Raw genomic sequence first — 456719 nt, 5'->3', positions numbered from 1 at the left:
CGCAGGCATAAACGATTTTTCCCGTCGGCCCGGCGTCCGGGACATAGAAGGTGATCAGGCAGCTCACGCCAAACGGAATGGCAAACCACAGCAGCCAGGGGCGAAAACGACCGTGCCGCGTTTGCGTGCGGTCGACGAGCGCACCAATGCACGGGTCGACAAACGCATCGACCACGCGCACCACTAAAAACATGGTGCCCATTATCGCGGCGGGCAATCCAAAAACGTCGGTATAGAAGTAAGCAAGAAATAACGTTGCCGTTTGCCAGACCAGCGCGCTGGCCATATCACCTAAGCCATAGCCTATTTTATCTTTGGTACGCAATACAGAGGAGATTGTCATTGTTATTTGCCTTTTTATCAGGTTAAAACGTATTTCAACCAGTTGCGCATCATTGGTAGGGAATTGCGCAGTAAGGCTCAAGTATTAGCAACGCTTTGCGCGCTAACAATTGTCTAAATTAACAGTCAAATTATGATATTTGGTTTTTTACTTTATTTGTGATGGGGAGCATATTCGGGTGGAAATAAAAAAGGCGAGGAGATATCTCCTCGCCTTTATCCGTTTTTAAGCGGTTACTTGTTCAGTTCCGCCAGGCTCAGCCAGGTTTGCACCACGGTGTCCGGGTTCAGGGACAGGCTATCAATCCCCTCTTCCATCAGCCATGCGGCAAAGTCTTCATGGTCGGATGGACCCTGACCACAAATCCCGACGTATTTACCCTGCTTCTTCGCCGCGCGGATGGACATGGAGAGCAGCGCTTTCACCGCCTCGTTACGCTCGTCGAACAGCTCAGAGACCACGCCGGAGTCACGGTCCAGACCCAGCGTCAGCTGCGTCATGTCATTCGAGCCGATAGAGAAGCCGTCGAAGTGCTCGAGGAACTGCTCGGCCAGCAGAGCGTTGGACGGAATTTCACACATCATGATGATCTTCAGCCCGTTCTCGCCGCGCTTCAGCCCCTGACGCGCCAGCTCGTCTACCACGGCTTTCGCCTGGTCCACGGTACGCACGAACGGGATCATAATCTCCACGTTGGTCAGCCCCATGTCGTTGCGCACGCGTTTCACCGCGTCACACTCCAGCGCGAAGCAGTCGCGGAAGCTGTCGGACACGTAGCGTCCGGCCCCGCGGAAGCCCAGCATCGGGTTCTCTTCTTCCGGCTCGTAGCGCTCGCCGCCCACCAGGTTAGCGTATTCATTAGACTTAAAGTCCGACAGGCGCACGATCACGCGTTTCGGATAGAACGCCGCGCCCAGCGTCGCGATCCCTTCGGTCAGACGGCCGACGTAGAACTCTCTTGGAGAGTCGTAGCCTTTCATCATCTCGCGGATTTCGTTCTGCAGCTTCGGCTCCTGGTCGTCAAACTCCAGCAGCGCGCGCGGGTGAACGCCAATCATACGGTTGATGATGAATTCCAGACGCGCCAGGCCAACGCCTTCGTTCGGCAGGCACGCGAAGTCAAAGGCGCGGTCCGGGTTGCCGACGTTCATCATGATCTTCAGCGGCAGGTCCGGCATGGTATCTACGCTGGAGCTCTTCACGCTGAAGTCGAGGATATCGGCGTAGACGTAGCCGGTATCGCCTTCGGCACAGGAGACGGTTACGTTCTGGCCGTCCTTCATGCGCTCGGTGGCGTCACCGCAGCCGACAACTGCAGGAATACCCAGCTCGCGCGCGATGATGGCGGCGTGACAGGTACGGCCACCGCGGTTGGTGACGATAGCCGCGGCCTTCTTCATGATCGGTTCCCAGTCCGGGTCGGTCATGTCGGTTACCAGCACGTCGCCGGGCTCTATGCGGTTCATCTCGCTAATGTCGTGGATCACTTTCACCGGTCCGGCACCGATGCGGTGACCGATGGCGCGACCTTCCGCCACGATTTTGCCCTGCGCGTGCAGCGTGTAACGCTCCATCACCTGACCACGTGAACGGACGGTTTCCGGACGCGCCTGCACGATGAACAGCTTGCCGGTGTTACCGTCCTTCGCCCATTCGATATCCATCGGACGGCCGTAGTGTTTTTCGATCTGCACCGCCTGCTTCGCCAGCTCTTCTACTTCGGCGTCGGTCAGGGAGAAGCGGTCGCGCTGCTCCTGCGGCACATCTTCAATTTTCACCTGCTTGCCATGCTCCTGGGTCGGGGCATAGATCATGCGGATTTTTTTCGAGCCCATGGTGCGACGCACCACCGCCGGGCGGTTAGCCGCAAGCGTAGGCTTGTGAACGTAGAATTCGTCAGGGTTAACCGCACCCTGGACCACCATCTCACCCAGACCCCACGCAGAGGTGATAAACACCACCTGGTCAAAGCCGGATTCGGTATCGATGGAGAACATTACGCCGGATGAGCCTACGTCCGAGCGAACCATACGCTGAACGCCAGCGGAAAGCGCTACGCCGCGATGGTCATAGCCCTGATGCACGCGATAGGAGATGGCGCGGTCGTTAAACAGGGACGCAAAGACGTGCTTCACCGCCACCAGCACGGCATCGTAACCCTGGACGTTCAGGAAGGTTTCCTGCTGTCCGGCAAACGAGGCGTCCGGCATATCTTCTGCGGTTGCAGAGGAGCGCACGGCAAAGGAGGCCTGCGCATCGTCAGCGGAGAGCTGGTTGTACGCGTCGTGAATGGCTTTTTCCAGTTCCGGCTGGAAAGGTGTGTCGATGATCCACTGGCGGATCTGCGCCCCGGCTTTGGCAAGCTCGGTGACGTCATCAATATCCGTTTTATCCAGCAGGTCGTAAATGCGCTGGTTAACACCGCTCTGGTCTAAAAACAGGTTAAAGGCATCGGCGGTGGTGGCAAACCCGTTCGGTACGGAGACACCCATACCCGACAGATTTGTAATCATTTCACCCAGGGAGGCATTTTTGCCCCCAACTCTGTCTACATCATTCATGCCGAGTTGGTTATACCAAAGCACCAGCGGTGACGAGCCATTGTTGGACATCGAAACAATCCTTTTGTGATATTTGATCGGAGTAAGAAACACCTGACTACGTATTTATACTGGCATAATTATTTCCGCTAAAAAAACGGTGAATCGTGTAAGCAATTTAAATTTTCAACTTTTCGGATACTTTCCCACCAGTCAATAACCCGATGATTCCTATATATTCAGGCAGAAACCACAAAAACAAAGTCGCTATTTGAAAAATGAAATCTGCTTTTCAGGAAAATCAAAAACACCGTTTCATTTATAATTAGGACAAGTTCTTTGCTGTGTAATTAACTTTTTTAATTTATGCTTTCAGACAATTAGGTCTGATATTCAGGGTGAGTAAAATGGATAGTGCTGTCGATCGCCACGTTTTTTATATTTCTGATGGTACGGCGATCACCGCCGAGGTGCTGGGCCACGCGGTGATGTCACAATTTCCCGTTTCGATTAACAGCATCACGCTGCCGTTTGTCGAAAATGAGAGCCGCGCCAGGGCGGTGAAGGACCAGATTGACGCTATCTTCCAGCAGACCGGCGTGCGCCCGCTGGTGTTCTACTCTATCGTCATCCCCGAGATTCGCTCCATCATCCTGCAAAGTGAAGGCTTCTGTCAGGATATCGTGCAGGCGCTGGTGGCGCCGCTGCAAAGCGAGCTTAAGCTCGACCCGACCCCTATCGCCCACCGTACCCACGGGCTTAACCCCGGCAACCTGATTAAGTACGATGCCCGTATCGCCGCCATTGACTACACCCTGGCGCACGACGACGGTATCTCAATGCGAAATCTCGACCAGGCGCAGGTGATTTTGCTTGGCGTATCGCGCTGCGGCAAAACCCCGACCAGCCTCTATCTGGCGATGCAGTTCGGCATTCGCGCCGCGAACTACCCGTTTATCGCTGACGACATGGATAACCTGGTGCTGCCCGCCGCCCTGAAGCCGCTGCAGCATAAGCTGTTCGGCCTGACGATTAACCCGGAACGCCTCGCCGCCATCCGCGAAGAGCGCCGCGAAAACAGCCGCTACGCCTCCATGCGCCAGTGCCGAATGGAGGTCTCAGAAGTGGAAGCCCTGTACCGCAAAAACCAGATCCCGTGGCTGAACAGCACCAACTATTCCGTTGAAGAGATTGCCACCAAAATTCTCGACATCATGGGGCTTAACCGCCGCATGTACTAATATGCTAGTACATTAACTCAGATTCAGGTATCATCATCGGCAACAACGGGGCGGTGTCGCCCCGAACTTGAAATCAGCAGGGATTGGTTTAAGGTGATGCCCATCACTTCCCGGTAGTCTGCCGATGAAGCAAAAATTTTCTGAGACATTCCATGAATAAAACCGATGAACTCCGCACTGCGCGCATTGACAGCCTGGTTACGCCGGCTGAACTGGCACAGCGGCACCCTGTTTCCGCCGCCGTCGCGGAACATGTGACGGCCTCCCGCCGACGCATTGAAAAAATCCTTAATGGTGAAGACAAACGTCTTCTGGTGGTGATTGGGCCTTGCTCCATCCACGATCTGGATGCCGCGATGGATTATGCAAAACGGCTCCAGGGGCTGCGGGACAAGTACCAGCATCGCCTTGAGATCGTGATGCGTACCTACTTTGAAAAGCCGCGGACCGTGGTGGGCTGGAAAGGGCTGATTTCCGACCCTGACCTCAACGGCAGCTATCGCGTGAATCACGGGATTGAGCTGGCGCGGAAACTGCTTTTACAGGTCAACGAGCTGGGCGTGCCGACGGCGACCGAGTTTCTCGATATGGTGACCGGACAGTTTATCGCCGATCTGATCAGCTGGGGCGCAATTGGCGCACGCACCACCGAAAGCCAAATCCACCGCGAAATGGCCTCCGCCCTCTCCTGCCCGGTCGGCTTTAAAAACGGGACGGACGGCAACACCCGCATCGCGGTTGATGCGATCCGCGCTGCCCGCGCCAGCCATATGTTCCTGTCGCCGGACAAGAGCGGCCACATGACCATCTACCAGACCAGCGGTAACCCGTACGGGCACATCATTATGCGCGGCGGGAAGAAACCCAATTACCATGCAGAAGATATTGCGGCGGCCTGTGAAACGCTGGCCGAGTTCGACCTGCCGGAGCATCTGGTGGTGGACTTCAGCCACGGTAACTGTCAGAAGCAGCATCGCCGCCAGCTGGACGTCTGCGATGAGGTTTGCCAGCAGATCCGCAGCGGTTCAAGCGCCATCGCGGGCATTATGGCCGAAAGTTTCATCAAGGAAGGGACGCAGAAAATCGTTGCCGGGCAGCAGATGGTCTACGGCCAGTCGATCACCGACCCGTGCCTTAGCTGGGAAGACAGCGAACTGCTGCTGGATAAGCTGGCAGCTGCGGTTGATTCTCGCTTCTAAAATCCAGCCCTTCTCCCTCTCCCTGTGGGAGAGGGTCGGGGTGAGGGCATCTGACCGCACTTCACCCCCAAATTTGATCCCCTCACCCTTTTTTCACAAAAACGCTTGCCGTGAATTTGCAGTTTATTGATAATGATTATCATTGTTACATTGATTGTTATTTATAAACATTATGTCACGTACGGATAACAGCGCGGCAACGCCAGCAAAAACACACACAGCGCCAGCCCCCACCGAGCGTCGGATTGACAGTAAAGCCCTGCTCGGCGATGAGGGGCGGGTCATTATCGAGCATGACGGCCAGCGCTATCTTCTGCGCCAGACCCATGCCGGAAAACTGATCCTCACGAAATAAACCTAAAAAATACGCCAGCCACCCAGGTGACCCCCAGGCAGCCAGCGCTTTTCAATTCTTATGGAGAGTTGCTATGCCACACCTGCCTTCCGCGTCTTTACGCCCGTCACTTCTGGCGCTGTCGATTGTCAGCGCCCTGCCGGGCATCGCGTTTGCTGCCACAGACGATATTACCGTGACCGCCACGGGCAACGCCCGCAGCGCCTTTGAAGCCCCCATGATGGTGAACGTGATTGACGCCAGCGCGCCGGAGAAACAGACCGCCAGCTCGGCGGCCGACCTGCTGCGCAACGTCCCCGGCCTGACGCTGGACGGCACCGGGCGTACCAATGGCCAGGACGTGAACCTGCGCGGCTATGACCGTCGCGGCGTGCTGGTGCTGGTTGACGGCGTGCGCCAGGGAACCGATACCGGCCACCTGAACAGCACCTTCCTCGACCCGGCGCTAATTAAACGTATCGAAGTGGTGCGGGGCCCGTCGGCCCTGCTGTACGGCAGCGGCGCGCTGGGCGGCGTGATTTCGTATGACACCGTCGATGCAAAAGACCTGCTGGATCCGGGTAAAAACAGCGGTTACCGCGTGTTTGGTACCGGCGCGACGGGCGATCGTAGCCTTGGCATGGGGGCCAGCGCCTACGGCCGCACCGATACGCTGGACGGTCTGGTCTCCTGGTCCAGCCGGGATCGCGGTGATATCCGCCAGAGCGACGGTGCCTCCGCGCCTAACGACGAATCCATTAATAACATGCTGGCGAAAGGCAGCTGGAAGATTGACCCGGCCCAGACACTGAGCGGCTCCCTGCGCTACTACAACAACGACGCCCAGGAGCCGAAAAACCCGCAAACCTCCGGGGCGGACAGCAGTAACCCGATGACCGATCGCTCCACCATTCAGCGTGACGCGCAGCTGGGCTACGCCATCGCCCCGGCCGGAAACGACTGGCTGAACGCCGACGCGAAGGTCTACTGGTCCGAAGCGCGCATTAACGCCCAGAACATCGACGGCAGCGGTGAGTTTCGCAAGCAGACGACCAAAGGCGGCAAGGTGGAAAACCGCACCCGCCTGTTCACCGACACCTTTGCAGCACACCTTCTGACCTACGGCGGGGAATACTACCGTCAGGAACAACGCCCCGGCGGCGCGACCACCGGCTTCCCGGAGGCGAAGATCGACTTCAGCTCAGGCTGGCTGCAGGATGAAATTACCCTGCGCGACCTTCCCGTCACCCTTCTTGGCGGCACGCGCTACGACAACTATCGCGGCAGCAGCAACGGCTACGACGATGTGGATGCCGATAAGTGGTCATCCCGCGCCGGGTTAACCGTCAGCCCGACCGACTGGCTGATGCTGTTTGGCTCTTACGCGCAGGCGTTCCGCGCGCCCACCATGGGCGAGATGTATAACGATGCCAAACACTTCTCCATCGGCAGCTTCTATACCAACTACTGGGTGCCAAACCCGAACCTGCGCCCTGAAACCAACGAAACGCAGGAGTTTGGGTTTGGCCTGCGCTTTGACGATCTGATGCTTGCCAACGATGCGCTGGAGTTTAAAGCCAGCTATTTCGACACCAAAGCCAAAGACTATATCTCCACCACCGTCGATTTTGCGGCGGCGACCACCATGTCCTATAACGTCCCTAACGCCAAAATCTGGGGCTGGGACATGATGGCGAAATACTCTGCCGACCTCTTCAACCTCGACCTGGCCTATAACCGCACGCGCGGGAAAGACACCGATACGGGCGAGTATATCTCCAGCATCAACCCGGATACCGTTACCAGCAAGCTGGACGTTCCGGTGGCGCAAAGCGGTTTTTCCGTCGGCTGGATTGGCACCTTTGTCGATCGCTCAACGCACATCAGCAGCAGCTACAGCAAGCAGCCGGGCTATGCGGTCAACGACTTCTACGTCAGCTATAAGGGCCAGGAGAAGCTGAAAGGCGTGACCACCACGCTGGTGCTCGGCAACGCCTTTGACAAAGAGTACTGGTCCCCTCAGGGCATTCCGCAGGACGGCCGTAACGGCAAGATTTTCGTAAGCTATCAGTGGTAATTCCCGTCGGGGCAACTATTCAGAAGGATGAAAACAATGAATCACTACACGCGCTGGCTTAAGCTAAAAGAAGACAATCCCGGTAAGTACGCGCGCGACATCGCCGGCTTAATGAACATCAGCGAAGCAGAGCTGGCCTTTGCCCGCGTGGGTCACGACGCCTGGCGACTGCGCGGCGACATCCGCGAGATCCTGAGCGCGCTGGAAGCGGTGGGCGAAACCAAATGTATCTGCCGCAACGAATACGCCGTGCACGAGCAGGTAGGGAGCTTCACCAACCAGCACCTGAACGGCCACGCCGGGCTGGTGCTGAACCCGCGCGCGCTGGATCTGCGCCTGTTCCTCAACCAGTGGGCAAGCGCGTTTCACATCAGTGAAGCCACCGCCCGCGGCGAGCGGCAGAGCATTCAGTTCTTCGACCACCAGGGCGATGCCCTGCTGAAGGTCTACGCCACGGATAATACCGACGTTTCCGCCTGGGGCGACGTGCTGACCCGCTTTATCTTTGCCGATAATCCACCGCTGGCGCTGAAGGTGGCCGATGTCCCGGCTCACGCAGAAAACGCGCAGGCCGCGATCGTGGACGCAGAGTGGCGCGCCATGACCGACGTCCACCAGTTCTTCGGCCTGCTGAAGCGCCACAATCTCAGCCGCCAGCAGGCGTTTCGCCTGGTGGGTGACGATCTGGCCTGCCGGGTCGATAACGCCGCACTGGCGCAGCTGCTGGAAGCGGCCCGCCGGGACGGAAACGAAATCATGGTCTTCGTCGGCAACCGCGGCTGCGTGCAGATCTTCACCGGCGCGGTGGAAAAGCTGGTGCCGATGAAAGGCTGGCTGAATATCTTTAACCCAACCTTTACCCTGCATCTGCTTGAAGGATCCATTGCGGAAACGTGGGTTACGCGCAAGCCGACGGCTGACGGGCACGTCACCAGCCTGGAGCTGTTTGCCGCCGACGGGACGCAAATCGCCCAGCTGTACGGCCAGCGTACCGAAGGCGAGCCGGAGCAGAGCCAGTGGCGCAGCCAGATTGACGCCTTAACGGCGAAAGGGCTGGCCGCATGAAGCGGTGGCTTGCCCTGCTCAGCGCCCTGCCCCTGCTGGCGTTTGCAGCGCCGCAGGAGAAAATCGTCACGCTCGGCGGCGACGTCACCGAGATTGTCTACGCCCTCGGCGCGGCGTCTTCGCTGGTGGCGCGCGACAGTACCAGCCAGTGGCCGCCGGCGGCGAACGCGCTGCCGGACGTAGGGTATCTGCGCCAGCTCAATGCGGAAGGGATCTTATCCATGCGCCCCACGCTGGTGCTGGCCAGCGCCCAGGCGCAGCCGTCTCTGGCGCTAAAGCAGGTTGAGCAAAGCCACGTCAGGGTGATCGCCATTCCCGCCGGAAACGACCTGAGCGTCATTGACGAAAAGGTGCGGATCGTCGCTGAAGCGACGCACCGCGAGGCCGAGGGGGAAGTTCTGCGCAACACGCTGCGTCAGGCGCTGTCGGCGCTTCCCGCGTCGCCGCTCAACAAGCGAGTGCTGTTTATTCTCAACCACGGCGGGATGACCGCCATGGCAGCTGGACAGCAGACCGGCGCGGATGCGGCCATCCGTGCGGCGGGCCTGCAGAACGCGATGCAGGGGTTCACCCGCTATAAGCCGCTGTCGCAGGAGGGCACGATCGCCAGCCGGCCTGACCTTGTGGTGATTTCGCAGGACGGAATCAACGCCCTGGGCGGTGAAGCGAATCTGTGGAAGCTGCCCGGCCTGGCGCAAACCCCGGCAGGACGGAACAGGCAGGTGCTGGCGATTGACGATATGGCGCTGCTGGGCTTTAGCGTGCGAACGCCACAGGCCATCCAGCAGCTGCGCAGCAAAGCGGAGCAGCTGCCCTGATGTCCCGACGGATTGCCTTATCGTTATGGATGCTGACCGCGATCCTGACCGTCATGACGCTCGCCGCGACCGGGGTTGGGGCATTACGCCTGCCGGCCAGCCTGCTGTGGGACGACAGCGACGAGGTGCTGCGTCAGATCTGGCTGACGATCCGCCTGCCTCGCGTGCTGCTGGCGCTGGCAATTGGCGGTTCACTGGCGCTGGCGGGCTGCGTGATGCAGGGGCTGTTCCGCAACCCGCTGGCGGACCCGGGCCTGCTGGGCATCAGCAGCGGCGCGGCACTTGCCGTCGCGCTGTGGGTGGTGCTTCCGCTCTCGCTGCCTGCGCTGGTGATGCTGTATGCCCCAATGCTGGCGGCGTTTCTCGGCGCGCTGGCCGCCACCCTCGTGATTTTCCTGCTCAGCCGACAGCGTGACGCTTCCCTGTCGCGCCTGCTGCTGGTCGGCATTGCCATCAACGCCCTGTGCGGCGCGGCCGTCGGCGTGCTGTCATGGCTCAGCAACGATGCCCAGCTTCGCCAGCTTTCGCTCTGGGGAATGGGCAGCCTCGGCCAGGCGCAGTGGTCAACGCTGCTGGCCGTCGCGTCGCTGATGGTGCCTACCGCACTGGTTATCTGGCGTCTGGCAGGCGCCCTCAATTTGCTGCAGCTGGGCGAAGAAGAGGCACACTACCTCGGCGTGGACGTCGCTACCGTGCAGCGGATCCTTTTACTGTGCAGCGCCCTGCTGGTGGCCGCCGCCGTGGCGGTCAGCGGCGTTATCGGCTTTGTCGGCCTGGTGGTGCCGCACCTGGTACGCATGTGGCTGGGGGCCGACCACCGCGCCGCGATCCCCGGCTCGGTGCTGGCCGGCGCGTTGCTCCTGCTGGTTGCCGATACGCTGGCGCGCAGCCTGGTTGCCCCGGCGGAAATGCCGGTTGGCTTATTGACCAGCCTTCTCGGCGCGCCGGGTTTCCTGTGGCTTATCTTTCGTCGCGGAGGTGCGCATGGCTGAACGCTATGGTGCAGAAAACCTTGTTTTTCGCGCCGGGCAGCGGACGCTGATTAACGACGTGTCGCTGACCTTGTCTCAGGGCGAGCTGGTAGCGTTGATTGGCCCCAACGGCGCCGGGAAATCAACGCTATTGCGGCTGCTTACCGGCTATCTTAAACCGGCAGCGGGACGGTGCAGCCTGGCGGGCACGCCGCTTGCGGCCTGGCAGCCGGATGCGCTCTCCCGCTACCGGGCAGTGATGCGCCAGAACACGCAGCTCGGATTCGACTGGCCGGTTGAGGCGGTCGTCGGTATGGGTCGCGCGCCCTGGACCCGCACGCCTGAAGCGTCAATTATTGAGGAGGTCATGGCCGTTACCGGCTGTTTACCGCTGGCGGGCAGGCGGTTTGCGGCGCTTTCCGGCGGCGAGCAGCAGCGCATCCAGCTCGCCCGCGCGCTGGCTCAGCTCTGGTGCGACGGCGCGCCGCGCGGCTGGCTGTTCCTTGATGAACCCACCTCCGCGCTGGATCTCTACCACCAGCAGCATCTGCTGCGCCTGCTGAAATCCCTGACCCGTCGGGGACATCTGCACGTGTGCGCGGTGCTGCACGACCTCAATCTGGCGGCGCTGTGGGCGGATCGCATCCTGCTGCTGCACGGCGGGAAAATCGTGTCCCAGGGGGAACCGGACACCGTTTTACAGGCCGATACGCTGGCGCGCTGGTACGGTGCGCAGGTTTACGTCGGCAGACATCCGGCTCACGCCGCGCCGCAGGTGTTTCTCGCCCCCTGACCGGGCTGGTAAAAATCCTTCAGCGTTTCCAGCAGGACATGGGCCGCTTTAGAGAGCTGCATGTGCCCCGGGTGGATCACTCCGATACACTTTTCAATGGGCGGGCTGTCCAGCGGAATACAAACCGCCCCCAGCGACGCCATCTGGGTCTCGCACAGCGCCGGCACGGCGCTGCCGCCCAGCCCGCTTGCGACCATTCGCCCAACCGTCACCAGCTGATGGCTCTCCAGCGCGACGTCCAGCCTTCTGCCGCTTCGCGCCAGCTCCTCTTCCATCATCAGACGCACCGCTGAAGGGCGCTGCAGGGTAATAAAATCCAGCGTCAGCAGCTCTTCCCATGCCAGGCGCTTCTTGCCCGCAAGCGGGGAATCTTTTGGCACAACGGCAACAAACCTGTCGAGGCCCAGCGGGGTAAACAGCAGGTTGTGCGTTGGCGCAGGCTCAAACGCGATGCCCATCTCCACGCGCCCCTCCCGCACCATCTCGATGACCTGCTCGTTAATGACGTCATGCACGGTGACGTTGATCCCCGCGTGACGGTCGCGAAACGCTTTTAGCACCTCGGGTAAGACATTCGCGGCAAACGACGGCATGGCCGCAACCGAGATTTTGCCGCGCTGCAGGGTAAAGCACTGGTGCATCGCCTCTTCGACATTATCCCAGTCGGCAAGCAGCTGCCGCGCCATCGGCAAAAAGGTCTCGCCCTCCTGCGTCAGCGCCACCTTGCGCGTGCTGCGCTGCAGCAGCGGCCCGCCGAGAGCATCCTCCAGCGCTTTTATCGTCAGGCTGAGTGCCGGCTGAGAGAGATTCAGCCGTTCGCTGGCGTGCGCGAAGTTCAGAGTGTGAGCTACCGCTAAAAACGCGCGTAACTGTTTGACACTCATTCTCATTTTTCATCCTGTTAACTAATTGAAAAAATTTAGTTAACAGGAAATTAATAAAAAAACCAAATGAGTGGGTCACAAATTCAAAATTAACAAATGAGTCGCCACCCCTAATGATACCGGCACGGCTAACGGGAGGGGTAACTATGGCAGGACTGGATAAGCGCGTCGGCAGCTATGCGCAGGCGCTGGATGGGCTGACGGACGGGATGACCTTGCTGGCGGGCGGCTTCGGCCTGTGCGGTATTCCTGAGAACCTGATTGCCGAAGTCAGACGCCGTCAGGTGCAGGCTCTGACGGTGGTCTCTAACAACTGCGGCGTGGATGGCTTCGGCCTCGGGATCCTGCTTGAGACCCGGCAGGTCCGTAAGGTGGTGGCCTCTTACGTCGGCGAGAACGCGCTGTTCGAGCAGCAGGTGCTGAGCGGCGAGCTGGAGGTTGAACTCACGCCTCAGGGGACGCTGGCCGAAAAGGTGCGCGCGGGCGGCGCCGGGATCCCCGCCTTTTACACCGCGACCGGCTACGGGACGCCCGTGGCCGCGGGCAAAGAGGTGCGCCAGTTTGCGGGTAAACATTACGTCCTCGAAGAGGCCATTACGGGGGATTTTGCGCTCATCAAAGGCTGGAAGGCGGACTGGTACGGCAACGTTATCTACCGACATACCGCGCAAAACTTTAACCCGCTGATGGCAACGGCGGGCCGGATAACGGTTGTGGAAGTAGAAGAGATTGTTCCGCCGGGGGAGCTGCCCCCGTCGGCCATTCATACCCCGGGAATTTACGTCGACAGGCTGATCGTCGGCCAGTTTGAAAAACGCATTGAGCAGCGCACGCTGCGCGCGGAAGGAGTGTGACGATGTTAACCCGTGAACAGATGGCCATGCGCGTCGCCCGGGAGCTACGCGACGGTTACTACGTCAACCTGGGGATCGGCATCCCTACCCTGGTGGCGAATTATATTCCGCCAGGGATGGACGTGATGCTCCAGTCGGAAAACGGTCTGCTGGGGATGGGCGCGTTTCCCGATGAGCAGAGCCTCGACGCTGACATGATTAATGCCGGTAAACAGACCGTGACCGCCCGGACAGGCGCCGCCATTTTCGACTCGGCCCAGTCGTTTGCCATGATCCGCGGCGGCCATGTCGACCTGACCGTGCTCGGCGCCTTTGAAGTGGACGTCGAGGGCAGCATCGCGTCGTGGATGATCCCCGGAAAAATGGTGAAAGGGATGGGTGGCGCGATGGATCTCGTCGCCGGAGCGCAGAACATCATCGTGGTGATGACCCACGCCTCAAAAAGCGGTGAGTCAAAGCTGCTCCCGCGCTGCACGCTGCCGCTCACGGGCGTGAGCTGCATCCGCCGGGTGTTAACCGACCTGGCGCTGCTCGAGATCGAGGACGGCGCGTTCATCCTGCGGGAATACGCCCCCGGCGTCAGCATCGACGACATCGTGGCAAAAACGGCCGGGAAAATCATTGTGGCGGACGACGTTCGCGAAATGCGCTTCAGCTGAGGGCTCTGCATGAAACAGGTCATGATTGTCGGGGCAACGCGTACCCCTGTCGGCAGTTTTCGCGGATCGCTCGCGCCTCTCTCTGCGGCTGAGCTGGGTGCCGCAGCGGTCCGTCGCCTGCTTGAGAACAGCGGTCTTAGCGCTGAGAAGATTGACGAGGTGATTTTCGGTCAGGTGCTGACGGCGGGATGCGGGCAAAACCCGGCGCGCCAGACGGCTATCGCCGCCGGATTACCCGTCACCACGCCGGCGACAACGGTCAATCTGGTGTGCGGCGCGGGCTTAAAAGCGGTGCAGCTCGCCGCGCAGGCGATCCGCTGCGGTGACGCCGACGTGGTTATCGCAGGCGGTCAGGAGAGCATGAGCAACGCCCCCTATCTGCTGGACGGGGCGCGAGCAGGATTACGTTTTGGGCATACGGGCCTGCAGGACAGCATGATTACGGACGGTCTGTGGGACGCGTTCAACGATTACCACATGGGCATCACCGCTGAAAACGTTGCCCGACAGTACGGTATTTCTCGCGAGCAGCAGGACGCCTTCGCCGCCCGATCGCAGCAAAAAGCGGCGTCCGCCATTGAGTCCGGTCGGTTTGACGCCGAGATAGCGCCGGTGACGGTGAAGCAGGGCAAAAAGCCGCCGCAGGTTGTCAGCTGTGATGAACAGCCCCGGCCAGGGACCACCGCCGGGCAGCTTGCGCAGCTGCGCCCCGCTTTTTTGCACGAGGAAGGCACGGTCACAGCAGGCAACGCCTCGACGCTCAACGACGGTGCCGCTGCGGTGCTGCTGATGAGCGAGGAACGCGCCCGGGAGAGCGGGCTGCCGATCCTCGGACGCATCGTGAGTTATGCCGTGACGGGCGTTGACCCGTCGGTGATGGGCATCGGTCCGGTCAGCGCCTGCCGGACGGCGCTGGCGCGGGCGGGCTGGACGCTGGATGACGTGGACCTTATTGAAGCCAATGAAGCCTTTGCCGCACAGGCGCTGGCGGTGGGCCAGCAGCTCGGCTGGGATGAGCGCAAGGTGAATGTCAACGGCGGGGCAATCGCTCTCGGTCATCCGATTGGCGCATCCGGCTGCCGCATCCTCGTGACGCTGCTGCACGAAATGCAGCGCCGTGACGTCAAAAAAGGGCTCGTCACCCTGTGCGTAGGCGGCGGGCAAGGCATCGCCCTGACCGTCGAGCGTTAAACATCTCGTTAGTACCCGAATATAACAAGAGTAAGGAGTCGTAATGAGTGTGTTAATTGCCCTGGGGGCGCTGGCTCTGCTGATGCTGGCGGCCTATCGCGGATATAGCGTGATTTTGTTTGCGCCGATTGCGGCGCTCGGCGCCGTGCTGCTGACCGACCCGGGCGCCGTCGGCCCGACGTTCACCGGCCTGTTTATGGAAAAAATGGTGGGCTTCGTCAAGCTCTACTTCCCGGTATTCCTGCTGGGCGCAGTGTTTGGCAAGCTGATTGAACTCTCCGGTTTCTCACGGTCCATCGTCGCCGCGGCGATTCAGATCCTCGGCCGTCGCCACGCGATCCCGGTGATTGTCCTCGTGTGCGCGCTGTTAACCTACGGCGGCGTGTCGCTGTTTGTGGTGGCGTTTGCGGTGTATCCGTTTGCCGCCGAGCTGTTCCGCCAGAGCGGCATCCCTAAACGGCTGATCCCGGCCACCGTGGCGCTCGGAGCATTCTCGTTTACCATGGACGCCCTGCCCGGCACGCCGCAGATCCAGAACATTATCCCCACCAGCTTCTTCGGCACTAACGCCTGGGCCGCGCCGTGGCTGGGGCTCATCGGCTCGCTGTTTATTATCTGTTTTGGCCTGCTGTGGCTCGAGCGCCAGCGTCGTAAGGCGCTCAATAACAACGAGGGTTACGGCACGGATCTGAAAAATGAACCGGAAACGCCGGACAACATTAACCTGCCTCACCCGCTGATTGCCATCTCCCCTCTGCTGCTGGTGGGGATCCTCAACCTGCTGTTTACCCGCTGGATCCCCGGCTGGTACGGCACAAGCCACGAGCTTACCCTGCCCGGACTGGCGAAGCCGATTGTGACCGAGGTCAGCAAGATCACCGCCATCTGGGCGGTGGAAGCGGCGCTGATCTCCGGTATCGTGCTGGTGCTGATTTTTGGCTTTCGCAATATCCGCGGACGCCTGGCAGAAGGCAGCCGCACCGCGGTCAGCGGTGCCATTCTGGCCGCAATGAACACCGCTTCGGAATACGGTTTTGGCGCGGTTATCGCCGCCCTGCCCGGTTTTCTGGTGTTATCCAAAGCGCTGGCGGCGATCCCGAATCCGCTGCTTAATGAGGCCATCAGCGTGACCGTTCTGGCGGGGATCACCGGCTCGGCATCCGGCGGGATGAGCATTGCTCTGGCGGCCATGGCCGACACGTTTGTCGCTGCCGCCCACGCAGCCAATATCCCTCTTGAGGTGCTGCACCGCGTGGCCTCCATGGCAAGCGGGGGGATGGATACCCTTCCCCATAACGGCGCGGTGATTACCCTGCTGGCGATCACCGGCCTGAGCCATCGTCAGGCCTACGGCGGCATTTTCGCTATCACAATCATTAAAAGTCTGGCAGTGCTTTTTGTCATTGCCGTGTTCTATCTGACCGGCATTGTGTAAGGAGAAAAAAATGAATCTGAACGGTAAAACCGCACTGGTGACCGGCTCAACGAGCGGTATTGGCCTGGGGATCGCCCGCGTGCTGGCGAAAGCCGGGGCACAGGTGATCCTTAACGGTTTCGGCGACAGCGAATTGGCGCGCGCTGAGATTGCGCAGCTGGGCAAAAAGCCGGGCTATCACGATGCGGATCTGCGCGATGTCCTGCAGATTGAAGCCCTGATGCGCTACGCCGATACGCAGTTCGGCGGCGTGGACATCCTGGTCAACAACGCGGGCATACAGCACGTGGCCCCGGTTGATGCATTTCCGGTAGAGAAGTGGAACGACATTATCGCCATTAACCTTTCAGCGGTATTTCACACCAGCCGGCTGGCGCTGCCTGCCATGCGGGAGAAAAACTGGGGGCGCATTATCAATATCGCCTCGGTTCACGGGCTGGTGGCCTCAAAAGAGAAGTCAGCTTACGTGGCCGCCAAGCATGGCGTGGTGGGCTTTACCAAGTCGCTGGCGCTGGAAACCGCCCGCACCGGTATTACCGCAAATGCGCTCTGCCCCGGCTGGGTACTGACGCCGCTGGTGCAACAGCAAATCGACAAACGCATTGCGGATGGCGTCGCGCCGGATCTGGCGCGCGACCAGCTTCTGGGGGAGAAACAGCCTTCCGGGGAATTTGTCACCCCGGAACAGCTGGGCGAACTGACGCTGTTTTTGTGCAGCAACAGCGCCGTGAACGTACGCGGCGCCGCGTGGAATATGGATGGCGGCTGGGTTGCGCAGTGATTTGTCGGCCGGGTAAGCGAAGCCGCCACCCGACAAACAGGGTTAGCTCGAGCAGCTGACCTCCAGCCGCTTGCCCCAGTCAGGCGGGCGGCTGACGTAGTCATCATCCCGGTCGGCAAACGGCGTGCGTAACGCCACGTGCAGGCGGTGCAATTCGTCGTATTCGCCCTGCTCTGCCTGCTCAATCGCCCGCTGCGCCAGCCAGTTGCGCAATACCATCGCCGGGTTAGTGGCGTTCATCTGCGTCTGGCGGGTAGCGTCATCCACTTGCTCCTGCTGCAGCCGCGCGCGGTACTGAGCAAACCAGTCGTCAAACGCCTGCCTGTCAATAAACTCGTCGCGCAGCGGCGAGGCCGCGCTGTGCTGCTCCGTCTGGCCCAGCATTCGGAAGGTTCGGGTGTAATCGCTGCCCTCACGCGCCATCAGAGCAAACAGGCCGTTGAGGATATCGTTATCGCCCCTCTCCTGCGTCACCAGCCCGAGCTTGTTGCGCATCAGCGTGCCATATTCCCGCAGCAAAATGTCCTGATAGCCGTCGAGGGCATCGTTCAGGGCATCCACGTCGATAAACGGCGACAGGGTTTGCGCAAGTCGCTGCAGGTTCCACAGGCCGACCGCCGGCTGGTTGTCAAAGCTGTAACGCCCCTGGTAGTCGGAGTGGTTGCAGATGTACCCAGGCTGATAATCATCGAGGAAGCCAAACGGACCGTAGTCAAAGGTCAGCCCGAGGATCGACATATTGTCCGTATTCATGACGCCATGGGCAAAGCCTACCGTTTGCCAGCGGGCAATCAGGGTGGCGGTACGGGCCACTACGTCCCTGAACCAGAGAACGTATTTATCCGCCTCGTCTTGCAAATGTGCCCAGTGGTGACGAATGGCAAAGTCCGCAAGCTGGCGAACCTTGTCCGGCTCGCGGCGATAGTAAAAGTGCTCGAAATGACCGAAGCGCAAATGGCTTTGCGCAATGCGCATCAGCATTGCCCCTTTTTCCATCGTTTCGCGCGCAACCGGCGTATCGCTGGTAACAATCGACAGCGTGCGGGTGGTGGGGATACCCAGCGCATGCATCGCTTCAGATCCCAGGCATTCGCGAATGGTTGAACGCAGTACCGCACGCCCGTCGCCCATTCGCGAATAGGGGGTAAGACCTGCGCCTTTCAGGTGCCAGTCAACCGTCTCCCCGTTGGAAAGCTGCTGTTCGCCGAGCAGGATCCCCCTGCCGTCGCCCAGTTGCCCCGCCCAGACGCCAAACTGATGTCCGCTATAGACCTGCGCCAGAGGTTGCATACCGGCGAGCAGCGTTTCGCCTCCCCAGACGCCTGCGCCCGCTGAAGGCTGAAACAGCTCAGGCGGAATAGCCAGCTCATCTGCCAGCCGGTCGTTATGCCATATAAGGCGTGAATTTTGTAACGGTGTTGGTTTGAGTGCGGTGTAAAAGCCAGGCAACTCGTCATGCCAGTGAGCAGTAAAAGACAGGGTCATAAGTCCTCCTGCTTTTAGTGTAGAGGGTTTACCCGGACTTAAACACGGGCGAAAGCAAGGGTTATCGCTGCTGAACCAGCGTAGTGACGTGTTCGGCAGAGACGGCAGGCCAGAGCGCCCCCTGCATTGCGCCAAAATTGAAGGACAGGACGCGCTGCAACAGGCCGTGGTCGTCAATGCCGGAGACGATCACCGACTGGCAGTGCGGCGTGATTTGCCAGAGGATGGCGCGCATAAATGGCTCAAAAGAGAGCTCCGGGGCACGCTGCTGAATGAAACCTTTATCGAGAATGACCCGTTTAAATAATCCGTCATAGACCGCTTTGAGCGATGCAGCGCCTGCGCCAAAGTTTGCCAGAACCAACGGGAAATGGATCGCCATTCTCGCCAGCTGCAGATCGTCCTTTCCGTTATTTAAACCTGGATAGTTCTCATTAACAGTAAACTCAAGAAACGGATAACGCTCAAGGATTGAAACAGCGTTCCCATTACTTAATAAAAACTCAACAATTACGGGTGTAATATTGATCCATGCAATTAACTGATGCTGAATAAAAAACAGTTTGCAGGTATCAAGCAATTGCAGTTTTTCGTTAAACAGTTCTAACTCTTCGGCTGCTGAAAGCCTTGGGATAACGAGCTCAGTGGGGATCCTCACATCGCTGCCGACGCCAGTAAAGTTAACCAGAATTTCTAAACCTTTAAGCTCACCTGCACTATTACGGGCAGGCAGAAGCAGCAGTTCAGACTGGTAAGCATTATCTAGCGTAATAATCATTGCACTCGCCCCGCATTAAAAATGAGAGAGGACATCCTGGAGCAATTGCCGACACAATTCCACTGTCTTGATTTTAATAAGATTAATTTCATTAGTTCCGTATTAATTTTCAGATTTATCCCTGAATCTAAAATAGATCTTATCCTGGTTACAGAATAATAGCCAGTTTTAGATAAAACAGTCACATGCGGACTTCGCTAATTTAGGTAAATTTAACTTTAATCATCTTATTTGAGAAAACGGCATGATTTATTAGTTACCATGCCGTCATAAGAGATGTGTCCGACGCAGACTATATACGTCGTGCCTGCCAGAAATTTTTACGCCAGTAAACATTATCAAGAGAAGAGCGCATCACGCCGCGGCTGGTTGAGGCATGAATAAACTGATTATCTGTATCATATATCCCCACATGAAGACCGCTTTCACCCGATCCGGTTTTAAAGAAAACCAGGTCCCCTGGCAGAAGTTCGTCTTTATCAATTTCAGTGCCGATTTCAGCCTGCTTGCGCGTTTCGCGCGGAAGCTGTAAATCAAACTTGTCGCGAAATGTCATCAGAACAAAGCCGGAGCAATCCACACCACCCCGGCTCATGCCGCCGTAGCGATAGGGCGTACCGCGCCAGTTGCTCAGCTGATCGTTCAGGCTGGCGATGACGGTAATCGAATCTGAAAGCCGTGGGTTAGGCGGCGGGGCACGATGGCTGCTGCATCCCGCAAGAAAGAGTGCTGCCATCAGGAGAAACCAGAATCGCATTTCAGACGAATCCTCTGCTTTTTTTGTTCTTTTCGTAATTTAGCGTGCAATCGCGCTCACAGGCAAGAAACGGTTACTCTTGGCCGGTAGAAATCAGCATCTTATGTCCCTCTATATCCAGCCTGCGGAACGACATATTGTACGCGCGGGCAAGATTGGGCGGCGTAAGAACCCGATCCCGCGTGCCGCTGGCGATCATCTTTCCACGCGAAAGTAGCCACACCCGGTGAGCATGACGCAAGGTATGATTGAGGTCATGACTGCTCATCACCACCGCGATGCCTTTTCGGCTCAGGGCGCTTAACAGCGTATCCAGCGCCGCCTGCTGCGCCACGTCCAGGCCGCTCATGGGTTCATCGAGAAGCAGCAGCCGCCCGTGAGGGTTACCGGCCGGGTGGATCTGAACGATGACTGCCGCCAGACGCACCCGCTGCCACTCTCCCCCGGAAAGCTGGCTGACATGCCGGGACAGTTTATCTTCCAGCCCCAGGGCCGCAGCCACGTCCGTCAGCAGTGCCGTATGTTGTTTGTCGTGCAAATGCAGCATCAGATAGTGCCAGACAGGCATGGCAAAGGGAGGCACCTGCTGCTGCACGAGGTAACTGCGCCGATGCGCCAGCGAGACCGGCGACCAGTCAGCAAGCGTATGCTCCAGCAACGTTATCTTCCCTGCTCCGCCGGTCAGGCCTGCCATCCGAGCAAGCAGCGTGCTTTTCCCTGCGCCGTTCGGCCCGACAAGATGCAGGATTTCTCCCGCATTGAGGGTACCGGTTATCGGCTCCAGACGTCCCTTCTCGGCAACGTCCGTGAGCTGCATCAGCAACGACATTATTTCGCCAGCGCCAGCTTGATAGATTCCATGACGATCGGATCTTCAGGCGTCATATCCGGGGAAAAACGCTGTACGACCTGGCCATCACGACCAATCAGGAATTTTTCGAAGTTCCACAGAATATCGTCCGGATAGAGCGGCGCGCGGCCTTTGCTTGCCATGCGTTCATAAAAACCGCTTCCTTCCGGCGCAACGGCTTTCGGTGCGGCAGCGATGAGCTTCGCATACAGCGGGTGGCGATCGTCACCGTTGACGTCAATTTTGCTGAACAGCGGGAACGTGACGCCGTAGGTGGTGCTACAGAACGTTTTGATCTCCTCTTCGCTGCCCGGCTCCTGGCCCAGGAACTGGTTGCACGGGAAACCCAGCACGGTGAAACCGTCTTTCTCCCAGGCCTTCTGAATGTTTTCCAGTTGCTCGTACTGCGGTGTCAGGCCACATTTGGATGCCACGTTGACGATGAGCAGCACGTTGCCTTTGTAGCCTTCAAGCGTGGTGTTATCGCCATCAATGGTGGTCACTTTCGTATTCAGGATATCTGACTGCATAGTATTTCCTCAGATTGTCGATTTAACGTCCAGCTTTTAATAGTAGCCAGATAAAGACCGGCGCGCCCAGCGTGGCGGTCACTACGCCAATGGGCAGCTCGGCGGCTGTCAGGGCAAGCCGGGCGATGATATCGGCCACCAGCAGCGTGACGGCACCGGCAACAGCCGAGGCCGGAAGTAAGGTTCGATGGTCCGTGAGGCCACACAGACGCAGCATGTGCGGAATAACCAGCCCGATAAAGCCAATCGCCCCCGCCAGAGCGACGCTGACGCCGACCAGCCAGCCAATGGCGATGACCAGCACATTACGCCAGAACCCTATCGGCATGCCGAGCTGGCGGGCAGAGGTTTCACCCAACGCGAGCATATTCAGCGGCTGCGCCTGCAGGGTAGCCCACGCGATAACCGGCACCAGCAGCGCCATTAGCCAGCCCTGGTGCCAGTCAACGCCGCCAAAGCCGCCCATCATCCAGTACATGAGCTGGCGCAAGTCAAAGGAGGTCGAAAAGTAGACCGCCCAGGTCATCAGCGCGCTGCAGATAATCCCAAGCGCCACGCCCGCAAGGAGCAGACGGCTGGTGGATAAGTGCCGTCTGGCGAAGCGAAGAAGGATCGCGGTTATCAGCAATGCGCCAAGAATTGCGCTCAGGCTAATTCCCCATCCGGAGAGTTCTCCCCCGCCCAGCATCACCGCCGCAATTAGCCCCACGCCTGCGCCATTCGACACGCCGAGTAGCCCGGGCTCCGCCAGCGGGTTATCAAACAACGCCTGCATAATGGTGCCGCACAGCGCCAGCGCGGCGCCTACCAGAATCACCGCGACGGTGCGCGGCAGACGAATTTGCCAGACGAAGAGCTGCCCGTCAGGCCCCCACCAGCTTTCTGGCCCTATCCATCTGTCGCCGGCGCAGAGGCTCACACCCGCGGCGACAATGAGCAACAGCACCAGCAAAAGCAGGCGACGTCGATCGGAACGGTGCTGGTGATGGGCATAATCAAGCATGTGTATGGTTATTAGTAGCGTGAGATGTAATTGATTTTACGGCGGGTTTGCCAGAGAGCGCAAAGAAAAAAGGCCGCGTGGGCGGCCTTTTTGGTTAGTTCATATTACTCTGCTTTGGGCGTTGCGTTTTCGACACGGCTTTTTAACTTCTGGCCGGGTCTGAAGGTCACCACGCGGCGGGCTGTAATGGGAATATCTTCCCCCGTCTTCGGGTTACGGCCCGGACGTTGGTTTTTGTCTCGCAAATCAAAATTACCAAAACCGGAGAGTTTTACCTGCTCACCATTTTCCAGAGCACGACGGATCTCTTCGAAAAACAGCTCTACCAGCTCTTTGGCATCCCGTTTGCTAAGCCCAAGCTTATCAAACAGATATTCTGACATTTCAGCTTTTGTAAGCGCCATAGGTTCAATCCCTCAATGATGCCTGGAATCGCTCTTTTAATGCCTCTACACATTTGGCGACGGTAGCGGCAATCTCCTCTTCTTCGAGTGTACGGCTGGTATCCTGAAGGATAAGGCTAATAGCGAGGCTCTTGAAACCTTCTGCTACGCCCTTGCCGCGGTACACGTCAAATAAGTTTACGCCAACTACCTGATTTACGCCAACTTTCTTACATTCGGCCAAAATATCTGCTGCGGGCACATTTTCCGCGACCACAACTGCGATATCACGGCGGTTTGCCGGGAAGCGGGAGACGTCCTGAGCCTGAGGAATCACGCGGTCTGCCACCAGGTTCCATTCCAGCTCGAACACGATGGTACGGCCGTTCAGGTCCAGTTTACGCTCCAGCTCAGGGTGAACAACCCCAATGAAACCAACGCGTTTGCCGTCTAAATAGATGGCCGCGCTCTGGCCCGGATGCAGGGCCGGGATGGCTTCCGCGCGGAATTCAATTTCAGATAATTTACCGGTCAGATCCAGAATCGCTTCCAGATCGCCCTTCATATCGTAGAAATCAACCGTGCCTTTTGCCAGGTCCCAGTGCTCTTCGTAGCGGTTACCGCTGATGGCGCCAGCCAGCATGAGATCCTGACGGATGCCTAAATTTGCCTGATTATCCGGCACAAAGCGCAAACCGCTTTCGAAAATTCGCACGCGGTTTTGCTGGCGATTCTGGTTATAAACGATAGTGCCCAGCAGGCCCGTCCACAGGGACAGACGCATTGCAGACATTTCGCTGGAGATTGGGCTTGGCAGGATCAGCGCTTCCTCGCCCGGGTGGATCAGCTGCTGCAGTTTTGGATCAACAAAGCTGTAGGTGATCACTTCCTGGTAGCCTTTGTCGTTCAGCATGGTTTTCACACGCTTCAGGGACAGGTCGGCTTCACGGTGGGAACCCATCACCAGACCGGCCTGGACAGGCTCGTCAGGGATGTTGTTGTAGCCGTATACGCGGGCCACTTCTTCCACCAGATCTTCTTCGATTTCCATGTCGAAACGCCAGGATGGCGCAACGGCTTTCCACTCGTCCTGGCCTTCGGTCACGTCGCAGCCCAGACGCTTCAGGATATCGGTCACCTGCGCATCGGCAACGTGGTGGCCAATCAAACGATCCAGCTTGCTGCGACGCAGGGTGATGGTCGCGCGCTTCGGCAGAGTCTCTTCACTGGTGACGTCAATAACCGGGCCCGCTTCGCCGCCGCAGATGTCGATCAGCAGACGGGTGGCACGCTCCATCGCTTTATACTGCAGAGCCGGGTCAACGCCGCGCTCGTAGCGGTGTGAGGCATCGGTGTGCAGGCCGTGACGACGTGCGCGACCGGTGATGGAAAGCGGGCTGAAGAACGCACATTCCAGCAGCACGTTTTGCGTCTCATCGTTCACGCCTGAGTGTTCACCGCCGAAGATACCGCCCATTGCCAGCGCTTTGCTGTGGTCGGCAATCACCAGCGTGTCAGCGTTCAGTTTCGCTTCGCTGCCGTCCAGCAGAACCAGGATTTCGCCCTCTTTCGCCATACGCACCACAATACCGCCTTCGATACGATCTTTGTCGAAAGCGTGCATTGGCTGGCCCAGCTCCAGCAGGACGTAGTTAGTCACGTCAACTACCGCATCGATAGAACGGATACCGCAACGACGCAGCTTCTCTTTCATCCACAGCGGGGTTGGCGCTTTAACGTTGATGCCTTTCACCACGCGACCAAGGTAGCGAGGACATGCATCCGCAGCGTCAACCTGAATAGGCAGTACGTCGCTGATGGTCGCTTCAACCGGCGCGATCTCCGGCGCGTTCAGCTCGGTCTGGTTCAGCACGGCAACGTCGCGCGCTACGCCGATGATACCTAAGCAGTCAGCGCGGTTTGGCGTGACGCTGATTTCGATGGTGTTGTCATCAAGCTTCAGATATTCGCGGATATCGGTACCGATTGGCGCATCCAGCGGAAGCTCAATGATGCCGTTGTGATCGTCGGAAATACCCAGCTCGGAGAACGAGCACAGCATGCCTTCAGACGGCTCGCCGCGAAGCTTAGCGGCTTTAATTTTGAAATCGCCCGGCAGCACCGCTCCCACGGTCGCCACGGCCACTTTCAGGCCCTGGCGGCAGTTTGGCGCACCGCAGACGATATCCAGCAGACGGTCACCGCCTACGTTCACTTTTGTCACGCGCAGTTTGTCAGCGTTAGGGTGCTGGCCGCACTCTACCACTTCGCCGACGACCACGCCGTTGAAGGCACCGGAAACCGGCTCAACGCCGTCCACTTCCAGACCCGCCATGGTGATCTGGTTAGAAAGCGCGTCGCTGTCCAGCGTGGTGTTCACCCATTCGCGTAACCACAGTTCACTGAATTTCATTGTTCTGTCCTGCCCTTATTTAAACTGTTTGAGGAAACGCAGATCGTTTTCGAAGAATGCACGTAAGTCGGTCACGCCGTAGCGCAGCATGGTCAGACGTTCCATGCCCATACCGAACGCAAAGCCGGAGTACACTTCCGGATCGATACCCACGTTGCGCAGCACGTTTGGATGCACCATCCCGCAGCCCAGCACTTCCAGCCATTTGCCGTTCTTACCCATCACGTCAACTTCCGCGGACGGTTCAGTGAACGGGAAGTAGGACGGACGGAAACGAACCTGCAGATCTTCCTCAAAGAAGTTGTTCAGGAAATCATGCAGCGTGCCCTTCAGATTGGTGAAGCTGATGTTTTTATCAACGATCAGACCTTCCATCTGGTGGAACATTGGGGTGTGGGTCTGATCGTAGTCGTTACGATAGACGCGGCCCGGCGCGATAATGCGGATTGGCGGTTCCTGATCCTTCATGGTGCGGATCTGAACGCCTGAAGTCTGGGTACGCAGCAGACGCGTAGCGTCGAACCAGAAAGTGTCGTGGTCAGCGCGTGCCGGATGATGGCCAGGAATGTTCAGGGCATCGAAGTTGTGGTAATCATCTTCAATTTCCGGGCCAGTCGCCACGGTAAAGCCGAGCTCACCGAAGAAACTTTCAATGCGGTCAATCGTACGGGTGACCGGATGCAGACCGCCGTTTTCAATGCGACGGCCCGGCAGAGAAACGTCAATCGTCTCTGCGGCCAGACGCGCATTCAGCACCGCGCTTTCCAGCTCGGCTTTACGCGCGTTCAGCGCCTGCTGAACCTGCTCTTTGGCCTCGTTAATCACCGCACCCGCTGCCGGGCGTTCTTCTGGCGGCAGTTCACGCAGGGTTGTCATTTGAAGGGTCAAATGCCCTTTTTTACCAAGATATTCGACGCGGACATTGTCTAACGCGGCAACATCTGAGGCCTGATTAATGGCGGCTGTTGCACTGGCAACCAGCTCTGCGAGATGTGACATGATTTTCCTCATTATGTCGGTGCAGACACCGATTTGGTGGAGTTATTCTCTCAAATTCAGGCACAAAAAAAGCCTCCATCGGGAGGCTTATCTGGCGCTGTTTTTCGTTTCATCTTTCACGCGCTAGCCTCCTGAATTCAGGTGCTAAAGTAAAAGAAGAAGCGGAAAATAGCAGCATTCATGCTTGCGTTACCTTGTAGGGTAAAAACCGTTAAGACCTTATTGAAAAGCCTGGACGGGTAAAAGTCAATGTTCTGATGATGTTAAAACAAAAGAGGGAGCAAAGCTCCCTCTCTCAACTGGCTTATGCCAGTGCTGCTTTCGCTTTTTCGACCAGAGCGGTGAACGCTACTTTGTCGAATACTGCGATGTCAGCCAGGATCTTACGGTCGATTTCAACAGAGGCTTTTTTCAGGCCGTTGATGAATTTGCTGTAAGAAATACCGTTCTGACGTGCTGCTGCGTTGATACGCGCAATCCACAGTTGACGGAACTGACGCTTACGCTGACGACGGTCACGGTAAGCGTACTGACCTGCTTTGATAACAGCCTGGAAGGCAACGCGGTAAACGCGTGAACGCGCACCGTAGTAGCCTTTAGCTTGTTTCAAAATTTTCTTGTGACGTGCACGTGCAATTACACCACGTTTTACGCGAGCCATATGTGCTCTCCTGTATCTATATTCTTAGTAAAAAAATTAAACGTTAACGGCTTATGCGTACGGCAGGCACGCGATAACCAGACCCAGATCGCCTTTAGAAACAAGGCCTTTTGGACGCAGGTGACGTTTACGCTTAGTAGATTTTTTGGTCAGAATATGACGCAGGTTTGCGTGCTTACGCTTAAATCCACCACCACCGGTTTTTTTGAAGCGCTTAGCAGCACCGCGTACGGTCTTAATTTTTGGCATCTTAATAACTTCCACTTCGCATTGTTAAATAAACGAAACATAGGCGAACAAAACCTATGAAACCCGAAGGCTCCACAGATTTTGCTGCTTGAAGGCCTTACTGTTTCTTCTTAGGAGCGAGCACCATGATCATCTGGCGGCCTTCGATCTTCGTAGGGAAGGATTCGACTACTGCCAGTTCACTCAGATCGTCACGGACGCGGTTAAGCACTTCCATACCGATCTGTTGGTGGGCCATCTCACGACCGCGGAAACGCAGTGTGATCTTGGCCTTATCGCCATCTTCCAGAAAGCGAATCAGGCTGCGGAGTTTTACCTGATAATCGCCATCGTCGGTACCAGGACGGAATTTAATTTCCTTAACCTGGATAACTTTTTGCTTCTTCTTCTGTTCCTTAGAAGACTTACTCTTTTCATAAAGGAACTTGCCGTAGTCCATGATACGACAAACTGGCGGTTCGGCGTTAGGGCTGATTTCAACTAAATCTACTCCAGCTTCTTCAGCTTTTTCGATCGCTTCTCTCAGACTCACAATCCCCAGTGGTTCACCTTCAAGATCTGTTAAGCGAACTTCCTGGGCGCGAATCTCGCCATTGATACGATTCGGACGTGCCGTTTGAACTCGTTTTCCGCCTTTAATACCTTATTCCTCCAGTTGTTGAAGACTGCGGCTGCGAATCTCTTGTTGCAGCTTCTCAATCACTTCACTTACGTCCAGGCTGCCCAGGTCTTTACCACGGCGGGTGCGAACGGCAACTTTGCCTGCTTCCACCTCTTTATCACCACAGACCAACATATATGGGACACGACGTAAAGTGTGCTCGCGGATTTTAAAGCCAATCTTCTCATTTCTCAAGTCTGCTTTTACGCGAATGCCCGCATTTTGTAGTTTCTGCGTCAATTCTTTAACGTAATCTGCCTGAGAATCGGTAATGTTCATCACCACGACCTGCACTGGCGCAAGCCAGGTTGGGAAGAAGCCTGCAAACTCTTCGGTCAGGATGCCGATGAAGCGCTCCAGAGAACCGAGAATTGCGCGGTGAATCATTACCGGCACCTGACGCTCGTTGTCTTCGCCAACATAAGAGGCGCTAAGACGCTGAGGCAGGGAGAAGTCCAGCTGTACAGTACCGCACTGCCATGCGCGATCGAGGCAGTCATACAGGGTAAATTCAATTTTCGGACCGTAGAATGCGCCCTCACCCAGCTGGTATTCGAACGGAATACCGTTCTCTTCCAGCGCGACGGCGAGATCCGCTTCTGCACGATCCCAGGTCTCATCGCTACCGATACGTTTTTCCGGACGCGTTGAGAGTTTGACCACGATCTTCTCGAAGCCAAAGGTGCTGTACATATCGTAGACCATACGAATACAGGCGTTAACTTCATCACGTACCTGATCTTCCGTACAGAAGATATGTGCATCATCCTGAGTAAAGCCACGAACGCGCATCAGACCGTGTAAGGCACCTGATGGCTCGTTACGATGGCAGCTACCGAACTCCGCCATACGCAGCGGCAGGTCGCGGTAGGATTTCAGACCCTGGTTGAAGATCTGAACGTGACCCGGGCAGTTCATTGGCTTAATGCAGTATTCACGGTTCTCAGAAGAGGTGGTGAACATCGCATCTTTGTAGTTGTCCCAGTGGCCGGTTTTTTCCCACAGCACACGGTCCATCATGAACGGACCTTTCACTTCCTGATACTGGTACTCTTTCAGCTTGGAGCGTACGAAGGTTTCCAGTTCACGGAAGATGGTCCAGCCATCGTTATGCCAGAACACCATACCCGGCGCTTCTTCCTGCATGTGGTACAGGTCAAGCTGCTTACCGATTTTACGGTGGTCACGCTTCGCGGCCTCTTCCAGGCGCAGCAGGTACGCGTTCAGGGCTTTTTTATCGGCCCACGCGGTACCATAAATACGCTGCAACATCTTGTTGTTGCTGTCGCCACGCCAGTAGGCGCCCGCGATCTTCATCAGCTTAAAGTGATGACAGAAGCGCATGTTCGGCACGTGCGGTCCACGGCACATGTCGACGTATTCTTCGTGATGGTACAAGCCAGGCTTGTCATCATGGGAAATATTTTCGTCAAGAATAGAGACCTTATAGCTCTCGCCGCGCTTCACGAAGGTTTCACGCGCTTCGTGCCAGCTGACTTTCTTCTTGATGACGTCATAGTTCGTTTCGGCGAGCTCGTGCATACGTTTTTCGAGCGCGTCGATATCTTCCTGAGTCAGGGTGTGGTCAAGGTCAACGTCGTAGTAGAAACCGTTGTCAATAACCGGACCGATCGCCATTTTGGTGTTTGGCCACAGCTGTTTGATGGCATGGCCTAGCAGATGCGCGCAGGAGTGACGAATGATCTCCAGACCTTCTTCGTCTTTCGCGGTGATGATTGCAAGCGTCGCATCATTTTCGATGAGATCGGAAGCATCCACCAGCTCACCGTTAACACGGCCGGCGATAGTCGCCTTCGCGAGACCAGGACCGATGTCCAGGGCAACATCCATTGGGCTAACAGCGTGGTCGAAATGGCGTTGGCTGCCATCAGGAAGAGTAATTACAGGCATTTTATATCCTTATTTGCAGTGATGCCCCACACATAAGAGCATATACAAAGAAAATAATCGTGATTTGACAATAGATTACGACACCATCTGACCAACAATCGTCAAATTGGTTCGTCATCATTCACCTGCTGAAATCAGACAACGTCGGATTTACAGTAAGCCTTGCAATGTTAACACTAACAAAAGGGAGATTGCACCCTCTGCCGGCAGATTGATGCGCTGGCACTTTCGCATGAATTTGCAGGTTGCATATTCCCGGTGCTCGCATTCCAGAAATGCTGGGCTACTCTTGAACAGGTCTTTAAACCCAAAGGTGCATACCATGAACGTATCAAGTAGAACGGTTGTGATATTGAACATCCTTTCAGCCACAGGTTTATTGTTGATTCTCGCCGAACGATTCCACTGGTTCTGAGCCTGACCCTACGCTGGCATAACCCAATCGATCCTGAGAAGGGGCATATTTCCGCCCTGTTTGGTAGAATGTGGGTATCAACGAACAAGGATTAGGTTATGCCAACAAAACGATTTGCCGTAAAACACTGGAAAATGGTGCTGGTGCTGATTGCCATCTGCGGCGCAATGCTGCTACTTCGTTGGGCAGCAATGATTTGGGGCTAGAAGTGAATATCGGTAATCAGATGAAACATCAAAAGGTCAGGAGAAACGGGCCGACATCATCATCGGCCCGCCATCATTACATTTTATAACCCAGTGAAATCGTGGTTCTGCGATCGGTATGATCCGGCGCAGTTTCTGGTGGTGAAGAGTTCCAGGTCACGTTGTAGGCTACTTTCAGACCAAAGTGTTCGTTGATAGCCACGTTCAGCGCCGTCTCAGAGTTCAGCGTCGTATCGTCGGCACCAAATACAGAAACACCCTGGGTGAATTTGGTGTTGTCAGTCATCTGCCAGGCATAGGTACCGGAAGCGTAACCGAGCGGTTGGGTTTTGGTATCGCCATCGGTGTACTCGTCATAACGCACACCCGGACCGAATTCAAAGCGGAAGCTGTGCACCGGACCGTTCAGGAACTGGCGTCCATAACCGGCGGTAAACACATCGCGCTGACGATAGCCGTTGTAACGGTCGGTTAACCAGCTTGCCTGACCAAACAGGTAGTCATAGTCAGTCATGTTGTAACGGCTACGTCCGCCTACCGCATATTTCTCGGAAGAGCGTTCGTCATTGGCGGACGTATTGCTGGCATTACCCCACAGAGACCAGGCGGTGGTGTTACCGTACCAGGTGAGCGTACTGTCCGCCGTCAGAGAGGAGCTTTTCGTGTTACCGGATTGTGCCAGATACCCTGCGTTCAGGTTACCTTCAAAAGGTTTTTTCGCGGTGGTGGGATCGTCCATGACAGTAAAAACGGTATCATCGGCGGCTGCGTTCATAGCTGCAAACACGCCACCCGCCAGCATCAGTGCAGCGGGAACTGTCTTTAAAAGCTTCATTTTATTAAGGAGTCCGTACAACAAAAAAAGAGACCACACGGTCCCGGAATCTTTCTTGAGGATCAATGACAAGGCGTCCAGAGAAAGGTAACAAATTATAAAAAGCCGCAAATAACATAGCAATGATTTCTTATTTCATTTTTTGAATAAGAACGATCCCAAAAAGCGTTTTATTTTATATAAGCCGCACCGCATTTTTCGTCATTATTCATATTTAAAATCATACTGTTATTTACATTGCCTTCCTGCTAAATGGTGCCAGGCTATTAAGAACCCATGCTAAAAGGAGGTAATGATGGTTTCTATCTACACCCTGACGCTCTCCCCTTCCCTTGATTCCGCAACCCTGACGCCGCAGATTTACCCGGAAGGTAAATTGCGCTGTAGCGCCCCGGTCTTTGAGCCCGGCGGCGGTGGTATCAACGTGGCGCGCGCCATTACGCACCTCGGCGGCAAAGCGACGGCAATCTTCCCCGTCGGCGGTGCCACTGGCGAACACCTGGTCTCTCTGCTGGCAGATGAACAGGTGGCCGCAGAGACCGTCGAGGCCAAAGACTGGACGCGGCAAAACCTGCATGTCCACGTGGAATCAAGCGGCGAACAGTACCGTTTTGTCATGCCAGGCGCGAAACTCAGTGACGATGAGTTTCGCCAGCTTGAAGAGAAAGTGCTGACGATAGAAAGCGGCGCGCTGCTGGTCGTAAGCGGCAGCCTGCCGCCCGGCGTCAGCACGGAAAAATTAACCGCATTAATTCAGGCCGCGCAGCAGCGCGGGATCCGCTGCATTGTCGACAGCAGCGGCGAGGCCCTGCAGGCGGCCCTGGTGCCGGGCAATCTTGAGCTGGTCAAACCCAACCAGAAAGAGCTAAGCGCACTGGTCAACCGCGAGCTGACGCAGCCTGACGATGTTCGCACCGCCGCGCAGGAGCTGGTACGCAGCGGCAAAGCACGACGCGTCGTGGTTTCCCTTGGCCCTCAGGGGGCGCTGGCCGTCGATGAAACGTCGTCCGTTCAGGTTGTCCCGCCGCCGATGAAAAGTCAGAGCACGGTAGGCGCTGGGGATAGCATGGTGGGTGCCATGACGCTGAAACTGGCGCAGGGCGCGTCGCTGCTGGAAATGACGCGTTACGGCGTGGCGGCAGGTAGTGCCGCAACCATCAACAAAGGCACGCGTCTTTGTTCGCTGTCCGATACGCAAAAAATTGTCGATTACCTGTCCCAAAATTAACCCCTGTTCCCCTTCATCGTTATGAAGGGGAATGTCATCCCCGAGTCGCCAAACGCAAACTATCGACTATGCTAAGAAAACTTCCATGATAACAATGAGGTGAATTATGAGCAGTGGTGACATCACCCGCTACGTCGTGACCATCAACCTTCATGCAGCATCGCTGACCGAGCTGAATGAGCTCAACAATGCCTTCACCCGGGCTAATTTTCTCCTCACGCTCACGGATGACGAGGGCAATGTTCATGATTTAGGCACGCTGACATTCGGCCTGATCAGCCCACTGAGCCAGGAAGAGGTTCATGCGCTGAGCGCCAGTCTGGTGGAAAGCGTGACCGACAAGCCAGCCGAAATTGACGTGGAAACCTGGGAAAGCTGGCATAAAAAAGAACAATAAGTGCCCTGCATGAATTTAAACCGCTCAGGTGTGCGTTAGTTCGTATTTTTTTACCGCAATTATGCGCTAACTTTATGATCTGGCAGACAACATGGGAGAGACAACATGTGGCAGGCTATCAGTCATCTTTTAAGTGAGCAACTGGGTGAAGGTGAAATCGAACTGCGTAACGAACTGCCAGGCGGAGAGATCCATGCCGCGTGGCATTTACGCTACGCAGGACGCGATCTTTTCGTTAAATGCGACGAGCGAGAGCTGCTCCCGATATTTACCGCCGAAGCCGATCAGCTGGAGCTATTGTCGCGCAGTAAAACGGTGACCGTCCCGCAGGTCCTGGCCGTGGGTAGCGACCGCGACTACAGTTTCCTGGTCATGGAATATCTCCCTGCCCGTCCGCTGGATGCCCACAATGCTTTCATTCTTGGTCAACAGCTCGCGCGCCTGCATCAATGGAGCGACCAGCCGCAGTTTGGCCTCGATTTTGACAACGACCTCTCCACCACGCCCCAGCCCAACGCCTGGCAGCGCCGCTGGTCGACGTTTTTTGCCGAGCAGCGCATTGGCTGGCAGCTTGAGCTGGCCGCTGAGAAAGGGCTGGAATTTGGCAATATCGATGCCATCGTTGAGCACGTTCAACAGCGTCTGGCATCCCACCAGCCTCAGGCGTCTCTGCTTCACGGGGATTTGTGGTCCGATAACTGCGCGCTGGGTCCCAACGGCCCCTACATCTTCGACCCGGCCTGCTACTGGGGTGACAGAGAGTGCGATCTTGCCATGCTGCCGCTGCACCCTGAACAGCCGCCGCAAATTTACGACGGGTACCAGTCTGTTTCCCCTCTGCCGCCCGGTTTTCTCGATCGTCAGCCTGTGTATCAGCTTTATACGCTGATGAACCGTGCCATTCTTTTTGGTGGTGAACACCTCGTTAACGCACAGCGCGCGCTCGAACGCATGCTTGCCGCCTGAGAAGATAACGGGTGGCCTTACCGCCACCCTTATCGGTTACAGAAAGCCGAGCAGTGAGAAGAAGAAATACCCCGCCACAATGATGAGCACGGGAAGGATATAGAGCGGGAAAATCTGCAGGAAAATGGTATGACGCGGAACAACAATGCGGGATTCAATCTGCTCCCGACTCATCCCTTCCGGGCCTTTGGCCTGCTCCAGAATAAGCTGGTCCTCAACGCCTTCGCGTAAAAAGCGCGTCTGGCGGCTCATTCGCGCGCCAGAGGCCTGCAGGGCCAGGGCGACGAAGATCAGGGCGTAGATTATCCAGAAGCCGATATTCAGCTGATGCTGAAAATCCGGAGTGGGCGAGTTGAACCAGAAGACATTCAAAAATGGCGTATTAAAACGCATCATCTCAATCATGACATGAGCGAAATCAAGCATTACCGCATTGATACCCGGCTGTTTTTCGCTGTGATCGTACATAAATTTGAGCACGGAAATCAGCGTAGAAATGACGGCGGGAATAAAAATCACCCAACCCGCAATACGTTTTAAGACCGCGATGCGTCCAGCTTGTTGATACGTCATCAGTTCCTCTTCATAAAGACGCGTTATTTGTGCCTAAGTCTACCTGCTGGTCATCAATTTCGCCCGCTCTTTAAAAGCAATATGCTAAATTGCAGAGTGTGCTTAGCACTTATCGTCTGTCGAACACCCTGGATAAGGAGACGTTGTGATGTCGACACCGCGCCAAATACTTGCCGCAATTTTTGACATGGATGGATTACTGATCGATTCCGAACCGTTGTGGGATCGCGCCGAACTGGACGTCATGGCTAGCCTTGGCGTTGATATCAACCGCCGTAATGAACTCCCTGATACGCTGGGGCTACGCATCGATATGGTGGTTGATCTGTGGTTTGCCCAACAGCCGTGGATTGGACCCGATCGCGATGAAGTGACCGCACGCATAATCAGCCGCGCCATTTCGCTGGTCGAAGAGAACAGGCCGCTGCTGCCCGGCGTGCGTGACGCCGTCGCGCTGTGTAAAGCTCAGGGGCTGAAGGTCGGTCTGGCATCGGCTTCACCGCTGCATATGCTGGAAAAAGTGCTCACCATGTTTGAGCTGCGTGACAGCTTCGACGCCCTGGCGTCCGCTGAAAAGCTGCCTTACAGCAAACCACACCCGCAGGTTTATCTGGACTGTGCCGCTAAGCTGGGACTTGATCCCCTCAACTGCGTTGCGCTGGAAGATTCCGTTAATGGTATGGTGGCGTCGAAGGCCGCGCGGATGCGCTCCATTGTGGTGCCCGCTGAAGAAGGCCGCCACGACCCCCGGTTTGCCCTTGCCGATGTGAAGCTCACTTCACTGACAGAGCTCACCGCACGGCACCTGCAGGGCGGTTAACGCTTCCCGCCGGTTTGTGACAAACAGTTACACCGTCACCTCTTCCGCCTACTGTATAAAAACCCTATACTGTATGAATTGACAGTTTCGTGGGTTTTATCATGACGGCGGAAGGCCACCTGCTTTTTTCAATTGCGTGCGCAGTATTTGCCAAAAACGCTGAACTCACTCCCGTGCTGGCGCAGGGGGACTGGTGGCATATTGTCCCTTCCGCCGTACTGACCTGTCTGCTGCCCGATATTGACCACCCGAAATCCTTCCTCGGGCAGCGCCTGAAATGGGTGTCGAAACCCATCGCCCGCGCGTTCGGCCACCGGGGGTTTACGCACAGCCTGCTGGCCGTGTTTGGCCTGCTGACGCTTTTCTATTTAAAAGTGCCCGAAAGCTGGATTGTCCCTGCCGATGCCATTCAGGGGATGGTGCTGGGTTATTTAAGCCATATCCTCGCCGATATGCTTACGCCTGCGGGCGTGCCGCTGCTGTGGCCCTGCCGCTGGCGCTTTCGTTTTCCCATCCTTACCCCGCAGAAAGGTAACCAGCTAGAGCGCGCCCTGTGCATGGCGCTGTTTGCTTACGCGGTCTGGATGCCGCAAACATTGCCCGAAAACAGTGCAGTCCGCTGGTCTTCCCAAATGATTAATTCGCTGCAATTTCAGTTCAATCGCTTTATTCATCACCAGATTGAACAGTAAACCAACAAAATCATTCCGTTTGTCATAAACCATTCCATTTGGATATAAGCGCTACATCACACTTCTGCTAACCTTCCGCCAACAGGATCGGTAAAAACCGACCCGATAATAAATCAGGAGAACGGGGATGAATTTTCCACTCATCGCGAACGTCGTTGTGTTCGTTGTATTGCTATTGCTTCTCGCGCAGGCGCGCCACAAACAGTGGAGCCTGGCGAAAAAGGTGCTGGTTGGTCTGGCCATGGGTGTCGTATTTGGTCTGGCACTACAGGCGATTTATGGCTCCGATAATCCAGTTCTGAAAGATTCTATTCAGTGGTTCAACATTGTCGGTAACGGCTATGTCCAGCTGCTGCAGATGATCGTTATGCCGCTGGTATTCGCCTCTATTCTGAGCGCCGTTGCGCGCCTGCATAACGCAACCCAGTTGGGCAAGATCAGCTTCCTGACCATTGGTACCCTGCTGTTTACCACGCTGATTGCCGCGCTGGTGGGTGTGCTGGTGACCAACCTGTTTGGCCTGACCGCCGAAGGTCTGGTTCAGGGTAGCGCTGAAACGGCGCGTCTGACCGCGATTCAAACCAACTACGTGGGTAAAGTGGCTGACCTGACCGTGCCGCAGATGGTGCTCTCCTTCATTCCGAAGAACCCGTTTGCTGACCTGACCGGCGCGAGCCCAACCTCCATCATCAGCGTGGTCATTTTCGCCGCGTTCCTCGGCGTGGCGGCGCTGAAGCTGCTGAAAGACGACGCGCCAAAAGGTGAGCGCGTGCTGGTTGCTATTGATACCCTGCAAAGCTGGGTGATGAAGCTGGTTCGTCTGGTGATGCAGTTAACCCCCTACGGCGTTCTGGCGCTGATGACCAAAGTGGTTGCCGGCTCTAACCTGCAGGACATCATTAAGCTGGGTAGCTTCGTCATCGCCTCTTATCTGGGTCTGGGCATTATGTTCGTGGTGCACGGTATCCTGCTGGGCGTGAACGGCGTCAGCCCGCTGAAGTACTTCCGTAAAGTCTGGCCGGTGCTGACCTTTGCCTTCACCAGCCGCTCCAGCGCCGCGTCTATTCCGCTGAACGTTGAAGCGCAAACCCGTCGTCTGGGCGTGCCTGAATCCATCGCCAGCTTCTCCGCCTCCTTCGGTGCGACTATTGGTCAGAACGGCTGTGCGGGTCTTTACCCGGCCATGCTGGCGGTGATGGTTGCCCCGACGGTGGGTATCAACCCGCTGGATCCGGTGTGGATCGCTACGCTGGTCGGGATTGTTACCGTGAGTTCCGCAGGCGTTGCGGGCGTTGGCGGCGGTGCAACCTTCGCCGCGCTGATTGTTCTGCCTGCGCTGGGTCTGCCGGTCACGCTGGTCGCCCTGCTGATCTCCGTTGAACCACTGATCGACATGGGCCGTACCGCGCTGAACGTCAGCGGCTCCATGACCGCCGGTACGCTAACCAGCCAGTGGCTGAAGCAGACCGACAAAGCGATTCTGGACAGTGAAGACGACGCCGAGCTGGCGCACCGTTAATTACTGTTGAAATAAAAAAACCGCCTGATGGCGGTTTTTTTATGGCTGTTATTCTTCAACCTCTTCATCCTGGCGGATCTGCATCGCCCACCGCTGCGCTGACTCCGGCACCGTAAACGTGGGAGAGCGACGGAAATGTTCGCCGATCAGCACAAAGGCCACGTATTTACCCCTCAGTTGCCAGACATCACGGTACCCCTCCACTTTCAGGGCATGGTCAGGCGGCGCGGGCTCAACGCGGGGCACATAGCTAATAACCTGGCGGTTTTGTTGACGAAGAGGTTTCATAAGCGACGGGTTCACTAAAGCAAATTCTTGAAGCAGGAAAATTCTATGATAGCCGATTCTGCTACCTTCCGTCGCGCCCCGCGTGGGCGAGAAGGCTCCTTTCGTTAATGGCGGCATGTGAAAACTCTTAGTTCGCGAGCCATTTCACGACATTGTTCTATCCTTAATAGGGTTTTTAGCAATGAATCAAGGAGAATCGTGCAATGTCGAACAAAGATAAAACACATCAGTCACCCATTCATGGCACTGAAGAATCTCAACCGGGCATGGACTCTCTCGCCCCTTCTGACGGCTCTCACCGCCCCTCCCCTGGCCCTTCTGCCCCAGGCGAACAGCCTACCGCACCGGGCAGTATGAAATCCCCGGACACCGGGAACGAGAAGCTGAAATCGCTTGAGCCACACCGGAAAGGTGGCGAAGGTTTTGCGCTGACAACCAATCAGGGCGTACGCATCGCCGATGACCAGAACTCCCTGCGCGCCGGGACGCGCGGGCCAACCCTGCTGGAAGACTTTATTCTGCGGGAAAAAATCACCCATTTTGACCACGAACGGATACCGGAACGCATCGTCCACGCGCGCGGTTCCGCTGCGCACGGCTACTTCCAGCCTTATAAGAGCCTGAAAGCGATCACCAAAGCGGATTTCCTCTCCGACCCGGATAAGATCACCCCGGTGTTCGTGCGCTTCTCCACCGTGCAGGGTGGCGCGGGGTCGGCCGACACGGTGCGCGATATCCGCGGCTTTGCCACCAAGTTTTATACCGAAGAGGGTATTTTCGATCTGGTCGGCAACAACACCCCGGTGTTTTTCATTCAGGATGCGCATAAATTTCCTGACTTTGTCCATGCGGTAAAACCTGAGCCCCACTGGGCCATACCGCAGGGCCAAAGCGCGCACGACACCTTCTGGGACTATGTCTCCCTGCAGCCTGAAACCTTGCACAACGTGATGTGGGCGATGTCAGACCGGGGTATTCCGCGCAGTTATCGCACGATGGAGGGATTCGGTATTCATACCTTCCGTCTGATCAACGCCGAGGGAAAAGCCACGTTTGTCCGTTTCCACTGGAAGCCGGTTGCGGGTAAAGCCTCCCTGGTGTGGGATGAGGCGCAGAAGCTGACCGGGCGCGATCCGGATTTCCATCGCCGCGAGCTGTGGGAGTCCATTGAAGCGGGTGACTTCCCGGAGTATGAACTGGGCCTGCAGCTCATTCCGGAGGAGGACGAATTTAAGTTCGATTTCGATCTCCTTGACCCAACCAAGCTGATCCCGGAAGAGCTGGTCCCGGTTCAACTGGTGGGTAAAATGGTGCTCAACCGCAACCCGGATAACTTCTTTGCCGAAAACGAGCAGGCCGCGTTCCATCCGGGGCATATCGTGCCGGGGCTGGACTTCACCAACGACCCGCTGTTACAGGGACGTTTGTTCTCATATACCGATACCCAGATCAGCCGCCTTGGCGGGCCGAACTTCCACGAAATTCCGATTAACCGGCCAACCTGCCCGTACCACAATTTCCAGCGCGACGGGATGCACCGTCAGGATATTGATACCAACCCGGCCAACTATGAACCGAACTCCATCAACGATAACTGGCCGCGTGAAACCCCTCCCGCGCCGAAACGCGGTGGATTCGAATCGTATCAGGAGCGTATCGACGGCAACAAAATTCGCGAGCGCAGCCCGTCGTTCGGCGAGTATTACGCCCACCCGCGCCTGTTCTGGAACAGCCAGACGCCGATTGAGCAGCAGCACATTATCGGCGGCTTCAGCTTTGAGCTCAGCAAAGTGGTGCGCACCTACATCCGCGAGCGTGTGGTCGATCAGCTAGCGCATATTGATATTCAGCTTGCCCAGAGCGTGGCGGATAACCTGGGCATCACCCTGACCGACGAGCAGCGCAACCTGGCGCCGCCAAAAGAGGTTAACGGCGTGAAGAAAGATCCGTCGCTGAGCCTGTATGCGGTGCCGGGCGGCTCGATTAAAGGCCGCGTGGTCGCCATCCTGCTGAACGACAAAACCCGCGCCAGCGACGTGCTGGGGATCATGCAGGCGCTGAAAACCCAGGGCGTGCACGCCAAACTGCTCTATTCGCGCATGGGTGAAGTGACCGCCGATGACGGCTCCGTGCTGCCGGTGGCAGCGACCTTTGCCGGTGCGCCGTCGCTAACCGTCGATGCGGTGATTGTGCCGTGCGGGGATATTGCCAGCCTGCTGAACAACGGTGATGCCGTTTATTACCTGCTGGAAGCCTATAAGCACCTTAAGCCGATCGCGCTGTCCGGCGATGCGCGACAGTTTAAAGCGCAGCTGAAGGTGTCCGAGCAAGGTGAGGACGGCATTGTTGAAGGCGATAACGTTGACGACGCGTTTATGACGAAGCTGTTTGATCTGCTTGCCGCGCACAGGGTGTGGTCGCGCAGCAGCAAGATTGACCAGATACCGGCGTAAAAAAAGCCGGGTGGCGCTTGCGCTTCCCCGGCCTACATTTCGACTGGTTTTGTAGGCCCGGTAAGGCGAAGCCGCCACCGGGCTTTGTCTTAAAGATCCCTGAACGTCCCCAACCGATACCCGCGCTCGGCAATCGCGTATTTCAGCGAAGCCGACGTCAGCACGTCCAGCTCCGCCAGACGCGGCCAGCAGTAGGCACTCTTACGCACGGTATGATCGACAAACGCCGGGTGCGCCATCACTTCCACCGACGTTTCACCGCGGGCAGCGGAATAATCCAGCACCTTCAGGAACAGCGCTTCGTCGATCTCCTCGCCATAAAACGCGCTGCTGAACCCCTGCGTTGTGGCAACAGTGACGTCCGGCAAGCCGCGCACCTCGCGATCCACGCGCATCGCGACGCCCTTGCGCCGGGCAAACGCTGCGACAATCGGGAAAATCGCCGGGATCATATGCACGTGGTGATGGCTGTCGATGTGCGTCGGCGCCTGACCAAACACGTCAACAAAGCGGTTGAACTGACACTCCAGCTCGCGGGCAATCTCTTCAAGCGGCAGAGCGCCCTGCTCCGCCAGTTCCCAAATCCACTTGCCCAGCTGTCCGTCGCGCGTAAGGCCAGGCATCGGCGAAAGCGGCATGCCGAGCGTCAGCACAAAATGCATGCCGACGCCCAGCGCTGGTACTTCGCGGCTCAGCTGCGCCGCGTGTTCCACCGCTTCACCATTGACCATCGCCGTTGTCGAGGTCACAACGCCCCCGCGACAGGCTTCAATAATGCCGTAGTTCTGACCTTTCGAGAGGCCAAAGTCATCAGCATTAACGATCAGCAGGTTTTCCATTGTGCATCCTCTTATTGCTGTTTGAACTTCAGCTTCTCGATCGTGGCGGCAAAGTTTGGCAACCATTTCTCATGCGCCAGAATCATCTCGCTGGCCAGCTGCTCCGCATCGCGGTCGGAATGCACCAGCGGACTGAGGTTCAGCGCCAGCAGCACGTCATTGAGTTCGCCGCTCAGCGCCGCGTTGCTGGCAGCCACTTCAAAGCCTTTAATCGTGTGGATCAGCCCCATGACCTTATCATCAAAATGGGTAATGCGTGGATGGGGTTTTGCGCCGTCGCGCCCCAGGATGCAGGTCATCTCAACGGCCCAGTCGGCAGGGAGGTTGTCGATGTGACCGTGATGCGGCACGTTAACGTAGTGCTCCGCCTGCTTGTCATTGTAAATGGCGTTGATGACTTCACACGCGGCATCGGAATAGTAGGCCCCGCCGCGCTGCTCCAGCTCTTTCGGTTTAACGTTCAGATTCGGATCTTTGTACAAATCAAACAGCTGCTTCTCAACTTTCTGCACGACCTGAGCGCGCGCGCCGCCCTTATAGTACTCGCCCATTTCGATGGCCAGCATCTCTTTCTGCTTGAAGTAGTACAGCAGATAGGAGCACGGCAGCAGATTCAGCGAACGAATCAGCCCTTCGCTGAACGGCAGATCGAAGATGTTTTTCACCGACGCCGCCGTCAGGCGACCGGAGGCCACGCCGTCGAGCAGTTCGGCAAAGCGCGATTTTCCGTTCACGATGACATCTTTAATAAACACCATGTGATTCAGGCCGAACAGATCGATGGAGAGATCGTCGCTGTCGCTCAGCTCCAGCACGTCACGGATAAACATCTTCATGCCAATCGGAATATTGCAGACGCCGATAAAGCGTTTGAAGCCGGTGTGACGATACACCGCCTCGGTGACCATCCCGGCCGGGTTGGTGAAGTTAATCACCCACGCGTTCGGGCAGATCTCCTCCACGTCTTTGATGATGTCGAAAATCACGGGAATGGTACGCAGACCTTTAAACAGGCCGCCCGCGCCGTTAGTCTCCTGCCCGAGATAGCCGTGGCTCAGCGGAATCCGCTCGTCCAGCTCGCGCGCTTTGAGCTGGCCCACGCGCAGCTGGGTGGTGACAAAGTCTGCATCCTTCAGCGCCAGACGACGATCGAGGGTTTTGTGTACGGTCAGAGGCACGCCGGCTTTCTCAACCATACGCTTACACAGGTCAAAAATGATATTCAGCTTTTCCTGACCTTCCTCAACGTCAACCAGCCATAATTCGCTGACCGGCAATTCGTGATAACGTTTCAGGAAACCTTCCAGTAATTCCGGGGTATAGCTGCTGCCGCCACCAATGGTTACGACTTTTAATTTATTCTGCATAATATCTCCCTTTGCGTATCAGGTTAACCGCCTGCAAGGTATAGCGTACTCTTCCCGCTAAATGGGCAAGCAATTAATTCAATATTTGTGGCGGATAATCCGCCGAAGGTTAATTAATTACCGTTAAATTCTTCCGGTAACTGTTCGGTGTAAATGACGTAAATTTCTTAAAGGTTTTAATAAACAGGCTGGGGCTGCTGTATCCTGACTCATAGGCAATATCGGTGACAGAGTAGTTGGTAATTTCCAGCTGTTTTTTGGCAAAGTTAATGCGGATTTCATTAATAATCTGCACGGGCGTTTTACGATAATACCGCTGCGTCGCGCGGGTCAGATATTCCTGGGATTTACCCGACAGGGAGACCATATTTTCCAGCGCATTTTCGCTGAACTGGCCCTTATCGTGCATCAGTTCAACGGTGCTGCGCAGCCACTGCGGAATATCATCCGTCACCTGCTGCTCTTCACGATGATGGCGCAGTCGGTTCATCACGTAAAAGGTTACCGTTTCAATAAACTCATCAAATTCATTGTCGCGGAAGTTAAGCGAGGCGATAACCGTTTCAATCCAGGTCATAAACTCGTTTTTGACCCGATAGACCTGTGATGCCACAAAGCAGAACGGCACCAGCGGCAGGTAGTGCTTCTCAAAGAAGCGTCTGCTGACGCCCACGTTCAGAATGCGGGTCGCACCAAATTCGTAAAAGCTCTGGTGGTGGGAGCCCATCGGCAGAAAGACAAAATCCCCTCGCTCGAGCAGAACGCGCTTGCCGTTGATCTCCTGGTAGTAGCGGCCGGTCAGAACAATCGTGAACTCGTAGTAGTCATGCTGGTGCAGACCGCTCGCGCTCTCCGTTTTGTTGTAGATAACCACGTGAAAATTCTTGCCATTAAACAGCTGCTGCTCAAGTGCGGTTTTAATTTCCATCGTGCTGACCTCCTGCTACTCAGTCTGACTTACTGCATCTTCTCGTGAAGCTCGATTAACTCCGCCACCAGCTCGCGCGCCAGCATTGACGTCATCAGGTGATCCTGCGCGTGGACCAGCACCAGGCTGACCTTCATTTTTCCTTCGCCCTGGTCACCTTCAATCAGCTTTGTCTGCACCAGGTGCGCTTCATTCAGCGCCGTACGGGACTGGTCCATCATGGTTTTTGCGGCGGCGAAATCCCCCTGCTTGGCCTGCTTGAGTGCGGCATATGCCAGGCTGCGGGCCTGCCCGGAGTTGATGATGAGCCCCATCACCACTTCTTCGAGATCGTTCTCTGCGGTTTCTTCTGCAACAATACTGTCCAAATCTAACATCTTTAAGCTCCTTGTGGCTGGCGCGGGTTGCCCCGCGCCGGTCAATCTTAGAATTTCAGTGAGAGGGCAATATCCTCTTCGCTCTCTTCTTCATCGATGATGGTGGCGGCTTTGTTTGCAATCGCCACAAACGGCATGTAAAGCAGGGTTGCAATCCCGAGGTTGAATATCGCCAGCAGGAAGGCCGCAACGCTACCGTTGGTGTTGAAGAAGGCACCCAGACCCGCCGGCATGGTCCACGGCGCAATGTTGGTGACCGGTGGAATGATGCCCATGTAATACGCCGTCAGGGTAATAGCGGCCAGCAGCGGCTGAACCAGGATGAACGGGATGAACATCACCGGGTTCATGATGATTGGCAGACCGAACAGAATCGGTTCGTTAATCTGGAAGATGCCTGACGGCAGCGCCAGTTTAGCCACCTGACGGTAGTCAGCGCGACGAGAGACAATAAAGACCGCGATGATCAGACCCAAGGTCGCCCCGGTACCACCCAGGAAGATATAGGAGTCAAGCATCGGCTTCGCCCACACATGGAAGGTTTTACCCGCTGCCAGCGCCGCGTCAACGGAGCCGTACTGCTGGTAAAGCGCAACGTTTTCCAGTGCCCATGGGGTCATAATCCCGCTGTCCAGCGCGGCCAGTGCCAGTGAACCATGCACGCCGAAGAACCACAGCAGAGAGGTGAAAATCACATACGCCCAACCGACCACGCCACCCATCGCCGCCAGCGGCGTAGAGATAGAGTCCATGATGATCTGGTGGAAGTTCGTGCCCCAGTGAGAAAGCGCCCAGGCAATAATCCCCATAATGGAGAGAATAATGAAGCCTGGAATCAACGCGGAAAATGAACGAGAAACGGAAGCCGGTACGCTATCCGGCAGGCGGATAACCCAGTTTCGACGGATAATAAAGGTGAACATCTCCGCCACCACCAGACCGATAACAATACCGGAGATGATGTTAGCCCCACCCAGCCAGTTGGCGCCCACGGCATAGGCTTCACCGACGCTATAAGGGGTTACGGTCATAAAGGCAGCAACGGATAATAACCCGGCAGCCAGTGGATCCACTTTCCGCTCTTCTGCCAGCGCCATCCCAATAAAGAAAGGCGCCATCAGCGACATAATTCCCAACGTACCGTTATAGACGTTGCCGCCGATGGCTTTTAAACCGTTAAGGGTTTCAATAGTGGACGCGTCTAACCGAATTCCTAATGAATAAAAGAAGGAACCTTCACCAAAGCTCAGAAAAACGTTGTTAATTAAAACGAACATGGCCCCGGCCAGCGTCAACGGCATTAACTTAATAAAGCCGTTTTTGATGGCATTAACGTGAGGCTGCTTTCCTATTTTAACAGCAAAAGGAAGGAGTACCTTTTCAAGTGAAGCGATGACTTTACTCATAGGAAAATACCCTTAAATGCCGCAACAGAGGTTACGGCGTAATTGTGTGTGAAATAACTCTTTGACGGGAAAAATAAAAATTAATTAGCAGCTTTTTTAATGGCTGCCACAGCAGCTTTCAGTACACCTAAACCATCAATCTTGCCGTACAGCCCCGAGTCGATCACCTCGACCGGTTTATTGGGTAACAGTCGTTGAATTTCGGGCAACATATAGGCAATTTGCGGCCCCAGTAAAACAACGTCGGCGGTCGGGCCTTTTTCGCCCGCCAGCGTCTCTGGAAACGCTTCAATCACCACAGGAACTTCATACTTTTCAGCCTGCGCACGCATCTTTGACACCAGAAGTGAGGTTGACATGCCCGCTGAGCAGAACAGGTAGATATGTTTCTTTTCCATCGTAATTTCCCTCTTGTATGACTACCTGCCATCGCGCTATCACTCGACTCGCTGTCCCGGCAGACAGGTAGCTTGCGTACTGTTGTTTATCGTTGGAGTGAGTATACGCAATGGTACAGACAGGGGATAATTCTGGATAGACTCAAATTGTCTCTCATTGACCTGGCTTGTTGACTACCTTCACATTTCGGGCAAATAATTCGCGCAAAGAAATAAGATTTACGTATGCATAAAAAAACCGGCCCATGGGCCGGTTTGTTAACATACTCAGGTAAGCAGCGTTACTGCGCCTTAGGTGCCTGCGGGTCGGTGTCGTATTCAGCACAGGTCTGATAGCCGGAGTTAATCACATGACCGGTATCATCCAGGGCGACAAAGTAGGTTTCTGCCTTACCATCACGTTGACCCAGGATATAGGTCTGGCAGGTCCCTTTCGCATGAATCATCGTCACTTCAGAAGAAGGTTTACCGGCAATCGCCGCCACCTGCGAACGGGTCATCCCTTTTTTGACGTCTTTCACTACGGGCTGCGTAAACTGATCCTTGGTGCGATCGTAAGCCGTACACCCTGCCAGCATAGTCAGTACCGCCGCTGCGCTAAGAATTCCTGCTACGTTCTTGTTCATATTCCGTCCTCTTGTTTATCAGCGTGTTATCTAAGCATGGGATAAAAAGTACTATTGTTCAACTTTGTGAATTGCGCCAGACGAATTTCGGAAAATTCTAATAAAACAACGATAACCTGCTAAAACGGCGCAAATTAGCGCACTCGAAACTGTGATCCTTGTCGTTTCTCGCCCAAAGGGTTAGTTTTAACAGTTAACACATTCCGTTTATGTACTGCATATGGAGGGCGTGATGGCTCTGCAACAAGAGATTATTCAGGCACTGGGCGCGAAGCCCACGGTAGATGCAAACGAAGAGATCCGCCGCAGCGTGGATTTTTTAAAATCGTACTTAAAAAAGAACGCTTTCCTGAAGTCCCTGGTGCTGGGCATCAGCGGGGGTCAGGACTCTACCCTGACCGGTAAACTCTGCCAGATGGCGATTTCAGAGCTGCGCGACGAGACGGGCGATGAGACGCTGCAGTTTATCGCGGTACGTCTTCCTTATGGCGTACAGGCGGATGAGCAGGATTGCCAGGACGCCATTGCCTTCATCCAGCCTGACCGCGTGCTTACCGTGAATATTAAAGGTTCGGTGCTGGCAAGCGAGCAGGCGCTGCGCGAAGCGGGCATTGAGCTGAGCGATTTTGTTCGCGGCAACGAAAAAGCCCGCGAGCGCATGAAAGCGCAGTACAGCATCGCCGGAATGACCAAAGGCGTCGTCGTCGGCACCGATCATGCGGCGGAAGCGATCACCGGTTTCTTCACCAAATACGGCGACGGCGGCACCGACATCAACCCGATCTTCCGCCTCAACAAGCGTCAGGGCAAGCAGCTGCTTGCCGCGCTGGGCTGCCCTGAGCACCTGTATAAGAAAGCACCGACAGCGGATCTGGAGGACGATCGTCCCTCCCTGCCGGATGAAGCAGCCCTTGGCGTCACCTATGACAACATTGATGATTATCTGGAAGGCAAAAAGCTGGATGACGGTACCGCGAAGATTATCGAAGGCTGGTATCTGAAAACCGAGCACAAGCGTCATACGCCGATTACGGTGTTTGACGATTTCTGGAAGAAATAGCCAACATTTTTGCCCAGCGGCGCTTCGCTTGCTGGGCCTACGGTTTCGCGCTGTTGTAGGTCGGGTAAGCGCAGCGCCACCCGGCTCTTTTTTAACCACCACACACCTGCTACACTGTATACCTGAACAGTATATGGAGCAGTATGTGAGCAGGCGTCAATCCGCCCCGCGTCTTGAGTTTGAAGCGGCGGCTATCTACGAATATCCCGAGCACCTTCGCCCCTGGCTTGAGGCCTTACCTAAACAGCCGGGCGTGTACATCTTTCACGGCGAAAGCGACACTCTGCCGCTCTATATTGGCAAAAGCGTCAATATTCGCAGCCGGGTGTTATCTCATCTGCGTACGCCGGACGAGGCCGCCATGCTGCGCCAGTCGCGACGCATCACCTGGTTCCAGACGGCGGGAGAAATGGGCGCGCTATTACTGGAAGCGCGTTTGATCAAAGAACAACAACCGCTGTTCAACAAGCGCCTGCGTCGCAATCGTCAGCTCTGCTCCCTGCAGATAACCGCCGGCAAACCGCAGGTTGTCTACGCGCGCGAGGTCGATTTTTCGCATGCCCCAAATCTCTATGGGCTGTTCGCGAATAAACGCGCGGCACTTCAGGCGCTGCAAACTCTGGCGGACGATCTACAGCTTTGCTACAGCCTTTTAGGCCTGGAGGCGACCACCCGCGGGCGCGCCTGTTTCCGCTCCGCGCTGAAGCGCTGTGCTGGCGCCTGCTGCGGGAAAGAGAGCGTCGAGGCGCATCACGCCCGGCTCCTCGCAGGTCTGGCGACCATCAGCGTTAACTGCTGGCCCTGGGAAGGCGCCGTTGCGCTAAAAGAAGTGGGTGAAGCGATGACCCAGTACCACATCGTCAACAACTGGTTCTGGCTGGGCGCCGTCGACGATATCAACGACGCGGCAACCCTGTTGCGCACGCCCGCCGGATTTGACCACGATGGCTACAAAATTCTCTGTAAACCTGTTTTAGCCGGTAAGTTTGAGGTCATTGAGCTCAATGGCCCGGCAGCCATGTGATTTCGCTGAACAACAGGGTGCCCTGGGGCTCCAGCAGACGCAAAGTATGGCTCCCCTCCTCCCAGCTGGCGCCCTGATCGGCTGTCAGCAATTTATCGCCCAGCTGCCACGCACCGCTTAACACGAAAACCACGCCCCCGCGTGAGCCAAAGGTGGTAAAGGTACGGTCGGCAACGCGCACCTTCGCCTGACAGCAGTCGCGACGGGTCATGATGTTGAAGTCCATCGCCATCTTTCCATCCGAAAGCAGCGCCTTTACCGGCAGGTCGCCGGCAAAGCTGTAGGGCTGATGGTGCTTGAGGGTATGAAAGAACGCCTGACCGGCATCGAGCGTCACCTCCCCTCCTTCCAGCAAGGTAATCACCCGATCGACGCCGGGAAAAGAGGAGAATTCGCCGTTGCTGGCGATAGTCGCGATACTGGCACGCCAGTGAAAATCGCGAGTTGCGGGAGGGAAACAACAAATCTCGCGCGTTTCGCCAGCACCATTGCGCCAGAGGCTGACCGGCATCTTACGGATATCAAAGAACTCCATCACCACTCCTGAATGGCACAACCCGTGCCAGGGCAAGGATATCGCTATCGTTGCTGTCTTGTTTGTTATCGTTGGGTATTTACAGACACAGTATCGGCAGCAGAGCGGACAGGCCTTAGCAGAACGTTAATAAAAATTCTAACACCATGACTCTACAAACATTCTCTGACGCGACTACAGGAGAATACCGCGCTGGCGGCGGCAGACAAGAGGGCTGGAAAGAAAAACCGCCGGTCCTGTCCACAGCGGTTGCGCTTTTGTGGACAGGATCCCGGCGGTCTTAAGAGAGTGAACCGATTATTCGGTTGGTGCTGGCATTTTACCTTCCATCGCCGGACGTTCTGTCAGACGCTTCTCAAAATTCGCATTAAATTGTTTTTTCTGTTCCGGGGTCAGAATGTTGTAGATCTTGTTCTGGGTTTCCATGTGGGCCAGCATGCGGGCTTTGTGCTGCTCGGCCATTTTGTCGATCTGCGCTTCGGCTTTTGCCTTATCGAAGCTGTCGCTGGCGATGATGTCATGCATCGCACGACGTTCTTCAAGCGGAGGACGTTTCATCTCGTCGCGCTCGCCTTTCCTGATGTCGCGGATCTGCTGCTTCTGCGCATCCGTCAGGTTGAGATCCTTAAACATCATCATCTCGTTGTGCATACCCGGCTTGCCTTTATGATGCATCATCATTTTGCCTTCAGCAGGCGCGGCAGTGGTGGTCGCGGTATCTGCGGCGAACGCCATGCTGGTAGCGCCCAGAGCCAGGGTAGAAGCAACAAACAGTGCAGTAAACTTACGCATAATTTATTTCCTTTCTTTCAGTTATTCTTCGGCGCTGTGCCGTGTTGACGAGATTAACTTTACGGGGTTTATCGTCAATTAGTCAGAGCAACGGTAAAACAATGAAAGTGTAAAAAACAAATTTTCGCCAAATGTGGAGGAAATAAGGATAAAGCGTGGAGAGTTGCAACAAAAAATATTCAATGCGATGATTTTAAAGAAATTTAGCAGAAGTATAGCGAAGTGAAGATTAATAATAAAGCAATTCACCAGGAATATTCCGCAAAAGAAGGGTGAGCGCTTTAATCGTTAAGAAAAGAGGTTGTATTTCCCCTCCCGGATGACGAGAGGGGAAACGTTCAGGATATTTTTTCCAGCATCAATCCTGCCCGCAGGCCAAACGCCACGGTGGGGTTAGGGAATAATACATACTCGGTTGTTTTGTGAACCTCGTAACGCTCTTCGCCATCTTCCGCCAGCAGCACCCCTTTGCGGAACGGCGTGAAGTTCAGGGTGTGCGCGGCCATATGAAGCAGGAAGGCGTCGCTGCGGCGCGTGATCTGCTGTACGACCCGATACCGCTCAACGGGCTGATGCGCGTGCTCGGGCGCCGTCCCGCCCAGCAGCGCCCGAAGGGCAAGGTGCGTTGGCGCAAAGCGGGACAGATCGTTCTGGCCGAACGGCAGCGCTTTTCCCAGCTCCAGCGTGCAGGCCAGCGCGCCGAAATTTTCACAGGTAAAGTGGGTAAACGTCCCGCCCGGCGACTGATGAAATACCAGCGCCTCCAGCCCGGCGTCACCCAGCCAGCTCAGGAACGCTTCATCCCACGGCTGATTGCGCTGCGGCAGGACGCCAAAGCGGACGTGGTAAGAGGCGCGGATCGCCGTATGCAGATCGAGATGCCAGCGCGCGGGCCCCGCCTCGGCAAAAAACGCGGTCACAACGTTCTCCAGCCACTGTGCCCGCGCCGTTTCGTCACTCTGCGGAAACTGCGACCAGCGCCCGCCGAACATGCGGTTAATGTCGCTCACCAGATACCGCTTGTTTTGCGCCAGCGCAGGCGGATTACCGAGCACCACCAGCACGCGGCACTTGAGCGCGATCTCACCCCGATACAGCGCGCGCAGCAGCAGGTCAACAATCTCAACGGGCGCCGTTTCGTTCCCGTGAATGCCCGTTGAAAGCAGCAGCGACAGCGCGCTTTTTGCGTCCGGCGTCAGCTCAAGCACCCCGCGCCCCAGCCAGCGCCAGCGAAATGAGGGGCCCTTCCCCTCGCGCTGCTCCGGCGTTTCGTCGGCCAGGGTCAGCGCCAGTAAATTTTCCATACCCACTCCTTAGCGCTGGAACGGATAAACCGATCCCAGCTGCAGGATTGATGTTAACGCGTCCAGCGCCTCGCGCCCTTCGCGCAGCAGCTGCGGGTCGACCAGGTCGGCCTGCGTAAGCCGGTCGCGATAGTAGCGTTCGACCCAGTCATTCAGCCGCGTAAAGAGCGTATCGTTCATCATGACCGCCGGGTTCACCGCCTGCATTTCGTCCTGGGTTAACACCACGCGCAGACGTAAACAGGCCGGACCGCCGCCGTTGGCCATGCTTTCTCGCAGGTCAAACACGCGCAACTCGTCAATCGGGTTATCGGCTTTCACCAGCTCCGTCAGGTATCGCCACACCCCTTTATGATCCTGCGACTCCTGCGGCAGGACCAGCATCATGCTGCCGTCGTCGCGGCTCAGCAGCTGGCTATTGAACAGATACGTTTCGACCGCATCCTGCACGCTGACCGCCCGCGTTGGCACCTGAATCGGCATAAAGCCGGGCACGCGTTCATGCAGCGTGGCGAGCAGCTTATCCTGATGGGCAAACGCCTGCTCGTGGCAGAACAGCACCTGCCGGTTAGAGACGGCAATCACGTCGTTATGGAACACGCCCTGGTCGATCACCTGCGGGTTCTGCTGGGCAAAAATCACCTGTGAAGGATTGACCTGATTCAGGCGGGCGACCGCCTGGCTGGCCGCCAGCGTCTGGCGGGCGGGATAGCGAACAGGAGCGGAATGACCGCCCTCCTCGCGTCCGTAGATAAACAACTGCACCCCGGGATCGCCGTAATCGCCACCCAGACGGTTATGGTTGGCCGCGCCTTCGTCGCCAAACATCGCCACCTGCGGCAGAGCCTGATGCACCTCAAAGTGGGCGTCATGCTTGAAAATGGCGCGCAGTACGCGCTCGGTGGTTTCCGCTTCGGTGGCGCGGTGGAATTTATTGTTCAGGTTCGCCACCGTCAGATGGACTTTGCCATCCAGCGTATCGGCTGACGGTGCGACGGTCGCGGCGTTTGCGACCCACATCGAGGAGGCGGAGCTTGCCGCAGAGAGCAGGTGCGGCGTCTGCGTACCCGCTTTTTCGACCACCTGCTCATCGCTGCCGGTGAAGCCGAGCTGGCGTAACACCGCCACGTTCGGGCGTTCCTGCGGCGGTATCACCGCCTGCGGGAAACCGGCATCCGCCAGCGCCTTCATTTTCAGCAGCCCCTGCTTCGCCGCCAGCTTCGGGTTGGAGACCTGAAAGCGGTGCTTCGTCGAGGCTTCATTACCAAAGGAGAGACCGGCATAGTGGTGCGTCAGCCCCACCAGCCCGTCAAAATTGACTTCACGCGCTTTCATGACGATCCCCTCCGGTAAAGTCCAGACCCGGGTTGAGCGTTTCCGGCAGCGTCAGCGCCGGGGTTTCCAGGCTCGCCATTGGCCATGCGCAGTAATCCGCGGCATACCACGCGCTGGCGCGATGGTTGCCCGACGCGCCCACGCCGCCGAACGGCGCGGTGCTCGCCGCACCGGTAAGCGGCTTGTTCCAGTTCACAATCCCGGCGCGCGCTTCCAGCAGCAGCTGTTCAAACTTCTCGCGATGCGGTGAAATCAGCCCGCTCGACAGACCGTAGCGGGTGTTATTGGCCATCGCAATCGCCGCATCAAAATCGTCGTAGCGCCAGACGCACAGCAGCGGGCCAAAGACCTCTTCATCCGGCACCTTGCTCGCCCCGCTTATCTCAACGATGCCCGGCGTCAGCAACGAGGTGCCCGGCTGAGCCTGCTTCGGCTCGAGCAAGGTTTTCGCCCCGCGCGCGACGTGGTCCTGCCAGGCCTTCAGCACGTTCAGCGCGGCCTGCTCGGAAATCAGCCCACCGATAAACGGCTGCGGGTCGGCGTCCCACGCGGCTGGCACCAGACGCGCGCTCACCTCGACCAGGCGTTTCAGGAAAGCATCCCCCTGCGCGCCTCTTTTCACCAGCAGACGGCGGGCACAGGTGCAGCGCTGTCCGGCGGTAATAAAGGCGGACTGAATCGTCAGGTGCACCGCGGCGTCGATATCGTCAGGGTCTTCCACTATCAGCGGGTTGTTGCCGCCCATCTCCAGCGCCAGGATTTTCTCAGGCTGCCCTGCCAGCTGGCGGTGCAGCTGATAGCCCGTACCGGCGCTGCCGGTAAACAGCAGGCCGTCGATATCGCTCAGCGCGCTCAGCGACTGACCGGTTTCGCGCCCGCCCTGCACCAGATTCAGCACGCCCGGCGGCAGGCCAGCCTGTTCCCACAGCTTCACCACCGCCTCGCCGGTAAGCGGCGTTAGCTCACTCGGTTTGAAGATAACGGTATTGCCCGCCAGCAGCGCGGGCACAATGTGGCCATTCGGCAGATGCCCCGGGAAGTTGTACGGACCAAACACCGCTAGCACGCCGTGCGGACGGTGGCGCAGCGTGGCCGCACCGTCCGGCATGTCGGTGTGCTGTTCGCCGGTGCGGGTGTGGTACGCCTTCACCGAAATGGCGATTTTATTGATCATCGCCGTCACTTCCGTTGCCGCTTCCCAGCGCGGCTTGCTGGTTTCTGACGCGATGATGCGCGTCAGTTCGGCTTTGTTCGCTTCCAGTAGCCCGGCAAATTTTTCAACCATCGCCTGGCGCACGGCGAAGGGCTGTTTTGCCCACGCCGGAAACGCGCGGCGAGCGGCATGGCAGGCCTGTTCAACCTGCGCGGCGCTGGCGTCATGCCCTTTCCAGAGCACCTCTTTTCCTACCGGATTGGTCTTTACGCGCTGCTCGCCTTCGCCCGTGACCCAGTCACCGTTAATCCATAATGTCATGCCGTTTTCTCCTCAGGGCAGAGACGCACCAGGCGAACCGTGTCGCCGGCGTTACATTTCAGGGCATCCAGTTCTGCAGCCGTCAGCACCAGACGTTCACATTTCGGGTTGGTACGCACCAGCATGGCGCGGAAGTTGGCGTAATTTTCGTTCGACACCAGGCATGCCGGCCAGTCGCCCGGCGCGGGCTGACCTTCAGCTACCTCAACCAGCCGGCTTTTACGGATGGCGCGTACGCGGTCGATATCGCATTCAAGCGTTGGCCCACCGTCAAAGATGTCGACGTAGTTACGGTAGCGGAAGCCCTCTTTCTCCAGCACCGCGCGGGCAGGCGCGGTTTGCGGATGCACTTCTCCGATCACCGCCTGTGCTTCCGGCGTTAAGAAATGGGTATAGATAGGATGCTTCGGCATCAGCTCCGCGATAAACGCTTTCTGACCGGTGCCGCAGAGATAGTCCGCGCGGCTGAACTCCATCGAGAAGAAGCGCTCGCCCAGGCTCTCCCAGAACGGCGAGTAGCCTGTATCGTCGATCACGCCGCGCATCTCAGCGACCACTTTTTCGTTAAAGCGATCGCGGAAGGCGGCCATAAACATAAAGCGCGATTTGGAGAGCAGATAGCCGTTGCCCTCTTTGCGCCACGCCGGGTCGAGGAACAGCGTGCAGAGCTCGCTGGCGCCCGTATGGTCATTGCTGAGAAACAGCGTGGGCAGCGCGTTATAGACGTTCAGCTCTTTCGAGGCGTGAACCATGGTGCCGACACGGTAGTTGTACCACGGGTCGTTAAGCCCGACGGCCACTTCGATGGCGCAGATCCCGGCCACGGTCCCCGTATCGGTGTCTTCCAGCACGAACACATACCCCTGTTCGCTTTTTGGCAACATCCCCTGCCAGGTTTGCAGGGCGCGCTCGATGCGCGCCGACAGCGTTTTTTCATCGGCAGGAAGCGAGGTCAGCCCGCCTCCCGTCTTACCGGCAAGCTGCATGAGCCCGGCAATATCGCCGCGCTCAACGGGACGGATGACCATCATGATGACACCCCGGACTTCACCTGTTCACACGCCAGCGCAAAACGATCCAGACCGGTTTGCACCTCTTCCTCGCTGACAATCAGCGCAGGAGCAAAACGCACCACGTTGGCACCGGCAATCAGTACCATCACACCCATTTTTGCCGCTTCCTGAGAAATAAGTTTAGCTTTCCCGGCAAACTCAGGAGTGAGCTCGCAGCCAATTAACAGCCCCAGCCCGCGAATTTCTTTAAACATTCCCGTTTTGCCGTTGATGGCATTCAGGCGTTCAACAAACCAGTCGTGACGCTGCTTAACGCCCTTCAACACTTCAGGGGTGTTAATGATGTCGAGAACCTGTCCGGCAACGGCGGTTGCCAGCGGGTTGCCGCCGTAGGTGGTGCCATGGGTGCCCACGGTCATCACGCTGGCGAATTTATCGGTAGTCAGCATCGCCCCAATCGGGAAGCCGCCGCCCAGCGCCTTGGCGGTAGACAGGACGTCCGGCGTGACGCCGTAGTGCATATAGGCATACAGCTCGCCGGTGCGGCCCACGCCGGTCTGCACTTCATCGAAAATCAGCACCGCATTGTGGCGATCGCACAGCTCGCGCAGCCCCTGCAGGAACGCTTTTTGCGCCGGAATGACACCGCCCTCACCCTGCATCGGCTCAACGATTACCGCGCAGGTGGTGTCGTTAATCAGCTCGCCGGCGGACTGCAGATCGTTATAGACGCCGTGACGAATATCCGGCGGCAGCGGTGCGAAATCCTGCGAGTAGGAAGGCTGGCCGCCTGCGCTCACGGTAAACAGCGTGCGTCCGTGAAACGCATTTTTAAACGCCACAATCCCGCTCTTGTGCGTGCCAAACTTGTCGTGCGCATATTTGCGCGCCAGCTTCAGCGCCGCTTCGTTGGCTTCCGCCCCCGAGTTACAGAAGAAGACTTTTTCGGCAAACGTCGCGTCGATCAGCTTTTTCGCCAGGCGCAGCGCGGGTTCGTTGGTAAAGCCGTTGCCGGTATGCCAGAACTTCGCCGCCTGGTCGTTCAGTGCCTGACGCAGCGCCGGGTGCGCATGACCCAGCGCGTTCACCGCAATCCCACCTGCAAAGTCGATATACTCTTTACCCTGCTGATCCCACAGGCGCGAGCCTTCCCCACGAACCGGAATAAAAGCCGCCGGAGCGTAAACCGGCATCATCCATTCATCGAAATTTTCACGCGTAATTGACAGAGACATAGCGACCTCATCCGGTAAATAAAAAGTTATTTGAATGTTAAATAATTGAGTGTTTGCACTGTGAATGTAGATTGCAGCCTTCGTGCCAGCCAGCGATAAAAATGCATAAACGGGTTGGGGCAACAGAATATCAATGAGTTACAACATGGAGTTATTCACTGTTATTGCATAAAAAGTGAATATTTTTACGACAAGCGGCGCTTTGCCGCATGAAAATCAGAAAGAGTATGCACAGGCCAAATATAATTCTGGAATTGTGATCGCTCGCGAAATTTATCGGTCATTTACGCCCTGTTTGGGGGCGAAGCGCGTCAGAATGGTGCAAATATTGCACCACCGGCATTATCTGTCGCAGTTATTGGTCGATCCCCGTAACAGTTGACGCAAATTCTGCTACCATCCTTGCACTATTCACCTTGCACTGGCAGCGACTATGAAATTTGTCTCTTTTAATATCAACGGCCTGCGTGCCCGCCCTCATCAGCTTGAAGCTATCGTTGAGCAACATCAGCCAGATGTGATCGGCCTGCAGGAGACCAAGGTTCACGACGATATGTTCCCCCTCGAAGAGGTGGCGAAACTCGGTTACAACGTCTTTTATCACGGTCAGAAAGGACACTATGGCGTCGCGCTGCTCACCAAAGCGCCGCCGGTTTCCGTGCGTCGCGGCTTCCCCGGCGACGGTGAAGAGGCACAGCGCCGCATCATCATGGCGGAAGTGCCTTCCGCGCTGGGGAATATCACGGTCATTAACGGCTATTTCCCGCAGGGTGAGAGCCGTGACCATGAGACCAAATTCCCGGCCAAGGCGAAGTTTTATCAGGACCTGCAGGACTTCCTGACAACCGAGCTCAAAAAAGAGAATCCGGTGCTGATCATGGGCGATATGAATATTAGCCCGACGGATCTGGATATCGGTATTGGCGAAGAGAACCGCAAACGCTGGTTGCGTACCGGCAAATGCTCCTTCCTGCCGGAAGAGCGCGAGTGGATGGAGCGCCTGCTGGGCTGGGGCCTGGTGGATACCTTCCGCAATGCCAACCCGGAAACGCAGGACCGCTTCTCGTGGTTTGACTACCGTTCAAAAGGCTTCGACGACAACCGCGGTCTGCGTATCGATCTCCTGCTGGCCAGCTCGCCGCTGGCGGAGCGCTGCATTGAAACCGGGATCGACTACGATATCCGCAGCATGGAAAAACCGTCTGACCACGCGCCGGTGTGGGCTAAATTCAAGCTGTAATAACGCGTGAACAGTCGAAAAATCCTTTTCCTGTGCGCCCTTGTGGGCGCATTTATTCTGACGTTTAGCCTGCTTCCCCCAGGCACCCTCTCTCTGGAAGGGATTAAAACTCACCAGCAGGCGTTACTCTCCCACGTCGACCGCGCGCCATTACAAAGCGCGCTGATCTTTTTTGCGCTCTATGTGCTGGTCTCCGCCCTGTCGATACCCGGCGCGGCGATCCTGACCCTGCTGGGCGGCGTACTGTTTACCCTGTGGGAAGGCACCGTGCTGGTCTCGTTTGCCTCGACGCTCGGGGCCACGCTTGCGATGCTGGCCAGCCGTTATCTGCTGCGGGACTGGGTGCAGCGCCGGTTCGCCCAGCAGATGAAAACGGTGAACGCCGGCATGGCGCATGACGGTGCGGGCTATCTTTTTGCCCTGCGCCTGATGCCGCTGTTTCCGTTTTTCCTGGTGAATTTGCTGATGGGGCTGACCCGCATTACGGTGAGGCGCTACTGGTGGGTCAGCCAGGTCGCCATGCTGCCCGCCACGGTTATCTTTCTGAACGCCGGGCGCGAGCTGGGAAAAGTGTCCTCGCTCCGCGATATTTTATCGCCGGGCATGATATTCGCCTTTACACTACTGGGGTTATTACCGCTGGTCACTCGCCGGCTGTTTTCCCGTAACCCCTCTTCGTTAAAAAAGTGAGGCATTATGCGCCGTGTGCGTTTTTGCGCGTTTCTGACCGGTCTGCTGCTGGCAGCCCCCCTCTGTGCCGCCGACGGCTGGCAGGCTATCCAACAGCAGGCCAAAGGCCAGACCGTCTGGTTTAACGCCTGGGGCGGCGATCCGGCGGTCAACCGCTACCTGGAGTGGGTCAGCGGTGAGATGCAAACCCACTATGCCATTACCCTCAAAATCGTCCCGCTGGCGGACGCTGCCGATGCGGTAAAACGGATCCAGACGGAGGCCGCCGCAGGGCGTAAGACCCACGGCTCAGTCAACCTGCTGTGGGTCAACGGGGAAAACTTCCGCACGTTAAAAGAGGCTAACCTGCTGCAGGCCGGATGGGCACAGACGCTGCCCAACTGGCGCTATGTCGATACCCGTAAACCCGTAACGGAAGATTTTGCTATTCCCACCGACGGGGCGGAATCGCCGTGGGGCGGCGCGCAGCTGACCTTTATCGCCCGCAAAGCCAGCATGCCGACCCCGCCGGCGGATGCTCAGGCGCTGCTGGCTTACGCTCGGCAGCACCCGGGCAAGGTCAGCTATCCTCGCCCACCCGATTTTACCGGCACGGCATTTCTCGAGCAGCTGCTTCTGACGCTCACTACGCACCCGCAGGCGCTGCAAAAGGCACCCGATAACACCTTTGCCGAAGTGACGGCACCGCTCTGGGATTACCTGGACAAACTCCACCCGCTGCTGTGGCGAGGGGGAAAAGACTTTCCCCCATCACCCGCGCGTATGGATGCCCTGCTTACCAGCGGCAGTCTGAACCTGTCGCTGACCTTTAACCCGGCGCATGCGCAGCAAAAAGTCGCCCGCGGCGAACTGCCCGCCGACAGCTACAGCTTTGGTTTCCACGGCGGAACGATTGGCAACGTCCATTTTGTGGCGATTCCGGCGAATGCCAGCGCGAGCGCAGGCGCAAAGGTGGTCGCCAATTTCCTGCTTTCACCGCAGGCGCAGATCCGCAAAGCCGACCCGGCCGTCTGGGGAGACCCGAGCGTGCTGGATGCCAGCACATTGCCCGAAGATGAAGCAAAACAGCTGATGGCCCACACGCCACAGGGCCTGCCGAAGATGCTTGCAGAGCCGCAGTCCGCCTGGGTAAACGCGCTGGAGCAGGAATGGCTGCGTCGTTACGGCACCCGCTAAGCGGGCTTGTCTGGCTGGCGATGGCGGTTATCTATCTGCCAATCCTGCCCGCCGGCGCCATGCTGCTGGCACCCGCGTTTTCCGTGACAAACTGGCAACTGCTGATCAACGACCCGCAGTTGCCTCAGGCAACCGTCGCCACGCTGGTATCCACGCTCATCGCCACGCTGGGTGCCTTGCTGATTGCCCTTCTTCTCGTCAGCCTTTTCTGGCCCGGCAAGCGCTGGCGACGCCTCACCACGCGCCTGCCGTGGCTGCTGGCAATCCCCCACGTGGCGTTCGCCACCAGCGCGTTACTGCTGTTTGCCGAGGGCGGTCTGTTTTATCAGATTTGTACCGTCTGTACGGCTCCGTTTGACCGCTACGGCGTAGGGCTGGGCGTAACGCTTGCCGTCAAAGAGAGCGCGTTTGTGCTGTGGGCGATTTACGCCGTGCTGCCGGAAAAAAGGCTCGCACAGCAAAAGATCGTCCTGCAGACCTTCGGTTACGGACGGTTTCAGATACTTAACTGGCTGCTCCTTCCTGCGATCGCCCCTGTCCTCGGGGCGGTGATGCTGGCGGTACTGGCCTGGTCGCTGTCGGTCGTGGATGTGGCGATCGTTCTCGGCCCCGGAAACCCGCCTACCCTGGCCGTGCTGGCCTGGCAGTGGCTGAGCCAGGGCGACGCGCAGCAGCAGGCAAAAGGGACGCTGCTGTGCCTGCTTATCCTTTTGCTGCTCGCCGCGCTGGCCGCCCTGGGGTACGGCCTGTGGAAGGCATGGCGCCGAACGGTTCCGGACCTCAGCGGGACGCGCCGCAGGTCTCAGCGCGTTCTGCCTGAACGTGCACTCAGCGGCTTTCTGCCCGCGTGCGGCGCAGCGTGCGCCGCGGTGCTGTTCATGCTGGCGCAGCGGGACGACGTGGGCCCCGTGGGGACCAGCCTTTCCTTCGGCCTGCTTTCAAGCCTGATCGCCCTGGTCGTCTGCGTTCTCTGGCTGGAGTGGGGGCCGCAGCGCGGCGCGGCGTGGGTGTGGCTGCCGCTCGCCCTTCCGGCACTGCCGCTCGTCACCGGCCAGTACGCGATGGCGTTGCGTCTGGGACTCGACGGGCACTACGCCGCCGTGCTCTGGAGCCATCTCCTGTGGGTGCTACCGTGGATGCTGCTGGTGCTGCAGCCCGCCTGGCGCCGGATCGATCCCCGGCTTATCCTTACCGCCAGAACGCTCGGCTGGCGGCGGGCAAAAATCTTCTGCCTGCTGAAATGCCCGCTGCTGCTGCGCCCTGCGCTGCTGGCCTTTGCCACCGGTTTTTCCGTCAGCATGGCGCAATACATGCCGACGCTGTGGCTGGGCGCGGGGCGTTTCGCCACGCTGACCACCGAGACCGTCGCGCTCAGCAGCGGGGGCAGCATCCCGGTTCTGGCGAACCGGGCGCTGGGGTTACTGCTGGTCACGGGCGCGGTGTTTGGCCTTGCCGCACTGCTATCCCGGCTCGCGGGCCGCTACCGACAAGGATTACGTTAATGCTGAAGGTAAACCATCTCACCATCGAACCGCTTTTCCGCGAGGTCAATTTTTGCGTTCCTCGCGGGGAGATTGTCACCCTGATGGGCCCCTCCGGCAGCGGGAAATCAACCCTTTTTGCCTGGATGGTCGGCGCGCTGTCGGACGATTTTCAGGCTCGGGGCGAACTGTGGCTCGACGCGCGCCGCTGCGACAGTCTTCCCGTGGAGTCTCGCGGGCTGGGCATTCTCTTTCAGGACGCGCTGCTCTTTGACCCTTTCAGCGTCGGGCAAAATTTGCTGCTGGCGTTGCCTGAGCGGATCGTCGGTCGCGCGCGTCGGGAAGCGGTCGAGCAGGCGCTGGATTCCGCCGGGCTTGGCGACCGTTACGCCAGCGATCCGGCTACCCTTTCCGGCGGGGAACGCGCCCGGGTCAGCCTGCTGCGTGCCCTGCTCGCTGAGCCGCAGGCGCTGCTGCTGGATGAACCGTTCAGCCGCCTCGATAAAACGTTGCGGGCGTCATTTCGGACATGGGTATTTGACGCCGTCCGCGCGCGCAATATCCCGGTGGTGCTGGTCACGCACGATGAAGACGATATTCCGCCCGGCGGCGAGCTGATTGAGATTTCTCGCTGGCAATAATGTGCTAACGCAATGTTTTCCGTTTCGGGAGAGACGACAATGCCCCCCTCTTTAATTGACGTCAGGTTATTCGATGAAACGTGTTTCTCAACTGACCGCGCTGGCCCTGCTCTGCGGCCTCGCTTCTTTTTCCTCTCAGGCGGCTGATATGCCCAACGCGATGACGCTGTCTCAGCTTCAGACACGGCACGGCACGCCCGTCGACACCCGCGCCAGCGCGTTCTATAACGGCTGGCCGCAAACGCTCAGCGGCCCCTCCGGGCATGAACCTGCCGCACTCAACCTGGCAGCCGCCTGGCTGGACGCGATGAGCGACGAGCAGATTGCGCTCTGGGCCAAACAGCACCAGCTCACACCTGCGACGGCCATCGCGCTGTACGGCGACGAGCGCGATAACCAGGCGGTGAAAGCCCGTCTGGAGAAAGCCGGATTCCATTCTGTTTCGCTTCTGAGCGATGCCCTGCAGACGCCCGACCGCCTTCAGCGCCTGCCTCATTTTGAACAGCTCGTCTACCCGCAGTGGATCCATCGGCTCCAGCAGGGTAAACCCATAACCGCCGCGCCGGCGGGCGACTGGAAAGTGATTGAGGCCGCCTGGGGCGCACCGAAGTTTTATCTGCTGAGTCATATACCCGGCGCGGGCTACATCGACACCAACGAGGTGGAAAGCGAGCCGCTGTGGAATAAAGTCGCCGACGATAAGCTGAAAGCGATGCTGGCGAAGCACGGGATCCGCCACGACACCACCGTCGTGCTGTATGGCCGTGACGTTTACGCCGCCGCGCGCGTGGCGCAGATTATGCTGTATGCGGGCGTGAAGGATGTGCGCATTCTCGATGGCGGCTGGAAGGCGTGGTCGGATGCCGGACTGCCGGTTGAGCGCGGTACGCCCGCGAAAGTCACGCCAGCCCCTGATTTTGGCGCGCCGATCCCCGGCCAGCCGCAGCTGATGGTCGATATGGAACAGGCGCGCGGGATGCTGCACCGCCAGGATGCCTCCCTGGTCAGCATTCGCTCGTGGCCGGAGTTCATCGGCGAAACCAGCGGCTACAGCTACATCAAGCCAAAAGGTGAAATTGCCGGTGCCCGCTGGGGCCACGCGGGCAGCGATGCCACCCACATGGAGGACTTCCATAACCCGGATGGCACCATGCGCAGCGCTGACGATATTGCCGCCATGTGGAAGCGCTGGAATATTCTGCCGGAGCAGCGCGTCGCGTTTTACTGCGGCACCGGCTGGCGGGCGTCAGAAACCTTTATGTACGCCCGGGCGATGGGCTGGAAGAACGTCGCCGTTTATGACGGCGGCTGGTACGAATGGAGCAGCCACCCGCAGAACCCGGTCTCCACCGGCGAGCGCGGGCCCGAAAGCGCCCTCTAAGCGCGACGTGACTTCAGCGTCACATAGCCGCTCCAGATGCGCGTTGTGGTGGTCATCCAGCACAGCGCGCCAAATACCCACGCAAACAGCGCAAAGTGCGCCGGAAACAGGCAGCTCAGCACAAACAGCGCGATGGTCTCCGTCCCTTCCGTTAACCCACCGATGTAATAAAACGACTTGTGCGCATAGCCGGGGTTGTCGATGTCGTGCTTCGCGGCCAGCGCCGCAAATGCCAGAAAGCTGCTGCCGGTGCCGATAAACGCAAAAAGCAGCCAGGCGGCAGGCAGCGCATTCTCAGCCGGTGCAGCCAGCGCAAAGCCAAACGGCACCAGGGCGTAGAACAAGAAATCGAGCGCGATATCGAGAAATCCCCCCGCATCCGTCAGCCCTCTCCGGCGCGCCAGCGCGCCGTCCAGACCATCCAGCAAGCGGTTAAGCACGATGGCGACAAGCGCGGCCGGGTACCAGCCGAGGGCCAGAAACGGCAGCGCCAGCACGCCGACGGCAAACCCGGTCAGGGTTAATCCGTCGGGCGTAATGCCCGGCCTATCCAGCACGGACACCAGACGATTAAGTGCCGGTTTTATCCGCGGGTGCAGGTGGCGATCAAGCATGGGGAGTCTCTTTAAACGTGGCGCACAGGCCCTGAGCGGGAATGTCCAGGGCGGCGTTAAAGCGGGCCGAGAGATTCTGAAACGCAATGAGCGCCGTCATCTCGGTGATGGCATCATCCGTGAAGTGGCGTTTCAGCGCCGTTCTGATTGCCTCATCCGCCCGGGGCGGCGTGGCGGTCACCGCCTCGGCGTAGGCCAGCGCCGCGCGCTCTTGCTCAGTGAATAAGGCCGAATCATGCCAGTTCCCCACGGCCTGAACTTTATCCAGCGCACCGCAGCGCTCGGCCAGCCGCAGGCTGTTGGCATCAATACAAAACGCGCAGTGACAGAGTTGCGACACTCGCGTCATGAGGAGTGAACGCAGCACGGGCGTCAGGCGCGCGCGGCGACGCTCCAGAAACCCGACAAACAGCGCCACCAGCCAGAAAAGACGGGGCATGCGCCCCCACCAGCGCGTGGGGTTAAGCACGGCGCCAAAGTGTTTTTTCTGCATGGCGGCAATCGGTTTTAAACTCGCCGGAAGGGCTGGAATGGGCTCGACCCAGGTGGACGTCTCTTTCACCGGATTCTCCTGATGGCTGGACTCTGACAAAGGGCACGATAATATGGTGTTTTACGTTATCAAGTATTGACGCCCATGCTAAAAACAATCGATGTCGTTGCGGCCATCATCGAAAAAGACGACAAAATTTTACTGGCGCAGCGCCCTGCCCACGCTGACCAACCCGGAATGTGGGAATTCGCAGGCGGAAAAGTGGAAGCCGGGGAGACGCAGCCCGAGGCGCTTGTTCGCGAACTGTGGGAAGAACTCGGCATTAGGGCGCAGCCGGGGCGGTACGTGGCAAGCCACCAGCGGGAAGTCTCGCAGCGGATAATCAACCTGCATGCCTGGCACGTGCCCGCTTTTAGCGGCGAGCTCACGGCGCACTACCACAGCGCGCTGGTGTGGTGTACGCCTGACGACGCGCTCGGCTACGCCTTAGCCCCCGCGGATATTCCGCTGCTCGAAGCCTTTATGGTTTTACGCGACGCCAGACCAGCGGGTTCGTGCTGATGGCGCGCTCGTCGCGCTGGCACTGCAGCAGAATGCCGTCCGCTTTCACAACGGCCCCTTCCGAGTAGTTCTGGTTCTGATAGATGCAGCACTGATTGCAGGGCTGCACCGTTTGGTTCTGGCCGCTGGAGCTAAAAACCTCCGGCGGCACGTTCACTTCCACATCCGGGCGAATGCGGTCAGCCTGCGCGCCTGCGGTAAAGATCAAGCATAGCGCGGTGAGTACATAACGGTTCATAGACACATCTTCCTGTTGTTCCTTGATAATGACTATAACGGTAAACCCGAGCGGAACCTTTAATTTATCTTTTCATCGCTTTTAGTTATGACCAGGCCCGGGTCATTAATTTCCCTTTCGGCATGAATTTCTGCTTGCTTCACAAAGCGGTGCGGGTGATATAGTCAAAAAAACAACACAAATCGCATAAGCAATATACATAAATGACTATAAGAGGTTCTTATATCTATGGATCAGACACGCTCTCTGGAAAGTTTCCTTGCCCATGTTCAGCAGCGCGACCCGCACCAAAGCGAGTTCGCCCAGGCCGTTCGTGAAGTGATGACCACCCTGTGGCCCTTCCTTGAAGAAAATCCGCGCTATCGTCAGATGTCGCTGCTTGAACGCCTGGTAGAGCCAGAGCGCGTGATCCAGTTCCGCGTGACCTGGGTGGACGATCGGAATCAGGTTCAGGTTAACCGCGCGTGGCGCGTGCAGTTTAACTCCGCCATCGGCCCGTTTAAGGGAGGGATGCGCTTCCACCCTTCCGTGAACCTGTCGATTTTAAAATTCCTCGGCTTCGAGCAGACGTTTAAAAACGCGCTGACCACGCTGCCGATGGGCGGCGGTAAAGGCGGAAGTGATTTCGATTCCAAAGGCAAAAGCGAAGGCGAAGTCATGCGTTTCTGCCAGGCGCTGATGACCGAACTCTATCGCCACCTGGGCCCGGATACCGACGTACCGGCGGGTGATATCGGCGTGGGTGCCCGTGAAGTGGGCTTTATGGCCGGGATGATGAAAAAGCTCTCCAACAACAGCGCCTGCGTCTTCACCGGTAAAGGGTTGTCCTTTGGCGGCAGCCTGATCCGCCCGGAAGCCACGGGCTACGGCCTGGTCTATTTCACCGAGGCCATGCTCAAGCGTCACGGCTTAGGCTTTGAAGGCATGCGCGTGGCGGTGTCCGGCTCCGGTAACGTGGCGCAGTACGCTATCGAAAAAGCGATGCAGTTTGGCGCTCGCGTGGTGACCGCTTCAGACTCCAGAGGCACGGTGGTGGATGAAGCCGGATTTACGGCGGAGAAGCTGGCGCGCCTGTGCGAAATTAAAGCCAGCCGCGATGGCCGTCTTTCAGACTATGCCGCGGAGTTGGATCTGACGTATCTGGAAGGCAAACAGCCGTGGAGCGTGCCGGTGGATATTGCCCTGCCGTGCGCCACGCAGAATGAACTGGACGTGGATGCCGCGCGTACCCTGATTACCAACGGCGTGAAGGCGGTGGCCGAAGGAGCAAATATGCCGACCACCATCGAAGCGACCAATCTGTTCCTGGACGCGGGCGTGCTGTTTGCGCCGGGCAAGGCCGCCAACGCGGGCGGCGTGGCGACCTCCGGCCTGGAGATGGCGCAAAACGCCGCGCGTCTCGGCTGGAAGGCGGAGAAAGTGGATGCACGCCTGCACCATATCATGCTGGATATTCACCATGCGTGCGTGGAGTACGGCGGTGAAGCGTCGCAAACCAACTACGTGCGCGGCGCGAATATCGCTGGGTTCGTGAAGGTGGCGGATGCGATGATTGGGCAGGGTGTGATTTAAGTTTTCGCTGCGTTCTCGCCCTGTAGGCCCGGTAAGGCGTAGCCGCCACCGGGCTTTTTTCAGGCCGCAGAGCTGTCTTTCGCCGGGTGGCGGCTACGCCTTACCCGGCCTACGGTTAAGAGGCTGCCGCGCTCTTTTTCTTTTTAAACGGTTTCTTCGCACCGCCACCCGGTGCAACCATCCCTCTGAACCGCTTCACCGGCGTGCTGCGCGCCTGGTCGATCAGCTGGTAAAGCGTCCCTACCAGCGGCTGCATAAAGTCCTGGTAGCGGCACTGCTTTTCGCTGATCTGCGTCAGCACCGATTCCCAGTGCGCCGTCATGTCCGGCCTGGCGGCCAGCTCCGGCAGCGAATGAATCAGCGCGCGTCCCGGCTCTGTCGAATGGATATAGCGTCCTTTTTTCTCGAGAAAACCGCGCTTAAAGAGTAGCTCGATGATCCCCGCGCGGGTTGCTTCCGTGCCGAGGCCGTCGGTGGCGCGCAGGATCTTCTTCAGATCTTTATCCTGCACGAACCGGGCGATCCCGGTCATGGCCGACAGCAGCGTCGCATCGGTGAAATGGCGCGGCGGCTGGGTCTGACGCTCCACCACTTCCCCTTTCTCGCACAGCAGCTCATCGTCTTTGGCGACGACCGGCAGCGGCGTACCGTCGTTCTCCTCGTCACGCTCTTTGTTGCCCAGCAGCGTGCGCCAGCCGGCTTCCGCGAGGAAGCGCGCTTTGGCGATAAACTTCCCTTTCGCGATTTCCAGCTCGATCACGCACTTGCGGAACACGGCGTCCGGGCAGAACTGCATCAGGTACTGACGGGCGACCAGGTTATAGACTTTCGCTTCGTTCTCGGTCAGGTTGACGCTGCTGGCGCGGGCCGTCGGGATAATCGCGTGGTGGGCATCCACCTTTTTGTCATCCCAACAGCGGTTATGGGTGTCCGGATTGACGGCTGGCTGCGGGAGCAGATCCGGCGCGTGGACGCCGATGGCGTTCATCACCGAATGACGACCGGCAAAGTGCTCTTCCGGCAGATAGCGGCTATCGGAACGCGGGTAGGTGATGAGCTTATGGGTTTCGTAGAGCTTCTGGCAGATATCCAGTACGTTCTGCGCGCTCAAGCCAAACCTTTTTGCCGCCTCAATCTGAAGTGCAGACAGCGAGAACGGCAGCGGCGCGGGTTCTGATTCCCGTTTATCGTTATAGCTGGTCACGATAGCGGGCTGACCGGTAATGCGGTTAACCACGTGCTCCGCCAGCGGACGGTGCAGCAGGCGCCCCTCTTCGTCCTGATACGATTCGCAGGCGTCGCTCGGCTGCCAGACCGCGGTAAAGCGTTCGTCTTTCGGGGTGACGATATGCGCTTTCACTTCAAAGAAATCTTTGGCGACGAAGTTCTCAATCTCTTCGTCGCGACGCACCACCAGCCCCAGCACCGGCGTCTGCACGCGCCCCACTGAAAGTACGCCCTGATAGCCCGCGTTACGCCCGAGAATGGTGTAGGCGCGGGTCATGTTGATACCGTACAGCCAGTCGGCGCGGGCGCGGGCTAAAGCCGAGACGCACAGCGGGATAAACTCGCTGTTGGCGCGCAGGCGCGAGATCGCACGTTCAACGGCCTGCGGGTTGAGGTCGTTGATCAGGCAGCGCTGAACCTGCTGGCGCTTTTCCGGCGCCAGCTCGAGATAGTCCAGCACTTCATCCACCAGCAGCTGTCCTTCCCTGTCCGGGTCACCCGCGTGAACGATTTCAGCGGCTTCATGCAGGAAGCGCTTGATCACGTTCAGCTGTTTGGTAACCGAAGGTCGGGGCTGCAGGCGCCATTTTTCAGGCACGATGGGCAGATCGTTCAAATTCCAGCGGGCATAGCGGCTGTCATAGACATCCGGCTGCGCCTGCTCAAGCAAGTGACCAATACACCAGGTGACCACCTGCCCGTTACCGCACTCGATAAAGCCGTCGCCCTTGCGATGCGGTTTAGGCAGCACGTCGGCGATGGCGCGGGCCAGGCTCGGCTTTTCGGCAATAAACAACCGCATCGAATTAACGGATCTCAATCATCGGTCGGCCACCGCGGGCGGTGACCAGCTCGCCGATCGCCGTCAGGGTAATGCCAAACTCGGCAGCCGTTGCCTGAACCTCGGCTTCGGACTCCGGCGTGACCGCCAGCAGCAGGCCGCCGGAGGTTTGCGGATCGCACAGCAGGTTGCGCCATTCTTCCGGCATCTCGCCCATCAGGTGACCGTAGCTGGCGAAGTTGCGCTGGGTACCGCCCGGGACCGCGCCCTGAGCAATATACTCTTCCACGCCCGGCAGCTTCGGCACGTCCTGATACCAGATTTGCGCCTGCACGCCTGCGCCCTGACACACTTCGGAGAGATGCCCCAGCAGGCCAAAACCGGTCACGTCGGTCATCGCCTTCACGCCGTCGATATTGGCGAAAGCGGCACCCGCGAGGTTCATCTGGCACATAACCTCTGTCGCCAAACCTTTGTGTTCCGGTTTCAGCAGGGATTTTTTCTCAGCGGTGGTCAGCACGCCAATGCCCAGCGGCTTGGTAAGGAACAGCTTGCAGCCCGCCTGCGCGGTACTGTTGCGCTTCACGCGTTCGGTCGGCACCACGCCGGTGACGGCCAGGCCGAAGATAGGTTCCGGCGCATCGATAGAGTGACCGCCGGCCAGCGCAATCCCCGCCTGCTGGCAGGCGAAACGCCCGCCATCAATCACCTCGCGGGCCACTTCCGGCGGGATGGTGTTGATCGGCCAGCCCAGAATAGCGATGGCCATAATCGGTTTGCCGCCCATGGCGAAGATATCGCTGATGGCGTTGGTGGCCGCAATGCGCCCGAAGTCGAACGGGTTGTCGACAATCGGCATAAAGAAGTCGGTGGTACTGATAATGCTGGTGCCGTTACCTAAGTCATAAACTGCAGCATCGTCACGCGTTTCGTTGCCGACAAGCAGGTTCGGGTCGACAAACTTCGCCTGTTCACTGTGCAGGATGGTCTCCAGCACCTTCGGGGAAATTTTACAACCGCAACCGGCTCCGTGGCTGTATTGCGTTAAACGAATGGTTTGCTCGCTCATGGACGTCTCCTGTCATCTCAATCGCGCTATGGTAGCGCTCATTCCATAAAGAGGTAAGTATGACTGTCTGAATTCTGCGGCAGATGCTCAGAATCCAGACAGTTTAGCGCGGGTTATCAGAAACGGCTGACGAAAGGCGTGGTGTCCGGCACGCTGATGGTGCTGGAGGCTTTAAGCTGCGGGGTACCGAGATAGAGGAAACCGACAATTTTGTCATGCTCGCCGCAGCCAAAACCGTCACGGACTACCGGGCTTTCGGTCAGCGGACCGGTGCGCCAGATACCGTTAAAGCCTTGTGCAACGGCGGCCATTTGCATCGCCATCACGGCACAGCCTGCGGACATTTCCTGTTCCCAGACCGGCACCTTATGGTCAGCCTGGCATTTTGCCACGACGGTGACGATCATCGGGGCGCGGAACGGGGCATTGCGCGCCTTGTCGATCCCCTTCTCATCTTGCCCTGCGGCAACCGCGCCCTGCTCCAGCAGCTGGCTGAAACGATCGCGCCCTTCGCCTTCAATCACAAAGAAGTGCCACGGCTGCAGCGTGCCGTGATCGGGGGCACGCATACCGGCACGCAGAATGTTCTCCATCTGCTCGCCTGCCGGGGCGGGTTCGGCCAGGCGGGAAGCGCTACGGCGGTTAACAAGCAGTTCAAGTGCGTCCATTGGTTAACTCCTTTCTTGAGATTTACTCACAAAATTAACACGACGGCAGATTTTGTTACAGCCTGGCAGGCGATTCCTGCTGACAAGTGGCGGTTGGGTCATTACGATAACCCAACATTACCGTCCTGTGGCGACGGAAACAGTCATTTTCTGGTTAGGGAGAATACATGCGAACCCTTTGGCGAATCATTGCCGGTTTCTTTAAATGGACGTGGAGACTGCTCAACTTCGTCCGCAACCTGGTGATGAATATCTTCTTCATCTTCCTGGTTCTGGTTTGCGCGGGCATCTGGATGCACATCAGCAGTGCAAATCAGGCGCAGCATTCAACGCGCGGCGCGCTATTACTCGATATCACCGGCGTGATTGTTGATAAGCCGTCCACCAGCAGTCGCCTGAGCGTGATTGGTCGCCAGCTGTTTGGCGCAACCTCAGACCGCCTGCAGGAAAACTCCCTGTTCGATATCGTCGATACGATCCGCCAGGCCAAAGACGACCGGAACATCACCGGGATCGTGCTGGATCTGAAAGATTTTGCCGGAGGCGATCAGCCTTCAATGCAGTACATCGGTAAAGCGCTGCGCGAATTCCGCGACAGCGGCAAGCCGGTGATTGCCGTGGGCGACAGCTACAGCCAGGGGCAATATTACCTGGCGAGCTTTGCCAATAAAATCTGGCTCTCCCCGCAGGGCACGGTCGATCTGCACGGCTTTGCCACCAACGGTCTGTACTACAAGTCTCTGCTCGACAAGCTGAAGGTCACCACCCACGTCTTCCGCGTCGGGACCTATAAGTCTGCGGTTGAGCCGTTTATCCGCGATGACATGTCCCCTGCCGCCCGTGAAGCGGACAGCCGCTGGATTGGCGAACTGTGGCAGAACTATCTGGGCACCGTTGCCGCTAACCGCCAGATTACGACCGAACAGGTGTTCCCTGGCGCACAGGGCGTGCTGGACGGTCTGCGCAAGGTTGACGGTGATACCGCGAAATATGCGCTCGATAACAAACTGGTTGATGCCCTGGGCACCAGCGCCGAGATTGAAAAATCCCTGAGCAAACAGTTTGGCTGGAGCAAAGAGGACAAAAATTACAGCGCCATCAGCATGTATGATTACTCGACGAAAAAACCGAATGAGAATGGTGACAGCGTTGCGGTCGTCTTTGCCAACGGTGCCATCATGGACGGTCAGGAGACCCCGGGTAACGTGGGCGGCGATACTACCGCGTCACAAATCCGCGATGCTCGCCTCGATCCGAAAGTGAAAGCGATTGTCCTGCGGGTAAACAGCCCTGGCGGCAGCGTCAGCGCCTCTGAGGTGATCCGCGCTGAACTGGCTGCGGCGCGTGCCGCCGGCAAGCCGGTAGTCGTATCCATGGGCGGAATGGCCGCCTCCGGGGGTTACTGGATCTCAACGCCAGCCAACTACATCGTGGCCAACCCAAGCACGCTGACCGGCTCGATTGGCATCTTCGGGGTCATCAACACCGTAGAAAACAGCCTGGATTCTCTGGGCGTGCATACCGATGGCGTTGCGACTTCCCCGCTGGCGGATGTGTCGGTGACAAAATCCCTGCCGCCGGAAGTCTCTGAGATGATGCAGCTCAGCATTGAGAATGGCTATAAACGCTTTATCACCCTCGTGGCGGACTCGCGTAAAAAGACGCCTGAGCAGATCGACCAGATTGCACAGGGCCACGTCTGGACCGGCCAGGATGCGAAGAGCAACGGTCTGGTTGACAGCCTGGGCGACTTCGATGACGCGGTGAAGAAAGCCGCCGAGCTGGCGAAGCTCAAGCAGTGGCATATCGAGTATTACCAGGACGAGCCGTCGTTCTTCGATATGGTCATGGACAGCATGTCCGGCTCGGTACGCGCCATGCTGCCGGAGGCAATGCAGGCTTACCTGCCTGCGCCGGTTGCCACGGCGGCAAAAGCGATGAAGGCAGAAAGCGATAAGCTCGCGGCCTTTAACGATCCACAGAGTCGTTACGCGTTTTGCCTGACCTGCGCTAACGTCCGTTAAAAACCGTCCCCTCTTCCCGCGAAGAGGGGATTTTTTTCTTTTGAAGAACAAGAACTCACTACCATGCAGAAGAAATCGATTTATGTAGCCTACACTGGCGGTACCATCGGTATGCAGCGCTCTGAAAACGGCTATATCCCTGTCTCCGGCCATCTTCAGCGTCAGCTTGCGCTGATGCCAGAATTCCACCGTCCGGAAATGCCTGACTTTACTATCCACGAGTACGAGCCGCTGATGGACTCCTCCGACATGACGCCGGAAGACTGGCAGCACATCGCGGATGACATTAAAGCCCATTACGACCAGTACGACGGCTTCGTGATCCTGCACGGCACAGACACCATGGCCTTTACCGCCTCGGCGCTCTCCTTCATGCTGGAGAACCTGAGCAAGCCGGTTATCGTGACGGGCTCGCAAATCCCGCTGGCGGAGCTGCGCTCGGACGGGCAGATCAACCTGCTTAACTCCCTGTACGTTGCGGCGAATTACCCGATTAACGAAGTGTCGCTGTTCTTTAACAACCGCCTCTATCGCGGGAACCGCACCACCAAAGCCCATGCCGACGGTTTTGACGCCTTCGCCTCGCCAAACCTACAGCCTCTGCTGGAGGCGGGCATTCATATCCGTCGTCTGGGAACGCCGCCTGCGCCGAACACCGCCGGCGAGCTGATTGTGCATCCGATCACGCCGCAACCGATTGGCGTAGTGACCATCTACCCGGGTATCTCGGCGGACGTGGTGCGTAACTTCCTGCGCCAGCCGGTGAAAGCGCTGATTTTGCGCTCCTATGGCGTGGGCAATGCGCCGCAGAACGGCGAATTCCTGAAAGAGCTTCAGGAAGCCAGCGAGCGCGGAATTGTGGTGGTGAATCTGACGCAGTGTATGTCCGGTAAAGTCAACATGGGCGGCTATGCCACCGGCAACGCGCTGGCGCATGCAGGGGTGATCAGCGGCTTCGATATGACCGTTGAGGCAACGCTGACTAAACTTCACTATTTACTGAGTCAGGATCTGGATATTCAGTCCATTCGCAGCGCGATGATGCAAAACCTGCGCGGCGAACTGACGCCTGACGAATAAGGAGGTCTCATGAAGCAACGCGCCCTGCTCCTGGTCGATTTGCAAAATGATTTCTGCGCGGGCGGTGCGCTGGCCGTCGCCGAAGGTGACAGCACCGTTGACGTGGCAAACACGCTGATTGACTGGTGCAAAGCCCGCGGTGAAGCGGTTGTCGCAAGCCAGGACTGGCACCCGGCTAACCACGGCAGCTTTGCCAGCCAGCACCGCGTTGAGCCTTTCACTCAGGGTGAACTCGACGGATTGGCGCAAACCTTCTGGCCGGATCACTGCGTACAGCAGACGGAAGGCGCGGAACTGCATCCGCTCCTGAACCATAAAGCCATCGACGCGGTGTTCCATAAAGGTGAAAACCCGTCTATCGACAGCTATAGCGCGTTTTTTGATAACGGGCATCGCCAGAAAACCGCGCTGGACGCGTGGTTACGTCACCACGAAATCACGGAGCTGATTGTGCTGGGCCTGGCAACGGATTACTGCGTGAAGTTTACCGTGCTGGACGCGCTCCAGCTCGGCTATACCGTCAGCGTCATCACCGACGGCTGCCGCGGGGTGAACATTCAGCCGCAGGACAGCGCCCAGGCGTTTATGGATATGGCAGCGGAAGGCGCTACGCTGTATACGCTCGAAGACTGGCTCGAGACGCAGGCGTAAGCCTTTTTAGCCGGTTGGCGCTGCGCTTACCCGGCCTACAAAGCCACAGAAAGTAGGCCGGGTAAGGCGAAGCCGCCACCCGGCATTTCTTCCCCAATCCCCATAAAGTGAACTCCCTCGCATCCTCAGCGCAGCGGCAATGCTATTCTCGTCAGGCTGTTTTTTCGCCACGCCTTTTCCGTGGCGTGGTTAATTTTATTATGTCAAAGAGGAACTTGTATGAAACGTATGCCTTTGCTGGCAGCATTGCCCCTGCTGTGCGCTTCCGTTGCTTCTGCCAGTACCCTGATGTCCGTTGGCTACTTTAACGGCGGAGGTGACGTCACCGCCGGACCGGGTGGCGATATCAATAAGCTGGACGTCCGCCAGATTACCCACCTGAACTACTCGTTTGGTCTGGTCTATAACGATGAAAAAGACGAAACCAACGCCGCGCTGAAAGATCCGGCGAAACTGCATCAGATCTGGCTGTCACCCAAAGTCGCCTCCGACCTCGCATTAATCCCGACCCTGCGTAAGCAAAATCCAAATCTCAAAGTCCTGCTTTCCGTTGGCGGCTGGGGAGCCCGTGGCTTCTCCGGCGCGGCGGCCACCACAGAGAGTCGCGCGGTGTTTATCCGATCCGCGCAGGAGATTGTCGACAAATACGGCCTGGACGGGATCGATCTCGACTGGGAGTACCCGGTGAACGGTGCCTGGGGGTTGGTCGCAAGCCAGCCCGCCGATCGGGATAACTTCACCGCCCTGCTGAAAGAGATGCGCGCCGCCTTTGGGCACAAAAAGCTGGTGACCATAGCGGTGGGCGCCAATGCGGAAAGTCCGAAAAGCTGGGTGGATGTGAAAGCCATCGCTCCCCTGCTCGACTACATCAACCTGATGACCTACGACATGGCGTACGGTACGCAGTACTTCAACGCCAACCTGTATGACTCCAGCGCCTGGCCGACGGTGGCCGCCGCGGACAAATACAGCGTGGATTTTGTGGTGAACAACTATCTGGCCGCCGGGCTGAAGCCGCAGCAGATGAACCTCGGGATCGGTTTCTATGGCCGCGTGCCAAAACGTGCGGTGGAGCCGGGCATTGACTGGACCAAACCCGACGCGCAAAAAAATCCGGTCACCCAGCCCTACTTCGGTTCCCAGGAGATTGAGTTGTTCAGATCGCTCGGCTATGACCTGACCAAAGATACCTACGTGAAGTACAACGATATCGTGAAGAAGCTGCTGAACGATCCGCAGAAGCGTTTTACCGAGCACTGGGATGAACAGGCGAAAGTCCCGTGGCTGTCGGTGAAAGGTGCCGACGGCAACGCGCTGTTTGCGATTTCGTATGAGAACCCGCGTTCCGTTGCGATCAAAGCGGACTACATCAAAGAGAAAGGTCTCGCCGGAGCAATGTTCTGGGAGTATGGCGCCGATGACGAAAACCGGCTAGCGAAGCAGCTGGCGGAGTCGCTCGGGATCCCGCACAAGTAGTGAAGCAATCAAACCCTCTCCCTGTGGGAGAGGGTTTGATGAGGCCATCAACCCGCGCCGTTATTGCATTTTTATCGTCGCAATCGGCTTCGGCGTGATGCCGAAGTCCTCTTTCAGCTCGCGCTTGCTCTTCATCACCATCTGGCCCTGGGTGTCGATCGTCATGTGCTGCGCGTCGGTATTATTGCGCGCCTGCCACAGCATCACCAGCTGCAGGCTGTTCTCTTTTTGCTCCGGCGTCAGCGCAACGCCATCGGGCCATTTTCCCAGCTCGACGGCGGTCACCAGACGCTGATAAATCTCCGGCGTCATGCCGCTAATCATGTCATCAATATTCACAATCGCGCCCTTTCAAAGGAATAATTTGCTGAATCGTTTTTTCAACCCTTAACCTGATCACCGTTTTCGTCGTCAGTGAAGCTCATTGAGGCCGAATTGACGCAGAAGCGCTCACCCGTTGGCTGAGGGCCATCCGGGAAGACGTGTCCAAGGTGCGCATCGCAGTTACCGCAGCGAATTTCCGTGCGCACCATACCGTGCGACGAGTCGGTCAGGTAGCGGATTGCCTCATCGCTCACCGGCTCGTAAAAGCTCGGCCAGCCGCAGCCAGAATCAAATTTCGTTTGTGAATTGAACAGGGGGGCATCACAGACCAGGCAGTGGTAGACGCCGTCTCGCTTGTTGTGCAGTAAACGCCCAGTGAACGGCGGCTCCGTTCCGTGATTCTGCGTCACGTAAAACTGCATTTCTGTGAGGTTTTTTTTCAAATCGTCAGGGTTACGTTGGTTCGACATATGCTTACATCTCGCTGTAGAAACAGACATCTTTTAACCCGGATTCTAACAAAACATTAACACCCTTGCGTGCACTTTTGTTCTAAACTTATGTGTCGCGAAAAGGCGGTCAGGCAATTGTGATCATGTTCACATTTTTATCCTGCGAGGACTTTAAAATTCCGGGCGCAGCCCCCATGTGGTTGCAAGCTCAAAGGGAAAGTGAGGCGAGTCAGTCGCACAAACGTTAGTCACAGGATTGATTTGTCGCAATGATTGACACGATTCCGCTTGACGCTGCGTAAGGTTTTTGTAATTTTACAGGCAACCTTTTATTCACTAACAAATAGCTGGTGGAATATATGACTATCAAAGTAGGTATCAACGGTTTTGGCCGTATCGGCCGTATTGTTTTCCGTGCTGCTCAGAAACGTTCTGACATCGAAATCGTTGGTATCAACGATCTCCTGGACGCTGAATACATGGCGTACATGCTGAAGTACGACTCAACTCACGGTCGTTTCGACGGCACCGTTGAAGTGAAAGACGGCCACCTGGTTGTTAACGGCAAAACCATCCGCGTTACTGCTGAGAAAGACCCAGCTAACCTGAAATGGAACGAAATCGGTGTTGACGTTGTAGCTGAAGCTACCGGTATCTTCCTGACCGACGAAACCGCGCGTAAACACATCACCGCGGGTGCGAAAAAAGTTGTTCTGACTGGTCCTTCCAAAGACAACACCCCAATGTTCGTTCGCGGTGCAAACTTCGAAACCTACGCTGGCCAGGACATCGTTTCCAACGCATCCTGCACCACCAACTGCCTGGCACCGCTGGCTAAAGTTATCAACGACAACTTCGGCATCGTTGAAGGTCTGATGACTACCGTTCACGCGACCACCGCTACTCAGAAAACCGTTGATGGCCCGTCTCACAAAGACTGGCGCGGCGGCCGTGGCGCGGCTCAGAACATCATCCCATCCTCTACCGGTGCTGCTAAAGCAGTAGGTAAAGTACTGCCAGAACTGAATGGCAAACTGACTGGTATGGCGTTCCGCGTTCCAACTCCTAACGTATCCGTTGTTGACCTGACCGTTCGTCTGGAAAAAGCTGCTTCTTATGAAGAAATTAAGAAAGCAATCAAAGCTGCTTCCGAAGGCGCAATGAAAGGCGTTCTGGGCTACACCGAAGACGACGTTGTATCTACCGATTTCAACGGCGAAGTGTGCACTTCCGTGTTCGATGCTAAAGCAGGTATCGCACTGAACGACAACTTCGTTAAACTGGTATCCTGGTACGACAACGAAACCGGCTACTCTAACAAAGTACTGGACCTGATCGCTCACATCTCCAAATAAGTTGAGATGAGTGTTTGATCCAAAAAGGCGACTTCGGTCGCCTTTTTTATTGTTTTTAGACAGAGGATTGCTTAATGATTAATAAAATTTTTGCACTTCCGGTAGTCGAACAACTTACCCCTGTGCTCTCCCGCCGTCAGATTGACGGTGCCGACGTTATCGTCGTTGACCATCCGCGCGTGAAAGCCTCCGTGGCGCTGAACGGCGCTCACCTGCTCTCCTGGAAACCGGAAGGTGAAGCCGAAGGTTTGTGGCTGAGCGATGCGACCTCTTTCAAAAAAGGGGCGGCGATCCGCGGTGGCGTACCGATCTGCTGGCCGTGGTTCGGCCCTTCCGCACAGCAGGGTTTGCCTTCTCACGGGTTTGCCCGTAACCAGCAGTGGACCCTGAAAGCGCATAATGAAGATGAAAACGGCGCAGTGCTGACCTTTGAGCTGCAGGCAAATGACGAAACCCGCGCCCTCTGGCCACACGATTTCACCCTGTACGCCCGCTTTAAGCTGAGCAAAACCTGCGAAATCGAACTGGAAGCCCACGGTGAGTTCGAAACTACTGCTGCCCTGCACACCTACTTCAACGTGGGTGATATCAGCGCAGTGAAGGTGAGCGGCCTTGGCGATACCTTTATCGACAAAGTGGATAACGCTAAAGAAGGTAAGCTGAGCGACGGGGTACAAACGTTCCCTGACCGTACCGATCGAGTCTATCTGCACCCTGAAGCCTGCAGCGTGATCCACGACGGTGCCCTGAACCGTGGAATTGAAGTGGTTCATCATCATCACAGCGACGTGGTGGGCTGGAACCCGGGTCCGGCACTTTCTGTCAGCATGGCCGACATGACGGATGAGGGTTATAAAACGTTTGTCTGCGTGGAAACCGCCTGCGTGAGTACCCCGCAAAAAGCGAGCGACGAAAAACCGTCTCGTTTAGGACAGACGATTAAAATTGTGAAGCGCTGAGGCATTTCGCCTCCCCTGCTTCACTGCACCATACCAAAGCAAACGGGGCGCAAGCGCCCCGTTTTGATGCACTGAGTGCACGATTTAAGTGCGCAATCAGAACTTGTAGGTCACACCGACAGAGAAAATGCCTGCCCAGGATTTATCGACCATCGGGCTGTCTTTCACTTCATCGCTCAGGCGCTCATAGCGACCGGTACCGTATACGCTCCAGTCACCGAGGAAGTTGTAGCTCGCGGTCAGCTCAAGGTAGGGATCCCAGCCGTCATCAGCGCTATAGCTTTTCAGACCACTGCGGCGAGACTCGTTTTTAGACACACCGTAATAGTAGTCGTTGTAGTTCTCGCTGTTGTACTGCACACCGATACCTGGCGTCAGGGTCAATGCACCGTTGGTGTAGCGATATAACCACGCCAAATCCCAGATAAAGCCGTTGCTGTTATCCAGCGTATCACCCGCAAGGGCCGTACGCAGGAAGCCATACTGAGTGTTATGCACATATGAGAGACCGGCCATCATGGTGCTTTTACGCTTGTCGAGCTGGCGAAGCGCGTGGCTGTCGCTGTCTCCCGGCTTGAAGTGCGTTGGGTCGTAGTAGGCCATGATGGAGAGCTTATCGGCCGTATCGTTCCAGAGATAGTAGCCGCCGCCTAAGCCGCGGAACCAGAAGTTATCGCCTTCATAGGTGACAACCGGAACGGGATAAACATCACGGTCATACTGCTTGTACGGGCTGTTGATCACACCAGCGCCCGCGCCAACCGTCCACTGACTTTCCGCCTGTGCGGTGCTCACTGCGGTCGCGGCAAGGATGCCCAATGCCAGAAGTTTGAGTTTGGTCACAATCCATTCTTTCCTGTAGTCAAATAATCAGCGGATGAAGTGTAACCGCCATTCCCGTACATCCCAAAATTTTTTGCCTGCTAATCAGTCTGATTAACCCCTTATCTTTAACTTTTCAGATGACAGCCCGCTTTCATTTATATGACCACCGCATGAAAAAGGGGCTTTTGTCTTAGAACCACAGTGGAAATTTTTGGATGAGTTATTGATATGTCATTGAAAGTAGATTTTATCGGCATGCAAGTTTTGCAAATGCCATCTACGCTTTAATTTAAGAAGAGTTTTCCTGAACACCCTGCGGTTCTTAGCGTCTGACCTGGCACACAGGTTGCTGCTCTGGCAGTGAGGTGCGAGAGATTCTCTTCCGGGAGCCTCCACTACTCATACGAACGGCTCTTATCCTGTGCTAAAAAACGAAAGGACGGCATGCCATGAATATATTCGATCACTATCGCCAGCGCTATGAAGCTGCCAAGGACGAAGAGTTCACACTGCAGGAGTTTCTTACCATCTGTCGGCAAGATCGCAGTGCCTATGCCAATGCGGCAGAACGGCTATTGATGGCTATTGGTGAGCCAAACATGGTTGATACTGCCCTGGAACCCCGGCTTTCCCGTCTCTTTTCGAATCGGGTAGTCGCCCGATACCCGGCGTTTGAAGAGTTCTATGGTATGGAAGATGCCATTGAACAGATAGTCTCCTATCTGAAGCATGCCGCTCAGGGTCTGGAAGAGAAGAAACAGATCCTCTATTTACTCGGCCCGGTGGGTGGCGGTAAATCGTCTCTGGCTGAACGCCTGAAGTCGCTGATGCAGCGCGTCCCTATCTATGTGCTGAGCGCTAACGGCGAGCGCAGCCCGGTGAACGACCATCCGCTGTGCCTGTTTAATCCGCAGGAAGATGCGCAAATTCTGGATAAAGAGTATGGCATCCCGCGTCGCTATCTCGGCACCATCATGTCACCGTGGGCGGCGAAACGCCTGCACGAGTTTGGTGGCGACATCACCAAGTTCCGCGTTGTGAAAGTCTGGCCATCCATTCTCGAACAGATCGCCATCGCCAAAACCGAACCCGGTGATGAGAACAACCAGGACATCTCGGCTCTGGTGGGTAAAGTCGACATCCGTAAGCTGGAAAACTTCGCGCAGAATGACCCGGATGCCTACGGTTACTCCGGCGCGCTGTGCCGCGCTAACCAGGGGATTATGGAATTCGTCGAGATGTTTAAAGCACCAATCAAAGTGCTACATCCCCTGCTGACGGCGACCCAGGAAGGCAACTACAACGGGACGGAAGGTATCTCCGCCCTGCCGTTTAACGGAATTATTCTCGCTCACTCGAATGAATCCGAATGGGTGACCTTCCGTAATAACAAAAACAATGAGGCCTTCCTTGACCGTGTTTACATCGTCAAAGTGCCTTATTGCCTGCGGATCTCCGAAGAGATCAAAATTTACGAGAAACTGCTTAACCACAGTGAGCTGGTGCATGCTCCGTGCGCGCCGGGCACCCTGGAAACGCTGTCCCGCTTCTCCATCCTTTCGCGTCTGAAAGAGCCGGAAAACTCCAGCATCTACTCGAAAATGCGCGTCTATGACGGTGAGAGCCTGAAGGACACCGACCCGAAAGCGAAGTCGTATCAGGAATATCGCGACTACGCCGGGGTCGATGAAGGGATGAACGGCCTGTCCACGCGTTTCGCGTTTAAGATCCTCTCCCGGGTCTTTAACTTCGACCACGCGGAAGTGGCGGCCAACCCGGTTCACCTGTTCTACGTGCTGGAGCAACAAATCGAACGCGAGCAGTTCCCGCAGGAGCAGGCTGAACGCTACCTTGAGTTCCTGAAAGGTTACCTGATCCCGAAATACGCCGAGTTCATTGGCAAAGAGATCCAGACGGCCTACCTTGAATCCTATTCAGAATACGGGCAGAACATTTTCGACCGTTACGTCACCTATGCTGACTTCTGGATCCAGGATCAGGAGTACCGCGACCCGGATACCGGCCAGCTGTTTGACCGTGAATCCCTGAACGCCGAGCTGGAGAAAATCGAGAAGCCTGCCGGGATCAGCAACCCGAAAGACTTCCGTAACGAGATTGTGAACTTTGTCCTGCGCGCCAGAGCGCACAACAACGGGCGCAATCCAAACTGGACCAGCTACGAGAAGCTGCGCACGGTCATTGAGAAAAAAATGTTCTCCAATACCGAAGAGCTGTTGCCGGTGATTTCGTTTAACACCAAAACCTCAACCGATGAACAGAAAAAGCACGACGATTTTGTCGACCGTATGATGGAAAAAGGCTACACCCGCAAGCAGGTTCGCCTGCTCTGCGAATGGTATCTGCGCGTGCGTAAATCGTCTTAAAACAAGTGCCCGACAGCGTTTAGCACCTGCCGGGCCTACAAAATGCAAGTTGGCAAATGCAGTACGGGGGGTATATGACCTGGTTTATTGACCGGCGTCTTAACGGCAAAAACAAGAGCACGGTGAACCGCCAGCGCTTCTTGCGTCGTTATAAAGCGCAAATTAAACAGTCTATCTCCGAGGCCATCAACAAACGCTCGGTGACCGACGTCGACAGCGGCGAATCTGTCTCCATCCCCACCGATGACATCAGCGAACCGATGTTTCATCAGGGGCGAGGCGGCCTTCGCCATCGCGTACATCCAGGTAATGACCACTTCGTTCAGAACGACAGAATTGAGCGTCCTCAGGGCGGCGGCGGTGGTTCAGGAAGCGGTCAGGGACAGGCCAGCCAGGACGGTGAGGGCCAGGACGAATTTGTCTTCCAGATCTCGAAAGACGAATATCTCGACCTGCTGTTTGAAGATCTGGCGCTGCCGAATCTGAAAAAGAATCAGCATCGCCAGCTTAATGAATATAAAACCCACCGCGCGGGCTATACCGCCAACGGCGTGCCCGCCAATATCAGCGTCGTGCGTTCGTTGCAGAATTCGCTGGCGCGGCGCACGGCCATGACGGCAGGGAAACGTCGTGAACTGCGCGAGCTGGAGAGCAATCTGAAGGTCGTGGAAAACACGGAGCCGGCGCAACTGCTGGAAGAGGAGCGCCTGCGTAAGGAGATCGCGGAGCTGCGGGCGAAGATTGAACGGGTCCCGTTTATCGACACCTTCGACCTGCGCTACAAGAACTACGAAAAACGTCCGGAACCCTCCAGCCAGGCGGTGATGTTCTGCCTGATGGACGTCTCCGGCTCAATGGACCAGGCCACCAAAGACATGGCGAAGCGTTTTTATATTCTGCTCTATCTGTTCCTGAGCAGAACCTATAAGAACGTCGAGGTGGTCTATATTCGCCACCATACGCAGGCTAAAGAGGTGGATGAACACGAGTTCTTCTACTCGCAGGAGACCGGGGGCACCATCGTCTCCAGCGCGCTGAAGCTGATGGATGAAGTGGTAAAAGAGCGTTACGACCCGGCGCAGTGGAACATTTATGCCGCGCAGGCGTCGGATGGCGACAACTGGGCTGATGACTCACCGCTGTGTCACGACATTCTGGCGAAGAAAATTCTGCCGGTGGTGCGTTACTACAGCTATATCGAAATCACCCGCCGCGCGCACCAGACCCTGTGGCGGGAGTATGAACATCTGCAGTCGATGTTTGATAATTTTGCCATGCAGCATATCCGTGACCAGGATGATATTTATCCCGTCTTCAGGGAGCTGTTCCACAAGCAGTCTGCGACCAGCAACGCATAATCCAACAGCCAGCGAACTCGCTGGCTGTTCTCTTTCGACCCCGTTCATCCCGTGGTAATGTAGAACGCTGCATACTGGATTATCACCGGGAAAATCGTTATGACTGATGACGTTATTGGGGCGGGAACCCACCAGCAACTGATCGCCTTACTCACCGAGCAGGGCGCGCGTTTTCGCGTCATGGAGCACGAGGCGGTCGGGAAATGTGAAGCGGTAAGCGAAATTCGCGGAACCGATCTGAGGCAAGGCGCAAAAGCCCTGGTCTGCAAGGTGAAGGGAAATGGCGTAAAAAAACACGTGCTGGCGATCCTGGCCGCCGATCTGCAGGCCGATCTCAGCCAGCTTGCCGGTCATTTTGGCGGCCTAAAAGCCTCACTCGCCAGCCCGGCCGAAGTCGATGCCCTGACCGCCTGCGTTTTCGGCGCTATCCCGCCCTTTAGCTTCCATCCTGATTTGGCGCTGGTCGCCGACCCGCTGCTGTTCGAGCGTTTTGACGAAATCGCGTTTAACGCCGGCCTGCTGGAAAAATCCGTGATTATGGATACCCAGGACTACCTGCGCATTGCCCGTCCTGAACTGGTGACGTTCCATAAAGGATAGTCATAACGGCTGGCAAAACGGTCAGCCATTTTTTTCCAGAAAAAGCACCGACGCGATAAGAATTACGGCTATCGTCAAAAATGATGAAGAGATAATCAGCGTTTCAATAAACATTTGATCGTTCATGATGCGATCCCTTTTACCCCGTTTAGCCTTTTTTACCCCCTTAGGATGACAATAAAATGACAGCTACGGGTCAGAAAGGTGAATACGGCGAGGCTGAAACGATTCGTATGAAATAAATATCACCGCTGCAAAAATAGCTTTCATTCTCACCATTATGTTACCGGTATCACGAAAAGGTGTTTCCGTAACGTCATTGCCAAATCTCGCAATTGTTAACGACCGTGGCGTGGTTAAACATGCTAATCAGCACGTCTCATAAATAAGCCTTACACGAGCCAGGTGATTAACATGACCGATAAGATTACCCGCAAAGAAAAAATCAGCTATGGGCTGGGAGATATGGCCAGCCATATTGGGCTGGATAACGTCATTATATTTTTAACGTTTTATTATACGGACGTTGTGGGATTACCGGCAGCATTTGTGGGGACGATGTTCCTGCTGGCCCGAACCGCGGACGCGATTATCGACCCGGCGATGGGCTATATTGCCGACCGCACCCGCACGCGCTGGGGAAAATTCCGACCGTGGATGCTGTGGCTGGCGCTGCCGTTTGGCGCAAGCTGCCTGCTCACCTACGCCGTGCCGGAATATCTCGATCTGCACGGTAAGATGATCTTCGCCACCGTCAGCTACACGTTGATGATGATCATGTACACCGCAATCAATATTCCCTACTGCTCAATGGGCGCGGTAATAACCCCTGATAACGACGCGCGTATTTCCCTGCAGTCATATCGTTTTTTCCTGGCGACGCTCGGCGGCGCGCTCTCGACGTTCTTCATGATGCCGCTGGCAGAGTTTTTAGGGGGTGACGATAAATTACTGGGCTACCGCTGGGCAATGGCGATTATGGCTACGGTCGCCGTGATTATGTTCTGGATCTGTTTTGCCAATACCCGGGAGCGAATTAAAGCCCCCGCCACGCATAATAATTATCTGGCGGAGCTACGGGATTTATTACGGAATGACCAGTGGCGCGTTGTCGCGGTGCTGGTATTAACCAATATTGGTTTTGGGGTTATTCGACTCGGCGCAATGATGTATTTCGTCACCTATTATCTCGGCAGCGCCAGCTATTTTATGTGGATGCTGGGAGCGCATATTCTGGGAAAAGCCGCCGGCAGCGCGCTGGCAAAACGTCTTACGCACAGTTACAGCAAAGTGCAGATGTTTGGCTACTGCTCCGTCCTGGCGGGCGTGCTCAGCATTGCGCTGTTCTTCGCGCCGAAATCTGTCTTCCTTCTGGTTCCCCTGACCTTCATCGTCTCCACGCTCTATCAGGCCACCACCACGCTAATGTGGGTGATGATGGCGGACGTCGCCGACTACGGCGAATGGAAGCAGGGTAAACGCATGGACGGCGTGATCTTCTCGACGTTCCTGGCCGTGCTCAAGCTGGGCATGGCGATCAGCGGGGCCATTGTTGGCTGGACGCTGGGATCCAGCGGCTATGTGCCAAACGCCCCGGAGCAAACGGCTACCGCGATGTACTGCATTATCGCCCTCTTTACCATCGTTCCTGGCGCGCTGTCGCTCTGCGCGTTCGCCACACTGCGCTGGTACAAACTCGATGACAGCACGATGAAATCCATCCATCTTGCCAAACACAGTGTTTAAAAGGACGCCCTATCCATGAGTGAGCTGATTCAACATTCCAACAGTATTGAATGGCGTTTTGAACGCCAGATCCTGCGCATCGAACCCTGGGGACAAAACAGCCTGCGCGTCCGGGCGACCTGCTCTCCGGCGTTAAGTGACGCACAGCACGCGCTGCTGTCTGCGGCCCCCTGCTCTGCCGACATTACTGCTGAAGCCGAAAGCCTGACGCTTCGCAACGGCAACATCACCGCGACGCTGAACCTTAAGGGCCAACTGGCATTCTACAACCAGCGCGGCGAACTGCTGCTGGAGGAGATGTGGCGGCAGCGGTCAACGGTAGGCATCGGTGCCAGTGAAAAAAGTCAGGATAAGTACGTCAGCGCCCTGAAGCTGGATGGGCGAGAATTCAAGCCGCTGGCGGGCGGGAAATATCAACTCACGGTGCGTTTTGAATCACGCCCCGACGAACGCCTTTACGGCATGGGTCAGTATCAACAGCCGTGGCTGGATCTGAAAGGCTGCACGCTGGAGCTGGCGCAGCGTAACTCTCAGGCCAGCGTGCCCTTCGTGCAGTCCAGCCTTGGCTACGGCCTACTGTGGAACAACCCGGCGATCGGCGAGGCCAGCTTTGCCAAAAACCAGACCGAATGGCGCGCCCGCGTCACGGGTGAGATGGATTACTGGATCACCGCAGCCGACACGATTGCCGATATTACCCGTCAGTACGTCAAGGCGACGGGGACCCCACCACAGGCTCCGGCCTTTATCAGCGGACTGTGGCAGTGCAAATTGCGCTACCGCACGCAGCAGGAAGTGCTGGAGGTGGCCCGGGAGTATCGCCGCCGCAGCCTGCCGCTTTCGGTGATGGTCATTGACTTCTTCCACTGGCCGAATCAGGGCACCTGGTGCTTTGATCCTGTCGACTGGCCCAACCCTAAAGCCATGGTTGACGAGCTACGCGAGCTGGGTATTGCGCTGATGGTGTCCGTCTGGCCTACGGTTGAGGCGCGCAGCCCGCTCTATCCGGTGATGAAGGCCAAAGGGTGGCTGGTCAGCAGCGAGCGCGGGGTGCAGGTCAACCTCGACTTCATGGGCAATACTACCTTCTTTGACGCCACGCATCCCGAGGCCCGGCAGTTTGTCTGGGATACGGTGAAGAAAAATTACTACGACCTGGGGATCAAACTGTTCTGGCTGGACGAGGCGGAGCCCGAATACCGCGCCTACGACTTCGATAATTACCGCTACTACGCTGGCCCGGTCCTGGAAGTGGGAAACCGCTACCCGCGCGATTTTGCACAGGGGTTTTATGATGGGCTGCAGGCCAGCGGCGAAACCGAGATCGTGAACCTGGTTCGCTGCGCCTGGGCAGGCAGCCAGCGCTACGGCGTATTGGCCTGGTCGGGGGACGTCCACTCCTCCTTCCACGCGTTTCGCAACCAGCTCGCCGCCGGGCTAAACATGGGGCTGGCGGGGATCCCCTGGTGGACCACCGATATCGGCGGTTTCCAGGGCGGGAACGTCAACGATCCGGCGTTCCACGAGCTGCTGATCCGCTGGTTCCAGTGGGCGGTGTTTACCCCCGTACTGCGCATGCACGGCTATCGTGAACCGCAGATCCAGCCGCCGGAGCGCTATCGCGACGGTATACCGCAGTGTAACAGCGGTTCACCTAATGAACTGTGGAGCTATGGAGAAGCCAACTTCGCTATCATGCAGCGCTGGCTCTCCGTACGCGAGAAGCTGCGTCCCTATATTGATGCGCTATACGAGAATGCCCACCGGCAGGGCGACCCGCTTATGCGCCCCCTGTTCTGGCATTACCCACAGGAAACGCAAAGCTGGGAAACGGAAGATCAGTATCTGTTTGGCGAAGATTTGCTGGTTGCGCCGGTCATGCATGCCGGCCAGCGCGAGCGCGAGGTCTGGCTCCCGGCAGGGAACGGCTGGCTGGCGCTTAACGGCGAGCGCTACGCGGGGGGCGAGCGCATTACGGTACCGGCAGCGCTGGAAACCATTCCGGTCTTTATTCGCGAAGGCAGTCCACTGGTGCAAACGCTGCTGAGCTGACGATGGGCAAGTGCCCAAAAAAAGAGGTTTTTTTTGACAAAGGCCTGTTTGCTCACGCATTTGCGCGTACAGTAAGCAGGCTTACTTTTTTTGGCAAGGACCTCTGCATGTTTGACCCTACTCTGCTTATTCTCCTGGCGCTCGCCGCGCTCGGCTTTGTCAGCCATAACACCACCGTCGCCATCTCAATTCTGGTGCTGATTATTGTGCGCGTGACCCCGTTAAATACCTTTTTCCCGTGGATAGAAAAACAGGGCCTGACCATTGGGATAATCATTTTAACCATTGGGGTGATGGCGCCCATCGCCAGCGGTACGCTTCCCGCCTCAACGCTGCTGCACTCGTTTGTAAACTGGAAATCACTGGTGGCGATTGCGGTGGGGATTTTCGTCTCGTGGCTGGGCGGACGCGGCGTCACGCTGATGAGCAGCCAGCCCTCGCTGGTGGCGGGCCTGCTGGTGGGCACCGTGCTGGGTGTGGCGCTCTTTCGCGGCGTTCCGGTGGGCCCGCTGATTGCAGCAGGCCTGGTCTCGCTGTTTATTGGGAAGTCGTAGTCAGGCTGGCCATATAACGCGCCGGCGTCTGACCCAGTCCCTTCTTGAACATGGTGATAAACGCGGTGGTCGAGTCATAGCCCAGTGACTGTGCCACCTGCTGTACCGATTTCCCGCCTATCAAATGCTGTAACGCCACAATCAGCTGCAGCTGGTGACGCCATCGGCGAAAGCTTAAGCCGGTCTCTTTCACTACCAGCCGCGCCAGGTTGCGTTCGCTCATGGCAAAGTGGCTCGCCCACTGCGCCAGCGTCTGCCAGGCCGCGGGCTCTTCCGCCATCTTCTCGCTCATCAGCCGGATTTTTGGATGGGGCGAGACGGGCAGCTGCAGATGCTCCTGACGCTGGAGCGGCAGCTCGTCAAACAGGACGTCCACCAGACGCGAGGTGGCCGCAAGCTGCAGCTGTTCACGCGATTTTTCCGCGAGCGATAAAATCAGCTCCCGCACCAGCGGGGAGATTTTCAGGGTGCAACAGCGCTCCGGCAAGCTTGCTGCCCCCGGTTCAATGAACAAAAAGCAGAGCTGCGCCCCCGGCGTGGCCCTGTTGCTGTGCGGCATCTGGCCGGGGATCCAGACGGCGTACTGGGGCGGTACCATCAGCATGGCATTTTCCACTTCGCAGGTGATCGCGCCGCCGAGGGCCAGAATCATCTGTCCCTTACGGTGATGATGAAGCGGAATATATTGTTCCTCAGCCACTACGCGAATGCGAAATGCGACGGCCGCATCGTGCTGGCTATCAGGATCGTAGCCGTCCAGTCCCAGACCAATCATCAGGTTGTCCGATATGAGCGATAAACTGTCATTTTAGCCTGATTTCAACCGCTGAGAAAATCGGTATTGTGTGCGCTCGCTTGAACGTATGAGAACATAATGACTACTGCTATTCGCACTTCAGGAAAACATGGCGCGCTGCTGATCGCAGGTATCCTGATGATTGCCACCACGCTTCGCGTCACCTTCACCGGGGCAGCCCCGCTGCTCGATACTATTCGTCTTGATTATGGCTTAACCACGGCGCAAACCGGTTTGCTGACCACCCTGCCGCTGCTGGCCTTCGCCCTTGTCTCACCGCTCGCAGCCGGCGTGGCCCGGCGTATCGGCATGGAGCGCAGCCTGTTTATTGCCCTGCTGCTGATTTGCGCCGGAATTGCCCTGCGCTCCCTGCCTTCCGCCGCCCTGCTTTTCATCGGAACGGCGGTCATCGGCTGCGGGATAGCGCTGGGGAATGTGCTGTTACCCGGGTTAATTAAGCGTGACTTTCCAGGCCAGGTGGCGAAACTCACCGGGGCCTATTCCCTGACGATGGGCGTCTCGGCGGCGCTCGGCTCGGCGCTGATTGTTCCCCTGGCGCAGGGGGCGGCAGGCTGGCATGGCGCACTGCTGATGCTAATGGTGTTTCCGCTGGTGGCGCTGCTGCTCTGGCTGCCGCAGTGGCGACAGAAGCACGTCGCGACGGTAACCGGCGCTGGCGCGCTGCATAACCGCGCGATCTGGCGCTCGGCCCTCGCGTGGCAGGTAACGCTCTTTTTGGGGATTAACTCGCTGATTTACTACGTCATCATCGGCTGGCTGCCGGCAATATTGCTCAGCCACGGCTACAGCGAAGCGCAGGCCGGCTCGGTTCACGGTCTTTTACAGCTGGCCACGGCCGTTCCGGGGCTTGCCGTTCCGCTGATCCTCCACCGTCTGAAGGATCAGCGTGGGATCGCCGGCGCGGTGGCGTTGATGTGCGCGGTAAGCGCGGCGGGCCTGTGGTTTATGCCTGACATGGCGGTAATGTGGACGCTGGTGTTTGGCTTTGGCTCCGGGGCAACGATGATCCTCGGCCTGACGTTCATCGGCCTGCGCGCCAGCTCTGCACACCAGGCTGCGGCGCTGTCCGGAATGGCACAGTCGATTGGCTACCTGCTTGCCGCCTGCGGTCCCCCGCTGATGGGGAAAATTCACGATACCGCAGGAGACTGGCAAATCCCACTTCTGGTCTGCGCACTGGCCGCCGTGATAATGGCCATCTGCGGTGTGTTAGCCGGGCGAGACCGGGAGATCGCGCCCCGTTAAGCAGTGTGGCACACCAGAGTTTCGCCCGGCGGCGCTACGCTTGCACGGGCCTACACTGAATTGTGCAATCGGAATGTAGGCCGGGTAAGCGCAGCGCCACCCGGCAAGGAAAGCGACGTCGTTATGAATCGCGCGCCGCGCGCAGCATCGCCTGCACCAGCACGACCGGACGCCCTTCCAGCGCGGCACGCTCATGCTGGAATAAGGTGATCACGAAGAACGGGTGCGTAACCAGTTCTGCGGCACGAATTTCTCCCTGGTCATCCCACCCCGTAACATGCATATCACCGCTTTCCAGCGCCTGTGCAAACGCCGGCGACACGCCATAGTTGCAGTGATACCCCTCTTCAATTTCCGGCCTGCCGTAGGCTTTCGCGATCAGCGTATTATTACGCAGCTCAATGGCATCGGTTTTTTCCACCAGCGAACAGGTCAGCGGCGCAATCACCATGGTGCCTTCGGTATCCGTCTCGGCATGTGCCGCATCCGCCCAGCCCAGCACATTTCGGGCATACTCAATTAGCGCATGCTGGAACCCACCGCAGGTGCCAAGGAACGGAATGCTGTTTTCACGGGCGTAGCGCGCGGCGATAAAAGCGGCTTCCGTGTTTTTATAGGGGCTTGCAGGAACCAGCCAGATAGCATCGTAGCCCACCAGATCCTCAGGGCTTGTCAGCTCCGTGGTGGCAAGCCAGTCGTAATCGGCGGTGAGGTCAAGCACTGCGGCGGCGTCGTCAATGGCCAGCGGGATCGCCTGATGCGCGATAACATTGGGATTGTAATCGCCAACCAGCGCAATGCGCAGCGTCGTTTTAACCGGGAGGTGTTCCATGAAAGGTTCCTTATGCCAGAGAATTATCAGATAACATAAGGAACCTCAGACTACCGATCTTCTGCAATTATCACAATACCTTAAATTGGGAGGGTGGAATTATGATTCAGTGCAAACGCGTATACGAACAGGCAGGTCCGGACGACGGCTATCGGGTTCTGGTGGATAAACTGTGGCCGCGCGGCGTTAAAAAAACGGACCTCGCCTATGATGAATGGTGTAAAGCACTCACGCCTTCGAATGAATTACGCAAGGCTTTTCACAGCGAAACCATTGATTTCGCCGCCTTCAGTCAGGCCTATCGGGAAGAGCTGGCGCAGCATGCGGACGAGGGAATGCGCCTGGCGGCGCGGGCAAAAAAACAGACCGTCACCCTGCTCTTTGCTGCCAAAAACACGGAGCAAAATCACGCCCTGGTATTAGCCGACTGGCTGCGCCATCTGTAATCAGCCGATGGTCAGCGCATCCACGGTTTGCGGTGCTTCATCCGGGGTAAGCGGCATCAGATGTTCGGGGCGAACAAACGCAAAGCCGTGCTGATTGTCAAAGGCGTAAACATCACCTGTTACCAGCCAAAGCGCGCGGTCTGCGGTAGCGGGTAACTGCGTCATGACGCCGTTGACCGGGTTAACGAAACGCATTCCGGGCTGGCAAAGGCCAAACAGCTCAACAGATTTACCAATATTGCGACGGCCAGACGCCGTGCGGGCACCCACGATCATCGCCATGCTGCCCGGTTTAAGCTGAAACATACTTCTCTCACGATAACGGTAGCCAGGAAATGGCTAAGAATAATCCTAAAGAGAAGTGTATCGCAGGCAATATGACTTTGTCACCTGGTGGGTTGCGGACGATCGCGACGATAGAGCGTCCATTCATCGATCACTTCGCCACCCGGTAATTTGCACTCGGTACGGACGCCCTGCGGGCTCTGAACCGGGATCTGTTCCCCACCTTTCTCCAGGCAGTACACGGAAGCCGGGTTCGCCATACCGATAGCGTGTGGCGGTTTCGGCGCATCAGGCGGCGTTGTTTTTGTGGTGCAGGCAACTAAGGGCAAGGCCAGCGCCAGAAGCAGAAATCTCATCACTTTGATCCTTTTGACATCATTACAGGTTAAGGGTAACGGGTCAGCGCCGCTTTCTCCATGATTTCTCCATTTTAACTGCACTTTTCAACACTATAGTGTGGCATGTTCTCGATATGACCAGAGAACATCATTCCGTAATCAAGATGTCTTTGCCCCGGTCTCAACAACGGGGCCTTTTTTCTCGCCCGCTGCCCTCCCGCTGCATATATTAAATTTTCTGTATTCATGTTTTACTATGCCCGAAGTCTAAAAACTCAGCATAACATGCAGATGCAGACGTCTTCTGCCTGGGAGTCACTCTACGTCATGTCGGATATTATCCTTGCCCGTGTTTCAGAAACCCTCGCCACTGAACAATCCCTTGAAAGTCTCGTTCGTCAGCTACTGGAGATGCTGGAGATAGTGACCGACATGGAGTCGACTTATCTCACTAAGGTCGATATCAAAGCCCGGCTGCAGCATATTCTCTATGCCCGCAACAGCAAGCAGATGGAGATCCCCGAAGGGTTAAGCGTTCCCTGGGATGAAACGCTCTGCAAGCGCGCGCTGGATAGCGACACGCTGTTCAGCAACGACGTGCCCGAACGTTGGCCCGAGTGTGAAGCGGCAAAAGCGCTTGGCATTACCACCTACATGAGCATCCCCGTTCATCTTGCCGATGGTTCACTGTACGGAACGCTCTGCGCCACCAGCACGGCCAGGAAACCGCTCAGCGAGCGCGGTGAGCAGGTGCTGAGATTATTCGCCGGTTTAATTGGCCAGTACATCCAGAAAGAGTCGCTGGTCACCCAGCTTCGCGAAGCCAACGCAGCACTCATCGCGCACTCTTATACCGATGCCCTGACCGGGTTGCCCAACCGTCGCGCGCTGTTTGAGGATCTGACGACCCTGTTTTCTCTGGCGCGACATCTCAAGCGTAACGCCATTATCGCGTTTATCGATCTGGATGATTTCAAACTGATTAACGATCGCTATGGACACGAAGCGGGCGACCAGTTCCTGATTGAAGTAGGCAAGCGTTTGACGGAAGAAAAGCAGCAGGACGATATCATTGGCCGGCTGGGCGGTGATGAGTTTCTGGTGGCCTCGCTGAGCCAGTCCCACGAAGAGGGAGATAACGCGCAGGTCACCCTGCTCAGAACGCGCCTCAGCGCCTGCATTGCCGGTGAATACTGGCTGGGCAGCGTCAATCTCATTTATCCGGGTGCCAGCCTTGGCGTTATCGAAGTGGACCCAGGCGTAACCGATCCGGACACGGCGCTACGCGACGCGGATGCCGCGATGTATCAGGATAAGAAAGGAAAAAGCAAAACACGCTTTCTCGCCATGGATTAACCCCGTACACTCTATGGCGTTTTAGAAACCGAAACAGGTGATGGTATGAGAATAGGGATCCTCTTCCCGGTCGTTATTTTTATAACGGCGGTGATTTTTTTAGCATGGTTCTTTGTCGGTGGTTACGCGGCGCCAGGGGCATAAATGAGAAAAACGACCCTCATTATGCTGATAGTTGCCATTGCGGCATTTGCCGGCACGCAGCTTGGCTGGTGGTAAACCCCAATACGTAAAAAGGCCGCCATCTGGCAGCCTTTTTCAACGCTTTTAAGCCTTAGCTTTTGATCTTTCTGTAGATAAACAGAACAACCAGCGCACCGATCACCGCGACGGCGAAGCTGCCGAAGTTAAAGCCATCGACCTTGCCAAAACCGAACAGCGTACTGATCCAGCCGCCAACTACCGCGCCGACAACACCCAGTATTACGGTGACGATAAATCCACCGCCATCTTTGCCCGGCATGATCCACTTCGCCAGAATACCCGCAATAAGCCCAAAGATAATCCAGGATAAAATTCCCATAACTTTCCTCTCTGTATGGTTTTTGTCATTAAATCAACGACACAAAAAAGAATAGCACAGGATTTGAGAAAGGAAATTTGTGATAAGCATCACAACGAGAGAGTGCGTAATTATTCATCAACGAAATGAACGTTCCACATAAACTGTGGGGTTGCATCTTTTGTTGAGAAAGATTATCTTTCTCAACACTGAATAGTTGAGTGAAACGCTCAGGTATTCAGTACGACATTGCTCACATTGCTTCCAGTATTTCTTGCCCACTCTTGAGTGGGCTTTTTTTTTCGATCACACCCCAACAAATGCGTACCGGTTACGCCCGGCGCGTTTTGCCTGGTAGAGCGCTCGATCCGCGGCAATAATAATGTCCTGCTGGCTGCCTGCGATATCGACAGCACGTGCTGTTGAAATCCCAACGCTTACCGTCACCCGTCCGAATGGGCTGAAAGCATGGGTAATGTGCAGCGAGAACACATTGCGAATAATCGTCTGCGCCAGGCGAAGCGCCTCCTGAATATCCGTATCAGGTAATATCAGCGCAAACTCCTCTCCGCCATATCGCGCCACAATCTGATTATCACGGGTGAGGCTCTCCCTGAGGCTGTTTCCGAGCATTGCCAGACACCGGTCCCCTTCCGGATGACCGTAGTTATCGTTGTATTTTTTGAAGTAATCCACATCCACGATCAACATCGAAATTGGTGCATCATGTGCGGCACAGAGCGCGATTTCCGAGAGGATTCTTTCATCAAAAATGCGACGGTTGTACAGCCCGGTCAGCGCATCCTCAGAGGCGATAATCTTCAGCGCTTTGTTATCCCTTGTTTTTCGGGATAAGTCGGAATACAGGAAGTATGACGCGAAGATGAGTATCGCGGTGAAGACGAAAATGAGCACCGCCAGCTGAATCGCCTGCTTGCGCCAGGGTGCGAGGGCTTCATCAATACTAACGGCCACGGTGGTGACCAGCCCGTAGCGTTTATTTTTCTCATAGGCATAAATGCGCTCGATTTTATCAAACCGGGAGATAGAACTGGCTATCCCTGTATTTTGTACCTTGAGGTATTTCCTGAAGAGAGGTGAATCAGAAACAATCGTGCCGATATAGGTATTTTTAAAGGGATAACGAACCAGCAACACGCCTGCCTGCGTCGTTAAGCCAATCACGCCCGAGTGACCGATATTAATCTGCCCGTAGAGCGCGAGAAAGTTTTCGATACCCAGCGTCACCACCACAACGCCGTTAAATGCCCCGGTGTCGGTTTCAAGGCGCCGGCTAATGGTGATAACCCATTTACCATTGGTTCTGCTTACCACGGGCTCACCAATAAAAATCTGCTGACTTTTATTTTCCTGGTGATAGATAAAAAACTCTCTGTCCGAGCCTTTGCGGGGACCGGTAAAACTTTCATGCAATGCGGTAAAGATATCGCCCTGCGCATCGTAAACAACCACATTATTAATCTGGGTAAGAAGATTATCCTGATTATTTATCATTCGCTGAATATGGGTCGCCTGCTGCGGGGTCATGCCATAAATTTCGATTATGTCCGAAACGGTAGTAATTAACATTTCACTCTGTCGCATGATCCCCTCAGTATAGACATCAAGGGTATGGCTCAGGTTAGCGACGCTGGTATTAATTTGCTGGATTGACTGCTGTCTGGACGTGGCAATTTGGACGGCAAGCGACAGCGAGATGATCAATGAGACAATGATGACGGTAATGGTTGTTGTGTAAAAAGTATTTTTCACATGCACGAGCTATTCCACCTTATCACGCCTGACATCCCTGGCTGACAACTCTTGTCACTGTAACAAAGCTCCGGATAAGAGGAAAATGAATTGCACTTAAGCATACAACAGAAGCTCGTCTTAATTTTGTTTTACAAACTTACCGTCTCCCGAGGCTTAGATAAAATGACTTTAATAAAGTCTATATAGGAGACGGGTTTACCAAAATAATAACCCTGCAACAGGGTAATCTCATTACGGTTGAGATACTCCAGTTGCTCCTTCGTTTCTACACCTTCAGCTACAATGCGCAACGAAAGTTTTTTCGCCAGGTCTATGACGCAGTCCAGCAGGATCGTTGAATCCTTCTCCTCTGAAACCCGGTTCACAAAGCTCTTATCGATTTTAATATAGTCAATGGCAAGCGCATTAAGGCACGACAGCCCGGAATAGCCCGTGCCAAAATCATCCAGCGCGATGACAAAACCGGCGTTATGCAGCGTGTTGAGGTTTTTCACCAGATGAGGATTATCGATCAACGGTTCACGTTCGGTTACCTCAAGAACCAGCTTAACTTCTTTACCCTGAAACCCTTTTCCGAAGACGCGGCAGTCACCAATAAACGAAGGGGCATTGATGTGCCTGGCGCTGATGTTTACCCCGATATGAAACCCATCCGGTAGCTTAGGTAAAAGCGGCTTAAGCTGAGTGACCACTTTCGCCATTAACCCTTTGGTCAGCGGAATAATTAAACCGCTACGTTCGGCAATCGGAATAAAAACATCCGGCGGAATAAAGCCTGATTTTGGATGCTTCCATCTTGCAAGGACTTCAACGCCATATAACCCGCCGGTATCACCGTTCACGATCGGTTGATAATAAGGAACGATTTCCCCGTGCAAAATGGCTTTCCGCAAATCATCTTCAAATGAGGTGCTTTTCCCCTTGTAACGCTGGATCAAAATGCCCACCGTTACGGATAAAGCTAGAACAAGCAGTATCAGACTCCAACCCTGGTGCAACAGTCTGGTCAGGCTAAAAAAGGCAGGAGGTTGCCAGGCCAGGCTAAAGGGGAATTGCGTAGATGCCATTAGCGACCCTGCCCACGAGACCGCTTTCCAGGCGGTGACATCACCGTTGCGCGTAAGCATTCTTTCACCGACAACGAGCCCCAGGTCAACGCTGTTGGACGCATTTGCTATAACGTCCTGCAAATGTGCCTCACTGACGCTGACGATGACGCGCCCGCCCGCGATGGGCATCTGGAACAGGAGCACCGGAACACCGTTCACCCGTCGATTGCCGGGTAACAGCATTAATTCTTCATCAGGTAGCGTCTCCGGGTGAACAATCAATACGCCATTTCCGGGAAGGGAAGTACAGATGATTTTACCCTGCTGCTGGATCATGATGGCGCGCAAATGCGGTTTAAGCGCCGCTTCTGTCCCCAACGACAGCTGTCCGCTACTGGTACACCCTTGAGCCGCAACGCGCTTCGCCGTGTTGGCCGCACTGGTGGCTTCAGCAAGAATGTTTTCTATTTTTTGGGTGCTTACGGTGGCGGTATGAATAATATTAAGTTTCGCCATCTGCCATAGCTGCCAGTTAACGATCAGTATGCCGCTCAAAAAGAGAAACAGGGCACTAAGAATGGGGATCGTCACGTTGCGCACGATGTTTTCCTTAATAGAAAAAACAAGCATGGATGTTCTGAAAGAAGAGCCAGAGGCTAACCCGGCGTTGCTATAACAATGAAAAAAGCTTAGCTGAGATTTGTCTTAAAAAACTGATGCTTTCGTATGAGTTCATCCTGCTAAATGTACTCACCTGCCGTGACTATCAGGCTTGTACCCTGCCCTGGCTGTGTTAAGATTTGTGAAATCAGGGAGCGGACAGGATAACTGGAAAATGAAAAAACTCATTGCCGTTGCTATCGTTTCAACGCTTCTGGTCCTCCTGTCTCTTTATGCGGTCAATGCGGTTATCGTGGGTCAGCAAAAGAGCAAACAGCTCGAGATATCGCGTACTCTTTTACATTATTCAGAAGATCTGTCCCAAAGCGTGGCGCTGGCCCTTAAAAGTATTACAACCCAGGGGTGTAATAAAAGCAGCCTTGATAGCTACCGACAAATAAAGCTTAATAGCCTCTATTTCGGCGATATCGGTTTTATTGAGAAGGGGAAAATAGCCTGTACCGCTTTTTGGGGTAAACTCGCGACGCCCGTTGCACTTCCTGCAGAGCTGCATAAAACGCCGAGGGGCTTTCTCCTGGCGCAGTTTTCCAGAAAAGATTTCTTCACAGGCAATGCGGCAATTTATAATAATATTATTATCTTCACCTCCCGCTATGCTTACGATAAGTTCACTCCGGTTACGGCAAGCTATTCTCTGAGTACCACCACTAAAGACTTCGGCAGAACATTTTTTTCGACCACTCCTCAGTTAAAGCAGCAGAGCTGGCTGCATTCGAGGTTGTTTACCCTGACCCTGACGCAGTGCAGCCCCATCTGGGACCTGTGTGTCATTGTGAAGCATCACGACGCTGGGCTGGCCTCGCTCCCCCCGTTTATCTTTACGCTCCTCGCGATCATTCTCTTTTGTATCTGGGCTGCGATAACGCTATTTGTCTTCCGTATCTATGAAGACCGCTTTTCGCTTGAGCGCACGCTGATCAAGGCTGTCATTACGAATACCATCTGCGTTAACTACCAGCCAATTATTCGCATTCACGATCAAAAAATAGTCGGCGTAGAAGTTCTGTCGAGATGGCGCGATCAAAAGCACGGTGACGTTTCTCCGGAGCTTTTCATTCCGTTAATTAAGAAGATCGGTCTGTATAAAAAATATTATAGTAATATTATCGAAAAATCCCTTTCTGACATTGCCCCGCTTGCGATTAAGCATCAGCTGATTGTCTCCATCAACGTCGGGCGAAAGGAAATTGAAGATGGACAATTCATTAACGTTTTGCGCCGTGTCTGTTTAGCCCATCACCTTCCCCTTTCCCTGATAAAGGTCGAGCTTTCTGAAAAGGCCATTTCTACTGCAGATATTCTCGAGGGATTCTGTCATGAGCTAAAATCTCTTGGCGTAAAAATATCAATCGATGATTTTGGCGTACAAAATTCAAACCTCGCCAGGCTGTCACAGCTTGAATATGATGAAATCAAAATCGATAAGTCGCTGGTGGATGGCATCAATGAGCATTATAAGCAAAACATATTTGTTATCTTTAGCGATGCCCTTGCAAGATTGAATAAGACCCTGGTTTTTGAGGGAGTGGAGAATGAAATACAGTATCGCTTTATTGCTGACAGATATCCCGATGCGCTGATTCAGGGTTGGTATTTTTCTAAGTCACTCACCCGGAGCGAGCTGGCGAAGCGGCTCACCGGCGTCGCGCCGTGACCCGAAGCCCGGCGCACCCTTATTTTTTCTGCCCGGGCGTTTCTATTTTATTCGCAAAAACATATAGTCGTCACAATCAGACGGTAGATTACCCTGAAGCACACTCTTATTTGGTTAAAAACGTGAAATTATCCTTACTTTTCCCAGTGGTACTCTTTTTTCTGATCGTTATTTTTGCGCTGTTTATCGACACTCCCGCTTCGCATATTCTGCGAAAAAAATGCATGTGGTCCGATAGCGTGATGCTGAGCTGTCTGGCAAAGCATCAGCATAATGGTTTTTAAGGCAGGTTATTCGTTGCCCCATTGATTGAGGAAGTTCGCAATATCATCAATACGAGCAGCGCGGATCCCGGCCTCCGCGGCCATATCCTGCTGGGCTTCCTCGCTAATTTCCTCGTTATTCGCTAAACGTGTGAGCAGCAGCTGGAAATAATGAGCCAGCGCGTCGCGCTCTGACTCACCGACCTGCTCTGCGGCTTCCGTCGCGTACTCATCGGCAATGTCATAATATTTCAGTGGGATATCGTTGTTCATCGCAGTCTCTTCTCAAACCTGTATGGGTCAAGTCATGAGTATATCGGACGCCCTGGCTCAACCAAAGCATTGCTTCAGATGAACAACGCTAGCAGCGCTGCGAGAGCGGGTATGGCCTGCACATACAAAATTTTTCGGCTGGCGGTTACTGCGCCAAATACACCGGCAATTAACACGCAGGTCAGAAAGAAGATGGCCACCTGAATGCCCTTTTCGCCGAGCCAGAGGCTCCAGAGCAAACCTGCCGCCAAAAAACCGTTATACAGGCCCTGATTCGCAGCCAGCACGCGGGTATCGCGCGCAAAGTCGGGACGCAGATTAAAGGCCTTATGCCCGGTTTTGGTGTTCCACAGGAACATTTCCAGCACAAGGATATAGAGATGAATTAACGCAACAACCGTGATAAGAACCGTGGCTAACATCGTGCTGTCTCCCGCAGGCAGAGGCAAAAAAAACGGGAACCCTCAGGCTCCCGTTCCGGTATAACCCAGAATCTGGATTACATATTCGCGATAATCGCGTCGCCAAACTCTGAACATTTCAGCAGTTTAGCGCCTTCCATCAGACGTTCGAAGTCATAGGTTACGGTTTTTGCATTGATCGCGCCTTCCATACCTTTAACGATCAGGTCTGCGGCTTCGAACCATTCCATATGGCGCAGCATCATCTCTGCGGACAGGATGATTGAGCCTGGGTTCACTTTGTCCTGGCCTGCGTATTTTGGCGCAGTGCCATGGGTCGCTTCGAACAGCGCGCATTCGTCACCGATGTTCGCGCCAGGGGCGATACCGATACCGCCAACCTGAGCGGCCAGGGCGTCAGAGATGTAGTCACCGTTCAGGTTCATACAGGCAATGACGTCGTATTCCGCAGGACGCAGCAGGATCTGCTGCAGGAACGCATCGGCGATCACATCTTTAATGATGATCTCTTTGCCGGTGTTCGGGTTCTTAATTTTCTGCCATGGGCCGCCGTCGATCAGCTCGCCGCCGAACTCTTCGGTCGCCAACTGGTAGCCCCAGTCTTTGAACGCGCCTTCGGTGAACTTCATGATGTTGCCTTTGTGAACCAGGGTCACAGAGTCGCGGTCGTTGGTGATCGCATATTCGATCGCCGCACGCACCAGACGCTTGGTCCCTTCTTCGGAGCACGGCTTAATGCCGATGCCGCAATGTTCAGGGAAGCGAATTTTCTTCACGCCCATCTCTTCGCGCAGGAATTTAATCACTTTTTCTGCATCAGCAGAGTCAGCTTTCCATTCGATACCGGCGTAGATGTCTTCTGAGTTTTCGCGGAAGATAACCATATCGGTCAGTTCAGGGTGCTTAACCGGGCTTGGGGTGCCCTGATAGTAACGAACTGGACGCAGACACACGTACAGGTCCAGCTCCTGACGCAGTGCCACGTTCAGGGAACGGATACCGCCGCCAACTGGCGTCGTTAGTGGGCCTTTAATAGCAACGCGGTAGTCGCGGATCAGGTCCAGCGTTTCTGCTGGCAGCCAGACGTCCTGGCCATAAACTTGAGTAGATTTCTCACCGGTGTAAATTTCCATCCAGGAAATTTTACGCTCGCCTTTGTAGGCTTTCTCAACAGCGGCATCAACCACTTTCAGCATTGCCGGGGTAACGTCTACACCGATACCGTCACCTTCGATGAACGGGATAATCGGATTGTGAGGAACGTTAATCTTGCCGTTTTGCAGGGTGATCTTTTTACCTTCCGCCGGAACAACTACTTTGCTTTCCATTAACCTCTCCTTCGAGCGCTTCTGGTTGTTACTGATCTTATGTTAATAAATTGTAATGAGCCCTTCGATAGTACCTGATTGTCCTGCGCCATGAAAGGTCTTCGTTATTAGGCTATAATGCGGCAATTGATAACGCCTGAAAATACCATGAAGAAAACTTCTTTTACAAAACACCGGGTTGAGCGATTCAGCTCGCGACAAGCCACCAGAAGACCGAAAGAAACCCAGCCGACGCGGGTGATTCTGTTTAATAAACCCTACGATGTATTGCCGCAGTTCACCGATGAAGCCGGGCGCAGCACGCTGAAAGATTATATCCCCGTTCAGGGCGTTTATGCGGCCGGGCGACTGGACCGCGACAGCGAGGGACTGTTGGTCTTAACCAACGACGGTGCTTTGCAGGCGAAGCTCACGCAGCCGGGCAAACGTACCGGCAAAATATACTTTGTACAGGTTGAAGGCGAGCCGGATGAAGAGACGCTGGCTAAGCTGCGCAACGGCGTGACCTTAAACGACGGTCCAACCCTGCCGGCAGGTATTGAACGCGTGAATGAACCGGAGTGGCTGTGGCCGCGTAACCCGCCCATCCGTGAGCGCAAATCGATTCCGACAAGCTGGCTCAAAATCACCCTTTATGAAGGCCGCAACCGTCAGGTTCGGCGCATGACCGCACACGTCGGCTTCCCTACCCTGCGTCTGATTCGCTATGCCATGGGCAATTACACCCTGGAAACGCTGGCAAACGGCGAGTGGCGGGACGTTACCTCTTAAGGAGTTACTATGTTTAAACCTCATGTCACGGTAGCCTGCGTGGTCCACGCCCAGGGTAAATTCCTTGTGGTTGAAGAGAGCATTAATGGCAAAGCGCTGTGGAATCAGCCTGCCGGGCACCTTGAAGCCAATGAAACCTTGCTGCAGGCAGCGAAACGCGAACTGTGGGAAGAGACCGGGATTCACGCTGAGCCCCAGCACTTCATCCGTATGCACCAGTGGATTGCACCCGACAGCACCCCGTTCCTGCGCTTTTTATTTGCCGTTGAGCTTAGCGAAACGTGCGCCACAGCGCCGCAGGATGACGATATCGACCGCTGTCTGTGGGTCACCGCTGACGAGATCCTGAACGCGCCAAACCTGCGCTCGCCGCTGGTTGCGGAAAGCATTCGCTGCTGGCAATCTGCCGGGCGCTTACCGCTCGATGTCATCGGCGCTTTTAACTGGCCGTTTACAGAGGGTGTCAACGGTGGGGGGGCGTGATAGAATACGCCGCCTTGAAGTTCAATGTCGTGAGTATTCCATGTCAGATAACAGCCAGAAAAAAGTAATCGTCGGCATGTCCGGCGGTGTCGATTCCTCCGTTTCCGCCTACCTGTTACAGCAACAGGGCTATAAGGTGGAGGGCCTGTTCATGAAGAACTGGGAGGAAGATGATGGCGAGGAATATTGCACTGCCGCAGCGGATCTTGCCGACGCGCAGGCCGTGTGCGATAAGCTCGGCATTGAACTGCACACCGTTAACTTTGCCGCAGAATACTGGGACAATGTTTTTGAACTGTTCCTTGAAGAGTATAAAGCCGGCCGCACGCCAAACCCGGATATTCTGTGCAACAAAGAGATCAAATTTAAAGCCTTCCTGGAATTCGCCGCGGAAGATCTGGGCGCAGACTTTATTGCGACCGGTCACTACGTGCGTCGTGCAGATGTGAATGGCAAAAGCCAGCTGCTGCGCGGCCTGGACGGCAACAAAGATCAAAGCTACTTCCTCTATACGCTGAGCCACGAGCAAATCGCCCAGAGCCTTTTCCCGGTCGGCGAGCTGGAAAAGCCGCAGGTGCGTAAAATCGCCGAAGAGCTGGACCTGATCACCGCGAAGAAGAAAGACTCTACCGGTATCTGCTTCATCGGCGAACGTAAGTTCCGCGATTTCCTGGGTCGTTACCTGCCTGCACAGCCGGGTAAAATTGTTACCGTCGACGGAGAAGAGATTGGCCAGCATCAGGGACTGATGTATCACACCTTGGGCCAGCGTAAAGGCCTGGGTATCGGCGGGACCAAAGAAGGTAGCGAAGATCCGTGGTACGTCGTCGACAAAGATGTCGAAAACAATATTCTGGTTGTTGCTCAGGGTCACGACCATCCGCGTCTGATGTCCGTTGGCCTTATCGCGCAGCAGCTGCACTGGGTCGATCGTGAGCCGCTAAAAGGCACGCTGCGCTGCACGGTGAAAACACGTTACCGTCAGACTGACATTCCTTGCACCATTACCGCACTCAATGACGATCGCATTGACGTGCGTTTCGACGAGCCGGTTGCCGCCGTCACCCCGGGTCAGTCTGCTGTCTTCTACAGCGGTGAAATCTGCCTGGGCGGCGGGATCATTGAACAGCGCCTGCCGCTGCCCGCTGTTTAACACGATTGCACACATAAAGGAGACCGTGTGGCGAAGAACTACTATGACATCACCCTGGCACTGGCAGGAATTTGCCAGTCAGCCCGTCTGGTGCAACAGCTGGCACATCAGGGTCACTGCGACGCTGATGCCCTGCACGTTTCACTTAACAGCGTTATCGACCTCAACCCCGGCTCAACCCTGGGCGTGTTCGGCGGCAGTGAAACCAATCTTCGTCTCGGTCTTGAAACCCTGCTTGGCGTGCTCAACGCCAGCAGCCGTCAGGGGTTAAACGCAGAGCTGACCCGCTACACGCTAAGCCTGATGGTGCTGGAACGTAAGCTGAGCGCGGCGAAAGGCGCGCTCAACACCCTGGGCGATCGCATTGCCGGGCTACAGCGTCAACTCGACCATTTTGACCTGCAGTCCGAAACGCTGCTGAGCGCCATGGCTGGCATTTATGTTGACGTCATCAGCCCGCTGGGCCCGCGTATTCAGGTTACCGGCTCCCCTGCTGTGCTGCAAAGCCCACAGGTACAGGCAAAGGTACGCGCTTCTCTGCTGGCAGGGATCCGCGCCGCCGTGCTGTGGCATCAGGTTGGCGGTGGCCGCCTGCAGTTAATGTTTTCTCGTAATCGCCTGACTACTCAGGCAAAACAAATTCTTGCTCATTGTTAACCTCCCGGAGTTGCGAATTATGGAATTATCCTCACTGACCGCCGTATCCCCTGTCGATGGACGCTACGGCGATAAAGTCAGCGCGCTGCGCGGGATCTTCAGCGAATATGGTTTGCTGAAGTTCCGTGTTCAGGTTGAAGTACGCTGGCTGCAAAAGCTGGCCGCCCAGGCAGCAATCAAGGAAGTTCCTGCTTTTGACGCCCAGGCAAACGATTACCTCGATAAAATCGTTGCCGACTTCAACGAAGAAGAAGCTGCGCGCATTAAAACCATTGAGCGCACCACCAACCATGACGTAAAAGCGGTTGAGTATTTCCTGAAAGAGAAAGTGGAAAGCGTTCCTGCGCTGCATGCGGTGTCCGAGTTCATTCACTTCGCCTGTACCTCTGAAGACATCAACAACCTGTCGCACGCCCTGATGCTCTCCGCCGCACGCAAAGACGTGGTGCTGCCTTACTGGCGTAAAATCATCGACGCGGTGAAAGCGCTGTCCGTGGAATACCGCGATATCCCGCTGCTTTCCCGTACCCACGGTCAGCCAGCCACCCCATCCACGATGGGTAAAGAGATGGCGAACGTGGCGTACCGTATGGAGCGTCAGTACCGTCAGCTGGAGCAGGTTGAGATCCTCGGCAAAATCAACGGTGCGGTCGGTAACTATAACGCCCACATCGCCGCGTACCCGGAAGTTGACTGGCACCAGTTCAGCGAAGAGTTCGTGACCTCGCTGGGCATTCAGTGGAACCCGTACACCACCCAGATTGAGCCGCATGACTATATTGCGGAGCTGTTTGACTGCATCGCGCGCTTCAACACTATTCTGATCGACTTCGATCGTGACGTGTGGGGCTACGTCGCGCTGAACCACTTCAAACAGAAAACCATCGCCGGTGAGATCGGCTCGTCAACCATGCCGCACAAAGTGAACCCAATCGACTTCGAAAACTCCGAAGGCAACCTGGGTCTGGCAAATGCCGTGCTGCAGCATATGGCAAGCAAACTGCCGGTATCCCGCTGGCAGCGCGACCTGACCGACTCCACCGTGCTGCGTAACCTGGGCGTGGGCATTGGCTATGCGCTGATCGCTTATCAGTCCACCCTGAAAGGCGTGAGCAAACTGGAGGTGAACCGCGATCGTCTGCTGGACGAGCTGGATCACAACTGGGAAGTTCTGGCAGAGCCGATTCAGACCGTGATGCGTCGTTACGGTATCGAAAAACCGTATGAAAAACTGAAAGAGCTGACCCGCGGCAAGCGCGTTGACGCCGAAGGGATGAAACAGTTTATCGACGGTCTGGCCCTGCCAGAAGAAGAGAAAACGCGCCTGAAAGCGATGACCCCTGCGAACTACATTGGCCGTGCCATCACTATGGTCGACGAGCTGAAGTAACGTCCCCTCCCCCCTTTCCACCCGGAAAGGGGGTTGCTTTTCCCCGGTTTACTCAATGTTTATCCCCACAGCAACATAATCAGCGTTAAACTATTCATACTATTAATTCTGGGAGAAAAGATGATGCGCGTACTGGTTGTTGAGGATAACGCATTGCTACGCCATCACCTGAAGGTTCAGCTTCAGGAGATGGGACATCAGGTGGACGATGCTGAAGATGCAAAAGAAGCCGATTATTATCTCAATGAACACCTGCCGGATATCGCCATCGTCGATTTAGGGTTGCCTGATGAAGACGGCCTGTCGTTAATTCGTCGCTGGCGCAGCCATGATGTTTCCCTGCCGGTTCTGGTTCTGACCGCCCGTGAAGGCTGGCAGGATAAGGTCGAAGTGCTCAGTGCGGGTGCAGACGATTACGTCACCAAGCCGTTTCATATTGAAGAGGTGGCGGCGCGCATGCAGGCGCTGTTACGCCGCAACAGCGGGCTGGCTTCACAGGTTATTTCCATCCCACCTTTCCAGGTCGATCTCTCCCGCCGGGAATTAGCGATCAACGACGAAGTGATCAAGCTAACCGCCTTCGAATACACCATCATGGAAACGCTGATCCGTAACAGCGGCAAGGTGGTGAGCAAAGATTCCTTAATGCTCCAGCTTTATCCTGACGCCGAACTGCGCGAGAGCCATACCATCGATGTGCTGATGGGACGACTGCGTAAGAAAATTCAGGCACAGTACCCACAGGATGTGATTACCACCGTCCGTGGCCAGGGCTACCTGTTCGAATTACGCTAAATGAGACGGATTTTGCGCCATATTTTGCCCCTCTCGCTGCGGGTACGTTTTTTACTGGCAACGGCCGCCGTTGTGCTGGTGCTGTCGCTCTCGTACGGCATGGTCGCCCTGGTGGGCTACAGCGTCAGCTTTGATAAAACGACCTTTCGCCTGTTGCGTGGCGAAAGCAATTTGTTTTATACCCTGGCGAAGTGGGAAAACAACAAAATCACCGTCGAAATGCCGGAAAACCTCAACCAGCAGAGTCCTACCCTGGCCCTGATTTATGACGAAAAGGGCAAGTTGCTCTGGGCACAGCGGGATATTCCCTGGCTGGTCAAAAGCATTCGCCCGGAGTGGCTTAAAACCAACGGGTTTCACGAAATTGAAGCCGATCTCAACACCACCAGCTCGCTGATCCGTGAAGATCGCTCCCTGCTGCAAAAACTCAACGAGATCCGCGCGGATGATGCCGAAACGGAAATGACGCACTCCGTTGCGATTAACCTCTATCCGGCGACGCTGAACATGCCGCAGCTGACCATCGTGGTGATCGACACCATCCCGGTCGAGCTGAAGCATTCTTATATGGTCTGGAGCTGGTTCATTTACGTTCTGGCTGCGAATCTGCTGCTGGTGATCCCGCTGCTGTGGGTGGCGGCGTGGTGGAGCTTACGCCCCATTGAATCACTGGCGAAAGAGGTTCGCGAGCTGGAGGAACATCATCGCGAGAAGCTTAATCCGGAAACCACCCGCGAGCTCACCAGCCTGGTGCGTAACCTCAACCGCCTGTTGAAAAGCGAACGCGAGCGCTATGATAAATACCGTACAACCCTTACCGATCTTACCCACAGCCTGAAAACGCCGCTGGCCGTCATGCAGAGTACCCTGCGGTCAATGCGCAGCTCAAAGCTGAGCGTCGATGATGCCGAGCCGGTGATGCTGGAACAGATCAGCCGTATTTCCCAGCAAATTGGCTATTATCTGCACCGCGCCAGTATGCGTTCAGGCAGCGCGTTGCTGAGCCGGGAACTGCATCCGGTGGCACCGCTTCTGGATAACCTCACGTCCGCCCTCAACAAGGTGTATCAGCGTAAAGGGGTGAACATCAGCCTCGATATCTCGCCTGAGATAAGCTTTGTTGGTGAGAAAAATGATTTCATGGAAGTGATGGGTAACCTGCTGGATAACGCCTGCAAATACTGCCTGGAGTTTGTGGAAGTCTCGGCGCGTCAGACCGATAACGAACTGCATATTATCGTTGAGGATGATGGCCCGGGGATCCCGCGCAATAAACGTGATGTGGTGTTCGACCGCGGTCAACGCGCCGATACGCTGCGTCCCGGCCAGGGCGTTGGGCTCGCAGTCGCCCGGGAAATTGTCGACCAGTACGACGGAAAAATCGAAACCAGCGAAAGTTTGCTGGGCGGGGCCAGAATGGAGGTCATTTTTGCTCGTCAGCAGCCCACATCGAACGATAGTTAACCCGTTATGTGAAAAATGCGAGGATCTCGCAGCCGGGGGGCCGAGCTTCCGTTATAATCCGAGTCAGTAAGAGCCTGCGGAATAAAAAAATATGGATTATCACTTAACACTTAACTGGCCCGAGTTTATTGAACGTTACTGGCAAAAGCGCCCGGTGGTTCTTAAACGCGGGTTCAGCAATTTTGTCGACCCCATCTCGCCTGACGAACTGGCCGGTCTGGCCATGGAAAACGAAGTCGACAGCCGTCTGGTCAGCCACCAGGACGGGAAATGGCAGGTTAGCCACGGTCCTTTCGAAAGCTACGATCACCTCGGTGAAAACAACTGGTCGCTGCTGGTGCAGGCGGTCAACCACTGGCATGAGCCCACTGCCGCATTAATGCGCCCGTTCCGTTCCCTGCCCGACTGGCGCATGGACGATCTGATGATCTCCTTCTCCGTGCCGGGCGGCGGCGTAGGCCCACACCTGGACCAGTACGACGTGTTTATCATCCAGGGGACGGGCCGCCGCCGCTGGCGCGTGGGCGAAAAAGTGCCAATGAAACAGCACTGCCCGCATCCGGACCTGCTTCAGGTCGATCCTTTTGAAGGGATCATCGACGAAGAGCTGGAGCCGGGCGATATTCTCTACATTCCGCCGGGATTCCCTCACGAAGGTTACTCCCTGGAAAACTCGCTCAACTACTCCGTCGGCTTCCGCGCGCCAAGCGGCCGCGAGATGATCAGCGGATTTGCCGACTATGTTCTGCAGCGCGAGCTGGGCAGCTACCGTTATAGCGATCCGGACGTGCCTGCGCGCGAGCATCCGGCGGATATCCTGCCCGCAGAGCTGGATAAGCTGCGCGGCATGATGCTGGACCTGATCAACGAACCGGAACATTTCCGTCAGTGGTTTGGTGAGTTTATCAGCCAGTCTCGCCATGAGCTTGACGTTGCGCCACCAGAGCCGCCTTATCAGGCCGACGAGATTTATGATGCCCTTCAGCAGGGCGATAAGCTGGTACGTCTGGGCGGGTTGCGCGTGCTGCGCATTGGTGGAGAGGTCTTCGTTAACGGCGAGAAGCTGGATTCCCCGCACCGTCCGGCGCTGGAAGCCATTGCCAGCCATCTGGTGTTGACTGCCGAGACCTTTGGCGATGCGCTGGAAGACCCGTCCTTCCTCGCGATGCTGGCCGCGCTGGTCAACAGCGGGTACTGGTTCTTTGAGGACTGAGTCGTAAGCATTTGCCGGGTGGCGGCTACGCCTTACCCGGCCTACATTCAGATCGTAGGCCGGGTAAGCGCAGCGCCACCCGGCGTTTTTATCGCCGCTCACCCGCCGCAAAATCCTCGATCTCTCCGGCCCAATCGACCGGATACAACCCTTCCTGCACATCCCGATGAAACGTTGAATACGGCCAGTCGCTGACCTTACTGACATAGCCATGTTTCACCGGATTGATGTAGATGTAATCCACATGCCGACGGTAGTCCTCTTCGTTACGGACGGTGTGCTCCCAGAAGCGTGGCTGCCAGATATGGCGCATGTCGATGTTACGGCTAAATGTCTTTTTGATGTCGCGCCAGCGAGCGGAAAAATCACTGTCTCCTTCCGGCAAGGTCCAGATACAGTGCATATGTTCAGGAAGGATGACCCAGGCATTGATTGTAAAAGGCTTTGCACATTTAACCGCGGCAGTTGCGGCACGGATGCTATCGATATGACGGGTAAGCAAATCGCTCTGACGGTTTTGCAGATTAACGGTAAAAAACCAGGTGCCGCCGGGAACGTAGTGGCGACGATAGTTTGACATGGGCGCTCCTTGCCTTTGTGCCCGGTGGCGCTTCGCTTACCGGGCCTACAATTTGAACGTAGGCCGGGTAAGGCGCAGCCGCCACCCGGCTTAAAGCGGCTACCGCTTCGCAGTTAACTCCGCTATCCGCACAATCACCTTCACCGCCTTTTCCATGCCTTCCAGGGTGACGAATTCATGTTTACCATGGTAGTTATATCCCCCGGTAAACAGATTCGGGCACGGTAATCCCATGAATGAAAGCTGCGAACCGTCGGTTCCGCCGCGAATCGGTTTTAATTCCGGTTCAATGTCGCAGTCGCGCATGGCCTGCTGGGCAATATCAAGAATATGCGGATGGGCCATCACCTTCTCACGCATATTGTAATAGCTGTCTTCAATGATCAGCTCGATATAGCAGTCAGGATGTAATCCTTTGCCCACTTTCTTCGCAATTTCCATCATCTTGCGCTTACGCGCCTCAAAAGCTTTGCGATCGAAATCGCGGATGATGTAGTGCATCTGCGCACTGTCCACGGTGCCTTTAATGCTGGTCAGATGATAGAAACCTTCATACCCTTCGGTCTGTTCAGGGCTCTCTTCCGCCGGGACTTCCGCATGAATTCGCGACGCCAGCGACAAGGCGTTCACCATCACGCCTTTCGCCGAACCGGGGTGAACGTTGTTGCCGACAATTTTGATCGTGACGGACGCGGCATTGAAGTTTTCATACTCCAGTTCACCGACGCCGCCGCCGTCAACGGTATAGGCCCACTGCGCGTTGAAGGCTTCCACGTCGAAATGTTTCGCGCCTTTACCGACCTCTTCGTCCGGCGTAAACGCCACCCGGATATCCCCGTGCGGGATGTTTTTCTCTTTCAGCACCGCCAGCGCCGTCATGATTTCGGCTATACCGGCTTTGTCATCGGCACCCAGCAGCGTTTTTCCGTCGGTGGTGATCAGCGTCTGGCCCAGCAGCTGGTGCAGCACCGGGAACATCACCGGAGAGAGCACTTCGTCACCAATGCCCAGCGCAATGTCGCCGCCGCGGTAGTTTTCAACAATCTGCGGGTTCACATGCTTACCGCTAAAATCCGGAGAGGTGTCGACATGGGAGATAAAGCCAATCGCGGGAATGTCGCCCGGGACATTCGCCGGCAGCGTTGCCATCACAGTGCCTTTCTCGCTTAACGTGACGTTGACCAGCCCCATGGCGTCAAGCTGCTCTTTCAGCAGGTTTAATAGCTTCCACTGGCCTTCGGTGCTCGGCACCTGGCGAACACCCGGTTTAGATTGGGTATCCAGCGAAACGTACTGTAAAAAACGCTCAAGTAATTTATCCATGCAGTCACCCTCACTTTTTGTGACAACATTATCAATAAGCATCAAAACGCAAATATTGCGTCAGGTCACTTTTATCCCGCAAACGAGAATATTTTCCGTTTATATCGTTATACGTAAATAAATGTAGCTTATGAATCAGTGACAAGGATTGGCGATCGCGGGGGATTGCCGTAGAATGTCCGCCCTCATTACGAGTCACCAAGGTGGTTACACACAAACCCCGCTTCAGTCTGCTGCCTGAGGCGTCTATATGGGACAGCGCAAAAATTGAATACACAATCCCGTTCACGTTCGCCGCTGGTGAAACTGGAACGAATTCGTAAAAGTTTTGATGGTAAAGACGTCATTTCCGACCTCAATCTCACCATCAATGACGGTGAGTTTCTTACGCTGCTTGGCCCCTCTGGCTGCGGCAAAACAACCGTACTGCGCCTTATCGCCGGGCTGGAAAGCGTCGATAACGGCCATATCCATCTTGAAAACCAGGACATCACGCGGGTTCCCTCTGAAGATCGCCACGTCAACACCGTCTTTCAGAGCTATGCCCTGTTCCCGCACATGACCGTGTTTGAGAACGTGGCGTTTGGCCTGAGGATGCAAAAAACCCCGGCGAATGAGATCGAACCGCGCGTCACTGAAGCCCTGCGCATGGTGCAGCTTGAGACGTTTGCCCAGCGTAAACCCCATCAGCTTTCCGGCGGCCAGCAGCAGCGTGTGGCCATCGCCCGCGCCGTGGTCAACAAGCCTCGCCTGCTCTTGCTGGATGAATCCCTCTCCGCGCTGGATTACAAGCTGCGCAAGCAGATGCAGAACGAACTCAAGGCCCTGCAGCGCAAGCTCGGCATTACCTTCGTCTTCGTCACCCACGACCAGGAAGAGGCCCTGACCATGTCCGACCGCATCGTGGTGATGCGTGACGGCAAAATCGAGCAGGACGGCACGCCGCGTGAAATTTACGAAGAGCCGAAAAACCTGTTTGTGGCCAGCTTCATTGGTGAGATCAACCTCTTCAACGCCACGGTGATTGAACGCCTGGACAACCAGCGCGTGCGGGCCAATGTTGAAGGTCGCGAATGCAATATCACGGTGAATTTCCCGGTCGAAAAGGGACAAAAGCTCAACGTTCTGCTGCGCCCGGAAGATCTGCGCGTCGACGAAATTCACGGCAACACCGAGGCCGAAGGACTGATCGGCTATATTCGCGAGCGCAACTACAAAGGGATGACGCTGGAATCTGTCGTCGAGCTGGAGAACGGCAAAATGGTGATGGTCAGCGAGTTCTTTAACGAGGACGACCCTGACTTTGACCACTCTCTCGACCAGAAAATGGTTATCAACTGGGTAGAAAGCTGGGAGGTTGTGCTGGCTGATGAAGAACACAAGTAAGTTCCAGAATGTGGTGATTGCCACGATCGTCGGTTGGCTTGTGCTCTTTGTCTTTTTACCCAACCTGATGATCGTCGCCACCAGCTTCCTGACCCGCGACGATACAAACTTCGTGAAGCTGGTCTTTACGCTGGATAACTACGCACGCCTGCTCGATCCGCTCTATTTTGACGTGCTGCTGCACTCGCTCAATATGGCGCTGATTGCCACCGTTGCCTGTCTGGTGCTGGGCTACCCTTTTGCGTGGTTTCTGGCGAAACTGCCGCAGAAGGTGCGCCCGCTGCTGCTGTTTTTACTGATTGTGCCGTTCTGGACAAACTCGCTAATTCGCATCTACGGGCTGAAAATTTTCCTCAGCACCAAAGGCTATCTCAACGCGTTTCTGCTGTGGCTGGGGGTGATTGATACCCCAATACGCATCATGTTTACCCCGAGCGCGGTGATTGTGGGCCTGGTCTATATCCTGCTGCCGTTTATGGTGATGCCGCTCTACTCCAGTATTGAGAAGCTGGATAAACCGCTGCTGGAAGCGGCAAAAGATCTGGGTGCCAACAAGCTTCAGACGTTTATCCGCATTATCATCCCGCTGACCATGCCCGGCATTATCGCGGGGTGTCTGCTGGTGATGCTCCCGGCGATGGGCCTGTTCTACGTGTCTGACCTGATGGGCGGCGCGAAAAACCTGCTGATTGGGAATGTGATTAAAAGTCAGTTCCTCAACATTCGCGACTGGCCGTTCGGATCCGCGACCAGCATTACGCTGACCGTGGTGATGGGGCTGATGCTGCTGGTCTACTGGCGCGCGTCACGGCTGCTGAACAAGAAGGTGGAACTCGAATGATCGGTCGACTGCTTCGCGGCGGTTTTATGACCGCTATTTACGCTTACCTTTATATCCCGATTATCATTTTGATCGTGAACTCGTTTAACAGCTCGCGCTTCGGCATCAGCTGGCAGGGCTTTACCACCGACTGGTATAGCCTGCTGATGAACAATGATAGCCTGCTGCAGGCGGCGCAGCACTCGCTGACGATGGCGATTTTCTCCGCCACCTTCGCCACGCTGATTGGCTCACTGACCGCCGTGGCGCTGTATCGCTATCGCTTTCGCGGCAAACCGTTCGTCAGCGGCATGCTGTTTGTGGTGATGATGTCACCGGACATCGTGATGGCCATTTCGCTGCTGGTGCTGTTTATGCTGCTGGGCGTGCAGCTTGGCTTCTGGTCACTGCTGTTCTCGCATATCACCTTCTGCCTGCCGTTTGTGGTGGTGACGGTCTTTGCACGCCTGAAGGGGTTCGACGTGCGCATGCTGGAGGCGGCGAAAGATTTGGGTGCCAGCGAGATGACCATTCTGCGCAAAATCATCCTGCCGCTGGCGATGCCCGCCGTCGCGGCGGGATGGCTGCTCAGCTTCACGTTGTCGATGGATGACGTGGTGGTTTCCTCCTTCGTGACGGGACCGAGCTACGAAATACTGCCACTGAAAATTTACTCAATGGTAAAAGTCGGCGTCTCGCCTGAGGTGAACGCGCTGGCGACCATTCTGCTGGTGTTCTCGCTGGTGCTGGTCATTGCCAGCCAGCTTATTGCTCGTGATAAAACAAAATCTCAGGGGACAATGAAATGAAAAAAATGCTCGCCGCTGCGGCACTAGTACTTGGCATGGGTGCCGCACACGCCGATGACGGCAAAACGCTCTACTTCTACAACTGGACCGAGTACGTGCCGCCGGGCCTGCTGGAACAGTTCACGAAGGAGACGGGTATCAAGGTTATCTACTCGACCTACGAGTCGAATGAAACCATGTACGCCAAGCTGAAAACGTACAAAGACGGCGCGTACGATCTGGTCGTTCCTTCCACCTATTTTGTCGACAAAATGCGCAAAGAGGGGATGATTCAGAAGATCGATAAAACGAAGCTAACCCATTTTTCAAACCTCGATCCGGAGATGCTCAACAAGCCATTCGATCCCAATAACGACTACTCTATTCCGTATATCTGGGGCGCGACCGCAATTGGCGTCAACGGCGATGCCCTCGATCCGAAAACGGTGACCAGCTGGGCCGACCTGTGGAAACCGGAATACAAAGGGAGCCTGCTGTTAACCGACGACGCGCGTGAAGTGTTCCAGGTGGCGCTGCGCAAGCTGGGCTACTCAGGCAACACGACGGATCCAAAAGAGATTGAAGCGGCGTATAACGAGCTGAAAAAGCTGATGCCTAACGTGGCGGCGTTCAACTCAGATAACCCGGCAAACCCGTATATGGAAGGTGAAGTGAATCTGGGAATGGTGTGGAACGGCTCCGCGTACGTGGCCCGCCAGGCCGGCACGCCGCTTGAGGTGGTCTGGCCGAAGGAAGGCGGGATCTTCTGGATGGATAGCCTCGCCATCCCTGCCAACGCGAAAAACGTGGACGGTGCGATGAAGCTGATTAACTTCCTGCTGCGCCCGGACGTGGCGAAACAGGTTGCCGAGACGATTGGCTACCCGACGCCAAACCTGGCCGCGCGCAAGCTGCTGAAGCCGGAAGTGGCTAACGATAAATCGCTTTATCCGGATGCCCAGACCATCAGCAAAGGTGAATGGCAGAATGACGTCGGCGACGCCAGCCGACTCTACGAAGAGTATTACCAAAAATTAAAAGCGGGCCGATAAACGGTGACGCGCGCTTCCTCACGCCGCCTGGACGGCGTGAGGAAGGATTAACTGGCCGCATTCTCCCCAGCCCAGATCGTTGCCTTTCTCATCGCCTCCACCACGTCCTCATCGGACAGACCCAGCGCCTGACGGATTCGGGTTGCTTCGTCCCACTGCTGCTGTTCATAGTAACGGCAAAGGCTGATCATATCGGCTAACCGTCCCTCCTGATGGCACAGCGCGTTACTCACACTCTGCGGCACCGCAATTTGCTTCATCAGCTCTGCCATCGGCAGCTCAAGCAGGGTATCGAGCAGTGAAAACAGGCCGCACATGAATGCATTTTCAGCCAGCGTCGGTTCGTTGATGGTCTCTGCAATCAGCTCGCAGAACTTACCGCGCATCATGCTCAACGGATAAAGCTCGCTGACGGTGTCATTGCCCGCGCTTGCCAGGACCACGACGGCAACAAACCGCCTCAGCTGGTTTTCTCCGAGGTATCTGAGCACCTCACTCAGGGTTAACTTGCTGAAATTACAGGCACCGATATGCTTAAATGCGGTGTGCTTCATGTAGCGCATGATTTTCCAGGACAGCGTCAGATCGGTTTTTATCAACGACTCGATAATGCGAAAATCAGGTTTATTGCGCCCAACTTCCATTTGCAGGCGGAAAATCGCCAACTGGTTTTGCGATAGCCGTTTATATTTAATGACCTCAGGACGGCAGAAAAAATAGCCCTGAAATAGAGAAAAACCTTCTTGCCTGTATTGTTCGAATTCCTCTTTAGTCTCAATTTTTTCAGCGAGATATTTAATATGCCCGGTCAGATTATTACGTTCTTTCAGATACGCTTTAATTTGCGCTAAGGAATAATTTCTGACATCGAATTTCAGTATCGAAATATAGGGTAAAAAAGCATCCCATTCAGGTGCAAGGGTGAAATCATCAAGCGCAAACTGATAGCCGTGCGCATTCATCTCCTTGACGGCCTGCAGCAGCTCTGCCCCCGGCACCGCATCTTCAAGGATCTCAATGACCACGCTCTCTTTATCGAGCGCTTCACCACTGCGGTCGATGACCATTCTTGACGGGAAATTAATAAACGACGTATGTGTGCCTGCGATGCGCTGGGACGGCACGCATAAAAACTGGTCCGATATCATTCTGGATGTGGCATATTCCGCCGACACATCCGGAAAACGGTTTGTCATCCCATCTCTGAAAAGCAGCTCATAGGCCACCGTCTTCATCTCAGGGTTAAAAATGGGTTGTCGCGCGATAAATCCGTACATATCCCATCCTCCTCTACAACTTTATATTTATTAGCATCCTCTTTCTACACCACGATAACGAGCATTATCGAGCGCTATTTTGATTGAATGCACAAAATAAAAGCATCCACACTAATTAACGGGATTTAATATTATGGAAATTTAAATTAAATATTTCCGGCGCTCTACAGAAAGAGGACGAAATATCCGATAAGTACTGAGTGCCTGCCCGACATGCACGCCTTACGGGAGATGAGAATGAAAGACGCCATGGTCCGGAAACAAAAAATAAGAGTCAAGACGTTGATGCTATTGTCCATTTTCCTCACCGTGACGGTGGGCTTTACGGCAACGATCGGGTTTATGATGTGGCAGTGGATGGCGCAGCAGGAGGTTCTGGCCAAAAAGCATATTCGTCAAATTGCCGAGGTGCAATCCTTGCACGTCAGCAAACAGCTGGATTCTGCCCTGGCTGCCGCCCGGGATATGGGCAACAGCGCCCTGGCGCTGCGCGAGGCGGGCGTGAGCGATCGTCAGAGCCTTAATCAGCTGCTCATCCACTACCTCTCCGCTCACCCACAGTTTCTCTCCATGTCGATGGCCTTTGAGCCCAACGCGTTCGACGATAAAGATGCCACCCTGGCCGGTCAAAGCGGTGAAGATCCTGCCGGGCGTTACGCCCGCTACGTCGACCGCGACGCCACCGGCAAACCGGCATTACACCTGCTGACGGATATCGAAACGCCCGGTAGTGGAGATTACTATCTGCTGCCGAAACAACGGCATAAAGACGTGATCATCGAGCCCTATATTTACCCCTACAACGGCGTAGACGTGATGCTCACCTCGATTGCCGCCCCCATCATGCGTGACGGTCAGTTCCTGGGGTCGGTCACCTCTGACTTCTCCCTGGCTACCCTGCAATCTACGATCGGGGCGATTAAACCGTGGAACGGCACAGGCTACGCCCTGCTCCTTTCAGCCGGTAACAACGTGGTGTCCAGCCCGGACAAACGAGCGGCAGGCAAGCCTTACGCGGGCCAGATTGCGGGTCATGAGGTTATACAAGCTAACGATCCGCTGCTGAAGGAAGAGGTGTTTATCACCTGGCAGGAGATCGCCGTCGGTAACAGCCAGACGCCGTGGAAGCTCGCCATTGTCACCCCGGTCAGCGAAGTCATGGCCGAAGCGCGCGCATTTTTACTGAAAGCCATCGTCCTGATGGTGTTAAGCATCGTTGCGGTGAGTCTGGTGATGGCTCAGATCTTTACCCGCAAAGTTGACCGTCCGGTTGGAGGGGAGCCTTCGGAGGCCGCGGGGATCGCCCTGGCCGTTGCCCGGGGGGATCTGAACAACACCATCCCGGTTCGCTCCGGGGATACCCACAGCATTTTTTATGCCCTGCACACCATGCAGACGCAGCTCAAGCGCATCGTCGGCAACATCAGCGAGGCCAGCCATTCCGTGCACGGCGGCACCAGCGAAATTTCGGCGGGCAACCTTGACCTCGCCTCACGTACCGAAGAACAGGCGGCGGCAATTGTTGAAACGGCAGCCAGCATGGAGGAGATTTCGGTCACGGTTAAGAATAACGCCGACAACGCGCACAAGGCCACCACGCTGACCGATCGCGCCGCGAGCCTCGCCGGGCATGGCGAAACGCTGGTGAACGACGTGGTCGTTGTGATCGGAGAGATTGATGAGAGCGCGCGTAAGATCGGTGAGATTAACAGCATCGTCGACGGCATCGCCTTCCAGACCAATATCCTGGCGCTGAATGCTGCCGTTGAGGCGGCGCGCGCGGGCGAACAGGGGCGCGGCTTTGCGGTAGTCGCAGGGGAAGTGCGCAATCTTGCCCAGCGAAGCGCTAACGCGGCAAAAGAGATCTCTCAATTGATTGCCGAGTCCTCAGGCCGCGTCAGCAAAGGCGTTGAGCTGGTCAATGAAACCGGCGTGATGATGAAGCAGGTGATTGAGGCGGTGTCGCACGTGCATCTGGTCATCAACGATATTGTTCAGGCGCTGGACGAGCAGAATCGGGGGATTAGCCAGGTCAGCACCGCCGTGAATCAGATGGACAGCACCACCCAGCAGAACGCCTCTTTGGTTCAGCAGATCTCTGCGGCGGCGCTCTCACTGGATGAGCAGGCTAAATCGCTGGAGAAGACGCTGGCGTTCTTTCATTCATAAATAATAAGGCACCCGCAGGACGGGTGCCTTTTCACGCGATTGCCGTTACAGCCCCTTCAGGAGCTTGTCGACAAACTCCGGAACGACCGCGCTTGCCAGGCCATAGTGTTTCTCTTCAAACTCGCTGCCCACCTGACTGGGTTCGAGGTTGAGTTCTACCGTATGCGCACCGTGCAGTCGCGCTTCGTGAACAAACCCCGCAGCCGGGTAAACATGGCCGGATGTGCCAATCGCGATAAATACGTCAGCCATGGCCAGCGCGCTGTAGATCTCATCCATGCCCAGCGGCATTTCGCCAAACCAGACCACGTGCGGTCGCAGGCGCGACGGGAACTGGCAGCAGTGGCATTTATCCTCTGGCAACACATCCTCTTTCCAGTCCAGAACCTGACCGCTCCAGGCGCAGCGAACTTTGAGCACCTCGCCGTGCATATGGATGATGTTTTTGTTGCCGGCACGCTCGTGCAGGTTGTCGATATTCTGCGTCACCAGCAGAAAACGATCGCCCAGCGCCTCTTCCAGCTTCGCCAGCGCCAGATGCGCGGCATTCGGGGCAATCTCTGGCTGGAGAAGCTGGCGACGGCGGGCATTGTAGAATGCCTGCACGAGATCCGGATCGCGGGCAAAGCCCTCCGGCGTGGCGACATCCTCCACGCGGTGCTCTTCCCACAACCCGTCCGCCGCGCGGAAGGTTCGAATTCCTGACTCGGCGGAGATCCCCGCCCCGGTCAGCACCACCACTCTGGGTTTATCCATCGCTTCTGGCATCATTCTGTCTCTGAAAAAGATCCGCTGGCGCAAGCGCTCACGTAAGCGGCGTTTATTTTTGCGAAAACGGCTGAGTCGACCCTGGCGACGCGACAGCATAGAAACCTCGTAAACTAATCGGTGAGATGAAGGAATGCGGCTCCGCGCATGCCTCCTGCGTCCCCGTGTCGCGCGCGTTCAATACGCGGCACGCGGGCAACCGGCAATAAATGTCGGGGCAAACGCCCGGACAACCGTTCCGTAATCGCGGTAAAGTTTGAAAGCCCTCCCCCTATCACCAGCAGATCCGGGTCAACGATGGTGAGAATATTTCCCAGACATACCGCCAGCAGATCCAGATAGCGCTCGACGTGCTCACGCGCCTGCGCATCACCTTGCTCCCACAGGGTAATGATTTGAGGGGCCTCAAGTTTCTGATGATAGAAGTGTTCGTAAAGCCATGCAAACCCGCGGCCGGAGAGATAGTTTTCAATACAGCCGTGCTGGCCGCAGCCGCAGCGGGTCAGCGGAAAATCACGCCCGACGACGTCCAGCGCGTCCACCGGCAGGCGGATATGGCCAAACTCCCCGGTGATGTAGCTGCGCCCGGTGATGGGCTTCCCCTTGATCACAATCCCCCCGCCGACGCCGGTGCCGAGGATCAGCCCCATCACCAGCGGATAGTGACGGAATTCATCGTCCCAGGCTTCTGAGAGGGCAAAGCAGTTGGCATCGTTGTCTAAACGCACGTCGCGTTCAAGGAGGGCAGAGAGATCGGCGCGCAGCGGTTTGCCGCTGGCAGCAGGCACGTTAGCGGCATACAGCGTGCCGTCGTCGGTTTCGGGCATCCCCGGAATGCCAATGCCGACGCTGCCTTTGACGCCAAAGCGTTCATCAGCCTGCGCCACCAGCGCGGCAATGGCAGTTAAAAACTCGTCGTAGCTTTCGCGCGGCGTGGGAACGCGGGTTTCCCACTGCAGCTTAAGGTCTTTATCAAACACGCCGAGCGCAATCTTGGTGCCGCCAATATCAAATCCGTAATACATAACGCATTCCTCTTTTAACCTGGCGGCCCGAAAGCCGCTAGATCATGACGTAATTACTGGCCACTTAATACCCTCGCCGGATCAATTCGGCTTGCGCGACGCGCCGGATACCAGCTTGCCAGCAGACTCAGTAAAAGTGCTGTAACCAGCACATAAAAAACGTCCAGCCAGTGCAGTTCAGACGGCAGGAAGTCAATAAAATAGATGTCACCCGACAGGAACTGGTGGCCAATGAGCTTTTCAATGCCGTTGATAATCGGCGTCAGCTGCAGGGAAACCACCACACCAATCACCACGCCGCAGAGGCTGCCGAACAGCCCCGCCAGCAAACCGTACCAGACGAAGATGGCGCGAATAAGACCATCTTTTGCCCCAAGGGTACGCAGCACGGCAATATCACCGCTCTTGTCTTTGACCGCCATCACCAGCGTCGAGACGATATTAAAGCACGCGACGCCGATCACCAGCACCATCGCCAGATACATAATGGCGCGGATCATCTGGATATCACGGTACATATAGCCGTAAGTGCCGATCCAGCTCTTGATGTAGACGTAGTTATTGGTCACGCTGCCCGCGTCACGTACCAGTTTGTTGGCGTTAAAGACGTCGTTCACCTTGATGGCAATGCCCGTCACGCTGTCGGCCATGTCGAGATACTGGCGCGCATCCTCCATCGGCACCATCGCAAAGCTATGGTCAAGCTGACCGCTCAGCTGAAGAATACCGGTGACGTGCAGGCGCACGCGTTTAGGCTGCTGCAGTTTGTGATCGGCGCTGGCGTTGGGGATCATGATCGACACCCAGTCGCCCTGCTTTACCTTCAGCGCATCCGCGACGCCTTTACCCATGATGATTTGCTGCTCGCCGGCCTTAAAGTTCGCCCACGCGCCGTTCTGCACATATTTCGGCAGCGCGCTCAGACGTTCCTCCTGGGCGGGATTCACCCCTTTCACCTGAATGGCGCGCAGGTTTACCCCGCTCTCCACCAGCCCGGTAAAATTAATGTAGGGCGCAGCAGCGGCGATGCCCGGGACCTTTTCCACTTTGGCGAGGGCGTCGCTCCAGTTGCTCCAGGGCTGGTTAACCGGTTCGATTTCCCCGTGCGGCACCACCGCCAGAATGCGGTTATTCAGCTCTCGCTCGAAGCCGTTCATGGCGCTCAGGCCAACAATCAGCACCGCCACACCCAGCGCGATACCGATGGTCGAAATGACGGAGATCAGCGACACCATGCCGCCGCGACGGCGACCGCGGCTAAAGCGTAGCCCGATGAGTAACGATAACGGTGAAGCCATTACTCCGCTCCCATCAGAGTCAGTTCTGCATTCAGATGGCCGTCGCGCATCTCAAGCTGGCGCCCCATGCGTTTTGCCAGCTGCAGATCGTGGGTTACCACCAGAAACGCGGTGCCCTGCGAGGCGTTCAGCTCGCCCAGGAGCTGGAAAATACTGTCCGCATTGCGCGCATCCAGGTTACCGGTAGGCTCATCCGCCAGCACCAGACGCGGGTTGTTCACCAGTGCACGGGCAATCGCCACGCGCTGACGCTCGCCGCCGGAAAGCTCCGACGGACGGTGGTTACCGCGATGGCCCAGCCCTACCGCTTTCAGCATGTCGCTGGCGCGGGCGTTAATTTCTGCCGGTTTCTTTTTGCCAATCAACAGCGGCATCGCCACGTTTTCCAGCGCCGTGAAATCCGGCAGCAGGTGGTGGAACTGGTAGATAAAGCCCAGCTCGCGGTTACGCAGCTCGGCCTTCGCCGCGGAGGACATTTTGCTCATCGGCTGGCCGGAGAAAATCACGTCGCCGTTGGTTGGGGTATCCAGCCCGCCCAGCAGGTGTAATAAGGTACTTTTGCCGGAGCCAGAGCTACCGACAATCGCCATCATCTCGCCTTCGCCCACGCTGAAGCTCACATTGTGCAGCACGTCAGTCTGCACAGAGCCTTCCTGATAGCGTTTGGACAGGTTGTCGCATTGCAACAGGATCTTATTCATAACGTAAAGCCTCAGCGGGTTGGGTGGCGGCGGCGCGCCAGGAAGGATAAAGCGTAGAAAGCAGCGCAATGGCCATCGCGGCCAGCGCAATACCGACCACCTGCAGCGGCTCGATAGCCACCGGCAGCGCCGCGCCATCAAGCAGCGCGCCAATGATCGGCATTAAGTTATTAAGCTGGCTGGCAAGCAGCGCGCCCAGCGCCGCCCCGAGCAACGCCCCGATAATCCCGGCGCTCGCGCCCTGCACCATAAAGACCGCCATGATCTGGCGCGGCGTGAGCCCCTGGGTTTGCAGAATGGCGACTTCGCCCTGTTTTTCCATGACCATCAGGCCCAGCGAGGTGATGATGTTAAAGGCAGCTACGGCCACGATCAGGCTCAGCAGCAGCCCCATCATGTTTTTTTCCATGCGAACGGCCTGGAAAAGTTCGCCTTTACGCTCGCGCCAGTCCTGCCATTTCGTGCCGTCCGGCAGCTTTTGCTGGCTGAGCGTATCGACCTTCAGCGGCGCGTCGAGCCACAGGCGCCAGCCGGTGATATTCCCCGCCGGATAACGCATCAGGCGTGATGCGTCCTGGATGTTAACCAGCATCTGGTAACCATCGACTTCGCTGTTGGCAGCAAAGGTACCAATTACGGTGAACAGACGCTGGCTTGGCAGGCGCCCCATCGGCGTAAACTGGCTGGCTGAAGGCACCATCACGCGCAGCTGATCGCCACGGTTGACGCCAAGCTGGCCGGCAAGCTGTTCACCCAAAATAACGTTGTATTTTCCGGCTTCGAGATCGGTCTGCTTCACGTTAACCAGGTATGGCGTCAGCGGATCGTTTTGCGCCGGGTCGATACCCAGCATCACGCCGACCGCCACGCTGCGGGCACTTTGCAGCACCACGTCGCCGGTCGTCAACGGCGCAACGCGCGTGACGCCCTGTAACTTCGCCGCGCTTTCCGGCAGCTGCTGCGGGTTAACCGAACCGTTGGTAGATGAGAGTACGGCCTGCGGCATCAGCCCCAGGATGTTGTTTTGCAGCTCGCGCTCAAAGCCATTCATGACGGAAAGCACCGTCACCAGTGCCATCACGCCAAGCGTGATGCCAATAGTCGAAAGCCAGGAGACAAAGCGACCGAAGCGGTCCGCGGCGCGCCCACGCATGTAGCGTAAGCCTATAAAGAGTGCGACAGGTTGATACATGAAATCCGTCTGTTTGCTGATAGCAGACCCACGAGTATATAAGCGAATCCGTTAAGCGTAAATGACTGAAACCGTAAGCTTTGGTAATCATTTTTCCGAAAAATTCAGATAAATCAGGGTGCTAATAGCTGAAAGTGCACCTCGCAACCTCCACCTTTTCCGAAAAACCTCCTGATACAGACTGTTACCCATTACATCCTGGTTTCGTTTTAGAACAATTGCTCGTTCGTTTATGGCAATAAGGTAGTTGCGAACAATGAAGCAAAAAGCATTATGGATTAACCAGATAAAAGGGCTGTGCATCTGCCTGGTGGTTATCTATCATTCGGTCATCACGTTTTATCCGCATCTGATCGGGCTACAACACCCGTTCTCTGGCCTTCTCGCCAAATGCTGGGTCTATTTTAACCTCTACCTCGCACCGTTCCGTATGCCGGTCTTCTTCTTTATTTCTGGCTACTTGATCCGTCGCTATATTGACGAGGTGGGCTGGCGCGCCAGTCTCGACAAACGCATCTGGAGCATTGTCTGGGTCCTGGCGCTGTGGGGCGTCCTGCAGTGGCAGGCGCTGAGCCATCTGAACGCCTGGCTGGCACCAGAGCGTGAGCTTGCTACCTCGTCGAACGCGGCCTATGCCGACTCGTTCTCAGGATTTGTGCGCGGGATGCTCACCGCCAGCACCAGCCTGTGGTATCTGTATGCCCTGGTGGTCTACTTCACGCTGTGTAAACTGCTGAGCCGCTGGAAGCTGCCGGTACTGGGACTGCTGGCGCTGGCAAGCATCGCGATCAACTTCCTGCCGCTGCCGTGGTGGGGAATGAACAGCGTGGTACGCAACATGATCTACTACAGCCTTGGGGCGTGGTATGGCGCAGAGCTGATGGCATGGATGAAAAACGTCAACCTGCGCCGCATCTGGCTGGCGACAGCCGCTTTCGCTGCCGTCTCGGTGGTGCTGTGGTTTGCTAACGTTCCGCTGCTGCTCTCCTTGTTGTCGATTGTGCTGATCATGAAGTTGTTCTACAGCCTTGAGCAGCGCTATGCCGTTCATCCGCATAACCTGCTTAACGTGATTGGCTCAAACACTATTGCGATCTATACCACCCACCGCATCTTAATCGAGGCCTTTAGCCTGTTCCTGATTGGCGAGATGAATGCCGCATACTGGCCGGTCTGGGCTGAGCTGACTTTAATTCTGGTCTACCCGTTTGCCAGCCTGCTTATCTGTACCCTTGCCGGGCTTGGGGTGCGTAAACTCTCCACCGCACTGTTTGGGGACATTCTCTTCTCTCCTCCCTCAACGCTAAGTCTGTCACCGACCACCCGTTAATGCCCTCTCCGCCCCCGCTTCGGGGGCGTATTGCCCCGCCGTGCGGTTCCGATTTGCTTATGCAAAACGATCGAGGATAATAAAGACATTGCGTATCAGTGATATGCCCCAATACTGTTGGTATATCCATAAGAGACTCTGACATAGCCATGCCTGAACACTATCGTTATTCCTTGCCTGTCAAAGCGGGCGACCAGCGCCAGCTGGGTGAACTCACGGGCGCGGCGTGCGCCACGCTGGTGGCAGAAATCGCTGAGCGTCATCCTGGCCCGGTGATACTGGTTGCCCCGGATATGCAAAACGCCCTGCGCCTGCACGACGAAATTCGCCAGTTCACCGATAGCCTGGTGTTCAGCCTGGCCGACTGGGAAACGCTGCCGTATGACAGCTTCTCTCCGCATCAGGAGATCATCTCCTCGCGCCTGTCGACGCTCTATCAGCTGCCAACCATGCAGCGCGGCGTGCTGATTGTGCCGGTGAACACCCTGATGCAGCGCGTCTGTCCGCACAGCTACCTGCATGGCCACGCGCTGGTGATGAAAAAGGGCCAGCGCCTGTCCCGTGATGCCCTGCGCGCGCAGCTTGACGGTGCCGGCTATCGCCACGTCGATCAGGTGATGGAGCACGGGGAATACGCGACCCGCGGCGCGTTGCTCGACCTTTACCCAATGGGCAGCGACCAGCCGTATCGTCTGGACTTTTTCGATGACGAAATCGATAGCCTGCGCGTATTCGATGCCGACACGCAGCGCACGCTGGAAGAAGTGGAGTCGATCAATTTACTGCCCGCGCATGAGTTCCCGACGGACAAAACCGCTATCGAACTGTTCCGCAGCCAGTGGCGCGACAGGTTCGAGGTGAAGCGCGACGCCGAACATATTTACCAGCAGGTCAGCAAAGGCACGCTTCCTGCCGGGATCGAATACTGGCAGCCGCTGTTCTTCAACGAGCCGCTGCCGGCCCTGTTCAGCTACTTCCCGGCGAATACGCTGATTGTTAACACCGGCGATATCGACGCCAGCGCCAGCCGCTTTGAAAGCGAAACCCGCGCCCGCTTTGAAAACCGGGGCGTTGACCCGATGCGTCCGCTGCTGCCGCCGGAAGCGCTGTGGCTGCGAACCGATGAGCTCAACGCCGAGCTGAAGCGCTGGCCGCGTATGCAGCTTAAAACCGATTCGCTTGCCGATAAGGCCGCCAACACTAACCTCGCCTTCCGGACGCTGCCGGACCTCGCCGTTCAGGCACAACAGAAATCACCGCTGGATAATCTGCGCAAGTTCCTCGAATCCTTTACCGGCCCGGTAGTGTTCTCCGTTGAGAGTGAAGGCCGTCGTGAAGCGCTCGGTGAACTGCTGGGGCGCATTAAGGTTGCGCCGAAACGCATCCTGCGTCTGAGCGAGGCGACCGGAAACGGTCGTTACCTGATGATTGGCGCCGCCGAGCACGGGTTTATTGATACGCTCAACAACCTGGCGCTGATTTGCGAAAGCGACCTGCTGGGCGAGCGCGTCGCGCGTCGCCGTCAGGACAGCCGTCGAACCATCAATCCGGACACGCTGATCCGTAACCTGGCCGAACTGCATCCGGGCCAGCCGATTGTTCACCTGGAGCACGGCGTTGGCCGCTATCAGGGGATGACCACGCTGGAGGCGGGCGGCATCAAAGGTGAATACCTGATGCTGACCTACGCCAACGATGCCAAACTGTACGTTCCGGTCTCCTCACTGCATCTTATCAGCCGCTATGCGGGCGGTGCCGAAGACAATGCGCCGCTGCACAAGCTGGGCGGCGACGCCTGGGCACGCGCGCGCCAGAAAGCAGCGGAAAAAGTGCGCGACGTGGCGGCCGAGCTGCTGGATATCTACGCCCAGCGCGCGGCTAAAGAGGGCTTTGCCTTTAAGCATGATAAAGAACAGTACCAGCTGTTCTGCGACAGCTTCCCGTTTGAAACCACGCCGGATCAGGCCCAGGCCATTAACGCCGTGCTGAGCGATATGTGCCAGCCGCTGGCGATGGACCGCTTAGTCTGTGGCGACGTCGGCTTCGGTAAAACCGAAGTGGCGATGCGCGCCGCCTTCCTTGCGGTTGAAAACAACAAGCAGGTGGCGGTGCTGGTGCCAACCACCCTGCTCGCTCAGCAGCACTTTGACAACTTCCGCGACCGCTTTGCCAACTGGCCGGTACGCATCGAGATGCTGTCGCGTTTTCGCAGTACCAAAGAGCAGACCCAAATTCTGGAGCAGGCCAGCGAGGGTAAAATCGACATTCTGATCGGCACCCACAAGCTGCTGCAAAGCGACGTGAAGTGGAAAGATCTGGGGCTGCTGATCGTCGACGAAGAGCACCGCTTCGGGGTACGTCACAAAGAGCGCATCAAAGCGATGCGCGCCGACGTCGATATCCTGACCCTGACCGCGACGCCTATCCCGCGAACCCTGAATATGGCGATGAGCGGCATGCGCGATCTGTCGATTATTGCCACGCCGCCGGCGCGCCGTCTGGCGGTAAAAACCTTTGTCCGCGAGTACGATAATCTGGTGGTCCGTGAGGCCATTCTGCGTGAAGTGCTGCGCGGGGGACAGGTCTATTACCTCTACAACGATGTGGAAAATATCCAGAAAGCGGCGGACCGGCTGGCGGAGCTGGTACCGGAAGCGCGCATTGCTATCGGTCACGGGCAGATGCGCGAGCGCGAGCTGGAACGGGTAATGAACGATTTCCACCACCAGCGCTTTAACGTGCTGGTGTGCACCACCATCATTGAAACCGGTATTGATATCCCGACGGCCAATACCATCATCATCGAACGTGCGGATCACTTCGGTCTGGCGCAGCTCCATCAGCTGCGCGGCCGCGTCGGACGTTCGCACCATCAGGCCTACGCCTGGCTGCTGACGCCGCATCCGAAAGCGATGACCACCGACGCGCAAAAGCGTCTGGAAGCCATCGCCTCGCTGGAAGACCTCGGCGCAGGCTTTGCGCTGGCCACGCACGATCTCGAGATCCGCGGTGCCGGTGAACTGCTGGGTGAGGACCAGAGCGGCTCGATGGAGACCATCGGTTTCTCGCTCTATATGGAGCTGCTGGAAAATGCGGTCGATGCGCTGAAGGCCGGACGCGAGCCGTCGCTGGAAGATCTCACCAGCCAGCAGACCGAGGTCGAGCTGCGTATGCCTTCCCTGCTGCCGGACGATTTCATTCCGGATGTGAATACCCGACTGTCGTTCTACAAGCGCATCGCCAGTGCGAAGAAGGAAAACGAGCTGGAAGAGATCAAGGTTGAGCTGATCGACCGCTTTGGTCTGCTGCCCGATGCGGCGAGAAATCTGCTGGATATCGCGCGCCTGCGCCAGCAGGCACAGAAGCTGGGCATTCGTAAGCTTGAAGGCAACGAAAAAGGCGGCGTGATTGAATTCGCCGAGAAGAACCACGTCAACCCGATGTGGCTGATCGGTCTGCTGCAAAAACAGCCGCAGCATTTCCGTCTGGATGGGCCGACGCGCCTGAAATTTACCCAGGAGCTGACGGAGCGCAAAACCCGTATGGACTGGGTGCGTAACTTTATGCGTCAGCTGGAAGAGAACGCGATCGCGTAATCGTCTCCCCGGCAGCACGGCGCTCGCTGCCGGGGCATAATTTACAAACTCTTTGCACTTCCCCTGGATTTCCCGACACGCTCATTCGCCATAATTATCGTTAACTGCTTATAAAACAATAACCTTATCATTTACATGGATTATGGTGATGATGACCTCTACGCGTTTTACCCGATGGATTTGTTTTTTCGCGCTGGCCGCAGCGGTAGCGATAACCCTTCCTGCGCGCGCCAATACCTGGCCTCTTCCGCCTCCCGGCAGCAATGTGGTCGGGAAAAACCAGTTTCACGTGGTGGAAAATAACGGCGGGTCGCTGGAAGCAATTGCCAAAAAATATAACGTCGGCTTTTTGGCTTTGCTGCAGGCCAACCCCGGCGTTGACCCTTACGTGCCGCGCGCCGGTAGCGTGCTGACGATCCCTCTGCAGACCATACTCCCGGATGCGCCGCGTGAAGGGCTGGTAATAAACCTTGCCGAACTGCGTCTTTACTACTATCCCCCAGGCAAAAATGAAGTGACCGTCTACCCGATAGGCATTGGCCAGCTGGGCGGCGACACCCTAACGCCAACGATGGTCACGACCGTATCGCAGAAGCGGGCAAACCCAACCTGGACACCAACCGCCAATATTCGTGCCCGTTACAAAGCGCAGGGTATAGAGCTACCGGCAGTTGTCCCTGCGGGGCCAGACAACCCGATGGGGCATCATGCAATCCGCCTTGCCGCATACGGCGGAGTGTATTTGCTGCACGGAACCAACGCTGATTTCGGGATCGGTATGCGCGTCAGCTCCGGCTGTATCCGCCTGCGCGATGACGACATCAAGAAGCTGTACAACGTCCTGGCGCTCGGCACGAAGGTCAATATAATCAACACCCCGATTAAGGTCTCTGAAGAGCCTGGCGGCGTACGGCTGGTTGAAGTGCATCAGCCGCTGTCGAAAAATATCGGCGACGATCCGCAAACGTTGCCAATTAACCTTAATGCAGCACTGATGAGTTTTAAAACCAGTGCCAGCACGGACGAGACGGTGATGGAGTCCGCGATGACGACGCGGTCCGGCATGCCAACGGACGTCACGCGACACCACGATAACGCACAGCAGTCGATATAAAGCACTGCTCTGCTAGCGGCCCCCTCCTGCAGTAAAAGAGACAGGCATAGCGTGATTACGCCATGCCTGTCTCTGAATATGTCAGACTGACTTCCATCATGTCCTGGTACCGGAAAGCGTATTTGCATACAGGCAAAAAAAAGCGTGTAGCGTGGAACGTAAAAAAAACAGTGAACCCTTATTTCTTAGGTATATCTTATTTCTGATGAAATACTGATAGTAACAGCAGGACAATATCTTAAAACCCGATTTTTATCCTCTGGAAAATGCGTAACGCCGTTTCATATTTCAGCCATGTCAGCATGAAGAATCACTACTACAAAAATGACGACACATAAGTCCTTACACTCTATATTTAATAGCATTTAATTCCACAAATCCAGTTAAAACCATTTCATTTGTGATTATTTCCTAAAACGGGAGAATTAGCTCAAGGCATAATAATCATTGTATTCGACAGCAAGCCTTGCAATAAGTCGAAATTAATTTTCAGCACTTTGGTTATAAATACTCAAATGCCTTCTTCTTTCAATTAAATAATTGCATACGATTGTTCGTCGTAACGGATAGTATATGAAAAGATTTAAACTAAGCACTACTGCGGTGTTAATCAGTAGCTTATTGTTCGTGAACAATGCTATTGCGCAAATCGAAGAAATCAATAATGCCAACGGCGTTATTTCCGGAAGCGGCGTGATTGCCAACGGTGGCGTTTACAAGGTTATCGGTACCGCAGGTGAAAATAGCGTCATTTCAGTTGCGGATAACGGCAGCGTTACCGTGAATCACAACGGCGGCTCTCCGCTGATCATGGGCTGGGGTGAGTTCGAGAATGGCGATCTTCTGATCACCAGCGGCAGCGTTATCGTCGCCAACAGCGGGACAATCAACTTAGGGAGTGGTTCGACTATTAATACCACGTATGGCGATCTGATCGAGGGCACGGTTCCCAACCGACCTGATCTTCCTCTGGATAAAGATTACCAGTTTGTGTTTGCCTTAGGCGTCACTACGACGGGCGCAATCAGCGCGGCTAACCTTGCTAAAGAAGGGAAAATCGTTGCCGACGACCTGACAATCAATATGAGCCACCAGCGTGACGATAAGTTTGTCGTTGGGATCCATGGTGAAAAGGCGAATGCGAACATTGATTTGACGGGGTTAACCACCGTTAATACTACGGCACTCGGTAACGAAAGCCTGGCGCTGGGTATTTATGCCAAAAACGGCACGCGGGTTACCGCTGACGATTTGCGCCTGACCAGCACGGGACAGATGTATGCTGTGGGGCTTTCTTCACAGTCCGTTGAAGAAAACGCTCGCTCCCTCATCACCTATAACAATGCGGTGATTACATCCGTGGCCGATGATTTTGCCGATGGTATCAGCACCGCTGGCGGTCACATCGTCGCTCAGGGCGATACGCAGATCGACATCACCGTCAATAAGACCGGCGCGATAACCTCGGGGATCTGGGTATCAGACGGACTCGACGATATCGATTTAGACTCCTACTTCACCAGCCACGGTAAAATAGCGCTCGCCCTGAACGCCGGTGCGGACGGTACGGAACTTCGCGGGGCGGAATCCGTTGGCTCGTCGGAACTGACCACCCAGGATCTGGCCATCTCGATGAATACGAACGGGCATCAACAGACCAAAGGCACGGGCTTGTTTGCCTCAAAAGATAGCGCGCAGACGCCGGGGAACCTCGTCGTTAATGGCAAACTGAACGTTGACGTTGCGGATACGACCCGCAGCGGCACATGGCACTACATCCACGCGGATAAAGGCGGCAGCATTGCGCTAAACGGCGAGGCGAGCCTGGGCGTGAACTACAACGATCCGGATACCATTGCCATTCTGGCGGAGAACGCCGATTCTCGCGTGTCGGCGGCTGGGCAGAACATGCAAGTCGTGGGTACCGTTGAAGCGAAAGATGCAGGGCTGGTCGATCTCAGCGCCGTCAGGGCGTCCCGTTTCGACGGCGGCTTCCTGACCAGCACTGGCGGGACTAACAACCTGTCGCTGGCAGAAGACTCGGTCTGGAATATGACCAAAGATTCTCAGCTGACTAACCTGACGCTGAATGAATCGACGCTGAATTTTATGCATACCTCCGCGCGGACGCAGCGACAGACGCGTGACGCTGCCACGTTCAAAACCCTGACGGTGGACGGTGATTACGCGGGCAGCAACGGCAACCTGGTGATGAATACGGCGCTTGGCGATGACAACTCCCCTACCGACCGCATGATTGTCAACGGTAATACAAGCGGCACCACCAACGTGATGGTGCTGAACGCAGGCGGGACAGGCGGCCTGACGACGAACGGGATTGAGCTGATCGCCGTTAACGGTAACTCTGCCGGTGAGTTTAAACAGAATGGCCGTATTGTTGCCGGGGCGTATGACTATACCCTGCAGCGCGGCGCGGGTCAGAACGCCGCAAACTGGTACCTGAGCAGCGCGCTGACGCCTGAAATACCAGAAACGCCAGAACCTCCAGCACCGCCGGAACCGACAGAACCAACAGAACCTCCGGTGAAGCCTGAGCCACCAGCGCCGGTCAATCCGCCCGATCCGGTGACGCCAGCCTCTCCGACACCGTTACCGGCTGTTGAACACGCGGTGCGTCCAGAAGCAGGTCTGTATGGTGTTAACCTGGCTGCGGCTAACACGCTGTTCAACACCCGTTTACATGACCGTCTGGGTGAAGCCCACTACGTTGATGCCCTGACCGGTGAAGCACGCGCGACCAGCATGTGGCTGCGTAACGTGGGCGGACATACCCGCCAGCACGACAGCAGCGGCCAGCTGAGCATGCAAAGTAACCGCTATGTAATGCAGCTTGGCGGTGACGTGGCGCAGTGGAGCAGCAATAACGCGGACCGCTACCATCTGGGCGTGATGGGCGGCTATGCCAACCAGAAGAGCCGTGCAGAAAACCAGCGTAACGGTAACCGTGCTACCAGCAGCATCGACGGATACAGCGTCGGCGTCTACGGTACCTGGCTGCAGGACAACGAAAGTAAAGAAGGCGCGTATGTTGATACCTGGATGCAGTACAACTGGTTCAACAACACCCTTTCTGGTGATGACGTTGCTACGGAGACGTACAAATCAAAAGGCTTCACCGCTTCTGTGGAATCTGGCTACACCTGGAAAATGGCGGATCTCAGCGAGCGTAGCGCGCTGTATATCCAGCCGAAAGCGCAGATAACCTGGATGGGCGTGAAGGCGGACTCGCACAAAGAAGTCAACGGTACCCGTGTAGAAGGTAACGGCGACGGCAATATTCAAAGCCGCGTTGGCGTGCGTCTGTACGGCCATGCTCACAACAAGCTGGACGATGGCAACGACCGTAACTTCCAGCCGTTCGTGGAAGCCAACTGGATCCACAATACTAAAGACTTTGGCGCATCGCTTAATGGTGAAAAAGTGAATCTGGCGGGCAACCGCAACATCGGTGAACTGAAAGCGGGTGTTGAAGGTCAGCTGTCGAAGAATGTCTCTCTGTGGGGCAACGTAGCTCAGCAGGTAGGTACCAAGGGATACAGCGATACGCAAGGTATGCTGGGTATAAAATACAGCTGGTAAGCAGTATGAATAAAAAAACGCCCTGCTCATGCAGGGCGTTTTTTATTGCAGTGGCATAAATGAGGGTTTATGCGTGGCTTATTTGTAGATTACAGCCGTGCCGTGCAGCGTGTTAGGGCCGGTCACAGAGGTAATACGGAAAGATTTCGCCCCCATCTCATCAGCTTTTTGCGCCAGCTGGCTTTCCAGTGAACCCAGGTTAGTGCCGGCAGATGCGGAGATAGTCCCGACTTTATGCTGGTCAGCAGGTGTGGATTGCACTTCAACGGCGGCAAAGCTTGCGAAAGAAAGTGAGCTCAGAACGGCGGCAGCGATGAGGGTTTTTACGTTTTTCATGATTTTTACCTTTAGGCAGATGATTGTTTAGGTCGTTAGTTATTTACTTAACGATCGATAGGTAAATCATAAATGTGATCCAGGTCACGCGTCAACATAATTTTATAATGAGCGTTAACTTAATTTTAAAGTCGTTATTTTTCATACTCATATGATTAATTTATTTTTAAGCATTCAGCGCTGGTGGTGGCTTGCGTTTATTTTTATAATGATTATTCAACAAACCAACAGAGGACCAACGGCAAATGACAACCGATGTCACGAGTTGTGCGAAGAAAAGCCGTGGCCGACCAAAAGTGTTCGACAGGGATGCAGCGCTTGATAAGGCCATGACTCTCTTCTGGCAACATGGGTATGAAGCAACCTCGCTTTCCGATCTGGTAGAAGCCACCGGAGCCAAAGCGCCGACGCTGTATGCTGAATTTACCAATAAAGAGGGGCTGTTCCGGGCGGTGCTCGACAGGTACATTTCGCGCTTTGCGGCGAAACACGAAGCCCAGCTATTTTGTGAAGAAAAAAGCGTTGAGCAGGCACTGAGAGATTATTTCACCGCCGTTGCCACCTGCTTTACCAGTAAAGACACGCCTGCGGGCTGCTTTATGATTAACACCTCTGCCACCCTTGCGGCATCGTCTAAAGAGATCGCCAATACGGTGAAATCGCGTCACGCCATGCAGGAGGATACGCTGAGCGCGTTTTTGGCTCAGCGCCAGCAGCGCGGTGAAATCCCCGCGCACTGCAACCCTCAGGTGCTGGCGCAGTATCTGAGCTGTATTTTGCAGGGGATGTCGATCAGCGCCCGCGAAGGGGCTTCACTGGAAAAACTGCAGACTATTAGCGACACCACGCTGCGGCTGTGGCCTGAGCTGCTCAAAATCTGACGCAAAAAAAAGCTCCTCAGCCTGAGCGCATGAGGAGCTAAGTTCAGAGAACATCTTTTTTACACTTTGTTATTCAGAACCAGCTGGCCATTACCGTCCAGAGGGATTTGCGTGCCTGGGTCTTTATCCATGCGGATTTTGCCCTGCTGATCGCCAATTTTGTACGTCACGTCATAACCCAGCATTTTCTCCGACTTGTCATAGACGGTTTTGCAGCGCTGCTGAGTTGTGGTGTAGGTATCGTTATCCTGCATCGCGCCCTGCACCTGGTTACCGGCATAGCCACCGCCCAGCGCGCCGACCACGGTCGCCACATCTTTACCGCGGCCACCGCCAAACTGATGACCAATGACCCCACCGGCTACCGCACCCAAAACAGAGCCGGCAATACGGTTTTCATCCTGAACAGGACGACGGTGAGTCACGGAGACGTTGCGGCACTCCTGACGAGGGGTTTTCACGGTTTCTTTAATCGGAGTAGCAGAAACCACCTGTGCATACTGCGGGCCGCGATCTAATACGTTCAGACTGGCAACGGCAGCCACACCTAACGCAGCCGCGACGCCAATCCCTATACCCGCCAACATTGATTTATTCACGGGACTTCCTCCTTTGTTGCTATTGGTAACAATTTTGCAATGGAGGCACGGCTTCGCCAATCAGATAAAGGATCAAAAAAGAGGCGTTGAGGGGGGATATATTCTATTTAGGAGAACTCTTAAGCACGCATTCTGTGATCTGCAGCACGATATGCTAAAAACTCCCTCCAGAAGGCCCGGAGGGAGTGAAAGATTAGTGCAGCTTCAGACGCGGACGGATCACGCGGTTGATTCTGCCCACCAGCATCATCAGCCCGGTTTTGAAGTAGCCGTGCAGCGCAATCTGGTGCATGCGGTACAGGGAGATATACACGAAGCGTGCAATGCGCCCTTCTACCATCATCGAGCCACGCATCAGGTTGCCCATCAGGCTGCCGACGGTTGAGAAGTTAGACAGCGATACCAGAGAACCGTGGTCTTTGTAGACATAGGCTTTCATTGGCTTACCTTTGGTCTGCGCCAGAATGTTGTGCAGTACCAGGCTCGCCATCTGATGCGCCGCCTGGGCGCGCGGCGGTACGAAGCCGCCTTCAGGACGCGCGCAGGAAGCGCAGTCGCCGATAGCAAAGATGTCAGGGTCGCGGGTAGTTTGCAGCGTCGGCTCAGTCACCAGCTGGTTGATGCGGTTCGTTTCCAGGCCACCGATCTCTTTCATAAAGTCAGGCGCTTTGATACCTGCCGCCCAGACCATCAGATCCGCTTTGATGTACTCGCCGTCTTTCGTGTGCAGGCCACCTTCGTCGGCGCTGGTCACCATGGTCTGCGTCAGCACCCGCACGCCCAGTTTGGTGAGTTCATTGTGCGCCGCACCGGAAATACGCGGCGGCAGCGCAGGCAGAATACGTTCACCGGCTTCGACCAGCGTCACGTTCAGCGCTTCGTTGGTTAACCCTTTGTAGCCGTAGCTGTGCAGCTGCTTCACCGCATTGTGCAGCTCAGCGGACAGCTCAACGCCCGTCGCACCGCCACCAACAATGGCGATATTCACCTTACCGTTCGCACCCATATTGTTGGTGTACTTCAGGAACAGGTTCAGCATTTCCTGATGGAAACGACGCGCCTGATGCGGGTTATCGAGGAAGATACAGTGCTCTTTCACGCCAGGCGTGTTGAAGTCATTGGAGGTACTGCCCAGCGCCATGACCAGCGTGTCATACGCCAGTTTGCGCTCAGGGACCAGAAGCTCCCCTTTTTCATCACGCAGCTCTGCCAGGGTAATGGTTTTGCTTTCACGGTTGATGTCCACCACCGAGCCCAGCTGGAACTGGAAATGGTGGTTGCGCGCGTGCGCCAGATAGCTAAGCGCGTCCACGCCCTCGTCCAGAGAACCGGTCGCCACTTCGTGCAGCAGCGGTTTCCACAGGTGACTGTGGTTACGATCCACCAGCGTAATTTTGGCTTTTTTACCGCGGCCCAGCTTCTTGCCCAACTGTGTCGCCAGCTCCAGCCCGCCTGCTCCACCGCCTACAATCACTATCTTTTTCAATGGCGTAGTCAACGTGACCCCCTCAAATTATTAACCAATTGTTAATTAAAAGTTATAAAAATAACCCTTAATTAACAACAGGTTACAGCACTGAAACCATTCAGGTGCATTGAGAATAACACGTCAGGCGCATTGGTCATACCAAAATTGATATGCATCAAGTTTTGATGGCTTAAAAGTAGACAATTCTGGTCAAAAAGAAAGCCCGGCACGCTTTCGCGTCCGGGCTTCTGGACCTGCTTCAGGGGCTTAACCCAGCGTTTTAAAGGCTTTGATACGCTGCAGGTGCGGAGAGATGTTCTTGAACTTGTGGGTCTGCTCTTCGTCCCAGACGATCTCATAGTAATGATGCAGCAGTTCTGCAGCCCGATGGCTGTTAAGCGCCTCATCGTTACGCGACAGGATCACCAGACAGCGGTCGCGGTTTTTCTCCCGAAAATTGCTGACGCACTTGGTCGCAATGTCGACGTACTCTTCCGGGCGGTCAATTTTGCCTTCCATGTTCTCGTTCGGGAACAGGTTAGGATTGAACACCACCTGGCGGATGTCGCACAGGAAGCCAATCCGCTCCGCCCAGTAGCCGCCCAGCCCCACGCCGCAAATCAACGGGCGATCGTCGACGTTGAGCTGCAGCATCTTGTCCACTTCTTTGAGCAGATGCTGCATATCATGCTTCGGGTGGCGCGTGCTGTAGCTGATCAACCGGACATCCGGATCGATAAACTGCAGCTGCAGCACCTTCTCATGATTACCAGGACTGTTAGAGTCAAAACCGTGTAAATAGATGATCATCGTCTTCTCACCACGCTACGCCTTCCGGGAGGGTTTACAGGCTGGCTTTATGTGCCTGCCAGCGCTCATTCAGGTCTTCAAGCCGGGCGTTGACCGTCTTCCAGCGCGCCGAATCCATCAGCTCCTGACGGCTAAATGAACCTTTATGATACAATTGTGTAACACGCTCTGCATTGATCGGCGACAGGTTATCCAGCACGCTAACGGCACCTTTACGATTATTGCAGACCAGGATCATATCGCAACCTGCGTCCAGCGATGCCTGACCGCGTTCTGCGTAGCTGCCCATAATCGCCGCCCCTTCCATCGATAAATCGTCGGAGAAAATCACGCCATTGAAGCCCAGCTCCTGGCGCAGAACGGTTTTCAGCCAGTGCGGAGAGCCGCTGGCAGGACGTGGGTCAACGTCGCTGTAAATCACGTGCGCAGGCATAATGGCATCCAGCTTGTTATCGGTGATAAGCGACTGGAAAACCGACATATCTTTGGCGCGAATTTCCGCTTCCGGGCGCGGATCGCGCGGCGTCTCTTTGTGGGAATCCGCCGTCACCGCCCCGTGGCCCGGGAAGTGTTTGCCGGTGGTCTTCATCCCGGCATCATGCATGCCGTCGATAAACCGGGTCGCCATTGCCAGCGCAATACGTGGATCTTCATGGTATGAACGCTCGCCAATAGCGGCGCTGATATGCCCCACGTCCAGAACCGGGGCAAAACTGATGTCGATATCCATGGCGATCATTTCGCTGGCCATCAGCCAGCCGGCGTCCTGCGCCAGTTTTCCACCCTCTTCCGTGCCCAACAGCGCGGCAAAAGACTGGGCTGCCGGCAGACGGGTAAACCCTTCGCGAAAACGCTGCACGCGTCCGCCTTCCTGATCGACGGCCACCACCAGATGATTGCGCGACGCGGCGCGGATCTGACGCACCAGCTCACGCAATTGCGCCGGATCGTGATAGTTGCGGGTAAACAGGATCAGGCCACCCACCAGCGGATGCGCCAGAATTTCACGCTCCTCCGCATCCAGCTCAAACCCTTCTACATCCAACATGACTGGACCCACATCCACCTCTCTTATCCTTTAGTTTGTAACTGACGCCAGGCATCGTCTGCCAGCGCAATAAATTGTTTGTCTCTGGACTGCTGGTAGCGCATTTCAAACCAGCCGGCCATTAACATGATGACCCAGGGACGCCAGCGCCTGACCTGCCGCGTCAGCGCGTCGACGTCAATTTTTGCCGCGTGGGCATAGTCGCTGATGAGCGCCCGCCGCGCGGCGTCACTCTCCGTCCAGACCGCCGCCAGATCCAGCGCCACATCGCCGTCTCCGGCATATTCCCAGTCGATAAGCCGGATACCCGCTGACGTATGCACAATATTTCCGGCATGAACATCCATGTGCAACGGCGAGAGCCGGATCGGCTGTGGCTCACCCGCTTTACGCAACCGTTTGAGATATGCCAGCCACGTTAGGGTGCGTCTGTCAGGCAGGGCTTGCTGCCAGTAGTGTTCAAGCAGCGGGAATAGCGTGATTCGCCATCCCAGACGTGGCTGCCGGTGCAAATGATACAGCATCGCCGCAAGCGCTGAAGTGTCCGGCAGCGCGCTTTTAACTTCCCCTTCCAGATACTCGACGGCCATCCAGCCCTGTCTGAAAAATCGGGGTTCAGGCACGAGATCTGACGCAAGACGTCTCAGGGCTCGAAACTGACGACGGAAATGGAAAGCAGGCGCGAAGGGATCGTGATTCTGCCGCAAGACCAGACGATGCTCGCCCTGCGCTATAATGCAACTCGCGCCGCCAAGCCCGGAGTGGGCCTGCGGCGCGATAAGGCGATATTGAGGAAAATAGCGTGTCAGAATCTCTTCACGCGTGCTGTCATTGTTGCGTAACCGCACCTTTACCTGACCAGATAATTTCGCCTGTCTGAACCAGCATCAGCTGCATCTGCAGGGCTGGCGTATTCACGTTACCGGTGGCGTTAGAGTACAGCACATACTGTGCGCCAACGTTTCGGGCAATACCGATCGCCTTGCTGCGTGAGCCGAGGCTATCCTGCGGCGACAGGCCCAGCTGCTGTTTCGCGACCGCGAGCTGTTGAGCCGAAACCAGCGTAAACTTACCGTTGTTTGCCAGGGCATTGCGCAGGGTTTCCGTCGCTTCGCCCGCGTTCAGCGAACCGTTGGTACGGTTGTTCACGCTATCGACCAGCAACACGCTGCCTGCCGTCACGCCCTGAGCCTGCAGCATTTTACCGACCATCGGCTGCATTGCGCCGTTCCAGTCGTAATGGCGCACGCGCGGCGTGGGCTGCGACGTTTGGTCCGGATGCTCAATTGGACCCGGCTGTTCCGGAATAGACGGCACAGATGGCACGGTTGGCTGCGGCTGCGCGGGCTGCGTCGGCTGTTCAGTACCCGGTTTAGCCTCTTCCACAGGCGCTGGCTGTTCAGTACGCGTCACACACCCTGCCAGAAACAGAGCGAAAGCTGTCACGAGCGCATAGCGGCTCAAATTTTTAATCAAGATTCACCCCTTAGAGATAAAGATAAAGTCTCACCTTATGCGCACCCAGATAGTTGGCGCTGCCATAGAGCGTTACCGACGATCTTGCCGGAATGGTGACGCTTCGCGGCGCTTCCAGCGGATGCATTTCAAGACCTCTTACGTCATACCAGAAAAAGCGGTAGTGGACCGTCACTGGTTCATGTCTTTCATTGAAGAGCGTAGAGGAGGCAGACGAATTGATTTCACTGATGGTCAACGCGGGTTGCTGCGCCGTGATGCCTGCGGCAAGTACGGAGGATTCCATCACCAGCGTCTGTTCATCATTCACGGGGATCGCCGGGCGCGAGCTGCATCCTGCGATCATCATCGTCACTACCAGCGCTGCAATACGCCCTTTAAGCATGTTAAAGACCTTTGTGTGCCAGCATCGGTCCCAAAGGACGCCCGCCCAGCAGATGCATGTGAATGTGATAAACTTCCTGCCCGCCATGACGGTTGCAGTTCATGATCAGACGGTAGCCGTCTTCCGCAATGCCTTCCTGCTCAGCAATTTTCGCGGCCACCGTCAGCATACGACCTAACGCCACTTCGTGCTCGGTTTTTACGTCGTTTACGGTAGGAATCAGAATATTAGGAATGATAAGGATGTGCGTCGGGGCCTGAGGGGAAATGTCCCGGAAAGCCGTCACCAGTTCATCCTGATAGACGATATCCGAAGGGATTTCGCGACGGATAATTTTACTGAAAATCGTTTCTTCAGCCATGACCTTTTCCTTTTTTGTTTAGTCTGGTGCGATGCGTCCGCTGTTGACACACTCTCTGGATGAGCGCGTGACACAATTCAAGAGTATGAGCGAGTTTCTCCTGTCCTTTCAACCTCCTCCCCCGATTTCTTTCCTGAATGTTTATCAGCTGGATGAAGAGTGACCGCTCCTGCGTCCTGGTGATGTTTTTTAAGACATAAAACCGCACCAATAAAAAAGGCAGCCATTCGGCTGCCTTAGTCTCCCCAGGTCACAACTTAGTTGCTGCGGATGTACTCATCCATTTCGGTTTTCAGGTTATCGGATTTAGTACCGAAGATTGCCTGTACACCCGAACCTGCAACAACAACACCTGCTGCGCCCAGTTTTTTCAGACCCGGCTGGTCTACTTTCGCTACATCGGCAACGCTCACACGCAGACGGGTGATGCACGCGTCCAGGTTAGTGATGTTCTCTTTACCACCGAACGCTGCGACCAGTGCTGGCGCCATTTCGCTGGTTGCGCCTGCTTTGCTGTCTTCTGTCGCATCTTCACGACCTGGGGTTTTCAGGTCCAGTGCTTTAATCAGCACGCGGAAGATGGTGTAGTACGCAACCGCATAGCACGCACCAACGATTGGGAACAGCCACAGCTTGCTGCTGTTACCGGACAGAACGATGAAGTCGATCAGACCGTGAGAGAAGGACGTACCGTCACGCATACCCAGCAGAATACAGATTGGGAACGCCAGGCCCGCCAGAACCGCGTGAATAATGTACAGGATCGGCGCAACGAACATGAAGGAGAACTCGATCGGCTCGGTGATACCGGTCAGGAACGAGGTCAACGCTGCGGAGATCATGATACCGCCCACTTTTGCACGGTTCTCTGGCTTAGCAGAGTGCCAGATAGCAATCGCCGCAGCTGGCAGACCGTACATTTTGAACAGGAAGCCACCAGACAGTTTACCTGCAGTTGGGTCGCCCGCCATGTAACGTGGGATATCACCGTGGAATACCTGACCTGCTGCGTTGGTGAATTCACCAATCTGCATCTGGAATGGAACGTTCCAGATGTGGTGCAGACCGAATGGTACCAGGCAACGCTCGATGAAGCCGTAGATACCAAACGCCACAACTGGGTTCTGGTAAGCAGCCCACTGGGAGAAGGTCTGGATAGCGGAACCGATCGGTGGCCAGATGAAGGACAGGATCACGCCAGTGAAAATCGCTGCCAGACCAGAGATGATCGGAACGAAACGCTTGCCCGCGAAGAAGCCCAGATACTCAGGCAGCTTGATGCGATAGAAGCGGTTAAACATGTACGCTGCAATCGCACCGGAGATGATACCGCCCAGCACACCGGTGTCCGCCAGGTGTTTCGCAGCGATCTCTTCTGCCGGTAAATGCAGAACCAGCGGCGCAACCACAGCCATGGTTTTCACCATGATGCCGTAAGCAACCACTGCAGCCAGCGCAGAAACGCCGTCGTTGTTGGTGAAGCCCAGAGCCACACCGATCGCGAAGATCAGTGGCATGTTAGCAAAGACTGAACCGCCTGCTTCGGCCATCACGTGTGAAACTACGGCTGGCAGCCAGCTGAAGTTAGCAGAACCGACACCCAGCAGGATACCTGCGATAGGCAGTACGGATACTGGCAGCATCAGCGATTTACCGACCTTTTGCAGGTTAGCAAATGCATTCTTAAACATAATTGAGAGTGCTCCTGAGTATTTGTGCTTTTTTTACGCTTTCACGCATTGGCCCGGGGGGAGTACCGTGCCGTGGACAGGACATCTAAGCGCCCTTTATTTATTACACAGAGTAAAATAATTCCCTCTGAGTTTGTTTGACGGCTATCACGTTTCAGCTTAAGGCGGTCGAAAAACTTTCAGTTATTTACAAAAAGCATGTCCGGATGTGTCTAAAAACACCCTCACCGCCCCAAATGAGGCGGTGAACTTTACTCGTTTTACTTATTAATTACGAGCCTAAAAAAAACAGGTGTATCAAACAGATTGCAGGCGGGCGGGGTCGATATGGAACAGCGTAGAGAAGTTTTCCGTCGTGACGCGGGCCAGTTCTTCGATACTGACACCTTTAAGCACGGCCATGTACTCCGCAACGTCTCTCGTCATGGCCGGCTGGTTCTCTTTACCGCGATGCGGTACCGGTGCCAGATAAGGAGAGTCTGTTTCCACCAGGATGCGATCGATCGGAACATAGCGTGCAGCATCACGAAGCTGCTCTGCGTTACGGAACGTCACGATCCCAGAAAACGAAATATAAAACCCTAAATCAAGCAGTTTACCCGCCGTTTCTCTGTCTTCTGTGAAACAGTGTAGTACGCCACCGCAATCCGTCACATTTTCTTCCCGTAGGATCGCCAGCGTATCGGCACGCGCATCGCGGGTATGAACAATGACCGGCTTGTTAAGCTCGCGGCCAATGCGGATATGATGGCGGAAGGACTCCTGCTGGCGCGGTTTGGTTTCCGGCGTGTAGAAATAGTCCAGCCCGGTTTCCCCCATTGCCACCACGCCCTCTTCCGCTGCCAGTCGGCGCAGCTCCTCAACGTCGTACGCCTCGTCCTGATTCAACGGGTGCACGCCGCAGGAGAACACCACGTTATCGCGAACGCCCACCAGCTCGCGCATCGTGCGATAGCCCGGCAGCGTCGTCGCCACCGCAAGGCAGAATTTCACATCGCGGGCAGCGGCTTTTGCCAGCACGTCATCCACGTTTTTATGCAGGGATTGATAATCCAGGCCATCAAGATGGCAGTGTGAGTCGACTAAAAACATAATGTCTCTCTCAGAGATGGGAAACAGGCGGCTTAACGCCTGGTTGCAGGTAGTGTTCAATACGCAGTAGCTGGTCGGTCAGTAAAAGCTCGCGATTAAGACCAGTCACGGTTAAAAGCTGTTCGCGGCTCTGGCAAATGTCATGAAGCATCGCGTGTAGAACCGCCCCTGAGAGGCGGTTCGCCAGCGTATTCACCAGTGGCCATACGTCCGGGTTAGTCAGCAGCGTTGCTCCTTGCTGGAGTTTGAGCGCATCCAACAGCAAGGAGGCCAGCCAGTGCAGACGCTCATCGGCCGGATCGCCGTTCAGTGCCGGCAGCAAACTTAGCCAGTCCTGGCTATTGAGTGAAGATTCGACGGCACGGCAGAGCGTTTCTCGCTGTGACCAGACGTCAGGTTGCAGTAGTGTCAGTGCCGCCGCGGGCGCACCGCTGCTCAGACGCAATGCGGACAACGCACTTTCAGGTGACGTTGTCACCTCTCGTTCAAGCCAGCTCAGCGCCCACGATTCCTGAGGCACCGCTAGGTGATGAAGACGGCAGCGGCTGCGCAACGTTGCCAGTAATCGTCCCGGATCGCGGCAGGAGAGGAAAAACCACGTTTTTTCCGGCGGCTCTTCCAGGGTCTTAAGCAGGGCGTTAGCCGCCGCCTCGGTAAGCAGCGTGGCGTCTTTGAGCCAGACCACTTTAGCGCCGCCCAGGCGCGCGTGTTCGTACAATTTTTCACTGACTTCACGAACGGCATCAATACCGAGCGCGCTTTTGCCCTTCTCCGGCTCAAGCGTGTAGTAGTCAGGATGTGTGCCCGCCTGCATCAGCTGGCAGCCGCGGCATTTGCCGCAGCTTTTGTGCCCTTCGGGCTGCTGACACATCAGAAAACGGGTGATGGCATAAATCAATGCATCCTCACCCATCCCTGGCAATGCCTGAATCAGTAACGCATGATGCCCCCGCCCCGCCTGATAGCTGCCGATCAGCTGTTCAAAGTGCGGACGCAGCCATGGATACCATTTCATGCCTGTTGCTCCTGTACCCACTGCGTAACGGTCTGCTGAATGTCGCGCGTGACGTCTTCCAGGGATTTCGTCGCATCAATGGTGCGAATAGAGCTGTCCTGTGCGGCCAGTTCAAGATAGCGCGCACGGGTGCGGTTAAAGAAATCAAAGGACTCTTGTTCAATGCGGTCCAGCTCGCCGCGCGCACGCGCACGCCTGAGGCCCACTTCCGGGGTAACATCCAGATAGAGGGTCAGGTCGGGGCGAAAATCACCCAATACGGCATTACGCAGCGTTGCCAGCATCGTCTGGTCAATACCGCGACCTCCACCCTGATACGCCTGAGTAGACAGATCGTGACGGTCGCCGATAACCCATTTGCCGTCGGCCAGAGCGGGCTTGATCACCGTCTCAACCAGCTGTACGCGCGCCGCGTAGAACATCAGCACTTCCGCTTTGTCAGTGATAACTTCGTCGCCAACGGATTTAATATCCAGCACCAGGCTGCGCAGCTTCTCGGCCAGCTGTGTGCCGCCCGGCTCGCGGGTAAATACCATATCCGCCACGCCAAGCGCGTTGAGCGTATCCACCACCACGTTGCGGGCGGTGGTTTTACCCGCCCCTTCGAGTCCCTCAATGACAATGTATTTACTGCGCATTTTTTTCCTTAAGTGCCTTCAGATAGTCCTGAACAGAGCGATTGTGGCTGGCAAGGTTGGTGTTAAAGGTATGCCCCCCTTTTCCATCAGCCACAAAATAGAGATACGGTGTTTTAGCCGGATGCGCGGCTGCCTTGAGCGAAGCCTCGCTCGGCGTGGCTATTGGGCCTGGCGGTAAACCGCTAATCACGTAGGTATTATACGCCGTTGGCGTCTCCAGATCTTTCCTGGAGATCTTACCGACATAGCTTTCGCCCATGCCGTAGATGACGGTAGGGTCGGTTTGCAGGCGCATGCCGATGCGCAGCCGGTTGATAAACACCGATGCCACGCGATCGCGCTCAGCGGCGACGGCCGTCTCTTTCTCAATGATTGAGGCCATCGTCACAAACTGGTTCCGATCGCTGTATGGCAGCCCTTCCATTCGCCCTTCCCAGGCGGAATCCACTGCGGCAACCATTTTTTTGTGCGCCCGCTTCAGAATCGCCACATCGGTCGTCCCCGCCGTGTACATCCAGGTATCTGGCCAGAACCAGCCTTCTACCCAGTCTGGATGTTCAAGCTTCAGCACCTCGGCCACCGTCTGATAGCTATCGTCTTTTAACGTGTGTTTGATATACGGCGCGTCACGCAGCTGTTTGAGGTAATCGCTCAGGCGCATCCCTTCCACAAACCGCAGAGGGAACTGCGCTTCTTTGCCGCTTTCCAGCAGCTGCAACATCTCTCTGACGGTCATTCCCGGCGTAAAGCGATAGGTACCGGCTTTAAAATGGGACAGTTCAGGTTCCACGCGCAATAGCCACTGGAATACGCGGGGACGATTGATAATCTTGTCGCCATAGAGCTGTTCCCCAAGCGCATGGCGGCCGGTTCCCGCTTTCAGGGTAAAGATCGTCTCGTCTTTAATCAGGATCTTACTGTTCGCCAGCTGACGAACTTTCCATACGCCTGCTCCGCCAGCGACGCCCAGCGCAACGATGAGGATAAGGACAAAGCGCAACATTTTTTTCATGACTATCTGGTTTGCTCACATATCGGGGCTAAAAACTGAAACAGCTCGCGCGAAGACCAGCGGTGTTGGCCATACGCACGGACGGGTATAACAGGCATCAGCGCGTTACAAATGACGACTTCATCTGCGGTCTGCAGCGCCGCTTCGCCTGCGCTTACTTCGACAACGCGAAAGCCAGAGCGTGCCAGCTGCTCCAGACAAAACTGACGCATTATCCCGTTAACGCCAGCCTGATCCAGCGACGGAGTAAACACCTCACTCCCCTGCCGCCAGAGTAAATTAGCCGCACAGCATTCCGTAATGAACCCTTCGCTGTCAAGAACCAGCGCCTCATCGGCGTCCGTCTGTTCAAGATGAGTACGAATGAGCACCTGCTCCAGGCGATTGAGATGCTTAATGCCGGCCAGCATAGGGTTTCGTCCCAGACGGATCGGGCTCAGCGTCAGCGTAACACCCTCATCTCGCCAGCGAGAGTAATGCGCAGGACAGGCAGACACGGAGAGGATACGCGTTGGGCTAAGACACGATGCGGCGCTATAACCCCGCCCACCGCTGCCGCGGGTGATGATGACTTTGAGTACGCCGCTCTGCTTCCCGGATGCCAGCTTGCACATTTCCTGATGCAATGTGTCCCAGTGCGTAAATGGGATCATTAGCGTTTCACAGCCATGCCGCAGGCGTCGAATATGCGCCTCCAGCAGGCAGACATTGCCGTCCAGAATGCGCGCGGTCGTAAAGCACCCATCGCCGAACTGTATCGCCCTGTCGCTGGCAGGTATGGTGTCCTGCTCAAGGCCATTGATTAAAAACATGGTGGCTCCTATGCGTAGGCGTTTAGTCTGGCAGGATGTCCTGCAGCCAACAAGAAGAGTAGACGTAATAAAAAAGGTCCGGCAAGCGGACCTTTCTTAAGTGCTATCGGGACTTCAGGATCAGATCTTTTTGAAGATCAGAGAACCATTCGTGCCGCCGAAGCCAAAGGAGTTACACAGGGTGTACTCCATACCGCTAACCTGGCGCGCTTCGTGAGGAACGAAGTCCAGATCGCAACCTTCATCCGGGTTATCCAGGTTGATGGTTGGCGGAACAGCCTGATCGCGCAGCGCAAGGATAGAGTAGATAGATTCTACTGCACCCGCCGCACCCAGCAGATGACCGGTCATGGATTTCGTGGAGCTTACCATTACGCGGCTGGCAGACTCGCCGAAGATAGACTTAACTGCCTGAGCTTCTGCTTTATCGCCAGCTGGTGTAGAAGTACCGTGCGCGTTGACGTAGCCAATCTGAGCTGGGGTAATACCCGCATCACGGATTGCGTTTGCCATCGCCAGCGCAGCACCCGCGCCGTTCTCCGGAGGAGACGTCATGTGGTAAGCATCGCTGCTCATACCAAAGCCAACGACTTCAGCATAAATTTTCGCACCACGTTTTTTCGCGTGTTCGTACTCTTCCAGCACGATCATGCCCGCACCGTCGCCCAGCACGAAGCCATCACGATCTTTATCCCACGGACGGCTTGCCGCCTGAGGATTGTCGTTGCGGGTAGAGAGCGCACGAGCCGCGCCGAAACCACCGACACCCAGAGGAGTACTGGCTTTTTCTGCACCGCCCGCCACCATAGCATCTGCATCGCCGTACGCAATAATGCGCGCGGCCTGGCCGATGTTATGCACGCCAGACGTACAAGCGGTCGCGATAGAAATGCTTGGCCCACGCAGGCCGAACATGATGGTCAGGTGACCCGCCACCATGTTAACAATCGTGGACGGAACGAAGAACGGGCTGATCTTACGCGGGCCACCATTCATCAGGGATGTATGGTTTTCCTCGATCAGGCCAAGACCGCCAATCCCGGAGCCGATAGCGGCGCCGATACGGGATGCGTTCTCTTCCGTAATTTCAAGGCCAGAATCCTGCATGGCCTGAACGCCAGCGACAATTCCATATTGAATGAAGGCATCCATCTTGCGCTGTTCTTTGCGCGAGATGATCTCTTCACAGTTAAAATCCTTTACTAAGCCAGCAAATTTCGTTGCATAGGCGCTAGTATCGAAATGGTCGATTAGGCTGATGCCGCTCTGACCGGCAAGGAGAGCTTTCCAGGTGGACTCTACGGTATTGCCGACAGGAGACAACATGCCAAGTCCGGTCACAACTACACGACGCTTAGACACGTTTGTCCTCCAGGGAGGGATAAAAAAAGAGATTCGTGGGACTAAAAAAGATAAAACTCAGGCGGTCGAATGACCGCCTGGAGATGTTCACTTACGCCTGGTGACCGTTGATGTAATCAATGGCAGCCTGAACGGTGGTGATCTTCTCAGCTTCTTCGTCCGGAATCTCAGTATCAAACTCTTCTTCCAGAGCCATTACCAGCTCAACGGTGTCAAGAGAATCTGCGCCCAGGTCTTCAACGAAGGAAGCGGAGTTCACAACTTCTTCCTGCTTAACGCCCAGCTGTTCGCCGATAATTTTCTTAACGCGTTCTTCGATAGTGCTCATACTCTTAAATTTCCTATCAAAACTCGCTTTCGCGATGGTTTTCGTAGTGTATAAAATGTTGAAAAATTTGCAACTAAATCCCGGCAGTTCGTACCACGATTTTACGTTATTTTGAGGCCATTCGCCCTAATAACGCAAATATTTTTCATCGTGGTTAAACCATATACATCCCGCCGTTGACGTGGAGGGTCTCACCAGTAATGTAACCCGCTTCGTCAGAGGCTAAAAATGCAACCGCACTGGCAATTTCTTTCGGGTCGCCTAAGCGGCCCGCAGGAACAGCTGCCAGCGTACCCGCACGCTGATCATCAGTCAGCGCACGCGTCATGTCCGTTTCAATAAAGCCCGGAGCAACAACGTTTACAGTAATACCGCGGGACGCGACTTCACGCGCCAGCGACTTACTGAAACCAATCAGACCTGCTTTCGCCGCAGCGTAGTTAGCCTGACCAGCATTTCCCATGGTACCAACCACAGAACCGACAGTGATAATACGACCATGACGCTTTTTCATCATAGCGCGCATTACCGCTTTTGACAGACGGAATACAGATGACAGGTTGGTTTCGATGATATCGTTCCACTCGTCGTCTTTCATTCGCATTAACAGGTTATCGCGAGTGATCCCGGCATTGTTTACCAGAATATCCACTTCCCCAAACTCTGCGCGAATATTTTCCAGAACAGATTCGATAGATGCAGGTTCGGTCACATTCAGTACCAGACCTTTACCATTTGCACCCAGATATTCGCTGATGGCCTGAGCGCCATTCTCGCTGGTTGCTGTACCAATCACCTTCGCGCCGCGCGCAACCAGTGTTTCAGCAATTGCACGCCCGATACCGCGGCTTGCGCCAGTCACCAGGGCAATTTTTCCTTCAAAACTCATGGTATTCCTCTTTTATTGCGAGAGTGCCGCTGACATCGCTTCCGGCTCGTTAATCGCCGAGGCTGTCAGGGTGTCAACAATACGTTTTGTCAGACCGGTGAGGACTTTCCCTGGGCCGACTTCATACAGATGCTCAACGCCCTCCGCTGCCATAAACTCAACGGTTTTGGTCCACTGTACCGGGCTGTAGAGCTGGCGAACCAGCGCGTCACGGATAGCTTCCGGCGTGGTTTCGCATTTCACATCGACGTTGTTCACAACGGAAATCGTCGGTGTGTTAAACGTAATTTTTTCCAGCTCAACCGCCAGTTTCTCGGCAGCAGGCTTCATCAGCGCACAGTGAGACGGCACGCTAACAGGCAGTGGCAGTGCACGTTTAGCACCCGCCGCTTTACAGGCAGCACCGGCACGTTCAACCGCTTCTTTATGCCCGGCGATAACCACCTGGCCCGGCGAGTTAAAGTTCACCGGAGAAACAACCTGACCTTCAGCGGATTCTTCACACGCTTTTGCAATCGCGGCGTCATCCAGACCGATGATCGCAGACATGCCACCCGTACCTTCCGGCACCGCTTCCTGCATGAATTTTCCGCGCAGCTCTACCAGACGTACCGCGTCAGCAAACGCGATCACACCGGCACAGACCAGCGCAGAGTATTCACCCAGGCTATGGCCCGCGAGCAGCGCTGGCGCTTTACCGCCCTGCTGCTGCCAGACACGCCACAGCGCAACGGACGCGGTCAGCAGCGCTGGCTGGGTCTGCCAGGTTTTGTTCAGTTCTTCGGCCGGACCCTGCTGGGTCAGCGCCCATAAATCATAACCCAGTGCATCGGAAGCTTCACGGAAAGTCTCTTCAATGACCGGATAGTTTGCTGCCATTTCAGACAACATCCCAACGGTTTGAGAACCCTGACCCGGGAACACAAAAGCAAATTGCGTCATTTTTTATTCCTTATCCTAGAAACGAACCAGCGCGGAACCCCAGGTGAACCCGCCACCGAAGGCTTCAAGCAAGACCAGCTGGCCCCGTTTGATTCGCCCGTCGCGTACCGCTTCATCAAATGCGCACGGTACTGACGCCGCAGAGGTGTTGCCGTGGCGATCCAGCGTCACCACAACGTTATCCATCGACATGCCCAGCTTTTTAGCGGTCGCGCTGATGATACGCAGGTTCGCCTGATGCGGCACCAGCCAGTCGAGTGCGGTGCGTTCAAGGTTATTGGCTTCCAGCGTCTCATCGACAATGTGCGCAAGCTCAGTCACCGCCACTTTGAATACTTCATTACCTGCCATGGTGAGGTAAATGGAGTTATCAGGATTAACGCGATCGGCGTTAGGCAGCGTCAGCAGCTCACCGTAGCTTCCATCGGCATGCAAATGCGTGGAGATGATACCCGGCTCTTCAGACTGCCCCAGCAGCACTGCACCCGCACCATCACCAAAAATAATGATCGTTCCGCGATCGGTCGGATCGCAGGTACGCGCCAGCACGTCAGCACCGATCACCAGCGCATATTTGACGGCACCGGATTTAACATACTGATCGGCAACGCTCAGTGCATAGGTGAAACCTGCACACGCGGCAGCGACGTCAAACGCCGGACAGCCCTTAATGCCGAGCATGTTTTGCACCTGGCACGCCGCGCTTGGGAAAGCGTGCGTGGCAGAAGTCGTGGCGACCACGATCAAACCAATCTGTTCTTTATCAATGCCCGCCATGTCGATAGCACGCAGTGCGGCTTCGTAACCCATGGTCGACACGGTTTCGTCTGGCGCGGCAATACGACGTTCACGGATACCTGTGCGCGTGACAATCCACTCGTCAGACGTATCTACCATTTTTTCCAGATCGGCGTTGGTACGCACTTGTTTTGGCAGGTAGCTGCCGGTACCTATAATCTTCGTATACATGTACGCTCAGTCACTTTTAGCTAATACAGATTCCAGGCGAGCGGCAATCCGCTGAGGGACTTGTCGCTGCACCGCCTGCACTGCCTGTTCAATCGCGACAGCAAATGCTCGCTGATTGGCAGCACCATGACTCTTAATCACGATGCCGCGCAATCCTAACAGACAGGCGCCATTATACTGGTCGGGGTTGAGGTGACTGAATCGCCGCGTCAGGCTTTTTTGTAACCAACGCTTTAATAAAATCAGCCACCAGGCGCTTTTTTTACCCTCTCCCTGCGATTTCAGCAGAGAAAGAAACATGCGCACAACCCCTTCCATGGTCTTCAACGTCACGTTTCCGGTGAAGCCATCGCACACCAGAACATCCGTTTTACCCGTCAACAACTCATTGGCTTCGAGATAACCAATATAGTTGATGGAGGGAACCTGTTTGAGCAATTCAGCGGCTTCGCGAATGCTGTCCAGGCCTTTGGTCTCTTCTTCACCAATGTTCAGTAACGCAACACGGGGATTGTTGATCCCGACCACTTCTTCCGCCAGCACCGATCCCATCACGGCAAACTGAGCCAGCATTGTACTATCACAATCGACGTTAGCGCCCAAATCGAGCACCACCGTCTTACCCTTTTGTTGGTGCGGTAACACCGTCACCAGCGCCGGGCGCTCAATACCGTCAATCGGCTTGAGCAACAATTTCGACAGCCCCATCAGCGCGCCGGTATTTCCCGCACTGACGCAGGCCTGAGCGCGCCCTTCTTTCACCAGCTCCAGCGCTATTCGCATAGAACTGCCGCGGCTATTACGAATAGCCTGCGAGGGTCGGGCATCACTGGCAATAACTGACTGCGCAGGAATAATCTGCAGACGTGAACGTTGTTCAAAGTCAGCTTTTGCAAGTAATGGCGTGATTGTGTCGGGATTGCCGACTAATAGAAGAGTGAGTTGCGAATTAGAATTCAGTGCCTGCAATGCTGCAGGCACTGTCACGGAAGGGCCGAAATCTCCCCCCATGACATCTAACGCCAGGGTTAGACGTGTCAAGGTATCGTCGCAGCCTGGTTCGGTAAATTCCCCGTTTGCACGGGGAAATCCTCACTAAGCCTAATCACGCTGACGCGTGATTACTTAGTGATAACCTTGCGGCCGCGGTAGAAACCGTCAGCGGTGATGTGGTGACGCAGGTGTTTCTCACCAGAAGTCTTGTCTACAGACAGGCTGGTAACTGCAGTCAGCGCGTCATGGGAACGACGCATGCCACGTTTGGAACGGGTTGGTTTATTCTGTTGTACGGCCATGGACCTTACTCCTCAATTACTTACGCTTTAAGCTGGCTAATACGGCAAATGGGTTTGGTTTTTGCGCTTCATCAGGCAGTTCCCCAAAGACCATGTCCGCCTCGGACACTTCACAGTGTTCAGAATCATGCACCGGAACGACTGGCAAGGTGAGGATGATTTCATCTTCAACCAGAGCCAGAAGATCGATTTCACCGAATTCGTTAACCTCAATCGGCTCATACGCTTCCGGGAGTGCTTCAGCCTGTTCGTCAGAACGAACCGGACTGAAACAATACGTTGTGTGAACATGCTGTACAAACGGTTTCCCGCAACGCTGACACTCGAGCGTTACCGTCACCTTTGCATCACCGGTTAAAACGGCGAGACGCTGGTTGTCGATAGCGAACGACATGGAGCATTCTACATCACTGTCCACACTGACTACGGATTCGGCAATACGCTCAGCCTGATCGGAAGTATAGATACCTTCGTAATCGAGGCGTTTTTGAGCCGTACGAACCGGATCAAGAGTCAGGGGTAATTTTACCTTTTGCATAGGGCGCGCATATTAACTTTGTAACGTCATAGAGTCAAAGAAAAAGGCAACCTGAGCTGCCTTTTGCCAATTATTCGCACACATTGCGGCCTGTAGTTTAAAATGGCTGGCATCGATACGCTATATCTGGTGATAAAAATATGCCAAATCTCGTTCTCGCCTCCACGTCCCCCTACCGCCGAATGCTATTGGAAAAACTCGGAATCCCGTTTGAATGTGCCGCGCCAGAGGTTGATGAGACGCCACAACCGGGCGAGTCACCGCGTCATCTGGTGACGCGTCTTGCTAAAGAGAAAGCACAATCGCTGGCAGCACGCTACCCTTCGCATTTGATTATAGGCTCCGATCAGGTTTGTGTACTGGATGGAGAAATCACCGGCAAACCCCATACGGAAGAGAACGCCTGCCAGCAGCTTTTGCGTGCGCGAGGCAGTATCGTCACCTTTTATACGGGTCTGGCGCTCTATAACTCCGCTTCTGGCCACCTGCAAACGGAATGCGAACCCTTCGACGTCCACTTCCGCCATCTCAGTGAGCAAGAGATTGTGGATTACGTGCGCCGTGAGCGTCCGCTGAACTGCGCGGGGAGCTTTAAAAGTGAAGGCCTGGGGATTGCGCTGTTTGACAAGCTGGACGGGCGAGACCCGAACACGCTGGTGGGACTGCCGCTGATTGCGCTGTGCCAGATGTTAAGGCGAGAAGAGTGTAATCCGTTGACGGTGTGAGCTTTGCGGCCTGATGCCCTCACCCCGCCCCTCTCCCATCCGGAGAGGGTGCAAACATTTAAAACGGCAACTTCGTTGCCGTTTTACTTTTACCTTAGCCGCGCAGAACCCTAAGACAGCGTTTCAACTGCTCGTCGAGCGGCGCTTCAATACGGATGATTTCACCCGTATTAGGATGGGTGAACTTCAGCGCTGCCGCATGCAGGAAGAGACGCGACAGCCCGGTGCCCGCCAGCTGCTTATCAAATTCCCTGTCGCCATAGCGGTCATCAAACGCGATAGGATGCCCTGCAAACTGCGTATGCACGCGGATCTGGTGGGTACGACCGGTGACGGGGCTACAGCGCACCAGCGTGGCAAATTCATACCGCTCTTCAACTTTAAAGCGCGTTTCGGACGGTTTCCCTTCCTGATTGACGCGCACAATGCGCTCGCCGCTTTGCAGAATATTTTTCAACAGCGGCGCCTGCACCACCTTCACGTGAGACTGCCACTGTCCGCGAACCAGCGCCAGATAATCCTTCTGCATCCCTTTTTCGCGAAGCTGCTCGTGCAAGGAACGCAGTGCAGAACGTTTTTTCGCCACCAGCAGCACGCCGGAGGTGTCACGGTCCAGACGGTGCACCAGCTCCAGGAAGCGGGCTTCCGGGCGCAGCGCACGCAGCCCTTCAATCACGCCAAAGCTCAGACCGCTGCCGCCGTGTACGGCTGTACCTGACGGCTTATTCAGCACAAGGATATAGTCATCCTCATAAAGGATGACGTCACTCAGCGCGGCCACTTTTTGCAGCTTAGGGGAAACCACTTCTTCTTCACGTTCAGCCACGCGCACCGGTGGAATACGCACTTCGTCACCGGCTTCGAGCTTATACTCAGGCTTGACGCGTTTTTTGTTCACCCGCACCTCGCCCTTACGCAAGATGCGATAAATCATGCTCTTTGGCACACCCTTCAGTTGGGTGCGCAAGAAGTTATCGATGCGTTGCCCCGCGTAGTCATCCGCGATAGCAACCATTTTTACGGCTGGAGTCTCTGTTTTCATGGTTGGCGATTCTAAATATCGTCAGCCATTAGCGCCACTCATTTTTCTATGCTTATATTTACTTTTATCCGGCCTGTCCCCCGTTTCGCGCAATCGATTTGGTGGTTATTAAACCAATCACCACCTTGAAGTGAAGAAACTGTGAGTAACCGGGTGATAATTGGTAAAAGTCATCTTGCTATAACCCGGCGAGCAGTGGAATAATGAAGCCGTTTTCCGTGTTTAATCCAGGTTTTGTAAGGATGTTGACGGAATGACCAATTTTGTCTGACCGATCATCCACGCAGCAATGGCGTAAGACGTATTGATCTTTCAGGCAGTTAGCGGGCTGCGGGTTGCAGTACTTCCCGGTATAAGGATTGTTCTCTGGAGAGTTCTTCCCAGGCAATTCCCCTGATAATTGCGCTGTGTTTCCGTATGAAGCACAGGCAACCGACACTCTGCGCCTCTTAAGCGAGCGACAACCGTGAGGTTGGCGACGTGAATAGACACGAGGCCATCGGTTCATACCCCGGAAAGCGTCACCTTGCCCGCAGCTTTGTCGTCAATGTAAGAATAACGAGTAAGTTACGATGAAAAGAATGTTAATCAACGCAACTCAGCAAGAAGAGTTGCGTGTCGCCCTTGTGGATGGGCAGCGCCTGTACGATCTGGATATCGAAAGTCCTGGACACGAACAGAAAAAAGCGAACATTTACAAAGGTAAAATCACCCGCATTGAACCAAGCCTTGAAGCTGCATTTGTCGATTACGGTGCTGAGCGTCATGGTTTCCTCCCTCTGAAAGAAATCGCCCGCGAATATTTCCCTGCAAACTACAACGCCCATGGCCGCCCAAACATCAAAGATGTTCTGCGTGAAGGTCAGGAAGTTATCGTTCAGATTGATAAAGAAGAGCGTGGCAATAAAGGCGCCGCACTGACTACCTTTATCAGCCTGGCGGGGAGCTATCTGGTTCTGATGCCTAACAACCCGCGTGCGGGTGGTATCTCTCGCCGTATCGAAGGCGATGACCGTACCGAGCTGAAAGAAGCGCTGGCGAGCCTCGAACTGCCTGATGGCATGGGGCTTATCGTGCGTACCGCAGGTGTGGGCAAATCAGCCGAAGCGCTGCAATGGGACCTGAGCTTCCGCCTGAAGCACTGGGAAGCTATCCAGAAAGCGGCGGAAAGCCGCCCTGCTCCGTTCCTGATCCACCAGGAAAGCAACGTTATCGTACGTGCCTTCCGTGATTACCTGCGTCAGGACATCGGTGAGATTCTGATCGATAACCCGAAAGTGCTTGAGCTGGCTCGCCAGCACATCGCCGCGCTGGGTCGTCCGGACTTCACCAGCAAAATTAAACTGTACACCGGTGAAATCCCGCTGTTCAGCCACTATCAGATCGAATCCCAGATTGAGTCCGCCTTCCAGCGTGAAGTGCGTCTGCCGTCCGGCGGTTCTATCGTTATTGATACCACCGAAGCGCTGACCGCTATCGACATCAACTCCGCGCGTGCAACGCGCGGTGGCGATATCGAAGAGACCGCCTACAACACTAACCTCGAAGCCGCTGATGAAATCGCCCGCCAGCTCCGCCTGCGCGACCTGGGTGGTCTGATTGTTATCGACTTCATCGACATGACCCCTGTACGCCACCAGCGTGCGGTTGAAAACCGCCTGCGCGAGGCGGTGCGTCAGGACAGAGCGCGTATCCAGATTAGCCATATCTCACGCTTCGGCCTGCTGGAGATGTCACGTCAGCGTCTGAGCCCGTCGCTCGGTGAGTCCAGCCATCACGTTTGTCCGCGCTGCTCCGGCACCGGTACCGTGCGTGATAACGAATCTCTGTCCCTCTCTATTCTGCGTCTGATTGAAGAAGAAGCGCTGAAAGAGAACACCAAAGAGGTTCACGCCATTGTGCCGGTGCCCGTTGCCTCTTACCTGCTTAACGAAAAACGTGCGGCGGTAAGTGCCATTGAAGCGCGTCAGGGTGGCGTTCGCTGCATCATCGTGCCAAACGATCAGATGCAGACCCCGCACTATCACGTGCTGCGTGTGCGTAAAGGCGAAGAGACGACCACCCTCAGCTACCTGCTGCCGAAGCTGCATGAAGAAGAGATGGCTCTGCCATCCGATGAAGAGCCTGCCGAGCGCAAACTGCCAGAGCAGCCTGCATTAGCGACCTTCATCATGCCAGAAGCACCGCCGGAAGCAGCTCTGGAAAAACCTGCTGCAAAACCTGTGGCACAGAAACCAGAAGCCAGGGTGGCGAAAGCCGAGCCAGAGCAACCGGGTCTGCTGAGTCGCTTCTTTGGCGCGCTGAAGAAAATGTTTGCCGGCGAGGAAGTTCAGCCAGAGCAACCGAAAGAAGAGCCAAAAGCGGCCAAACCTGAGCGTCAACAGGACCGCCGTAAGCGTCAGAACAACCGTCGCGATCGTAATGACCGCAGCGACCGTAATGACCGCAGCGAGCGTCGCGACAACCGTGACAACCGTGACAACCGCTCTGAGAATAACGAAGGCCGCGAGCAACGCGAAGACAACCGTCGCAACCGTCGCGAGAAACAACAGCAGAACGTTAATGTTGAAGATCGTGAAATTCGCCAGCAGGCGGGCGATGAGTCTGAGAAGAGCAAACAGCGTGACGACCAGCAGCCACGCCGCGAACGTAGCCGTCGTCGTAACGACGAGAAGCGTCAGGCGCAGCAGGAAGTCAAAAACCTGAACCGCGAAGAGCCTGCTGAACAGCAGGACGGCGAGCAGGAAGAACGTACTCAGGTTATGCCGCGTCGTAAGCAGCGTCAGCTTGCTCAGAAAGTACGCTTCGCCTCCGAAGCAACCGAAGAGTCAACCATTGTCGCCGCTGAAACAAACGAGAGCGCAACCGGTACACAGCTGGCAAAAGTCGACCTGCCAGCGGTCGTTGAAAACAGCGCTGAACAGGATGAAAACGGTGAAAACCGTGATAACGCCGGCATGCCGCGCCGTTCACGTCGTTCTCCACGTCATCTGCGCGTCAGCGGCCAGCGCCGTCGTCGCTATCGTGACGAGCGTTACCCGACTCAGTCGCCAATGCCGCTGACCATTGCCTGTGCTTCGCCAGAAATGGCCTCCGGCAAAGTCTGGATCCGCTACCCGGTTGCTCGCCCGGAGCAGGTAGTTGAAGAACAGCCGGTGACCGAAGAGGTGCTTGCACCTGTTGCTGTCGCTGAAGAGGTCGTGACTGAAGCCGCTACCGTGGTTGAACCGCAGGCCGTTGAGGTTGAAGAAACCCCACACGCGATAGAAGTGGAAACCACGCACCCAGAAGTGATTGCCGCGCCGGTTGATGCCGCACCGCAGCTTATTGCTGAAGAAGATACCGTAGTGGCTGAGGAAATTGCTGAAGAGGCAGAACCTGTAGCAGCAGTGGAAGAGACAGCTGAAGTTATCGTTGAAACGACGACTGAAGAAGTTGTTCAGGACGTTGAGATTGCCGTCGAACCTGTTCGTGAAGCCGAAGAAGCGAAAGCGCCTGAAGTGAAGCCAGCGCCGGTTGTTTCTGCACCAGCCGCTGCCCACGTGGCGACCGCACCTATGACGCGCGCTCCGGCGCCGGAGTACGTGCCTGAAGCCCCGCGTCACAGCGACTGGGTACGCCCGGAGTTCAACTTCGAAGGTAAAGGCGCTGCAGGCGGCCACAGTGCAACGCATCAGGCGACTGCACCGGCGACGCGTCCGCAGTCTGTCGAATAACGACACAGAAAGTAAAAAGCCGACCTTCGGGTCGGCTTTTTTTATGGCTGCTGCACGGGCTTTCTCATCCCGGTGACCTCCGGCATTATCTGCCGCATCAGCTCCAGAAAACGCCGCAAGCGCGCCGGATAATAACGGGACCAGGGGTAAACCAGATGCACCGGTAACGCCGCTGGCTGCCACTCTGGCAGTAAATGCACCAGCCGTCCTTGCTGAATATCATCCTGTACCGTCCAGCTGGATACAACCGCCACGCCAAGCCCGGTGAGCGCCGTATTGCGTGCAACATACAGGCTATCGGTGCTGAGCCGTGGGGTAATAGCCACTCGCGCGGGAGCGGGTGATGCATCGTGAAAAAGCTCCACATGGCGCTGGTAGAAAGAGCTGATGGCAATCCAGGGGAACTGCTGCAAATCCTCTGGGGCGTTAACCGCCGGGAAGCGGGCCAGCAGTGCCGGAGAAGCCACCACCGAACGCGGCACTTCGGCCAGCAGCACGGATACGGTCGCCGGATCGACTTCCACGCCCACCCGAATCGCGCAGTCAAGGTTGTCGCCGAGGAAATCCGCCGAGCGATCGTTAAGCATCCACTCAATCGAAAGCTGCGGGTAGCGCTGCAAAAATTCGGTTAACGGTTTCAGAAGCTGGTCCTGACCAAACGCGTGCGGCGCCCGCACCCGCAATACGCCTACTGGCTCATCTTCCGTCTGCCCCACCTCATCTTCCAGCGCCAGCCAGCTGTCAATCACCCGACGGGCGTGCTGATAGCAGCGCTCACCGTCATCCGTTAGCCGCGTCGTGTGGGTAGTGCGTAACATCAGACGCACCCCCAGCATTGTCTCAAGCGACTGTAACCGTCGGCTCACCGTGGCCTGGGTTGTTGCCAGCTGCCGTGCCGCCGCAGAGAGTGACCCCGCCTCAACAATCCGGACAAACGTCCGCATGAGCTCTACCCTGTCTATACGCTCAGCTCTTTTCATCGCATTTTCACTTATACGTCCAACGTATAAGCGTTTTACCACCGGGCCCGCTACCGTCGCAAGGCGTACTGATAAAAAATAGCCTCACACGACGAATGAGGAACAACGTATGAACACAACAACTACTCCCCACGCTGCAAGCCGCTGGGTGATTTTTATGCTGGCCCTGGGGGCTGGTTTCAGCGTGGCATCAATCTACTACGCGCAGCCCCTTCTGCCGCTGATGGGCGCCGATCTTCATCTGAGCATTGAAGGCATGGGGCTGGTGCCCACCTTGACTCAGGCAGGCTACGCGCTCGGCATCCTGTTCCTGCTACCGCTCGGCGATCGCCACGACCGCAGGACGTTAATCCTGATTAAAAGTGCCGCGCTGGCGCTGTTTCTTCTCGGCTGTAGCCTGACCGGACAGCTCCATTCTCTGCTGCTGGCAAGCCTGCTCATCGGCATGGCCGCCACCATGGCACAGGATATCGTCCCCGCCGCGGCAATCCTTTCCCCGGAAGGCAAACAGGGGAAAACCGTGGGCACGGTAATGACCGGGCTGCTGCTGGGTATCTTATTATCAAGAACCGTGAGCGGCGTGGTGGGCGAGGCATTTGGCTGGCGCGTCATGTACCAGCTGGCGGCGGCGAGCATTGCGTTCATCGGGGTGATGATGTGGTTTGTGCTTCCCCGCTTTGCCATTCACTCCACGCTGAGCTATCCGGCGCTGCTGCGCTCAATGGAACATCTGTGGCGTCGTTACCCGGCCCTGCGCCGCGCGGCGCTGGCTCAGGGTTTTCTGTCGATTGCCTTCAGCGCCTTCTGGTCTACCCTTGCGGTCATGCTGCTGGAACGCTATCACCTTGGTAGTGCCGTCGCGGGGGGCTTTGGTATTGCAGGTGCCGCCGGTGCGCTAGCTGCTCCGCTGGCGGGGGGGCTGGCGGACAAACTGGGTGCGGGAAAAGTCACGCAGCTTGGTGCAGTCCTGGTAACCGTCTCCTTCGCCCTGATGTTCCTGATGCCCGCGCTGGGGGTCCATGGACAGCTGATTCTGATCGCCCTCTCCGCCGTCGGGTTCGATCTGGGCCTGCAGTCCAGCCTGGTCGCGCATCAGAACCTGGTATACAGCCTTGAGCCGCAGGCGCGCGGTCGCCTGAATGCCCTGCTCTTTACGGTGGTGTTTATCGGGATGGCGCTGGGTTCAGCGTTAGGCAGCAATATCTACTCGCTGGCTGGCTGGACGGGCGTGGTCGCGCTGGCAACGGCCTGTGGCGTCATTGCGCTGGCCATCCGTCTGATTGAAAGCGCGCGCGTTGCCTCCGCACCGGCAGAAGCCGCATAAAAAAAATGCCCAATCCAGACGGATTGGGCAGTAAAACATGCCCAGTTTCAAGACATGTTCTAAGAGGTCAAGATGTTATTTGTTCAGCTGGAACAGGGACATGCCCTGCATATCGCTAAACGCTTTATAAGAGGCCTGCAGGGCCGCCTGCTGCATGATGTAAGACGAAATCGCGCTGTTCCAGTCAACATCGATCAGGTCGCTCATCTGCTGGGTCTGCCCCAACGCGCGGTCGTCACCCAGGTTATCGAGTTTTTCCAGTTCATTCATCTTGGTACCCACATCCGCCACAACGGTAAGGACATTATTCTGGGTATTGGTAATGCCGACCTGCGCATCAGAAATAGCTTTATTCTGCACTTCAGCCGCGGCGGAGTCGTTATCAACTGGAACCTTGAGGGCGGAAATTGCCGTGTCGAGGATCTTGAACATATTCGTCTCACCATAACCGCCGCCAGGAAGTTCTTTAGCATTACTGGTAATACTTTCAAAGATCTGCTGACCGGTATGGCTAATAACCATATTACGGGCGGTATCAACCTGCTGAGAAATGGCCTGCGTCCCCCCATTGTAATCACCGGTAGCGGCATCAAAGGGCGGTGCTTCGGTCTTATAGCCAGCAAAAATATAACGGCCATTACCATCCGCCGAGTTTGCCAGGTTCATGAGCTGGTCGCGGATACCCTGCAAGTCACTCGCCAGAGACAGGCGGTCGTCATCACTTAGCGTTCCATTTCCCGCATTGACGAGCTTCTCTTTCGCACTGGTTATCGCAGCGTTAACCTGACTCAGCACGTTATCTTCCAAAGAAACTTTTTGCGAGGCGAACGTTCTCGCCAACGCAAACTGGCTATTCTGGGATTGCGATTGTGACAGAACTACAGCCTGCGATGCCGCGATAGGATCGTCAGACGGGCGATTGACGCGTTTTCCGGTAGACATTTGTTCACCGTAGCTCAGCCACTTGCCCTGAGAATCGGTGATACCCCGCATGTTCTGATCGTACATCATCTGGGTGCTAATACGCATTCTTCACCTCAGCCTTAGCGGATATTGATAATTGCATCGAAGAGTGCACTGGCCGTTTGTAATACCTGCGCATTGGCAAGGTAATACTGCTGATAGCGCTGCAAATTGCCATACTCTTCGTCGAGGTTGACCCCGGAAATGGACTGCTGCTGTTTGGTTAACTGCGTCGCCACATTCGCTTTTGTTTCGCTACTGGTTTTCAGTGCTGCCGTTGAGCTCCCGACCGTGCTGACAAGAGAAGCATACGCATCGTTGAACGTTTTATTTCCGCCAACCACCTTGCTGTTTTGCAGATCCAACAGCTTTTGACCGTTGCGGTTGTCGCTTTCACCGCCATTGCTTGCCGAAGCCATTGCCAGCTTTGATTCATCCTTGAACTTAAGTTCCATATTGACGATGACGTCAGAAACAGGCTTCAGGATGAAACTGTCTTTTGTGTTTGCAGTACCGCTCACGTTGACATTCAGGCCATCAAAGGACAGATTGCCGCTCGCGTCCGGAGCCATGGTGAAGCTGGTTTTGTCCGAACGCGTAATGGTCCAGTCCGTTCCGTTAAACTGCAATTTGTAATCGGTCGCCTGCACTTTCGTGCTGTCTGCCACCGAGGCCGTCATTACGGCCGTACCGGTATTGCGGCTGTTGGTCACAACGGACGGCGAGCCAAAGTCGAACAGCTTACCGCCGGCATCACCATTGGCATCAAATCCGGCTTCGTGCTGCTTATTCATCGCATCCGCAAAGGCCAGCGCCAGCTGGTTCAGGTTATTACGCGCTTTATCCAGATCTTCAGAGCGGAACGTTAATAATCCGCCCAGAGAGCCGGTGGTGACCATTTTCTCAGGAATTTCGATATTGCCGGACACCTCATCGCTGAAGGCAATCGTCGTCCGGCTCGGATCGGCACTCGATTTCACCGCCGCCAGCTGGTTCGCTTTGCTGCCCTGCACCAGGCTGTAACCGTTGCCAAAGGAGACGTTATAGGTGCCGCCATCCTGGACTGCAACTTCAACTCCCACGATTTTGTTCAGTTCGCTAACCAGTTGATCGCGCTGATCGAGCAGGTCGTTTGGTGATGAACCCGCCCCTACGCCGGTCAAACGGGAGATCTGATCGTTCAGATTCGCAATCTGTTTTGCGTAGTTGTTAATTTGCTCAACGCTTGACGCTATTGCGGTATTGACCTGAGAATCCTGGTCGCGAAGATACTGGTCGTTCGTTTTGAACTGATTGACCAGACCATCCGCTTTACCGAGCACCGTCTGACGCGCAGCCGGATCTTCAGCGTTGCTGACCAGCGTTTGCATACTTTTGAAGAAATCCTGCAGCGTGGTCGACAATGAATTGGTGGAGTCAGAGAGCACATCGTCGATTTTTGACATCTGCTGATAGCGCGTCGTCAGACCGCTGCTCTGCGTCTGTGCGGCACGCAGCTGGTTGGTAATGAAAGCGTCATACTCACGCTGGACACCGGAGACATACACCCCGTTACCCACCCAGCCGCCGCCGGTCAGCGTGCTGTTAGAGGCACCCAGCACGGTCGTCTGGCGGGTGTAACCTGCCACGTTGTAGCTTGAAATATTATTACTGACGGTATTGAGTGCCGACTGCGCAGCACTGAGGCCACTCATGGCGCTGTTAATCAAACTGGACATGGGGGTTCCTTTTATACGTTCAGACACGAGTCCTGATGAAGGTTATCGGCAACCTCCACCGGGACTTGAGAACTTTCAGAACAGATTTTCAATATCTGTGCTATAGGCTTTGCTGACCTTCTCGCCCATGGATTTCAGCTGCTGGATCATGCTGGTGAGCTTGCGCGCATAGTTCGGGTCGGTCGCGTAGCCCGCATTTTGCAGAGCCTGCGCCCCCTGCTCCGCCGTCGCCGCCTGCGTAACGGCGGTATAGCGCGGATTGCGGCTCAGCAGGCCCACATAATCGGACAACGCTTCCAGATAAGAGCTGTAGACGCGGAATTTTGCTTTGACCTTCACCGCCGCACCGTTCTCGTACTCGGTGGTGGTGATCTCCGTCGTCGGCCCTTTCCAGCTGGAAGTGGCTTTCACGCCGAAGATGTTGAAGCTCGGCTCACCGTTTTCCTTGCGGATCTGGCGCTGACCCCAGCCCGACTCCAGCGCGGCCTGCGCCAGAATCAGGTGATGCGGCACGCCGCTCTGCTGGCTGGCAAGGCGCGCAGGCAGAGAAAGCTGCGCCAGGAAGTCTTTGCTGTCACCCGAGAGCGGCTCATCGCCACTGTCCGTCGCTTTAGGTATGGCTTTACGCACCATTTGCGTCAGGGCCTGGTTCTGATAACTGGTCACCGTTTCCAGGTCGAACTTCATCGGCACCTGCTCCGGCCGATCCTGAGGCTGAATACCCTGCGCGGCTTCGGTCTGTTTCACAATCATGTCAGCCAGACCGAGGCCTTTCCCGGCGGTCATCTGCTGCGCAATCTGCTGGTCATACATGCTGGTGTAGAGACGCGTTGAATCACTGCTGAACATCCCGTCTTTCGGCAGGGTTTCACGCATGCTCTTCAGCATCATCTGTACAAACATCCCCTCCACCTGGCTGGCGACCGGGCGGATATTCGCCGCCGGGTCTTTGCCTGCTTTGGTTTTCAGTTCGTTGAGCGACTGGGCATCCCAGGCTGCACTGGTCAACAGTTTGCTATCGGTCAGCATTAGATGATTTCCAGTTTGGCGCGCAGGCAGCCCGCGCTTTGCATGGATTGCAGGATGGACATCAGGTCCATCGGCGTTGCCCCCAGAGCGTTCAGGGCGCGCACCACGCTGTTCAGGTTGGCGCTGGAGCGAACGCTCTGCAGTGAGCCGCCGCTCTGGCGCATATCAATCTGCGTTTGCGGTGTCACTACGGTCTGACCGCCACCAAATGGCGTGTTAGGCTGGCTCACGTTCGCAGAGCGGTTTACCGTCACGGAGAGGTTACCCTGCGCGACGGCACAGCTGTCCAGCGACACTTCCCGGTTCATCACGACCGAGCCGGTACGGGAGTTGATGATCACCTTGGCGTCCTGTACCGGAACGTTCACTTCCATATTCTGGATATCTGCCAGCATGCGCACCTGGTTGCTGCTGCCCGTGGAGGTACGGATCTGCACGGTGCGCGCATCCAGCGCCGTTGCATTACCGTAGCCGCGGCTGCGGTTGATGGTATCGGCAATTTGCTGGGCCATCGTGAAGTCTTCATTGTTGAGCTGCAGGTTAATGGTATTGCCCGCGCCAAACTGGGTAGGCAGTTCACGCTCAATGATCGCACCGTTGGTGATACGTCCACCGTTAAGCTGGTTCACCTGCACGCTGCTTCCGCCTGCGGATGCACCCGCACCGCCGACCAGAATGTTACCCTGCGCCAGCGCATACACCTGGCTGTCGACGCCCTTCAGCGGGGTCATCAGCAGCGTACCGCCGCGCAGGCTTTTGGCGTTACCCATTGAGGAAACCACCACGTCAATGGTCTGCCCCTGACGCGCGAACGCCGGGTAGGACGCGGTGACCATCACCGCGGCCACGTTTTTCAGCTGCATGTTGGTTCCCGCCGGCACGGTAATGCCGAGCTGGGAGAGCATGTTGTTCAGGCTTTGGGTCGTGAAGGGCGTCTGGGTCGTCTGGTCACCGGTACCATCCAGCCCCACCACCAGGCCATAGCCAATCAGCGAGTTCTCACGTACGCCCTGGACGCTGGTGAGATCGCGAATACGGTCAGCCTGGGCAAACGTTGCCACCAGCGCGAGCGCCACGGCGAAGATCGATTTAAACATGGGTCACCTCGCTTACATCGGCGATAAATTAAGGAAGAAGCGCTGCAGCCAACCCATATTTTGCGCTTCATTGATATAGCCGTTACCGACGTACTCAATGCGCGCATCCGCCACCTGAGTGGACGGAACGGTGTTGGTGCCGCTGATGGTGCGAGGGTTAACCACGCCCGAGAAACGAATGAATTCAGTGCCCTGGTTGATGGCGATCTGTTTTTCACCCACAACGTGTAAGTTGCCGTTAACCAGCACCTGGTCAACCGTGACCGTCAGCGTGCCGCTGAAGGTATTGCTGGCGTTCGCGCCGCCTTTACCATTGAAGGTGTTGCCGCCAGAGGCATCGACATCAGCACGCGCATTGCCGAACAGGCCCTGCAGATAGCGCGGTACGGTATCGAAGCCAAAATTCGTTTTGCCATCGCGGCTGGCATTCGCCGACGAGCTTTTGCTCGCGCTGACGTTTTCCTGCAGCACAATGGTCAATGTATCGCCGACATTACGCGGGCGGCGATCTTCAAACAGCGGCTGATAGCCGTAATTAATCGGCTGCGCGGTCTGGAAAATGGAGCCGTTTACCACTGGCGCGGGGCCAGGAACGGGTTGGGCAGTCGTCGCACCCTGGACCAATGGTTTAGACGGGATCAAAGCACACCCGCTGAGGGTGACAGCCAGAACAGTCAGTATCGGATAACGAAACGCCGCGTTTTTTTGCATTGCCTTCATCTTCGAAAACAGGGAGCCGGTGCGGCGTTTACCGCACCGGACTACACCTTAGAGTTGCGTCAGTTTCTGCAGCATCTGATCGGTCGTCGACACTGCTTTACTGTTAATTTCATACGCGCGCTGGACCTGGATCATATTCACCAGCTCTTCCGCGACGTTTACGTTGGAGGTTTCAACATAGCCCTGATACAGCAGGCCCGCGCCGTTCAGGCCCGGGGTGCTCTCATTTGGCGTACCGGAGGATTGCGTTTCGGTGTAGAGGTTCTCACCAATGCTTTCCAGACCGGTATCGTTCATGAAGGTGGTCAGGTTGAGCTGTCCAACCTGAACCGGCGCGGCCTGTCCCTGCTGAGTCACGCTGACCACGCCGTCACGTCCAATGGTAATGCTCAGGGCATTCGCCGGAATGGTGATCGCAGGTTGAACCTGGAAGCCGCCCGCCGTTACCAGCTGGCCGTTCTGATCGACCTGGAACGAGCCGTCGCGGGTATAGGCAGAGGTCCCGTCAGGCAGCTGCACCTGGAAGAAGCCCTGGCCTTTGATCGCCACGTCTTTGCTGTTGTTGGTCTGAGACAGGTTCCCCTGGCTGTGCAGACGCTCGGTGGCGACCGGACGAACGCCGGTACCGATCTGCAGGCCTGACGGCAGCGTCGTCTGTTCAGAAGACTGCGCACCCGGCTGGCGGATGGTTTGATAAAGCAAATCTTCGAAAACGGCGCGCTGACGCTTGAAACCATTGGTACTCACGTTTGCCAGGTTGTTGGCAATTACGTCCATATTGGTTTGCTGGGCGTCCAGGCCAGTTTTCGCGATCCATAAAGAACTGATCATAAGGAGTCCTGTTAACTCATAGCCAGAAGTTGGTTAGCCTTGCCCGCGTTTTCATCCACGCTGCTGATGATTTTCATCTGCATTTCAAAACGGCGGGCGCTGGCGATCATGTCGCTCATGGCGGCTACCGGCTTAACGTTGCTGCCTTCCAGCACGCCCGACATCACGCGAATGCTCGGATCGGCCTGTAGCGTGGCACCACGCGTCGCCTGAGCCGCCTGGGTCAGACGGAACATGCCGTCGTCACCACGCTGTACGTCTTTACCTTCCGCTTTAACCAGCTTCAGACGTCCGACGGGCGCAACGGTATTGGCCGGATCGCCCGGGTTCAGCGCCGAAATGGTGCCGTCCGCGGCGATAGTCAGCTCCGAGCCTTCCGGCACGGTCAGCGGACCCGCTTCACCCATTACCGGGTGACCCTGAATCGTTAACTGGCCCGTCGCGCTCACCTGGATATTCCCGTTACGGGTATAGCCTTCGCTGCCGTCCGCCGTCTGCACCGCCAGCCAGCCGTCCTGCTGCAGAGCAACGTCCAGCGGGCGTGAGGTGTAATCCATCTGCCCTGGCGTCATATCTGCGCCAGGGGTCGATGCGGTGACCAGCGTACGGGTCGGCAAGGAGAGCCCTTCCACCGGGACCGCGCGCAGCGCATTAAGCTGCGCGCGAAAGCCCGGCGTAGAGGCGTTTGCCAGGTTGCTGGCGGTAACGGCCTGCTGATTGAGCGTCTGGCTTGCCGCGCCCATCGCGGTATAGATTGCGTGATCCATTGCGCTTTCCTGTTAGCCGCTTAACGCAGGTTAACCAGCGTGTTGAGGATCTGGTCCTGGGTTTTGATGGTCTGCGCGTTCGACTGATAGTTACGCTGCGCGACGATCATGTTCACCAGTTCTTTACTCATATCCACGTTGGAAGCCTCCAGCGCGCCGTTGGTCAGCTTGCCGAAGTTACCGGTGCCCGCTGTACCTAACAGCGCCACGCCGGATGACTGGGTGGCAGACCAGACGTTATCGCCTTCCGATTTCAGGCCTTCGTTGTTGGCGAAGTTTGCCAGCACGATCTGACCGAGAACCTGAGACTGTTCGTTGGAGTAGTTTCCTACCACGGTGCCATCGTCGTTGATCTCGTAGCTCACCAGATCGCCAGGCTTGTAGCCATTCTGCGTGGTATTCACAACGCTGTTCGCGCCGGTGTTCTGCTGCATGGAATTCTGGAAGCTGAGGGAGAAGGTCGCCGCCGTCGCACCGCCGACAGAGCCGGTGGTGATGTTAATGGCCGGCGTGGCGTTTGGCGTTGCGCTCAGTACACCCGCAGCGTTGTAGTTGTAAACGCCCGCCAGGTTACCGTTCGCATCGAAGTTCATCTGCGCCGCTTTCGTCGCGGTAGAACCAGCTACGCTGCCGTCCTGCGTGTAAAGATCCCATTTATTGTCAGCTGTCTTCACGTAGTAGACATACATATTGTGGGCGTTACCCTGGCTGTCGAAGACGGTCACGGTACCTTTTTTGTTATAGGTATCCGAGTTGGTCGCATCGAACGGGGCAGTTTGCACAGGATCGGTTGAGTTCAGGTTGATCTGCTGCGCCGCGGTAGTAGTGGCTTTCGCCGACATCAGCGTATTCGGAATGGTGATAGCCTGAGGGTTCGCACCGGTCTGAATCGTCGGAGGGGTGCCTGCTGCCGGATAGCCTGTGACCTGCATACCCTGCATGTTCACCAGCGTACGGTTTTCGTCCAGCTTGAACTGGCCGTTACGGCTGTAGAATACAGAACCGTTGGAATCGACCATACGGAAGAAACCGTTCTGGCTAATGGCAACGTCCAGACCGCGACCGGTATTGGTAGTAGTACCGTCGGTGAAGTCCTGAGTGATACCTGCGACCTTCACGCCGAGGCCGACTTTGGAACCGGCAAACATGTCTGCAAAGGAAGCAGAACCGGATTTAAAACCATAGGTCGCGGAGTTGGCAATGTTGTTGCCAATGACGTCCAGGTTGGTGGCCGCAGCATTCAGGCCGCTGACCGCTTGAGAAAAGGCCATGACTTACTCCTGATAAGTGTTAGGGCTTAGATAATCTGCCGAACTTCGTCGAGTGTGGTGGTACCAGAGGTACCCAAATCCAGTTTGTTGCCGTCGCTACCTTTAATTACGCCCTGGACCAGCGCGAACTGCAGCGGCTGTGCCACCAGTTGGGTGGTCCCTTTGCTGGCGCTGATTGCCACTTTGTAGGAACCGTTCGGCGCTTTGGTGCCGTCGGTCAGGGTGCCATCCCAGGTAAAGGTGTGAACGCCTGCCTTCAGTTCACCAATTTCGATGGTGCGAACCACCGCGCCGGTTGAGTCGGTGATCGTCGCGGTCACTTTGTCAGCCGGCTGCTGCAGTTCAACGCCAAACGGCGTGGTGGTCGTGGTGGCGTTGCCATCGGTGGTGCTGGTGCCCGCCAGGATCGTGGTACCCGGGATCATCACCCCGTGACCAATCAGGCTTGCCGCCTGCAGAGACTGGGCGCTGTTAATCTGGCCAGAGACGGAACCGAGGGTGGTGTTCAGTTTCTCAATGCCGCTCACGGTACTGATCTGCGCAAGCTGCGTGGTCAGTTCGTTGTTCTGCATTGGGTTAGTCGGGTCCTGGTTCTTAAGCTGAGCCACCAGCAGCGTCAGAAAGCTGCCCTGAAGGTCGGCGGCGTTACTCCCCGTCAGGGAGTTAGAACCTGTCGAACTGCTCGTGTTATTAACACCCGAGTTCGTAGGATCATTCACATTTACGGCGATGGACATGCATGTCTCCTTTACTGGCCGAGAGTGAGTGTTTTGAGCATCATGCTCTTCACGGTATTAAGCACTTCGACGTTGGCCTGGTAGCTGCGGGAAGCCGACATGGAGTTCACCATCTCACCCACCACATCCACGTTCGGCATTTTCACGTATCCGCTGGCATCCGCGAGCGGGTTACCTGGCTCATACACCAGCCGGTCCGGTGCCTGGCTCTCTACCACATCCGAAACCTTCACGCCGCCCGTCGCCGCGCCTGGCGCAGCATCGACCTGAAAGACAACCTGTTTGGCACGGTAAGGCTGCCCGTCAGGTCCGGTCACGCTGTCGGCGTTAGCCAGGTTACTGGCGGCCACGTTCAGACGTTTGGATTGAGCGGTTAACGCCGAACCGGCGATATCAAAAATATTCAGCAAGGCCATCTATCAGTTGCCCCCCTGCAGGACGTTCATCATGCCTTTGATTTGTCCGCCGAGTACGGTCAGGCCCGTCTGGTATTTCAGGCTGTTATCGGCAAACTGTGTACGCTCCCGGTCCATATCCACGGTGTTACCGTCGAGTGAGGGCTGATCGGGAATGCGATAAAGTAAATCGGTCGCTGGCACGGTCATCGCCTGAGCAGGAATATGGCGAGAGGATGTCATGGCGAGTGCAACACCCGTTCCTTCGGCACGTCCACGCTCCATCACCTTTTTGAGCTCACTGGAAAAATCAATATCGCGCGCCTGATACCCCGGCGTATCGGCGTTAGCGATATTGGCGGCTAAAATCTCCTGCCGCTGGGCGCGTAAATTGAGCGCTTCCTGCTGAAAACGTAACGCGGCGTCGAGTTTATCGAGCATGTCTCCTCCGCTGATGGCAAAATTTCAGTTCACAGCTTAAATCTCACCCGGTCTCCCCTATCGACGGAATAAGCGCAAAATGCGTCGCTATTTATTCCGTTGATGCAAAACCACTGCAGGTAGAATTCACTCAACTCTGGAAACGGTGGAACTTGCGATGCAAACGTTAAAACGTGGCCTGGTGGCGACTTTCTTGCTGTTTAGCCCTCTGGTGCAGGCTGAGGGTTTACAGGAGCAGTTAACGACCTTTTTTGCTGAAAAACTGGCAGGCTTTAGCGATGACGTTACCGTTAGCGTGCGCACGCCACCGAATCTGTACCCGACGTGTGACCAGCCGTCATTCAGCGTGGTGGGGTTCACCAAGCTGTGGGGAAATGTGAACGTGCTGGCACGCTGCGCCAATGAAAAACGCTATTTACAGGTTGCAGTTCAGGCGACGGGCAATTATGTTGTCGCCGCCGTGCCCATTGCGCGCGGCAGCGTGCTGCAGGCAAACAGCGTGACGCTGAAACGCGGGCGTCTGGATCAGTTGCCTCCACGAACCATGCTCGAAATAAATCAGGCACAGGATGCCGTCAGCCTGCGCGATGTCGCGCCCGGCCAGCCGATACAGCTCTCAATGCTGCGTCAGGCATGGCGGGTAAAAGCGGGCCAGCAGGTGATGGTCGTGGCCAACGGAGAGGGCTTTAGCATCAACAGTGAAGGGAAAGCATTAAACAATGCCGCGGTGGCGCAAAACGCCCGCGTCAGAATGTCTTCAGGCCAGGTGGTGAGCGGAACCGTCGATGCTGATGGGAATATTCTGATTAACCTATAATCTTTTTAAAGATTTCGCGGCGCTTGCCGATAAATATTCAACTAATGATGATGTCAGGCGCAAACGCCGCGAACCCTCGATGAGGACAACACTATGAGCATTGATCGTACATCAGCCCTGAAGCCGGTAAGCGCTGTACAGCCTCGCGAAACGAATGACGCTGCCCCGCAAAAAGCGCGTCTGGAAAAACCGTCAACGGCCAACAGCACCAGCGTGACCCTGAGCGACGCTCAGGCAAAACTGATGCAGCCAGGCAGCAACGATATCAACATGGAACGTGTTGAAGCGCTGAAAACGGCTATTCGTAACGGTGAACTGAAAATGGATACCAGCAAGATCGCTGATGCCCTGATTCAGGAAGCACAGAGTTTCTTACAGAGTAACTAAGCGTATGAGTCGACTGTCAGAAATACTGGATCAAATGACGGTTGTCCTGAACGACCTGAAAACGGTAATGGACGCTGAACAGCAGCATCTCTCTTCCGGTCACATCAACGGCAGCGCGCTGCAGCGTATTACTGAAGACAAAAGTTCGCTTCTGGCGACGCTGGATTATCTGGAGCAGCAGCGCCGCGCTGAGCAAGATCCTAAGCGTAGCGCCAATGACGATATTATTGAGCGCTGGCAGACCATTACTGAAAAAACACAGCACCTGCGCGATCTTAACCAGCACAACGGCTGGCTACTGGAAGGTCAGATTGAACGTAATCAGCAGGCGCTTGAGGTGTTGAAACCGCATAAAGAAACCGGACTGTACGGTGCGGATGGTCAGACAGCGACTGCGCGCATTGCGGGTGTTAAAAAGATTTCGATTTGAAGCATAACCGACAAATCATGCAGCGGGGAGCACCATAAGGTGAACTCCCCTTTTGGCGTTTATGCCGTACGGCGGGCAAACTCTTTCACCTTGAAGCCCAATACGGCGAGCGTGGCAAAGTAAGCCACCACCCCAACCCCCACCACGGCCATCAGGCGCATCAGACGGTAGGGCATGGTGCCCAGGGACCACTCAGGCATCACGTACAGCATCCCAAGTAACGCGGCAGACATCACCAGTACCGCAACGATGAGACGCACGAGGAAGCTCCCCCAGCCCGGCTGCGGCGTGAAAATATCCTGCTTGCGCAGCTGCCAGTACAGCAGCCCGGCGTTCAGACAGGCCGCCAGACCAATCGATAATGACAGACCTGCATGCTTCAGCGGGCCAATAAACGCGAGGTTCATCAGCTGCGTCATAATCAGCGTCACAATGGCAATTTTCACCGGCGTTTTAATGTCCTGACGCGAATAGAAGCCCGGTGCCAGCACCTTGACGACGATCAGCCCCATCAACCCGACCGAGTAGGCAATCAGCGCGCGCTGCGTCATGGCAGCATCAAACGCGGTGAATTTCCCGTACTGGAAAAGCGACACCGTCAGCGGTTTGGCCAGAATCCCTAGCGCCACTGCGCTTGGCAGGGCCAGCAGGAAGCAGAGACGTAACCCCCAGTCCATCAGGCGGCAATATTCGTCGTGATTGCCGCTGGCAAAACTTTTCGACAACGACGGCAGCAGGATGGTCCCCAGCGCCACGCCCAGCACCCCGGACGGAAACTCCATCAGACGGTCTGCGTAGTACATCCAGGAAACCGAGCCGGACACGAGGAATGAGGCAAAGATGGTGTTGATGATAAGCGAGATCTGGCTGACGGAGACGCCAAGAATGGCGGGCCCCATCTGCTTAATAACGCGCATCGCCCCGGCATCTTTTAAATTAATGCGCGGCAGCACCAGCATGCCAATTTTTTTCAGATGCGGCAGCTGATAGGCCAGCTGCAGCACCCCGCCCACGGTGACCGCCCAGGCCAGCGCCAGCACCGGCGGGTTGAAGTGCGGCGCGGCGAACAGGGCAAAACCGATCATGCTGACGTTGAGAAACGTCGGCGCAAACGCCGGGACAGAGAAGCGGTTCCAGGTGTTCAGGATGGCTCCCACCAGCGAGGCCAGCGAGATCAGCAAAATATAGGGAAAGGTAATACGCAGCAGCTGCGAGGTCAGGGCAAATTTATCTGCCGTATCGGCAAAACCGGGCGCGGTCACCATTATTACCCAGGGCGCGGCCAGCATCCCGATGACGGTTACCACGGCCAGGGCCAGCGTCAGCAACCCGGAGACATACGAAACAAATATGCGCGTCGCGTCTTCACCCTGCTTGCTTTTATATTCCGCAAGGATAGGAACGAACGCCTGGGAAAACGCCCCTTCAGCAAAAATACGGCGCAGGAGGTTCGGCAATTTAAACGCGACGAAAAAGGCGTCCGTTGCCATCCCTGCACCAAAGACCCTTGCCACAATGGCATCACGCGCAAAACCAAGCACGCGGGAGAACATGGTCATCGAGCTGACGGCTGCCAGCGATTTTAATAAGTTCATTAACGTGAATTTCCAGAACCATACGGATTTGTAGGCCAGGTAAGCGAAAGCGCCACCCGGCAAAGCCAACAAGCGGCGCTTAGTCTAACCCGATTTCAACGAATTACTATCCGCAGATGTTACAGCGAGTTATTCACTCATGGCTTCGCGCCAGAGCCGTTCCACAATGCGCTGCGCCATAATGGCCTGCTCGCCGGACGTTTCAGGAACCGTCTGATTTTGCACGCAGGTAATAAAGTGGCGGGCGCATCCTGCGAAACCGCGCTGCTCCAGGGTACTCTGCCAGCCGGGCGCCGGGAGCGTCACCACGCCATTCCCCTTCTCCTCGCGCCACGCCCGCATGTCGGTAATGTCGTACAGCGCGCCGTCAGTGACGGCCTGAACGCATTCGCGCTGGCTGCCCGCGCGACGATGCATGCTGGTCGTTACCTGCAGATGGTCAATTGCGAAGTGATGTTCGGCATAGACCATCTCGCCCTGTTCGTTCGTCAGGAGCGTCCCGCTTTGCAGATGCGCATTGCCGCCGGCGAGCCACAGCGCCGTATCCACAACGTGCAGATAGTCATCCAGCAGCGTGAAGCGCAGATCGTTTGGGCCAATGCTGTCGGTACGGTGCTTATCCATCCGCAGCGAGGCAAGCGTGCCGGACTCCGCCTTCAGCTGCTGGTAAAGCGGCGCGAAGCGGCGGTTGAAACCGACCATCAGCGTCAGGTTTTTACGTGCCGCCAGCTCAATCAGCCGTTCCGCGTCCTGAACATTTTCAGCCAGCGGTTTATCCACGCAGACGTGGACACCCGCATTAAGCAGCTCGCTCACCACCTGATAGTGGGTTGCCGTTGAGGTATGCACAAAGACCGCATCGCACTCGCGGGCCAGATCCTGCAGAGAGGCGGCATACGGGATGCGCCAGGTTTCGCAGATGCGCTCGGCCTTCTCGCGCGTGGGCGACCATGCCCCCTGAAGCGTCCAGTCCGTCGCCGCACCTAATACCGGTAGCCAGGCTTTTTGCGCGATCCCGCCCAGCCCCACTACGCCTACACGTAATTTTTTCACCGTTAGTCTCCCAGGTGTGCCAGCAACGCATCCAGACGCTGTTTCAGCCCGGCGACCTCTTCTTCCAGCGCGTCCACGCGGGCAGCCAAATCGTCATTTCCATCAGTAACATCGGTGATAATGGAATTAACTGAAATATCAATTTCGCCGCTGAAGAGATGCATATAGCGGCTTTCACGCTTGCCCGGCTCGCGCGCCAGACGCGCCACGTAAGGGCCGTCTTCACGTGTGGCCAGCCCTTCCAGGACCTGTTCAACTTCCTGCATATCCGCGAACTCGTGCATGCGGGAGGCTCGCGTGCGCAGCTCGCCCGGTGTTTGTGCCCCACGCAGCAACAGCGTGGTGATGACCGCCACTTCCGCACTGCTCAGCTTCAGGTCGCCAAATTCGGAATTACAAAACCGCTGTTCGTATTTGGTGACGCGGTTGCCGAAGCCGCTCACGGTGCGCAGATAGTGGCGTTTTACCAGCGCATCCAGCACGTCCTGAACGTCATCCTCGCTAAGGTTCATGACCGGCTCGCGGTTGGTCTTCTGGTTGCAGGCCATGGTCACGGCGTTGACGGAGAGCGGATACTGCTCCGGCGTGGTGACCTGTTTTTCAAGTAAGCACCCAATCACGCGCGCTTCTGTACCGTTTAGCTGATACTTCATCTTTTCTCCTTAACGACCTGCAGTCCAGTCCCGGGTGGTTAATGCTGTCAGAACGTGGTCGCGCCACTCTCCGTCTATCAGCAGATAGTCTTTGGCATAACCCTCTTTCTCGAACCCTAAACGCGCCAGCAAATTCCCGCTGCGCTGATTATGCGGCATATAGTTCGCCATAATACGATGGATATGTTGCGTGCGTTGCATGTAGCGGATCGCCACCGTCAGCGCCTCATACATTAGCCCCTGCCCCTGCCATTTCTGACCAATGGAGTAGCCCAGGTAACAGGCGTGAAACGATCCGCGCACCACGTTTGAAAAATTGGCGATCCCGATAATCTCTTTCTCTTCAGGATCGAGCAGCGCGAAATAAAACGCGCTGCCCTGCTTGTGAAATTCCGTAATCATGCTGAGGCGCGCCTGCCAGCCGGAAGGGTAACAATGGCTCTCATCCCGAACGGGTTCCCAGGGTTTTAAAAACTGGCGATTCTCGGCGTAATAATCCGCCAGACGCCAGGCATCACGCTCATGCACCAGACGAACGACCAGCCTGTCCGTTGTCAGACGCACTTTTGGCACATTACTGCGATAGCCAAACATCGATACCACTCCTTCCCGTCACTTCTGCTTACCCATTAGCTTTACTATACCTGCGCCTGTGCCGTCTGTGAAAACAGTGACATACCATTTTGCCCGCTTTTCACATTTTTCGATGAGAACTCTCTATCAAAGCGCGCTTTTGATAAAAAAATATTGTCACGTGCAGGGGTGGGAAAAAACGCAGCGACACCGCAGAATGTTAGCGTGCTCACCATCCTATTTTCCCTGGAGGGAAAATGTCCCGCGTATCACAGGCCAGGAGCCTGGGTAAATATTTCCTGCTGGTCGATAACATGCTGGTCGTACTCGGCTTTTTCGTCGTGTTTCCTCTCATCTCGATTCGCTTCGTCGATCAAATGGGCTGGGCGGCGCTGATGGTCGGTATCGCGCTAGGGTTGCGTCAGTTTGTTCAGCAAGGCCTGGGCGTATTTGGCGGTGCCATCGCCGACCGCTTTGGTGCTAAACCGATGATCGTCACCGGCATGCTGCTCCGCGCGGCAGGCTTTGCCACGATGGCGATTGCCCAGGAGCCCTGGCTGCTCTGGTTCTCCTGCTTCCTCTCCGGTATAGGAGGCACCCTGTTCGATCCGCCGCGCACCGCGCTGGTGGTGAAGTTGATTCGCCCGCAGCATCGCGGCCGTTTCTTCTCGATCCTGATGATGCAGGACAGTGCCGGGGCGGTTATCGGCGCGCTGTTGGGAAGCTGGCTGCTGCAGTATGACTTCCGCCTGGTCTGTGCGGCTGGCGCGGTGCTCTTTATCCTGTGCGCGCTGTTTAACGGCATGTTCCTGCCGGCGTGGAAACTGTCGACCGTTAAAGCACCGGTCCGGGAAGGACTTGGCCGCGTCCTGCGCGACAGGCGTTTTGTCACCTATGTACTGACCCTGACGGGGTATTACATGCTTGCTGTGCAGGTCATGCTGATGCTGCCGATCATGGTCAACGACATTGCAGGTACCCCTGCTGCCGTTAAGTGGATGTACGCCATTGAAGCCGCACTTTCCCTGACGCTGCTCTATCCGATTGCCCGCTGGAGCGAACGGCGTTTTCGTCTCGAGCATCGCCTGATGGCTGGCCTGTTCCTGATGACGCTGAGCATGATGCCGATCGGCCTGGTGAACTCACTTCAGCAGCTGTTTACGCTGATTTGCACGTTCTATATCGGCTCCATCATCGCCGAACCGGCCCGTGAAACGCTGAGCGCCTCGCTCGCGGATGCACGCGCCCGCGGCAGCTATATGGGGTTCAGCCGGCTGGGGCTGGCCCTCGGTGGCGCATTAGGTTACGCCGGCGGCGGCTGGTTGTTTGATGCCGGCAAAGCGTTACATCAACCCGAGCTCCCCTGGATGATGCTCGGCGCGGTGGGCTTTATGACGCTCCTTGCCCTGTGGTGGCAGTTCAGCCCGAAACGCAGCGCGAGCGGTATGCTCGAACCCGGCGCATAGCCTTTTCCTCGGGCGGGAATCTCTCCCGCCCCACTTCTCAGTTTTTTCTGCTGGTTTCTGCTATTTCACACTGACATACTGGCGTAACAGGACAGAAGCGCCGATTTTTCGTTGAGGAACACTATGAAGAAAATTGTCTTTGCTGCTGCATTAATTGTCAGCGGTCTGCTGGTTGGCTGTAACCAGCTCACGCAATATACCGTCAGTGAGCAGGAAATTAATCAGGCGCTGGAAAAACATAACAATTTTTCTAAAGACATTGGCGTACCGGGGCTTGCGGACGCGCATATCGTGCTCACGAATCTGACCAGCCAGATTGGGCGGGAAGAGCCAAACAAAGTCACCCTGGCCGGTGATGCGGACCTCGATATGTCATCCCTCTTTGGTAATCAGAAAGCCAACATCAAGCTCAAGCTGAAGGCCCTGCCCGTTTTCAATAAAGAGAAAGGGGCCATTTTCCTGCAGGAAATGGAAGTCGTCGATGCGCAGGTTTCTCCGGACAAGATGGCGCCGGTTCTGCAAACCCTGATGCCCTATCTGAACCAGTCGCTGCGTAACTATTTTAACCAGCAGCCCGCGTACGTCTTAAGTGAAGACAAAAGCAAGGGTGAAGCTCTGGCGAAAAAATATGCAAAAGGCATAGAGGTGAAACCGGGAGAAATTATCATTCCTTTCACCGATTAACCTGAAGGGCGCTGCGGCGCCCTTTTTTTTACGGAAAAGTGTGCAAACGAAAACGTTTCCGCTTATGATTTGTGTCCGGCAAAAACAGCCATCCTTATGACTGATTCCTGACAAGCCGGAGCTTCCATGACTGCACAACCCCAGGTTCTTAAAATCCGCCGCCCTGACGACTGGCATATCCATCTGCGTGATGGCGATATGCTGAAAACCGTCGTGCCTTATACCAGCGAAATTTATGGCCGCGCGATTGTTATGCCTAACCTGGTTCCGCCAGTCACCACCGTCGATGCCGCGATTGCCTACCGCCAGCGCATCCTTGATGCCATTCCCGAGGGGCATGATTTTACCCCGCTGATGACCTGCTATCTGACCGATTCACTGGATCCGAACGAAGTGGAGCGCGGTTTTAACGAAGGCGTATTCACGGCGGCGAAACTCTACCCGGCGAATGCTACCACCAACTCCAGCCACGGCGTCACCAGCATTGATGCCATCATGCCGGTTCTGGAACGCATGCAGAAACTGGGCATGCCGCTGCTGGTCCATGGTGAAGTGACGCATGCCGAGATTGACATCTTCGACCGTGAAGCGCGTTTTATCGAAACCGTGATGGAGCCTCTGCGCCAGCGTCTGCCAGCGCTTAAGGTGGTCTTTGAGCATATCACCACCAAAGACGCAGCAGAGTATGTACGTGACGGCAATGAACTTATCGCCGCCACCATTACGCCACAGCACCTGATGTTTAACCGTAACCACATGCTGGTGGGCGGGGTGCGCCCTCACCTGTACTGCCTGCCCATCCTCAAGCGCAACATCCACCAGCAGGCGCTGCGCGAGCTGGTTGCCAGCGGGTTCTCCCGCGCCTTCCTTGGCACCGATTCCGCGCCTCACGCCCGCCATCGTAAAGAGGCGAGCTGCGGCTGTGCAGGCTGTTTTAACGCCCCAACGGCACTTGCCAGCTACGCGACCGTATTTGAAGAGATGAACGCCCTGGAACATTTCGAAGCGTTCTGCTCCCTCAACGGCCCGCGCTTCTACGGCCTGCCGGTCAATGACTCCTTCATTGAACTGGAGCGTAAAGCGAGCCACGTTGAGGAGTCCATTGCGCTGACGGATGACACGCTGATCCCATTCCTGGCCGGTGAAACCGTAAACTGGACGGTAAAACGTTAAAAAACCGAAGCCCCTTGTTGTCAAACCCATAATATACCTGTATAAATAAACAGTATATTACACAGGGGGCATTTATGCGTATTGAAGTCACCATAGCCAAAACTACCGTTCTGCCTGCCGGCGCGCTTGATGCCCTGGCAGGCGAACTATCCCGTCGTATTAACAACACTTTTCCCGACAACGCGGGTGCCGTAACGGTGCGTTACGCCGCGGCAAACAACCTGTCCGTCATTGGCGCTGCGAAAGAAGATAAAGATCGCATCAGCGAGATCCTGCAGGAAACGTGGGAAAGCGCAGACGACTGGTTCATCACTGATTAACACTGCTCCCTCATTGTGTTTTTTGCCGGGTCGCCCCGGCTTTTTTTCGTCTGAACATTCTGGAAGTTCAAATTAATTCGGTATCTTCTTTAAGAATCGTGAACAAGATGGTGTTTTATTGCTCGAACAATCCTAAAAAGCAGAAAAATGTGTTGCCAGCTGTTTATTTTTCCCTTCGGAACCCTTATTACTTGATATACTGAAGATGCTTTCAGAAAAACATGCATTGAACCTCAGAGCCGTTGTCTTCTAACACGCATTAAGGGGGTTATAATGGAAAAGAATAGTGAAGTGATCCAGACCCATCCACTTGTTGGCTGGGATATCAGTACCGTAGATAGCTACGATGCGCTGATGCTGCGTTTGCACTACCAGACCCCGAATCAACTCAACCGTGAAGAAGCGGAAGTTGGACAGACGCTGTGGCTAACAACAGACGTCGCCCGTCAGTTTATTTCTATTTTAGAAGCAGGTATTGCAAAAATAGAATCTGGCGACTATCAGGAAAATGAGTATAAGCGGCACTAACCGTATGCCCACTTTTCACTCAACAGGCACCCTCGCGGTGCCTTATTTATTTCTCCCTTGTCTAACCCCGCGTTGTTAATTACTCTGCTAACAAAACGTAAGTTTACGAGACGCATATGAGATACGACTTAATCATTATTGGTAGCGGCTCCGTGGGTTCCGCCGCAGGTTATTACGCGACACAGGCAGGTCTGAACGTCCTGATGATTGACGCCCATCGTCCTCCCCATGCGGAGGGTAGCCATCATGGCGACACCCGCCTCATACGCCATGCGTATGGTGAAGGCGAGCGCTATGTGCCGCTGGTGCTTCGCGCCCAGACGCTGTGGGACGAGCTGGCGAAACAGACCGAAGAGCGTATTTTCGACCGTACTGGGGTTATCAATCTTGGCCCGGCTCATTCGGAATTTCTCGCCGGCGTCGAACGCAGCGCGACTGCCTTTAATCTAGAGGTTGAAAAGCTTGACGCGGCGGGCATTACGGCGCGCTGGCCTGAAATTACCGTCCCGGACGATTATATTGGCCTCTTTGAAGCCAACTCCGGCGTGCTGCATTGTGAAACGGCGATCAAAACCTGGATCGACCTCGCCGCAAACGCCGGCTGCGCGCAGCTGTTCAACTGTCCGGTGGATGCCATCACGCATGACGCTGATGGCGTTACGGTGACCACCCTTGACGGCGAATACTCAGCGTCCCGCCTGCTGGTCAGTGCAGGAACCTGGGTCACGCGCCTGCTGCCGGACCTGCCGATCCAGCCGGTGCGCAAGGTCTTCTCCTGGTTCCAGTCGGACGGTCGTTACAGCGCGCAGAATAAATTCCCGGCCTTCACCGGGGAATTACCGAATGGCGATCAGTTCTACGGTTTCCCGTCCGAGAAAGACGCGTTGAAAATCGGTAAACACAACGGTGGCCAGGTTATCTCCTCTCCTGAAGAGCGTAAACCCTTCGGCGCCTTCCCACAGGATGGCTCAGAAGCCTTCTCGTTCCTGCGTAATATTCTTCCAGGCGTCGGTGGCTTACTGTATGGCGCGGCCTGTACCTATGACAATACGCCGGATGAAGACTTTATCATTGATACGCTGCCAGGACATGACAACACCCTGCTGATTACCGGGCTTAGCGGCCACGGCTTTAAGTTTGCTTCCGTGCTGGGTGAAATCGCCGCGCAGTTTGCCCAGGGTATCACGCCGCAGTTTGATCTGGCGCCCTTCTCCCTCTCGCGTTTTAACGGATAATCTCAAACGGGCTCCGGACATCGGGGCCCGTTTCATTCACACTGCTATTGCGGAGCGTTATGCGCAGGATCGTTAACTTTCTGATGAATAATATTCGCGAGCATTTTATGCTCTATCTCTTATTGTGGGCGCTGCTGGCGATTATTGATTTTGTTTACATTGTATTTTATTGAAAAGCCACATTGACAATAATTGACATTAACTTAGCTTTATTGAAACTCTCAATTTCATCTTGCACGAAGACATTGAATTACCTTTATCGATCCTATTCAAAAGCACTGAAATAAATAAAATAAAAATCAATATACATTTATTTCAGTTGCAATATCACGCCTTCCCGTTCATTTTTACCCTTCGGTTAATGTGAAAATGGACATTCTAATGCAATTGCGTAACTCCTCTCGGCGCTACGGAATAATATCCATAAGTTTGCACTGGATATTTGCTATTGCCGTCTACGGTATGTTTGGACTTGGGCTCTGGATGGTCACGCTCAGCTATTACGATGGCTGGTATCACCAGGCGCCGGAGTTACATAAAAGCATCGGTGTCCTGCTGATGCTGGGGCTGGTTTTTCGCGTGGTCTGGCGACATATTTCCCCGCCGCCCGCCGCGCCGAAAACCCACGGTAAAATGACCCGCCTGAGTGCCGTTGCGGCGCATATCGCGCTCTATGCGCTGCTCTTCGCCATCCTGATTAGCGGCTACCTCATCTCGACGGCCGACGGTAAGCCGATTAGCGTCTTTGGTTTATTTGACGTCCCGGCAACGCTCAGCGATGCGGGCGTGCAGGCCGACACCGCCGGGGTTGTTCACCTCTGGCTTGCCTGGAGCGTCGTGATCCTGTCCGTGCTGCACGGGCTGGCCGCCCTCAAACACCACTTTATTGATAAAGACGATACGCTAAAGCGCATGCTTGGCCGCTCGTCCGTTGACTCTGGAGTATAAAATGAAAAAACACCTGCTGGGTATCGCACTGGGTTCTCTGTTATTTACCACCGGTTCCGCGGTGGCGGCTGATTATAAAATTGATAAAGAGGGCCAGCACGCTTTCGTCAATTTCCGTATTCAGCATCTGGGCTATAGCTGGCTATACGGGACCTTTAAAGATTTTGACGGCACGTTCAGCTTTGACGATAAAAACCCTGCCGCCGATAAAGTCAATGTGACTATTAATACTAACAGCGTCGACACGAACCATGCTGAACGCGATAAGCACTTGCGCAGCGCGGAATTCCTGAATGTGTCGAAATTCCCGCAGGCCACCTTTACCTCTACGGACGTGAAGAAAGACGGTGATAAGCTCAATATTACCGGAAACCTGACGCTTAACGGCGTAACTAAACCGGTCACCCTTGATGCTAAATTAATTGGTCAGGGGGACGATCCCTGGGGCGGGAAACGTGCAGGTTTTGAAGCCGCAGGTAAAATTCACCTGAAAGATTTCAATATCACAACGGATTTAGGCCCGGCGTCGCAGGACGTTGAGCTGGTTATTTCGGTCGAAGGGGTTCAGCAGAAGTAATCATTGCGCCCGGCAGGCATTCACCATGCCGGGCGTTATTATTATTCCGGGTCGGGGATACCCAGTTTGGTATTCAGACGGCCGCGTGATTTATTGAAAATCTTATTGCCGTTTTCACGTCCCGCGCGACGACGACGCTGCTCTTCTTCCGGCAGGATGCTCTCTTCACTGCACAGCTCGCTACAGCAGCCGTTAAACTTCTCGGCACAGGCCGGGCACTGAATGAACAGCAGATGACAACCGTCGTTTTTACAGTTGGTATGGGTATCGCACGGCGCGCCACACTGGTGGCACTGGGCAATGACGTCTTCGGAAATACGCTCCCCCATACGCTCGTCAAAGACAAAGTTTTTGCCGATAAAGCGTACCGGTAAACCCTGCTCGCGGGCGCGGCGGGCATACTCAATAATGCCGCCTTCAATGTGCCAGACCTTATTAAAGCCGTTGTGCTTCATCCACGCGCTGGCTTTCTCACAACGGATACCGCCGGTGCAGTACATAACGATTTTTTTATCTTTATGTTCCTGCATCATCTCAACCGCTTTCGGCAGTTGCTCGCGGAAGGTGTCGGCCGGGATTTCCATCGCGTTCTCGAAGTGCCCCACTTCATACTCGTAGTGGTTACGCATATCAATGAACACGGCATCCGGGTCGTCCAGCATCGCATTAACTTCCGCAGCTTTCAGATATTCACCGACGTCCGCCGGGTTAAACTCAGGGTCGTCAATGCCATCCGCCACGATGCGCTCACGCACCTTCATGCGCAGCACCCAGAAGGATTTCCCATCATCATCCAGCGCAATGTTTAGGCGCAAGCCGTTTAGCGCCGGGTCGAACTGATAAAGACAGTCGCGGAAGGCGCTCACTTTGCTTTCCGGTACGCTAATCTGCGCGTTAATGCCTTCGCGGGCAAGATAGACGCGGCCGAAGACGTTAAGCGCCGTGAATGCCTGATAAAGCGCATCGCGGGTCGCCTGCGGATCGTCGATAGTGAAATATTTGTAGAATGAGATGGTGGTGCGCGGTTCGGTTTCAGCCAACATACGCGCTCTTAACATCTCATTCGATACGCGGTTGTGTAACACTGGCATGGTGTACAGTCCTGGAATCGTTAGAGAGAATGAAAAAACGGTCGGCATCATATAGCAAACAAAACCAATTTACATCCACACAATTTACGCTACATTTCACACACCCTGATTAATCAGGCATAACAATTGCTGTATTCGTGCACGTTTCGAAAGCAGATATTTTGGCTATGTCTCAAAAAATGAGACACTAGCAAAACAGGACGTTTGAACACAGGAAAGACATGACCCAGTTACCAAAATTTACTGCTGCGCTTTTGCATCCCCGCTATTGGTTGACCTGGCTTGGCATTGGCTTTTTATGGCTACTGGTACAGCTTCCCTACCCCGTTATTTTCCGGCTGGGCAAATCTCTGGGCCGTTTCGCGCAACTCTTTATGAAGCGCCGCGCCAGAATAGCGTACCGCAACCTTGAACTGTGTTTTCCGCAGATGAGCGAATCAGAACGTCACGACATGGTCTCGAAGAATTTCGAATCCGTCGGGATGGGGCTGATGGAAACCGGCATGGCGTGGTTCTGGCCGGACAAACGCATGGCCCGCTGGAGCGAAGTGACGGGAACCGGCATGGAGCCGGTGCATACGCTTCAGGCCAATCAGACGGGGGTTCTGCTGATCGGCGTCCATTTTCTGACGCTGGAAATCGGGGCGCGTATGTTTGGCATGCAGGCGCCGGGCATCGGCGTTTATCGTCCAAACGACAACCCGGTCATCGACTTAATCCAGACCAACGGCCGCATGCGCTCCAACAAAAGCATGATCGACCGTAAAGATCTGAAGGGCATGATCCGCGCGCTGAAATCCGGTGAAGTTGTCTGGTATGCCCCCGACCACGACTACGGTCCGCAATCCAGCGTATTTGTCCCCTTCTTCGCCGTTGAAGAGGCTGCCACAACGACCGGCACCAGGATGCTTGCGCGCATGTCCAAAGCCGCCATCGTGCCCTTTGTTCCCCGCCGTAAGCCGGATGGTTCGGGCTACGAGCTGATCATGCTGGAGCCGGAACTCGCGCCGCCGCTTGACGATGCAGAAACCACCGCGCGCTGGATGAACGGCATTGTCGAGAAGTGCATCATGCGCGCGCCGGAGCAGTATATGTGGCTGCACCGCCGCTTTAAAACCCGCCCAAAAGGCACGCCGTCCCGCTACTGATTTTCAGCATGCGGTCCTTCGGGCCGCATGCTGTTTTAGCTTTAAAAGCGCCTCCTCATTGCGGCAATCATAACCCAGGCGCATAATTAGCAGGCTTATTACTCTATGCCTCAGGTGCTCTGCACCTCATTATGCGGATTGTTATGTCACCCTCAGATGCCCCCATAAACTGGAAGCGTAACCTCACGGTTGCGTGGCTTGGCTGTTTCCTCACCGGCGCGGCGTTTAGCCTGGTCATGCCTTTCCTGCCGCTCTACGTCGAACAGCTGGGCGTAACGGGCCACAGTGCGCTCAATATGTGGTCCGGCCTGGTGTTCAGCATCACGTTTCTCTTTTCCGCGATTGCTTCGCCCTTCTGGGGCGGCCTTGCCGACCGCAAGGGGCGAAAGATCATGCTGCTACGCTCGGCGCTGGGGATGGCGATTATCATGGCGCTGATGGGCGTGGCGCAGAACGTCTGGCAGTTCCTGATCCTGCGCGCGTTGCTGGGCCTGCTGGGGGGATTTATTCCCAATGCGAACGCCTTAATCGCCACGCAAATTCCTCGCCATAAGAGCGGCTGGGCGCTGGGGACGCTCTCAACCGGCGGCGTGAGCGGTGCCTTATTGGGCCCCCTGGCCGGTGGATTACTGGCGGATAGCTACGGGCTGCGGCCGGTCTTCTTTATCACCGCCAGCGTGCTTTTCCTCTGCTTTATCGTCACCCTGCTCTGCATTCGTGAAAACTTCACGCCCGTCGCCAAAAAAGAGATGCTCCACGCCAGGGACGTGCTGGCCTCGCTTAAAAACCCCCGACTGGTGCTGAGCCTGTTCGTGACGACTTTGATTATTCAGGTCGCAACCGGTTCGATTGCCCCTATTCTGACGCTGTACGTTCGCGATCTGGCGGGCAACGTCAGCAATATTGCGTTTATCAGCGGACTGATTGCCTCCGTGCCCGGCGTGGCCGCGCTGATTAGCGCCCCGAGGCTAGGGAAGCTGGGCGATCGCGTCGGTCCGGAAAAGATCCTGATCTGTGCGCTGGTGATTTCCGTGCTGCTGCTTATCCCCATGTCGATGGTGCAGTCCCCCTGGCAACTGGGCGTTCTGCGCTTTTTGCTGGGTGCAGCCGACGGGGCGTTACTGCCCGCCGTGCAGACCCTGCTGGTCTACAACTCCACGAACCAGATTGCCGGGCGTATCTTCAGCTATAACCAGTCGTTTCGCGATATCGGTAACGTCACCGGACCGCTTCTCGGGGCTGGGATCTCCGCCAGCTTCGGTTTCCGCGCCGTCTTTATCGTGACGGCTGGCGTCGTGTTGTTCAATGCTATTTATTCGTGGTTCAGTTTATCCCGCGCGTTACGGCCCGTGACGGAATAAGACGAACGCCTGACGGCTTATTTTCGCATTCATACTTGCAGAATCTGATATTCAGCTATTCTTTCCCTAAAACCATCTGAAAAACAGGGAGACACCGATGACCATGTACGCCACGCTGGAAGAAGCTATTGATGCCGCTCGCGAAGAGTTCCTCGCCGACAACCCCGGCGTTGAGGAAGAAAATGCTGACGTGCAGCAGTTTAATATCCAAAAATACGTTCTGCAGGATGGGGATATTATGTGGCAGGCCGAATTCTTTGCCGATGACGGCGAAGAAGGAGAATGTTTGCCGGTCCTGAGCGGTGAAGGTGCGCAGGCCGTCTTTGATGGCGACTATGATGAAATCGAGCTACGGCAGGAGTGGCTGGAAGAAAATACCCTACACGAGTGGGATGAGGGCGAATTTCAGCTCGAGCCGCCGCTGGATACGGAAGAAGGTCAAACCGCAGCCGACGAATGGGACGAGCGTTAATTTACGCTATTCGTACGGGCCGTGGCTGGCATCGATGGGCAGCAGCAGCGTGTCGAAAATCAGCGAGAACGGCAGATCGAGCACGGTCAGGTAGCGCCATGCGGAATCGCGGACATCCCATTTCACGCCCGGGTAGTACTGATTCCCGTGGCCTTGCCCTGGAATGGTGCGACTGATGATACTGCCGCAGCCGCTGAGCAGGCATGCCATCATGACGACGATGATTATTCTCATGAGTAACCTCTAAAAAAATACCGGCGATTAAGCCGGTATTTTATTTGGCGGGTAGCGCTTTGCTTACCCACCCTGCTTAACAACTTACTTCGCCTTCAACGCCAGCGGGTTCAGCTTCAGTTCTTTATAGTAGTTTACCCACGAAGAGTATCTCTCCGGAGCAGACCACACCCGATAGTGAAGTCGCGCCATCGTGACCGGGTCGCTCAACAGCACCAGACGACGGTCGCGGTTGAGTTTTTCCGGGGTCTCGTTCAGCGCTTGCTCAACGTGACGATCGCGGGCAATCTCCAGCACGTGGCTGGCACGGTGACGCGCCGTCGCCATTGCCGTTGCCAGGGCGTTGAATGACGGGTTAAACACGGCGTGCATAAAACCGTCATCCAGCGAGCGATTGCGGTTCTGCTCAAGATAGGTGTCGGTATCCACCAGCACCTGCGGCGGGGAGTACTCTTCCGGGATCAGGAACAGCTTCCAGCGTTTCGTGCGCAGCCCTACCGTTGAACGGCTGGAGATGACAGACACAAACGGCGACAGGATCAGCGAGAAAACAATCGGCGCCAGCCAGAACAGGAAGCGCAGATCCAGCCAGGCCATCCCGGCCGCCCACACCAGACCCAGCAGCAGCTGAGAACCGTGGCGCATGAAGGCTTCACTCCACGGCGTGGAGTCGTCATCACGCTGCGGTGAGTTCCAGACCACTTCCCAGCCCAGGAACGCGCTGACCACAAACACGGTGTGGAACAGCATACGCACCGGTGCCAGCAGCACGGAGAAGAGCACTTCAAGCAGCAGTGAAAGGGTCACGCGGAAGAAACCGCCGTACTCTTTCGAGCCTTTGCACCAGATCAGAATGATGCTGAGCAGCTTAGGCAGGAACAGCAGCACCATGGTGGAAGCAAACAGCGCAATCGCCAGCTCCGGGCGCCACTGCGGCCACACCGGGAACAGCTGGCGCGGCTGCAGGAAGTATTGCGGCTCCGTCAGGGCATGGACGACCTGCAGCGCGGTCGAGAGCGCGAGGAACATAAACCACAGCGGTGCGGAGAGATACGACATCACGCCCGTCAGGAACACCGCGCGGTGAACCGGGTGCATCCCTTTTACCAGGAACAGGCGGAAGTTCATCAGGTTACCATGGCACCAGCGGCGGTCGCGCTTGAGCTCGTCCAGCAGGTTCGGCGGCAGCTCTTCGTACGATCCCGGCAGGTCGTAAGCAATCCAGACGCCCCAGCCAGCACGACGCATCAGCGCCGCTTCCACGAAGTCATGCGACAGAATAGAGCCGGCAAACGAACCCTCACCCGGCAGCGGCGCCAGCGCACAGTGTTCGATGAACGGCTTCACGCGGATAATGGCGTTGTGACCCCAGTAGTGCGATTCCCCCAGCTGCCAGAAGTGCAGACCCGCCGTAAACAGCGGCCCGTAAACGCGAGTGGCGAACTGCTGGCAGCGCGCATACAGCGTGTCCATACCGGACGCTTTTGGCGAAGACTGAATGATGCCCGCATTCGGGTTGGCTTCCATCAGACGCACCAGACCGCTCAGGCAGTCACCGCTCATGACGGAGTCAGCATCCAGCACTACCATATAGCTGTACTGGTTACCCCAGCGACGACAGAAGTCATCGATGTTACCGCTTTTACGCTTCACACGACGGCGGCGACGACGGTAGAAGATCTGCCCTTCGCCCTGCACTTCTGCAATCAGCTCCATCCACGCTTTTTGTTCTGCCACGCAGATATCCGGGTTGTAGCTGTCGCTCAGGATGTAAACGTCGAAATGCTCCGCGTTGCCGGTGGCCTTGACGGACTCCCAGGTCGCGCGCAGGCCCGCAAACACGCGGTCAACGTCTTCGTTACAGATAGGCATAATCAGCGCGGTACGGTGCTCAGGATTGAGGGGTTCATCCCCGACCGTCGACGCTGAAATGCTGTATTTGTCACGCCCCATCAGCAGCTGCAGGAAGCCCATCAGCGCGGTCCAGAAACCGGCCGATACCCAGCAGAAGAGGACAGCGAACAGCAGGAGGATGCCGCTCTGCAGAATATACGGCAGCAGCTGCATGAAGGAGACCCAGAGATCCTGGCCCATCATGTCCGTTGGGTTGATAAACGCCCAGCCCTGGTAAGGCAGGATGGTTTTCATGTACCAGGTCGCGACGACCGTCTGCGCCAGCGTCAGAAGCAGCAGGATGTAGCGACGGATGGTCCCCACGGTACGCCATTTCTGTTCGGACGCCTGCTCTTCTTTCGTCAGGCGTGACAGATAGCGCGGCGTCACATCGCGCCCGCGCAGGCGATCCCAGAAGCGACCAACCGGGTTGGTGCGCCATGGATCGGGGAACATCGAGGAGCGCGTGGCCTTCGGCATCGCCTGAAGCTGATCGCGTCCTTCGTCGTCTTTAATCAACTGCCCTTCTGCCAGCGAGTCTGGCCATGCCTGCTCCAGACGCGCCTTTACTGACCCGAGCGGCGTATCATCATCACGGGAAAACTGACGATGTTCACCATCCAGCGCGGTGTGAACCGCGCGGATGTCGCTCTTAGGCAGCGCCGCTTTCTCAATATCCGTCAGCGGCATGGCATCAATATATTCAGATGTATTATTCATTGGCAGGTAGCTGGTAGCTCCAGGTTTCACTCAGCGGCTGATCGTTACTGACCAGCGCAGCACGCATTTCAGTCGTCTGTTTCGGATCTTTCACTTTCACGCGCAGGGTCAGGCGCCAGCCTTTGGTGACCGGGTTGTAACGCACGGCGTTCTCAACGATTTCACCGTTATCACCGATGCTGGCCTGAGCGGTAACCGCAGTATCCGGCGACAGTTTCTTCATATCCTGGCCTGCGAAGTCCACGACAAAGGCCACGGTACCGTCAGGCTGACGGATAAGATTAGACTGCTTCACATCACCCGTTGAGCGGCGAGTCTGCATAACATACGCGTTATCCGGCGCATGCAGCTTATCTTCGTCGCGGCTGAAGGTAATGGTGTACTTGAAGTTCATCTCTTTACCGGCTTCCGGCAGCTGATCCGGCGTCCAGTAAGCGACGATGTTATCGTTGGTTTCGTCGTTGGTTGGAATTTCAACCAGCTCAACCTTACCTTTACCCCAGTCACCGTTTGGCGTGACCCAGGCGCTTGGACGCTGGTCATAGCGGTCGTCCAAATCTTCAAAGCGGGAGAACTGACGACCACGCTGCAGCAGGCCGAAACCTTGTGGGTTTTCCATCGCGTAGCTGCTAACGGCCAGATGTTTAGGGTTATTCAGCGGACGCCAGATCCACTCGCCGTTACCGGCATGAATAGACAGACCGTTGGAGTCGTGCAGTTCCGGGCGGAAGTTGGTTGCCGGCGACGGCTGGTTCGGCCCAAACAGGAACATACTGGTCAGCGGCGCAACGCCCAGTTTGCCCACTTTATCACGCAGGTAAACCTTGGACTGCACGTCAACTACCGTGTCGCGACCCGGCATAATCACAAAGCGATAGGCGCCGGTTGCACGCGGGGAATCCAGCAGCGCATAAATGGTCAGACGTTTGTCCGTTGGTTTTGGACGTTCAATCCAGAACTCGCGAAAACGTGGGAACTCTTCACCTGATGGCAGCGCGGTATCAATGGCCAGTCCGCGCGCAGAAAGCCCGTACACCTGTCCCGCGCCAATCACGCGGAAATAGCTTGCACCGAGCATGCTGACGATTTCGTCGTTTTTATCTTTGCTGTTGATCGGGTAAAGCACCTTGAAGCCTGCGAAGCCCAGGTCTTTCACCGTATCTTTGTCGTGTTGCACATTGCCGAAATTGAAGTAATCCGGGCTGTATTTGATCTTACGTACCGCTGTCGCCGTCACTTCATTGATGGCAACAGGCGTGTCGAAGTACATACCCTGATGATAAAATTCAAGCTTGAACGGGGTCTTAATATTGCTCCAGTATGCTTTGTCGTGATTGAACTGGATCTGCTGATAGTCCGCATACTTCATGTCGCGGAAAACGGAGGGCAAGTTACTTTTCGGCGCTTCGTAGCTCTTGCCTGCCATCGATTTTGCCTGTTTTGCGACATCGTCGATGTTAAAGGCCAGTGCCGATGAGGTATACAGTGATAACACTACTGCAGCACCTAACCAACGCATTTTCATCATCTGTGGTTTATGTTTCATAATAAGTAAGCACTTCCCCCTTTGTGTGCTTATATCGATCCGATCCATTTTAATGGAAACTCAGGCAATCCGACAACATTATCACTGCTTTGTTCAGCTGCTGGCTCATGGAATAAGCAAATGAAAGAACCCGCTATTCACTTTGCGTGCTTATCCTGGAGACAGGGTGTCGGTCTTGGTGTAGGGTTGCCTTCGAATGTAACCATTATGAGTCTTAGGGATAAGACGAAAAGTCTGAGAATGCACAAAGTTATATGAGCACATCACCAACAGAACGTGAATATTTCCTCGACTCGATCCGGGCATGGCTGATGCTATTGGGCATCCCGTTTCACATCTCACTGATTTACTCCAGCCACACCTGGCATGTTAATAGTCAGATGCCCTCCTGGTGGCTGACGCTGTTTAATGACTTTATTCACGCCTTCCGTATGCAGGTGTTTTTTGTCATATCCGGCTATTTCTCTTACATGCTGTTTCTGCGCTATCCGCTCAAACGCTGGTGGAAGGTGCGCGTGGAGCGCGTGGGGATCCCCATGCTGACCGCCATTCCGCTGCTGACGCTGCCGCAGTTCATTATGTTGCAATACGTCAAGGGCAAGGCGGAGAACTGGCCAAATCTGTCACTTTACGAAAAGTACAATACGCTGGTCTGGGAGCTGGTGTCTCACCTGTGGTTCCTGCTGGTCCTGGTGGTGCTCACAACGGTCAGCATGTTGATTTTCAGCCGCCTGCGCCTCCATTTGAGTCATAAAGCCGACTCCTTCTTCGCCAACATCACGATGGGCAAACTGACGGTGCTCTTTTTGCTGCTCGGGATCGCCTATGCCGCCGTGAGACGAACCCTGTTTATCGTCTATCCGCCGATTTTGAGCGATGGGTTATTTAATTTCGTGGTCATGCAGTCGCTGTTCTACATTCCGTTCTTTTTAATCGGCGCGCTGGCCTTTATTCATCCGAAGCTTAAATCGCTGTTTACCACCCCGTCACCGTGGTGCGCGCTGGGGGCTACTCTCGCCTTCGCGGCCTATCTGCTGAACCAGCGCTACGGCAGCGGCGACGCCTGGATGTATGAAACGGAAAGCGTGATCACCATGCTGCTGGGCTTGTGGATGGTGAATGTGGTATTCGCGCTGGGCCACCGTTTGCTGAACTTCAAGTCCAGCCGCGTGACCTACTTCGTTAACGCATCGCTGTTTATCTATCTGGTGCATCACCCGTTGACGCTGTTCTTTGGGGCTTACATTACCCCGCATATCGCCTCCAACACGCTGGGCTTCTTTACCGGCCTGGTGTTTGTGGTGGGGATTGCAATCCTGCTCTACGAAATCCATCTGCGGATCCCGCTCCTGCGTTTCCTCTTTTCAGGAAAACCACAGGCGAAAGCCTCATAAACAACGCGGCGCACAAAGTGCGCCGCGTTTGCTTCAGGTGTCCAGTTCCTGCCCGCGCTGGGTCAGCAGCCGTTGATAAAGGTGCGTGGTTTCTTCATCAAAACAGACAAAGATAACTTTCTCCGGCATCGGTTTTAACGACAGATAGCGGTAAACGGTTTCGACGGCAATCGTTGCAGCGGCCGCTTTTGGGTAGCCATACACGCCGGTGCTGATGGCCGGGAACGCCATGGTTTTGTAACCGTTGTCGGCGGCAAGCCGCAGACAGTTTCGGTAAGCCTCTTCCAGAATACTCGCTTCGTGCCGATCGCCGCCGTGCCATACGGGGCCTACGGCGTGAATGACCGCTCTGGCAGGCAGGTCACCCGCAAGCGTAATCACCGCATGACCGGGAGGACATTCGCCCTGTTGTTGCCGTACGGTTTTACAGGCTTCCAGCAGCTGCGGGCCAGCCGCCCGGTGAATAGCCCCGTCCACTCCGCCCCCTCCCATCAGGGATGGATTGGCCGCATTGACGATGACGTCGACGTGCATTGTCGTAATATCACCATGGATAACTTCAATTTGCGGTTTCATAAAGCCCCTCTGCAACCCGCCTTTTTTGTAAGTGTATCGCAGTGGCGTCAGGGAGAAAAAACTATCAGAAAAAATCCTCTTCCGCCCAGGGACGGAAGAGAGAGCATTAGCGATACTGGATTTCGACAACCGCGAGCGTTTTTTCAGGATTAAGGTATTTCATGCTCAGCGTCGCCAGGTTCGAATCGGACGCCTTGCCGTTAAGCGCCTCTTCATAACTGACCATACGCGTTTGCATACGGTTATTTTCAGGGCATGACATGGCAAATTGTCGCTGTTGCGGTGTGACTTCACAGGGGTCGGCGACAATTGCCCCGCGAAAATGAATCACACCGCCCTCAGCAAAGGTGGCTGAATATGCAGGGAAACTAAAAGCAGAAACGATCAGGCCCAGACCCGCCGCGAGTTGAGCGAAAGAGTTATTCATTACAGGTACTCCTCAATGAAAATCGTCCTTGAGGGGTAAACGCGCTTCATTATGACAAACGAAGTGTCACGTTAAGGAACATAATGACTTGCTCCCTGATATCAGCATAGCTCAACGGCACAGCCCCGCCACATTCTCAACTCATTGATTTAGTGAATGATTATAGCGAGCGCTCCGCTGGCGACCACTGCTGTGATAGATGAAGCGATTTACCATCAGAAACGGTGACAACGATTTTTACCGTGTCGCCTGCGTGAATATTTAAACTCAACCTCATCAAATCAATCGTCTGATTAGCGGGGATAAAAAGTGTGTTTTGCTGTCGGGAAGAACTTTGTCCCCCCTGCCCTTCCCGCACTGAGACAATCTGGACCTGACAATCACATGATTCCGTCAGCATCACCTGCGGAATAATGGTGGTCATATTTTCCTGCTGGGATGTTTTAAAGGTTATCTGACTGGAAAGCGCAGCAAGGAGAATTAAGGTATTCATGATGAACTCCCGAAAAAAAACAGGGCGCATGCCCTGTTTTTTTGTAGCACAGATTTCAGTATTAATACTGATAAGCTGATGCGTGGTTACCTAAACCAATCTGGGTAACGTTGACAGTAGAATTAGAGGCAGTCTGGTCAACAAGTGCACCGTTAAATCCACCGTACTGGCTCACATTCATAGTGGAGTCGTGACTGTTCCACTGGTCAAGTGTTGCGCTGTTGGCAAAACCATTCTGGGTCAGAGAAATGGTGCTGTCATCGGAACCTTGTCCAACATCCGCGCCATTACCGCCACCACTCTGGCTAATAGACAGAGTTGAATTTCTGGCATTAGTTTGCAAGGCGACAGCTGAGTTACCGCCACCGCTCTGGTAAATATTCAGGGTTGAATTTGGGCCATAGCCGCCATGACCGTGACCGTGTCCATGGCCCCAGCCACCTTGATCAATAAGACCGGCCATAGCACTACCAGAAACTACGATTGCTGCAAGAGCTGCCACTTTGATAAATTTCATGGTAAAACCCCCATCGGATTGATTTAAGTCGCCGCGAATAACTAACGTTGAATAACGCGAATGGCCATTTGCGACTGTTTTTGCACTACAACTGCGGTTTTCTGTGTACCGTACTGCGTGATGCTTGCTCTATTACCCGACCCTTTCTGGATAATTTTCGCACTATTTCCAAATCCGTCTTGCGTAATATCAGCATCATTGGCGAAGCCGCTCTGAGAGATATACGCAAAATTATAAGTCCCTGATTGATCAACTCGCGCTCTGTTACCTGACCCATCCTGGGAAACGATGGACAGTAATTTTGAACCGCCCTGGCGAACCTGCGCATCATTTAATACGCCCTGCTGACCAATAATGGCTGCCTGATTTAATGACAAACGGCTTAATTCATTAACCGCAAAGTTATATTCAGCGTTAGCCAAATCTGTATTCGCTGCGGCTACAAACCCAGGCACCCCCAGTAATGTAAACATCATAAATAACGATGTGTTTTTCATGTTGTCACCCTGGACCTGGCTATTTTAAATTTCCATCACCGTATAGCTATGGCTTCATGTTAGAACGACTTGTATTTTGTTAACGCGTCGTTACGGTGAAGAGTATGTCGGCTGAAACATTTTAAATATCTCACCCACGCGGCTTATTTTTATTTATCAGGTCACCACAAAGTCGTAATTTTCAGAAAAAATCACTTTAATCAGGCCAGCTTATTTTTTTATAACGCATTTCCTGAAAGCGGGTTGTACAACAGGGGAAAGGCTGTCCACGCTTCTTCCCGCGTTGTTTAAACGTAACGGCACCAGAACATTTTTTCTCATCACGTGACACGAGACCTGTTTTCTTAAGCTCAAGCCTCGCTCATTAGAGGACTTAGAAATAATCAGTAACTCATACTTGATTAATGTGATTAAAAAATATCAAATAATGTTAAGAATCAATCAAATAAAAATATTTGTATGATTTTTAAAATCTGTGCATCTATATTTATGTGTACAACTTTTTTATCAAATCCCGCCATTCAACACGACGTCATTTTACAAGTTAATATTGATTATTACATTTGGTTACATGTTTAACACTTGCTTTAAACTTCGTAAAAGCTAGATTGAAATTAGATGTACGAAATTGGTTTTATATTTACCTCCCTGTGGAGGTTATGGTTAGTTTCTACACACAGCAGTGCATCATCTGTCAGTATTTCTGGGGTCCTCTTTTAAACAGGAGGACGGCTGCCAGGTGCCAAAAAAAAGTGGGGTTTCATCATGTATAATGAAGTCCATAGTTTACATGGTCATACATTACTGTTGATCACAAAACCTTCTTTGCAAGCGACCGCTTTATTACAACATTTAAAGCAAAATTTATCACTGAACGGGAAATTGCATAATATTCAACGTTCTTTTGATGATATTGCACCTGGCAGCATCATTCTTTTCGATATGATGGAAGCTGATAAAAAGCTTATCCATTACTGGCAGGATACTTTAAGCAGGAAAAACAATAATATCCGCGTGCTATTATTGAACACGCCTGACGAGTACCCGTTCAGAGATATTGAAAGCTGGCCGCATATCAATGGCGTTTTCTACGTCACTGAAGAAGAAAATCGGGTGGTAGATGGCCTGCAAGGTATATTGCGCGGAGAGTGTTATTTTTCGCAAAAGCTTGCCAGCTATCTCATCACGCACTCCGGAAACTATCGCTACAACAGTTCAGAGTCAGCGCTGCTCACGCACCGCGAGAAAGAGATCCTGAACAAATTGCGCATTGGTGCTTCAAATATTGAAATCGCCCGTTCGTTATTTATCAGCGAAAATACGGTAAAGACTCACCTTTATAATCTTTTCAAGAAGATAGCTGTTAAAAACCGAACTCAGGCGGTTTCATGGGCAAACGATAACCTCAGGCGTTAATCATATGAAGCGCACCTTGAGTTGGATTGCCGCAGCGGGCTTTCTGCTCGCTGCCGGGAACCTGCAGGCCGTCGAGGTCGAAGTTCCTGGATTGTTAACAGACCATACTGTCTCATCGGTCGGGCACAATTTTTACCGTGCTTTCAGTGATAAATGGGACAGTACCTATACCGGAAATATAACAATCAACGAGCGGCCCAGTGCACGATGGGGAAGTTGGATAACAATAACGGCTAACCAGTTCGTTATATATCAAACGTTTTTATTCCCCACGAAAATAGACTTCGATAAAAACGTAGCCTTAGCGCTGGCACAATCAGAAGACGCTATTAATCGCCTGCAAATAGATAAAGCCCTATTAAGCACCCGCGATTTAGCAAAAGACGAGTTCTAGCGAACCAATATCCGGAGGCTGTCATGCGTATTGCATATGCAGTTGTTTCGATAATGCTGATAACCCCTATAAGTTGGGCCGGGAATATGACGTTTCAGTTCCGTAACCCCAACTTTGGTGGTAACCCTAACAACGGCGCGTTCCTGCTGAATGAAGCTCAGGCGCAAAACTCCTATAAAGATCCCAGCTTTAAGGATCTTGGCGTGGATACCCCCTCCGCGCTGGATAACTTCACTCAGGCTATCCAGTCGCAGATTTTGGGCGGTTTGCTGACCAACATTAATACCGGCAAACCCGGCCGAATGGTGACGAATGACTTTATTGTCGACATCGCTAACAGGGACGGACAGCTCCAGTTGAACGTTACCGATCGTAAAACCGGAAAAACCTCCACCATTCAGGTTTCCGGCCTGCAAACTAACTCAACTGACTTCTAAACAACCACAAAATAAGGACAACGATCATGCAGCGCTTCCTGATATTTGTTGCAGTGTGCTTATTGAGCGGTTGTTTAACTGCTCCACCTAAAGAAGCTGCAAAACCAACATTAATGCCTCGGGCCCAGAGTTATCGTGATTTATCGCATTTACCTTCCCCTACGGGGAAAATATTTGTCTCCGTGTACAACATTCAGGATGAAACCGGGCAGTTCAAGCCTTATCCGGCAAGTAACTTCTCCACGGCAGTGCCGCAAAGCGCCACCGCCATGCTGGTTACCGCGCTCAAGGATTCACACTGGTTTATTCCTCTGGAACGTCAGGGGCTACAGAACCTGCTGAATGAACGGAAAATTATCCGTGCCGCACAGGAAAATGGCACCGTCGCGGACAATAACCGGACGCCTCTGCAATCGCTGGCGGCGGCAAACGTGATGATTGAAGGATCGATTATTGGTTACGAAAGTAACGTTAAATCGGGCGGTGCGGGTGCACGTTACTTCGGTATCGGCGCAGATACCCAGTATCAGCTCGACCAAATCGCCGTAAACCTGCGTGTGGTCAACGTCAGTACGGGCGAAGTGCTCTCTTCGGTGAATACCAGCAAAACCATACTGTCTTATGAAGTGCAGGCCGGGGTGTTCCGCTTCATCGATTACCAGCGTTTGCTGGAGGGTGAAATCGGCTACACCTCTAACGAACCGGTCATGATGTGTCTGATGTCAGCCATTGAAACCGGCGTGATCTTCTTAATCAACGACGGTATCGATCGCGGGCTGTGGGATCTGCAAAACAAAGCAGACGTGCAGAACCCGATACTGGTGAAATACCGCGATATGTCAGTACCTCCGGAATCCTGACAGGAGGCGTATAAAAAAGGCGAGATACCTATCTCGCCTTTTTTTATTCACTCACCGCAGTGATGTTTTGCGCTTTTTCCCGCCGCGACGCCAGCCAAAGACCGCTGTTTTTCATGGCATAGCCAAACAGCAGCCCCAGCACCAGTGAAGGGACAACCAGCTTCCAGTCACCCTGCCCTGCAAAGGTCGCGCACGCTCCCATAAAGGTGCCCGGCACAAACGAAAGCAGCAGATGCTTAGCCTGAATGCACATCAGGAAGGCGACGACGCCCGTCATGATATACCCCAGCATCTCCAGATGCGGTGCCAGCGCGCTGCCTTTCATGATAACCAGCGCCCAGATAACACCGCTCATCAGCGTGCAGCCTGAGATAAACAGCCCTTTGACGCCGCCCTGCGGACAGGCGAAGTAGGCCGTACAGCCGAGGAACCCGGCCCAGCTGAGCAATCCGAGAGACACGGCCACCCAGCCCCACAGCCCGGAGAGAATGCCCGTCGTTAATGCGATACAAAGTAATATGTTCATGGTGCGCATCTTAGCAGAAGCGCACCATGGAAATGAGATCATTCGCACATTACGTGCAAATCAAAATGAGACGTTGCAGAATTTATGTGATCTAAATCACTCTTCGTTCTCTTCTTCCAGCTCATCCCACATAGCCGCGATCGCGTCGCGGGTCAGCGGAGCCAGCGTTCTCCAGAATGGCGAGGTAGCATGCGCTTCGACCTTACCCAGGAATGTCCCGACCCACGGCAGCAGGTACGTTTCGAACAGGGTTTCGATGGCTTCGTTCTCATCATCCCCGGCGTTGTCTTCAATCCAGGATGCGGCCAGCAGCAGCGTACCGATATGGTCCGCAGGCGTATCGGTCAGCGGCATACCGCGGGTGGAGAGGAAAGCGCGGACTTCCGCTTCCGTTGCCCCTTCCTGCCAGGCAGAACGGTATGGCGAAACGCGGCACTCATCACCGACGAACAGCGCATTGTAATCCGTCGCAATCTGCTGCATGTCGCAGCTTTTTTGCAGACGCTCCAGTAAATCATCCTGCTCCAGCGGCCAGTTCTGCGCCAGCTTACCTTCACGAATTAACGTAAAGAGCGGCACCAGCAGCGGGTCTTGCGGCTGGCGATAATAGAGCGTACCCAGCACGCGACAAAGGATGGAGAACTCATTCATTTTTTTATTCCATTACACAATTAAAGATCGGCAAATTCGGCAATCGGTTCCATTCCGCGCGACTCGAGGAAATCGAGCATGCGGCGCGGAGTCACGTTCAGGATTTGGGCTTCCGGGAAGTTAACGTCATTCAGTACTTTCAGACACTCGCTGAAATCACCCAGCGTGAACGCGGTGTGGGAATCTGAGCCCAGCGCCACCATGCCGCCCGCATCGCGTACGGCGGCGGCCACTTCGCGGCAGTTGGCTTCACTGCCCTTACGCGAGTGAACAAAGGAGGAGTTGTTAATCTCCAGCGCCACGCGGTGCTTCGCAGCCGCCTGCGCCACAGCCTGAATATCAATCGGGTACTTCGGGTTACCGGGATGACTAATAATATGTACGTTGCCGCTGGCAATGGCGGCAATCATCGCCGCGGTGTTGGTCTCTTTATCCTGGGGCGCAAAGACTGGCTCGTGAAAGCCGGCAAGAATCAGGTCAAGGGAGGTCAGCATCGGGCCGGTGCAGTCGATCTCACCGTCGGTATTTTTGATGTTCGCCTCAATGCCGCGCAGTATCCCAATGCCGTCCACCAGACGTGGCCAGATCCGCATATTCACAAAATGCCAGTAGTGCGGCGCATCCGCCATGTCCGGGCCATGATCGGTGATCGCAAAAAGCTTGATGCCTTTAAGCTTCGCCTGGGCGATATAATCATGAAGGTTGCTATACGCGTGGGTACTGGCGACGGTGTGCATATGCAGGTCAACGGGATACATCTTTCTCTCCTCTGCGGTTTTTCCAAAGGATAGCAGTTATCAGCGGCGAATATTAGCAAAAACCCGGCGAACGCCGGGTTTCTCTCAGTATCCGCGCTGTCTGTCGACCTGGCCGGTGACCGCGTTGCCCTTTTCCATTTCGCTGATGGTATGCGATATATACGCCACCGCTTCTGCCGGACGCGTCACGGCGGCCACGTGCGGGGTCATTGCCACGCGCGGATGTGCCCACAGCGGGCTTTCCGCCGGCAGCGGCTCGCGGCTGTAGACATCCAGCATGGCACCTTTTAGCTTTCCGCTGTCCAGCGCCTTCAGCAGATCGGCCTCGACCAGATGCACCCCGCGCGCCAGGTTCATCAGGTAGCTCTCATCGGCTAACTGGCCGAGCAGGGCTTCATTGATGATCCCCACCGTTTCCGCCGTGTTTGGCAGCAGGTTGATGAGCACGCGCGTGCCGTTCAGAAAGGCCGGGAGTTCATCCGTTCCGGCAAAGCTCTCCACGCCCGGATAATCTTTGCGGCTGCGGCTCCAGCAGCGCAGCGGGAAACCCCACGGGGCGAGGGCTTCAGCCACTTTTGAGCCCAGCACGCCGGCGCCGAGAATGCCGATGGTAAACTCATCGCGCTGGTAATCCGGCAGCGGCTCCCAGTGGGCCTGCTGCTTAAAGGCCTGATAATCATCAAAGCGGCGGAACCAGTGCAGTACCTGGCTCACGGCATATTCCTGCATTTGCTGGCCCATACCAGTATCTTCCAGGCGGAACAGGGGAATCTCTTCCGGCAACATTTCAGGGTGGGCCTTCAGCTTGCTCAGAATGGAATCCACGCCGGCTCCCAGGGCAAAAACGGCCTTCAGCTTACGACCCTGCAGCATTTCTACCGGCGGATGCCAGACCAGCGCGTAGTCAGCGTGTTCGTTATCACCGCGCTTCCACTCGCGAACGTGTGCGCCGGGTAGCGCCGCCGTAAGCGCCTTGATCCAGTAAGCCGTATCAAACGTGGGGTGATAGAAGAGTATATCCATAGTCATTCCTGCCTTTTATTGCGCTGATTTATTTTGCTTTTTAACTGGATTGTCAGCATAACAAATTTATTGCGCGTCTGTGTTGCTGATAAAAAAGGCGCTTTCAGCACATTTAAGAATCAGGTTGCCTGAAGTTTGTCTAAACGCGCTAAATTACTGAAAAAGTGAGTTGACGGCAGTTCGGCTTTTCCTTACATTAGCGCCCGTCCCGGTAACAACGGGATGACAATATGGTGAGGTGTCCGAGTGGCTGAAGGAGCACGCCTGGAAAGTGTGTATACGGCAACGTATCGGGGGTTCGAATCCCCCCCTCACCGCCATATTTGAGATGAGAGCTCGTACGAAAGTACGGGCTTTTTTCTTTTGGATCTCCGCCAGGGAATTCGAACCCTGATACTCCCTGCGCTCTTTATGTCGGGTGGAGCTACGCTTACCCGACCTACAAAAAGCTACTCCTCCACCATCTTCGCATACTCTTCCGTCAGAAAATCCACCAGCGTTCTGACGGACGGCAGCAAACCGCGTCTGGAGGGATAAACAGCGTGAATCACTTCCCGCCGCGGTTCCCACGCCTCAAGCAGCCGAACCAGCTCCCCCGACGCCAGCTGATCCTTCACCATCAAAATCGGCAGCTGCACCACGCCGATACCTGCCATCGCAGCTTCACGAAGCGCGAGCATATCGGTGGTGATCAGCCGGGGATGGTAATGGATCTCCGCTCTGGCGCCGCCGGGGCCGGACAGTTCCCATTTATGGATATGTTTACCCTCGTTCATGCTTAGCCCGGGCCAGGCGCTGAGTTCAGACGGGGCAACCGGTTCTCCCATGCGTTGAATCAACGCCGGACCGGCGACCAGACAATGCCCCCTGTCGGCCAGGACCCGTAATACCAGGTCGCTGTCATCAAACGGCCGCGGGCGCACGCGGATCGCGATATCCACCCCCTCACCCACCAGGTCAACCCGCCGGTTGGTCGCCTCAAGCTGAAGATTGATCCCGGGGTAGCGCGCCATAAATCGCGCCAGCATCGGGCCAACGTGGACATGCAGCAGCGTTATTGGGCACGTGATCCTGACGATGCCGCGCGGTTCAGCCTGCAGCGCCGCCACGGCTTCCTCCGCGGCCTCCGCCTCCACCAGCATCGCTTTACAGTGCTGATAGAAGGTCTGCCCGACCTCGGTCACCGTGAACTGTCGGGTTGTTCTATGGATAAGCCGCACGCCAAGGCGCTCTTCAAGCTGGGCTATCCGGCGGCTTAGCCTGGACTTGGGCAGGTCAAGCGCCCTTCCCGCCGCCGCAAAGCCACCGTAGTCGACCACCTTCACAAACCAGACGAAGTCATTGAGATCCTGCATAAATCCTCATCGTTCTATTTTCAGAACAGTGAATGCCATTTTCACTATCTACCGGGATATTAACTCTGAATATAAGCTAATTACATCAACAGAACATCAGGAGTTAATCATGAAAAACGTAACAGGCGTTTATACCGCTCCTCGTCAGCACTGGGTTGGCGATGGTTTCCCGGTACGTTCAATGTTCTCTTATCAGACGCACGGCGAGCCGCTCAGCCCGTTCCTGCTGCTGGATTACGCGGGCCCGTACACCTTTCCGGCAGATGGTGCGAAACGCGGCGTAGGCCAGCACCCTCACCGGGGTTTTGAAACGGTCACCATCGTCTATTCCGGTGAAGTGGAGCACCGCGACTCTACGGGCGAAGGCGGCGTCATTGGCCCCGGCGACGTGCAGTGGATGACCGCAGGCGCAGGCATTTTGCACGAGGAGTTCCACTCCAACGCCTTCTCGCAGAAGGGCGGGGAACTGAAAATGATGCAGCTTTGGGTCAACCTGCCGGCGAAAGACAAGATGGCGACGCCGGGCTACCAGAGCATCACGAAGGACGCGATCCCGGTGGTAACGCTACCGGACAACAGCGGCACCCTGCGGGTGATTGCCGGTCGCTACGACGCGGTTACCGGCCCGGCGCACACCTTCTCGCCGCTGAACGTCTGGGATATCACCCTGAATCAGGGCAGTCACGTCACGCTCAATCAGCCTGAAGGCTGGAGCACAGCGCTGGTTGTGCTTGAAGGCAGCGTCTCGGTAAACGGCACCGCTCAGGCAGGTGAAGCCCAGCTGGTCGTCCTGAGTCAGGAAGGCGACAAACTGCACCTGGAAGCCAGCAGCGATGCAAAAGTGCTGCTGATGGCCGGCGAGCCGCTGAATGAACCTATCGTGGGCTATGGCCCGTTTGTGATGAACAGTAAAACCGAAATCAACGAAGCCATTCGTGATTTCAACTCCGGCCGCTTCGGCCAGATCCGATCGTAATAAAGGAGAGGAAAATGTCTACACCTGCGAATTTTAATGGAGCACGTCCGGTCATTGATGTGAACGATGCGGTGATGCTGCTTATCGATCACCAGAGCGGCCTGTTCCAGACCGTTGGCGATATGCCAATGCCGGAGCTGCGCGCCCGTGCGGCAGCGCTGGCAAAGATCGCTACCCTGGCGAAAATCCCGGTGATCACCACCGCATCCGTCCCGCAAGGGCCGAACGGACCGCTTATTCCGGAGATCCACGCCAACGCGCCGCATGCGCAATATGTTGCCCGTAAAGGCGAGATCAACGCCTGGGATAACCCGGAGTTTGTGGCGGCGGTAAAAGCGACCGGACGCAAGACGTTGATTATTGCAGGCACGATCACCAGCGTCTGCATGGCCTTCCCGTCGATCAGCGCGGTGGCAGACGGGTATAAAGTCTTTGCGGTGATTGATGCCTCCGGTACCTACAGCAAAATGGCTCAGGAGATCACCCTGGCGCGCGTGGTGCAGGCTGGCGTAGTGCCGATGGACACGGCGGCGGTAGCCTCTGAGATCCAGCGGACGTGGAACCGTGAAGATGCCGCAGAGTGGGCTGAGGTATACACCCACATCTTCCCGGCTTACCAGCTGCTGATTGAGAGCTACGGCAAAGCGCAGGAAGTGGTTAAAAACAGCGAAGTGCTCGATTCACAGCGTTAATCCCCTGCTCCACGGCGTAAAAACCGTGGAGCTGATTATTGCTTAACCGAACAGGCACTAAAGCTGAAAATCTGCTTGACCGTGTTAGCGCAACTCCCTATAGTAGCGCCCCGTTGCCCCCCAAGCGGTCAGGCAGCAAAACAATATGGTGAGGTGTCCGAGTGGCTGAAGGAGCACGCCTGGAAAGTGTGTATACGGCAACGTATCGGGGGTTCGAATCCCCCCCTCACCGCCATATTTGAGATGAGAGCTCGTACGAAAGTACGGGCTTTTTTCTTTTATATTCTCCGAAAGGGGGGGATGAGAATCCCCGACCGGGGTTCGACAACTGGCGACAGCCAGTTGGACAGACTGAGAGCGAAGCGAACAGGCTGCCCGCAGGGCGAGCGCAGCGAGTCAATCCCCCCCTCACCGCCATATTTGAGATGAGAGCTCGTACGAAAGTACGGGCTTTTTTCTTTTGGATCGCCACCAGGGGATTCGCCCCCTGGAACTCCCGCGTTCTTCATGCCTGGTGGCGCTGCGCTTACCAGGCCTACGGTCAGGTTTTTGTAGGTCGGGTAAGCGCAGCGCCACCCGACAAAAAGCCCGCACAAAAAACAAAGCCCGGTTTCCCGGGCCTTGAACACAACAGCAAACTCAATAATACGCTTGCAGCGTGCGCTGACAGAGCGCCGAGCGCACGCAGTCATCTTTGGTGAAGCGTACCACCCCAATCATCTCATCTTCCTCAAAACGTGACATGGCGTCGCTCAGCCCGGATTTCACGCCGGACGGCAGGTCACACTGGGTAATATCGCCGTTAACGATAACCGTCACGTTCTCCCCGAGGCGCGTTAAAAACATCTTCATTTGCGCAGCGGTCACGTTCTGAGCCTCGTCAAGAATGACGACCGCATTTTCAAATGTACGTCCGCGCATATAGGCGAACGGCGCGATTTCCACCTTGCCAATCTCTGGTCGCAGGCAGTACTGCATAAAGGATGCGCCCAGACGTTTTACCAGTACGTCATAGACGGGCCTGAAGTACGGGGCAAACTTCTCCGAAATATCGCCGGGCAAGAAACCGAGATCTTCATCAGCCTGCAGTACAGGACGGGTAACAATGATTCTCTCCACGTCCTTATGGATCAGCGCTTCCGCCGCTTTGGCCGCACTAATCCAGGTTTTCCCGCATCCGGCTTCACCGGTTGCAAAGATGAGCTGTTTACTCTCGATAGCATTCAGGTAGTGCGCCTGAGCCTCATTGCGCGCCACAATTGGAGAATTATCACGGCTGTCTCGGGCCATGCCAATTGCTTCTACGCCACTCATCTGCACAAGCGAGGTGACCGATTCTTCTTCACGCTGTTTATGGCTACGTGAATCCCGTCTCAGCACACGTTTTGCTTCGCGACGAGCTTTGATCACTGCTTTTTGTCTTCCCATGGATAGCACCTTGAGTTGTTGGTATTCATCACACGCGCCAGCTTTGGCACGATTATGCGCACGAACATCAGAGGGTTGGCTTCCTTGTAAGCCATTGCTTGCTTTATCGGATGACGATACGGAACAGCTACGCGCACCGTTCTGCACGTCGGTCGAATCAGATTCTTGAGGGTGGGGGGAGAATTTAGTGGTGAGGAAATCGCTGCCGGAGTCTGAGCCTCCGCGCCGGGTGCTGCGGTTGTTATGTTTACCTTGTCCAGTACAGGACGCAACCATTCGCGATCTCCATAGTGATTCAGCATCACTGCCGGGAACTACCGCTGTCTTATCTTAAGTACATCAGGAGTTATCATAAATGCAACATTTATTTTACCTGAATGCAACTTTTAAGACTGTCCCTACAGGTGGAATCAGTCTCATATAGAAATATTACAGAAATATAACAGCAGGATAGTCATATGAAAAAATAATGTCCCCGCGAACGGTTGCGGGGACGATTATCAGGCTTCAATAAGACCCTGAGCGAGATATGCGTTGCTGTCGCGCACGCCTGGCAAGGCAAAGAAATAGCCGCCGCCGATAGGCTTAATGTACTCTTCCAGCGCTTCGCCGTTTAAGCGCTTCTGCACGGTCAGGAAGCCCTTTTCCAGATCGTGCTGGTAGCAGACGAACAGCAGCCCCATGTCAAGCTGACCGGCGTTGGTCACGCCGAGTGAGTAGCTGTATCCGCGACGCATCATCAGGCTGGACTGCGTCTCTTTGGTACGCGGATTGGCCAGACGAATATGGCTGTCCAGCGCAATCACATCGCCGTTCGGGTCGCTGGCGTAGTCGGGCACGTCATGCTCGTTCTTCATGCCGAGCGGCGCGCCGCTTTGCTTATCGCGACCGAAGATCGTCTGCTGCTCTTTGAGCGGCGTGCGGTCCCAGAACTCCACGTGGAACTGAATGATCCGCACCGCCTGATAGCTTCCCCCCACCGCCCACGCCGGTTCGCCCTGATTTGCGGTTACCCACACCACGTCTTTCATCAGTGCAGCATCGCTGCTGTCCGGGTTGGCCGTGCCGTCCTTAAAGCCCAGCAGGTTCACCGGCGTCTCTTTCCCCTTGCTGCGGGCGGCGTGATCCGAGATAAACCCTTCCCGCTTCCAGCGCACGCTCAGCAGATCCGGCGTGTGCTTGATGATATCGCGCAGGGCGTGGATCACCGTGTCCTGGGTATTGGCGCAAATCTGCAGGAGCAGGTCGCCGTGACAGAGGGCGGCGTCCAGCGAGTCGTTCGGAAAGCGCGTCATTTTTTGCAGCGCTTTCGGCTTCTGTTTTGCCAGGCCGTAGCGTGCATCAAACAGCGATTCACCCAGCGAAACGGTAATGGTCAGGTTATCCGGGGCGATAAACGGCCCCAGAATGCCGGAGTCCATCGGCGGCAGGCGCGGGTTCGGCGTATCGGGCGCCGGTCCGCCGGCGGTGAGAAACGCGATGCGCGTCGTCAGCAGGCGGAACAGGCGCGCCAGATCGGCTTTATCGCTGGCCAGCGAATCAAAGGCCACCAGCATCATTGACGCCTGCTGCGGCGTCAGTATGCCCGACTGATGCTCGCCATAAAACGGCTGCGTCTCCATGCGGGCATTGGGGGACAGCGTGCCGGGCGCGCTTTGCGGTTTCGCCGCATGCGCTACCGGACACCCGCCAGCCAGAGCAAGCGCGCCACCCAGCGCCCCTACTCCTTTTAACAATCGACGACGCGAAGGCTCAACCGCGTCGTTCTCGCTATGCTTGTTCATCGTGCTTAGTCCAGACCCAGTACGCCACGCAGCAGAGAGAGATCTTCCGCCAGGGCGGTAATCGGGCCTTTCAGCGCGTTACGGTCGCCATCGGTCAGCTTGTCGTAAGTTTCAAAGCCGTCTTTGGTACGGTACTTCGCCAGAATGGTGTCGACTTTTTTGAAGTTGGCATCCACTTTAGCCAGCAGTTCGCCGTTCTCTTTCTGCAGCTGGGGACGCAGCAGGTTAACAATTTTCTGCGCGCCGTCGACGTTAGCCTGGAAGTCCCACAGGTCGGTATGGCTGTAGCGATCCTCTTCGCCGCTGATTTTGCTCGCGGCCACTTCTTCAATCAGACCGGCCGCGCCGCCCACCACTTTTGACGGCGGGAAGGCCAGCTCGCTGATGCGCTTTTGCAGCTCCAGCACGTCGCTGTTCAGCTGATCGGCATATTTCTCCATTCCTTTGGCAGAATTATCCCCAAACAGGGCTTTCTCCAGCCGATGGAAACCGGTGAATTTCGGATCGGCGGCTTTCTGCTCGAAATCATCTTCGCGGGCATCAATGCTGCCATCGAGGTCAGAGAACAGCTCGGCAATCGGCTCGATACGCTCGTAGTGCTGACGGGTTGGCGCATAGAGGGATTTCGCTTTTTCGATGTCACCGGCTTTCACCGCATCGGTAAAGGCTTTGGTTGCCGCCGCCAGGTCCGCCGTCTCTTTCGTGACATACGCTTTATACGCGGTAATGGCATCACCCAGGCTCAGCACCGCAGCGCCTTTCGCCGCATCGGCCGTTGCTTCACCTTTGACGATCAGCTTCCCTTTAGGGTTGGTCAGCAGGCCGCAGGTCATCTCATACTCGCCCGGCTGCAGGTTGGCGGTCATCTTCTGGCTGAAGCCAGGGGCGATGTTTTCGCGCTCTTCCACCACCAGAACGCCTTTCAGGATCTCCCATTCCAGCGCTTTCTGGCTGTGGTTCTGAATAATGAACTGGGTTTTGCCGCTGTTAACCGTGAGGGTCATCGGCTCACACTGCTTGTCATTGACGGTGACTTTAACCTGAGGAACATCCGCGCCCCAGGCGGAGAATGCAGAAGCGAACAGCGCGGCAATGCCTGCGCATAACGCACTACGACGGAACTGAATTGCCATGACTCTTCCCTTTAAAAGTATGTTGTAACTAAATCACAAATTACGGCGCAACGCGCGACGCCTGCGTGCCGGTACGCGGCGGCATGGCGAACAGCACCAGCGCCGGAACCAGATAAATAAAGTACATCGCTACTTCGCTGACGCTCGGCGTTTCCTGATAGCCGAAGATACCTTCAAGCAGGGTGCCGGTCAGAGAGTGCGTGGAGAGAACGTTGCTGAGGTCGAACGCCACGTCCTGGAAATGGTTCCACAGGCCCGCTTCATGGAAGGCGCGGATCGCCCCTGCCGCCAGGCCCGCAGCCACCAGCAGAATAAACAGGCTGGTCCACTTGAAGAAGGCACCCAGGTTCAGGCGAATACCGCCCCAGTAGAGCAGGAAACCGAGCACCACCGCCGTGGCAAGACCCAGCACGGCCCCCAGCGGTGGCCAGATACCCACATCCTGCTGAAACGCCGCCAGCAGGAAGAAAACAGACTCCAGCCCTTCGCGCGCCACGGCGAAAAAGACCATCATAATGAGCGCCCAGCCGTGGTTATTGCCCTTTTGCAGCGCGTTATCCACCGCCTGCTCCAGCTGCACCTTGACGTTGCGGGAGACCTTACGCATCCAGAACACCATCCAGGTGAGGATCGCTACCGCAATCACGGCGACGATACCCTCAAACAGCTCCTGCTCTTTCTGCGGGAATTCTCCGGTGGTTTCGTTGATGAGGATACCCAGGCCCAGACAGAGCGCCGCGGCAAGGAATACCCCGACCCACATGACACCAATCCAGCGTCCGCGCTGGGTCCGCTTCAGGTAACTGGCGATGAGGCTAACGATAAGGGCGGCTTCGAGCCCTTCACGTAACATAATGAGAAATGGAACAAACATGCCGACACCTTAAATGTTTATCGCGGTCAACTGATGCAAAGAAAGGTAAATTCTTGTGATAGTGATTATCATTACGGCGTAAAGAAACACAAGCGAAATATGTGGTGTTTTGATGACGAGTTGTAAACGCCAAGCCTGATAATAGTTACCTACGTAACGTTCAAGTTTATAAGTTATAACGAAAATGCCCATTTACGCTGATTCAGGGCTGTGGCTAAATATCCGCCTCAAACACCTGGTGAAAATAAATTATGTTTAAAATTGTCCATTTCCTGCTGGCGCTGGTCATTATTCTTGCGCTTGCCTGGCTGGTGAGTTTCGACCGCCGAAAAATTCGCATTCGTTTTGTTTTACAGCTGATTGTCATAGAAATTGCCCTGGCGTTCTTTTTCCTGCACGCCGAAAGCGGGTTATTCCTGATTAAATACGTCTCGGGATTTTTTGAGTCACTGCTTAAATTTGCCGGCGAAGGCACCAATTTCGTCTTTGGCGGAATGGGGGAAAAAGGGCTGGCGTTCATTTTCCTCGGCGTGCTTTGCCCGATTATTTTTATTTCCGCGCTGATTGGTATTCTTCAGCACTGGCGAATTCTGCCGATTTTTATTCGGGTAATCGGCACGCTGCTGTCAAAACTGAACGGTATGGGCAAGCTGGAATCCTTTAACGCGGTGAGTTCGCTGATCCTCGGCCAGTCGGAAAACTTCATTGCCTACAAAGGCGTGCTGGGCGATCTCTCCTCTCGTCGTCTGTTCACCATGGCGGCCACGGCCATGTCGACGGTCTCCCTGTCAATTGTCGGCGCGTATATGACCATGCTCGACGCCAAATTTGTCGTCGCGGCGCTGATTCTGAACATGTTCAGCACCTTTATTATTCTCTCCGTCATCAACCCGGCGCGCCCGGAAGCGGAGCCGGATATCCGGCTTGAAAAACTGCATGAATCGCAGAGCTTCTTCGAGATGCTCGGCGAGTATATTCTGGCCGGTTTTAAAGTGGCGATGATTATTCTGGCGATGCTGATTGGCTTTATCGCCCTTATTAGCGCCGTTAACGCCCTCTTCTCCAGCGTATTTGGCATGAGCTTCCAGCAGATCCTGGGCTATGTATTTTATCCCCTGGCGTGGCTGGTGGGGATTCCGCTAAGTGATGCCTTAAACGCGGGCAGCATTATGGCAACCAAGCTGGTGGCGAATGAATTTGTGGCGATGATTGAGCTGCAAAAAATAGCGCATCAGATGTCCCCGCGTGGGCTGGGCATTTTATCCGTCTTCCTGGTATCGTTCGCGAACTTCGCCTCCATCGGCATCGTGGCCGGGGCGATTAAGGGCCTGAACGAACAGCAGGGGAACGTGGTATCGCGGTTTGGTCTGCGTCTGGTGTACGGCGCGACGCTGGTGAGCCTGCTGTCGGCGAGCTTTGCGGGGTTGGTGCTGTGATGTAATGCCCGGCGGCGCTTCGCTTGCACGGGCCTACGATACAATAACGGCGGGTTATCCCGCCGTTTTTATTAGAACTGCACGCATACCGGCTGGTCGACGCGCATCACCGACTCCTGCGCGAAGCGGGACTTATAAATCCCGCGCAACGCTTCGATGTTCTTCTCGCTCTGCGCATCTTTCCCGTGGATCAGCATCAGCGCTTTGCTGGGCTCACGAGCCACTTTTCCGTCGTTCCCCAGCCACTGCCCGCGCGCGTCAAATACCGTCAAGCCATCGCGAAAGCGTGGCGTCACGTCCTGGTCAACAAACTGCTGCCATTCGTTGCCGGTAATCTGCGCCCCGGCCGGACGATTCAGTCCGAAATAGAGCGTGGTCTGCTGCATCTGGTTTTCCGCTTTGCAGGTTTCCACCGCAGCGTGCTGCGATGGCGCGGTGCAGCCAGCCAGCATCAATAATGCCGCCGCCATTAACCCTGTTTTGATTGTCATGCTTCGCTATCCTCATTGTTATAAGCACATGGATATCACAGGAAATTACGGATTTTGGCAAGAAAAAAGCCGGGTGCGCTTGCGCTTACCCGGCCTACGGTGTTCCGTGGGGAAATTATTCAGGCTGCAGCTTAGACGGCGGCGCGGAGTGGTAATGCGCGTCTGCTTCAGCAAAGCGTTTCTGCATGGCGGCAGACGGCGCTTTACCCAGCAGGCTGAAGACCACGATGCCAATGCTGCCGAAGATGAAGCCAGGAATGATTTCGTACAGGCCCAGCCAGGCGAACTGCTTCCAGACGATAACGGTCACCGCACCGATAATCATCCCCGCCAGCGCGCCGTTACGGGTCATACGTGACCACAGCACGGAGAACAGCACCACCGGACCAAATGCCGCACCAAAGCCCGCCCATGCGTAGCTCACCAGACCCAGCACGCGGTTATTCGGGTTGGCCGCCAGCGCGATCGCAATCAGCGCCACCACCAGCACCATGAAGCGCCCTACCCAGACAAGCTCTTTCTGGCTCGCGTTTTTACGCAGGAAGGCTTTGTAGAGGTCTTCGGTGATTGCGCTGGAGCAGACCAGTAGCTGGCAGCTCAGGGTGGACATCACCGCCGCGAGGATCGCGGAGAGCAGAATACCGGCAATCCACGGGTTAAACAGAATCTGCGCCAGCTCGATGAACACGCGCTCGGCGTTCTGGTTGACCGCGCCCGCCTGCGCCGGGTTGTTGCTGAAGTACGCGATACCGAAGAAGCCGACCGCACACGCCCCTGCCAGACACAGGATCATCCACGTCATGCTGATGCGACGGGCATGAACGATGGTGTGGTGAGAATCCGCCGCCATAAAGCGCGCCAGAATGTGCGGCTGACCGAAGTAGCCCAGACCCCAGCCCATCAGCGACACGATGGCAACGAAGTTCAGCCCTTTCAGCATGTCGACGTTTTCGATGCTCTTCTGCTTAATCACTTCCAGCGAATCGCCAAAGCCGCCAACGGTGAAAATCACAATCACCGGGGTCAGGATCAGGGCGAAGATCATCAGGCTCGCCTGCACGGTGTCGGTCCAGCTTACCGCCAGGAAACCGCCCACGAAGGTATAGAGGATGGTCGCCGCCGCACCGGCCCACAGGGCGGTTTCGTAGCTCATGCCGAAGGTGCTTTCGAACAGGCGCGCGCCGGCCACGATGCCGGAGGCACAGTAGATGGTAAAGAACAGCAGGATAACCACCGCAGAGATAATGCGCAGGATGCGGCTGTTATCCTCAAAGCGTCCGGTGAAGTAGTCCGGCAGCGTCAGGGCGTTGTTGTTCGCCTCGGTGTGCACGCGCAGACGGCCCGCCACCAGCTTCCAGTTGATCCAGGCGCCCACGGTCAGACCGATGGCGATCCAGCTTTCAGAGATACCGGAGATGAAAATCGCGCCCGGCAGCCCCATCAGCAGCCAGCCGCTCATGTCCGATGCGCCCGCAGAGAGTGCGGTGACCATAGGGCCTAAACTGCGTCCGCCCAGAATATAGTCGTCAAAGTTTTTCGTTGACCGCCACGCCAAAAACCCTATCAGGATCATGCCAAAGATATAAACGAGAAATGTCACCAGCATCGGTGTGCTAATTGCCATTCAAATTCTCCAAAAGTGTCGAGCGACAACCGTCCGGGTTGCCTTGTTATATAATCACCGGAACGAGGTGACGGTATCTTGTGTTTCGGTTGGGCGCGCTATCCTGCCGTATGCGCCTTCCGCTGACAAACGATTTAACACTGCATTTACATCAATTTCATCCCTGGTTTGATACGAGTTTCCTATAGGTTGCACTCGCTCACGCTTTTGCGGGTTGCACCTTTTAAAAGTGTTAACTCCCGCATAAAAACAGGCTTCCCGCCCAAAAGCCAGTGCGTTTTTCCAGCTAACCATTCGTTAACAATCCATTCATTTTCCGGGTTGCAAACCAGGTCACATTTAACACGGTTGCACAAAGTTGCAACATGGTGGATATTTCACGCTAACGACCAAACACGATGAAAGAACAACAGGAGCTTTGGCATGGGTATGACCACCATGGGGGTTAAGCTGGATGACGCCACCCGCGAACGGATTAAGACCGCAGCAACCCGCATTGACCGCACGCCGCACTGGTTAATTAAGCAGGCGATTTTTAACTATCTCGAAAGGCTCGAGAGCGATGAGGGCCTGCCGGAGCTGCCTGCCCTGCTGGCCGGTGCAGCGAACGAAAGCGAAGAAGCCCCGGCCGCTGGCGACGAGAATCATCAGCCGTTCCTCGAATTCGCCGAGCAGATCCTGCCGCAGTCCGTCAGCCGTGCCGCCATCACCGGCGCATACCGCCGCGCCGAAACCGACGCCGTACCGATGCTGCTGGAGCAGGCTCGCCTGCCAGAAGCCATTGCCGCACAGGCGCACAGCCTGGCGTACCAGCTTGCCGACAAGCTGCGCAACCAGAAAACCGCGACCGGCCGCGCCGGCATGGTTCAGGGCTTGCTGCAGGAGTTCTCCCTCTCGTCTCAGGAAGGCGTGGCGCTGATGTGCCTGGCGGAAGCGCTGCTGCGTATTCCGGATAAAGCCACCCGCGACGCGCTGATCCGCGACAAGATCAGCAACGGCAACTGGCATTCCCACATTGGCCGCAGCCCGTCGCTGTTCGTCAACGCCGCGACCTGGGGCCTGCTGTTTACCGGCAGACTAGTCTCGACCCATAACGAAGCCAACCTCTCCCGCTCCCTGAACCGCATTATCGGCAAGAGCGGCGAGCCGCTGATCCGCAAAGGCGTGGACATGGCGATGCGCCTGATGGGCGAGCAGTTTGTGACCGGGGAAACCATTGCCGAAGCGCTGGCGAACGCCCGCAAGCTGGAAGATAAAGGTTTCCGCTACTCCTACGACATGCTGGGCGAAGCGGCCCTGACCGCCGCCGACGCGCAAGCCTACATGGTCTCTTACCAGCAGGCGATCCACGCCATTGGTAAAGCGTCTAACGGTCGCGGTATTTATGAAGGCCCGGGCATCTCCATTAAGCTCTCCGCCCTGCACCCGCGCTACAGCCGCGCGCAGTACGACCGGGTGATGGAAGAGCTCTACCCGCGCCTGAAGTCCCTGACCCTGCTGGCGCGCCAGTATGACATCGGCATCAACATCGATGCCGAAGAGGCCGACCGCCTGGAGATCTCCCTCGATCTTCTGGAAAAACTGTGCTTCGAGCCGGATCTGGCGGGCTGGAACGGTATTGGCTTCGTTATCCAGGCCTACCAGAAGCGCTGCCCGTTCGTCATTGATTACCTGATTGACCTGGCCAGCCGCAGCCGTCGCCGCCTGATGATCCGTCTGGTGAAGGGCGCCTACTGGGACAGCGAAATCAAACGTGCCCAGATGGAAGGGCTGGAAGGCTATCCGGTGTATACCCGCAAGGTTTACACCGACGTCTCTTACCTCGCCTGCGCGAAAAAGCTGCTCGGCGTGCCGAACCTGATCTATCCACAGTTCGCCACCCACAACGCCCACACCCTGGCGGCGATCTACAGCCTGGCCGGGCAGAACTACTACCCGGGCCAGTACGAGTTCCAGTGCCTGCACGGCATGGGCGAACCGCTGTACGAGCAGGTGACCGGTAAAGTGGCGGACGGCAAGCTGAACCGACCGTGCCGTATTTACGCTCCGGTAGGTACTCACGAAACCCTGCTGGCATACCTGGTGCGTCGCCTGCTGGAAAACGGCGCGAACACCTCCTTCGTTAACCGCATCGCCGACACCACGCTGCCGCTGGACGAGCTGGTCGCCGACCCGGTGCAGGCCGTTGAGAAGATGGCGGCGCAGGAAGGTCAGATTGGCCTGCCGCATCCGAAGATTGCCCTGCCGCGCGAACTCTATGGCGCAGGCCGCGTCAACTCGGCGGGCCTGGATCTCGCCAACGAACACCGCCTGGCGTCCCTCTCCTCTGCCCTGCTCAACAGCGCATTGCAGAAATGGCAGGCCAAACCGATTCTGGAGCAGCCGGTTGCTGACGGCGAAATGCAGCCAGTCATTAACCCGGCGGAGCCAAAAGACATCGTCGGCTACGTGCGTGAAGCCACCGAAGCGGAAGTGGATCAGGCCCTGGACAGCGCGGTGAACAACGCCCCTATCTGGTTTGCCACGCCGCCGCAGGAGCGCGCCGCGATTCTGGAACGCGCCGCGGTGCTGATGGAAGATCAGATGCAACAGCTCATCGGCATTCTGGTGCGCGAAGCGGGTAAAACCTTCAGCAACGCCATCGCCGAAGTGCGCGAGGCCGTCGACTTCCTGCATTACTACGCGGGCCAGGTTCGCGATGACTTCGATAACGAAACCCACCGTCCGCTTGGCCCGGTCGTCTGTATCAGCCCGTGGAACTTCCCGCTGGCGATCTTCACCGGCCAGATTGCCGCCGCCCTGGCCGCAGGCAACAGCGTGCTGGCCAAGCCGGCAGAGCAAACCCCGCTGATTGCCGCACAGGGCATCAGCATTCTTCTGGAAGCCGGCGTGCCTGCGGGCGTGGTCCAGCTGCTGCCGGGCCGCGGTGAAACGGTCGGCGCTAAGCTGACCGCGGATAACCGCGTGCGCGGCGTGATGTTTACCGGCTCGACCGAAGTGGCCTCTCTGCTGCAGCGCAATATCGCTACCCGCCTGGATGCGCAGGGTCGCCCGACCCCGCTCATCGCGGAAACCGGCGGCATGAACGCCATGATCGTTGACTCCTCCGCGCTCACCGAGCAGGTGGTGGTTGACGTGCTGGCCTCCGCCTTCGACAGCGCCGGTCAGCGCTGCTCCGCCCTGCGCGTGCTGTGCCTGCAGGATGACGTGGCCGACCACACCCTGAAGATGCTGCGCGGCGCGATGGCCGAATGCCGCATGGGCAACCCGGGCCGTCTCACCACCGACATCGGGCCGGTGATCGACGCGGAAGCCAAAGCCAATATCGAAAACCACATTCAGGCCATGCGCGCGAAAGGCCGTCCGGTGTTCCAGGCGGTGCGTGAAAACAGTGAAGATACCCGCGAGTGGCGTACCGGCACCTTTGTGCCGCCAACGCTGATTGAGCTGGCGAGCTTCGACGAGCTGAAAAAAGAGGTCTTCGGTCCGGTCCTGCACGTGGTGCGCTACAACCGTAACAACCTCAACGAGTTAGTTGAGCAGATCAACGCCTCCGGCTATGGCCTGACGCTCGGGGTGCATACCCGTATCGACGAGACCATCGCGCAGGTGACCGGCAGCGCCAAGGTGGGCAACCTGTACGTTAACCGCAACATGGTCGGCGCGGTCGTGGGCGTGCAGCCGTTCGGCGGTGAAGGCCTTTCCGGCACCGGTCCGAAAGCGGGCGGTCCGCTCTACCTGTACCGCCTGCTGGCGAACCGTCCGGAGAACGCGCTGGGCGTAACGCTGGCGCGTCAGGATGTGGACTATCCGGTGGATGCGCAGCTGAAAACCGTGCTGACGCAGCCGCTGGAAGCCCTCATTACATGGGCGGAAAAACGTCCTGAACTGCGTAGCCTCGCGCAGCAGTACGGCGAGCTGGCGCAGGCAGGCACGCAGCGTCTGCTCCCGGGGCCAACCGGCGAGCGCAATACCTGGACGCTGATGCCGCGCGAGCGCGTGCTGTGCGTGGCGGATAACGAGCAGGACGCGCTGGTCCAGCTGGCCGCAGCTATGGCAACCGGCTGTGAAGTGCTGTGGCCGGAAGATGCGCTGCATCGCGATCTCGCCAAACAGCTGCCGAAAGCGGTCTCTGCCCGCATTCACTTCGCCAAGGCCGATGCGCTGCTGACGCAGCCGTTTGACGCCGTGATTTATCACGGTGATTCTGACCAGCTGCGCGAACTGTGCGAGCAGGTTGCAGCCCGCAGCGGGCCGATTGTTTCGGTGCAGGGCTTCGCCCGCGGTGAAACCAACCTGCTGCTGGAGCGCCTGTACGTTGAGCGCTCGCTCAGCGTCAACACCGCGGCGGCAGGCGGTAACGCCAGCCTGATGACCATCGGTTAATCGTGTAAACTCTCCCCGGTGACGCTACGCTTACCGGGGCTACAAAATCACCGTAGGCCGGATAAGCGCAGCGCATCCGGCTTTTTTACACGGAGGGAATGATGAAAAGAGTATTTCTCGCAGGCGCAGCACTGCTGCTGAGCGCCAGCGCGCTGGCCGACGAGTGCGACAAGGCGACCACCCAGACAGAACTCAGTGCCTGTGCGGCAGAGCAGTACCAGGCTGCCGATAAAAAGCTCAACCAGACCTATCAAGCCGCCATCAAGCGCGCGGCAGCCCCTCAGCGCGACCTGCTGAAAAAAGCGCAGCAGGCGTGGATTGCCCTGCGCGACGCAGACTGCGCGTTTATCGGTTCGGGTACGGAAGGTGGCAGCGTTCAGCCAATGATTGTTAACCAGTGCCTGGCGGAAAAAACCGCGGAGCGCGAAGCGTTTCTGGCCTCGCTGATGCAGTGTGAAGAGGGCGACTTAAGCTGTCCTCTCCCGCCGGGCTGACGAGGCACGGAACTATTCCCTCTCCCCTTGGGAGAGGGTTAGGGTGAGGGGAACTAACGCACGCGGATCCCTTCAATAATCATCCGCTGCACGTTTTCCAGCGTGCTGTGGAAAAACGCCTCGTCCTGGAGCGTTTTCCCGGTCACCGCCTCAACCTGGGCCGCAAAGTCAGCGTAATGCTGGGTGGAGGCCCAAATCATAAAGATCAGATGATGCGGGTCGACCGGAGCCAGCTTTCCGCTGGCGACCCATCCGGCAATAATGGCCGACTTATCGTCAACCAGCTGCTTTAAATCTCCGGTGAGTTCCGCCTGCAACAGCGGCGCGCCCTGCAGCATCTCAAGACAGAATAGCCTTGATGCCTGCGGGTAATCGCGCGACACCTCCAGCTTCAGGCGAATATACTCTTTGATCGCCACCAGCGGGGCCAGCTCTTCGCGAAACGCCTTGAGGGGCGCCAGCCAGATATCGAGGATCTGCTGCATCACCGCGATATAGAGCGCCTCTTTCGACGGGTAATAGTAGAGCAGATTGGTTTTGGACACCCCGGCCTGCTCCGCCACCTGCTCCAGGCGCGTGCCGTGAATACCAAACTGTGAAAAAGTCTCCAGGGCCGCGCTGAGGATGGCCTGCTTCTTGGCGCTCACGGCCTGCGAACGTTTACCTGGTGTTTTCACTGCGCCTTGTGCCATTCCCGCTCTCCTTATTCTGCGTTGCCCTCAGCATAGCAAAACCCCCGTCTCGCCACGACATCCTGCACTCCGATCGCGCATGAGTGCCTGTTTTCTGTGCAATGTTTTTGACCATTTAGTCCACTTTCACACGCATCAACTCACCAACTTCTGATTAACACGTTAATAACACTGCCATTTTCAAAAGTGGCACTGCCTTTGCAAAAACGTATTCACCTGCAATGTAGTGAAGAGAGGTTCGTGATGAAAATTGGCGTATTTGTACCGATCGGCAACAACGGCTGGCTTATCTCGACCACGGCACCGCAATACATGCCCACCTTTGAGCTGAATAAGGCCATTGTGCAAAAAGCGGAGCACTACCATTTCGACTTTGCGCTCTCGATGATCAAGCTGCGCGGCTTTGGCGGCAAAACCGAATTCTGGGATCACAACCTGGAGTCCTTCACCCTGATGGCCGGGCTGGCCGCGGTTACCTCGCGTATTCAGATTTACGCGACCGCCGCCACCCTCACCCTGCCCCCGGCGATCGTGGCGCGCATGGCCTCGACCATTGACTCCATCTCCGGCGGGCGCTTTGGCGTCAACCTGGTCACCGGCTGGCAAAAGCCGGAGTACGAGCAGATGGGGCTCTGGCCGGGTGACGATTACTTCTCTCGCCGCTACGACTACCTGACCGAATACGTGCAGGTCCTGCGCGACCTGTGGGGTACAGGCAAAAGCGATTTCAAGGGTGACTTCTTTACCATGAACGACTGTCGCGTCAGCCCGCAGCCTTCGGTCCCCATGAAGGTGATTTGCGCCGGGCAGAGCGACGCGGGAATGGAATTCTCGGCGAAATACGCCGACTTCAACTTCTGCTTCGGCAAAGGCGTCAACACCCCTGCAGCCTTCGCCCCGACCGCCGCGCGGATGAAAGAGGCCGCCGACAAAACCGGGCGCGACGTAGGCTCCTACGTGCTGTTTATGATCATCGCCGACGAGACCGACGACGCCGCGCGCGCCAAATGGGAGCGCTATAAGGACGGCGCCGACGAGGAAGCCCTGAGCTGGCTCACCGAGCAGAGCCAAAAGGATACGCGCTCCGGCGCGGACACCAACGTTCGCCAGATGGCCGACCCGACGTCCGCCGTCAATATCAATATGGGCACGCTGGTCGGCTCATACGCCAGCGTCGCCAGAATGCTTGACGAAGTATCGGCCGTTCCCGGCGCGGAAGGCGTCCTGCTGACCTTTGATGATTTCCTTACCGGCGTGGAAACCTTCGGCGAGCGCATTCAGCCGCTGATGCAGTGCCGCGCCCACATCCCTGCCGTTACCAAGGAGGTGGCGTAATGACGACCCTTAACGCTCGCCCGGAAGCCATTACCTTTGCGCCACAGCAGAGCGCGCTGATCGTGGTGGATATGCAAAACGCCTATGCCAGCCAGGGCGGCTATCTGGATCTGGCGGGGTTCGACGTCTCCGCCACCCGGCCGGTGATTGAGAACATCAAAACCGCCGTCGCCGCCGCGCGCGCTGCGGGCATACTTATTATCTGGTTCCAGAACGGCTGGGACGACCAGTACGTCGAGGCCGGCGGCCCCGGCTCGCCCAACTTCCACAAGTCGAACGCCCTGAAAACCATGCGCAAGCGGCCCGAACTGCAGGGCAAGCTGCTGGCAAAAGGCGGCTGGGACTATCAGCTGGTGGACGAACTGGTCCCGCAGGCGGGCGATATCGTCCTGCCCAAACCGCGCTACAGCGGCTTTTTCAACACGCCGCTCGACAGCCTGCTGCGCAGCCGGGGCATTCGCCACCTGGTGTTCACCGGCATCGCCACCAACGTCTGCGTGGAGTCGACCCTGCGCGACGGCTTTTTCCTGGAGTATTTCGGCGTGGTGCTGGAAGACGCCACCCATCAGGCCGGGCCGGAATTCGTCCAGAAGGCGGCCCTGTTCAATATCGAAACCTTTTTTGGCTGGGTCAGCAGCGTTGCGGAGTTCTGCGACGCCCTGAATCCCCCGCTCGCCCGTATCGCCTGAGGAGACATCTGATGCCGAAATCCGTGATTATTCCGCCGGGCACCAGCACGCCCATCGCCCCGTTTGTTCCCGGCACGCTCGCCGACGGCGTGGTGTATGTCTCCGGCACGCTGCCGTTTGATAAAGACAACAACGTGGTGTTTATCAACGACCCAAAGGCGCAAACCCGCCACGTGCTGGAGACGATCAAAACCGTGATCGAAACGGCGGGTGGCACCATGGAGGATGTGACCTTCAACAGCATCTTTATCACCGACTGGAAAAACTACGCCGCGATTAACGAAATCTACGCGGAGTTTTTCCCCGGCGATAAGCCGGCCAGGTTCTGCATTCAGTGCGGGCTGGTAAAGCCGGAGGCGCTGGTTGAGATCGCCACCGTTGCGCACATCGCGAAGTGAGGCAGCCATGAAACTCTCCGTCTCGCCGCCCCCGTATAAGGGCGCACCCGCGGTGGTCCTGATTGCCGGTCTCGGCGGCAGCGGCAGCTACTGGCTGCCCCAGCTGGCCGCGCTGGAGCAGGAGTATCAGGTTGTCTGCTATGACCAGCGGGGAACGGGCAATAACCCCGATGCCCTGCCGGAGGGTTACAGCCTTGCCCAGATGGCGGACGAGCTGGCCCGGGCGCTGGCGGAAGCCGGGATTGCCCGCTACAGCATCGTGGGCCATGCGCTGGGGGCGCTGGTCGGCCTGCAGCTGGCGCTGGATCATCCCGACGCCCTCACCGCGCTGGTGTGCGTCAACGGCTGGCTGACCCTTAACGCGCACACCCGCCGCTGCTTTCAGATCCGCGAGCGCCTGCTGCATTCCGGCGGCCCGCAGGCGTGGGTCGAGGCACAGCCTCTGTTTCTCTACCCGGCAGACTGGATGGCGGCCCGCGCCCCCCGCCTGGAGGCCGAAGAGGCCCTGGCGCTGGCCCATTTTCAGGGAAAAACCAACCTGCTGCACCGGCTCAGCGCCCTGAAAAAGGCCGACTTCAGCCGCCATGCCGCGCGCGTCCGCTGCCCGGTACAGATTATCTGTTCCGCCGACGACATGCTGGTGCCGTCCGTCTGCTCGTCCGAGCTGCAGGACGCGATCCCGCACAGCCGCAGCGCGGTGATGCGCCAGGGCGGGCACGCCTGCAACGTCACCGAGCCGGACACCTTTAACACCCTGCTGCTAAACGGGCTTGCCAGCCTGCTGCACAGCCATGAACACGCTTTATAAGGAGCTGTAATGAGCGAAGCCATTAACCCCACCGCGCTGGAGACGCTGTTCACCGGCGCACGCACCCACAACGGCTGGCAGGATCTGCCGGTCAGCGACGACGCGCTGCGCGAGATCTACGAGTTGATGAAATGGGGACCAACCTCCGCCAACTGCTCCCCGGCGCGGATCGTGTTTGTGCGAAGCGCGGAGGGAAAAGAGAAGCTGCGCCCGGCGCTCTCCAGCGGCAACCTGGAGAAAACGCTCACGGCCCCGGTCACGGCCATCGTGGCCTGGGACGGCGAATTCTACGAGCGCCTGCCCGCGCTGTTCCCGCACGGCGATGCCAGAAGCTGGTTTACCTCCAGCCCCGCGCATGCCGAAGAGACCGCCTTTCGCAACAGCTCGATGCAGGCCGCCTACCTGATCCTCGCCTGCCGCGCCCTGGGGCTGGACACCGGCCCGATGTCGGGCTTTGACCGGCAAAAGGTCGACGACGCCTTTTTCACCGGCACAACGCTTAAAAGCAATCTGCTGATCAACATTGGCTACGGCGATACAGCCAAACTGTACGGACGCCTGCCGCGTCTGGACTTCGACGATGCCTGCGGGCTGGCGTAAGGAGGTTCGTGATGACACCGGATAAACAAACCTTTCGCGACGCCATGGCCTGCGTGGGCGCGGCGGTCAATATCATCACCACCGACGGCCCTGCGGGGCTGGCAGGCTTCACCGCCAGCGCGGTATGCAGCGTCACGGACTCACCGCCCACCCTGCTGGTGTGCCTGAACCGCGGCGCGTCCGTCTGGCCCACGTTCCGCGAAAACCGCACGCTGTGCGTGAATACACTCAGCGCCGGACAGGAGCCGCTCTCGAACCTGTTTGGCGGCAAAACGCCGATGGAAGAACGCTTCGCCGCCGCCCGCTGGCAGACAGGCGACACGGGCTGCCCGCGGCTGGAGGATGCGCTGGCCTCGTTTGACTGCCGCATCAGCCAGGTGGTGAGCGTCGGTACCCATGACATTCTGTTTTGCGACATCGTTTCGATTATTCGCCACCCGGCACCGCAGGGGCTGGTGTGGTTTGACCGTGGCTACCACGCGCTTATGCGACCCGCCTGTTAACCCGCCTTAAGGAGACAGACCATGTTCGGATTTCCCCACTGGCAGTTGAAATCGACCTCCACAGAAACTGGCGTGGTCGCGCCGGATGAGCGGCTCCCGCTCGGACAAACACTCGTCATGGGCGTGCAACACGCGGTCGCCATGTTTGGCGCCACGGTGCTGATGCCGATGCTGATGGGGCTGGACCCCAACCTCTCGATTCTGATGTCCGGCATCGGCACACTGCTGTTCTTTTTTGTCACCGGCGGGCGCGTGCCCAGCTATCTTGGCTCCAGCGCCGCCTTTGTCGGCGTGGTGATTGCCACCACCGGGTTTACCGGCCAGGGGCTTAACCCTAACCTGAGCGTGGCCCTCGGCGGCATCATCGCCTGCGGCCTGGTGTACACCCTGATTGGTTTAGTGGTGATGAAGATCGGCACGCGCTGGATCGAACGCATGATGCCCCCGGTCGTGACCGGCGCCGTGGTGATGGCGATAGGCCTGAACCTCGCGCCGATTGCGGTCAGGAGCGTCTCCGCCTCGCCGTTTGAAAGCTGGATGGCGGTGATCACCGTGCTGTGCATCGGTCTGGTGGCGGTCTTTACGCGGGGGATGATCCAGCGGCTGCTGATTCTGGTCGGGCTGATCGTTGCCTGTCTGGCTTATGCCCTGCTGGCGAACGTTTTTGGCCTCGGCAAGCCGGTTGATTTTACGCTGCTTCATCAGGCCGCCTGGTTCGGCCTGCCGAAGGTCACCTCCCCCACCTTCAACACGCAGGCGATGATGCTTATCGCGCCCGTCGCCGTTATCCTGGTGGCGGAGAACCTGGGCCACCTGAAGGCCGTGGCGGGCATGACCGGACGCAGTATGGACCCGTACATGGGCCGCGCGTTTGTCGGTGACGGTCTGGCGACCATGCTATCTGGCTCTGTGGGCGGCAGCGGCGTCACCACCTATGCCGAAAATATCGGCGTGATGGCGGTGACCAAGGTTTACTCGACGCTGGTGTTCGTGGCGGCGGCGGTGATGGCGATGCTGCTCGGCTTCTCACCGAAGTTTGGCGCGCTGATCCACACCATTCCTTCACCGGTTATCGGCGGCGCATCGATTGTGGTATTTGGGCTGATTGCCGTGGCTGGGGCGCGCATCTGGGTGCAGCACCGCGTCGATCTCAGCCAGAACAGCAACCTGATTATGGTGGCGGTCACGCTGGTGCTGGGCGCAGGCGACTTCGCCCTGACGCTGGGCGGATTCACGATTGGCGGGATTGGCACGGCGACCTTTGGGGCAATTCTGCTTAACGCCCTGCTGAGCCGCCGGGAAGCGACCGCGCCGCAGGGCGAGGTAGTGCATCAGGATTCGTGATTTAACGTCGCGCTGTCATCTCCTGGCAGCGCGTTTTTCTTCCGCTTGAGCTTCAGCTCGCTCACCAGCACCCCGGCGACGATAAATGCCGCACCCACCAGGGCCAGCAGCGGCAGACGCTCCCCGGCCAGCCGCCCGAAAATGCCCGCCCAGACCGGTTCGCCGGTATAAATCACCGTCGCACGGGTTGGCGACACGCTGCGCTGCGCCCAGTTCATGGTGACCTGAATAATGGCGCTAAAGATGCCCAGCCCCAGCGCGACCACGATCAGGCCGGTGGACATCGGCGGCACGGACTCCCCGGCAGGCACCATCGTCGCAAACGCCACCAGCGACGCCGTGGCGAGCTGCACCACCGTCACCCGTTTGACGTCGACATCACCCGCCCAGGCGCTAATCAGAATAATTTCCGCCGCAATGGCAATCGCCCCGATCAGGGTAATGATCTCGCCCGGCCCCAGCGCCAGCAGGTTGTTTTCCGGCCCGGCGAGCATGATCAGGCCGATAAACGCCAGCACGATCCCGATGCAGGACATCAGCCCCGGGAGCCGCCCCAGGCACAGCCATTGTAGCAGCGGCACCAGGGGCACATACATGGCGGTGATAAACGCAGATTTACTGCTGGAGATGGTCTGTAATCCCCAGGTCTGCAGGCTGTAGCCCATCGCTATCGCCACCCCAATCGCCACGCCGGCCTTGAGCTCTTTTAGCGTCAGCCCGCGCAGGGTTTTAAGCGATATCAGCGCCACGGCAATCGCCGCCGTCGCAAAGCGCAGGCCGACAAAGAAGAAGGGATCGCTCAGGGTCACCGCGTACTGGACGGCCAGAAACGTCCCGCCCCAGAACATGGTGATGAGAATCAGGATGGCTTCCTGCGGCTTAACGGAGAATTTGAAACGGGAAACAGACATGCGGCACTCGCAGTTAACAACAATTCTCTAGTGTGCGTTGCCTTTGGTTACAGTTCAATGTTGCAGAAATAAAAAAACCGCCGGGATATCCCGGCGGCAGGGGTTCAACCCGGCGTGTTACTTGCTGCTGCCGTGGCTGTTTTTACCCCCTTTCTTGCCAGCTTCAGATGCGCGTTGCGGGTCATTCTTGAAGTTGCCCCCGCTATGCTGGCCACCTTTACGGCCTGCTTCTGATGCTCTTTCACGGTCTTCTGCGAAATTACCTGAACCACCACGATGGTTTGCCATCTCTAACCTCCAGAATGTGAAACATTAGACATCATATTGCATTCAGTAAAAGAGGATTCTTTCACCTCGCGACACAAGGGCAGTGCCTTTATCTGCGCCGCGTGAAACTAAGCTTAGTGGAATGCCGCTATCCGGCAAGCCGCAGGTAATATTCTGCAACATGAACTCAGTCTTTCGGGTGAGATAACGCGTCGGTGATTCATAAGCCTTTCTTATCGTTTTAAAAATCCGCCGCCGAAAAGTTGTTTCATTTTGCTACAAAGCCTTTTGGTTACCATATTGTTATAAATCAAAGAAATGGCGTTCATTTTTGCAGTCTGGCCGTGATGACATATCTTTAAATGAGCGCAGCGATCCGCTGTCAGAAAAAACAAACGAGGAGTGATGCAAAATGGCAAAAGTTCTGGTGCTCTATTATTCCATGTATGGACACATTGAAACCATGGCTCACGCGGTAGCAGAGGGTGCAAACAGGGTGGACGGCGTTGAGGTTGTGGTGAAGCGCGTACCGGAAACCATGCAGGCGGAAGCCTTCCTGAAGGCCGGGGGGAAAACGCAAAATGCCCCGGTTGCTACCCCGCAGGAACTGGCTGACTACGATGCCATCATCTTTGGCACCCCAACCCGCTTCGGCAATATGTCCGGCCAGATGCGTACCTTCCTCGACCAGACGGGCGGCCTGTGGGCTTCAGGTGCGCTGTACGGCAAACTCGCCAGCGTCTTCAGCTCCACCGGAACCGGCGGCGGCCAGGAACAGACAATTACCTCCACCTGGACTACCCTTGCTCATCACGGAATGGTGATCGTGCCGATTGGCTACGGCGCACAGGAGTTATTTGATGTGTCTCAGGTACGTGGCGGCACGCCGTACGGCGCAACCACCATTGCCGGCGGCGATGGCTCCCGACAGCCGAGCAATGAAGAGCTCGCTATCGCCCGTTACCAGGGTGAACACGTCGCGGGCCTCGCCAAAAAACTGAACGGCTAACCCAACAGGAGGACAAGCATGCCAACTCAAGAATCTAAAGCCCACCACGTGGGCGAATGGGCAAGTTTACGCAACACCTCTCCGGAGATCGCCGAAGCCATTTTTGAAGTCGCGAAATATGACGAGAAACTGGCAGAGCAGATTTGGGAAGAAGGCAGCGATGAAGTGCTGGTGCGCGCCTTCGAAAAGACGGACAAAGACTCGCTCTTCTGGGGCGAGCAAACCATCGAACGTAAAAACGTCTAATCGTTTCCCCCCCGCTGCCGCGGGGGGTTCTCTTCTTACTTCGCCGCGTTGTTCATCACCGCATTGAATTTATCGACAGGGCAGAAGCCGTTCGCATCCACCGGGCAGCCTTTCAGCTCCAGCGTCACGCGCTGCGCAGGCGACTGCAGCGACAGCACGCTGGCGTTACGCAGCTGCTCCGAACTTTGATAGACATACTCAATTTTCATCAGCTCCTGATTGGCATTTTTGTCATGCCAGCGCTGGAAGACGATTTTGCCGCCAATCGGGGTGCGCTCCTGCTGATCGTGCAGCTGGTACGGTTTGAAATCCAGCGCGGTGAGCAGGGAAGCAATGTTCGAATCATGCCCCACCAGCACGGTAATTTTCGGCGCTTTTGCCTGTTCGGTGACCAGCGTTTTATCGATATATTTCACCAGCGGTTTCGCCACGTTTTGCGCCACCTCGGTGGAGGTAAACAGCGAGTCCTGGTAACCGTTTTTCAGCTTCGACAGCACGCGCCACTGCTGGTCGGTTTTGATTTCCCCCCAGGCCACCTGGTCGGCCGGGAAGCCCTCGTAATACTGCAGCGTGAAGGCATCAACCAGCGAGTTACCCACCTTCAGCGGCCCGGATACGCCAGGCTCTTTTTCATAGTCGGCGCTGAAGGTATCTTTCGCGTCCGCCAGCGAGCAGACCTTTTTCTCTTTGCACGACGGCGAATCGGCGTAGTTCGTCATCTGCTCCAGCAGCTTATAGCTATCTTCGAGCTGCATTTTCTGGCGCTCGGCCTCCATCGCCTTCAGCGCTTTTTCGCGGAATTCAGGTGAGTTATCGGTAATCACCGGGTTGAAGGTCGGGTCCATGGTGCCCATTTTTTCCTGATGGTGCACGGGCACGTCGCAGCCCGGGAACGCGCCGGTAATGAAGAACTGCGCGGTGGCGACGGTACGCTGCAGGCTGTTGGCATAGGCATAAACAGTATCTGCTGGCGGGCATTCGCCGGTCTTGATCATCCCCTGCTGGGCCAGCCACTCGCGCATATAATGGCCCATATAGACCTCCAGCACGCCGCCTTTCGTGGTGAGCTGCCCGCCCGGCACCTCCCACTCAGGCCACTGCTTTGGCGTCGATTGCTCCAGCACGCTGCCGTTGTTGGCAAGCGGCGCGCGCAGGTTGTGACGACTCATGATTAAAACTTGCTCCAGCTGATACCCTTCCGGCGTCTCTTGCGCCTGCACGCCAAACGTTGCTGAAATGGAACCGGCGACTGCCAGCGCGAGTAGTGCTTTTCTCATCCCTAATTCCTCACTCGTTTTAAAATGTCGCGGTCAGTGTGACAGATTGGTGACAATTTTCCGGGAAGCATTTCTCAAACTGATGATTAACCTGCTTACGGTGTGAACCAATTAGTTTTATAATAAAACCACACCCCACCGGAGAATTCGCTGTGAAACGTACCCGCCTTGAAGAGAGCACCTGCCCCGTCGCCCGTTCGCTGGATATCATCGGCGACTGGTGGTCGCTGCTGATCGTGCGCGACGCGCTGCGCGGGATTAAACGCTTCGGCGAGTTCCAGAAAAGCCTCGGCATTGCTAAAAACATGCTGACCACGCGGCTGAAGCTGCTGGTTGACGAAGGCATCCTCACGCTGCGCCCCGCCTCCGACGGCAGCGCCTGGCAGGAGTACGTCCTGACCGACAAGGGACGCGCCCTGCAAACGGTGCTGGTTGCCCTGTCGCAGTGGGGCAATGAATTTTTGTTCGCTGAACACGAATGCGGCACCGTGCTGGTCGACGCCGAACAGCGCAAACCCCTGCGCAGGCTGGCGCTTATCGCCGACGACGGGCGCGAGCTGACGCCTGAGCAGATCGTGGCAAAACTCCCCTCCTGATCGCGCCCGACGGCAAAAGCACAAAATGGCCACCAAAATGGTTGCATTATAAAACCAAATAGCAGAGAGTTTATTCAGTTTCATATTGAAACCAATTAACCCACTCTGCTCCGAGGTAACACACGATGACTACGCAAATCACGAATGCCCTGATTACGGGCGCGTCTTCCGGAATTGGTGCCGTTTATGCCGATCGTCTTGCCGCACGCGGGGTCAACCTGGTGCTGGTCGCCCGTCGCGAAGAACGGCTGCAGGCGCTGGCCGCCGAACTGCGCGAACGCTATGGCGTGGCGGTCGATGTTCTGGTGGCCGATCTGACGGATGAAGCCGGGATCCGCGCCGTGGAAGAAGAGCTGCGCAGCAATACCGCCATCGATACGCTGGTTAACAACGCGGGCACCGCGCAGATGGCACCGTTCCTCGCGGGTGATGTGGCCCAGCATCAGGCGATTAACACGCTCAACACCACGGCGCTGATGCGCTTAACCTACGCGATCCTGCCGCGTCTGGCGCAGAATAACCGCGGCACGCTGATCAATATCGCGTCCGTTCTGGCCCTGCACGTGCGGGCGGGCAGCGCGCTCTACAGCGCTACCAAGGCGTGGGTGCTCAGCTTTACCCGCGGGCTGCAGGAAGAGTTTGCCGACAGCAACGTGCGCATTCAGGCCGTGCTGCCTGCCGCCACCGCGACGGAGATCTGGAGCCATTCGGGCGTCACGGTTAACGATCTGCCGGAAGGCTCGGTAATGACCACCGACGATATGGTAGATGCGTCGCTGGCGGGTCTGGATCAGGGCGAACCGATCACCATCCCGCCAATGCATGACGCCGGCCTGTGGGATCGCTACGAAACGGCGCGCCTTGAGCTGTTTAACAGCGCGCGCACCGGTATTCCGGCACCGCGCTACGTGAAGCGGTAGCCTAACGCTCCAGCTGGTCGCCGTACTCGCTCATCCAGGCGGCCAGCGGTGAGAGCGCATCCTGCAGGGTTAACCCCAACTCGGTTATCTGATACTCCACGCGCGGCGGGATTTCCGGGTAGACCGTTCGCGTAACCAGCCCGCGCTGCTCAAACAGGCGAAGCTGCTTCGTTAGCTCTTTCTGCGTAATCGGCGCTGCCGCCCGCAGCAGGTCGCCAAAGCGAACGGGCGTATTGAACACAATCAGGCGATAGAGAATGGGGATCGCCCATTTACCGGAAATCAGGTTGACAAACTGCGTCATCGGGCAGGTATACGCCTCAGATTTTTTTTCGCAGGCCACGTCCAGCATTTCTGCCATAGCACACCTCTTGCCTCGTTAGTATCCATTTGGTACCTGGTTTCCTTTCGATACTAACGTTTCTATAGTGCTTTCTCCAGAGACATTTCAGGAGAAAAACATGGGTCGTTTAACAGATAAATATACGCTGATTACCGGCGGCACCAGCGGCATCGGTCTTGCCACCGCGCAGGCGTTCATCGCCGAAGGCGCACGCGTTGCCGTCACCGGGCGCAACCCGGACACCCTCGCCGAAGCAGAGCGCATTCTGGGCGATAAGGCCTGGGTGATCCCGGCCGATGCGGGAGATATTGCTTCGCAAAAAGCGCTGGCGGAGACCCTCGCCGCCCGCTGGCCGCGCCTGGACGCGGTGTTTCTCAACGCCGGCGACGTGACGCACGCCCCGCTGGAAGCGTGGCAGGAGGATGCCTGGGATCGTCTGATGGGCATCAACCTGAAGGGACCGTTCTTTTTAATTCAGGCGCTGCTGCCGCTGCTGAATAATCCGTCCTCGGTGATCCTCTGCGGCTCCGTCAGCGCGCGCATCGGCCTGCCCACCAGCAGCGTATATGCCGCGAGCAAGGCCGCCCTGCTGTCGCTGGCGCGTACGCTGTCGGCGGAGCTGCTGCCGCGCGGGATCCGCGTCAACGGCCTGAGCCCCGGCCCGGTGGAAACCCCGGCCTTTACCAAAACGGGCTTAAGCGAGGAGGCGCTTAACGCAATGATGTCAGAGGTCATTAAGCTGGTGCCGCTGGGCAGAATGGGCTCGACGACGGAGCTGGCAAAAGCCGCGCTCTATCTGGCCTCCGACGAGTCCAGCTACACGGTGGGCACGGAGCTGCTGGTGGACGGCGGGATGGGAAGTTTGTAACTCAAAAGGCGCTGATGCCGGTAGCAATGCCGACATACAGCGCCGCCCAGACGGCGGCAGAGAGCAGGCTAACCCCGTAAACCTTCGCCACATTGAGCCTGAGCATGCCTGCCGCCAGCGGCACGATATAGCGCAGCACCGCCAGGAAGCGCGCGGTGAACAGCACCAGCACACCGTTTTTCTGCAGCTGATGCTGCACCCGCAAAAATTTACCGGCGTGCTTTGCGGTAAAGCGGGTCACCCATCGCGTGTGCCCCATCCGCTGACCGATGTGGTAGTTTAGCCCCGACCCCACCGTTGCCCCCATCACCACGGCCAGCCACGCCAGCGCCGGATGCATGCTCGTCTGGCTGACGGTAATGCCTGCCAGCAGCATCACCGAGGCGGGAGGCAGCACGGAGGAGATCAGCACCGTCGATTTGCTCAGCGCCATCATAAATAACAGCGCGAAAAGATGTGCCGGATAGAGCGCAAAGTGATTCAGCAAAGTATCAAGCCACGTCATTTACCCTCCTCCGATGTAAATATCACTCTTCATTTAAAATGAATTAACTTAAATAAACCCTCAACATCTTATTAATAAGATTCTTCTAAACCGTTCTTAAACATTATTTAAATTCCTGAGCGGCAAAATTAAATAGGCGTATTATCCCTCTCGTTTTATAACGATCTCGTTATGGCGAGGCTCCTGTACAAATACACGTTATCGCTCTGGTGGGTTCGAGAGAACCGGCACAGGGTAAAACAGGCACTGTCGAATCAAGGCTTTGTCAGTATAACTTCCCTCACGGGATACGGTGTACAGTGCTGAACCCAGGACGTGGGGATCTCCTCTTCGACATGCCCTGTCTTGCTCGCCCCTGAGAGATTTTATTATTCAAAGGGAATTCACTATGTCTTACGCTATTCATAACCAAAACCTGGCATTCAATGACAGCGCTATCGCGCAATATATGAATACCGATTTTATCGTCCTCGATATTTCATTATGCGTGGCGCTGGCGCGCGAGCAATTCTTCGAAAAATTAAAAGACGATGATATTCCGTCGCATATTTTTATTGAAGACAATGGCCGCCTGGCGGGCATGATTGCCGTGCGCAAATTGCTGCAAACCGCCGATACGGTACAGCCGGTGAAATCGCTGATGATTTCTCAGTTTTTGCAGGTCAAACCGGAAGATGAACGTGCCGATGTCGCCGGACTGCTGGCGCACGGCGGCGCGGATGTGGTGCCCGTGGTCACCCACGGCAAGCTCGTCGGCTGCCTGACCGAACGCGAAATTGCGCATCTGCTGGAAGATGACGTCACCGAAGATGCCCAGCTTCAGGGGGCGACGCTGCCGCTGGAAAAGCCCTATCTGGAAACCAGCGCCTATAGCCTGTGGAAAAAACGCTCCGTCTGGCTGCTGCTGCTGTTTGTCGCCGAAGCCTATACCAGCTCGGTCATTCAGCATTTCGAGGAGGCGCTGGAGTCCGCCATCGCGCTGGCGTTCTTTATTCCGCTGCTAATCGGCACGGGCGGCAACAGCGGTACCCAGATTACCTCAACGCTGGTGCGCGCGATGGCGCTGGGAGAAGTCCACCTGCGCGACGTAGGCCGCGTGCTGCGTAAAGAGATGACCACCTCGCTGATGATTGCCGCCACGCTGGGCATCGCCGGGTGCATCCGCGCCTGGATGATGGGGATTGGGATGGAAATTACGCTTATCGTCAGCCTGACGCTGGTGTGTATCACGCTCTGGAGCGCGATTGTGTCGTCCGTGATCCCCATGGTGCTTAAGCGCTGCGGCATTGACCCGGCGGTCGTCTCCGCGCCGTTCATCGCGACGCTTATCGACGGTACCGGGCTGATCATCTACTTTAAAATCGCGCAATATACGCTGGGGCTGGAGTAAGCTTGCGAGCACCTCACTCACGTGATTGAGGTGCTCACTGCGCTACGCATCGCCGAGCTGATGCGCGATCTCACGCAGCTGCTGGGCAAGCGCCTGCAGGTTTTTCCCTTTCTCCCCTTTTGGCCCGGTAGACTGTCGCACCACCAGACGGGCAGGTAAAATCGAGGACATGCGCTGGGCATTCTCTTCACCGCTGTCGAGAATACGGCGCACCGCCTCTTTACCCTGCAGATCTAAATCCAGCGATACCGTCGTCAGCGCCGGGTAGAAGAACGAGCTTTCATAGGTGTCATCGTAGCCAATCACCGACTTCTCGCCCGGAATTGAAACCTGCTGCTGATGGAACGCGCTCAGCACGCCCAGCGCCATCTGGTCGTTAGCCACCAGCACGGCGGTAAACTGCGCCGTTTCCCTCAGCATCTGCAGCGCGCCTGCATACCCGCTCTGCGCATCCCAGTTGCCGCGAATGACCGATGCCGGCTCCAGGCCGTAACCCTTCAGGGTCTCGATCCAGCTTTTCAACCTCAGCTGCGCCGACACGGAAGACGTCGGCCCCGCCAGCAGGGCAATGTCGCGATGGCCGAGCTCATAAAGATATTTAACGCTGGCGCGGGTGCCGTCCGCCGGGTTAAACGAAACGTTAAACACGGAACTGTACGGGTCCACGTCGAGGAACAGGCAGACAATATCATCGTTGTCGGTGGCGATTTTATGCGCCGCTTCAGCCTCCAGCGGCACGTTGATGATCACTTTGCTCACCAGCTGGGATTTCAGCTCGTTGATGGAATTCTGGATGCTGTGGTTGACGTTCTCATCAATCATTGAGATCAGTACCTGGTAGCCTTCCACATTGGCATAGCGTTTCACCGCCGCCGCAACCTGCGAAGGCGCGTGCAGCGCCAGCGAAATGGTCACCAGCCCAACGGTCTGGCTCTGCTTGCCCACCAGCTGCTGAGCCAGTCGGTTGGGTACATACCGCAATAACTCTATGGATTTCTCCACCTTGCTGCGCGTGGCGTCGGATACATTGGCAGATTTATTCAGTACCCTGGACACGGTCTGATAGGAGACGCCCGCATGGCGTGCCACGTCCTCTAACGTTGCGCTTTTCGACTTCATGGTCCGGTTCCTTATGTTGTTATGCGCTGATTGTAACAGGGGTGCTGAAAAAAAACGCTTACCACCCTCTCCCTGCGGGCATAACACCATCAAAAAGTATGACGCTCACAATGCCATAATTTGTGTCCAATCTCATTACTCGTAACAAAATTGTCTATTTTATTTGCAGTTAATCACACATTTCAGATCGTACAATTGCCAGCCAACGGGTTTAGGCATTTTATGACAGCGGATTTGTGAACGTATTACAAAACAATAAGAGGGTTACAATGAACACGACGATCCGCTCTGTATCTGTTGCGTTAGCTGCCGCGCTGGCATCTCCTTCGCTGTTTGCAGCGTCTTCAGTACCGATTGATTTTCATGGATATCTTCGCTCCGGCGTGGGCGTCTCACGGGATGGTGGGATGGAGGAGTGGCAGAAGAACAAAATTGGCCGTCTGGGTAACGAAGCCGATACCTATGGCGAGCTGGAGCTGGGTTCTGAGGTCTACAAAAAGAACGACGTAAGCTTTTATCTCGACAGCATGGTGAGCATGGTGTCTGACGGTTCAAACGATAATGAAACCACCTTTGGCGACGATGCCCAGTTTGGCCTGCGTCAGCTGAACCTGCAGATCAAGGGGCTCATTCCGGGCGATCCCAACGCGGTGATCTGGGGTGGGAAGCGCTATTACCAGCGCCACGACCTGCACATCATCGACACCAAATACTGGAATATCTCGGGATCCGGTGCAGGTATTGAGAACTATACGCTCGGCCCCGGCGCGGTCTCCGTGGCGTGGATCCGCGGCGATGCCAACGACGTGGACTACCGCGTTGACGGTGATAACGACGTGAACATCAACTATATCGATCTCCGCTATGCGGGCTGGAAACCATGGGCAGGCGCCTGGACCGAAGTCGGCATCGACTACGCCATGCCAAACCCGACCAACAAACAGAAAGAGTACGGCGGGCTGTACGAGGCCGACAACGGCGTGATGGTGACCGGTGAGATCAGCCAGGACATGCTGGGGGGATACAACAAGCTGGTGCTGCAGTACGCTAACAAAGGCCTGGCGCAGAATATGGTGTCCCAGGGTGGCGGCTGGTACGACATGTGGAACTATGTGAACGATGCCAGCGGCTACCGCGTGATCAACACTGGCTTAATTCCCATTACCGACAAGCTCTCTTTCAACCACGTGTTGACCTGGGGTTCGGCGGACGATACCACGCAATATACCGATAAATCGCGCCTGATTTCACTTGTCGGCCGCGCGCAGTACCAGTTTACCGAGTATGTCCGCCTGATTGGCGAAGTGGGTGGTTTCTACCAGAAAGACACCTACACCGACGGGTCTGACTACAAGCAGAGCGGCGAGAAATACACCATTGCCCTGGGCCTGGCCGATGGACCTGACTTTATGTCGCGTCCGGAACTGCGCGTGTTTGCTTCTTATCTGAATGATTCCGAAAAAGGGAAATCCTTCGAAGATGGCACGGCCAACAATACCTGGAACTTTGGTGTGCAGGTCGAGGCCTGGTGGTAAGTCTTAATTCATAATTTGCGTTAATCGTTATCGTATCTCCAGCAACCTGCAGTCTATTTTACTGCTTTGGGATAGCCATTACTTTGGCTATCCCTTTTTTATATTTACTGATTAAAATGTTCGTCTAATAATTTCCGTAATGTATCAGACTGCCTGCCGAATATAGCGTGCACTTGCTGACCGATAATAATTACGCCCAGCGCCCCTTCGTTCTGTAACGTCTGTGAATCAACCTTATTTAAATCTTTTACCGTCACGCGCAGGCGGGTAATACAGGCTTCGACGTGTTCGATATTATCGTCACCGCCAAACGCGGGGATTAAACGCTGGGTAATTTGACTGTCCATAATACGCCTCATTATATGCAGATAAAAAAATGCCTGCTCGTGGAGCAGGCGTTCTGTGCCTTGTTGCCCGGATGGTGCGGTCTGATGCCCTCACCCCAACCCTCTCCCACAGGGAGAGGGAGAAAATCAACTACGCTTTACGCCTGAGCACCCGACAGTCCCACGGCAGCAGCACGGTATCGCCCGCTGCGGCGGCATCGGTTATGCAGTCGGTATACCCTTGCGGCAGCGTGATGTACTGCTGCTGTGCCGTGTAGTTCTGCACAAACACCCAGATGGTTTCGCCATCCGTGCGCGCCGTGGCAACCACGCCCGGCGGGAGTTCACCCTCGATGGCGCGCGGCAGCGCCAGCTCGCTGATAATCCCGGCGAAGAAATCGCGCTGGAACGGCAGATCGTTACGCGAAGCGACGTGCCACGCCTTGCCTTTCCCGACGCGGTTGACCGTTACCGCAGGGCGACCGGCGTAGAAATCATCGCGGTAGGTCGCCAGCACCTGTGCAGACTCCGCGTGGATCAGCTCGCATAAATGCCGCACCTGATACGGCCCCTGCAGGCCTGCCGCGTTGCCCGCCAGCCCCTGAATCAGGTTGCGCTCCCCCTCGCCCAGGCAGTCAATCTCTTCCGCCCAGATGCCCAGGAGCTTGCGCAGCGGCCCAGGGAAACCGCCCAGATGACAGAGGTCGGTCTCATCCACCACGCCGGTCCAGTAGGTCGTCACCAGATGCCCGCCATTGGCCACAAAGGCTTCTGCCCGCTCGGCAAATCCTTCGCGTACCATGTAAAGCATCGGGGCAATCACCAGCGCGTAGGGGCTCAGATCGCCGTCAGCGTCAATGACGTCCACCGCGATGCCTTTTTCCCAGAACGGACGATAGTGCTCGTTGACGGTTTTTTCGTACTCCATTCCCATATTTCGCGGACCTTCGGCATCGTCCAGCGCCCAGCGGTTTTGCTGGTCGAAGACGATCGCCACCCGGGCCTCGGTACGGCAGCCTGCGACCTCCGGCAGGCGGGCCAGCATCTCGCCCAGGCGCGTCACTTCACGCCCGACGCGGGTATCCAGATGACCCACGTGATCGATAACCGCACCGTGGAATTTCTCCACCGACCCGCGGCTTTTACGCCACTGGAAGTACTGCACCGAATCCGCCCCGTGCGCCACCGCCTGCATCGACGAGAGAATATGCATCCCCGGCTTTTTCAGCTTGCTGGTTGGCTGCCAGTTGGTGGTGCTCGGCGTCGACTCCATCAGCACGAAGGGTTTGCCGCCCTTCAGGCTGCGCATCATGTCGTGATACATGGCGGTGTAGCAGGCAAGCGCCGTTTCGTCTTTCTCCCTGTGCCACATCGGGTAACTGTCCCAGGAGATAAAGTCGATCGCCTTCGCAAGCTGCCAGTAGTCGTAATCGTAGAAATACTCCATAAAGTTGGTCGTCACCGGCAGTTCGGCATTGGCGGCCTTCAGCGGTGCCACCTCATGCTGGCAAAAATCGGTGACCTGCGCGGTATTGAAGCGGCGCCAGTCGAGGTTCAGGCCGTGAATCGACACTTCGCCCTGCGGCGCGGGGGACTCAATCTGCGACCAGTCGGTGTAGGTGTGGCTCCAGAAGGTGCTCCACCACGCGTGGTTCAGCGCGTCCAGGGTTTTATAGCGCGCCTTCAGCCAGTCGCGGAAGCGTGCCTGGCACAGGTCACAGTGACATTCACCGCCGTATTCATTGGAGATATGCCAGCCCAGCACCGCCGGATGGTGTGAATAACGCTCCGCCAGCAGGCGGTTAATGGTGAAGGTCTTCTCGCGGTACACCGGAGATGACATGCAGTGGTTATGCCGTCCTCCGTGCAGCGCGGGGACGCGGTTGCGCCCGACGCGCAGCACCTCAGGGTATTTTTGCGACATCCACGCCGGACGCGCGCCGCTTGGCGTCGCCAGGAAAATATGAATACCTGCCGCATAGAGTTTTTCAATAATATTATCCAGCCACGCAAAATCATATTCCCCTTCACGCGGCTCCAGCTTTGCCCAGCTAAATATGCCTACCGACATCACATTGCATTTCGCCTGCTGCATCATGGCGATATCTTTTTCAATAATACCGGGGTAATTTTCCCATTGCTCCGGGTTATAGTCGGCGCCATGCAATAACGCCGCGACCTTTGGGCTTAAAGGCGCAAATTTATTCATATTAAAAACATCCTGAATGAAGATACAAATTATTTAAATACCGTTATTGATGGCAGCACTTTTCCCTGGCAATCAAATAACGCCTGATTCTCGCGGGCATTCCCCTCTTTCCATTCGTCATGGATATATTTCATGCCGGCTTTGGTCGCCCACGTGGTGCCCGGGACGGCAATCCAGGTCGGTTCCCAGTAAAAGATGCCCTTGCCGCGATGGTCCGGAACATCAATAACGGACTGCATTAAATCGTGAATATAATCGTACTGGCCCTGAACGATGCCCGGATAGCCGCCGTCTTTTTCTTCTTTCGCCTGGAAGCTGTTCTCGGCGTTATCGCAGTTCTCCAGCGTATAGCCGTATGCCGCTTCCACCACAATCACGTCTTTGTTATAGCGCTTGCTGATGTCATCCATATTGGCCTTCAGCGCGCTAATCGGGCCGTTCCAGTAGGTGTACATCGACAGGCCGATAATATCGAACGGCACGTCGCGCTTCGCGATCTCGTCAAACCACCAGCGGAAGGTGTCATTTTTGGTGCCTTCGGCCAGATGCAGCATGATTTTCACCTGCTCGCCGCCGGTCAGGTTCTCTTTTAGCCCGCCAATCGCGGCGTTGAGCAGCCCGGCCAGACGGTCAAATTCGCCGCCGCCCTGCCCCCAGCTTTTACCTTCCGGCCACAGCATGCCGCCGTTGATTTCGTTCCCGATCTGCACCATGTCCGGCAGGACGCCCTCTTTCTTAAAGCGGGCAATCGTGTCGCGGGTGTAGTCATGGATCGCCGTTTTGAGCTGCGGGTAGTCCATCTTCTCCCAGGCTTTTGGCTTGAACTGTTTGCCCGGATCGGTCCAGAAATCGCTGTAGTGGAAGTCGAGCAGCAGCTTCAGGCCCTGCGCCTTAACGCGCTTCGCCAGCGCAATTGTGTTTTCGAGATTATTACTGCCGCCGCCGTAGGTATTGCCGCTCGCATCCTGCGGGTCTACCCACAGGCGCAGGCGCACGGTATTCACGCCGTTAGCTTTGAGGATAGCAATCGCGTCCTGCTGCTGGCCGTTCTGGTTATAGAATTTCGCGCCGTGTTGTTCGGCTTCCAGCAGGGTCGAAATATCTGCCCCCTTAATAAAATCCGCCGGCATGGCGTTAAATGGACGCGTTTTCACCGCCTCCGCAGCAAAGGCGCTGGCGGCTAGACCGCAGGAGAGGCAAACGGCGAGCAAAGCGGGTTTGAGTCTTTTCATGATTATCCCTTTGTGCTCCCGGAGGTCAGTCCGGAGACGAAATATTTTTGTAAGGCGAGGTAGAGGATCGCCACCGGTACGGCAATCAGTACCGCGCCTGCCGCGTAGGTGGTGTAGCTGGCACCCATTTTTTGCGCCACCAGGTTATAAAGCCCGATGGGTAAAGTGTATTTGTCCGGGGTGCGCAAAATGGTGCTGGAGAGGATGAAATCCCCCAGCGGCCCGGTGAAGGAAAACAGCGCCACCACCGCCACAATCGGCTTCGAAAGCGGCATGATAATTTCGATGAAAATCCGGAAGTTGCTGGCCCCGTCCATGCGCGCGGATTCATCCAGATCTTTCGGAATGGCATCGAGGTAGCCTTTCATCAGGTAAGTGTTCATCGGGATCATGCCGCCCACGTAGATCAGCACCAGCGCCAGATGGCTGTTGATGAGGCCCAGCAGCTGCGAGAGCACGAAGATGGCAATCAGCGCCGAGAACTGTGGGATCATCTGCAGCAGCAGGAACAGCATCAGCCCGTTCTGGCGTCCCTTAAAGCGGAAGCGCGAAAAGGCATAGGCGGTAAAGCTGACGCTGATTAAGGTCAGCACCATGGTCAGGAAGCTGATTTTCATCGAATTCCAGTACCAGGTCATGTAGTTCACCTGGCCGTTGAACAGGTCGGCATAGTGCTGCACCGAGAAGTTCTCGGGAATAATTGAGGAGCTGAGCAGGCTATTACCCGCGTTAAACGACGCGCCGACCGTCCACACCAGCGGGTAAATGATGATTGTCGAGACCAGCACGATAACCAGCCAGGAGAGCGAGAGGCGTACCCACTTCTCACGTTTAATACTTTGTGATTGAGCCATTGTTGCGTTCCTTACGCCATGTCGTCATTTTTGAACGATTTCGTGGCGCGGAACTGCCACAGCGCCAGCCCGACGACAAAGATCGACAGCAGGATAGTGATTGTCGCCGCAATCGCGTATTGCGAAGAGGACATCGTCAGTTTATAGATCCACGACACCAGGATATCCGTCCCACCCGCATTCGACCCCACCACCGCCGGTCCGCCGTTATTGAACAGGTAGATGATGTTGAAATTATTGAAGTTGAAGGTGTATTGGGTGATCAGAATCGGCGCAATCGAGTAAAGCACCAGCGGCAGCGTGATGGTACGCAACTTAGTCGCGCTGCTTGCGCCGTCCATGGTCGCCGCTTCGTACAGATCGTCCGGAATGGCCTGCAGCACGCCGGTGGTCATGGCGAAAACAAACGGGAAGCCGAGCCAGGTCTGCATCATAATCAGCGCCGTTTTGGTCCAGAACGGATCGGTCATCCACGCTTTTGGCGCGATGCCGAAGAAGGCCAGAATGGCATTGTTTATCACACCGAAAGAGTCGTTGAACATTCCGGCAAACACCAGAATGGTGACAAAGCCCGGCACCGCCCACGGCAGAATGAAGATGGTACGGATAAGCGGCTTAAAGCGCAGGTCTTTCTGGTTCACCAGAATAGCCAGCAGCACGCCCACGGTACATTGCAGCGTGGTGGCGAGCAGCGTCCAGACCACCGTCCACTGCAGGACGTCAAAGAAGGTTGAGCGCCAGATGGAGAGCGTGAAAATATTGATGAAGTTCTTAAATCCAACCCAGTCAACCAGCTTAGCCGGCGGCGTGTGGTACAGGTTGTAGTTGGTAAAGGCGATGGCAAAGCCAAACAGGATCGGGAAAACCACCACAAACACCAGCAGAATAAAGCCCGGCGTGATCATCAGATACGGGAAGCCGTCGCTCAGCAGCATCTGGTACTGCTTGCGCACGCTGTTAAGCCGTAAGCCTTCATCACGTTTACGACCATTTGCCCACGCATCGCGCATCGACAGGTAATACACCATCACGCCAAACGCGGCGATCAGCACGCTAATGATCCCTTCTGCCAGCAGGAAGATGGAGTTATCCCGCGGCACTTCCTCCCCCAGCGTCACCAGCCCCCACAGCCCTTCGCGCAGGAAATCGGCAAAAACGCCGATAAAACTGGCCAGCAGCACCAGGAAGATAACGCCCTTCAGCCACTGGCGGTGATAAAACTGGCCGAAGCCGGGGATGACCGCCAGCAGCAGGCCGGTCCAGGCGTGACGCCCGGCCCCGTGTGGTCTGGCAAAATTTTCCGGGATGATACTCACAGACAACTCCTTTCAATAAAACGGGAGAGTGGCCTCCCGTTCTGCGACGTCAGAAAATTACTGGTTGCTGGCCTGCATGGCTTCGATTTGCATCTGGACCTGCTTTTCTGCGCTGTCCAGCGCGGCTTTGGGATCCTGTTTGCCGGTCAGGCTTAGCTCCAGCGCGGCATTGGCCGGCCCCCAGACTTCGCCCATTTCAGGGATACCCGGCATGGCGGTTGCTCGCGCGGCCTGCACCGCAACGGCGCTCGCCTTCTCGTCGTTCTTGATTACCGGGTCGTCGATCATTGCGATCAGCGGCGGGATCTCCCGCGTGGCCACGTAGCGGGTTTTCACGTACTGCGGCTGGTTGATGAATTCGATAAATTTCTGCGCCAGCGCTTTGTCTTTGCTCCACGTGGAGACAACGTAGCCTTTCACGCCGAGGAAGGAGCTCATTGGCTTACCGTCCGGCAGCGTGGGCAGCGGCGCCACGCCGTAGTTGATGCCTGCCGCTTCATACGGCTGGAACGCCCACGGGCCGTTGATGACGGCTGCCGCTTTCTTCTCGGTGAACAGGGAGTCGATAGCGTTCAGGCCGTTGTCACCGACTATCCCGGCCGGGAAAATATCGTCAGCGTAGAATTTTTTCAGGTACGTCACGGCTTCTACTGCGCCCGGCTTGTTCAGGCCGACGTCGCTGGCGTTATAGCCGCCCTTGCCGTTTTGACCAAAGATGTAGCCTCCCATCGGGGAGATCGCCCCCCAGCTGTAATAAATCTGATCGAACTTGGCGAGCAGACCGTACTGGTTTTTTGCGCGCTGCTGTTTAGAAAAGTCGTACCAGTCCTGCAGCGAGTTGAGCGGCTTGTCGATGAGATCTTTGTTGTAGATCAGCACCAGCGTCTCAACCGCTTTCGGCACGCCGTAGAGGGCGTTATCCATTTTGAAGGCGTTAATCGAGGCCGGGGTGTACTGTTCGGTCTGCTTAGCCTCCAGATTCAGGGGGGTCAATAACCCTTGCACGACGGCGCCGCCCAGCTGATCGTTAGGAATGACCAGCACGTCCGGGCCAATGCCTGCCGGGCCGTCCAGGCGCAGTTTTTCCAGCTGCTGTGCGTAAGGTGTTTCCTGCACGTTGACCTTAACGTCGTACTGTTTTTCAAAGTCCGCTACCGCATCTTTAATACCGGACGACTTCTTGATGTCTTCCCAGACGTTAAGCTGCGCGGTGGCGTGAGCCTGTACCGCGAGCGTAGAGAGGATCAGAGCAGCGAGTATATTTTTTTTCATTATCAACCTCATGTGAAGGTATAACAATTTTATGGTTGTTATCGCATCTGACGCCCTACAAACCCCGCTATATATCCTGATTAAACTGGCGTTGTACGTCTGACAGCAAATGCCTTTGGTTTGTTATACGCTACCCTTCACATCATGATAACTCTACATAAAACTGTAAGTTGTGTGATCGTCATAACATTAATGGAATATCTATATAGGGCGCATGAATGCTGGAAGTTATAGTCAAGGCAGACAAATTGCACCGTCCGGCCACGTTGAACACAATTGTTATACGTAAAACATACTCGGCGGTTTACCTGGGGAACACTGATGTCGAACATACAATTGAGGAATGTCACCAAGCGCTTTGGCGACACCGTCACGCTCCACAACGTTAATCTTGATATTGAGGACGGTGAGTTTGCCGTATTCGTCGGGCCTTCCGGCTGTGGCAAATCCACTATGCTGCGCATGATTGCCGGGCTGGAGGAGATAAGCGAGGGTGAAGTGCTGATCGGTAACGAGGTGATGAACGACATCGCCCCTTCCCATCGGGGTGTGGCGATGGTCTTTCAGTCCTACGCGCTCTATCCGCATATGACGGTGGCCGAAAACATGGGCTACGGGCTGAAGGTGAATAAAGTGCCGAAAGATCAGATCCGCCATCAGGTCGAGATGGTCGCCAAAACGCTGCAGCTCTCCCACCTGCTGGACCGCAAGCCTAAACAGCTCTCCGGCGGCCAGCGCCAGCGCGTCGCGATTGGCCGCGCTATCGTGCGGAACCCGCGCGTCTTTATGTTCGATGAGCCGCTTTCCAACCTGGATGCCGAACTGCGCGTGGAGATGCGCCTGCACCTCGCCCGTCTGCACCAGGAGCTGAAAACCACCATGGTGTATGTCACCCACGATCAGATTGAGGCCATGACGCTGGCAGATAAAATTGTGGTGATGAACTACGGCAAAGTGGAGCAGATGGGCGCGCCGATGGATCTCTACTACAAGCCGGTGAACAGGTTCGTGGCCGGTTTTATCGGCTCGCCGAAGATGAACTTCATGCCGGCCACGGTTGAAGCATGGCAGCCGGGCGCGCTGACGGTGAGATTGTCGCAGCAGAAGTCACTGACGCTCGCCGTGACCACCACGCCGCTGCAGCCGGGCAGCCAGGTTACGCTGGGCATCCGTCCGGAACATTTAACCACTGACCTTCACCGCGGCACGCGGCTGGAATTTAGCTGTGAAGTAGTGGAGCGGCTGGGGAACAATACTTACCTGTTTGGACAATGCTACGGCCATGACAACGTGAAGATCTTGCTGCCGGGCGACGTGAAGTTCGCACCCTGGCAGAAGATAGACGTGGCCTTCGACGATCGCCACTGCATGGTCTTTGACGAGCAGGATGTCCGGGTGAGCGCGGATATCGAAGATGCGGTGCGTTCGGTGGCTTAACGCGCGCCACCGTCAGCGAGCGTTCTCACCGCCCGCCCAAACGCCTCAATCGCCAGGGCAACATCCTCAGCCATCACCGATTCCGCCGGATGGTGGCTGACGCCCCCTTTGCAGCGCACAAACAGCATCCCGACCGGCCAGCGCTCTGCCAGCGCGATGGTGTCATGCCCGGCACCGCTCGGCAGCGATAATGCGCGCCCCTGCACCGACGCAATGGCGTCCCCTAGCAGTTGCCTCAAGCGCGCATCGCACGGCGTGGCGGCGATCCGATAATACTCCTCGGCGCCAAAGCTCAGCCCGCGGCGGGCGGCTATCGTCTGCGCCTGCGCCAGCAGTTCCGCGAGCAGCGCGTCCAGCAGGGCATCCTGCGGGCCGCGAATATCCAGCGAGAGCGCAACCTCGCCGGGGATCACGTTGACCGCACCGGGCAGGCAGCGCAGTTCGCCCACCGTCGCCACCAGATTGCCGCCGCGTTGTTGGGTGGTGTTTTCAATCAGCCCCATCCATTCGGCAGCAGCGGCCAGCGCATCCTTGCGGTGATTCATCGGCACGGTGCCCGCGTGTCCGGCCTCGCCGGTAAAGCGGCAGCTGAGGCGGCGCGCGCCGTTGATGGCTTCCACCACGCCCAGTGCCAGCCCTTCCTGCTCCAGACACGGCCCCTGCTCAATGTGCAGCTCCAGACAGGCGCTGAAATCGTCCTGATGGCGTGCCGCCAGCGCCACGCGGGCGGGATCGAGCCCCGCCTGCACCATCGCCTGCGCCACGCTGATGCCACTGGCATCACACGTCTCCAGCCAGCCCTGCGGCCAGGTGCCCGTAATGCCCCGGCTGCCTAGCAGGGTGATCCCAAAACGGGTGCCCTCTTCGTCGCCAAACCCGACAATCTCGATCGCCTGGGCCAGATGCCGCCCCTGCTGATGCAGGCTATCCACCACCTCAATGGCCGCGAGCACGCCGAGCATGCCGTCGTAGCGCCCGGCGTTGCGCACGGTATCGAGATGCGAGCCGAGCAGCACTGCCTGCGCCCCTTCCTGCGCGCCCTCATAGCGTCCACAGATATTGCCCACGCTGTCCTGCCAGACGGTCATTCCCGCCTGGCGCATCCACTCGCCGACCAGCTGGTTGGCCTGCAGATGCTGCGTGGAGAGATATACCCTCGTCAACGCATCCGGGGTTTCGCTGATGGCGGCCAGCGCGTCGGCGCGCGCCATCACCCGTTCTGCCGCCGGGCTCATTGCGGCGTCTCGCGGCGATAGTGGTCCCACGCGGCCTGCATGGCGGCGCCCTGCGTGGTGGCGAACTTCAGGTAGTTCAGCACCGACTCCAGCGCGCTCAGGGTGGTCATCACGCAGTCCTTGCGCGCGTTGTAGCCCATGGTGCCAATGCGCCACACTTTGCCGTGCAGCGGGCCAAACGAGGTGCCGATTTCAATCCCGAAATCCTCCAGCATCAGCTTGCGCACCTGGTCGCCGTTGACGCCCTGCGGTATCACTACGCCCAGCACGTTGTTCATCTTGTGCTTCAGATCGCCGAAGGTCTCCAGCCCCATCGCCTGAATGCCCTTCAGCAGCGCATCGCCGTGCAGTTTGTGACGCGCGATGCCGTTATCCAGCCCTTCTTGCAGGATCAGCCGCGCGCATTCGCGGGCGCCGAACAGGGCGGTGGTGGCTTCGGTGTGGTGGTTCAGTCGCTCCGGCCCCCAGTAGTCCATCACCATGCCGAGATCGAAGTAATTGGAGTAGATCATCTCCTCATCGCCGTCTCGGTGGGCGTCGGTGCGAATGCCCTCCTCAACGCACTTGCGGCGGCGGATCGCCTCCTCCATGCGCGCGCTCAGGGTGATCGGCGACGTGCCCGACGGGCCGCCGAGGCACTTCTGCATCCCGGCCGAGACGGCGTCCAGCCCCCAGGCGTCGGTCTCCAGGGCGTTACCGCCGAGCGACGCGGTGGCGTCGGTGTAGAACAGCACGTCGTAGCGGCGGCAGATGGCCCCGAGCTCCGCGAGCGGCTGCAGCATAGTGGTGGAGGTGTCGCCCTGCACGGTCAGCAGCAGGCGCGGGCGAATACGCTTAATCGCATCCTCAACCTGGTCAGGCGTGAACACCTCGCCCCACGGCACCTCAATGGTATGCACCTCCGCGCGGCAGCGGCGGGCAATTTCGCACAGCAGGTGACCAAAGCGGCCAAAGACCGGCACCAGCACCTTATCTCCCGGGCGAATGGCGGAGACCAGGACGGCTTCAATTCCCGCGCGGGAGGTGCCGTCCACCAGCATCGTCCAGCGGTTCTCGGTGCGAAATACCCCGCGATAGAGCGCCATCACCTCGTTCATGTAGTGGGTCATGGCCGGATCGTACTGGCCGATCAGCTGGCTCGACATGGCGCGCAGCACGCGCGGGTCGGCGTTGATCGGGCCCGGCCCCATCAGCAGGCGCTGGGGCGGATTGATTTGCGGAAATTGTGCGATATCCATTGTTAAGTCCTTATCAGTTGAGGCCGCGCACGGAGGAGATGAACTGCTTCAGCTCGGTGGTCTGCGGGTTGGCGAACAGCGTTTTGCTGTCGCCCTGCTCCCAGACTTTCCCCTGGTGCATAAACACCACGCGGTCGCCCACTTCGCGGGCAAAATTCATTTCATGGGTCACGAGGATCAGCGTCATCCCCTCGGCGGCCAGCTGCTCCAGCACCTTGAGCACTTCGCCCACCAGCTCCGGGTCGAGCGCGGAGGTGATCTCGTCACACAGTAATACTTTAGGCGACATGGCCAGCGCCCGGGCAATCGCCACGCGCTGCTGCTGGCCGCCTGAGAGGCTCGACGGGTAATAATCCAGACGGTCACCGAGGCCCACTTTCTCCAGCATCTGCTGCGCCAGCTCGCGGCATTCGGCGGCGCTTTTTTTCAGCACCCGACGCGGAGCCAGCATCACGTTTTCCAGCGCCGTCATGTGCGGGAACAGGTTGAAGCTCTGGAACACCATCCCGACTGAGCGGCTGATTTCGCGCGCCTGTGAGTCCCGGTCGGTAATGGTCATGCCGCCCAGCTTGATGCTGCCGTCCTGATACCCTTCCAGGCCGTTGATGCAGCGCAGCAGCGTGCTTTTGCCCGACCCGCTGCGCCCGATAATGGAAATCACCTGGCCCATGTCGATATCCAGATCGACGCCCTTGAGCACGTGGTTATCGCCGTAGTACTTCTGCACCTGATTAATGGTGATGAGAGGCATTGAATTTCGTCTCCAGATAGCGGCTGTAGCGGGACAGCGGGTAACACAGAATAAAGTAGCCGAGCGCCACCAGCGCAAAGACCTTAAACGGCTGATAGGTCACGTTGGTCAGCATCGTCCCGGCCTTGGTCAGCTCGATAAAGCCGATAATCGACGCCAGCGCGGTGCCTTTGATCACCTGCACGGCAAAACCGACCGTCGGGGCGATGCCGATGCGCAGCGCCTGCGGGGCGACAACGCGAAACAGGGTCTGGCCAAAGGTCAGCCCAAGGCAGCGTGAGGCTTCCCACTGCCCTTTTGGCAAGGCGCGAATGCTGCCAAACCAGATGTCGAGCAGAAACGCGCTGGTGTAGAAGGTTAACGCCAGCGAGGCGGCGGTCCACGGCGAAACGTCGATGCCGAACAGCGCCACGCCGAAGAAGGCCAGGAACAGCTGCATCAGCAGCGGCGTGCCCTGGAACAGCTCAATGTAGCCACGGATGATGCGCTTCACCGCGCGCCCGCCCGTCAGGCGCAGCAGCAGGAGCGGCAGGGTCACCACCGCGCCGCCGACAAACGCCACCAGCGACAGCAGCACCGTCCAACGCCCGGCCAGCAGCAGATTGCGAATAATGTCCCAGTCGGTAAAGGTGGTCATCATGCCTGCACCCCCAGCCATTTGCGTCCTGCCGCCATCATCAGCTGGCGCAGGGTAATCGACAGCGCTAAGTAAATGCCGGTTGTCACCAGATAAACCTCAAAGCTTAAAAACGTTCTCGACTGGATCAGGTTGGCGGCGAAGGTCAGCTCTTCATACGAGACCTGCGACACCACCGACGAGCCGAGCATCACGATGATGCACTGGCTCACCAGCGCCGGGTAAATGCGCTGCAGCGCAGGCGGCAGCACCACGCGGATAAAGGTCTGCAGGCGGGTCAGCCCCAGCACGCGTCCGGCTTCCCACTGCCCTTTCGGCGTGACCTGAATGCCCGCGCGGATAATCTCGGTGCTGTACGCGCCGAGGTTCACCACCATGGCCAGCAGCGCCGCTTCCCCCGCCGTCATCTTCAGCCCCAGATTCGGCAGGCCGAAGACGATGAAAAACAGCTGTACCACAAACGGCGTGTTGCGGATGATTTCCACGTAGCCGCCCCAGAGCCGGCTGAACCAGGTGGTGCGTCCGCTGCGGATCGCCGCCCCGAAAATTCCTGTTGCCAGCCCGCCGACGATTGCCATCACCGTCAGCTGAACGGTGACCCACAGCCCCGCCAGCAGCTCCGGCCAGTACGGCCAGAGCGCTGAAAAATCGAGTTGCTCAGCCATAACCTTAAACGCCGAGGCTTGCCGGCAGCGGGGCCTTCAGCCACTGCTCGGACAGGCCGTTCAGCGTGCCGTCCTTAATGCCCTGCTCAATCAGCGCGTCCACTTTTGCCTTTAGGGCCGGTTCGTTCTTCTTCAGGCCAATAAAGCACGGCGAGTCTTTCAGCATAAAGCTCGGCACCGGGGCTTTAGCCGCGTTCTGGCGCGAAATGGCCGCCACCACGAGGTTGCCGGTTGCCACGTACTGCACCTGGCCGGAGAGGTAGGCGGAGAGCGTGGTGTTATTGTCTTCGTAGCGCTTCACGTCCGCGTCTTTCGGCGCCAGGCCGGTCAGCACCATGTCCTCCACCGCCCCGCGCGTCACGCCGATGGTTTTTCCGCTCAGCGCGGCGGCGTCTTTCAGCTCGGCACCTTTCGGGCCAAACACGCCGAGGAAGAACGGCGCGTAGGCGCGGCTGAAGTCGATCACCTTCTCGCGCTCCGGGTTTTTACCGAGGCTTGAAATGACCAGATCCACCTTATCGGTTTGCAGGTACGGCACGCGGTTGGCGCTGGTCACCGGCACCAGCTGCAGCTTGAGCTTCATCTGTTTGGCCAGATAGCGCGCCATGTCGATGTCATAGCCCTGCGGCTGCAGATCGGTCCCCACCGAGCCAAACGGCGGGAAATCCTGCGGAACGGCAATGCGAATGGTACCGCGCTTCTCGATATCCTGAAGCTGGTCAGCCTTTGCCGGCAGCTGTGTGAAGAGACATGCGGCCCCGGCCAGTGCAATCAACAATTTTTTCATGGTGCTTCCCCGTAACGTTAACATGAAACAAAAGATTCTTTGAATGTGATTTTGCAACTAATGTGCCAGATAAGGCGAAGCGGGGAATTTTCTCTTAAAGCCTGATAAAACGCAGACGGGGCGAAAATGCTCTCCATTTTCGCCCCGTCCATCTGCACCATTTTAATGCAAAGCACCAGTCTGATGCCCCATTATCGCTGTTCGAGTTCGTCCAGCTGCTGGTAGAGGGAGGCAATGTCGTGAATGCGCGGACGGCCTTTATCGAGGATCTCATGCAGAAAAGCGTTCGCCAGCAGGTTGATCAGGCTGTTGACCGATGAATAGCTGTCATAGGCCGAGACGCTGTCCAGCGGCGCGCAGAGCTGCCAGCTCGCCAGCGGGAACAGGCTGTGGGCCTGCGGCTCGCACATCAGCAGCACCGGAATGCCGCTGCTCTGAAGCTGCTGCATCAGCGGGCGGATAATGCGCGGGCGGCGGCGAAAGGCCATCATGACCACCAGATCGTCCGGCGTTAAATCCACCAGCTCCTCGCTTAGGCTCTGCCCCGGCTGCGGCAGCACCAGCACCTGACCGCGCGCCTGCAGCAGCTGCTGGCGCAGGTGCAGCGCCGCCGGATAGGCGTTACGCATACCGATAATGACGATGCGCCGCGCCTTCACCATGCAGGCCATGGCGTCGGCAAACTGCTGCGCGTCGAGGGCATTGACCCACTGGGTCAGGTTCGCCATCTCCTGCTTATAGTGGCGCGCCAGCAGCGTATTACCCTGCACCGCATCGCGGTTATCGGTGAGCGGCATCCCGCTCTGGCGCAGGGTGCGCAGCTCGTCGCGCATGTCCTTATATTTCTCATAGCCCAGCCGCTTAAACAGACGGCTGACCGTCGCTTTTGATACTCCGCTCAGCTGCGCCAGTTCGGCGCTGTTGTAGCTAATCAGGTCGTCAAAATGATCGAAAATAAAATCCGCTACCCGCTGCTCCTGCGGCGACAGCGACGGATATTGTGCCTTCAGACGTTCATCCAACTGTTCCATAGCGCCTCTGTAACTTTTGTTTCATCACATTGTACCTTTTATGGTACGTATTCATTATGCATGCCAGTTTACTGAAACTTTTCTTTCAGAACTGGAACAGCTTTTGCAGCGCCTTGTGACCTTCAGGGTTATGAGGACTCTCTATGCACAGTAATGTCTCCACACGCGGGATGGCCGTTGCGCCCCATCATCTTGCCAGCCAGAGCGCGCTGGCGGTGCTGCGCGAAGGCGGCAGCGCCATTGAAGCAATGGTCGCGGCTGCGGCTACCATCGCCGTGGTTTATCCGCACATGAACGGCCTCGGCGGGGACGGCTTCTGGCTTATCGTTCCCCCGCAGAGCGACCCGATCGCCATTGACGCCAGCGGCGCGGCCGGCTCTCTGGCAACCCTTGCCGCCTACGATGATGTGGCGCAAATCCCCCATCGTGGCCCCCGCGCGGCGCTGACCGTCGCCGGAACGGTGAGCGGCTGGGACGAGGCGCTTAAGGTCTCGCGCGAGATGACCGGCAAGGCGTTGCCGCTGGCCCGCCTGCTGGCCGACGCCATTGACTATGCGCAAAACGGCACGCCGGTCACGCCGTCGCAGGCCCATGCCACGGCGAGCAAATTCGACGAGCTGAAAGATATCCCCGGTTTTGCGGAAACCTGGCTGGTGAACGGTAAGCCGCCAGAGGTCGGCAGCCGCTTTTATCAGCCGGCCATGGCGTCTACCCTTAAACGCCTGGCGGAAGACGGTCTGGATAGCTTCTATCGCGGCCCGCTGGCTGACGTGCTTGCACACGGTATGGAGACGCTTGGTCTGCCCGTGACGCGGGATGATTTACGCGCCCACGTCGCCCGGCGCACCGCGCCGCTGAAGCTGCAGCACCAGAAGGGGGAGATCTTTAACCACGCCCCGCCGACGCAGGGGCTGGTTTCGCTGGCGATACTCGGCATCACCGATCGTCTGAACATGGCGGAGGCCGACGATGCCGACACCATTCACCGCATCGTTGAAGCCACCAAGCTGGCCTTTAGCCTGCGCGATGCCCACATCGCCGACCCGCGCGAGCTGAAAACCGATGTTCAGAAACTGCTGGACCCCGCCGCTCTGCAGGCGCTTGCCAACAGGGTTGACGATAGCCGCGCCGCGCCGTGGGGCACCGGAAAAGGCCCCGGCGATACGGTGTGGATGGGGGTGATGGATAACAGCGGGCTCGCCGTGTCGTTTATCCAAAGTATCTATCACGAGTTCGGCAGCGGCGTGGTGCTGCCCGACACCGGCATCGTCTGGCAGAACCGGGGCGCGTCCTTCAGCCTCGATCCCAATCATCTTTTAGCCCTCGCGCCGGGCAAACAACCTTTCCACACCCTGAACCCGGCGGCGGCGCGCCTTAAGGACGGGCGCGTGATGGTCTACGGCTCAATGGGTGGCGACGGGCAACCGCAGACCCAGGCCGCGCTCTTTACCCGCTTCGCGATCCAGGGCGTGCCCCTGCAGGAGAGCATCTCCCGCCCGCGCTGGCTGCTGGGACGCACCTGGGGGCAAACCTCGGACACGTTAAAGCTTGAAGGACGCTTCACCGCTGAGACGGTCGCCGAGCTTCGGGCGCGGGGGCATGAGGTGGAGCGCTTCCCGGACTTTAGCGAAGCCATGGGCCATGCGGGGGCGATTGTTCGCCACCCCAACGGGCTGTTCGAAGGGGCATTTGACCCGCGCAGCAACGGCGCGTCCGCCGGATTCTGAGGAGAAAACAATGACGACACCACAACCCGACTGGCAGGCCTATCTGACGCAGATGGAGTCCGTGCTCGGCGTGGCGCTGGACGATATCCGCCGCGCCGAGCTGCAGCTGCAGTTCAGCCGCATTGCCACGCTGGCCGCTCCGCTGATGGCCCTGCCGCTCGACGACCGCCTGGAGATTGCAGGAGTATATAAAGCATGAGGCTACACGAGATGAGTATCGGCGACATTCAGCAGGCGCTCAGCGCAGGCGAGCTGAGCGCCTGCGACATCGCCCGCCAGACGCTGGAGGCGATTGCGCGCGTTAACCCGCAGATCGGCGCCTGGACCGCGGTGACGGAAGAGCGCATGCTCGCCGAGGCCGGAAACATCGATACCCTGCGGCGCGAGAAGCGCCCCCTCCCGCCGCTGGCGGGCGTGCCCTACGCGGTGAAGAATCTGTTCGACGTTGCCGGGCATACCACCCTCGCCGGGGCTGAGCTGTTCAGCCAGCGCCCTGCCGCAGCCGCTGACAGCTTCGCGGTGCGCCAGCTGCGCAGCGCGGGCGGGCTGCTGACCGGCATGGTGAACATGGACGCCTACGCCTACGGCTTTACCACTGAAAATAGCCACTACGGCACGACGCGTAACCCGCACGACCTCGCGCGCATTGCGGGCGGCTCGTCCGGCGGTTCGGCCGCCGCCGTGGCCGCCGGGCTGGTGCACTTTTCGCTCGGGACCGACACCAACGGCTCGATTCGCGTTCCGGCGTCCCTGTGCGGCATCTATGGCCTGAAGCCCACCTTTGGCCGCCTGTCGCGATCCGGCAGCCATCCGTTTGTCGCGAGTCTGGATCACATCGGCCCCTTCGCCCGCCGGGTGTGCGATCTGGCGTCCGTGTACGACGCGCTGCAGGGGCGTGACGGCAGCGACGGTTTTCAGGTTGACCATCCGCGCGAGCTGACGCGCCCCCTGCTCGACCGCGGCCTGGAGGGCCTGCGCTGCGCGGTACTGGGCGGTTATTTCACCACCTGGTGCAACAGTGATGCGCGCGACGCCGTGGCGCGGGTGGCGAAGGCGCTCGACGTGCAGGATGAGCTGCAGTTTCCGGACGCCGAGCTGGCGCGCGCCGCGGCGTTTATCATCAGCGCCTCCGAAGGGGGAAACCAGTACCTGCCCGCGCTTCGCCGCGAGCCCGAGCGTTTTGAGCCGCACTCCCGGGAAAGGCTGCTGGCAGGCGCAATGATCCCCTCCGCCTGGTACATTCAGGCCCAGCGGTTTCGCGCGCACGCCCGGCAGGCGTTTAAAACCTTATTCGCCAAGGCCGACGTGCTGATCGCCCCGGCAACCCCGCGCAGCGCCACGCTGGCGGGCGAGCAAACCATGGACATTAACGGCCAGCCGCTCCCCATCCGCGCCAGCATGGGCATGCTGACCCAGCCGATTTCGTTTTTAGGTTTGCCCGTGACCACCGTTCCGCTGCGCACCGCGCAGGGAATGCCAATTGGCCTGCAGCTGATTGCCGCGCCGTTTAACGAACAGGCCTGCCTGCGCGTCGCGCGCGCGCTGGAGGAGAGTGGAATCACCGATGCCCGCCCGGCGGAGGTTGCCGCATGATGAATCACGATGACATTAACCTCCCGTGGGTGGTTGCAGAGGTGACGGCCGCGTTTTACCGCTATGAGGACGCGCTGGTGAGCAACAACGTTGCGGTGCTGGACGAGCTGTTCTGGCACGACAAAAACACGGTGCGTCTGGGGGCGGGTGAAAACCTGTACGGGATTGATGAAATCCGCGCCTTTCGCGCGGCGCGCCCATCCGCCGGGCTGCAGCGGACGCTGCGCCACACCGTCATCACCACCTTCGGTGAGGATTATGCCGTGTGCAGCACCGAGTTTACCCGCGAGGGCACGGAACGCATTGGCCGCCAGCAGCAGACGTGGGTGCGGTTTGCCTACGGCTGGCGGATAGTGGCGGCGCAGGTGAGTTTGATGGTGTAACGCCAACGGGCATGCGACGTCCTGTAGGCCGGGTAAGGCGCAGCCGCCACCCGGCAAAACACGGCACAATTATTTCTGAAACGGATGCACCTCCCGCCAGTGGTCAGCAATCTTCTGGCGGGTACAGACCCACACCCGCTCATGCTGCTGCACATAATCCAGGAACCGCTGCAGCGCGCGAAAACGCCCCGGCCGCCCCAGCAGGCGGCAGTGCATGCCGATGGACATCATCTTCGGCGCGCTTTCCCCCTCTTCGTACAGCACGTCAAAACTGTCCTTCAGATACGTATAAAACTGCTCGGCGGTGTTAAACCCCTGCGCGGTGGCGAAGCGCATGTCGTTTGCATCCAGCGTGTAGGGCACAATCAGGTGCGGTTTGCGGGTGCCGTCGCTGCAGGCCACTTCCGTCCAGAAGGGCAGGTCGTCGCCGTAGTAGTCGCTGTCGTAGTCGAAGCCGCCGTGCTCCACCACCAGCTGGCGGGTGTTGGGGCTGTCGCGCCCGGTGTACCAGCCGGTTGGCGGTTTGCCGAACAGGTCGCTCAGAACGTGCACCGCTTTATGCAGGTGTTCGCGCTCCTGTTGGATATCCATGTGCTGATAGTGGATCCAGCGCCAGCCGTGGCTGACCACGTCGTAATCCGCCGCTTTGATCGCCTCGACGATCTCCGGGTGACGCGCCAGCGCCATCGCCACGCCAAAGACCGTCAGCGGCAGGCCGCGCTTTTGAAATTCATTGTGGATCCGCCAGAATCCGGCGCGGCTGCCGTATTCGTAGAGGGAGTCCATCGACATGTGTCTGTCCGGGTAGCTGGCCGCGCCGATGATGTCCGACAGGAACTGCTCGGAACCGGCATCGCCGTGCAGAACGTGGTTTTCCGCCCCCTCCTCATAATTGAGCACAAACTGCACCGCGATGCGCGCCTGATTCGGCCACCGCGCGTGCGGCGGGTTGCCCGTGTAACCGCGCAGATCCCGCGGGTAATCCTGTTCAAAAAGCCCCATGCCACCCCCAAAATTTAAAATGGATTCAATGCCTGAAATTGTCCGCTTAACGCTTTTTTCTCCGGGAAGGCCAGGTCCCCGTGCTTGCTGGTCGACAGCCCCAGCGCCACCAGCGATTCCACCATTTTTACCGCCGCGCTGACGCCGTCGATCACCGGCACGCGCAGCTCGCGCGTTAGCTCCTGCGCCAGCGTCGCCATACCGCCGCAGCCCAGCACAATGGCACCGCAGCCGTCCTCTTTCAGCGCCTGTATACAACGCGCGCGCACTTTCTCCTGCGCCAGACCGGAGCCGTCCTCCAGCGCCAGCACCGGGAGATCGATAGCGTGCAGCGCCGCGCAGCGATCGTGAAAGCCATACTGGTGCAGCAGATGACGGGCAATGATCAGCGTGCGCGGCAGCGTGGTGACTACCGAGAAGCGCGTCGCCACCAGCGCCGCCATATGCATGGCGGCTTCGGCGATGCCGACCACCGGCCCCTGCGCCAGCTCGCGCGCCGCCAGCAGGCCCGGATCGCCAAAGCAGGCGATGACGTGACCGTCCACGCCCTGCTCTCTGCCAAGTTTGACCTGTTCAAGAACCCCCACGGCGGCGATGGCCTCGTCAAAGTGGCCCTCTATAGACGGCACGCCCGCGCTCGGGCAGACCGCGAGAATTTCCGTGCCCGGTGCCGCCACCGCGCGGGCCGCCGCGCCGATGGTCTCCGTCATCGCGAGGCTGGTATTGGGGTTGATCACTTGTATACAGACAGACATTACGACTCCTTGTGGCCGGCAAACAGCCGGGCAAAATCAGGCAGGCACTCGCCCGCCCGCTCGAAGCAGAGGCTGGCGACGATATGTTCAAAATGGTGCATGAGGGCATCGCTGAGCGGCTGGAGCGCCTTCTGGCGCAGCAGATCCACCAGCTGTTCGTGATCGTTGCAGCGACAGCCCTGACGCCACGGCGCGCCCCAGGTGGCAATCACCAGCGAGGAGCGCTGGCTCAGGCCGGTCACCATCTCCGTCAGCACCTGGTTGCCGGAGATCGCCTGCAGCTGAATGTGGAAATTGGCGGAGTGGCGAATCGCCGCCGGGCCGTCGTACGCCTCGTGCGCCTGCTGCTCCTGGCGAATAATGGCCTCCAGCGCGGCAAGGTGCGGCGGCTGACAGCGGGCCAGCACGTCCGGCAGGTTGGCCACCTCCAGCAGGGCGCGGGTGCGGAAGATATGCTGCGCCTCTTCGACCGTCGGGCTGGCCACGTGTGCACCACGCTTGGGCGTTAGGGTGACCATTTGCACAGCGGCGAGTCGTTGCAGCACCTTGCGGATGCCCGTGCGGCTCACGCCAAAGACCTCGGCCAGCGCCTCTTCCGGCAATTTACTTCCCGGCAGCAGCTGATGTTCGACTATCGCGGTCATCAGCGCCTGGAAGATGGATTCGTCTTTGTCATGCAGGTCTGGCGCGGTCTGCAGGGCATTTATGTTGTTCATTAACCACTCCGTCTTTTACTTTTCGTTATCGAATCGTATACATAAAAATAAAATATTGCATACAAGATTTATTATTTTGGCCTGGATCCTGCAACACCGTTTGTACTCCCACTCAACGGGTTTTCATTCACAGGAGCAGGTTTCATGCCAAACAGTCAAAACGCGCAGCAGGGTACGGCCGCTGATTCCGGTGCGGTTTACAGCCCACGTCTTTGCAATGAGGATCTGGCACCGACGCGTGACCAGAACTGGAGCTGGTACAACATCTTTTCGTTCTGGATGTCGGACGTCCACAGCATGGGGGGTTACGTTGTCGCCGCGAGCTTCTTTACGCTAGGGCTGGCAAGCTGGCAGGTGCTGCTTTGCCTGCTGGTGGGGATTTGCATCGTGCAGCTGTGCGCCAACCTGGTGGCCAAACCGAGCCAGATGGCGGGCGTGCCCTATGCGGTGATCAGCCGTCAGGCCTTTGGCGTCTTCGGGGCCAATATTCCGGCGGTGATCCGCGGCCTTATCGCCTTTGCGTGGTACGGCATCCAGACCTATCTGGCCGCCAACGCACTGATGCTGGTGGCGCTGAAGTTCTGGCCGTCGCTCTCTTCGCTCACCACCGGCGCGTTCCTCGGCCTGTCGCACCTGGGCTGGATCTGCTTTGCCATTATGTGGGTCCTGCAGGCGATGGTCTTCTGGCACGGCATGAGCGCCATCAAGCGCTTTATTGATATCGCCGGTCCGGCGGTCTACGTGGTGATGCTGGCTCTTGCAGGCTGGATTGTATACAAGACCGGTTTTGACGGCATTTCCTTCACCCTCGCCAGCAAATCCCTGAGCGCGGGCGAGCAGACCTGGCAGATGATCACCGCGACCGCGCTGGTGGTTTCTTACTTCTCCGGCCCGCTGCTCAACTTTGGCGACTTCTCCCGCTACGGCAAAAGCATGGGCGAGATCCGCCGCGGCAACCGCTGGGGCCTGCCGTTTAACTTCCTGCTGTTCTCCATCGTCACCGTGGTGATTGTCTCCGGCACCCAGTCGCTGTTTGGCCGCATGATCACCGACCCGATCGAGACCGTCAGCCGCGTGGGCAACGATCTTGCCGTGGCGATTGGCCTGCTGACGATGATCACTGCCACCATCGGGATCAACATCGTCGCGAACTTCGTCTCCCCGGCGTTTGATTTCTCTAACTGCTCGCCGCAGAAGATCAGCTTCCGCACCGGGGGGATGATTGCCGCCGTCGGCTCGATCCTGCTCACCCCGTGGAACCTGTTCAACTCGCCGGAGCTTATCCACTACACCCTGGACGTGCTCGGGGCGTTTATCGGCCCGCTGTTCGGCATTCTGATTGCCGACTTCTACCTGATTAAACGCGGCAAGGTATCGGTCGACGATCTGTTCGACGACACGCCAAAGGGCAAATACTGGTACCGCAACGGCTTTAACCCGAAAGCCATTGGCGCGCTGATCCCATCCGTTGCCGTCGGTCTTGTGATTAGCTTTATCCCGGCCCTGCATGAGGTGGCGAACTTCAGCTGGTTCATCGGCGTCTTCCTCGGCGGCGTCACCTACCGCTGGCTGGCGCGGGAAGATCGCGAGACGGCAGGCGCGACGTCGTTCAGCACCCGCGTGGCGACGCAAAAAGAGTAACCCCTCTCTTCGGGCCGCAGCTTATCTGCGGCCCGTTCATTCTGGCACCGTTCTTGCTGAGCCTTATCACCCCGTGATGTACACAATAAGGCAGGAACCATGATGGATTACCAGACAGCGATCCGCGGCGCATTTTTTGATATAGCCCAGGTCAGCGACAGCGCAGACGAGATTGCCCAACACGCGCGCTATCTTGAGGACGGGGTGCTGTTTATACAGAACGGAAAAATTCTGGCGCACATGGCGTGGCAGGAGGGCGAGCAGTATCTTGACCCTCACAAAGGCTATACCGACCTGCGCGGCAAGCTGCTGCTGCCCGGTTTTGTCGACACTCACGTCCATTACCCGCAAACGGAGATGATCGGCGCCTTTGGCGAGCAGCTGCTGGAGTGGCTGACCACCTACACCTTTCCGGTGGAGAGCCAGTTTGCCGATGAAGCCTACGCGAAAGAGATCGCCGAATTTTTCATTCAGCAACTGGTGAGCAACGGCACCACCACCGCGCTGGTGTTTTGCACGCTGCATCCGGAATCGGTCGAGGCGCTGTTTACCGAAGCCCTGCGCCTGAACATGCGTCTTATCGCCGGCAAGGTGATGATGGACAGACACGCGCCGGACTACCTGAGCGAAGACGCGAAGCAGAGCTACCGGCAGACGCGGGCGCTGATCCAGCGCTGGCACCACCGGGGGCGGCTGGGCTATGCCATTACGCCGCGCTTTGCCCCGACGTCATCCCCCGAGCTACTCGCCGCGGTCAGCCTGCTCAGAGAGGAGTTCCCGGATACCTGGCTGCAGACCCATCTAAGCGAAAACCCTAACGAAGTGGCCTGGGTGAGCGATCTCTGGCCGGAGCACGAGCGCTATCTGGACGTGTATCACCACTACGGCCTGACCGGCGAGCGCAGCGTGTTTGCCCACGCGATTCATCTTCACCACAGCGAGTGGCAGTGCCTGCATGACACCGGTTCGGCGGTGGCGTTTTGCCCCACCTCTAACCTGTTTCTCGGCAGCGGGCTGTTTCGCCTACCCGCCTGCTGGCAGCACCGGGTGCGGATGGGCATCGGCACCGACGTCGGTGCGGGCACCACCTTCAGCATGCTGCGCACCCTGGGGGAAGCCTACAAGGTGGGGCAGCTCCATAGCTACCGCCTGCGCGCCAGCGAGGCGTTTTACCACGCCACGCTGGGCGGCGCGCACGCCCTCAGGCTCGACGATAGGATTGGCAACTTCGCGCCCGGCAAAGAGGCGGATTTCGTGGTGATCGACCCCGACGTGACGCCGCTGCAGCGCCTGCGCAACCGCCGCTGCAAGGATATTTACGAGCAGCTTTTTGTGCTGATGACCCTGGGCGACGAGCGCAACATCAGCGAGACCTGGGTCAACGGCGAGCGGGTATGGTCAACTGCCCCGGTAGGTTGACCACCCGCCGGGCGCAATCACAAACGGCAGATGGAAGTGCTCGTCTGCCGTTTCTCCCGTCACAAAATCAATTTGCGCGCAGGGGTAGAGCGTGTCGCGACCGGTGTCGCGAAACCACGCGCCGATCTCCGCCACCAGCCGGTAACGGCCTGCGGGCAGAGAGGGAACGAATACGGGGATACGCCCCTGCGCGTTGGTCACGCCCGTGGCGAGCGTCTTCCCCTCCTGCTGGAGATAAACCGTTACGCCCTGCGCCGGTTTGCCCGTCGAGATATCCAGAATATGCGTGCTTAACGTACTCATTCGCTAATGACTCCTTCCAGCCGTAGCAGCGTTATTTCCCGCAGCTGTTCCAGCGCGGCACGGACTTCCTGCGCATCGCTGTTCTCCAGCCGCGCGTGCAATGCCCGTAAAATGTCTTCACCGCTGCGGCCCTTCGCGCGGATCAGAAAGACCCGTCCAAAGCGGGCTTCATAGCGGGCATTGCCCTCGCGCAGCGCCTGGGCAAGGGCGGCATCCCGGTCATTCACCGCGCCCTGTTCCTCACGCGACAGCGCCGCCTCCGCCTGTGAGCCCGCGGGCTTTTCCCCGATGCGCGGATGCGCGCTCAGGGCTTGCGCGAGCGCCGCGTCGTCCCAGGCTTGCGTCAGCGATTTCGCCGTACTGAACAATTCGTCCCGGTTGGCGTAGGGCCGCCCCAGAGCCAGCGCGTCGGCCCAGCCGGGGAGCGCCACGCAAGGGTGAATCAGCGATAACGCCTTTTCGTGGGGAAGATGATTGAACTCGTGCAGTGCGATCATAGCGTCTCCTTTATTGTCATCCTCCAGGCTCTTGCACAAACCACGCCATTCTAAGCGCAGGTGTGAAACAGTCGATTCCGTATAACTCAACAGGAAATTTTTGATTCATAAAAAGGCACGCTCACCGCGTTTGCGCACCTTAGCAGTGCAAATGCCCCTCCCACAACGCCGTTTTCCCCGCTCTGCAGCCTGGTACGCAAATTGCTGAATGTTTTTTACACCCTGCAAAAGGAGAGAAGCATGAGAGCAATCGTCATTGGCGCGGGTATTGGCGGCCTGAGCGCCGCCGTCGCGCTGAAGAAAGCGGGCATCGACTGTACCGTATTTGAAGCCGTAAAAGAGATCAGGCCCGTCGGGGCGGCCATCTCCATCTGGCCTAACGGCGTGAAATGCATGCAGCACCTCGGCATGGGCGACATTATCGAGACCTACGGCGGGCCGATGCGCTTTATGGCCTACAAGGATTACCGGCGCGGCGAGACACTGACCCGCTTTAGCCTTGCGCCGCTGGTTGAGCGTACCGGCGGGCGACCCTGCCCCGTTTCGCGCGCTGAACTCCAGCGCGAAATGCTGGACTTCTGGGGGCGCGACAGGGTGCAGTTCGGCAAGCGCGTGGAGCGCGTCAGCGAAGACGACGCGGGCGTGAGCGTGACCTTCACCGACGGCACCACGGCAACCGGTGATTTTCTGATTGCCGCCGACGGCAGCCACTCGGCGGTTCGCCCTTACGTGCTGGGCTACGCTCCGGAGCGCCGCTACGCCGGGTACGTGAACTGGAACGGGCTGGTGAAGATTGACGAAGAGATCGCCCCGGCGCACCAGTGGACCACCTTCGTTGGCGAAGGCAAACGCGTGTCGCTGATGCCCGTCTCCGGCGGTCGTTTCTACTTCTTTTTTGACGTGCCGCTGCCCGCGGGCCTGGAAGAGGATCGCACCACCCTGCGCGCCGACCTCACGGGCTACTTCCGCGGGTGGGCGCCGCCGGTGCAAAAGCTTATCGCGGCGCTCGACCCCGAGACTACCAACCGCATTGAAATCCACGACATTGAGCCGTTCGACAGCCTGGTGCGCGGCAACGTCGCGCTGCTCGGCGACGCCGCGCACAGCACCACGCCGGATATCGGCCAGGGCGGCTGTGCCGCCATGGAGGATGCCGTGGTGCTGGGGGAATGCCTGCGTGAAAACCACAGCATTACGCTGGCGCTGCGGCAGTACGAAGCGCTGCGCTGCGACCGGGTGCGCGACCTGGTGCTAAAGGCGCGTAAGCGCTGCGACGTCACCCACGGCAAAGACATGGCGCTGACGGAAGCCTGGTATCAGGAACTCAAAGAGGAGACCGGCGAGCGCATCATCAACGGTCTGTGCGACACCATTCAGGGCGGCCCGCTAGGCTGAACGAGGGATAACGATGAAAAGAGAACCGACTCCACCCGCCCACTGCACGTTTGAGCCAGAGGACTGGCTGCGCCTGGCGAAATGCTGGCATCCGGTCGCGCGCGCCAGCGACATCGGCCCGGCACCGGTCAAGGCGACCCTGCTGGACGAACAGCTGGTGATTTACCGGATCCACGACCAGGTCGTGGTCGCCCGGGACGTCTGCCCGCACCGCGGCGTGCCGCTGACGCTCGGCTTTCACGACGAGCACGGGATTATCTGCCCCTATCATGGCTTACGCTTCGGGGAGGACGGGCGCTGCAACCGCATTCCGTCCAGCCCCGACCAGCCCGTTCCGGCGAAGCTGAACCTGATTAACTATGCCGTGGAAGAGCGCTTCGGCCTGATCTGGACCTGCCTGGCCTTTGACCCGGACAATCCTGCGCCACTTCCCACCATGCCGCACTGGGATGACGACGGATTTCAGCAGATCAACTGCCCGGCGTTTGAGGTGAATGGCTTTGCCGGGCGTCAGGTGGAAGGGTTTCTCGACGTGGCGCACTTCGCCTGGATCCACACCGATACCTTTGCAGATCCGGATAACTCGATCGTGCCGACCTACCAGCCGCAGGAGACGCCGTTCGGCTTCGTGGCGGATTACTGGAGCTCGGTGAGCAACTACCCCGCCAGCTCGGACGTGCAGGCGCCAGAAGGGTTTCAGTGGTTACGCCACTTTGAAATGCACCTGCCGTTTACCGCCACCCTGACGATTCATTTTCCAGGTGAATCCCGGCTGGCAATCATGAACGCCGCGTCGCCCGTTTCATCACGCGTGACCCGCATGTTTGCCCCTATCGCCCGCAATTTTGACCTGCATATTCCGGTGGAGGATGTACATGCCTTTAACCTGCGCATCTTTGAAGAGGACCGCCTGATGGTCGAAACCCAGCGCCCGGAAAACCTGCCGTTGGATCTCACCCTGGAAGCCCATATCCCGGCGGATAAAAGCTCGATTGCCTACCGCCGGGGGCTGAAGAAGATGGGCTTTGGCGAGTTTTTCCTGGTATGACGGAGGCCGATATGCTGAGCGTAATTGTTGACGGGCTGTGGCGCGAGGGCGATAAATCCCTCGCCGTCAGGCTGGTGGCTGAAGACGGCGAAGCGCTGCCGGCGTGGCAGCCCGGCGCGCACGTTGACGTGCACCTGCCCTGCGGGGTTATTCGCCAGTACTCCCTGACCGGGGCTTGCGAAGATAAGGGCTATCTTATCTGCGTGGGCCGGGAAACCGCCTCGCGCGGCGGGTCGCGCTACGTGCACGAGACGCTGCGTCCCGGGCAGAAGCTTATGATATCGACCCCGCGCAACCTGTTTCCGCTTCGTCAGGCAGAGCGGGTTTTGCTGCTGGCGGCGGGGATTGGCATTACGCCGCTGTATGCGATGGCCCTACAGCTCAAGGCCGCCGGAACGCCGTTTACGCTGCACTACTACGTCAGAAGCCGCGAAAGTGCGGCGTTTGCCCGCGCGCTTTCCGGGTGCGACGACTGCGTCATCCATACCGACAGCCCGCGCACCGCGCTGGCAGAACATCTCCCGGTGGCGCAGGCGGGGCTTCACGCCTGGGTCTGCGGACCCGCAGGATTTATGGAAAAAGTGCGTGAAGTCGCCACGGCGAAGGGTTGGGATGACGACCATATCCACAGCGAGGCGTTTCAGCCCGCAGCCCCTTCCGCAGGCGGTGAAACCGGCGAGATCTTTACGGTCAAGCTGGCCTCCACCGGGGAGCGCTGGCCTGTGCCTGCCGATAAAACCATCGCCCAGGTGCTGCAGGAACACGGCGTGGAAGTTCCCCTCTCCTGCGAAATGGGGATCTGCGGGGCCTGCCTGACGCCAGTGATCGACGGCGTGGTGGATCACCGGGACAGCGTGCAGTCGGAGGCGGAAAAAAGCGCGACGGCGCAGCAGGTGGCGCTGTGCTGCTCGCGGAGCCATTCGGGGGAGCTGGTGATCGGGCTGTAAACCACCTGCACAGTCTTTCTTGCCGGGTGGCGCTGCGCTTACCCGGCCTACATTGCGCAGCCTTTTCAATTGGTTGCACGTTTTATTGTAGGCCAGTGCAAGCGTAGCGCCGTCGGGCGACACTCACAAATCGCACTTTGCCAGCCCGTAAACGGGCTCGCTATCCTGCCACGCGTACTCAATATGACTGGCCTGCTCGCGCGCCAGTGCCCCATCGCCCTGTAATCGCGCCGCCAGGGTAAAGGCAAAATCAAACACGTTGCCCAGCCCGCGGCCGCTTAGCAGATTGCCGTCCTCCACCACGTCGGCATCGACGTAAATGCCATCACTGACCGTTTTCCACAAATCGCCGGAACAGACATAGCGGCGCCCCTTGAGCAGTCCGTTACCGCCCAGCACGCGGGCGGCGGCGGAGCAAATCGGGCAGATATATTTGCCCGCGTCATCATGGCGGCGAACGAAGGCGATCGCCTCCGCGCTTTTCGCCAGGTTGGCGCTGCCTTCCGGGCCGCCCGGCAGCACCACGGCGTCAAAGGTCCGATCGAGGCTGGCTTTCAGGGTGCTATCCGCCACCATTGAGATGGCGTGATAGCTCACCACTTCGCGACCCTCGCCGCAGGCAATCGTCTGCACCGCAATATTCAGGCGGCGCAGGATATCGATGGTGACGATCGCTTCTCCCTCTTCAAAACCGGGGGCTAAAAACACGGCTACGCTTTTCATCTTGCTCTCCATGGCTTCAGGGTTACCAGTACGGGTGCCAAATCTGTCGCAGCCGCGCCAGCAGCTCCAGATAGAAATAGTCCCCCCAGCTACAGCACTGATCGACGCCCTTACCGCTGCCCATATGGTAAACCGAGTGCTGCAGCAGCCCTTCGGTCGGATCGTCGTCGTGAGCTAGGTAGTTATCGGTCAGCGACTGCGCAATACGCAGCGCCATCTCCTCATAATACGCGCGGTTTGCGTCGAGCGTCGGCAGCGCCTTGACCAGCTCCAGCAGGCCGCAGGCAGCAATCGCCGCCGCTGAACTGTCGCGCACGGCGTCGGTACCGAGCAGGGCCAGATCCCAGTGGCAAACGTCATCTTCCGGCAGGCGGTTGAGGAAGTAATGCGCCAGGCTGCGCGACAGCTCAACCATCTGCTTATCGCCGGTGTGCTGATAGCTGAGCAGGAAGCCGTAAATGCCCCACGCCTGGCCGCGCGACCAGCACGAGGTATCGCTGTAGCCCTGATGGGTGTTGCCAAAGCGCGGCTCGCCCGTCTGCACGTCCATATACCAGGTGTGATACGTCGAGGCATCTTCACGCACGATATAGTTCGCTGCCTGTCCGGCGTGAGCCGTCGCCGCCTGCGCATAGCGCGGATCCCCGGTCTGTTCGCTGGCCCAGTACAGCAGCGGCAGGTTCATATTGCAGTCGATGATCATTCGCCCCTGCTGCTCCGGGTCGTTTAAATCACCCCACGCCTGAATAATGCTGGCCGTCGGGTTAAAGCGCTCCATCAGGCGATCGGCAGCCAGCAGCGCCGACCGGCGAGCGGCCTCGTTGCCGGTGAGCCGCCAGGCGCTGATGCAGGAGAGCGAATAGAGGAACCCGAGATCGTGCGTTGCGGTGTCGATACGCTGCTCAATGCGCCGGGCGAACGACGGTAAATAGCGCTCGGCGGCTTCGCGATAGTGCGCTTTGCCGGTCATCTCCCACGCCAGCCACAGCTGGCCAGGCCAAAAGCTGGTGGTCCACTCCACGTTATCGGTGCGCGGCCAAACGCCCTTCTCGCAGGCTTCGCCGGGGAACTTATCGCCGAAGGCGACAATATTTTTGTCGAGCTTGCGCGTTACGCGGGCCAGCGCCGCTTCCAGCTTCTGGCTCAGCGCCAGGCGATCGACCTGATGCAGTTCGATCGGCCGCAGCGCTTCGGTGATAACAGATTTGGTCATAACAACTCCTGAACTAATGTTTGGCCGGTTCAACCGGGGCGGTATCTAAAGCCGTAGCAAAAGGCCGTGAGGCATCGCGCGTCGACTGGCAGCGCGACAGCGTAAAGGCGGAAATCAGCGTAAATATCAGGGCGCAGCAGCCCATCAGCAGATAGGTATGCTCAAAGCCTATCCTGTCGTACAGATAGCCGGCAGGCGGGGCGACCACAATCGAGCCAACGTAAATCATCGCCTGGTAGCCCAGCAGGTACATCGTGGCGTTAACCCGACGATGGAAATGCTCGGCGATGTATTTGAAGACCGAAATCAGCAGCAGCGCGATCTCGACGCCATAAAACGGTTTGATGATGGAGATAACAATCGGGTCGCTGGTCAGTCCGGAGGCGATCAGCCTTGCCCCTACCACGCAGCCACAGAACAGCAGGCCCCGCTTGGCGCCGTAGTGGTTCACCAGCCACGGGATAAACATCATCATCACGAACTCCATCCCCGACTGGACGGTGCTCAGGTAGCCGTACCAGGCATTCCCCTGCTCTTTGGTGGCGAAGAACGACACGAAGTAGCGCGGGAACTGCTGTTCGGCGATAAACATCATCCACGCCACCCCGGCGACGTAGAGGCTGAACATCCAGAATTTGCGGTTTTTCAGCAGCATCAGCACATCGGCAAAGACGATCTTATTGGCGGAAATAACGCTGTTATTGCGCAGCTGCTCGTCGCCGATTTTGAGGCTCATCAGCACCAGCAGCATCAGCACCGAGGTACCGCTGCTGAGCAGAAAGTTGGCCAGCGGCGTGAAGTTAAACAACAGCCCGGAGACCGAGGCCGCCATCGCCCAGCCCAGCGAACCCCACATTCTGATGCGGCCAAACTCCAGCCCGTACAGGCGGCTAAAGCGGTCGGCGTAGGATTCAGACGCCGCCACGCCGGCGTACCAGCCCAGGCTCAGATACAGCGCGCCGATGATAATCCCCGCCATCGCATGGCTTTGCAGCAGCGGCTGGTACACCAGCGCGAAGAACGGCGCCATCAGCGCAGAAATGGCGCAGACAAAATAGAGCAGCCACTTGCTCATGCCGATTTTGTCCATGATGTAGCCGTACACCGGCTTCAGGACCACCGCGAAGACGCCGTTGATGGCGAACACGCTGCCGATGGTGACGCTGTCGAGCCCCACTTTCTGGCTCAGCCACAGGGCGTACAGGCCAAAGCTGGATGACCAGGTGAAGAAGTAGAGAAAAATAAAGGTACTCATTTTGTACTGCGCGGCGCGTACGGACGATGATGTGCTCATAGGGATGCCTCCGGGGCCAGAACGAGCGTCGTTTCCTGTCGCGCCGTCACGAAGCGTACCGCGTCATCGCTCCTGAAGGCCTGCGGGCAGCATTGCGGATCGAAGTCGGCGGCGTTTCCCGCCCACACCGCGCTTATCAGCAAATGCGTGCCGGGGTCGAGCTCGCCGCGCAACAGCGGCACCGCTGCGCGATCGGCGAACAGCAGATTACTGTTTGGCGGCGTCAACACCGTCTCGCCACGGCGGGCGTGCGGATGTAAACAGAAGATGGCCGAGACGTCCTGAGCACTGCGTAACCAGCAGGTGCCGTCACTCTCGTGTGCCTGCGGCTGCGGGCGGTTTGCCAGGCTAAAGCCCCCCTCCGCGCAGTCCAGCGCGCGCCGGGTATTGATGCGATGGACGCGCAGCTGCCAGTCGCCCAGCGCCAGCAGCCAGCTATCAATCACCACGTCACGCCACGGCAGCCAGCGGCTGTAAATGGTGCCGTCAGCGGTGACCACGCGCTGGCATTCGCGGCGGCCGCGCCAGTAGTTGTCCTTTTCGGCCAGCAGCAGCATCGAATCGGGCGCAGCATGGTTCAGGCCGTAGCGCCCACGTTCAATGGTGAAGCCAAAGCGGGTGGAATAGGCAAACTTGCAATATTTCGCTTCGGTATTCACAAAGTTGTTCAGCTCCAGCTGGCCGGAAGTCAGCATCCACAGGTGATCGGCCTGATGCACCACCACCTGATCCGCGTGGGCTATCGTGTGCTGCGCGGGCAGCGTCGGCAGTGGCAGCTCAGCCGCCTGCCAGAAGGCATCGCCCTCATCTAATGCCAGCACCAGCAGGGTCTTCAGACCCCAGTACGGCGAACCCGGCGCGTTGTAGTCTTCCGCCATCGCCAGATTGGGGTAGCTGTAGCCAACGCTCAGCACGCCGTCGCGGTCGAATATCGGCTGCTTCAGCCACCAGCGCAGATGGCGCAAAACGATGCCCTTGATCACGCCGGGAGAAAAGACCTCCAGCCCGGCGAAGGCCGCCGCGCTCCAGAACGCCGCTTCGGCAAAGCGGTAGGTCAGGCTACGGCCAAACGGGATCGCCGCGCCGTCTTCGGCAAAGAAATGGATGAAGTCAGAGGAGAAACGCGCGGCCCGGTGACGCAGCGTTGCGCAACGCGTTGGATCGACATCGACCATGAGCTTCGCGTAAATCAGGCCATAGAAATGGAAGCCCATCGAGATGTAATAGTCGCGCGGCCGGCCCGGGCCATCGGAGTACCAGCCGTCGCCAAGATAGTAGTGCTCCATGGCAGCAAAGTGGTCTTCCAGCGCCTGTTGGTTGGTGGGCATGCCGCAATAATGGAAGCCGACCTGAACCAGAATCGGAAAGAAGTGCCAGTTGTTATCGGGGATGTCCTGGGTCTCGCACTGCTTTAGCCAGCGCCATAAATTCGCTTTTTCCGCCTCAGTGAAGTGTGCCAGTACGGTTTCGCCCGCCAGCGCCAGCAGCAGCCCGTAGGCCGCCATCTCGACGATTCGCTGATCGTAGGGCGCGACGTCGCCCCAGTAATCGGCGTGCTGCGGATTAGTGCCGTTTTTTATCGCCTGTAAGTAGAAAGTGAAGCGTTGCGGCTCACTGCCGCCGGCCAACAGCGGCGTCACGCCCCACAGCAGGCGGGAAAAGGTTTCCATACTCGCGACCTGCTGGCCGTAGTGAGCGGTAAAGTTCGCTAAATCAATGCGGCTGGCGTCATTTTTAAAATAAGGCGCCACCGCGTTCAGCATGTCGTTGACCAGCCGTTGCACCTCTTCCCGGCTTGTCAGTGGATTATCCAGCTTAATGTTTTCAGGTTGCACAGGGTCCTCCCGCATTACACGAGGGTAGAGATAAGTTATTGTTATTAGGCTTTTTTAAAGCCACGCGTGCGACGTCTGAATGCAGAGTAACTGCTTTTATTCCCGGCGCTGAGTGAGCGGACTCACAAAATTAAACCGCCATTTCATTTTTTCTGGATTTTGTCGATGGGGAGGGGGATAAATTACAAATGATGGCCTAAAAATTTAAATCTGTTGTCCTGGAGGCAAAATGGGTGAAACGCAGCTGCTGGAACGCATTACGCTCGATCGGCAGGCCATTTCTTTTAACCGCATGTATACCACCAGCGCGATTTACTACCACTGGCATCAATGCGTTGAATTGCTCTATATTTCCAGCGGCTACGGCATCGTGGTGGTGGATAATCAGCACTACACCGCACGTCCGGGGCGATTATTTATCTTCCCGCCCTTCCGTTTGCACAAAGTGCAGGTCGATCATAGCGATAAAAACCCCTATCACCGCACCACCATGCACATTGAGCAATCGGTCGTCGAAAGTGCGCTCAGCGCCTTCCCGCGCCATCAGGCCCGGTTTGCCGCGCTGGCCGCCAGCAATCTGCCGGCGCAAATCTACGATCTCAGCGAGCACGCGGCGTTTATCGAGAGGATCCTTGAACAGTTTCAGCGCCTGGAGGGCAACGAGCAGACCGTGGCCTGCGAGGTGGCATTTCTGGTAATGCAGCTCATGACGTTTCTGCCCGAGCAGCCGCAGCCCTATCCGCCGCGCCAGCAGACCGTCGCCTCGCGGATTATGAGCTGGGTCGAAGCCCACTATGCCAGCAAGTTTTCGCTCGACCAGCTAGCCCACGACCTGCGGCTCTCGCGCAGCTATACCTCACGAATTTTCCGCCAGCAGACCGGCGGTAGCATCCACGAATATTTGCTGACCCGGCGGATAAAAAGCAGCTGCGATCTCTTGCGGTACAGCGATGAGAGTATTGACGCCATTGCGCTGGCAGTTGGGTTTAGCGAGGTAACCTATTTCATTACCTGCTTTAAAAAGATGATGCGCCAGACGCCGCTGCAGTATCGACGAAGTCACCTCAGCGCCAGAACGTCCTGTTCCTGTATTTGAACGTCATTAACAGATCGAAAGGGGTTTTCTGTGCATAAAAAAACCCAGGTCGCATAACGACCTGGGTTTCAAATTTGGCGGAAGCGTAGAGATTCGAACTCTAGAACCCTTTCGGGTCGCCGGTTTTCAAGACCGGTGCCTTCAACCGCTCGGCCACGCTTCCAAAGTGAGGCGCACTATAAACATCTATTAGCGCCTTGTAAAGCAGGAATTTTTCTATTTTTACCCACAGGCGTTTGACTGCGCAAAAAGTCACCCGGTCGCGTCTCCGGCCCCCGCTTCCGCTCTCTTGTACATACCGTAACACAGCAACGCTCATCCTTTTAAATCGCTCTGGTATAGAATGCCCAAAAAAATAAACGGCCATTTGTTGTGTAATTGTTGTAAATCTGATTACCCACAGATTGTAGAAATTACTGCCATGTAGTCTTACTGGTTGATGATGAAAATCAAAAATACGCTTTGCTTACATATCCTGATGGCGACCCTGGCCATATTGTTTCTCTGTGTTCATCCGTTAGTGTCGAGCTTCAACCCGCCGCTCACCTTCCAGCCGCTGATTAAATCAATGGCGGGCACGCCTAAAGAACAGGCGGAAAAAATTGCCACCATTTCTCATGCCCTGGAAGGGAATGCTATTTTCTTCATTGGCGCCTCTGAAGTTGCCACCTCAGAAGATGAACATTACGCGGTATATAATTACTTTAATAAGCAATTACACAAACCCGTTGTGGCGTATGGCGATGCGTTTGTTGATGACGAAACGCAATTTTTACTGTTCTCACGTTTTAAAAATAGCCTTAACGCAAACAGTAAAGTTGTTTTACTTCTGGCACCCGACAGTTTTTATTCAAAAGGTCTGCCCCCTGCTATCTATGCAGATAATTTCCCGGGTTCTGTTTTTAATCCTCTGATGAAGGATCCGCAGGCGCGCCCGTTACTGGTTAATTACTTAAAACATATTGATGCGAAAGAGATAAGCCATTTAACCTTCGGCCAAATGCGCGTCTTTGGCTGGCACCCCGGTCTGATGTGGGACGAGCTGAGCTTCCAGTTTGCCAACGTCTGCACAATGATCAAAAACGACTGGCTGGCCCTGCTCCACGTGACGCCCGAGGCGGTACGTCCATGGCCGCAGCAGCCCACAGCCCACATTGCGCCTGACTGGAATAAAGAGCTGGCGAATGCGCGCGAGTTAAATAGAAAACGCCAGCAGAGCGCGGCCACCCTATGGATGGACAAAGCGATTTACGAAGAGGACGGTAAGCCGCAGCAGTGGGATGACACGCCGGTGGTGCCTGCGCAAATCGCCGCGTTCAGAAAAACCGTCCAGTTGCTGAAAGATCGTCACGTACAGGTCATTGCTATCGTCGACCCGGTCAACCCCTGGGCGCTTTACAATACCGATACCTTCCGCCCGGTGGATAAGCAAATTAAAACCATTCTGGAAGACAACCAGATCCCTTATTTAGATATGTACGCAATGCCTTATCAGAATGGCTGGAACTGGGATCGTCTGCACCCTTCCGAACTGGCCTGGGTTCCTATGATTCGCTTTATTGCACAGAGCTTTAAATAATGAAAATTGCGATCCGTCTTTTTTTCCTTTATCTCCTGCTGGCGATCACCATCGTCGCGTGGACCTCTGTCGATGACAGCATGAGTATGCAGCTGCATTTTGAATATCAAAAGTTCTGAGGCCGAATGATGTACAGCTCAGGCATGTTTTTTGTCTATTTATTTTCATCCGCCCTGGCGTTTGCGCTGGTTAATCGCGTATTGCGCCATCGCCTGACCGGGTTGTCGGCGCTGTCGGTACTGACGGCGGTCGGCTGGGGCTATATATTTCAGGGGGACTATATTGTCCCGGCGGCCGTTTTTATCACTTTTTATGTGCTCGCGACTTTTAAAGAGAAAGGCTGGTTAAAAACCTGGCAGGCAATCATTTTAACGCTGCTGCCCTTATTTTTAGTGAAGCTGCATTTAAATAACCACTGGGGAATGATCGGCCTCTCATTTATGACGTTCCGCGCGGTAGACGTATTGCTCTATCGCAGTAAAAAAGAGGAGCAGAATTTCCTGCACTATTTCTGCTATCTGTTTATGCCCTTTATTATCCTGGCCGGTCCCATGTACCGCTGGCGGACATGGATGAGCGACGTCAGCAAGCCCGTATTTTCTCTTAACCGCGAGCAGTTTTTGGTGGCGCTAGAGCAGATCGTTACCGGCATTATCCAGAAGTTCCTGTTTGCCATGCTTGTCGATACGTTCGTTGTGCAACCGTGGAGCCACAAGCCGTTTACGCTGACCGTCGGCGTGGTGATGTCGATTGCCTATAGCGCCTACCTCTACTTTGATTTTGCGGGTTACAGCAATATGGCCATCGGTGCAGGCCGCTTATTCGGCCTGAACATTCCGGCAAACTTCAATATGCCGCTTCTGGCAAAGAACCCGCAGGATTTCTGGCGCCGCTTCCACATCAGCCTGTCTGAATGGCTGCGCGATGTGGTCTTTATGCCGGTGTACATGAACCTGATGAAGTTCAACTTTTTCCGCCAGAACAAAACGCTTGCGCAAAATATCGGTATTTTTTGCACCCTGTTCTGCATGGGCGCGTGGAATGGCCTGGAGCGCCATTACGTCATCAGCGGCGCGCTGTTCGGCGCGATTTCCGTCGCGCATAACATGCTGCTGTGGTCAGCCAAACGCAGCCCGGCGTTACACCGTGGATTGCAGTATCCGGCTGTCGCATTTTTGGGGCGAATTCTGACGCTGGGAAGCGCCGCGGGCTCCCTTTACATCTTCAGTGGAATGTCACCTCTATGAAAAATCACTCCGATCTTCAGGAACTGCAGGATTTCTTGCGTGCGGCATTTTGCGACCCGGCCTGCCCGCAGCAGTTGGCCATCAGCGGCAGCGACGACGCCTTAAGCTGGCTACAGCTTTCTGCTGCCGTGACGGACTGGGCGCAGCGCTATCGGCGTTGCCAGCCTGCTGCAGGTACGCCGGTTGTACTGTATGGACACCAGCAGGCCGAGTTCGCCGTGGCGATTTATAGCTGTCTGCTGCACAACATTCCGTACATCCCGGTGGACTGCATTTACCCGCAGGAGCGCCTTCGCGAGATCTGCCATCTGGCCAGTGCCCCTTACTATTACGACGTCGCGACCCGGGAGTTCATCGCCACCGGCGAAGCGGGCAAGGTGCTTGAGGAGCAGGATCTGGCCTACATCATGTTTACCTCAGGCAGCACCGGCAAGCCTAAAGGCGTGCAGATTGGGCGTGAAAGCGTTTGGCACTTTATGAAATGGGTCAGCCGGGACTTTTCACTGCCGGAAAAACCGGTGCTGATGAACCACGCGGTGTTCAGTTTTGACCTTTCCCTTATCCCTTTACTGGCGAACCTGGCGATGGGTGGACACATCGTGCTGAACGCCAAAGAGGATATTCATAAAGAGAACTGGCTGGCGCGACTGAAGGCCAACGCGGTCTCCGCCTGGGTTTCTACCCCCTCTTTTGCGTACCAGCAGCTGCTGTCCCCGCAGTTCAACAGTGAGTATTTGCCGGCGCTCAACGTGTTTATCTTCATTGGTGAAGTGCTCAATAAGGCGCTGGTTAAACAGTTACGCCGCCGTTTCCCGCAGGCCAAAATCATTAACTCCTATGGCCCAACGGAAGCGACTGTCGCGACAACCGTGGTTGAGATTACGGATGAGATCCTCAACAGCGACAGCGCCGTGCTGCCGGTAGGGGTCATGATGCCCGAAAGCAAAATGGAAATTTCTCCCGAGGGCGAGCTGATTATCTGGGGTAAAAACGTCATGCGCGGCTACCTCGGCCTGCCGCAGGAGAACGCGGAAAAATTACTCCGTCGGGAAAATGAAGCGTTTCGCGGCTACCGGACCGGCGACCTGGGGTATGACGCGGGGCTCATCTATTGCCAGGGGCGCAACGATAGTCAGGTCAAGCTGAATGGCTACCGTATTGAAATCAACGAGATTGAAAACCGCCTGCTGGCCATGTCCGGCATCAGCGAAGCGGTGGTTCTGCCGCTGATGAAATCCTGCGGCAGCGTGCTGCGCATTGCCGCGTTTTGCGTGACGGAGCTGCCACCGGATGCGATTAAAACCTCGCTGTCGAAGGTGGTTCCGCACTACATGGTGCCTTCACAAATTATCGTAAAAGACGCTTTGCCGCTGAACCCTAACGGCAAAATTGACCGCAAGCTGCTGGACGCTTACGCCCGCACAAATTAATGACCCCAGGAAAAATTATGGAACAAGAAATTCTCGCCCTGTTCGAAAAAGTGTTATCCCGTAAGGTGGGCTTTCACGATGAGCTGATTGAATCCGATATTCTCGACTCCATCCTGGCAGTCGATATGGTGCTGGAAGTGCAGGACGTTTACGGCTGTATGATCCCACCAACCGACGTGGCGACGGTGCTGAAAACCCCGGCGGACCTGGCCCGCTATATCGAAGAAAACCGCTAACCCGGCAGGCTCTGGAGGTATGCTCCAGAGCCCGTTTCATATCTATTGCCCAAATTACCTGCAAGCCTCCTGCCGTTGTCCAGCCATAATCCGGGTACAAAAAGTTATCTAAAGCACCATAATTGACAGGTGCTTAACCCTTTTGTCAGGAATTCATTATGCCGCCACGTACCGCCAGCGACCTCTATTCAGAAATGAAAAATATGTCCGTTGAAGAGCGGATCCGCTTCTTCTCCCTTTCGCTGGCGGAAATACACCGCGAACTGCAGGAAAGCATCAGCCAGATAGAGTCGATGAAGCAGGCGCTGGAAGAGAGTGAAGAGTACCATCGCCAGCTGGTTGAGACCGCACAGGACGCGGTGATCACCATCGATCACGCTGGGATCGTCGTGAACTGGAACCAGGCAGCAGAACGCATGTTCGGCTGGTCAGCCGAAGAAGCGACAGGCAACAGTCTTGGCGATATGATCGTGCCCGAGGAATTTCGCGAGCAGCACGCGCGCGGCCTGATGCGCTTTAAGGCCGCCCAGCCGTCGAATATTCTCAACCGCACTATCGAGATCGCTGCGCTACATCGCACCAAGGGCGAGTTCCCTATTGAGCTGTCGATATGGCCGCATCAGCAAGCGGGTAAGCAAATCTTTTCGGCATTCATCCGCGATATTACCGATCGCAAACAGCGTGAACATATCGCCTGGCTGCACGCCAACTTTGATGCCCTGACCGGGTTACCGAACCGGAGATTATTCGTTAACCGTCTTGAGCAGGCCATCACACAGGCTATCGCTAACGACCGGGAAGTGGCGCTGCTGTTTATCGACCTCGACCGGTTTAAACCGGTGAACGATCTCCACGGCCATGCCGTCGGTGATGAATTGCTGCGGCTCGTCGCATTTCGTCTGCAAAGCGTACTGCGCGAAGGCGACACGGTTGCCCGCCTCGGCGGCGATGAGTTTGTCGCCCTGCTCCCCGATTTAACGACCAGCGATCCATTACCCCTGCAAACGGCGGAAAAGGTCAGCGCTGCACTGGCACAGTCATTTTTGATTAACGAGCTTGTGATTGCCATCTCCGGCAGTATCGGCATCGCACGCTTTCCTCATGACGCTGCCGATGCCGATACGTTGCTCAATAGCGCTGACAAGGCAATGTATACGCGTAAGCGGTCATCGCCGGGGGAACGCTGACGGGGTTGAGGAATGCCTTTAACCAAAATGAAACCAACCGCTTTAACTATTTCACCTACACTTTAGGGGTACTGTCGGTACGGAAAATAGAAAAAAGTCAACTTAATTAAGGCATTAATGATTCGCTGCGCGGTCAGCCGGCGATCGTTTTGTCTTTAACAGAGGAGTCTGCGGTATGGCATTCGTAACAACGAAAGACGGCGTCAACATTTACTACAAAGACTGGGGCCCTAAAGAGGCTCAGCCTATTGTCTTCCACCACGGCTGGCCGCTGAGTGCCGATGACTGGGATAACCAGATGCTCTTCTTCCTTGCGGAAGGCTATCGCGTTATCGCTATCGATCGCCGCGGTCATGGACGTTCGGATCAGGTGAGCGAAGGGCATGATATGGATCACTATGCGTCCGATGCGTCGGCCGTTGTTGAAAGCCTGGACTTACGCAATGCCGTGCACGTCGGCCACTCCACCGGCGGCGGCCAGGTCGCCCGCTACGTAGCCAGGTACGGCCAGCCGCAGGGGCGCGTCGCCAAAGCGGTGCTCGTGAGTTCCGTCCCGCCTCTGATGGTAAAAACGGACGCTAACCCCGGCGGAACGCCCGTCGAGGTTTTCGACGGCTTCCGCAAAGCGCTGGCGGCTAACCGCGCCCAGTTTTACCTCGACGTCGCCAGCGGTCCTTTCTACGGGTTTAATCGGGATGGGGCAGACGTTTCGCAGGGTACGATCCAGAACTGGTGGCGTCAGGGAATGATCGGCAGCGCCAAGGCCCACTATGAGGGGATCAAGGCGTTTTCAGAAACCGACCAGACTGAAGATTTGAAAACCATCACGATTCCCGTTCTGGTGATGCAGGGCGACGACGATCAGGTCGTGCCGTATAAGAACGCCGCTCTTCTGCAGGACAAACTGCTTGCGAACAGCGTACTGAAAATTTATCCGGGCTTCCCACACGGGATGCATACCACCCATGCGGATACCATTAACGCCGACATTCTGGCCTTTATCCGCTCATAGACGTTACGTTCAACGCCACCCAGGGGTGGCGTTGTTTATTACCTCTTAGCGCTTCTGCGCAACCAGTTGGATCATGTTGAAATAGGCCCCGGCGCCCGCGTCCATAATGGGCACCATCATCTCCTGGGCTATCTCGCATTGCATAAACTCATCCCACGCCTGCTGGCAGGTGTCCATTTCCCGCACGGTGGTCAGAATCGCACCGGGCTCTTTTTCCCACAGCGCTTTCCACCAGCAGAGCGGATAGAAATACCACTCGGGGGTCCAGAAAGGTTTAACCACCTCCGGGAGATGCGTTTCGCTGTACTCTCCGATAAACCCGGGAACGGCAACCGCAATATGTCCTCCGGGTTTCAGGAAAGGTAGCAGCGTGCCCAGCATGGCGTCATTGTTGCCAAAGTATTGATAAGCATCCACGCTGACGATCAGGTCAAAGTAGTCATGCGCAAACGGGATCGCTTTTGTGGCATCAACCAGAAGCGGAAAGATTTTCCCGTCCAGACCCCGTTCACTGAAGCGCGCCGCATTTTCACCCGGCGTAATCCACAGATCGGCGGCAAACACCGTGGCGTCATATTTTTCGGCGAGCAGGATAGAAGAGATCCCTTTCCCGCAGCCGAGATCGAGAATGCGCATCCCGGGAGTAATTTGCAGTTGAGCAACCAGCTCCTCGGTAAGCCGCATGGCGTTTGGGCCCATCATGGTGTCGAGCAAAAAAGCGCGGTCATAGCTATCTGTGTAAGGTGTATTCATCACTGCTCCTTAGCGATTATCCAGCTGGGCGCGAACGTTGTTCAGCCCGGTGGTGTTGATGCGGTAAGGCTGCCCGTTCACGGATCGGATCAGCTTTTTAGTACGGAGTTTTTTGAAGACGTTAAGCGTGCAGTCGCTCAGCACCACCCCTTCTCGGGTATAGCACTCAACGGACGTGATGCGGCCAGAACTGTCGCGGACGTGCACAATACGTCCACCTTTGGCGAGAACGTGTAAGGTACGTTGTTCCTGACGGGATAAATTCATACTGGAAAACCTGTGTAATCATCATGCGTAAAAACGAGCCCACACCCAAAGGTGCGTGCGTAAGGTTTAAGCGCAGCGATAACCAGTCCGTCCTGAAGAGGGCGGGAAACTGATTATCTGATGAAAACATTCTCCAGCATCAAAGCCTCGGTAAGAGATAAATAGGTATTTACGGGGTGAATGATAACGCCTGGTTTTTACAGGGGAATAGCGGGAGGTTAAAAGTGTGATCTGGATCGGTCTGTGAAATCGTCATTAGTCCCTTTTACTGCCAGACTGGGGCATCTTACTGAACGCTGACTGGAGCTTTTTAATGCCTGACTATACCGTGGTTGAAACCGTCCCCGCTGCGGAGGACTTTTGCCGCCTGCGCGAAATCTCGGGTCTTAGCCCTCGCCCGCTGGAGGCGGCCCGAAAAGCGCTGCCCGGCAGCTGTTATGGCATGCATATTCTGTGTGAGGGTAAACCGGTGGGTATGGGGCGAATCGTGGGGGACGGTGCGTTGAATTTCGATATTGTCGACGTCGCCGTCGATCCCCTTCATCAGGGGAAAGGGCTCGGCAGAGCGATCATGGAAACGCTGGTTGCCTGGCTGGATGACCATGCCTGTAAAGGGGCGTACGTTTGTTTAATGGCAGATGTGCCCGAGCTTTATGCCAAATTTGGTTTTACGCTCGTTCGCCCGGCAAGCGAAGGAATGGCCAGAGTCTGGTGAAGGGGAAATCCGCGGTAGGACAAAAAGAAAAACCCCAGGTTCACGAGTAACCTGGGGTTTATATCTGGCGGAAGCGCAGAGATTCGAACTCTGGAACCCTTTCGGGTCGCCGGTTTTCAAGACCGGTGCCTTCAACCGCTCGGCCACACTTCCTAAGTGAGGCGAACTATAAACACCTCACCGCGCGCTGTAAAGAGTCGCGCCATTCGTTCGCTGTAAAAATAGTCAAAACGTGTTTAATCGGTTGAACTGACGACACATCGACGATTTTATCAGCACAGGCTTAGTGCTTTTTAATGTACATATCTTTCGTGAAATAGTACCCCAGCTTATCCGGCGTAAATCCGCCCACCCACGATTTCACCAGGTGCGTACGAACGTAGTGATAAACCGGAATGGCCGGCACATCGCGTCCCAGCAGATCTTCCGCCTGCTGGTAGTACTTACCCCGCTCCTCGGCTGTTTTGGCTTTTGCGGCATTCACCAGCGCCCCGTCGTATTCCGGGTTGCTGTACTGGCTGGTATTTTCGCTGTCGCCGGTGCGGAAGTTGTTCAGGAAGGTCGCCGCGTCGTCATAATCGGCAATCCAGGCGTAGCGCACCGCATCGAAGTTGTGGGTATGCATGGTGTCCAGCATGGTTTTCCACTCCTGATTCTGCAGCTTTGCCTCCACGCCAAGGTTTTTCTTCCACATGGAGCTGGCAGCAATGGCGATACGCTGGTGCGATTCAGAGGTGTTATAGAGCAGGTTGAAGCTCAGAGGATGGCTGGCGTTATACCCGGCCTCGTTCAGCAGCTTTTTCGCCTCAGCGATACGCTTGTCCAGCGGCCAGCTGGCGTAATCCGGGTTCTGTAGCTTAACGCCGCCGATATCCGGCTGGCTGATGAGCCACGCCGGGCGCTGCCCCTGCCCTAAGACTTTCCCGGCAATGATGTCTTTATCCAGCGCCATGTTCAGCGCCTTGCGCACGCGCGCGTCGTTGAACGGCGGCCGGGTAGTATTGAATTCGTAGTAATAGGTCGCCAGCTGCGGAGAGACATCCAGCTGGCTGCCCAGGGTTTTCTTCAGCTGAGCAAACTGGTTAATCGGCACCGTATACACAATATCAATCTCGCCCGCTTTGAAGCGGTTCACGTCCGAGGCCTCGGACGTGATGGGCAGATAAGTGACCTTGTTAATCACGGTATGCGCGTTATCCCAGTAGCGCGTGTTACGCTCCGCCACGATGCGTTCGTTGACCACCCACTGCGACAGCTTGTACGCCCCACTGCTGACGAAATGCTCCGGCTTGGTCCACTTATCGCCGAAACGACCAATCAGCACTTTATCCACCGGCACCAGCGACGGGTGCGCCAGCATCGCGAGGAACGCGGCGTTTGGCTGGGTGAGCGTCACTTCCAGCGTGGTGTCGTTAATCGCTTTTACGCCCAGCGTGTCGGGCGCTTTTTTCCCCTGAGCGATATCGGCCGCGTTGGCGATATGCATGTTGCCCGGATAGCTCGCGTACGGCGAAGCGGTTTTCGGGTCGATCAGGCGCTGCCAGCTCCAGACCACATCTTCTGCGGTAATCGCCGTGCCGTCGCTCCAGGTGATGCCCGGGCGCAAATGGAACGTCCAGACGGTGTTGTCCTTGTTCTCCCATTTTTCTGCCAGCCTCGGCTGGACTTCGCCTGCCGGGGATACGCTCACCAGCCCTTCGAATAAATCACTGATAATATTGAATTCGACATCGCTTTCGACTTTGTGCGGGTCGAGCGAGGCCGGTTCACTGCCGTTATTCCTGACCAGTTCCTGCTTATCGGCCAGCGCGGTTCCTGCCGGCACGTTCGCCGCCCAGGCTGCCGTGCTGGCGCACAGGATCCCGGCGGTGAGTAAAGAGAGCGTAAAGTGAGTGCGTGCTTGTGGTTTCATTTCCTTCGCCTTATTGTCTGTTTTATGACGATCCGGAAATAACTCTTAGCGCCCGAACGGTAATAACGCAATATTTTTCAGTAACCTATAAGAGCTTGATCTGGTAAATACTTTTAAACCGCTGTTCATCCTGGCGAAATGAACTTTCGCAGAAGAAACCACCACCTCCGGCGCTAAGGTGCTGAGTAAAGATGGGTAAAACCACTTTGAGACTGACGCGCCGTTTCCTATTCTTTCCGTTAATTACATCTGTCATAAGAGAGTGACTCATGGATCGTATAATTACTTCTTCGCGCGACCGCACATCGCTACTCAGCACCCACAAGGTGCTGCGCAATACCTATTTCATGCTCAGCCTTACGCTGGCATTTTCAGCGATCACCGCAACCGCCAGCACCGTGCTGATGCTGCCATCCCCGGGGCTGATCCTGACGCTGGTGGGCATGTACGGTCTGATGTTCCTGACCTACAAAACCGCTGACAAACCGGTCGGTATTCTGTCTGCGTTTGCCTTCACCGGCTTCCTGGGCTACATCCTGGGGCCAATGCTGAACGCGTATCTGTCTGCCGGAATGGGCGACCTTATCGGTATGGCGCTGGGCGGTACCGCGCTGGTGTTCTTCTGCTGCTCGGCCTACGTGCTGACTACACGTAAGGACATGTCCTTCCTCGGCGGTATGCTGATGGCGGGTGTTGTGGTGGTGCTGGTGGGTATGGTGGCAAACATCTTCCTGCAGCTGCCGGCCCTGCACCTGGCGATTAGCGCCGTGTTTATTCTGATTTCTTCCGGCGCGATCCTGTTCGAAACCAGCAACATCATTCGCGGCGGTGAGACGAACTATATCCGCGCCACCGTGAGCCTGTACGTGTCGCTGTACAACATCTTCGTCAGCCTGTTGAGCATCCTGGGCTTCGCCAGCCGCGACTAAGCCGACCTGCTGAAACATTAAGGAGAATGCCGCTGGCATTCTCCTTTTTTTATGCCCTACTCACCCCGGCAAATATAGGTCGGGTATCGCCGGTCCTGTATTAGCCACACGGAAGGCGCGAGCTCAGAGATGGTCAGGTAGTAGCGTGCGGTCGGATACGCGAAGCTACCCCACTGTTCATCCGGCGTATTGTCATTGTGCCGCCGCCAGGTTTTGGTGTAGCTCAACACAATGACCTTATCATCGTCCCGCTGCTCCCAGGTAAAGTCCACATCCCGGTCAACGATCAAATTTTGCCCGCCGGCCCTTGCCGCGCCTTTATAGGTGGTCACTCCTGTTCCATCGCGATGAAAATAGAACTGGGCAACGGCATTGACCTTCACTTCACTGGCTTCTCCCTCATTGCGCGTAAAGTTAAATTCCGTGCCGCAGGCCAGCACATCCTTTTTAACCGCACAGCCGGAATAGTAAAACAGCGCCAGGGCACCACCGACCAGCGCACCGCCCAGCCCAAAAAGAAGTTTTATTTTCATTTTTGTGCCCCGCTTTTATAACGTATGGTCTTACACAGGCTGGATTGGCTGACCGGGCAGGCGCCAATGAACACCTCATCTGCAGCGGAAAGAGAAAAACGGGCGCTGAAATAATAAATGTCGTACTCCTCGCGTTCGCACGCCACGTTACTGGCCTCCAGCCGCTCCGCTAACTTCGATAACACCAGCGGTCTTCCGTGATCGTTAATAATCCAGATGCTGCAACGCGCGATTTTATCCTTAACCGGCTTGAGTTTCGCCGGAACGAAAATCTCCTGCTGTCGGCTAAAATAGAGGGTCGCCCCCAGCGCAGCGACGATCAATACGGCCACAATCGCCCATTTTTTCATGGACGCGCGTCGAGGCTTTACCTCATGCGGTACGGACGAGGGATGAGGAGCGGTGGATTTATTTTCTCCGGGCTGAAAAATCACATCGGCCTCAAAACGAAACCCGTAACGGGGCACGGTCACGATAAATTCGTGCCCTTCTCCCAGTGACTGGAAGCTTTTACGTAATTCGCTAACCGCTTTATTAAGGTTATTTCCCGATGGCGTAAAGCCAAATTCCTCCCACACCCGAGCGATCAATTCCTCCCGACTCAGGTCGCGTCCTTTGTGTTTAATAAATTCCTGCAAAAGCCGAACGGCTGGCGCCGAAAGCGTTAATACAGTTTCTGGTTGTCCAACAAGACTTATTGCATGTGCTTCAGGATCGAATAACAACGAATTATTGCATATAAAAAACATCTTTTATTCTCGGCTGTTACCGCATGCTTTTTTATCCCTGGTACATCGACATGAAAAACGCCTCCTGAACTGCTTATTTTTTCATCAGAAGGAATTTTCTTCCCATCCCTGGTCGCGGTATTTTCGCTTAACTATACAACCTTAATGCCAGAAAATCAGGATAAAAAACTGTATTTAACGAGTTAATTAATACAAATTTTCACAAACTGCTGTTCTGGTTAAAGTTTCCCTGCCCTGAAGCGATACGAAAGCAGACGGTGACCTGGTGTTAACGCGCCGCCGAAGAACTCAGAGCAGGCAGACTGAATGTGAAACAGAAAAATAGAGTGAACGTGAAAACAGCCTTTTATGTCGCCGCGCTGTCATTGCCATTTTTCTCAGAAATGACACTGGCCAATATGAGCGTGTACCCCATGGAACTTAACGTGGATAAGTCCGGTGCGGCGCAAATTAAGGTGGCTTCGAAAACGGATGATATTCAGTTCATTCGGGTGAGGCAAAAGAAAATTCTTAATCCCGGCACCGCCCAGGAAAAAGAGATTGATGTGGCCTCGTGGAAAGAAGGCGGCGTTGTTGTCACGCCCGAAAAATTTGCCCTTGCGGCAGGCGCAATGCGCGTGGTGCGCCTGGTATCGCTAACGCCACCGGAAAAAGAGACCACCTGGCGCGTCTATTTTGAAGGGGTTAAGCAACCTGACAGCATTATTCCGGGCAAGGCAGAAAACCCTGCAGCGACGGCGACGCTGGGCGTCAATGTCATTTGGGGTGCCTTGATCCACCTTGCGCCAGAAAAAAGCGTGGTTTCACTGTCGATTGACCCTCTCAGGGGAACGATTAAAAACAACGGCACGCTGCGGGTGCCGCTGAGAGAGATTGGTATTTGTGATGCAAATTCATCGTGTAAATGGATTAAAGAGGACGCGACGATTTATCCGGACACCGAACGGAAATTAAAAACGCTCACAGCGATACACGGCCAGAAATATAAATTCCGCTACTTCAACTGGGTGAATAAAACCGCTGAAGAAGCTGATTTACCCGTCGTGCAATAACACGACGTCACTGTAAAACCCCATGTGGGTTGTTTAAAGAGCCAGGGTGCTCATTTGTAAATATGGAGATATCAATGCGTAAGTATTTTAAACCCCTGATGATTGTTGCCGCGATGACCACGTCCTTTAGCGCGCTGGCAATTCAAAAAGACATTACCGTTAACGCCAGCGTTGATTCACAGCTGGATATGACCCAGGCCGATAACACCCCGCTGCCGGCAAGCATCGATATGCAGTACCTGCCAGGTCGTGGTCTGGAAAGCTACCGCCTGAATACCAAGGTATGGTCTAACTCCGCCACCAGCAACGTGAAAGTCCGTCTGGTTAGCGCAGCGCAGCTGGCGAACGCCGACGGCGCTGAGACCATCCCTATGACGGTGAAGCTGGGCGATAAAACCCTCACCACCGCAGATGTTGAATATACCGGTACTGAACTGTTCCCGGGGAGCATTGAAAACGGCTCAGCGGTACTGCCGCTGACCATTTCTCAGACCACCAAAGGCATTCTGAAAACCGGTCAGTACAGCGGCGTAGTCAGCCTGATGCTGACGCAGGCGACCACCACGGAAGGCGGTGCATAACACCACAGCACCTAAGGAATAACGTCAGAGGGTGCCCACCCTCTGACGTCAGGATGATGTCGAGGCTCGTTCATGGCGTTTCACAGAAATACTCTCCTCTTTGTTGCTTTGTTACCCGCATCCATCCAACTCGCCTGTGCCGGGATGGCCGTCCCGCCAGGTTTTGAAGATCTGGCGAAAACGCAGCGCCTGTGGACCGAGGTGAACCTCTACGGCGAGTCGCTTGGCCTTTTTGAAACGGATATTACGCTTGAAACGGTGAGCTTTGTCGCGCCTGACAACGTGGTTGCGGCCATCAAACGCCGCTTCAATGACGATCCTGCCCTCGTTGCCACCGTGTCGGCCGCGCTGGCCGTTCCGCTTGCCCGTAACGGCAACCTGGCGTGCAGCAGCAACGGCTCCGCAGCGGGATGCGATTACATAGACACCGACCGCGCGGCCATTATCTATGACGAAAATAACGCCCGCATTGGCCTGTTTCTGGACAAGAAATTTCTGCCTAAGCCGACATCGGACAACCAGTGGTATCAGCCGACTCAGGGCACCGAAAATGCGCTGATCCATCAGCAGAATATTAATTTTGTTGCCGACAGGGATTATCAGTCAGCCACCGTGCAGGGCAATGGCGCACTGGCGCTCACGCAGGACGGCTATGTTAACCTCGACTGGACGTGGCTTGGGCAGCGTTCAAGGCACCAGCAGGAACAGGAGATCACCGTCAACAACGCCTGGTTCCGCCAGGATATTCTGCGTCAGTACTACGTCCAGGCCGGCGAGATGGATACCCGCGATCTGTTCAGTAATGCCGGCGGAAATATCAACCTCAGCCAGCTGCCGCTCGGCAAGATCCGCGGGCTGCGCACGGGTTCGACGCGGGCGTGGATCAATCCGGTGCAGCAGTCGAAGGGAACCCCTGTCACCGTGCTGCTGTCCCATGACGCGCGTATTGACGCCCGCCGCGGTAATCAGCTGCTGGCGAGCTTCTACCTGAATGCCGGGGCGCAAACCCTGGACACGCGCTCGTTCCCGGACGGGAGCTACACCGTGACGCTCTCCATCTATGAAAATAACCGGCTGACGCGCACCGAGCAGGTGCCGTTTACCCGAACCGGCATTACGCCATTCGACCGCGTCGAGTGGTTCCTGCAGGCGGGCGAAACCGACAATAGCGATCGGAACGAAGAACGCAGCGCGGTTGCGCAGGCGGGCGTACGTGTGCCCGTCACCCCGACGCTGGCGCTGACCAGCGGTGCAACGTTCAAGAAAAACCAGCATTTCCTGGAAAATGCGCTCGACTGGAGCCGGGGCTTCAACGCGGGCCCGATCGACGGCGTGCTGAGTACCCGGTTTAGCTACCTTTACGGCAGCGAAGGTCAACGCGGCAATATTCAGCAAATCAGCTACAACGACGGTTTTTCACTGAGCCTTTATCGCAACGCGCTATCAGCGGAAAACTGCAACACCCAAAGCGCGGGGTTTGATGCCGTGAACGGCTGCTATCGCACCCTCTCGGTGATGTTCTCCGTCCCTGTCGGCACCTGGTATGCGAGCCTGGGGTATTCGGATAACCGCAACGAAGGACGGTACGTTTCACGCCGGGAGCTGCCGGACAGCGACGATCGCCACGATGCGGGTTTGCCGTGGGAATCGGTCTATATGTCCCGCACGCGCACGCGCGCCTGGCAGGGTGGGCTGAGCAACGCGTTTAGCACCCATGGGCTGAATATTAACAGCAGCATTAACCTGTTCATGCGTAACGATGACTCCCGGGAAGGCAGGGATAAAGGCGGCTACCTGAGCGTGAGCCTGTCCATGGCGCATAACCGTCAGGGCGATGCGTCAAGCTATACCTCTCTGGGCGCAACGTGGCAGCACCAGCAGCGCGAAAAAAATCAGCTGAGCTACAACGTGGCGCATAACTGGTACGCCGATGCGCGCGGGGAAAATGAGTATGGCCTGAGCGCGTCGGGCATTAACAGCGATTCGCTGAACGCTTCAGCCTATACGCGCCAGGGCGGACGATACGGCAACGGCAGCCTGACCGTGAGCGATGCCTGGAATCGGCAGGACAACCGCCACACCCTGAGCAGCAGCGGCAACTACAGCTCGACCCTTGCGCTCTCGCGCTCTGGCCTGTGGCTGGGCCGCTGGAGCGACGGTCGTCCCGCTTCAGCCGTCACGGTTAACGTTGCCACACCGGAAGATACCCAGGACTCGGGCGTCGCCGTGTCGCTGGATAACAGCGGCAGCGCAGACATTCCGGGCAACAGCCGCGCGCTTTTCGCCGTACCGGGCTATCAGCAGACAACATTGACGATAAACGAATCGCTGGATGTCTCACGGGGAGCCAGCAGTGAAATTACGCAGGGCTCAGGCAGCAGAACGCTGTTTATGGTGCCGGGCAAACTGCTGCGTCGGGACGTACATACCACCGCCAGCTACACCTGGCTCGGCCAGCTAACCGACGAGCGTCATTTGCCGTTTATCGGCGGCGTGCCGCTGAACGTGAACGGCTGGAGCGACCTTGGCAACGGCGGGTTTAGCGCCCAAAGCGACGCCCTGCTGCATAACCTCTACCTGGTGCGTCAGCAGCAGTTTTATCAGTGCGCGCTGAACGTGAAGAGTATGCGCGACGTCGTGCGCTACGTCGGGTCGATCCCCTGCCGGGAATTAACCTTCTCTGCCCTGCCGGATGCCGTCCAGCAGCAGGCGCAGCTGATGCTGGCCGGACGAACGACCCCAGCCAGCCCGACAGCCATGAACGCCGACAACCTCGTGAAAGGGAAATGATGTGATTAAGTACCTCTTTATTTTACTATTTTTAAGCCTGTGGGCCGGCCAGACGCTGGCGGGCGCCCCCGCGGGACGCAACACCAGCGCAGGGATCAGCTTCGACCGCACGGCACCGCCTGCGCGTTTTGATATCTGGCTTCATGAATCGGGTGGCTATGACGCCGCCGACCCGCAAAAGTGGGGGCGTAATACCCTGACCTGTCAGTCCCGGACCGACACCACGTACGGGGCCTGCATGAACGCCCCGGTCTGGTTCTCGGCGAACCCGGCCGCGCCCTATGCCATCAATTTACGTTTTACGCATTCCCTCACCGGCAAGACGGTGGATATCAAGGTTTATGGCGATCACTACATGTTTATCAACAACAGAGTGTTCACCTTTGCGAGCTTTGTCACGGGAGGGACGGCGGACATTCCGAACTGGAACAGAGAGCCCTACTTCGATTTCTATATCGTGAAAAGCGAGCTGGATAAGCTCGCCCTGCCGGGGATCTGGACCGCAACGCTGAAGCAGGACTTGCGTCAGTGGGGGAGCGCCGACTGCGGCGGGAACTTCAATGACGTGAATGTCGGCTGTCCTGGCTATCTCACCATCGCCAGGTGGCAGGCAAATATTCGCATTGAGGTGGTCGATCCGGGTAATCAGCAGATCTATCTGCCGGCCTTTCCGCACTCAACGCCCGTCGTTAACCTCAACCTGACCAACTTCCCGGGGCGTCCCGGGGGCAGCGAGATCCAGGGGGAAAACTCGCTGGATATGTGTCTGTACGACGGCAAGAACAGTACCAGCACCCGCGCCTATCTTCGGTTTGAGGATGACGGACTCCCCTCAGCGGATCGTGCCGAAGGCGCGTTTTCTATCAGGCGGCGCGGTGGAAGCCAGACCGACGCGCGGGATCGACTCGATTATCGGGTCTCCGTCACTAATCCCATCACAGGCGCAACCGAAACCGTCGCGAACGGTAAAACCCTGGTCTGGCAAGGTACCAACGATCCGCAGTATCTGCGCCAGGTCGTGCTGCCCGGCGGGCGCGAGAGCGTACTGTGCATTCCTGCACCTATTATCCTGAAAACCCCTGCGTTTACCGCCAGCAGCAAAAACGCGGGTGACTATACCGGCACGCTGCGCGTTATCTATACGCCCAGCACGTTATAACGAGGTCATCGTGAGTTACGCCATTCTCGACAATAATCGATTTTACGCCGAGGGGTTGCGCTATGCGCTGCTGCGTCGGGGCGTTCAGTTAGAGATCCAAAGCGACACCGTAAAATGGCAGCCAGCGCTGCTTACCCGTCGCGTGCTTGTCATCCGCTGCCGCTTTTCCGTAGCGGCAACGCATCAGTCGCTGATCAACATTTTGCTCAGGCTGGAAGCCGCCCGCTGGAAAGGGAGCCTTTATCTGGTGTGCAACGAAAAGGGATGGGCGCTGGCGACGCATTTACGCAAGCGTTTCGGTACGTTAACCCTTTATATCATCGATGACAGGATCGCCGTTGCGGATGCGGCATATCTGCTGGCCAAAGAGCCGCGTCGCGTTCGAAGCCTGGACTGCTGCCTTACCGTGCCTGAATTCAACGTGCTCGATCTCATGCTGACGGGGTTGCCGGTACGCCACATTGCCATCGTGACGCACATGTCAGAGAAACAGGTTTCATCCCATAAGTGCAACGCGCTGAAGAAGCTCAACGCCAACAATCTGCTGCAGCTGCTCCTGTAGGCCACGGTTTATCCTGAGGCCGCTTTTTTGCTACACTGTCGCCGATTTTTTCACACACGACAGAAGACTATGTTCATTTTTGCAGGCCAGGAAATTGAGACCGATAGCGAAGGCTATCTGAAAGATACGACGCTCTGGAGCGAACCGCTGGCGGAGAAAATTGCGGAAAACGAAGGGATTGCCCTTTCGCCCGAACACTGGGAAGTGGTGCGTTTTGTCCGTGAGTTCTATCTTGAATTCAACACCTCTCCGGCCATCCGCATGCTGGTCAAAGCGATGGCCAATAAGTTCGGTGAAGAGAAAGGCAACAGCCGCTATCTCTATCGTCTGTTCCCTAAGGGTCCGGCAAAACAGGCCACCAAGATTGCCGGCCTGCCTAAGCCGGTGAAGTGTATTTAATAGCGAATACCGAAGTTCATGTATTCCCGACCGGGTTGATGCGGTTCCGTGAGGACTTTATCAACCCGGGCGCTGCGCGGCCCACCCGCTTTCAGCCACGCCACCAGCTTGTCGACCTGCTCCGCTTCGCCACAGGCGACCACCTCAACGCTGCCGTCATCCATGTTTCGCGCATATCCCGTTAGTCCAAGCTCAATTGCTTCGCGCTGGGTGCTGTAGCGAAATCCGACCCCCTGAACGACGCCGTGAACCCAGGCGATGGTGCAGACTTTAGACATATTTCTTCTCCTTAACGTAGCGCTTTCGGCAAACAGCCATAGTGTTGCCGGAAACGGGCGGTGAAACGAGAGCTGGAAAGATACCCACATTGTAATGCGATTTCGCCAATCGGTAATCGGGTTGACTGCAGCTGCGACAAAGCAACGGCCATTCTCACCTCCTCCACAATCTGGCGAAAACTCTGCGACTCTTCACGTAGCCGTCTACGCAGCGTCGGCACGCTCAGGGCCAGACGGCTGGCGACATCATGCGCGGTCCAGGCTCTGGCGGGCGACAGCATAATGAACTGCCGCACCTGCTCGGTCAGGTTATTGTTTCGCTCAATAAGCAGCGGGCCTGCCGCGCCGTCATGCAGCAATGCCAGCAAAAGCCCGAAGGCCTGATGCTTTTGCAGCGCCTCCGGTAAATCCTGACGCACGGCATGCAGCAGGTTATCCCACATAAACGCCAGCCCCTCGCTCAGCGGGGCGCAGAGCGAATGCAGCGTCGTGCGCGGCCAGTATTTCAGGTAATGCGCTTTGAACTCGGCAACAATTTCCGGCGATAACATCAGCAAGTCCGAGTGAAACAGACCGTTTGCAGGCTGGTTGATAATCTCCATCGCCGTATTGGCAGGGATAATGATGAGCTCATCCCGGGTTGCCACCAGGCGGTTGTCGTCCTGCACAATCACCTTACTGCCGTGAGTGATATGACAAATCGCCGGAAAAAAGAGTTTAACCTGGTGCAGGCGATGCATTTTGCTGGCACTCACTTCACCCGCCGTGAGATGTTTATGTCGAAAATGAAACTCCTGCACCCCGCCATCCTTATCTGCTGTAGGTTGCTGTTAACTGAGCCTTTGCCAGAACGTGACTATTGAGCATAAAGCCGACCAGCGCGCCGCTGGCATTTTTATCGACGGGCAGTTTATCCACGTCCAGCGCCCAGACGGTAATCTGATAGCGGTGAGGCTTATCCCCTGCGTGGGGACATGCGCCACCGAATCCAGAATAACCGAAATCATTACGCCCCTGCACAACGCCTGGGGGTAATTTTTCGCCGTTCGGGTTACCCGCATCAGCGGGCAGCGTCTGCGTCTTCGCGGGAATGTTGGCTACGGTCCAGTGCCACCAGCCGCTTCCGGTAGGCGCATCCGGGTCATAGACCGTGACGGCAAAACTTTTCGTACCGGCGGGCGGATTGGTCCATGCCAGCTGCGGTGAGGTATTCCCGCCATGGCAGCCAAATCCCTCAAACACCTGCTGTTGCGCTAACCGCCGTTCGCCGGAAATATCCTGACTGGTCATGCTGAAAGGCGTTGCGGCTAAAACCTGAAAATTCATCGCCGTCAGAGCGGCTATTGCAATTACACTGCGTTTTTTCATGGGGATTTCCTTTGCTGAACCGGAAGTCCACTGTATATCCCGCCGTAGTGCCGTAATGTGCCTAAGCGATTTGATTTTGTGCCGAAACGCTCAACGGCATCCGCAGATGATTGCGCCTTGCTGAATGTGGTAATCTACGCGCCATTTCCTGAAACCGACAGAACAGCAAATTATGAGTGTACGTTTAGTGTTAGCCAAAGGGCGCGAGAAGTCATTACTGCGCCGTCATCCCTGGGTCTTTTCCGGTGCGGTTGCCCGTATGGAAGGCAAAGCCAGCCTCGGTGAAACCATTGATATCGTTGACCATCAGGGGAAATGGTTAGCGCGAGGTGCTTACTCGCCAGCGTCCCAGATCCGTGCCCGCGTCTGGACCTTCGATAAAGATGAAACCATCGATATCGACTTCTTCGTTCGCCGCCTGCAGCAGGCGCAGCAGTGGCGCGAGTGGCTGGCAAAACGCGACGGGCTGGACAGCTACCGCCTGATTGCCGGTGAGTCCGACGGTCTGCCGGGCGTCACCATTGACCGCTTCGGTCACTTCCTGGTGCTGCAACTTCTGAGCGCCGGGGCGGAGTATCAGCGTGCCGCGCTGATTAGCGCGCTGCAAACCCTGTTCCCGCAGTGCGCCATTTACGACCGCAGCGATGTGGCGGTGCGCAAAAAAGAGGGCATGGAGCTGACGCAAGGCCCTGTGACCGGCGAACTGCCGCCTGCCCTGCTGCCGATTGAAGAGCACGGAATGAAACTGCTGGTGGATATTCAGGGCGGGCATAAGACGGGTTATTACCTCGACCAGCGCGACAGCCGTCTGGCTACGCGTCAGTACGTTGCCGACAAACGCGTGCTGAACTGCTTCTCCTATACCGGCGGTTTCGCCGTTTCAGCGCTGATGGGCGGCTGTGCCCAGGTTGTCAGCGTGGACACCTCGCAGGAAGCGCTGGACGTGGCAAAACAGAACGTCGAGCTCAACAAGCTGGACTTGAGCAAAGCCGAATTTGTTCGCGATGACGTCTTCAAGCTGCTGCGTAAATATCGCGATGGGGGCGAGAAGTTCGACGTCATTGTGATGGATCCGCCAAAGTTTGTGGAAAACAAAAGCCAACTGATGGGCGCCTGCCGCGGGTACAAAGATATCAACATGCTGGCCATCCAGCTGCTGAACCCGGGCGGGGTTCTGCTTACCTTCTCCTGCTCCGGCCTGATGACCACAGATTTATTTCAGAAAATCATCGCCGATGCCGCAATAGATGCTGGCCGTGATGTACAATTTATAGAGCAGTTCCGTCAGGCCGCCGATCACCCGGTGATTGCTACCTACCCGGAAGGGCTCTATCTGAAAGGGTTTGCCTGTCGCGTCATGTAACTTGAAAAGAGAAATATTGCCCGCACATAACGTGTAAGTCGTATTTCCCGGGAGGTGACTATGATTGCCAGCAAATTCGGTATCGGCCAGCAGGTCCGCCACACTTTGCTAGGGTATTTGGGTGTGGTCGTGGATATCGACCCGGAGTATTCCCTTGATGAACCGTCAGCAGACGAGCTGGCGGTGAACGCAGAGCTTCGCGCTGCGCCCTGGTACCATGTGGTGATGGAAGGTGATGATGGACAGCCCGTCCACACCTATCTGGCCGAAGCGCAGCTGAGTAGCGAGCTGCAGGAAGAGCATCCGGAGCAACCCACGATGGATGAACTTGCTCAGACTATCCGCAAACAGTTACAGGCCCCGCGCCTGCGCAACTAAGCGTGTAAAAAAAGCCCGATGAACGGGCTTTTTTTTATTACTTCGCCAGCCCCAGACGAGGGATATCGATCGCCGGACAGCGATCCATGACGACGTTCAACCCCGCATCCCGCGCCAGCACGGCGGCCTGTTCGTTAATTACGCCCAACTGCATCCACAGCGTTTTCGCGCCTACAGCAATCGCATCCTGCGCCACTTCCCATGCCGCCTCGGAATTGCGGAAGACATCGACCATATCAATTTTTTCCGGCACCTCAGCGAGCGTGGCGTAACCCTGCTGGCCCAGTAAGGTTTTCCCCGCTACTTTTGGCGACACCGGGATAACGTGATAACCCTGATCGAGAAGGTATTTCATCACCCGATAGCTTGGACGATCGGGTTTGTCGCTCGCGCCCACCAGCGCAATGGTGCGCGTGGATGTCAGAATCTCGGCAATATCGTTCTCTTTCATGGTTTTTCTCCTGGCTTTTTTAAAAGTGTACGCCAAACCGCAGATCTCAACCATCCATCCCATACAGATGTATGAGGGCAAAACGGCGAAATATGTCTATATGTTAGTAAACGTGATTATCGAAAAATTTAGATACATTAATGCGGCGACAGGATTTCTGACAGGAGCCTTCTATGAAAACCGGTATTGCCACTGCTCTGATTGCGTTAGTGATGCCGGTCTGCGTTTTTGCTACCACGCTTCGGCTCTCTACCGACATCGATCTCCTTGTATTGGACGGAAAAAAGGTCTCCAGCTCGTTATTGCGCGGTGCAGACAGCATTGAGCTGGATAACGGGCCGCATCAGCTGGTATTCCGGGTAGAAAAATCGATCGGGCTGGCTAATCGTGAGCAAAGGATATATATCTCCCCACCGCTGATTGTCAGCTTTAATACCCGGCAAATCAGTCAGGTGAACATTACCCTGCCTCGCCTTGAAACGGAGAAAGAGTCTGCGGCCTTTGACGCCGCGCCGCGCGTTGAGCTGCTGGATGGCGATGCAATGCCGATACCGGTAAAGCTGGATATTCTGGCGTTGACGACCTCACCGAAAGGCGTGGATTACGAGGCCGCGACACAGTCCTACAACAAAGCGGGTAAACGCGCCTCGCTTCCGCAGTTTGCCACCATGATGGCTGACGACAGTACGCTGCTATCCGGCGTGTCTGAGCTGGACGTCATTCCTCCCCAGTCCCAGACCCTGACGGAACAGCGCCTCAAATTCTGGTTCCAGCAGGCCGATCCCGACACGCGAGCCCGGTTTTTACAGTGGGCAAAACAACAACCTTCATCATAAACCACATTTTTTACGCCTTACTCTTGCAGCGTCAGACGGTTCCCGTCATCGTGTAGTCAGTTAACCTGATGGATATGATTATGGAACTGACAACACGCACGCTGCCGGAGCGCAAACACATTGCTCTGGTTGCGCACGATCATTGTAAACAAATGCTGCTTAACTGGGTTCGCCGCCATCAGTCTTCGCTGGAAAAGCACGCCCTGTCGGCGACCGGCACAACCGGTAACCTGATCCAGCGCGAAACGGGTCTGGAGGTGAATGCGATGCTGAGCGGCCCGATGGGCGGCGATCAGCAGGTAGGCGCGCAGATTTCCGAAGGAAAGATTGATGTGCTGATCTTCTTCTGGGACCCGCTGAACGCGGTGCCGCACGATCCGGATGTCAAAGCGCTGCTGCGCCTGGCGACGGTGTGGAATATCCCGGTGGCGACGAACCTGTCGACGGCGGATTTCATCATCGAATCTCCGCAGTTCAACTCACCGGTTGATATTCTGATTCCGGACTATCAGCGCTATCTTTCCGACAGACTGAAGTAGCTTTTTTGCCGGGTGGCGGCTACGCCTTACCCGGCCTACAAAATCTTGCCTGACGTCGTTATGGTTTACGCGCCACCGGCACATCAATACTCTTCAGAATATCGACGAATACGGAAGGCTCCTCTTTATTGAACAGCAGCCACACGCGATGCCGCGCGCGGGTCATTGCCACATACAGCAAACGCCGCTCTTCGGCATCCGGGAAGTCTTCCGGCTCCGGCAGCAGGGCCTGCTCCATGACCGATTCACGGGCCGGAGCCGGGAAACCGTCGCTCCCCTCTTTCAGTCCCAGCACAATGACATAGTCGGCCTGCTGCCCTTTGCTGGCGTGAATGGTCATAAACTCAAGCTGCAGCTTCGGCCAGCGGGTGGCGGCTTTTTCCAGCGCCGCGGGTTTGAGGTGATGATAACGCGCCAGCACCAGGATACGTTCATCAGGCTTCGCATAGCCGCTAAGCTTGTCCAGCAGCGGCTCCAGCTGGTCATCCGCCAGCAGGGTGACGGCTTTTTTATCCCCCGGCCGCAGGCTATTGAGCGGCTTTGCCAGCTGATGCGGGTTCTGCTGGATAAAGCGGTTGGCGATTTCCCCAATCCGTGAGTTGAAGCGGTAGGTGGTATCCAGATCGCTGCGATCCCCTTCGCCAAAATAGTGGTGAAACGCGGTCGTCAGGGAGAGCTGCGCCCCGCTGAAGCGATAGATGGCCTGCCAGTCGTCCCCCACCGCAAACAGCGACGTATGTTTATTTTGCGCCCGCAGCGCCGAGAGCAATGCGGCACGCTGCGGAGAGATATCCTGGAACTCATCCACCAGAATATGTTTCCACGGGCTGACAAAACGCCCCTTCTCAAGAATGATAATGGCCTGATGGATCAAACCGGAGAAATCAACGGCATTTTCCGCTTTCAGCGCGGTTTTCCAGGCCTTCAGCAGCGGTGCCATCAGCTTGACCCGCTTCGAAAACAGATCGCGGATCTCCTCCGGTGCGCCCTCAATCATCTCCGCCTGCGATCCGCCGTGCATTCGCATCAGACTCACCCAGCGGTCAAGCCGCGAGCCCAGCCGACGCGCCAGCTTGTCATCCTGCCAGAAGCTGCCCTCTGGCACCTCCCAGCTAAGCTCCTCCTCCAGCCACTGCCGCCATCCTTTCGCCTGCGCCTTTTTCTCATTGCACTGCTGGCGCCACGTTTTGATAAACAGAGCCTGCCGCGCCTGCGTGTCGTTTTCCAGCTTACTGATGGACGGCACTTTTTTACTGCCCTGCTGAATAATGTGCAGCGCAAGCGCGTGGAAGGTCCTGGCGGTAATATCCCGCGTGTGCAGGCGTTCCTGGATACGTTCGTCCATCTCCTGGGCTGCCTTGCGGCCAAAGGCCAGAAGCAGAATTTGATCGGCGACCGCTTCCCCGGTCGTCAGCAGCCAGCCTGCACGCGCCACCAGCACCGACGTTTTACCGCTACCGGCGCCCGCAAGCACCAGCAGGGATTGCTCGCCGTTAACCACCGCGCGCGCCTGGGCCGGATTAAGCGGTGAAGATTCCACCGTACTGAAAAAATCGGCGTAGCGGGTGAGCATAGCGTCCGTCCACGCCTGGTTATGGGCAAGCCGGCTTTTATCCTTGTCATTCAGCCACGCCTGACACTGCCGCCAGGCGTCGCGACAATTGTCAAACTCATCGAGACGCGTCACCGATATCGGCAGCGCCGCGAGCGCCTGCCTGATTTTTTGCTGTAACCCGGCGGTCTGCTGACGGGTCAGCCACGCATGCTGCGCGTTGCTTTGCGCGATATCGTCCAGCACCTGCTGCAGCACCTGGGCGGCAATTACGCTCATATCCTGGCTCCACTGCTGCCAGAGCGCGTTCAGGTGGTGATGAAAACGCTGGGTTTCCGCCCACTCGGTGCCGTGAAGACGCACGACTTTATCGTCAGGCAGAACGAACTCCAGCTCGCCCCACACCAGCCCGCGTTTGCAGTGGATAGCCAGAAGCTGATTAAACGGAATAAGGTATTCGTGGCGTTCTCCGGAGACTTTCACCCCGGCATTAAGGAGAACAACCCTGTCGTAAGGGTGTTGCGCCAGGCGTTTGCCTAACGAAGTTGCTTTCAGTTCCATGTCCCGCCAAATCCACGAAGAGATAATTTACCTGACAGTTTAACTGCCAGTTTTAAGGTGCTCCAGCCTAAAAAAACGTTACAATCATTGGGCGTTAATTTTATCGAAAGGAAGTGAGGGTTTATGCGTACCGTTCTGAATGTGTTGAATTTTGTGCTGGGCGGTTTTGCCACCACCCTTTCCTGGCTTTTTGCCACGCTGGTGAGCATCGTCCTGATTTTCACGCTTCCCCTGACCCGTTCCTGCTGGGAAATCACAAAACTCTCCTTGATCCCCTACGGGAATGAAGCCATCCACGTTGACGAGCTGAATCCGGAGAGCAAAAACGCCTTGATGAACACGGGCGGGACCCTGCTGAACATTCTTTGGCTGATTTTCTTCGGCTGGTGGCTGTGCATCATGCATATTTTTGCGGGTATTGCGCAGTGCATCACGATTATTGGCATTCCGGTGGGGATCGCGAACTTTAAGATCGCCGCTATCGCTCTTTGGCCCGTCGGGCGCAGGGTTGTTCCGGTAGAAGTGGCTCAGGCGGCGCGTGAAGCAAACGCGCGTCGTCGTTTTCAGTAAATAAGGACTGGCCGCGTTTATGCTAAGCCCACTGCTTCGCCGTTATACCTGGAATAGCACCTGGCTTTATAACGTCAGGATATTTATCGCGCTTTGCGGCACGGTTGCCCTGCCCTGGTGGCTGAATGATGTCAAACTCACCATTCCGCTTACGCTGGGGGTGGTGGCCGGGGCGCTTGCGGACCTGGACGATCGTCTGGCCGGGCGCTTACGTAACCTGATCATTACGCTCATCTGCTTTTTTATTGCGTCAGCTTCCGTTGAGCTGCTTTTCCCGTGGCCCTGGCTGTTTGCCCTGGGTCTTACGCTCTCAACCAGCGGGTTTATTTTGCTGGGCGGCCTTGGGCAGCGCTATGCCACCATCGCGTTTGGCGCATTGCTGATCGCCATCTACACCATGCTGGGCGTGTCCCTTTACGACCAGTGGTACCAGCAGCCGGTTCTGCTGTTGCTGGGCGCCATCTGGTATAACCTGCTGACGTTAACCGGTCATCTTATCTTCCCGGTTCGCCCCCTGCAGGATAACCTTGCCCGCAGCTTTGAGCAGCTAGCCCACTATCTGGAACTGAAGTCCCGGCTGTTCGACCCGGATATCGAAGAGGAAAGCCAGGCGCCGCTCTACGATCTGGCGCTGGCAAACGGTCAACTGGTCGCCACCCTTAACCAGACAAAAGCCTCTCTGCTTACCCGTCTGCGCGGCGATCGCGGTCAGCGCGGAACGCGACGGACCCTACACTACTATTTTGCCGCGCAGGACATTCATGAACGCGCCAGCTCCTCACACGTTCAGTATGCCGCCCTGCGCGAGAAGTTCCGCTACAGCGACGTGATGTTCCGCTTCCAGCGCCTGCTGTCCATGCAGTCCCAGGCATGCCAGCAGCTCTCGCGCTCCATTCTGCTGCGCACGCCCTATCAGCATGACCCGCGCTTTGAACGCGTATTTAGCCATCTTGATGCGGCACTCGACCGCGTTCAGGCCAGCGGAACGTCGCCGGAGAACATCAAAGCACTTGGGTTTCTGCTCAATAACCTGCGGGCGATTGATGCTCAGCTGGCGACCATTGAGTCCGAGCAGGCAATGGCGCTTCCGGGCAGCGAGGTGGACAATCAGCTTGCTGATGACAGCGTGCACAGCGTTAGCGATATGTGGCTACGGCTGAGCCGCAACTTTACGCCGGAGTCGGCTCTTTTTCGTCACGCGGTGAGAATGTCACTGGTGCTGTGCGTGGGTTATGCCTTTATTCAGATAACCGGGCTGCATCACGGCTACTGGATCCTGTTGACCAGCCTGTTCGTCTGCCAGCCGAACTATAACGCTACGCGGCATCGTCTTGCGCTGCGTATTATCGGCACGCTGGTCGGCGTCGCGATTGGGCTACCTGTGCTCTATTTCGTGCCCTCCATTGAAGGCCAGCTGATTCTGATCGTGATCACCGGCGTGCTGTTCTTCGCGTTTCGCAACGTGCAGTATGCGCATGCCACCATGTTCATCACGCTGCTGGTGCTGCTCTGCTTTAACCTGCTGGGTGAAGGGTTTGAGGTCGCCCTGCCCCGCGTGATCGATACCCTGATTGGCTGCGCTATTGCCTGGGCTGCGGTCAGCTTTATCTGGCCGGACTGGCGTTTTCGTAATTTGCCGCGCGTGGTAGAGAGGGCGATGAACGCCAACTGTCGCTACCTTGACGCCATCCTTGAGCAGTATCATCAGGGCCGCGATAACCGTCTTGCATACCGCATAGCACGTCGCGATGCGCACAACAGCGACGCAGAACTGGCCTCTGTTGTCTCTAATATGTCAACGGAGCCTCGCGCCACGGCAGAGATTCGTGAGACCGCTTTCCGCCTGCTTTGCCTGAACCATACCTTCACCAGCTATATTTCGACGCTGGGTGCCCACCGTGAGAAACTCACCAACCCCGGTATCCTTAACCTGCTGGATGACGCCGTCTGCTATGTCGATGACGCGCTTCATCACCGACCAGCCGATGAACCACGCGTTCAGCAGGCTCTGGATGAACTGGCTCAACGCATTGCGCATCTGGACCCGGGAAACGACAGCAAAGCGCCGCTGGTTCTGCAGCAAATAGGCCTGCTCATCGCTTTGCTGCCTGAAATTTGCCGGCTGCAACAGCAAATCGCTACCTGGAAGAGTGATTATCCTGCGGCTCAGGCAGCCCATTAAACCACTCCGTCAGCTCCCGGCGAATGCCTGCCGGGAGCGCCGCCTCATGCAGCCCTTCAATAGCCCCTTCAAGTGCGAAGAGCACTTTAATACTGAGCGCTTTATTTTTAGCCCGCATTTTCAGCCAGCTTGCCCTGGCACCCAGCGTCCGGAGTGTTTCTTCATTGGTAATGCCTGCTTCAAAAAGCAAGACTTCAAGCTGAAACGTCAGGTTCGGCAGATCCTTAAGCCGGTTTCGTTGATGGCGCAGGTAGCGCTCTTTTCTTGCTGCACTGAGCGCGAACGAGGAGAGCTGGAGCAGTCGCTCCCTGTCCTGCCATAATCCGTCATCCACGCGATAGTAATTGAGCAGCACCGGACGGCCTCGCTTCATCAGCGTCAAAAAAGAGGCAGCACTTTTTACACAGTACTTCGCACTCTCCTCGCAGGCGCGAAGATAAAGCTCGCCATCTGACACCATGGCAAAAACTGCATCATCCACCGCCAGGGTGTAGCCGCCAAACAGCGCCCGATGATGAATTTCGCCCAGCGGAGAGAGGTATTCTTGTGATTTATAAATCCGTTCATAAGATATCTTTTTCATGATATTTCCTTTTAAAATCATTCACTAACAACGAAATTTCTTACTAGCGGATCCGTTAGCAGGAAAATAGGCAACTTATCGCCGTTGAGCAAGATGATTTTTCGACGGGCATCAAGATTGAATGAATTTTGCGAGTCGCTTTCCGAAAATGAGGTTGATCTTTATGCATACAGGGGTTACTGTATATCCATACAGTAACTACAGGGCTGGAATGAATATGCACACTTCAGGCTATGCAAATCGCGCAATCTCTCTCTCTTCTGCCGCAGGCAATGTCGCGCAGAATTCCGTCGAGCGTGTTTCCACAGGGCTTATCAGTGAAGTGGTTTATCGTGAAGACCAGCCCCTGTTGACGCAACTTCTGCTGTTGCCGTTATTACAACAGCTCGGTCAGCAATCGCGCTGGCAGCTTTGGCTCACGCCTCAGCAAAAGCTGAGCCGTGAGTGGGTTCAGTCCGCCGGCCTGCCGCTGACGAAGGTCATGCAAATTAATCAACTCTCGCCTTGCGACACCGTTGAGTCGATGATCCGCGCTTTACGCACCGGAAATTACAGCGTGGTGATTGGATGGTTATCAGAAGAACTGACGGAAGAGGAACATTTCCGTCTGACTGAAGCGGCCGAAGAAGGGAGTGCGATCGGGTTTATTATGCGTCCGGTTCGATCGAATTCTTACGGCAGAGGACAACTTTCTGGGCTAAAAATTCACTCAAATTTGTATCATTGAGTGAAATTAAGATTTTTCCTGGAATTTTTTTTGACCTCAGGATGCGGTTTTAGTTCCCGGCCTTAAAATTGCGGCAAGGCTTGTCTGGTGCGGTTCTCCTTAATTTTATTGCACAAAATTCGTTCACGAAATGTTAAATAATAGGTATACGGAACTTTTTTTTTCATATGCCTGACGGACTTCACACTTGTAAGTTTTCAGCTACGTTGTAGACTTTACATCGCCAGGGGTGCTCGGCCTAAGCCGAAGATATCGGTAGATTTATATTTGACCACGCCCCCCGGTGAAGGATTTAACCGTGATTCTCTCTTGAGACTTTCATGGCGAATTTTGGATGATAACGAGGCGCAAAAAATGAAAAAGACAGCTATCGCGATTGCAGTGGCACTGGCTGGCTTCGCTACCGTAGCGCAGGCCGCTCCGAAAGATAATACCTGGTATGCAGGTGGTAAACTGGGCTGGTCTCAGTTCCACGACACCGGCTGGTACAACAGCAGCCTGAACAATGATGGCCCTACTCACGAGAGCCAGCTTGGTGCAGGTGCGTTCGGTGGCTATCAGGTTAACCCGTATGTTGGTTTTGAAATGGGTTACGACTGGTTAGGTCGTATGCCATACAAAGGCGACACCGTAAACGGCGCTTTTAAAGCACAGGGCGTTCAGCTGACCGCTAAACTGGGTTACCCAGTAACTGACGATCTGGACGTGTACACCCGTCTGGGCGGCATGGTATGGCGCGCTGACTCCAGCAACAGCATCGCTGGCGACGACCATGACACCGGTGTTTCCCCAGTATTCGCTGGTGGCGTTGAGTGGGCTATGACCCGTGACATCGCTACCCGTCTGGAATACCAGTGGGTTAACAACATCGGCGACGGCAACACCGTTGGTGTTCGTCCAGACAACGGCATGCTGAGCGTAGGTGTTTCCTACCGTTTCGGCCAGCAGGAAGATGCAGCACCAGTTGTTGCTCCAGCGCCGGCTCCAGCTCCAGAAGTACAGACCAAGCACTTCACTCTGAAGTCTGACGTTCTGTTCAACTTCAACAAAGCTACTCTGAAACCAGAAGGCCAGCAGGCACTGGATCAGCTGTACACCCAGCTGAGCAACCTGGATCCTAAAGACGGTTCTGTAGTGGTTCTGGGCTTCACCGACCGTATCGGTTCTGACGCTTACAACCAGAAACTGTCTGAGAAACGTGCTCAGTCTGTTGTTGATTACCTGATCTCTAAAGGTATCCCAGCTAACAAGATCTCCCCACGTGGTATGGGCGAATCTAACCCAGTTACTGGCAACACCTGTGACAACGTGAAAGCTCGCGCTGCACTGATCGACTGCCTGGCTCCAGATCGTCGCGTAGAGATCGAAGTTAAAGGCATCAAAGACGTTGTAACTCAGCCAGCGGCATAAGTTATCGTCTTATAAAAAAACCCCGCAATGCGGGGTTTTTTATTGTCTGAAGAAAATAAAAATCTACTTTTTACCCAACAGAGCCTGAAGATCGTTCTTCAGTGTCGACATCTGGTTGGCGTACTTCTCTTTATGTTCGGCGTCCTCAATCAACTGCACGATAGTTTCGGACAGCGTTTTGCCACGGCGTTGCGCCAGTCCCGCCAGGCGTTGCCAGACAACGAACTCCAGATCGATTGATTTTTTGCGCGTGTGCTGATGCTCAGCGTTAAAATGCCGTTTGCGTCGCGCGCGGATAGTTTGCTTCATCCGGTTTAACAGCGCAGGATTAATGTGTTTTTCAATCCAGCCGTTAACCTGTACCGGTTCATTTTCGAGGGTCAGCAAAATATCCACGGCCTCTTGCGCAGCGCTGGCTTCGATGTAGCAGGTGATCAGCTCCCCTTCACGGTGCTTTTTGACCAGGTACTTCCATTTCCAGCCGCTTTCGAGATTTTCCAGTTGTTGATATTTCATTGCGATCTCAGTGTTACCACGTAACTCTGTTCAGAATATCAGTTTTTTAGCAATCTGCTGAAAAGAAATCATATCCTGTGAGTGAATGCAGCCAATCCCCCTCTCGAAATCCCCAATCCTGCTTGGGTAGAGCCCCCCGCTTACGGTATACTCCACGCTTTTACATCTGACTAAAAAACATCAACTTTGACCATTACGAAACTTGCATGGCGTGACCTTGTTCCGGATACCGAAAGTTATCAGGAACTGTTTGCACAGCCAGATCTCGCAAAAGAAAACGAATTCATCCTTAGCGATACGCAGCCACGTTTGCACTATGCGCTGGAGCAGGTGTTAAGCCCGTGGGCAACAGCGCCCTTCATGCTGCTCAAAGCCCCGGAAGAAGCGGAATACCTGACGCTGCTTGGGGATGCCGTGCGCCAGCTGCAGCCGGAATCGAACGCAGTCTTTGGCGGCCAATATCGTATCGCGGGACATGATGTCACTTTCGAACCATCCGCTCAGGCTGATGGCCGTTTTGCCGCTAAGGGCGAGGTGATTACCGCTAACTGGGTCGAGGCTGAACAACTCTTTGGTTGCCTGCGCCAGTTTAACGGCGAACTGTCGCTGCAGCCGGGGCTGGTACATCGCGCAAATGGCGGTGTCCTCATCATTTCATTGCGCACCCTGCTCTCGCAGCCGCTGCTGTGGATGCGTCTGAAAACCATCGTGCACCAGCAGCGCTTCGACTGGGTCGGCTACGATGAGTCACGTCCTCTGCCTGTCTCTGTTCCGTCTATGCCGATGTCGCTGACCGTCGTGCTGACGGGCGACCGCGAATCTCTGGCGGACTTCCAGGAAATGGAGCCAGAGCTGGCTGAGCAGGCGGTGTATAGCGAATACGAAGACAACATCCAGATTGCCGATGCCGACGATATGGCGCAGTGGTGCCAGTGGGTGATGGCCGTTGCTGAACGTTTTGCATTGCCAACGCCAGCGGCTGACGCGTGGCCGGGCTTGATTCGCGAAGCGGTGCGCTATACCGGTGACCAGGAAACGCTGCCACTCTGCCCGCTCTGGATTGGCAAACAGCTGCGTGAAGTGGGTGTTATCAGCGGTAACGGTGCTTTCAGCGGAGAACAGCTCACCCAGATGCTGGCTCAGCGAGAGTGGCGAGAAGGCTATCTTGCTGACCGTATGCAGGATGAAATTCTGCTGGAACAGATTCTGGTAGAAACCGAAGGCGAACGCGTTGGGCAGATCAACGCCCTGTCGGTGATTGAATTTCCTGGCCATCCGCGCGCGTTTGGTGAGCCTTCCCGTATCAGCTGTGTTGTGCATATTGGCGATGGTGAATTCACCGATATCGAACGGAAAGCCGAGCTGGGCGGAAACATTCATGCGAAAGGCATGATGATCATGCAGGCGTTTTTGATGTCAGAGCTGCAGCTCGAGCAACAGATCCCCTTCTCCGCCTCGCTGACGTTTGAGCAGTCCTACAGCGAAGTGGATGGCGATAGCGCCTCTATGGCAGAGCTGTGCGCCTTAATCAGCGCCCTGGCGGAAGTGCCGATCAATCAGAACATCGCCATCACCGGTTCGGTGGATCAATTCGGTCGTGCTCAGCCGGTAGGTGGCCTCAACGAAAAAATTGAAGGTTTCTTCTCCATCTGTCAGCAGCGCGGTTTAAACGGCAAGCAGGGTGTGATCATTCCTGCTCCCAACGCACGCCATTTAAGCCTCAGCCAGGATATTCTGGATGCCGTTGAACAGGAGCAATTCGCTATCTGGGCCATCGAAGGAATTGAGGATGCACTACCCTTACTGACAAACCTGGTATGGGATGGCGAAGGGCAGACCACCCTGATGCAGACTATCCAGGAGCGAATTGCTCAGGCGACGCAGCAGGATGCTCGTCATCGTTATCCATGGCCGTTACGCTGGTTGGGCTGGTTCAGTTCGAACTGATCGGACTTGTTCAGCGTACACGTGTTAGCTATCCTGCGTCCTTCACTAAAATAAGGCTTATTGAGAACATGGTAGATAAACGCGAATCCTATACAAAAGAAGATCTTCTTGCCTCTGGTCGCGGTGAACTGTTTGGCGCTAATGGCCCGCAGTTACCGGCCCCGAACATGCTGATGATGGACCGTGTCGTGAAAATGACCGAAACCGGCGGCAACTTCGATAAGGGTTACGTAGAAGCAGAACTCGATATTAATCCGGACCTGTGGTTCTTCGGTTGCCACTTCATTGGCGATCCGGTAATGCCTGGCTGTCTGGGCCTCGATGCAATGTGGCAGCTGGTTGGCTTCTATCTGGGCTGGCTGGGTGGTGAAGGTAAAGGCCGCGCGCTGGGCGTGGGCGAAGTGAAATTCACCGGCCAGGTTCTGCCTACTGCGAAGAAAGTGACCTATCGTATTCACTTCAAGCGCATCGTTAACCGCCGTCTGATTATGGGCCTGGCGGATGGCGAAGTGCTGGTAGACGGTCGTCTGATCTATAGCGCGAGCGACCTGAAAGTGGGCCTGTTCCAGGACACTTCCGCGTTCTGATATTGCTTTTCGGGACCCCGGAAAGGCGAAACCTCCGCATTGCGGAGGTTTCTTTTTTTAAAGAGACGTTATCAGGCTATGAGTGCCCTGTCGCCGATGGCTTCTCGCCAGCCTCCAAGCCATTGTGACCTTTGATTTATCGTCTGATAAGGACACATTTCTTTAGAACGTCCAGCGATGCCGGCCTGATAACCACGTTGATGAGCCCGTTCCAGGCGATCTCGTTTCTGTCTCTTCATGCCTCGTTTCCCTCATTCTTTTGTCTGGTGGAAAGAAAACAGTGTCTGCACTAAATGCACAGGCACAGATAACGAATACCCCGAATTAGTCGCAGCGTCAATGTTCAAAATTCATACGGGTGTCATATTTGTGAGCTACCTGGAAGATCATTTGTACAAAAATTGTGACGCAGCACAAGTAACAACCTGAAGTGAAAACGAAAAAAAAAACCGCAATCAGCGACAGGCGAATTGCGGTTTTTGATGATGAATTTTACTTATGGCAGCCGGGAAATTTCCCTTGCGATACTGGCCGACTCCTGTGCCCAACCCTGAGCCAGCACTTTCACCATTTCGTCATAGCCATCTTTCTGCTGTTTGAGCTCCAGATGGAAAGGACGCTTAATCAGCTGTCCCTGATGATTCAGCAACCACTCCCCGCTGATCACCACCGCACCGTCATAGCGACCGTGGAAGCCCGTTACCGTGACGTTCAGCGTATCCTGATCGTTGCCCAGCGGCTGCGAAGCGACAACCCATCCCGGAAGCTGGCTGCCCAGATTGGCCACCAGCGTGTTGCGCAGCTGCTGATCCAGCGGGCTGGCCCACAGATTGTTCGTCGCAATCACGTACTTAACGTCGCTGGTCTGATAGACCACACCGTTTCCCGCCAGATAATCCGGCACGGCAACCTGTTCAACCCACAGCTGACGGTTTCCCTGGCTGGCCGTGCTTTGCCCCCCGCTCTGGGTAGCCACGGGCAGCTGATAGTAGCTTTTGTTATCTACACCTGAACTGCACGCCGTTAACAGCAGAGCGCCAGCCATCAATAGCCATTTATTCATTCTTTTGCCCTCTTCGGCTCAGGATCCTTTTTATCTTTCGCTTCGAACACCAGCGCGTTGCTCTTCTCGTTGAGCGTTTTCAGAACTGGCTGCAGTTCACGCAAGACCTGATCGAGACGCTGCATATCCGCCACCATCTTGTTGTATGCCGCTGAGCCTGGCTGGAAGCCCTGCATACTGCGGTTCAGTTCACGCAGCGTTTTCTGCATGTCCTGCGGCAGCTGCTGCATACTCTGGCTCGCCGTGATCTTGTTGATGTTATCCAGCGTGGTTTGCAGACGGCGCATCGTTGCCTGGCTTTCGCTCAGCGAGTTCGTCGCCGCTTCAATCATCGGATTCAGTGGCAGATTGTTAATCTTATCCAGCGTTTCCATCAGACGCTGCTGGATCTGGGCCAGACCACTGCTCACCGTTGGGATGATTTTGTAACCACCAAATTCACGGATACCAGTAATCGGCGGCGCTTTTGGATAGAAGTCCATATCCACATACAGCGCACCGGTCACCAGGTTGCCGGTTTTCAGCGACCCGCGCAGACCGCGTTCCATCAGTTGGGTGATATGGGCGGCAATATCCTGATTTTCGCCAATCTGATTAAGCAGACGCTCCGGCTCAATACGAATCAGTACCGGAATGCGGTAATCATCATCCAGCACCTGCTGAAGCCCCGGAACGAAGAATGGAACTTGTCCAACCGTACCGAGACGAATGCCACGGAACTCAACGGGCGCCCCCGGCTGCAGGCCGCGAACGGAGTCTTTAAAGAACATCAGGAAATCAACGTGATCGGTATAGAGCGCATCCTGAATGCTTCGCTGATCGTCAAACAAGCGGAAAGCGGTGTTCTCAGCAACCGGCTGCCCCAGATCCAGTCCTTCCGGCACGTCAAAGCTCACGCCGCCGCCAAACAGCGTGGTCAGCGAGCCCATTTCAACTCGCATGCCTGCCGAGGTCAGATCCACCGCAATACCGCTGTCTTTCCAGAACCGGACGTTGCTGGTCACCAGGCGATCGTTTGGCGCATTAATGAAGAGCTGATAGCTAATCGCACGTTTCTGCGGATCGAACGTGCTTTTCTCAACCGACCCGACGCGGTAGCCGCGGAACAGTACCGGGTCGCCCGCCGTGAGCTGACCCGCTTTTTTGCTGTCGAGGATCACGCGGATACCCTTAGCGTCAGGCGGTGCGAGCGGTGGTGAATCCAGAAGCTGGTATTTGGCTGGCTGGTTACCCTTAGCGCCAGGCTGCAGCTCAATATAAGCGCCCGACAGCAGAGTCCCTAAGCCGCTAATCCCTTCACGCCCTACCTGCGGTTTAACGACCCAGAAAACGGAATCACCATGCAGCAGTTTTTCCATGCCGGCATTAAGGCGCGCCTTAATCTCCACATGGGTTAAATCGTCGGTCAGGGTTGCGCTTTCGACCACGCCCACATCCACGCTACGGCTTTTGATGGTCGTTTTACCGCCCTCAATCCCCTCGGCATTGGTGGTGATAAGCGTGACTTCCGGTCCCTGATGGCTGTAGTGATAAAACAGGATCCATGCACCAATCAGCGCCGTCACGATGGGGAAAATCCACACCGGTGACCAGTTCTTGACCTTCTGCACTTTCGCCTCTCCACTCTTATTTTCCATGCTCTTACTCTTCCTCATGGCTTGATTCAGGCTCTCGATCCCACGATAAACGAGGGTCGAAGGTCATGGCCGCAAACATGGTCATAATCACGACCAGCGCAAACATTAAAGCCCCCATCGCGGGATAAATACTCATTAAACCGCCCATCCGCACCAGGGCAGAGAGGACGGCAATAACAAACACGTCAATCATTGACCAGCGTCCGACAAACTCGACAACTTCATAAATCAGGTGCATGCGTTCGCTGTCGCGTTTTCCGTGGCCTTTCGCATCCCAACAGAGCCAGGCGATCGCGATCATTTTTAAGGTTGGCACCATAATACTGGCGATGAAAATCACGCCGGCGACCGGATAGGATCCCTCGCCCCACAGCAGTATCACCCCGGCGAGGATCGTCGAGGGCATTTTGTCGCCGAGCAGATCGGTAATCATGATCGGCAAAATATTGGCCGGCAAATACAGCATGATGGACGTGACCAGCAGCGCCATCGTCCACTGCAGACTATTTTTACGGCGCACGTGACCTTTGGTTTCGCAGCGCGGACAAACGTCGAGATCGGCAGGCAGCACGGCGGTACAGCACGAGCAGGAACGCAGTCCCTGACGAATACCCGGTACGCCGACTTTCACCGTTTGCGAAAGCGTGGGAGCCGGGGCGATATCGTCCCACAACCAGCGCCGGTCCACGCACTGGAATGCACGCAGCTGGAGGACGCAGTACAAACACCAGGGAATAAAGCTACTGCCGATCCCCACGTCACCGTACGCCATCAGCTTCACGAAGCTGACCAGAATACCCGCCAGGAAGATCTCGGCCATCCCCCAGCTTTTGAGCTGAAAAAGGATACGCGCGAGTTTGATTTTCAGTGACGACGGCATCCTGACGCGGTTCACCAGCATCAGGATAACGACCAGGCAAAAAGCCGGGACTATCTGGACGAAGAGCAGAAAAAAGGTGCCGAGGCTGGCGTAATCTTCAGAGAACATCACGCCCGGGATTTCGAGCAAATCGACCTGGCTGGTCATTCCGCCCACCTTCATATAGATGAACGGGAAGAGATTGGAGAGCAGCAGCATGAATAATGCAGCCAGAGCGTAAGCAGTGGGACGCTGTCGCGGCGCGTCCCACTCGGTTGTCAACGTTGCGCCGCAACGTGGGCACAGGGCTTTATGTCCGTGACCAAGCTCTGGCAACGCCACGAGCATATCGCATTGCGAGCATAATATATGCCTGTCGGCATGGTGCTGGTCACACATATTTTATCCCTGCTTATGCGCCGTTTTTCAGAGACTCAAGGTACTCCCAGCGCTCAAAGGCTTCCTCCAGGGCTTTTTCAGCCGCGGACATATCAGCCAGTACTTTTTGAGTATAGTCATGCGATTGGGTAAAGAATGACGCATCGGCAACCTGTTTTTGCAGATCCTCAAGCGCCGCCTCCAGCTCTTCAAGACGCTGCGGTAGCCCCTCCAGTTCGCGCTGCAGGTTATAGCTTAGTTTAGCCGATGTTTTCTTGACAGTTTCTGCTTTTGCTACAGCAGGTTCGGAACTTGTTTTGGACTTTGACTGTTTCTGCGCCAGAGACTGCGACTGCTGCCCTTTTGCATCGTGATAACCGCCCACGTATTGTCCAATTCTGCCCTCACCTTCGAAGATCCAGCACTCGGTCACGGTATTATCAACGAACTGACGATCGTGGCTGACCAGCATCACGGTCCCCTGATAACCGTCAATCAGCTCTTCCAGCAGTTCCAGCGTTTCGACATCCAGGTCGTTCGTTGGTTCATCGAGGATCAGCAGGTTGCTAGGCTTCAGGAACAGACGCGCCAGAAGAAGACGATTTCGCTCACCGCCTGACAGCGCGCGCACCGGCGTCATTGCGCGTTTCGGATGGAACAGGAAGTCCTGCAGGTAGCCCAGCACATGGCGAGGCTTACCGTTTACCATCACCTCCTGCTTACCTTCGGCGAGGTTATCCATCACCGTTCTGTCCGGGTCCAGCTCCGCGCGGTGCTGATCGAAGTAGGCCACTTCGAGTTTTGTGCCGCAGTGAATGCGCCCGCTGTCGGCCTGAAGCTGGCCGAGCATCAGTTTCAACAGCGTGGTTTTACCGCAGCCGTTCGGGCCTATCAGGGCGATTTTGTCTCCGCGCTGAACCTGTGCCGAGAAGTCTTTCACCAGCACTTTACCGTCAACCTGATAGTTAACGTTTTCCATTTCAAAGACAATCTTGCCGGAGCGGGAGGCTTCTTCCACCTGCATTTTGGCGCTGCCCATCACTTCGCGGCGTTCGCTACGCTCGCGGCGCATTGCCTTCAGGGCACGCACGCGTCCTTCATTACGGGTGCGACGGGCTTTGATGCCCTGGCGGATCCAGACCTCTTCCTGCGCCAGCTTGCGGTCGAATTCCGCATTCTGCAGCTCTTCCACGCGCAGGTTTTCTTCTTTCTCCAGCAGATACGTATCGTAATCGCCAGGATAGGTGACCAGCTTACCGCGGTCGAGATCGACAATACGCGTCGCCATATTGCGAATAAACGAACGGTCGTGAGAGATAAAGATGATGGTGCCGCTGAAGGTTTTCAGGAACCCTTCCAGCCAGTCAATCGCTTCAATATCCAGGTGGTTCGTCGGTTCGTCCAGCAGCAGCACTTTCGGCCCGCTGACCAGCGCGCGGCCCAGGGCCGCTTTACGCAGCCAGCCGCCGGAGAGCGCGGACAGTTCCATATCCGGTTCCAGACCGAGCTGCGCCAGCACTTCATTAATGCGGTTTTCAAGCTGCCACAGACCGTGGTGATCGAGCATCTCCTGCACTTTCGCCAGTTCGTTGAGGTTCTTGTCGCTCGGGTCGGTCATCACCAGATGCGAAATCTCGTGATAGCGCTTCAGGTATTCGGCCTGCTCAGAGATGCCTTCCGCCACGAAATCGTAAACGCTACCGGTCACGTGACGCGGTGGATCCTGCTGCAAACGGGAGACAATCAGATCCTGCTCGTAAACAATACGCCCGTCATCCAGGCCCTGTTCGCGGTTGAGGATCTTCATCAGCGTCGATTTACCCGCGCCATTACGGCCTACCAGACAAACGCGCTCGTTATCTTCGATGTGCAGCTCTGCATTATCGAGAAGCGGTGAGTCGCTGAAAGAGAGCCACGCGCCGTGCATACTAATTAAAGACATTTATTTTTCCTTTCAGACCGCGGTAATCAACCAGCAGTTATGAATTTGACGGTTACGGGCAAAGTCCTGAGACAGCGTTTTTTGGCTGATTTCTTGTGCTTTCAGTCCCAGGGCGGCTAAGCCGTCATGATCCATACGGAAACCGCGTTTGTTGTTCGAGAACATAATGGTGCCGCCTTTACGCAGCAGGCGCTTCAGGTCGGTCATCAGGCGCAGGTGATCGCGCTGCACATCAAAGCTATCTTCCATGCGCTTGGAGTTGGAGAAGGTCGGCGGATCGATAAAGATCAGGTCGAACTGCTCGTCGGTATCACGCAGCCAGCCCAGCACGTCGGCCTGCATCAGACGATGCTGACGCCCGGTTAAGCCGTTAAGGCGCAGGTTGCGCTCCGCCCATTCCAGATAGGTGCGGGACATATCCACCGTGGTGGTGCTCCGCGCGCCGCCCAGACCCGCATGCACGCTGGCGCTACCGGTATAGGAAAACAGGTTGAGGAAATCTTTGCCCTTGCTCATCTGGCCGAGCATGCGGCGAGCAATACGGTGATCGAGGAACAGGCCGGTATCAAGGTAGTCAGTCAGGTTAACCCACAGGCGGGCGTTGTATTCGCCCACTTCGATAAAGTCACCCTTCTCGCCCATCTTCTGATACTGGTTTTTCCCTTTCTGACGCTCGCGGGTTTTCAATACCAGCTTGTTTGGCGCGATACCCAGCACGGCGATGGTCGCCGCAATGACGTCCAGCATGCGCTGACGCGCTTTTTGCGCATCAATGGTTTTCGGCGGGGCATATTCCTGAATCACCACCCAGTCCGCATAGCGGTCAACCGCCACGTTGTACTCCGGCAGGTCAGCATCGTACAGGCGATAGCATTCAATTCCTTCCTGCTTCGCCCATTTTTCATATTTCTTGAGATTCTTGCGAAGACGGTTGGCGTAATCTTCCGCCACGCCCGATGGCTTACTGTCCGCCGCTTTCTCCGCCAGATGGTAGTTTTTCTGCACGCAGTCCAGCGGGCCGTTTTTCGCCTTAAACTGGCGATCGGCACGCAGCTGCAGGCAGCTCAACAGTTCCGGTGAGGCGCTAAACAGAGAAAGATTCCACCCGCCGAAATAGTCTTTCATGTTGCGTCCCAGCAGGCTGTGCAGAGCAATCAGCGCAGGCTCGCTGTCCAGACGCTCGCCGTATGGCGGGTTGCTGATAACGGTACCGTACGGGCCTTTTGGCAGCGGGTTGGTCAGGTTCGCCACGTCTTTCACCTCGAAGGTGACCAGCTCGCCGATACCCGCACGGCGGGCGTTGCTGCGCGCGCGTTCAATGACGCGAGGGTCGCTATCTGAGCCGTAGAAGTGGGAGGTGTACTCCGCCAGGCCTTTACGCGCGCGAGTCTGCGCATCGTCTTTGACCTCTTTCCAGAGTGCTTCATCGTGCTGCGCCCAGCCTTTGAAGCCCCAGTGACCGCGATGCAGCCCCGGCGCGCGGTCAGTTGCCAGCATAGCTGCTTCTATCAGAAGCGTACCAGAACCACACATCGGGTCGAGCAGCGGCGTGCCCGGCTGCCAGCCGGAGCGCATTACGATGGCGGCGGCCAGGGTTTCTTTGATTGGCGCCATACCGGTGCGATCGCGGTAGCCGCGCAGGTGCAAACCCGCACCGCTCAGATCGAGAGAGATACTCGCCGTGTCGCCGTTCAGCCAGACGTTAATACGCAGATCCGGATTTTCGCGATCGACGTTTGGACGTTCCTTATTTTTACGCGTGAAGCAGTCCACAATGGCGTCTTTGACGCGCAGGGCACCGTACTGGCTGTTGCGGATCTCGTCGTTCACGCCGTTGAAATGCACCGCAAAGGTGGCATTTGGCGTGAAGATCTCTGTCCAGTCGATCATCTGTACGCCGGTATAGAGGTCCAGGTCGCTATAGACCTTGCACTCCTTCATCGGCAGCATGATGCGCGACGCCAGACGGCTCCACATCAGGCTCTGGTAAATAAGCCGCGTGTCGCCCTCAAAATGGACACCACCCTGAACTACCTGGCACTCTTGCGCGCCCAGGGCTTCCAGTTCAGTTTTTAACAGCTCTTCCAGCCCACGGGCCGTACTGGCAAACAGAGAATTCATATCGTCACTTTTACTCTTAGAAAATTGTCGCGCATTATAGCTAATATGGCGTGTATGTCATAAAGTTGAAGGCTTATTTTCATTCGAGGGACTGTGCAGTGGAGACGTTATCCAGGCTTTTTATTCATCCGGTGAAATCCATGCGCGGTATCGGCGTCTCTCACGCCCTGGCCGACATGAGCGGATTTGCCTTCGATCGTATTTTTATGGTCACCGAGCCGGACGGTACGTTCATTACCGCACGCCAGTTCCCGCAGATGGTTCGCTTTACCCCTTCCCCGCTTCATGACGGTTTGCACCTGACCGCACCGGACGGTTCCAGCGCGGTGATCCGCTTTGCTGATTTTGCGCCTGTCGATGCGCCAACGGAAGTGTGGGGCAATCATTTTACCGCGCGCATCGCCCCGGAGGAGATTAACCGCTGGCTCAGCGGCTTCTTCTCCCGCGACGTGCAGCTGCGATGGGTTGGGCCTGAACCGACGCGTCGTGTTAAGCGCCATGACGCGGTTCCGCTCTCGTTTGCCGATGGCTTCCCCTTCCTGCTGACTAACGAAGCCTCTCTGCGTGATTTACAAGGCCGCTGCAAAGCCAGCGTGCAGATGGAACAGTTCCGTCCGAACCTGGTGGTGACGGGTGCCGACGCCTGGGACGAAGACACCTGGAAAGTCATCCGCATCGGCAGCGTCATTTTCGACGTGGTGAAGCCTTGCAGCCGCTGTATCTTTACCACCGTAAGCCCGGAGAAAGGCCTCAAGCACCCTTCCGGCGAGCCGCTGAAAACGCTGCAGTCATTTCGTACCGCACAGGACAACGGCGACGTCGACTTCGGTCAGAACCTGATCCCGCGCTCCAGCGGCGCGATCCGCGTCGGTGATGAGGTTGAAATCCTTGCCCGAGGGCCTGCAAGAGTGTACGGATCAGGCCAGGAGGAAGAGTTCGTCGACGTTGAGACGCCGGTCAGCTCGGCGGTCGATATTCACTGGCAGGGTAACGTCATTCGGGGGAATAACCAGCAGGTGTTACTTGAGCAACTGGAACAAGCGGGGATCCGCATACCCTATTCCTGTCGCGCGGGGATCTGTGGCTGCTGTCGAATCAAGCTGGTAGAGGGCGAGGTCAGTGCGCTGAAAAAATCAGCGATTGCAGAAGACGGGACGATTCTGTGCTGCAGCTGTATTCCAAAAACATCGGTACAGCTGGAGGCTTAAACGGCCTGTTCCAGGCTAAAGGCATCCACGCGAAGCTGGGGCTTCAGCCTGTCGTTCATCACCTTAATGGCATCTCCAAGCTGCATCGTCCGCCCGGCAATCGTCACGCCGGGTTGCGCCAGCAAACAGAGCGCAGCATTTTCGCCAGGCTCTACCACCAGCAGACTCACCTCTTCTGCCGTATCGCTCAGATTGACGCTGGCCGCATCGCCCGTTGCCGGGGTCCAGCTCAGCCCGTGCGCAAGGAAATGCCAGCTTTTGGGCATTTGCGGTTTCAGGAAACGGATAGCCACCAGGGCATTTAATACCAGTTCGGCACGCTGCTCTTTAGAGAGAACCAGATCGCGGCATTTTTCCTCAAAGGAAAAATAAAGCGCAGCGTCATCAACGCAAAAGCCTGACGGGGAAAACGCGTCCGGGGTCAACATTCGGCGAGCAAAACGAGAGCGAAACAACATGCCATTGGCTAAATCGAGCATCATTCGATCATGCTCTTCGCAAAAATACCAGCGCCAGTTATCGTCAGGTTTAATTCGCATGTTTCTCTCCCGTCCCCGAAACGTCCTGTACTAAAAATGTCCTGTTCGCCGCTTCGTTTATAACACCATTAATAAAAGACTATAATGTCTAAATAAGCAACAGTGACGGAATATAAAACAACCAGGGCCGGAAATAAAGCCCTGGTTGTCTGATTAGGAGAAAAGATTAGATATGAGTAACGATTTCTTTAATCAGCTGCGGCCCTTTAAAAATAAAGCCGGAATAGATTTGTACCAGTGACGCACCCGCCGCCATCTTCTCGCGTGCAGCAATCACGGAGTCAATGCCGCCAACGCCAATAATCGGCAGACGCCCTTTTAATTCCGCAGACAGCGCGCGAATAATTTCGGTGCTTTTTAATTGTACCGGACGACCGCTTAACCCACCCGCTTCGTCACAGTTTTTCATTCCCTGAACGAGGGAGCGATCGAGCGTGGTATTGGTTGCAATCACGCCATCAATATTATGGCGAACTAAACTGTCGGCAACCTGGATCAATTCTTCAGCGGAAAGATCCGGCGCGATCTTAACCGCTACCGGAACATATTTATGGTGGATCGCCTGCAGCGCATTTTGTTTATTTTTAATGGCGCTCAGAAGATCGTCCAGCGCTTCGCCATATTGTAAGGAGCGCAGACCTGGGGTATTGGGTGAGGAAATATTCACCGCAATATAACCGGCATAGGCGTAGACTTTTTCCATACAAATCAGATAGTCATCTTTTCCCTGCTCTACCGGCGTATCTTTATTTTTGCCAATATTGATGCCTAATATCCCATCGAAATGTGCTTTTTTGACGTTCTCAACAAGATGATCAACACCGTGGTTGTTGAAGCCCATCCGGTTGATCAGCCCTTCGGCTTCGACCAGGCGGAACAGTCGCGGCTTGTCATTTCCCGGCTGCGGGCGCGGGGTAACGGTACCGATTTCGATGGAGCCAAAGCCCATCGCGCCCAGGGCGTCAATGCACTCGCCATTTTTGTCCAGACCGGCCGCCAGACCCAGCGGGTTTTTAAAGGTCAGACCCATGCACTGCACAGGTTTTTCCGGCACATTCTGACGCACCAGCGCGGCCAGCGGCGTTCCGGTAATACGACGTAATTGCTGGAATGTAAATTCATGAGCGCGCTCAGGGTCGAGCTGGAAAAGGGCTTTACGAACGAAGGGGTAGTACATGAACTCTCCTGGATTCCCGGTGTGCAAACCGGGAGGGGATTATGGGCGATCCCGGCGCGAAAGGGAATTGACCTGCGGCAAAAAAAGCAGCGTAAAACGCAATCGTTTACCTGGCGGGATACTTCTTATGCTCTTTTTCGCATTTTAATTGCAGATAAATCATTTAGTGGAATAACCGCGCGGTGTCACACTCCTGAAAATTGTTATGAATGTTAGATAAAAGCAAACAATTGGTTATAAGGAGGAAGTATGCGCGTCATTACTCTGGCCGGAAGTCCACGATTCCCTTCGCGTTCCAGCGCCCTGCTGGAATATGCCCGTGAAAAGCTCAATGCCCTGGATGTGGAAGTGTGCCACTGGAACCTGCATAACTTCGAACCTGAAGATCTGCTCTATGCCCGTTTTGACAGCCCTGCTCTCAAAACCCTCATTGAGCAGCTTAAAGGCGCTGACGGCTTAATCGTGGCAACGCCTATTTATAAAGCCTCTTTTTCCGGTGCCCTGAAAACCCTGCTTGACCTGCTTCCCGAGCGTGCTCTGGATGGCAAAGTGGTGCTGCCCCTTGCCACAGGCGGCACGGTGGCCCATTTACTGGCGGTGGATTATGCACTGAAGCCGGTCCTGAACGCGCTGAAAGCACAGGAGATACTCCACGGCGTTTTCGCAGATGACTCCCAGGTCATTGACTATCAGCACAAACCTCACTTTACGCCAAATCTGCAAACCCGCCTCGATAACGCCCTGGAAACCTTCTGGCATGCCCTGCACCGCAGGGATATCCAGGCTCCGGCGTTTAGCCAGCCTCAAGGAGTCGCCCATGTTTAAAACGTTAACCCGCATCGGCCTGGCAGGTTTGATGGCGCTTTCATCGCTGGCCCACGCCGCCGATACGGCGCCTGAAAGTTTACGCATTGGCTATCAGAAAGGCAGCGTGAGCATGGTGCTGGCGAAAAGCCACCAGCTTCTGGAAAAACGCTTCCCGGACACCAAATTCTCCTGGGTTGAGTTTCCTGCTGGCCCTCAAATGCTGGAGGCCCTGAACGTTGGCAGTATCGATATCGGCAGTACGGGCGATATCCCGCCGATATTCGCCCAGGCCGCCGGAGCGGACCTCGTCTACGTTGGCGTTGAGCCGCCCAAACCGAAGGCTGAAGTGATTCTGGTCCCTGAAAATAGCGACATTAAAAGCGTCGCCGATCTTAAAGGTCATAAAGTCGCGTTCCAGAAAGGTTCCAGCTCGCACAACCTGCTGCTGCGCGCCCTGCAGGAAGCCGGGCTCAAGTTCACCGACATTCAGCCCGTCTACCTGACGCCTGCCGACGCGCGCGCCGCATTCCAGCAGAAGAACGTTGATGCCTGGGCCATCTGGGATCCGTACTACTCCGCCGCACTGCTGCAGGGCGGCGTTCGCGTGCTGAAAGACGGCACCACGCTGAAGCAGACAGGTTCGTTCTACCTTGCCGCAAGACCGTATGCGGAAAAGAACGGCGCATTTATTCAGGGCGTCCTTGATACCTTTACCCAGGCCGATGCGCTGACCCAGAGCCAGCGTCAGGAGAGTATTGCCCTGCTGGCAAAAACCATGAGCTTACCTGAACCGGTGATCGCGAGCTATCTCAGCCACCGTCCACCAACCACCATTACGCCCGTAGACGCGCACGTCGCCGCACTTCAGCAGCAAACCGCTGACCTCTTCTATCAAAATCACCTGGTTCCTAAGCAGGTGGATATTCGTGAACGCATCTGGCAACCCGCTGGCAAAGAAGGAACAAAATCATGAGTCTGAATCTTTTCTGGTTTTTACCCACCCACGGTGATGGACACTATCTTGGTACAGAAGAGGGTTCACGCCCGGTTGACCATGGCTATCTGCAGCAGATTGCTCAGGCGGCAGACCGAATCGGTTTTACCGGGGTGCTGATCCCGACCGGACGGTCGTGTGAAGATGCCTGGCTGGTTGCCGCGTCGATGATCCCGGTCACCCAGCGTCTGAAGTTCCTTGTTGCGCTGCGCCCGAGCGTCGTCTCGCCTACCGTGGCGGCGCGTCAGGCGGCAACCCTGGACAGACTGTCTAACGGACGCGCTCTGTTCAACCTGGTAACGGGCAGCGATCCGCAGGAGCTGGCGGGCGACGGTGTGTTCCTCGACCACACCGAGCGCTATGAAGCCTCCGCCGAATTCACCCGCGTCTGGCGACGCCTGCTGGAAGGGGAAACCGTCACCTTCGAAGGCAAGCATATTCACGTTCGCGACGCGAAGCTCTACTTCCCGCCGGTGCAGCAGCCGCGCCCACCTCTCTACTTTGGTGGGTCGTCGGATGTGGCGCAGGACCTGGCGGCGGAGCAGGTCGACCTTTATCTGACCTGGGGCGAACCGCCCGAGCTGGTGAAAGAAAAAATTGCTCAGGTACGTGCTAAAGCGGCCGCCCACGGTCGTAAGGTGCGCTTCGGCATTCGCCTGCACGTGATTGTGCGTGAAACCAATGAAGAAGCCTGGCAGGCGGCCGACCGTCTGATCTCCCATCTGGATGATGAGACCATCGCGAAAGCCCAAGCCGCGTTTGCCAAAACCGACTCCGTCGGACAGCACCGGATGGCGTCCCTGCACAACGGCAAGCGCGAGAATCTGGAGATCAGCCCGAACCTGTGGGCGGGTGTTGGCCTGGTGCGCGGCGGTGCGGGCACGGCGCTGGTCGGCGACGGACCGACCGTGGCAGCACGCATTAATGAATACGCAGACCTGGGTATCGACAGCTTTATTCTCTCCGGTTATCCGCACCTGGAAGAGGCCTACAAAGTGGGCGAGCTGCTATTCCCGCATCTGGATGTTGCCATTCCGGAAATTCCGCAGCCACAGCCGCTCCAGCTTCAGGGCGAAGCCGTAGCGAACGAATTTATCCCGCGAAAAGCCGCGCAAAGCTAAGGAGTGACCATGTCTGCCACCTCACACAAATGGCTGCTGCGCGCCGCGCCGTGGTTTTTACCCGTCGGCATTGTGGCTATCTGGCAGCTCGCGTCGTCCACCGGCTGGCTGTCGAGCCGTATTCTGCCCTCCCCGGAGGGCGTTGTAGAAGCGTTCTGGTCGCTGAGCGTCAGCGGCGAGCTGTGGCAGCATCTGGCTATCAGCTCCTGGCGCGCGGTAATTGGTTTTTCCATCGGCGGCAGCATCGGGCTGGTGCTGGGTTTGATAAGCGGCCTTTCCCGCTGGGGCGAGCGGCTGCTGGATACGTCCATTCAGATGCTGCGCAACGTGCCACATCTGGCGCTGATCCCGCTGGTGATTTTGTGGTTTGGTATTGATGAAAGCGCCAAGATCTTCCTCGTGGCGCTGGGCACGCTGTTCCCAATTTACATCAACACCTGGCACGGCATCCGCAACATCGATCGCGGCCTGGTCGAGATGGCGCGCAGCTACGGCTTATCAGGCTTCGCGCTTTTTACTCATGTCATTCTCCCCGGCGCCCTGCCCTCCATTATGGTCGGGGTACGTTTTGCGCTCGGCCTGATGTGGCTGACGCTGATTGTCGCGGAGACCATCTCAGCCAACTCCGGCATTGGCTATCTGGCGATGAACGCCCGCGAATTCCTGCAAACGGACGTGGTTGTGGTCGCCATTATCCTTTACGCCCTGCTCGGCAAACTCGCCGACGTCAGCGCCCAGTGGCTGGAGCGCAGCTGGCTGCGCTGGAATCCGGCCTACACCACTCAGGAGGCGAAAGCATGAACACGTCCCGACTGACTCAGGGTACACCGCTGCTGCTCAGCGGCGTGACCAAATGCTACGGTGAAAACACCGTTCTTAACGGGCTGGATCTGCACATTCCAGCCGGGCAATTTGTGGCCGTTGTCGGGCGCAGCGGGGGCGGCAAGAGTACGCTGTTGCGTCTTTTAGCGGGGCTGGAGCCCCCCAACGGCGGCGAAATTCTGGCCGGCACGACGCCGCTTGCCAATATTCAGGACGATACCCGCATGATGTTTCAGGACGCCCGTCTGCTGCCCTGGAAGTCCGTCATCGATAACGTCGGGCTCGGCCTGAAGGGCAGCTGGCGCGATGAGGCCCGTCAGGCGCTTGCGGCCGTCGGGCTGGAACACCGTGCGGGCGAATGGCCTGCGGCGCTGTCGGGTGGACAGAAACAGCGCGTGGCGCTGGCCCGGGCGTTAATCCATCGCCCCGGCCTGCTGTTGCTTGATGAGCCGCTCGGCGCGCTGGATGCCCTGACGCGGATCGAAATGCAGGATTTGATTGGCTCCCTGTGGCAGGAGCATGGTTTTACGGTGTTGCTGGTCACCCATGACGTGAGCGAAGCCGTCGCAATGGCCGATCGGGTGCTGTTAATAGAAGAAGGAAAAATTGGCCTGGACCTGACGGTCGATCTTCCTCGCCCTCGTCGCGTCGGTTCGGCAAGACTGGCGGAGCTGGAGGCAGAAGTGCTGGATCGGGTGATGAAGCGTGGGGTGAATGAGCGCGCGTTGATTACGGCTAATGCCTGATGCCCTCTCCCCCCTCTCCCACAGGGAGAGGGGGGTTAAGCTTTCTATCAGGCCAGCGCCTTAGCAATCTTCTCGTACAAATCACCAGACAGATTTTCCAGCCCTTTCAGTTGCTCAAGCGCGGCACGCATCTTCGCCTGACGCTTCGCGTCGTAGCGCTTCAGGCGGATCAGCGGCTCAATCAGGCGCGACGCCACCTGCGGGTTACGGCTGTTCAGCTCGGTCAGCATTTCCACCATAAACTGATAGCCGCTGCCATCTTCGGCGTGGAACGCGGCCGGGTTGCTGCTGGCAAACGCACCAATCAGGGAACGGACGCGGTTTGGGTTGCTCATGGTAAAGGAGCGATGCTTCAGCAGGCTGCGGACGGTGCTGAGCGCATCTTCCGCCGGGCTGGTTGCCTGCAGAATAAACCACTTGTCCATCACCAGACCATCCTGATGCCACTTGTCGTCGTACTCCTGCATCAGCGCATCGCGGCAGGACAGTTCGGCGGCGACGCTTGCGCCAAGCGCTGCCAGCGCGTCGGTCATGTTATCCGCTTCGTGATACTGCTTGCTCACCAGAGTGTTCGCCAGTTCGGTTTCACCAAATGCCAGATAGCGCAGGCAGGTGTTACGCAGGGAACGTTTACCGATGTCCGCATGCTCCACGCGATACGCGTCAAGCTTATTGGCGTTGTAGATTGCGAGGAACTCATCGGCCAGCTCGGTCGCCAGCGTGCGGGTCAGCGCTTCACGCACCGCCACGATGGCGATCGGGTCGATGATATCAAACAGTTCGGCGATTTCGCTGGCGGACGGCAGCGTCAGGATTTCAGCCGCCAGTGCCGGATCAATCGTCTCATCCAGCAGGATCGCGCGGAACGCGTCAGCTACATGAACAGGCAGCGACAGCGGCTGGCCCTGCTGATGACGGTTCACGTTCAGCTTGATGTAGGTTGCGAGCAGGCTTTGCGCCGCATCCCAGCGGGAGAAGTCGTTGCGCGCGTGACGCATCAGGAACGTTAGCTGCTGATCGCTCCACTTATATTCCAGCTTCACTGGCGCAGAGAATTCGCACAGCAGCGCTGGCACCGGCTGGAAGTAGACGTTATCGAAGATAAAGGTCTGCTCGGCCTGGGTCACGTTCAGCACGTGGTGTACCGGGTGGCCGCCTTTCTGCAGTGGGATCACTTTGCCTTCGTTATCGTACAGCTCAATGCTGAACGGAATGTGCAGTGGATATTTCTCTTCCTGCTCGGCCGTTGGCGGCGTGCGCTGGCTGATGGTCAGGGTGTACTGCTCGGTTTCCGGATTGTAATCGTCTTTGACGGTCACAACTGGCGTACCGGCCTGGCTGTACCAGCGGCGGAAATGCGAGAGGTCGACATTAGAGGCATCTTCCATCGCCTGAACAAAATCGTCGCAGGTGGCCGCGCTGCCGTCATGACGCTCAAAGTAAAGCTGCATCCCTTTCTGGAAGTTCTCTTCCCCCAGTAGGGTGTGGATCATACGGATAATCTCAGCGCCTTTCTCATACACCGTCAGGGTGTAGAAGTTGTTCATCTCAATGACTTTATCCGGGCGGATCGGGTGCGCCATAGGGCTGGCATCTTCCGCAAACTGCAGGCCGCGCATCGTACGTACGTTGTTGATGCGGTTCACCGCGCGTGAACCCAGATCGGAGCTGAACTCCTGGTCACGGAACACGGTCAGGCCCTCTTTCAGGCTCAACTGGAACCAGTCGCGACAGGTGACGCGGTTACCGGTCCAGTTATGGAAATATTCGTGTCCGATGACGCGTTCGATATCGAGATAATCTTTATCGGTGGCGGTATCGGTACGCGCCAGCACGTATTTGGAGTTAAAGACGTTAAGGCCTTTGTTCTCCATTGCGCCCATGTTGAAGAAATCGACGGCGACGATCATATAGATGTCGAGGTCATATTCGAGGCCAAAGCGCTCTTCGTCCCACTTCATGGAGTTGATGAGCGAGGTCATCGCCCACGGTGCGCGGTCCAGGTTGCCGCGGTCAACAAACAGCTCCAGCGCCACCTCGCGACCCGAGCGCGTTTTGAATGTGTCGCGCAGCACGTCGAAATCTCCCGCTACCAGCGCAAACAGGTAGCACGGTTTCGGGAACGGATCCTGCCACTGAACCCAGTGACGGCCATTGTCCAGCTCCCCTTCCCCCACGCGGTTACCGTTGGAGAGCAGGAATGGGTAGAGCGCTTTATCGGCGATAATTTTGGTAGTGAAGCGCGCCAGGACGTCCGGGCGGTCCAGATACCAGGTGATGTGGCGGAACCCTTCCGCTTCACACTGGGTACACAGCGCCACGCCAGACTGGTAAAGCCCTTCCAGCGCCGTGTTGGCGGCAGGGCTGATTTCATTCACGATGCGCAGCGTAAACTGTTCCGGCAGGTTGTCGATGACCAGCTGGTTGTTTTCTTCTTTATAGTCAGACCACGCTTCATCATTAATATGCAGGGAGACCAGAGTCAGGTCTTCACCATCCAGACGCAGCGGTACGGCAGTCGCGCTGTGGCGCGTCACCTGACTCACCGCCGTCACAACGGTTTTAGTGGCATCCAGGTCAAAAGTCAGGTCGATATCGCTAATCAGGTAATCCGGCGCACGGTAGTCGTGGCGGTATTTGGCTTGTGGCTGTTGTGTCATAGAAAACCTTATGCATCGTTTGTCGAGTAACGTTTCAATATATTCCTGTTGTGTAAAACGCGCTATGCAGAATGTTCATCTTTTCAGGTACAAAACCCTTTTTTGCTACATTTATATAACACGGGGCACAAAATGCCCTCGACCATAAAACGCGCTTATGTTGTGATCGGGGTTCAATAAATCACTAAACAAGGTATACTCCGGAGTTGTTTATTGTACTAAACGCTCCTGTGAGAGGATGCTACTGCGCACCTATGACTCAATTCGCTTCCCCTGTTCTGCATACGTTGCTGGATACCGACGCGTATAAACTGCATATGCAGCAAGCCGTTTTTCACCACTACTATGACGTGCATGTCGCGGCGGAATTCCGCTGCCGTGGCGACGACTTGCTCGGTATCTACGCAGACTCCATTCGTGAACAGGTCGATGCTATGCAGCATCTGACGCTGCAGGACGACGAATATCAGTGGCTTTCCGGCCTGCCTTTCTTCAAAACCGACTATCTGAACTGGCTGCGCGATTTCCGCTATAAGCCGGAGCAGGTCACCGTGGTTAATGACAATGGCAAGCTGGATATTCGCCTTGAAGGCCCGTGGCGGGAAGTGATCATGTGGGAAGTGCCGCTTCTGGCGGTGATCAGCGAGCTGGCCCACCGCTACCGCTCACCGGAAACGGGCGTAGAGCAGGCGGTTGCCTCGCTGGAAAACAAACTCGCTGCCTTCTCCACGCTGACCGAAGGGCTGGATATGTCCCGCTTCCGCCTGATGGACTTTGGCACCCGTCGCCGTTTCTCTCGCGACGTTCAGGAGGCCATTGTTAAACGTCTGCAGCAGGAGCCGTGGTTCGTGGGCACCAGCAACTACGATCTGGCCCGTCGCCTCAACCTGACGCCAATGGGCACCCAGGCGCACGAGTGGTTCCAGGCGCATCAGCAGATAAGCCCAGATCTGGCTAACAGCCAGCGCGCGGCACTGGCCGCATGGCTTGAGGAGTACCCGAATCAGCTCGGGATCGCCCTCACCGACTGTATTACGATGGACGCCTTCCTGCGCGACTTTGGTCCCGAGTTCGCTGAGCGTTACCAGGGGTTACGCCACGATTCCGGGGATCCGGTTGAGTGGGGCGAAAAGGCGATTGCCCATTACCAAAAACTCGGGATTGATCCGATGAGCAAGGTGCTGGTCTTCTCAGACAACCTCGACCTGGCGAAAGCGGTCGAACTCTATCGCCATTTCAGTACCAGAGTGAACCTGAGCTTCGGGATTGGTACCCGTTTGACCTGCGACATTCCTCAGGTAAAACCTCTGAATATCGTTATTAAGCTGGTGGAATGTAACGGCAAGCCGGTGGCAAAACTCTCCGATAGCCCGGGTAAAACCATCTGCCATGACAAAGCGTTTGTCCGCGCGTTGCGCAAAGCGTTCGATCTCCCCCAGATCAAAAAAGCCAGTTAAGCACTAAAGGGAGCCTTGATGGCTCCCTCTCTCCTTATTTTTTCTTAAATCTTCTCTTTTGACTGCGAAATTTGCTTGTCTGATAGCGGATGGCAGGTAACATAGATATCCCCCCATAAGGGTGGACAAGTGTTTATTTTTTCCGACTATTAACAGAGAGAATATTATGAGCGTTGTGCCTGTAGCCGACGTACTCCAGGGCCGTGTCGCCGTTGACTCAGAAGTCACCGTGCGCGGATGGGTGCGTACCCGCCGAGATTCTAAAGCTGGCATCTCCTTCCTTGCCGTCTATGACGGTTCCTGCTTTGATCCTGTACAGGCCGTCATTAATAATTCTCTGCCCAATTACAATGATGACGTTTTGCGCCTGACAACGGGTTGTTCCGTAATTGTGACCGGCGTGGTTGTGGCATCACCGGGCCAGGGCCAGAGTTTCGAAATTCAGGCCTCTGCCGTTGAAGTCACCGGCTGGGTTGACGATCCGGACACCTATCCGATGGCGGCAAAACGTCACAGCATTGAATACCTGCGTGAAGTCGCACACCTGCGCCCGCGCACCAACCTGATTGGTGCGGTGGCGCGCGTGCGCCATACGCTGGCTCAGGCGCTGCATCGTTTCTTTGATGAGCAGGGTTATTTCTGGGTGTCTACCCCGCTGATCACCGCTTCTGATACGGAAGGTGCAGGTGAAATGTTCCGCGTCTCAACGCTGGACATGGAAAACCTGCCGCGCACGCCAGAAGGTAAAGTGGACTATGACAAAGACTTCTTCGGTAAAGAAGCCTTCCTGACGGTATCTGGCCAGCTCAACGGCGAAACCTATGCCTGCGCACTGTCCAAAATCTACACCTTTGGCCCAACCTTCCGCGCCGAAAACTCCAACACCAGCCGTCACCTGGCGGAATTCTGGATGCTAGAGCCTGAAGTGGCGTTCGCCAACCTGGACGATGTTGCCGGCCTGGCGGAAGCGATGCTGAAGTATGTCTTCAAAGCGGTTCTGGAAGAGCGTCCGGACGACATGAAATTCTTCGCTGAGCGCGTAGACAGCGATGCGGTGGCCCGTCTGGAGCGTTTCGTCTCTGCTGACTTTGCCCAGGTAGACTATACCGACGCGGTGGCGATCCTCGAGAAATGCGGTGAGAAGTTCGAGAACCCGGTTTACTGGGGCGTTGACCTTGCGTCTGAGCACGAACGCTATCTGGCCGAGAAACACTTCAAAGCGCCGGTTGTCGTTAAAAACTATCCGAAAGACATTAAGGCCTTCTATATGCGCCTTAACGAAGACGGTAAAACCGTGGCAGCGATGGACGTTCTGGCGCCGGGCATTGGTGAAATCATCGGTGGCTCTCAGCGTGAAGAGCGTCTCGACGTGCTGGACGCGCGTATGGAAGAGATGGGGCTCAACCCAGCTGACTACAGCTGGTACCGCGATCTGCGCCGCTACGGCACCGTGCCGCACGCCGGTTTTGGTCTGGGCTTCGAGCGTCTGATCGCCTACGTTACGGGCGTTCAGAACGTACGTGACGTGATTCCGTTCCCGCGTACTCCACGTAACGCCAGCTTCTAAGCAACAAAACAGAAAATGGCCAGCATATGCTGGCCATTATTTTATTCTGCATTGTCAGTTTTCGTCAGCGCAAAGTCAGCATCTTTAAACCTTCACCCCGTCACAACCACTAGCTGTTACGTTTTGTTTCCGTGAAATATCCAGCCACAAAAAATAAACCCCATTCTTATTGCGATTACTGCCCCCTCAAGCAATAGCACAAATTTCAACCACTTTTTCAGCCATCCAGAAGTCTTTTTTGGGGCATAAGAAAAAACGAGTCGTTTAACGTCTGTTTATATGAATTGCCTTTATCCAAATTAATCATAAGGAATTCATATATATAGGAATCAAGCTGTCGCTTAATTCGCCAAGGAGGTCTGAAGTTTGAGATGGTTCACAAAGTTCCCAAAAATACATATTTGGTTACACATATTTTCTTGTTGTTACTTAATCTTGAAAATTGTAGCACTTTGAGGCTAGCGAAACGCTTCGGTGAATGGAAAGATGCCTGACAGATACATAAAGACACCAAACTCTCATCAATAGTTCCGGAAATATTTATTGACAGAATTTATTGACGGCAGTGGCGAGTGTCATAAAAAAACCAATGAGGGTAATAAATAATGATGAAGCGCAATATTCTGGCAGTGGTTATCCCTGCTCTGCTGGTAGCCGGTGCAGCTAACGCTGCAGAAATCTATAACAAAAACGGCAACAAACTGGATCTGTATGGGAAAGTGGTTGGCGAGCACGACTTCGTGACCTCCGGTGACAACACCGACAGCAACGACGCTACCTATGCGCAGATCGGTTTCAAAGGTGAAACTCAAATCAATGACCAACTGACTGGTTACGGTCAGTGGGAATACCGTGCTCTGGCAAGCCAGGCAGAAAGCAACCAGACTCAGCGTACCCGTCTGGCGTTCGCTGGTCTGAAAGCCGGTGATGCAGGTTCAATCGACTACGGCCGTAACTACGGTATCGTATACGATGTAGAATCCTACACCGATATGGCCCCATCCTTCTCTGGTATGACCTGGGCTAACTACTCTGATAACTTCATGACCGGCCGTAACTCTGGTCTGCTGACCTACCGCAACTCTGACTTCTTCGGTCTGGTTGATGGTCTGAGCCTGGGTCTGCAGTATCAGGGCAAAAACGAGCGTACCGACGTTAAAACCGCTAACGGTGACGGTTTCGGTACCTCTCTGGGTTATGATTTCGGCGAAGGTTTCGGTCTGATCGGTGCATACAGCAACTCTGACCGTACTAACTTGCAGACCGCTGACGGTAAAGGTGACAAAGCTGAAGCATGGGCAGTTGGCGCGAAATACGATGCGAACAACATCTACCTGGCAACCACCTACGCTGAAACCCGCAACATGACCCGTGAAGCTGACGGCTCATTCGCGAACAAAACTCAGAACTTCGAAGTGATCGCTCAGTACCAGTTCGACTTCGGTCTGCGCCCTTCCGTGGCCTACGTTCAGTCTAAAGGTAAAAACCTGTCACAGCGTGGCACCTTCTCTGGCGGCGATGCTGACCTGCAGAAATTTGTTGAACTGGGTGCAACTTACTACTTCAACAAAAACTTCAACGTCTATGTTGACTACCAGCTGAACCTGATCGACGACACCGACTACTCTCGTAGCGTGGGTATCGTGAACGGTAAAGACGACCAGGTTGCAATGGCTGTTACCTACCAGTTCTAATCAGAACACCACTTTGTTATATGCTTAATGAACAGGGCTTCGGCCCTGTTTTTTTATGCCCGACAGAAAATAATGGCGACTTTTGAAAAGCCGCACGCTTTTCGTCGCAAACGGTTGGCATTTTGTAAATCTACCGTTAACCTGATAGCGGATTTCACTTCTGTAATCACAATGGAACTTCGTCATGTTTGAGAACATTACCGCCGCTCCTGCCGACCCGATTCTGGGCCTGGCCGATCTGTTTCGTGCCGACGACCGCCCTGGCAAAATCAACCTGGGTATTGGTGTATATAAAGATGAAACCGGCAAAACTCCGGTACTGACCAGCGTTAAGAAAGCTGAGCAGTATCTGCTGGAAAACGAAACCACCAAAAACTACCTCGGTATTGATGGTATCCCTGAATTTGGTCGCTGCACCCAGGAGCTGCTGTTCGGTAAAGGCAGCACAATCGTCAGTGACAAACGTGCCCGTACAGCGCAGACCCCTGGCGGTACCGGCGCGCTGCGCGTGGCGGCGGATTTCCTTGCGAAAAACACCTCTGTGAAGCGCGTCTGGGTAAGCAACCCGAGCTGGCCGAACCACAAGAGCGTCTTCAATTCCGCGGGTCTGGACGTGCGCGAATACGCCTACTACGACGCGGCAAACCACTCTCTCGACTTTGACGGCCTGCTGGCAAGCCTGAGCGAAGCGCAGGCGGGCGACGTGGTGCTGTTCCACGGCTGCTGCCACAACCCAACCGGTATCGATCCGACGCTTGAGCAGTGGGAACACCTGGCGAAGCTGTCCGTAGAAAAAGGCTGGCTGCCGCTGTTTGACTTTGCCTACCAGGGCTTCGCCCGTGGTCTGGAAGAAGATGCAGAAGGCCTGCGCGCGTTCGCCGCCGTGCATCAGGAGCTGATTGTTGCCAGCTCCTACTCCAAGAACTTCGGTCTGTACAATGAGCGTGTGGGTGCCTGTACGCTGGTTGCGGCAAACGAAGAGACCGTTGACCGTGCGTTCAGCCAGATGAAATCGGTTATTCGCGCGAACTACTCTAACCCACCGGCACACGGTGCGTCTGTTGTTGCCACTATCCTGAGCAACGATGCGCTGCGCGCAATCTGGGAACAAGAGCTGAACGATATGCGCCAGCGTATTCAGCGCATGCGCCTGCTGTTTGTGAACACCCTGGCGGAGAAAGGCGCTGACCGCGACTTCAGCTTTATCATCAAACAGAACGGTATGTTCTCTTTCAGCGGCTTGACCAAAGAGCAGGTTCTGCGCCTGCGCGAAGAGTTTGGCGTGTACGCCGTAGCGTCTGGCCGCGTGAACGTTGCGGGCATGACGCCTGACAACATGGCGCCACTGTGCGAAGCGATTGTCGCCGTACTGTAATCTGCGCCCATAAAAAAGCCTGCGTTATGCAGGCTTTTTTTATTCGGGTTACCAGACAGGCATCTCATCCTGAAGGAACGGATTATTAAGCCGTTCATAGCCCAGCGTCGACATCGGACCGTGTCCAGGGATAAACGTCACATCATCACCCAGCGGCAAGAGTTTCTGTTTAATCGACTGAATCAACTGCCCGTGATCGCCGCGCGGAAAATCGCTGCGTCCTACGCCACCTTTGAAAATCACATCGCCGGAAATCAGCAGACGGGACTGGTCATCAAAGAAGACAATATGGCCTGGCGTATGCCCAGGACAATGCAACACCTGTAAAGTCACATTCCCTACGTTAACGCGCTCTCCTTCGTTTAGCCAGCGATCGGGCGTCAGGGGCTGACACTCATCAAGGCCAAACATGCGGCTTTGGGCGGGTAACCCCTGCAGCCAGAACTCATCTTCTTTTTCCGGACCAATCACCGGCACACCATAATGTTGCGCCAGTTCCGCCGCTGCGCCAACATGGTCAAGGTGACCATGCGTCAGCAAAATTTGCATCAGCGTGACACCGCTGTCAGCGACTTCCTGCTTGATTTTCTCAGCGTCGCCACCGGGATCGACAAGCGCGGCCAGTTTAGTTTGTTCGCACCAGATCAGTGAACAATTCTGGGAGAACGCGGTAACCGGAATAATACGATAGTTCATACTGCTCCTGTGTTTCGTTATTACCAGTGCCGAACCGGACCGGTATCAATATGCACAAAGTTGCTGCTGGGGTAATATCCTACACCACCTGCGCGCATAGATAACGCAGCTTTGCGAATATTGGCTAACGAAACGCCTTCAATATGGAAATCCATTGCCTGTCCCTTCGTGTGATAGCTCTTTTTGGCTACCCCGCGACTGTGGGCGCGCAGTTCATTATTGGTATCAATTGAGCGATAGCCAGAAATAAGCTGCACTGGCTTGCTGGTGCCCAGCAGGCCCTGAAGGCGGAAAAGCTGATCAAACAGTCCTGGATCGATGGCTTTTATTTTATTCGCGCGGAAATCACGGAAAAAATGGTTAAGTCTTGCTAATTCATCCTGAATATAGCCTCTGCCATCGAAGAACTCCGCTTTTAGCGACTCACCGGTATGAAGATTGTTGAGCGTTAAAACTCGCGGACGAGGTGTCGAGAGGGTGGCAAATGCTGGCGTCGGCAAGATGGCCGCTGCGCCAAGCGCAACACCACCTAACGCCAGCAGTTTGCGGCGATTAGCGTCAAATTTGTCCATGATAATCAGGTCTACAGGTAAAAGAAATCGTAATATGCTTAGCGCACGAAGGGCACCTTAACTGGCAAAACCAGGTACGTCAAGGCGCCCAACCCCAGTGAATACGCGGCTTACAGCGATATTGCCCCGTATTCACCCTAACTTACGACAATCTTTTTTCCCGAACTGCTTCATTTACCTGATTAATTGTTCCGCTTTTGGCAAAATTTGTGCGCCGGATCGCGCGGTGAGATCATAATTGTAAATATCTGTACGATACTGAGTCCGCCCGTCTTCGCCCACAAACGCGGTCAGATAGTAAAGATTGACCGGAATATTGTGCCGAATATTCACGTAACGCGTATCCCCTTGTTTTAGGGCATCCGAGATGCGCGTATCGTTCCAGCCCGCATCCTGCAACAGCATATTCGCCAGTTCCGAGGCTTTATTGACGCGCACGCAGCCAGAACTCAGCGCGCGAGTATCCTTCTGGAACAGGTTGTGGTTCGGGGTATCGTGCAAATAGATAGCGTCTGAACTCGGCATATTGAACTTGTAGCGCCCCAGCGAGTTATGCGCCCCGGGAGCCTGCTGGAAACGGAACGGCAGATTTGACGCCGTGATCGTCGACCAGTCGACCATATAAGGATCGATGGCCTCTTTGCTGTTCCATCCACGCATCACCGTATAGCCATGACGTTCCAGATACCCCGGATCGTTCCAGACCTTCGGCAGAATGTCCTTACGCGCCAGGGTCGGCGGTACGTTCCACGGCGGGTTAACCACCACGTTATTTAACGCACTGCTCATCATCGGTGTTTTACGATCCGGACGTCCGACAATCACGCGCGACGCCAGCACTTCGCTACCGTTCTGGTAATAGACCAGCGAATACGCCGGAATGTTGACCATAATCCCGGTTGAGAGCGTACCCGGCAGCAAGCGCAAACGCTGGATATTCAGCGCCAGCACCCCTGCCCGCTGCGCAGGCGACACGTTTAGCCAGTCACGCGTTGTCTGGCCAATAACGCCATCGGCCCCCAGCCCCTGAACGGCCTGGAACTGCTTAACTGCCGCAACCAGCTCGCGGTCGTATGCTGCAGGTTTATTGCTGACGGCGACCGCTTTTTTCTCTTTCACGGGGGCTGACGGGCTGACCACCGCGTTTTGCGGATCGTCGCCGGGCAAGGCGATATGTGGCCCGCCGTCCAGAATACCGGAACGCGCCAGGATCTCACGCAGGGCAGGAACATCGCTGCTCCACTGCCCCGGACGCAGCGTCGTGGTACCGCGCATTTGCGGCCACGGACGGGAGTCACCCACCAGCGCAAGAAGCGACTGGTGCAGGGTGGCATATTGCGGATGTGCCGGTGCGAGGCTGGCAATAAAGCGCGGCAGCTCGCCATTATCCAGGGCTAACTGCCACTGGTTAATGACCGACAGCGCCGGTGTCGCCAGCTTGTACGGCTTATCGCTGTACAACCAGCGGTTGCCGTTGACCGGAATGCCTGCCACAAACTGCAGGTAGCCCATCATGGCATCGGAAAGCACCACGTCACGCGCCTGTCCGGTGACGGCAGGATCGGTTAACAGCTCGACCCATTTTGTAAACTGCGGCTGAACCCCGGCAATGGCCACTTCCGCCAGCTGCTGCTGGAAGGCGCGCACGGCATCGCGGTTTTCCCACATCGGTTTCATATCACGGGCAGCATAAAGCAGCGTGAGCTGATTGAGATAGGCAGGCGTGTAGCCTGACGGCAGCCCCGACTGCAGCTGCTGACTGAGAGATTCGGCGTCGATGCCTTCCGGCAGCGGCTTAATACCGGCCATGACAGCCGTCGCCGGAGACTGCTCCAGCGGCTCAGACAGCGACGTTGGCTGCGCACCCGTCGTTGCAGAGCTGTCAGTCGGCACAATTTCAGGCTCGTCGGCCTGGGCGGTTAACAGTGGAGCAAATGTCACTGCCAGGCATAAACTGAGCGCAGACAGCTGACGACCACATTTTTTCTTTAGCAACATCCCTTGCCCCCTGTTTTCACGACATGCCCATCACGGTGGGGCTTTCTTTATTATAGGTAGCCGGCAAACCTGTTGCCTTACCTTATGTAAAGAAGTTTAAAGATAACGCAGCCCTAAGCACAAGTTAAGTTTAAAAAAAAAGCGGCGCCAGGGCGCCGCTCTCGTTAAGGAGACGCGTCAGGATGCGTCCGCCGTAGTTTCCTGCAAGGACTCTGGCGGCTGCGGAGCAAAGCCACGCAGGCCGACAACGTGAACGTGTTCGCTGTTCTGGAACACTTTACGCACCAGTTTGTAGGTGGTGCCTTTTTCAGGGCTGATGTTTTCCGGTGCCGCAATGATGAGCTGCATATCAAGACGTTCACACAGCTCAAACAGCGTGGCAATCGAGCGGGCATCAAGACGCGCCGCTTCATCCAGGAACAGCAGGCGACATGGGGAGATATCTTTCCCGCGCAGACGACGCGCTTCATCTTCCCAGCTCTGTACGACCATCACCAGAATCGACATCCCGGTACCGATCGCTTCACCGGTAGAGAGCGCCCCGGATTCTGCACGCAGCCAGCCGTCGGAACCACGGTTTACCTCAACTTCCATTTCCAGGTAGTTACGGTAATCCAGCAGCTCTTCACCGATGGTTTGCGGCGTACGCTGCCCCATATCAATCTGCGGGTTCAGGCGCTGATACAGCTTCGCCAGCGCTTCGGAGAAGGTCAGACGGTTGCTGTTGAACAGATCCTGATGCTGTTCGTGCTGCTCAGACAGCACCTCCAGCAGCGTCGCGTGGGCTTCACGCACGTTGACGTTGAGGCGCACGCTATTCACCTGACCAAACGACACGCTCTGCAGGCCCTGGTTCAGCTGGCGGATACGGTTCTGCTCGCGCTGAATGGTTTTGCGAATGATGTTCGCCACGCTGCGGGAGCTGATCGCCAGCTTCTGTTCACGGGAGGTCAGCTCCTCCGTCAGGCGTCCCAGTTCGATTTCCATCTGCTCGATGGCTTCCACCGGATCGTCGGTACGGATGATGTCCTGACGAATGCGCTCGCGCAGGTGCTGATAAACCGCCACGAAGAACTGAATTTTACGCTCAGGACGTTTCGGATCTTCTGACATACGCAGTACATCGCGCAGGTGTTCGTTATCTGCCACCGCCAGACGCAGCGCACCCAGCGCCTTATCCGACATAGAACGCAGCTCATCGGCAGAGAGGTAGGCCAGCTCGCGACGGTGCAGACGACGTTCGACGTTATTGTCTTTCACCATCCGCATCACCGCGCACCAGCCCGCCTTGGCGGTCACGACCTGCTCACGCATCTCAAAGTAGTCACGCTCCAGCTTGCGCAGGCGACGGGTCAGGTTATCCATTTCCGCTTCACAGAACGTCAGCGCTTTTTCCAGCTGGTTGCGACGCGCGCGGTTATTGCTGAGCTGAGCATGCAGCTCGTCACGACGAATACGCGCGCGCTCCTCTGCTCCGCTGTCGGCACGGACGCCGATGTCCTGAAGCTCTTTCTGCAGGTCGTTTAGCAGCTCTTTCTTGGTGTCGAAGGAGCTTTTCAGCGAGGCCAGCACCTGATTGTACTGGTTCAGCTGCGCAGAATGGCTGCGCATCGCTTCACGGGCGCGAGTACGTTCCGCTTCGGCCTGCTCAAGGCGCTGACGCAGTTTTTCATTCAGGTCGCTGTTACCGCTCAGCATTTCAGCCGAATCAGAGTAGCCGAAGTGGGCGCGACGCTGCACAACTTCCGTCAGGGCAAACGCCTGCTGACGCGCTTCGCGCTGCACCTGCTGCGACCAGGCATAATCTTCTTTTAACTGCTCGAACTGTTCCGGATCGCTCTGAAGCACCGAAACAACCGGCTCCAGCTTCGCCAGCTGGTTGCCGTGCTGCTGTACGAAACGCGCGGCTTCCTGCGCTTCATCCAGACGCTCCTGGATCTCATCCACACGGTCCGCCAGCGTGTCGTCTGCCAGCAGATTCAGGCGCGGAAGGATGCGGTTAAGCGCGGCGACGCCCTCTTTCGCCTGCTCAAACTGGAGGCGACTCTGCTGGTTATCACTTTCATGACTGGCAATCGCACGTTCCAGCTCGCCGCGGCGGGTAGTGAGTTTGCGAATTTCCGCTTCCGGGTCGGCATCAAAGGCCACGGCCAGATGGCTACCGATAAAGCGGCTAAACGCCTGGTGCAGACGCTGGGTTTTCTGCACGTCAAACGACAGTGTCGCAAAGCGTTCGGACAGCGTTTCACGCTCGGCGTGCAGGCTTTCAATGCGGCTTTCACGCGCGGCGCGGCCAAACAGCGGCAGTTCCGGGAAGCGGGAATAACGCCACTGACGATCGGCGATTTTCACCACCACCGCTTTTTCCAGCTCGTCGACGCTAAATACGCTGTCATCGAACGACTGCGGATCCCCTTCGATCAGGTAGAGATCTTCCGGGCAATCTTCCAGGCCGGCAAGCTGCTCAGAAATCAGCGACAGATCCGGAACCACAATCGCGTTACGCGACGGGCCATACAGCGCGGAGAAGTACGGGGCATCATCCAGGCCGACATCGTCATAAATTTCGGACAGCAGCACGCCGCCAAAACGCTCGGCCAGTGCATTCAGGCGCGGATCTTCTGACCCGCCCGGCTGGCTTAAGCGCTCAATTTCTTCATCGACGTCGCGCTTTCGGGCGCCCACTTCGTCACGCTCAACAATGGCTTCGCGCTCGCGCTCCAGCAGCTGCTGCAGATATTCGGTCACGTCCTGGCTGGATTCGAACTGCTCGCCGCACTGCTCGCTGAGCTGATTCAGGCTGCTTTGAGCCGCCAGCCAGACCGGTGCACGCTGGAGCAGTGCCTGAGACCGAGACTGAAGCTGCTCCAGCTCCTGACGCAGCGTCATACGCTGTTCGCTGGCGTTTGATACGGTATCGGACAGGGCCGCAATACGCGCTTCCAGCTCCTGATGCAGGGCCTCAAGCTCGTCGAAATCGTAGCGTTTACCCTGCCGCTTGCAGAATTCCGCCAGCAGACGCTCGGCTTCCTGCTGCTCGCGCAGGCGCTGCTCAAGCTCGTTCAGACGCATACGCAGCGGCTGGACCTGCTCGGCCAGATGGCGCTGGTTTACGCCGTCGCGCAGAAGCTCACGGGCAACGTCCCACGCTTCGTTACGCGCCAGCGGGCCGTTAATTGCCACCACCAGCTGATAGGCCTGCTCAAACTGGCTGTGCGCCGTTTGCGCGACGCTCATCTTCTGTTCGAGAGACAGCAGTTTCTCGGTGGCTTCCTGCTCTTTGGCCTGGAAGGTGTCCAGCCACTCGTCGGCGCTATCCGGCGTGAGGTCAGGCAGATGGCACAGCTCTTTGGCACGCTGTAACGCCTGCAACGCCTGAGTATACTGAATCGCTCGCGTCTGCTGCACGTCAAGAGCCTGCTGGTAATCGGCAAGCTGACTTTTCAGCTCATCCACTTCCAGCTCGGCCGCTTCCGCGCGGGCTTCGTTCTCTTCCTGCATATCGGCGGCTTCGGCCACCACTTCATTTTGCTCTTCGAGACGAATTTGCAGCTCGTCGAGATCCGCTTCATAGCGCTCGATTTTTTCCTGCTGACGCAGCGCGGTCTGAACCAGGTTCAGGTGATCGCTGGCAGCCTGATAGTCGGCTTCCAGGTCGCCTTCAGCACCGTTGTGCTCACCCAGCTCGCGCGCCATTTCGACATGCTTGTACTGCTCGGCCACCAGCTGTTTACGGGAGGTAAACAGTTCGCGGCGGTACTCTAATGCCTGATCGAGATGCACGCGGCGCTCGTTGGCGTGGCGCATGTAGTCCGCCGCCACGTAGTTGGTGGCTTCGCTGATCAGGTGTTTAAACAGGTCGCGGTCAGACTGGGTCACGCGAATCGCTTCCAGCGTCATGCGGTTTTCACGCAGTGCCGCTTCCATATCCTGGAACGCCTTACGCACGCCGCTGTTTTCCGGCAGCAGGTAGTCGCGCAGGGAGCGGGTAATGGCGCTGGAGATACCGCCGTACAGGGACGCTTCGATCAGACGGTAGTATTTGCTACGGTCTGAGGCGGTGCGCAGACGACGCGCCACCACGCCCAGATCGAACATCAGGGAGTGGTAGTCGGTGATGGAGTTGAACTGTTTGAACTGTACGCCTTCGATAGCTTCAAGCTTATCTTTCAGCTCCTGCAGCGTCAGCACGCGCGCCTGGCGTTCGTTCAGGGTTTCCGTCAGCAGCGCCGTCGGCTGCATAGAGGTCGGTAGCCCCTGAATGGCGAAAGGCTTAATATCGACTTTACGGTCGCGACCGGCAACTTGCTGCAGGCGCACGCCCACGACCACACGCTGATGGCGGGAGTTGATAACGTCCAGAACCGAATAACAGACCCCGGCCTTCAGCTTACCGTGCAGACCTTTATCACGGGAGCCGCTTGTAGCGCCCGCCTCGGTGGTGTTACGGAAGTGAAGCAGCGTCAGGTCAGGGATCAGCGCCGTGACGAAGGCCGCCATGGTGGTTGATTTACCCGCACCGTTACCACCGGAAAGCGTCGTAACCAGCTCGTCCAGATCGAAGGTTCGGGCAAAGAAGCCGTTCCAGTTAATCAGCGTCAGTGAGCGAAATTTACCGCGTTCAATCATTACTCTTCCTCCCCGCTATCCGGCAGATTCTCTTCATGCTCGTCATTGAGCAACAAATGGTTTTCCACCGGCATCGCTTCACCGTCGCGGATCATGCGAAGCTGTGCTTCACGCGCGTCATCGCCCGCACGCACATCGGCGCCGAAGCGGAAGACAGACTCCGTAATGCGGAATTTACTGCTGTCGTGGCCCATAAACCAGACCATCCCCAGACGACGCAGACGGTTTAGGGAAGAACGAACCTTTTCCTGTAATTTCTGACGGTCAAGATCCGACCCCGTGGAGCGGTTGTTCACCAGCTTGAGCAGCTTGCTCTCATCCGCCAGCGTCAACAGCTCATCGTAAAGTTCCTGCTGGGTGAAGATACCTTCATTCGCCAAACGCTCGGGGCTGAGATAGAGATAGCAAAGAATTTTGCCGACCATCATATCCAGCTCGGAGAGCACGGAACGCGGAATCAGCGTTGTGGAGCGCGGGCGCAGGTAGAAAAACCCTTCCGGCGCGCGGATAAGCTCAACGTTGTAACGTGCGTAAAACTCTTCCAGATACTCCTGGAAGTCCATCAAAAAGGCGTGATTATCCAGCTCGTCTAAGCCAATGTGACGACCGGCACGCAGCTGGCTGTCCAGCGCCGGAAATAACGGATTCGCCAGCGCCTGTGCCAGCTTAACCGGCATCACTTGTTCAATATTTGTCAATGACATGCGCCTGTACCTTGGCTCCGTAATCGTTAATTGGCTGCCACTTCGGCGGCAGTCCGGTGAAATCTGCTTGCGCGACGCCCAGACGCACCGCCTGGTCAACCACGATGCGGGCAATGTCGAAGTGGCGCGCGCGTGGATATTGCGCCAGATAATCGCGCACCACGAGCCCCAGATCCAGCGGCACTTGTCTGGTTTTGTAGACAGCGAGCTGCTCTTCGATCATCGCGGCAAGCTGCTCGCGAATTTCGTTAAATTCTTCATATTCCAGATCCGGCGGCAGTTCACCGGTGACCTCTTCATCGCGCAGGGCCATCTCTTCGTCGCGCATATCCAGCAGACGATCGGCACTGGCGTAGGTCAGCGCCCACGGCGCATCGAAATAGGTCTGCACCGACTGACGCAGACGCTGAGCAAAGACGCGGTTTTTATCCATATCAATCGCGGTACGGATAAATTTATGCACGTGTCGGTCGTAGCCGATCCACAGGTCGATCGACTGCTGGCCCCAGCTGATAATGCGGTCGAGTTTGCTTTGCAGGTCAAAGACCAGACGATCGATAAAATGCAGATCGTCATGCGCCAGGGTCGCGTCCTGAATGCGCAGCAGGTTCGCCTGCAGCTTGTCCCCTGCCGCTTCCAGCGTATCCTGCAGCTCACGCAGCGTGCCGGAAGTTTCTGACAGCAGAAGCTCACAGCTGGAGATGGCGGCACGCCAGTCTTTATTCAGCAGCTGCGCGATATCGTCTTTCACCTGCTGCTGCTGTTCGTCCATCAGACGCTGGGTCAGATCGATGCTGTCGAAGATTTCCGCCACCGAATACTTCAGCGGCGCGTAGACGTTACGGTGCCAGTGGAATTCGTCACCGTTTTCATCCGCGGCATCGGCGGCGCGCTTAAGCTCACCCGCCACGATCGAGAGCTGCATGGAAAGACGCAGCGTGGAAAATTCACGCTGGCGAATATAGTAATCGGTGATACCGATGCCCAGTGGCGTCAGGCGATAGATGGCGTTTCCTTCCGCCTGCTCGCTGGTAAAGCGGTTCAGCAGACGTTGACGCACCATATCGTTAATTGCGTTGTTGGCACGCACGCTAATGGTTTCGCTGGTTTGCTCAAACGCATCACTGACGTGGCGGAACGCATCCACCAGTTCACCCTCGCTCATCTCACCATCCAGCCGTTCGCCGTTCAGCGTGGCAACCGCCAGCAGGAAAGAGAGTCTGTCTACCGGCAGCGAGATGGAGAAATCGTTTTTCCTGGCCCAGGCAACCAGTTCGGGGACTGTCTGGGAAAATTCACTCATAGGTTATCCTTGCATCTGCGGCTTGTGCGCGGTGACGTGAATATAGCGGCCAAGACTGACAAAAGGCTCCTGACGGCAATACCGCGTTTCTAATTCTGTTAAGGTGTCAAAACAGTCACGCTGTTTGTGTTTTTCACGCAGATAATCATGAAACACCCTGACGCCCGTCTTCCCGACGATCTTCCAGCCAATCGCTTCCAGCCAGCCATAAACCTGCTGCGGATCGCGCGGATAGTCCGGGGAAAGCGTGCGCTTTTTCTTTTTAGGCATCCCGACCTGAACATAGTCAAAGTTACCCGCAACCATGTTGTGCATCAGGAAGCCGTTAGCATTGTAGAACATCAGCGACAGCGTGCCGCCTGGGCGCAACATCGACCACAGGGTTTGCAACACGCTTTGCGGATCGGCAACCCACTCCAGCACCGCATGAAACAATATCAGATCAACCTGGGTTTCCAAATGCTGTGCGATGTCCTGAGCGGCGCATTGTATAAAATGCATGTTGTCGCTCACACCTTTCTCTTCTGCAGCACGCGTCGCGCGGGAGACCATTTCAGCAGATAGATCGCAAAGCGTGACGTGATGACCGAGCCCGGCCATTTTTATCGCCGTCTGCCCTTCACCGCCACCTGCGTCCAGCACGCGCAACGTTTGACCGCCGAAGGTCGCCAGAATGGTGTCCAGATCCTGCCAGAGGATCGTCTGACGGAGCTGTCCTTTAGTGGTGCCATAAATGTTGCGCGAAAACTTTTCCGCGATGTCATCAAAATTGCGATCCCGCATTGGGAGAGTTCCACTCGCTAACTGCAAAACCGCTATTTTGTCACACCCGCGCGGAGAATGAACCTCTCTGGTGTAATATCACCGGTAATCACCTGCTATATGGTCAAAAAAGGAACCAAAAAGGATGCTTTTTACCCTTAAGAAATACATTGGAGGGATGATGCTTCCCCTTCCGCTACTGCTGCTCACGATCGCGCTGGGGCTGGCGCTGGTCTGGTTCAGTCGCTTTCAGAAAAGTGGCAAAACGCTTATCACGCTCGGCTGGTTTGTCCTGCTGCTGTTAAGCCTGCAACCGGTCGCGGATGGTCTGTTACGCCCTATCGAAAATAAGTACCCGACGTGGCAGGGAAATCAGAAAGTGGCGTACATCGTGGTGCTGGGCGGCGGGTATACCTGGGATCCTGACTGGGCGCCCAGCTCGAACCTGATCAACAACAGCCTGCCACGGCTAAACGAGGGTATTCGCCTGTGGCTGGCGAACCCGGGTTCAAAAATGATCTTCACCGGCGCGGCAGCAAAAACAAACCCGGTGAGTACGGCTGAGGCGGGCGCCCGAGTCGCGGAATCCCTCGGCGTGCCGCGTAGCTCAATCATCACCCTGGACAGTCCAAAAGATACCGAAGAAGAGGCTGCCGCGGTGAAGCAGGCGATTGGCGATGTCCCGTTCCTGCTGGTGACCTCCGCCTCACACCTGCCAAGGGCAATGATTTTCTTTGAAAAACAAGGCCTGCACCCGCTTCCCGCACCGGCAAACCAGATGGCCATCGACGCGCCGCTCAATCCGTGGGAACGGGCAATCCCGTCCCCCGCATGGCTGATGCATAGCGACCGCGTCGGCTATGAGACGCTCGGACGCCTCTGGCAGTGGCTGAAAGGTTCCTCAGGCGAGCCAGGGCAAGAGTGATTTTGTCGCCAGATCGAAGTTCGCGCGATTGAAACGTCCGGTATTAACCAGCTGCGCGACTTCGTCCCAGAGCAGATAGAGCCAGCGCCGCCAGAGGAATGCTTCTGCAACGGGCGCACGCTGAAGGTAGTGCCACAGTAAACCTTCCGCCGCCCCGCTGTCGCTGAGCCTGAACAACTCATATTCGCGCGGCGCCCAGAGCATGATCCCCGGTCCGACCATCGCCAGGAGCTGATCGCTGCGGGAGTCTTTGAGCATGCTGCGCAGGGTGAAATTACCGTGGATCAGCACGCAGTTGTCATTAAAGCCCTCGAACAGCGCCGGCAGGCACTCGCGGGTACGAAACAGAATGCGTTTGTCCTGCATGGTTAAACCGGTGTTATTGAACTGATTAAGCGTGCCCCACAGCACTTCAACCCGCTGGCGATACCACAGCGGCCACAGGTTTTCCTGCGTACTGTCGACAGGCCCCACGAGTCCACGGCTATCCTGACGATGCCAGGCCAGCAGCGCCTCAACAATCTGGTCTTTCAACTGTTCCCAGCGCTCCGGCGTGCGCGCCGGGGCTTCAACAGACACGCCGCGTAAACGCTCAATCAGCAGCACGTCCGGGCCGGGGTGTTCCTCATGCGTCATCACGCCATATACCGTCGGCATACGGACTGTCCCTTCCCGTGCCAGCATCGACATTTTCCATGCAAGCTGCCTGGCGACGCCCGGCGAGGTAAAACTTCTGGCCATCAGCGGCATTGGGTTGCCCTGACTGTCGTACAGCGACCAGAGCGCGGTATCGGCCTTTTCACTCACGCATTCGACCCGGCTTAACTTCTCACCAAGCAGATGGCTAAGTTCGGCACGCAGCTGTTCCATATGAGATTACCCCCATTAAGACTACTGCTTTTATAATGAGCGTCCTGGATGAAGATGTCACCCGGAAGAGATCAATTATGGAGAAGAAAGGGAAAGGCGTGGCGAAAAGACATCCCCCCAAAAGGGGGGATGCAGGCGGTATTAACGCAGTTCGGCGCGGACGCGCTCAAGATCTTCCGGCGTATCTACGCCCGTTCCAGGTACTTCTCTGGCAACGGCAACGTGGATTTTTTCGCCATACCAAAGCACGCGAAGCTGCTCCAGCATTTCGATATGCTCCAGCGGGCTCGGCGCCCAGGTGACATAGCGGCGAATAAAGCCGGCGCGATAGCCGTAGATCCCAATATGACGCAGGAAGGTATCACCAATGGTCTCTCTAGAGAGCGCAAAGCGATCGCGATCCCACGGAATCGTGGCGCGGGAGAAATAGAGCGCATAGCCTTCGGCATCCATAACCACCTTCACCGCATTTGGATTGAATGCCTCTTCAGCGTGGTGAATAGGTACCGCGAGCGTCGCCATACCAACCTGACGCTGAGCCAGGTTTTCTGCCACCTGACGGATAATAACCGCCGGGATCATCGGCTCGTCACCCTGCACGTTCACGATAACCGTATCATCACTGAAACCGCATTTCTCAACCACTTCCGCCAGACGTTCAGTGCCGGACTGGTGATCGGCGCGGGTCATACACACTTCCCCGCCTGCGGCCTCAACCGCGCGGGCGACGTCCGGATGATCGGTAGCGACAATCACGCGTTCGGCTCCGGATTCACGCGCCCGCTCAAGGACATGCACAATCATCGGCTTGCCGTTGATATCCACCAGCGGTTTACCCGGCAGACGCGTAGACGCGTAGCGCGCAGGAATAATGACAACAAAACTCATGGTTTGCTCTCTTCTGCCACCAGGGAACGGGCTTCATTTTCCAGCAATACCGGAATACCGTCGCGCAGCGGGAAGGCCAGGCTATCCAGCTTACAAATGAGCTCTTGTTTGTCCTGGCTGTAGTAGAGTTTGCCGTTGCATACCGGGCAGGCAATAATTTCTAGTAAACGGTGATCCATAGTTCCTCCGTATGGGTAATCGCTAAAGCTTAACACATTCCTTTTTCAGGGAGTGCCTGTTTCCCAGCCACTTCGACAGGATGTAAACAGCCCATCGGGCAACCGCCCCAGCGTCACGTCTTGAGCACCCTGCCAGCGTGCGAATTCGCTAATGGCTAACGTTAACCCTTTCTCCAGGGTTGCTGTCACCCTAACGCCCTCTTCCAGATAAAGGGCAATGATTTCAAGCGTGCCGGTCTTGCGGTGCATTTTGGCGTCCATACGCCCAACCAGCTGTCCCTTATGCAGCAGAGGTAACACAAAATACCCATACTGACGCTTTGGCGCAGGGGTATAACACTCCAGCCGGTAGCTGAAATCAAACAGCTGCTCGGCGCGTTTTCTGTCCCAGACCACCGGATCGAAAGGCGACAGCACCGTGCTGTGAGTTGCCTGCAGTTTCCCTTCCAGCGCCAGAGGCAAGAGCGGGAGAAGATCCTCATGCAGCCACATTTCGCCCAGTGTTTCCACCATGACGGGAATGATTCGCCGTTCCTGCTGCCACTTTTCCAGCAGCGGTTTTAGGGCGGGCTGGCGTAGTCGGTAATAATCTGCCAGCCATTGCGAACGGAAAATGCCCAGACTGCGGGCGCTGTTCTCCAGCATGATGGCCTCAGCCGCTTCCTGCGAGAGTAGGTCACGCTCGTCGTTCCAGTGCGGCATCACGCGATGCGTTAGGTCGTATACGCGCTGAAAATTACGCCGTTCTATCACCATCACTTTACCTGACGTGAACAGCCCTTCAAGATGACGCTTGTGCGGCTTCCACTCCCACCAGCCGCTTGTGCCTTTACGGGGGTGTTCAAAATCGGCGGAGCGTACAGGGCCGTTTTCCTGAATATGCGCGATGAGCTGCTCGATTTCAGCCGAGTGCTCCAGCATCCACGCCTGTCGGTACTTCCAGCCCATCTTATCCGGTGAGAGCATACGGTGACGGACCAGCGCAAAATCGCTGCGGGGCAGGAAGCAAGCTTCGTGCGCCCAATACTCCATTAGCTCTCCCTTGCTGAGCGCCTCATCCAGCCACTGCGATGGATAACTTCCCAGACGGCTAAACAGCACCAGGTAAGGGCTGCGCGCCACAATGTTAATGGTGTCGATTTGCAGTAGCGACATGCGCTGGACGGTAGAGAGAATATCGGCGGGCTTCGCGCGGCGGCGGGGCTTTTTGAGCAGCCCCTGCGCGGCAAGGTGTAAATGACGTGCGGCTGAAAGCGAGAGTTGCGGTAAAGACATGCGTTTTCCTGTCAGTCAAAGCGCCACCAGAACCGCGTAAGCGTTTATTTTACCAACGCAATCAGTTCCTTGAGCAAACGTTCCGGCTGCTCGCCGCTGAGTTCAGCGTCAACCGGCAGATACCACCAGTTTTCTTTCGCGAAGGCACGGCATTTCACCGCATCTTTTTCGGTCATGATCAGGCTCTGACCAGGCACGGTGAGCGCATCGATCTGCTCTTCCATCAGCGCCTGGTGGTCGGCCAACGGAACGCGTTTCTCAAGCCGTGCGCCACACTGCTCCAGCGTAGCGAAGAAACGCGGAGGATGACCAATACCGGCCATCGCCACCAGCGCAGGTAGTTGAGAAACCGGCTGACGTTCACCCGTCACCAGATTGACCGCCATGCCCGGCAGGAGACGCATGGGGATTTCACCCGCTGTTGCTTCACCACCGTTCACAATCACCGCATCAACGGACTTCAGACGTGAAGCGCGTTCCCGCATTGGCCCCGCCGGCAGCCACCAGCCGTTACCGAAACGGCGAACCCCGTCGATCACCACAATTTCTTTATCACGCGCCAGGGCATAATGTTGCAGACCATCATCCGTAATGATGATTTGCACCGCGTGCTCGGTAACCAGAGCCTGCACGGCGTCGCTGCGCACTGGAGAGACCGCAACCGGCGCGCCGGTACGCTGATATATCAGGACCGGTTCATCGCCCGCTTCAGCGGTTGTCGTTTCCGCCGTCAGCAGCAGAGGATACTGCGCCGCTTTACCGCCATAACCGCGAGAGACAACCCCAGGACGAATACCGCATTTTTGCAGTTGTTCCACCAGCCAGATAACCACCGGCGTTTTACCGTTGCCGCCCGCCGTGAGATTACCGACAACCACAACCGGAACTGGCGCACGCCAGGCCCGCTTAAGCCCCAGACGGTAAAGCAGACGGATAATGCCGCTCACCAGACCATATAGCCAGGAGAGCGGCAAAAGCAGCAGCCACAGCGGGGACTCACCGGACCAGATGCGTGCAATCATTGTTGACCGAACTGCATCTTATGCAACTGGGCGTAAACGCCGCGGTGTTCCAGCAGATCGGCATGGCTTCCGCGTTCAACAATGACGCCATCCTCAACCACGACGATTTCATCAGCCTGCTCGATAGTTGACAGACGGTGCGCAATCACCAGTGAGGTACGGTTCTTTTGCAGTTCATCCAGCGCCGACTGGATAGCGCGTTCAGATTCGGTATCCAGCGCGGACGTCGCTTCGTCCAGGATCAGAATTGGGCTATCACGCAGCAGCGCGCGCGCAATCGCAATACGCTGGCGCTGGCCACCGGAGAGGAGCACGCCGTTTTCACCAATGATAGTATCCAGACCGTTATCCATCTTGTTGATAAAGTCCATTGCGTAGGCCATACGCGCGGCGTTCTCAATCTGCTCGCGGCTGTACTCATCAGTGCGTGCATAAGCGATGTTGTTGGCGACCGTATCGTTAAACAGATGCACGTTCTGAGAGACCAGCGCAACCTGGTTACGCAGCGACTGCAGGGTATATTCCCGCAGGTCGTGACCATCTAACAGGATTTCACCTTCGTTAATGTCGTAGAAACGGGTCATCAGGCTGGCAATAGTCGATTTACCCGAACCAGAACGGCCCACCAGCGCAACGGTTTTACCCGCCGGAATAGACAGGTTGATATTACGCAGCGCAGGCACTTCTCGGCCAGGATAGGTAAAGGTCACGTTGCGGAATTCAACGTCGCCGTTTGCACGCTCGATCACGCGCTTACCTTCATCCTTTTCCTGCTCGGAATCCAGAATGCTGAACAGGGTCTGGCAGGCGGCCATCCCGCGCTGGAATTGCGCGTTCACGTTGGTCAGAGATTTCAGCGGGCGCATCAGCGCAATCATAGAGGAGAAAACAACGGTGATAGTCCCGGCTGTCAGGGTCTCCATCACGCTCGGGAAGCTTGCCGCATAGAGAACGAACGCCAGCGCCAGAGAAGCAATGAGCTGAATGACAGGGTCTGAAATTGAAGAGGCCGAAACCATTTTCATTCCCTGCAGACGCATTTTGTTGCTGACTTTATCGAAGCGCTTGGTTTCGACTTCCTGACCGCCGAAAATCAGAACTTCTTTATGGCCTTTCAGCATCTGTTCCGCGCTAGTCGTGACCTGCCCCATCGTGTTCTGCATATTCTTACTGATATTGCGAAAACGCTTAGACACGACGCGGATAGCGATGGAGACAATCGGAGCCAGCACGATAAGGATAATCGACAGCTGCCAGCTGTAATAGAACATCATCGCGAACAGGCCGATGATCGATGCCCCCTCACGCACAACGGTAATCAGCGCGCTTGAGGACGAGGAGGCGACCTGCTCTGAGTCGTAGGTAATGCGAGACAGCAGCGTCCCGGTCGACTGTTTATCAAAGAATGAGACCGGCATGCCCATCATGTGACTGAACAGACGACGGCGCATGGTCATCACCACTTTCCCTGATACCCAGGAAATACAGTAGCTGGAAATATAGCTGGTGATACCGCGTAAGATCATCAGTCCGATAACCACCAGAGGCATCCATAGCAGCACTGAGCGATCCGTTTTACCAAAACCGTCGTCCAGTAACGGTTTGAGAAGCGATAGCATAAAAGTATCGCTGGCTGCGTTGAGGATTAACGCTACACCCGCCACGATCAAGCCTGGTTTAAAGGGCGCAATCATCGGCCAGAGTCGGCGGAACGTTTGCCACGTGGAGAGATCTTTGTCGTTATGCATTCAAAAAACCAGCATTCGTTGAAATAGCCGCATATTCTACCCGTTATCTACGGGCGCGCCAAACCACTGATGATACCAAAAGGGTAAATATTGCTCTCGCAAGCGCCGGATTTGCCAGTGATGTTGCGAGAATGTCACCGATATTTGTCCAGAATGAGGGGTGTCGTGCCAGATGCACCCCTCTTTTCGATAACGTTGGACAACTTTTGCCGACGGGAATCGCCATGCGTTATAGCGTGCCGCTGAATCCAGGGCGATCTGTCCTGCCACCCGCTGTACCAGCGGCAATGACGAAGACGTATTGCTGCCATGATGAGGTACCTGTATGAGCGTGGAGGTCATATGACGCCAGTAATGGCTAAGCATAGCCTGTTCCGCCTGCGCTTCAATGTCGCCTGTTAGCAGCACACTCTGCTCACCGTCGTCGACTTTTACCACGCAGGAAGCGTTATTCCCCTGGGAGTGGGAATTTTCAGGCGGCCAGTGGACGGTAAAGGTGAGCCCCTGCCATTCCCAGCGCTGTCCTCTAAAACACGGACGGTGTCCTGCCTGACGTAACGCGCTTCTTATCCACGCGTCTGGCCATGCTTTTTTGAGCGATGCCAGTCCCCCCGCGTGGTCGAGATGGTCATGACTCAGAATAACGCCTTCTGGCCGCAGGTGATGCCAGCGTAGCCACGGGATAATTAACCGCTGCGCGCTATCTCCGCCCGGCCATGCGAGGCCGGTATCATAGAGAATGACTTTTCCCTGCCGTTCAATAACCATTGCCAGTCCCTGCCCCACGTCCAGCATATGTAGCGTCCAGCTATCGTTTTTTGTCGGTTGCCAGAAGGGAAATGTCAGTAAGACACTTCCTGCCAGACAAACGGCAGGAACGGTTTTCCAGGCACGAAAACGCCAGCCAATGACGCTAAGCCAGGGCAGTAATGTCATGTATTGCCAGCGTTGATCCACATTTTGCCAGCCATCAGGCAGGCGCATCAGCAGCCAGAACAGCCCCGCAAGCGATTTATCGGCTGCAAACCAGATGGCACCTTCTACTGCGGCAAGCGGCATTAGATGGAGCAGCATACCGAGCAGAATGAGCGGCACGGAGACAAACGTCACCAGCGGAACAGCAAAGAGATTAGCGACCAGAGAGGAGATGCTGACGCCATGGAAAATCAGAACCTGCAATGGCATGAGCAGCAGCAACATGCCGACCTGCAGATAAATGAGATTCAGTAGCGGCCTTAACCAGCGTGCCCGATGCCAGTGAGGAAGAGGCAGCCACTGAAACCAGAAAATCAGTGCGGCGACGGCAAATGCTGACAGGGCCAGACTCTGCGAAAGTATCGCTAATGGATCGCTTACCAGGATTGCCGCGATACAGCAAAACCATACCTGCCAGGGAGACCATTGACGGGCAGCGATCCGCAACGTCGCGAGCACGGCAAGCGCGATGGCCGTTCGCAACGCTGGAGGCTGCAAACCGGTAAGCCAGGCGTAAAAAGCAGCAAAGCACAGGCCGGCGAAGAGAGGCATTTGCCAGTGGATCCGGTGGCCAGGTAGTAAAAACTGGAACCCACGTGCCAGTAACCAAACGATGGATGCTGCCAGCGCGATATGCAGACCCGAAATCGCCATGAGATGCAGCGTGCCGGTTTCACGCATCAGGTCGTTTATTTCCCGGGGTACATCCAGACGCTCACCCATCCCTAAGCCAAGAATAACCGATCCCCATTGATAAACAGTAAGTCGGTTTTGCAGTGACACCAGGTACTGGGCCCGCAGACTGCAGCGCCCATCGACGAGTTCTGCATGGGTGAATCGCCCACTCAGCGTTTGATGCTGAGCAAAAGCGCTTCGCTGGGCATCATAACCTCCGTCGTTCAGTTCACCATGAGCAGGCCTGAGCCTGAGGCTCATGGCCCAACGCTGGCCGGCACACGCCTTCTGTGGCAGATAATTGCCATACAACGTTATGCCAGTGGATGCCCACCAGCGTTGACCATCAACGCTGAGAATTTTTCCCTGATGCAGGGTTGCGCCATCGGTCGCGGTGATGGCAACCTCAGCCCGTACCGCACCGGAGGTTAAATGCGTCATCGGCCAGACGCTTTCTTGCGCGGCAAGAATACCCCATACACAAAATAGTACCCCGATCCCCACATACTTCAGTCGTACGTTTCGCAGTGCAGCCAGCCCTATCCCAGCCATAATCATCATCCACACGATACGACGCGATGGCAGTTCAGGTAACCAGAGTAAAGGGGTTATCGCCAGAATGGCGCAGATACTCAGCGCGGGTATGCCCATTACTACCTCCCTGTTTCAGAGGGGCAGTATGCAAGCCGACGGATCGCGTTGTCAGGTGAGAAGAATGCGTTTTACAGCAAACGCTGTACTGTTTTTATCGGTTTGCAGAAGCTGAAACGAAAAATGCGGGGCATCTTCAGATGCGATAACGTTAAGTATAAAAAAAGCACCCGCAGGTGCTTTCTTTCAAACCCAGTTTAACCCGATGGTTAAACTCAGTTGCCGTAAATATTGGCGCGATCGCGCAGTTCTTTACCCGGCTTAAAGTGTGGAACGTACTTACCTTCCAGTTCGACTTTATCGCCAGTTTTCGGGTTACGCCCGGTGCGTGGAGCACGATAGTGCAGAGAAAAACTACCGAAACCGCGGATTTCAATGCGCTCGCCCTGGGCAAGAGTGGAAGCCATATGCTCCAGCATCTCTTTTACGGCATCTTCCACTGCCTTGGCAGGGATATGCGGTTGCTGACTGGCAAGTCTTTCAATCAATTCTGACTTGGTCATGATTCCTCCGGTTCCTTTCAAACCAATTAGCTGAACAGCTCATTAAACAAGGGCGGCCGTAGCCGCCCTTTGTTATTGATTACAGGACGAATCCTGCAATCTGTCAAGTTTGCTCCTCATCCTTCGCACTGTAAATATGTTACAGGTCAAACGATGCTGAGAACCTGATATTACTCGCCTTTAGCTGCTTTGAAAGCTTCAGCCATTGCGTTGTTAGAGAAGTTTGCATCTTCCTGTTTGTTAACAGTTGCGATTGCATCTTTCTCATCAGCTTCGTCTTTAGCACGAACAGACAGGCTGATTGCACGGTTCTTACGGTCAACACCGGTGAACTTAGCTTCTACGTCGTCGCCTACGTTCAGAACCAGAGTGGCATCTTCAACGCGGTCACGGGAAGCTTCAGAAGCGCGCAGGTAACCTTCAACGCCGTCAGCCAGTTCTACGGTTGCGCCTTTAGCGTCAACTGCAGTCACTTTACCGTTTACGATTGCGCCTTTCTTGTTCAGTGCAACCCAGTTGTTGAACGGATCTTCTGCGAGCTGTTTAACGCCCAGGGAGATACGCTCACGCTCTGCGTCAACCTGCAGAACAACTGCAGCGATTTCGTCGCCTTTTTTGTATTCACGAACTGCTTCTTCGCCTGCAACGTTCCAGGAGATGTCAGACAGGTGAACCAGGCCATCGATGCCGCCGTCCAGGCCGATGAAGATACCGAAGTCAGTGATAGACTTGATTTTACCTTCAACACGGTCACCCTTGTTGTGGGTTTCCGCGAACTGCTGCCATGGGTTGTTTTTGCACTGTTTCAGGCCCAGGGAGATACGACGACGTTCTTCGTCGATATCCAGAACCATCACTTCCACTACATCACCAACGTTAACAACTTTGGATGGGTGGATGTTTTTGTTGGTCCAGTCCATTTCGGAAACGTGCACCAGACCTTCAACGCCTTCTTCGATTTCAACGAAGCAGCCGTAGTCAGTCAGGTTGGTTACGCGACCAGTCAGTTTAGTACCTTCTGGGTAACGCTTAGCGATAGCTACCCATGGATCTTCGCCCAGCTGTTTCAGGCCGAGGGATACACGAGTACGCTCGCGGTCGAACTTCAGCACTTTAACAGTGATTTCGTCGCCCACGTTCACGATTTCGCTTGGGTGCTTAACGCGTTTCCACGCCATGTCGGTGATGTGCAGCAGGCCATCAACGCCGCCCAGGTCAACGAATGCGCCGTAGTCAGTGAGGTTCTTAACGATACCTTTGACTTCCATGCCTTCCTGCAGGTTTTCCAGCAGCTGATCGCGTTCTGCGCTGTTTTCGGATTCGATAACGGCACGACGGGAAACAACAACGTTGTTACGCTTCTGGTCCAGCTTGATTACTTTGAACTCAAGCTCTTTGCCTTCCAGGTGCAGGGTGTCACGAACTGGACGAACGTCTACCAGAGAACCTGGCAGGAACGCACGAATACCATTCAGCTCAACAGTGAAGCCACCTTTAACTTTGCCGTTGATAACACCGACCACAGTTTCAGCTTCTTCGTAAGCTTTTTCCAGCGTGATCCATGCTTCGTGACGTTTAGCTTTCTCACGAGAAAGCAGGGTTTCACCGAAGCCGTCTTCTACTGCGTCCAGAGCAACGTCAACTTCGTCACCTACCTGGATTTCCAGCTCGCCCTGGGCGTTTTTGAACTGCTCTGCCGGAATGGCGGACTCAGATTTCAGACCAGCGTCAACCAGTACTACGTCTTTGTCGATAGCAACAACAACACCGCGAACGATGGAACCCGGGCGGGTTTCGATTGTTTTTAAGGATTCTTCAAACAGTTGAGCAAAAGATTCAGTCATGTTTAATCTTCAGGTTAATATTAACGTCCACCTGGCTCCGTGCCGGATGGGGTTGTTTCACATACCCGCCGTCAATCCATTGCAGCGGGGGTACTACTAAATCGGTCGCGATTACGCGAGTGCCAGTTTTTGGCGCGCATATTGTAGCGCTTTTTCAATCACTTGCTCAATAGTTAAACTGGTTGAATCCAGAACTAATGCATCTTCTGCAGGAACAAGTGGGGCGACGGCGCGGTTACGATCGCGGTCATCGCGCTCTTTTATCTCGGATAAAAGGCGATCAAAGTTAACACTAAACCCCTTTTCCTGCAACTGAAGCATGCGGCGTTGAGCACGTTCTTCCGAAGAGGCGTCAAGGAAAATTTTCACAGGCGCATCAGGGAATACCACGGTTCCCATATCACGTCCGTCAGCAATCAGACCCGGGGCTTCACGGAAAGCGCGCTGGCGACGTAACAGCGCCTCGCGAACGCGAGGGAATGCCGCCACCTGGGAGGCGGCATTCGCCACTTCCTGCGTACGGATTTCGCCGCTCACGTCTTCCCCTTCAAGGATGACCTCCAGATTGCCATCGGTCGACACGAAACGCACATCCAGATGCGCAGCCAGCGGAACCAGCGCCTCTTCAGACGCCACATCCACGTGATGATGCAGCGCAGCCAGAGCCAGCACGCGATAGATTGCTCCCGAATCTAAAAGATGCCATTGCAATGCTTCCGCCATCGCTTTGCACAGAGTACCTTTCCCTGCGCCACTTGGCCCATCAATGGTGATTACCGGGGCAACTGCCGTCATCTTTTTCTCCTTAAATAAGGCATACCGTTTACATGAACGCCGCGCATTATACGCGCCAACGTGCGCAACTGTTACCTTTGCGTGCAAATTACGGAATGATTGAAGCAGAGTGTAGAAGAAATGAGCGGAGGTGTTCGTAATGAAGCGTAAGCAAATGCCGCATCGGGTGATGCGGCAACATGTTATCAGGCCAGCGTGCTAATGCGTGCCAGCTGTTCGAAGTAGTCCGGGAAGGTTTTCGCCGTACATTTCGGATCGAGAATTGTGACAGGCGTGTCGGACAGCGCCACCAGCGAGAAGCACATCGCCATACGGTGATCGTTATAGGTTCCGATTTCCGCAAACTGCAGTTTTGCCGGAGGGGTTACGCGAATATAGTCTTCGCCCTCTTCCACCTCTGCCCCCACTTTACGCAACTCGGTCGCCATCGCGAACAGGCGGTCCGTCTCTTTTACGCGCCAGTTATAGATATTACGCAGCGTGGTGGTGCCTTTGGCGAACAGTGCCGCTGTAGCAATGGTCATCGCCGCATCCGGGATATGGTTCATGTCCATATCGATGGCGTTCAGCTCGCCGTGGGTACAGGAGATGAAGTCATCACCCCAGGTCACAACGGCCCCCATTTTCTCGAGCACATCGGCAAAGCGGATATCACCCTGCACGCTGTTGCGGCCAATACCGGTCACTTTTACCGTGCCGCCTTTAATGGCCCCTGCGGCCAGGAAATAGGAGGCGGATGAGGCATCCCCTTCAACGAGATAGTTGCCCGGAGACTGGTACTGCTGGGCACCGCGCACCACAAAGCGCTGATAGGCCTGGTTTTCAACCTCGACGCCGAAGGTCTTCATCAGGTGCAGTGTGATATCAATGTACGGTTTGGAAACCAGATCGCCCTTAATGGTGATAAGGGTATCCTGCGGTGCCAGCGGTGCGGTCATCAGCAGCGCCGTCAGGAACTGGCTGGACACACTGCCATCCACCTCAACGTTTCCGCCGGTAAAGCCCCCGCGCAGACGCAGTGGCGGATAATTTTCCTGCTCCAGATACTCAATCTGTGCGCCACCCTGGCGAAGGGCGTCCACCAGATGGCCAATCGGACGCTCTTTCATGCGAGGTTCGCCGGTCAGCACAATGTTGTTGCTCCCCAGACACAGGGCTGCCGCCAGCGGGCGCATCGCCGTACCGGCGTTGCCCAGGAACAGCTCAAGCTCTTCACCCGCGTGCAGCGCGCCGCCATTGCCGGTCACTTCGCAGCGAGTGCGATCGTCAGACAACGTGTAATGAACTCCCAACGCTTTCAGCGCATTGAGCATATGGCGCACGTCATCGCTGTCCAGCAGGTTTGTAAGGACGGTGGTGCCGTTTGCCAGAGCTGCCAGCAGCAGAGCGCGGTTCGAGACACTTTTTGAACCAGGCAGATTAATGGTGCCATCTACCCGCGCGATAGGTTGTAACGTCAGGGATTCCATGAAACTTAACTCTCAACTCAACATAATAAAAACCCCGCAGCAGCGCTGCGGGGGTGAAAACAGCGCAATTAACCGTGGCGACGTTCGAAATCGATCATGAAATCAGTCAGGGCTTTAACGCCTTCCAGCGGCATCGCGTTATAGATAGAGGCACGCATGCCGCCGACAACGCGGTGTCCTTTCAGCGCATGCAGGCCTGCCGCGAAGGACTCTTCCAGGAACACTTTGTCCAGGTTGCTGTCCGCCAGCTGGAACGGCACGTTCATGCGGGAACGGTTAGCGTTCGCCACATCGTTGCGGTAGAAGTCGCTCTTGTCGATCACGCCGTACAGCAGTTCGGCTTTCTGCTGATTCACTTTGTCCATCTGCGCCACGCCGCCGTTTTGCTTCAGCCATTTAAAGACCAGGCCGGAAAGGTACCAGGCGAACGTTGGTGGGGTGTTGAACATAGAGTCGTTATCGTTCAGCACGGTGTAATCGAGAATCGACGGACAGGATTTATGCGCTTTACCCAGCAGGTCGTCACGCACGACGACGATAGTCAAACCGGCCGGGCCTATATTTTTCTGTGCGCCCGCATAGATAACACCGTAGCGGCTGACATCAATTGGCGCAGAAAGAATGGTGGAGGAAAAGTCGGCGGCAACCACGACATCGCTGCCGAAGTTTGGCGTCTCGTCGATGGCAATCCCGTCAATGGTTTCGTTCGGGCAGTAGTGCAGATACGCTGCGTTATCTGAAAGCTGCCACTCGCTCATTGGCTTCACGGCGCGCAGACCGTCAACGGTTACTTTGGCGTCAATAACATTCGGCGTGCAGTATTTATGCGCTTCTTTAACGGCGCTTGCCGCCCAGTAACCCGCATCAACGTAGTCGGCCGTCGTTTTGTCTCCAAGGATATTCAGCGGTACGCCAGCAAACTGACCGCGCCCACCGCCGTGACAGAACAATACTTTGTAGTTCGAGGGGATATTCAGCAGATCGCGAAAATCCTTTTCTGCCTCTTCCGCCACCTGAATAAACTCTTTACCCCGGTGGCTGATCTCCATCACCGACGTCCCCAGACCATTCCAGTCACAAAGTTCCTGTTGAGCCTGTTTAAGTACGTCTGCCGGTAACATCGCCGGACCTGAACTGAAATTAAAGACTTGAGCCATTTCCCCTCACCACGCTAAAAGCCATAAGTTATAACTGTGGATATCGGTTTTATCATTCAGTGACACGCGCCGCAATGTCTAAAACTTATGACCCGTGAAATGTGCCCTACGTCACACAAAACAATCTGCCGCCTCGCTATGACAAAACCGACAAAATGGCTGTCAGGTGATGCGTTTAGCACGGCTAACCTTCGTCCATTCCGGATTTGCACAGCGAGGGCATAATTGACGATCCCCCGGCTGCATTGCAATCACGTGGCTACATCTCACGCAGGCATACTCGCCCGATTCGGGTACGGTTCTGAAACGCTCGATAAGCATATCCGGCAGGATACACAGTCCCGGCTTCACCTCGTCGTCAGAATAGTAATAGACGCTGATTTGACCGTTAGTTTCCATTATTGCCAGACGCACCTGCCCGAGCTGTTCAACGCTATTCAGACGAAGCTCCATAAAGAACTCAAACTCGGTCATATTGGCGCTCTGTACATTTTCCCAGGCCAGCTGTCCGTTCTCGACGATAACGACCGGCTTCCCTTCAAGCAGATCTTCCAGCTTTTCGCTTTTCGACATCAGCCACATGACAAGGCGGTAAAGCAGCGCCAGTGAGACAAAGACGATAAACACCGGCACCATCGGTACATCATCATAAAAGGCGACGTCCCCCGCTGCTGAACCCAGCGTCAGGATGATCAACACCTCAAAGAGCGACATCTGCCTTACGCCGCGACGGCCCGTAATCTTGAGAAACAGAAAGACCAGAACGAAGGTATACAGACTGCGCAGAGCGACTTCGCCTAAAAACTCAGGAGGGACTTTATCAAACGCCATCCGCTGGAGATCAAACGCTTTCATTTTTCTATGCCTTAACAGTAGGTTACTGAATGTAAGCATAGCTCAGGCTTTTATTTTCGCCGAAGATAGCACCCGTCACGCAAAACCCGTATCATTGCGCGCTTTACGTACGATAAAAGTGAACGCCATGACTCAAACGTTTATCCCCGGCAAAGACGCCGCTCTGGAAGATTCCATCGCTCGCTTCCAGCAAAAACTGACCGACCTGGGTTTTAACATCGAAGAAGCCTCCTGGCTCAATCCGGTGCCTCATGTCTGGTCCGTGCATATTCGCGATAAAGAGTGTGCCCTGTGCTTTACCAACGGTAAAGGCGCGACCAAAAAAGCGGCACTGGCCTCTGCGCTGGGTGAGTATTTTGAGCGTCTGTCCACCAACTATTTCTTCGCTGACTTCTGGCTGGGCGAAACCATCGCTAACGGCCCGTTCGTTCACTATCCAAATGAAAAATGGTTCCCGCTGACCGAAGATGACGAACTGCCGGAAGGTATTCTCGACGCTCGCCTGCGTGCCTTCTACGATCCAGACAGCGAACTGACGGCCAGCATGCTGATCGATCTGCAGTCCGGTAACGAAGATCGCGGTATTTGCGCCCTGCCGTTTACCCGTCAGTCTGATGAGCAGACCGTCTATATCCCGATGAACATCGTCGGCAACCTGTATGTGTCCAACGGTATGTCCGCCGGTAACACCCGCAATGAAGCACGCGTACAGGGTCTGTCTGAAGTCTTCGAACGCCATATTAAAAACCGCATCATTGCCGAATCTATCAGCCTGCCTGAAATTCCGGCCGACGTGCTGGCGCGTTATCCGGGCGTGGTGGAATCCATCGCCAAACTGGAAGCAGAAGGTTTCCCTATTTTTGCGTATGACGGCTCGCTGGGCGGTAAGTACCCGGTTATCTGCGTTGTGCTGTTTAACCCCACGAACGGCACCTGCTTCGCCTCCTTCGGCGCGCATCCTGACTTCGGCGTGGCGCTGGAACGTACCGTTACCGAGTTGCTGCAGGGCCGTAGCCTGAAAGATCTCGACGTGTTCACCCCGCCAACGTTTGACGACGAAGAAGTGGCCGAGCATACCAACCTCGAAACCCACTTCATCGACTCCAGCGGTTTGATCTCCTGGGATATGTTCAAGCAGGAGGCAGACTATCCGTTCGTGGACTGGAGCTTTGCCGGTACAACCGAAGAAGAGTTCGCCACGCTGATGGCTATCTTCAAAGCCGAAGATCAGGACGTCTATATCGCCGACTACGAGCACCTCGGCGTCTACGCGTGCCGCATTATTGTTCCCGGCATGTCCGACATCTACCCTGCCGAAGATCTGTGGCTGGCGAATAACAGCATGGGCGCGCATCTGCGCGAAACGCTGCTGGCTCTGCCGGGCAGCGAATGGGCGAAAGAAGATTATCTGAACCTGATCGCCCAGTTGGACGAGGAAGGCCACGATGACTTCACGCGCGTGCGTGAACTGCTGGGCCTGGCGACCGGTAAAGATAACGGCTGGTACACCCTGCGTATCGGTGAGCTGAAAGCGATGCTGGCCCTGGCGGGTGGCGACCTGGATCAGGCCCTGGCCTGGACCGAGTGGACCATGGAGTTCAACCAGTCGGTCTTCTCTGCCGAGCGCACCAATTATTATCGCTGTCTGCAAACGCTGTTGCTGCTCGCACAGGAAGAGGATCGCGAGCCGCTGCAATATCTGAATGCTTTCGTGCGTATGTACGGCGCTGAGGCCGTAGAAGCAGCCAGCGCGGCCCTGAGTGGCGAAGAGCCATTCTATGGTCTGCAGGCTGTGGATAGCGATTTGAAAGCCTTCCCTGCGCATCAGTCGCTGCTGAAGGCCTACGAAAAGCTGCAGAAAGCAAAAGCCGCTTACTGGTCAAAATAAGCGCACATAACATTACCAGCAGTAGGCGTATTCAATCGTCTGGGCTATATTACGGGGCAATTTCATTGCCCCGTTTTTTTATTTTCTTCGGCAATGATTGTTGAATGTAATAATAAAGTTAAACGTGGGTAAATATAATAATATTTACCTGGGCTTTACTGTTACTTTTTATGGTAAATACTCCATATTAATTAACTGTTTCAGAGGTGGCCGGACGAAAAAATTCAACTCTTTTCATAACTTTTAAAATTTATTTTTATACGGATAATCAAACACTTACTCCGCATTTGCTGTAAAACCATACACAGTGCGGGCCTATAAGCCAGGCGAGATATGATCTATATCAATTTCTCTTCTATAATGCTTTGTTAGTATCTCGTCGCCGACTTAATAAAGAGAGAGTTAGTGTGAAAGCTGACAACCCTTTTGATCTTTTACTCCCTGCTGCGATGGCGAAAGTTGCCGAAGAAGCGGGTGTCTATAAAGCAACGAAACACCCGATGAAGACGTTCTATCTGGCGATTACGGCTGGTGTGTTCATCTCTATCGCTTTCGTCTTCTACATCACCGCCACCACCGGTACTGCCGGAATGCCTTTCGGCATGGCCAAACTGATTGGCGGCATTTGCTTCTCACTGGGTCTGATTCTTTGCGTTATCTGCGGTGCCGACCTCTTCACCTCAACGGTGCTGATTGTCGTGGCAAAGGCCAGCGGAAGAATTACCTGGGGTCAGCTGGCACGTAACTGGCTTAACGTCTACGTGGGTAACCTGGTTGGCTGTCTGCTCTTTGTTTTGTTGATGTGGCTTTCTGGCGAGTACATGACCGCCAACGGTGGCTGGGGCCTCAACGTCCTGCAAACCGCCGACCACAAAATGCACCACACATTTATCGAAGCCGTTGCTCTCGGCATCCTCGCTAACCTCATGGTCTGCCTGGCTGTATGGATGAGCTACTCTGGTCGTAGCCTGATGGACAAAGCCTTAATTATGGTTCTGCCGGTTGCGATGTTTGTTGCCAGCGGCTTCGAGCACAGTATCGCGAATATGTTCATGATTCCGATGGGCATTGTCATCCGCGACTTTGCGAGCCCGGAGTTCTGGACCGCAGTTGGTTCATCCCCGGAAAGTTTCTCTCACCTGACTATTATGAATTTCATTACTGATAACCTGATCCCTGTCACTATCGGGAACATTATCGGTGGGGGTCTGTTAGTTGGGTTGACATACTGGGTCATTTACCTGCGTGGCGACGATCATCATTGATGGTTTTCTCAGGCAGTAAATAAAAAATCCACTTAAGAAGGTAGGTGTTACATGTCCGAGCTTAATGAAAAGTTAGCCACAGCCTGGGAAGGTTTTGCGAAAGGTGACTGGCAGAATGAAGTAAACGTACGTGACTTCATTCAGAAAAACTATACCCCGTATGAAGGTGACGAATCCTTCCTGGCTGGCGCAACTGAAGCGACCACCAAGCTGTGGGACAGCGTAATGGAAGGCGTTAAACTGGAAAACCGCACTCACGCGCCAGTTGATTTTGACACCTCCGTTGCTTCCACCATCACTTCTCACGATGCTGGCTACATCAACAAAGCCCTTGAGAAAATCGTTGGTCTGCAGACTGAAGCACCACTGAAACGCGCAATCATCCCGTTCGGTGGTATCAAAATGGTTGAAGGTTCCTGCAAAGCGTATAACCGCGAGCTGGACCCAATGCTGAAAAAAATCTTCACCGAATATCGCAAAACCCACAACCAGGGCGTATTCGATGTTTACACCAAAGACATTCTGAACTGCCGTAAATCTGGCGTTCTGACTGGTCTGCCAGATGCGTATGGCCGTGGCCGTATCATCGGTGACTACCGTCGCGTTGCGCTGTACGGTATCGACTTCCTGATGAAAGACAAATACGCGCAGTTCGTTTCCCTGCAGTCTGACCTGGAAAACGGCGTAAACCTGGAAGCGACTATCCGTCTGCGTGAAGAAATCGCTGAACAGCACCGCGCGCTGGGTCAGATCAAAGAAATGGCGGCTAAATATGGCTGCGATATCTCTGGTCCTGCAACCAACGCTCAGGAAGCTATCCAGTGGACCTACTTCGGCTACCTGGCCGCGGTTAAGTCTCAGAATGGTGCAGCAATGTCCTTCGGTCGTGTATCCACCTTCCTGGATGCTTACATCGAACGTGACATCAAAGCAGGTAAAATCACCGAGCAAGACGCTCAGGAAATGATTGACCACCTGGTCATGAAACTGCGTATGGTTCGCTTCCTGCGTACCCCTGAATACGATGAGCTGTTCTCCGGTGACCCAATCTGGGCAACTGAATCCATCGGTGGTATGGGCGTTGACGGCCGTACGCTGGTGACCAAAAACAGCTTCCGCTTCCTGAACACCCTGTACACCATGGGTCCTTCTCCGGAGCCGAACATCACCGTTCTGTGGTCTGAAAAACTGCCTCTGAACTTCAAGAAATTCGCCGCTAAAGTGTCTATCGACACCTCTTCTCTGCAGTACGAGAACGATGACCTGATGCGTCCGGACTTCAACAACGACGATTACGCTATCGCTTGCTGCGTAAGCCCAATGGTTGTTGGTAAACAAATGCAGTTCTTCGGTGCGCGTGCAAACCTGGCGAAAACCATGCTGTACGCAATCAACGGCGGCGTTGATGAAAAACTGAAAATGCAGGTTGGTCCTAAGTCTGAACCAATCAAAGGCGACGTTCTGAACTTCGACGAAGTGATGGAGCGTATGGATCACTTCATGGACTGGCTGGCTAAACAGTACGTCACTGCACTGAACGTTATCCATTACATGCACGACAAGTACAGCTACGAAGCCTCTCTGATGGCACTGCACGACCGTGACGTTATCCGCACCATGGCGTGTGGTATCGCTGGTCTGTCCGTTGCTGCTGACTCCCTGTCTGCAATCAAATATGCGAAAGTTAAACCAATTCGTGACGAAGACGGCCTGGCTGTAGACTTCGAAATCGAAGGTGAATACCCGCAGTTTGGTAACAACGACTCTCGCGTAGATGACATGGCGGTTGACCTGGTAGAACGTTTCATGAAGAAAATTCAGAAACTGACTACTTACCGTAACGCTATCCCGACTCAGTCTGTTCTGACCATCACCTCTAACGTTGTGTATGGTAAGAAAACCGGTAACACCCCAGACGGTCGTCGTGCTGGCGCGCCATTTGGCCCAGGTGCTAACCCAATGCACGGTCGTGACCAGAAAGGTGCGGTTGCCTCTCTGACCTCCGTTGCTAAACTGCCGTTTGCTTACGCGAAAGATGGTATCTCTTACACCTTCTCTATCGTGCCAAACGCACTGGGTAAAGACGACGAAGTGCGTAAAACTAACCTCGCGGGTCTGATGGATGGGTACTTCCACCACGAAGCGTCCATCGAAGGTGGTCAGCACCTGAACGTGAACGTAATGAACCGTGAAATGCTGCTCGACGCGATGGAACATCCTGAGAAATATCCTCAGCTGACCATCCGTGTATCTGGCTACGCAGTACGTTTTAACTCCCTGACTAAAGAACAGCAGCAGGACGTTATCACCCGTACTTTCACTCAGTCCATGTAACTGGAATTGACTGAAATCACGCGTTAAAAAGCGTACAATAAAGGCTCCACGTCAGTGGGGCCTTTTTAGCACCCTCTCCACCTCAGTCTCTTTTGTCCGCTATCTATACTCTATGGATATCAGCCAAAACAGACTTAAACACAGCCGGCTTTGAGCTGTGCATACACAGGCCCCGGACGGGCCGATGCTGGAGATATCACCGCAATGTCAATTATTGGTCGCATTCACTCCTTTGAATCCTGTGGCACCGTCGATGGCCCGGGTATCCGCTTTATTACCTTTTTCCAGGGCTGCCTGATGCGCTGCCTGTACTGCCACAACCGTGACACATGGGACACCCACGGCGGGAAAGAAGTGACCGTCGAAGATTTGATGAAAGAGGTGGTGACCTACCGCCACTTTATGAACGCGTCCGGTGGTGGCGTGACGGCGTCCGGTGGCGAGGCCATTCTTCAGGCCGAGTTTGTCCGCGACTGGTTCCGCGCCTGCCACAAAGAAGGTATCCATACCTGTCTGGACACCAATGGCTTTGTACGCCGCTACGATCCCGTTATCGATGAATTGCTCGAAGTGACCGATCTGGTCATGCTCGATCTCAAACAGATGAACGATGAGATCCACCAGAACCTGGTTGGCGTCTCCAACCACCGCACGCTGGAATTTGCCAAATACATTGCCGATAAAGGCATTAAAACCTGGATCCGCTACGTGGTTGTACCTGGCTGGTCAGATGATGACGACTCCGCGCACCGCCTGGGTGAATTTACCCGCGACATGGGCAACGTCGAGAAAATCGAACTTCTGCCCTATCACGAGCTGGGAAAACATAAATGGGTGGCAATGGGCGAAGAGTACAAACTCGATGGCGTGAAGCCGCCGAAGAAAGAGACGATGGAACGCGTCAAAGGTATTCTTGAACAGTACGGCCATAAGGTTATGTATTAAAGAAAAGCCCGGTGAAAACCGGGCTTTTTTAGATTCTATTTAAAGACGCCGTTAATAACGGACGTCACAATGGCTGTACTCAGCGCAATTAAGACCAGATCGTCACCCACGACCCGCCATTCATAGCCAGGATAGGAAGGAAGCTGGCCCAGCATAGAAGCCGGCACGGTTTTCTTCGCAATGCCCGGAGGCAGTGGTTTGCCGCGTGCAAGGTTTTTCGCAATGCCTGGAGGCAGTGATTCATACCCCGTTAACCCATAGTTCAGGGCCAGATGGCGTGCGTGATCGAAGCTCACGCGAGCGTTAACATCATCACTGACGCTTTTATTCGATTTACCAGGATTTTCTTGTCCATTATTTTGCTTATTGCCATGGGTACCGGAATTTCCGTTACCATGATTCCCGGAATTGCCATGATTACCACCATTACCTTGCCCGCCACCGTTTCCGTGACCATTGCCATTCCCGTTTCCGGGATTAGCCATGACCGGAGCCGTTGCAAACGTTAAAGACAACACTACGACAAGTGCGGTAGTGGAAAAACGACGAATAGACATGATTGCTGCCTTATAGTGGTAGGACTCACCTGAATTATCGCCTGGCGCAATAAACAAACAATAAGTAAAACTCTCAGTTGTGACAGTGACAAAAAAGCCAGTCGATGACTGGCTTTTAGTTAATCAGGCATGTGCCACAGGCGTTGGGTGTTCACCCGCTTTGCGCAGCAGCATCAGGAGATAAATAAAGGACACGCTGGCGATCATAATAAACAGCAAATTGTCGGAATAATTCTGCATCAGCATCGCGGTAAACGTCGGCCCTAATAAACTGCCGATGGTATAGCTCAGTAATAGCGCCTGGTTCATCGCCACCAGCTGGTGATGTTCAACTTTCTCACAGGCCCAGGCCATCGCGACCGGATAGAGCGTAAAACCGGCAGCCCCAAGAATAAACAGCGCAGGCGCCATTGCGGCGTTGCTGAGCATGGCAAGGCAGCCCATGATCACCACGAAGACCTGAACGCGCAGCACCAGCAGGCGACCGAAGCGGTCCGCCAGACGGCCAATCGGCCACTGCCCGACGATCCCCGCACTCACCATGACCGCCATCCAGAAGCCAATTCCGGAATCGCTAACGCCCTGATGATTCAGATAGAGCGGCATCAGGCCATAGAGCGAGCCCAGCACAATACCCGAGATAATGCAGCCGTTAACGCCCAGACGCGCCTGACGGAGCCTCAGCATCGGCCAGACGTGAGTCGCTTCCTGATGCTCGCTGTTCTGGTTCACAATGCGCGTGAAGAGCAGCGGCAGGATTGCGGCCAGCACCATGCCCGTCACCCACGGCAGAACGCTCATCAGGTCAGTTGGCAGCTTGCTGACCATCAGTTGCCCCAGCACGGTGCCCACGTAGTAAACCATCATATAGGCTGCCAGCAGGCGCCCGCGGTTACGCGAGGTACCGCTACACATCAGCGCACTTTCAACGACCACCCATATCATCGCGCAGCCTACGCCAGCGATAAAGCGCCATGCCATCCAGCTCCAGAAGCCAACCATCAGGCCCAGCCCAGCACAGCCAGCGGCGAAAATCAGCGAAGCCAGATAATAACTGCGGTTAAAGCCAAAGCGCTTGATCAGGCTACCGGTTAATAACGTGCCCAGCAGGTTCCCGGTAAAAAAGGACGAGCTGACCATACCCACCTGCCAGGTCGGTAAGTTTTCATGGGCAAGCCACAGCGGGACGAGCGTATTTAACACTGCGATCGCCAGGGTCAACAGAAGCAGGCCACAGAGCAACAGAAGCACTGGCCGGGTATAGGTGGTCATGGATTAAAAACCGTGAGGAAGTTCAGATTTCGTGCGCATCATGCCACTGGCAAAAACAAAGTCAATCCACTGATTTAGCCGCCTCGCACAATATGTTCCCTGTCGATTTAAAAAACTTATCCTGCTAATGCCACGCCTGCTAAAGATATTAATTATGTATCTGTTTTTGTTTATTAATGACCAAAATTAAAACAAAACGACAGTCGAAAAATTTCATGATCGAAAAAAGAAAAAGCCGGGCGCTGAGGCCCGGCTTTTTATACTCAAATACAGCGTTAACTGGCGATAGCCATACCCACGGTCATATGCAGGCCATAAAACACGCCGCGGCCAATCAGTTCACCCGCCAGCACCAGCACAAAGGCCAGCGACAGTAGAGGCAGCGCAGGTTGATAACCTTTAAGCTGAGGGGCAATCCAGAATACTAACGCCGCAACCAGCAGAACGATACGCCAGGCCATCAGAGAACCGTAATCCGGTACCAGGGCAGACGCCTGCTGAATCGAGCTGTGAATGGTTGCCAGTTCGGCCCCCTGCATCAGGGCAACTATCACACTTACCACCAGCGCCAGCAGCGAAACGGCGGGCAGCAAACGCATTGCCCACCCGTCGACACCCGCTACGCGCAGCAGCAGGAAGCCCAGCAGCGGCCCGCCGATAAACATTGTCAGGAAGAAGCTCATTGGCGTCCAGACGCTGTACCAGGTGGGCACCGTGTCGATGGTGTTATAAACGCGCACCATCATCCATACGAACACCACGCCCAGCACCATGGTCACGATTAGCCACAGGCTGCGCAGACCCGCAGGCAATTTCTTCAGCGCGGCCAGCAGCCAGCCGAGCCCACCGACGGCAAAGAAAATTGCCCCGCTGGCAATCTCATTACTGAGAGACGAGGCGCCTACGCGGTTCAGGGAGTTAAACGCGCGCATCGGTGAACCCAGGTGCAGCGTAGAGGCGATAAAGCCAATCCCCATGAGAACCCACAGGCCAAACATGCTCATCACTAAACGCTGCTGCTGTTCGGCATTCAGATTGCCTTTCAACAATGCCAGCGCGAGCACAATGAAGCCACCTGCCACGCACTGACCAAAGACCGTGAAGATCATCAGCGGCCATTCATGCCATCCACTTCCCATCTCACACCTCCTTCGGATTTGCCAGGTAGCCGGTGGTATCACCTGTAGGACGGCTGTTGGCGTTAGGTTTAATGACAATACTCGGCTTCGTGAAGTGTGCAGATGGCAGCGGTGCCACTGCGGCAAGCTGACCGTGTTTTTGACGCAGCTCTTCAATCGGGCCAAAGTCCAGCGCGCGCAGCGGACAGGACTCGACGCAAATCGGCTTTTTGCCATCCGCTACGCGGGTGTGGCAGCCGTCGCATTTGGTCATATGACCCTTCGCGGCGTTGTACTGCGGCGCACCGTACGGACAGGCCATATGGCAGTAGCGACAGCCGATGCAGACATCTTCATCGACCACCACAAAACCGTCTTCACGCTTGTGCATCGCTCCGCTCGGACAAACCTTCGTACAGGCAGGATCTTCACAGTGGTTACAGGCAATCGACAGGTAATAAGCAAAGACGTTCTGATGCCAGACGCCGTTATCTTCCTGCCAGTCGCCCCCGGCGTATTCGTAGATGCGGCGGAAGCTCACGTCCGGAGTCAGGTCTTTGTAATCTTTACAGGCCAGCTCGCAGGTTTTGCACCCGGTGCAACGGCTGGAATCAATAAAAAATCCATACTGGGTTGTCATCGGTTACTCCTTAAACCTTTTCAACCTGGACAAGGTTGGTGTGGGATGGGTTGCCTTTCGCCAGCGGCGATGGACGCTGCGTGGTCAGTACGTTAATACTGCCAGCCTGATCGATGCGGTTGGCATCCGGGCTGTACCATGCGCCTTCCCCCAGCGCTACAACGCCGGGCATCATGCGCGGTGTCACTTTGGCTTCAATATGAACCTCGCCGCGGCCGTTAAAGATCCGTACGCGGTCGCCATTGCTGATGCCGCGCGCTTTGGCATCCATCGGGTTGATCCACATCTCCTGTCGGCAGGCGGCTTTCAGTACGTCGACATTACCGTAGGTTGAGTGAACGCGCGCTTTGTAGTGGAAACCGGTCAACTGTAGCGGGAATTTCGCCGTCAGCGGATCGTTATAGTTTTCAAAGCCCGGCGTATAGATAGGCAGCGGATCGATAACGTCCCCTTCCGGCAGCTCCCAGGTGGAGGCAATTTTAGCCAGTGCTTCAGAGTAGATTTCGATTTTGCCCGACGGCGTGGTCAGCGGATTCGCCTGTGGGTCTTCGCGGAAGGCTTTGTACGCCACGTGGTGCCCTTCCGGGTCACGCTGTTTGTACATTCCCTGCTGGCGGAAGGTATCGAAGTCCGGCAGGTCGGGGATCGCTTTACGGGAGAGCTCATGAAGATGGCGCATCCACCCTTCCTGAGTGCGCCCCTCAGTAAACTGCTGCTCAACGCCAAGGCGCTTTGCCAGCTCGGAGGTCATCTCATAAATGGTTTTGCACTCGAAGCGTGGCTTGATGGCCCTATCGGTGAAAATCACGTAGGACATATTGCCGCAGGAGGCATCCAGCGCGAAATCCATCTGCTCAGAGGCGGTGCAGTCTGGCAGCAGAATATCGGCATATTTTGCCGAGGAGGTCATGTGGCAGTCGATCACCACAATCATCTCGCACTTCTTGTCGTCCTGCAGGATTTCATGGGTACGGTTGATTTCGGAGTGCTGATTGATAAGGCAGTTACCGGCGTAATTCCAGATCATCTTGATCGGCACGTCCAGCTTGTCCTTGCCGCGCACGCCGTCGCGCAGCGCCGTCATTTCCGGGCCACGTTCAATCGCATCGGTCCACATGAACATGGAGATACTGGTCTGCACCGGATTTTCAAGGGTCGGCATGCGTTCAAACGGCAGCGAATACGAGCCTTCACGCGCGCCGGTATTACCGCCGTGAACACCGACGTTGCCGGTCAGAATAGAGAGCATGGAGATGGCACGGGTCGCGATTTCACCGTTTGCATGGCGCTGCGGCCCCCAGCCCTGGCTGATGTAGGCCGGTTTGGCAGCACCTATTTCACGCGCCAGCTGAACAATGCGCTCGACCGGAATACCGGTGATGGTGGATGCCCACTCCGGCGTTTTCGCCACGCCGTCGCTGCCCTGACCGAGAATATAGGCTTTGTAATGCCCGTTAGCCGGCGCGCTGGCTGGCAGGGTTTTCTCGTCATAACCAACGCAGTATTTATCCAGGAAAGGCTGATCGACAAGATTTTCGGTGATCATCACCCACGCCAGTGCTGAGACCAGTGCCGCGTCAGTACCTGGACGAATAGGGATCCACTCATCTTCACGCCCTGCACCGGTATCGGTATAGCGCGGATCGATGATGATCATCCGGGCATTAGATTTAGCGCGGGCCTGTTCCAGGTAATAAGTCACCCCGCCGCCGCTCATACGCGTTTCACCCGGGTTATTACCGAACAGGACGACCAGCTTACTGTTTTCGATATCGGACGGGCTGTTGCCATCTGCCCAGCCACCGTAGGTGTAGTTCAGACCTTCGGCAATCTGTGCGGAAGAATAGTCACCGTAGTGGTTGAGATAACCACCGCAGCAGTTCATCAGGCGTGCCACCAGCGTTTTACCCGGCGGCCAGGAGCGGGTCAGCGTGCCGCCGAGCGTCCCGGTACCGTAGTTCAGGTAGATGGATTCGTTGCCGTACTCTTTGATCAAACGCTGCATGTTGGTGGCGATGATATCGTAGGCTTCATCCCAGCTAATCCGTTCGAACTTACCTTCCCCACGCTTGCCCACGCGCTTCATCGGGTATTTCAGGCGGTCCGGGTTATATACGCGACGGCGCATGGAGCGGCCGCGCAGACAAGCACGAACCTGATGTAACCCTTCATAGTTATCGTCCCCGGTGTTATCGGTTTCGACATATTTGATTTCGCCATCCACCACATGCATACGCAGCGGACAACGACTACCGCAGTTTACGGTACAGGCACTCCACACCACTTTTTCCGGCGAAGAGGCCGTGGACAGTGCATCTGCCGCCGACGCCAGTCGGGTGAAGGGAAGCGTGAAGGCGCTGCTGGCTACGGCCAGGCCGCCTATTGCCGTGGTTTTCATCAACCCACGGCGAGTGACCTCAGCAGCCATTAATGCTTCAGGCGCGTTGATTTTCATAGAGACTCACTTTGGTTGCTCACAAAGAAAAGAGAGGCGGCGCAAACCGCTATAAAGTTTTATATATATCGAATTTCTTGGTTATCAGCTGCTTATGCTGACTTTCATTCGCAGCAGTATTACTACTTTAGTGGGAGGGGGTATTGCGTCGTATCAATTCAGAGGCATAAAAAAAGCGCCCGCAGGCGCTTTTTTGTTTTGAGGCAAATAATTAGCCGATGTACTGCTGGCCTTTCATGTATGGACGCAGCACTTCAGGGATCTCGATGCGGCCATCTGCCTGCTGGTAGTTTTCCAGCACGGCAACCAGCGTACGGCCAACAGCCAGACCAGAACCGTTCAGGGTATGCACCAGACGGGTTTTCTTGTCAGATTTGCTGCGGCAGCGTGCCTGCATACGGCGCGCCTGGAAATCCCAGACGTTAGAGCAGGAGGAGATTTCACGGTAGGTGTTCTGCGCAGGTACCCACACTTCCAGATCGAAGGTTTTGCAGGCGCCAAAGCCCATATCACCCGTGCACAGAGCCATACGACGGTACGGCAGCCCCAGCAGCTCCAGCACTTTTTCAGCGTGGCCGGTCATCTCTTCCAGTGCGTCCATGGATTCTTCAGGACGGACGATCTGCACCATCTCAACCTTGTCGAACTGGTGCATACGGATCAGACCGCGCGTGTCGCGACCGTAAGAACCTGCTTCAGAACGGAAGCACGGTGAATGTGCCGTCAGCTTAATTGGCAAGTCGTCTTCGTCGATGATCTCATCACGTACGAGGTTGGTCAGCGGCACTTCCGCCGTTGGGATCAGCGCGTAGTTGCTGCTGTCCGCTTCCTCGTCCAGCGGACGGGTGTGGAACAGATCGCCGGCAAATTTCGGCAGCTGACCCGTACCGTACAGCGTATCGTGGTTGACCAGATACGGAACATAGGTTTCGCTGTAGCCGTGCTGTTCGGTGTGCAGATCCAGCATGAACTGCGCCAGCGCGCGGTGCAGATGGGCAATCTGGCCTTTCATCACCACGAAGCGAGAACCGGTCAGCTTAACCGCAGCCGCAAAGTCCAGACCCGCGTGCATTTCGCCCAGCGTCACGTGATCGCGCACTTCAAAGTCAAACTCACGAGGTGTACCCCAGCGTTTCACTTCAACGTTGTCGTTTTCATCTTTACCGACAGGGACGCTGTCGTCAGGAATATTCGGGATAGCCAGGGCAATATCACGAATTTCGGCCTGAAGAACATCCAGTTCAGCTTTCGCCTGATCCAGTTCTTCACCCAGTTTGTTCACTTCCAGGCGTAATGGCTCAATATCTTCCCCGCGCGCTTTCGCCTGGCCGATGGATTTCGATCGAGAATTACGCTCTGCCTGCAGATTTTCAGTTTGTACCTGCAGAACTTTACGACGCTCTTCAAGAGCGCGCAGCTTATCTACATCCAGCTTAAAGCCCCGGCGTGCCAGTTTTTCAGCGACTGCGTCTGGCTCATTACGCAGCAGATTGGGATCGAGCATGCTTATCCTGTGCTTATCGAATTAAATAGGAAAATGTGACCACAGCCTGCGGCCACAATATAACGGGTATACATTGCCAACATTACCGCAACGACTGAGCTAACGGTAGCGTTTTATAGGGCTATTTTGATCCTGTCCGGCAAGCCAGGTGAGCTTTTCACCAATCTTGCCTTCAAGACCTCTGTTTGTGGGGTGATAATAGCGCGTTTGTGCCATCTCCTGCGGGAAATACTCCTCACCGGCAGCATAGGCATTGGGTTCGTCGTGGGCGTAACGGTACTCCTGCCCATATCCCATCTCTTTCATCAGTTTGGTCGGCGCGTTACGCAGGTGAACCGGCACATCGTAGTCCGGACGTTCACGCGCGTCAGACATCGCCGCTTTAAACGCGGTGTAGACGGCATTGCTTTTCGGCGCACAGGCCAGATAAACAATCGCCTGCGCAATCGCGCGTTCGCCTTCCGCCGGGCCTACGCGGGTGAAACAGTCCCAGGCCGACAGCGCGACCTGCATTGCGCGAGGGTCAGCATTGCCGACATCTTCTGAGGCAATCGCCAGGCAGCGGCGCGCAACGTACAGCGGGTCGCCACCGGCAGTGATAATGCGAGCGTACCAGTACAGAGCCGCATCCGGCGCGCTGCCGCGCACGGACTTGTGCAGCGCCGAGATCAGGTCGTAAAAACGGTCGCCTTTATTATCGAAACGCGCGCTGCGTTCACCAGCAATTTCGGTGAGCAATTCCGGCTGCAGCACCCGCTTGCCGGCATCGTCGACTTCGGCCATATCGGCCATCATCTCCAGCGTGTTCAGCGCCCGACGCGCATCACCGTTGACCAGCTCCGCAATCGCACGCCGCGTGTCGTCAGGCAGAACAATATCCTGCCCACCGTAGCCGCGCGCTTTGTCATCCATCGCCTGGGTGAGAACTTTTTCGATGTCCTCAGCAGTCAGCGATTTGAGCAGGTAAACACGAGCACGGGAAAGCAGCGCCGAATTCAGCTCAAACGACGGGTTTTCGGTAGTCGCGCCGATGAAGAAGATCGTGCCATCTTCAATGTGTGGCAGGAAGGCATCCTGCTGGCTTTTATTGAAGCGGTGGACTTCGTCCACGAAGAGGATAGTCCGACGTCCGGCATTGCGGTTTTGCCGCGCACGTTCGATCGCTTCGCGGATCTCCTTCACGCCGGACGTAACTGCCGAGATGCGTTCAACATCCGCGTTTGCATAGCGGGCGATCACTTCGGCAAGCGTGGTTTTGCCGGTGCCAGGGGGCCCCCAGAGGATCATCGAGTGGAGATGCCCGGCCTCAATGGCGCGTGGCAATGGCTTACCGGCAGCCAGCAGGTGTTGCTGGCCGATGTACTGCGCTAAATTTTCTGGCCGCATACGGGCGGCCAGAGGTTGAAACGCGTTATCTGAAAAATCGAGCGACAGATTGCTCACTCACGCCTCTTACTTACGTTGGTCGTCCACCGTTACGCCCTGCGGCGGGGTAAAGGTGAATTTCGATGCATCAACGGCGCCGTTCTGTTGAGATTTGAGCTGGTAGCTGCTGCGCTGATCGTCCTGCTCAACCGCGCCAAACTGATTAATGGTACCGTTGGTGCTTACGTTAATGGTGAACTGCTTAAGGTTGCCGTTGCTGCCTTTCGGCGTCAGAACGAACTCGTCACCGGTCTGTTTAATATTGTACTGCTGCCAGTCGCTGGACTGGTTGCGAGCAATCAGCATAAACGGCGTATTGCTGGTGGCATCTTTCAGCCAGGTCGCGGTTGCCTGCTCAACGAACGGGTTGAAGAACCACAGCGTTTTACCGTCAGACACCAGGATGCTTTCATCCGGCTGGGTCATGTGCCAGTTAAACAGATTTGGGCGTTTAACCCACAAATCTCCCTGACCTTCCTGCACCGCATTGCCGCTGCCGTCAGTCACTTTTTGCGTGAAGCTAGCGTGGAAGCTGCTTACTTTATCCAGTCGGCTTTTAAGGTCGCTGGCTGCATCAGCCCAGACGCTGCTGGCGACAAAACTGGTGAGTAATGCACAGGCGATGGCGATTTTTTTCATTGTTATTCCTTAAAATACGTCTTCCCGATATGGGGTTTCCGTCTTCTATTCTGGACCTGCCCGAAGGCAGGCGACAGAAGAAAATGCTTAATTTTGGCTGATTTACCCTTCTTTGCAATCGCTGAAGGTTAATCAAAAGGCGGCGGAGCCAGCACCTCACGGTTACCGTTATGCCCCTGCTCGCTCACAATGCCCTGCGCTTCCATCTGTTCGATGATACGCGCCGCGCGGTTATAGCCAATGCGGAACTGGCGCTGCACGCCAGAAATGGACGCTTTGCGTTTTTCGGTAACGAAGTTAACCGCCTGGTCGAATAACGGATCCAGCTCTTCGCCGCCGTCGAAGCCACCGCCGCCGCCTTCGCTTTCCGTATCGCTGGTAATACCGTCAACGTATTGCGGGCGACCGCGCGCTTTCCAGTCCTGCACGACGGCGTGAACTTCCTCATCGCGGACGAACGCACCGTGAACACGCACCGGAGAGGTGGAGTTCGGGCCAGAATAGAGCATGTCCCCCATCCCCAGCAGCGACTCTGCGCCGCCCTGATCGAGGATGGTACGCGAGTCAATTTTACTTGATACGGTAAAAGCAATACGCGTCGGGATGTTCGCTTTGATAAGACCAGTGATAACGTCCACGGAAGGACGCTGGGTCGCCAGCACAAGGTGAATACCGGCCGCACGCGCTTTCTGCGCCAGACGGGCAATCAGCTCTTCCACTTTCTTACCGACGGTCATCATCAGGTCGGCGAATTCATCGACCAGCACGACAATGTAAGGCAGTTTTTCCAGCACCGGATGCTGGGCATCCATGCTATCACCCGGCTTCCAGTAAGGATCCGGAATCGGACGTCCCATGCGCACCGCCTGGGCGATTTTTTCGTTATAACCGGCCAGGTTACGCACGCCCAACGCAGACATCAGCTTGTATCGGCGCTCCATCTCATTCACGCTCCAGCGCAGGGCGTTGGCGGCGTCTTTCATGTCGGTGACGACTTCAGTCAGCAGGTGCGGAATACCTTCGTAGACCGACAGTTCGAGCATTTTCGGGTCGATCATGATGAAACGCACATCTTCCGGCTGCGCTTTATAGAGCATGCTGAGGATCATGGCGTTCACCCCGACGGACTTACCGGAACCGGTCGTACCGGCCACCAGCAGGTGAGGCATTTTCGCGAGGTCTGCCACAACAGGATCGCCGGCAATGTCTTTCCCCAGCACCACGGTCAGCGGAGAGGGGTTATCGCGGAACTTGGTGTTATCCAGCACTTCACGCAGGTAGACGGTCTGACGTTTCTTGTTCGGCAGCTCAAGACCAACATAGGGCTTACCCGGTATAACTTCCACCACGCGCACCGCAACGGTCGACAGGGAGCGCGCCAGGTCACGGGACAGGTTAGAAATACGCGCGGCTTTTACGCCAGGCGCCAGGTTCAGTTCGAAACGGGTAATGACAGGACCCGGTGAATAGTTCACTACATCCGCCTTGATACGGAAATCAGCCAGACGCGCTTCCACCAGTCGCGCCATCTGCTCCAGCGCGAATGTGTCGACCGGTTCTACCTCTGACGGCGGCGGTGTTAACAGATCCAGAGACGGCAGCGGCGTGCTTGGACGCTGCAGCGGGCGGCTATCACCGTTACGCATCAGCAGCGGGTGAATCAGACTTTCCTGCGGCTGCGGAGCAGGCTGCTGGAACTGCGGCGGTTGCTGCGGCTGTGCGTAAGCCTGCGGAGCCGGCTGCTGAGGCTGCGGGGCATAGGACTGCTGCACAGGAGCGGGTTGCTGGCGCACAGGTTCAACTTCAGGCATCACGCTCGGGGTAAATAACGGCTCGCTCGGGCCATCATCCACCAGATCTTTCATCGGTGAGAATTCAAAATCCGACAGCGAGAACGGATTTGCGCCAGCAGGTTGTTCACCGGAATAGCGCTGCTGCTGGGTAGCGGCAAACTGGCGCGCTAATTCGGCTTCTGCCGCGTCATCTTCGTCTTCGAGCACAGGCTCATCGTGCTGATATTGCTCACCGTAGCGTTGATTCTGCTGCGCAGCAAACTGGCGAGCCAGCTCTTCCTGCTGCATTTCATCGACGTCATCTTCGTACTCAGGCTCGCGTGCTTTTTCTTCGGCCATGCGCTGGGAAGGCAGCTTGATCCCATAAGAGGCAAGCTCACGACGGGTCGGAACGCGAACGCGGTTAGGACGAGGCAGTTGCGGACCAATCCCCTCCTTCACCTGAGGACGCGGCGCCCCACCGGTTGCCAGACTAAAGACAGGTGCAGCCACGGCCGCCGCCGCGGTAGCCTGCTTAACGCTTTCCGCTACGGGTGCAACAACAGGCGTCGCGTCGACCGGCGGAACAGAAACAGAAGGCGCTTTCGAAACGGGTTCCTGCACCGGTTCAGGCACCGGCTGATACCAGGCCGCCAGCTGCTCGCGTTCACGCGCTCGTCGCTCTTCGACTTCTTCGAAATAGTACAGCGGTGGGCGCGCGGGCTTCACCTCTTCCACAATTTCGGGCTCAGACTCAGGCTGCGGTGCGGCATAAGGTTGCACAGGTTCAACCGGTTCAGGCACATATTCCTGATAGGGTTGAGCCACAGGCTGCTCGTATTGTGGATAGCTTTCTGGTTCATACGCAGGCTGCGGCGGCTGATAAGGTTGCTGCCACTGCTCCTGCTGCACGGGAATATAGCTTTCTGGTTCAGGCGCAATGACCGGTTCCGGGGTGTGAACACCCGGAGCAGTCTGCCAGTCAACCTGCGGCTGCTGAATAACGGATTCCGGCGGTGAAACCGGCGCAGACGGCATCACGGCTTCAACAGGCGCGGCATAGGCCTGAGCAGCGGTCGTCGCGGCTGCGGCTGCGGCAACCGGCTCGGTGACCGAGTGGCCGTTTAACAGCGGATCGTATTCGTCAAAGTCGCCGGGGGTGGCCCGGCTGCCGGAGAAGAGCACATCGTCAGGATCGACGGCAGCGCCCGCAGCGCGGTACGCTACCTGCTCGTCTTCATCCATGCGTTTACCGGAGAAGAGCGCCGCATCGGTTTTACGGCCTAGCGGGTTAGCAAATTTCTCAGCAACACGCTGGCGACGCGCCAGCGCGCCACGCAGAATTCGAGCACGACGAGATTCGCGACGCTGCACAGGGGCATCGTCTTCCTCTTCATCTTCGTATTCATCTTCATCAACCCACGTATCGTCACGGCGGGTACGGTTGCTGGCGAAGGTCAGAATAGTGAGGATAAAACTGCCAATCTTTTCGGCAATGCTCACCCAGGACCAGCCGGTGAATAACGTCAGCCCCGCCGCCCAGATGCACAGCAGCGCCAGCGTGCCGCCGCTGCTGTGCAGCATTGGCTGCAGCGCAGAACTCAACAGGCTGCCAATCACCCCGCCCGAGGCGAAGTACCAGATATCATCCGCATTGATCGCCGCCAGACCACATGAGGTGAGGATCAGCGCCAGCGCGCCAATCAGGCGCAGCGACACGGCGAAATAGTCGATGTAATCATCGTTCTGACGATGACGCCACGCAAACCAGCATCCGCCAATGATAATGACCGGAAGGGTGTAGGCCATCACACCGAAAATGAAAAATAGCGTGTCCGCAAGCCAGGCACCGGGTACGCCGCCTAAATTATGGATAGGCTCATGCCATGCAGTTTGTGACCAGCTGGGATCTGAGGGGTTGAAACTGAGTAAGGCTGCCATCAGCCAGACGGCAAAAAGGGCAATAACAATCAGCAAAGCCTCGAGGAGACGACGTCCGCTGCTTAGCTTCGATAGTGTGACTTCTTTGTCTTCAGTGTATTCCTGGCTCAAGAAAGGCTCTCCAGGTATCAGGCATATCCTGCCTGTTTGCTAAAACGGACAACAGCGCCGGGACTCCCCGGCACTGTTGCTGTATGGATTAACAGGAGTGTAATCAAACTACGCTGATTTTGCACCTGTTCCGTGTTAGCGCGTCTTAATAACCAGACGATTGCTCTGTTTGACCTCTTCCATCACCACATACGTACGGGTGTCGTTCACGCCTGGCAGACGCAGCAGGGTTTCCCCCAGCAGCTTACGGTAGGCGGACATATCAGGCACACGGGTTTTCAACAGGTAGTCGAAATCACCGGAAACCAGGTGACACTCTTGAATTTCTTCAAGTTTTTGTACAGCGGCGTTAAATTGCTCAAACACATCCGGTGCACCACGATTCAGAGTAATCTCAACAAATACCAGAAGTGAGGCATCCAGATAATGCGGGTTCAGCAGAGCCGTATAGCCCTGAATAAAACCCTGTCTTTCCAGTCGGCGCACACGCTCAAGGCACGGCGTCGGGGAAAGTCCCACACGTTTTGAAAGCTCGACGTTGGAAATACGCCCATCCTTTTGCAATTCATTAAGAATGTTACGATCGATACGGTCGAGATCTTTGCCAGGGCGCTTCTTGCTATCTACCATTATTATTGTCTCTCTGTATTCCTTCCCTACTCCTGCCTGGACCCTGTGCACATCACTGTTCAGAGCCTGTACCCGTTAGTCATCACATCGCCTGGTTTTGTATTAGACGCGATGCGGATTCGGGTTCTGTTGGTAAGAAGACCGTTGCCCAAAGGCAGTCACCAACATCACGTATGGCGTCTGTCCACGCCATGCGTAGATTTCACTGACCCGGTAAAAATGGCATTTACGTGCATGCCTATGCGGCATACGGTTAACGCGGTTTTTTTTCTTCCTTGAATGTTTTCGCAAAAGCGCAGGGGATTGTCAAAGCAAAACATCGTTTTTTAGTACAACATGCCGGATATTCATTACGGCAGGGTATTAATCCTCATTTTATTGCCTTACAAACGACCGATTTTCAGGAGAAAGCCTGATGCTATCGCGCGTCATTCATCGTCCGTAGCTATTACATGGATTGATAACAAAATTGCTGCGCTCTTTTTTTACGACAACAAATTCCCTACAATCCTGCCAAATGTCTGCCAACAACAATGGGGATCTCATGGGCACGGCCAAACACAGTAAGCTGCTAATCCTTGGTTCTGGACCTGCGGGATATACCGCAGCGGTCTATGCTGCACGCGCTAACCTGCAACCGGTATTAATCACCGGCATGGAAAAAGGCGGTCAGCTGACCACCACCACCGAAGTGGAAAACTGGCCAGGCGATCCGAACGACCTGACCGGGCCGCTGCTGATGGAACGTATGCACGAGCATGCCGCTAAATTCGAAACCGAAATTCTGTTCGACCACATTAACAAGGTCGATCTGCAGAACCGTCCGTTCCGCCTGACGGGTGACAGCGGCGAATACACCTGTGATGCGCTGATCGTCGCAACCGGTGCCTCTGCCCGTTACCTCGGTCTGCCATCCGAAGAAGCGTTCAAAGGCCGCGGCGTCTCTGCCTGCGCAACCTGTGACGGTTTCTTCTACCGCAATCAGAAGGTCGCGGTCATCGGCGGCGGCAACACCGCAGTCGAAGAAGCGCTGTACCTGGCGAACATTGCCTCAGAAGTGCACCTGATCCACCGTCGCGACACCTTCCGCGCGGAGAAGATCCTGATCAAACGTCTGATGGATAAAGTGGCAAGCGGCAACATCGTGCTGCACACCAACCGTACCCTCGAAGAAGTCACGGGCGACCAGATGGGCGTTGCCGGTCTGCGTATCCGTGATACCCAGAACACCGACAACGTCGAAACGCTGGAAGTGGCTGGCCTGTTTGTGGCAATCGGTCACAGCCCGAACACCGCCATCTTCGACGGTCAGCTGGAGCTGGAAAACGGCTACATTAAAGTGCAGTCTGGCATTCACGGTAACGCGACCCAAACCAGTATCCCGGGCGTGTTCGCGGCCGGCGACGTGATGGACCACATTTACCGCCAGGCGATTACTTCTGCGGGCACCGGCTGTATGGCCGCGCTGGACGCCGAACGCTACCTCGACGGACTGGCTGAACAAGGTAAATAATCTTTACAAGTCAGTAACAAACGTAAATAAAGGCGGCGATAAGTCGCCTTTATTGTCTCCCCGTTGTAACATTGCGCTGCCCAACTTCTAATAACGTCACCTGCAAAGTACGCAATGGAAAAAACCCGTCAACAAGAGTTAACACGCTGGCTGAAACAGCAAAGCGTTATTTCCCGCCGCTGGCTTACGATTTCCCGTCTCCTGGGATTCGTTAGCGGTCTGTTGATTGTTGCCCAGGCATGGCTGCTGGCCCGCATTCTTAATCACATGATCATGGAGAACATCCCGCGCGAAGCGCTCCTGCTTCCCTTTATTGTCCTGATCCTGATTTTTGTCCTGCGCGCCTGGGTGGTGTGGCTGCGTGAGCGCGTCGGTTTTCACGCCGGACAGCATATCCGCTACGAGATCCGCCGTCAGGTGCTGGATCGTCTTCAGGAAGCCGGGCCCGCGTGGATCCAGGGAAAACCGGCCGGAAGCTGGGCGACGCTGATCCTTGAGCAGATTGACGATATGCACGACTACTACGCGCGCTATCTGCCGCAAATGGCCCTTGCCGTCTTCGTTCCGCTGCTGATTGTGATTGCCATCTTCCCGGTAAACTGGATGGCCGCGCTGATTCTGATGGGCACCGCCCCGCTGATCCCGCTGTTTATGGCGCTGGTCGGAATGGGGGCAGCGGATGCCAACCGCCGTAACTTCCTGGCATTGGGTCGCTTAAGCGGCCATTTCCTTGACCGTCTGCGCGGTATGGAGACGTTACGCATTTTTGGCCGCGGTGAAGCGGAAACCGAAAACATTCGCCAGGCATCGCAGGACTTCCGCCAGCGCACTATGGAAGTGTTGCGCCTCGCCTTCTTGTCCTCAGGCGTACTGGAATTCTTTACCTCGCTGTCGATTGCCCTTGTGGCGGTCTACTTCGGCTTCTCCTATCTCGGCGCGCTCGATTTCGGCCATTACGGCACCGCGGTAACCCTTTCCGCCGGGTTTCTGGCGCTGATCCTGGCCCCCGAGTTTTTCCAGCCGCTTCGCGATCTGGGGACCTTCTATCACGCCAAAGCGCAGGCGGTTGGCGCAGCCGACAGTCTGAAAACGTTCCTGGAAACGCCGCTGGCGCACCCTGAGCGGGGGGATGTGACCCTGAATGCCAAAGAGCCCGTGACTCTTGAGGCGAGTGATTTTTGCATCCTCTCGCCTGAAGGTAAGGTGCTGGCAGGCCCGCTGAACTTTACCCTGCCAGCCGGAAAGCGCGTGGTGCTTGTCGGCATCAGCGGTTCAGGGAAAAGTTCGCTGCTGAATGCGCTGTCCGGTTTTATGGCCTATACCGGTTCACTGCGGATAAACAAAACCGAACTGCGCAACCTCGATCCTGACGCCTGGCGTAAACAGCTCAGTTGGGTAGGACAAAACCCGCAGCTTCCGGCCTCTACGCTGCGCGAGAACGTGCTTCTGGCGCGCCCGGATGCGCGAGAAGATGAACTGCAATCGGTTCTCGACCGCGCCTGGGTCAGCGAGTTTCTGCCGCTGCTCCCGCATGGGGTGGATACCGTTGTCGGCGACCAGTCCGCCGGGCTTTCGGTTGGACAGGCGCAGCGTGTGGCCGTTGCCCGCGCGCTGCTGAACCCATGCCAGCTGATGCTGCTGGATGAGCCCGCAGCCAGCCTGGACGCTCACAGCGAACAGCGCGTCATGCACGCCCTGAACGCTGCCTCCCTGCAGCAAACGACGCTGATGGTCACCCACCAGCTTGAAGGCATTGCCGACTGGGACCAGATCTGGGTCATGGAAAATGGCCGTATCGTTGAGCAAGGCGATTACGCCTCTCTTGTTGCCGCGCAGGGGCCGTTTGCCACCCTGCTGGCGAACCGTCAGGAGGACATCTGATGCGCGCTCTGCTGCCCTATCTTGCGCTCTATAAACGCCACAAGTGGATGCTGACGCTTGGGATTGTGCTGGCGATTGTGACCCTGCTCGCCAGCATTGGTCTGCTCACGCTTTCCGGCTGGTTCTTGTCGGCCTCGGCCGTCGCGGGCGTTGCCGGGTTGTACAGCTTCAACTATATGCTCCCGGCTGCGGGTGTTCGCGGTACTGCCATCACCCGTACTGCCGGGCGCTATTTCGAGCGGCTGGTCAGCCACGACGCCACTTTCCGCGTGCTGCAGCACCTGCGCATCTACACCTTCAGCAAACTGCTGCCCCTCTCCCCTGCCGGGCTGTCGCGTTTTCGTCAGGGAGAGTTACTTAACCGCGTCGTTGCAGATGTCGACACGCTGGATCACCTTTACCTGCGCGTAATCTCCCCGATAGTGGGCGCGTTTGTGGTGATTGTGGTGGTCACGCTGGGGCTGTCCGTGCTGGACGTTTCCGTTGCGCTCACGCTGGGCGGGATCATGCTGTTGACGCTCATCATTCTTCCGCCGCTGTTTTACCGCGCCGGCAAATCCACCGGCGAAAACCTGACGCGTCTGCGTGGAGATTATCGCCAGCAGCTGACTTCCTGGCTACAGGGGCAGGCCGAGCTGACCATTTTTGGTGCCAGCAAGCGCTACCGCGCGCGCATGGAAAGTACGGAGCTGAACTGGCATGAGGCCCAGCGCCGCCAGTCGGAGCTGACGGCCTTTTCCCAGGCACTGATGATGCTGATCGGAGGCGTGGCCGTCATTGCCATGCTGTGGCTGGCTTCCGGCGATGTCGGGGGTAATACGCAGCCAGGTCCCCTGATTGCCCTCTTCGTTTTTTGTGCACTCGCAGCGTTTGAAGCGCTGGCACCGGTAACGGGCGCCTTCCAGCATCTGGGGCAGGTCATCGCCTCTGCCCTGCGCATCACGCAGATTGCCGAGCAGGAGCCTGAAGTCACGTTCAGCGCCAGTCAGACTGAGGTGCCAGAACAGGTTGCACTCGCGCTTGATGATGTCACCTTTGCCTACGACAGGCAGGCTCAGAATGCGCTGGACGGCATTACCCTGTCTGTTAATGCCGGTCAGCGAATTGCGATCCTCGGCCGTACCGGCTGTGGTAAATCGACGCTGCTACAGCTGCTGACGCGTGCCTGGGATCCGCAGCGCGGCCAGATTCGTTTTAATAATACGTTGCTGACAGATTTCAGCGAGCAGGCTCTGCGCCAAACCGTCAGCGTCGTTCCCCAGCGCGTGCATCTGTTTAGCGCCACCCTGCGCGATAACCTGCTGCTGGCCGCGCCGGACGCCTCTGATGATGCGCTTCGCGCCATGCTGGAACAGGTCGGCCTGCATAAGCTGCTGGAGGACGAAGGGTTAAACAGCTGGCTGGGCGAAGGAGGCCGTCAGCTCTCCGGTGGTGAACTGCGCCGTCTGGCTATTGCGCGCGCACTGCTGCACGATGCCCCGCTGATGCTGCTCGACGAACCTACTGAAGGACTGGACGCCACCACGGAGAGCCAAATCCTTGATTTGCTGGCAAAGGTGATGAGCGGAAAAACCGTGCTGATGGTCACGCACCGCCTGCGCGGTCTGGCGAACTTTGATCGGATAATCGTGATGGACAACGGACACATTATTGAGCAAGGTAGTCACACAGAACTGTTGGCGAAACAGGGTCGCTACTACCAGTTTAAACAGCGTCTGTAGACTATATTTGTAGCGTCCTCACTCGCGTACTGGAGTTCTGCTGTCATGCGCCTGGTCCAGCTTTCTCGTCATAACATCGCGTTTCCTTCTCCGGAGGGGGCGCTGCGTGAGCCCAATGGGCTGCTGGCACTTGGCGGTGACCTCAGTCCTGCGCGGCTATTGATGGCTTACCAGCGCGGTATCTTTCCCTGGTTTTCCCCGGGCGACCCGATTTTATGGTGGTCTCCCGATCCGCGTGCCGTGCTGTGGCCAGAGCAGTTTCATCTGAGCCGCAGCATGAAGCGTTTCCATACGAAATCACCCTACCGCGTCACCCTCAACCACGCCTTTGGTCAGGTGATTGAAGGCTGTGCCGAAGACCGCTATGAAGGGACATGGATAACCCGCGATATCATTACCGCTTACCATCAGCTCCATGAGCTTGGCTACGCCCACTCCATCGAAGTATGGGAAGGTGGCGCACTCGTCGGCGGGATGTACGGCGTGGCGCAAGGAACGCTGTTTTGTGGCGAGTCGATGTTCTCGCGCGCGGTTAACGCATCGAAAACCGCACTGCTGGTCTTCTGCCAGGCGTTTGCCCAACGCGGCGGACGCCTGATCGATTGCCAGGTGCTCAACGAGCACACGGCCTCCCTGGGGGCTGTTGAAATTCCGCGTCGTCAGTACATCGAGCATCTGGATGCCAGCCGTCAGGAGAAGCTGCCGCGCGACTTCTGGATACCGAGAACGCTCTTTATGCCCAATGCCTAAATGTTTTCCGCATATTTTTTTTGAGGGTGTTATAATTATGCCGCAGAGTAGCTTCTGCCTGTTGCCCCGCCGCCGTTTGGGACCCTCGCTTCAGATAACGTCCTGACGTTTATCCTGTTGTCTCCCCTTTACGAATGCGCTTCCTGTTCGGTTGTACCGTGACGCTTGGGCAATGCGCCGAAACTGTTTTGCTGCGTTTTAATCGCGCAATTCTTTACTTAATTGATGAATTTCGGCATTATCTTGCCGGTTCAAAACTTGGTAGTGATACCCCAGAGGATTAGATGGCCAAAGAAGACAATATTGAAATGCAGGGTACCGTACTTGATACGTTGCCTAATACCATGTTTCGCGTAGAGCTGGAAAACGGTCACGTGGTAACTGCGCACATCTCCGGTAAAATGCGCAAAAACTACATCCGCATTTTGACGGGCGACAAAGTGACTGTTGAACTGACCCCGTACGACCTGAGCAAAGGCCGCATTGTCTTCCGTAGTCGCTAATTGTTTTCGCCTGTAATGGCAGATGAATATTTAAAAGGTCGGGATAATCCCGGCCTTTTTTATTTGGGTCTTTAATGTGGCTGTGCGGGAAGATGTATTTTAGTGCGGTCCAATACCCTCACCCTGCACCTCTCTCCCACGGGGAGAGGGAGAAAAACAGGCACAAAAAAGCCGGGTTAAAAAACCCGGCTTTTTATTTAAGTTACGTTAGTGAGCCGCTTCCGGCTTGTGCTTCGCCGCACTCTGGAAATCGTACGTCAGCTCGTTCTTCGCCTGATCCAGCGCCACGGTCACCTGGCCACCGTCCACCAGCGAGCCAAACAGCAGCTCGTTCGCCAGCGGTTTCTTCAGGTTATCCTGAATCACGCGCGCCATTGGACGGGCTCCCATCGCACGGTCGTAGCCTTTCTCAGCCAGCCAGTTGCGGGCCTCCTGGCTCACTTCCAGCGAGACGCCTTTCTGATCCAGCTGAACCTGTAGCTCGACGATGAACTTATCCACCACCTGATGGATCACCTCGGTAGACAGGTGATCGAACCAGATAATGTTGTCCAGACGGTTACGGAACTCCGGCGTAAAGATCTTCTTGATCTCTTCCATCGCATCAGTGCTGTTATCCTGGTGGATCAGGCCGATGGATTTACGCTCGGTTTCACGCACCCCGGCGTTGGTGGTCATCACCAGCACCACGTTGCGGAAGTCCGCCTTGCGCCCGTTGTTGTCGGTCAGCGTCCCGTTGTCCATCACCTGCAGCAGGATGTTGAACACGTCCGGGTGCGCTTTCTCGATTTCATCGAGCAGCAGTACCGCGTGCGGATGCTTGATCACCGCGTCGGTGAGCAGGCCGCCCTGGTCAAAGCCAACGTATCCCGGAGGCGCACCAATCAAACGGCTGACGGTGTGACGCTCCATATACTCGGACATATCAAAGCGCAGCAGCTCAATGCCCAGCGCTTTGGAGAGCTGAACCGTTACCTCGGTTTTACCCACACCGGTCGGGCCGGCGAACAGGAAAGAACCGACGGGCTTGTGGTCATGCCCCAGTCCGGCACGGGCCATCTTGATCGCTTCGGTTAAGGCCTCAATGGCTTTATCCTGACCAAAGACCAGCATTTTCAGGCGGTTGCCGAGAGTGCGCAGCGTGTCACGGTCGCTCTGAGAAACGCTCTTCTCAGGGATACGCGCGATGCGGGCCACTACAGACTCAATATCCGCCACGTTAACGGTTTTCTTACGCTTGCTCGCCGGCATCAGACGCGCACGCGCCCCGGCCTCATCAATCACGTCAATCGCCTTATCCGGCAGGTGACGGTCGTTGATGTATTTCACCGCCAGCTCCACCGCCGCACGGACCGCTTTCGCGGTATAACGCACGTCGTGGTGCGCTTCGTACTTCGGCTTCAGGCCGTTGATGATCTGCACCGTTTCCTCGACGGACGGTTCAGTCACGTCGATTTTCTGGAAGCGGCGCGCCAGCGCGCGGTCTTTCTCAAAGATGTTGCTGAACTCCTGGTAGGTGGTGGAGCCAATCACGCGGATCTTGCCGCTGGAGAGCAGCGGTTTAATCAGGTTCGCGGCATCCACCTGGCCACCGGAGGCCGCACCTGCGCCGATGATGGTGTGGATTTCATCGATAAACAGGATGCTGTTGGTGTCCTGCTCCAGCTGCTTTAACAGCGCCTTGAAGCGTTTTTCAAAATCACCGCGGTATTTGGTGCCCGCCAGCAGCGAGCCGATATCCAGCGAGTAGATGGTGCAATCGGCAATGACTTCCGGCACGTCGCCCTGCACAATGCGCCAGGCAAGCCCTTCGGCAATCGCGGTTTTACCCACGCCAGATTCCCCCACCAGCAGCGGGTTGTTCTTGCGGCGACGGCACAGCACCTGGATCGCGCGCTCCAGCTCTTTATCGCGACCAATCAGCGGATCGATACCGCCAACGCGAGCAAGCTGGTTAAGGTTGGTGGTGAAGTTTTCCATACGATCCTCCCCGCCTGCTTGCTCTTCATTGTTATTGACCTGATTGCTGGAATCCGATGCCTGGTTAGGCTCGTCTTTGCGCGTTCCGTGAGAAATAAAGTTAACCACGTCGAGTCGGCTGACTTCGTGTTTGCGCAGCAGGTAGGCAGCCTGTGACTCCTGCTCGCTGAAGATGGCGACTAAGACGTTTGCGCCAGTCACTTCGCTACGTCCGGAAGACTGGACGTGGAAAACCGCGCGCTGCAGCACGCGCTGGAAGCTGAGCGTCGGCTGCGTGTCGCGCTCCTCTTCACTGGCTGGCAGCACCGGTGTGGTTTGTTCGATGAAGGCTTCGAGTTCCTGACGTAGCGCCACCAGATCCACGGAGCAAGCTTCCAGCGCTTCGCGGGCAGATGGGTTGCTAAGCAGTGCGAGCAGCAGGTGCTCGACGGTCATAAACTCATGTCGGTGCTCACGCGCTCTGGCGAAAGCCATGTTTAAACTGAGTTCCAGTTCTTGATTGAGCATAGGCACCTCCCCCAATTTTATGCCTTATCAGGCCTTTTCCAGCGTACACAGCAACGGATGCTCGTTCTCCCTCGCATAGTCGTTCACCATCGCCACTTTGGTTTCCGCCACTTCGGCTGTGAAGATGCCGCAGATAGCTTTGCCACGATAATGAACGGTAAGCATCAGTTGCGTTGCACGTTCTACATCATAAGAAAAGAACTTTTGTAGCACGTCAATAACAAATTCCATCGGCGTGTAATCATCGTTCATTAACATAACTTTATACATAGATGGCGGTTTTAGCGCGTCACGCACTTTGTCTTCCGCCAGCTGGTCAAAATCCAGCCAGTCGTTGGTCTTACCCATTTTGCATAACCACTTTGAATCTACCTCAGATGTTAGATAACAATCATCTATTACTGTCATCCGCGATGTCTGTCACAAACTGTTGCAATAGCGTTAACTGCTTCAAACTTTGGTTGATTATTGTCCCATCTCCAGCGCCAAACGCTTGACGACTTCTTTCGTTTCTCTAAATTGTACAAGCGTGAGATGGCGAGGTTTTGAACAGCCCCCACTCCACCACCGGTTCATTCCATCTTAACTTATAAGATTTACGAAGGATGTCGAAGCATGGAAATGGGTACTGTTAAGTGGTTCAACAACGCCAAAGGGTTTGGCTTCATCTGCCCCGAAGGCGGCGGCGAGGATATCTTCGCTCACTATTCCACCATTCAGATGGATGGTTACAGAACGCTCAAGGCCGGGCAGTCAGTCCGGTTCGATGTACACCAGGGACCAAAAGGCAATCATGCAAGCCTTATCGTGCCCATCGAAGCAGAGACGGTTGCATAGCTCTCTGTTTTATTGTGTACATCCCGCAGTCAAAATGCCAGCCCGATCGGCTGGCATTTTTATTTTCAGCCTATTCGCGAGCCAGTGCATCCACCGGATCCAGCCGCGCCGCATTGCGGGCGGGCAACCAGCCAAACAAAATGCCGGTAAAGGTTGAACACAAAAAAGCAGTAATAATGGCAACCGGCGAGAAACCGATCTCCCAGCCGGGTAAAAAGAGCTGGAGCGCAAACGCGATCATCATTGAGAGCGCAATTCCCATCGCGCCCCCCACCAGACACACCAGCACCGCCTCGATCAAAAACTGCTGCAGGACATCGCTGGCTCTGGCCCCGACCGCCATACGGATGCCAATTTCCCGCGTGCGTTCGGTCACCGACACCAGCATGATATTCATCACCCCGATGCCGCCAACGACCAGCGAAATGACCGCCACCAGCGTGAGGAACAGCTGAAGAGTACGTGTGGTCTTTTCCGCCGTTTTCAAGAGGCCGTCCATATTCCAGGTGAAGAAATCTTTCTTCCCGTGGCGCAGAGTTAACAGCCGCTCAAGCTGCTGCTCGGCCAGCGCGCTATCGTAGCCCTCCTTCACCCGCACGGTGATGGAGTTAAGCCAGGACTGCCCCATAATCCGCCCGGAGATGGTGGTATACGGCAGCCAGACGCGCAGGATCTTACTGCTGCCAAACATCGACTGTTTCTCTTCCGCCACGCCAATGACCGTGGCAGGCATGTTGCCGACCAGGATAACTTCCCCCACCACATTCGCTTTATTGGGGAAGAGCTGCCTGCGCGAGTTAGCGTCCAGCACCACCACCTGCGCCCTGCCCGCCAGCTGTTCGGCGTTAAAGGTCGCCCCTTCGCTGAAGGTCATGCCGTAGACCTTGAAGTAGTCCCCGCTGACGCCGTTAGCGCTGGCGGCTACGTCAACATTGCCCACGCGCAGCCGCAGGTTTTGCGAAACGGCAGGCGTAGCGGAGTTCACCCACGGCTGCTTCTGAATCGCCGCCAGATCGTCGTATTTCAGCGCCTGCTGATACTGCGGCTCGTCGTCGCCAAAGTCTTTGCCGGGATAGACGTCAATGGTATTGGTGCCGATGGCGCGGATATCTGCCAGCACTAACTGCTTGGCCGCGTCACCCACCACCACAATCGACACCACCGAGGCGATACCAATAATGATGCCGAGCATCGTCAGCAGGGTACGCATTTTGTTGGCCGCCATTGCCAGCCAGGCCATGGTCAGCGCTTCACGAAAGCCGCTGGAGAACTGCCCCCAGCCGGTTGATGCCGGTAGCGCTTCTTTCGGTGCAGCCGCCCGGGACTCGCGCGGCGGCGGGTTGCTCACCAGCTCGCCGTCGTGGATCTCAATAATGCGTTCCGCCTGCGCCGCAACCTGCGGGTCGTGGGTAACGATGATGACCGTATGCCCCTGATCGCGCAGCTGATGCAGGATCGCCATCACCTCTTCACCGGAATGGCTGTCGAGCGCGCCGGTTGGCTCATCCGCGAGGATAACCTGGCCGCCGTTCATCAGGGCGCGGGCAATACTCACGCGCTGCTGCTGTCCACCGGAAAGCTGCGAGGGCTGATACTCCACCCGCTCCGCCAGCCCCAGGCTCGTCAGCAGCATCTGCGCGCGCTCAAGACGTTTTTTCCGCTCAACGCCCGCATACACCGCAGGCACTTCAACGTTCTGCGCCGCATTGAGGTGAGAAAGCAGATGGTAGCGCTGGAAGATAAAACCAAAGTGTTCCCGGCGCAGCTTTGCCAGCGCGTCGCCGTCCAGGGTGGAGACGTCCGTTCCGGCCACGCGATAGGTACCGCTGGTCGGTTTATCCAGGCACCCGAGAATGTTCATCAGCGTCGATTTACCGGAACCCGACGCCCCGACAATCGCCACCATCTCGCCCGCTTCCACGCGCAGGGAGATGCCTTTCAGCACTTCCACCGGGCCATCGCCTGAGGGATAGCTGCGACGAATGTCGTTCAGCTCAAGCAGCGCCGTCATTTAGCGGCTCCGGGCAGGCTTTCGCTGGTGACAACCTCCTCGCCCTCTTCCAGCCCTTTCACTACCACCACATCGGTGTCGTTGCGCGCGCCAATCACCACTTCACGCTCGCGCGTTTCGCCGTTGCGCAGCACTTTCACTTTATAACGGCTCTCCCCGGCGGATTCACCCAGCGCAGAGAGTGGAATGGTCAGCACGTTCTTCACGCCGGTCAGCTGGATATGCACCTGGGCGGTCATATCCAGACGCAGCACGCCCTGCGGGTTCGGCACTTCAAAACGGGCATAATAGAAGATGGCGTCGTTAACCTTTTCCGGGGTTGGCAGGATGTCTTTCAGCACGCCTTCATAGCGCGTCTGCGGGTCGCCCAGCACCGTAAACCAGGCATTTTGCCCCGGTTTAAGATGGATAACGTCCGCTTCTGAGACCTGGGCCTTGACCAGCATAGTGCTCATGTCCGCCAGCGTCAGGATGTTCGGTGCCTGCTGGGCGGCAATCACCGTCTGGCCCTGCAGCGTGGTGATCTGGGTGACTTCACCGGCCATCGGCGCGACGATTTTGGTGTAATCGAGGTTGGTTTTCGCCGTATCCAGAGAGGCCTGATTGCGTTTGATTTGCGCGTCGATTGTGCCAATCTGTGCCTGTTTTACCGCCAGCTCAGTGGTGGCCGTATCCAAATCTTGTTTCGAAATGGCCTGGGTTTTAGCCAGCGCCTGCTGGCGGGTCAGCGTGACCTGGGCAAGATTACGCTCTGCCTGCGCCTGCGCACGCTGCGCGCGCAGCTCCATCAACGTGGCTTCCACTTCCCTAATCTGGTTCTCAGCCTGTTCAGGATCGATAACCCCAAGCAGCTGGCCTTTTTTCACTTTGTCGCCAATCTCGACCGACAGCGTTTTCAGCTGGCCGCTCACCTGGGCGCCAACGTCAACCTTGCGCAGGGCATCAAGCTTGCCCGTCGCGAGCACGTTTTGCTGCAGTTCGCCCGGGCGAACAATTAATGTCTGATACTGTGGTAGAGGCGCATTAAGCACTTGCCATAGCCAGTACCCACCGGCTAAAACCACGACCGCCAGCAGCAGAATCAGCGTTCTGCGTTTTCCCTTGAGGTTCATAAATATTCCAAATAAATGTTCTGGCATTGATAATGTTGATTCTATCTAAACGACTCCTCAACGAAACCACTTCTTCCCGAAATCGTCACAATTTGTTTACGAGACGTTGAGAGTTCGCCTGCTGAAATGAAGATCTTCATCAAGAAGCAGGATCTATCATGTCTTCCATCGTCGATACACCTTTTTCAAACCTGCAGCAGCCTAAATCTGGCTGGCAGCTCTTCAAAAATCTGGCTTTCGGTACGCTCACACCAGGGCTGGCGTGGCAAAACCCCTCCTATCGACGTAAATTCATGTTACGTTCGCTGGCGACACCCTTTAGCACCGCGCGCCTGTTAACGAGTCTTGCAAAACAACCGCGCCTGATGCAGATGCTGCAGGTACAGCCAGGACTGCCGTGCCGGCTGCATCGCCCCTGGCTGACGGTGAATATGGATCGTCAGCATGCGCTGGAATCGCTCAACTGGCACTATCAGACCATGAGCCGCCAGCTTCCCGCGACGCTGCTCACGGGGTACCTTTCTAAGCAGGGGTTTACCTTGCTGACCTTAACCGGAAAAGATGAACAGCAATTTACCGTTCGTCTGTGTGCTGATGCGTTCCTGGATAAAGAAGGGGAAGCCACCCTCGCGTTTTGCGACAGCCAAAACACGGTGCTGGCGGAAATGACCTTTACGCTATGCCAGTTTGAAGGAAAAGCGACGCTGTTCATTGGCGGTTTGCAGGGTGCAAAAGCGCACGTCCCTCATGAGCTGATCCAGGGCGCAACGAAAGCCTGTCATGGCCTGTTCCCGAAACGCCTGCTGGTCGAAGCCGCCATGACGCTCGGCACCGCTTTCCCGGTAGAGCAGATTGTTGCCGTCAGTAACGCCACCCATATCTATCGCAGCTGGCGTTACCGCAAGAAAAAAGAGGGGAAACTGTTGGCCGATTACGACAGTTTCTGGATCTCCATCGGGGGAGAAAAACAGGATAACGGTAACTTTATGCTGCCGCTTGCCATGCCGCGTAAACCCATGGAAGAGATTGCGAGCAAAAAGCGGTCCGAATATCGCCGCCGCTACGAGCTGCTGGATAGCCTGATTCAGCAGGTGAATCAGGCAACTCAACGCTAATCCGCTTTCCCGCGTGCCAGCCACAGCACGCGGGAGAACATCTTGCGCAGCAGAGTCGGTACCGCCTCCACGCCCCGCCTTCCCGCTTCCGTCGCCACTTCAATGGCTAAATCCGGCTTTGAAGAACGATGAATCGCTTTAGCGATCACGCGCCGCATGTTCATCGGGACATCGACCGGCACCATCGCAATTCGGTGGAAAACATCGTCGAACCCCTGACGATACATAAAGTGCTCCATGTCCATCGCGGGCAGCATAGTTAAATGATCGCGCTCTTCTTCTCGCTCGTTATTCAGCAGGCCACGCACGGTCGAGGCATATTTTTTGCCCGCCTCATCGCCGTCAACCAGCACGTGCCACTCGATCCCCATCCGGCGGGCAAATTTTATCAGCGGCTTTAATCCCGACTGGGCGAATTCGATCACCTTAATGCCTTCCGCATCAAAATGGTGGCCGCACTGGCGCGCCAGCTCGTTGATGACCCAGGTTTCGGTTTCTCCCTCCACCAGTAGCCAGCAGCGGGCAAAAAGGGACGACGCCCGGTTAAAGCGAATATGAAACGCAATACGCCGCCCGTCTTCCGCGTTCAACCCTCCCGGCCCCAGCCGGAAAGCGGAAACGCGGGAAGATTCACGCACCAGACGACAGACGTGCTCTACCGGCGTCAGCGATAATAATTCACCGGAATTGGTGGTGGTAATACGCTGGAGCGGCAGTAAATTCAGCAGATGCCATGCCACGGAGAGCATGATGGGATGCAGGCGCGTTTCGGGATCTTCCACCAGCAGAAGCGGTCGGGCGTCCCGGTCAAGTCGAACGGTGCCTTTGGCCTGCAGAAGCGTTGAAAACAGTCCCAGCAAAATCACCCGGTGCGTACGCCCGCCGGGCCGGTCGATCATCCGGTTAATGATGTCCAGATAGCGCCAGCTTCGCTGCTCATCATGAGAGCGTCGGCGCATCAGGCGATGGCGTGACGCCGACGTCCCCTGCTCGGAAAAATAGTGCTCCAGGAGCTGTACCATCGCGGACAATCCCTGACGGATTTGGCCATCGGTCAGATTCTGCGGGCGCGACACCAGCTCTCGCGCCAGGAAATCCAGCTCGCGAGCCGTCACTTCCACTTCAGGCATATTCGGTACGGTACCGTTGCGAATGCGCCGCATAAAACGCGCATCGCGCAGGCGTAATACCGGCGTCAGGCGGATCAGGTGGCGAGCCAGATCGTCGATATTGTCCAGCGGGATGGGGTTGGCTTTCTCATCGAGAAAATCACGCAGGGTCAGCACCCCTTCGTTCTCCGCCATCTCCCCTTCCAGACGATAAAATATCCGATGAAGACCGTCATCGCACGGCACCCAGCAGGGCGACAGCGGGCGGAAGCGACGCACGCGGTGACGGCCGGGCTCGGATTCCCGGAACGTCAGAATGATATGCAGATGCTTCTCGCGCCCCGTGACGTCACCGGGCGGGAACCAGAAATCGTCGCGAACGAAATGATACAGGTCGTCTTCGGGCGAAAGCAGTAACGTCAGCGCATCCAGCAGGCTGGACTTACCCCACGCGTTCTCGCCGATCAGGACGTTGTTTTGCTCAAGCTGGAGCGACAGACGGTTAATACCGCGAAATCCGACAATTTCCACACGTTCGAGAAGCATAAATCCCCCGACAAATGACCACTTTTTCCTTCAAGTTATCAGCAGTATAGCGGGAGGATGGTGGTGACGACAGTACAACATCCACCCATTGAAAAATGAGCTATGCTCTATTTACCGCCGGCTCGAACAAGGAATGACATCACATTGCCTGAAATCAAACCAATCTAATTTATTTAAGTGGCGAAGGGGTGTTGTTATTTTTTAAAATAGAGACTCTTTGAGTCGTCATCCCTTTTTGACGATATAACCCACACGCAGGAACGCGTGCGGAAAATTATTTTGAGGTGGTTATGTTTAGAAAATTAGCAGCAGAATGCTTTGGTACATTCTGGCTGGTATTTGGTGGCTGCGGTAGCGCCGTTCTGGCAGCAGCATTCCCGGAATTAGGCATTGGATTTGTCGGCGTCGCGCTGGCATTTGGTTTAACCGTATTAACCATGGCTTTTGCCGTGGGTCATATTTCCGGCGGACATTTTAACCCGGCCGTGACGTTAGGTTTATGGGCGGGCGGTCGTTTCCCGGCGAAAGAGGTTATCGGTTATATCGTCGCCCAGGTGGTTGGCGGTATTATTGCCGCTGCTGTTCTGTACGTGATTGCCAGCGGTAAAGCCGGCTTCGACGCGGCAGCCAGTGGTTTCGCCTCTAACGGCTTCGGCGAGCACTCTCCGGGCGGCTATTCCATGCTGTCTGCTATCGTGATTGAAATTGTGCTGACCGCAGGCTTCCTGCTGGTGATCCACGGCGCAACCGACAAACACGCGCCAGCCGGTTTTGCGCCGATTGCCATTGGTCTGGCACTGACGCTTATCCACCTGATTTCCATTCCGGTCACCAACACGTCCGTGAACCCAGCACGCAGTACCGCAGTCGCCATCTTCCAGGGCGGCTGGGCGCTGGAGCAGCTGTGGCTGTTCTGGGTGATGCCAATCGTCGGCGGTATTCTGGGCGGCGTGCTGTACCGCACTCTGCTGGAAAAACGCGATTAATTGCGCTCGGTGTCGGGTGGCGCTAACGCTTACCCGACCTACGTGAGAGTGCACTTGTAGGCCGGGTAAGGCGTAGCCGCCACCCGGCTTTTTTATTGCCGCTTTACTGAACAGCCTTTATTGGGTAGTGTCTCTGGCGCTCAACAGATACTCAAAAGGACCGGCTGTTCATGTTTTCAGGACTCCTCATTATTCTGCTGCCCCTGATTGTGGGCTATCTCATCCCGCTGCGTCAGGAATCGGCATTACGGTTAATCAACCGTTTTCTCAGCTGGATTGTTTACGTCATTCTTTTTTTTATGGGGATAAGCCTGGCCTTCCTGGATAATCTGGCGACCAATCTGCTGGCGATCCTGCATTATTCTGTCGTCACCGTTGCGGTTATTTTGCTGTGTAATATTGCCGCACTCTTCTGGCTTGAGCGCACTATTCCGTGGAAAAATCACCATCATCAGGAAAAACTCCCTTCACGAATTGCAATGGCGCTGGAATCATTAAAACTGTGCGGCGTCGTGCTGCTGGGTTTTCTTCTTGGGCTGACCGGCTGGGCGTTTTTACAGCACGCTACGGAGGCCAGCGAATATACCCTGATCTTCCTGCTGTTCCTGATTGGTATCCAGCTGCGAAATAATGGCATGACGCTGAAACAAATTGTCCTGAACCGTCGGGGAATGATGGTTGCCGTTATCGTTGTCGCCAGCTCCATGGTGGCAGGGGTCATTAATGCCTTTGTGCTCGACCTGCCCCTGAAAACCGGGCTGGCCATGGCATCAGGTTTTGGCTGGTACTCCCTCTCCGGTATTCTGCTGACCGAATCTTTCGGCCCGGTGATTGGCAGCACCGCCTTCTTTAACGATCTGGCGCGCGAGCTGATTGCCATCATGCTGATCCCGGGGCTGGTTCGCCGCAGCCGTTCCACCGCGCTGGGTCTGTGCGGCGCGACGTCGATGGACTTTACCCTGCCGGTATTACAGCGTTCAGGTGGCCTGGAGATGGTGCCCGCCGCTATCGTTCACGGCTTTATTTTAAGCCTGCTGGTTCCCGTTCTGATGGCCTTCTTCTCTGCCTGATACTTCTTTGGCGGTAGCGAACCTGCCGCCAAAATTGCGCTAAATCAATCTCCCTCTATTTTGTGGCAGAAAGCCCTTTTCACCGTTCCGGCACGAGCATAACCTTAAACATGTATATTAAATATAACTTTAACAGGTGTGATTATGTTTTGTGTGCAATGTGAACAAACTATCCGTACTCCGGCAGGCAATGGCTGCTCTTACGCACAGGGTATGTGCGGCAAAACCGCAGAAACATCTGACCTGCAGGACCTGCTGATTGCAGCCCTGCAAGGCCTTTCCGCATGGGCATTCAAAGCCCGCGAATACGGCATCGTCGACCACTACGTTGACAGCTTCGCCCCGCGCGCATTTTTCTCCACGCTGACTAACGTCAACTTCGATTCCCCGCGCATCGTCGGGTATGCCCGTGAGGCTATCGCCCTGCGTGAAGCGCTGAAAGCACAGTGCATGAAGGCGGATGCCGGCGCGCGCGTGGAAAATCCGATGTCAGAACTCCAGCTGGTGAGCGACGATCTGGGCGACCTGCAGCGTCAGGCGGCAGACTTCACCCCAAACAAAGACAAAGCGGCAATTGGCGAGAACATTCTCGGCCTGCGCCTGTTGTGCCTGTACGGCCTGAAAGGCGCCGCGGCCTATATGGAGCACGCGCACGTTCTGGGTCAGTACGACAATGAAATTTACGCGCAGTACCACAAAATCATGGCGTGGCTGGGGACCTGGCCTGCCGATATGAACGCGCTGCTGGAATGCTCAATGGAAATCGGCCAGATGAACTTCCGCGTGATGAGCATTCTGGATGCCGGTGAAACCAGCACCTACGGTCACCCAACGCCAACCCAGGTCAACGTCAAAGCGACCGAAGGTAAATGCATTCTGATCTCCGGTCATGACCTGAAAGATCTCTACAACCTGCTGAAGCAAACCGAAGGCACCGGCGTTAACGTCTATACCCACGGTGAAATGCTGCCGGCGCACGGTTACCCGGAGCTGCGTAAGTTTAAGCATCTGATCGGTAACTACGGCAGCGGCTGGCAGAACCAGCAGGTCGAGTTTGCCCGCTTCCCTGGCCCTATCGTGATGACATCCAACTGCATCATCGACCCTACCGTCGGCGCGTACGATGACCGCATCTGGACCCGCAGCATCGTTGGCTGGCCGGGCGTGAGCCACCTCGAAGGTGACGATTTCGGTCCGGTAATTGCGCAGGCGCAGCAGATGGCAGGCTTCCCGTACAGCGAGATCCCGCACCTCATCACCGTGGGCTTCGGTCGTGAAACCCTGCTCGGCGCCGCAGATTCGCTGATTGACCTCGTCAGCCGTGAAAAGCTGCGCCACATCTTCCTGATCGGCGGCTGCGACGGCGCGCGCGGCGAGCGGAACTACTTCACCGATTTCGCCACCCGCGTGCCGGAAGACTGCCTGATCCTGACGCTTGCGTGCGGTAAATACCGCTTCAACAAGCTGGACTTCGGCAACATCGAAGGCCTGCCGCGCCTGGTGGATGCCGGTCAGTGTAACGATGCTTACTCGGCCATCATTCTTGCCGTTACCCTCGCGGAAAAACTGGGCTGCGGCGTAAACGATCTGCCGCTGTCGCTGGTGCTGTCATGGTTTGAGCAGAAAGCGATTGTCATCCTGCTGACCCTGCTCTCGCTGGGCGTGACCAACATCGTGACCGGCCCGACGGCGCCTGGCTTCCTGACGCCGGATCTGCTGGCCGTGCTGAATGAAAAATTCGGCCTGCGTTCCGTGACCAACGTTGAAGATGATATGAAGCAGCTGCTGAGCGCGTAAGGAGTTATTCATGACCATGCCAACCTCACAATGTCCGTGGCGGATGCAGGTTCACCACATCCATCAGGAGACGCCGGATGTGTGGACGCTGTCGCTGCTATGCCACGACTATTACCCGTACCGCGCGGGCCAGTATGCGCTGGTTAGCATCCGCAACGCGGCGGACACCCTGCGCGCCTACACGATCTCCTCAACGCCGGGCGTGAGCGAGTACATCACGCTCACCGTCCGCCGTATTGATGACGGCGCAGGCTCGCAGTGGCTGACCCGGGACGTGAAGCGCGGGGATTATATCTGGCTGTCCGACGCCCAGGGCGATTTCACCTGTGACGACAAAACCGAAGATAAGTTCCTGCTGCTGGCGGCGGGCTGTGGCGTGACGCCGATTATGTCGATGCGCCGCTGGCTGGCTAAAAACCGCCCTCAGGCCGACGTGCAGGTGATATTCAGCGTTCGCTCTCCGGAGGACGTGATTTTTGCCGATGAATGGCGCAACTATCCGGTGACGCTGGTAGCAGAACACAACGCGACGCACGGTTTTGTCGCGGGGCGTCTGAGCCGCGAGCTGCTGCAAAGCGTGCCGGATATCGCGAACCGTACCGTGATGACCTGCGGCCCGGCGCCGTACATGGCTATCGTGGAAGAGGAAGTGAAAGCGCTCGGCGTGACCCGCTTCTTCAAAGAGCAGTTCTTCACGCCGGTAGCGGAAGCGGCAACCAGCGGGATTCAGTTTACCAGGCTGCAGCCCGCGCAGACCTTCTTTGGCCGCGTCGGGACCACGCTGCTGGACGTGCTGGAAAGTAACAAGGTGCCGGTGGTAGCAGCCTGCCGTGCAGGCGTCTGCGGTTGCTGTAAGACGAAAGTGGTCTCCGGTGACTACACCGTCACCAGCACCATGACGCTGACGGATGCGGAAATTGCCGAGGGTTATGTGCTGGCGTGCTCATGTCATCCGCAGGGGGATCTGGTCCTCGCATAAACGATAAACGTTAAATGTTCGATCGTAGGCCCGGTAAGCGTCAGCGCCACCGGGCTTTTTGTCGGGTGGCACTACGTTTACCCGACCCACAACAACCCTATCGCCACGCAGGACCTTTCCCCACCGCGTACCGCCCTGCCCCTAAAAACGCCACGGCCAGCGAGCCGATAAAGAAGTACACCAGGCTTTCAATCGCCCACGCCCCCACGGCATCGAGCGCAAAGGTTTTGCCCGTGCCCACCATCAGCCATGCCACGATCATCGTAAAGGCCAGCACCAGCGCCGCCGGGCGCGTAAAGAGGCCGACAATAATCAGCACGGGTGCCACCACTTCGCCAATCAACACCCCGTAGGCGATAAACCCCGGCAAGCCTTTTTCCACCAGCATGCCGCTGATAAATCCCACGCCGCCGAATAGCTTGTGTAAACCGTGAAACAGCATCAGCCCGCCGACGGCAACTCGTAACAAGAGTTTGCCGAGATCGTCGCACGATAGCTTTTCATTAACAGCAGTTAACAATGATTTAACCATTTGAAATAATTCCTGTTTTTACCCAATGTTCAGCCAGATTATGCTGAAGAGTAGTCTTTGAAAACCACCTTTTAATGAGGGGGTAAAGCGGGCAAGACAGAGACTTTCTTCTAAGCTTGTAAGCGATATCACAAAAAGGAGATGGACACCCATGAAACAAACCGTGGCTGCATACATAGCGAAGACCCTCGAACAGGCAGGCGTAAAACGTATCTGGGGCGTAACCGGCGATTCCCTTAACGGACTGAGCGACAGCCTCAACAAGATGAAAACCATTGAATGGATGCCGACCCGTCATGAAGAGGTCGCCGCCTTTGCCGCCGGTGCCGAAGCGCAGCTCACGGGTGAACTGGCCGTCTGCGCCGGGTCCTGCGGGCCGGGCAACCTGCATCTGATCAACGGTCTGTTCGACTGCCACCGCAATCACGTGCCGGTGCTGGCGATTGCCGCCCATATTCCCTCTTCCGAAATCGGCAGCGGCTATTTTCAGGAGACGCATCCGCAGGAGCTGTTCCGTGAATGCAGCCACTACTGCGAGCTGGTTTCATCCCCGGAGCAGATCCCGCAGGTGCTGGCAATCGCCATGCGTAAGGCGGTGCTGAACCGCGGCGTTTCCGTGGTCGTTATCCCGGGCGACGTGGCCCTCAAGGCTGCGCCTGAAGGGGCCAGCACGCACTGGTACCACGCGCCGCAGCCGGTGGTTACGCCTGCCGAAGAAGAGCTGAAAAAGCTGGCGCAGCTGCTGCGCTACTCCAGCAATATCGCCCTGATGTGCGGCAGCGGCTGTGCAGGCGCGCACAAGGAACTGCTTGAATTTGCCGGCAAGCTGAAATCCCCGATTGTTCATGCCCTGCGCGGCAAAGAGCACGTCGAGTACGACAACCCCTATGACGTGGGCATGACCGGGCTGATCGGTTTTTCCAGCGGTTTCCACACCATGATGAACGCCGACACGCTGATCCTGCTCGGCACCCAGTTCCCGTATCGTCCGTTCTATCCGGCGGATGCCAAAATCATTCAGATTGATATCAACCCGGCCAGCATCGGGGCGCACAGCAAGGTCGATATGGCGCTGGTGGGCGACATCAAATCCACCCTTGCCGCCCTGCTGCCGCTGCTGGAGGAGAAAACGGACCGCACGTTCCTTGATAAGGCATTGAACGACTATCGCGATGCCCGCAAGGGGCTGGACGATCTCGCCAAACCGAGCGACAAAGCCATTCACCCGCAGTACCTGGCCCAGCAGATCAGCCATTTTGCTGACGACGATGCCATCTTTACCTGCGACGTGGGCACGCCAACCGTCTGGGCGGCGCGCTATCTGAAGATGAACGGCAAACGCCGCCTGCTCGGCTCGTTCAACCACGGCTCGATGGCTAACGCCATGCCGCAGGCGCTGGGGGCAAAAGCGACGGCTCCAGAGCGTCAGGTAGTGGCGATGTGCGGCGACGGCGGGTTCAGCATGCTGATGGGAGATTTCCTGTCGGTCGTACAAATGAAGCTGCCGCTCAAAATCGTGGTCTTTAACAACAGCGTACTGGGCTTTGTGGCGATGGAGATGAAGGCCGGCGGCTATCTGACGGACGGCACCGAGCTGCACGACACTAACTTCGCACGCATCGCAGAGGCCTGCGGCATCACCGGTATCCGCGTTGAAAAAGCGTCCGAGGTGGATGAAGCCCTGCAGCGCGCCTTCTCCATTGACGGTCCGGTGCTGGTGGATGTCGTCGTCGCCAAAGAGGAGCTGGCGATCCCACCGCAGATCAAGCTGGAGCAGGCCAAAGGCTTTAGCCTCTATATGCTGCGCGCGATCATCAGCGGCCGCGGCGATGAGGTGATCGAACTGGCAAAAACCAACTGGCTCAGGTAAAAATATCCTTTTAAAGCCATACGCAAAACCATTCATGTCGCATCAAGGCGGCAAGCCCGAAAATCCCCAGGAGCATAGATAACTATGTGACTGGGGTTTGAGGACGAAGCCAACGCCGAGGCGGCGTGAAGGGTGAAGCGTATAAGGATATGACATGATTGATTTACGTAGTGATACCGTTACCCGCCCGAGTCGCGCCATGCTTGAAGAGATGATGGCCGCCCCGGTCGGGGATGACGTCTACGGTGACGATCCGACGGTAAACGAACTGCAGCACTATGCCGCAGAGCTCAGCGGTAAAGAGGCCGCCCTGTTCCTGCCCACCGGCACGCAGGCCAACCTGGTCGCGCTGCTCAGCCACTGCGAGCGCGGCGAAGAGTATATCGTCGGCCAGGGCGCGCATAACTATCTGTACGAAGCGGGCGGCGCGGCGGTACTCGGCAGCATTCAGCCGCAGCCGATCGACGCCGCGCCGGACGGCTCGCTTCCTCTCGACAAGGTCGCCGCAAAAATCAAAGCCGACGATATCCACTTCGCCCGCACCAGGCTGCTCAGCCTTGAAAACACCCACAACGGCAAAGTCCTGCCGCGCGAATACCTGAAAGCGGCGTGGGAGTTCACCCGCGAGCGCAAGCTCGGGCTGCACGTGGACGGCGCGCGCATCTTCAACGCCGTGGTGGCGTACGGCTGCGAGCTGAAAGAGATTACGCAATACTGTGACTCGTTCACCATCTGCCTGTCGAAAGGGCTGGGCACGCCCGTGGGTTCCCTGCTGGTCGGCAGTGCGGACTACATCAAGCGCGCCAACCGCTGGCGCAAGATGACCGGCGGCGGCATGCGCCAGGCCGGCATCCTGGCGGCGGCGGGTCTGTACGCCCTGAAGAATAACGTCACGCGTCTGCAAGACGATCACGACAACGCCGCGTGGATGGCGTCGCAGCTGCGAGAAATTGGCGCCGACGTGATGCGCCACGACACCAACATGCTATTCGTTCGCGTGGGCGATGACCACGCCGCTGCGCTTGGCGAATATATGAAAGCGCGTGGCGTACTGATCAACGCGTCACCCGTTGTGCGTCTGGTGATGCATCTCGACGTGAGCCGCGAACAGCTGGCGGACGTGGTGAAACACTGGCAGGCCTTTTTACAGCGTTAAGGAGCATCACGTGCCGCAGCGTATTCTGGTGCTTGGCGCCAGCGGATATATCGGTCAGCATCTGACCACGGCGTTAAGCCAGCAGGGACATCAGGTGCTGGCAGCGGCACGCAACACCGAGCGCCTGCAAAAGCAAAACCTGTCCGGCGTGACCTGCCACAACGTCGACCTCAACTGGCCAGTCGCGCTGCCAGCGCTGCTGGACGGGGTCGATACGCTTTACTACCTGGTCCACAGCATGGGTGAAGGCGGCGATTTTATCGCCCACGAGCGTCAGGTGGCGATGAACGTCCGCGATGCTCTGCTGCAAGTGCCGGTTAAGCAGGTGATTTTCCTAAGCTCGCTGCAGGCTCCCGAAAACGAGCAGTCCGACCATCTGCGCGCGCGCCAGCTGACCGCCGAGAACCTGCGCGGCGCGAACATTCCCGTCACCGAACTGCGCGCTGGCATTATCGTCGGCGCCGGGTCCGCCGCCTTCGAAGTGATGCGCGATATGGTCTACAACCTGCCGGTGCTCACGCCGCCGCGCTGGGTCCGCTCGCGCACCACACCGATTGCGCTGGAGAATCTCCTGCATTATCTGGTGGCATTACTGGATCATCCGGCGGAGCAGCACCGCGTGCTGGAGGCCGCCGGCCCGGAAGTGCTGAGCTACCAGGAGCAGTTCGAACACTTTATGCGCGTCAGCGGACGCCGACGCTGGCTGATCCCCATCCCCTTCCCAACCCGCTGGATTTCGGTGTGGTTTTTGAACGTCATTACGTCGGTGCCACCAACCACAGCAAAAGCGCTGATCCAGGGACTGAAACACGATCTGCTGGCGGACGATCGCGAGCTGCGGGCGCTCATTCCCCAGGATTTGATCCGCTTTGACGATGCCGTGCGCAACACGCTTAAAGAAGAAGAGCAGCTGGTGAACTCCAGCGACTGGGGTTACGACGCCCAGGCGTTTGCCCGCTGGCGGCCTGAGTACGGCTATTACCCGAAACAGGCGGGCTGCACGGTGGAAACCACGGCCAGCCTGGCCGCTCTGTGGGAGGTGGTGAACCAGATCGGCGGCAAAGAGCGTTATTTCTTCGGCAACCTGCTCTGGCAAACCCGCGGGGCGTTGGATCTGCTGGTGGGCCACCGGCTGGCAAAAGGCCGCCCTGCTCGTCCGTATCTTGAGGTGGGCGATGCGGTCGACAGCTGGAAGGTCATCATCGTCGAACCGGAAAAACAGCTGGCGCTACTGTTCGGCATGAAGGCCCCCGGGCTGGGCCGCCTTTGCTTTACCCTGAAAGACAAAGGCGATCGTCGTGAACTGGACGTCCGCGCATGGTGGCATCCGCACGGGATGCCCGGTCTGTTCTACTGGCTGTTCATGATCCCCGCGCACCTGTTTATCTTCCGCGGGATGGCAAAGCGGATTGCGCAACTTGCAGAACAAAAGACGGAAAAGATCTAAATAAAACTCTCTTTCTTTCACCTTTCCCATTGCATAGCGCCGTAATTCACGAAAGAATGCGCACGAAATTCTTTTCAACACAGTGGATTGATATGAAGGTACTGGTTACCGGGGCGACCAGCGGCTTAGGCCGAAATGCGGTCGAATTTCTGCGCAACAAGGGCATCAGCGTCAGAGCTACCGGTCGCAACGAAGCGATGGGGAAGCTGCTGCAAAAAATGGGCGCAGAGTTCGTCCATGCCGACCTGACGGAGCTGGTCTCCTCTCAGGCAAAAGTGATGCTCGCCGGTATCGATACGCTGTGGCACTGCTCCAGTTTCACCTCCCCGTGGGGTACCCAGGAAGCCTTCGATCTCGCCAACGTGCGGGCAACCCGCCGTCTGGGAGAGTGGGCCGTCGCCTGGGGCGTGCGTAACTTTATTCATATCTCGTCCCCGTCGCTCTATTTCGACTATCACCACCATCGTGACGTGCAGGAAGATTTCCGTCCTGCCCGTTTTGCCTGTGAGTTTGCCCGCAGCAAGGCGGCCAGCGAAGAGGTGATTGACCTGCTGGCGCAGTCGAACCCGCATACCCGCTTTACGGTACTGCGTCCGCAGAGCCTGTTCGGGCCGCACGACAAAGTGTTTATTCCCCGTCTGGCGCAGATGATGCACCACTACGGCAGCGTGCTGCTGCCGCGCGGCGGCGATGCCCTGGTGGATATGACCTATTACGAAAATGCGGTCCACGCCATGTGGCTGGCAAGCCAGACGGACTGCGATAAGCTGATTTCCGGTCGCGCCTACAACATCACCAACGGCGAGCCCTGCACGCTGCGCAGCATTGTGCAGCGCCTGATCGACGAGCTGCAGATTAACTGCCGTATCCGTTCGGTGCCTTATCCGATGCTGGATATGATCGCCCGCAGCATGGAGCGTTTTGGCAGTAAAACGGCCAAAGAGCCTGCGCTGACCCACTATGGGGTATCAAAGCTTAATTTTGATTTCACGCTGGATATTTCGCGCGCGGAGAATGAGCTGGGGTATAAGCCGATTGTGACGCTGGATGAAGGGATTGTACGCACGGCAGCGTGGCTGCGGGATCATGGGAAGTTGCATCGGTAAGCGCTCTGCCTCATGTAGGCCGGGTAAGCGCAGCGCCACCCGGCAAAAAACAGAACTCTGCGGCCTGATGCCCTCACCCCGGCCCTCTCCCACAGGGAGAGGGAGTAAAAACTAAAACGGCAACCTTTCGGTTGCCGTTTGCTGTTTATAATGCCGTCCAGGCTTCAGACCATGCCAGACCTGCGCCTGGTTCATAGTATGCCGGGGCGTTGTTACACCAGCCGCTGTACGGGAACGGTTTGCACTGGAACAGTTTACCGTGGTTGTTCACGATATCGCCTGCCTTGTACTTGCTGTTCGCGCTCCATGCTGCGTAATCGCCGGAAGTGCCTTCGTCCTGAGACGGGGTGGCTGCTTTGGCTTTTACGTTCAGCAGGTAGGTGGTGCTGTTGCTCAGCTCGCCATCGCTGACGGTCAGGCTCACTTCGTACTGCTGCGCTGTCGCCGCTTCTGGCGCGGTAAAGGTCACAACCGCTTTGTCATCGCCGGTGACGGTCTGGCCATCCTGGGAACGCCAGGTATAGGTCAGTTTGTTACCGTCTTCGTCGGTAGAACCTTCAGCGCTCAGAGAAACCTGCGCACCCGCTTCAACGGCACCGATTGGACCCGCAATCTGCGCCACTGGCGCATGGTTTACCGCTGCCGGGGTTTCGTCCGGCGTTGGTGCTGGCGTAACTGGAGTCTCATCCGGCTTGGTCGCTGAACCGTCGTCATTCACGATATTCACGTTATAGAACTTCTGTACACACTTGGTGTAATCGCCGTCTTTAAACGCGCTGAATGGCGTCTGGTAGCCCACCAGCTGGCAAGAGTAGGTTTTGCCGTCAGGCGTATCCGCGCTCCATCCCCAGTCCTGTTCCCAGTAGATCTTCAGTGCGCCCGCGCCGCCTTCATCGAACTGCTTCATGTTCGCACAGCCAAGCACTTCGTCAGCCGGAACAGGTACTTTCAGGTAGTTAGCAAACTCTTTGTAGTACTTGATACGGTTCTGAGACTGCGCAATTTCAGTCGGGCCACCGCACTCAACGCCGCCGTTGATGATCTGGGTGGTTACGCCGAAGCCAGGGACCAGGCCGTTGGCCTTGTCATGATCGTTCGGCTGCCAGGTGCCGTCGATAACCTGCAGCATGCTTGGTTTTGGCGGCTGTGGATAGGCGAAGAAGAAGATCGCACTCGCCAGGTTCAGCCAGGTGTCTGCCACCAGCTCGGGTTTTTCCAGCAGAACTTTAACGTCGCCGTACATCGCTTCGGAGAACGGACCGTAGTTATAGTTGTAGGACAGCTGCTTCGCGCCGCGGCCGAAGTAGCTCAGGAAATCACCGTCTTTGTCTTTACCGCACGGCCAGGTCTGACCCTGCCAGACGTCGGTATTACATTCGCCGTTATAGCCGCCCTTCTGGCCTTCGCTCCAGCCCATTTCGCGCACGTAGACCAGCGCCTGACGCCATTCGGCTTCCGGGCGCCAGCTTTCGTGGCCGCCGGTTTCCTGCGCAAAGTGGGCAAACATGGTTGCCAGCTCTTTACGGCAGATGGCGTCGCTGTCGCGGCCGTCTTTGTAGGTGTCGCACAGCGCCGGGAATTTACCCACCGCTTTCAGGAAGTTGCTGTAGCTGTAGTCCTTCGCACGCAGCGGGAACAGGTATTCCCAGTCGCTCTCTTTCAGGATCCCCTCAACGCGTTTAACGTTAACCGGGTTAGAGGCGCGGCCTGGCTCAATCTGCTCAACTGAAGCGTTGTCCAGCGTGCGGATGGTATCCTTCACGGACTGCATCAGGGGGAAATCAGTCAGCTCTTTTTCCTTTTTCGCCAGATCGCTGGCTTTCATGGTGTAAGGCTCGCTGCTTTCTGCCTTCAACATGGTGGCCTGAGCCATAACAGGTGCAATGCACGCACCCGCAATCAACACGCTCAGTAATGTCCTTTTATTCATTTCGGTTATTCCTGTTAATTCGATGGTTTAAAATAAAATCCCAGCTTATTTATTAATCCATTAATAAATAAACTCCAGACAGCTGTTTTTCACTTTCTGAAGCATACTTAACGGTACGCTTCAAAAAAGAAAAAACTCACCAGTCATTTCTTTCGCGTGCAACAGATTTTAATTGCTGATACTTCGCCCAGACTTTATGGGCATACACCATACGCTTTGGATAATTTTCTTTTTTAATCCCGGCGTTATAGGCGCCCACGGCTTCCCAGTTATATCCGTAGACGTTAATCATGCCTGACAGAATCGATGCGCCCACCATAATGGAGGTACAAGGTTCAGTCATCAGTCTACGTTCGCTGATACCGCGTCGTTCAAGCTCCGAAAAGTGCGAGCTGTTTATTTGCATTAATCCTACGTCATGCGTCCCGTCATGATTGGTCCCGACGGCGTAGGGATTCATTCCTGATTCCACATTCGCAATGGCATAAAGTAAATAAGGGTCAACATGATAATAATGCGCCGCTTTATCCCAGCAATTCGCCAATGCGCTTTGGCTTAATATTAATAACAGCAACAGTAAACGCTTCATTATTCACCTGCGGTGGTATTACTCAATTCTCCTCAAACACGTCCTGTAAAATTATTTGAAGTTACTGGTCACACCCGAAGCGGGGTGTGACCAGTGATTGTGGGCGGATATCACACCCACAATTTAAGGTTCAGAAGATTATTTGCAGTCAGCTGACGCGCCTTCTTTCACCCATACATCGCTGTTACCTGGTTTGTCGCCCTGAGTCCACCATTTCGCGCGGTACTCGAAGCCCTGGTAGGTCGTTTTGTCGCCGCCGTTGTAGACGGTGTCAGCACGCCAGTTCATTTTGACCTGGCTGACCAGTTCCCATGCATCTGCACCAAAGCCTGGCTTGTTGCCCTGAGTCCAGTACTTCGCTTTCCAGACCAGGTTATCAGAGCTTACCGTATCGCCGTTGTTGTAGACTTTGCTGGATTCCCACGCAGCATATTTGCTGGCGTTGGCATCAACAGGGTTGTCGCAGCTGCCGGTTGCAGATGGGGTGGTGCCTTCATCTGATGGCGTAGTTCCTTCGTCAGATGGGGTAGTCCCTTCGTCAGCCGGAGTGGTGTCTTCATCAGGCACAACCGGGGCCGCTTTCGGCGTTACGGTCACTTCAACGTTAGACTGTACGCTGGCTTTACCGTCGCTCACCATAACGCTCAGGGTATAAGTTGAATCAGTGGCGACTTCTGGAGCAGTGATCTGTACGCTTGAGGTATTGATACCCGTGGCGTGCATATCGGATGGAATGCTCCAGGTATAGGTCAGTGCATCACCGTCTGGATCCGCAGCCTGTACATTCAGGGTATAAGACTGGCCTGCTTCCAGGCTCACAGCCTGCATCTGGTTAACCACTGGTGCCTGGTTAGCCTTCGGCGCTTTGTTCAGAACCTGAACGTCAGCGGTGCTGCTCAGGCCTTTCGCATCGGTTACGGTCAGACGGAATGCCAGCGTCTGATTGCTGGTGACCGCGCCAACGGAGAAGGTCGCTTTCGCTTTGTTGCTGTTGGTCAGCGTGACGGATGGACCAGAGATCTGGGTCCATTTATAGGTGATTGCATCACCGTCCGGGTCAGTTGACGCAGAACCATCCAGGGTCACGGTTGCAGGGCCAGTGACGGACTGATCGGCCGCCACAGCAACGGGTACATGGTTAGTCACAACCGGCTCTGGCGTTGAGCTGCCCAGCAGGCTTTCGTTCATCGCGTTCAGGATATCGCCGTTATCGGAATCGATAGACCAGGAGAACAGTCCCCCCAGGTTTTTCGCCAGCACGTACTTACCTTTCGCGGTCGTTGAACGGGCATCTTCATAAGAGATCAGGTCGCCGGTGGATTTGTTAAAGACGTACGGTGCTTCCGCATCCGCGTCATAACCGTATTCCCAGCCTGGCTTGCCTTTGTACTCGTTCACAATCTGACGGTAGTCAACCACGCCCGGTTCCCAGGTGCCTTTCACCGCGCCCGTTGCGGTACCGGTGAACGGGTTGTCGCCGGTATAGCCGTGTACACCAGTCCAGCCGCGGCCGTACATGCCTGCACCCACAACGATCTTGCCTGGCTGTACGCCCTGCTCCAGCAGCGCGTCAACGCCATTAGAGGTGGTGTAGTTAGTCTCCGGACGCCATACTGGGGCATGCAGTGCCGCCTGGTGACCCAGCTCGGTGTTGCTCCACGCGCCGTAGAAGTCGTAGCTCATCAGGAAGATATGGTCGAGGTACTGCTGGACGGTGTTGTAGTCCACGTCTTCAATCTTATCTTTACCGGAACCAATTGCCGTGGTCAGCTCATAGGTGCGACCGGTTTCCGCTGACAGTTCGTTCAGCATGGTGCGCAGATCGTGCATTACTGCGGTGTAGGTGGCTTTATCCTGTTGAGGGTTACCCAGCGTTTCGTTCACGCCGCCGCCGCCCGGGAATTCCCAGTCGATATCCACGCCGTCAAAGAATTTCCAGGTTTTCAGGAAGTCTTTAACCGAGGCCACAAAGCGTGCACGGATTGCGGTATCGTTCATTTTGTAGAACGGATCGGACATGGTCCAGCCGCCGATGGATGGCAGCACTTTCAGGTCTGGATGCGCTTTTTTCAGCGCCATCAGCTGGCCGAAGTTACCTTTGTACGGGTCGTCCCAGTTAGACACGCCGGACTGCGGTTTCTGCAGCGCTGCCCACGGGTCGTGGATCGCCACGGTGAAGTCCTGGCGGCCAGCACACGCGCGCTGAAGCGCTGCGAAGCTGTTGCCATTTTCAACGGTTTTCAGACCGTCGTTAATGCCGTCACCGCCACAGATTGGGATGAAGCCGTACAGGATGTGGTTCAGGTTAGAGGCAGGGATTTTATCAACCGGGAAGTTACGGCCATATACGCCCCACTCAGGGAAGTAAGCGCCAACCACTTTATCGGTATGCTTTGCGAACGTTTTGTTATTTTCCTGCAGAGCGGTATTCAGCGGCAGCAGGTGGCTACCGTCGGTATCCGCAACGATAATCAGCTTGCTTGCGCTTTTGGAACATCCGCTGGCGTTACAGAGTTCAACCTGCTCCTGATAGCGGCCACCTTTTTTCACCTTGAAGGTCGCGGAACCGGATGCACCGGCAGCGCCAGACCATACGGTCTGACCGTCGAGCAGAACTTTACCGGTTGTCGGCGCATCACCGCTCCAGACGTTCCACTCAACTTTCACGTCCACACCATCGTTGTGCACTTTTACGAGCGTGCCGTAATCCTGCGCGGCCTGGTCTATTTCAACGAGGGCAAACTTATCATTCCCACTGCTGATTGAAGGCGTACCTGGCGCTGCGGCGAACGCGGTGCCGGAGACAGCCGCAACAAAGAGTGCCAGATATTTAGGCTTCATAAATTTCATTATTAATTCCTGATAACATTATTTGTGAAAATTTAAATAACCATGTATTCCATATAACATGGACGAGTCGTGAATAAGCTATTTCAATAAAACAGCGGATAATATTCATTTGTACAAAACATGTAGTACGCGAAAATACCCTCCCTATAAAAACATGAGCGATAATTCTTACAGCTTATGTTTATTAGAATACTGCGAGAATTTAAAAAGATCCTTTCATTCCCTTATCGAAAAAATTTCAGAAAAAACTTGACCGCGCAAATCAGAATGTGAATTGCAGAGTCTGAAGAATAAAAATAGCCAAACCAGCCAGTGACAACATGGGACCAAACGGAATAATGCTATTTTCTTTAAGAGCTTTATAAAAAAGAAAATACAATGCGATACCGCTTAATGCAGCCGCCAACAATAATGAAGGCAATGCCTGCCAGCCGCACCACGCGCCGAGCGCGGCCAGCAGCTTAAAATCTCCGTAGCCCAAACCCTCGCGACCGGTGGTCAGGCGAAACGCCCAGTAAATCAGCCACAGCGACAGGTAACCCGCCGCCGCGCCGTACAGGGCATCCGACAACGGTAGGGATTGAAAAATCGCATGATTTAACAGCCCCGCCCACAGCAGAGGCTGCGTCAGACAATCCGGCAGCAGCAGGTGCTTCGCGTCTATCGTCGCCAGCGGCAGCAGCCCGCACCAGAGAACCCACAGCGAAATCAGCGCGGCCGCAGACGGGGCGAACGCCGCCGTCAGGGCAAAAAACAGGGCGCTGGAAAGCTCAAGCAACAGCAGGCGCAGCGGGATCGCGGTCTGGCAGCAACGGCAGCGTCCGCGCAGGCAGCACCAGCTCAGTACAGGAATGTTTTCCCACCAGGAGAGCGCGTGGAAACACGCGGGGCAGTGGGATGCCGGAAACAGCAGGTTTCCGGCGCCCTCCTCTTCGTTGATGAGCGGAGGAATGCGTTCGACCACCACGCCAAGAAAGCTGCCGATAATGCCGCCAAGCGCGCCGCTCAGGAGGCACAGGGCGGGCATCTGGCTGCCCTGAAGCAGCGTCAGCGGGCTCATGCCGCTTTCGTCCACGAGAGTTTAATCTGCGCCTTCACGTCGCTGAGGCGATCCACCGGGGTAAGATCCATTTTTTCCAGGCGCACCCCGGAGGTTAAGTTCACCTCTCTGAGCCAGTTCTTTAATTCATACACGTTTATCCGGTCGATATTAAACGACATAGATTGACCGTCCTGCTGAATATTGCTCAGCGCAACGTGGATCTCTTTGGCGCTCTCTTCCACCACGCTTCGTGGGTTACTGGTTTTTAATACTTTGGCCTGAAGGTGGTTGTTATTAATTTCCTCACGCATCCAGTTCAGGGTCTGCTTTTGTTTCTGCAGCGTGCTTTGCTCATTTTTAATAATATTATCTAGAGGCGCTATTACCCCGTACCAGATAATGGCGCAGCAGAGCGCCGCGCCGCACAGCTTAAACAGATTACGCTCGCGCGGGCTGTAGCGCAGATAGCGAGCTTTTAATTGGCCAATTTTCTCTTTCATTTATATTTCCCTGTGATGATAGCGGTATAAGGCGCTTCACTGGAGACCGGCTGCAGCGTAAAGTCGAAAGTGTCGCTCGCCTTATTAACGAACGCCTGCAGCGCCGTGGGATCCATCGAACTGATGTTCAGCGTGAGCTGATTCTGCGCGTCGTCGTATCCCACTTCGCTCAGCTCGACAGAAGGGAGCGATTGCTTAACCTGATCCAGCGCGTCCAGCTGAAGAAAGAATCCTTTCTTCTCTTTCTTAATGTTCTGCCCGAAGTGGTATTTCAGGTTGGTGGTCTGGCGCAGCGTCGGGAAGTAGTGCTGGGCCAGCTCAACCATCTGCTGCTGGGCCAGATTTTCCTGGCTGCTCAGCATCCAGGCCATGCCGACGCGGGGGCCAATCAGCAGCCCCAGGCTCAGCAGCGCCGCGGCGGCAATGGCCGATTTCGCATGGCGGAAACCGGCGCGCTCGCCTTTGGCTGAAAATTCACCGTGCAGCAGATTGGCTTTGCAGCGCTTCCACTGCGGCTGGATCAGCACCAGCGGATGCTGCCAGGCCAGCTGCTCATCCACCTGCACGCCCGCTGGCGCATCGCCGTAGCAGACAATGTCACCTGTGCGCTGCTGGCTCAGCAGCAGCGGCAGCAGCGCGGCGTCGGTTTCACAGGCACCAAACGGCGAGTAGCGCATCCAGTAGCCGCTGTCGGTGGAAACCAGCGTGCTCCCGCCCTCGGCCACCGGCAGAAGGATCGCATCCGGCAGCACCTGCACTACCGTCAATCCGGCATCGGCGCAGCGGTCAAGCCAGTACTGCAGACGCGCAGACTCAATGGCCACCGCGTCAACGTCCCGCCCTTTCTTGCTGAGCACCGTCCAGTGAAGCGTGTCCACGTCGCCAATCAGCGTCTCCTCTGCCAGCCAGGAGAATTCGACGCTGCCTTTTTTAGGCAGTGTGAAGTGACGGAATATCGTTTCGCTGGCCGGGAGTAACAGACATACCCGTGCGGCGAGCGCGTGACCGGTGAGTTCCGCCAGTGACGCCAGTCCCTGGCGTTGTCCCACCTGGTCGCTACCGGACTCGCACCACATTATGTTCCCGTCCTCGTGCGTGTCGGGACGAATAAAAAGCACCTGTTTCATAGAGTTCGTCTTGTGTTATTCAACCATTCGGTAGCGACGTTGCCAGGTAATCACCTTCCCGGCTTCATTATCAACATGAAGCTGGCTGACGACGCGCAGCGTTAAATCGTCGGTATTGCCGGTACTGTTGACCCGGAAATAATTACTGTTCACCGCAAGCAACGCCTGAACCTGCTTGAGGGCGTCTTTGGTCTGAGGATAATTTGTCTCAAGCTCTTTCAGGAACGCCTCCATCGACTCCCAGCCCTCTTCGGGGCGGGAAGCAATCAGGCGGGCGGCCTCGTCCTCGCTCAGCGAACCGATAAACAGCGCGGCCAGCAGCGGCGCCTGTTCCCCGGTCAACGTATTCACATCCACCTTGCTGGCGCTGTCGGGCAATGCGCACAGCACTTTGCTGACCTTATCGTAGGCCGCCTGCGGAAACGCGGGCAGCAGCTTGATCTCGCCCGGGGTGCGCATCATCTGATTCGCGGGCTGCCGCGCAGGCTCCACGCTAGTCCAGGCATCCGTCTCCAGCCCCTCTTTTGCCGTGGTGGTATCGCCGTCGAGATAGTCCAGCAGCTGCTGGTAAATCTCTTCGGCGTCCCCCGCAGAAATGCCGCTGTCGGTCAGAAGCTGCTCGACGATGCGCTCCTTCACCGGTTTTTCCGGCAGGGCGCCTGCGGTCTGTACCGCGGGCGTTTGATCCGCCGCCAGCAGGTTATTGACGTTAAAGCAGGTCTGGGCATCCTCCACCTGGCTCACCACGGTGTAGTTTTCACCGTCGGTTTCCACCGGCTCTGCCCATTCGCCCTTCGGCGACAGCCCTTTGCTCTCGCCGCTGGCATACGTCTGGAGCCGGTCTTCTATCGTTTTTTGCTGGCTCGAAATGGACCAGCGCAGCTGCTGCTGGCTCACCTGATAGCGGGTTTTCTGCAGATTGCGGCAGAACTGCTGGCTAATTTTGGCCGCCAGGGCCGACATCATGACCAGCAAAATTAGCACCACCAGCAGCGCGACACCGCGCTGTTTCCGAACCGATTTTCCGCTCATTTGTTTTCTCCTGACGGGGCGGGTGTCGGCTGCGCTTGCGCAGGCGTCGCCGCATCGGTCGGCGCCTGCGTTTGTTCTGCGGGTGCCACTGGAGCAATCGGCAGCTCCCCCGGTGTGGTAAACACCCAGCGCCAGGTATCGCCGTTCTCCATCGTCAGCAGCAGCTCCACGCCGTCGGGCTGGTGCGCCGTGTCGGTCCATTTGTCCAGCCAGCTCGCTTTCCAGAAACGCCACGACATCTCTTTAATATCGCTGAGAATGGGCACCTCTTCCGGCTCCGCATCCGCCGGGCCGTCGATGACCGGCCAGATATCCCGCCACAGCTTTTTATCTTTTAACCGCCAGCGCACGCGCTCCAGCTGAACCTGACCGCTCACGCCGTTCAGCGTGGTCAGCTCCAGGCCGTCTTTGCTCTGGACAAATACGTCAGGCTCGTTGCGCGGGGCGCGCGCCTGAAGCTGGAAGAAATCCCGCTCCAGCAGGTTATAGGCGCGCTGAAGCTGGTTTAAGCGAGTCGCCGCCACGTCGGTGGCGTTCGACGTACGCATCGCCCCGTCAAGGATTTGCCAGGCAAGCAGGCTGATGACCGCGAAGATGGTCAGCGCAATCATGATCTCCAGCAGCGTAAAGCCCTGCTGACGCCGAGCGTGCTTACTCATTTCGCCTCTCCGGGTTCCATCACCTGCAGGGTAATCACCGGCTTATCTTCCTCGCCCTCGGCGTACACCTGCACCTCATCGGCAAAGCGATTTTCCGCGGTTTTGGCCCGCTGCTTGCGCCAGGTCCAGCTTCGGCCGCCCATGGTTTCCGTGCCCGTCTGCAGGGCATCGGGGAACGGCGCGTTGTTCAGTTTTGCCTCCGCCAGCTGGTTTTCCGCCACCCAGCTCGCCTGCAGCGAATCGCCCAGCCCGTGGGTAAAGCGCACGTTCAGCGAGACGGAGTTCATCAGCGCCAGCGCGGCGGTGGAGAAGATGACCAGTGCGACCATCACTTCCAGCAGGGTCATCCCCTGTTCTTTGCATTTAGTCATCGTTCTCTACCGATACCGGTGATGCCCCCTGCGACACCACGCTAAAGCGCTGCTTTTTGTCGACACTCTGCAGTGAAAGCGTGAAACGACTGATTTCGCCGTCCGGCAAAAAGACAATCTGCGGGGCGGTGTCAGTCGTGGCGGCAATGCGCTGAGGCGACAGCGAGACGTGCATCTCTTCCGGGAACTGGCCATGGGTGACAATGCGCCCGGCGGTCAATGGCTCCCAGTGACGCTCACCGGCTTTTTTGGCCCAGGTCACCAGCTGATATTCAGACGTGGTGACCACCAGCCCGACGATATTGCCGTCCATCACCGCACGGTCTGAACCATATTCAACGAGGGCTTTTAACTGCTGACCGAAAATATCCGCACCGCTGCGCGAGGGAATAGTCGACACCACCATCATGGCGCAGCTGGCAAATATCACCAGCGCCAGAATAATTTCCAGCAAGGTAAACCCACGTTGCTTATTCATTACTTCTCTTTTTTATCTAAAGACCAGTTGGTAATATCATCAGCCGTATTGGCTTCGGCATCCGGACCCGCAGAGAAAACATCTACCGCACCATGTTCACCCGGGCTGACCAGAATATAATCATTGCCCCACGGATCTTCCGGCAGGCGGCGAATATAGCCATCGTCACGATAGTTTTTCGGGATCGGCGCGATTTCAGGTTTGGTGACCAGCGCCTGCAGCCCCTGCTCTGTCGTGGGATAACGGTGGTTATCCAGCTTGTACATATCCAGCGAACCTTCCAGCGCCACGATATCGCTGGTGGCTTTCTGGGCATCCGCCTTTTCTTTATTTCCCATTAAATTGGGCACCACCATACTGGCGAGGACGCCAAGAATAACGATGACCACCATTAATTCGAGCAACGTAAACCCGGCCTGACGTTTCAGGCTATTTCTTTTTAAGGACATATTTAACCCACCATATTATTGAGCTGAAGAAGTGGTTGTAATATTGACAGCACGATAAATAAAACGACTGTCGCCATTGTCACCACCAGTGCCGGTTCAAAGACCGACAGTGTTAACGTAATGCGATGCTGTAATGCCGATTCCTGGTTTTCCGCGGCGCGATCCATTAATGAACCTAATTCCCCGCTCTCTTCGCCGGAGGCAATCATGTAAAGCATGGTTGGCGGAAAGAGCTTCGCCTGGTCCAGCGCGTTATACAGGGACGCCCCCTGACGCACGGTATCTGCCGCCTGCTCAAGCACCTGCCGGGCATAGAGATTTTCGATCCCGTCCATCGCGATATACATCCCCTCCAGCAGCGGAACGCTGCTGGCCTGCAGGATGCTGAGCGTGCGGATATAGCGCGCGCTGTTGATGGCGCAGACCAGCTTTTTGATCGGCGAGCCGTTCACTAGCCAGCTGTTCCAGCGAAAACGGTTCGCCTTTTTCTTCACCCACGCCTTAAAGCCGACAGCCGCGCCGAACAGGCCTCCGGCAATATATATCCCGTACGCCTGCAGGAAATCGCTCACCGCGATCAGGGTACGGGTGGTGATCGGCAGCTGCTGCTTCATATGCACGAACTGCTCGATCACCTGCGGCACCACCGCCACCAGCAGGATGCTGATGACCGCCACGGCGACCACCGTCAGGGTAATTGGGTAGACCATCGCCTGGGTGAGCTTGCTTTTCATCTTCTGACGCTGCTCGTTGTACTCCGCCAGCTTCTCCAGCACGTCGCCGAGGTGGCCAGTTTTTTCCCCGGCCATCACCAGCGTGCAGTAGAGCTTGTCGAAGGTGCGCGGGAACTGGCTGAAGGCGTCAAAGAGGGTATGGCCCTCCACCACTTTCTCGCGGATTTCAACCACCATCGCCGCCAGCTTTTTTTCCTCCGTCTGCTTCGAAATCGCCTTCAGGGCGCTTTCCAGCGGCAGCGACGCGTTAACCAGCGTCGACAGCTGACGGGTAAACATCGACAGCACCGGCACAGACAGCCTGGCCCCGGTTTTGGCTTTTGCGCTGGCCGCGTTTTCATGAGTTTCGGTGATGGTGAGCGGCATCAGCTTCTGCTCGCGCAGCGTCTGGCGCACCTGCTTTGGCCCTTCCGCCTGCAGCGTGCCGCGCTGGGTTTTCCCGGCGGCATCGGTGGCGGTCCACGCGTAGAAAGCCATTATTCATCGCCTCCACGCTCGGCGGTCACGCGCATCACCTCTTCCAGCGAGGTGATGCCGCTGATAACTTTCATCAGGCCGTTTTCGCGCAGGCTGTAGGCCTGTTTGAAAAGCTCGGTCTCAATGGACATTTCATCTTTGTCTTCATGAATGGCCCGGCGCATGGTGCTGTCGACCACCAGAAACTCGTGAATGCCCGCGCGTCCCTGATACCCGCTCTGGCGACAATGCTCACAGCCCACGGCGCGATAAATCGCTTTCGGCGGGGTATCCATAAAGCTGAATAACGCCTTTTCATTGTCATCCAGCGAACTGGTGGTACGGCAGTGCGAACACAGCCGACGCACCAGACGCTGGGCAATGACGCCAAGTAACGACGATCCAATCAAAAATGACTCCAGGCCCATATCCCGCAGACGGGTAATGGCCCCCGCCGCACTGTTGGTGTGCAGCGTAGACATGACCAGGTGACCGGTGAGCGACGCCTGCACCGCAATTTGCGCGGTTTCGCCGTCACGAATTTCCCCGATCATCACCACGTCCGGATCCTGACGCAAAATCGCGCGCAGGCCGCGGGCAAAGGTCATGTCCACGCGCGGGTTGACCTGCGTCTGCCCCACCCCTTCCAGCTCGTATTCAATCGGATCTTCGACGGTCAGAATGTTGCGTTCATGCCCGTTCAGCGCCGACAGAATGGCGTACAGGGTGGTACTTTTACCGGAGCCTGTCGGCCCGGTGACCAGGATAATGCCGTGGGGGCGACCAATCAGCCCTTTCAGTTTTTCCAGCTCTTCATCGATGAGTCCGAGCTTGTTGATGTCCGGCTTCAGGTTGCTCTTATCGAGCAGACGCATGACCACGCGCTCGCCGTACTGTGACGGAATGGTCGACACACGCACGTCGATCGCCTTGCGGCCGATGCGCAGGGAGATACGGCCATCCTGCGGCAGGCGCTTTTCGGCGATGTCGAGCTTCGACATGACTTTAATACGCGATACCAGCAGCGGCGCGAGCTTGCGCGCAGGCTGCAGTACCGGGCGCAGCACGCCGTCAACGCGAAAACGGATGCTCAGCGTGCGCTCAAAGGTTTCGATATGGATATCCGATGCGCCGTCCTTCACCGCCTCGCCGAGAATGGCGTTGATCAGGCGGATCACCGGCGAGTTTTCGTCGTTATCGAGCAGATCTTCGTTGTCCGGGATCTCCTCGGTTAACGCCATCAGATCGATATCCGCATCCATGTCGTCCACCAGCTGCTGCGAGACGCCGCTGTTTTGCTGCCAGATTTTGGCCAGCATTTCATCGAACGCTTCGGCGCTCAGCGTCTCGGGCACAAAGGCGCGCCCCAGCACCCGGCGCATCTCCAGCAGGGCGAACGCGGGCACGTCTTCACGGATGTAGACCGCGTCGTTCCAGTACAGAATGCCGTTGTCTTTCGCGAAGCTGCTGGTGCAAAGCTGTTTCGTCAGTTCATCCACGCGTCACCTCCGCTTATTCTTTGAACGGGTTGCGGGACGCTGACGTCGCGGTTACGCCTGCGGGCGTCGCGTGACTCTGCTTCGGATACGCCGGCAGAACCGGGCTATCGCTGTTTTCGAGAATGCCGAGTTTTTGCTCTTCCATACGCTGCTGCTGACGCGCGCGGATCTGATCGTATTTCTCCTTCGTCGCCGCGCTGTAGTTGTCGTCATCACGCAGCACGGTGGTGTGGATAAACACCATCAGGTTACGTTTCGACATGTCCTGCGAGGTGTAGCGGAACAGCTGACCCACCAGCGGCAGATCGCCCAGCAGCGGCACTTTCGAGACGTTCTGCTTATTGACGTTCTCCATCAGCCCGCCCAGCACGACCGTCTGGCCACTGTGGACCATCACTTCGTTATTGATGGTACGGGTGTTGAAGGTTGGGCCAAGGCTGGCGTCTTCGGTAGCGCTGGCGTCAACGCTGGACACTTCCTGCTCAATCTTCAGGTGGATCATGTCCCCGTCGTTGATCTGCGGAACAATCTTCAGCTTGGTACCGACGGTTTTACGCTCAACCGAGTTAAACACGTTGTCGCCGCTGGTGGTCTGGGAGCCGGACAGCACCGGCACATCCTGACCGACGTTGAACGACGCTTCTTTGTTATCCAGCGTGACTACGCTTGGCGTGGAAAGAATGTCGTTTTTGCCGGTGGTCGACAGCGCGGTCATCAGCGCACCAAAGTCGCCGTTAAAGAAGCCGGTCGCCAGGCCCGTAAAGGAAGCGCCTTTGATCGTGCCGTTTTTGATCTGGCTGATCGGCAGACCGGTCGAGCCAAACTGCACGCCGCCGTGCTTGCCGGTCCACTGCACGCCTAAATCCATGCCGTTACCGTCCTGCACTTCAGCAATGATGGCTTCCACCAGCACCTGCGGACGACGAATATCCAGCTTGTCGATCACCTTCTCCAGCGAGTTCATGACGTTTGGCTGAGCGGTGATCACCAGCGAGTTGGTGGACTCGTCGGCGGTAATATTCAGGTCGGTTGCCGTTGGGACTGTTTTGCTCTTCGGCGTCCCGGCTTTGTCTTTCAGCTGCTCGCCAATACCGGTCAGCACCGGCACCACTTTCGAGGCGTTGGCGTATTTCAGGTAGAAGACGCGGGTGTTGCCCTCGTTATTCTGCTCGCGATCGAGCTGGCCAATCAGCGAACGGGTACGCGCTCGCGCATCTTCGGTGCCGCTGATCACCAGGCTGTTGGTTTCGTCATCGGCCACCACTTTGGTCGCCAGCTGCGGCGCGTTCTGCCCTTTCTGCTCTTCGTTGTTGAGGTTGTTCAACATATCGGAAAGCTCTTTGGCGGACGCATAGCGCAGCGGCACAATTTCACGACGCTGCATGCCGGAACGATCCACGCGCTCAACCAGGTCCACCAGGCGGTTCACCACCGAGGCTTTACCGGTTAACAGCAGCACGTTGGAGGGTTCAAAGTGCACCACGTTGCCGATCCCCGAGGCATCGTTCAGCTGGCGCAGCAGCGGGGCCAGCTCGCGCACCGGCACGTTTTCCATGCGCACCACGCGGGTGATGATCTCATCCCCTTTGCCCGGGTTTTTGCTGTCGGCTACCGGAACGCCGGCGGTACGCGCCACGCTTGAACGCACCACTTTGACCATGCCGTTATCCATCGGGATAACCGACAGACCATAGAGATCCAGCACGCTCAGGAAGAATTGATAATATTCATCTTCCGACAGCACGTTATAGGTTCTCACCGACACGGTGCCCTGAACGGACGGGTCGACGAGAATGGTTTTATTCAGATTGCGACTTACCGTATCAATAAATTCGCGGATATCGGTATTTTTAAAGCTGGCGCTAAAGTTGGCTGCAAGCAGCGAACTGGAATATAACGACAATGCGGTCAGCGCCACGCACGCCCACGGAAATTTCTTCATGATGTACACTTGTTAATTGTTTAAAACATTAACCCGAATATTTTCAAGGTGAGCGTGCCGCCTTACAACGACCTCCGCCTCTTTCATTTTCGACCAGTTGGCGATGATATTTTTCGCCTGCGCTTCTTTCGTCATATCGACGTCGTTGACTTTCACTACCACATCCCCTTTTTCCAGCCCTGTATCGCTGTAAAAAGGAGACGCATTCCGTGGATTAATATTAAAGCCTTCCAGTTGGCCCTTATCGATTAACGGTTTTAACACCAGATAATCATCGAGATGCAGACTGTCGGCGCCTGCATCTTTTTTCGATTTGGTGACCGGGCCGCTGTCTACGCCGCCCTTAAAATAAGCCGGTTTCTTGAGGGCCAGCATCTGTTTCGCCCCCTCGTACTGCACAACCACATTATCTTTATTAATTTCATCTACATAAGCGCCATCGAAACCCACCAGCGACTCCCCTTCCCGGTAGCTCTGCTGCCCGGCTGGGGTCTTGATCACGGCAAACGACAGCCAGGATTCATCGCTACGAATAATGCCTTCGATTTCTGCGGATAACGGCGCTTTTGCTGCAACAGGCGCGTCGCTTTGACGCACTGCCGCGGTGAAAAGGCCAAAAATTTTTTCAGCGTCACGTTTTTTTAGCGCCGGCTTATCCGCATTCGCTAACTTATTCGTAACTTTCTTATAATCTTTATAAACGACATAACCCTGCTGGCTGCAAAATATCAGCATGACAAGCATAATGCAGGGTGTCATTACACGGGAAAGGAGTGCGTTCCTCATTATTTATCCGGCCTTTTAGCAAAGCAGTCATTCGCAGCGACGTGCTGCATCACTTAGTGAGCTAATAATAATCAGCCCTTTTAATATCGACTAACTGCTTCGTTATTAACTTTAATAAAGAAAATGATTGACCGGAAAAAAGAGGAATGTTAGAGCCCGACGGCAGGTTATTTTTACTCTGGTGTTAAATTGACCAGGACTGGTGCATCCCGTACTTTTCGCCCATTGCTATTAAAGAGAAGAGACGGTCAGTCGCTATGTATCAGAGTCATTTTAAATTCAGTACCCCTCCGTTCAGAACAATCACCCGTAAATCGGGCGATTTTCTGGTGCCTTATCATCAGGATGTGTTCAATCTTCTGAAAGAAAAAAGCCAGCAGGCAGGGATCACCGGGCTCTTTTACCACGACAGTGAACTGCTGGGGCAGTTCAGCGATGCGCTGAAGAGCAGCAGCGCCGTCGTCTCAATTAACGCGTTTCCAAAGCTGAGCGCCAACAGCCTGCTGTATAAGCTCAACCCGTCGGCGAAAGAGAGCAAAAATAAGCTGCAGGCCGTGGATGCCGTGCTGCGCCAGTGGCGAGATACCCGTGCAACGCAAAAGGTGCTGGTCATCACGCACGCTGAGGCGATGAAGAACAACAGCTACGACGTGCTGGCCATGCTGCTGACGCGTGCCCAGGAGCTGGACGTGCGTTTGTCGGTCATCCTGATGGGCAGTGAAGATCGGGAGACGATGCTGACGGACTCCGCGCTGCAGGAATTTGTTCTGACCAGCCACACCCTGCGCAACCTGACCTGCCGCGAATTCCTGAGCTATGTTGACGCCCAGTGCCAGGAGCACGGCGCTGACGTCTCCCCGCTGACGCCCGCTCGCGTGAAAAAGATCCACGCCCTGACCAAAGGCAACATCAGCAAGCTGAACGAGCTGGCGCACCTTTCCATGCTGGCCGCGTGGACCGAACGCGCGCCAAACGTCGGACCGCGTCATTTGCGTCTGGCCACCGGTGAAGCGCTTCCGGCACCGAAACGCGGTAAAGCGCTGGCGTCCATCGGGCTGTTCGCCTCCGTGCTGTTCGCCGCCTGCGGCTGGATGATGACCTCTTCTATCACGGCAAAACTGCCGGTCGCGCTGCCGGTACCGGCCAGCTGGAAACAGCAGGCTAAAACGCCAGACGCGCCGGTATTGCCTGTCATCGAGCACGAAGTGGTAAACCAGCCTGATGCCATGCACCAGCTTTACGCTATGTGGGGGTATGACGCGTCAGCAGACGACGCGCTGTGTCAGAATGCGGCAAAAGTGAACCTGATGTGTAAGCAGGGCAATGCCACCCTGGACTCGCTGGCGAATGACGGTTATCCGTGGGTCAGCGAAATAAAAACGGGCGATCATGTTAACTACGCCGTGGTGGCGCGCGCGGGGAAAGATTCCCTCGACCTGCTGATGAACAACCGAACCTGGCAGGTGAGCCGCACCTGGTATAACCAGCACGCGACGGGCAATTACACCGTCCTGCATCGCCTGACGCCGGAAGGCAAAGACGAAATTACCGCCGCCAGCGGCAGCAAAGATCTCGAATGGCTGGATCGGCAGCTGAGCGTGGCGCTGGGCGAAAGCGAAACGCACGATAAAAACTGGACGGCGGAGCTGATGAAACGCACCCGCGAATTCCAGCAGAAAATGCACCTTCACGTCGACGGTATTCCGGGTGAAGACACCCTGATGCAGCTGATGCGCGAAACCCATACCACACCGAGCGTGTTGATCCAGACAACCCAGGCCAACCCGACTACGCAAGAGAAACACGCATAATGTCTACCATCTGCCTTGCTGCCCAGCGCAGCTATACCACCGGGGAGCCGGTCTGGTTCTCATGGCGTTTACCGTCATTCAGTAAAATCCTCAGCGTGACTGCGCTATGGTGTCTTGGGCTGTGTGCGCTGATCGCGGCCGGCCTTTATGCGCACGTTTACTGGAATTTGCGCCACCCGACGCCCGTGATAAAAAAGGTGAGCGCGGCGAAACCGGAAACCACGCTGTCTGATATGCATTACGTGTACGTGACGAAGCCGTTCCCGCATCCGCATCCAAAACCCCAGCCGCTAAAAATGCAGGAAAATTTGCCGCCGATGGACAGTATGCCCATTAATAGCGATGAAAATGACTGGCAGCAGGCCCCCGATGGTGCGTTACCGGATAGCCCGGCCACGCAAGACACCTCGCGCGATACCTTGCCGGGCACCGAGGCACACGAACAGGCGATGAAATCGGATGATGACGGTTCGTTAAAAGAGTTGTTTATGCAGGCGTTAAAACAGCAGCAGGATGATATGTCGAAGGGAAAAATGCCCGCGCCACCGGTTGATGAAACGCAGAAAGCGTCTCCTTCTGTCATAAAAGGAGACGCCGGAGGGGATTAATATTTTTCGGGTAAGGTCGTCAGGCTGAGAAGTCGCCCTTTTTCCACCACAATATATTGACCTTTTTTCAGGTCTGAGAGGATTTTAATAATGGTACTGCGCGCCAGGTTAGTGTATTCCTGAATGTAATCGTAGATATTAATATCACGCTGCTGCTGAACAATTAGCTCGTTAATTTCAATCAGAAATTCACGCACCACGGAATAAGCGCTGCGGGCAACTAAAACGTCATCACGTTTGCTTAGCAAACAGATATACCATGCCAGCACTTTGGTTAACTCAGGCCACAGCCCATGCCGGGTCATTAACCGCTGAAATTCATCTTTATGAATGGTACGCACCACGGTATTGCTGCGCACTACGCCATGCATGTGCGCCGAGTTGTAAAAAATAGCGGAGAGACCAAAGATACACTGTCCCTGCAGCGTAAATACGCACAGGTCATCAGAGGTACGGCGGAATTCAACTTCGCCGCTGACAATAATGTGAATATTATCAGAGTCAGTTGTGGATATTCTTTGCCATTTCTTTAACGTTTTTTCTTCGTATCCAGACGTTGCAGAAATAATGGCATCCATTTCATCCTGGGGACGTGTTTTTTTACCAAAAATGCTTAACATTGTTATACCTAATTAAGATGTTTAAATGAGAAAGTGACCGACAAACATTGATGTTGCCGTAAAGTTAATTTTGTATTCTTTTAAAATTAAAAAAACCAAACCAGCGCTGGTTTTTTTAATTGATTCATATCGTGAATCGATGAGTCCATCTTAATTGAGGGCGATTTTAAATCAATTAACTTAAAATGAATTGAGAATGTACTTAAGATTAATCTGAAGCGCATGAATAGCTAATCTTTCGTTTCGGGGCATTCCGAAGAATTACCCCTGCCCGTATTTCTCTAAAAGTGCTTCTGCGATGGCCATCGTTTCTACATCAGCAACGCCGTTCCACAGCTGCGGCCTGAAGTGCATCTGGAATGCCATAATGATGCGCTTCTGCTGGGCGGGCGTGCTGTTGTCGGGCACCTCGTAACCATACCGCGCGAGTAAATCCAGCAGCACTGCGGTGTCCACCGCCTGATAGGGCGGTCGCCCGTTAATATAGAACGCGACGCGTCCGGCGTCGGGCCAGGCGCCAATCCCCTGCTGCGCCAGCTCGCGCCAGGGGAACAGCGGGCCGGGATCGTCTTTGCGCTGCGGCGCAATGTCCGCATGGGCCACCACGTTCTCAGGTTTGATGCTGTAGCGGGCGATAATATCTTTGGCGAGCGGCACCAGCGCCGCAATTTGCGCAGGTGCGAACGGCGTAAAATGCTTCACTCCGGCCGTTTTCTGCCAGCCGCGGTTCTCCAGCTCAATGCCCACCGACGTATCGTTAATCCGGTTGGTGCCGCGCCAGAAGCTGATCCCCGCATGCCAGGCCAGTTCGCTTTCAGGCACCAGCTGCCAGATGCGCGGTTTCCCGTCCGGTGCGGGAGGGCTGGCAGGGATCAAATAGTGAGAGCTGACGTTTTTATCCGTCAGCGTGGCCAGCGAGCTGTCAAAATCATCCGCGGTGTAGTGGATAACCAGCACCTTTATGCGCGGGTAAGCCGCCTGCGCCTGATGGCGCGTGTCCAGCTCGTAGGCACCTTTGTCGATAATCCCTTTTTCCGTGACGCATCCTGCCAGCAGCAGCGCCAGCAGGAGCGTGACAAACGCACGCCTCATCGGAGGGTTTTCACCGCCGTACCGCTTACGCTCACCATCAGCATGCTGGCATCTTTCCCGACCGTTTCGTAGTCGATATCGATCCCCACGACCGCATCAGCGCCGAGGGCTTCCGCCTGCTCGCCGAGCTCTTTGAAGGCAATCTCGCGCGCTTTGCGCAGCTCTTTTTCGTACGCACCAGAGCGGCCGCCAACGATATCGCGGATACCGGCAAAAAAGTCACGGAAGATATTCGCGCCGAGGATCGCTTCACCGGTGACCACGCCGCAATACTCGGTGATGGTCTGCCCTTCCAGGGTTGGCGTTGTTGAAAACTGCATGGTTTCTCTCCTTCTTTAGCGTTCAATGCCTTAGGCACAGCATTATCGGTTCGTTACGCTATGATTGAAAGGATAGTTAATAAATAAGGAAATCAACATGCGCTATTCTGCTTTAACACTTTTGGTGCCCTGCGCGCTGGTGCTCAGCGCCTGTACCACCACGGTCACGCCAGCCTTTAAGGATATCGGTACCCGCAGCGGCCCCTGCATCGAGGGCGGCCCGGACGCCGTGGCGCAGCAGTTCTATGATTATCGCATTCAGCACCGCAGCAACGATCTCACCGGCCTGCGCCCCTATCTGAGCGATGGGCTGGCAAAACTGCTTAACGACGCCACCCGTGATCCGCAGCACAACGCGCTGCTAAAATCCGACCCGTTCTCCAGCCGTACCACGCTGCCAGACAGCGCGGAAGTGGCCAGCGCGTCAACCATCCCGAACACGGATGCCCGCAATATTCCGCTGCGCGTGAAGCTGACGCAGGGTACCCAAACCTGGCAGGATGAAGTGCTGATGATCCGCGAAGGTCAATGCTGGGCGGTGGACGACGTGCGCTACGTTGGCGGCAGCGTTCACGCCCCGGCAGGCACGCTTCGCCAGTCGATTGAGAATCGCTAAACCTGCCGATACCACGCGGTTACCCCCGTAAAATGTGCGGCATTTCTTGCGGAATGCCGACATTTATACTCGCCGACCTTTCCGTTCGCTATTTTGTGCTATGTTTAAGTAGAAACACGGGTTATATTTAACTTTTAACGCAGAAATATTGCATAACTATTCTGTCAACGGTACTATCTGCGGCCTCAATTGCTATAGATTGCCTGGATGAGTAAAGACTGCCCCGATGAGTATTAAACTAAACGGCATTAACTGCTTCTACGGCGCACACCAGGCGCTGTTTGACATCACGCTGAACTGCCCGGAAGGCGAAACGCTGGTTTTGCTTGGCCCAAGCGGTGCAGGCAAAAGCTCCCTTCTGCGCGTCCTTAATCTGCTTGAAATGCCCCGTTCAGGTACGCTGGCCATCGCCGGTAACCACTTTGATTTTGCGAAAACGCCGTCTGATAAAGCGATTCGCGAACTGCGTCAAAACGTCGGCATGGTCTTCCAGCAATACAATCTCTGGCCGCATCTGACCGTACTGCAAAACCTGATTGAAGCCCCGTGCCGCGTGCTGGGGTTAAGCAAGGATCAGGCGATAGCGCGTGCTGAAAAGCTGCTGGAGCGTCTGCGCCTGAAGCCCTACAGCGACCGCTATCCGCTGCACCTTTCCGGCGGTCAGCAGCAGCGTGTAGCGATTGCCCGCGCGCTGATGATGGAGCCCGCGGTACTGCTGTTTGATGAGCCGACGGCCGCGCTGGACCCGGAAATCACCGCCCAGATCGTCAGCATCATTCGCGAGCTTGCGGAAACCAATATTACGCAGGTTATCGTCACCCACGAGGTGGAAGTGGCGCGTAAAACCGCCAGCCGCGTGGTGTACATGGAAAACGGCTATATCGTTGAGCAAGGTGATGCGGGCTGCTTCGCGAACCCGCAAACCGATGCCTTCAAAAACTATTTATCTCATTGATTGTGTCAGGGGAAATATAATGAAAAAAGTATTACTTGCCGTGCTGCTTGCTGGCGTTACCCTTTCCGCTACCGCAGCCCAGACCATTCGTTTCGCCACGGAAGCGTCTTACCCTCCGTTTGAGTCTATTGATGCGAACAATAAAATTGTGGGCTTCGACGTGGATCTGGCTAACGCCCTGTGTAAAGAGATCGACGCGACCTGCACCTTCAGCAACCAGGCGTTCGATAGCCTCATCCCAAGCCTGAAGTTCCGCCGCATCGATGCCGTGATGGCCGGTATGGACATCACCCCTGAGCGTGAAAAGCAGGTGCTGTTTACCACCCCTTACTACGACAACTCCGCCCTGTTCATTGGCCAGAAAGGTAAATTCACCTCTGTCGATCAGCTGAAAGGCAAAAAAGTCGGCGTGCAGAACGGCACCACGCACCAGAAATTCATCATGGATAAGCATCCGGAAATCACCACCGTTCCGTATGACAGCTACCAGAATGCGAAGCTGGATCTGCAAAATGGCCGTATCGATGGCGTATTCGGTGATACCGCTGTCGTGACCGAGTGGCTGAAAGCGAACGACAAGCTGGCGCCAGTGGGCGACAAAGTGACCGATAAGGATTACTTCGGTACCGGTCTGGGGATTGCCGTTCGTCAGGGCAACACTGAGCTGCAGCAGAAATTCAACGCTGCGCTGGAAAAAGTGAAGAAAGACGGCACCTACGAAACCATCTACAAAAAATGGTTCCAGAAGTAATTCCTGATGAATGAAATTTTTCCTTTAGCAAGCGCCGCCGGGATGACCGTCGGCCTTGCCGTTTGCGCACTGATTATCGGCCTCGTGCTGGCGATGTTCTTTGCGGTGTGGGAATCAGCAAAATGGTTCCCCGTCGCCTGGGCAGGCTCCGCGCTGGTCACCGTGCTGCGTGGGCTACCGGAAATTCTGGTGGTCCTGTTTATCTATTTCGGCTCCTCGCAGCTGCTGCTCACGCTGTCTGACGGCTTTACCCTCAATCTCGGTTTTGCACAGATCCCGGTACAGATGCAGATTGAAAACTTCGACGTCAGTCCGTTCCTGTGCGGCGTGATTGCCCTCTCCCTGCTCTATTCCGCGTACGCGTCGCAAACCCTGCGCGGCGCGCTGAAGGCCGTGCCGCAGGGACAGTGGGAGTCGGGTCAGGCGTTAGGTTTGTCGAAATCAGCGATTTTCTTCCGTCTGGTGATGCCTCAGATGTGGCGACATGCCCTGCCGGGGCTCGGTAACCAGTGGCTGGTGCTGCTGAAAGATACCGCGCTGGTGAGCCTGATAAGCGTTAACGATTTGATGCTGCAAACCAAAAGCATCGCCACCCGTACTCAGGAGCCCTTTACCTGGTACATTGTGGCGGCGGCTATCTACCTGGTGATCACGTTGCTCAGTCAGTACATCCTCAAGCGTATTGACCTGCGAGCGACGCGCTTTGAACGGAGACCAGGCTGATGCTTGAATATTTTCCCGAGCTGATGAAAGGGCTGCACACCAGCCTGACGCTGACCGTGGCGTCCATTATCGTGGCCCTGATCCTGGCGCTGATTTTCACCATCATCCTGACGCTGAAAACGCCGGTTCTGGTGTGGATTGTGCGCGCTTACATCACCCTGTTTACCGGTACGCCGCTGCTGGTGCAGATCTTCCTGATTTACTACGGCCCGGGACAGTTCCCGTCGCTGCAGGAGTATCCGGTTATCTGGCATCTGCTCTCTGAGCCGTGGCTGTGTGCCCTGATTGCCCTTTCGCTGAACAGTGCGGCCTATACCACCCAGCTGTTCTACGGGGCGATCCGCGCCATCCCTGAAGGACAGTGGCAGTCCTGCGGGGCGCTGGGCATGAGCAAGAAAGACACGCTGGCGATCCTGCTGCCGTACGCCTTTAAGCGCGCCCTCTCCTCCTACTCCAACGAAGTGGTGCTGGTGTTCAAGAGTACGTCTCTGGCCTACACCATTACCCTGATGGAAGTGATGGGGCACGGACAGCTGCTGTATGGACGCACCTATGACGTGATGGTGTTCGGCGCGGCGGGCGTGGTCTACCTTGTGGTTAACGGGTTGTTGACGCTGATGATGCGCCTGATCGAGCGTAAAGCGCTGGCGTTTGAGCGCAGAAATTAACCAGGCAAATGCATAAATCTGTATAGCAAAGGCGGGTAACCTGATGGGTTATCCGCTTTTTTTTGCGAAAGATATAATATTTAATCATATTTATTGCATATAAATTCATTAACTGGCATTGTACATCCATGCCGCAGACACGGCGCATAATGACAAGATAGACAGACGGGAGCATTACAATGAAAAAGTTAGTTCTGGCCGCATTACTGGCAACGTTCGCCGCTGGCGCATCCGCTGCGGATAAAATCAATTTCGGCGTTTCCGCCACCTATCCGCCGTTTGAATCGCTGGATGCCAGCAACCAGATCGTCGGTTTCGATATCGATCTGGCGAAAGCGCTGTGCAAACAGATGCAGGCCGACTGCACCTTTACCAATCATGCCTTCGACAGCCTGATCCCGTCGCTCAAATTCAAAAAATACGATGCGGTGATCTCCGGGATGGACATCACGCCTGAGCGCAGCAAGCAGGTTGCGTTCACTGACCCGTACTACGCCAACTCGGCGGTGGTGATTGCGAAGAAAGGGGCGTACACCTCTTTTGACCAGCTGAAAGGCAAACGCATCGGGATGGAAAACGGCACCACGCACCAGAAATACCTGCAGGATAAGCATCCTGAAGTGAAGACCGTGGCCTATGACAGCTACCAGAACGCGATTATCGATCTGAAAAATGGCCGTATCGATGGCGTGTTCGGCGACACCGCCGTGGTGAACGAGTGGCTGAAGACCAACCCGCAGCTGGGCACCGCCACGGAAAAAGTGACCGATCCGCAGTACTTCGGCACGGGTCTGGGTATCGCGGTACGTCCGGATAACAAAGCTCTTCTGGAAAAACTGAACGGCGCGCTGAAGGCGATTAAAGCCGACGGTACGTACCAGAAAATCAGCGAGCAGTGGTTCCCGCAGTAATGGTTTTTGCCGGGTGACGGCTGCGCCTTACCCGGCCTACGGGGGGAGTTGTAGGCCGGGTAAGCGCAGCGCCACCCGGCACTCACTCACAACGGTACGAAGAACCTGAACCGCGCCCCGCTCACCGACTCCATCAGCCTGATCCCGCCCCCGTGAAGCTCCAGCATTCGCTTCACAATCAGCAGCCCTAACCCGCCGCGATTCTCCCGCGAGGCCTGGGTCGTCAACGCCGACGGCCGCTGGAACAGATCGTCTCGCAGCGCGGCATCCACGCCCGTTCCGCTGTCCGCCACTTCGACCTGAAGCTGTTGATTCTCCTGCCAGACCGCCAGGCGAATTTCCCCGCCGGTCGGCGTATGGCGCATTGCGTTATCCAGCAGATTAGTCACCACCCGCTCGATCATTGATACATCGGCAAACACCTGCGGCAGCGGTCCCGGCACGTCAATATGCAGATTCACCTCGCGCGTGCGGGCGGTGAGCTCAAACTTCTGCGCCACGTCGGAAATCAGCTCTCCCATCGCGAAACGCTCGCGCTGCGGCTTAATACCGCCGTGCTCCAGGCGCGCCAGTTCAAACAGCTGCTGTGAAAGATGGCGTACCTTTTGCCCCTGTCGGAGCGCGGTAGCGAGATACTGCTGGTGCTCCTGCGGCGTCAGGGTCGCGGATTTTAGCGACAGGGTTTCCAGATAGCCGAGCAGCGAGGTGAGCGGCGTGCGAAGATCGTGCGAAATGTTAGCGATAAACTCCCGGCGCTGGCGATCGCTGTCGGCCAGCTGGTCCCACTGTTGGGTGATTTTACGTGCCAGCTCGATAAAGCTGTTGCGCAGGAGCGCCACTTCATCCTTTGCCGTCGCATCCGGCGTCTCTACGGCCAGCTGCCTGATTGCGCTCATGCTGTCCCGATCCAGCCCGGCGACCTCAACCGTCAGCTCTTTTACCGGGCGCGTGACCCAGTACCAGACCAGCAGGCCCGCCAGCAGGCCAAACAGCGCGACCCACAGCAGCGACCACAGCACCGTGCTCCACAGCGCCTTATGCCAGGCCATCTCCGCCAGCGCGTTCGACTCCTCGCCCTGCAAAATAATATACAGATAGCCTTTTAGCTCGCCGTCCTGCCGCAGCGGCGTGGCGCTAAAGACTTTTTTATTCTGGCTGCGCGGGTCGTCGCCCAATACCGGAATAGCGGTACCGCTCAGGAAAGTCTGAACCGGCGCCAGGTCGATTTTTTGCCGCTGAATGTGGCCCGGCGGTGCGGCATCGGCCAGGATATCGCCGTCCGGGGAGACGACGTACAGCTCAACGCTCGGATTAAAGGTCATCAGCCGGTCAAACAGCGGCTTGAGTGACGTTCTGTCGACCCTGCCCTGCGCGTCCAGAATCGGTTCGCGCTGGACTATCTGCTGCGCCAGCCCGCCCGACAGCCGCTGCACCATCGCATTACCGTACTGCGTACTGGTGTAGAGCTGTACCGCGCAGGCGACGGTGGCGCAGAGCATCATCAACAGGATAAACAGCAGCGTCAGCCGCTGGCTGAGACTAAAGCGGCGCATCATGGTGCGGCTCCGCAAATTTGTAGCCCTTGCCCCAGACGGTGCGAATAATCTCCGGCTCGGCGGCGTCCTTCTCAATCTTAATGCGCAGGCGGTTGATGTGGGTGTTAACGGTGTGCTCATAGCCCTCGTGCTGATAGCCCCAGACCTGCTCCAGCAGCGCAAGGCGAGAAAATACCTCGCCCGGATGACGGGCAAAGAAGTAGAGCAACTCAAATTCACGCGGCGTGAGATCCACTACCTGGCCGTGAAGCAGCACGCTGCGCGCCAGCGGATCGATAGTCAGCCCGTGGGCCTGAATTTGACCGTCGGTTTGCGCCTGCCCCATCGCCTGCTGGCGGCGGAACAGCGCTTTGATACGCGCAATCAGCTCCTGCACCGAAAACGGTTTTGCCAGATAATCATCGGCGCCGGTTTCCAGCCCGGTGATGCGGTCGGTTTCGCTGCTGCGGGCGCTGATGATAATGACCGGCAGGTAGCGCGTCATCTGACGGATGCGGCGGCAAATCTCCAGACCGTCAACGTTGGGCAGCATCAGGTCGAGGATCACCGCATCCCACGGCTGTTTTTCAAGACGCTGCAGGGCGTTGCCCCCGTCGGGCTCGTGGGTGATGGCGTAGCCTTCATCTTCTAAATTGAGTCGCAGAAGCGCCGCGATATCGTGGTCGTCTTCCACCAGCAGGATCTGCTTCATGGGTAAGCCTTATTCATTTCTTATGACGTAAGCTTACCTGATTTCGCAGGGATGAAGAGTTCACATTTTGTTTAAGATTTTACGAGCAACGTCAACACTTCATAATGCGCGGTATGCGGGAACATATCGAAAAGCTGAACGCGTTCAATGCGGTAGCCCGGCAGGCTGGCGATATCCTTCGCCATGGTCTGCGCGTTACAGCTGGAATAGATGATGTACTCTGGCGCCATCTGACTCAGATAGTCGCACAGCGCCTTTCCGATGCCGCGGCGCGGCGGGTTGACCAGCACCAGCTCCGGCACGTTGCCCTGGCCGGTCGCAAACTGGGTGGAGTCCAGCGCCTGGAAGTGCAGGTTCGTCAGACCCAGCTCGGCGGCGGACTGCCTGGCGCAGGCAATCGCTTCGGCGGAGATCTCAATCCCGGTGAGCTGCATTTCGGGCGTGGCGCAGTGCAGGCCAAAGCCGCCCACGCCGCAGAACAGGTCCCACATATGATCGATGCTCAGCCCGCGCACCCAGTCGCGGGCGGTAGCGTACAGGCTGCTAGCCACGGTTGGGTTAGTCTGGAAGAAGCTTTGCGGGCGGATCCACAGCGGCACGCCGTTGAAGTTTTCGGCCAGCGCGTGCTGTTCGGTGAAGAAGATCTCTTTCTCCCCTTCCATGATTGCCATATGCACCGGCTGAATGTTTGCGGTAATCACCTTCAGCGGCGGAAGCTGCTGCTGAAGCCACGGCAGCGCCGCGCGAAGCTGCTCCAGCTTGGCTTCCGAACGCAGCACGAAGCGCAGCATCATGCCGCCGTCAATCTGGCTTTCCGTCAGCAGAAGGTATTTCAGCTCGCCGCGCCTGCGGGCGACGCTGTATGGCGTTAACCCTGCACACGCAATAAACGGTTTGAGCGCGGCAAAAACGGGCTCAAAGGAGGCGGGATACAGCGGGCAGTCGGTTAAATCTTCCGGCGTGCCGTCGCGGTGCAGCATTCCCAGCAGCGGTTTTTCCACGCTGCCGCTGACCACCATCTTGGCTTTATTACGAAAACCCTGCTCCGGGCCGCTCACGGGCGCACACCACTCGCCTACCGCGTGTTCTGCCAGCAGCTGTTGCAGGTCGGCCATTTTGGCGGTGAGTTGTTGAGAGACCGGCTGTTCTATCCACTGACAGGAGCGGCAGCGTCCGGCGTCGAAGAGTGCGCACTGCATATGAAAACCTTAAGAATCACGAGGGCTGCGATTATACACATTATTGCAGGCGGAAGAACCGCCGACTGGAGGCGGGGATAAAAAGCAGGAACAGCACCAGCATATCCGGCAGTTTTTGCATAAACAGCGCGCGCAGGATCTCGCGTTTGGATTCACCGGCAATGCTGAACAGCTCCGGATAGCCATAGCCCAGCGAGGCGGCCCACAGATAGCTGGCGGCGGTCACCTGCGTAAGCAGATACACCCAGCGCGCCCAGTTGCGCCCTTTGACCAGCGAAAAGGCGCAGTAGATCTCGATAAACACCAGCACCAGGCTGCTCAAAAAGACCAGCGTCAGATTCCACGTCTGCACGCTGCGGTGAATGAATTCACCGATGCCGCGTACGCCCAGGGTGTTCAGAATCATCAGCACATCGAGGCAGCGGATCATAATAATGGCGAGCGCCGCCACCTGAACCAGCGCAGGGACGTTAGGACGCGCGTGCGTAATACGTGATTTTTTTAATAATCCCAATGTTTTACTTCCCTGAAAAACAGTGCCGCGTCATGCGCGGCACATCACTGGAAATTTTAAATCCTTCAGCCGCGTCTTGCACGCTGGATATCGCGCACGCGCTGCTTTTCCGCGCGCGCCATCAAATACCAGGCGATAAATCCGACAATTCCGACCACGCCGAGGATGATAGAGGCCAGGGCGTTAATCTCCGGATTCACCCCCATGCGCACGCTGGAGAAGACCAGCATCGGCAGCGTCGTCGCCCCCGGACCGGAGACAAAGCTGGCGATAACCAGATCGTCCAGCGACAGGGTAAACGCCAGCAGCCAGCCGGAGATCACCGCCGGCATAATCATCGGCAGGGTAATGATGAAAAAGACCTTCAGCGGCGTCGCGCCGAGATCCATCGCCGCCTCTTCAATGGAGCGATCCAGCTCGCGCAAGCGCGAGGAGATCACCACCGCGACATACGCGGTACAGAAGGTGACGTGCGCCAGCCAGATGGTGAGCATTCCGCGATCCGCCGGCCAGCCGATGGCGTGCGCCAGGGCCACGAACAGCAGCAGCAGCGCGAGACCGGTGATCACGTCCGGCATGACCAGCGGCGCGGTGATCATAAAGGCGAAGCCGTTCGAACCGCGAAAACGCCCGAAGCGCACCATCACCAGCGCGGCGATCGTGCCCAGCACGGACGCCATTGTGGCCGCCAGCGCCGCAATGGTCAGGCTAAGCCCCACCGCGCTCATCATTGCATCATCGTGGAACAGCTCGCTGTACCAGCGCGTCGACCAGCCCGCCCAGACCGTCACCAATTTGGAGCTGTTGAACGAGTAGATCACCAGCATCAGCATCGGCGCATACAGGAAGGTAAAGCCGATCACGAGGATCGCAATTCGCCACGGGGAGCGCACTACCGGTAAGTTGTTCATCCGTGATCTCCCATCTGTTTCTGCTGATGCTTGTGGAACCACATGATCGGCACGATCAGCAGCAGCAGCATGACAATCGCCACCGCCGACGCCACCGGCCAGTCGCGGTTATTGAAGAACTCCTGCCACAGCACGCGGCCAATCATGATGCTGTCCGGCCCGCCGAGCAGTTCCGGGATCACAAACTCCCCCACCGCCGGAATAAAGACCAGCATTGACCCGGCGATAATCCCGCCTTTGGTCAGCGGGACAATGACGCTGAAGAAGGTTTTTAACGGACGGGCCCCGAGATCGAGCGACGCTTCCACCAGCGAGTAATCAATACGCGTTAGCGCCGTGTAGATCGGCAGCACCATAAACGGCAGATAGGCGTACACAATGCCGATATAGACCGCGAGGTTGGTGTGCAGGATCGTCAGCGGCTGATCGATAACCCCAAGCCACATCAGCACGTTATTCAGCACGCCGTTGTTTTTCAGGATCCCCATCCAGGCGTAAACGCGGATCAGGAACGAGGTCCACGACGGCAGGATCACCAGCAGCAGCAGGATGTTACGCGTAGACGGCTTGCTGTGCGCCACCGCCCACGCCAGCGGGTAGCCCATCACCAGGCAGCAGAGCGTCGAGATCGCCGCCACCTGCAGCGACTGCAGATACGCTTCGAAATAGAGCGGGTCGTCCGTCAGCTGCAGGAAGTTGCCAAGATTAAGCGTCAGCGTCAGTTGCCCGTCGGCCCAGTCCAGCAGGTTGGTATAGGGCGGGATCGCCCGCGCCATTTCCGCCAGGCTTATCTTGAAAACAATCAGGAACGGCAGCAGGAACAGCAGGATCAGCCACACGTACGGCATGGCGATCACCAGCTTGCGGCCGTGTTTCATCTGCATGCGCGTCAGCCAGCTGGCAACGCCGCCCGGTTTGCCTGCGCGGGCTGGAGGTTCAAATGTACTCATTGGCCGCTCCTTATACCGTCAGCACAACGCAACTGTCAGCATCCCAGCACAGGCGCACTTCGTCGCCCCATGTCGGCTGGCCTTTGCGATAGCGATGTTCGTTCTGCAGCTGCGCGCTGAGCATCTGCCCGCTTTTCAGGCGCACGTGGTAGATGGACAGATCGCCCAGATAGGCAATGTGGACCACTTCGCCCACGGCAAAGTTATAGCCATCGGCAGGCGGATCGTCACAGAGCATGATCTTCTCCGGACGCAGCGCCACGTAGACCGGTACGTTATCCACCACGGAGTTATCCGGATCGACCTTTAGCGGATGCTGCAGCCCAGGCGATTCGATAACCAGACCATCCTCCTGACGATCTTTCAGCAGCCCTTCAAAGACGTTAACCGAGCCGATGAACTCCGCGCTGTAGCGGGTGGTCGGGTGCTCATAAATCTCTTCCGGCTCGCCGATCTGCACGAACTTGCCGCGGTTCATGATCGCGATTCGTCCGGCCATGGTCATCGCTTCTTCCTGATCGTGGGTGACCATCACGCAGGTCACGCCCACTCGCTCGAGGATATCCACCACTTCGAGCTGCATACGGTCGCGCAGCTTTTTATCCAGGGCACCCATCGGTTCATCGAGCAGCAGCAGCTTCGGGCGTTTCGCCAGGCTTCTTGCCAGCGCCACGCGCTGCCGCTGGCCGCCAGAGAGCTGGTGCGGCTTACGCTTGGCGAACTCCTGCATGTGCACCAGGCTCAGCATTTCGGCCACGCGCGCGGTAATTTCGGCCTTCGGCAGCTTGTCCTGCTTCAGGCCAAAGGCGATGTTCTGCTCCACCGTCATGTGCGGAAAAAGCGCGTAGGACTGGAACATCATGTTAATGGGGCGCTGATACGGCGGCACGCTGGAGAGATCCACGCCATCGAGCATGATCTGCCCGGCCGTGGGCTGTTCAAAACCGGCCAGCATGCGCAGCAGGGTCGATTTACCGCAGCCAGATGCCCCAAGAAGGGCAAAAATTTCGCCTTTATAGATAGTCAGGCTGACGTCGTCCACGGCATGCTGGCCATCGAAAGATTTGGTGAGGTTACGAATTTCAAGAAGCGGGGTCAGCGCTTTACGGACTTTCGCCTGCGGGCGGGGGATCGCGTCATTCACGGGGTGTTCTCCGGCATAGATCAATACTGGTGCAAACGCACCGTCAGGGTGCGCATCGCCGGACGGCGCTAACGCCTGCCCGGCCTACGGGTTTTGTAGGCCCGGTAAGCGATAGCGCCACCGGGCAACAACACCAAACGCCGTTATTTACCGCTTTTCACCTTGGTCCACGCGCGGGTACGCACGCGGTCAATTTTTGGATCCTGAACTTTCAGGGTGAAGAGCTTGGCGAACACATCCGCTGGCGGATAGATAGCCGGGTTGTTGCGGATTTCTTCGCTCACCAGCGGCACGGAGGCCTTGTTACCGTTCGCGTAGTAAACGTGGTCGCTGATGTGGGCGATCACGTCAGGACGCATCAGGTAGTTGAGGAACTGATAAGCTTCGTCTTTGTTTTTTGCGTCAGCCGGCATCGCGAAGACGTCAAAGAAGGCCAGTGCCCCCTCTTTCGGAATGAAGTAAGACACGTTCACGCCGTTTTTTGCCTCTTTCGCGCGGTTCGCCGCCTGCCACACGTCCCCTGCCCAGCCAATCGCGACGCAGATGTCGCCGTTTGCCAGGTCGTTAATGTACTGAGACGAGTGGAAGTAACGAATGTTTGGACGCAGCTTCAGCAGCAGATCGGTCGCCGGGCCGGTGTAGTCATCAGCCTTGCTGCTGTTCGGATCTTTGCCCAGGTAGTTCAGCACGGTGGCGAAAATCTCTTCCGGCGCATCGAGGAAAGAGACGCCGCAGCTTTTCAGCTTCGCAAGGTTTTCCGGCTTAAGCACCACGTCCCAGCTGTCCAGCTTGACGTCCGGACCTAGCGCCGCTTTCACTTTGTCGACGTTAAAGCCGATACCGGTGGTCGCCCACAGATAAGGCATGGCGTATTTGTTGTCCGGGTCGTGTTTGGCCACCAGCTTCAGAACTTCGGGATCGAGGTTTTTCCAGTTCGGTAACTTGCTCTTATCCAGAGGCTGGAAAACGCCTGCCGTCAGTTGACGCTCCAGGAAGCTTGCGGAAGGCACCACGAGGTCAAACCCGGTGCTGCCCGCCATCAGTTTTCCTTCCAGCACTTCGTTGGAATCGAAAACGTCGTAGACCACTTTAATGCCGGTCTCTTTTTCAAAATTCGCGACCGTGTCCGGCGCAATATAGTCAGACCAGTTGTAAACGTGCAGCGTTTTTTGTTCCGCAGCGAGCGTGCCGGCAGAGACGGCCATCAGAGCACCCGCAACCAGACCCGATAACCATTTTTTATTCAAGGCGATCATATCGTTATTCCTTCTGAAAGCTCGTTAACAAACGAACTAAAACTGTGCAATCTGGAGTTATGCAAAAATCATGCATAGTTTGTCGCTCTGCCCGAAATAAAAAGAAACCTCTTTACCCGGCAGCTTCCGCTCGCTTTTTTAAGCATCGCAAGAATAACTGTAGCCCGTGTCTCCGGCTATAGCCCGGACGAAAAAACGCCTTTTATCAATTTTTTATGCAGGTTATGTCTACGTGATAAGCCGAAACGGCCTTCAGGGAGGTGAAAAATTCTTTAAAGAAAGGTTAAAAGCAGCAGAAAAAATGGCCTTCTGCAGCCGCTATGGCAGCGACTGCGCAAAAGTCAGACAGGCTTAGTGAAGAAAATTGGGAGATGCATCATTATTCTCTGCATCATCTTCCGCGCTATACAGCAGATGATGCGCGTTGGCTTCCATCATGACCATCGAAATTTGCTCTTCGCTCAAGCGCATAAACCAGGCGAACTGCTTGAACGACAGCCCTGCCCCGGAGAATAAAGACTGGCAAACGACCAGTTTTGGCAGATTATCATCCTGTATGTCGAGAAATGCTTTCACCGTCAAAGAACTGGCGTTGATCGCTGACAGGTCGGAGGCCAGCGCCAGCAGCGCCGACGGCTTCACTTCGGCCAGCGCGGAGAAAAGGATCACGTCGTTAATGAGATCGATTTTGGCATCAAAAATACCGTCGAAATTTTGCATATGAGGCAAATGCAGCGCCTGGCAGGAATCACATTCAAAGAACGTAATACCGGCATCATCGAGCCATTGACGTAACGTATCCAGTGTTGGTACGACCTGTAAATCCATCGCTGTGCAGCCTCTCTAGTAAAAACTTTGCATAGGGTACTTAAAAAGTGCGCTGTAATCCATTTAACCACCCGTTTTAAGACAGTATCCCGGCGTGGCGTGGCGCTCGATCCATGCGATCATTTTACCTGCAATATCGACCCCGGTGGTTTTTTCCACGCCTTCCAGCCCCGGAGAAGCATTCACCTCCATGACCAGCGGCCCGCGCGCCGCCCGCAGAAGGTCTACGCCCGCCACGTCCAGCCCCAGCGTTTGCGCCGCTTTCACGGCAATCTCCCGTTCCCGGTCGCTGATATCGGCTACCCGCGCCACGCCGCCGCGGTGAAGGTTAGAGCGGAAGTCGCCCTCTTTTGCCTGGCGCTCAATGGCCGCCACCACTTCGTTACCGACCACGAAGCAGCGAATGTCGCATCCTTTAGCCTCTTCGATGTACTCCTGCACCAGAATGTGGGCGTTCAGCCCCCGGAAGGCATCAATCACGCTTTCCGCCGCCTGCCGCGTTTCCGCCAGCACCACGCCAATGCCCTGCGTGCCTTCTACCAGTTTGATCACTAACGGTGCCCCGCCCACCATGTCGATGAGATCGCTGGTGTCGTCTGGCGAATGGGCAATCCCCGTGACGGGGAGATCGATCCCCTGGCGGGCGAGCAGCTGCAGCGAACGCAGCTTGTCGCGGGCGCGGGAAATGGCGACGGATTCATTGAGCGGATAGCTGCCCAGCATTTCAAACTGGCGCAGCGCGGCGGTGCCGTAATAGGTTATCTGCGAGCCGATGCGGGGGATCACTGCATCAAAGTACGGCAGCTTGCGGCCTTTGTAGTGGATCGACGAGGCGGCCGGGTCGATGTTCATATAGCAGGACATCGGGTCGAGGATCTCAACCTGATGCCCGCGTTTCGCCGCCGCTTCTCGCAGGCGCTTACATGAATAGAGCGTTCCATCCCGGGACAATATGGCAATTTTCACCCTGCACCTCGCTAAAGACATGGAAAAAGCCTGCGTATCATATACGCAGGCAGGCGCAGGATAAATGGACTATCGCGTCGCCCAACCCTGTTTGTGCAGATAATCGAGAATAAACGGGCGATTTTCTTTAATGATGGTGCGGCGAATATGGTCGGTCCAGGTATCGCGACGGTTATTGCTGCCGCGCGTCATGTAGTAGTTCGCCAGCTCTTCGTCATAGTGATTCAGAACCTCCTGGTCAACCGGCTGGTAGTGGTTTTCATGCACCAGCATGGCGGCAGGAATGCGCGGCTTCAGATCCGGGTTATCCGCCGGCCAGCCGAGGCACAGGCCAAACAGCGGCAGCACATGTTTTGGCAGCTTCAGCAGCTCGGTGACGCTTTCAATGTTGTTACGCAGGCCGCCGATATAAACGCCGCCTAACCCCAGCGACTCCGCCGCCGTAAAGGCGTTTTGCGCCATCAGCGCGGTATCCACCACGCCCAGCAGCAGCTGTTCGGCCAGACCCAGTTCGGCCTCAGGACAAATCTGCAGGTGGCGGTTAAAGTCGGCGCAGAACACCCAGAACTCCGCGGCCTGGGCCACGTGCTTTTGACCGCCGGTCAGCGTGACCAGCTGCTCGCGCATGGCCGGGTCGGTAATGCGGATAATCGAGCTGCACTGCAGGAAGCTGGAGCTGGAGGTCGCCCTTGCGCTGTCAATAATCGCGGCACGCTGCGCCTCGGTTATCGGCTCATCGGTGAAATGGCGAATGGAACGGTGGGATGTGAGCAGGTCTATGGTTGGCGTCATCTTGTCTCTCTTTGTCGTGCTTAAACCGTATGGCAGCCAGTATAGGCAATGATTTGCGCGGTGTAATTGGCGAAACATAGCCTTACTGTATCAAAGCGACAGGCGAAACCTTCTTTAATGGCGACAGGTTATCGGGCACTATATGTCTTATTCGCCGTCAGGCTTGTTTTTTGAGGAGAGAGAAATGTTTGCAGTAATTTTTGGTCGTCCAGGGTGCCCTTACTGTGTGCGCGCGAAAGAGCTGGCTGAGAAACTGACTGAAGAGCGCGATGACTTCAACTTCCGCTACGTGGATATCCACGCGGAAGGCATCACCAAAGCGGATCTCGAAAAAACCGTCGGCAAGCCGGTTGAAACCGTACCGCAGATCTTCCTCGATCAGAAACACATCGGCGGTTGCACTGATTTTGAAGCTTACGCCAAAGAGCATCTGGGGCTGTTTGCCGCTCAGTAATGCGAAGACGCCCTCACCCTGAGGGCGTTTTTATTTGGGGTGCCGTCGGTGTCGAATCAGGCTGCGCACAAATAAGTAACAGAGCGCGCCAAGGGCGCACCAGAACACGGCGCTCATCAACCACGCCAGCTCCTGCCAGAAACTCCGCGTTGATATATACAGCAAGCGCATCAGCAGCAGGCACAGCGGTGCGGCCAGCATGGCACCAAGAAGCGGTTTCACCACCTCCCCTTTACGGGAGAGAAAACTGGCCGCGGCGCCCGGCAGCGTGAAAAAGAGCAACCCCAGCTCCGGATGGCCCGAAGCCCTGAATGCCCCTTTCACGTTAAAAGCGAGCGACATGCATACGACCGTGAACAGCAAAAAGCAGCTGATCACCCCCGCCCAGTTTCGTTTAATGTTCAAACTATCCTCCTGACTTATCTCTATCAAATACACATTCGTCGGGTAGACGCCCAGTCAGATAAAGCAATGCGGCAATCCTTGCCAAAGCACGCACAGGGTGATGCGATAATAGGTAGCTGTCAGTAGCTAATGCGATTAAACTACACGCCAGCTAATGTTTTAGGGAATAAAGCAGGAAACAGGGAGCGTTAACGCCTTTCCCTGACCCAGAAAACAGTAGCCCAAAAAGTCCTTTCATTCAACAACTTACTGGTAAACAAGAAGTTAGCCTCCGTGAATATAAACGTCGCAGACTTGTTAAATGGGAATTACATCCTGTTATTATTTGTGGTACTGGCGCTGGGTCTTTGCCTGGGTAAATTGCGCCTGGGTTCAGTTCAACTTGGTAATTCCATTGGCGTTTTAGTCGTCTCCTTATTATTAGGCCAGCAGCACTTCAGCATTAACACGGACGCGCTCAACTTAGGTTTTATGCTGTTTATTTTTTGCGTTGGCGTGGAAGCGGGACCTAACTTTTTTTCAATTTTCTTCCGCGACGGCAAAAATTATCTGATGCTGGCGCTGGTGATGGTCGGCAGCGCGCTGCTGATCGCCTTAGGGCTGGGCAAACTGTTTGGCTGGGATATCGGGTTAACGGCAGGTATGCTGGCAGGCTCCATGACCTCTACCCCCGTACTCGTGGGTGCCGGTGATACCCTGCGCCATTCCGGCATGGCCGGCGCGCAGCTCTCTACCGCCCTCGACCACCTGAGCCTGGGCTATGCCCTGACCTATCTGATTGGTCTGGTGAGCCTGATTGTCGGCGCGCGCTACCTGCCAAAACTGCAGCACCAGGATCTGCAGACCAGCGCCCAGCAAATCGCCCGCGAGCGCGGTCTGGATACCGATTCCAAACGTAAAGTCTATCTCCCGGTGATCCGCGCCTACCGCGTCGGACCGGAGCTGGTGGCATGGGCAGACGGCAAAAACCTGCGCGAGCTGGGGATTTATCGCCAGACGGGCTGCTACATCGAACGTATCCGCCGCAACGGCATTCTGGCGAATCCGGACGGCGACGCGGTGCTGCAGATGGGCGACGACATTGCGCTGGTCGGTTACCCGGACGCCCACGCCCGTCTCGACCCGAGCTTCCGTAACGGCAAAGAGGTGTTCGACCGCGACCTGCTCGACATGCGCATCGTCACCGAAGAGATCGTGGTGAAAAACCATAACGCCGTTGGCCGTCGCCTGGCGCAGCTGAAGCTGACCGACCACGGCTGCTTCCTCAACCGCGTGATCCGCAGCCAGATTGAAATGCCGATCGACGACAACGTCGTACTCAATAAAGGCGACGTGCTCCAGGTCAGCGGCGACGCCCGACGCGTGAAAACCGTTGCCGACCGCATCGGCTTTATCTCCATTCACAGCCAGGTTACCGACCTGCTGGCCTTCTGCGCCTTCTTTATTGTTGGCCTGATGATCGGGATGATCACCTTCCAGTTCAGCAACTTTAGCTTCGGCATCGGTAACGCCGCCGGGCTGCTTTTCGCCGGGATCATGCTGGGTTTCCTGCGAGCGAACCACCCAACCTTCGGCTACATTCCGCAGGGCGCGCTGAACATGGTGAAAGAGTTCGGTCTGATGGTCTTTATGGCGGGAGTTGGCTTAAGCGCCGGCAGCGGCATCGGCCACAGCCTCGGTGCCGTCGGCTGGCAAATGTTGGTTTCCGGACTTATCGTCAGCCTGGTGCCGGTCGTTATTTGCTTCCTGTTCGGCGCCTACGTGCTGCGCATGAACCGCGCCCTGCTCTTCGGGGCGATGATGGGGGCGCGTACCTGTGCACCGGCCATGGAAATCATCAGCGACACCGCGCGCAGCAACATCCCGGCGCTGGGGTATGCGGGAACCTACGCCATCGCGAACGTACTGCTCACGCTGGCGGGTACGCTGATCATCATCATCTGGCCTGGACTCGGATAACTCCTAAGTTTGCGCGTGGTTGAAAAAATTTTCGTTACGCGCAGAACTTTTTTATCAGGGGGCAGTCATAACTAGTGCCACTGCTTTTCTTTGATGTCCCCAATTTGTGGAGCCCATCAACCCCGCCGTTTTGGTTCAAGGTTGATGGGTTTTTTGTTGCCTGAAATTCCCCGCCCTCAAATTTCACCTTCTCTCTTGCCACTAAAACATATATGATTAAACATATATAAAAATCACGCCTGCAGGAAACTCCATGCTCCACCCACTCCAGCTCTTCAAAACCCTCTCCGACGAAACGCGGCTCGCCATCGTCATGCTGCTCCGCGAAGCCGGTGAGCTGTGCGTCTGCGATCTCTGCTCCGCCACCGCCGAATCTCAGCCGAAAGTCTCCCGCCATATGGCGCTGTTGCGCGAATCCGGGCTGGTTATCGATCGTCGCGAGGGCAAATGGGTCCATTACCGTCTCTCTCCCAACATGCCTGCGTGGGCGGCTACCGTTATCGACACCGGCTGGAACTGCCTGCGGGAAGAGACGCGCCTGAAGCTGAAAAACCGACTTCCGGGATCGTGCCAGGAAAAACACATTCACTAAAACAGATATAATGGAGTAGAAGATGTTTCTGGCAGGGGCTATTTTTCTGTTTACGCTGGTACTGGTCATCTGGCAGCCCAAAGGGCTCAGTATCGGCTGGAGCGCCAGCATCGGTGCCGCGCTGGCGCTGGCCAGCGGCGTGATTCACATTAACGATATACCTGTGGTGTGGAATATCGTCTGGAACGCCACGGCAACGTTCATTGCCGTCATCATCATCAGCCTGCTGCTGGATGAGTCCGGTTTTTTCGAGTGGGCAGCGCTGCACGTCGCCCGCTGGGGGAACGGTCGGGGGCGATTGCTGTTTACTTACATCGTGCTGCTGGGCGCAGCCGTGGCGGCGCTGTTTGCCAATGACGGCGCGGCGCTAATCCTGACCCCTATCGTTATCGCCATGCTGCTGGCGCTGGGGTTCAGCAAGCAGGCCACGCTGGCGTTTGTGATGGCGGCAGGCTTTATCGCCGATACCGCCAGCCTGCCGCTGATTGTATCGAACCTGGTCAACATCGTATCGGCAGACTTCTTTAAGCTGGGGTTCAGCGAATACGCCTCGGTGATGATCCCGGTTGATGTCGCCGCGATTGCCGCAACGCTGGTGATGCTGCATCTGTTCTTTCGCAAGGAAATCCCCCCGGAATATGACCTGGCAAAACTCCGTGAGCCCGCTCGGGCCATTCACGACCACCCGACGTTCAGAATGGGCTGGATCGTGCTGCTGCTTCTTCTCGTCGGCTTCTTCGTGCTTGAACCTCTCGGCATTCCGGTCAGCGCCATCGCAACAGCTGGCGCGCTGATTTTATTCGCTGTCGCAAAACGCGGACATGCGATTAACACCGGAAAAGTGCTGCGCGGCGCTCCGTGGCAGATCGTTATCTTCTCGCTGGGGATGTATCTGGTGGTGTACGGCCTGCGCAATGCCGGGCTGACGGAGTATCTCTCAGGCGTACTGGATAGCCTGTCCGGACACGGGCTGTGGGCCACCACGCTGGGTACCGGGTTCATCACCGCGTTCCTGTCATCCATAATGAACAATATGCCCACGGTGCTGATTGGCGCGCTCTCCATTGATGGCAGCACGGCTTCGGGATTGATAAAGGAAGCGATGATTTACGCCAACGTTATTGGCTGCGATCTGGGGCCGAAAATCACGCCCATCGGCAGCCTCGCCACCCTGCTCTGGCTCCACGTGCTGGCGCAGAAAAACATGACGATTACCTGGGGCTACTATTTCCGGACGGGCATCATGATGACGCTGCCGGTCCTGTTTGCGACGCTCGCCGCGCTGGCGCTCCGTCTTTCCTTCACACTGTAATGAGCCACTGATATGAGCCACATCACCATTTACCACAACCCGGCCTGCGGCACCTCGCGCAACACGCTGGAGATGATCCGCAACAGCGGTACGGAGCCAGAGATCGTTCTTTATCTGGAAAACCCGCCGTCGCGCGATAAGCTGACCACACTGATTGCTGAGATGGGGATTTCAGTGCGGGATCTGCTGCGTAAAAACGTGGAGCCCTTTGAACAGCTCGGCCTGGCTGAAGATACGTTCACCGACGACCAGCTTATCGGTTTTATGCTTCAGCACCCGATCCTGATTAACCGTCCGATCGTGGTAACGCCGCTGGGCACGCGCCTGTGCCGTCCGTCTGAAGTCGTCCTCGACATCCTGCCGGACGCGCAAAAAGGGGCGTTTACGAAAGAGGATGGCGAAGCCGTGGTGGACGCCAGCGGGAAAAAAATCTCTCAAAAGTAAGCTATTGATAATGGCACAGTAAGGCTTGCCCGCGGCATATCCCGCCCACTGGCCGGGTTGCATCAGCCGAAACCCGGCACATACTGTTGAAGGTTAGGTCTGGTGAGGGGATGCAGGTATGGGACTTAAAAACAAAACCGCCGTCATCTTCGGCGGCAGCGGCGCTATTGGCAGCGCAGCGGCGCACGCGCTTGCGTGCGAGGGAGCGGATGTCTACCTCGCCGCGCGCAGCCACGCCAGGCTCGAGCCGGTCGCCGACAGCATTCGCGCCGACGGCGGGTCTGCCAGCACGTTTGTTTTCGATGTGCTCAATGCCTCCGCACAGCTCCCCGACCTTGCCCACATTGATATCGTCGTCAACGCCACGGGCTTTATGCACGATCAGGGCAAACGCCTGCAGGCGTTAACGCTCGACGAGTTCAGACAGGGTTTCGACCCTTTCCTGGCAGCATATTTCAACATTGCGAAAGCCGTATCGCCCCGCATGGGCGGCGAGCATGCCGGGACCATAATTACCGTCGTCGCCCCCGCCGCAAACATGACGATGGCGGGCCACCTCGGGCATATCGTTGGCTGCGCGGGAACGGAAGCCTTGACCCGGGCGCTCGCGGCTGAGCTGGGGGCACAAAATATTCGCGTACTCTGCGTGCGTTCGCACGCAATAGCCGACGCGGTGCAGGCGGGTTCGTATGTGGGTGCCATTTTCACCGCCAAGGCGCAGGCGATGGGCATCACGGTCGAGCAGTTTCTTGGCGGTGCCGCGCAAAGCACCCTGAATCATCGCCTGCCGACGCTGGCGCAGGTGGCAGACACCATTGCGTTTCTGGCGTCAGATGCGGCAGGCGCCATGACGGGAACCACCGTCAATATGACCGCGGGTGCAACCTAGCCCTCGCCCGCAATCCTCCCCACCATCGCCCGGATCTCTTCGCGGGTTAAGGGCGCCCGGTCGGTGACGTAGTGCAGCGTCATCCCTTCGATAAACGCGTCCAGCGCACGGGTGGTGACCGGGTCGAACCACTGCTCCAGCGTGGTCTGGCTCATCTTCATCCAGTCCTGCATCACCGTTTTAAGCGCCGCGCTGCGGTGCATAAAGGCGTAAAGCTGATACATCAGCGCCATGTTGTGCGGCGTCGTCACCTGCGAGCTGTGGATCAGCGTGGTGATGGATTCGCACGCCATTTCCGGCCCGTTAACGCCGGCAAAGAAATCCCGATACTGCTGCGACATCTGCCGGGTAAACCACGTGAAGGCCTCCTCCAGCAGCGGTTCCATGCCGTCGAAATAGTAGGTCATCGATCCCAGCGGCACGCCCGCGCAGGTGGCGATTTTACGGTGCGTGACGGCGTGAATCCCGTGCTCGGCAATGGTATCGAGCGTTGCCTGCAGGATCTTCTCCCGGCGATGCGGATCGTTCGGTGGTCTGCTCATAAATTCCTCACGTGGTTTGTGTACAAATGTACACAAACTTGCTAGTGTTGTCGCTATTGTTGTACTTCTGGTGCTACCCCAATGACGCTGACCTCTCCCCGTAAAGCCCTGCAGCTACGCCTGTGGGCGCTGTTTATGTTCTTCTTTATTCCCGGCCTGCTGATGGCCTCCTGGGCCACGCGTACGCCCGCCATTCGCGATATTTTGTCCGTCTCTACCGCTGAGATGGGCATCGTGCTGTTCGGGCTGTCGATAGGCTCGATGAGCGGCATCCTCTGCTCCGCGTGGCTGGTGAAGCGCTTCGGTACGCGGGCGGTGATCCGCACCACCATGTGCTTCGCGGTGGTCGGGATGATCGTGCTGAGCGCCGCGCTGTGGTGTGCGTCGCCGGTTCTGTTTGCCCTGGGGCTGACGGTATTTGGCGGCAGCTTCGGCTCGGCGGAAGTTGCCATCAACGTTGAAGGGGCGGCGGTCGAGCGCGAGATGAACAAAACCGTGCTGCCAATGATGCACGGCTTTTATAGCCTCGGCACGCTGGCCGGTGCCGGCGTGGGCATGGCGCTGACGGCCTCTGGCGTGAGCGCCAACCTGCATATCCTGCTGGCGGCGCTGGTGTGCATCGTTCCGATTCTGACCGGCATCCGGGCCATCCCGGACGGTACCGGCAAAAACTCCGCTGACGAACAGCATTCGGTCGAAAAAGGGCTGCCCTTCTACCGTGATTTCCAGCTGATGCTGATCGGCGTGGTGGTGCTGGCGATGGCGTTCGCAGAAGGGTCCGCCAACGACTGGCTGCCGCTGCTGATGGTGGACGGTCACGGCTTTAGCCCGACCTCCGGCTCGCTGATTTACGCCGGGTTTACGCTGGGGATGACCGTCGGACGCTTCACCGGCGGCTGGTTTATCGACCGCTACAGCCGCGTTGCGGTAGTGCGCGCCAGCGCTCTGCTCGGCGGCTTGGGCATCGCGATGATCATCTTTGTGGATGTGGACTGGATTGCCGGCGTCTCGGTGATCCTCTGGGGGCTGGGCGCGTCGCTCGGCTTCCCGCTGACCATTTCGGCCGCCAGCGACACCGGCCCGGATGCCCCAACGCGCGTCAGCGTGGTGGCGACCACGGGCTATCTCGCCTTCCTGGTCGGACCGCCGCTGCTCGGCTTCCTCGGCGAGCACTACGGGCTGCGTAGCGCCATGCTGGTGGTATTAGGGTTGGTCATCATTGCGGCGCTGGTGGCGCGCGCGGTGGCAAAGCCGGAAACGAATCAAACGACACTGGAGAAGGGATATGAGCGTTAAACTGATCGCCGTCGACATGGATGGCACTTTTCTGAGCGATGCCAAGACCTACAATCGCCCCCGCTTTCTGGCGCAGTACGCCCGCATGAAGGCGCAAGGCATTCGCTTCGTGGTTGCCAGCGGCAACCAGTACTACCAGCTCATCTCCTTTTTCCCGGAGATTGCGCATGAAATCGCGTTCGTCGCCGAAAACGGCGGCTGGGTCGTGAGCGAAGGTGAAGACGTCTTTAACGGTGAACTCTCGAAAGCCCACTTCGACACCGTCGCGAATGTGTTAAGCGACGTGCCGGGGATTGAGATCATCGCCTGCGGAAAAAGCAGCGCATACACGCTGAAATGCTATGACGAGGGCTTTAAGGATATGGCGGCGAAGTACTACCACCGCCTCGAAATGGTCAGCGACTTCGACAACCTGAACGATATTTTCTTTAAGTTCGGGCTCAACGTGTCTGACGATGAAATTCCGCGTATTCAGGCGCTTCTTCACGACAAGCTCAGTGACATCATGGTGCCCGTCACGACCGGTCACGGCAGTATCGATCTGATCATCCCCGGCGTGCATAAAGCCAACGGCCTGCGGATCCTGCAACAGCGCTGGGGCATAGACGACAGCGAAGTGGTGGCCTTCGGCGACAGCGGTAACGACGTGGAGATGCTGCACCAGTCCGGGTTCAGCTTTGCGATGGCGAATGCCAGACCGCATATTAAAGCGGTGGCGCGTTTTGAAGCGCCGCACAATAACGACGAAGGCGTTTTAAACGTGATTGAGAAGGTGTTGAACGGGGAGGCGCCGTTTAACTGACAATGTGCGGTCTGGTGCCCTCACCCTAACCCTCTCCCACAGGGAGAGGGGACTGTCCCGAGCTCGCCCACGGGAGAGGGGATAAACAGATCAAGGTTGCAGGGCGTTTCCGACGCGTTTGTCTTTCAGGAACACCACCATCAGGCCAACCCACAGCGCCCCGTTGGCGAGGTTAAACAGGCTGAACAGACCGTTGCCGCCCATCGCGTAGGCATGCTTGCTCACTTCAATACCGACGGTAAAAATCAGCATCTGCAGCATCCCCATCGCCGCTGAGACCGTGCCTTTACTCATCTCGCTGGCAAACAACGTCAGGCGCACCAGCCCGGCGTTCGCCACGCCGATCCCGAAGGCGTAGAGGCTAAGCCCCGCCGTCATCCACAGATAGGCGTGAGATGACGCAACGGTCGCCACCGCGGCCAGAATCAGCCCTGCCGCAATCGGCCAGCCGCCCATGATAATCAGAGAACGCACGGTGCGGCGTGACGTCAGACGCGCCAGCACCAGGTTACCGATAATCAGCGCGCCAAAAATAGGCACCTGCAGCAGGCCGTACTCGTAGCTGCTGAGCTTTTCACCGCTGATGATAATGACCGGTGACTGGGCAATCCATGCCAGCAGCGGCAGGCTAACGAACCCTGTCGCCAGCGCCCCCGCCACAAAGCGGCCATTCTTTAGCACTTCTTTGTAATCCCGACCCAGCTCTTTCAGCGAGAGTTTCTCGCCGATGCGGGTGGCCGTTTCCGGCATCGCGCGGTGCAGGCCAAAGTAGGCGATAGCGGCGAGAACCGCAAAAAGCACGAACATCCCTTCCCAGGGCGCAACGTGCACCCACGCGGCGCCCACCAGCGGCCCCAGCAGCGGAGCGATCAGCGCCACGTTCGCCATCAGCGCGGTGATTTTGATACACACCGCCTCTTCAAACGACTCCTGAATGGCGGCATACCCCACGGCACCGATAAAGCACAGGCTGACCCCCTGCAGGAAACGCAGCAGGGTAAATTGTTCAATGTTTTGCGCCAGCAGCGTGGCGAGACAGGTCACGATGAACCACACCACGCCCGTCAGCATCACCGGACGACGGCCAATACGATCCGACAGCGGGCCTAACAGCCACTGCAAAAACATACCGCCTGCCAGATAGGCGGTCATGGAGGTCGGTACCCACTCGATTCCCGCGTTGTACTGCGCCACAACGGTCAGCATACCGGGCTGGATCATATCGTTGCCGATATAGGTAGAGAATTCGTAGAGCACCAGACACAGAGGGAAAAGCAACGCCTGACGACCCAGACGTGAACCAGAAGAAGAACGGTTTAACATGCAATCTCTTTATAATGACAAAATCGCGACGAGTGTAATGAAATGCCGCAGCCCGAGATAGTGGATTATCGAGGATAAACAGAAATAAAGCACATATCGTCTTCGTTTAAGGTTTCCTTAAGTTGACAAATTTATGATACCCCGATTACTCGTCAACGACCCCAAATTATGGCACTCACCTCCAGCCGTTCAGAATTGTCTAACTTACAGACAAATAAGACAAAACGACTTTACCGCTTACCGTCCCGCTTTTATGGTTATCAGCTTTTCGTGCTGATAGCGCTTGCCGTGGTGTTTACGTGGCTATCGCGTGATGAAGCGCTCGACAGATGGATAACCGGCTTTTGGTACGACGCGGCGACGCAGAGCTTCCCGCTGCAGAAAGACCACCTGCTGGATCTGCTGAACCATCGCCTGGCGAAATACGTCGCCATCGCCTTGGGTGCCGTGGCGCTGTTTTACGGTGCATACAAGCGCAACGCAAGGCTGGTCACCGCGGCGCTACTGATGGGCGTTGGCGCGCTGGTGGTGGGCATATTGAAAAGTGTGAGCCATCACAGCTGCCCGTGGGATCTGGTGGAATATGGCGGGAAAGCTATGTCTTATCCCCTGTTCAGTTCCGTCCCTGCGGACAGCGGTCCGGGGCGCTGTTTCCCCGGCGGTCATGCCTCCAGCGGCTTTATGGTGATGGGGCTGTTTTTTGCCTTCTGGCGAGAGCGTCCGCGTCTTGCCTGGTGCTTCGTCGCGCTGGGCGTGGTGTTAGGTCTGGCGATGGGTTACGGCCAGGTCATGCGCGGGGCACATTTTTTCTCTCACAACCTGTGGGCTGGGTGGTGGGTCTGGTTTTCCCAGGTGGTGGTCTATGGCCTTATTTCCACCCGGTTTGCTAAAGAGTGATAACGCTATGTTAGAGAGTCTGAATTATCAGCTGTTTTATCTGATCAACGCCACGCCGGCCTCGCCCGAGTGGACAATCGACTTTGCCACCTTTCTGGCGAAAGATCTGATCAGCATCGTGCCTGTGCTGGCAGCCATCCTCTGGCTGTGGGGTCCCCGTAGCCAGGTGAAAGCGCAGCGCCAGCTGGTGATCAAAGTGGCGATGGCGCTCGGAGTTAGCGTACTGCTGAGCTACATTCTGGGTCACGCCTTCCCGCACGATCGTCCTTTCGTCGATCACGTCGGCTATACCTTCCTGCACCATGCGCCGGATGACTCTTTCCCGAGCGATCACGGTACGGTGATCTTTACCTTCGCGCTGGCCTTCCTGTTCTGGCATCGCCTGTGGTCAGGTGCGGTGCTGATGATGGTCGCCGTGGCCATCGCCTGGTCTCGCGTTTACCTGGGCGTCCACTGGCCGCTGGATATGGTGGGCGGTTTCCTGGTGGGGCTGATTGGCTGCGTGAGCGCGGCGATTCTGTGGAGTCTCTTCGGTGAAGCGCTCTACCGCGGGCTCTCTACCCTCTATCGCGCCATTTTCGCTATCCCGATCCGCAAAGGCTGGATACGTGACTAACCCCGACCTGACGGGTTACACTTGAACCCCCGCCCTGCGGGGGTTCACTTTTTTATCCCGAGGAACTATGGAAACACGTCGCGATGACCGCATTGCTCAGCTGCTACAGGCGCTGAAGCGCAGCGATAAGCTGCATCTTAAGGAAGCCGCCAACCTCCTCGGCGTCTCAGAGATGACCATTCGTCGGGATCTGAACAGCGAAAGCGCGCCCGTCGTGCTGCTGGGCGGGTATATTGTGCTTGAACCGCGCAGCGCCAGCCATTATCTGATCAGCGACCAGAAGACGCGCCTGGTTGAAGAGAAGCGCAAAGCCGCACGGCTTGCGGCTTCGCTGGTACAGCCGCACCAGACCCTGTTTTTTGACTGCGGTACCACCACGCCGTGGATTATCGAAGCCATCGACAGCAGCATTCCCTTTACCGCCGTGTGCTACTCCCTGAACACCTTTCTGGCGCTTCAGGAGAAACCCGAGTGCCGGGTGATCCTCTGCGGCGGTGAGTTTCACGCCAGCAACGCGATCTTTAAGCCGCTTAACCTGCAGGACACGCTCAGCAATCTCTGCCCGGATATCGCGTTTTATTCCGCCGCGGGCGTGAACGTGCGTCAGGGCGCGACCTGCTTTAACCTGGAAGAGCTGCCGGTGAAGCACTGGGCGCTAAGCGCGGCGCAGTACCATGTGCTGGTGGTTGACCACAGCAAGTTTGGCAAAGTGCGTTCGGCGAGAATGGGTGAACTGGCGCAGTTTGATGCCATCGTCAGCGATTGCCGTCCGGATGACGACATTGTGGCGCATGCGAAGACGCAGCAGGTAAAGTTGATGTTTTGAGAGGGGTGCGGCCTGATGCCCTCACCCCGGCCCTCTCCCACAGGGAGAGGGAGTAAAAACGTAGGCCGGGTAAGCGCAGCGCCACCCGGCAAAAACTTAGTTGAACCAGCTGCCAAACCATCCGTGGAATTTCATCATCACGAAGTCCCACATCCGGCTGAAGAAGCCGCCCTCTTCTACCGCTTCCATCACAATCAGCGGACGCTGTTCAATCGACTTACCGTTAAGCTGGAAATCAATCGTCCCGACCACCTGGCCCTTTTTCAGCGGCGCGGTGAGCTGCGGATCGGTCAGGGTGTAGCTGGCCTTCAGGTTTTTCAGCTGGCCGCGCGGAATGGTCACCGAGCCCGCTTCACCCGCGCCCAGATTCACTTCGCTCTTGTCACCAAACCAGACGCGCTGGCTGACGAACGTGGCATCCGGTTTAATTGGCGTCACGGTTTCATAGAAGCGGAATCCCCAGGTCAGAAGTTTTTCTGATTCGTTAAAACGGATGCGGTCGGTTTTGGTCCCCAGCACCACCGAGATCAGGCGCATATCGCCCTGCGTCGCGGAGGCCACCAGGTTGTAACCCGCGCCGGCCGTGGTGCCGGTTTTCATCCCGTCCACGTTAACGTTGCTGCTCCACAGCAGGCGGTTGCGGTTCGGCTGGCGGATTTTATTGAAGGTAAACTCTTTCTCTTTGTGGATGGCGTATTCATCCGGCACGTCGTGAATAAGCGCTTTCCCCAGCAGCGCCATGTCGCGCGCGGTGCTGAACTGGCCCGGCGCATCCAGGCCGTGAACGGTTTTAAAGGTGGTGTTGGTCAGGCCCAGCTTTTGCGCGTAGCCATTCATCAGACCGATAAATGAATCCTGACTGCCCGCGACGTAATCCGCCAGCGCGATACAGGCGTCGTTGCCGGACTGGATAATCACCCCTTTATTCAAATCCGATACGGAAACCTGATCGCCCGGCTTCAGGAACATCACCGATGACCCGCGCAGCGCCGGGTTGCCGGTCGCCCAGGCGTCCTTCCCGATGGTGACCATATCATCAAGCTTGATCTTGCCCGCTTTTAAGGCCTGGCCTACCACATAGCTGGTCATGATTTTGGTCAGGCTTGCCGGGTCGAGTTTCTCATCCGCGTTGCCTTCCGCCAGCACTTTACCGCTGGAGTAGTCCATCAGGATCCAGGCGCGCGCATCCACAGGTGGCGCTTCTGGCGCAGCCTGCTCAGCTGCGTAGAGAGTTGGTGCAAACAGGAAAAGGAGCGCAGAGCCTGCCGCCAGGCTGCGCAGAGAAGTCATTTTTCGCGTCATAAATGCCACCCGAGTGTCCATTCAAAAAATTACGTCACATCACCGTGTCGCAAGAAGCGATGAGTAATAGCGCACTAAAACGGTTAAAGAAACCCAACCAGGGTAAAGTTATTAAAGTTTATGCAATAACATTCAGATACGCTTTGATTAAGGCGTTTTTTTTGTCTTCTGTTGCGTAATTGTTAGGTTTATCTCACCATGGCGAAAAGCTGACTCGGATTCACATCTCATCGGGAGTAAATATGATTACGCTGTGGGGCAGGAATAATTCGACCAACGTTAAGAAAGTGCTCTGGACGCTGGAAGAGCTGGATTTACCGTTCAATCAAATCATGGCAGGCATGTCGTTTGGCGTGAATAAAGAGGCCGACTATCTGGCCATGAACCCGAACGGCCTGGTGCCGCTGCTGCGCGATGATGAAACAGACGCCACGCTTTGGGAATCCAACACCATTGTCCGTTACCTGGCCGCCCAGTACGGACAAGGTCGTCTGTGGGTCGAAAACCCGGCCCGCCGCGCCCAGGGCGAAAAGTGGATGGACTGGGCAAACCAGACGCTTTCACCCACCCACCGCGTAATCCTGATGGGGCTTATCCGCACGCCGGAAGCCGAACGTGACTATCCCGCTATTCATGCCGCGCAGGATGCCTGCGAAAATCTGTTTGCGATGATGGATGACGAGCTGGCGAAGCACGCCTGGTTCTCCGGTGACGCGTTCGGCACAGGCGATATCGCCGTGGCGCCGTTCGTCTGGAACCTGACCAATATGGGCCTGAAGTGGACGCCGCGCCCTCATCTGGATCGCTGGCTCAAACAGCTGAGCGATCGCCCGGCGTACCGTAACGTCGTGATGATCCCGGTCACCTGATTACGTCCCGGACGGGCTGACTTTCAACAGCTGCCCGTCCGTCTCATCCGTCAGGACGTACAGATACCCATCCGGCCCCACCCGCACATCGCGAATACGTTGATCCCGGTCGCCCAGAATGCGCCCGTCTTCCGTCACCTTGTTACCCTCCACGCTCAGCACAATCACGTCCTTCTCCTTCAGCGCGCCGATAAACAGCTTGTTTTTCCACTGCGGGAAAACGTCGCTGTTGTAAAACGCCATGCCGCTCACGGCCGGTGAGACCTTCCAGACGAACAGCGGTTTTTCGGTTCCCTCAACGTGCTCGCCTTTGGCTTCCGGAATTTTCAGCCCGCTGTAGTTAATGCCGTGCGTCGCCAGCGGCCAGCCGTAGTTTTTCCCTTTCTCCGGAATATTAATCTCATCCCCGCCGCGCGGGCCGTGCTCGTTCAGCCACAGCGTGTCGCTCCAGGGGTTCATCGCCATCCCCTGCGGGTTGCGAATGCCGTAGGACCAGATTTCAGGCCGCGCGCCGGGAGTATGCACAAAGGGGTTATCCGGCGGCACTTTGCCGTCTTCGGTGAGGCGCACCACTTTGCCCTGTAATTTGTCCAGGTCCTGCGCCGTGGGCCGCTGGTTGTTCTCGCCGAGTCCGATAAAGAGAGAGCCTTTGCCGTCGAACACCAGTCGCCCACCAAAATGGTTACCGGTAGAGAGTTTCGGCATCTGGCGGAACACCACCTGGAAGGCTTCAATGCGCGTAAAGTCGTCGCTTAACCGGCCATAGCCCACCGCCGTGCCGGCTTTGCCGTCGTTCCCTGCTTCGGCGTAGCTGAGCCAGATGCGGCGCGATTGTTTAAAATCCGGCGCGAGGACCACGTCCAGCAATCCTCCCTGGCCGTTTGCCCAGACCTTCGGTACCCCGACAATCGGATCGGAAAGCCCTTTTCCGGCCTGCCAGCGCTTGAGCTGACCGCCCCTGAGGGTCACCAGCAGCCCTTGGTTGTCCGGCAGGAACGCCATGGACCAGGGGTGATCGAGTCTGTTTTGCAGCACCTCAACCCTGACCGCCTCGGGCGCAGCAAGCAGCGAAAAGGGGAATAACAACGCGGGCAGGAAAATCAGCGAGGATCGATGCATAACGCGCTCCTTTATCGGCATATGGCATAAAGGTTAGCCACTGCGTCCGGGGGCGTTATCACTTTTACAAAAGCTTAATCAGAAGGGGGAGTTGCCTCCCCCGGGATCAGTGTTGTTCAAGCTTCTCGTGCTCGTTCAGACACATGATGCATAGAGAGAGCGTGGTCAGGCAGTTTTCAAGCTTCTCCGCGTTAACAGCGATAAAATTCGGGCAGTCGTGGCGTCCGTTCATCAGACACACCCCTGCGATGGAGAGCACCTCAGCGGCGCGGCGCAGCGCTATCAGCTCGCTTTCGCCGTATTTCGCTTTCAGGGTCGGTGCTTTTTCACGCATGAAATTGCAAAGTTCAAACAGGTTATCACGCAGATGTTCGCTTTCGCTGACTGACATATACCCTTTTGCCTTCCTCAACTGCAGGTACGCGGCCAGGTCGATTCGGGCGTTGATCAGCTTGTTCAGCAGATCGCGTTTTAGTCTGTCAACGGTCATGCTCTTTCCTCCTCTGTCAGCCATTGTGCATAGTCAGGATAAGTACATTTTTTGTACAGTTTAATGCCTGGGATCAATTTTTATTAACTGATTAACATTATTTACAATGTTACAACGTCTGCCCAGCGCATCCGCCTTGCAAAGAGTGTATAAATCCCCCGCGATACGCTGTAAAATCCCGCCCTGATAACTCCATAATTGATGAATTTTTAACCTATGAGCAATGTTACGCACCAGCCGAAAATCGGCTTCGTCTCCCTGGGCTGCCCGAAAAACCTGGTGGATTCAGAACGCATCCTGACCGAACTGCGCACCGAGGGGTATGACGTGGTGCCAAGCTACGACAACGCCGATATGGTGATCGTTAACACCTGCGGGTTTATCGACAGCGCGGTTCAGGAGTCACTGGAAGCCATCGGTGAAGCCCTGACGGAAAACGGCAAAGTGATTGTTACCGGCTGTCTGGGCGCGAAAGTGGATCAGATCCGCGAAGTGCACCCGAAGGTGCTGGAGATCACCGGCCCGCACAGCTACGAGCAGGTGCTGGAACATGTTCATCACTATGTGCCAAAACCAAAGCACAACCCGTTCCTGAGCCTCGTGCCGGAACAGGGCGTGAAGCTGACGCCGCGCCACTACGCTTACCTGAAAATTTCCGAAGGCTGCAACCATCGCTGCACCTTCTGCATCATCCCGTCCATGCGTGGCGATCTGGTGAGCCGTCCGATTGGCGAAGTGCTGGCGGAAGCGAAACGTCTGGCTGACGCGGGCGTGAAGGAGCTGCTGGTCATCTCCCAGGATACCTCAGCTTACGGCGTGGACGTCAAACACCGCTCCGGCTTCCACAACGGCGAGCCGGTGAAAACCAGCATGGTCGGCCTGTGCGAGCAGCTGTCTAAACTCGGTATCTGGACGCGTCTGCACTACGTCTATCCTTACCCGCACGTTGACGACGTGATCCCGCTGATGGCGGAAGGCAAAATTCTGCCGTATCTGGATATCCCGCTGCAGCACGCCAGCCCGCGTATCCTGAAGCTGATGAAACGTCCTGGCTCCGTTGACCGCCAGCTGGCGCGCATCAAGCAGTGGCGTGAAATCTGCCCTGACCTGACCCTGCGCTCCACCTTCATCGTCGGCTTCCCGGGTGAAACCGAAGAAGATTTCCAGATGCTGCTCGACTTCCTGAAAGAAGCGCGTCTGGACCGCGTAGGCTGCTTCAAGTACAGCCCGGTAGAGGGCGCAACCGCCAACGAACTGGCGGATCAGGTACCGGAAGAGGTGAAAGAAGAGCGCTGGAACCGCTTCATGCAGCTGCAGCAGCAGATCTCTGCTGAACGCCTGCAGGAGAAAGTAGGCCGCGAAATCATGGTGATCGTTGACGAAGTGGACGAAGAAGGCGCGATTGGCCGCAGCATGGCGGACGCCCCGGAAATCGACGGCGCGGTGTACCTGAACGGCGAAACCAGCGTTAAGCCGGGTGATATCATCCGCGTGAAGGTTGAAAACGCGGACGAGTATGACCTGTGGGGTAGCCGGGTTTAAACACCCAGCTTCCCTTTTGTAGGCCGGGTAAGGCGTAGCCGCCACCCGGCACA

General features: G+C 56.2%; 437 protein-coding genes, 4 tRNA genes, 1 other RNA gene, 1 pseudogene, 1 riboswitch and 1 other annotated feature (1 of these 445 only partly in view). Of the genes and pseudogenes, 198 read left to right on the top strand and 245 right to left on the bottom strand.

What is annotated here, in order from left to right; all coding sequences use genetic code 11:
• Positions 1-343 carry the 5' portion of an MFS transporter gene (locus AC3WOK_RS02720; protein ID WP_492353884.1) on the bottom strand. The gene continues 1058 nt to the left of window position 1, outside the view, so the window shows 343 of its 1401 coding nt (coding positions 1-343); it begins with the start codon at positions 341-343; the stop codon falls past the left edge of the window.
• A 233-nt stretch (positions 344-576) separates the two neighbouring features.
• The gene (gene ppsA, locus AC3WOK_RS02715; RefSeq protein WP_063429787.1) at positions 577-2955 is read right to left on the bottom strand and encodes a phosphoenolpyruvate synthase; all 2379 of its coding nucleotides are present in this window, start codon (positions 2953-2955) and stop codon (positions 577-579) included.
• A gap of 335 nt (positions 2956-3290) precedes the next feature.
• On the opposite strand from ppsA, the gene ppsR reads away from it, so the two are divergent.
• The 8 genes from ppsR to AC3WOK_RS02675 all read left to right on the top strand — a co-directional run bounded on the left by ppsR (position 3291) and on the right by AC3WOK_RS02675 (position 11381).
• Complete coding sequence (gene ppsR, locus AC3WOK_RS02710; protein ID WP_059312298.1) at positions 3291-4124, top strand: posphoenolpyruvate synthetase regulatory kinase/phosphorylase PpsR; 834 nt, start codon at positions 3291-3293, stop codon at positions 4122-4124.
• Between the two features lie 152 nt (positions 4125-4276).
• Entirely contained in the window at positions 4277-5323 is a 1047-nt protein-coding gene (gene aroH, locus AC3WOK_RS02705) for a 3-deoxy-7-phosphoheptulonate synthase AroH (RefSeq protein WP_492353883.1), read from the top strand.
• A gap of 172 nt (positions 5324-5495) precedes the next feature.
• Complete coding sequence (gene hemP / locus AC3WOK_RS02700) at positions 5496-5678, top strand: hemin uptake protein HemP (RefSeq protein ID WP_059312296.1); 183 nt, start codon at positions 5496-5498, stop codon at positions 5676-5678.
• 73 nt (positions 5679-5751) lie between these two features.
• Entirely contained in the window at positions 5752-7734 is a 1983-nt protein-coding gene (locus tag AC3WOK_RS02695) for a TonB-dependent hemoglobin/transferrin/lactoferrin family receptor (RefSeq protein ID WP_059312295.1), read from the top strand.
• Between the two features lie 36 nt (positions 7735-7770).
• Positions 7771-8799, top strand: a complete 1029-nt coding sequence (gene chuS / locus AC3WOK_RS02690; RefSeq protein WP_492353882.1) for a hematinate-forming heme oxygenase ChuS — start codon at positions 7771-7773, stop codon at positions 8797-8799.
• Positions 8796-9617: a heme/hemin ABC transporter substrate-binding protein gene (locus AC3WOK_RS02685; RefSeq protein WP_492353881.1), complete on the top strand. Its 822-nt coding sequence runs from the start codon at positions 8796-8798 to the stop codon at positions 9615-9617. Before chuS ends, AC3WOK_RS02685 begins: the two co-directional genes overlap by 4 nt.
• A complete protein-coding gene (locus AC3WOK_RS02680) occupies positions 9617-10609 on the top strand; it encodes a FecCD family ABC transporter permease (RefSeq protein ID WP_492353880.1) in 993 nt (330 codons plus the stop codon). The genes AC3WOK_RS02685 and AC3WOK_RS02680 overlap by 1 nt, the downstream gene beginning before the upstream one ends.
• Complete coding sequence (locus AC3WOK_RS02675) at positions 10602-11381, top strand: heme ABC transporter ATP-binding protein (protein ID WP_059312291.1); 780 nt, start codon at positions 10602-10604, stop codon at positions 11379-11381. The genes AC3WOK_RS02680 and AC3WOK_RS02675 overlap by 8 nt, the downstream gene beginning before the upstream one ends.
• Here the strand turns inward: AC3WOK_RS02675 and AC3WOK_RS02670 are convergent.
• Complete coding sequence (locus AC3WOK_RS02670) at positions 11348-12271, bottom strand: LysR family transcriptional regulator (protein WP_059312290.1); 924 nt, start codon at positions 12269-12271, stop codon at positions 11348-11350. The genes AC3WOK_RS02675 and AC3WOK_RS02670 overlap by 34 nt on opposite strands.
• 140 nt (positions 12272-12411) lie before the next feature.
• Here AC3WOK_RS02670 and AC3WOK_RS02665 point away from each other — a divergent pair, with 140 nt between their 5' ends.
• Genes AC3WOK_RS02665 through AC3WOK_RS02645 form a run of 5 tightly spaced genes read left to right on the top strand, consistent with a single transcriptional unit; the run spans position 12412 to position 17185 of the window.
• Positions 12412-13119, top strand: coding sequence for a CoA transferase subunit A (locus AC3WOK_RS02665; RefSeq protein WP_492353879.1), 708 nt, complete (start codon positions 12412-12414; stop codon positions 13117-13119).
• A gap of 2 nt (positions 13120-13121) precedes the next feature.
• Positions 13122-13778: a CoA transferase subunit B gene (locus AC3WOK_RS02660; protein WP_492353878.1), complete on the top strand. Its 657-nt coding sequence runs from the start codon at positions 13122-13124 to the stop codon at positions 13776-13778.
• 9 nt (positions 13779-13787) lie between these two features.
• Complete coding sequence (locus AC3WOK_RS02655; protein ID WP_063955993.1) at positions 13788-14969, top strand: acetyl-CoA C-acetyltransferase; 1182 nt, start codon at positions 13788-13790, stop codon at positions 14967-14969.
• Between the two features lie 43 nt (positions 14970-15012).
• Positions 15013-16404, top strand: coding sequence for a GntP family permease (locus tag AC3WOK_RS02650; RefSeq protein ID WP_063955991.1), 1392 nt, complete (start codon positions 15013-15015; stop codon positions 16402-16404).
• A 10-nt stretch (positions 16405-16414) separates the two neighbouring features.
• Entirely contained in the window at positions 16415-17185 is a 771-nt protein-coding gene (locus AC3WOK_RS02645; protein WP_063429774.1) for a 3-hydroxybutyrate dehydrogenase, read from the top strand.
• Positions 17186-17227: 42 nt separating this feature from the next.
• Here the strand turns inward: AC3WOK_RS02645 and selO are convergent, their stop codons facing one another.
• The 14 genes from selO to thrS all read right to left on the bottom strand — a co-directional run bounded on the left by selO (position 17228) and on the right by thrS (position 29865).
• On the bottom strand, positions 17228-18670 hold the full coding sequence (gene selO, locus AC3WOK_RS02640) for a protein adenylyltransferase SelO (RefSeq protein ID WP_492353877.1): 1443 nt from the start codon (positions 18668-18670) through the stop codon (positions 17228-17230).
• A gap of 61 nt (positions 18671-18731) precedes the next feature.
• Entirely contained in the window at positions 18732-19448 is a 717-nt protein-coding gene (locus AC3WOK_RS02635) for an EAL domain-containing protein (RefSeq protein ID WP_047348861.1), read from the bottom strand.
• Between the two features lie 292 nt (positions 19449-19740).
• Positions 19741-20205 (bottom strand): NlpC/P60 family protein, encoded by a 465-nt coding sequence (locus AC3WOK_RS02630; protein ID WP_028017229.1) that lies wholly within the window; start codon positions 20203-20205, stop codon positions 19741-19743.
• A 73-nt stretch (positions 20206-20278) separates the two neighbouring features.
• A complete protein-coding gene (btuD, locus tag AC3WOK_RS02625; RefSeq protein ID WP_063955983.1) occupies positions 20279-21034 on the bottom strand; it encodes a vitamin B12 ABC transporter ATP-binding protein BtuD in 756 nt (251 codons plus the stop codon).
• Positions 21034-21585 carry a glutathione peroxidase gene (locus tag AC3WOK_RS02620; protein WP_047348863.1) on the bottom strand — a complete coding sequence of 184 codons (552 nt, stop codon included), beginning with the start codon at positions 21583-21585 and terminating at the stop codon, positions 21034-21036. The genes btuD and AC3WOK_RS02620 overlap by 1 nt, the downstream gene beginning before the upstream one ends.
• Before the next feature lie 22 nt (positions 21586-21607).
• Positions 21608-22588, bottom strand: a complete 981-nt coding sequence (gene btuC, locus AC3WOK_RS02615) for a vitamin B12 ABC transporter permease BtuC (RefSeq protein ID WP_063429769.1) — start codon at positions 22586-22588, stop codon at positions 21608-21610.
• A gap of 104 nt (positions 22589-22692) precedes the next feature.
• Entirely contained in the window at positions 22693-22992 is a 300-nt protein-coding gene (gene ihfA / locus AC3WOK_RS02610) for an integration host factor subunit alpha (RefSeq protein WP_003857805.1), read from the bottom strand.
• A gap of 4 nt (positions 22993-22996) precedes the next feature.
• A complete protein-coding gene (pheT, locus tag AC3WOK_RS02605; protein ID WP_492353876.1) occupies positions 22997-25384 on the bottom strand; it encodes a phenylalanine--tRNA ligase subunit beta in 2388 nt (795 codons plus the stop codon).
• Between the two features lie 15 nt (positions 25385-25399).
• Positions 25400-26383, bottom strand: a complete 984-nt coding sequence (pheS, locus tag AC3WOK_RS02600) for a phenylalanine--tRNA ligase subunit alpha (RefSeq protein WP_010426091.1) — start codon at positions 26381-26383, stop codon at positions 25400-25402.
• A gap of 62 nt (positions 26384-26445) precedes the next feature.
• Positions 26446-26570: a sequence feature (Phe leader region), on the bottom strand.
• Complete coding sequence (gene pheM, locus AC3WOK_RS02595; RefSeq protein WP_001386830.1) at positions 26521-26565, bottom strand: pheST operon leader peptide PheM; 45 nt, start codon at positions 26563-26565, stop codon at positions 26521-26523. Its footprint overlaps the feature before it by 45 nt.
• 117 nt (positions 26571-26687) lie before the next feature.
• Positions 26688-27044, bottom strand: a complete 357-nt coding sequence (gene rplT, locus AC3WOK_RS02590; RefSeq protein WP_000124850.1) for a 50S ribosomal protein L20 — start codon at positions 27042-27044, stop codon at positions 26688-26690.
• Positions 27045-27095: 51 nt separating this feature from the next.
• Positions 27096-27293, bottom strand: coding sequence for a 50S ribosomal protein L35 (rpmI, locus tag AC3WOK_RS02585; protein WP_003030583.1), 198 nt, complete (start codon positions 27291-27293; stop codon positions 27096-27098).
• A 97-nt stretch (positions 27294-27390) separates the two neighbouring features.
• Complete coding sequence (gene infC / locus AC3WOK_RS02580) at positions 27391-27933, bottom strand: translation initiation factor IF-3 (protein WP_014069901.1); 543 nt, start codon at positions 27931-27933, stop codon at positions 27391-27393.
• A gap of 3 nt (positions 27934-27936) precedes the next feature.
• Positions 27937-29865, bottom strand: coding sequence for a threonine--tRNA ligase (gene thrS / locus AC3WOK_RS02575; protein ID WP_025757343.1), 1929 nt, complete (start codon positions 29863-29865; stop codon positions 27937-27939).
• Between the two features lie 214 nt (positions 29866-30079).
• Between thrS and yncL the strand changes: the two genes are divergently transcribed.
• Together yncL and yniD are read left to right on the top strand one after the other, a co-directional pair.
• Positions 30080-30280 carry a stress response membrane protein YncL gene (gene yncL / locus AC3WOK_RS02570; RefSeq protein WP_080471855.1) on the top strand — a complete coding sequence of 67 codons (201 nt, stop codon included), beginning with the start codon at positions 30080-30082 and terminating at the stop codon, positions 30278-30280.
• A gap of 98 nt (positions 30281-30378) precedes the next feature.
• Positions 30379-30486, top strand: a complete 108-nt coding sequence (gene yniD / locus AC3WOK_RS02565) for a small membrane protein YniD (protein WP_008500658.1) — start codon at positions 30379-30381, stop codon at positions 30484-30486.
• A gap of 76 nt (positions 30487-30562) precedes the next feature.
• Here yniD and AC3WOK_RS02560 read toward each other — a convergent pair whose 3' ends face one another.
• Positions 30563-31321, bottom strand: coding sequence for a DUF481 domain-containing protein (locus AC3WOK_RS02560; RefSeq protein WP_047348868.1), 759 nt, complete (start codon positions 31319-31321; stop codon positions 30563-30565).
• 295 nt (positions 31322-31616) lie between these two features.
• Between AC3WOK_RS02560 and pfkB the strand changes: the two genes are divergently transcribed.
• From pfkB to AC3WOK_RS02545, 3 genes are all read left to right on the top strand, one after another.
• Positions 31617-32549, top strand: coding sequence for a 6-phosphofructokinase II (gene pfkB, locus AC3WOK_RS02555; RefSeq protein ID WP_063429764.1), 933 nt, complete (start codon positions 31617-31619; stop codon positions 32547-32549).
• Between the two features lie 106 nt (positions 32550-32655).
• Positions 32656-32946 carry a type V toxin-antitoxin system endoribonuclease antitoxin GhoS gene (gene ghoS, locus AC3WOK_RS02550; RefSeq protein WP_059312279.1) on the top strand — a complete coding sequence of 97 codons (291 nt, stop codon included), beginning with the start codon at positions 32656-32658 and terminating at the stop codon, positions 32944-32946.
• Positions 32947-33051: 105 nt separating this feature from the next.
• Positions 33052-33912, top strand: a complete 861-nt coding sequence (locus AC3WOK_RS02545) for a fructosamine kinase family protein (protein WP_008500662.1) — start codon at positions 33052-33054, stop codon at positions 33910-33912.
• A gap of 36 nt (positions 33913-33948) precedes the next feature.
• Here AC3WOK_RS02545 and AC3WOK_RS02540 read toward each other — a convergent pair whose 3' ends face one another.
• Positions 33949-34485, bottom strand: a complete 537-nt coding sequence (locus tag AC3WOK_RS02540; protein ID WP_059312278.1) for a YniB family protein — start codon at positions 34483-34485, stop codon at positions 33949-33951.
• A 148-nt stretch (positions 34486-34633) separates the two neighbouring features.
• Here AC3WOK_RS02540 and hxpB point away from each other — a divergent pair, with 148 nt between their 5' ends.
• The 3 genes from hxpB to tcyP all read left to right on the top strand — a co-directional run bounded on the left by hxpB (position 34634) and on the right by tcyP (position 37516).
• Complete coding sequence (gene hxpB / locus AC3WOK_RS02535; protein WP_059312277.1) at positions 34634-35305, top strand: hexitol phosphatase HxpB; 672 nt, start codon at positions 34634-34636, stop codon at positions 35303-35305.
• A 101-nt stretch (positions 35306-35406) separates the two neighbouring features.
• Positions 35407-35997, top strand: coding sequence for a metal-dependent hydrolase (locus AC3WOK_RS02530; protein WP_447855442.1), 591 nt, complete (start codon positions 35407-35409; stop codon positions 35995-35997).
• Positions 35998-36124: 127 nt separating this feature from the next.
• Positions 36125-37516: a cystine/sulfocysteine:cation symporter gene (gene tcyP, locus AC3WOK_RS02525; RefSeq protein WP_492353875.1), complete on the top strand. Its 1392-nt coding sequence runs from the start codon at positions 36125-36127 to the stop codon at positions 37514-37516.
• 48 nt (positions 37517-37564) lie between these two features.
• On the opposite strand, the gene cedA is transcribed toward tcyP, so the two are convergent.
• Positions 37565-37840 carry a cell division activator CedA gene (gene cedA, locus AC3WOK_RS02520; protein ID WP_265327687.1) on the bottom strand — a complete coding sequence of 92 codons (276 nt, stop codon included), beginning with the start codon at positions 37838-37840 and terminating at the stop codon, positions 37565-37567.
• Between the two features lie 167 nt (positions 37841-38007).
• Between cedA and katE the strand changes: the two genes are divergently transcribed.
• Entirely contained in the window at positions 38008-40257 is a 2250-nt protein-coding gene (katE, locus tag AC3WOK_RS02515; protein ID WP_059312275.1) for a catalase HPII, read from the top strand.
• Between the two features lie 89 nt (positions 40258-40346).
• Here the strand turns inward: katE and chbG are convergent, their stop codons facing one another.
• The 7 genes from chbG to osmE form a co-directional block, all read right to left on the bottom strand.
• Positions 40347-41096: a chitin disaccharide deacetylase gene (gene chbG / locus AC3WOK_RS02510; RefSeq protein WP_492353874.1), complete on the bottom strand. Its 750-nt coding sequence runs from the start codon at positions 41094-41096 to the stop codon at positions 40347-40349.
• 11 nt (positions 41097-41107) lie between these two features.
• Positions 41108-42463, bottom strand: coding sequence for a 6-phospho-beta-glucosidase (locus AC3WOK_RS02505; RefSeq protein ID WP_492353873.1), 1356 nt, complete (start codon positions 42461-42463; stop codon positions 41108-41110).
• Between the two features lie 109 nt (positions 42464-42572).
• Complete coding sequence (gene chbR / locus AC3WOK_RS02500; protein ID WP_059310970.1) at positions 42573-43391, bottom strand: transcriptional regulator ChbR; 819 nt, start codon at positions 43389-43391, stop codon at positions 42573-42575.
• A gap of 29 nt (positions 43392-43420) precedes the next feature.
• The gene (gene chbA, locus AC3WOK_RS02495; protein ID WP_047348879.1) at positions 43421-43768 is read right to left on the bottom strand and encodes a PTS N,N'-diacetylchitobiose transporter subunit IIA; all 348 of its coding nucleotides are present in this window, start codon (positions 43766-43768) and stop codon (positions 43421-43423) included.
• Between the two features lie 47 nt (positions 43769-43815).
• Complete coding sequence (gene chbC / locus AC3WOK_RS02490; RefSeq protein ID WP_047348880.1) at positions 43816-45174, bottom strand: PTS N,N'-diacetylchitobiose transporter subunit IIC; 1359 nt, start codon at positions 45172-45174, stop codon at positions 43816-43818.
• Positions 45175-45254: 80 nt separating this feature from the next.
• Positions 45255-45572, bottom strand: a complete 318-nt coding sequence (gene chbB, locus AC3WOK_RS02485) for a PTS N,N'-diacetylchitobiose transporter subunit IIB (RefSeq protein WP_063955969.1) — start codon at positions 45570-45572, stop codon at positions 45255-45257.
• A gap of 281 nt (positions 45573-45853) precedes the next feature.
• Positions 45854-46198, bottom strand: coding sequence for an osmotically-inducible lipoprotein OsmE (gene osmE, locus AC3WOK_RS02480; RefSeq protein ID WP_010430142.1), 345 nt, complete (start codon positions 46196-46198; stop codon positions 45854-45856).
• 232 nt (positions 46199-46430) lie between these two features.
• Here osmE and nadE point away from each other — a divergent pair, with 232 nt between their 5' ends.
• Positions 46431-47258, top strand: a complete 828-nt coding sequence (nadE, locus tag AC3WOK_RS02475) for an NAD(+) synthase (RefSeq protein ID WP_059310971.1) — start codon at positions 46431-46433, stop codon at positions 47256-47258.
• A 145-nt stretch (positions 47259-47403) separates the two neighbouring features.
• A complete protein-coding gene (gene cho, locus AC3WOK_RS02470; RefSeq protein WP_492353872.1) occupies positions 47404-48282 on the top strand; it encodes an excinuclease Cho in 879 nt (292 codons plus the stop codon).
• Here the strand turns inward: cho and ves are convergent.
• From ves to astC, 7 genes are all read right to left on the bottom strand, one after another.
• Positions 48260-48817 carry an environmental stress-induced protein Ves gene (gene ves, locus AC3WOK_RS02465; protein ID WP_059310972.1) on the bottom strand — a complete coding sequence of 186 codons (558 nt, stop codon included), beginning with the start codon at positions 48815-48817 and terminating at the stop codon, positions 48260-48262. The genes cho and ves overlap by 23 nt on opposite strands.
• A 297-nt stretch (positions 48818-49114) precedes the next feature.
• Positions 49115-49609: an ATP-independent periplasmic protein-refolding chaperone Spy gene (gene spy / locus AC3WOK_RS02460; protein WP_047348884.1), complete on the bottom strand. Its 495-nt coding sequence runs from the start codon at positions 49607-49609 to the stop codon at positions 49115-49117.
• Positions 49610-49947: 338 nt separating this feature from the next.
• Positions 49948-50913: a succinylglutamate desuccinylase gene (gene astE / locus AC3WOK_RS02455; RefSeq protein WP_492353871.1), complete on the bottom strand. Its 966-nt coding sequence runs from the start codon at positions 50911-50913 to the stop codon at positions 49948-49950.
• 9 nt (positions 50914-50922) lie between these two features.
• A complete protein-coding gene (astB, locus tag AC3WOK_RS02450) occupies positions 50923-52248 on the bottom strand; it encodes an N-succinylarginine dihydrolase (RefSeq protein ID WP_492353870.1) in 1326 nt (441 codons plus the stop codon).
• The gene (gene astD, locus AC3WOK_RS02445; RefSeq protein WP_492353869.1) at positions 52235-53722 is read right to left on the bottom strand and encodes a succinylglutamate-semialdehyde dehydrogenase; all 1488 of its coding nucleotides are present in this window, start codon (positions 53720-53722) and stop codon (positions 52235-52237) included. Before astD ends, astB begins: the two co-directional genes overlap by 14 nt.
• Positions 53719-54753, bottom strand: coding sequence for an arginine N-succinyltransferase (gene astA / locus AC3WOK_RS02440; RefSeq protein WP_492353868.1), 1035 nt, complete (start codon positions 54751-54753; stop codon positions 53719-53721). The genes astD and astA overlap by 4 nt, the downstream gene beginning before the upstream one ends.
• Entirely contained in the window at positions 54750-55970 is a 1221-nt protein-coding gene (astC, locus tag AC3WOK_RS02435; protein ID WP_492353867.1) for a succinylornithine/acetylornithine transaminase, read from the bottom strand. The genes astA and astC overlap by 4 nt, the downstream gene beginning before the upstream one ends.
• A 433-nt stretch (positions 55971-56403) precedes the next feature.
• On the opposite strand from astC, the gene xthA reads away from it, so the two are divergent.
• From xthA to AC3WOK_RS02405, 6 genes are all read left to right on the top strand, one after another.
• Entirely contained in the window at positions 56404-57210 is an 807-nt protein-coding gene (xthA, locus tag AC3WOK_RS02430; protein ID WP_032645347.1) for an exodeoxyribonuclease III, read from the top strand.
• A gap of 6 nt (positions 57211-57216) precedes the next feature.
• Complete coding sequence (locus AC3WOK_RS02425) at positions 57217-57900, top strand: TVP38/TMEM64 family protein (RefSeq protein ID WP_492353866.1); 684 nt, start codon at positions 57217-57219, stop codon at positions 57898-57900.
• A 15-nt stretch (positions 57901-57915) separates the two neighbouring features.
• A complete protein-coding gene (locus AC3WOK_RS02420; protein WP_492354228.1) occupies positions 57916-59076 on the top strand; it encodes an ABC transporter substrate-binding protein in 1161 nt (386 codons plus the stop codon).
• Positions 59049-60578 carry an ABC transporter permease family protein gene (locus tag AC3WOK_RS02415; protein ID WP_492353865.1) on the top strand — a complete coding sequence of 510 codons (1530 nt, stop codon included), beginning with the start codon at positions 59049-59051 and terminating at the stop codon, positions 60576-60578. Before AC3WOK_RS02420 ends, AC3WOK_RS02415 begins: the two co-directional genes overlap by 28 nt.
• Positions 60578-61198 carry an ATP-binding cassette domain-containing protein gene (locus tag AC3WOK_RS02410; RefSeq protein ID WP_063955957.1) on the top strand — a complete coding sequence of 207 codons (621 nt, stop codon included), beginning with the start codon at positions 60578-60580 and terminating at the stop codon, positions 61196-61198. Before AC3WOK_RS02415 ends, AC3WOK_RS02410 begins: the two co-directional genes overlap by 1 nt.
• Positions 61199-61271: 73 nt before the next feature.
• A complete protein-coding gene (locus tag AC3WOK_RS02405; RefSeq protein WP_492353864.1) occupies positions 61272-62579 on the top strand; it encodes a sulfurtransferase in 1308 nt (435 codons plus the stop codon).
• On the opposite strand, the gene AC3WOK_RS02400 is transcribed toward AC3WOK_RS02405, so the two are convergent.
• A complete protein-coding gene (locus AC3WOK_RS02400) occupies positions 62576-63193 on the bottom strand; it encodes a CDP-alcohol phosphatidyltransferase family protein (protein ID WP_492353863.1) in 618 nt (205 codons plus the stop codon). The two genes, AC3WOK_RS02405 and AC3WOK_RS02400, sit on opposite strands and share 4 nt — an antisense overlap.
• Positions 63186-63755 carry a carboxymuconolactone decarboxylase family protein gene (locus AC3WOK_RS02395; RefSeq protein WP_492353862.1) on the bottom strand — a complete coding sequence of 190 codons (570 nt, stop codon included), beginning with the start codon at positions 63753-63755 and terminating at the stop codon, positions 63186-63188. Before AC3WOK_RS02395 ends, AC3WOK_RS02400 begins: the two co-directional genes overlap by 8 nt.
• 75 nt (positions 63756-63830) lie before the next feature.
• Between AC3WOK_RS02395 and AC3WOK_RS02390 the strand changes: the two genes are divergently transcribed.
• On the top strand, positions 63831-64247 hold the full coding sequence (locus AC3WOK_RS02390; RefSeq protein ID WP_492353861.1) for a pyrimidine (deoxy)nucleoside triphosphate diphosphatase: 417 nt from the start codon (positions 63831-63833) through the stop codon (positions 64245-64247).
• On the opposite strand, the gene AC3WOK_RS02385 is transcribed toward AC3WOK_RS02390, so the two are convergent.
• Positions 64207-64485, bottom strand: a complete 279-nt coding sequence (locus tag AC3WOK_RS02385; RefSeq protein ID WP_059310985.1) for a DUF1496 domain-containing protein — start codon at positions 64483-64485, stop codon at positions 64207-64209. The two genes, AC3WOK_RS02390 and AC3WOK_RS02385, sit on opposite strands and share 41 nt — an antisense overlap.
• A 228-nt stretch (positions 64486-64713) precedes the next feature.
• Between AC3WOK_RS02385 and gdhA the strand changes: the two genes are divergently transcribed.
• The gene (gene gdhA, locus AC3WOK_RS02380) at positions 64714-66057 is read left to right on the top strand and encodes an NADP-specific glutamate dehydrogenase (protein ID WP_492353860.1); all 1344 of its coding nucleotides are present in this window, start codon (positions 64714-64716) and stop codon (positions 66055-66057) included.
• Between the two features lie 115 nt (positions 66058-66172).
• On the opposite strand, the gene AC3WOK_RS02375 is transcribed toward gdhA, so the two are convergent.
• From AC3WOK_RS02375 to AC3WOK_RS02365, 3 genes are all read right to left on the bottom strand, one after another.
• On the bottom strand, positions 66173-68086 hold the full coding sequence (locus AC3WOK_RS02375) for a DNA topoisomerase III (protein ID WP_492353859.1): 1914 nt from the start codon (positions 68084-68086) through the stop codon (positions 66173-66175).
• Positions 68087-68090: 4 nt separating this feature from the next.
• Positions 68091-69134 carry a selenide, water dikinase SelD gene (gene selD, locus AC3WOK_RS02370; protein WP_059310988.1) on the bottom strand — a complete coding sequence of 348 codons (1044 nt, stop codon included), beginning with the start codon at positions 69132-69134 and terminating at the stop codon, positions 68091-68093.
• A gap of 116 nt (positions 69135-69250) precedes the next feature.
• Entirely contained in the window at positions 69251-69802 is a 552-nt protein-coding gene (locus tag AC3WOK_RS02365) for an NAD(P)H nitroreductase (RefSeq protein WP_063432173.1), read from the bottom strand.
• 167 nt (positions 69803-69969) lie between these two features.
• On the opposite strand from AC3WOK_RS02365, the gene sppA reads away from it, so the two are divergent.
• The 4 genes from sppA to chiD all read left to right on the top strand — a co-directional run bounded on the left by sppA (position 69970) and on the right by chiD (position 75033).
• Positions 69970-71826: a signal peptide peptidase SppA gene (gene sppA / locus AC3WOK_RS02360; protein ID WP_492353858.1), complete on the top strand. Its 1857-nt coding sequence runs from the start codon at positions 69970-69972 to the stop codon at positions 71824-71826.
• 63 nt (positions 71827-71889) lie between these two features.
• The gene (ansA, locus tag AC3WOK_RS02355) at positions 71890-72906 is read left to right on the top strand and encodes an asparaginase (protein WP_008500705.1); all 1017 of its coding nucleotides are present in this window, start codon (positions 71890-71892) and stop codon (positions 72904-72906) included.
• 9 nt (positions 72907-72915) lie between these two features.
• Positions 72916-73557, top strand: a complete 642-nt coding sequence (pncA, locus tag AC3WOK_RS02350) for a bifunctional nicotinamidase/pyrazinamidase (protein ID WP_059310990.1) — start codon at positions 72916-72918, stop codon at positions 73555-73557.
• 219 nt (positions 73558-73776) lie between these two features.
• Entirely contained in the window at positions 73777-75033 is a 1257-nt protein-coding gene (chiD, locus tag AC3WOK_RS02345; protein WP_492353857.1) for a chitinase ChiD, read from the top strand.
• A gap of 60 nt (positions 75034-75093) precedes the next feature.
• On the opposite strand, the gene AC3WOK_RS02340 is transcribed toward chiD, so the two are convergent.
• Positions 75094-75357 (bottom strand): YeaC family protein, encoded by a 264-nt coding sequence (locus AC3WOK_RS02340; RefSeq protein ID WP_286037502.1) that lies wholly within the window; start codon positions 75355-75357, stop codon positions 75094-75096.
• A gap of 56 nt (positions 75358-75413) precedes the next feature.
• Positions 75414-75827 (bottom strand): peptide-methionine (R)-S-oxide reductase MsrB, encoded by a 414-nt coding sequence (gene msrB / locus AC3WOK_RS02335; RefSeq protein ID WP_029739831.1) that lies wholly within the window; start codon positions 75825-75827, stop codon positions 75414-75416.
• Positions 75828-76168: 341 nt separating this feature from the next.
• On the opposite strand from msrB, the gene gapA reads away from it, so the two are divergent.
• Positions 76169-77164, top strand: coding sequence for a glyceraldehyde-3-phosphate dehydrogenase (gene gapA, locus AC3WOK_RS02330; RefSeq protein ID WP_020884442.1), 996 nt, complete (start codon positions 76169-76171; stop codon positions 77162-77164).
• 74 nt (positions 77165-77238) lie between these two features.
• On the top strand, positions 77239-78123 hold the full coding sequence (locus AC3WOK_RS02325; RefSeq protein ID WP_047348907.1) for a D-hexose-6-phosphate mutarotase: 885 nt from the start codon (positions 77239-77241) through the stop codon (positions 78121-78123).
• A 96-nt stretch (positions 78124-78219) separates the two neighbouring features.
• On the opposite strand, the gene AC3WOK_RS02320 is transcribed toward AC3WOK_RS02325, so the two are convergent.
• Positions 78220-78966, bottom strand: a complete 747-nt coding sequence (locus AC3WOK_RS02320; RefSeq protein ID WP_047348908.1) for a MipA/OmpV family protein — start codon at positions 78964-78966, stop codon at positions 78220-78222.
• 431 nt (positions 78967-79397) lie between these two features.
• Here AC3WOK_RS02320 and yeaG point away from each other — a divergent pair, with 431 nt between their 5' ends.
• From yeaG to AC3WOK_RS02305, 3 genes are all read left to right on the top strand, one after another.
• Positions 79398-81332, top strand: coding sequence for a protein kinase YeaG (yeaG, locus tag AC3WOK_RS02315; RefSeq protein ID WP_047348909.1), 1935 nt, complete (start codon positions 79398-79400; stop codon positions 81330-81332).
• 74 nt (positions 81333-81406) lie between these two features.
• Positions 81407-82690, top strand: a complete 1284-nt coding sequence (locus AC3WOK_RS02310; RefSeq protein WP_059310993.1) for a YeaH/YhbH family protein — start codon at positions 81407-81409, stop codon at positions 82688-82690.
• Between the two features lie 99 nt (positions 82691-82789).
• Positions 82790-83290 (top strand): YbaK/prolyl-tRNA synthetase associated domain-containing protein, encoded by a 501-nt coding sequence (locus AC3WOK_RS02305; protein WP_063432110.1) that lies wholly within the window; start codon positions 82790-82792, stop codon positions 83288-83290.
• Between the two features lie 21 nt (positions 83291-83311).
• Here AC3WOK_RS02305 and yoaI read toward each other — a convergent pair whose 3' ends face one another.
• Positions 83312-83416, bottom strand: coding sequence for a small membrane protein YoaI (gene yoaI / locus AC3WOK_RS02300; protein ID WP_235836409.1), 105 nt, complete (start codon positions 83414-83416; stop codon positions 83312-83314).
• Positions 83417-83704: 288 nt separating this feature from the next.
• Here yoaI and AC3WOK_RS02295 point away from each other — a divergent pair, with 288 nt between their 5' ends.
• From AC3WOK_RS02295 to AC3WOK_RS02285, 3 genes are all read left to right on the top strand, one after another.
• Positions 83705-85036, top strand: coding sequence for a glycoside-pentoside-hexuronide (GPH):cation symporter (locus AC3WOK_RS02295; RefSeq protein ID WP_447855429.1), 1332 nt, complete (start codon positions 83705-83707; stop codon positions 85034-85036).
• Between the two features lie 15 nt (positions 85037-85051).
• Complete coding sequence (locus tag AC3WOK_RS02290; RefSeq protein WP_063955941.1) at positions 85052-87088, top strand: glycoside hydrolase family 31 protein; 2037 nt, start codon at positions 85052-85054, stop codon at positions 87086-87088.
• 107 nt (positions 87089-87195) lie between these two features.
• Positions 87196-87642, top strand: a complete 447-nt coding sequence (locus AC3WOK_RS02285) for a DUF441 domain-containing protein (protein ID WP_024908579.1) — start codon at positions 87196-87198, stop codon at positions 87640-87642.
• On the opposite strand, the gene AC3WOK_RS02280 is transcribed toward AC3WOK_RS02285, so the two are convergent.
• Positions 87626-88417 carry an AraC family transcriptional regulator gene (locus tag AC3WOK_RS02280; RefSeq protein ID WP_059310995.1) on the bottom strand — a complete coding sequence of 264 codons (792 nt, stop codon included), beginning with the start codon at positions 88415-88417 and terminating at the stop codon, positions 87626-87628. The two genes, AC3WOK_RS02285 and AC3WOK_RS02280, sit on opposite strands and share 17 nt — an antisense overlap.
• 99 nt (positions 88418-88516) lie before the next feature.
• On the opposite strand from AC3WOK_RS02280, the gene AC3WOK_RS02275 reads away from it, so the two are divergent.
• Positions 88517-89704 carry a CynX/NimT family MFS transporter gene (locus AC3WOK_RS02275; RefSeq protein WP_492353856.1) on the top strand — a complete coding sequence of 396 codons (1188 nt, stop codon included), beginning with the start codon at positions 88517-88519 and terminating at the stop codon, positions 89702-89704.
• Positions 89705-89825: 121 nt separating this feature from the next.
• Here the strand turns inward: AC3WOK_RS02275 and AC3WOK_RS02270 are convergent, their stop codons facing one another.
• A complete protein-coding gene (locus AC3WOK_RS02270; protein WP_059310997.1) occupies positions 89826-90536 on the bottom strand; it encodes a CTP synthase C-terminal region-related (seleno)protein in 711 nt (236 codons plus the stop codon).
• A gap of 101 nt (positions 90537-90637) precedes the next feature.
• On the opposite strand from AC3WOK_RS02270, the gene AC3WOK_RS02265 reads away from it, so the two are divergent.
• Entirely contained in the window at positions 90638-90982 is a 345-nt protein-coding gene (locus tag AC3WOK_RS02265; protein ID WP_492353855.1) for a DUF488 domain-containing protein, read from the top strand.
• Here the strand turns inward: AC3WOK_RS02265 and AC3WOK_RS02260 are convergent, their stop codons facing one another.
• Together AC3WOK_RS02260 and AC3WOK_RS02255 are read right to left on the bottom strand one after the other, a co-directional pair.
• Positions 90983-91288 (bottom strand): hypothetical protein, encoded by a 306-nt coding sequence (locus AC3WOK_RS02260; protein ID WP_059310999.1) that lies wholly within the window; start codon positions 91286-91288, stop codon positions 90983-90985.
• An 80-nt stretch (positions 91289-91368) separates the two neighbouring features.
• Positions 91369-91623: a putative hemolysin gene (locus tag AC3WOK_RS02255; protein ID WP_059311000.1), complete on the bottom strand. Its 255-nt coding sequence runs from the start codon at positions 91621-91623 to the stop codon at positions 91369-91371.
• A 309-nt stretch (positions 91624-91932) separates the two neighbouring features.
• Here AC3WOK_RS02255 and AC3WOK_RS02250 point away from each other — a divergent pair, with 309 nt between their 5' ends.
• Together AC3WOK_RS02250 and AC3WOK_RS02245 are read left to right on the top strand one after the other, a co-directional pair.
• Entirely contained in the window at positions 91933-92961 is a 1029-nt protein-coding gene (locus AC3WOK_RS02250) for a sensor domain-containing diguanylate cyclase (RefSeq protein WP_059311001.1), read from the top strand.
• Between the two features lie 45 nt (positions 92962-93006).
• A complete protein-coding gene (locus tag AC3WOK_RS02245) occupies positions 93007-93105 on the top strand; it encodes a YoaK family small membrane protein (protein ID WP_029739841.1) in 99 nt (32 codons plus the stop codon).
• Between the two features lie 130 nt (positions 93106-93235).
• On the opposite strand, the gene AC3WOK_RS02240 is transcribed toward AC3WOK_RS02245, so the two are convergent.
• From AC3WOK_RS02240 to AC3WOK_RS02230, 3 genes are all read right to left on the bottom strand, one after another.
• Positions 93236-93484 carry a GlsB/YeaQ/YmgE family stress response membrane protein gene (locus AC3WOK_RS02240; RefSeq protein ID WP_047348918.1) on the bottom strand — a complete coding sequence of 83 codons (249 nt, stop codon included), beginning with the start codon at positions 93482-93484 and terminating at the stop codon, positions 93236-93238.
• Between the two features lie 285 nt (positions 93485-93769).
• A complete protein-coding gene (locus tag AC3WOK_RS02235) occupies positions 93770-95242 on the bottom strand; it encodes a sensor domain-containing diguanylate cyclase (protein WP_447855425.1) in 1473 nt (490 codons plus the stop codon).
• A gap of 125 nt (positions 95243-95367) precedes the next feature.
• A complete protein-coding gene (locus tag AC3WOK_RS02230) occupies positions 95368-96888 on the bottom strand; it encodes an EAL domain-containing protein (protein ID WP_492353854.1) in 1521 nt (506 codons plus the stop codon).
• A 235-nt stretch (positions 96889-97123) separates the two neighbouring features.
• Between AC3WOK_RS02230 and AC3WOK_RS02225 the strand changes: the two genes are divergently transcribed.
• On the top strand, positions 97124-98623 hold the full coding sequence (locus AC3WOK_RS02225; protein ID WP_492353853.1) for an EAL domain-containing protein: 1500 nt from the start codon (positions 97124-97126) through the stop codon (positions 98621-98623).
• Between the two features lie 290 nt (positions 98624-98913).
• Here AC3WOK_RS02225 and AC3WOK_RS02220 read toward each other — a convergent pair whose 3' ends face one another.
• From AC3WOK_RS02220 to icd, 3 genes are all read right to left on the bottom strand, one after another.
• Positions 98914-99159, bottom strand: coding sequence for a DUF2543 family protein (locus AC3WOK_RS02220; RefSeq protein ID WP_492353852.1), 246 nt, complete (start codon positions 99157-99159; stop codon positions 98914-98916).
• 74 nt (positions 99160-99233) lie between these two features.
• Positions 99234-99581 carry a DUF1304 domain-containing protein gene (locus AC3WOK_RS02215; protein ID WP_492353851.1) on the bottom strand — a complete coding sequence of 116 codons (348 nt, stop codon included), beginning with the start codon at positions 99579-99581 and terminating at the stop codon, positions 99234-99236.
• 77 nt (positions 99582-99658) lie between these two features.
• A complete protein-coding gene (gene icd, locus AC3WOK_RS02210) occupies positions 99659-100909 on the bottom strand; it encodes an NADP-dependent isocitrate dehydrogenase (RefSeq protein ID WP_003857898.1) in 1251 nt (416 codons plus the stop codon).
• 117 nt (positions 100910-101026) lie between these two features.
• On the opposite strand from icd, the gene rluE reads away from it, so the two are divergent.
• The 8 genes from rluE (at position 101027) to AC3WOK_RS02170 (ending at position 108835) form a co-directional block, all read left to right on the top strand.
• Positions 101027-101680 carry a 23S rRNA pseudouridine(2457) synthase RluE gene (rluE, locus tag AC3WOK_RS02205; protein ID WP_047348926.1) on the top strand — a complete coding sequence of 218 codons (654 nt, stop codon included), beginning with the start codon at positions 101027-101029 and terminating at the stop codon, positions 101678-101680.
• A gap of 9 nt (positions 101681-101689) precedes the next feature.
• Positions 101690-102163, top strand: a complete 474-nt coding sequence (locus AC3WOK_RS02200) for an NUDIX hydrolase (RefSeq protein WP_047348927.1) — start codon at positions 101690-101692, stop codon at positions 102161-102163.
• A 40-nt stretch (positions 102164-102203) separates the two neighbouring features.
• Positions 102204-103316 (top strand): tRNA 2-thiouridine(34) synthase MnmA, encoded by a 1113-nt coding sequence (mnmA, locus tag AC3WOK_RS02195; RefSeq protein WP_063432096.1) that lies wholly within the window; start codon positions 102204-102206, stop codon positions 103314-103316.
• Positions 103317-103343: 27 nt separating this feature from the next.
• Positions 103344-103973: a high frequency lysogenization protein HflD gene (hflD, locus tag AC3WOK_RS02190; protein ID WP_013097081.1), complete on the top strand. Its 630-nt coding sequence runs from the start codon at positions 103344-103346 to the stop codon at positions 103971-103973.
• Between the two features lie 19 nt (positions 103974-103992).
• A complete protein-coding gene (gene purB / locus AC3WOK_RS02185; RefSeq protein ID WP_492353850.1) occupies positions 103993-105363 on the top strand; it encodes an adenylosuccinate lyase in 1371 nt (456 codons plus the stop codon).
• 123 nt (positions 105364-105486) lie between these two features.
• A complete protein-coding gene (gene phoP / locus AC3WOK_RS02180; protein WP_045285019.1) occupies positions 105487-106158 on the top strand; it encodes a two-component system response regulator PhoP in 672 nt (223 codons plus the stop codon).
• The gene (gene phoQ, locus AC3WOK_RS02175; RefSeq protein ID WP_492353849.1) at positions 106159-107622 is read left to right on the top strand and encodes a two-component system sensor histidine kinase PhoQ; all 1464 of its coding nucleotides are present in this window, start codon (positions 106159-106161) and stop codon (positions 107620-107622) included.
• 91 nt (positions 107623-107713) lie between these two features.
• Complete coding sequence (locus AC3WOK_RS02170; protein ID WP_492353848.1) at positions 107714-108835, top strand: ribosomal protein uL16 3-hydroxylase; 1122 nt, start codon at positions 107714-107716, stop codon at positions 108833-108835.
• An 88-nt stretch (positions 108836-108923) separates the two neighbouring features.
• Here the strand turns inward: AC3WOK_RS02170 and AC3WOK_RS02165 are convergent, their stop codons facing one another.
• Together AC3WOK_RS02165 and pepT are read right to left on the bottom strand one after the other, a co-directional pair.
• A complete protein-coding gene (locus AC3WOK_RS02165; protein WP_492353847.1) occupies positions 108924-109415 on the bottom strand; it encodes an REP-associated tyrosine transposase in 492 nt (163 codons plus the stop codon).
• A gap of 99 nt (positions 109416-109514) precedes the next feature.
• The gene (gene pepT, locus AC3WOK_RS02160; RefSeq protein ID WP_059311010.1) at positions 109515-110738 is read right to left on the bottom strand and encodes a peptidase T; all 1224 of its coding nucleotides are present in this window, start codon (positions 110736-110738) and stop codon (positions 109515-109517) included.
• Between the two features lie 237 nt (positions 110739-110975).
• On the opposite strand from pepT, the gene potA reads away from it, so the two are divergent.
• The 4 genes from potA to potD are packed head-to-tail and all read left to right on the top strand — an operon-like array spanning position 110976 to position 114784.
• A complete protein-coding gene (gene potA / locus AC3WOK_RS02155; protein WP_492354227.1) occupies positions 110976-112124 on the top strand; it encodes a spermidine/putrescine ABC transporter ATP-binding protein PotA in 1149 nt (382 codons plus the stop codon).
• Positions 112108-112965: a spermidine/putrescine ABC transporter permease PotB gene (potB, locus tag AC3WOK_RS02150; RefSeq protein WP_063430348.1), complete on the top strand. Its 858-nt coding sequence runs from the start codon at positions 112108-112110 to the stop codon at positions 112963-112965. Before potA ends, potB begins: the two co-directional genes overlap by 17 nt.
• The gene (potC, locus tag AC3WOK_RS02145) at positions 112962-113753 is read left to right on the top strand and encodes a spermidine/putrescine ABC transporter permease PotC (RefSeq protein ID WP_059311012.1); all 792 of its coding nucleotides are present in this window, start codon (positions 112962-112964) and stop codon (positions 113751-113753) included. Before potB ends, potC begins: the two co-directional genes overlap by 4 nt.
• On the top strand, positions 113750-114784 hold the full coding sequence (gene potD / locus AC3WOK_RS02140; RefSeq protein WP_063430349.1) for a spermidine/putrescine ABC transporter substrate-binding protein PotD: 1035 nt from the start codon (positions 113750-113752) through the stop codon (positions 114782-114784). Before potC ends, potD begins: the two co-directional genes overlap by 4 nt.
• A 47-nt stretch (positions 114785-114831) precedes the next feature.
• On the opposite strand, the gene AC3WOK_RS02135 is transcribed toward potD, so the two are convergent.
• Positions 114832-116061, bottom strand: a complete 1230-nt coding sequence (locus AC3WOK_RS02135) for an EAL and HDOD domain-containing protein (RefSeq protein ID WP_059311014.1) — start codon at positions 116059-116061, stop codon at positions 114832-114834.
• Positions 116062-116298: 237 nt separating this feature from the next.
• Between AC3WOK_RS02135 and AC3WOK_RS02130 the strand changes: the two genes are divergently transcribed.
• Positions 116299-118230: a methyl-accepting chemotaxis protein gene (locus AC3WOK_RS02130; RefSeq protein ID WP_492353846.1), complete on the top strand. Its 1932-nt coding sequence runs from the start codon at positions 116299-116301 to the stop codon at positions 118228-118230.
• Positions 118231-118275: 45 nt separating this feature from the next.
• On the opposite strand, the gene cobB is transcribed toward AC3WOK_RS02130, so the two are convergent.
• Genes cobB through lolC form a run of 5 tightly spaced genes read right to left on the bottom strand, consistent with a single transcriptional unit; the run spans position 118276 to position 123214 of the window.
• Positions 118276-119097, bottom strand: coding sequence for a Sir2 family NAD+-dependent deacetylase (cobB, locus tag AC3WOK_RS02125; protein ID WP_492353845.1), 822 nt, complete (start codon positions 119095-119097; stop codon positions 118276-118278).
• A gap of 14 nt (positions 119098-119111) precedes the next feature.
• Entirely contained in the window at positions 119112-120023 is a 912-nt protein-coding gene (gene nagK, locus AC3WOK_RS02120; protein ID WP_059311016.1) for an N-acetylglucosamine kinase, read from the bottom strand.
• A 53-nt stretch (positions 120024-120076) separates the two neighbouring features.
• Positions 120077-121321 carry a lipoprotein-releasing ABC transporter permease subunit LolE gene (gene lolE / locus AC3WOK_RS02115; protein ID WP_447855418.1) on the bottom strand — a complete coding sequence of 415 codons (1245 nt, stop codon included), beginning with the start codon at positions 121319-121321 and terminating at the stop codon, positions 120077-120079.
• Positions 121321-122022, bottom strand: coding sequence for a lipoprotein-releasing ABC transporter ATP-binding protein LolD (gene lolD, locus AC3WOK_RS02110; protein ID WP_047061583.1), 702 nt, complete (start codon positions 122020-122022; stop codon positions 121321-121323). The genes lolE and lolD overlap by 1 nt, the downstream gene beginning before the upstream one ends.
• Positions 122015-123214, bottom strand: coding sequence for a lipoprotein-releasing ABC transporter permease subunit LolC (gene lolC / locus AC3WOK_RS02105; protein WP_047348976.1), 1200 nt, complete (start codon positions 123212-123214; stop codon positions 122015-122017). Before lolC ends, lolD begins: the two co-directional genes overlap by 8 nt.
• Before the next feature lie 256 nt (positions 123215-123470).
• Between lolC and AC3WOK_RS02100 the strand changes: the two genes are divergently transcribed.
• From AC3WOK_RS02100 to AC3WOK_RS02085, 4 genes are all read left to right on the top strand, one after another.
• Positions 123471-124544 carry an acyltransferase family protein gene (locus AC3WOK_RS02100; RefSeq protein ID WP_492353844.1) on the top strand — a complete coding sequence of 358 codons (1074 nt, stop codon included), beginning with the start codon at positions 123471-123473 and terminating at the stop codon, positions 124542-124544.
• Between the two features lie 149 nt (positions 124545-124693).
• Positions 124694-128140, top strand: coding sequence for a transcription-repair coupling factor (gene mfd / locus AC3WOK_RS02095; protein WP_063955825.1), 3447 nt, complete (start codon positions 124694-124696; stop codon positions 128138-128140).
• Between the two features lie 148 nt (positions 128141-128288).
• On the top strand, positions 128289-129254 hold the full coding sequence (gene ldtC, locus AC3WOK_RS02090) for a L,D-transpeptidase LdtC (RefSeq protein WP_059311020.1): 966 nt from the start codon (positions 128289-128291) through the stop codon (positions 129252-129254).
• Between the two features lie 573 nt (positions 129255-129827).
• Positions 129828-132854 carry an autotransporter outer membrane beta-barrel domain-containing protein gene (locus AC3WOK_RS02085; RefSeq protein ID WP_492353843.1) on the top strand — a complete coding sequence of 1009 codons (3027 nt, stop codon included), beginning with the start codon at positions 129828-129830 and terminating at the stop codon, positions 132852-132854.
• 78 nt (positions 132855-132932) lie between these two features.
• On the opposite strand, the gene bhsA is transcribed toward AC3WOK_RS02085, so the two are convergent.
• Positions 132933-133190, bottom strand: coding sequence for a multiple stress resistance protein BhsA (gene bhsA, locus AC3WOK_RS02080; RefSeq protein WP_059311022.1), 258 nt, complete (start codon positions 133188-133190; stop codon positions 132933-132935).
• 245 nt (positions 133191-133435) lie between these two features.
• On the opposite strand from bhsA, the gene comR reads away from it, so the two are divergent.
• Entirely contained in the window at positions 133436-134071 is a 636-nt protein-coding gene (gene comR / locus AC3WOK_RS02075; protein ID WP_059311023.1) for a TetR family copper-responsive transcriptional repressor ComR, read from the top strand.
• A 59-nt stretch (positions 134072-134130) separates the two neighbouring features.
• Here comR and AC3WOK_RS02070 read toward each other — a convergent pair whose 3' ends face one another.
• The 22 genes from AC3WOK_RS02070 to yceD all read right to left on the bottom strand — a co-directional run bounded on the left by AC3WOK_RS02070 (position 134131) and on the right by yceD (position 152801).
• A complete protein-coding gene (locus tag AC3WOK_RS02070) occupies positions 134131-134670 on the bottom strand; it encodes a glycine zipper 2TM domain-containing protein (protein ID WP_008500779.1) in 540 nt (179 codons plus the stop codon).
• Between the two features lie 193 nt (positions 134671-134863).
• On the bottom strand, positions 134864-136168 hold the full coding sequence (locus AC3WOK_RS02065) for an NAD(P)/FAD-dependent oxidoreductase (protein WP_492353842.1): 1305 nt from the start codon (positions 136166-136168) through the stop codon (positions 134864-134866).
• 237 nt (positions 136169-136405) lie between these two features.
• Positions 136406-136948 (bottom strand): alpha/beta hydrolase YcfP, encoded by a 543-nt coding sequence (gene ycfP / locus AC3WOK_RS02060; RefSeq protein WP_008500781.1) that lies wholly within the window; start codon positions 136946-136948, stop codon positions 136406-136408.
• Positions 136949-136982: 34 nt separating this feature from the next.
• On the bottom strand, positions 136983-138008 hold the full coding sequence (gene nagZ / locus AC3WOK_RS02055; protein ID WP_063956716.1) for a beta-N-acetylhexosaminidase: 1026 nt from the start codon (positions 138006-138008) through the stop codon (positions 136983-136985).
• 11 nt (positions 138009-138019) lie between these two features.
• On the bottom strand, positions 138020-138844 hold the full coding sequence (gene thiK / locus AC3WOK_RS02050) for a thiamine kinase (RefSeq protein ID WP_492353841.1): 825 nt from the start codon (positions 138842-138844) through the stop codon (positions 138020-138022).
• On the bottom strand, positions 138825-139472 hold the full coding sequence (lpoB, locus tag AC3WOK_RS02045) for a penicillin-binding protein activator LpoB (protein WP_047348984.1): 648 nt from the start codon (positions 139470-139472) through the stop codon (positions 138825-138827). The genes thiK and lpoB overlap by 20 nt, the downstream gene beginning before the upstream one ends.
• A gap of 10 nt (positions 139473-139482) precedes the next feature.
• On the bottom strand, positions 139483-139857 hold the full coding sequence (locus AC3WOK_RS02040; RefSeq protein ID WP_047348985.1) for a YcfL family putative periplasmic lipoprotein: 375 nt from the start codon (positions 139855-139857) through the stop codon (positions 139483-139485).
• Between the two features lies 1 nt (position 139858).
• The gene (gene hinT, locus AC3WOK_RS02035; RefSeq protein ID WP_006809243.1) at positions 139859-140218 is read right to left on the bottom strand and encodes a purine nucleoside phosphoramidase; all 360 of its coding nucleotides are present in this window, start codon (positions 140216-140218) and stop codon (positions 139859-139861) included.
• A 257-nt stretch (positions 140219-140475) separates the two neighbouring features.
• Positions 140476-141909 (bottom strand): PTS glucose transporter subunit IIBC, encoded by a 1434-nt coding sequence (ptsG, locus tag AC3WOK_RS02030; protein WP_047348986.1) that lies wholly within the window; start codon positions 141907-141909, stop codon positions 140476-140478.
• 297 nt (positions 141910-142206) lie between these two features.
• On the bottom strand, positions 142207-143001 hold the full coding sequence (locus AC3WOK_RS02025; RefSeq protein WP_059311025.1) for a metal-dependent hydrolase: 795 nt from the start codon (positions 142999-143001) through the stop codon (positions 142207-142209).
• A gap of 10 nt (positions 143002-143011) precedes the next feature.
• The gene (gene holB, locus AC3WOK_RS02020) at positions 143012-144016 is read right to left on the bottom strand and encodes a DNA polymerase III subunit delta' (protein ID WP_059311026.1); all 1005 of its coding nucleotides are present in this window, start codon (positions 144014-144016) and stop codon (positions 143012-143014) included.
• Positions 144013-144654 (bottom strand): dTMP kinase, encoded by a 642-nt coding sequence (gene tmk, locus AC3WOK_RS02015; RefSeq protein WP_047348989.1) that lies wholly within the window; start codon positions 144652-144654, stop codon positions 144013-144015. Before tmk ends, holB begins: the two co-directional genes overlap by 4 nt.
• Positions 144644-145666 carry a cell division protein YceG gene (gene yceG / locus AC3WOK_RS02010; protein ID WP_492353840.1) on the bottom strand — a complete coding sequence of 341 codons (1023 nt, stop codon included), beginning with the start codon at positions 145664-145666 and terminating at the stop codon, positions 144644-144646. The genes tmk and yceG overlap by 11 nt, the downstream gene beginning before the upstream one ends.
• 2 nt (positions 145667-145668) lie before the next feature.
• Positions 145669-146478, bottom strand: a complete 810-nt coding sequence (gene pabC, locus AC3WOK_RS02005) for an aminodeoxychorismate lyase (RefSeq protein WP_492353839.1) — start codon at positions 146476-146478, stop codon at positions 145669-145671.
• 120 nt (positions 146479-146598) lie between these two features.
• Positions 146599-147840 carry a beta-ketoacyl-ACP synthase II gene (fabF, locus tag AC3WOK_RS02000; RefSeq protein ID WP_048339067.1) on the bottom strand — a complete coding sequence of 414 codons (1242 nt, stop codon included), beginning with the start codon at positions 147838-147840 and terminating at the stop codon, positions 146599-146601.
• 91 nt (positions 147841-147931) lie between these two features.
• Positions 147932-148168, bottom strand: a complete 237-nt coding sequence (gene acpP, locus AC3WOK_RS01995; protein ID WP_003857954.1) for an acyl carrier protein — start codon at positions 148166-148168, stop codon at positions 147932-147934.
• A gap of 154 nt (positions 148169-148322) precedes the next feature.
• Positions 148323-149057, bottom strand: a complete 735-nt coding sequence (gene fabG / locus AC3WOK_RS01990; RefSeq protein WP_010429699.1) for a 3-oxoacyl-ACP reductase FabG — start codon at positions 149055-149057, stop codon at positions 148323-148325.
• A gap of 12 nt (positions 149058-149069) precedes the next feature.
• Entirely contained in the window at positions 149070-149999 is a 930-nt protein-coding gene (gene fabD, locus AC3WOK_RS01985) for an ACP S-malonyltransferase (RefSeq protein ID WP_492353838.1), read from the bottom strand.
• Positions 150000-150014: 15 nt separating this feature from the next.
• Positions 150015-150968: a beta-ketoacyl-ACP synthase III gene (locus AC3WOK_RS01980; RefSeq protein WP_047348994.1), complete on the bottom strand. Its 954-nt coding sequence runs from the start codon at positions 150966-150968 to the stop codon at positions 150015-150017.
• Positions 150969-150974: 6 nt separating this feature from the next.
• Positions 150975-152009: a phosphate acyltransferase PlsX gene (gene plsX / locus AC3WOK_RS01975; RefSeq protein ID WP_063955808.1), complete on the bottom strand. Its 1035-nt coding sequence runs from the start codon at positions 152007-152009 to the stop codon at positions 150975-150977.
• Positions 152010-152089: 80 nt separating this feature from the next.
• Positions 152090-152263 (bottom strand): 50S ribosomal protein L32, encoded by a 174-nt coding sequence (gene rpmF, locus AC3WOK_RS01970; RefSeq protein WP_003857964.1) that lies wholly within the window; start codon positions 152261-152263, stop codon positions 152090-152092.
• Positions 152264-152279: 16 nt separating this feature from the next.
• Entirely contained in the window at positions 152280-152801 is a 522-nt protein-coding gene (gene yceD, locus AC3WOK_RS01965) for a 23S rRNA accumulation protein YceD (RefSeq protein ID WP_014883375.1), read from the bottom strand.
• 140 nt (positions 152802-152941) lie between these two features.
• Between yceD and AC3WOK_RS01960 the strand changes: the two genes are divergently transcribed.
• Positions 152942-153526 carry a Maf family protein gene (locus AC3WOK_RS01960; protein WP_063430786.1) on the top strand — a complete coding sequence of 195 codons (585 nt, stop codon included), beginning with the start codon at positions 152942-152944 and terminating at the stop codon, positions 153524-153526.
• A 94-nt stretch (positions 153527-153620) separates the two neighbouring features.
• Here the strand turns inward: AC3WOK_RS01960 and rluC are convergent, their stop codons facing one another.
• Complete coding sequence (gene rluC, locus AC3WOK_RS01955; RefSeq protein ID WP_492353837.1) at positions 153621-154568, bottom strand: 23S rRNA pseudouridine(955/2504/2580) synthase RluC; 948 nt, start codon at positions 154566-154568, stop codon at positions 153621-153623.
• Positions 154569-155140: 572 nt separating this feature from the next.
• Between rluC and rne the strand changes: the two genes are divergently transcribed.
• Positions 155141-158284 carry a ribonuclease E gene (gene rne / locus AC3WOK_RS01950; RefSeq protein ID WP_492353836.1) on the top strand — a complete coding sequence of 1048 codons (3144 nt, stop codon included), beginning with the start codon at positions 155141-155143 and terminating at the stop codon, positions 158282-158284.
• 41 nt (positions 158285-158325) lie between these two features.
• Here rne and AC3WOK_RS01945 read toward each other — a convergent pair whose 3' ends face one another.
• Positions 158326-159228: a LysR family transcriptional regulator gene (locus tag AC3WOK_RS01945; RefSeq protein ID WP_074164689.1), complete on the bottom strand. Its 903-nt coding sequence runs from the start codon at positions 159226-159228 to the stop codon at positions 158326-158328.
• 145 nt (positions 159229-159373) lie between these two features.
• Between AC3WOK_RS01945 and AC3WOK_RS01940 the strand changes: the two genes are divergently transcribed.
• Positions 159374-160588, top strand: a complete 1215-nt coding sequence (locus AC3WOK_RS01940; RefSeq protein WP_492353835.1) for an MFS transporter — start codon at positions 159374-159376, stop codon at positions 160586-160588.
• 75 nt (positions 160589-160663) lie between these two features.
• On the opposite strand, the gene flgL is transcribed toward AC3WOK_RS01940, so the two are convergent.
• From flgL to flgB, 11 genes are all read right to left on the bottom strand, one after another.
• Positions 160664-161617, bottom strand: a complete 954-nt coding sequence (flgL, locus tag AC3WOK_RS01935; protein ID WP_492353834.1) for a flagellar hook-associated protein FlgL — start codon at positions 161615-161617, stop codon at positions 160664-160666.
• Between the two features lie 14 nt (positions 161618-161631).
• Positions 161632-163269, bottom strand: coding sequence for a flagellar hook-associated protein FlgK (gene flgK / locus AC3WOK_RS01930; protein WP_492353833.1), 1638 nt, complete (start codon positions 163267-163269; stop codon positions 161632-161634).
• Between the two features lie 75 nt (positions 163270-163344).
• Positions 163345-164298, bottom strand: coding sequence for a flagellar assembly peptidoglycan hydrolase FlgJ (flgJ, locus tag AC3WOK_RS01925; protein WP_492353832.1), 954 nt, complete (start codon positions 164296-164298; stop codon positions 163345-163347).
• A complete protein-coding gene (locus AC3WOK_RS01920) occupies positions 164298-165395 on the bottom strand; it encodes a flagellar basal body P-ring protein FlgI (RefSeq protein ID WP_029740346.1) in 1098 nt (365 codons plus the stop codon). Before AC3WOK_RS01920 ends, flgJ begins: the two co-directional genes overlap by 1 nt.
• Before the next feature lie 12 nt (positions 165396-165407).
• Entirely contained in the window at positions 165408-166106 is a 699-nt protein-coding gene (flgH, locus tag AC3WOK_RS01915; protein ID WP_023335267.1) for a flagellar basal body L-ring protein FlgH, read from the bottom strand.
• Between the two features lie 57 nt (positions 166107-166163).
• Positions 166164-166946 carry a flagellar basal-body rod protein FlgG gene (gene flgG / locus AC3WOK_RS01910; RefSeq protein ID WP_008500810.1) on the bottom strand — a complete coding sequence of 261 codons (783 nt, stop codon included), beginning with the start codon at positions 166944-166946 and terminating at the stop codon, positions 166164-166166.
• Positions 166947-166957: 11 nt separating this feature from the next.
• On the bottom strand, positions 166958-167713 hold the full coding sequence (locus tag AC3WOK_RS01905) for a flagellar basal body rod protein FlgF (protein ID WP_029740347.1): 756 nt from the start codon (positions 167711-167713) through the stop codon (positions 166958-166960).
• 20 nt (positions 167714-167733) lie between these two features.
• Entirely contained in the window at positions 167734-168984 is a 1251-nt protein-coding gene (flgE, locus tag AC3WOK_RS01900) for a flagellar hook protein FlgE (protein WP_047349004.1), read from the bottom strand.
• 26 nt (positions 168985-169010) lie between these two features.
• Positions 169011-169721 carry a flagellar hook assembly protein FlgD gene (gene flgD, locus AC3WOK_RS01895; RefSeq protein ID WP_059311037.1) on the bottom strand — a complete coding sequence of 237 codons (711 nt, stop codon included), beginning with the start codon at positions 169719-169721 and terminating at the stop codon, positions 169011-169013.
• Between the two features lie 11 nt (positions 169722-169732).
• On the bottom strand, positions 169733-170137 hold the full coding sequence (gene flgC, locus AC3WOK_RS01890) for a flagellar basal body rod protein FlgC (RefSeq protein WP_008500814.1): 405 nt from the start codon (positions 170135-170137) through the stop codon (positions 169733-169735).
• Positions 170138-170140: 3 nt separating this feature from the next.
• A complete protein-coding gene (flgB, locus tag AC3WOK_RS01885) occupies positions 170141-170557 on the bottom strand; it encodes a flagellar basal body rod protein FlgB (protein WP_492353831.1) in 417 nt (138 codons plus the stop codon).
• 157 nt (positions 170558-170714) lie between these two features.
• Between flgB and flgA the strand changes: the two genes are divergently transcribed.
• The 3 genes from flgA (at position 170715) to flgN (ending at position 172191) form a co-directional block, all read left to right on the top strand.
• Positions 170715-171374 carry a flagellar basal body P-ring formation chaperone FlgA gene (flgA, locus tag AC3WOK_RS01880; protein ID WP_047349007.1) on the top strand — a complete coding sequence of 220 codons (660 nt, stop codon included), beginning with the start codon at positions 170715-170717 and terminating at the stop codon, positions 171372-171374.
• Between the two features lie 93 nt (positions 171375-171467).
• Entirely contained in the window at positions 171468-171761 is a 294-nt protein-coding gene (gene flgM / locus AC3WOK_RS01875; RefSeq protein ID WP_047349008.1) for a flagellar biosynthesis anti-sigma factor FlgM, read from the top strand.
• A 4-nt stretch (positions 171762-171765) separates the two neighbouring features.
• Positions 171766-172191, top strand: a complete 426-nt coding sequence (gene flgN / locus AC3WOK_RS01870; RefSeq protein WP_008500818.1) for a flagella biosynthesis chaperone FlgN — start codon at positions 171766-171768, stop codon at positions 172189-172191.
• Positions 172192-172250: 59 nt separating this feature from the next.
• On the opposite strand, the gene murJ is transcribed toward flgN, so the two are convergent.
• The 4 genes from murJ to rimJ all read right to left on the bottom strand — a co-directional run bounded on the left by murJ (position 172251) and on the right by rimJ (position 176086).
• The gene (gene murJ / locus AC3WOK_RS01865) at positions 172251-173786 is read right to left on the bottom strand and encodes a murein biosynthesis integral membrane protein MurJ (RefSeq protein WP_492353830.1); all 1536 of its coding nucleotides are present in this window, start codon (positions 173784-173786) and stop codon (positions 172251-172253) included.
• A 129-nt stretch (positions 173787-173915) separates the two neighbouring features.
• On the bottom strand, positions 173916-174839 hold the full coding sequence (locus tag AC3WOK_RS01860) for a Gfo/Idh/MocA family protein (RefSeq protein ID WP_492353829.1): 924 nt from the start codon (positions 174837-174839) through the stop codon (positions 173916-173918).
• A 2-nt stretch (positions 174840-174841) separates the two neighbouring features.
• Positions 174842-175492: a YceH family protein gene (locus AC3WOK_RS01855; RefSeq protein ID WP_492353828.1), complete on the bottom strand. Its 651-nt coding sequence runs from the start codon at positions 175490-175492 to the stop codon at positions 174842-174844.
• Between the two features lie 9 nt (positions 175493-175501).
• Complete coding sequence (gene rimJ / locus AC3WOK_RS01850) at positions 175502-176086, bottom strand: ribosomal protein S5-alanine N-acetyltransferase (protein WP_008500822.1); 585 nt, start codon at positions 176084-176086, stop codon at positions 175502-175504.
• 236 nt (positions 176087-176322) lie between these two features.
• Between rimJ and mdtH the strand changes: the two genes are divergently transcribed.
• From mdtH to AC3WOK_RS01805, 9 genes are all read left to right on the top strand, one after another.
• Positions 176323-177531 (top strand): multidrug efflux MFS transporter MdtH, encoded by a 1209-nt coding sequence (gene mdtH / locus AC3WOK_RS01845; RefSeq protein WP_063431610.1) that lies wholly within the window; start codon positions 176323-176325, stop codon positions 177529-177531.
• A gap of 123 nt (positions 177532-177654) precedes the next feature.
• Positions 177655-178215, top strand: coding sequence for a lipoprotein (locus AC3WOK_RS01840; RefSeq protein ID WP_047349013.1), 561 nt, complete (start codon positions 177655-177657; stop codon positions 178213-178215).
• Positions 178216-178341: 126 nt separating this feature from the next.
• Entirely contained in the window at positions 178342-179388 is a 1047-nt protein-coding gene (gene pyrC, locus AC3WOK_RS01835; protein ID WP_059311045.1) for a dihydroorotase, read from the top strand.
• 74 nt (positions 179389-179462) lie between these two features.
• Positions 179463-179708, top strand: coding sequence for a DNA damage-inducible protein I (dinI, locus tag AC3WOK_RS01830; RefSeq protein WP_008500826.1), 246 nt, complete (start codon positions 179463-179465; stop codon positions 179706-179708).
• A 273-nt stretch (positions 179709-179981) separates the two neighbouring features.
• A complete protein-coding gene (gene bssS, locus AC3WOK_RS01825) occupies positions 179982-180236 on the top strand; it encodes a biofilm formation regulator BssS (RefSeq protein WP_008500827.1) in 255 nt (84 codons plus the stop codon).
• A 116-nt stretch (positions 180237-180352) separates the two neighbouring features.
• Positions 180353-181471, top strand: a complete 1119-nt coding sequence (gene solA, locus AC3WOK_RS01820) for an N-methyl-L-tryptophan oxidase (RefSeq protein ID WP_492353827.1) — start codon at positions 180353-180355, stop codon at positions 181469-181471.
• A 59-nt stretch (positions 181472-181530) separates the two neighbouring features.
• Entirely contained in the window at positions 181531-181644 is a 114-nt protein-coding gene (locus AC3WOK_RS01815) for a DUF2770 family protein (protein WP_048339068.1), read from the top strand.
• Between the two features lie 208 nt (positions 181645-181852).
• A complete protein-coding gene (locus AC3WOK_RS01810; protein ID WP_492353826.1) occupies positions 181853-182419 on the top strand; it encodes a cytochrome b in 567 nt (188 codons plus the stop codon).
• Between the two features lies 1 nt (position 182420).
• On the top strand, positions 182421-182996 hold the full coding sequence (locus AC3WOK_RS01805; protein ID WP_063431618.1) for a YceI family protein: 576 nt from the start codon (positions 182421-182423) through the stop codon (positions 182994-182996).
• A 41-nt stretch (positions 182997-183037) separates the two neighbouring features.
• Here AC3WOK_RS01805 and trhO read toward each other — a convergent pair whose 3' ends face one another.
• Positions 183038-184087: an oxygen-dependent tRNA uridine(34) hydroxylase TrhO gene (gene trhO / locus AC3WOK_RS01800; protein WP_063431620.1), complete on the bottom strand. Its 1050-nt coding sequence runs from the start codon at positions 184085-184087 to the stop codon at positions 183038-183040.
• Positions 184088-184308: 221 nt separating this feature from the next.
• Between trhO and AC3WOK_RS01795 the strand changes: the two genes are divergently transcribed.
• From AC3WOK_RS01795 to AC3WOK_RS01785, 3 genes are all read left to right on the top strand, one after another.
• Complete coding sequence (locus tag AC3WOK_RS01795) at positions 184309-185235, top strand: Kdo(2)-lipid IV(A) acyltransferase (protein ID WP_492353825.1); 927 nt, start codon at positions 184309-184311, stop codon at positions 185233-185235.
• 143 nt (positions 185236-185378) lie between these two features.
• Positions 185379-186596, top strand: coding sequence for a multidrug efflux MFS transporter MdtG (gene mdtG / locus AC3WOK_RS01790; RefSeq protein ID WP_264439142.1), 1218 nt, complete (start codon positions 185379-185381; stop codon positions 186594-186596).
• Between the two features lie 97 nt (positions 186597-186693).
• A complete protein-coding gene (locus AC3WOK_RS01785; RefSeq protein WP_492353824.1) occupies positions 186694-187068 on the top strand; it encodes a MysB family protein in 375 nt (124 codons plus the stop codon).
• A gap of 6 nt (positions 187069-187074) precedes the next feature.
• Here the strand turns inward: AC3WOK_RS01785 and AC3WOK_RS01780 are convergent, their stop codons facing one another.
• The 3 genes from AC3WOK_RS01780 to mdoG form a co-directional block, all read right to left on the bottom strand.
• Positions 187075-187302 carry a YceK/YidQ family lipoprotein gene (locus tag AC3WOK_RS01780; RefSeq protein WP_047349021.1) on the bottom strand — a complete coding sequence of 76 codons (228 nt, stop codon included), beginning with the start codon at positions 187300-187302 and terminating at the stop codon, positions 187075-187077.
• 84 nt (positions 187303-187386) lie between these two features.
• Positions 187387-189915 carry a glucans biosynthesis glucosyltransferase MdoH gene (mdoH, locus tag AC3WOK_RS01775; protein ID WP_047349022.1) on the bottom strand — a complete coding sequence of 843 codons (2529 nt, stop codon included), beginning with the start codon at positions 189913-189915 and terminating at the stop codon, positions 187387-187389.
• On the bottom strand, positions 189908-191461 hold the full coding sequence (gene mdoG / locus AC3WOK_RS01770) for a glucans biosynthesis protein MdoG (RefSeq protein ID WP_059311053.1): 1554 nt from the start codon (positions 191459-191461) through the stop codon (positions 189908-189910). The genes mdoH and mdoG overlap by 8 nt, the downstream gene beginning before the upstream one ends.
• 254 nt (positions 191462-191715) lie before the next feature.
• Here mdoG and mdoC point away from each other — a divergent pair, with 254 nt between their 5' ends.
• Positions 191716-192855 carry a glucans biosynthesis protein MdoC gene (gene mdoC, locus AC3WOK_RS01765; protein ID WP_059311054.1) on the top strand — a complete coding sequence of 380 codons (1140 nt, stop codon included), beginning with the start codon at positions 191716-191718 and terminating at the stop codon, positions 192853-192855.
• 33 nt (positions 192856-192888) lie between these two features.
• On the opposite strand, the gene ymdB is transcribed toward mdoC, so the two are convergent.
• The 5 genes from ymdB to csgB form a co-directional block, all read right to left on the bottom strand.
• Positions 192889-193431, bottom strand: coding sequence for an O-acetyl-ADP-ribose deacetylase (gene ymdB / locus AC3WOK_RS01760; protein ID WP_045908290.1), 543 nt, complete (start codon positions 193429-193431; stop codon positions 192889-192891).
• 106 nt (positions 193432-193537) lie between these two features.
• The gene (locus AC3WOK_RS01755) at positions 193538-193858 is read right to left on the bottom strand and encodes a YmdA family protein (protein ID WP_059311055.1); all 321 of its coding nucleotides are present in this window, start codon (positions 193856-193858) and stop codon (positions 193538-193540) included.
• A 160-nt stretch (positions 193859-194018) separates the two neighbouring features.
• Positions 194019-194351 (bottom strand): curli assembly chaperone CsgC, encoded by a 333-nt coding sequence (gene csgC / locus AC3WOK_RS01750; protein WP_047349025.1) that lies wholly within the window; start codon positions 194349-194351, stop codon positions 194019-194021.
• 61 nt (positions 194352-194412) lie between these two features.
• Positions 194413-194868 (bottom strand): curli major subunit CsgA, encoded by a 456-nt coding sequence (gene csgA, locus AC3WOK_RS01745; RefSeq protein ID WP_025755853.1) that lies wholly within the window; start codon positions 194866-194868, stop codon positions 194413-194415.
• Between the two features lie 41 nt (positions 194869-194909).
• A complete protein-coding gene (csgB, locus tag AC3WOK_RS01740) occupies positions 194910-195365 on the bottom strand; it encodes a curli minor subunit CsgB (protein WP_059311056.1) in 456 nt (151 codons plus the stop codon).
• Between the two features lie 765 nt (positions 195366-196130).
• On the opposite strand from csgB, the gene csgD reads away from it, so the two are divergent.
• From csgD to csgG, 4 genes are read left to right on the top strand one after another with little or no spacing between them, the layout of a single operon-like run.
• Positions 196131-196781, top strand: coding sequence for a biofilm master transcriptional regulator CsgD (gene csgD / locus AC3WOK_RS01735; protein ID WP_047349027.1), 651 nt, complete (start codon positions 196131-196133; stop codon positions 196779-196781).
• 4 nt (positions 196782-196785) lie between these two features.
• Positions 196786-197175 carry a curli production assembly/transport protein CsgE gene (gene csgE, locus AC3WOK_RS01730; RefSeq protein ID WP_047349028.1) on the top strand — a complete coding sequence of 130 codons (390 nt, stop codon included), beginning with the start codon at positions 196786-196788 and terminating at the stop codon, positions 197173-197175.
• A gap of 23 nt (positions 197176-197198) precedes the next feature.
• On the top strand, positions 197199-197612 hold the full coding sequence (gene csgF / locus AC3WOK_RS01725) for a curli production assembly/transport protein CsgF (RefSeq protein ID WP_047349029.1): 414 nt from the start codon (positions 197199-197201) through the stop codon (positions 197610-197612).
• Positions 197613-197638: 26 nt separating this feature from the next.
• On the top strand, positions 197639-198472 hold the full coding sequence (csgG, locus tag AC3WOK_RS01720; protein ID WP_047349030.1) for a curli production assembly/transport protein CsgG: 834 nt from the start codon (positions 197639-197641) through the stop codon (positions 198470-198472).
• A gap of 43 nt (positions 198473-198515) precedes the next feature.
• Here csgG and AC3WOK_RS01715 read toward each other — a convergent pair whose 3' ends face one another.
• The 4 genes from AC3WOK_RS01715 to ghrA all read right to left on the bottom strand — a co-directional run bounded on the left by AC3WOK_RS01715 (position 198516) and on the right by ghrA (position 201430).
• The gene (locus tag AC3WOK_RS01715; protein WP_492353823.1) at positions 198516-198998 is read right to left on the bottom strand and encodes a DUF1097 domain-containing protein; all 483 of its coding nucleotides are present in this window, start codon (positions 198996-198998) and stop codon (positions 198516-198518) included.
• Positions 198999-199094: 96 nt separating this feature from the next.
• Complete coding sequence (locus AC3WOK_RS01710; protein WP_047349032.1) at positions 199095-199649, bottom strand: TorD/DmsD family molecular chaperone; 555 nt, start codon at positions 199647-199649, stop codon at positions 199095-199097.
• A gap of 20 nt (positions 199650-199669) precedes the next feature.
• On the bottom strand, positions 199670-200407 hold the full coding sequence (locus tag AC3WOK_RS01705) for a phosphatase (protein WP_059311058.1): 738 nt from the start codon (positions 200405-200407) through the stop codon (positions 199670-199672).
• An 84-nt stretch (positions 200408-200491) separates the two neighbouring features.
• Positions 200492-201430, bottom strand: a complete 939-nt coding sequence (gene ghrA, locus AC3WOK_RS01700; protein WP_059311059.1) for a glyoxylate/hydroxypyruvate reductase GhrA — start codon at positions 201428-201430, stop codon at positions 200492-200494.
• Positions 201431-201662: 232 nt separating this feature from the next.
• Between ghrA and AC3WOK_RS01695 the strand changes: the two genes are divergently transcribed.
• Positions 201663-201750 (top strand) — tRNA-Ser (locus AC3WOK_RS01695).
• A 129-nt stretch (positions 201751-201879) separates the two neighbouring features.
• Here the strand turns inward: AC3WOK_RS01695 and AC3WOK_RS01690 are convergent.
• Entirely contained in the window at positions 201880-202785 is a 906-nt protein-coding gene (locus tag AC3WOK_RS01690; protein ID WP_047349035.1) for a LysR family transcriptional regulator, read from the bottom strand.
• Positions 202786-202894: 109 nt separating this feature from the next.
• On the opposite strand from AC3WOK_RS01690, the gene AC3WOK_RS01685 reads away from it, so the two are divergent.
• The 4 genes from AC3WOK_RS01685 (at position 202895) to AC3WOK_RS01670 (ending at position 204870) form a co-directional block, all read left to right on the top strand.
• On the top strand, positions 202895-203761 hold the full coding sequence (locus AC3WOK_RS01685; protein ID WP_059311061.1) for a pirin family protein: 867 nt from the start codon (positions 202895-202897) through the stop codon (positions 203759-203761).
• 14 nt (positions 203762-203775) lie between these two features.
• Complete coding sequence (locus AC3WOK_RS01680) at positions 203776-204453, top strand: isochorismatase family protein (protein WP_025755865.1); 678 nt, start codon at positions 203776-203778, stop codon at positions 204451-204453.
• A gap of 147 nt (positions 204454-204600) precedes the next feature.
• Positions 204601-204688: transfer RNA gene (locus AC3WOK_RS01675), tRNA-Ser, on the top strand.
• A 44-nt stretch (positions 204689-204732) separates the two neighbouring features.
• Positions 204733-204870: non-coding RNA, RtT sRNA (locus AC3WOK_RS01670), on the top strand.
• A 222-nt stretch (positions 204871-205092) separates the two neighbouring features.
• On the opposite strand, the gene phoH is transcribed toward AC3WOK_RS01670, so the two are convergent.
• The 4 genes from phoH to efeU all read right to left on the bottom strand — a co-directional run bounded on the left by phoH (position 205093) and on the right by efeU (position 209672).
• Complete coding sequence (gene phoH, locus AC3WOK_RS01665; RefSeq protein WP_008503509.1) at positions 205093-205881, bottom strand: phosphate starvation-inducible protein PhoH; 789 nt, start codon at positions 205879-205881, stop codon at positions 205093-205095.
• Between the two features lie 500 nt (positions 205882-206381).
• Positions 206382-207665 (bottom strand): iron uptake transporter deferrochelatase/peroxidase subunit, encoded by a 1284-nt coding sequence (gene efeB / locus AC3WOK_RS01660; protein ID WP_047349037.1) that lies wholly within the window; start codon positions 207663-207665, stop codon positions 206382-206384.
• 5 nt (positions 207666-207670) lie between these two features.
• Positions 207671-208798, bottom strand: a complete 1128-nt coding sequence (gene efeO, locus AC3WOK_RS01655) for an iron uptake system protein EfeO (RefSeq protein ID WP_063955776.1) — start codon at positions 208796-208798, stop codon at positions 207671-207673.
• 40 nt (positions 208799-208838) lie between these two features.
• Positions 208839-209672 carry an iron uptake transporter permease EfeU gene (gene efeU / locus AC3WOK_RS01650; protein ID WP_059311064.1) on the bottom strand — a complete coding sequence of 278 codons (834 nt, stop codon included), beginning with the start codon at positions 209670-209672 and terminating at the stop codon, positions 208839-208841.
• Positions 209673-209923: 251 nt separating this feature from the next.
• Between efeU and AC3WOK_RS01645 the strand changes: the two genes are divergently transcribed.
• Positions 209924-211108, top strand: coding sequence for a NupC/NupG family nucleoside CNT transporter (locus AC3WOK_RS01645; protein ID WP_032638697.1), 1185 nt, complete (start codon positions 209924-209926; stop codon positions 211106-211108).
• 71 nt (positions 211109-211179) lie between these two features.
• Here the strand turns inward: AC3WOK_RS01645 and AC3WOK_RS01640 are convergent, their stop codons facing one another.
• Both AC3WOK_RS01640 and putP read right to left on the bottom strand, forming a co-directional pair.
• Positions 211180-211599, bottom strand: coding sequence for a DUF3574 domain-containing protein (locus tag AC3WOK_RS01640; RefSeq protein ID WP_063430115.1), 420 nt, complete (start codon positions 211597-211599; stop codon positions 211180-211182).
• A 115-nt stretch (positions 211600-211714) separates the two neighbouring features.
• The gene (gene putP / locus AC3WOK_RS01635) at positions 211715-213223 is read right to left on the bottom strand and encodes a sodium/proline symporter PutP (protein ID WP_429053114.1); all 1509 of its coding nucleotides are present in this window, start codon (positions 213221-213223) and stop codon (positions 211715-211717) included.
• Between the two features lie 423 nt (positions 213224-213646).
• Between putP and putA the strand changes: the two genes are divergently transcribed.
• Positions 213647-217609, top strand: coding sequence for a trifunctional transcriptional regulator/proline dehydrogenase/L-glutamate gamma-semialdehyde dehydrogenase (gene putA / locus AC3WOK_RS01630; protein ID WP_492353822.1), 3963 nt, complete (start codon positions 213647-213649; stop codon positions 217607-217609).
• 101 nt (positions 217610-217710) lie between these two features.
• The gene (locus AC3WOK_RS01625; RefSeq protein WP_492354226.1) at positions 217711-218103 is read left to right on the top strand and encodes a lysozyme inhibitor LprI family protein; all 393 of its coding nucleotides are present in this window, start codon (positions 217711-217713) and stop codon (positions 218101-218103) included.
• Between the two features lie 53 nt (positions 218104-218156).
• Here the strand turns inward: AC3WOK_RS01625 and rutR are convergent, their stop codons facing one another.
• Positions 218157-218795, bottom strand: coding sequence for an HTH-type transcriptional regulator RutR (rutR, locus tag AC3WOK_RS01620; protein ID WP_447855393.1), 639 nt, complete (start codon positions 218793-218795; stop codon positions 218157-218159).
• A 243-nt stretch (positions 218796-219038) separates the two neighbouring features.
• Between rutR and rutA the strand changes: the two genes are divergently transcribed.
• Genes rutA through rutG form a run of 7 tightly spaced genes read left to right on the top strand, consistent with a single transcriptional unit; the run spans position 219039 to position 224472 of the window.
• Positions 219039-220130, top strand: coding sequence for a pyrimidine utilization protein A (rutA, locus tag AC3WOK_RS01615; RefSeq protein WP_447855392.1), 1092 nt, complete (start codon positions 219039-219041; stop codon positions 220128-220130).
• Positions 220130-220819 carry a pyrimidine utilization protein B gene (gene rutB / locus AC3WOK_RS01610; RefSeq protein ID WP_492353821.1) on the top strand — a complete coding sequence of 230 codons (690 nt, stop codon included), beginning with the start codon at positions 220130-220132 and terminating at the stop codon, positions 220817-220819. Before rutA ends, rutB begins: the two co-directional genes overlap by 1 nt.
• A gap of 11 nt (positions 220820-220830) precedes the next feature.
• Positions 220831-221217 (top strand): pyrimidine utilization protein C, encoded by a 387-nt coding sequence (rutC, locus tag AC3WOK_RS01605; RefSeq protein ID WP_010429508.1) that lies wholly within the window; start codon positions 220831-220833, stop codon positions 221215-221217.
• A gap of 7 nt (positions 221218-221224) precedes the next feature.
• On the top strand, positions 221225-222025 hold the full coding sequence (gene rutD, locus AC3WOK_RS01600) for a pyrimidine utilization protein D (protein WP_059311072.1): 801 nt from the start codon (positions 221225-221227) through the stop codon (positions 222023-222025).
• A 9-nt stretch (positions 222026-222034) separates the two neighbouring features.
• Positions 222035-222625, top strand: coding sequence for a malonic semialdehyde reductase (locus AC3WOK_RS01595; RefSeq protein WP_063430130.1), 591 nt, complete (start codon positions 222035-222037; stop codon positions 222623-222625).
• An 11-nt stretch (positions 222626-222636) separates the two neighbouring features.
• Complete coding sequence (gene rutF, locus AC3WOK_RS01590; RefSeq protein WP_063955761.1) at positions 222637-223128, top strand: NADH-dependent FMN reductase RutF; 492 nt, start codon at positions 222637-222639, stop codon at positions 223126-223128.
• 21 nt (positions 223129-223149) lie between these two features.
• Positions 223150-224472, top strand: coding sequence for a pyrimidine utilization transport protein G (gene rutG / locus AC3WOK_RS01585; RefSeq protein ID WP_492353820.1), 1323 nt, complete (start codon positions 223150-223152; stop codon positions 224470-224472).
• On the opposite strand, the gene AC3WOK_RS01580 is transcribed toward rutG, so the two are convergent.
• Together AC3WOK_RS01580 and AC3WOK_RS01575 are read right to left on the bottom strand one after the other, a co-directional pair.
• On the bottom strand, positions 224460-225383 hold the full coding sequence (locus AC3WOK_RS01580; protein ID WP_063430136.1) for a DMT family transporter: 924 nt from the start codon (positions 225381-225383) through the stop codon (positions 224460-224462). The two genes, rutG and AC3WOK_RS01580, sit on opposite strands and share 13 nt — an antisense overlap.
• Before the next feature lie 117 nt (positions 225384-225500).
• A complete protein-coding gene (locus tag AC3WOK_RS01575; protein ID WP_023311077.1) occupies positions 225501-225671 on the bottom strand; it encodes a con-10 family general stress protein in 171 nt (56 codons plus the stop codon).
• Positions 225672-226062: 391 nt separating this feature from the next.
• Here AC3WOK_RS01575 and wrbA point away from each other — a divergent pair, with 391 nt between their 5' ends.
• Both wrbA and AC3WOK_RS01565 read left to right on the top strand, forming a co-directional pair.
• Positions 226063-226659 (top strand): NAD(P)H:quinone oxidoreductase, encoded by a 597-nt coding sequence (wrbA, locus tag AC3WOK_RS01570; protein WP_047346820.1) that lies wholly within the window; start codon positions 226063-226065, stop codon positions 226657-226659.
• 18 nt (positions 226660-226677) lie between these two features.
• Complete coding sequence (locus AC3WOK_RS01565) at positions 226678-226905, top strand: YccJ family protein (RefSeq protein ID WP_047346821.1); 228 nt, start codon at positions 226678-226680, stop codon at positions 226903-226905.
• Between the two features lie 35 nt (positions 226906-226940).
• Here AC3WOK_RS01565 and agp read toward each other — a convergent pair whose 3' ends face one another.
• Positions 226941-228182: a bifunctional glucose-1-phosphatase/inositol phosphatase gene (gene agp, locus AC3WOK_RS01560; RefSeq protein ID WP_492353819.1), complete on the bottom strand. Its 1242-nt coding sequence runs from the start codon at positions 228180-228182 to the stop codon at positions 226941-226943.
• A gap of 152 nt (positions 228183-228334) precedes the next feature.
• On the opposite strand from agp, the gene AC3WOK_RS01555 reads away from it, so the two are divergent.
• Together AC3WOK_RS01555 and AC3WOK_RS01550 are read left to right on the top strand one after the other, a co-directional pair.
• A complete protein-coding gene (locus AC3WOK_RS01555) occupies positions 228335-228778 on the top strand; it encodes a winged helix-turn-helix transcriptional regulator (protein WP_059311078.1) in 444 nt (147 codons plus the stop codon).
• A 125-nt stretch (positions 228779-228903) separates the two neighbouring features.
• Positions 228904-229698 (top strand): SDR family NAD(P)-dependent oxidoreductase, encoded by a 795-nt coding sequence (locus AC3WOK_RS01550; protein ID WP_492353818.1) that lies wholly within the window; start codon positions 228904-228906, stop codon positions 229696-229698.
• A 1-nt stretch (position 229699) separates the two neighbouring features.
• Here the strand turns inward: AC3WOK_RS01550 and AC3WOK_RS01545 are convergent, their stop codons facing one another.
• The gene (locus AC3WOK_RS01545) at positions 229700-230059 is read right to left on the bottom strand and encodes a winged helix-turn-helix transcriptional regulator (protein ID WP_059311080.1); all 360 of its coding nucleotides are present in this window, start codon (positions 230057-230059) and stop codon (positions 229700-229702) included.
• Between the two features lie 100 nt (positions 230060-230159).
• Here AC3WOK_RS01545 and AC3WOK_RS01540 point away from each other — a divergent pair, with 100 nt between their 5' ends.
• Positions 230160-230909 (top strand): SDR family oxidoreductase, encoded by a 750-nt coding sequence (locus tag AC3WOK_RS01540; RefSeq protein ID WP_492353817.1) that lies wholly within the window; start codon positions 230160-230162, stop codon positions 230907-230909.
• A 1-nt stretch (position 230910) separates the two neighbouring features.
• On the opposite strand, the gene AC3WOK_RS01535 is transcribed toward AC3WOK_RS01540, so the two are convergent.
• Positions 230911-231414, bottom strand: coding sequence for a DedA family protein (locus AC3WOK_RS01535; protein ID WP_492353816.1), 504 nt, complete (start codon positions 231412-231414; stop codon positions 230911-230913).
• 158 nt (positions 231415-231572) lie between these two features.
• Positions 231573-231742, top strand: a riboswitch (M-box (ykoK) riboswitch).
• Between the two features lie 60 nt (positions 231743-231802).
• Here AC3WOK_RS01535 and AC3WOK_RS01530 point away from each other — a divergent pair.
• A complete protein-coding gene (locus AC3WOK_RS01530) occupies positions 231803-232804 on the top strand; it encodes a magnesium transporter (protein WP_252000691.1) in 1002 nt (333 codons plus the stop codon).
• Positions 232805-232846: 42 nt separating this feature from the next.
• Here AC3WOK_RS01530 and AC3WOK_RS01525 read toward each other — a convergent pair whose 3' ends face one another.
• Positions 232847-233923, bottom strand: coding sequence for a LacI family DNA-binding transcriptional regulator (locus tag AC3WOK_RS01525; protein WP_492353815.1), 1077 nt, complete (start codon positions 233921-233923; stop codon positions 232847-232849).
• Positions 233924-234192: 269 nt separating this feature from the next.
• On the opposite strand from AC3WOK_RS01525, the gene AC3WOK_RS01520 reads away from it, so the two are divergent.
• Entirely contained in the window at positions 234193-235458 is a 1266-nt protein-coding gene (locus AC3WOK_RS01520) for a maltoporin (protein ID WP_063955750.1), read from the top strand.
• A 104-nt stretch (positions 235459-235562) separates the two neighbouring features.
• Here AC3WOK_RS01520 and AC3WOK_RS01515 read toward each other — a convergent pair whose 3' ends face one another.
• The 6 genes from AC3WOK_RS01515 to AC3WOK_RS01490 all read right to left on the bottom strand — a co-directional run bounded on the left by AC3WOK_RS01515 (position 235563) and on the right by AC3WOK_RS01490 (position 242667).
• The gene (locus tag AC3WOK_RS01515) at positions 235563-235805 is read right to left on the bottom strand and encodes a PTS sugar transporter subunit IIB (protein WP_492353814.1); all 243 of its coding nucleotides are present in this window, start codon (positions 235803-235805) and stop codon (positions 235563-235565) included.
• A 130-nt stretch (positions 235806-235935) separates the two neighbouring features.
• Positions 235936-237993, bottom strand: a complete 2058-nt coding sequence (locus AC3WOK_RS01510; protein WP_492353813.1) for a beta-galactosidase — start codon at positions 237991-237993, stop codon at positions 235936-235938.
• Positions 237994-238022: 29 nt separating this feature from the next.
• A complete protein-coding gene (locus AC3WOK_RS01505; protein WP_492353812.1) occupies positions 238023-239225 on the bottom strand; it encodes a glycoside hydrolase family 53 protein in 1203 nt (400 codons plus the stop codon).
• Between the two features lie 2 nt (positions 239226-239227).
• Positions 239228-240079 (bottom strand): sugar ABC transporter permease, encoded by an 852-nt coding sequence (locus AC3WOK_RS01500; protein WP_042715482.1) that lies wholly within the window; start codon positions 240077-240079, stop codon positions 239228-239230.
• An 11-nt stretch (positions 240080-240090) separates the two neighbouring features.
• Positions 240091-241395, bottom strand: a complete 1305-nt coding sequence (locus tag AC3WOK_RS01495) for a carbohydrate ABC transporter permease (RefSeq protein ID WP_063430156.1) — start codon at positions 241393-241395, stop codon at positions 240091-240093.
• Between the two features lie 57 nt (positions 241396-241452).
• Positions 241453-242667 carry an extracellular solute-binding protein gene (locus AC3WOK_RS01490; RefSeq protein ID WP_492353811.1) on the bottom strand — a complete coding sequence of 405 codons (1215 nt, stop codon included), beginning with the start codon at positions 242665-242667 and terminating at the stop codon, positions 241453-241455.
• A 321-nt stretch (positions 242668-242988) separates the two neighbouring features.
• Between AC3WOK_RS01490 and AC3WOK_RS01485 the strand changes: the two genes are divergently transcribed.
• On the top strand, positions 242989-244104 hold the full coding sequence (locus AC3WOK_RS01485) for an ABC transporter ATP-binding protein (RefSeq protein ID WP_063430158.1): 1116 nt from the start codon (positions 242989-242991) through the stop codon (positions 244102-244104).
• Here the strand turns inward: AC3WOK_RS01485 and hpxK are convergent.
• From hpxK to hpxU, 7 genes are all read right to left on the bottom strand, one after another.
• Positions 244101-245339: an allantoate amidohydrolase gene (gene hpxK, locus AC3WOK_RS01480; protein WP_492354225.1), complete on the bottom strand. Its 1239-nt coding sequence runs from the start codon at positions 245337-245339 to the stop codon at positions 244101-244103. The two genes, AC3WOK_RS01485 and hpxK, sit on opposite strands and share 4 nt — an antisense overlap.
• Positions 245336-246577 carry a pyridoxal-phosphate-dependent aminotransferase family protein gene (locus tag AC3WOK_RS01475; protein ID WP_063430162.1) on the bottom strand — a complete coding sequence of 414 codons (1242 nt, stop codon included), beginning with the start codon at positions 246575-246577 and terminating at the stop codon, positions 245336-245338. Before AC3WOK_RS01475 ends, hpxK begins: the two co-directional genes overlap by 4 nt.
• Before the next feature lie 13 nt (positions 246578-246590).
• Complete coding sequence (locus AC3WOK_RS01470) at positions 246591-247328, bottom strand: amino acid ABC transporter ATP-binding protein (RefSeq protein WP_032638731.1); 738 nt, start codon at positions 247326-247328, stop codon at positions 246591-246593.
• On the bottom strand, positions 247309-247965 hold the full coding sequence (locus AC3WOK_RS01465) for an amino acid ABC transporter permease (RefSeq protein WP_082691224.1): 657 nt from the start codon (positions 247963-247965) through the stop codon (positions 247309-247311). The genes AC3WOK_RS01470 and AC3WOK_RS01465 overlap by 20 nt, the downstream gene beginning before the upstream one ends.
• Complete coding sequence (locus AC3WOK_RS01460) at positions 247965-248630, bottom strand: amino acid ABC transporter permease (protein ID WP_492353810.1); 666 nt, start codon at positions 248628-248630, stop codon at positions 247965-247967. Before AC3WOK_RS01460 ends, AC3WOK_RS01465 begins: the two co-directional genes overlap by 1 nt.
• Positions 248631-248634: 4 nt before the next feature.
• Entirely contained in the window at positions 248635-249417 is a 783-nt protein-coding gene (locus AC3WOK_RS01455; protein ID WP_059311093.1) for a transporter substrate-binding domain-containing protein, read from the bottom strand.
• Between the two features lie 191 nt (positions 249418-249608).
• Complete coding sequence (gene hpxU / locus AC3WOK_RS01450; RefSeq protein WP_059311094.1) at positions 249609-250448, bottom strand: MurR/RpiR family transcriptional regulator HpxU; 840 nt, start codon at positions 250446-250448, stop codon at positions 249609-249611.
• Between the two features lie 143 nt (positions 250449-250591).
• On the opposite strand from hpxU, the gene hpxW reads away from it, so the two are divergent.
• The 4 genes from hpxW to hpxZ are packed head-to-tail and all read left to right on the top strand — an operon-like array spanning position 250592 to position 254151.
• A complete protein-coding gene (gene hpxW / locus AC3WOK_RS01445) occupies positions 250592-252175 on the top strand; it encodes an oxamate amidohydrolase (protein WP_492353809.1) in 1584 nt (527 codons plus the stop codon).
• 10 nt (positions 252176-252185) lie between these two features.
• A complete protein-coding gene (gene hpxX, locus AC3WOK_RS01440; protein ID WP_063955738.1) occupies positions 252186-252374 on the top strand; it encodes an oxalurate catabolism protein HpxX in 189 nt (62 codons plus the stop codon).
• Positions 252371-253768, top strand: coding sequence for an AtzE family amidohydrolase (locus AC3WOK_RS01435; RefSeq protein WP_492353808.1), 1398 nt, complete (start codon positions 252371-252373; stop codon positions 253766-253768). The genes hpxX and AC3WOK_RS01435 overlap by 4 nt, the downstream gene beginning before the upstream one ends.
• The gene (hpxZ, locus tag AC3WOK_RS01430) at positions 253765-254151 is read left to right on the top strand and encodes an oxalurate catabolism protein HpxZ (protein ID WP_063143946.1); all 387 of its coding nucleotides are present in this window, start codon (positions 253765-253767) and stop codon (positions 254149-254151) included. Before AC3WOK_RS01435 ends, hpxZ begins: the two co-directional genes overlap by 4 nt.
• A 69-nt stretch (positions 254152-254220) precedes the next feature.
• Here hpxZ and puuE read toward each other — a convergent pair whose 3' ends face one another.
• The 3 genes and pseudogenes from puuE to AC3WOK_RS01415 form a co-directional block, all read right to left on the bottom strand.
• Complete coding sequence (gene puuE, locus AC3WOK_RS01425; protein WP_492354224.1) at positions 254221-255120, bottom strand: allantoinase PuuE; 900 nt, start codon at positions 255118-255120, stop codon at positions 254221-254223.
• Positions 255038-255908: pseudogene (hpxA, locus tag AC3WOK_RS01420) on the bottom strand (allantoin racemase). The gene puuE and the pseudogene hpxA overlap by 83 nt, the downstream one beginning before the upstream one ends.
• Entirely contained in the window at positions 255908-256624 is a 717-nt protein-coding gene (locus tag AC3WOK_RS01415; protein ID WP_010429412.1) for a GntR family transcriptional regulator, read from the bottom strand. The pseudogene hpxA and the gene AC3WOK_RS01415 overlap by 1 nt, the downstream one beginning before the upstream one ends.
• Positions 256625-256768: 144 nt before the next feature.
• Here AC3WOK_RS01415 and AC3WOK_RS01410 point away from each other — a divergent pair, with 144 nt between their 5' ends.
• Entirely contained in the window at positions 256769-258265 is a 1497-nt protein-coding gene (locus AC3WOK_RS01410; RefSeq protein ID WP_059311101.1) for an NCS1 family nucleobase:cation symporter-1, read from the top strand.
• A gap of 102 nt (positions 258266-258367) precedes the next feature.
• On the top strand, positions 258368-259684 hold the full coding sequence (gene guaD / locus AC3WOK_RS01405) for a guanine deaminase (RefSeq protein ID WP_492354223.1): 1317 nt from the start codon (positions 258368-258370) through the stop codon (positions 259682-259684).
• On the opposite strand, the gene uraH is transcribed toward guaD, so the two are convergent.
• Positions 259664-259987: a hydroxyisourate hydrolase gene (gene uraH, locus AC3WOK_RS01400; protein ID WP_447855378.1), complete on the bottom strand. Its 324-nt coding sequence runs from the start codon at positions 259985-259987 to the stop codon at positions 259664-259666. The two genes, guaD and uraH, sit on opposite strands and share 21 nt — an antisense overlap.
• A complete protein-coding gene (gene uraD / locus AC3WOK_RS01395) occupies positions 259984-260484 on the bottom strand; it encodes a 2-oxo-4-hydroxy-4-carboxy-5-ureidoimidazoline decarboxylase (protein ID WP_492353807.1) in 501 nt (166 codons plus the stop codon). Before uraD ends, uraH begins: the two co-directional genes overlap by 4 nt.
• Before the next feature lie 240 nt (positions 260485-260724).
• On the opposite strand from uraD, the gene hpxO reads away from it, so the two are divergent.
• Genes hpxO through AC3WOK_RS01380 form a run of 3 tightly spaced genes read left to right on the top strand, consistent with a single transcriptional unit; the run spans position 260725 to position 263874 of the window.
• Positions 260725-261879 carry an FAD-dependent urate hydroxylase HpxO gene (gene hpxO, locus AC3WOK_RS01390; RefSeq protein ID WP_492353806.1) on the top strand — a complete coding sequence of 385 codons (1155 nt, stop codon included), beginning with the start codon at positions 260725-260727 and terminating at the stop codon, positions 261877-261879.
• 13 nt (positions 261880-261892) lie between these two features.
• Positions 261893-262927 (top strand): molybdenum cofactor-independent xanthine hydroxylase subunit HpxD, encoded by a 1035-nt coding sequence (gene hpxD, locus AC3WOK_RS01385; protein ID WP_492353805.1) that lies wholly within the window; start codon positions 261893-261895, stop codon positions 262925-262927.
• A gap of 11 nt (positions 262928-262938) precedes the next feature.
• Entirely contained in the window at positions 262939-263874 is a 936-nt protein-coding gene (locus AC3WOK_RS01380; protein WP_492353804.1) for a PDR/VanB family oxidoreductase, read from the top strand.
• A 123-nt stretch (positions 263875-263997) separates the two neighbouring features.
• Here AC3WOK_RS01380 and AC3WOK_RS01375 read toward each other — a convergent pair whose 3' ends face one another.
• Genes AC3WOK_RS01375 through AC3WOK_RS01360 form a run of 4 tightly spaced genes read right to left on the bottom strand, consistent with a single transcriptional unit; the run spans position 263998 to position 268939 of the window.
• On the bottom strand, positions 263998-264597 hold the full coding sequence (locus AC3WOK_RS01375) for a DJ-1/PfpI family protein (RefSeq protein ID WP_492353803.1): 600 nt from the start codon (positions 264595-264597) through the stop codon (positions 263998-264000).
• 22 nt (positions 264598-264619) lie between these two features.
• A complete protein-coding gene (locus AC3WOK_RS01370; protein WP_492353802.1) occupies positions 264620-265810 on the bottom strand; it encodes a glycoside hydrolase family 88 protein in 1191 nt (396 codons plus the stop codon).
• A gap of 13 nt (positions 265811-265823) precedes the next feature.
• Positions 265824-267104, bottom strand: a complete 1281-nt coding sequence (locus AC3WOK_RS01365) for an oligosaccharide MFS transporter (RefSeq protein ID WP_492353801.1) — start codon at positions 267102-267104, stop codon at positions 265824-265826.
• Positions 267101-268939, bottom strand: coding sequence for a DUF2264 domain-containing protein (locus AC3WOK_RS01360; RefSeq protein WP_492353800.1), 1839 nt, complete (start codon positions 268937-268939; stop codon positions 267101-267103). Before AC3WOK_RS01360 ends, AC3WOK_RS01365 begins: the two co-directional genes overlap by 4 nt.
• Positions 268940-269168: 229 nt before the next feature.
• Between AC3WOK_RS01360 and AC3WOK_RS01355 the strand changes: the two genes are divergently transcribed.
• Positions 269169-270035, top strand: a complete 867-nt coding sequence (locus AC3WOK_RS01355) for a helix-turn-helix domain-containing protein (RefSeq protein WP_492353799.1) — start codon at positions 269169-269171, stop codon at positions 270033-270035.
• 75 nt (positions 270036-270110) lie between these two features.
• Here AC3WOK_RS01355 and AC3WOK_RS01350 read toward each other — a convergent pair.
• Positions 270111-270198: transfer RNA gene (locus AC3WOK_RS01350), tRNA-Ser, on the bottom strand.
• Positions 270199-270477: 279 nt separating this feature from the next.
• Here AC3WOK_RS01350 and AC3WOK_RS01345 point away from each other — a divergent pair.
• The 6 genes from AC3WOK_RS01345 (at position 270478) to AC3WOK_RS01320 (ending at position 276726) form a co-directional block, all read left to right on the top strand.
• Complete coding sequence (locus AC3WOK_RS01345) at positions 270478-271614, top strand: D-alanyl-lipoteichoic acid biosynthesis protein DltD (protein WP_492354222.1); 1137 nt, start codon at positions 270478-270480, stop codon at positions 271612-271614.
• A gap of 128 nt (positions 271615-271742) precedes the next feature.
• Entirely contained in the window at positions 271743-272861 is a 1119-nt protein-coding gene (locus AC3WOK_RS01340; protein WP_492354221.1) for an MBOAT family O-acyltransferase, read from the top strand.
• Positions 272858-274291, top strand: a complete 1434-nt coding sequence (locus AC3WOK_RS01335) for an AMP-binding protein (protein WP_492353798.1) — start codon at positions 272858-272860, stop codon at positions 274289-274291. Before AC3WOK_RS01340 ends, AC3WOK_RS01335 begins: the two co-directional genes overlap by 4 nt.
• Positions 274292-274308: 17 nt before the next feature.
• Entirely contained in the window at positions 274309-274527 is a 219-nt protein-coding gene (locus AC3WOK_RS01330) for an acyl carrier protein (RefSeq protein ID WP_008499867.1), read from the top strand.
• A 158-nt stretch (positions 274528-274685) separates the two neighbouring features.
• Complete coding sequence (locus tag AC3WOK_RS01325; protein WP_492353797.1) at positions 274686-275714, top strand: diguanylate cyclase domain-containing protein; 1029 nt, start codon at positions 274686-274688, stop codon at positions 275712-275714.
• Between the two features lie 175 nt (positions 275715-275889).
• Complete coding sequence (locus tag AC3WOK_RS01320) at positions 275890-276726, top strand: alpha/beta fold hydrolase (RefSeq protein WP_059311117.1); 837 nt, start codon at positions 275890-275892, stop codon at positions 276724-276726.
• Between the two features lie 45 nt (positions 276727-276771).
• Here the strand turns inward: AC3WOK_RS01320 and AC3WOK_RS01315 are convergent, their stop codons facing one another.
• Both AC3WOK_RS01315 and AC3WOK_RS01310 read right to left on the bottom strand, forming a co-directional pair.
• Positions 276772-277479, bottom strand: coding sequence for an SAM-dependent methyltransferase (locus AC3WOK_RS01315; RefSeq protein WP_059311118.1), 708 nt, complete (start codon positions 277477-277479; stop codon positions 276772-276774).
• Positions 277480-277488: 9 nt separating this feature from the next.
• Entirely contained in the window at positions 277489-277746 is a 258-nt protein-coding gene (locus AC3WOK_RS01310; RefSeq protein ID WP_447855371.1) for a YjhX family toxin, read from the bottom strand.
• 313 nt (positions 277747-278059) lie between these two features.
• Between AC3WOK_RS01310 and AC3WOK_RS01305 the strand changes: the two genes are divergently transcribed.
• Entirely contained in the window at positions 278060-278461 is a 402-nt protein-coding gene (locus AC3WOK_RS01305) for a GNAT family N-acetyltransferase (protein WP_059311120.1), read from the top strand.
• 65 nt (positions 278462-278526) lie between these two features.
• Here the strand turns inward: AC3WOK_RS01305 and AC3WOK_RS01300 are convergent.
• Together AC3WOK_RS01300 and AC3WOK_RS01295 are read right to left on the bottom strand one after the other, a co-directional pair.
• Positions 278527-278614, bottom strand: a tRNA-Ser gene (locus AC3WOK_RS01300).
• A gap of 130 nt (positions 278615-278744) precedes the next feature.
• Positions 278745-280373 carry an ABC transporter substrate-binding protein gene (locus AC3WOK_RS01295; RefSeq protein WP_492353796.1) on the bottom strand — a complete coding sequence of 543 codons (1629 nt, stop codon included), beginning with the start codon at positions 280371-280373 and terminating at the stop codon, positions 278745-278747.
• 269 nt (positions 280374-280642) lie between these two features.
• Between AC3WOK_RS01295 and yccA the strand changes: the two genes are divergently transcribed.
• Positions 280643-281302, top strand: coding sequence for an FtsH protease modulator YccA (yccA, locus tag AC3WOK_RS01290; RefSeq protein ID WP_023335168.1), 660 nt, complete (start codon positions 280643-280645; stop codon positions 281300-281302).
• A gap of 56 nt (positions 281303-281358) precedes the next feature.
• On the opposite strand, the gene AC3WOK_RS01285 is transcribed toward yccA, so the two are convergent.
• Together AC3WOK_RS01285 and AC3WOK_RS01280 are read right to left on the bottom strand one after the other, a co-directional pair.
• Positions 281359-281835, bottom strand: a complete 477-nt coding sequence (locus AC3WOK_RS01285; protein ID WP_059311122.1) for a hypothetical protein — start codon at positions 281833-281835, stop codon at positions 281359-281361.
• Positions 281832-282584 carry a winged helix-turn-helix domain-containing protein gene (locus AC3WOK_RS01280; protein ID WP_492353795.1) on the bottom strand — a complete coding sequence of 251 codons (753 nt, stop codon included), beginning with the start codon at positions 282582-282584 and terminating at the stop codon, positions 281832-281834. Before AC3WOK_RS01280 ends, AC3WOK_RS01285 begins: the two co-directional genes overlap by 4 nt.
• 308 nt (positions 282585-282892) lie before the next feature.
• On the opposite strand from AC3WOK_RS01280, the gene AC3WOK_RS01275 reads away from it, so the two are divergent.
• The 6 genes from AC3WOK_RS01275 (at position 282893) to tusE (ending at position 289127) form a co-directional block, all read left to right on the top strand.
• Positions 282893-283636, top strand: coding sequence for a fimbria/pilus periplasmic chaperone (locus tag AC3WOK_RS01275; RefSeq protein ID WP_492353794.1), 744 nt, complete (start codon positions 282893-282895; stop codon positions 283634-283636).
• Between the two features lie 74 nt (positions 283637-283710).
• Positions 283711-284217 (top strand): CS1 type fimbrial major subunit, encoded by a 507-nt coding sequence (locus AC3WOK_RS01270; RefSeq protein ID WP_047346867.1) that lies wholly within the window; start codon positions 283711-283713, stop codon positions 284215-284217.
• A 72-nt stretch (positions 284218-284289) separates the two neighbouring features.
• Positions 284290-287007 (top strand): TcfC E-set like domain-containing protein, encoded by a 2718-nt coding sequence (locus tag AC3WOK_RS01265; RefSeq protein WP_492353793.1) that lies wholly within the window; start codon positions 284290-284292, stop codon positions 287005-287007.
• A gap of 1 nt (position 287008) precedes the next feature.
• Complete coding sequence (locus AC3WOK_RS01260; RefSeq protein WP_492353792.1) at positions 287009-288166, top strand: CblD like pilus biogenesis initiator family protein; 1158 nt, start codon at positions 287009-287011, stop codon at positions 288164-288166.
• Between the two features lie 10 nt (positions 288167-288176).
• Positions 288177-288728, top strand: a complete 552-nt coding sequence (locus AC3WOK_RS01255) for a LuxR C-terminal-related transcriptional regulator (protein ID WP_059310383.1) — start codon at positions 288177-288179, stop codon at positions 288726-288728.
• A 69-nt stretch (positions 288729-288797) separates the two neighbouring features.
• Positions 288798-289127 (top strand): sulfurtransferase TusE, encoded by a 330-nt coding sequence (gene tusE, locus AC3WOK_RS01250; protein ID WP_028012611.1) that lies wholly within the window; start codon positions 288798-288800, stop codon positions 289125-289127.
• Here tusE and yccX read toward each other — a convergent pair.
• Genes yccX through AC3WOK_RS01235 form a run of 3 tightly spaced genes read right to left on the bottom strand, consistent with a single transcriptional unit; the run spans position 289124 to position 290773 of the window.
• Positions 289124-289405 carry an acylphosphatase gene (gene yccX / locus AC3WOK_RS01245; protein ID WP_059310384.1) on the bottom strand — a complete coding sequence of 94 codons (282 nt, stop codon included), beginning with the start codon at positions 289403-289405 and terminating at the stop codon, positions 289124-289126. The two genes, tusE and yccX, sit on opposite strands and share 4 nt — an antisense overlap.
• An 11-nt stretch (positions 289406-289416) precedes the next feature.
• Positions 289417-290205 (bottom strand): AraC family transcriptional regulator, encoded by a 789-nt coding sequence (locus AC3WOK_RS01240; protein WP_492353791.1) that lies wholly within the window; start codon positions 290203-290205, stop codon positions 289417-289419.
• Positions 290206-290215: 10 nt separating this feature from the next.
• The gene (locus tag AC3WOK_RS01235; RefSeq protein WP_492353790.1) at positions 290216-290773 is read right to left on the bottom strand and encodes a kinase inhibitor; all 558 of its coding nucleotides are present in this window, start codon (positions 290771-290773) and stop codon (positions 290216-290218) included.
• 172 nt (positions 290774-290945) lie between these two features.
• Here AC3WOK_RS01235 and rlmI point away from each other — a divergent pair, with 172 nt between their 5' ends.
• Together rlmI and hspQ are read left to right on the top strand one after the other, a co-directional pair.
• Complete coding sequence (rlmI, locus tag AC3WOK_RS01230; protein WP_059310387.1) at positions 290946-292136, top strand: 23S rRNA (cytosine(1962)-C(5))-methyltransferase RlmI; 1191 nt, start codon at positions 290946-290948, stop codon at positions 292134-292136.
• A gap of 60 nt (positions 292137-292196) precedes the next feature.
• Positions 292197-292514 (top strand): heat shock protein HspQ, encoded by a 318-nt coding sequence (gene hspQ, locus AC3WOK_RS01225; protein WP_008499919.1) that lies wholly within the window; start codon positions 292197-292199, stop codon positions 292512-292514.
• A 37-nt stretch (positions 292515-292551) separates the two neighbouring features.
• Here hspQ and AC3WOK_RS01220 read toward each other — a convergent pair whose 3' ends face one another.
• Complete coding sequence (locus AC3WOK_RS01220; protein WP_047346875.1) at positions 292552-292965, bottom strand: CoA-binding protein; 414 nt, start codon at positions 292963-292965, stop codon at positions 292552-292554.
• 173 nt (positions 292966-293138) lie between these two features.
• Between AC3WOK_RS01220 and csgI the strand changes: the two genes are divergently transcribed.
• Both csgI and mgsA read left to right on the top strand, forming a co-directional pair.
• The gene (gene csgI, locus AC3WOK_RS01215) at positions 293139-293801 is read left to right on the top strand and encodes a curli synthesis inhibitor (protein WP_063431272.1); all 663 of its coding nucleotides are present in this window, start codon (positions 293139-293141) and stop codon (positions 293799-293801) included.
• 80 nt (positions 293802-293881) lie between these two features.
• Complete coding sequence (gene mgsA, locus AC3WOK_RS01210; protein ID WP_047346877.1) at positions 293882-294340, top strand: methylglyoxal synthase; 459 nt, start codon at positions 293882-293884, stop codon at positions 294338-294340.
• Between the two features lie 58 nt (positions 294341-294398).
• Here mgsA and helD read toward each other — a convergent pair whose 3' ends face one another.
• Positions 294399-296453, bottom strand: coding sequence for a DNA helicase IV (gene helD / locus AC3WOK_RS01205; RefSeq protein ID WP_492353789.1), 2055 nt, complete (start codon positions 296451-296453; stop codon positions 294399-294401).
• A 123-nt stretch (positions 296454-296576) separates the two neighbouring features.
• Here helD and AC3WOK_RS01200 point away from each other — a divergent pair, with 123 nt between their 5' ends.
• Entirely contained in the window at positions 296577-297023 is a 447-nt protein-coding gene (locus AC3WOK_RS01200) for a YccF domain-containing protein (protein WP_023311032.1), read from the top strand.
• Positions 297024-297042: 19 nt separating this feature from the next.
• Positions 297043-299205, top strand: coding sequence for a YccS family putative transporter (yccS, locus tag AC3WOK_RS01195; RefSeq protein WP_492353788.1), 2163 nt, complete (start codon positions 297043-297045; stop codon positions 299203-299205).
• Here yccS and AC3WOK_RS01190 read toward each other — a convergent pair.
• Positions 299162-299788, bottom strand: a complete 627-nt coding sequence (locus AC3WOK_RS01190) for a TfoX/Sxy family DNA transformation protein (protein WP_429053180.1) — start codon at positions 299786-299788, stop codon at positions 299162-299164. The genes yccS and AC3WOK_RS01190 overlap by 44 nt on opposite strands.
• 217 nt (positions 299789-300005) lie before the next feature.
• Here AC3WOK_RS01190 and sulA point away from each other — a divergent pair, with 217 nt between their 5' ends.
• The gene (gene sulA, locus AC3WOK_RS01185) at positions 300006-300515 is read left to right on the top strand and encodes an SOS-induced cell division inhibitor SulA (RefSeq protein WP_492354220.1); all 510 of its coding nucleotides are present in this window, start codon (positions 300006-300008) and stop codon (positions 300513-300515) included.
• 354 nt (positions 300516-300869) lie between these two features.
• The gene (ompA, locus tag AC3WOK_RS01180) at positions 300870-301925 is read left to right on the top strand and encodes a porin OmpA (protein WP_447855362.1); all 1056 of its coding nucleotides are present in this window, start codon (positions 300870-300872) and stop codon (positions 301923-301925) included.
• 63 nt (positions 301926-301988) lie between these two features.
• On the opposite strand, the gene matP is transcribed toward ompA, so the two are convergent.
• Positions 301989-302441: a macrodomain Ter protein MatP gene (gene matP, locus AC3WOK_RS01175; protein WP_008499929.1), complete on the bottom strand. Its 453-nt coding sequence runs from the start codon at positions 302439-302441 to the stop codon at positions 301989-301991.
• 186 nt (positions 302442-302627) lie between these two features.
• Here matP and AC3WOK_RS01170 point away from each other — a divergent pair, with 186 nt between their 5' ends.
• Positions 302628-304388, top strand: coding sequence for an AAA family ATPase (locus AC3WOK_RS01170; protein ID WP_492353787.1), 1761 nt, complete (start codon positions 302628-302630; stop codon positions 304386-304388).
• 68 nt (positions 304389-304456) lie between these two features.
• Positions 304457-304975 carry a 3-hydroxyacyl-[acyl-carrier-protein] dehydratase FabA gene (fabA, locus tag AC3WOK_RS01165; RefSeq protein ID WP_047347377.1) on the top strand — a complete coding sequence of 173 codons (519 nt, stop codon included), beginning with the start codon at positions 304457-304459 and terminating at the stop codon, positions 304973-304975.
• 71 nt (positions 304976-305046) lie between these two features.
• Here fabA and rmf read toward each other — a convergent pair whose 3' ends face one another.
• The 6 genes from rmf to rlmKL form a co-directional block, all read right to left on the bottom strand.
• Positions 305047-305214 (bottom strand): ribosome modulation factor, encoded by a 168-nt coding sequence (rmf, locus tag AC3WOK_RS01160; protein ID WP_013097261.1) that lies wholly within the window; start codon positions 305212-305214, stop codon positions 305047-305049.
• A gap of 257 nt (positions 305215-305471) precedes the next feature.
• On the bottom strand, positions 305472-306038 hold the full coding sequence (gene pqiC / locus AC3WOK_RS01155; protein WP_047346883.1) for a membrane integrity-associated transporter subunit PqiC: 567 nt from the start codon (positions 306036-306038) through the stop codon (positions 305472-305474).
• A complete protein-coding gene (gene pqiB, locus AC3WOK_RS01150) occupies positions 306035-307675 on the bottom strand; it encodes an intermembrane transport protein PqiB (RefSeq protein WP_063430716.1) in 1641 nt (546 codons plus the stop codon). The genes pqiC and pqiB overlap by 4 nt, the downstream gene beginning before the upstream one ends.
• Positions 307676-307679: 4 nt before the next feature.
• Positions 307680-308933, bottom strand: a complete 1254-nt coding sequence (pqiA, locus tag AC3WOK_RS01145; RefSeq protein ID WP_492353786.1) for a membrane integrity-associated transporter subunit PqiA — start codon at positions 308931-308933, stop codon at positions 307680-307682.
• Between the two features lie 13 nt (positions 308934-308946).
• Positions 308947-310854, bottom strand: coding sequence for an ABC transporter ATP-binding protein (locus tag AC3WOK_RS01140; protein WP_047346886.1), 1908 nt, complete (start codon positions 310852-310854; stop codon positions 308947-308949).
• Between the two features lie 12 nt (positions 310855-310866).
• Positions 310867-312975 (bottom strand): bifunctional 23S rRNA (guanine(2069)-N(7))-methyltransferase RlmK/23S rRNA (guanine(2445)-N(2))-methyltransferase RlmL, encoded by a 2109-nt coding sequence (gene rlmKL / locus AC3WOK_RS01135; protein WP_059310398.1) that lies wholly within the window; start codon positions 312973-312975, stop codon positions 310867-310869.
• Between the two features lie 98 nt (positions 312976-313073).
• Between rlmKL and AC3WOK_RS01130 the strand changes: the two genes are divergently transcribed.
• Entirely contained in the window at positions 313074-314183 is a 1110-nt protein-coding gene (locus AC3WOK_RS01130; protein ID WP_492353785.1) for a YcbX family protein, read from the top strand.
• Here the strand turns inward: AC3WOK_RS01130 and zapC are convergent.
• Positions 314180-314722 carry a cell division protein ZapC gene (gene zapC, locus AC3WOK_RS01125; protein WP_047346889.1) on the bottom strand — a complete coding sequence of 181 codons (543 nt, stop codon included), beginning with the start codon at positions 314720-314722 and terminating at the stop codon, positions 314180-314182. The two genes, AC3WOK_RS01130 and zapC, sit on opposite strands and share 4 nt — an antisense overlap.
• Before the next feature lie 166 nt (positions 314723-314888).
• On the bottom strand, positions 314889-315899 hold the full coding sequence (pyrD, locus tag AC3WOK_RS01120) for a quinone-dependent dihydroorotate dehydrogenase (protein ID WP_063430720.1): 1011 nt from the start codon (positions 315897-315899) through the stop codon (positions 314889-314891).
• A gap of 249 nt (positions 315900-316148) precedes the next feature.
• Between pyrD and ssuE the strand changes: the two genes are divergently transcribed.
• The 5 genes from ssuE to ssuB are packed head-to-tail and all read left to right on the top strand — an operon-like array spanning position 316149 to position 320389.
• On the top strand, positions 316149-316724 hold the full coding sequence (gene ssuE / locus AC3WOK_RS01115) for an NADPH-dependent FMN reductase (RefSeq protein WP_063955693.1): 576 nt from the start codon (positions 316149-316151) through the stop codon (positions 316722-316724).
• Positions 316717-317679 (top strand): sulfonate ABC transporter substrate-binding protein, encoded by a 963-nt coding sequence (locus AC3WOK_RS01110; protein ID WP_492353784.1) that lies wholly within the window; start codon positions 316717-316719, stop codon positions 317677-317679. Before ssuE ends, AC3WOK_RS01110 begins: the two co-directional genes overlap by 8 nt.
• Positions 317676-318821 carry an FMNH2-dependent alkanesulfonate monooxygenase gene (gene ssuD, locus AC3WOK_RS01105; protein WP_063955689.1) on the top strand — a complete coding sequence of 382 codons (1146 nt, stop codon included), beginning with the start codon at positions 317676-317678 and terminating at the stop codon, positions 318819-318821. Before AC3WOK_RS01110 ends, ssuD begins: the two co-directional genes overlap by 4 nt.
• Before the next feature lie 9 nt (positions 318822-318830).
• On the top strand, positions 318831-319622 hold the full coding sequence (ssuC, locus tag AC3WOK_RS01100) for an aliphatic sulfonate ABC transporter permease SsuC (RefSeq protein ID WP_063430724.1): 792 nt from the start codon (positions 318831-318833) through the stop codon (positions 319620-319622).
• The gene (ssuB, locus tag AC3WOK_RS01095; RefSeq protein WP_492353783.1) at positions 319619-320389 is read left to right on the top strand and encodes an aliphatic sulfonates ABC transporter ATP-binding protein; all 771 of its coding nucleotides are present in this window, start codon (positions 319619-319621) and stop codon (positions 320387-320389) included. Before ssuC ends, ssuB begins: the two co-directional genes overlap by 4 nt.
• Before the next feature lie 47 nt (positions 320390-320436).
• Here ssuB and pepN read toward each other — a convergent pair whose 3' ends face one another.
• Complete coding sequence (gene pepN / locus AC3WOK_RS01090) at positions 320437-323049, bottom strand: aminopeptidase N (RefSeq protein ID WP_492353782.1); 2613 nt, start codon at positions 323047-323049, stop codon at positions 320437-320439.
• A gap of 254 nt (positions 323050-323303) precedes the next feature.
• Between pepN and pncB the strand changes: the two genes are divergently transcribed.
• From pncB to AC3WOK_RS01070, 4 genes are all read left to right on the top strand, one after another.
• Positions 323304-324506: a nicotinate phosphoribosyltransferase gene (gene pncB, locus AC3WOK_RS01085; protein ID WP_047346897.1), complete on the top strand. Its 1203-nt coding sequence runs from the start codon at positions 323304-323306 to the stop codon at positions 324504-324506.
• A gap of 166 nt (positions 324507-324672) precedes the next feature.
• Positions 324673-326073, top strand: coding sequence for an asparagine--tRNA ligase (gene asnS / locus AC3WOK_RS01080; RefSeq protein WP_047346898.1), 1401 nt, complete (start codon positions 324673-324675; stop codon positions 326071-326073).
• 605 nt (positions 326074-326678) lie between these two features.
• Entirely contained in the window at positions 326679-327767 is a 1089-nt protein-coding gene (locus AC3WOK_RS01075; protein ID WP_059310407.1) for a porin, read from the top strand.
• A gap of 184 nt (positions 327768-327951) precedes the next feature.
• Positions 327952-329142: an amino acid aminotransferase gene (locus AC3WOK_RS01070; RefSeq protein WP_063430732.1), complete on the top strand. Its 1191-nt coding sequence runs from the start codon at positions 327952-327954 to the stop codon at positions 329140-329142.
• A gap of 48 nt (positions 329143-329190) precedes the next feature.
• Here the strand turns inward: AC3WOK_RS01070 and AC3WOK_RS01065 are convergent, their stop codons facing one another.
• The 7 genes from AC3WOK_RS01065 to cmoM all read right to left on the bottom strand — a co-directional run bounded on the left by AC3WOK_RS01065 (position 329191) and on the right by cmoM (position 339827).
• Positions 329191-329838: an MBL fold metallo-hydrolase gene (locus AC3WOK_RS01065; RefSeq protein WP_059310409.1), complete on the bottom strand. Its 648-nt coding sequence runs from the start codon at positions 329836-329838 to the stop codon at positions 329191-329193.
• 20 nt (positions 329839-329858) lie between these two features.
• Entirely contained in the window at positions 329859-330410 is a 552-nt protein-coding gene (gene mepK, locus AC3WOK_RS01060; protein WP_032639289.1) for a peptidoglycan L,D-endopeptidase MepK, read from the bottom strand.
• Positions 330411-330584: 174 nt separating this feature from the next.
• Positions 330585-332408: a L,D-transpeptidase gene (gene ldtD, locus AC3WOK_RS01055; protein ID WP_492353781.1), complete on the bottom strand. Its 1824-nt coding sequence runs from the start codon at positions 332406-332408 to the stop codon at positions 330585-330587.
• 177 nt (positions 332409-332585) lie between these two features.
• Positions 332586-337037, bottom strand: coding sequence for a chromosome partition protein MukB (gene mukB / locus AC3WOK_RS01050; RefSeq protein WP_492353780.1), 4452 nt, complete (start codon positions 337035-337037; stop codon positions 332586-332588).
• On the bottom strand, positions 337037-337741 hold the full coding sequence (mukE, locus tag AC3WOK_RS01045) for a chromosome partition protein MukE (RefSeq protein ID WP_047346903.1): 705 nt from the start codon (positions 337739-337741) through the stop codon (positions 337037-337039). Before mukE ends, mukB begins: the two co-directional genes overlap by 1 nt.
• Complete coding sequence (mukF, locus tag AC3WOK_RS01040) at positions 337722-339044, bottom strand: chromosome partition protein MukF (protein WP_023335133.1); 1323 nt, start codon at positions 339042-339044, stop codon at positions 337722-337724. Before mukF ends, mukE begins: the two co-directional genes overlap by 20 nt.
• Positions 339045-339047: 3 nt before the next feature.
• On the bottom strand, positions 339048-339827 hold the full coding sequence (gene cmoM / locus AC3WOK_RS01035) for a tRNA uridine 5-oxyacetic acid(34) methyltransferase CmoM (protein ID WP_047346904.1): 780 nt from the start codon (positions 339825-339827) through the stop codon (positions 339048-339050).
• Between the two features lie 124 nt (positions 339828-339951).
• Between cmoM and elyC the strand changes: the two genes are divergently transcribed.
• A complete protein-coding gene (elyC, locus tag AC3WOK_RS01030; RefSeq protein ID WP_063430743.1) occupies positions 339952-340731 on the top strand; it encodes an envelope biogenesis factor ElyC in 780 nt (259 codons plus the stop codon).
• On the opposite strand, the gene AC3WOK_RS01025 is transcribed toward elyC, so the two are convergent.
• The 13 genes from AC3WOK_RS01025 to AC3WOK_RS00965 form a co-directional block, all read right to left on the bottom strand.
• On the bottom strand, positions 340708-341601 hold the full coding sequence (locus tag AC3WOK_RS01025; RefSeq protein ID WP_059310414.1) for a YcbJ family phosphotransferase: 894 nt from the start codon (positions 341599-341601) through the stop codon (positions 340708-340710). The genes elyC and AC3WOK_RS01025 overlap by 24 nt on opposite strands.
• Before the next feature lie 141 nt (positions 341602-341742).
• Entirely contained in the window at positions 341743-342489 is a 747-nt protein-coding gene (gene kdsB, locus AC3WOK_RS01020) for a 3-deoxy-manno-octulosonate cytidylyltransferase (RefSeq protein WP_492353779.1), read from the bottom strand.
• On the bottom strand, positions 342486-342668 hold the full coding sequence (gene ycaR / locus AC3WOK_RS01015) for a protein YcaR (RefSeq protein WP_006174474.1): 183 nt from the start codon (positions 342666-342668) through the stop codon (positions 342486-342488). The genes kdsB and ycaR overlap by 4 nt, the downstream gene beginning before the upstream one ends.
• Positions 342669-342713: 45 nt before the next feature.
• The gene (locus AC3WOK_RS01010) at positions 342714-343943 is read right to left on the bottom strand and encodes a winged helix-turn-helix domain-containing protein (protein ID WP_492353778.1); all 1230 of its coding nucleotides are present in this window, start codon (positions 343941-343943) and stop codon (positions 342714-342716) included.
• A gap of 44 nt (positions 343944-343987) precedes the next feature.
• On the bottom strand, positions 343988-344965 hold the full coding sequence (lpxK, locus tag AC3WOK_RS01005) for a tetraacyldisaccharide 4'-kinase (protein WP_063955671.1): 978 nt from the start codon (positions 344963-344965) through the stop codon (positions 343988-343990).
• On the bottom strand, positions 344962-346713 hold the full coding sequence (gene msbA, locus AC3WOK_RS01000; RefSeq protein WP_047346910.1) for a lipid A ABC transporter ATP-binding protein/permease MsbA: 1752 nt from the start codon (positions 346711-346713) through the stop codon (positions 344962-344964). Before msbA ends, lpxK begins: the two co-directional genes overlap by 4 nt.
• A 36-nt stretch (positions 346714-346749) precedes the next feature.
• Positions 346750-349014, bottom strand: coding sequence for a ComEC family protein (locus AC3WOK_RS00995; RefSeq protein ID WP_492353777.1), 2265 nt, complete (start codon positions 349012-349014; stop codon positions 346750-346752).
• A gap of 215 nt (positions 349015-349229) precedes the next feature.
• Entirely contained in the window at positions 349230-349517 is a 288-nt protein-coding gene (ihfB, locus tag AC3WOK_RS00990; protein WP_008499965.1) for an integration host factor subunit beta, read from the bottom strand.
• Between the two features lie 170 nt (positions 349518-349687).
• Positions 349688-351361: a 30S ribosomal protein S1 gene (rpsA, locus tag AC3WOK_RS00985; protein ID WP_014169387.1), complete on the bottom strand. Its 1674-nt coding sequence runs from the start codon at positions 351359-351361 to the stop codon at positions 349688-349690.
• Between the two features lie 111 nt (positions 351362-351472).
• A complete protein-coding gene (cmk, locus tag AC3WOK_RS00980; protein WP_013097305.1) occupies positions 351473-352156 on the bottom strand; it encodes a (d)CMP kinase in 684 nt (227 codons plus the stop codon).
• 185 nt (positions 352157-352341) lie between these two features.
• On the bottom strand, positions 352342-353625 hold the full coding sequence (gene aroA, locus AC3WOK_RS00975) for a 3-phosphoshikimate 1-carboxyvinyltransferase (RefSeq protein WP_063431043.1): 1284 nt from the start codon (positions 353623-353625) through the stop codon (positions 352342-352344).
• 68 nt (positions 353626-353693) lie between these two features.
• The gene (gene serC, locus AC3WOK_RS00970) at positions 353694-354782 is read right to left on the bottom strand and encodes a 3-phosphoserine/phosphohydroxythreonine transaminase (protein ID WP_059310420.1); all 1089 of its coding nucleotides are present in this window, start codon (positions 354780-354782) and stop codon (positions 353694-353696) included.
• Between the two features lie 162 nt (positions 354783-354944).
• Positions 354945-355637 carry a DUF421 domain-containing protein gene (locus AC3WOK_RS00965; RefSeq protein ID WP_059310421.1) on the bottom strand — a complete coding sequence of 231 codons (693 nt, stop codon included), beginning with the start codon at positions 355635-355637 and terminating at the stop codon, positions 354945-354947.
• A gap of 127 nt (positions 355638-355764) precedes the next feature.
• On the opposite strand from AC3WOK_RS00965, the gene ycaO reads away from it, so the two are divergent.
• The 4 genes from ycaO (at position 355765) to pflA (ending at position 362069) form a co-directional block, all read left to right on the top strand.
• Positions 355765-357525 carry a 30S ribosomal protein S12 methylthiotransferase accessory factor YcaO gene (ycaO, locus tag AC3WOK_RS00960; protein ID WP_492353776.1) on the top strand — a complete coding sequence of 587 codons (1761 nt, stop codon included), beginning with the start codon at positions 355765-355767 and terminating at the stop codon, positions 357523-357525.
• Positions 357526-357932: 407 nt separating this feature from the next.
• The gene (focA, locus tag AC3WOK_RS00955; protein ID WP_008499974.1) at positions 357933-358790 is read left to right on the top strand and encodes a formate transporter FocA; all 858 of its coding nucleotides are present in this window, start codon (positions 357933-357935) and stop codon (positions 358788-358790) included.
• 51 nt (positions 358791-358841) lie between these two features.
• Entirely contained in the window at positions 358842-361124 is a 2283-nt protein-coding gene (gene pflB, locus AC3WOK_RS00950; protein ID WP_023335122.1) for a formate C-acetyltransferase, read from the top strand.
• A gap of 204 nt (positions 361125-361328) precedes the next feature.
• Positions 361329-362069, top strand: coding sequence for a pyruvate formate lyase 1-activating protein (gene pflA, locus AC3WOK_RS00945; RefSeq protein WP_023310991.1), 741 nt, complete (start codon positions 361329-361331; stop codon positions 362067-362069).
• A 35-nt stretch (positions 362070-362104) separates the two neighbouring features.
• Here pflA and AC3WOK_RS00940 read toward each other — a convergent pair whose 3' ends face one another.
• From AC3WOK_RS00940 to lrp, 10 genes are all read right to left on the bottom strand, one after another.
• On the bottom strand, positions 362105-362626 hold the full coding sequence (locus tag AC3WOK_RS00940; RefSeq protein ID WP_492353775.1) for an anti-virulence regulator CigR family protein: 522 nt from the start codon (positions 362624-362626) through the stop codon (positions 362105-362107).
• Between the two features lie 123 nt (positions 362627-362749).
• The gene (locus AC3WOK_RS00935) at positions 362750-363898 is read right to left on the bottom strand and encodes an MFS transporter (protein WP_045261768.1); all 1149 of its coding nucleotides are present in this window, start codon (positions 363896-363898) and stop codon (positions 362750-362752) included.
• Between the two features lie 275 nt (positions 363899-364173).
• Complete coding sequence (locus AC3WOK_RS00930; RefSeq protein ID WP_492353774.1) at positions 364174-365037, bottom strand: dimethyl sulfoxide reductase anchor subunit family protein; 864 nt, start codon at positions 365035-365037, stop codon at positions 364174-364176.
• 1 nt (position 365038) lies between these two features.
• Positions 365039-365656: a DMSO/selenate family reductase complex B subunit gene (locus AC3WOK_RS00925; protein ID WP_021240882.1), complete on the bottom strand. Its 618-nt coding sequence runs from the start codon at positions 365654-365656 to the stop codon at positions 365039-365041.
• A 10-nt stretch (positions 365657-365666) separates the two neighbouring features.
• Positions 365667-368111 carry a dimethylsulfoxide reductase subunit A gene (dmsA, locus tag AC3WOK_RS00920; protein ID WP_492353773.1) on the bottom strand — a complete coding sequence of 815 codons (2445 nt, stop codon included), beginning with the start codon at positions 368109-368111 and terminating at the stop codon, positions 365667-365669.
• A gap of 211 nt (positions 368112-368322) precedes the next feature.
• Entirely contained in the window at positions 368323-369615 is a 1293-nt protein-coding gene (gene serS / locus AC3WOK_RS00915; RefSeq protein ID WP_008499983.1) for a serine--tRNA ligase, read from the bottom strand.
• A 99-nt stretch (positions 369616-369714) separates the two neighbouring features.
• A complete protein-coding gene (rarA, locus tag AC3WOK_RS00910; RefSeq protein ID WP_059310426.1) occupies positions 369715-371058 on the bottom strand; it encodes a replication-associated recombination protein RarA in 1344 nt (447 codons plus the stop codon).
• Positions 371059-371067: 9 nt separating this feature from the next.
• Positions 371068-371679, bottom strand: a complete 612-nt coding sequence (gene lolA / locus AC3WOK_RS00905) for an outer membrane lipoprotein periplasmic chaperone LolA (protein WP_047346922.1) — start codon at positions 371677-371679, stop codon at positions 371068-371070.
• Between the two features lie 128 nt (positions 371680-371807).
• Positions 371808-375503 carry a DNA translocase FtsK 4TM domain-containing protein gene (locus AC3WOK_RS00900; RefSeq protein WP_063955659.1) on the bottom strand — a complete coding sequence of 1232 codons (3696 nt, stop codon included), beginning with the start codon at positions 375501-375503 and terminating at the stop codon, positions 371808-371810.
• 135 nt (positions 375504-375638) lie between these two features.
• On the bottom strand, positions 375639-376133 hold the full coding sequence (gene lrp, locus AC3WOK_RS00895; RefSeq protein ID WP_000228469.1) for a leucine-responsive transcriptional regulator Lrp: 495 nt from the start codon (positions 376131-376133) through the stop codon (positions 375639-375641).
• Positions 376134-376677: 544 nt separating this feature from the next.
• Here lrp and trxB point away from each other — a divergent pair.
• The 5 genes from trxB (at position 376678) to infA (ending at position 382501) form a co-directional block, all read left to right on the top strand.
• The gene (trxB, locus tag AC3WOK_RS00890; RefSeq protein WP_047346924.1) at positions 376678-377646 is read left to right on the top strand and encodes a thioredoxin-disulfide reductase; all 969 of its coding nucleotides are present in this window, start codon (positions 376678-376680) and stop codon (positions 377644-377646) included.
• A 114-nt stretch (positions 377647-377760) separates the two neighbouring features.
• Entirely contained in the window at positions 377761-379527 is a 1767-nt protein-coding gene (gene cydD, locus AC3WOK_RS00885) for a heme ABC transporter permease/ATP-binding protein CydD (protein WP_059310429.1), read from the top strand.
• Positions 379527-381248 (top strand): heme ABC transporter ATP-binding protein/permease CydC, encoded by a 1722-nt coding sequence (gene cydC, locus AC3WOK_RS00880; protein ID WP_492353772.1) that lies wholly within the window; start codon positions 379527-379529, stop codon positions 381246-381248. The genes cydD and cydC overlap by 1 nt, the downstream gene beginning before the upstream one ends.
• Positions 381249-381293: 45 nt before the next feature.
• Positions 381294-381998 (top strand): leucyl/phenylalanyl-tRNA--protein transferase, encoded by a 705-nt coding sequence (gene aat / locus AC3WOK_RS00875; protein WP_059310431.1) that lies wholly within the window; start codon positions 381294-381296, stop codon positions 381996-381998.
• A gap of 284 nt (positions 381999-382282) precedes the next feature.
• A complete protein-coding gene (gene infA, locus AC3WOK_RS00870; RefSeq protein ID WP_002211347.1) occupies positions 382283-382501 on the top strand; it encodes a translation initiation factor IF-1 in 219 nt (72 codons plus the stop codon).
• Between the two features lie 207 nt (positions 382502-382708).
• On the opposite strand, the gene clpA is transcribed toward infA, so the two are convergent.
• The gene (gene clpA, locus AC3WOK_RS00865) at positions 382709-384988 is read right to left on the bottom strand and encodes an ATP-dependent Clp protease ATP-binding subunit ClpA (protein WP_008499992.1); all 2280 of its coding nucleotides are present in this window, start codon (positions 384986-384988) and stop codon (positions 382709-382711) included.
• 27 nt (positions 384989-385015) lie between these two features.
• On the bottom strand, positions 385016-385336 hold the full coding sequence (gene clpS, locus AC3WOK_RS00860; protein ID WP_006174393.1) for an ATP-dependent Clp protease adapter ClpS: 321 nt from the start codon (positions 385334-385336) through the stop codon (positions 385016-385018).
• Between the two features lie 267 nt (positions 385337-385603).
• On the opposite strand from clpS, the gene cspD reads away from it, so the two are divergent.
• Complete coding sequence (cspD, locus tag AC3WOK_RS00855; RefSeq protein ID WP_008499993.1) at positions 385604-385825, top strand: cold shock-like protein CspD; 222 nt, start codon at positions 385604-385606, stop codon at positions 385823-385825.
• A 70-nt stretch (positions 385826-385895) separates the two neighbouring features.
• On the opposite strand, the gene macB is transcribed toward cspD, so the two are convergent.
• A complete protein-coding gene (gene macB, locus AC3WOK_RS00850; RefSeq protein ID WP_492353771.1) occupies positions 385896-387836 on the bottom strand; it encodes a macrolide ABC transporter ATP-binding protein/permease MacB in 1941 nt (646 codons plus the stop codon).
• On the bottom strand, positions 387833-388948 hold the full coding sequence (gene macA / locus AC3WOK_RS00845; RefSeq protein ID WP_047347378.1) for a macrolide transporter subunit MacA: 1116 nt from the start codon (positions 388946-388948) through the stop codon (positions 387833-387835). Before macA ends, macB begins: the two co-directional genes overlap by 4 nt.
• Positions 388949-389106: 158 nt before the next feature.
• On the opposite strand from macA, the gene AC3WOK_RS00840 reads away from it, so the two are divergent.
• Positions 389107-390063 carry a VirK/YbjX family protein gene (locus tag AC3WOK_RS00840; RefSeq protein ID WP_047346930.1) on the top strand — a complete coding sequence of 319 codons (957 nt, stop codon included), beginning with the start codon at positions 389107-389109 and terminating at the stop codon, positions 390061-390063.
• Here the strand turns inward: AC3WOK_RS00840 and AC3WOK_RS00835 are convergent.
• Positions 390060-391718: an ATP-dependent nuclease gene (locus AC3WOK_RS00835; RefSeq protein ID WP_264439040.1), complete on the bottom strand. Its 1659-nt coding sequence runs from the start codon at positions 391716-391718 to the stop codon at positions 390060-390062. The two genes, AC3WOK_RS00840 and AC3WOK_RS00835, sit on opposite strands and share 4 nt — an antisense overlap.
• 290 nt (positions 391719-392008) lie before the next feature.
• Between AC3WOK_RS00835 and aqpZ the strand changes: the two genes are divergently transcribed.
• The 4 genes from aqpZ to hcr all read left to right on the top strand — a co-directional run bounded on the left by aqpZ (position 392009) and on the right by hcr (position 396550).
• Positions 392009-392704, top strand: coding sequence for an aquaporin Z (gene aqpZ / locus AC3WOK_RS00830; protein WP_025756038.1), 696 nt, complete (start codon positions 392009-392011; stop codon positions 392702-392704).
• Positions 392705-392874: 170 nt separating this feature from the next.
• Positions 392875-393774 (top strand): LysO family transporter, encoded by a 900-nt coding sequence (locus tag AC3WOK_RS00825; RefSeq protein ID WP_492353770.1) that lies wholly within the window; start codon positions 392875-392877, stop codon positions 393772-393774.
• A gap of 144 nt (positions 393775-393918) precedes the next feature.
• Positions 393919-395571, top strand: coding sequence for a hydroxylamine reductase (gene hcp, locus AC3WOK_RS00820; RefSeq protein WP_492353769.1), 1653 nt, complete (start codon positions 393919-393921; stop codon positions 395569-395571).
• Between the two features lie 10 nt (positions 395572-395581).
• Positions 395582-396550 (top strand): NADH oxidoreductase, encoded by a 969-nt coding sequence (gene hcr, locus AC3WOK_RS00815; RefSeq protein ID WP_492353768.1) that lies wholly within the window; start codon positions 395582-395584, stop codon positions 396548-396550.
• A gap of 97 nt (positions 396551-396647) precedes the next feature.
• Here the strand turns inward: hcr and AC3WOK_RS00810 are convergent, their stop codons facing one another.
• The gene (locus AC3WOK_RS00810) at positions 396648-397082 is read right to left on the bottom strand and encodes a DoxX family protein (protein ID WP_447855341.1); all 435 of its coding nucleotides are present in this window, start codon (positions 397080-397082) and stop codon (positions 396648-396650) included.
• A 151-nt stretch (positions 397083-397233) separates the two neighbouring features.
• Between AC3WOK_RS00810 and poxB the strand changes: the two genes are divergently transcribed.
• The 4 genes from poxB (at position 397234) to AC3WOK_RS00790 (ending at position 402661) form a co-directional block, all read left to right on the top strand.
• A complete protein-coding gene (gene poxB / locus AC3WOK_RS00805; RefSeq protein WP_492353767.1) occupies positions 397234-398952 on the top strand; it encodes a ubiquinone-dependent pyruvate dehydrogenase in 1719 nt (572 codons plus the stop codon).
• A 154-nt stretch (positions 398953-399106) separates the two neighbouring features.
• Positions 399107-400108, top strand: a complete 1002-nt coding sequence (gene ltaE / locus AC3WOK_RS00800) for a low-specificity L-threonine aldolase (protein ID WP_492353766.1) — start codon at positions 399107-399109, stop codon at positions 400106-400108.
• Between the two features lie 10 nt (positions 400109-400118).
• A complete protein-coding gene (locus AC3WOK_RS00795) occupies positions 400119-401555 on the top strand; it encodes an SDR family oxidoreductase (protein WP_492353765.1) in 1437 nt (478 codons plus the stop codon).
• Positions 401556-401647: 92 nt separating this feature from the next.
• Positions 401648-402661, top strand: coding sequence for a 3-beta-hydroxysteroid dehydrogenase (locus AC3WOK_RS00790; RefSeq protein ID WP_048339046.1), 1014 nt, complete (start codon positions 401648-401650; stop codon positions 402659-402661).
• Between the two features lie 145 nt (positions 402662-402806).
• On the opposite strand, the gene AC3WOK_RS00785 is transcribed toward AC3WOK_RS00790, so the two are convergent.
• From AC3WOK_RS00785 to gspC, 15 genes are all read right to left on the bottom strand, one after another.
• Positions 402807-404591 carry a glycoside hydrolase family 19 protein gene (locus tag AC3WOK_RS00785; protein ID WP_492353764.1) on the bottom strand — a complete coding sequence of 595 codons (1785 nt, stop codon included), beginning with the start codon at positions 404589-404591 and terminating at the stop codon, positions 402807-402809.
• A 136-nt stretch (positions 404592-404727) separates the two neighbouring features.
• Positions 404728-405180 carry a type III secretion system invasion protein IagB gene (gene iagB / locus AC3WOK_RS00780; protein WP_325826843.1) on the bottom strand — a complete coding sequence of 151 codons (453 nt, stop codon included), beginning with the start codon at positions 405178-405180 and terminating at the stop codon, positions 404728-404730.
• A gap of 138 nt (positions 405181-405318) precedes the next feature.
• Entirely contained in the window at positions 405319-408030 is a 2712-nt protein-coding gene (locus tag AC3WOK_RS00775) for a glycosyl hydrolase family 18 protein (RefSeq protein ID WP_492353763.1), read from the bottom strand.
• A 262-nt stretch (positions 408031-408292) separates the two neighbouring features.
• Positions 408293-409090: a prepilin peptidase gene (locus AC3WOK_RS00770; RefSeq protein ID WP_492353762.1), complete on the bottom strand. Its 798-nt coding sequence runs from the start codon at positions 409088-409090 to the stop codon at positions 408293-408295.
• Positions 409087-409572 (bottom strand): type II secretion system protein M, encoded by a 486-nt coding sequence (locus AC3WOK_RS00765; RefSeq protein WP_492353761.1) that lies wholly within the window; start codon positions 409570-409572, stop codon positions 409087-409089. The genes AC3WOK_RS00770 and AC3WOK_RS00765 overlap by 4 nt, the downstream gene beginning before the upstream one ends.
• The gene (gspL, locus tag AC3WOK_RS00760) at positions 409569-410699 is read right to left on the bottom strand and encodes a type II secretion system protein GspL (protein WP_492353760.1); all 1131 of its coding nucleotides are present in this window, start codon (positions 410697-410699) and stop codon (positions 409569-409571) included. Before gspL ends, AC3WOK_RS00765 begins: the two co-directional genes overlap by 4 nt.
• Before the next feature lie 15 nt (positions 410700-410714).
• On the bottom strand, positions 410715-411731 hold the full coding sequence (gene gspK, locus AC3WOK_RS00755) for a type II secretion system minor pseudopilin GspK (RefSeq protein WP_492353759.1): 1017 nt from the start codon (positions 411729-411731) through the stop codon (positions 410715-410717).
• Complete coding sequence (gene gspJ, locus AC3WOK_RS00750; protein ID WP_492353758.1) at positions 411728-412390, bottom strand: type II secretion system minor pseudopilin GspJ; 663 nt, start codon at positions 412388-412390, stop codon at positions 411728-411730. The genes gspK and gspJ overlap by 4 nt, the downstream gene beginning before the upstream one ends.
• A complete protein-coding gene (gene gspI, locus AC3WOK_RS00745) occupies positions 412387-412761 on the bottom strand; it encodes a type II secretion system minor pseudopilin GspI (protein ID WP_492353757.1) in 375 nt (124 codons plus the stop codon). The genes gspJ and gspI overlap by 4 nt, the downstream gene beginning before the upstream one ends.
• Complete coding sequence (gene gspH, locus AC3WOK_RS00740) at positions 412754-413239, bottom strand: type II secretion system minor pseudopilin GspH (RefSeq protein WP_492353756.1); 486 nt, start codon at positions 413237-413239, stop codon at positions 412754-412756. The genes gspI and gspH overlap by 8 nt, the downstream gene beginning before the upstream one ends.
• A complete protein-coding gene (gene gspG / locus AC3WOK_RS00735; protein WP_059310662.1) occupies positions 413239-413688 on the bottom strand; it encodes a type II secretion system major pseudopilin GspG in 450 nt (149 codons plus the stop codon). The genes gspH and gspG overlap by 1 nt, the downstream gene beginning before the upstream one ends.
• A gap of 2 nt (positions 413689-413690) precedes the next feature.
• A complete protein-coding gene (gene gspF / locus AC3WOK_RS00730; protein ID WP_492353755.1) occupies positions 413691-414899 on the bottom strand; it encodes a type II secretion system inner membrane protein GspF in 1209 nt (402 codons plus the stop codon).
• Positions 414899-416377 carry a type II secretion system ATPase GspE gene (gene gspE / locus AC3WOK_RS00725; RefSeq protein WP_063955632.1) on the bottom strand — a complete coding sequence of 493 codons (1479 nt, stop codon included), beginning with the start codon at positions 416375-416377 and terminating at the stop codon, positions 414899-414901. Before gspE ends, gspF begins: the two co-directional genes overlap by 1 nt.
• Positions 416378-416390: 13 nt before the next feature.
• On the bottom strand, positions 416391-418319 hold the full coding sequence (gene gspD, locus AC3WOK_RS00720) for a type II secretion system secretin GspD (protein ID WP_492353754.1): 1929 nt from the start codon (positions 418317-418319) through the stop codon (positions 416391-416393).
• Positions 418320-418331: 12 nt separating this feature from the next.
• Entirely contained in the window at positions 418332-419063 is a 732-nt protein-coding gene (gspC, locus tag AC3WOK_RS00715; protein WP_492354219.1) for a type II secretion system protein GspC, read from the bottom strand.
• A gap of 299 nt (positions 419064-419362) precedes the next feature.
• On the opposite strand from gspC, the gene AC3WOK_RS00710 reads away from it, so the two are divergent.
• Positions 419363-420916 (top strand): ExeA family protein, encoded by a 1554-nt coding sequence (locus AC3WOK_RS00710; protein ID WP_492353753.1) that lies wholly within the window; start codon positions 419363-419365, stop codon positions 420914-420916.
• Complete coding sequence (locus tag AC3WOK_RS00705) at positions 420916-421524, top strand: type II secretion system protein GspB, cryptic system variant (protein ID WP_063431107.1); 609 nt, start codon at positions 420916-420918, stop codon at positions 421522-421524. The genes AC3WOK_RS00710 and AC3WOK_RS00705 overlap by 1 nt, the downstream gene beginning before the upstream one ends.
• Here AC3WOK_RS00705 and AC3WOK_RS00700 read toward each other — a convergent pair.
• The 3 genes from AC3WOK_RS00700 to AC3WOK_RS00690 all read right to left on the bottom strand — a co-directional run bounded on the left by AC3WOK_RS00700 (position 421521) and on the right by AC3WOK_RS00690 (position 423556).
• Complete coding sequence (locus tag AC3WOK_RS00700) at positions 421521-422144, bottom strand: helix-turn-helix domain-containing protein (protein ID WP_059310669.1); 624 nt, start codon at positions 422142-422144, stop codon at positions 421521-421523. The genes AC3WOK_RS00705 and AC3WOK_RS00700 overlap by 4 nt on opposite strands.
• Positions 422145-422405: 261 nt before the next feature.
• Positions 422406-423236, bottom strand: a complete 831-nt coding sequence (locus AC3WOK_RS00695) for an N-acetylmuramoyl-L-alanine amidase (protein WP_492353752.1) — start codon at positions 423234-423236, stop codon at positions 422406-422408.
• Positions 423233-423556, bottom strand: a complete 324-nt coding sequence (locus tag AC3WOK_RS00690; RefSeq protein WP_023310944.1) for a heavy metal-binding domain-containing protein — start codon at positions 423554-423556, stop codon at positions 423233-423235. Before AC3WOK_RS00690 ends, AC3WOK_RS00695 begins: the two co-directional genes overlap by 4 nt.
• Before the next feature lie 97 nt (positions 423557-423653).
• Here AC3WOK_RS00690 and AC3WOK_RS00685 point away from each other — a divergent pair, with 97 nt between their 5' ends.
• The 6 genes from AC3WOK_RS00685 (at position 423654) to artJ (ending at position 428180) form a co-directional block, all read left to right on the top strand.
• A complete protein-coding gene (locus AC3WOK_RS00685) occupies positions 423654-424172 on the top strand; it encodes a lipoprotein (RefSeq protein WP_023310943.1) in 519 nt (172 codons plus the stop codon).
• Positions 424173-424398: 226 nt separating this feature from the next.
• Positions 424399-425127, top strand: coding sequence for an arginine ABC transporter ATP-binding protein ArtP (artP, locus tag AC3WOK_RS00680; protein WP_134349283.1), 729 nt, complete (start codon positions 424399-424401; stop codon positions 425125-425127).
• Between the two features lie 19 nt (positions 425128-425146).
• On the top strand, positions 425147-425878 hold the full coding sequence (gene artI / locus AC3WOK_RS00675; RefSeq protein WP_008500032.1) for an arginine ABC transporter substrate-binding protein ArtI: 732 nt from the start codon (positions 425147-425149) through the stop codon (positions 425876-425878).
• A 6-nt stretch (positions 425879-425884) separates the two neighbouring features.
• A complete protein-coding gene (gene artQ, locus AC3WOK_RS00670) occupies positions 425885-426601 on the top strand; it encodes an arginine ABC transporter permease ArtQ (protein ID WP_047346958.1) in 717 nt (238 codons plus the stop codon).
• Positions 426601-427269, top strand: a complete 669-nt coding sequence (artM, locus tag AC3WOK_RS00665) for an arginine ABC transporter permease ArtM (protein ID WP_025756070.1) — start codon at positions 426601-426603, stop codon at positions 427267-427269. Before artQ ends, artM begins: the two co-directional genes overlap by 1 nt.
• Before the next feature lie 179 nt (positions 427270-427448).
• Positions 427449-428180, top strand: coding sequence for an arginine ABC transporter substrate-binding protein ArtJ (gene artJ, locus AC3WOK_RS00660; RefSeq protein ID WP_021240923.1), 732 nt, complete (start codon positions 427449-427451; stop codon positions 428178-428180).
• An 86-nt stretch (positions 428181-428266) separates the two neighbouring features.
• Here the strand turns inward: artJ and AC3WOK_RS00655 are convergent, their stop codons facing one another.
• The 11 genes from AC3WOK_RS00655 to nfsA form a co-directional block, all read right to left on the bottom strand.
• Positions 428267-429736, bottom strand: a complete 1470-nt coding sequence (locus AC3WOK_RS00655; protein WP_492353751.1) for a sensor histidine kinase — start codon at positions 429734-429736, stop codon at positions 428267-428269.
• On the bottom strand, positions 429720-430427 hold the full coding sequence (locus AC3WOK_RS00650) for a response regulator transcription factor (protein ID WP_059310675.1): 708 nt from the start codon (positions 430425-430427) through the stop codon (positions 429720-429722). The genes AC3WOK_RS00655 and AC3WOK_RS00650 overlap by 17 nt, the downstream gene beginning before the upstream one ends.
• Positions 430428-430498: 71 nt before the next feature.
• Positions 430499-431626: a 23S rRNA (uracil(747)-C(5))-methyltransferase RlmC gene (gene rlmC / locus AC3WOK_RS00645; RefSeq protein WP_492353750.1), complete on the bottom strand. Its 1128-nt coding sequence runs from the start codon at positions 431624-431626 to the stop codon at positions 430499-430501.
• A gap of 40 nt (positions 431627-431666) precedes the next feature.
• A complete protein-coding gene (locus AC3WOK_RS00640) occupies positions 431667-432140 on the bottom strand; it encodes a YbjO family protein (protein ID WP_059310677.1) in 474 nt (157 codons plus the stop codon).
• 65 nt (positions 432141-432205) lie between these two features.
• Positions 432206-433051 (bottom strand): putrescine ABC transporter permease PotI, encoded by an 846-nt coding sequence (gene potI, locus AC3WOK_RS00635; RefSeq protein WP_023310934.1) that lies wholly within the window; start codon positions 433049-433051, stop codon positions 432206-432208.
• The gene (gene potH / locus AC3WOK_RS00630) at positions 433048-434001 is read right to left on the bottom strand and encodes a putrescine ABC transporter permease PotH (protein ID WP_059310678.1); all 954 of its coding nucleotides are present in this window, start codon (positions 433999-434001) and stop codon (positions 433048-433050) included. Before potH ends, potI begins: the two co-directional genes overlap by 4 nt.
• A 10-nt stretch (positions 434002-434011) precedes the next feature.
• The gene (gene potG, locus AC3WOK_RS00625; RefSeq protein WP_048339039.1) at positions 434012-435145 is read right to left on the bottom strand and encodes a putrescine ABC transporter ATP-binding subunit PotG; all 1134 of its coding nucleotides are present in this window, start codon (positions 435143-435145) and stop codon (positions 434012-434014) included.
• A gap of 143 nt (positions 435146-435288) precedes the next feature.
• The gene (gene potF / locus AC3WOK_RS00620; RefSeq protein WP_047346966.1) at positions 435289-436401 is read right to left on the bottom strand and encodes a spermidine/putrescine ABC transporter substrate-binding protein PotF; all 1113 of its coding nucleotides are present in this window, start codon (positions 436399-436401) and stop codon (positions 435289-435291) included.
• Between the two features lie 351 nt (positions 436402-436752).
• On the bottom strand, positions 436753-437229 hold the full coding sequence (locus AC3WOK_RS00615) for a YbjN domain-containing protein (RefSeq protein WP_003858385.1): 477 nt from the start codon (positions 437227-437229) through the stop codon (positions 436753-436755).
• 63 nt (positions 437230-437292) lie between these two features.
• The gene (gene rimK / locus AC3WOK_RS00610) at positions 437293-438195 is read right to left on the bottom strand and encodes a 30S ribosomal protein S6--L-glutamate ligase (protein ID WP_059310680.1); all 903 of its coding nucleotides are present in this window, start codon (positions 438193-438195) and stop codon (positions 437293-437295) included.
• Positions 438196-438264: 69 nt separating this feature from the next.
• Positions 438265-438987 carry a nitroreductase NfsA gene (gene nfsA / locus AC3WOK_RS00605; protein WP_059310681.1) on the bottom strand — a complete coding sequence of 241 codons (723 nt, stop codon included), beginning with the start codon at positions 438985-438987 and terminating at the stop codon, positions 438265-438267.
• Positions 438988-439171: 184 nt separating this feature from the next.
• Here nfsA and AC3WOK_RS00600 point away from each other — a divergent pair, with 184 nt between their 5' ends.
• Positions 439172-439441: a GrxA family glutaredoxin gene (locus AC3WOK_RS00600; RefSeq protein WP_006809455.1), complete on the top strand. Its 270-nt coding sequence runs from the start codon at positions 439172-439174 to the stop codon at positions 439439-439441.
• Positions 439442-439471: 30 nt separating this feature from the next.
• On the opposite strand, the gene AC3WOK_RS00595 is transcribed toward AC3WOK_RS00600, so the two are convergent.
• A complete protein-coding gene (locus AC3WOK_RS00595; protein ID WP_059310682.1) occupies positions 439472-439846 on the bottom strand; it encodes an inner membrane protein YbjM in 375 nt (124 codons plus the stop codon).
• Between the two features lie 273 nt (positions 439847-440119).
• On the opposite strand from AC3WOK_RS00595, the gene AC3WOK_RS00590 reads away from it, so the two are divergent.
• The 5 genes from AC3WOK_RS00590 to AC3WOK_RS00570 all read left to right on the top strand — a co-directional run bounded on the left by AC3WOK_RS00590 (position 440120) and on the right by AC3WOK_RS00570 (position 445042).
• The gene (locus AC3WOK_RS00590; RefSeq protein WP_014169303.1) at positions 440120-441805 is read left to right on the top strand and encodes an aspartate:alanine antiporter; all 1686 of its coding nucleotides are present in this window, start codon (positions 440120-440122) and stop codon (positions 441803-441805) included.
• 253 nt (positions 441806-442058) lie between these two features.
• Positions 442059-442397: a metalloregulator ArsR/SmtB family transcription factor gene (locus tag AC3WOK_RS00585; RefSeq protein WP_063431130.1), complete on the top strand. Its 339-nt coding sequence runs from the start codon at positions 442059-442061 to the stop codon at positions 442395-442397.
• A 22-nt stretch (positions 442398-442419) separates the two neighbouring features.
• Positions 442420-443709, top strand: coding sequence for an arsenic transporter (locus AC3WOK_RS00580; protein ID WP_492353749.1), 1290 nt, complete (start codon positions 442420-442422; stop codon positions 443707-443709).
• Between the two features lie 12 nt (positions 443710-443721).
• The gene (gene arsC, locus AC3WOK_RS00575) at positions 443722-444153 is read left to right on the top strand and encodes a glutaredoxin-dependent arsenate reductase (protein ID WP_059310685.1); all 432 of its coding nucleotides are present in this window, start codon (positions 443722-443724) and stop codon (positions 444151-444153) included.
• 118 nt (positions 444154-444271) lie between these two features.
• Positions 444272-445042: an SDR family NAD(P)-dependent oxidoreductase gene (locus AC3WOK_RS00570; RefSeq protein ID WP_492353748.1), complete on the top strand. Its 771-nt coding sequence runs from the start codon at positions 444272-444274 to the stop codon at positions 445040-445042.
• Here AC3WOK_RS00570 and AC3WOK_RS00565 read toward each other — a convergent pair.
• Complete coding sequence (locus AC3WOK_RS00565; protein ID WP_059310687.1) at positions 445039-445584, bottom strand: TetR/AcrR family transcriptional regulator; 546 nt, start codon at positions 445582-445584, stop codon at positions 445039-445041. The genes AC3WOK_RS00570 and AC3WOK_RS00565 overlap by 4 nt on opposite strands.
• 81 nt (positions 445585-445665) lie before the next feature.
• On the opposite strand from AC3WOK_RS00565, the gene AC3WOK_RS00560 reads away from it, so the two are divergent.
• Both AC3WOK_RS00560 and AC3WOK_RS00555 read left to right on the top strand, forming a co-directional pair.
• Positions 445666-446880, top strand: coding sequence for an MFS transporter (locus AC3WOK_RS00560; protein ID WP_492353747.1), 1215 nt, complete (start codon positions 445666-445668; stop codon positions 446878-446880).
• Positions 446870-447682, top strand: coding sequence for a Cof-type HAD-IIB family hydrolase (locus AC3WOK_RS00555; protein ID WP_492353746.1), 813 nt, complete (start codon positions 446870-446872; stop codon positions 447680-447682). Before AC3WOK_RS00560 ends, AC3WOK_RS00555 begins: the two co-directional genes overlap by 11 nt.
• Positions 447683-447772: 90 nt before the next feature.
• On the opposite strand, the gene AC3WOK_RS00550 is transcribed toward AC3WOK_RS00555, so the two are convergent.
• Positions 447773-449005, bottom strand: a complete 1233-nt coding sequence (locus AC3WOK_RS00550; protein ID WP_047346977.1) for an MFS transporter — start codon at positions 449003-449005, stop codon at positions 447773-447775.
• A 168-nt stretch (positions 449006-449173) separates the two neighbouring features.
• Here AC3WOK_RS00550 and AC3WOK_RS00545 point away from each other — a divergent pair, with 168 nt between their 5' ends.
• The 3 genes from AC3WOK_RS00545 to deoR all read left to right on the top strand — a co-directional run bounded on the left by AC3WOK_RS00545 (position 449174) and on the right by deoR (position 451344).
• On the top strand, positions 449174-449902 hold the full coding sequence (locus AC3WOK_RS00545) for a phosphatase PAP2 family protein (protein ID WP_063431145.1): 729 nt from the start codon (positions 449174-449176) through the stop codon (positions 449900-449902).
• A 7-nt stretch (positions 449903-449909) separates the two neighbouring features.
• Positions 449910-450518 (top strand): undecaprenyl-diphosphate phosphatase, encoded by a 609-nt coding sequence (ybjG, locus tag AC3WOK_RS00540; protein ID WP_063955621.1) that lies wholly within the window; start codon positions 449910-449912, stop codon positions 450516-450518.
• Between the two features lie 67 nt (positions 450519-450585).
• Entirely contained in the window at positions 450586-451344 is a 759-nt protein-coding gene (gene deoR, locus AC3WOK_RS00535) for a DNA-binding transcriptional repressor DeoR (protein ID WP_492353745.1), read from the top strand.
• Positions 451345-451440: 96 nt separating this feature from the next.
• Here the strand turns inward: deoR and dacC are convergent, their stop codons facing one another.
• Positions 451441-452646, bottom strand: a complete 1206-nt coding sequence (dacC, locus tag AC3WOK_RS00530) for a serine-type D-Ala-D-Ala carboxypeptidase (protein WP_023335046.1) — start codon at positions 452644-452646, stop codon at positions 451441-451443.
• Between the two features lie 242 nt (positions 452647-452888).
• On the opposite strand from dacC, the gene AC3WOK_RS00525 reads away from it, so the two are divergent.
• Complete coding sequence (locus AC3WOK_RS00525; protein ID WP_252000681.1) at positions 452889-453515, top strand: glutathione S-transferase family protein; 627 nt, start codon at positions 452889-452891, stop codon at positions 453513-453515.
• Here the strand turns inward: AC3WOK_RS00525 and AC3WOK_RS00520 are convergent, their stop codons facing one another.
• Both AC3WOK_RS00520 and bssR read right to left on the bottom strand, forming a co-directional pair.
• Positions 453516-454634: a PQQ-dependent sugar dehydrogenase gene (locus tag AC3WOK_RS00520; RefSeq protein ID WP_492353744.1), complete on the bottom strand. Its 1119-nt coding sequence runs from the start codon at positions 454632-454634 to the stop codon at positions 453516-453518. It lies immediately after the preceding gene.
• A 106-nt stretch (positions 454635-454740) separates the two neighbouring features.
• The gene (bssR, locus tag AC3WOK_RS00515; RefSeq protein ID WP_023310914.1) at positions 454741-455124 is read right to left on the bottom strand and encodes a biofilm formation regulator BssR; all 384 of its coding nucleotides are present in this window, start codon (positions 455122-455124) and stop codon (positions 454741-454743) included.
• A gap of 216 nt (positions 455125-455340) precedes the next feature.
• On the opposite strand from bssR, the gene rimO reads away from it, so the two are divergent.
• Positions 455341-456666 carry a 30S ribosomal protein S12 methylthiotransferase RimO gene (gene rimO, locus AC3WOK_RS00510; protein WP_032661331.1) on the top strand — a complete coding sequence of 442 codons (1326 nt, stop codon included), beginning with the start codon at positions 455341-455343 and terminating at the stop codon, positions 456664-456666.
• Positions 456667-456719 lie beyond the last annotated feature (53 nt).

It is taken from the genome of Enterobacter sp. FW301-JW81 (assembly GCF_058788735.1).
This window is presented reverse-complemented; position numbering and strand designations above follow the sequence as displayed.

What these genes read in the sequence shown, in the direction of transcription:
- AC3WOK_RS01595 (WP_063430130.1), top strand. Translation starts at nt 222,035, where the DNA reads ATGAGCGAAGCCATTAACCCCACCGCGCTGGAGACGCTGTTCACCGGC.
- csgI (WP_063431272.1), top strand. Translation starts at nt 293,139, where the DNA reads ATGAAAACCGGTATTGCCACTGCTCTGATTGCGTTAGTGATGCCGGTC.
- AC3WOK_RS02560 (WP_047348868.1), bottom strand. Translation starts at nt 31,321, where the DNA reads ATGAAGCTTTTAAAGACAGTTCCCGCTGCACTGATGCTGGCGGGTGGC.
- AC3WOK_RS01235 (WP_492353790.1), bottom strand. Translation starts at nt 290,773, where the DNA reads ATGAAAAAACGCAGTGTAATTGCAATAGCCGCTCTGACGGCGATGAAT.
- AC3WOK_RS02310 (WP_059310993.1), top strand. Translation starts at nt 81,407, where the DNA reads ATGACCTGGTTTATTGACCGGCGTCTTAACGGCAAAAACAAGAGCACG.
- AC3WOK_RS02085 (WP_492353843.1), top strand. Translation starts at nt 129,828, where the DNA reads ATGAAAAGATTTAAACTAAGCACTACTGCGGTGTTAATCAGTAGCTTA.
- AC3WOK_RS02170 (WP_492353848.1), top strand. Translation starts at nt 107,714, where the DNA reads ATGGATTATCACTTAACACTTAACTGGCCCGAGTTTATTGAACGTTAC.
- mdtH (WP_063431610.1), top strand. Translation starts at nt 176,323, where the DNA reads ATGTCCCGCGTATCACAGGCCAGGAGCCTGGGTAAATATTTCCTGCTG.
- AC3WOK_RS01785 (WP_492353824.1), top strand. Translation starts at nt 186,694, where the DNA reads ATGACCATGTACGCCACGCTGGAAGAAGCTATTGATGCCGCTCGCGAA.
- dacC (WP_023335046.1), bottom strand. Translation starts at nt 452,646, where the DNA reads ATGACGCGAAAAATGACTTCTCTGCGCAGCCTGGCGGCAGGCTCTGCG.
- rpmF (WP_003857964.1), bottom strand. Translation starts at nt 152,263, where the DNA reads ATGGCCGTACAACAGAATAAACCAACCCGTTCCAAACGTGGCATGCGT.
- AC3WOK_RS02285 (WP_024908579.1), top strand. Translation starts at nt 87,196, where the DNA reads ATGTTTGACCCTACTCTGCTTATTCTCCTGGCGCTCGCCGCGCTCGGC.
- AC3WOK_RS01470 (WP_032638731.1), bottom strand. Translation starts at nt 247,328, where the DNA reads ATGCCTCTCATCACCATTAATCAGGTGCAGAAGTACTACGGCGATAAC.
- lolE (WP_447855418.1), bottom strand. Translation starts at nt 121,321, where the DNA reads ATGGCTTCACCGTTATCGTTACTCATCGGGCTACGCTTTAGCCGCGGT.
- deoR (WP_492353745.1), top strand. Translation starts at nt 450,586, where the DNA reads ATGGAAACACGTCGCGATGACCGCATTGCTCAGCTGCTACAGGCGCTG.
- AC3WOK_RS01375 (WP_492353803.1), bottom strand. Translation starts at nt 264,597, where the DNA reads ATGAAAAGCGTAGCCGTGTTTTTAGCCCCCGGTTTTGAAGAGGGAGAA.
- AC3WOK_RS01465 (WP_082691224.1), bottom strand. Translation starts at nt 247,965, where the DNA reads ATGACCACCTTTACCGACTGGGACATTATTCGCAATCTGCTGCTGGCC.
- clpA (WP_008499992.1), bottom strand. Translation starts at nt 384,988, where the DNA reads ATGCTCAATCAAGAACTGGAACTCAGTTTAAACATGGCTTTCGCCAGA.
- AC3WOK_RS01325 (WP_492353797.1), top strand. Translation starts at nt 274,686, where the DNA reads ATGCCGCCACGTACCGCCAGCGACCTCTATTCAGAAATGAAAAATATG.
- dinI (WP_008500826.1), top strand. Translation starts at nt 179,463, where the DNA reads ATGCGTATTGAAGTCACCATAGCCAAAACTACCGTTCTGCCTGCCGGC.
- rplT (WP_000124850.1), bottom strand. Translation starts at nt 27,044, where the DNA reads ATGGCTCGCGTAAAACGTGGTGTAATTGCACGTGCACGTCACAAGAAA.
- rluC (WP_492353837.1), bottom strand. Translation starts at nt 154,568, where the DNA reads ATGAAAACAGAGACTCCAGCCGTAAAAATGGTTGCTATCGCGGATGAC.
- AC3WOK_RS02675 (WP_059312291.1), top strand. Translation starts at nt 10,602, where the DNA reads ATGGCTGAACGCTATGGTGCAGAAAACCTTGTTTTTCGCGCCGGGCAG.
- AC3WOK_RS00935 (WP_045261768.1), bottom strand. Translation starts at nt 363,898, where the DNA reads ATGACCACCTATACCCGGCCAGTGCTTCTGTTGCTCTGTGGCCTGCTT.
- putP (WP_429053114.1), bottom strand. Translation starts at nt 213,223, where the DNA reads ATGGCAATTAGCACACCGATGCTGGTGACATTTCTCGTTTATATCTTT.
- nadE (WP_059310971.1), top strand. Translation starts at nt 46,431, where the DNA reads ATGGCTCTGCAACAAGAGATTATTCAGGCACTGGGCGCGAAGCCCACG.
- rlmKL (WP_059310398.1), bottom strand. Translation starts at nt 312,975, where the DNA reads ATGAATTCTCTGTTTGCCAGTACGGCCCGTGGGCTGGAAGAGCTGTTA.
- flgB (WP_492353831.1), bottom strand. Translation starts at nt 170,557, where the DNA reads ATGCTCGATAAACTCGACGCCGCGTTACGTTTTCAGCAGGAAGCGCTC.
- lolD (WP_047061583.1), bottom strand. Translation starts at nt 122,022, where the DNA reads ATGAATAAGATCCTGTTGCAATGCGACAACCTGTCCAAACGCTATCAG.
- AC3WOK_RS00520 (WP_492353744.1), bottom strand. Translation starts at nt 454,634, where the DNA reads ATGCATCGATCCTCGCTGATTTTCCTGCCCGCGTTGTTATTCCCCTTT.
- AC3WOK_RS00825 (WP_492353770.1), top strand. Translation starts at nt 392,875, where the DNA reads ATGTTTTCAGGACTCCTCATTATTCTGCTGCCCCTGATTGTGGGCTAT.
- AC3WOK_RS01780 (WP_047349021.1), bottom strand. Translation starts at nt 187,302, where the DNA reads ATGAGAATAATCATCGTCGTCATGATGGCATGCCTGCTCAGCGGCTGC.
- icd (WP_003857898.1), bottom strand. Translation starts at nt 100,909, where the DNA reads ATGGAAAGCAAAGTAGTTGTTCCGGCGGAAGGTAAAAAGATCACCCTG.
- msbA (WP_047346910.1), bottom strand. Translation starts at nt 346,713, where the DNA reads ATGCATAACGACAAAGATCTCTCCACGTGGCAAACGTTCCGCCGACTC.
- flgA (WP_047349007.1), top strand. Translation starts at nt 170,715, where the DNA reads ATGCAAACGTTAAAACGTGGCCTGGTGGCGACTTTCTTGCTGTTTAGC.
- dmsA (WP_492353773.1), bottom strand. Translation starts at nt 368,111, where the DNA reads ATGAAAATCAACGCGCCTGAAGCATTAATGGCTGCTGAGGTCACTCGC.
- gspF (WP_492353755.1), bottom strand. Translation starts at nt 414,899, where the DNA reads ATGGCTTTCTACGCGTGGACCGCCACCGATGCCGCCGGGAAAACCCAG.
- AC3WOK_RS02410 (WP_063955957.1), top strand. Translation starts at nt 60,578, where the DNA reads ATGCTGAAGGTAAACCATCTCACCATCGAACCGCTTTTCCGCGAGGTC.
- AC3WOK_RS01580 (WP_063430136.1), bottom strand. Translation starts at nt 225,383, where the DNA reads ATGTCTGTTTCCCGTTTCAAATTCTCCGTTAAGCCGCAGGAAGCCATC.
- ybjG (WP_063955621.1), top strand. Translation starts at nt 449,910, where the DNA reads ATGTTAGAGAGTCTGAATTATCAGCTGTTTTATCTGATCAACGCCACG.
- AC3WOK_RS01980 (WP_047348994.1), bottom strand. Translation starts at nt 150,968, where the DNA reads ATGTATACGAAGATTATAGGTACCGGCAGCTACCTGCCAAAACAAGTG.
- flgE (WP_047349004.1), bottom strand. Translation starts at nt 168,984, where the DNA reads ATGGCCTTTTCTCAAGCGGTCAGCGGCCTGAATGCTGCGGCCACCAAC.
- hpxX (WP_063955738.1), top strand. Translation starts at nt 252,186, where the DNA reads ATGACGACACCACAACCCGACTGGCAGGCCTATCTGACGCAGATGGAG.
- holB (WP_059311026.1), bottom strand. Translation starts at nt 144,016, where the DNA reads ATGAAATGGTATCCATGGCTGCGTCCGCACTTTGAACAGCTGATCGGC.
- AC3WOK_RS02130 (WP_492353846.1), top strand. Translation starts at nt 116,299, where the DNA reads ATGAAAGACGCCATGGTCCGGAAACAAAAAATAAGAGTCAAGACGTTG.
- aqpZ (WP_025756038.1), top strand. Translation starts at nt 392,009, where the DNA reads ATGTTTAGAAAATTAGCAGCAGAATGCTTTGGTACATTCTGGCTGGTA.
- msrB (WP_029739831.1), bottom strand. Translation starts at nt 75,827, where the DNA reads ATGTCGAACCAACGTAACCCTGACGATTTGAAAAAAAACCTCACAGAA.
- AC3WOK_RS01455 (WP_059311093.1), bottom strand. Translation starts at nt 249,417, where the DNA reads ATGAAAAAATTGTTGATTGCACTGGCCGGGGCCGCATGTCTCTTCACA.
- bssR (WP_023310914.1), bottom strand. Translation starts at nt 455,124, where the DNA reads ATGACCGTTGACAGACTAAAACGCGATCTGCTGAACAAGCTGATCAAC.
- AC3WOK_RS01435 (WP_492353808.1), top strand. Translation starts at nt 252,371, where the DNA reads ATGAGGCTACACGAGATGAGTATCGGCGACATTCAGCAGGCGCTCAGC.
- potI (WP_023310934.1), bottom strand. Translation starts at nt 433,051, where the DNA reads ATGAACAACTTACCGGTAGTGCGCTCCCCGTGGCGAATTGCGATCCTC.
- AC3WOK_RS01110 (WP_492353784.1), top strand. Translation starts at nt 316,717, where the DNA reads ATGTTTAAAACGTTAACCCGCATCGGCCTGGCAGGTTTGATGGCGCTT.
- AC3WOK_RS02295 (WP_447855429.1), top strand. Translation starts at nt 83,705, where the DNA reads ATGACCGATAAGATTACCCGCAAAGAAAAAATCAGCTATGGGCTGGGA.
- AC3WOK_RS02530 (WP_447855442.1), top strand. Translation starts at nt 35,407, where the DNA reads ATGACGGCGGAAGGCCACCTGCTTTTTTCAATTGCGTGCGCAGTATTT.
- flgM (WP_047349008.1), top strand. Translation starts at nt 171,468, where the DNA reads ATGAGCATTGATCGTACATCAGCCCTGAAGCCGGTAAGCGCTGTACAG.
- helD (WP_492353789.1), bottom strand. Translation starts at nt 296,453, where the DNA reads ATGGAACTGAAAGCAACTTCGTTAGGCAAACGCCTGGCGCAACACCCT.
- AC3WOK_RS01140 (WP_047346886.1), bottom strand. Translation starts at nt 310,854, where the DNA reads ATGTCTTTAATTAGTATGCACGGCGCGTGGCTCTCTTTCAGCGACTCA.
- aat (WP_059310431.1), top strand. Translation starts at nt 381,294, where the DNA reads ATGCGCCTGGTCCAGCTTTCTCGTCATAACATCGCGTTTCCTTCTCCG.
- AC3WOK_RS01340 (WP_492354221.1), top strand. Translation starts at nt 271,743, where the DNA reads ATGTACAGCTCAGGCATGTTTTTTGTCTATTTATTTTCATCCGCCCTG.
- ycaR (WP_006174474.1), bottom strand. Translation starts at nt 342,668, where the DNA reads ATGGATCACCGTTTACTAGAAATTATTGCCTGCCCGGTATGCAACGGC.
- poxB (WP_492353767.1), top strand. Translation starts at nt 397,234, where the DNA reads ATGAAACAAACCGTGGCTGCATACATAGCGAAGACCCTCGAACAGGCA.
- AC3WOK_RS02325 (WP_047348907.1), top strand. Translation starts at nt 77,239, where the DNA reads ATGATTAATAAAATTTTTGCACTTCCGGTAGTCGAACAACTTACCCCT.
- sulA (WP_492354220.1), top strand. Translation starts at nt 300,006, where the DNA reads ATGCACACTTCAGGCTATGCAAATCGCGCAATCTCTCTCTCTTCTGCC.
- ssuD (WP_063955689.1), top strand. Translation starts at nt 317,676, where the DNA reads ATGAGTCTGAATCTTTTCTGGTTTTTACCCACCCACGGTGATGGACAC.
- ppsR (WP_059312298.1), top strand. Translation starts at nt 3,291, where the DNA reads ATGGATAGTGCTGTCGATCGCCACGTTTTTTATATTTCTGATGGTACG.
- yoaI (WP_235836409.1), bottom strand. Translation starts at nt 83,416, where the DNA reads ATGAACGATCAAATGTTTATTGAAACGCTGATTATCTCTTCATCATTT.
- ycfP (WP_008500781.1), bottom strand. Translation starts at nt 136,948, where the DNA reads ATGATCATCTATTTACACGGTTTTGACTCTAACAGTCCTGGTAATCAT.
- rutF (WP_063955761.1), top strand. Translation starts at nt 222,637, where the DNA reads ATGACACCGGATAAACAAACCTTTCGCGACGCCATGGCCTGCGTGGGC.
- ghrA (WP_059311059.1), bottom strand. Translation starts at nt 201,430, where the DNA reads ATGGATATACTCTTCTATCACCCCACGTTTGATACGGCTTACTGGATC.
- AC3WOK_RS01270 (WP_047346867.1), top strand. Translation starts at nt 283,711, where the DNA reads ATGCGTAAGTATTTTAAACCCCTGATGATTGTTGCCGCGATGACCACG.
- pabC (WP_492353839.1), bottom strand. Translation starts at nt 146,478, where the DNA reads ATGTTTTTAATCAATGGCCTTGAGCAGGACACCATACCTGCCAGCGAC.
- astD (WP_492353869.1), bottom strand. Translation starts at nt 53,722, where the DNA reads ATGACATTATGGATTAACGGTGACTGGGTCACGGGCGAAGGCGAGCAG.
- btuD (WP_063955983.1), bottom strand. Translation starts at nt 21,034, where the DNA reads ATGTCGTTGCTGATGCAGCTCACGGACGTTGCCGAGAAGGGACGTCTG.
- phoH (WP_008503509.1), bottom strand. Translation starts at nt 205,881, where the DNA reads ATGGGAAGACAAAAAGCAGTGATCAAAGCTCGTCGCGAAGCAAAACGT.
- AC3WOK_RS01755 (WP_059311055.1), bottom strand. Translation starts at nt 193,858, where the DNA reads ATGAATAACTCTTTCGCTCAACTCGCGGCGGGTCTGGGCCTGATCGTT.
- csgE (WP_047349028.1), top strand. Translation starts at nt 196,786, where the DNA reads ATGAAGCGCACCTTGAGTTGGATTGCCGCAGCGGGCTTTCTGCTCGCT.
- rmf (WP_013097261.1), bottom strand. Translation starts at nt 305,214, where the DNA reads ATGAAGAGACAGAAACGAGATCGCCTGGAACGGGCTCATCAACGTGGT.
- rutD (WP_059311072.1), top strand. Translation starts at nt 221,225, where the DNA reads ATGAAACTCTCCGTCTCGCCGCCCCCGTATAAGGGCGCACCCGCGGTG.
- AC3WOK_RS01920 (WP_029740346.1), bottom strand. Translation starts at nt 165,395, where the DNA reads ATGTTTAAATCGATCTTCGCCGTGGCGCTCGCGCTGGTGGCAACGTTT.
- clpS (WP_006174393.1), bottom strand. Translation starts at nt 385,336, where the DNA reads ATGGGTAAGACCAACGACTGGCTGGATTTTGACCAGCTGGCGGAAGAC.
- cobB (WP_492353845.1), bottom strand. Translation starts at nt 119,097, where the DNA reads ATGCTGTCGCGTCGCCAGGGTCGACTCAGCCGTTTTCGCAAAAATAAA.
- ansA (WP_008500705.1), top strand. Translation starts at nt 71,890, where the DNA reads ATGCAGAAGAAATCGATTTATGTAGCCTACACTGGCGGTACCATCGGT.
- tcyP (WP_492353875.1), top strand. Translation starts at nt 36,125, where the DNA reads ATGAATTTTCCACTCATCGCGAACGTCGTTGTGTTCGTTGTATTGCTA.
- asnS (WP_047346898.1), top strand. Translation starts at nt 324,673, where the DNA reads ATGAGCGTTGTGCCTGTAGCCGACGTACTCCAGGGCCGTGTCGCCGTT.
- AC3WOK_RS01940 (WP_492353835.1), top strand. Translation starts at nt 159,374, where the DNA reads ATGAACACAACAACTACTCCCCACGCTGCAAGCCGCTGGGTGATTTTT.
- gspC (WP_492354219.1), bottom strand. Translation starts at nt 419,063, where the DNA reads ATGCTTGTCATGCTGATATTTTGCAGCCAGCAGGGTTATGTCGTTTAT.
- potB (WP_063430348.1), top strand. Translation starts at nt 112,108, where the DNA reads ATGAAGAACACAAGTAAGTTCCAGAATGTGGTGATTGCCACGATCGTC.
- mdtG (WP_264439142.1), top strand. Translation starts at nt 185,379, where the DNA reads ATGTCACCCTCAGATGCCCCCATAAACTGGAAGCGTAACCTCACGGTT.
- csgG (WP_047349030.1), top strand. Translation starts at nt 197,639, where the DNA reads ATGCAGCGCTTCCTGATATTTGTTGCAGTGTGCTTATTGAGCGGTTGT.
- cydD (WP_059310429.1), top strand. Translation starts at nt 377,761, where the DNA reads ATGGAAAAAACCCGTCAACAAGAGTTAACACGCTGGCTGAAACAGCAA.
- infA (WP_002211347.1), top strand. Translation starts at nt 382,283, where the DNA reads ATGGCCAAAGAAGACAATATTGAAATGCAGGGTACCGTACTTGATACG.
- AC3WOK_RS01575 (WP_023311077.1), bottom strand. Translation starts at nt 225,671, where the DNA reads ATGGCAAACCATCGTGGTGGTTCAGGTAATTTCGCAGAAGACCGTGAA.
- gapA (WP_020884442.1), top strand. Translation starts at nt 76,169, where the DNA reads ATGACTATCAAAGTAGGTATCAACGGTTTTGGCCGTATCGGCCGTATT.
- artQ (WP_047346958.1), top strand. Translation starts at nt 425,885, where the DNA reads ATGAATGAAATTTTTCCTTTAGCAAGCGCCGCCGGGATGACCGTCGGC.
- AC3WOK_RS01315 (WP_059311118.1), bottom strand. Translation starts at nt 277,479, where the DNA reads ATGAATACACCTTACACAGATAGCTATGACCGCGCTTTTTTGCTCGAC.
- flgL (WP_492353834.1), bottom strand. Translation starts at nt 161,617, where the DNA reads ATGCGTATTAGCACCCAGATGATGTACGATCAGAACATGCGGGGTATC.
- AC3WOK_RS02255 (WP_059311000.1), bottom strand. Translation starts at nt 91,623, where the DNA reads ATGAGATTTCTGCTTCTGGCGCTGGCCTTGCCCTTAGTTGCCTGCACC.
- rlmI (WP_059310387.1), top strand. Translation starts at nt 290,946, where the DNA reads ATGAGTGTACGTTTAGTGTTAGCCAAAGGGCGCGAGAAGTCATTACTG.
- hspQ (WP_008499919.1), top strand. Translation starts at nt 292,197, where the DNA reads ATGATTGCCAGCAAATTCGGTATCGGCCAGCAGGTCCGCCACACTTTG.
- AC3WOK_RS01380 (WP_492353804.1), top strand. Translation starts at nt 262,939, where the DNA reads ATGCTGAGCGTAATTGTTGACGGGCTGTGGCGCGAGGGCGATAAATCC.
- rimO (WP_032661331.1), top strand. Translation starts at nt 455,341, where the DNA reads ATGAGCAATGTTACGCACCAGCCGAAAATCGGCTTCGTCTCCCTGGGC.
- chbG (WP_492353874.1), bottom strand. Translation starts at nt 41,096, where the DNA reads ATGGAAAACCTGCTGATCGTTAATGCTGATGACTTTGGCCTCTCGAAA.
- AC3WOK_RS01815 (WP_048339068.1), top strand. Translation starts at nt 181,531, where the DNA reads ATGCGCAGGATCGTTAACTTTCTGATGAATAATATTCGCGAGCATTTT.
- AC3WOK_RS01345 (WP_492354222.1), top strand. Translation starts at nt 270,478, where the DNA reads ATGAAAATCAAAAATACGCTTTGCTTACATATCCTGATGGCGACCCTG.
- AC3WOK_RS02245 (WP_029739841.1), top strand. Translation starts at nt 93,007, where the DNA reads ATGAGAATAGGGATCCTCTTCCCGGTCGTTATTTTTATAACGGCGGTG.
- gspD (WP_492353754.1), bottom strand. Translation starts at nt 418,319, where the DNA reads ATGAAGAAATTTCCGTGGGCGTGCGTGGCGCTGACCGCATTGTCGTTA.
- hpxK (WP_492354225.1), bottom strand. Translation starts at nt 245,339, where the DNA reads ATGAGCCCGGCGGCAGAACGGGTGATGGCGCGCGCCGACGCGCTGGCC.
- AC3WOK_RS02375 (WP_492353859.1), bottom strand. Translation starts at nt 68,086, where the DNA reads ATGCGGTTGTTTATTGCCGAAAAGCCGAGCCTGGCCCGCGCCATCGCC.
- pepT (WP_059311010.1), bottom strand. Translation starts at nt 110,738, where the DNA reads ATGGATAAATTACTTGAGCGTTTTTTACAGTACGTTTCGCTGGATACC.
- AC3WOK_RS02505 (WP_492353873.1), bottom strand. Translation starts at nt 42,463, where the DNA reads ATGCAGAATAAATTAAAAGTCGTAACCATTGGTGGCGGCAGCAGCTAT.
- AC3WOK_RS00525 (WP_252000681.1), top strand. Translation starts at nt 452,889, where the DNA reads ATGATTACGCTGTGGGGCAGGAATAATTCGACCAACGTTAAGAAAGTG.
- AC3WOK_RS01075 (WP_059310407.1), top strand. Translation starts at nt 326,679, where the DNA reads ATGATGAAGCGCAATATTCTGGCAGTGGTTATCCCTGCTCTGCTGGTA.
- AC3WOK_RS02280 (WP_059310995.1), bottom strand. Translation starts at nt 88,417, where the DNA reads ATGATTGGTCTGGGACTGGACGGCTACGATCCTGATAGCCAGCACGAT.
- AC3WOK_RS01305 (WP_059311120.1), top strand. Translation starts at nt 278,060, where the DNA reads ATGCCTGACTATACCGTGGTTGAAACCGTCCCCGCTGCGGAGGACTTT.
- hcr (WP_492353768.1), top strand. Translation starts at nt 395,582, where the DNA reads ATGACCATGCCAACCTCACAATGTCCGTGGCGGATGCAGGTTCACCAC.
- AC3WOK_RS02400 (WP_492353863.1), bottom strand. Translation starts at nt 63,193, where the DNA reads ATGCTTGATCGCCACCTGCACCCGCGGATAAAACCGGCACTTAATCGT.
- chbC (WP_047348880.1), bottom strand. Translation starts at nt 45,174, where the DNA reads ATGAGTAAAGTCATCGCTTCACTTGAAAAGGTACTCCTTCCTTTTGCT.
- rutB (WP_492353821.1), top strand. Translation starts at nt 220,130, where the DNA reads ATGACGACCCTTAACGCTCGCCCGGAAGCCATTACCTTTGCGCCACAG.
- AC3WOK_RS01840 (WP_047349013.1), top strand. Translation starts at nt 177,655, where the DNA reads ATGAAGAAAATTGTCTTTGCTGCTGCATTAATTGTCAGCGGTCTGCTG.
- chbB (WP_063955969.1), bottom strand. Translation starts at nt 45,572, where the DNA reads ATGGAAAAGAAACATATCTACCTGTTCTGCTCAGCGGGCATGTCAACC.
- ppsA (WP_063429787.1), bottom strand. Translation starts at nt 2,955, where the DNA reads ATGTCCAACAATGGCTCGTCACCGCTGGTGCTTTGGTATAACCAACTC.
- AC3WOK_RS01295 (WP_492353796.1), bottom strand. Translation starts at nt 280,373, where the DNA reads ATGAAACCACAAGCACGCACTCACTTTACGCTCTCTTTACTCACCGCC.
- artM (WP_025756070.1), top strand. Translation starts at nt 426,601, where the DNA reads ATGCTTGAATATTTTCCCGAGCTGATGAAAGGGCTGCACACCAGCCTG.
- lolC (WP_047348976.1), bottom strand. Translation starts at nt 123,214, where the DNA reads ATGTATCAACCTGTCGCACTCTTTATAGGCTTACGCTACATGCGTGGG.
- AC3WOK_RS01310 (WP_447855371.1), bottom strand. Translation starts at nt 277,746, where the DNA reads ATGAATTTATCCCGTCAGGAACAACGTACCTTACACGTTCTCGCCAAA.
- chiD (WP_492353857.1), top strand. Translation starts at nt 73,777, where the DNA reads ATGAAACGTATGCCTTTGCTGGCAGCATTGCCCCTGCTGTGCGCTTCC.
- AC3WOK_RS00765 (WP_492353761.1), bottom strand. Translation starts at nt 409,572, where the DNA reads ATGAAAGAGAAAATTGGCCAATTAAAAGCTCGCTATCTGCGCTACAGC.
- bssS (WP_008500827.1), top strand. Translation starts at nt 179,982, where the DNA reads ATGGAAAAGAATAGTGAAGTGATCCAGACCCATCCACTTGTTGGCTGG.
- AC3WOK_RS01220 (WP_047346875.1), bottom strand. Translation starts at nt 292,965, where the DNA reads ATGAAAGAGAACGATATTGCCGAGATTCTGACATCCACGCGCACCATT.
- macA (WP_047347378.1), bottom strand. Translation starts at nt 388,948, where the DNA reads ATGAACCTCAAGGGAAAACGCAGAACGCTGATTCTGCTGCTGGCGGTC.
- purB (WP_492353850.1), top strand. Translation starts at nt 103,993, where the DNA reads ATGGAATTATCCTCACTGACCGCCGTATCCCCTGTCGATGGACGCTAC.
- AC3WOK_RS01500 (WP_042715482.1), bottom strand. Translation starts at nt 240,079, where the DNA reads ATGGCTCAATCACAAAGTATTAAACGTGAGAAGTGGGTACGCCTCTCG.
- AC3WOK_RS00600 (WP_006809455.1), top strand. Translation starts at nt 439,172, where the DNA reads ATGTTTGCAGTAATTTTTGGTCGTCCAGGGTGCCCTTACTGTGTGCGC.
- AC3WOK_RS02680 (WP_492353880.1), top strand. Translation starts at nt 9,617, where the DNA reads ATGTCCCGACGGATTGCCTTATCGTTATGGATGCTGACCGCGATCCTG.
- AC3WOK_RS01905 (WP_029740347.1), bottom strand. Translation starts at nt 167,713, where the DNA reads ATGGATCACGCAATCTATACCGCGATGGGCGCGGCAAGCCAGACGCTC.
- cmoM (WP_047346904.1), bottom strand. Translation starts at nt 339,827, where the DNA reads ATGCGGGATCGCAATTTTGATGACATCGCGGAAAAGTTTTCGCGCAAC.
- AC3WOK_RS01065 (WP_059310409.1), bottom strand. Translation starts at nt 329,838, where the DNA reads ATGAACTATCGTATTATTCCGGTTACCGCGTTCTCCCAGAATTGTTCA.
- AC3WOK_RS01805 (WP_063431618.1), top strand. Translation starts at nt 182,421, where the DNA reads ATGAAAAAACACCTGCTGGGTATCGCACTGGGTTCTCTGTTATTTACC.
- zapC (WP_047346889.1), bottom strand. Translation starts at nt 314,722, where the DNA reads ATGCGAATTAAACCTGACGATAACTGGCGCTGGTATTTTTGCGAAGAG.
- bhsA (WP_059311022.1), bottom strand. Translation starts at nt 133,190, where the DNA reads ATGAAAAACGTAAAAACCCTCATCGCTGCCGCCGTTCTGAGCTCACTT.
- pyrD (WP_063430720.1), bottom strand. Translation starts at nt 315,899, where the DNA reads ATGTACTACCCCTTCGTTCGTAAAGCCCTTTTCCAGCTCGACCCTGAG.
- AC3WOK_RS00655 (WP_492353751.1), bottom strand. Translation starts at nt 429,736, where the DNA reads ATGATGCGCCGCTTTAGTCTCAGCCAGCGGCTGACGCTGCTGTTTATC.
- AC3WOK_RS01810 (WP_492353826.1), top strand. Translation starts at nt 181,853, where the DNA reads ATGCAATTGCGTAACTCCTCTCGGCGCTACGGAATAATATCCATAAGT.
- trhO (WP_063431620.1), bottom strand. Translation starts at nt 184,087, where the DNA reads ATGCCAGTGTTACACAACCGCGTATCGAATGAGATGTTAAGAGCGCGT.
- iagB (WP_325826843.1), bottom strand. Translation starts at nt 405,180, where the DNA reads ATGAAGCGTTTACTGTTGCTGTTATTAATATTAAGCCAAAGCGCATTG.
- nagK (WP_059311016.1), bottom strand. Translation starts at nt 120,023, where the DNA reads ATGTATTACGGATTTGATATTGGCGGCACCAAGATTGCGCTCGGCGTG.
- hxpB (WP_059312277.1), top strand. Translation starts at nt 34,634, where the DNA reads ATGTCGACACCGCGCCAAATACTTGCCGCAATTTTTGACATGGATGGA.
- AC3WOK_RS01280 (WP_492353795.1), bottom strand. Translation starts at nt 282,584, where the DNA reads ATGTTTTTTATATGCAATAATTCGTTGTTATTCGATCCTGAAGCACAT.
- AC3WOK_RS02670 (WP_059312290.1), bottom strand. Translation starts at nt 12,271, where the DNA reads ATGAGAATGAGTGTCAAACAGTTACGCGCGTTTTTAGCGGTAGCTCAC.
- AC3WOK_RS00710 (WP_492353753.1), top strand. Translation starts at nt 419,363, where the DNA reads ATGTATCAGAGTCATTTTAAATTCAGTACCCCTCCGTTCAGAACAATC.
- flgK (WP_492353833.1), bottom strand. Translation starts at nt 163,269, where the DNA reads ATGTCCAGTTTGATTAACAGCGCCATGAGTGGCCTCAGTGCTGCGCAG.
- AC3WOK_RS02365 (WP_063432173.1), bottom strand. Translation starts at nt 69,802, where the DNA reads ATGGACGCACTTGAACTGCTTGTTAACCGCCGTAGCGCTTCCCGCCTG.
- spy (WP_047348884.1), bottom strand. Translation starts at nt 49,609, where the DNA reads ATGCGTAAGTTTACTGCACTGTTTGTTGCTTCTACCCTGGCTCTGGGC.
- gspL (WP_492353760.1), bottom strand. Translation starts at nt 410,699, where the DNA reads ATGAAACAGGTGCTTTTTATTCGTCCCGACACGCACGAGGACGGGAAC.
- elyC (WP_063430743.1), top strand. Translation starts at nt 339,952, where the DNA reads ATGCTTTTTACCCTTAAGAAATACATTGGAGGGATGATGCTTCCCCTT.
- AC3WOK_RS01415 (WP_010429412.1), bottom strand. Translation starts at nt 256,624, where the DNA reads ATGAACAACATAAATGCCCTGCAGACCGCGCCAGACCTGCATGACAAA.
- potF (WP_047346966.1), bottom strand. Translation starts at nt 436,401, where the DNA reads ATGATCGCCTTGAATAAAAAATGGTTATCGGGTCTGGTTGCGGGTGCT.
- ihfA (WP_003857805.1), bottom strand. Translation starts at nt 22,992, where the DNA reads ATGGCGCTTACAAAAGCTGAAATGTCAGAATATCTGTTTGATAAGCTT.
- btuC (WP_063429769.1), bottom strand. Translation starts at nt 22,588, where the DNA reads ATGCTTGATTATGCCCATCACCAGCACCGTTCCGATCGACGTCGCCTG.
- acpP (WP_003857954.1), bottom strand. Translation starts at nt 148,168, where the DNA reads ATGAGCACTATCGAAGAACGCGTTAAGAAAATTATCGGCGAACAGCTG.
- astE (WP_492353871.1), bottom strand. Translation starts at nt 50,913, where the DNA reads ATGGAAAATTTACTGGCGCTGACCCTGGCCGACGAAACGCCGGAGCAG.
- yniD (WP_008500658.1), top strand. Translation starts at nt 30,379, where the DNA reads ATGCCAACAAAACGATTTGCCGTAAAACACTGGAAAATGGTGCTGGTG.
- phoP (WP_045285019.1), top strand. Translation starts at nt 105,487, where the DNA reads ATGCGCGTACTGGTTGTTGAGGATAACGCATTGCTACGCCATCACCTG.
- yccA (WP_023335168.1), top strand. Translation starts at nt 280,643, where the DNA reads ATGGATCGTATAATTACTTCTTCGCGCGACCGCACATCGCTACTCAGC.
- osmE (WP_010430142.1), bottom strand. Translation starts at nt 46,198, where the DNA reads ATGAACAAGAACGTAGCAGGAATTCTTAGCGCAGCGGCGGTACTGACT.
- lrp (WP_000228469.1), bottom strand. Translation starts at nt 376,133, where the DNA reads ATGGTAGATAGCAAGAAGCGCCCTGGCAAAGATCTCGACCGTATCGAT.
- AC3WOK_RS00925 (WP_021240882.1), bottom strand. Translation starts at nt 365,656, where the DNA reads ATGACAACCCAGTATGGATTTTTTATTGATTCCAGCCGTTGCACCGGG.
- AC3WOK_RS02645 (WP_063429774.1), top strand. Translation starts at nt 16,415, where the DNA reads ATGAATCTGAACGGTAAAACCGCACTGGTGACCGGCTCAACGAGCGGT.
- csgF (WP_047349029.1), top strand. Translation starts at nt 197,199, where the DNA reads ATGCGTATTGCATATGCAGTTGTTTCGATAATGCTGATAACCCCTATA.
- rlmC (WP_492353750.1), bottom strand. Translation starts at nt 431,626, where the DNA reads ATGCAGTGCGCACTCTTCGACGCCGGACGCTGCCGCTCCTGTCAGTGG.
- hpxZ (WP_063143946.1), top strand. Translation starts at nt 253,765, where the DNA reads ATGATGAATCACGATGACATTAACCTCCCGTGGGTGGTTGCAGAGGTG.
- AC3WOK_RS01320 (WP_059311117.1), top strand. Translation starts at nt 275,890, where the DNA reads ATGGCATTCGTAACAACGAAAGACGGCGTCAACATTTACTACAAAGAC.
- AC3WOK_RS01540 (WP_492353817.1), top strand. Translation starts at nt 230,160, where the DNA reads ATGGGTCGTTTAACAGATAAATATACGCTGATTACCGGCGGCACCAGC.
- macB (WP_492353771.1), bottom strand. Translation starts at nt 387,836, where the DNA reads ATGACGGCGCTGCTTGAGCTGAACGACATTCGTCGCAGCTATCCCTCA.
- AC3WOK_RS00705 (WP_063431107.1), top strand. Translation starts at nt 420,916, where the DNA reads ATGTCTACCATCTGCCTTGCTGCCCAGCGCAGCTATACCACCGGGGAG.
- mepK (WP_032639289.1), bottom strand. Translation starts at nt 330,410, where the DNA reads ATGGACAAATTTGACGCTAATCGCCGCAAACTGCTGGCGTTAGGTGGT.
- sppA (WP_492353858.1), top strand. Translation starts at nt 69,970, where the DNA reads ATGCGAACCCTTTGGCGAATCATTGCCGGTTTCTTTAAATGGACGTGG.
- xthA (WP_032645347.1), top strand. Translation starts at nt 56,404, where the DNA reads ATGAAATTTGTCTCTTTTAATATCAACGGCCTGCGTGCCCGCCCTCAT.
- AC3WOK_RS01565 (WP_047346821.1), top strand. Translation starts at nt 226,678, where the DNA reads ATGCCAACTCAAGAATCTAAAGCCCACCACGTGGGCGAATGGGCAAGT.
- yeaG (WP_047348909.1), top strand. Translation starts at nt 79,398, where the DNA reads ATGAATATATTCGATCACTATCGCCAGCGCTATGAAGCTGCCAAGGAC.
- gspJ (WP_492353758.1), bottom strand. Translation starts at nt 412,390, where the DNA reads ATGAGTAAGCACGCTCGGCGTCAGCAGGGCTTTACGCTGCTGGAGATC.
- AC3WOK_RS00700 (WP_059310669.1), bottom strand. Translation starts at nt 422,144, where the DNA reads ATGTTAAGCATTTTTGGTAAAAAAACACGTCCCCAGGATGAAATGGAT.
- flgG (WP_008500810.1), bottom strand. Translation starts at nt 166,946, where the DNA reads ATGATCAGTTCTTTATGGATCGCGAAAACTGGCCTGGACGCCCAGCAA.
- AC3WOK_RS02225 (WP_492353853.1), top strand. Translation starts at nt 97,124, where the DNA reads ATGAAAAAACTCATTGCCGTTGCTATCGTTTCAACGCTTCTGGTCCTC.
- efeB (WP_047349037.1), bottom strand. Translation starts at nt 207,665, where the DNA reads ATGAACAAGCATAGCGAGAACGACGCGGTTGAGCCTTCGCGTCGTCGA.
- tusE (WP_028012611.1), top strand. Translation starts at nt 288,798, where the DNA reads ATGTTCATTTTTGCAGGCCAGGAAATTGAGACCGATAGCGAAGGCTAT.
- ihfB (WP_008499965.1), bottom strand. Translation starts at nt 349,517, where the DNA reads ATGACCAAGTCAGAATTGATTGAAAGACTTGCCAGTCAGCAACCGCAT.
- mukB (WP_492353780.1), bottom strand. Translation starts at nt 337,037, where the DNA reads ATGATTGAACGCGGTAAATTTCGCTCACTGACGCTGATTAACTGGAAC.
- yncL (WP_080471855.1), top strand. Translation starts at nt 30,080, where the DNA reads ATGCGCTGGCACTTTCGCATGAATTTGCAGGTTGCATATTCCCGGTGC.
- ssuE (WP_063955693.1), top strand. Translation starts at nt 316,149, where the DNA reads ATGCGCGTCATTACTCTGGCCGGAAGTCCACGATTCCCTTCGCGTTCC.
- AC3WOK_RS02305 (WP_063432110.1), top strand. Translation starts at nt 82,790, where the DNA reads ATGACTGATGACGTTATTGGGGCGGGAACCCACCAGCAACTGATCGCC.
- chuS (WP_492353882.1), top strand. Translation starts at nt 7,771, where the DNA reads ATGAATCACTACACGCGCTGGCTTAAGCTAAAAGAAGACAATCCCGGT.
- gdhA (WP_492353860.1), top strand. Translation starts at nt 64,714, where the DNA reads ATGGATCAGACACGCTCTCTGGAAAGTTTCCTTGCCCATGTTCAGCAG.
- gspG (WP_059310662.1), bottom strand. Translation starts at nt 413,688, where the DNA reads ATGTCCTTAAAAAGAAATAGCCTGAAACGTCAGGCCGGGTTTACGTTG.
- phoQ (WP_492353849.1), top strand. Translation starts at nt 106,159, where the DNA reads ATGAGACGGATTTTGCGCCATATTTTGCCCCTCTCGCTGCGGGTACGT.
- kdsB (WP_492353779.1), bottom strand. Translation starts at nt 342,489, where the DNA reads ATGAGTTTTGTTGTCATTATTCCTGCGCGCTACGCGTCTACGCGTCTG.
- guaD (WP_492354223.1), top strand. Translation starts at nt 258,368, where the DNA reads ATGGATTACCAGACAGCGATCCGCGGCGCATTTTTTGATATAGCCCAG.
- AC3WOK_RS02405 (WP_492353864.1), top strand. Translation starts at nt 61,272, where the DNA reads ATGAAACGTGTTTCTCAACTGACCGCGCTGGCCCTGCTCTGCGGCCTC.
- ldtC (WP_059311020.1), top strand. Translation starts at nt 128,289, where the DNA reads ATGATGACCTCTACGCGTTTTACCCGATGGATTTGTTTTTTCGCGCTG.
- serC (WP_059310420.1), bottom strand. Translation starts at nt 354,782, where the DNA reads ATGGCTCAAGTCTTTAATTTCAGTTCAGGTCCGGCGATGTTACCGGCA.
- yccX (WP_059310384.1), bottom strand. Translation starts at nt 289,405, where the DNA reads ATGTCTAAAGTCTGCACCATCGCCTGGGTTCACGGCGTCGTTCAGGGG.
- AC3WOK_RS02025 (WP_059311025.1), bottom strand. Translation starts at nt 143,001, where the DNA reads ATGTTTTTAGTCGACTCACACTGCCATCTTGATGGCCTGGATTATCAA.
- uraD (WP_492353807.1), bottom strand. Translation starts at nt 260,484, where the DNA reads ATGATCGCACTGCACGAGTTCAATCATCTTCCCCACGAAAAGGCGTTA.
- artP (WP_134349283.1), top strand. Translation starts at nt 424,399, where the DNA reads ATGAGTATTAAACTAAACGGCATTAACTGCTTCTACGGCGCACACCAG.
- cydC (WP_492353772.1), top strand. Translation starts at nt 379,527, where the DNA reads ATGCGCGCTCTGCTGCCCTATCTTGCGCTCTATAAACGCCACAAGTGG.
- pqiB (WP_063430716.1), bottom strand. Translation starts at nt 307,675, where the DNA reads ATGGAAAATAAGAGTGGAGAGGCGAAAGTGCAGAAGGTCAAGAACTGG.
- yccS (WP_492353788.1), top strand. Translation starts at nt 297,043, where the DNA reads ATGCTAAGCCCACTGCTTCGCCGTTATACCTGGAATAGCACCTGGCTT.
- AC3WOK_RS02620 (WP_047348863.1), bottom strand. Translation starts at nt 21,585, where the DNA reads ATGCAGTCAGATATCCTGAATACGAAAGTGACCACCATTGATGGCGAT.
- AC3WOK_RS00580 (WP_492353749.1), top strand. Translation starts at nt 442,420, where the DNA reads ATGTTTCTGGCAGGGGCTATTTTTCTGTTTACGCTGGTACTGGTCATC.
- pflB (WP_023335122.1), top strand. Translation starts at nt 358,842, where the DNA reads ATGTCCGAGCTTAATGAAAAGTTAGCCACAGCCTGGGAAGGTTTTGCG.
- AC3WOK_RS01525 (WP_492353815.1), bottom strand. Translation starts at nt 233,923, where the DNA reads ATGAAGTCGAAAAGCGCAACGTTAGAGGACGTGGCACGCCATGCGGGC.
- AC3WOK_RS01520 (WP_063955750.1), top strand. Translation starts at nt 234,193, where the DNA reads ATGAACACGACGATCCGCTCTGTATCTGTTGCGTTAGCTGCCGCGCTG.
- rpmI (WP_003030583.1), bottom strand. Translation starts at nt 27,293, where the DNA reads ATGCCAAAAATTAAGACCGTACGCGGTGCTGCTAAGCGCTTCAAAAAA.
- ptsG (WP_047348986.1), bottom strand. Translation starts at nt 141,909, where the DNA reads ATGTTTAAGAATGCATTTGCTAACCTGCAAAAGGTCGGTAAATCGCTG.
- AC3WOK_RS01545 (WP_059311080.1), bottom strand. Translation starts at nt 230,059, where the DNA reads ATGGCAGAAATGCTGGACGTGGCCTGCGAAAAAAAATCTGAGGCGTAT.
- AC3WOK_RS00770 (WP_492353762.1), bottom strand. Translation starts at nt 409,090, where the DNA reads ATGAGCCCGCTGACGCTGCTTCAGGGCAGCCAGATGCCCGCCCTGTGC.
- rluE (WP_047348926.1), top strand. Translation starts at nt 101,027, where the DNA reads ATGCGGCAATTGATAACGCCTGAAAATACCATGAAGAAAACTTCTTTT.
- potH (WP_059310678.1), bottom strand. Translation starts at nt 434,001, where the DNA reads ATGAGTACATTTGAACCTCCAGCCCGCGCAGGCAAACCGGGCGGCGTT.
- comR (WP_059311023.1), top strand. Translation starts at nt 133,436, where the DNA reads ATGACAACCGATGTCACGAGTTGTGCGAAGAAAAGCCGTGGCCGACCA.
- AC3WOK_RS01535 (WP_492353816.1), bottom strand. Translation starts at nt 231,414, where the DNA reads ATGACGTGGCTTGATACTTTGCTGAATCACTTTGCGCTCTATCCGGCA.
- AC3WOK_RS00685 (WP_023310943.1), top strand. Translation starts at nt 423,654, where the DNA reads ATGCGCTATTCTGCTTTAACACTTTTGGTGCCCTGCGCGCTGGTGCTC.
- flgD (WP_059311037.1), bottom strand. Translation starts at nt 169,721, where the DNA reads ATGTCCATCGCCGTAAATGTGAATGATCCTACGAACTCGGGTGTTAAT.
- cspD (WP_008499993.1), top strand. Translation starts at nt 385,604, where the DNA reads ATGGAAATGGGTACTGTTAAGTGGTTCAACAACGCCAAAGGGTTTGGC.
- AC3WOK_RS00785 (WP_492353764.1), bottom strand. Translation starts at nt 404,591, where the DNA reads ATGAATAAAAGGACATTACTGAGCGTGTTGATTGCGGGTGCGTGCATT.
- AC3WOK_RS00560 (WP_492353747.1), top strand. Translation starts at nt 445,666, where the DNA reads ATGACGCTGACCTCTCCCCGTAAAGCCCTGCAGCTACGCCTGTGGGCG.
- AC3WOK_RS01505 (WP_492353812.1), bottom strand. Translation starts at nt 239,225, where the DNA reads ATGAAAAGACTCAAACCCGCTTTGCTCGCCGTTTGCCTCTCCTGCGGT.
- AC3WOK_RS01475 (WP_063430162.1), bottom strand. Translation starts at nt 246,577, where the DNA reads ATGGATATCGCACAATTTCCGCAAATCAATCCGCCCCAGCGCCTGCTG.
- AC3WOK_RS02165 (WP_492353847.1), bottom strand. Translation starts at nt 109,415, where the DNA reads ATGTCAAACTATCGTCGCCACTACGTTCCCGGCGGCACCTGGTTTTTT.
- AC3WOK_RS01485 (WP_063430158.1), top strand. Translation starts at nt 242,989, where the DNA reads ATGTCGAACATACAATTGAGGAATGTCACCAAGCGCTTTGGCGACACC.
- aroH (WP_492353883.1), top strand. Translation starts at nt 4,277, where the DNA reads ATGAATAAAACCGATGAACTCCGCACTGCGCGCATTGACAGCCTGGTT.
- serS (WP_008499983.1), bottom strand. Translation starts at nt 369,615, where the DNA reads ATGCTCGATCCCAATCTGCTGCGTAATGAGCCAGACGCAGTCGCTGAA.
- murJ (WP_492353830.1), bottom strand. Translation starts at nt 173,786, where the DNA reads ATGAACTTATTAAAATCGCTGGCAGCCGTCAGCTCGATGACCATGTTC.
- rutR (WP_447855393.1), bottom strand. Translation starts at nt 218,795, where the DNA reads ATGGCACAAGGCGCAGTGAAAACACCAGGTAAACGTTCGCAGGCCGTG.
- mdoC (WP_059311054.1), top strand. Translation starts at nt 191,716, where the DNA reads ATGAGCACATCACCAACAGAACGTGAATATTTCCTCGACTCGATCCGG.
- AC3WOK_RS00650 (WP_059310675.1), bottom strand. Translation starts at nt 430,427, where the DNA reads ATGAAGCAGATCCTGCTGGTGGAAGACGACCACGATATCGCGGCGCTT.
- pepN (WP_492353782.1), bottom strand. Translation starts at nt 323,049, where the DNA reads ATGACACAACAGCCACAAGCCAAATACCGCCACGACTACCGTGCGCCG.
- AC3WOK_RS01510 (WP_492353813.1), bottom strand. Translation starts at nt 237,993, where the DNA reads ATGAATAAATTTGCGCCTTTAAGCCCAAAGGTCGCGGCGTTATTGCAT.
- AC3WOK_RS01010 (WP_492353778.1), bottom strand. Translation starts at nt 343,943, where the DNA reads ATGTCTTTACCGCAACTCTCGCTTTCAGCCGCACGTCATTTACACCTT.
- AC3WOK_RS01710 (WP_047349032.1), bottom strand. Translation starts at nt 199,649, where the DNA reads ATGAATGAGTTCTCCATCCTTTGTCGCGTGCTGGGTACGCTCTATTAT.
- AC3WOK_RS00690 (WP_023310944.1), bottom strand. Translation starts at nt 423,556, where the DNA reads ATGCAGTTTTCAACAACGCCAACCCTGGAAGGGCAGACCATCACCGAG.
- mgsA (WP_047346877.1), top strand. Translation starts at nt 293,882, where the DNA reads ATGGAACTGACAACACGCACGCTGCCGGAGCGCAAACACATTGCTCTG.
- AC3WOK_RS01355 (WP_492353799.1), top strand. Translation starts at nt 269,169, where the DNA reads ATGGGTGAAACGCAGCTGCTGGAACGCATTACGCTCGATCGGCAGGCC.
- ssuB (WP_492353783.1), top strand. Translation starts at nt 319,619, where the DNA reads ATGAACACGTCCCGACTGACTCAGGGTACACCGCTGCTGCTCAGCGGC.
- AC3WOK_RS01855 (WP_492353828.1), bottom strand. Translation starts at nt 175,492, where the DNA reads ATGAAGTATCAGCTAAACGGTACAGAAGCGCGCGTGATTGGGTGCTTA.
- chbR (WP_059310970.1), bottom strand. Translation starts at nt 43,391, where the DNA reads ATGGAAATTAAAACCGCACTTGAGCAGCAGCTGTTTAATGGCAAGAAT.
- AC3WOK_RS02240 (WP_047348918.1), bottom strand. Translation starts at nt 93,484, where the DNA reads ATGGGAATTTTATCCTGGATTATCTTTGGGCTTATTGCGGGTATTCTG.
- AC3WOK_RS00930 (WP_492353774.1), bottom strand. Translation starts at nt 365,037, where the DNA reads ATGGGAAGTGGATGGCATGAATGGCCGCTGATGATCTTCACGGTCTTT.
- AC3WOK_RS00615 (WP_003858385.1), bottom strand. Translation starts at nt 437,229, where the DNA reads ATGGATTTACAGGTCGTACCAACACTGGATACGTTACGTCAATGGCTC.
- flgN (WP_008500818.1), top strand. Translation starts at nt 171,766, where the DNA reads ATGAGTCGACTGTCAGAAATACTGGATCAAATGACGGTTGTCCTGAAC.
- pfkB (WP_063429764.1), top strand. Translation starts at nt 31,617, where the DNA reads ATGGTTTCTATCTACACCCTGACGCTCTCCCCTTCCCTTGATTCCGCA.
- flgH (WP_023335267.1), bottom strand. Translation starts at nt 166,106, where the DNA reads ATGCAAAAAAACGCGGCGTTTCGTTATCCGATACTGACTGTTCTGGCT.
- tmk (WP_047348989.1), bottom strand. Translation starts at nt 144,654, where the DNA reads ATGCGCAGTAAATACATTGTCATTGAGGGACTCGAAGGGGCGGGTAAA.
- AC3WOK_RS00775 (WP_492353763.1), bottom strand. Translation starts at nt 408,030, where the DNA reads ATGAAATTTATGAAGCCTAAATATCTGGCACTCTTTGTTGCGGCTGTC.
- AC3WOK_RS00790 (WP_048339046.1), top strand. Translation starts at nt 401,648, where the DNA reads ATGAAGGTACTGGTTACCGGGGCGACCAGCGGCTTAGGCCGAAATGCG.
- efeU (WP_059311064.1), bottom strand. Translation starts at nt 209,672, where the DNA reads ATGTTTGTTCCATTTCTCATTATGTTACGTGAAGGGCTCGAAGCCGCC.
- AC3WOK_RS01715 (WP_492353823.1), bottom strand. Translation starts at nt 198,998, where the DNA reads ATGAACATATTACTTTGTATCGCATTAACGACGGGCATTCTCTCCGGG.
- AC3WOK_RS02135 (WP_059311014.1), bottom strand. Translation starts at nt 116,061, where the DNA reads ATGTACGGATTTATCGCGCGACAACCCATTTTTAACCCTGAGATGAAG.
- AC3WOK_RS01190 (WP_429053180.1), bottom strand. Translation starts at nt 299,788, where the DNA reads ATGAAAAAGATATCTTATGAACGGATTTATAAATCACAAGAATACCTC.
- AC3WOK_RS01410 (WP_059311101.1), top strand. Translation starts at nt 256,769, where the DNA reads ATGCCAAACAGTCAAAACGCGCAGCAGGGTACGGCCGCTGATTCCGGT.
- AC3WOK_RS00570 (WP_492353748.1), top strand. Translation starts at nt 444,272, where the DNA reads ATGGGACTTAAAAACAAAACCGCCGTCATCTTCGGCGGCAGCGGCGCT.
- potD (WP_063430349.1), top strand. Translation starts at nt 113,750, where the DNA reads ATGAAAAAAATGCTCGCCGCTGCGGCACTAGTACTTGGCATGGGTGCC.
- AC3WOK_RS02540 (WP_059312278.1), bottom strand. Translation starts at nt 34,485, where the DNA reads ATGACGTATCAACAAGCTGGACGCATCGCGGTCTTAAAACGTATTGCG.
- AC3WOK_RS00585 (WP_063431130.1), top strand. Translation starts at nt 442,059, where the DNA reads ATGCTCCACCCACTCCAGCTCTTCAAAACCCTCTCCGACGAAACGCGG.
- AC3WOK_RS02220 (WP_492353852.1), bottom strand. Translation starts at nt 99,159, where the DNA reads ATGAACAACGATATCCCACTGAAATATTATGACATTGCCGATGAGTAC.
- hpxW (WP_492353809.1), top strand. Translation starts at nt 250,592, where the DNA reads ATGCACAGTAATGTCTCCACACGCGGGATGGCCGTTGCGCCCCATCAT.
- wrbA (WP_047346820.1), top strand. Translation starts at nt 226,063, where the DNA reads ATGGCAAAAGTTCTGGTGCTCTATTATTCCATGTATGGACACATTGAA.
- AC3WOK_RS00565 (WP_059310687.1), bottom strand. Translation starts at nt 445,584, where the DNA reads ATGAGCAGACCACCGAACGATCCGCATCGCCGGGAGAAGATCCTGCAG.
- AC3WOK_RS02650 (WP_063955991.1), top strand. Translation starts at nt 15,013, where the DNA reads ATGAGTGTGTTAATTGCCCTGGGGGCGCTGGCTCTGCTGATGCTGGCG.
- AC3WOK_RS02695 (WP_059312295.1), top strand. Translation starts at nt 5,752, where the DNA reads ATGCCACACCTGCCTTCCGCGTCTTTACGCCCGTCACTTCTGGCGCTG.
- csgC (WP_047349025.1), bottom strand. Translation starts at nt 194,351, where the DNA reads ATGAATACCTTAATTCTCCTTGCTGCGCTTTCCAGTCAGATAACCTTT.
- AC3WOK_RS01705 (WP_059311058.1), bottom strand. Translation starts at nt 200,407, where the DNA reads ATGTATCCCGTTGACCTGCATATGCACACCGTCGCCAGTACCCACGCG.
- AC3WOK_RS01960 (WP_063430786.1), top strand. Translation starts at nt 152,942, where the DNA reads ATGCCAAATCTCGTTCTCGCCTCCACGTCCCCCTACCGCCGAATGCTA.
- lolA (WP_047346922.1), bottom strand. Translation starts at nt 371,679, where the DNA reads ATGAAAAAAATCGCCATCGCCTGTGCATTACTCACCAGTTTTGTCGCC.
- agp (WP_492353819.1), bottom strand. Translation starts at nt 228,182, where the DNA reads ATGAGAAAAGCACTACTCGCGCTGGCAGTCGCCGGTTCCATTTCAGCA.
- AC3WOK_RS01335 (WP_492353798.1), top strand. Translation starts at nt 272,858, where the DNA reads ATGAAAAATCACTCCGATCTTCAGGAACTGCAGGATTTCTTGCGTGCG.
- chbA (WP_047348879.1), bottom strand. Translation starts at nt 43,768, where the DNA reads ATGTTAGATTTGGACAGTATTGTTGCAGAAGAAACCGCAGAGAACGAT.
- AC3WOK_RS02250 (WP_059311001.1), top strand. Translation starts at nt 91,933, where the DNA reads ATGTCGGATATTATCCTTGCCCGTGTTTCAGAAACCCTCGCCACTGAA.
- AC3WOK_RS02340 (WP_286037502.1), bottom strand. Translation starts at nt 75,357, where the DNA reads ATGATTAGCGGCATGACGCCGGAGATTTATCAGCGTCTGGTGACCGCC.
- uraH (WP_447855378.1), bottom strand. Translation starts at nt 259,987, where the DNA reads ATGAGTACGTTAAGCACGCATATTCTGGATATCTCGACGGGCAAACCG.
- AC3WOK_RS00940 (WP_492353775.1), bottom strand. Translation starts at nt 362,626, where the DNA reads ATGTCTATTCGTCGTTTTTCCACTACCGCACTTGTCGTAGTGTTGTCT.
- AC3WOK_RS01025 (WP_059310414.1), bottom strand. Translation starts at nt 341,601, where the DNA reads ATGGAACAGCTGCGTGCCGAACTTAGCCATCTGCTTGGTGAGAAGTTA.
- AC3WOK_RS01795 (WP_492353825.1), top strand. Translation starts at nt 184,309, where the DNA reads ATGACCCAGTTACCAAAATTTACTGCTGCGCTTTTGCATCCCCGCTAT.
- AC3WOK_RS02545 (WP_008500662.1), top strand. Translation starts at nt 33,052, where the DNA reads ATGTGGCAGGCTATCAGTCATCTTTTAAGTGAGCAACTGGGTGAAGGT.
- thrS (WP_025757343.1), bottom strand. Translation starts at nt 29,865, where the DNA reads ATGCCTGTAATTACTCTTCCTGATGGCAGCCAACGCCATTTCGACCAC.
- pqiC (WP_047346883.1), bottom strand. Translation starts at nt 306,038, where the DNA reads ATGAATAAATGGCTATTGATGGCTGGCGCTCTGCTGTTAACGGCGTGC.
- AC3WOK_RS01070 (WP_063430732.1), top strand. Translation starts at nt 327,952, where the DNA reads ATGTTTGAGAACATTACCGCCGCTCCTGCCGACCCGATTCTGGGCCTG.
- AC3WOK_RS00550 (WP_047346977.1), bottom strand. Translation starts at nt 449,005, where the DNA reads ATGTTAAACCGTTCTTCTTCTGGTTCACGTCTGGGTCGTCAGGCGTTG.
- fabG (WP_010429699.1), bottom strand. Translation starts at nt 149,057, where the DNA reads ATGAGTTTTGAAGGAAAAATTGCCCTGGTGACTGGCGCAAGCCGCGGT.
- mdoG (WP_059311053.1), bottom strand. Translation starts at nt 191,461, where the DNA reads ATGAAACATAAACCACAGATGATGAAAATGCGTTGGTTAGGTGCTGCA.
- mnmA (WP_063432096.1), top strand. Translation starts at nt 102,204, where the DNA reads ATGTCAGATAACAGCCAGAAAAAAGTAATCGTCGGCATGTCCGGCGGT.
- ssuC (WP_063430724.1), top strand. Translation starts at nt 318,831, where the DNA reads ATGTCTGCCACCTCACACAAATGGCTGCTGCGCGCCGCGCCGTGGTTT.
- AC3WOK_RS00810 (WP_447855341.1), bottom strand. Translation starts at nt 397,082, where the DNA reads ATGGTTAAATCATTGTTAACTGCTGTTAATGAAAAGCTATCGTGCGAC.
- aroA (WP_063431043.1), bottom strand. Translation starts at nt 353,625, where the DNA reads ATGGAATCCCTGACGTTACAACCTATCGCGCGGGTAGATGGCACCATT.
- matP (WP_008499929.1), bottom strand. Translation starts at nt 302,441, where the DNA reads ATGAAATATCAACAACTGGAAAATCTCGAAAGCGGCTGGAAATGGAAG.
- ompA (WP_447855362.1), top strand. Translation starts at nt 300,870, where the DNA reads ATGAAAAAGACAGCTATCGCGATTGCAGTGGCACTGGCTGGCTTCGCT.
- AC3WOK_RS02260 (WP_059310999.1), bottom strand. Translation starts at nt 91,288, where the DNA reads ATGTTTCAGCTTAAACCGGGCAGCATGGCGATGATCGTGGGTGCCCGC.
- katE (WP_059312275.1), top strand. Translation starts at nt 38,008, where the DNA reads ATGTCGAACAAAGATAAAACACATCAGTCACCCATTCATGGCACTGAA.
- AC3WOK_RS00965 (WP_059310421.1), bottom strand. Translation starts at nt 355,637, where the DNA reads ATGAAAGCGTTTGATCTCCAGCGGATGGCGTTTGATAAAGTCCCTCCT.
- csgD (WP_047349027.1), top strand. Translation starts at nt 196,131, where the DNA reads ATGTATAATGAAGTCCATAGTTTACATGGTCATACATTACTGTTGATC.
- solA (WP_492353827.1), top strand. Translation starts at nt 180,353, where the DNA reads ATGAGATACGACTTAATCATTATTGGTAGCGGCTCCGTGGGTTCCGCC.
- selO (WP_492353877.1), bottom strand. Translation starts at nt 18,670, where the DNA reads ATGACCCTGTCTTTTACTGCTCACTGGCATGACGAGTTGCCTGGCTTT.
- AC3WOK_RS02275 (WP_492353856.1), top strand. Translation starts at nt 88,517, where the DNA reads ATGACTACTGCTATTCGCACTTCAGGAAAACATGGCGCGCTGCTGATC.
- fabA (WP_047347377.1), top strand. Translation starts at nt 304,457, where the DNA reads ATGGTAGATAAACGCGAATCCTATACAAAAGAAGATCTTCTTGCCTCT.
- rutA (WP_447855392.1), top strand. Translation starts at nt 219,039, where the DNA reads ATGAAAATTGGCGTATTTGTACCGATCGGCAACAACGGCTGGCTTATC.
- AC3WOK_RS01945 (WP_074164689.1), bottom strand. Translation starts at nt 159,228, where the DNA reads ATGCGGACGTTTGTCCGGATTGTTGAGGCGGGGTCACTCTCTGCGGCG.
- lpxK (WP_063955671.1), bottom strand. Translation starts at nt 344,965, where the DNA reads ATGATTGCACGCATCTGGTCCGGTGAGTCCCCGCTGTGGCTGCTGCTT.
- AC3WOK_RS01460 (WP_492353810.1), bottom strand. Translation starts at nt 248,630, where the DNA reads ATGGCTGAGCAACTCGATTTTTCAGCGCTCTGGCCGTACTGGCCGGAG.
- rutC (WP_010429508.1), top strand. Translation starts at nt 220,831, where the DNA reads ATGCCGAAATCCGTGATTATTCCGCCGGGCACCAGCACGCCCATCGCC.
- AC3WOK_RS02385 (WP_059310985.1), bottom strand. Translation starts at nt 64,485, where the DNA reads ATGAACCGTTATGTACTCACCGCGCTATGCTTGATCTTTACCGCAGGC.
- mukF (WP_023335133.1), bottom strand. Translation starts at nt 339,044, where the DNA reads ATGAGTGAATTTTCCCAGACAGTCCCCGAACTGGTTGCCTGGGCCAGG.
- AC3WOK_RS00995 (WP_492353777.1), bottom strand. Translation starts at nt 349,014, where the DNA reads ATGGGCATACCCGCGCTGAGTATCTGCGCCATTCTGGCGATAACCCCT.
- AC3WOK_RS02390 (WP_492353861.1), top strand. Translation starts at nt 63,831, where the DNA reads ATGCTAAAAACAATCGATGTCGTTGCGGCCATCATCGAAAAAGACGAC.
- ymdB (WP_045908290.1), bottom strand. Translation starts at nt 193,431, where the DNA reads ATGAAACCGCAAATTGAAGTTATCCATGGTGATATTACGACAATGCAC.
- AC3WOK_RS02655 (WP_063955993.1), top strand. Translation starts at nt 13,788, where the DNA reads ATGAAACAGGTCATGATTGTCGGGGCAACGCGTACCCCTGTCGGCAGT.
- selD (WP_059310988.1), bottom strand. Translation starts at nt 69,134, where the DNA reads ATGAGCGAGCAAACCATTCGTTTAACGCAATACAGCCACGGAGCCGGT.
- ycaO (WP_492353776.1), top strand. Translation starts at nt 355,765, where the DNA reads ATGACTCAAACGTTTATCCCCGGCAAAGACGCCGCTCTGGAAGATTCC.
- AC3WOK_RS00695 (WP_492353752.1), bottom strand. Translation starts at nt 423,236, where the DNA reads ATGAGGCGTGCGTTTGTCACGCTCCTGCTGGCGCTGCTGCTGGCAGGA.
- ldtD (WP_492353781.1), bottom strand. Translation starts at nt 332,408, where the DNA reads ATGTTGCTAAAGAAAAAATGTGGTCGTCAGCTGTCTGCGCTCAGTTTA.
- astB (WP_492353870.1), bottom strand. Translation starts at nt 52,248, where the DNA reads ATGAAAGCGCGTGAAGTCAATTTTGACGGGCTGGTGGGGCTGACGCAC.
- AC3WOK_RS01685 (WP_059311061.1), top strand. Translation starts at nt 202,895, where the DNA reads ATGAAAAACGTAACAGGCGTTTATACCGCTCCTCGTCAGCACTGGGTT.
- hpxD (WP_492353805.1), top strand. Translation starts at nt 261,893, where the DNA reads ATGAAAAGAGAACCGACTCCACCCGCCCACTGCACGTTTGAGCCAGAG.
- pncB (WP_047346897.1), top strand. Translation starts at nt 323,304, where the DNA reads ATGACTCAATTCGCTTCCCCTGTTCTGCATACGTTGCTGGATACCGAC.
- AC3WOK_RS01625 (WP_492354226.1), top strand. Translation starts at nt 217,711, where the DNA reads ATGAAAAGAGTATTTCTCGCAGGCGCAGCACTGCTGCTGAGCGCCAGC.
- AC3WOK_RS02635 (WP_047348861.1), bottom strand. Translation starts at nt 19,448, where the DNA reads ATGATTATTACGCTAGATAATGCTTACCAGTCTGAACTGCTGCTTCTG.
- AC3WOK_RS01645 (WP_032638697.1), top strand. Translation starts at nt 209,924, where the DNA reads ATGTTTAAAATTGTCCATTTCCTGCTGGCGCTGGTCATTATTCTTGCG.
- AC3WOK_RS00835 (WP_264439040.1), bottom strand. Translation starts at nt 391,718, where the DNA reads ATGCTTCTCGAACGTGTGGAAATTGTCGGATTTCGCGGTATTAACCGT.
- AC3WOK_RS02630 (WP_028017229.1), bottom strand. Translation starts at nt 20,205, where the DNA reads ATGCGATTCTGGTTTCTCCTGATGGCAGCACTCTTTCTTGCGGGATGC.
- hinT (WP_006809243.1), bottom strand. Translation starts at nt 140,218, where the DNA reads ATGGCTGAAGAAACGATTTTCAGTAAAATTATCCGTCGCGAAATCCCT.
- pheT (WP_492353876.1), bottom strand. Translation starts at nt 25,384, where the DNA reads ATGAAATTCAGTGAACTGTGGTTACGCGAATGGGTGAACACCACGCTG.
- astA (WP_492353868.1), bottom strand. Translation starts at nt 54,753, where the DNA reads ATGATGGTCATCCGTCCCGTTGAGCGCGGCGATATTGCCGGGCTCATG.
- rpsA (WP_014169387.1), bottom strand. Translation starts at nt 351,361, where the DNA reads ATGACTGAATCTTTTGCTCAACTGTTTGAAGAATCCTTAAAAACAATC.
- AC3WOK_RS01285 (WP_059311122.1), bottom strand. Translation starts at nt 281,835, where the DNA reads ATGAAAATAAAACTTCTTTTTGGGCTGGGCGGTGCGCTGGTCGGTGGT.
- pncA (WP_059310990.1), top strand. Translation starts at nt 72,916, where the DNA reads ATGAAGCAACGCGCCCTGCTCCTGGTCGATTTGCAAAATGATTTCTGC.
- AC3WOK_RS01265 (WP_492353793.1), top strand. Translation starts at nt 284,290, where the DNA reads ATGGCGTTTCACAGAAATACTCTCCTCTTTGTTGCTTTGTTACCCGCA.
- hpxU (WP_059311094.1), bottom strand. Translation starts at nt 250,448, where the DNA reads ATGGAACAGTTGGATGAACGTCTGAAGGCACAATATCCGTCGCTGTCG.
- mfd (WP_063955825.1), top strand. Translation starts at nt 124,694, where the DNA reads ATGCCTGAACACTATCGTTATTCCTTGCCTGTCAAAGCGGGCGACCAG.
- AC3WOK_RS01640 (WP_063430115.1), bottom strand. Translation starts at nt 211,599, where the DNA reads ATGACAATCAAAACAGGGTTAATGGCGGCGGCATTATTGATGCTGGCT.
- AC3WOK_RS01550 (WP_492353818.1), top strand. Translation starts at nt 228,904, where the DNA reads ATGACTACGCAAATCACGAATGCCCTGATTACGGGCGCGTCTTCCGGA.
- rne (WP_492353836.1), top strand. Translation starts at nt 155,141, where the DNA reads ATGAAAAGAATGTTAATCAACGCAACTCAGCAAGAAGAGTTGCGTGTC.
- arsC (WP_059310685.1), top strand. Translation starts at nt 443,722, where the DNA reads ATGAGCCACATCACCATTTACCACAACCCGGCCTGCGGCACCTCGCGC.
- AC3WOK_RS01200 (WP_023311032.1), top strand. Translation starts at nt 296,577, where the DNA reads ATGCGTACCGTTCTGAATGTGTTGAATTTTGTGCTGGGCGGTTTTGCC.
- mdoH (WP_047349022.1), bottom strand. Translation starts at nt 189,915, where the DNA reads ATGAATAATACATCTGAATATATTGATGCCATGCCGCTGACGGATATT.
- AC3WOK_RS00555 (WP_492353746.1), top strand. Translation starts at nt 446,870, where the DNA reads ATGAGCGTTAAACTGATCGCCGTCGACATGGATGGCACTTTTCTGAGC.
- ltaE (WP_492353766.1), top strand. Translation starts at nt 399,107, where the DNA reads ATGATTGATTTACGTAGTGATACCGTTACCCGCCCGAGTCGCGCCATG.
- trxB (WP_047346924.1), top strand. Translation starts at nt 376,678, where the DNA reads ATGGGCACGGCCAAACACAGTAAGCTGCTAATCCTTGGTTCTGGACCT.
- potC (WP_059311012.1), top strand. Translation starts at nt 112,962, where the DNA reads ATGATCGGTCGACTGCTTCGCGGCGGTTTTATGACCGCTATTTACGCT.
- AC3WOK_RS00840 (WP_047346930.1), top strand. Translation starts at nt 389,107, where the DNA reads ATGTCTTCCATCGTCGATACACCTTTTTCAAACCTGCAGCAGCCTAAA.
- AC3WOK_RS02040 (WP_047348985.1), bottom strand. Translation starts at nt 139,857, where the DNA reads ATGCTTAAAGGGCGTATTGCAGCGCTGGTAGTGACGATGATGATCGCA.
- rimJ (WP_008500822.1), bottom strand. Translation starts at nt 176,086, where the DNA reads ATGTTTGGCTATCGCAGTAATGTGCCAAAAGTGCGTCTGACAACGGAC.
- gspI (WP_492353757.1), bottom strand. Translation starts at nt 412,761, where the DNA reads ATGACTAAATGCAAAGAACAGGGGATGACCCTGCTGGAAGTGATGGTC.
- cmk (WP_013097305.1), bottom strand. Translation starts at nt 352,156, where the DNA reads ATGACGGCAGTTGCCCCGGTAATCACCATTGATGGGCCAAGTGGCGCA.
- AC3WOK_RS01370 (WP_492353802.1), bottom strand. Translation starts at nt 265,810, where the DNA reads ATGACCAAATCTGTTATCACCGAAGCGCTGCGGCCGATCGAACTGCAT.
- AC3WOK_RS02100 (WP_492353844.1), top strand. Translation starts at nt 123,471, where the DNA reads ATGAAGCAAAAAGCATTATGGATTAACCAGATAAAAGGGCTGTGCATC.
- AC3WOK_RS01530 (WP_252000691.1), top strand. Translation starts at nt 231,803, where the DNA reads ATGTCTTACGCTATTCATAACCAAAACCTGGCATTCAATGACAGCGCT.
- AC3WOK_RS02660 (WP_492353878.1), top strand. Translation starts at nt 13,122, where the DNA reads ATGTTAACCCGTGAACAGATGGCCATGCGCGTCGCCCGGGAGCTACGC.
- AC3WOK_RS02265 (WP_492353855.1), top strand. Translation starts at nt 90,638, where the DNA reads ATGATTCAGTGCAAACGCGTATACGAACAGGCAGGTCCGGACGACGGC.
- putA (WP_492353822.1), top strand. Translation starts at nt 213,647, where the DNA reads ATGGGTATGACCACCATGGGGGTTAAGCTGGATGACGCCACCCGCGAA.
- gspH (WP_492353756.1), bottom strand. Translation starts at nt 413,239, where the DNA reads ATGAATAAGCAACGTGGGTTTACCTTGCTGGAAATTATTCTGGCGCTG.
- pqiA (WP_492353786.1), bottom strand. Translation starts at nt 308,933, where the DNA reads ATGTGTGACCAGCACCATGCCGACAGGCATATATTATGCTCGCAATGC.
- artJ (WP_021240923.1), top strand. Translation starts at nt 427,449, where the DNA reads ATGAAAAAGTTAGTTCTGGCCGCATTACTGGCAACGTTCGCCGCTGGC.
- astC (WP_492353867.1), bottom strand. Translation starts at nt 55,970, where the DNA reads ATGTCTCTGTCAATTACGCGTGAAAATTTCGATGAATGGATGATGCCG.
- csgA (WP_025755853.1), bottom strand. Translation starts at nt 194,868, where the DNA reads ATGAAATTTATCAAAGTGGCAGCTCTTGCAGCAATCGTAGTTTCTGGT.
- mukE (WP_047346903.1), bottom strand. Translation starts at nt 337,741, where the DNA reads ATGTCATTGACAAATATTGAACAAGTGATGCCGGTTAAGCTGGCACAG.
- flgC (WP_008500814.1), bottom strand. Translation starts at nt 170,137, where the DNA reads ATGGCCTTGCTGAATATTTTTGATATCGCCGGTTCGGCGTTAACCGCT.
- AC3WOK_RS01365 (WP_492353801.1), bottom strand. Translation starts at nt 267,104, where the DNA reads ATGAGCACATCATCGTCCGTACGCGCCGCGCAGTACAAAATGAGTACC.
- rutG (WP_492353820.1), top strand. Translation starts at nt 223,150, where the DNA reads ATGTTCGGATTTCCCCACTGGCAGTTGAAATCGACCTCCACAGAAACT.
- AC3WOK_RS02415 (WP_492353865.1), top strand. Translation starts at nt 59,049, where the DNA reads ATGGCTGCGTCGTTACGGCACCCGCTAAGCGGGCTTGTCTGGCTGGCG.
- AC3WOK_RS02270 (WP_059310997.1), bottom strand. Translation starts at nt 90,536, where the DNA reads ATGGAACACCTCCCGGTTAAAACGACGCTGCGCATTGCGCTGGTTGGC.
- AC3WOK_RS01490 (WP_492353811.1), bottom strand. Translation starts at nt 242,667, where the DNA reads ATGAAAAAAAATATACTCGCTGCTCTGATCCTCTCTACGCTCGCGGTA.
- fabD (WP_492353838.1), bottom strand. Translation starts at nt 149,999, where the DNA reads ATGACGCAATTTGCTTTTGTGTTCCCGGGTCAGGGTTCTCAAACCGTT.
- efeO (WP_063955776.1), bottom strand. Translation starts at nt 208,798, where the DNA reads ATGGCAATTCAGTTCCGTCGTAGTGCGTTATGCGCAGGCATTGCCGCG.
- AC3WOK_RS02215 (WP_492353851.1), bottom strand. Translation starts at nt 99,581, where the DNA reads ATGTTAGCCACGGTTCTTATCACGGTTGTTGCGTTAATTCATCTCTAT.
- AC3WOK_RS01515 (WP_492353814.1), bottom strand. Translation starts at nt 235,805, where the DNA reads ATGGACAGTCAAATTACCCAGCGTTTAATCCCCGCGTTTGGCGGTGAC.
- pflA (WP_023310991.1), top strand. Translation starts at nt 361,329, where the DNA reads ATGTCAATTATTGGTCGCATTCACTCCTTTGAATCCTGTGGCACCGTC.
- hpxO (WP_492353806.1), top strand. Translation starts at nt 260,725, where the DNA reads ATGAGAGCAATCGTCATTGGCGCGGGTATTGGCGGCCTGAGCGCCGCC.
- hcp (WP_492353769.1), top strand. Translation starts at nt 393,919, where the DNA reads ATGTTTTGTGTGCAATGTGAACAAACTATCCGTACTCCGGCAGGCAAT.
- ves (WP_059310972.1), bottom strand. Translation starts at nt 48,817, where the DNA reads ATGGAGTTCTTTGATATCCGTAAGATGCCGGTCAGCCTCTGGCGCAAT.
- pheS (WP_010426091.1), bottom strand. Translation starts at nt 26,383, where the DNA reads ATGTCACATCTCGCAGAGCTGGTTGCCAGTGCAACAGCCGCCATTAAT.
- AC3WOK_RS00545 (WP_063431145.1), top strand. Translation starts at nt 449,174, where the DNA reads ATGGCACTCACCTCCAGCCGTTCAGAATTGTCTAACTTACAGACAAAT.
- AC3WOK_RS02290 (WP_063955941.1), top strand. Translation starts at nt 85,052, where the DNA reads ATGAGTGAGCTGATTCAACATTCCAACAGTATTGAATGGCGTTTTGAA.
- pyrC (WP_059311045.1), top strand. Translation starts at nt 178,342, where the DNA reads ATGACTGCACAACCCCAGGTTCTTAAAATCCGCCGCCCTGACGACTGG.
- AC3WOK_RS01330 (WP_008499867.1), top strand. Translation starts at nt 274,309, where the DNA reads ATGGAACAAGAAATTCTCGCCCTGTTCGAAAAAGTGTTATCCCGTAAG.
- hemP (WP_059312296.1), top strand. Translation starts at nt 5,496, where the DNA reads ATGTCACGTACGGATAACAGCGCGGCAACGCCAGCAAAAACACACACA.
- artI (WP_008500032.1), top strand. Translation starts at nt 425,147, where the DNA reads ATGAAAAAAGTATTACTTGCCGTGCTGCTTGCTGGCGTTACCCTTTCC.
- ghoS (WP_059312279.1), top strand. Translation starts at nt 32,656, where the DNA reads ATGAGCAGTGGTGACATCACCCGCTACGTCGTGACCATCAACCTTCAT.
- AC3WOK_RS01690 (WP_047349035.1), bottom strand. Translation starts at nt 202,785, where the DNA reads ATGCAGGATCTCAATGACTTCGTCTGGTTTGTGAAGGTGGTCGACTAC.
- AC3WOK_RS01680 (WP_025755865.1), top strand. Translation starts at nt 203,776, where the DNA reads ATGTCTACACCTGCGAATTTTAATGGAGCACGTCCGGTCATTGATGTG.
- AC3WOK_RS02685 (WP_492353881.1), top strand. Translation starts at nt 8,796, where the DNA reads ATGAAGCGGTGGCTTGCCCTGCTCAGCGCCCTGCCCCTGCTGGCGTTT.
- AC3WOK_RS02665 (WP_492353879.1), top strand. Translation starts at nt 12,412, where the DNA reads ATGGCAGGACTGGATAAGCGCGTCGGCAGCTATGCGCAGGCGCTGGAT.
- gspK (WP_492353759.1), bottom strand. Translation starts at nt 411,731, where the DNA reads ATGAGCGGAAAATCGGTTCGGAAACAGCGCGGTGTCGCGCTGCTGGTG.
- csgB (WP_059311056.1), bottom strand. Translation starts at nt 195,365, where the DNA reads ATGAAAAACACATCGTTATTTATGATGTTTACATTACTGGGGGTGCCT.
- nfsA (WP_059310681.1), bottom strand. Translation starts at nt 438,987, where the DNA reads ATGACGCCAACCATAGACCTGCTCACATCCCACCGTTCCATTCGCCAT.
- yceG (WP_492353840.1), bottom strand. Translation starts at nt 145,666, where the DNA reads ATGAAAAAAATGTTGCGCTTTGTCCTTATCCTCATCGTTGCGCTGGGC.
- flgJ (WP_492353832.1), bottom strand. Translation starts at nt 164,298, where the DNA reads ATGCTGACCGATAGCAAACTGTTGACCAGTGCAGCCTGGGATGCCCAG.
- yceD (WP_014883375.1), bottom strand. Translation starts at nt 152,801, where the DNA reads ATGCAAAAGGTAAAATTACCCCTGACTCTTGATCCGGTTCGTACGGCT.
- AC3WOK_RS02200 (WP_047348927.1), top strand. Translation starts at nt 101,690, where the DNA reads ATGTTTAAACCTCATGTCACGGTAGCCTGCGTGGTCCACGCCCAGGGT.